Source organism: Thainema salinarum CENA647 (assembly GCF_057732415.1).
The window spans coordinates 4,949,122-5,410,494 of sequence record NZ_JBYJZJ010000022.1; the positions used below are offsets into that span (position 1 = coordinate 4,949,122).

369 protein-coding genes, 5 tRNA genes, 3 rRNA genes and 8 pseudogenes (2 of these 385 cut by a window edge) are annotated in these 461,373 nt (G+C 50.1%); 190 read left to right on the top strand and 195 right to left on the bottom strand.

The annotated features are described in order from the left end of the window. Positions 1–60, top strand: partial view of a S1 RNA-binding domain-containing protein gene (locus AC286M_RS28460; RefSeq protein WP_488207592.1) — the 3' end only. Its footprint begins 921 nt before the window's first position; only the last 60 of its 981 coding nucleotides appear in the window; its start codon lies beyond the left edge, outside the window; it ends in the stop codon at positions 58–60. A 92-nt stretch (positions 61–152) separates the two neighbouring features. Continuing rightward, the gene (locus AC286M_RS28465) at positions 153–1,661 is read left to right on the top strand and encodes a UbiD family decarboxylase (protein WP_488207593.1); all 1,509 of its coding nucleotides are present in this window, start codon (positions 153–155) and stop codon (positions 1,659–1,661) included. Between the two features lie 49 nt (positions 1,662–1,710). Here the strand turns inward: AC286M_RS28465 and AC286M_RS28470 are convergent, their stop codons facing one another. Further along, complete coding sequence (locus AC286M_RS28470; RefSeq protein WP_488207594.1) at positions 1,711–2,691, bottom strand: hypothetical protein; 981 nt, start codon at positions 2,689–2,691, stop codon at positions 1,711–1,713. A 344-nt stretch (positions 2,692–3,035) separates the two neighbouring features. Between AC286M_RS28470 and rplI the strand changes: the two genes are divergently transcribed. After that, entirely contained in the window at positions 3,036–3,494 is a 459-nt protein-coding gene (gene rplI, locus AC286M_RS28475) for a 50S ribosomal protein L9 (RefSeq protein ID WP_488207595.1), read from the top strand. 85 nt (positions 3,495–3,579) lie between these two features. On the opposite strand, the gene AC286M_RS28480 is transcribed toward rplI, so the two are convergent. Both AC286M_RS28480 and AC286M_RS28485 read right to left on the bottom strand, forming a co-directional pair. Further along, a complete protein-coding gene (locus tag AC286M_RS28480) occupies positions 3,580–5,094 on the bottom strand; it encodes a B12-binding domain-containing radical SAM protein (protein WP_488208871.1) in 1,515 nt (504 codons plus the stop codon). Between the two features lie 457 nt (positions 5,095–5,551). Continuing rightward, positions 5,552–5,977 carry a hypothetical protein gene (locus AC286M_RS28485; protein ID WP_488207596.1) on the bottom strand — a complete coding sequence of 142 codons (426 nt, stop codon included), beginning with the start codon at positions 5,975–5,977 and terminating at the stop codon, positions 5,552–5,554. 217 nt (positions 5,978–6,194) lie between these two features. Between AC286M_RS28485 and AC286M_RS28490 the strand changes: the two genes are divergently transcribed. The 6 genes from AC286M_RS28490 to AC286M_RS28515 all read left to right on the top strand — a co-directional run bounded on the left by AC286M_RS28490 (position 6,195) and on the right by AC286M_RS28515 (position 13,538). Next, positions 6,195–7,367: an ABC transporter ATP-binding protein gene (locus AC286M_RS28490; RefSeq protein ID WP_488207597.1), complete on the top strand. Its 1,173-nt coding sequence runs from the start codon at positions 6,195–6,197 to the stop codon at positions 7,365–7,367. 121 nt (positions 7,368–7,488) lie between these two features. Then, positions 7,489–8,289, top strand: coding sequence for an ABC transporter permease (locus tag AC286M_RS28495; RefSeq protein WP_488207598.1), 801 nt, complete (start codon positions 7,489–7,491; stop codon positions 8,287–8,289). A gap of 16 nt (positions 8,290–8,305) precedes the next feature. Then, positions 8,306–10,291 (top strand): Gldg family protein, encoded by a 1,986-nt coding sequence (locus AC286M_RS28500; protein ID WP_488207599.1) that lies wholly within the window; start codon positions 8,306–8,308, stop codon positions 10,289–10,291. 3 nt (positions 10,292–10,294) lie between these two features. After that, entirely contained in the window at positions 10,295–10,984 is a 690-nt protein-coding gene (locus AC286M_RS28505; RefSeq protein ID WP_488207600.1) for a DUF4340 domain-containing protein, read from the top strand. 170 nt (positions 10,985–11,154) lie between these two features. Then, on the top strand, positions 11,155–12,789 hold the full coding sequence (locus AC286M_RS28510) for an alpha-D-glucose phosphate-specific phosphoglucomutase (RefSeq protein ID WP_488207601.1): 1,635 nt from the start codon (positions 11,155–11,157) through the stop codon (positions 12,787–12,789). A gap of 194 nt (positions 12,790–12,983) precedes the next feature. Beyond that, entirely contained in the window at positions 12,984–13,538 is a 555-nt protein-coding gene (locus tag AC286M_RS28515; protein WP_488207602.1) for an REP-associated tyrosine transposase, read from the top strand. A gap of 288 nt (positions 13,539–13,826) precedes the next feature. Here AC286M_RS28515 and AC286M_RS28520 read toward each other — a convergent pair whose 3' ends face one another. The 5 genes from AC286M_RS28520 to AC286M_RS28540 all read right to left on the bottom strand — a co-directional run bounded on the left by AC286M_RS28520 (position 13,827) and on the right by AC286M_RS28540 (position 18,661). Next, positions 13,827–16,064, bottom strand: a complete 2,238-nt coding sequence (locus tag AC286M_RS28520) for a GUN4 domain-containing protein (RefSeq protein ID WP_488207603.1) — start codon at positions 16,062–16,064, stop codon at positions 13,827–13,829. A gap of 164 nt (positions 16,065–16,228) precedes the next feature. Further along, the gene (locus AC286M_RS28525; protein ID WP_488207604.1) at positions 16,229–17,290 is read right to left on the bottom strand and encodes a glutathione S-transferase family protein; all 1,062 of its coding nucleotides are present in this window, start codon (positions 17,288–17,290) and stop codon (positions 16,229–16,231) included. Positions 17,291–17,426: 136 nt separating this feature from the next. Then, positions 17,427–17,942, bottom strand: coding sequence for a DUF2752 domain-containing protein (locus tag AC286M_RS28530; protein WP_488207605.1), 516 nt, complete (start codon positions 17,940–17,942; stop codon positions 17,427–17,429). 20 nt (positions 17,943–17,962) lie between these two features. Further along, positions 17,963–18,184 carry a hypothetical protein gene (locus AC286M_RS28535; RefSeq protein ID WP_488207606.1) on the bottom strand — a complete coding sequence of 74 codons (222 nt, stop codon included), beginning with the start codon at positions 18,182–18,184 and terminating at the stop codon, positions 17,963–17,965. 51 nt (positions 18,185–18,235) lie between these two features. Further along, on the bottom strand, positions 18,236–18,661 hold the full coding sequence (locus AC286M_RS28540; protein ID WP_488207607.1) for a DUF5684 domain-containing protein: 426 nt from the start codon (positions 18,659–18,661) through the stop codon (positions 18,236–18,238). 453 nt (positions 18,662–19,114) lie between these two features. Between AC286M_RS28540 and AC286M_RS28545 the strand changes: the two genes are divergently transcribed. The 4 genes from AC286M_RS28545 to AC286M_RS28560 all read left to right on the top strand — a co-directional run bounded on the left by AC286M_RS28545 (position 19,115) and on the right by AC286M_RS28560 (position 25,503). Further along, entirely contained in the window at positions 19,115–20,353 is a 1,239-nt protein-coding gene (locus AC286M_RS28545; protein ID WP_488207608.1) for a cation:proton antiporter, read from the top strand. Positions 20,354–20,637: 284 nt separating this feature from the next. Beyond that, on the top strand, positions 20,638–22,428 hold the full coding sequence (typA, locus tag AC286M_RS28550; protein WP_488207609.1) for a translational GTPase TypA: 1,791 nt from the start codon (positions 20,638–20,640) through the stop codon (positions 22,426–22,428). A 595-nt stretch (positions 22,429–23,023) separates the two neighbouring features. Beyond that, positions 23,024–23,989: a UDP-glucuronic acid decarboxylase family protein gene (locus AC286M_RS28555; RefSeq protein ID WP_488207610.1), complete on the top strand. Its 966-nt coding sequence runs from the start codon at positions 23,024–23,026 to the stop codon at positions 23,987–23,989. Positions 23,990–24,120: 131 nt separating this feature from the next. Beyond that, positions 24,121–25,503: a UDP-glucose dehydrogenase family protein gene (locus AC286M_RS28560; protein WP_488207611.1), complete on the top strand. Its 1,383-nt coding sequence runs from the start codon at positions 24,121–24,123 to the stop codon at positions 25,501–25,503. Between the two features lie 70 nt (positions 25,504–25,573). Here the strand turns inward: AC286M_RS28560 and AC286M_RS28565 are convergent, their stop codons facing one another. After that, complete coding sequence (locus AC286M_RS28565) at positions 25,574–26,485, bottom strand: DUF5996 family protein (protein ID WP_488207612.1); 912 nt, start codon at positions 26,483–26,485, stop codon at positions 25,574–25,576. Between the two features lie 60 nt (positions 26,486–26,545). Here AC286M_RS28565 and AC286M_RS28570 point away from each other — a divergent pair, with 60 nt between their 5' ends. Beyond that, a complete protein-coding gene (locus tag AC286M_RS28570) occupies positions 26,546–28,066 on the top strand; it encodes a cryptochrome/photolyase family protein (protein ID WP_488207613.1) in 1,521 nt (506 codons plus the stop codon). A 21-nt stretch (positions 28,067–28,087) separates the two neighbouring features. On the opposite strand, the gene AC286M_RS28575 is transcribed toward AC286M_RS28570, so the two are convergent. Next, positions 28,088–28,429 (bottom strand): isochorismate lyase, encoded by a 342-nt coding sequence (locus AC286M_RS28575; protein WP_488207614.1) that lies wholly within the window; start codon positions 28,427–28,429, stop codon positions 28,088–28,090. Positions 28,430–28,732: 303 nt separating this feature from the next. On the opposite strand from AC286M_RS28575, the gene AC286M_RS28580 reads away from it, so the two are divergent. Further along, the gene (locus AC286M_RS28580; protein WP_488207615.1) at positions 28,733–30,868 is read left to right on the top strand and encodes a cation:proton antiporter; all 2,136 of its coding nucleotides are present in this window, start codon (positions 28,733–28,735) and stop codon (positions 30,866–30,868) included. A 296-nt stretch (positions 30,869–31,164) separates the two neighbouring features. Next, on the top strand, positions 31,165–36,585 hold the full coding sequence (locus AC286M_RS28585; protein WP_488207616.1) for an AAA family ATPase: 5,421 nt from the start codon (positions 31,165–31,167) through the stop codon (positions 36,583–36,585). A gap of 83 nt (positions 36,586–36,668) precedes the next feature. On the opposite strand, the gene AC286M_RS28590 is transcribed toward AC286M_RS28585, so the two are convergent. Continuing rightward, a complete protein-coding gene (locus AC286M_RS28590; RefSeq protein ID WP_488207617.1) occupies positions 36,669–37,022 on the bottom strand; it encodes a zinc ribbon domain-containing protein in 354 nt (117 codons plus the stop codon). Between the two features lie 53 nt (positions 37,023–37,075). Next, positions 37,076–37,630 (bottom strand): glutathione S-transferase family protein, encoded by a 555-nt coding sequence (locus AC286M_RS28595; RefSeq protein WP_488207618.1) that lies wholly within the window; start codon positions 37,628–37,630, stop codon positions 37,076–37,078. Positions 37,631–37,954: 324 nt separating this feature from the next. On the opposite strand from AC286M_RS28595, the gene AC286M_RS28600 reads away from it, so the two are divergent. After that, a complete protein-coding gene (locus tag AC286M_RS28600; protein ID WP_488207619.1) occupies positions 37,955–39,385 on the top strand; it encodes a sensor histidine kinase in 1,431 nt (476 codons plus the stop codon). Positions 39,386–39,439: 54 nt separating this feature from the next. Beyond that, on the top strand, positions 39,440–40,117 hold the full coding sequence (gene rppA / locus AC286M_RS28605) for a two-component system response regulator RppA (RefSeq protein ID WP_488207620.1): 678 nt from the start codon (positions 39,440–39,442) through the stop codon (positions 40,115–40,117). Between the two features lie 117 nt (positions 40,118–40,234). Here rppA and nrtS read toward each other — a convergent pair whose 3' ends face one another. The 4 genes from nrtS to AC286M_RS28625 form a co-directional block, all read right to left on the bottom strand. After that, positions 40,235–40,456, bottom strand: coding sequence for a nitrate/nitrite transporter NrtS (nrtS, locus tag AC286M_RS28610; protein ID WP_488207621.1), 222 nt, complete (start codon positions 40,454–40,456; stop codon positions 40,235–40,237). A 147-nt stretch (positions 40,457–40,603) separates the two neighbouring features. Then, a complete protein-coding gene (locus AC286M_RS28615) occupies positions 40,604–41,062 on the bottom strand; it encodes a response regulator (protein WP_488207622.1) in 459 nt (152 codons plus the stop codon). Between the two features lie 25 nt (positions 41,063–41,087). Beyond that, positions 41,088–42,584: a sensor histidine kinase gene (locus AC286M_RS28620; protein ID WP_488207623.1), complete on the bottom strand. Its 1,497-nt coding sequence runs from the start codon at positions 42,582–42,584 to the stop codon at positions 41,088–41,090. Further along, the gene (locus tag AC286M_RS28625) at positions 42,550–44,985 is read right to left on the bottom strand and encodes a PAS domain S-box protein (RefSeq protein WP_488207624.1); all 2,436 of its coding nucleotides are present in this window, start codon (positions 44,983–44,985) and stop codon (positions 42,550–42,552) included. Before AC286M_RS28625 ends, AC286M_RS28620 begins: the two co-directional genes overlap by 35 nt. Positions 44,986–45,369: 384 nt before the next feature. Between AC286M_RS28625 and AC286M_RS28630 the strand changes: the two genes are divergently transcribed. Then, positions 45,370–45,924, top strand: coding sequence for a hypothetical protein (locus tag AC286M_RS28630; protein WP_488207625.1), 555 nt, complete (start codon positions 45,370–45,372; stop codon positions 45,922–45,924). Between the two features lie 23 nt (positions 45,925–45,947). Here AC286M_RS28630 and AC286M_RS28635 read toward each other — a convergent pair whose 3' ends face one another. The 7 genes from AC286M_RS28635 to AC286M_RS28665 form a co-directional block, all read right to left on the bottom strand. Continuing rightward, positions 45,948–47,234 (bottom strand): MFS transporter, encoded by a 1,287-nt coding sequence (locus AC286M_RS28635; protein ID WP_488207626.1) that lies wholly within the window; start codon positions 47,232–47,234, stop codon positions 45,948–45,950. Positions 47,235–47,316: 82 nt separating this feature from the next. Further along, positions 47,317–49,359 carry a magnesium chelatase ATPase subunit D gene (gene bchD, locus AC286M_RS28640; RefSeq protein ID WP_488207627.1) on the bottom strand — a complete coding sequence of 681 codons (2,043 nt, stop codon included), beginning with the start codon at positions 49,357–49,359 and terminating at the stop codon, positions 47,317–47,319. Between the two features lie 161 nt (positions 49,360–49,520). Beyond that, positions 49,521–49,638 (bottom strand): 5S ribosomal RNA (gene rrf / locus AC286M_RS28645). A gap of 86 nt (positions 49,639–49,724) precedes the next feature. After that, a 23S ribosomal RNA gene (locus AC286M_RS28650) occupies positions 49,725–52,602 on the bottom strand. Positions 52,603–52,795: 193 nt separating this feature from the next. After that, positions 52,796–52,871: transfer RNA gene (locus AC286M_RS28655), tRNA-Ala, on the bottom strand. Positions 52,872–52,876: 5 nt separating this feature from the next. Next, positions 52,877–52,950 (bottom strand) — tRNA-Ile (locus AC286M_RS28660). Positions 52,951–53,065: 115 nt separating this feature from the next. Continuing rightward, positions 53,066–54,565: ribosomal RNA gene (locus AC286M_RS28665) — 16S ribosomal RNA — on the bottom strand. The 16S, 23S and 5S rRNA genes sit together here with 2 tRNA genes alongside, the layout of an rRNA operon. 591 nt (positions 54,566–55,156) lie before the next feature. On the opposite strand from AC286M_RS28665, the gene glyQ reads away from it, so the two are divergent. The 7 genes from glyQ (at position 55,157) to AC286M_RS28700 (ending at position 61,840) form a co-directional block, all read left to right on the top strand. Then, entirely contained in the window at positions 55,157–56,074 is a 918-nt protein-coding gene (glyQ, locus tag AC286M_RS28670; protein ID WP_488207628.1) for a glycine--tRNA ligase subunit alpha, read from the top strand. 106 nt (positions 56,075–56,180) lie between these two features. Further along, complete coding sequence (locus AC286M_RS28675) at positions 56,181–56,657, top strand: DUF4079 domain-containing protein (protein ID WP_488207629.1); 477 nt, start codon at positions 56,181–56,183, stop codon at positions 56,655–56,657. 236 nt (positions 56,658–56,893) lie between these two features. Then, the gene (locus AC286M_RS28680; protein ID WP_488207630.1) at positions 56,894–59,248 is read left to right on the top strand and encodes a ComEC/Rec2 family competence protein; all 2,355 of its coding nucleotides are present in this window, start codon (positions 56,894–56,896) and stop codon (positions 59,246–59,248) included. Between the two features lie 233 nt (positions 59,249–59,481). Further along, positions 59,482–59,568, top strand: a tRNA-Ser gene (locus tag AC286M_RS28685). 178 nt (positions 59,569–59,746) lie between these two features. After that, positions 59,747–60,073: a phasin family protein gene (locus tag AC286M_RS28690; RefSeq protein ID WP_488207631.1), complete on the top strand. Its 327-nt coding sequence runs from the start codon at positions 59,747–59,749 to the stop codon at positions 60,071–60,073. A 174-nt stretch (positions 60,074–60,247) separates the two neighbouring features. Beyond that, a complete protein-coding gene (pheS, locus tag AC286M_RS28695; RefSeq protein WP_488207632.1) occupies positions 60,248–61,246 on the top strand; it encodes a phenylalanine--tRNA ligase subunit alpha in 999 nt (332 codons plus the stop codon). Between the two features lie 177 nt (positions 61,247–61,423). After that, the gene (locus AC286M_RS28700) at positions 61,424–61,840 is read left to right on the top strand and encodes a hypothetical protein (RefSeq protein WP_488207633.1); all 417 of its coding nucleotides are present in this window, start codon (positions 61,424–61,426) and stop codon (positions 61,838–61,840) included. A gap of 84 nt (positions 61,841–61,924) precedes the next feature. On the opposite strand, the gene AC286M_RS28705 is transcribed toward AC286M_RS28700, so the two are convergent. Both AC286M_RS28705 and AC286M_RS28710 read right to left on the bottom strand, forming a co-directional pair. Beyond that, entirely contained in the window at positions 61,925–62,308 is a 384-nt protein-coding gene (locus AC286M_RS28705; RefSeq protein WP_488207634.1) for a hypothetical protein, read from the bottom strand. 65 nt (positions 62,309–62,373) lie between these two features. Next, the gene (locus tag AC286M_RS28710) at positions 62,374–62,796 is read right to left on the bottom strand and encodes an acyl-CoA thioesterase (protein ID WP_488207635.1); all 423 of its coding nucleotides are present in this window, start codon (positions 62,794–62,796) and stop codon (positions 62,374–62,376) included. 142 nt (positions 62,797–62,938) lie between these two features. On the opposite strand from AC286M_RS28710, the gene menD reads away from it, so the two are divergent. From menD to AC286M_RS28725, 3 genes are all read left to right on the top strand, one after another. After that, the gene (menD, locus tag AC286M_RS28715; RefSeq protein WP_488207636.1) at positions 62,939–64,804 is read left to right on the top strand and encodes a 2-succinyl-5-enolpyruvyl-6-hydroxy-3-cyclohexene-1-carboxylic-acid synthase; all 1,866 of its coding nucleotides are present in this window, start codon (positions 62,939–62,941) and stop codon (positions 64,802–64,804) included. Positions 64,805–65,277: 473 nt separating this feature from the next. Next, positions 65,278–65,664 carry a hypothetical protein gene (locus AC286M_RS28720; protein WP_488207637.1) on the top strand — a complete coding sequence of 129 codons (387 nt, stop codon included), beginning with the start codon at positions 65,278–65,280 and terminating at the stop codon, positions 65,662–65,664. A gap of 178 nt (positions 65,665–65,842) precedes the next feature. Then, entirely contained in the window at positions 65,843–66,466 is a 624-nt protein-coding gene (locus tag AC286M_RS28725) for a TetR/AcrR family transcriptional regulator (RefSeq protein ID WP_488207638.1), read from the top strand. Between the two features lie 214 nt (positions 66,467–66,680). On the opposite strand, the gene AC286M_RS28730 is transcribed toward AC286M_RS28725, so the two are convergent. Together AC286M_RS28730 and AC286M_RS28735 are read right to left on the bottom strand one after the other, a co-directional pair. After that, positions 66,681–68,960 carry a CHASE2 domain-containing protein gene (locus AC286M_RS28730; RefSeq protein WP_488207639.1) on the bottom strand — a complete coding sequence of 760 codons (2,280 nt, stop codon included), beginning with the start codon at positions 68,958–68,960 and terminating at the stop codon, positions 66,681–66,683. 328 nt (positions 68,961–69,288) lie between these two features. After that, positions 69,289–70,236 (bottom strand): vitamin K epoxide reductase family protein, encoded by a 948-nt coding sequence (locus tag AC286M_RS28735; protein ID WP_488207640.1) that lies wholly within the window; start codon positions 70,234–70,236, stop codon positions 69,289–69,291. A 678-nt stretch (positions 70,237–70,914) separates the two neighbouring features. Between AC286M_RS28735 and AC286M_RS28740 the strand changes: the two genes are divergently transcribed. Together AC286M_RS28740 and folB are read left to right on the top strand one after the other, a co-directional pair. Further along, positions 70,915–72,528 carry an NAD(P)H-quinone oxidoreductase subunit 4 gene (locus AC286M_RS28740; RefSeq protein ID WP_488207641.1) on the top strand — a complete coding sequence of 538 codons (1,614 nt, stop codon included), beginning with the start codon at positions 70,915–70,917 and terminating at the stop codon, positions 72,526–72,528. Between the two features lie 284 nt (positions 72,529–72,812). After that, complete coding sequence (gene folB / locus AC286M_RS28745) at positions 72,813–73,172, top strand: dihydroneopterin aldolase (RefSeq protein ID WP_488207642.1); 360 nt, start codon at positions 72,813–72,815, stop codon at positions 73,170–73,172. A gap of 218 nt (positions 73,173–73,390) precedes the next feature. On the opposite strand, the gene AC286M_RS28750 is transcribed toward folB, so the two are convergent. The 4 genes from AC286M_RS28750 to AC286M_RS28765 form a co-directional block, all read right to left on the bottom strand. Beyond that, the gene (locus AC286M_RS28750; RefSeq protein WP_488207643.1) at positions 73,391–74,227 is read right to left on the bottom strand and encodes a hypothetical protein; all 837 of its coding nucleotides are present in this window, start codon (positions 74,225–74,227) and stop codon (positions 73,391–73,393) included. Positions 74,228–74,445: 218 nt separating this feature from the next. Then, positions 74,446–74,673: a preprotein translocase subunit SecG gene (gene secG, locus AC286M_RS28755; protein WP_488207644.1), complete on the bottom strand. Its 228-nt coding sequence runs from the start codon at positions 74,671–74,673 to the stop codon at positions 74,446–74,448. A 126-nt stretch (positions 74,674–74,799) separates the two neighbouring features. After that, positions 74,800–76,407 carry a 2,3-bisphosphoglycerate-independent phosphoglycerate mutase gene (gene gpmI, locus AC286M_RS28760; protein ID WP_488207645.1) on the bottom strand — a complete coding sequence of 536 codons (1,608 nt, stop codon included), beginning with the start codon at positions 76,405–76,407 and terminating at the stop codon, positions 74,800–74,802. Positions 76,408–76,603: 196 nt separating this feature from the next. After that, positions 76,604–78,340, bottom strand: a complete 1,737-nt coding sequence (locus AC286M_RS28765; RefSeq protein ID WP_488207646.1) for an ABC transporter ATP-binding protein — start codon at positions 78,338–78,340, stop codon at positions 76,604–76,606. A 415-nt stretch (positions 78,341–78,755) separates the two neighbouring features. Between AC286M_RS28765 and AC286M_RS28770 the strand changes: the two genes are divergently transcribed. After that, the gene (locus AC286M_RS28770) at positions 78,756–79,946 is read left to right on the top strand and encodes an alanine--glyoxylate aminotransferase family protein (RefSeq protein ID WP_488207647.1); all 1,191 of its coding nucleotides are present in this window, start codon (positions 78,756–78,758) and stop codon (positions 79,944–79,946) included. 326 nt (positions 79,947–80,272) lie between these two features. Continuing rightward, positions 80,273–80,980: a hypothetical protein gene (locus AC286M_RS28775; protein ID WP_488207648.1), complete on the top strand. Its 708-nt coding sequence runs from the start codon at positions 80,273–80,275 to the stop codon at positions 80,978–80,980. 66 nt (positions 80,981–81,046) lie between these two features. On the opposite strand, the gene AC286M_RS28780 is transcribed toward AC286M_RS28775, so the two are convergent. The 3 genes from AC286M_RS28780 to AC286M_RS28790 all read right to left on the bottom strand — a co-directional run bounded on the left by AC286M_RS28780 (position 81,047) and on the right by AC286M_RS28790 (position 85,425). After that, the gene (locus tag AC286M_RS28780) at positions 81,047–82,003 is read right to left on the bottom strand and encodes an RNA polymerase sigma factor, RpoD/SigA family (protein WP_488207649.1); all 957 of its coding nucleotides are present in this window, start codon (positions 82,001–82,003) and stop codon (positions 81,047–81,049) included. A 357-nt stretch (positions 82,004–82,360) separates the two neighbouring features. Continuing rightward, positions 82,361–82,507, bottom strand: coding sequence for a hypothetical protein (locus tag AC286M_RS28785; protein WP_488207650.1), 147 nt, complete (start codon positions 82,505–82,507; stop codon positions 82,361–82,363). Positions 82,508–82,767: 260 nt separating this feature from the next. Next, positions 82,768–85,425 carry a DEAD/DEAH box helicase gene (locus tag AC286M_RS28790; protein ID WP_488207651.1) on the bottom strand — a complete coding sequence of 886 codons (2,658 nt, stop codon included), beginning with the start codon at positions 85,423–85,425 and terminating at the stop codon, positions 82,768–82,770. Positions 85,426–85,741: 316 nt separating this feature from the next. On the opposite strand from AC286M_RS28790, the gene AC286M_RS28795 reads away from it, so the two are divergent. The 4 genes from AC286M_RS28795 (at position 85,742) to AC286M_RS28810 (ending at position 88,527) form a co-directional block, all read left to right on the top strand. Beyond that, positions 85,742–86,446 carry an MBL fold metallo-hydrolase gene (locus AC286M_RS28795; RefSeq protein WP_488207652.1) on the top strand — a complete coding sequence of 235 codons (705 nt, stop codon included), beginning with the start codon at positions 85,742–85,744 and terminating at the stop codon, positions 86,444–86,446. A gap of 32 nt (positions 86,447–86,478) precedes the next feature. After that, on the top strand, positions 86,479–87,039 hold the full coding sequence (locus AC286M_RS28800) for a rhodanese-like domain-containing protein (protein ID WP_488207653.1): 561 nt from the start codon (positions 86,479–86,481) through the stop codon (positions 87,037–87,039). Next, positions 87,036–87,959, top strand: coding sequence for a sulfite exporter TauE/SafE family protein (locus tag AC286M_RS28805; RefSeq protein WP_488207654.1), 924 nt, complete (start codon positions 87,036–87,038; stop codon positions 87,957–87,959). The genes AC286M_RS28800 and AC286M_RS28805 overlap by 4 nt, the downstream gene beginning before the upstream one ends. Before the next feature lie 76 nt (positions 87,960–88,035). Then, positions 88,036–88,527, top strand: coding sequence for a DUF4383 domain-containing protein (locus AC286M_RS28810; protein ID WP_488207655.1), 492 nt, complete (start codon positions 88,036–88,038; stop codon positions 88,525–88,527). A 392-nt stretch (positions 88,528–88,919) separates the two neighbouring features. Here the strand turns inward: AC286M_RS28810 and infC are convergent, their stop codons facing one another. After that, the gene (gene infC, locus AC286M_RS28815; RefSeq protein ID WP_488207656.1) at positions 88,920–89,456 is read right to left on the bottom strand and encodes a translation initiation factor IF-3; all 537 of its coding nucleotides are present in this window, start codon (positions 89,454–89,456) and stop codon (positions 88,920–88,922) included. A 585-nt stretch (positions 89,457–90,041) separates the two neighbouring features. On the opposite strand from infC, the gene AC286M_RS28820 reads away from it, so the two are divergent. Beyond that, positions 90,042–90,725, top strand: a complete 684-nt coding sequence (locus tag AC286M_RS28820; protein WP_488207657.1) for a hypothetical protein — start codon at positions 90,042–90,044, stop codon at positions 90,723–90,725. 97 nt (positions 90,726–90,822) lie between these two features. Here the strand turns inward: AC286M_RS28820 and mnmE are convergent, their stop codons facing one another. After that, positions 90,823–92,205, bottom strand: a complete 1,383-nt coding sequence (gene mnmE / locus AC286M_RS28825) for a tRNA uridine-5-carboxymethylaminomethyl(34) synthesis GTPase MnmE (protein ID WP_488207658.1) — start codon at positions 92,203–92,205, stop codon at positions 90,823–90,825. A 144-nt stretch (positions 92,206–92,349) separates the two neighbouring features. Here mnmE and AC286M_RS28830 point away from each other — a divergent pair, with 144 nt between their 5' ends. After that, complete coding sequence (locus AC286M_RS28830; protein WP_488207659.1) at positions 92,350–93,111, top strand: DUF2062 domain-containing protein; 762 nt, start codon at positions 92,350–92,352, stop codon at positions 93,109–93,111. Here the strand turns inward: AC286M_RS28830 and AC286M_RS28835 are convergent. Both AC286M_RS28835 and AC286M_RS28840 read right to left on the bottom strand, forming a co-directional pair. Continuing rightward, positions 93,108–93,482 carry a hypothetical protein gene (locus AC286M_RS28835; RefSeq protein WP_488207660.1) on the bottom strand — a complete coding sequence of 125 codons (375 nt, stop codon included), beginning with the start codon at positions 93,480–93,482 and terminating at the stop codon, positions 93,108–93,110. The two genes, AC286M_RS28830 and AC286M_RS28835, sit on opposite strands and share 4 nt — an antisense overlap. A gap of 118 nt (positions 93,483–93,600) precedes the next feature. Next, the gene (locus AC286M_RS28840) at positions 93,601–94,185 is read right to left on the bottom strand and encodes a Uma2 family endonuclease (RefSeq protein ID WP_488207661.1); all 585 of its coding nucleotides are present in this window, start codon (positions 94,183–94,185) and stop codon (positions 93,601–93,603) included. Positions 94,186–94,458: 273 nt separating this feature from the next. On the opposite strand from AC286M_RS28840, the gene AC286M_RS28845 reads away from it, so the two are divergent. Beyond that, positions 94,459–95,457, top strand: a complete 999-nt coding sequence (locus AC286M_RS28845; RefSeq protein WP_488207662.1) for a stage II sporulation protein M — start codon at positions 94,459–94,461, stop codon at positions 95,455–95,457. An 85-nt stretch (positions 95,458–95,542) separates the two neighbouring features. Here AC286M_RS28845 and AC286M_RS28850 read toward each other — a convergent pair whose 3' ends face one another. Then, entirely contained in the window at positions 95,543–96,268 is a 726-nt protein-coding gene (locus AC286M_RS28850) for a glycerophosphodiester phosphodiesterase family protein (protein ID WP_488207663.1), read from the bottom strand. Positions 96,269–96,334: 66 nt separating this feature from the next. Beyond that, complete coding sequence (locus AC286M_RS28855; RefSeq protein ID WP_488207664.1) at positions 96,335–98,413, bottom strand: S8 family serine peptidase; 2,079 nt, start codon at positions 98,411–98,413, stop codon at positions 96,335–96,337. Between the two features lie 277 nt (positions 98,414–98,690). On the opposite strand from AC286M_RS28855, the gene AC286M_RS28860 reads away from it, so the two are divergent. Together AC286M_RS28860 and AC286M_RS28865 are read left to right on the top strand one after the other, a co-directional pair. After that, positions 98,691–99,257 (top strand): hypothetical protein, encoded by a 567-nt coding sequence (locus AC286M_RS28860; RefSeq protein WP_488207665.1) that lies wholly within the window; start codon positions 98,691–98,693, stop codon positions 99,255–99,257. A gap of 183 nt (positions 99,258–99,440) precedes the next feature. Beyond that, positions 99,441–100,625 carry an ATP-binding protein gene (locus tag AC286M_RS28865; protein ID WP_488207666.1) on the top strand — a complete coding sequence of 395 codons (1,185 nt, stop codon included), beginning with the start codon at positions 99,441–99,443 and terminating at the stop codon, positions 100,623–100,625. Between the two features lie 39 nt (positions 100,626–100,664). Here the strand turns inward: AC286M_RS28865 and AC286M_RS28870 are convergent, their stop codons facing one another. Continuing rightward, positions 100,665–100,907, bottom strand: coding sequence for a hypothetical protein (locus tag AC286M_RS28870; protein ID WP_488207667.1), 243 nt, complete (start codon positions 100,905–100,907; stop codon positions 100,665–100,667). A gap of 112 nt (positions 100,908–101,019) precedes the next feature. On the opposite strand from AC286M_RS28870, the gene AC286M_RS28875 reads away from it, so the two are divergent. Together AC286M_RS28875 and AC286M_RS28880 are read left to right on the top strand one after the other, a co-directional pair. Further along, positions 101,020–102,681, top strand: a complete 1,662-nt coding sequence (locus AC286M_RS28875) for a tetratricopeptide repeat protein (RefSeq protein WP_488207668.1) — start codon at positions 101,020–101,022, stop codon at positions 102,679–102,681. A 36-nt stretch (positions 102,682–102,717) separates the two neighbouring features. Next, positions 102,718–103,254 (top strand): annotated as a pseudogene (locus AC286M_RS28880) (transposase); the annotation flags it as partial. A gap of 3 nt (positions 103,255–103,257) precedes the next feature. Here the strand turns inward: AC286M_RS28880 and AC286M_RS28885 are convergent. Then, positions 103,258–104,475, bottom strand: a pseudogene (locus tag AC286M_RS28885) (IS256 family transposase). A 72-nt stretch (positions 104,476–104,547) separates the two neighbouring features. Between AC286M_RS28885 and AC286M_RS28890 the strand changes: the two are divergent. Beyond that, a pseudogene (locus AC286M_RS28890) lies at positions 104,548–105,270 on the top strand (IS256 family transposase); the annotation flags it as partial. Positions 105,271–105,638: 368 nt separating this feature from the next. Here AC286M_RS28890 and AC286M_RS28895 read toward each other — a convergent pair. After that, on the bottom strand, positions 105,639–106,757 hold the full coding sequence (locus AC286M_RS28895; protein WP_488207669.1) for a hypothetical protein: 1,119 nt from the start codon (positions 106,755–106,757) through the stop codon (positions 105,639–105,641). 520 nt (positions 106,758–107,277) lie between these two features. On the opposite strand from AC286M_RS28895, the gene AC286M_RS28900 reads away from it, so the two are divergent. From AC286M_RS28900 to AC286M_RS28920, 5 genes are all read left to right on the top strand, one after another. Then, positions 107,278–108,432 carry a DUF58 domain-containing protein gene (locus tag AC286M_RS28900; protein ID WP_488207670.1) on the top strand — a complete coding sequence of 385 codons (1,155 nt, stop codon included), beginning with the start codon at positions 107,278–107,280 and terminating at the stop codon, positions 108,430–108,432. Positions 108,433–108,467: 35 nt separating this feature from the next. Further along, positions 108,468–108,980 carry an O-acetyl-ADP-ribose deacetylase gene (locus tag AC286M_RS28905; RefSeq protein ID WP_488207671.1) on the top strand — a complete coding sequence of 171 codons (513 nt, stop codon included), beginning with the start codon at positions 108,468–108,470 and terminating at the stop codon, positions 108,978–108,980. Positions 108,981–109,277: 297 nt separating this feature from the next. Then, complete coding sequence (locus AC286M_RS28910) at positions 109,278–109,676, top strand: SH3 domain-containing protein (protein ID WP_488207672.1); 399 nt, start codon at positions 109,278–109,280, stop codon at positions 109,674–109,676. A 335-nt stretch (positions 109,677–110,011) separates the two neighbouring features. Next, on the top strand, positions 110,012–110,551 hold the full coding sequence (gene psbP / locus AC286M_RS28915; RefSeq protein WP_488207673.1) for a photosystem II reaction center PsbP: 540 nt from the start codon (positions 110,012–110,014) through the stop codon (positions 110,549–110,551). Between the two features lie 102 nt (positions 110,552–110,653). Next, positions 110,654–111,250 carry a Maf family protein gene (locus tag AC286M_RS28920; protein WP_488207674.1) on the top strand — a complete coding sequence of 199 codons (597 nt, stop codon included), beginning with the start codon at positions 110,654–110,656 and terminating at the stop codon, positions 111,248–111,250. Positions 111,251–111,331: 81 nt separating this feature from the next. Here AC286M_RS28920 and AC286M_RS28925 read toward each other — a convergent pair whose 3' ends face one another. Together AC286M_RS28925 and AC286M_RS28930 are read right to left on the bottom strand one after the other, a co-directional pair. Continuing rightward, positions 111,332–111,547, bottom strand: a complete 216-nt coding sequence (locus AC286M_RS28925; RefSeq protein ID WP_488207675.1) for a hypothetical protein — start codon at positions 111,545–111,547, stop codon at positions 111,332–111,334. 269 nt (positions 111,548–111,816) lie between these two features. Next, positions 111,817–113,787 carry a S8 family serine peptidase gene (locus AC286M_RS28930; RefSeq protein ID WP_488207676.1) on the bottom strand — a complete coding sequence of 657 codons (1,971 nt, stop codon included), beginning with the start codon at positions 113,785–113,787 and terminating at the stop codon, positions 111,817–111,819. A gap of 862 nt (positions 113,788–114,649) precedes the next feature. Between AC286M_RS28930 and AC286M_RS28935 the strand changes: the two genes are divergently transcribed. Together AC286M_RS28935 and AC286M_RS28940 are read left to right on the top strand one after the other, a co-directional pair. Then, on the top strand, positions 114,650–117,730 hold the full coding sequence (locus tag AC286M_RS28935) for an MFS transporter (protein WP_488207677.1): 3,081 nt from the start codon (positions 114,650–114,652) through the stop codon (positions 117,728–117,730). Between the two features lie 194 nt (positions 117,731–117,924). After that, positions 117,925–118,506 carry a Crp/Fnr family transcriptional regulator gene (locus AC286M_RS28940; RefSeq protein WP_488207678.1) on the top strand — a complete coding sequence of 194 codons (582 nt, stop codon included), beginning with the start codon at positions 117,925–117,927 and terminating at the stop codon, positions 118,504–118,506. Here AC286M_RS28940 and AC286M_RS28945 read toward each other — a convergent pair. Together AC286M_RS28945 and hpxZ are read right to left on the bottom strand one after the other, a co-directional pair. Beyond that, positions 118,492–118,650, bottom strand: a complete 159-nt coding sequence (locus tag AC286M_RS28945) for a hypothetical protein (RefSeq protein WP_488207679.1) — start codon at positions 118,648–118,650, stop codon at positions 118,492–118,494. The genes AC286M_RS28940 and AC286M_RS28945 overlap by 15 nt on opposite strands. A 26-nt stretch (positions 118,651–118,676) precedes the next feature. Continuing rightward, positions 118,677–119,045: an oxalurate catabolism protein HpxZ gene (gene hpxZ / locus AC286M_RS28950; RefSeq protein WP_488207680.1), complete on the bottom strand. Its 369-nt coding sequence runs from the start codon at positions 119,043–119,045 to the stop codon at positions 118,677–118,679. 142 nt (positions 119,046–119,187) lie between these two features. Between hpxZ and AC286M_RS28955 the strand changes: the two genes are divergently transcribed. Next, positions 119,188–120,090: an alpha/beta fold hydrolase gene (locus AC286M_RS28955; protein WP_488207681.1), complete on the top strand. Its 903-nt coding sequence runs from the start codon at positions 119,188–119,190 to the stop codon at positions 120,088–120,090. 564 nt (positions 120,091–120,654) lie between these two features. Further along, positions 120,655–121,539 (top strand): response regulator transcription factor, encoded by an 885-nt coding sequence (locus AC286M_RS28960; protein ID WP_488207682.1) that lies wholly within the window; start codon positions 120,655–120,657, stop codon positions 121,537–121,539. 64 nt (positions 121,540–121,603) lie between these two features. On the opposite strand, the gene AC286M_RS28965 is transcribed toward AC286M_RS28960, so the two are convergent. The 5 genes from AC286M_RS28965 to AC286M_RS28985 all read right to left on the bottom strand — a co-directional run bounded on the left by AC286M_RS28965 (position 121,604) and on the right by AC286M_RS28985 (position 129,891). Beyond that, positions 121,604–122,956, bottom strand: a complete 1,353-nt coding sequence (locus tag AC286M_RS28965) for a tetratricopeptide repeat protein (RefSeq protein ID WP_488207683.1) — start codon at positions 122,954–122,956, stop codon at positions 121,604–121,606. Positions 122,957–123,093: 137 nt separating this feature from the next. Continuing rightward, a complete protein-coding gene (locus AC286M_RS28970) occupies positions 123,094–124,086 on the bottom strand; it encodes a cupin-like domain-containing protein (protein WP_488207684.1) in 993 nt (330 codons plus the stop codon). A gap of 578 nt (positions 124,087–124,664) precedes the next feature. Then, complete coding sequence (locus AC286M_RS28975; RefSeq protein ID WP_488207685.1) at positions 124,665–126,146, bottom strand: LuxR C-terminal-related transcriptional regulator; 1,482 nt, start codon at positions 126,144–126,146, stop codon at positions 124,665–124,667. A gap of 262 nt (positions 126,147–126,408) precedes the next feature. After that, a complete protein-coding gene (locus AC286M_RS28980; RefSeq protein WP_488207686.1) occupies positions 126,409–128,127 on the bottom strand; it encodes a calcium-binding protein in 1,719 nt (572 codons plus the stop codon). A gap of 645 nt (positions 128,128–128,772) precedes the next feature. Next, positions 128,773–129,891 (bottom strand): calcium-binding protein, encoded by a 1,119-nt coding sequence (locus AC286M_RS28985; RefSeq protein WP_488207687.1) that lies wholly within the window; start codon positions 129,889–129,891, stop codon positions 128,773–128,775. Between the two features lie 361 nt (positions 129,892–130,252). On the opposite strand from AC286M_RS28985, the gene AC286M_RS28990 reads away from it, so the two are divergent. Beyond that, complete coding sequence (locus AC286M_RS28990) at positions 130,253–131,680, top strand: NB-ARC domain-containing protein (protein ID WP_488207688.1); 1,428 nt, start codon at positions 130,253–130,255, stop codon at positions 131,678–131,680. A gap of 125 nt (positions 131,681–131,805) precedes the next feature. Here AC286M_RS28990 and AC286M_RS28995 read toward each other — a convergent pair whose 3' ends face one another. Beyond that, positions 131,806–133,650 (bottom strand): sensor domain-containing diguanylate cyclase, encoded by a 1,845-nt coding sequence (locus tag AC286M_RS28995; RefSeq protein ID WP_488207689.1) that lies wholly within the window; start codon positions 133,648–133,650, stop codon positions 131,806–131,808. Positions 133,651–133,810: 160 nt separating this feature from the next. On the opposite strand from AC286M_RS28995, the gene AC286M_RS29000 reads away from it, so the two are divergent. From AC286M_RS29000 to AC286M_RS29010, 3 genes are all read left to right on the top strand, one after another. Then, on the top strand, positions 133,811–134,632 hold the full coding sequence (locus tag AC286M_RS29000; RefSeq protein ID WP_488207690.1) for an SDR family NAD(P)-dependent oxidoreductase: 822 nt from the start codon (positions 133,811–133,813) through the stop codon (positions 134,630–134,632). Further along, complete coding sequence (locus AC286M_RS29005) at positions 134,622–135,986, top strand: flavin-containing monooxygenase (RefSeq protein WP_488207691.1); 1,365 nt, start codon at positions 134,622–134,624, stop codon at positions 135,984–135,986. The genes AC286M_RS29000 and AC286M_RS29005 overlap by 11 nt, the downstream gene beginning before the upstream one ends. Before the next feature lie 179 nt (positions 135,987–136,165). Then, entirely contained in the window at positions 136,166–136,546 is a 381-nt protein-coding gene (locus AC286M_RS29010) for a coiled-coil domain-containing protein (RefSeq protein ID WP_488207692.1), read from the top strand. Here AC286M_RS29010 and AC286M_RS29015 read toward each other — a convergent pair. Beyond that, complete coding sequence (locus tag AC286M_RS29015; RefSeq protein ID WP_488207693.1) at positions 136,543–136,929, bottom strand: response regulator; 387 nt, start codon at positions 136,927–136,929, stop codon at positions 136,543–136,545. The two genes, AC286M_RS29010 and AC286M_RS29015, sit on opposite strands and share 4 nt — an antisense overlap. Before the next feature lie 360 nt (positions 136,930–137,289). Between AC286M_RS29015 and AC286M_RS29020 the strand changes: the two genes are divergently transcribed. Next, entirely contained in the window at positions 137,290–138,363 is a 1,074-nt protein-coding gene (locus tag AC286M_RS29020; RefSeq protein ID WP_488207694.1) for a DUF3616 domain-containing protein, read from the top strand. Between the two features lie 49 nt (positions 138,364–138,412). Here AC286M_RS29020 and AC286M_RS29025 read toward each other — a convergent pair whose 3' ends face one another. The 3 genes from AC286M_RS29025 to psb32 form a co-directional block, all read right to left on the bottom strand. Further along, positions 138,413–139,393, bottom strand: coding sequence for an IS110 family RNA-guided transposase (locus AC286M_RS29025; RefSeq protein WP_488202946.1), 981 nt, complete (start codon positions 139,391–139,393; stop codon positions 138,413–138,415). Between the two features lie 289 nt (positions 139,394–139,682). Next, positions 139,683–140,207 carry a universal stress protein gene (locus tag AC286M_RS29030; RefSeq protein ID WP_488207695.1) on the bottom strand — a complete coding sequence of 175 codons (525 nt, stop codon included), beginning with the start codon at positions 140,205–140,207 and terminating at the stop codon, positions 139,683–139,685. 336 nt (positions 140,208–140,543) lie between these two features. After that, the gene (psb32, locus tag AC286M_RS29035) at positions 140,544–141,260 is read right to left on the bottom strand and encodes a photosystem II repair protein Psb32 (protein WP_488207696.1); all 717 of its coding nucleotides are present in this window, start codon (positions 141,258–141,260) and stop codon (positions 140,544–140,546) included. 249 nt (positions 141,261–141,509) lie between these two features. Here psb32 and AC286M_RS29040 point away from each other — a divergent pair, with 249 nt between their 5' ends. Continuing rightward, positions 141,510–142,883 carry a GH1 family beta-glucosidase gene (locus AC286M_RS29040; protein WP_488207697.1) on the top strand — a complete coding sequence of 458 codons (1,374 nt, stop codon included), beginning with the start codon at positions 141,510–141,512 and terminating at the stop codon, positions 142,881–142,883. A gap of 24 nt (positions 142,884–142,907) precedes the next feature. Here AC286M_RS29040 and thrC (AC286M_RS29045) read toward each other — a convergent pair whose 3' ends face one another. Next, positions 142,908–144,044 carry a threonine synthase gene (gene thrC, locus AC286M_RS29045; RefSeq protein WP_488207698.1) on the bottom strand — a complete coding sequence of 379 codons (1,137 nt, stop codon included), beginning with the start codon at positions 144,042–144,044 and terminating at the stop codon, positions 142,908–142,910. Between the two features lie 890 nt (positions 144,045–144,934). Between thrC (AC286M_RS29045) and AC286M_RS29050 the strand changes: the two genes are divergently transcribed. Then, positions 144,935–145,711 carry a hypothetical protein gene (locus tag AC286M_RS29050; RefSeq protein ID WP_488207699.1) on the top strand — a complete coding sequence of 259 codons (777 nt, stop codon included), beginning with the start codon at positions 144,935–144,937 and terminating at the stop codon, positions 145,709–145,711. 78 nt (positions 145,712–145,789) lie between these two features. On the opposite strand, the gene AC286M_RS29055 is transcribed toward AC286M_RS29050, so the two are convergent. The 5 genes from AC286M_RS29055 to AC286M_RS29075 all read right to left on the bottom strand — a co-directional run bounded on the left by AC286M_RS29055 (position 145,790) and on the right by AC286M_RS29075 (position 151,688). Next, positions 145,790–147,436, bottom strand: coding sequence for an iron uptake porin (locus AC286M_RS29055; protein ID WP_488207700.1), 1,647 nt, complete (start codon positions 147,434–147,436; stop codon positions 145,790–145,792). A gap of 52 nt (positions 147,437–147,488) precedes the next feature. Continuing rightward, a complete protein-coding gene (locus tag AC286M_RS29060) occupies positions 147,489–148,649 on the bottom strand; it encodes a transposase (protein WP_488207701.1) in 1,161 nt (386 codons plus the stop codon). A 331-nt stretch (positions 148,650–148,980) separates the two neighbouring features. Continuing rightward, positions 148,981–149,835 (bottom strand): phosphonate ABC transporter, permease protein PhnE, encoded by an 855-nt coding sequence (phnE, locus tag AC286M_RS29065; RefSeq protein WP_488207702.1) that lies wholly within the window; start codon positions 149,833–149,835, stop codon positions 148,981–148,983. A gap of 6 nt (positions 149,836–149,841) precedes the next feature. Continuing rightward, entirely contained in the window at positions 149,842–150,774 is a 933-nt protein-coding gene (locus AC286M_RS29070; RefSeq protein ID WP_488207703.1) for a phosphate/phosphite/phosphonate ABC transporter substrate-binding protein, read from the bottom strand. A 71-nt stretch (positions 150,775–150,845) separates the two neighbouring features. Further along, positions 150,846–151,688: a metallophosphoesterase family protein gene (locus AC286M_RS29075; protein WP_488207704.1), complete on the bottom strand. Its 843-nt coding sequence runs from the start codon at positions 151,686–151,688 to the stop codon at positions 150,846–150,848. Positions 151,689–151,818: 130 nt separating this feature from the next. Here AC286M_RS29075 and AC286M_RS29080 point away from each other — a divergent pair, with 130 nt between their 5' ends. Continuing rightward, positions 151,819–152,118, top strand: a complete 300-nt coding sequence (locus AC286M_RS29080) for a hypothetical protein (protein WP_488207705.1) — start codon at positions 151,819–151,821, stop codon at positions 152,116–152,118. Positions 152,119–152,310: 192 nt separating this feature from the next. On the opposite strand, the gene AC286M_RS29085 is transcribed toward AC286M_RS29080, so the two are convergent. Further along, on the bottom strand, positions 152,311–153,942 hold the full coding sequence (locus AC286M_RS29085) for a hypothetical protein (protein ID WP_488207706.1): 1,632 nt from the start codon (positions 153,940–153,942) through the stop codon (positions 152,311–152,313). Between the two features lie 556 nt (positions 153,943–154,498). On the opposite strand from AC286M_RS29085, the gene AC286M_RS29090 reads away from it, so the two are divergent. Further along, entirely contained in the window at positions 154,499–155,620 is a 1,122-nt protein-coding gene (locus AC286M_RS29090) for a hypothetical protein (RefSeq protein ID WP_488207707.1), read from the top strand. Positions 155,621–155,661: 41 nt separating this feature from the next. Here AC286M_RS29090 and AC286M_RS29095 read toward each other — a convergent pair whose 3' ends face one another. Both AC286M_RS29095 and AC286M_RS29100 read right to left on the bottom strand, forming a co-directional pair. Then, on the bottom strand, positions 155,662–159,066 hold the full coding sequence (locus AC286M_RS29095) for an efflux RND transporter permease subunit (RefSeq protein ID WP_488207708.1): 3,405 nt from the start codon (positions 159,064–159,066) through the stop codon (positions 155,662–155,664). Between the two features lie 296 nt (positions 159,067–159,362). Further along, the gene (locus AC286M_RS29100) at positions 159,363–160,664 is read right to left on the bottom strand and encodes an efflux RND transporter periplasmic adaptor subunit (protein WP_488207709.1); all 1,302 of its coding nucleotides are present in this window, start codon (positions 160,662–160,664) and stop codon (positions 159,363–159,365) included. Between the two features lie 227 nt (positions 160,665–160,891). Here AC286M_RS29100 and AC286M_RS29105 point away from each other — a divergent pair, with 227 nt between their 5' ends. Both AC286M_RS29105 and AC286M_RS29110 read left to right on the top strand, forming a co-directional pair. Further along, a complete protein-coding gene (locus tag AC286M_RS29105; protein WP_488207710.1) occupies positions 160,892–161,242 on the top strand; it encodes a Pepco domain-containing protein in 351 nt (116 codons plus the stop codon). Positions 161,243–161,263: 21 nt separating this feature from the next. Further along, a complete protein-coding gene (locus AC286M_RS29110) occupies positions 161,264–162,409 on the top strand; it encodes a caspase family protein (RefSeq protein WP_488207711.1) in 1,146 nt (381 codons plus the stop codon). A gap of 68 nt (positions 162,410–162,477) precedes the next feature. On the opposite strand, the gene AC286M_RS29115 is transcribed toward AC286M_RS29110, so the two are convergent. Next, entirely contained in the window at positions 162,478–163,785 is a 1,308-nt protein-coding gene (locus tag AC286M_RS29115) for an NF041680 family putative transposase (RefSeq protein ID WP_488204827.1), read from the bottom strand. 103 nt (positions 163,786–163,888) lie between these two features. On the opposite strand from AC286M_RS29115, the gene AC286M_RS29120 reads away from it, so the two are divergent. After that, entirely contained in the window at positions 163,889–164,569 is a 681-nt protein-coding gene (locus AC286M_RS29120) for a formylglycine-generating enzyme family protein (RefSeq protein WP_488207712.1), read from the top strand. Between the two features lie 155 nt (positions 164,570–164,724). Here the strand turns inward: AC286M_RS29120 and AC286M_RS29125 are convergent, their stop codons facing one another. The 4 genes from AC286M_RS29125 to AC286M_RS29140 form a co-directional block, all read right to left on the bottom strand. Further along, a complete protein-coding gene (locus AC286M_RS29125) occupies positions 164,725–165,417 on the bottom strand; it encodes a cupin domain-containing protein (RefSeq protein WP_488207713.1) in 693 nt (230 codons plus the stop codon). 118 nt (positions 165,418–165,535) lie between these two features. Next, a complete protein-coding gene (locus AC286M_RS29130; protein WP_488207714.1) occupies positions 165,536–166,567 on the bottom strand; it encodes a pyridoxamine 5'-phosphate oxidase family protein in 1,032 nt (343 codons plus the stop codon). Between the two features lie 73 nt (positions 166,568–166,640). Further along, the gene (locus AC286M_RS29135; protein WP_488207715.1) at positions 166,641–167,261 is read right to left on the bottom strand and encodes a glutathione S-transferase family protein; all 621 of its coding nucleotides are present in this window, start codon (positions 167,259–167,261) and stop codon (positions 166,641–166,643) included. Positions 167,262–167,439: 178 nt separating this feature from the next. Beyond that, positions 167,440–168,099, bottom strand: a complete 660-nt coding sequence (locus AC286M_RS29140) for a glutathione S-transferase N-terminal domain-containing protein (RefSeq protein WP_488207716.1) — start codon at positions 168,097–168,099, stop codon at positions 167,440–167,442. A gap of 312 nt (positions 168,100–168,411) precedes the next feature. On the opposite strand from AC286M_RS29140, the gene AC286M_RS29145 reads away from it, so the two are divergent. The 4 genes from AC286M_RS29145 to AC286M_RS29160 all read left to right on the top strand — a co-directional run bounded on the left by AC286M_RS29145 (position 168,412) and on the right by AC286M_RS29160 (position 172,741). After that, positions 168,412–170,232: a hypothetical protein gene (locus AC286M_RS29145; protein WP_488207717.1), complete on the top strand. Its 1,821-nt coding sequence runs from the start codon at positions 168,412–168,414 to the stop codon at positions 170,230–170,232. Next, a complete protein-coding gene (locus tag AC286M_RS29150) occupies positions 170,229–170,900 on the top strand; it encodes a GvpL/GvpF family gas vesicle protein (protein ID WP_488207718.1) in 672 nt (223 codons plus the stop codon). The genes AC286M_RS29145 and AC286M_RS29150 overlap by 4 nt, the downstream gene beginning before the upstream one ends. Positions 170,901–170,976: 76 nt before the next feature. After that, positions 170,977–172,194, top strand: coding sequence for an alpha/beta fold hydrolase (locus AC286M_RS29155; protein ID WP_488207719.1), 1,218 nt, complete (start codon positions 170,977–170,979; stop codon positions 172,192–172,194). Positions 172,195–172,348: 154 nt separating this feature from the next. Continuing rightward, positions 172,349–172,741, top strand: coding sequence for a nuclear transport factor 2 family protein (locus tag AC286M_RS29160; protein ID WP_488207720.1), 393 nt, complete (start codon positions 172,349–172,351; stop codon positions 172,739–172,741). 26 nt (positions 172,742–172,767) lie between these two features. Here the strand turns inward: AC286M_RS29160 and AC286M_RS29165 are convergent, their stop codons facing one another. Further along, positions 172,768–172,935, bottom strand: coding sequence for a KTSC domain-containing protein (locus AC286M_RS29165; protein WP_488207721.1), 168 nt, complete (start codon positions 172,933–172,935; stop codon positions 172,768–172,770). 482 nt (positions 172,936–173,417) lie between these two features. Continuing rightward, a complete protein-coding gene (gene carB / locus AC286M_RS29170; RefSeq protein ID WP_488207722.1) occupies positions 173,418–176,666 on the bottom strand; it encodes a carbamoyl-phosphate synthase large subunit in 3,249 nt (1,082 codons plus the stop codon). Positions 176,667–177,037: 371 nt separating this feature from the next. On the opposite strand from carB, the gene AC286M_RS29175 reads away from it, so the two are divergent. Next, positions 177,038–178,135 carry a Fe(3+) ABC transporter substrate-binding protein gene (locus tag AC286M_RS29175; protein WP_488207723.1) on the top strand — a complete coding sequence of 366 codons (1,098 nt, stop codon included), beginning with the start codon at positions 177,038–177,040 and terminating at the stop codon, positions 178,133–178,135. A gap of 437 nt (positions 178,136–178,572) precedes the next feature. Continuing rightward, positions 178,573–179,733, top strand: coding sequence for an ABC transporter ATP-binding protein (locus tag AC286M_RS29180; RefSeq protein WP_488207724.1), 1,161 nt, complete (start codon positions 178,573–178,575; stop codon positions 179,731–179,733). 162 nt (positions 179,734–179,895) lie between these two features. On the opposite strand, the gene AC286M_RS29185 is transcribed toward AC286M_RS29180, so the two are convergent. After that, entirely contained in the window at positions 179,896–180,252 is a 357-nt protein-coding gene (locus tag AC286M_RS29185; protein ID WP_488207725.1) for a hypothetical protein, read from the bottom strand. A gap of 113 nt (positions 180,253–180,365) precedes the next feature. Next, positions 180,366–181,157 (bottom strand): YkvA family protein, encoded by a 792-nt coding sequence (locus AC286M_RS29190; RefSeq protein WP_488207726.1) that lies wholly within the window; start codon positions 181,155–181,157, stop codon positions 180,366–180,368. Positions 181,158–181,918: 761 nt separating this feature from the next. Between AC286M_RS29190 and AC286M_RS29195 the strand changes: the two genes are divergently transcribed. The 6 genes from AC286M_RS29195 to AC286M_RS29220 all read left to right on the top strand — a co-directional run bounded on the left by AC286M_RS29195 (position 181,919) and on the right by AC286M_RS29220 (position 187,525). Continuing rightward, the gene (locus AC286M_RS29195; protein ID WP_488207727.1) at positions 181,919–184,285 is read left to right on the top strand and encodes a CHASE2 domain-containing protein; all 2,367 of its coding nucleotides are present in this window, start codon (positions 181,919–181,921) and stop codon (positions 184,283–184,285) included. 48 nt (positions 184,286–184,333) lie between these two features. Further along, the gene (locus AC286M_RS29200; RefSeq protein WP_488207728.1) at positions 184,334–185,329 is read left to right on the top strand and encodes a DUF928 domain-containing protein; all 996 of its coding nucleotides are present in this window, start codon (positions 184,334–184,336) and stop codon (positions 185,327–185,329) included. A 106-nt stretch (positions 185,330–185,435) separates the two neighbouring features. After that, the gene (locus AC286M_RS29205) at positions 185,436–185,777 is read left to right on the top strand and encodes a type II toxin-antitoxin system RelE/ParE family toxin (RefSeq protein ID WP_488207729.1); all 342 of its coding nucleotides are present in this window, start codon (positions 185,436–185,438) and stop codon (positions 185,775–185,777) included. Continuing rightward, complete coding sequence (locus tag AC286M_RS29210; RefSeq protein WP_488207730.1) at positions 185,774–186,040, top strand: helix-turn-helix domain-containing transcriptional regulator; 267 nt, start codon at positions 185,774–185,776, stop codon at positions 186,038–186,040. The genes AC286M_RS29205 and AC286M_RS29210 overlap by 4 nt, the downstream gene beginning before the upstream one ends. A 521-nt stretch (positions 186,041–186,561) precedes the next feature. Then, positions 186,562–186,930: a hypothetical protein gene (locus AC286M_RS29215; protein WP_488207731.1), complete on the top strand. Its 369-nt coding sequence runs from the start codon at positions 186,562–186,564 to the stop codon at positions 186,928–186,930. Positions 186,931–187,033: 103 nt separating this feature from the next. Beyond that, positions 187,034–187,525: a hypothetical protein gene (locus AC286M_RS29220; RefSeq protein ID WP_488207732.1), complete on the top strand. Its 492-nt coding sequence runs from the start codon at positions 187,034–187,036 to the stop codon at positions 187,523–187,525. Positions 187,526–187,614: 89 nt separating this feature from the next. On the opposite strand, the gene AC286M_RS29225 is transcribed toward AC286M_RS29220, so the two are convergent. From AC286M_RS29225 to AC286M_RS29240, 4 genes are all read right to left on the bottom strand, one after another. Then, the gene (locus AC286M_RS29225; RefSeq protein WP_488207733.1) at positions 187,615–188,634 is read right to left on the bottom strand and encodes a hypothetical protein; all 1,020 of its coding nucleotides are present in this window, start codon (positions 188,632–188,634) and stop codon (positions 187,615–187,617) included. A gap of 28 nt (positions 188,635–188,662) precedes the next feature. Beyond that, positions 188,663–189,517 carry an FHA domain-containing protein gene (locus AC286M_RS29230; protein WP_488207734.1) on the bottom strand — a complete coding sequence of 285 codons (855 nt, stop codon included), beginning with the start codon at positions 189,515–189,517 and terminating at the stop codon, positions 188,663–188,665. Between the two features lie 24 nt (positions 189,518–189,541). Next, entirely contained in the window at positions 189,542–190,237 is a 696-nt protein-coding gene (locus tag AC286M_RS29235) for a hypothetical protein (RefSeq protein WP_488207735.1), read from the bottom strand. Positions 190,238–190,395: 158 nt separating this feature from the next. After that, positions 190,396–191,259, bottom strand: coding sequence for a hypothetical protein (locus AC286M_RS29240; protein WP_488207736.1), 864 nt, complete (start codon positions 191,257–191,259; stop codon positions 190,396–190,398). 109 nt (positions 191,260–191,368) lie between these two features. Between AC286M_RS29240 and AC286M_RS29245 the strand changes: the two genes are divergently transcribed. The 3 genes from AC286M_RS29245 (at position 191,369) to leuD (ending at position 195,195) form a co-directional block, all read left to right on the top strand. Continuing rightward, complete coding sequence (locus AC286M_RS29245; protein ID WP_488207737.1) at positions 191,369–192,553, top strand: glycosyltransferase family 4 protein; 1,185 nt, start codon at positions 191,369–191,371, stop codon at positions 192,551–192,553. 406 nt (positions 192,554–192,959) lie between these two features. Further along, positions 192,960–194,384, top strand: a complete 1,425-nt coding sequence (leuC, locus tag AC286M_RS29250; protein WP_488207738.1) for a 3-isopropylmalate dehydratase large subunit — start codon at positions 192,960–192,962, stop codon at positions 194,382–194,384. Between the two features lie 202 nt (positions 194,385–194,586). Further along, positions 194,587–195,195 (top strand): 3-isopropylmalate dehydratase small subunit, encoded by a 609-nt coding sequence (leuD, locus tag AC286M_RS29255; protein WP_488207739.1) that lies wholly within the window; start codon positions 194,587–194,589, stop codon positions 195,193–195,195. A 123-nt stretch (positions 195,196–195,318) separates the two neighbouring features. Here the strand turns inward: leuD and AC286M_RS29260 are convergent, their stop codons facing one another. The 7 genes from AC286M_RS29260 to AC286M_RS29290 form a co-directional block, all read right to left on the bottom strand. After that, the gene (locus AC286M_RS29260; protein WP_488207740.1) at positions 195,319–195,780 is read right to left on the bottom strand and encodes a nucleoside deaminase; all 462 of its coding nucleotides are present in this window, start codon (positions 195,778–195,780) and stop codon (positions 195,319–195,321) included. A 72-nt stretch (positions 195,781–195,852) separates the two neighbouring features. Continuing rightward, positions 195,853–196,722: a beta-carboxysome assembly protein CcmO gene (gene ccmO, locus AC286M_RS29265; RefSeq protein ID WP_488207741.1), complete on the bottom strand. Its 870-nt coding sequence runs from the start codon at positions 196,720–196,722 to the stop codon at positions 195,853–195,855. A 249-nt stretch (positions 196,723–196,971) separates the two neighbouring features. Beyond that, positions 196,972–197,781 carry a beta-carboxysome scaffolding protein CcmN gene (gene ccmN / locus AC286M_RS29270; RefSeq protein ID WP_488207742.1) on the bottom strand — a complete coding sequence of 270 codons (810 nt, stop codon included), beginning with the start codon at positions 197,779–197,781 and terminating at the stop codon, positions 196,972–196,974. Between the two features lie 210 nt (positions 197,782–197,991). After that, positions 197,992–199,683, bottom strand: coding sequence for a RuBisCO small subunit-like domain-containing protein (locus tag AC286M_RS29275; RefSeq protein ID WP_488207743.1), 1,692 nt, complete (start codon positions 199,681–199,683; stop codon positions 197,992–197,994). A gap of 244 nt (positions 199,684–199,927) precedes the next feature. Continuing rightward, the gene (gene ccmL, locus AC286M_RS29280; protein WP_488207744.1) at positions 199,928–200,227 is read right to left on the bottom strand and encodes a beta-carboxysome shell vertex protein CcmL; all 300 of its coding nucleotides are present in this window, start codon (positions 200,225–200,227) and stop codon (positions 199,928–199,930) included. 18 nt (positions 200,228–200,245) lie between these two features. Next, positions 200,246–200,581, bottom strand: a complete 336-nt coding sequence (locus AC286M_RS29285) for a carbon dioxide-concentrating mechanism protein CcmK (RefSeq protein WP_488207745.1) — start codon at positions 200,579–200,581, stop codon at positions 200,246–200,248. A gap of 126 nt (positions 200,582–200,707) precedes the next feature. Next, complete coding sequence (locus tag AC286M_RS29290; RefSeq protein ID WP_106883133.1) at positions 200,708–201,016, bottom strand: carbon dioxide-concentrating mechanism protein CcmK; 309 nt, start codon at positions 201,014–201,016, stop codon at positions 200,708–200,710. Between the two features lie 1,073 nt (positions 201,017–202,089). On the opposite strand from AC286M_RS29290, the gene AC286M_RS29295 reads away from it, so the two are divergent. The 3 genes from AC286M_RS29295 (at position 202,090) to AC286M_RS29305 (ending at position 206,921) form a co-directional block, all read left to right on the top strand. After that, on the top strand, positions 202,090–203,958 hold the full coding sequence (locus tag AC286M_RS29295; protein WP_488207746.1) for an NAD(P)H-quinone oxidoreductase subunit F: 1,869 nt from the start codon (positions 202,090–202,092) through the stop codon (positions 203,956–203,958). Positions 203,959–204,003: 45 nt separating this feature from the next. Then, positions 204,004–205,602 carry an NADH-quinone oxidoreductase subunit M gene (locus tag AC286M_RS29300; protein WP_488207747.1) on the top strand — a complete coding sequence of 533 codons (1,599 nt, stop codon included), beginning with the start codon at positions 204,004–204,006 and terminating at the stop codon, positions 205,600–205,602. A 176-nt stretch (positions 205,603–205,778) separates the two neighbouring features. Then, positions 205,779–206,921: a CO2 hydration protein CupB gene (locus AC286M_RS29305; RefSeq protein ID WP_488207748.1), complete on the top strand. Its 1,143-nt coding sequence runs from the start codon at positions 205,779–205,781 to the stop codon at positions 206,919–206,921. Between the two features lie 292 nt (positions 206,922–207,213). Here AC286M_RS29305 and AC286M_RS29310 read toward each other — a convergent pair whose 3' ends face one another. After that, positions 207,214–207,525, bottom strand: a complete 312-nt coding sequence (locus AC286M_RS29310) for a hypothetical protein (protein ID WP_488207749.1) — start codon at positions 207,523–207,525, stop codon at positions 207,214–207,216. A 341-nt stretch (positions 207,526–207,866) separates the two neighbouring features. Here AC286M_RS29310 and AC286M_RS29315 point away from each other — a divergent pair, with 341 nt between their 5' ends. The 3 genes from AC286M_RS29315 (at position 207,867) to AC286M_RS29325 (ending at position 212,011) form a co-directional block, all read left to right on the top strand. Then, positions 207,867–208,493 (top strand): pseudouridine synthase, encoded by a 627-nt coding sequence (locus tag AC286M_RS29315; RefSeq protein ID WP_488207750.1) that lies wholly within the window; start codon positions 207,867–207,869, stop codon positions 208,491–208,493. Between the two features lie 318 nt (positions 208,494–208,811). After that, on the top strand, positions 208,812–211,064 hold the full coding sequence (locus tag AC286M_RS29320; RefSeq protein ID WP_488207751.1) for a serine/threonine phosphatase: 2,253 nt from the start codon (positions 208,812–208,814) through the stop codon (positions 211,062–211,064). A 236-nt stretch (positions 211,065–211,300) separates the two neighbouring features. Beyond that, entirely contained in the window at positions 211,301–212,011 is a 711-nt protein-coding gene (locus AC286M_RS29325) for a PEP-CTERM sorting domain-containing protein (protein ID WP_488207752.1), read from the top strand. A 132-nt stretch (positions 212,012–212,143) separates the two neighbouring features. On the opposite strand, the gene AC286M_RS29330 is transcribed toward AC286M_RS29325, so the two are convergent. The 5 genes from AC286M_RS29330 to AC286M_RS29350 all read right to left on the bottom strand — a co-directional run bounded on the left by AC286M_RS29330 (position 212,144) and on the right by AC286M_RS29350 (position 219,332). Continuing rightward, positions 212,144–213,004, bottom strand: coding sequence for a transglutaminase family protein (locus tag AC286M_RS29330; RefSeq protein WP_488207753.1), 861 nt, complete (start codon positions 213,002–213,004; stop codon positions 212,144–212,146). A gap of 59 nt (positions 213,005–213,063) precedes the next feature. Continuing rightward, a complete protein-coding gene (locus tag AC286M_RS29335) occupies positions 213,064–214,017 on the bottom strand; it encodes an alpha-E domain-containing protein (RefSeq protein ID WP_488207754.1) in 954 nt (317 codons plus the stop codon). A gap of 196 nt (positions 214,018–214,213) precedes the next feature. Then, positions 214,214–215,695 (bottom strand): circularly permuted type 2 ATP-grasp protein, encoded by a 1,482-nt coding sequence (locus AC286M_RS29340; RefSeq protein ID WP_488207755.1) that lies wholly within the window; start codon positions 215,693–215,695, stop codon positions 214,214–214,216. Positions 215,696–216,015: 320 nt separating this feature from the next. Further along, positions 216,016–217,848 carry an ABC transporter ATP-binding protein gene (locus tag AC286M_RS29345; protein WP_488207756.1) on the bottom strand — a complete coding sequence of 611 codons (1,833 nt, stop codon included), beginning with the start codon at positions 217,846–217,848 and terminating at the stop codon, positions 216,016–216,018. A gap of 152 nt (positions 217,849–218,000) precedes the next feature. Then, positions 218,001–219,332 (bottom strand): CIA30 family protein, encoded by a 1,332-nt coding sequence (locus AC286M_RS29350; RefSeq protein ID WP_488207757.1) that lies wholly within the window; start codon positions 219,330–219,332, stop codon positions 218,001–218,003. A 341-nt stretch (positions 219,333–219,673) separates the two neighbouring features. On the opposite strand from AC286M_RS29350, the gene AC286M_RS29355 reads away from it, so the two are divergent. Next, the gene (locus tag AC286M_RS29355) at positions 219,674–219,955 is read left to right on the top strand and encodes an acylphosphatase (RefSeq protein ID WP_488207758.1); all 282 of its coding nucleotides are present in this window, start codon (positions 219,674–219,676) and stop codon (positions 219,953–219,955) included. Between the two features lie 492 nt (positions 219,956–220,447). Next, entirely contained in the window at positions 220,448–221,791 is a 1,344-nt protein-coding gene (locus AC286M_RS29360; RefSeq protein WP_488207759.1) for a glycosyltransferase family 4 protein, read from the top strand. Positions 221,792–221,977: 186 nt separating this feature from the next. Here AC286M_RS29360 and AC286M_RS29365 read toward each other — a convergent pair whose 3' ends face one another. Further along, positions 221,978–222,100: a hypothetical protein gene (locus tag AC286M_RS29365; protein ID WP_488207760.1), complete on the bottom strand. Its 123-nt coding sequence runs from the start codon at positions 222,098–222,100 to the stop codon at positions 221,978–221,980. A gap of 60 nt (positions 222,101–222,160) precedes the next feature. Between AC286M_RS29365 and dnaK the strand changes: the two genes are divergently transcribed. Further along, entirely contained in the window at positions 222,161–224,068 is a 1,908-nt protein-coding gene (gene dnaK, locus AC286M_RS29370) for a molecular chaperone DnaK (RefSeq protein ID WP_488207761.1), read from the top strand. A gap of 254 nt (positions 224,069–224,322) precedes the next feature. Here the strand turns inward: dnaK and AC286M_RS29375 are convergent, their stop codons facing one another. Further along, entirely contained in the window at positions 224,323–224,850 is a 528-nt protein-coding gene (locus tag AC286M_RS29375) for a DVUA0089 family protein (protein ID WP_488207762.1), read from the bottom strand. 619 nt (positions 224,851–225,469) lie between these two features. Between AC286M_RS29375 and hisIE the strand changes: the two genes are divergently transcribed. Continuing rightward, positions 225,470–226,105: a bifunctional phosphoribosyl-AMP cyclohydrolase/phosphoribosyl-ATP diphosphatase HisIE gene (gene hisIE, locus AC286M_RS29380; protein WP_488207763.1), complete on the top strand. Its 636-nt coding sequence runs from the start codon at positions 225,470–225,472 to the stop codon at positions 226,103–226,105. Positions 226,106–226,112: 7 nt separating this feature from the next. On the opposite strand, the gene AC286M_RS29385 is transcribed toward hisIE, so the two are convergent. Next, positions 226,113–227,375: a sensor histidine kinase gene (locus AC286M_RS29385; protein WP_488207764.1), complete on the bottom strand. Its 1,263-nt coding sequence runs from the start codon at positions 227,373–227,375 to the stop codon at positions 226,113–226,115. A gap of 412 nt (positions 227,376–227,787) precedes the next feature. Between AC286M_RS29385 and AC286M_RS29390 the strand changes: the two genes are divergently transcribed. Beyond that, the gene (locus AC286M_RS29390) at positions 227,788–228,681 is read left to right on the top strand and encodes a tetratricopeptide repeat protein (RefSeq protein ID WP_488207765.1); all 894 of its coding nucleotides are present in this window, start codon (positions 227,788–227,790) and stop codon (positions 228,679–228,681) included. 74 nt (positions 228,682–228,755) lie between these two features. Here AC286M_RS29390 and AC286M_RS29395 read toward each other — a convergent pair whose 3' ends face one another. The 6 genes from AC286M_RS29395 to AC286M_RS29420 form a co-directional block, all read right to left on the bottom strand. Beyond that, positions 228,756–228,956, bottom strand: coding sequence for a hypothetical protein (locus AC286M_RS29395; RefSeq protein WP_488207766.1), 201 nt, complete (start codon positions 228,954–228,956; stop codon positions 228,756–228,758). Further along, on the bottom strand, positions 228,953–229,402 hold the full coding sequence (locus AC286M_RS29400) for an SMI1/KNR4 family protein (RefSeq protein ID WP_488207767.1): 450 nt from the start codon (positions 229,400–229,402) through the stop codon (positions 228,953–228,955). The genes AC286M_RS29395 and AC286M_RS29400 overlap by 4 nt, the downstream gene beginning before the upstream one ends. A gap of 43 nt (positions 229,403–229,445) precedes the next feature. Then, the gene (locus tag AC286M_RS29405) at positions 229,446–229,811 is read right to left on the bottom strand and encodes a hypothetical protein (protein WP_488207768.1); all 366 of its coding nucleotides are present in this window, start codon (positions 229,809–229,811) and stop codon (positions 229,446–229,448) included. 378 nt (positions 229,812–230,189) lie between these two features. Then, on the bottom strand, positions 230,190–231,896 hold the full coding sequence (locus tag AC286M_RS29410) for an ABC1 kinase family protein (protein ID WP_488207769.1): 1,707 nt from the start codon (positions 231,894–231,896) through the stop codon (positions 230,190–230,192). 200 nt (positions 231,897–232,096) lie between these two features. Next, on the bottom strand, positions 232,097–232,495 hold the full coding sequence (locus AC286M_RS29415) for a gamma-glutamylcyclotransferase family protein (RefSeq protein WP_488207770.1): 399 nt from the start codon (positions 232,493–232,495) through the stop codon (positions 232,097–232,099). A gap of 668 nt (positions 232,496–233,163) precedes the next feature. Continuing rightward, positions 233,164–234,249: an ATP-dependent 6-phosphofructokinase gene (locus AC286M_RS29420; RefSeq protein ID WP_488207771.1), complete on the bottom strand. Its 1,086-nt coding sequence runs from the start codon at positions 234,247–234,249 to the stop codon at positions 233,164–233,166. A gap of 1,024 nt (positions 234,250–235,273) precedes the next feature. On the opposite strand from AC286M_RS29420, the gene fbp reads away from it, so the two are divergent. From fbp to AC286M_RS29445, 5 genes are all read left to right on the top strand, one after another. Then, positions 235,274–236,338 carry a class 1 fructose-bisphosphatase gene (fbp, locus tag AC286M_RS29425; RefSeq protein WP_488207772.1) on the top strand — a complete coding sequence of 355 codons (1,065 nt, stop codon included), beginning with the start codon at positions 235,274–235,276 and terminating at the stop codon, positions 236,336–236,338. A 132-nt stretch (positions 236,339–236,470) separates the two neighbouring features. Further along, complete coding sequence (gene tal, locus AC286M_RS29430) at positions 236,471–237,619, top strand: transaldolase (protein ID WP_488207773.1); 1,149 nt, start codon at positions 236,471–236,473, stop codon at positions 237,617–237,619. A gap of 121 nt (positions 237,620–237,740) precedes the next feature. After that, positions 237,741–239,270 (top strand): glucose-6-phosphate dehydrogenase, encoded by a 1,530-nt coding sequence (gene zwf / locus AC286M_RS29435; protein ID WP_488207774.1) that lies wholly within the window; start codon positions 237,741–237,743, stop codon positions 239,268–239,270. 70 nt (positions 239,271–239,340) lie between these two features. Continuing rightward, positions 239,341–240,669, top strand: coding sequence for a glucose-6-phosphate dehydrogenase assembly protein OpcA (gene opcA / locus AC286M_RS29440; RefSeq protein ID WP_488207775.1), 1,329 nt, complete (start codon positions 239,341–239,343; stop codon positions 240,667–240,669). 274 nt (positions 240,670–240,943) lie between these two features. Beyond that, on the top strand, positions 240,944–241,936 hold the full coding sequence (locus AC286M_RS29445; protein ID WP_488207776.1) for a class I SAM-dependent methyltransferase: 993 nt from the start codon (positions 240,944–240,946) through the stop codon (positions 241,934–241,936). 194 nt (positions 241,937–242,130) lie between these two features. Here the strand turns inward: AC286M_RS29445 and AC286M_RS29450 are convergent, their stop codons facing one another. The 4 genes from AC286M_RS29450 to AC286M_RS29465 form a co-directional block, all read right to left on the bottom strand. Beyond that, complete coding sequence (locus AC286M_RS29450; protein ID WP_488207777.1) at positions 242,131–242,325, bottom strand: hypothetical protein; 195 nt, start codon at positions 242,323–242,325, stop codon at positions 242,131–242,133. A gap of 149 nt (positions 242,326–242,474) precedes the next feature. Next, positions 242,475–243,899, bottom strand: a complete 1,425-nt coding sequence (locus AC286M_RS29455; protein ID WP_488207778.1) for a Sll1247 family protein — start codon at positions 243,897–243,899, stop codon at positions 242,475–242,477. Positions 243,900–245,197: 1,298 nt separating this feature from the next. Continuing rightward, positions 245,198–246,283, bottom strand: coding sequence for a tetratricopeptide repeat protein (locus AC286M_RS29460; protein ID WP_488207779.1), 1,086 nt, complete (start codon positions 246,281–246,283; stop codon positions 245,198–245,200). A 121-nt stretch (positions 246,284–246,404) separates the two neighbouring features. Beyond that, complete coding sequence (locus AC286M_RS29465; RefSeq protein ID WP_488207780.1) at positions 246,405–248,132, bottom strand: succinate dehydrogenase/fumarate reductase flavoprotein subunit; 1,728 nt, start codon at positions 248,130–248,132, stop codon at positions 246,405–246,407. 317 nt (positions 248,133–248,449) lie between these two features. Between AC286M_RS29465 and AC286M_RS29470 the strand changes: the two genes are divergently transcribed. From AC286M_RS29470 to AC286M_RS29480, 3 genes are all read left to right on the top strand, one after another. Beyond that, positions 248,450–249,196, top strand: a complete 747-nt coding sequence (locus AC286M_RS29470; protein ID WP_488207781.1) for a cupin domain-containing protein — start codon at positions 248,450–248,452, stop codon at positions 249,194–249,196. 160 nt (positions 249,197–249,356) lie between these two features. After that, on the top strand, positions 249,357–250,067 hold the full coding sequence (locus tag AC286M_RS29475; RefSeq protein ID WP_488207782.1) for a hypothetical protein: 711 nt from the start codon (positions 249,357–249,359) through the stop codon (positions 250,065–250,067). 3 nt (positions 250,068–250,070) lie between these two features. Then, positions 250,071–250,520 carry a surface-adhesin E family protein gene (locus AC286M_RS29480; protein WP_488207783.1) on the top strand — a complete coding sequence of 150 codons (450 nt, stop codon included), beginning with the start codon at positions 250,071–250,073 and terminating at the stop codon, positions 250,518–250,520. A gap of 43 nt (positions 250,521–250,563) precedes the next feature. Here AC286M_RS29480 and AC286M_RS29485 read toward each other — a convergent pair whose 3' ends face one another. Then, positions 250,564–251,424 carry a diguanylate cyclase gene (locus AC286M_RS29485; RefSeq protein WP_488207784.1) on the bottom strand — a complete coding sequence of 287 codons (861 nt, stop codon included), beginning with the start codon at positions 251,422–251,424 and terminating at the stop codon, positions 250,564–250,566. Positions 251,425–251,757: 333 nt separating this feature from the next. On the opposite strand from AC286M_RS29485, the gene AC286M_RS29490 reads away from it, so the two are divergent. Genes AC286M_RS29490 through AC286M_RS29500 form a run of 3 tightly spaced genes read left to right on the top strand, consistent with a single transcriptional unit; the run spans position 251,758 to position 254,910 of the window. Next, the gene (locus AC286M_RS29490) at positions 251,758–253,893 is read left to right on the top strand and encodes a SpoIIE family protein phosphatase (RefSeq protein ID WP_488207785.1); all 2,136 of its coding nucleotides are present in this window, start codon (positions 251,758–251,760) and stop codon (positions 253,891–253,893) included. 13 nt (positions 253,894–253,906) lie between these two features. Then, on the top strand, positions 253,907–254,497 hold the full coding sequence (locus AC286M_RS29495; protein ID WP_488207786.1) for a slr1658 family protein: 591 nt from the start codon (positions 253,907–253,909) through the stop codon (positions 254,495–254,497). A 47-nt stretch (positions 254,498–254,544) separates the two neighbouring features. Beyond that, a complete protein-coding gene (locus tag AC286M_RS29500) occupies positions 254,545–254,910 on the top strand; it encodes a slr1659 superfamily regulator (RefSeq protein ID WP_488207787.1) in 366 nt (121 codons plus the stop codon). Here the strand turns inward: AC286M_RS29500 and AC286M_RS29505 are convergent. Next, positions 254,840–255,154 carry a hypothetical protein gene (locus AC286M_RS29505; protein WP_488207788.1) on the bottom strand — a complete coding sequence of 105 codons (315 nt, stop codon included), beginning with the start codon at positions 255,152–255,154 and terminating at the stop codon, positions 254,840–254,842. The two genes, AC286M_RS29500 and AC286M_RS29505, sit on opposite strands and share 71 nt — an antisense overlap. A 95-nt stretch (positions 255,155–255,249) precedes the next feature. Beyond that, on the bottom strand, positions 255,250–255,522 hold the full coding sequence (locus AC286M_RS29510; RefSeq protein WP_488207789.1) for a hypothetical protein: 273 nt from the start codon (positions 255,520–255,522) through the stop codon (positions 255,250–255,252). A gap of 238 nt (positions 255,523–255,760) precedes the next feature. On the opposite strand from AC286M_RS29510, the gene AC286M_RS29515 reads away from it, so the two are divergent. Beyond that, positions 255,761–255,991, top strand: coding sequence for a DUF433 domain-containing protein (locus AC286M_RS29515; protein WP_488207790.1), 231 nt, complete (start codon positions 255,761–255,763; stop codon positions 255,989–255,991). On the opposite strand, the gene tnpA is transcribed toward AC286M_RS29515, so the two are convergent. From tnpA to mddA, 12 genes are all read right to left on the bottom strand, one after another. Then, on the bottom strand, positions 255,973–256,416 hold the full coding sequence (gene tnpA, locus AC286M_RS29520; RefSeq protein ID WP_488202591.1) for an IS200/IS605 family transposase: 444 nt from the start codon (positions 256,414–256,416) through the stop codon (positions 255,973–255,975). The two genes, AC286M_RS29515 and tnpA, sit on opposite strands and share 19 nt — an antisense overlap. A gap of 335 nt (positions 256,417–256,751) precedes the next feature. Next, positions 256,752–257,887 (bottom strand): IS630 family transposase gene (locus AC286M_RS29525; RefSeq protein ID WP_488205674.1). Its coding sequence is split into 2 segments (ribosomal slippage): positions 256,752–257,455 and positions 257,455–257,887, totalling 1,137 coding nucleotides; the frame shifts between segments, so codons are not numbered across the junction. A gap of 24 nt (positions 257,888–257,911) precedes the next feature. After that, positions 257,912–258,370 carry an AAC(3)-I family aminoglycoside N-acetyltransferase gene (locus tag AC286M_RS29530; protein WP_488207791.1) on the bottom strand — a complete coding sequence of 153 codons (459 nt, stop codon included), beginning with the start codon at positions 258,368–258,370 and terminating at the stop codon, positions 257,912–257,914. A gap of 57 nt (positions 258,371–258,427) precedes the next feature. Beyond that, a complete protein-coding gene (locus AC286M_RS29535) occupies positions 258,428–261,583 on the bottom strand; it encodes a diguanylate cyclase domain-containing protein (RefSeq protein ID WP_488207792.1) in 3,156 nt (1,051 codons plus the stop codon). A gap of 165 nt (positions 261,584–261,748) precedes the next feature. Continuing rightward, positions 261,749–262,480 (bottom strand): hypothetical protein, encoded by a 732-nt coding sequence (locus AC286M_RS29540; protein WP_488207793.1) that lies wholly within the window; start codon positions 262,478–262,480, stop codon positions 261,749–261,751. Positions 262,481–262,676: 196 nt separating this feature from the next. Next, entirely contained in the window at positions 262,677–263,129 is a 453-nt protein-coding gene (locus tag AC286M_RS29545; RefSeq protein ID WP_488207794.1) for a PIN domain-containing protein, read from the bottom strand. After that, positions 263,126–263,431: a hypothetical protein gene (locus AC286M_RS29550; RefSeq protein WP_488207795.1), complete on the bottom strand. Its 306-nt coding sequence runs from the start codon at positions 263,429–263,431 to the stop codon at positions 263,126–263,128. Before AC286M_RS29550 ends, AC286M_RS29545 begins: the two co-directional genes overlap by 4 nt. A 110-nt stretch (positions 263,432–263,541) precedes the next feature. Further along, positions 263,542–263,640, bottom strand: coding sequence for a Rho termination factor N-terminal domain-containing protein (locus tag AC286M_RS29555; RefSeq protein ID WP_488207796.1), 99 nt, complete (start codon positions 263,638–263,640; stop codon positions 263,542–263,544). A 90-nt stretch (positions 263,641–263,730) separates the two neighbouring features. Next, a complete protein-coding gene (locus AC286M_RS29560; protein WP_488207797.1) occupies positions 263,731–265,020 on the bottom strand; it encodes an HD domain-containing protein in 1,290 nt (429 codons plus the stop codon). A 174-nt stretch (positions 265,021–265,194) separates the two neighbouring features. Then, the gene (locus AC286M_RS29565; RefSeq protein WP_488202632.1) at positions 265,195–265,938 is read right to left on the bottom strand and encodes a hypothetical protein; all 744 of its coding nucleotides are present in this window, start codon (positions 265,936–265,938) and stop codon (positions 265,195–265,197) included. Between the two features lie 40 nt (positions 265,939–265,978). Further along, entirely contained in the window at positions 265,979–266,461 is a 483-nt protein-coding gene (locus tag AC286M_RS29570) for a hypothetical protein (RefSeq protein ID WP_488203899.1), read from the bottom strand. Between the two features lie 247 nt (positions 266,462–266,708). After that, positions 266,709–267,482: a methanethiol S-methyltransferase gene (mddA, locus tag AC286M_RS29575; RefSeq protein ID WP_488207798.1), complete on the bottom strand. Its 774-nt coding sequence runs from the start codon at positions 267,480–267,482 to the stop codon at positions 266,709–266,711. Positions 267,483–267,701: 219 nt separating this feature from the next. Between mddA and menB the strand changes: the two genes are divergently transcribed. From menB to AC286M_RS29605, 6 genes are all read left to right on the top strand, one after another. After that, positions 267,702–268,535, top strand: coding sequence for a 1,4-dihydroxy-2-naphthoyl-CoA synthase (menB, locus tag AC286M_RS29580; protein ID WP_488207799.1), 834 nt, complete (start codon positions 267,702–267,704; stop codon positions 268,533–268,535). Between the two features lie 289 nt (positions 268,536–268,824). Beyond that, positions 268,825–269,844 carry a tryptophan--tRNA ligase gene (gene trpS, locus AC286M_RS29585; protein WP_488207800.1) on the top strand — a complete coding sequence of 340 codons (1,020 nt, stop codon included), beginning with the start codon at positions 268,825–268,827 and terminating at the stop codon, positions 269,842–269,844. Between the two features lie 242 nt (positions 269,845–270,086). Further along, entirely contained in the window at positions 270,087–271,067 is a 981-nt protein-coding gene (locus AC286M_RS29590) for a methylenetetrahydrofolate reductase (RefSeq protein ID WP_488207801.1), read from the top strand. Positions 271,068–271,711: 644 nt separating this feature from the next. Continuing rightward, complete coding sequence (locus AC286M_RS29595; protein ID WP_488207802.1) at positions 271,712–274,525, top strand: CapA family protein; 2,814 nt, start codon at positions 271,712–271,714, stop codon at positions 274,523–274,525. Between the two features lie 118 nt (positions 274,526–274,643). Further along, positions 274,644–275,522, top strand: coding sequence for an aldose epimerase family protein (locus tag AC286M_RS29600; RefSeq protein WP_488207803.1), 879 nt, complete (start codon positions 274,644–274,646; stop codon positions 275,520–275,522). Between the two features lie 171 nt (positions 275,523–275,693). After that, a tRNA-Lys gene (locus tag AC286M_RS29605) sits at positions 275,694–275,765 on the top strand. Positions 275,766–275,855: 90 nt separating this feature from the next. Here the strand turns inward: AC286M_RS29605 and AC286M_RS29610 are convergent. Then, positions 275,856–276,227, bottom strand: coding sequence for a hypothetical protein (locus AC286M_RS29610; protein ID WP_488207804.1), 372 nt, complete (start codon positions 276,225–276,227; stop codon positions 275,856–275,858). 563 nt (positions 276,228–276,790) lie between these two features. On the opposite strand from AC286M_RS29610, the gene fba reads away from it, so the two are divergent. Continuing rightward, positions 276,791–277,873: a class II fructose-bisphosphate aldolase gene (gene fba, locus AC286M_RS29615; RefSeq protein WP_488207805.1), complete on the top strand. Its 1,083-nt coding sequence runs from the start codon at positions 276,791–276,793 to the stop codon at positions 277,871–277,873. Positions 277,874–278,484: 611 nt separating this feature from the next. Then, positions 278,485–279,036 carry a response regulator gene (locus AC286M_RS29620; protein ID WP_488207806.1) on the top strand — a complete coding sequence of 184 codons (552 nt, stop codon included), beginning with the start codon at positions 278,485–278,487 and terminating at the stop codon, positions 279,034–279,036. Here AC286M_RS29620 and AC286M_RS29625 read toward each other — a convergent pair. Beyond that, positions 279,011–279,571 (bottom strand): annotated as a pseudogene (locus AC286M_RS29625) (IS630 family transposase); the annotation flags it as partial. The gene AC286M_RS29620 and the pseudogene AC286M_RS29625 sit on opposite strands and share 26 nt — an antisense overlap. 22 nt (positions 279,572–279,593) lie before the next feature. Next, positions 279,594–279,965: a helix-turn-helix domain-containing protein gene (locus tag AC286M_RS29630; RefSeq protein WP_488202941.1), complete on the bottom strand. Its 372-nt coding sequence runs from the start codon at positions 279,963–279,965 to the stop codon at positions 279,594–279,596. Between AC286M_RS29630 and AC286M_RS29635 the strand changes: the two genes are divergently transcribed. Beyond that, positions 279,964–281,745, top strand: a complete 1,782-nt coding sequence (locus AC286M_RS29635) for a sensor histidine kinase (protein WP_488207807.1) — start codon at positions 279,964–279,966, stop codon at positions 281,743–281,745. The two genes, AC286M_RS29630 and AC286M_RS29635, sit on opposite strands and share 2 nt — an antisense overlap. An 87-nt stretch (positions 281,746–281,832) precedes the next feature. Here the strand turns inward: AC286M_RS29635 and AC286M_RS29640 are convergent, their stop codons facing one another. Next, positions 281,833–283,137, bottom strand: a complete 1,305-nt coding sequence (locus AC286M_RS29640; protein WP_488207808.1) for an FAD-dependent hydroxylase — start codon at positions 283,135–283,137, stop codon at positions 281,833–281,835. A 1,200-nt stretch (positions 283,138–284,337) separates the two neighbouring features. Here AC286M_RS29640 and pilM point away from each other — a divergent pair. The 6 genes from pilM to cobD all read left to right on the top strand — a co-directional run bounded on the left by pilM (position 284,338) and on the right by cobD (position 291,445). Continuing rightward, positions 284,338–285,438, top strand: a complete 1,101-nt coding sequence (gene pilM, locus AC286M_RS29645) for a type IV pilus assembly protein PilM (RefSeq protein ID WP_488207809.1) — start codon at positions 284,338–284,340, stop codon at positions 285,436–285,438. A gap of 3 nt (positions 285,439–285,441) precedes the next feature. After that, entirely contained in the window at positions 285,442–286,224 is a 783-nt protein-coding gene (locus AC286M_RS29650; RefSeq protein WP_488207810.1) for a PilN domain-containing protein, read from the top strand. Next, complete coding sequence (locus AC286M_RS29655) at positions 286,221–287,072, top strand: hypothetical protein (RefSeq protein WP_488207811.1); 852 nt, start codon at positions 286,221–286,223, stop codon at positions 287,070–287,072. The genes AC286M_RS29650 and AC286M_RS29655 overlap by 4 nt, the downstream gene beginning before the upstream one ends. A gap of 103 nt (positions 287,073–287,175) precedes the next feature. Next, on the top strand, positions 287,176–289,575 hold the full coding sequence (locus AC286M_RS29660) for a secretin GspD/PilQ domain-containing protein (RefSeq protein WP_488207812.1): 2,400 nt from the start codon (positions 287,176–287,178) through the stop codon (positions 289,573–289,575). A gap of 387 nt (positions 289,576–289,962) precedes the next feature. Beyond that, complete coding sequence (locus AC286M_RS29665) at positions 289,963–290,241, top strand: HU family DNA-binding protein (RefSeq protein WP_488207813.1); 279 nt, start codon at positions 289,963–289,965, stop codon at positions 290,239–290,241. Between the two features lie 13 nt (positions 290,242–290,254). Continuing rightward, positions 290,255–291,445 (top strand): threonine-phosphate decarboxylase CobD, encoded by a 1,191-nt coding sequence (cobD, locus tag AC286M_RS29670; protein WP_488207814.1) that lies wholly within the window; start codon positions 290,255–290,257, stop codon positions 291,443–291,445. Between the two features lie 320 nt (positions 291,446–291,765). On the opposite strand, the gene AC286M_RS29675 is transcribed toward cobD, so the two are convergent. The 4 genes from AC286M_RS29675 to AC286M_RS29690 all read right to left on the bottom strand — a co-directional run bounded on the left by AC286M_RS29675 (position 291,766) and on the right by AC286M_RS29690 (position 295,883). Further along, on the bottom strand, positions 291,766–292,638 hold the full coding sequence (locus AC286M_RS29675) for a helix-turn-helix domain-containing protein (protein WP_488207815.1): 873 nt from the start codon (positions 292,636–292,638) through the stop codon (positions 291,766–291,768). A 90-nt stretch (positions 292,639–292,728) separates the two neighbouring features. Further along, the gene (locus AC286M_RS29680) at positions 292,729–293,499 is read right to left on the bottom strand and encodes a pseudouridine synthase (RefSeq protein ID WP_488207816.1); all 771 of its coding nucleotides are present in this window, start codon (positions 293,497–293,499) and stop codon (positions 292,729–292,731) included. A 43-nt stretch (positions 293,500–293,542) separates the two neighbouring features. Beyond that, positions 293,543–295,000 carry a sensor histidine kinase gene (locus AC286M_RS29685; RefSeq protein ID WP_488207817.1) on the bottom strand — a complete coding sequence of 486 codons (1,458 nt, stop codon included), beginning with the start codon at positions 294,998–295,000 and terminating at the stop codon, positions 293,543–293,545. 130 nt (positions 295,001–295,130) lie between these two features. Continuing rightward, entirely contained in the window at positions 295,131–295,883 is a 753-nt protein-coding gene (locus AC286M_RS29690) for a response regulator transcription factor (RefSeq protein WP_488207818.1), read from the bottom strand. A 247-nt stretch (positions 295,884–296,130) separates the two neighbouring features. Between AC286M_RS29690 and AC286M_RS29695 the strand changes: the two genes are divergently transcribed. Both AC286M_RS29695 and AC286M_RS29700 read left to right on the top strand, forming a co-directional pair. After that, the gene (locus AC286M_RS29695; protein ID WP_488207819.1) at positions 296,131–296,913 is read left to right on the top strand and encodes a hypothetical protein; all 783 of its coding nucleotides are present in this window, start codon (positions 296,131–296,133) and stop codon (positions 296,911–296,913) included. A gap of 185 nt (positions 296,914–297,098) precedes the next feature. Continuing rightward, complete coding sequence (locus AC286M_RS29700) at positions 297,099–297,569, top strand: tetratricopeptide repeat protein (protein WP_488207820.1); 471 nt, start codon at positions 297,099–297,101, stop codon at positions 297,567–297,569. A gap of 40 nt (positions 297,570–297,609) precedes the next feature. Here AC286M_RS29700 and AC286M_RS29705 read toward each other — a convergent pair whose 3' ends face one another. The 4 genes from AC286M_RS29705 to AC286M_RS29720 all read right to left on the bottom strand — a co-directional run bounded on the left by AC286M_RS29705 (position 297,610) and on the right by AC286M_RS29720 (position 301,188). Next, a complete protein-coding gene (locus tag AC286M_RS29705) occupies positions 297,610–298,374 on the bottom strand; it encodes a THxN family PEP-CTERM protein (RefSeq protein ID WP_488207821.1) in 765 nt (254 codons plus the stop codon). Positions 298,375–299,456: 1,082 nt separating this feature from the next. After that, entirely contained in the window at positions 299,457–299,789 is a 333-nt protein-coding gene (locus AC286M_RS29710; protein ID WP_488207822.1) for a hypothetical protein, read from the bottom strand. A gap of 130 nt (positions 299,790–299,919) precedes the next feature. Then, complete coding sequence (locus AC286M_RS29715) at positions 299,920–300,735, bottom strand: PhzF family protein (RefSeq protein WP_488207823.1); 816 nt, start codon at positions 300,733–300,735, stop codon at positions 299,920–299,922. 132 nt (positions 300,736–300,867) lie between these two features. Next, positions 300,868–301,188, bottom strand: coding sequence for a TMEM14 family protein (locus tag AC286M_RS29720; RefSeq protein ID WP_488207824.1), 321 nt, complete (start codon positions 301,186–301,188; stop codon positions 300,868–300,870). A 209-nt stretch (positions 301,189–301,397) separates the two neighbouring features. Here AC286M_RS29720 and AC286M_RS29725 point away from each other — a divergent pair, with 209 nt between their 5' ends. Next, positions 301,398–302,450 (top strand): ParM/StbA family protein, encoded by a 1,053-nt coding sequence (locus AC286M_RS29725; RefSeq protein ID WP_488207825.1) that lies wholly within the window; start codon positions 301,398–301,400, stop codon positions 302,448–302,450. Beyond that, positions 302,432–302,698 carry a hypothetical protein gene (locus AC286M_RS29730; RefSeq protein ID WP_488207826.1) on the top strand — a complete coding sequence of 89 codons (267 nt, stop codon included), beginning with the start codon at positions 302,432–302,434 and terminating at the stop codon, positions 302,696–302,698. The genes AC286M_RS29725 and AC286M_RS29730 overlap by 19 nt, the downstream gene beginning before the upstream one ends. A gap of 219 nt (positions 302,699–302,917) precedes the next feature. Here AC286M_RS29730 and hemB read toward each other — a convergent pair whose 3' ends face one another. From hemB to AC286M_RS29745, 3 genes are all read right to left on the bottom strand, one after another. Then, positions 302,918–303,904 carry a porphobilinogen synthase gene (gene hemB, locus AC286M_RS29735; RefSeq protein WP_488207827.1) on the bottom strand — a complete coding sequence of 329 codons (987 nt, stop codon included), beginning with the start codon at positions 303,902–303,904 and terminating at the stop codon, positions 302,918–302,920. Between the two features lie 296 nt (positions 303,905–304,200). Further along, entirely contained in the window at positions 304,201–306,204 is a 2,004-nt protein-coding gene (gene dnaG / locus AC286M_RS29740; protein WP_488207828.1) for a DNA primase, read from the bottom strand. Positions 306,205–306,417: 213 nt separating this feature from the next. Then, positions 306,418–307,323 (bottom strand): DMT family transporter, encoded by a 906-nt coding sequence (locus tag AC286M_RS29745; protein ID WP_488207829.1) that lies wholly within the window; start codon positions 307,321–307,323, stop codon positions 306,418–306,420. A 686-nt stretch (positions 307,324–308,009) separates the two neighbouring features. On the opposite strand from AC286M_RS29745, the gene AC286M_RS29750 reads away from it, so the two are divergent. From AC286M_RS29750 to AC286M_RS29760, 3 genes are all read left to right on the top strand, one after another. Continuing rightward, a complete protein-coding gene (locus AC286M_RS29750) occupies positions 308,010–309,923 on the top strand; it encodes a thiamine pyrophosphate-binding protein (RefSeq protein WP_488207830.1) in 1,914 nt (637 codons plus the stop codon). A 538-nt stretch (positions 309,924–310,461) separates the two neighbouring features. Further along, positions 310,462–311,049 carry an NADPH-dependent FMN reductase gene (locus AC286M_RS29755; RefSeq protein WP_488207831.1) on the top strand — a complete coding sequence of 196 codons (588 nt, stop codon included), beginning with the start codon at positions 310,462–310,464 and terminating at the stop codon, positions 311,047–311,049. A gap of 56 nt (positions 311,050–311,105) precedes the next feature. Next, positions 311,106–312,008, top strand: coding sequence for a hypothetical protein (locus AC286M_RS29760; protein ID WP_488207832.1), 903 nt, complete (start codon positions 311,106–311,108; stop codon positions 312,006–312,008). 139 nt (positions 312,009–312,147) lie between these two features. Here AC286M_RS29760 and AC286M_RS29765 read toward each other — a convergent pair whose 3' ends face one another. The 3 genes from AC286M_RS29765 to AC286M_RS29775 all read right to left on the bottom strand — a co-directional run bounded on the left by AC286M_RS29765 (position 312,148) and on the right by AC286M_RS29775 (position 314,213). After that, positions 312,148–312,693, bottom strand: coding sequence for a DUF2996 domain-containing protein (locus tag AC286M_RS29765; RefSeq protein ID WP_488207833.1), 546 nt, complete (start codon positions 312,691–312,693; stop codon positions 312,148–312,150). A 24-nt stretch (positions 312,694–312,717) separates the two neighbouring features. Continuing rightward, positions 312,718–313,605: a hypothetical protein gene (locus AC286M_RS29770; RefSeq protein WP_488207834.1), complete on the bottom strand. Its 888-nt coding sequence runs from the start codon at positions 313,603–313,605 to the stop codon at positions 312,718–312,720. 95 nt (positions 313,606–313,700) lie between these two features. Further along, the gene (locus AC286M_RS29775) at positions 313,701–314,213 is read right to left on the bottom strand and encodes a hypothetical protein (RefSeq protein WP_488207835.1); all 513 of its coding nucleotides are present in this window, start codon (positions 314,211–314,213) and stop codon (positions 313,701–313,703) included. Positions 314,214–314,903: 690 nt separating this feature from the next. Here AC286M_RS29775 and AC286M_RS29780 point away from each other — a divergent pair. Then, the gene (locus tag AC286M_RS29780) at positions 314,904–315,920 is read left to right on the top strand and encodes a sensor histidine kinase (RefSeq protein ID WP_488207836.1); all 1,017 of its coding nucleotides are present in this window, start codon (positions 314,904–314,906) and stop codon (positions 315,918–315,920) included. 176 nt (positions 315,921–316,096) lie between these two features. Here the strand turns inward: AC286M_RS29780 and AC286M_RS29785 are convergent, their stop codons facing one another. The 9 genes from AC286M_RS29785 to AC286M_RS29825 form a co-directional block, all read right to left on the bottom strand. Then, positions 316,097–316,939, bottom strand: a complete 843-nt coding sequence (locus AC286M_RS29785) for an acyl-CoA desaturase (protein WP_488207837.1) — start codon at positions 316,937–316,939, stop codon at positions 316,097–316,099. A 439-nt stretch (positions 316,940–317,378) separates the two neighbouring features. Beyond that, the gene (locus tag AC286M_RS29790) at positions 317,379–317,654 is read right to left on the bottom strand and encodes a MoaD/ThiS family protein (protein ID WP_488207838.1); all 276 of its coding nucleotides are present in this window, start codon (positions 317,652–317,654) and stop codon (positions 317,379–317,381) included. 45 nt (positions 317,655–317,699) lie between these two features. Next, positions 317,700–319,016, bottom strand: coding sequence for a threonine synthase (gene thrC / locus AC286M_RS29795; RefSeq protein WP_488207839.1), 1,317 nt, complete (start codon positions 319,014–319,016; stop codon positions 317,700–317,702). 311 nt (positions 319,017–319,327) lie between these two features. Continuing rightward, positions 319,328–319,675, bottom strand: a complete 348-nt coding sequence (locus tag AC286M_RS29800) for a DUF2834 domain-containing protein (RefSeq protein WP_488207840.1) — start codon at positions 319,673–319,675, stop codon at positions 319,328–319,330. Positions 319,676–319,735: 60 nt separating this feature from the next. Continuing rightward, entirely contained in the window at positions 319,736–320,269 is a 534-nt protein-coding gene (locus tag AC286M_RS29805; RefSeq protein WP_488207841.1) for a pentapeptide repeat-containing protein, read from the bottom strand. 214 nt (positions 320,270–320,483) lie between these two features. Then, a complete protein-coding gene (locus AC286M_RS29810; RefSeq protein ID WP_488207842.1) occupies positions 320,484–321,044 on the bottom strand; it encodes an NUDIX hydrolase in 561 nt (186 codons plus the stop codon). Positions 321,045–321,272: 228 nt separating this feature from the next. Continuing rightward, positions 321,273–321,467, bottom strand: coding sequence for a hypothetical protein (locus AC286M_RS29815; protein ID WP_488207843.1), 195 nt, complete (start codon positions 321,465–321,467; stop codon positions 321,273–321,275). Next, positions 321,452–322,539, bottom strand: a protein-coding gene (locus AC286M_RS29820; RefSeq protein ID WP_488202786.1) for an ISKra4 family transposase whose coding sequence is annotated in 2 segments (ribosomal slippage) — positions 321,452–322,368 and positions 322,368–322,539 — 1,089 coding nt in all. Because the reading frame shifts where the segments join, the coding sequence is not laid out codon by codon here. Before AC286M_RS29820 ends, AC286M_RS29815 begins: the two co-directional genes overlap by 16 nt. A gap of 29 nt (positions 322,540–322,568) precedes the next feature. Beyond that, a complete protein-coding gene (locus AC286M_RS29825) occupies positions 322,569–322,778 on the bottom strand; it encodes a hypothetical protein (protein ID WP_488207844.1) in 210 nt (69 codons plus the stop codon). Between the two features lie 268 nt (positions 322,779–323,046). Between AC286M_RS29825 and AC286M_RS29830 the strand changes: the two are divergent. Beyond that, a pseudogene (locus AC286M_RS29830) lies at positions 323,047–324,124 on the top strand (ISAs1 family transposase). A gap of 189 nt (positions 324,125–324,313) precedes the next feature. Here AC286M_RS29830 and AC286M_RS29835 read toward each other — a convergent pair. Further along, positions 324,314–325,093 (bottom strand): SAM hydrolase/SAM-dependent halogenase family protein, encoded by a 780-nt coding sequence (locus tag AC286M_RS29835; protein WP_488207845.1) that lies wholly within the window; start codon positions 325,091–325,093, stop codon positions 324,314–324,316. Between AC286M_RS29835 and rsmI the strand changes: the two genes are divergently transcribed. Further along, complete coding sequence (rsmI, locus tag AC286M_RS29840; RefSeq protein ID WP_488207846.1) at positions 325,092–325,934, top strand: 16S rRNA (cytidine(1402)-2'-O)-methyltransferase; 843 nt, start codon at positions 325,092–325,094, stop codon at positions 325,932–325,934. The genes AC286M_RS29835 and rsmI overlap by 2 nt on opposite strands. Here rsmI and AC286M_RS29845 read toward each other — a convergent pair. Both AC286M_RS29845 and AC286M_RS29850 read right to left on the bottom strand, forming a co-directional pair. Next, complete coding sequence (locus tag AC286M_RS29845; RefSeq protein ID WP_488207847.1) at positions 325,907–326,419, bottom strand: DUF1643 domain-containing protein; 513 nt, start codon at positions 326,417–326,419, stop codon at positions 325,907–325,909. The two genes, rsmI and AC286M_RS29845, sit on opposite strands and share 28 nt — an antisense overlap. Before the next feature lie 96 nt (positions 326,420–326,515). Next, positions 326,516–329,629, bottom strand: coding sequence for a UPF0182 family protein (locus AC286M_RS29850; protein ID WP_488207848.1), 3,114 nt, complete (start codon positions 329,627–329,629; stop codon positions 326,516–326,518). A gap of 92 nt (positions 329,630–329,721) precedes the next feature. Between AC286M_RS29850 and AC286M_RS29855 the strand changes: the two genes are divergently transcribed. Continuing rightward, complete coding sequence (locus AC286M_RS29855; protein WP_488207849.1) at positions 329,722–329,910, top strand: hypothetical protein; 189 nt, start codon at positions 329,722–329,724, stop codon at positions 329,908–329,910. 45 nt (positions 329,911–329,955) lie between these two features. On the opposite strand, the gene AC286M_RS29860 is transcribed toward AC286M_RS29855, so the two are convergent. From AC286M_RS29860 to AC286M_RS29870, 3 genes are all read right to left on the bottom strand, one after another. Beyond that, entirely contained in the window at positions 329,956–330,765 is an 810-nt protein-coding gene (locus tag AC286M_RS29860; protein WP_488207850.1) for a pentapeptide repeat-containing protein, read from the bottom strand. A gap of 508 nt (positions 330,766–331,273) precedes the next feature. Next, positions 331,274–332,275 carry a heme o synthase gene (locus AC286M_RS29865; protein WP_488207851.1) on the bottom strand — a complete coding sequence of 334 codons (1,002 nt, stop codon included), beginning with the start codon at positions 332,273–332,275 and terminating at the stop codon, positions 331,274–331,276. Between the two features lie 18 nt (positions 332,276–332,293). Then, entirely contained in the window at positions 332,294–333,361 is a 1,068-nt protein-coding gene (locus AC286M_RS29870; RefSeq protein ID WP_488207852.1) for a COX15/CtaA family protein, read from the bottom strand. Between the two features lie 771 nt (positions 333,362–334,132). On the opposite strand from AC286M_RS29870, the gene AC286M_RS29875 reads away from it, so the two are divergent. The 4 genes from AC286M_RS29875 to AC286M_RS29890 all read left to right on the top strand — a co-directional run bounded on the left by AC286M_RS29875 (position 334,133) and on the right by AC286M_RS29890 (position 338,232). Beyond that, on the top strand, positions 334,133–335,161 hold the full coding sequence (locus AC286M_RS29875) for a cytochrome c oxidase subunit II (protein ID WP_488207853.1): 1,029 nt from the start codon (positions 334,133–334,135) through the stop codon (positions 335,159–335,161). A gap of 235 nt (positions 335,162–335,396) precedes the next feature. Further along, positions 335,397–337,085: a cytochrome c oxidase subunit I gene (ctaD, locus tag AC286M_RS29880; protein WP_488207854.1), complete on the top strand. Its 1,689-nt coding sequence runs from the start codon at positions 335,397–335,399 to the stop codon at positions 337,083–337,085. 211 nt (positions 337,086–337,296) lie between these two features. Then, complete coding sequence (locus AC286M_RS29885; protein WP_488207855.1) at positions 337,297–337,917, top strand: cytochrome c oxidase subunit 3; 621 nt, start codon at positions 337,297–337,299, stop codon at positions 337,915–337,917. Between the two features lie 96 nt (positions 337,918–338,013). Continuing rightward, positions 338,014–338,232 carry a hypothetical protein gene (locus tag AC286M_RS29890; RefSeq protein WP_488207856.1) on the top strand — a complete coding sequence of 73 codons (219 nt, stop codon included), beginning with the start codon at positions 338,014–338,016 and terminating at the stop codon, positions 338,230–338,232. A 440-nt stretch (positions 338,233–338,672) separates the two neighbouring features. Here the strand turns inward: AC286M_RS29890 and AC286M_RS29895 are convergent, their stop codons facing one another. Next, positions 338,673–339,665: a ribose-phosphate pyrophosphokinase gene (locus AC286M_RS29895; RefSeq protein ID WP_488208872.1), complete on the bottom strand. Its 993-nt coding sequence runs from the start codon at positions 339,663–339,665 to the stop codon at positions 338,673–338,675. Between the two features lie 284 nt (positions 339,666–339,949). On the opposite strand from AC286M_RS29895, the gene AC286M_RS29900 reads away from it, so the two are divergent. After that, positions 339,950–340,408, top strand: a complete 459-nt coding sequence (locus AC286M_RS29900) for a GatB/YqeY domain-containing protein (RefSeq protein WP_488207857.1) — start codon at positions 339,950–339,952, stop codon at positions 340,406–340,408. 110 nt (positions 340,409–340,518) lie between these two features. Here the strand turns inward: AC286M_RS29900 and AC286M_RS29905 are convergent, their stop codons facing one another. Then, a complete protein-coding gene (locus AC286M_RS29905) occupies positions 340,519–340,884 on the bottom strand; it encodes a VOC family protein (protein WP_488207858.1) in 366 nt (121 codons plus the stop codon). Between the two features lie 299 nt (positions 340,885–341,183). On the opposite strand from AC286M_RS29905, the gene AC286M_RS29910 reads away from it, so the two are divergent. Both AC286M_RS29910 and AC286M_RS29915 read left to right on the top strand, forming a co-directional pair. After that, a complete protein-coding gene (locus AC286M_RS29910; RefSeq protein ID WP_488207859.1) occupies positions 341,184–343,412 on the top strand; it encodes a protein kinase domain-containing protein in 2,229 nt (742 codons plus the stop codon). Positions 343,413–343,424: 12 nt separating this feature from the next. Further along, positions 343,425–344,117, top strand: a complete 693-nt coding sequence (locus AC286M_RS29915) for a hypothetical protein (protein WP_488207860.1) — start codon at positions 343,425–343,427, stop codon at positions 344,115–344,117. 66 nt (positions 344,118–344,183) lie between these two features. On the opposite strand, the gene AC286M_RS29920 is transcribed toward AC286M_RS29915, so the two are convergent. Then, positions 344,184–344,393 carry a DUF1049 domain-containing protein gene (locus AC286M_RS29920; RefSeq protein ID WP_488207861.1) on the bottom strand — a complete coding sequence of 70 codons (210 nt, stop codon included), beginning with the start codon at positions 344,391–344,393 and terminating at the stop codon, positions 344,184–344,186. Between the two features lie 276 nt (positions 344,394–344,669). Here AC286M_RS29920 and AC286M_RS29925 point away from each other — a divergent pair, with 276 nt between their 5' ends. Together AC286M_RS29925 and AC286M_RS29930 are read left to right on the top strand one after the other, a co-directional pair. Continuing rightward, positions 344,670–346,196, top strand: a complete 1,527-nt coding sequence (locus tag AC286M_RS29925) for an FAD-dependent oxidoreductase (RefSeq protein ID WP_488207862.1) — start codon at positions 344,670–344,672, stop codon at positions 346,194–346,196. A gap of 392 nt (positions 346,197–346,588) precedes the next feature. Next, the gene (locus AC286M_RS29930; protein ID WP_488207863.1) at positions 346,589–348,208 is read left to right on the top strand and encodes a glycosyltransferase family 39 protein; all 1,620 of its coding nucleotides are present in this window, start codon (positions 346,589–346,591) and stop codon (positions 348,206–348,208) included. A 324-nt stretch (positions 348,209–348,532) separates the two neighbouring features. Here AC286M_RS29930 and AC286M_RS29935 read toward each other — a convergent pair whose 3' ends face one another. From AC286M_RS29935 to AC286M_RS29945, 3 genes and pseudogenes are all read right to left on the bottom strand, one after another. Further along, positions 348,533–348,874: a ribulose bisphosphate carboxylase small subunit gene (locus AC286M_RS29935; protein ID WP_488207864.1), complete on the bottom strand. Its 342-nt coding sequence runs from the start codon at positions 348,872–348,874 to the stop codon at positions 348,533–348,535. A gap of 71 nt (positions 348,875–348,945) precedes the next feature. Beyond that, complete coding sequence (rcbX, locus tag AC286M_RS29940) at positions 348,946–349,365, bottom strand: RuBisCO chaperone RbcX (RefSeq protein ID WP_488207865.1); 420 nt, start codon at positions 349,363–349,365, stop codon at positions 348,946–348,948. A 137-nt stretch (positions 349,366–349,502) separates the two neighbouring features. Continuing rightward, a pseudogene (locus tag AC286M_RS29945) lies at positions 349,503–350,934 on the bottom strand (form I ribulose bisphosphate carboxylase large subunit). Between the two features lie 1,185 nt (positions 350,935–352,119). Here AC286M_RS29945 and AC286M_RS29950 point away from each other — a divergent pair. The 9 genes from AC286M_RS29950 (at position 352,120) to AC286M_RS29990 (ending at position 365,642) form a co-directional block, all read left to right on the top strand. Continuing rightward, positions 352,120–353,244, top strand: a complete 1,125-nt coding sequence (locus tag AC286M_RS29950) for a ligand-binding sensor domain-containing protein (protein ID WP_488207866.1) — start codon at positions 352,120–352,122, stop codon at positions 353,242–353,244. A 739-nt stretch (positions 353,245–353,983) separates the two neighbouring features. Further along, entirely contained in the window at positions 353,984–357,133 is a 3,150-nt protein-coding gene (gene infB, locus AC286M_RS29955) for a translation initiation factor IF-2 (protein WP_488207867.1), read from the top strand. Positions 357,134–357,667: 534 nt separating this feature from the next. Then, positions 357,668–359,209 carry a serine/threonine protein kinase gene (locus AC286M_RS29960; RefSeq protein ID WP_488207868.1) on the top strand — a complete coding sequence of 514 codons (1,542 nt, stop codon included), beginning with the start codon at positions 357,668–357,670 and terminating at the stop codon, positions 359,207–359,209. A gap of 255 nt (positions 359,210–359,464) precedes the next feature. Further along, positions 359,465–361,570 (top strand): M3 family metallopeptidase, encoded by a 2,106-nt coding sequence (locus AC286M_RS29965; protein WP_488207869.1) that lies wholly within the window; start codon positions 359,465–359,467, stop codon positions 361,568–361,570. 192 nt (positions 361,571–361,762) lie between these two features. Continuing rightward, positions 361,763–362,599, top strand: coding sequence for a class I SAM-dependent methyltransferase (locus tag AC286M_RS29970; protein ID WP_488207870.1), 837 nt, complete (start codon positions 361,763–361,765; stop codon positions 362,597–362,599). Between the two features lie 177 nt (positions 362,600–362,776). After that, the gene (locus AC286M_RS29975; RefSeq protein WP_488207871.1) at positions 362,777–363,439 is read left to right on the top strand and encodes an SRPBCC family protein; all 663 of its coding nucleotides are present in this window, start codon (positions 362,777–362,779) and stop codon (positions 363,437–363,439) included. A 450-nt stretch (positions 363,440–363,889) separates the two neighbouring features. Then, positions 363,890–364,447, top strand: a complete 558-nt coding sequence (locus AC286M_RS29980) for a VOC family protein (RefSeq protein ID WP_488207872.1) — start codon at positions 363,890–363,892, stop codon at positions 364,445–364,447. Positions 364,448–364,603: 156 nt separating this feature from the next. Further along, entirely contained in the window at positions 364,604–364,804 is a 201-nt protein-coding gene (gene psb35, locus AC286M_RS29985; RefSeq protein WP_488207873.1) for a photosystem II assembly protein Psb35, read from the top strand. An 85-nt stretch (positions 364,805–364,889) separates the two neighbouring features. Then, entirely contained in the window at positions 364,890–365,642 is a 753-nt protein-coding gene (locus AC286M_RS29990; RefSeq protein WP_488207874.1) for a phosphatase PAP2 family protein, read from the top strand. Here the strand turns inward: AC286M_RS29990 and AC286M_RS29995 are convergent. Further along, on the bottom strand, positions 365,622–365,936 hold the full coding sequence (locus AC286M_RS29995) for a hypothetical protein (protein WP_488207875.1): 315 nt from the start codon (positions 365,934–365,936) through the stop codon (positions 365,622–365,624). The two genes, AC286M_RS29990 and AC286M_RS29995, sit on opposite strands and share 21 nt — an antisense overlap. 272 nt (positions 365,937–366,208) lie before the next feature. Here AC286M_RS29995 and AC286M_RS30000 point away from each other — a divergent pair, with 272 nt between their 5' ends. Then, positions 366,209–366,592 (top strand): hypothetical protein, encoded by a 384-nt coding sequence (locus AC286M_RS30000; RefSeq protein ID WP_488207876.1) that lies wholly within the window; start codon positions 366,209–366,211, stop codon positions 366,590–366,592. A gap of 291 nt (positions 366,593–366,883) precedes the next feature. Here AC286M_RS30000 and AC286M_RS30005 read toward each other — a convergent pair whose 3' ends face one another. Next, on the bottom strand, positions 366,884–367,309 hold the full coding sequence (locus AC286M_RS30005) for a universal stress protein (RefSeq protein ID WP_488207877.1): 426 nt from the start codon (positions 367,307–367,309) through the stop codon (positions 366,884–366,886). Between the two features lie 464 nt (positions 367,310–367,773). On the opposite strand from AC286M_RS30005, the gene AC286M_RS30010 reads away from it, so the two are divergent. Then, a complete protein-coding gene (locus tag AC286M_RS30010; protein WP_488207878.1) occupies positions 367,774–367,974 on the top strand; it encodes a hypothetical protein in 201 nt (66 codons plus the stop codon). Between the two features lie 128 nt (positions 367,975–368,102). Here the strand turns inward: AC286M_RS30010 and AC286M_RS30015 are convergent, their stop codons facing one another. Further along, positions 368,103–369,077, bottom strand: a complete 975-nt coding sequence (locus AC286M_RS30015; protein WP_488207879.1) for an Npun_F2552 family protein — start codon at positions 369,075–369,077, stop codon at positions 368,103–368,105. Between the two features lie 277 nt (positions 369,078–369,354). Further along, positions 369,355–370,575, bottom strand: coding sequence for a bifunctional rod-capping linker CpcD/ferredoxin--NADP reductase PetH (cpcD/petH, locus tag AC286M_RS30020; protein WP_488207880.1), 1,221 nt, complete (start codon positions 370,573–370,575; stop codon positions 369,355–369,357). 814 nt (positions 370,576–371,389) lie between these two features. Here cpcD/petH and AC286M_RS30025 point away from each other — a divergent pair. The 5 genes from AC286M_RS30025 (at position 371,390) to AC286M_RS30045 (ending at position 375,670) form a co-directional block, all read left to right on the top strand. Next, positions 371,390–372,400, top strand: coding sequence for a phosphoribulokinase (locus AC286M_RS30025; protein WP_488207881.1), 1,011 nt, complete (start codon positions 371,390–371,392; stop codon positions 372,398–372,400). Between the two features lie 334 nt (positions 372,401–372,734). Then, positions 372,735–373,550, top strand: coding sequence for an alpha/beta hydrolase (locus tag AC286M_RS30030; RefSeq protein ID WP_488207882.1), 816 nt, complete (start codon positions 372,735–372,737; stop codon positions 373,548–373,550). Between the two features lie 152 nt (positions 373,551–373,702). Continuing rightward, on the top strand, positions 373,703–374,296 hold the full coding sequence (locus AC286M_RS30035; RefSeq protein WP_488207883.1) for a DUF4129 domain-containing protein: 594 nt from the start codon (positions 373,703–373,705) through the stop codon (positions 374,294–374,296). Beyond that, on the top strand, positions 374,293–375,393 hold the full coding sequence (locus AC286M_RS30040; RefSeq protein WP_488207884.1) for a DUF4350 domain-containing protein: 1,101 nt from the start codon (positions 374,293–374,295) through the stop codon (positions 375,391–375,393). The genes AC286M_RS30035 and AC286M_RS30040 overlap by 4 nt, the downstream gene beginning before the upstream one ends. Before the next feature lie 85 nt (positions 375,394–375,478). Beyond that, positions 375,479–375,670 (top strand): hypothetical protein, encoded by a 192-nt coding sequence (locus AC286M_RS30045; RefSeq protein WP_488207885.1) that lies wholly within the window; start codon positions 375,479–375,481, stop codon positions 375,668–375,670. Positions 375,671–375,782: 112 nt separating this feature from the next. Here AC286M_RS30045 and gatC read toward each other — a convergent pair whose 3' ends face one another. Both gatC and AC286M_RS30055 read right to left on the bottom strand, forming a co-directional pair. Further along, a complete protein-coding gene (gatC, locus tag AC286M_RS30050) occupies positions 375,783–376,076 on the bottom strand; it encodes an Asp-tRNA(Asn)/Glu-tRNA(Gln) amidotransferase subunit GatC (protein ID WP_488207886.1) in 294 nt (97 codons plus the stop codon). 20 nt (positions 376,077–376,096) lie between these two features. Beyond that, positions 376,097–376,618 carry a photosystem I assembly protein Ycf3 gene (locus AC286M_RS30055; RefSeq protein WP_488207887.1) on the bottom strand — a complete coding sequence of 174 codons (522 nt, stop codon included), beginning with the start codon at positions 376,616–376,618 and terminating at the stop codon, positions 376,097–376,099. Between the two features lie 1,400 nt (positions 376,619–378,018). Here AC286M_RS30055 and AC286M_RS30060 point away from each other — a divergent pair. Then, positions 378,019–389,619: a cadherin domain-containing protein gene (locus AC286M_RS30060; protein WP_488207888.1), complete on the top strand. Its 11,601-nt coding sequence runs from the start codon at positions 378,019–378,021 to the stop codon at positions 389,617–389,619. 141 nt (positions 389,620–389,760) lie between these two features. On the opposite strand, the gene ruvC is transcribed toward AC286M_RS30060, so the two are convergent. Together ruvC and AC286M_RS30070 are read right to left on the bottom strand one after the other, a co-directional pair. After that, positions 389,761–390,249 carry a crossover junction endodeoxyribonuclease RuvC gene (gene ruvC, locus AC286M_RS30065; RefSeq protein ID WP_488207889.1) on the bottom strand — a complete coding sequence of 163 codons (489 nt, stop codon included), beginning with the start codon at positions 390,247–390,249 and terminating at the stop codon, positions 389,761–389,763. Positions 390,250–390,257: 8 nt separating this feature from the next. Next, positions 390,258–393,593: an alpha-mannosidase gene (locus tag AC286M_RS30070; protein ID WP_488207890.1), complete on the bottom strand. Its 3,336-nt coding sequence runs from the start codon at positions 393,591–393,593 to the stop codon at positions 390,258–390,260. Between the two features lie 129 nt (positions 393,594–393,722). Here AC286M_RS30070 and AC286M_RS30075 point away from each other — a divergent pair, with 129 nt between their 5' ends. The 3 genes from AC286M_RS30075 (at position 393,723) to AC286M_RS30085 (ending at position 397,336) form a co-directional block, all read left to right on the top strand. After that, a complete protein-coding gene (locus tag AC286M_RS30075) occupies positions 393,723–395,348 on the top strand; it encodes a hypothetical protein (RefSeq protein ID WP_488207891.1) in 1,626 nt (541 codons plus the stop codon). A gap of 207 nt (positions 395,349–395,555) precedes the next feature. Next, entirely contained in the window at positions 395,556–396,167 is a 612-nt protein-coding gene (locus tag AC286M_RS30080) for an exopolysaccharide biosynthesis protein (protein ID WP_488207892.1), read from the top strand. 83 nt (positions 396,168–396,250) lie between these two features. Further along, positions 396,251–397,336, top strand: coding sequence for an XdhC family protein (locus AC286M_RS30085; protein ID WP_488207893.1), 1,086 nt, complete (start codon positions 396,251–396,253; stop codon positions 397,334–397,336). Between the two features lie 23 nt (positions 397,337–397,359). Here AC286M_RS30085 and AC286M_RS30090 read toward each other — a convergent pair whose 3' ends face one another. After that, positions 397,360–398,115 (bottom strand): dual specificity protein phosphatase family protein, encoded by a 756-nt coding sequence (locus AC286M_RS30090; protein ID WP_488207894.1) that lies wholly within the window; start codon positions 398,113–398,115, stop codon positions 397,360–397,362. A 320-nt stretch (positions 398,116–398,435) separates the two neighbouring features. Here AC286M_RS30090 and AC286M_RS30095 point away from each other — a divergent pair, with 320 nt between their 5' ends. After that, positions 398,436–398,663 carry a hypothetical protein gene (locus AC286M_RS30095; RefSeq protein WP_488207895.1) on the top strand — a complete coding sequence of 76 codons (228 nt, stop codon included), beginning with the start codon at positions 398,436–398,438 and terminating at the stop codon, positions 398,661–398,663. Between the two features lie 61 nt (positions 398,664–398,724). Here AC286M_RS30095 and AC286M_RS30100 read toward each other — a convergent pair whose 3' ends face one another. The 7 genes from AC286M_RS30100 to AC286M_RS30130 all read right to left on the bottom strand — a co-directional run bounded on the left by AC286M_RS30100 (position 398,725) and on the right by AC286M_RS30130 (position 405,984). Next, complete coding sequence (locus AC286M_RS30100; protein WP_488207896.1) at positions 398,725–399,714, bottom strand: phosphotransferase enzyme family protein; 990 nt, start codon at positions 399,712–399,714, stop codon at positions 398,725–398,727. A gap of 270 nt (positions 399,715–399,984) precedes the next feature. Continuing rightward, positions 399,985–400,545: a hypothetical protein gene (locus AC286M_RS30105; protein ID WP_488207897.1), complete on the bottom strand. Its 561-nt coding sequence runs from the start codon at positions 400,543–400,545 to the stop codon at positions 399,985–399,987. Between the two features lie 179 nt (positions 400,546–400,724). Then, complete coding sequence (locus AC286M_RS30110; RefSeq protein ID WP_488207898.1) at positions 400,725–401,459, bottom strand: DUF4230 domain-containing protein; 735 nt, start codon at positions 401,457–401,459, stop codon at positions 400,725–400,727. A 111-nt stretch (positions 401,460–401,570) separates the two neighbouring features. After that, entirely contained in the window at positions 401,571–403,721 is a 2,151-nt protein-coding gene (gene thyX / locus AC286M_RS30115) for an FAD-dependent thymidylate synthase (protein ID WP_488207899.1), read from the bottom strand. 55 nt (positions 403,722–403,776) lie between these two features. Beyond that, complete coding sequence (locus tag AC286M_RS30120; RefSeq protein ID WP_488207900.1) at positions 403,777–404,112, bottom strand: hypothetical protein; 336 nt, start codon at positions 404,110–404,112, stop codon at positions 403,777–403,779. 173 nt (positions 404,113–404,285) lie between these two features. Continuing rightward, positions 404,286–405,098 (bottom strand): hypothetical protein, encoded by an 813-nt coding sequence (locus AC286M_RS30125; protein ID WP_488207901.1) that lies wholly within the window; start codon positions 405,096–405,098, stop codon positions 404,286–404,288. 73 nt (positions 405,099–405,171) lie between these two features. Further along, a complete protein-coding gene (locus tag AC286M_RS30130) occupies positions 405,172–405,984 on the bottom strand; it encodes a hypothetical protein (RefSeq protein WP_488207902.1) in 813 nt (270 codons plus the stop codon). Between the two features lie 121 nt (positions 405,985–406,105). On the opposite strand from AC286M_RS30130, the gene AC286M_RS30135 reads away from it, so the two are divergent. Both AC286M_RS30135 and AC286M_RS30140 read left to right on the top strand, forming a co-directional pair. Next, positions 406,106–408,139, top strand: a complete 2,034-nt coding sequence (locus AC286M_RS30135) for an ABC transporter ATP-binding protein (protein ID WP_488207903.1) — start codon at positions 406,106–406,108, stop codon at positions 408,137–408,139. Between the two features lie 157 nt (positions 408,140–408,296). After that, complete coding sequence (locus AC286M_RS30140; RefSeq protein WP_488207904.1) at positions 408,297–408,488, top strand: hypothetical protein; 192 nt, start codon at positions 408,297–408,299, stop codon at positions 408,486–408,488. A gap of 222 nt (positions 408,489–408,710) precedes the next feature. Here the strand turns inward: AC286M_RS30140 and murA are convergent, their stop codons facing one another. Beyond that, positions 408,711–410,099: a UDP-N-acetylglucosamine 1-carboxyvinyltransferase gene (gene murA / locus AC286M_RS30145; RefSeq protein WP_488207905.1), complete on the bottom strand. Its 1,389-nt coding sequence runs from the start codon at positions 410,097–410,099 to the stop codon at positions 408,711–408,713. Positions 410,100–410,298: 199 nt separating this feature from the next. On the opposite strand from murA, the gene AC286M_RS30150 reads away from it, so the two are divergent. Together AC286M_RS30150 and AC286M_RS30155 are read left to right on the top strand one after the other, a co-directional pair. Next, a tRNA-Leu gene (locus AC286M_RS30150) sits at positions 410,299–410,382 on the top strand. Positions 410,383–410,908: 526 nt separating this feature from the next. After that, entirely contained in the window at positions 410,909–411,724 is an 816-nt protein-coding gene (locus tag AC286M_RS30155) for a TrmH family RNA methyltransferase (RefSeq protein ID WP_488207906.1), read from the top strand. Between the two features lie 16 nt (positions 411,725–411,740). On the opposite strand, the gene AC286M_RS30160 is transcribed toward AC286M_RS30155, so the two are convergent. Continuing rightward, the gene (locus AC286M_RS30160; RefSeq protein ID WP_488207907.1) at positions 411,741–412,007 is read right to left on the bottom strand and encodes a hypothetical protein; all 267 of its coding nucleotides are present in this window, start codon (positions 412,005–412,007) and stop codon (positions 411,741–411,743) included. A gap of 286 nt (positions 412,008–412,293) precedes the next feature. Here AC286M_RS30160 and lpdA point away from each other — a divergent pair, with 286 nt between their 5' ends. Continuing rightward, positions 412,294–413,727, top strand: coding sequence for a dihydrolipoyl dehydrogenase (gene lpdA / locus AC286M_RS30165; RefSeq protein WP_488207908.1), 1,434 nt, complete (start codon positions 412,294–412,296; stop codon positions 413,725–413,727). Positions 413,728–413,888: 161 nt separating this feature from the next. On the opposite strand, the gene AC286M_RS30170 is transcribed toward lpdA, so the two are convergent. Then, positions 413,889–414,788, bottom strand: coding sequence for a sulfotransferase family protein (locus AC286M_RS30170; RefSeq protein ID WP_488207909.1), 900 nt, complete (start codon positions 414,786–414,788; stop codon positions 413,889–413,891). Positions 414,789–415,171: 383 nt separating this feature from the next. On the opposite strand from AC286M_RS30170, the gene AC286M_RS30175 reads away from it, so the two are divergent. Next, positions 415,172–416,158 (top strand): GNAT family N-acetyltransferase, encoded by a 987-nt coding sequence (locus AC286M_RS30175; protein WP_488207910.1) that lies wholly within the window; start codon positions 415,172–415,174, stop codon positions 416,156–416,158. A gap of 46 nt (positions 416,159–416,204) precedes the next feature. Here the strand turns inward: AC286M_RS30175 and ribD are convergent, their stop codons facing one another. Further along, a complete protein-coding gene (gene ribD, locus AC286M_RS30180) occupies positions 416,205–417,350 on the bottom strand; it encodes a bifunctional diaminohydroxyphosphoribosylaminopyrimidine deaminase/5-amino-6-(5-phosphoribosylamino)uracil reductase RibD (protein WP_488207911.1) in 1,146 nt (381 codons plus the stop codon). Positions 417,351–417,394: 44 nt separating this feature from the next. After that, entirely contained in the window at positions 417,395–417,571 is a 177-nt protein-coding gene (locus AC286M_RS30185; RefSeq protein ID WP_488207912.1) for a Uma2 family endonuclease, read from the bottom strand. A gap of 292 nt (positions 417,572–417,863) precedes the next feature. Here AC286M_RS30185 and AC286M_RS30190 point away from each other — a divergent pair, with 292 nt between their 5' ends. Beyond that, entirely contained in the window at positions 417,864–418,151 is a 288-nt protein-coding gene (locus tag AC286M_RS30190; protein WP_488207913.1) for a hypothetical protein, read from the top strand. A 59-nt stretch (positions 418,152–418,210) separates the two neighbouring features. Here AC286M_RS30190 and AC286M_RS30195 read toward each other — a convergent pair whose 3' ends face one another. After that, a complete protein-coding gene (locus tag AC286M_RS30195) occupies positions 418,211–419,344 on the bottom strand; it encodes a cob(I)yrinic acid a,c-diamide adenosyltransferase (RefSeq protein WP_488207914.1) in 1,134 nt (377 codons plus the stop codon). A gap of 522 nt (positions 419,345–419,866) precedes the next feature. On the opposite strand from AC286M_RS30195, the gene fraC reads away from it, so the two are divergent. Both fraC and AC286M_RS30205 read left to right on the top strand, forming a co-directional pair. Further along, positions 419,867–420,466 carry a filament integrity protein FraC gene (gene fraC, locus AC286M_RS30200; protein ID WP_488207915.1) on the top strand — a complete coding sequence of 200 codons (600 nt, stop codon included), beginning with the start codon at positions 419,867–419,869 and terminating at the stop codon, positions 420,464–420,466. Between the two features lie 2 nt (positions 420,467–420,468). After that, complete coding sequence (locus tag AC286M_RS30205; protein WP_488207916.1) at positions 420,469–421,776, top strand: DUF5357 family protein; 1,308 nt, start codon at positions 420,469–420,471, stop codon at positions 421,774–421,776. Positions 421,777–422,031: 255 nt separating this feature from the next. On the opposite strand, the gene AC286M_RS30210 is transcribed toward AC286M_RS30205, so the two are convergent. Then, positions 422,032–424,233, bottom strand: a complete 2,202-nt coding sequence (locus AC286M_RS30210; protein WP_488207917.1) for a cache domain-containing sensor histidine kinase — start codon at positions 424,231–424,233, stop codon at positions 422,032–422,034. A 451-nt stretch (positions 424,234–424,684) separates the two neighbouring features. On the opposite strand from AC286M_RS30210, the gene AC286M_RS30215 reads away from it, so the two are divergent. Continuing rightward, a complete protein-coding gene (locus AC286M_RS30215) occupies positions 424,685–425,056 on the top strand; it encodes a phasin family protein (protein WP_488207918.1) in 372 nt (123 codons plus the stop codon). Between the two features lie 22 nt (positions 425,057–425,078). Next, the gene (locus AC286M_RS30220) at positions 425,079–425,492 is read left to right on the top strand and encodes a hypothetical protein (RefSeq protein ID WP_488207919.1); all 414 of its coding nucleotides are present in this window, start codon (positions 425,079–425,081) and stop codon (positions 425,490–425,492) included. A 203-nt stretch (positions 425,493–425,695) separates the two neighbouring features. Here AC286M_RS30220 and thiD read toward each other — a convergent pair whose 3' ends face one another. The 5 genes from thiD to AC286M_RS30245 all read right to left on the bottom strand — a co-directional run bounded on the left by thiD (position 425,696) and on the right by AC286M_RS30245 (position 430,668). Next, entirely contained in the window at positions 425,696–426,514 is an 819-nt protein-coding gene (gene thiD / locus AC286M_RS30225; protein ID WP_488207920.1) for a bifunctional hydroxymethylpyrimidine kinase/phosphomethylpyrimidine kinase, read from the bottom strand. 341 nt (positions 426,515–426,855) lie between these two features. Beyond that, on the bottom strand, positions 426,856–428,058 hold the full coding sequence (gene ftsZ / locus AC286M_RS30230) for a cell division protein FtsZ (protein WP_488207921.1): 1,203 nt from the start codon (positions 428,056–428,058) through the stop codon (positions 426,856–426,858). Between the two features lie 404 nt (positions 428,059–428,462). Next, positions 428,463–429,305 carry a cell division protein FtsQ/DivIB gene (locus AC286M_RS30235; RefSeq protein WP_488207922.1) on the bottom strand — a complete coding sequence of 281 codons (843 nt, stop codon included), beginning with the start codon at positions 429,303–429,305 and terminating at the stop codon, positions 428,463–428,465. 550 nt (positions 429,306–429,855) lie between these two features. Further along, the gene (locus AC286M_RS30240) at positions 429,856–430,155 is read right to left on the bottom strand and encodes a hypothetical protein (RefSeq protein ID WP_488207923.1); all 300 of its coding nucleotides are present in this window, start codon (positions 430,153–430,155) and stop codon (positions 429,856–429,858) included. 81 nt (positions 430,156–430,236) lie between these two features. Next, positions 430,237–430,668: a hypothetical protein gene (locus AC286M_RS30245; RefSeq protein WP_488207924.1), complete on the bottom strand. Its 432-nt coding sequence runs from the start codon at positions 430,666–430,668 to the stop codon at positions 430,237–430,239. Between the two features lie 215 nt (positions 430,669–430,883). On the opposite strand from AC286M_RS30245, the gene AC286M_RS30250 reads away from it, so the two are divergent. Both AC286M_RS30250 and AC286M_RS30255 read left to right on the top strand, forming a co-directional pair. Beyond that, a complete protein-coding gene (locus tag AC286M_RS30250; RefSeq protein WP_488207925.1) occupies positions 430,884–432,665 on the top strand; it encodes a S8 family peptidase in 1,782 nt (593 codons plus the stop codon). Continuing rightward, complete coding sequence (locus tag AC286M_RS30255) at positions 432,662–432,880, top strand: hypothetical protein (protein ID WP_488207926.1); 219 nt, start codon at positions 432,662–432,664, stop codon at positions 432,878–432,880. Before AC286M_RS30250 ends, AC286M_RS30255 begins: the two co-directional genes overlap by 4 nt. A 72-nt stretch (positions 432,881–432,952) precedes the next feature. On the opposite strand, the gene AC286M_RS30260 is transcribed toward AC286M_RS30255, so the two are convergent. The 5 genes from AC286M_RS30260 to AC286M_RS30280 form a co-directional block, all read right to left on the bottom strand. Continuing rightward, a complete protein-coding gene (locus AC286M_RS30260; protein WP_488207927.1) occupies positions 432,953–433,213 on the bottom strand; it encodes a hypothetical protein in 261 nt (86 codons plus the stop codon). Between the two features lie 2 nt (positions 433,214–433,215). After that, positions 433,216–433,533 carry a HepT-like ribonuclease domain-containing protein gene (locus tag AC286M_RS30265; protein WP_488207928.1) on the bottom strand — a complete coding sequence of 106 codons (318 nt, stop codon included), beginning with the start codon at positions 433,531–433,533 and terminating at the stop codon, positions 433,216–433,218. Positions 433,534–433,558: 25 nt separating this feature from the next. After that, positions 433,559–433,852: a nucleotidyltransferase family protein gene (locus AC286M_RS30270; protein WP_488207929.1), complete on the bottom strand. Its 294-nt coding sequence runs from the start codon at positions 433,850–433,852 to the stop codon at positions 433,559–433,561. A gap of 131 nt (positions 433,853–433,983) precedes the next feature. Continuing rightward, positions 433,984–435,195, bottom strand: coding sequence for a 4-hydroxy-3-methylbut-2-enyl diphosphate reductase (locus tag AC286M_RS30275; RefSeq protein ID WP_488207930.1), 1,212 nt, complete (start codon positions 435,193–435,195; stop codon positions 433,984–433,986). 177 nt (positions 435,196–435,372) lie between these two features. Continuing rightward, positions 435,373–436,200, bottom strand: coding sequence for a GDSL-type esterase/lipase family protein (locus AC286M_RS30280; RefSeq protein ID WP_488207931.1), 828 nt, complete (start codon positions 436,198–436,200; stop codon positions 435,373–435,375). 356 nt (positions 436,201–436,556) lie between these two features. Between AC286M_RS30280 and AC286M_RS30285 the strand changes: the two genes are divergently transcribed. The 3 genes and pseudogenes from AC286M_RS30285 to AC286M_RS30295 all read left to right on the top strand — a co-directional run. After that, a complete protein-coding gene (locus AC286M_RS30285; protein ID WP_488207932.1) occupies positions 436,557–436,694 on the top strand; it encodes a hypothetical protein in 138 nt (45 codons plus the stop codon). Between the two features lie 3 nt (positions 436,695–436,697). Next, positions 436,698–437,714 (top strand): BMP family protein, encoded by a 1,017-nt coding sequence (locus AC286M_RS30290; protein WP_488207933.1) that lies wholly within the window; start codon positions 436,698–436,700, stop codon positions 437,712–437,714. Between the two features lie 193 nt (positions 437,715–437,907). Further along, positions 437,908–438,519 (top strand): annotated as a pseudogene (locus AC286M_RS30295) (cache domain-containing protein); the annotation flags it as partial. A 15-nt stretch (positions 438,520–438,534) separates the two neighbouring features. Here AC286M_RS30295 and AC286M_RS30300 read toward each other — a convergent pair. Beyond that, positions 438,535–439,752 (bottom strand): annotated as a pseudogene (locus AC286M_RS30300) (IS256 family transposase). Between the two features lie 153 nt (positions 439,753–439,905). On the opposite strand from AC286M_RS30300, the gene AC286M_RS30305 reads away from it, so the two are divergent. Both AC286M_RS30305 and AC286M_RS30310 read left to right on the top strand, forming a co-directional pair. Then, positions 439,906–441,696, top strand: coding sequence for an ATP-binding protein (locus tag AC286M_RS30305; protein WP_488207934.1), 1,791 nt, complete (start codon positions 439,906–439,908; stop codon positions 441,694–441,696). A 23-nt stretch (positions 441,697–441,719) separates the two neighbouring features. Then, positions 441,720–443,135 carry a sensor histidine kinase gene (locus AC286M_RS30310; protein WP_488207935.1) on the top strand — a complete coding sequence of 472 codons (1,416 nt, stop codon included), beginning with the start codon at positions 441,720–441,722 and terminating at the stop codon, positions 443,133–443,135. Between the two features lie 87 nt (positions 443,136–443,222). Here the strand turns inward: AC286M_RS30310 and AC286M_RS30315 are convergent, their stop codons facing one another. Continuing rightward, positions 443,223–444,752, bottom strand: a complete 1,530-nt coding sequence (locus AC286M_RS30315) for a PDC sensor domain-containing protein (RefSeq protein ID WP_488207936.1) — start codon at positions 444,750–444,752, stop codon at positions 443,223–443,225. A 544-nt stretch (positions 444,753–445,296) separates the two neighbouring features. Between AC286M_RS30315 and AC286M_RS30320 the strand changes: the two genes are divergently transcribed. The 12 genes from AC286M_RS30320 to AC286M_RS30375 all read left to right on the top strand — a co-directional run bounded on the left by AC286M_RS30320 (position 445,297) and on the right by AC286M_RS30375 (position 460,933). After that, the gene (locus AC286M_RS30320) at positions 445,297–447,315 is read left to right on the top strand and encodes a DICT sensory domain-containing protein (protein WP_488207937.1); all 2,019 of its coding nucleotides are present in this window, start codon (positions 445,297–445,299) and stop codon (positions 447,313–447,315) included. Positions 447,316–447,720: 405 nt separating this feature from the next. Further along, entirely contained in the window at positions 447,721–450,249 is a 2,529-nt protein-coding gene (locus tag AC286M_RS30325; RefSeq protein ID WP_488207938.1) for an HD family phosphohydrolase, read from the top strand. 154 nt (positions 450,250–450,403) lie between these two features. Beyond that, a complete protein-coding gene (locus AC286M_RS30330; RefSeq protein WP_488207939.1) occupies positions 450,404–450,655 on the top strand; it encodes a BolA family protein in 252 nt (83 codons plus the stop codon). Between the two features lie 123 nt (positions 450,656–450,778). Further along, entirely contained in the window at positions 450,779–451,102 is a 324-nt protein-coding gene (gene grxD, locus AC286M_RS30335) for a Grx4 family monothiol glutaredoxin (protein ID WP_488207940.1), read from the top strand. 421 nt (positions 451,103–451,523) lie between these two features. Continuing rightward, positions 451,524–453,287 carry a glycosyltransferase gene (locus AC286M_RS30340; protein ID WP_488207941.1) on the top strand — a complete coding sequence of 588 codons (1,764 nt, stop codon included), beginning with the start codon at positions 451,524–451,526 and terminating at the stop codon, positions 453,285–453,287. A gap of 14 nt (positions 453,288–453,301) precedes the next feature. Next, positions 453,302–454,135 (top strand): sulfotransferase family 2 domain-containing protein, encoded by an 834-nt coding sequence (locus AC286M_RS30345; RefSeq protein ID WP_488207942.1) that lies wholly within the window; start codon positions 453,302–453,304, stop codon positions 454,133–454,135. Between the two features lie 199 nt (positions 454,136–454,334). Next, complete coding sequence (locus tag AC286M_RS30350) at positions 454,335–455,510, top strand: glycosyltransferase family 2 protein (protein ID WP_488207943.1); 1,176 nt, start codon at positions 454,335–454,337, stop codon at positions 455,508–455,510. Positions 455,511–455,592: 82 nt separating this feature from the next. Continuing rightward, a complete protein-coding gene (locus AC286M_RS30355; protein WP_488207944.1) occupies positions 455,593–456,303 on the top strand; it encodes a class I SAM-dependent methyltransferase in 711 nt (236 codons plus the stop codon). Positions 456,304–456,369: 66 nt separating this feature from the next. Beyond that, a complete protein-coding gene (locus AC286M_RS30360) occupies positions 456,370–457,320 on the top strand; it encodes a lysylphosphatidylglycerol synthase transmembrane domain-containing protein (RefSeq protein WP_488207945.1) in 951 nt (316 codons plus the stop codon). Between the two features lie 10 nt (positions 457,321–457,330). Next, complete coding sequence (locus AC286M_RS30365) at positions 457,331–459,280, top strand: hypothetical protein (protein ID WP_488207946.1); 1,950 nt, start codon at positions 457,331–457,333, stop codon at positions 459,278–459,280. 203 nt (positions 459,281–459,483) lie between these two features. After that, on the top strand, positions 459,484–459,771 hold the full coding sequence (locus AC286M_RS30370) for a hypothetical protein (RefSeq protein ID WP_488207947.1): 288 nt from the start codon (positions 459,484–459,486) through the stop codon (positions 459,769–459,771). 289 nt (positions 459,772–460,060) lie between these two features. Beyond that, a complete protein-coding gene (locus tag AC286M_RS30375; RefSeq protein ID WP_488207948.1) occupies positions 460,061–460,933 on the top strand; it encodes an alpha/beta fold hydrolase in 873 nt (290 codons plus the stop codon). A 176-nt stretch (positions 460,934–461,109) separates the two neighbouring features. Here the strand turns inward: AC286M_RS30375 and AC286M_RS30380 are convergent, their stop codons facing one another. After that, positions 461,110–461,373, bottom strand: partial view of a tellurite resistance TerB family protein gene (locus tag AC286M_RS30380; protein WP_488207949.1) — the 3' portion only. It continues 156 nt past the right edge of the window; 264 of the gene's 420 nt are visible here — the last part of the coding sequence; its start codon lies beyond the right edge, outside the window — the gene reads right to left on this strand; its stop codon occupies positions 461,110–461,112.

Consider the following 461,373-nt stretch of genomic DNA (forward strand, 5'->3'; position numbering starts at 1 on the left):
AGACTTACTGAGGTGGATTTAGAAAGGGGTAGGTTTGTTATAGAGAGCATAGACAACTGAATGACGATCCCTGACATAGCCTCAACCCAATTCGGCAGACTGCCCCAAATCACCCATAATAAAGAAGAAACGCTTTACAGTTCTTCATTAACATGGCACGAGACTTACGGGGATTCATCAAACAGCTCGAACAACGGGGCCAACTCTGCCGCATCACCGCCCTCGTTGATCCCGACCTAGAAATCGCCGAAATTTCCAACCGGATGTTGCAGTGCGGTGGGCCAGCCCTCCTGTTTGAAAACGTCAAAGGCTCCCCCTATCCCGTCCTCGTCAACTCCCTCGGCACCGTGCAGCGCGTCTGCTGGGCCATGAACATGGAGCAGCCCGAAGAACTGGAAGATCTGGGCCGCAAGCTGGGAATGCTGCAACAGCCCAAGCCCCCCAAAAAGATTTCCCAAGCCATCGAATTCGGCAAAGTGCTCTTCGATGTCGTCCGCGCCAAACCCGGTCGTGACCTGCTGCCTCCTTGCCATCAAGTGGTGCTGAAAGACGATCAGGTCGATCTGGATCAAATCCCAATGATTCGCCCCTACCCCGAAGATGCAGGCAAAATCGTTACCCTGGGGCTGGTGATCACCAAAGACTGCGAAACGGGTACGCCCAACGTTGGCGTTTATCGGCTTCAGCTCCAGTCAAAAACCACCATGTCCGTTCACTGGCTGTCGGTGCGGGGCGGAGCACGTCACCTACGCAAAGCCGCTGAGCAAGGTAAGAAGCTAGAAGTTGCGATCGCACTTGGCGTTGATCCCCTCATCATCATGGCCGCTGCCACGCCAATCCCGGTCGATCTCTCCGAGTGGCTATTTGCCGGACTCTATGGTAAATCCGGCGTCAACTTGACCAAGTGCAAAACTGTTGATCTGGAAGTTCCCGCCGATTCTGAATTTGTCCTGGAAGGCACCATTACCCCCGGTGAAGAAGTGCCCGATGGCCCCTTTGGCGACCACATGGGCTACTACGGCGGCGTCGAAGATTCGCCGCTGATCCACTTCCACTGCGTCACCCACCGCAAAGATCCGATCTACCTCACCACCTTCAGCGGTCGCCCCCCCAAAGAAGAAGCAATGATTGCGATCGCACTTAATCGGATCTACACCCCGATTTTGCGGCAGCAGGTGCCCGAAATCACCGACTTCTTCCTACCTATGGAAGCCCTCAGCTACAAGGCCGCCATTATCTCAATTGACAAAGCCTATCCGGGACAAGCCCGCCGCGCCGCAATGGCCTTTTGGACAGCGCTGCCTCAGTTCACCTACACAAAATTTGTGATCGTGGTGGACAAAGACATCAACATTCGCGATCCGCGCCAGGTAGTTTGGGCGCTCACCTCCAAGGTCGATCCAGAACGCGATGTGTTCATCCTGCCTAATACGCCCTTTGACACGCTGGATTTTGCCAATGAAAAACTGGGTCTCGGTAGCCGCATGGGCATCGACGCGACGACTAAAATCGGGCCAGAGACCGATCACGAATGGGGTAAACCGCTGGAATCCGACCCCAAAGTGGCTGAAATGGTCAGTCGGCGCTGGGCTGAATATGGTCTAGCAGATATCGAGTTGTCAGAAGTTGACCCCAATCTATTCGGCTACGACATCAAATAATCCGGTAGCTGCCCTTCGTTTTAGTATTCAGTTGCTAGACTGCGACTCGCTAGAAAGGTAGCTCATCATCTTCACTTATCAACTTTTCAGGCATTGCTCCTTGTGGAAGTGGTAGGTCCGTGACGATATACAGATTCAGAATATCGTCTCTGTCCATGAACAGGATCTGGCTTCGTTTTGAGGCATCAAGCTTATTACCAAGCCAGTTCCGTGCAGCTTTAGTGATTTCTCCACCAGCAACAATGAAGGCGTGATCTACAAGAACTCGTTTTCCAATTTCCGGATCAAAAATTTCATGCCCCAACATCATCATGAGTTGGTTGTGAATTTCAGCTACATTTGCATTACTTGATTTGGTAGCGCCTGAAGAATCAAGCTTGCCTTTTTTTGCTTGGATGCCGAAGTAGAGAACGTGTTGTGTTGGAAGAACATATTTCATCCACACATCCTTACCGTACTCAAGCGCTTTATCTTTGTGACCCGCCGCCGTAATCCGGTGATAGCCTAATTGTCGGAATAAGGGTAGCAAGATTTCTTCAATTAGCTCATCTTCAGAACATTCATCCAAGTAATCAATAAGTTGCCCTCTTTTCTCGATCTCCTTCGGTGTGAACGGTCGGTGAGGATTAGGAGCCGCTGATATTGTCTTTGTCCCTATATGACGTATATACAGAAGATCATCCTCCCCGTAAAAGGCTTCGTAACCCTCTCGCGTCAGAGGTTTATTCAATGCTTCAAGCGCAAGTGAACGATCTGGGTCGTCTTCCTCCGCATCGGATTTATGCATCAACACTCGCAATACATGCACAAAGTGTTCTGGCAAGGCGTTAGCAGCCGGTTGTGGCTCTTGCAATAACTCTGAGAGCCTTTCCGCAGTCCATCGCCAGCGAGTTGAACCATCATGAACAAAGTCCAAGTCGCATTCTTCAAAAAACTGATCGATATTACTACTAGAGCGATATGGGAAATATTGGGTGTCGCCTACTACTATTTCGGCTATCGCACGCAAGTTTCTGTTCGTGAATTTCATTTTTAAAGACGTTGTTCAGAATACGCTATGTCTGCTGAAGTTACCCTCAATCTAGGCGTGTGCAACATAGCTTATCTATTTAAGTCCAAATCTGATGGATAAGACTCTTGTAGTCCGCAGTTATACGTCAAATTTGCAGCAGAAAATTCGACTTTTCACGAATTACACAGGATTTTTCTGCATAACTCCCCATTGCAAAGTGCTATCTGTCAAAAAGGCTGGATGGCGTCCTCATAGCCAAACCAGCAAAAATATGGGGTTGCACAGATGGTTGGCAGTTCGATATGATGTTAAATCTGGTTGCTGCTGACAGAATAATTACCAGTTGAATAACGGAATTTATCATGGCGAAACGTGTGCAAGTCGTCCTCAACAAGGACGTTCGGAAACTTGGGAATGAAGGAGATCTAGTTGAGGTTGCGCCCGGTTATGCTCGCAACTACCTAGTTCCACAGGGATTTGCGTTGCGGGTCACTCCTGGCATTTTGCGGCAGGTTGAAATCCGTCGCGAGCAAGAGCGGCAGCGGATTATCGAAGAGAAGAAGCAGGCAGAAGCCCGCAAGACCGCGCTGGAAACCATTGGTCGCTTCACTATCGAGAAGCAGGCTGGTGAAGGCGATTCTATCTTCGGTACGGTGACCAACCAAGACGTTGCCGATGCAATTCAGGCTGCTACCAATCAGGAAGTCGATCGCCGCAACATTACGGTACCCGACATCAGCAAGACCGGCTTCTACAAAGCTGAAGTCAAGCTGCACCCTGAAGTAACCGCTGAAGTTGAACTACAGATTGTACCCTCCTAGTATTAGGTTGGTTAAGCAACTAAAAAGGGGAGCGTATCTCGGATACGCTCCCCTTTTTAGTTTTAAGCTGAAGTTTTAAGCTTGTTTAGGCTGCGGAACTCTGTTTGATTTCGGCTTCTTGACGAGTTTGAGCCTCTGCCACTTCGCGCTCCAGGAAGAGGGCTAACTGCTTCTCTAAGTTGTCGCAGACGATTTGGCGATACTCCAAGAAGTGTTCATTCAGAGCACAAATCGACAGGTAGTGATCCCAAACGCGAGGATTATGTCGTAAAATTCCGACCAGGTTACGCCAGAATTGCCAACGAGTATTACGCTTCACACCCTGCCGCCAACACACAACGAGTAATGCCCGCACGGCTGCCCAGCTTGGTTTGCGGAGCGGCGATTCATGGGATGGCGTGCCGAGTTTCAAGAAATGACGGTAGGTGCGGTTGAGATAAGCCATCGGGTCGTAGAGTCGCCAGAAGGCGTCAATATACTCCCGTGTGATATCTTCAATCGGACGAGTCGGCACAAAGTTCATCAGCGTTGTCTGGTTGATGTTGCCATTTCCCCGGAGGCGATTTTCGCGCTCTAACCGATGCCAAAGGGCCGTATCGGGCAGCGCTTGCAACATGCTGAAAAACGCGGTGGGAATTGCCGTTTTTTCGACAAACTGAACAATGCGATCGCCCGCGCCTTTTTTCTCGCCGTCAAAGCCGATGATAAAGCCAGCCATCACCCGCAGGCCAGATTGGATAATCTTGTCTACCGAATCAGACAGCGGATCGCGAGTATTTTGAAACTTTTTGGTGACGGTCAGACTGCCTTCGTCGGGAGTTTCAATTCCCAGGAAAACCGCATTGAAATTGCAGTCCACCATCATCTGCATCAGTTCTTCATCGTTGGCCAAGTCAACCGAGGCTTCAGTATTGAAGTGGAACGGATAGTCGTGTTGCGCCATCCAAACTTTCAGTTCCTTCAGCAGCAGCTTTACGTTGCGCTTGTTGCCGATGAAGTTATCATCCACCATAAAAATGCTGCGCCGCCAGCCGAGTTCGTAGAGATATTCGAGTTCCTTGATTAACTGAGCTGGAGTTTTGGTGCGGGGTTTCCGTCCGTACAAAACGATGATGTCGCAGAATTCGCACTGGAACGGACAGCCGCGTGAAAACTGGATAGACATATTGTCGTAGGCATCCAGTTGTAAGAGGTCGTAGCGAGGAACGGGGGTTTCAGTCACGTCGGGCTTTGCGCCATTGGAACGAAACGTGCCGCTGGTTGCCCCTTGCTGAACCGCCTCCACGAACATCGGTAGCGTAATTTCCCCTTCATCCAGAATCAGAAAATCGGCTTCAGCGGCTTCATGGGGCAGGGCGGTTGCGTAAGGGCCACCCACTGCGACTCGTTTGCCTCTGGCCTTTGCGGCTCGAATTTGGGCCAGAAAATCCTCTTTCTGCACGATCATGGCAGAGAGAATGGCAATATCAGCCCATTCCCATTCTGCTTCTGTGACGTCGCGAATATTGCGATCGACCAGTTGAAATTCCCATTCTTGTGGCAGAATCGATGCTACGGTAATAAGTCCGAGTGGTGGTAGTAGAACTTTGCGATCGACCAGTTCTAGCGCTTTCTCAAATGACCAGAAACTGGGGGAAACTTCGGATAAACAAGAAGAGCTCGCATTAACACCTCACTTCCTACACAACCTAACGTTTGATGATTCTTTAGCCCACGCTTGTAAAAATTACGGCCTGTGAATACTTACGTTATCCATCAAGCGACGGACACATTGATAGCTTTACTGATTGTTATCTGTTTCTTATCTATCTATTCTTTTTGCCCAATCCTGTAAGGCTAGAGCTTGGCTCTATTCCTATTTAGTTATTCACTCTGCTGACATTAACTCTCACCCTAATGGATGTTAGTGGTATTTGCATAGGTGGGGTTTGGACAGTATGCCAATTGTTGGTGGGGGGAGAAGAGGGTGTAGAGAAAGCCGAGAAATTCAAGAGGTGGATGGGTTCGTGTTGTGGGGTCTTAAAGATCTAGGATTGGTTTAAGTCAAGGGATGGCAGTCAGGCAAGTCCTTGGTCGCTGAGGCGGCGCAGGAGGGCTTGGATATGAACTGAGCGGCTAGACAGCATAGCGAGGCCGTCTTCGAGCTTGACGTAGATTTTGCCGGAGAACAATTGGCGAATGGTAGGGCGACGGTAGACCAGCCAGTCGTCCAATTCGCGATCGCAACTGTAGCCCATTTCCTCCAAAATGCTGTCCAGCTCCCGCTGAAAGGTTTTGCGGTTTTTGAACGGCATTGAGATGGTGACAGAACGGTTGAAATAGGCTCCCAGGGTGCCACCGACGAGGCCAATAATGGGATTGATACTTAAGGGAACTCCAAACTCCTGAGCCAGTCCAAACTGAAGGGATAGAATCGTCATGATCAGCGTGGTCGTGGCGAAATAGTAGAGAAAAGTTGCGATCGCACCTGGCCCCATAGTCATCAGCGTTCAGTCTCACAGTTACAGTTACAATCTATTGCTACTCAATCTTAGGCGTTGCTCAATCTGGGTATGAATTGTGATGTGGGGGCGATGCCCCCACATCACAATTTATAAATCATTAATCCTTAAGCTCAAGCAGCATTGGCACGTATCATGCCTTAAAACTCTCACCGAAAACGTTCAGATGTAATATCCTTTACATTCTGCTGTCATCTGTTTGTCACAGACAACTGTTACCTTACAGCCCATGATTGAAGTTGAACATCTCAGCAAAACCTACGGCTCTACGGTTGCCATTGAAGACGTGACGTTTCGGGTAGAACCGGGCGAAATCTTGGGCTTCCTGGGGCCAAACGGCGCGGGCAAAACCACTACCATGCGTATTCTGACGGGTTATCTACCCGCCAATCAGGGGACGGCACGAATTGCCGAGTATGATGTCCATGCCGATTCGATGGCCGTGCGGCAGCGAATTGGCTATTTGCCGGAGTCGCCGCCGCTGTACCTGGATATGACGGTGGAGAGCTTTCTCAACTTTGTGGCGCGCATCAAAGGCGTCGTCGCGGGCGATCGGCCCCAGCGGGTAGCCTGGGCGATGGAGCGCTGTAATATCCTCGACAAGCGGGACGTGCTGATTCGCAAGCTGTCAAAGGGCTATCGGCAGCGGGTGGGAATTGCCCAAGCGATTGTGCATGATCCGCCCGCAATTATCCTGGACGAGCCAACGGTGGGACTCGATCCGCGTCAGGTGGCAGAGGTGCGGAGCCTGATTAAAAGTTTGGCGGGCGATCACACGATTATTCTATCGACCCACATTCTGCCGGAAGTCAGCATGACCTGCGATCGCGTTGCCATTATCAACCGAGGTCGCATTGTGGCAACGGGTTCACCCGATAGCCTGATGGAGCAGCTATCGGGGCAGTTGAGCTACGTGATGGAAGTTGCAGGAGAAGCTGCGATCGCACAACAGGCTCTAGCAGCCATGCCCCAGGTACAGGCGGTTGAAGTTCAACCGGACAGCAGTTTGGCTGAGGGACATTTGCGGCTAAATATCACCGCTGAACCGGGAGATGATCCGGGCCGGGAGATTGCGGCGGCACTGGTTGGTGCAGGCATTGGCCTGTACGAGATGAAGCGGATTCGGGCCAGCCTAGAAGACGTGTTTATCAATCTGACGACGCAGGAAAAGGCAGCGCATGAAGATAATCCCGATGATGACGTAGCGGAAAAGCATGCTGATGAAGCTGATAACTTTGAGGCAATTCCTGACCCCATAGCCCAACCTGATGGCACCACCGAAACCACAGTGGTTGATGAACCTGTAGCCGAACCACAGATTTCAGAAATTGATCCGGTTGATGCGAATGACGCTCATCCAGATAAAAAGTAGGGTGCGTTAGGCAAAGCCGTAACGCACCGCTCTATTGATGTGCTTTGATTCGCTGATCTGGTGTGTTAAGCGTTGCTAACGCACCCACAAGAAAAAGACGCGCCCACTAAACCATTGCCCTATGATTCGCATTATTGTTGCCAATATCATCGCCATCTACCAGCGCGAACTCCAGAGCTACTTTGCATCACCCTTGGCCTATGTGATTGCAGGCGTGTTCTGGCTGCTGAGTGGCTTGTTCCTGACGGCCATTCTGTTTGGCCCAGAGGGGCTGATTGCCCAAGTCGCCACGCTGGATCAATATGGGCAAGCGCCATCGGTGGATCTAGCCTATGAGTTTATTAAGGGCTTCTTAGGTATTCTTAGTTCCCTAGCGCTGTTTATTCTGCCGATTCTCTCAATGGGGCTGTATGCCGAAGAACGCAAGCGCGGCACGTTGGAACTACTGGCAACATCACCACTGACGAACTGGTCGGTTGCCATAGGCAAGCTGCTGGGCGTACTGACCTTCTTTATTACGCTGTTGATACCTGTCATGATCTGTGAAGGGATTGTGCTGAGCGGCTCAGAGCCGCCCGTGTCAGCTCAGGTGTTTATCCTGGCCCATGTCGGCTTGGTCTTACTCGCAGCCTCAGTTCTGGCTCTCGGCATGTTTGTCTCGTCGTTAACCGACAGTACGGTGCTGGCGGCAATTTTGACCTTCGCGCTGATTTTGCTGCTGTGGGTGGTAGATGCGATCGCATCTTCTGTACAAGGCCCATTGGGAGAAGCGCTAAAGCACCTATCGATGCTGCAGCATTTCAATGAGCTAACGCAGGGCATTTTGGACACGGGCAGTTTGATTTTGTTTGGGTCGTACATTGCGCTCGGTATTTTCCTGACGGCGCAGTCGATTGAAGCCTTCCGATTCCAACGGTCGTAGCGGGGAGTAGATAGCTATGAAATCCATCGCAGCTTATTGGAAATATCTCCGCTACCTGATTTGGGTCGGCATCATGCTGGCGACAGCGGGATTGGTATCGGGCTTGCTATCCGGCTGGGACTCTCTGCCACTGGCGCTCCTAATCGGCGGCATTGTCCTGATCGGCATCTGGTTTTTGCTGCTGGGACAGGCGCGACCGGAATTCTGGGGACAGCGGTCAACTCAGAGCAGCACCAATGCGCTGGTTGCGACTGTGTCAGTGATCGTAATCCTGCTGTCGCTAAATGTTCTGGCCGTACGTCACGGACAGCGGTTGGATCTGACGGAAAATCAAATTTTCACCCTGGCTCCAGAAACAACCCAGACGTTACGCAATTTGGAGCAGCCCACCAAAATCTGGATTTTTGATGCGGTTCGCAATCCCACCGATCAGCAGCTTCTGGAAAGCTACGAGCGGCAAAGCGACCAGTTTAGCTACGAGTACGTAGACCCCAATGCTCAGCCGTTATTGGCACAGGAATTTGGAGTGCGATCGCTAGGCGAAGTGTATCTCGAAGCGGGCGATCAGCGGCAGCGGGTGCAGCGGCTTAGCCAAGTTGAACGGCTGACGGAACCGCGCTTAACGGCGCAAATCACACGGTTGGCTCAGGGCGAAGCGCCCACGGCTTATTTCGTGGTCGGTCACGGCGAGTATAGCGTCGATGATTTTCAGGGCGGCTTTACGCTGGTGCGCGATGGCCTGGAGCAGAAAAATATTGCGGTTGAACCGCTGAACTTGGCGGAAGGTGGTGTTCCCGATGATGCCGATGTGGTGATTGTGGCAGGGCCGCAGCAGCAGTTCTTCAAGCCAGAAATCAAAGCGCTGGAGCAATATCTCGAAAACGGTGGTGGGCTGCTGCTGATGGTTGACCCCAACACCGATCCAGGCTTAAATCCACTACTGAACGATTGGGGCGTGACGCTGGAAGATCGGCTGGTACTGGACACCTCTGGGCAAGGTCAGGCGGTGGGACTGGGGCCTGCCGCGCCGCTAATTTCCAACTACGGCGAACATCCGATTACGGAAGCGTTTCAAAATGGACGGTCGTTTTATCCCGTGGCGCGACCGATCAGTATCCAAGATCGTCCCCGCGTTACGGCGACGCCAATTCTGATTACCGATGAACAAACCCGCGCCGAAAATATCGTCGAAGGCGGCGAAATTAACGTTGACCCCACGCAAGCACCAGAAGGGCCGTTCTACATCGGCGCAGCGCTGAGCCGACCTGTGCAGTCTTTGCCAACGGCTTCAGCAAACACCAGTACAGACAGTGGTGATAATCCAGACGCTGAGACAGCGCCACCTGATGAATCCGGTAATGAAGCGACTGATGAAGCCGCTGATGCAACCGAGAGCGAGACTCCAGCAGAGGAATCTCCAGCGGCAGAGACTGCGGCAGAAACTGAGCAAGAGGTTGAACCAGAAGCGGCAACTCCTGAAGAGGCGGTCAGTGCTGAAGCTGAAAACGCTGAGACTGAAGTTGAGGCGGAAGATGCAGAAACAGCAACTCCTGAATCATCTGAAAATACTGACGCTGAAAGTGCCGAGACTGAAGTTGAGGCGGAAGAAAACCCTGAAGTATCTGAAAATGCTGAACCTGAAAATGCTGAGACTGAAGCACCTGCATCTGAAGCAGCCGAGCCGGAAGTGACTGAAACTGAAAGCCCAGAATCCGAAACGGCAGAGTCGGGAAATGAATCTCGCCTTGTCGTAATTGGCAACTCAACCTTTGCCACGGATGGTGTGTTCAATCAGCAGCTTAATGGGGATGTATTTCTCAATTCAGTTAGCTGGCTGGCTCAGGAAGATGACGCGACGCTGTCGATTCGAGCCAAAGAAGTAACGGATCGGCGGATCGTTCTCTCGACCGGCAAGCAGATTTTCTTGAGTCTACTGGCCTGGTTTATTTTGCCGCTGATTGGCTTTGCGGCGGCTGTGTTTATGTGGTGGCGGAGGCGATAACTGATGAAGCTACAGCGATCAACTTGGACACTCTTGGGTGTAGCGGTCATTCTCGGCGGTTATGTGCTGGCGACAGAACTATCGCGATCGCAATCCGATTCATCCACGCTAGCCACCACAGGCGACCAAGATTTATTCCGGTTTGAAGAAGATGATATCCAGTCCTTCACCGTGGTTACCGAGGAGCAAACCCTAGCCTTTGAGAAAGATGACGAGGGCGTGTGGCAAATGACATCCCCCGTGGCGAAACGAGCCAATGATGCCACCGTCGCCTTTTTGCTGAGCCAGTTAGCCACAGGTCGAGCCAGCAGCCCCACGGAAACAACCGCAGAACAGCTTGCTGAGTATGGCCTAGCTGATCCCTTGGCCAAAATTGACGTGAAGTTGGCAAACGATGATAGCCACACGCTCTGGCTGGGTGATGTGAACTTCAGCGGCGAATCGAGATATGCGATCGCAGATCCTAATCCGGCGCTCACGGCGACATCGGATACGGAACCAGCGGCGAATACAGAAGCAACGGTTATCCTCGTGCCCAATGTCTTTGCCTCAGCGGTAGAGCGACCGTTGGAGGAATGGCAAAATCTGGAAGTTGTACCGGAGATCGAACCACCTGCTGGGGATTCACCTGAGGACGAAACATCTGTTGATCCGGATGTAGTGCCAGATACAGAGACAACAGAGGCAAACTAAACGAGCAAACCCTTGAAAGAGCTAGCTCAAATCAGCTTGACCGAGAAAGTTGCTAGAGACAGATGCAAAAGGCTCTGGTTGATGGGATAGTGAAGGAAAGCTTGGCGATTTTGCTGAGCATATATGCTTATTTCGATATGTTGGTACTATCGACCTCAACGACTTAACCCATGAGTATTCGTACTGTTTCAACGCAGCCCTTCTCCGATCAAAAACCTGGCACATCCGGACTGCGGAAGCAGGTGCCAGTTTTCCAGAAGTCAAATTATCTTGAAAATTTTATTCAGTCGATTTTTAATGCCATAGAGGGCTATCAGGGTGGAACTCTGGTGCTCGGTGGCGACGGTCGCTACTACAACCGCAAGGCGATTCAGGTCATTCTGAAAATGGCCGCTGCCAATGGTGTTGGTCGTGTGCTGGTCGGTCAAGGTGGCATCTTGTCAACGCCCGCGGCGTCCTGCGTGATTCGTAAGAACGGAGCATTCGGCGGCATTATCCTCTCGGCTAGCCACAATCCCGGCGGCCCCGAGGGCGACTTTGGCGTGAAGTACAACACCGAAAACGGTGGCCCCGCGCCCGAAAAAGTCACCAGCGCCATTTTTGAGTGCAGCAAAACCATCGACAGCTATAAGATTCTGGACGCGAACGATGTCAATCTCGATAAGCTGGGCGATACCCAACTGGGCGACATGACGGTAACGGTGATTGACCCTGTAGCTGATTATGCCGAGCTGATGGAGTCGATTTTTGACTTTGGCAAGATTCGCCAGATGATCAGCAGCGGCAATTTCCGCATGTGCATGGATTCGCTGCATGCGGTGACTGGCCCCTATGCGAAAGCGATTATTGAAGGTAAGCTGGGCGCTCCCAAAGGCGCAGTCGTTAACGGTGAACCGCTGGAAGACTTTGGTGGTGGCCACCCTGATCCAAATTTAGTTTACGCCCATGATTTGGTAGAAATCATGTTTGGCGACAATCCGCCTGACTTTGGGGCGGCCTCCGATGGCGATGGCGATCGCAACATGATTTTAGGCTCTAAGTTCTTTGTGACACCGAGCGACAGCTTGGCGGTGATGGTGGCAAACGCCAAATATGTTCCGGCTTATCAAGGTGGACTGTCTGGTGTGGCGCGTTCGATGCCCACCAGCCAAGCTCCCGATCGCGTAGCGGCGCAGATGAACCTGGACTGCTACGAAACGCCGACGGGCTGGAAGTTCTTTGGTAACTTGTTGGATGCCGATCGGGTGACGCTGTGCGGTGAAGAAAGCTTTGGTACAGGCTCGAATCACGTGCGGGAGAAAGATGGTCTCTGGGCAGTGCTGTTCTGGCTGAATATTCTGGCGGCGCGTCAGCAGTCCGTGGAAGACATTGTCAAGGAACACTGGGCAACCTATGGCCGCAATTACTATTCGCGCCATGACTACGAAGAGGTCGAGTCTGAAGCAGCGAATAAGCTGATGGCGAATCTGCAAGAGAAGATCAAAACGCTGAAGGGCAAAGACTTCAACGGCTACAAGATTTCCTATAGCGATGACTTCAAGTACGAAGATCCCGTAGACGGCAGCGTCAGCGAAAACCAAGGGATTCGGATTGGCTTTACCAACGGCTCGCGGATTGTCTTCCGGCTGTCGGGTACGGGTACCAAGGGGGCAACTCTACGGGTTTACCTGGAAAGTTACGAGTCGGATGCGTCCCTGCATGATCAGGATGTGCAGGAAGCGCTGGCTCCGCTGATTAAATTAGCGGATGAAATTGCGGACATTAAGGCGATTACGGGCCGCAATGAACCGACAGTAATTACCTAAACCCTCATCCCCCAGCCCCTTCTCCCACAGATTAGGAGAAGGGGAGCCGGAATCTTGAACCTGCGTAGGGTGCTGTTAGTGAAGCGAAGCGAAACGTAACGCACCGATAGTGCAGCATGTTGAATATCAGTTGAATAGTAGATTGAACATTGAATGGTGCGTTTCGTGTTGCTCAACAGCACGCTACGAGAGTAATGCCTAACTATCGAAGGTCGGGAATTGCAGGTGGAACATATTTCATCACACAAGTGACCTATCAACGTCGGCCGTGGTTATGTTGTGATGTTGCCCGTCTTGCCCTTCGTAGTGCAATTCAGCAGGTACAGGAAAAACATCCTTTTACGTTGGATGCAATTGTGCTGTTGCCGGATCATTTCCACTGCTTGCTGACCTTGCCACCAGACGATCAAAAGTTGTCTACTCGCTTGCGGTTGATTAAGAGCTATGTGACTAGAAAATGCAGCACAGAGTTACGGCTTGATTTAGACCTGTCAGAATCTCGTCGAAAACGAAATGAAAGCAATTTATGGCAGCGACGGTTTTGGGAGCACTTCATTCGAGACGAAACAGATTTTGCACAGCATTGTGATTACATTCATTACAATCCAGTCCGACATAAATTGTGCCAAGTTCCATCAGATTGGCAGTTTTCGAGTCTTCATCGGTTCATATCTCAGGGCGTTTATCCATCCAATTGGGGACACGAACCAACCGAAATCACTCTCAAAGGCGACCAATATGACATCTAAACGTAGGGTGCCGTTAGTGAAGCGAAGCGAAACGTAACGCACCGATAATGCAGCATGTTGAATGTCGGTTGATTAGTAGTTGAACGTTGAATGGTGCGTTTCGCGTTGCTCAACAGCACCCTACGTAACTGGCGAATTGTTGGAATCCTGACATAGCCAGTGCCCAATTTACGGATACGACGTGACCACGGGTGCCAGGTATCGGCTGGCTGAAACCCTTGTTTTAGCGTTGTAAAACAGCCGGAAATAAAGCTTTTGGAGCGGACTGGAGCCTTTATCTGCTACAGTTTACAAGTCTGGATGCGAGAGAAGAGACCCCACAACCCAAAGACTATAAAATAGCGTCGACGGGAGGTGACCACTCGGGGAGGCTATGTCAAAATTTATACTACTCCATCCAACCACTTTATAAAATTCTCGGAATGCCTCATCGTGATACTTGCCATCGGCAATGCCGCCGACTTCTTTCGATAAATATATGTCCTTCTGGACGCTAAAGCCAAACTTGCCGTTACTGTACTTCACCCACAGCCCATCGATTGCGAGTAACTCGTCACAAGGAAAATTTAGCAACTCATCGGATGTAAAAAACTGCCCTTCTTCCTTGCCAATCGCCGTAATCATCAGTCGATAGGTTTCATCATCTGCTTTCTTCCACTCGCCGTTTTTTAGGTAGTTCTCCAAATCCGCATAACGAGAACTCTGCACCGTTTGCTTCAGCGCATTCAGTTCCTTCGTAAGTTCTTCTGTAAGCTTTTCATCCACCTGTTTCGTCGTCTCCTGCAAACAGGCATAGGCCAAATCCGTCGCTTTTTGATTGACGGCCTCTTGGATCAGCGTTGTCGGGTTTGTCACTTGAGCCACATAAAGCAAAATAGTTGGCTTCCACTTTTCATCACTGAAATAGGGATGCAGCAATTTTTCCTGCTTGTGCTGAGCGATATGCGCTGCTGCTAAATACTCTTGAAAGCTAAGGTGGGCAAACTCATACTCATCTTCTTGCTGCATCAGCAGTTCACTAATTTGCACCACTTGTTCTAAAAACTCGGTTGCCGATATCTTCTCTCCCTGCTGCTCCAAAATTTGCTTCAGTCCTTGCAATAAAACTGGACGTTTAATCCGCTCCCAGCGTTTTTTCATCATGCCCCAAGCAAGCTGCTGCAAAATCGCTTGAGCTTCGCATTCGGTCAATAACGTTTCAAGTTTGCGGGCACCTGGACGATTTTTAAGCTGTAGCTGACAGATCTCTTCGTACAGCTTGACCCGTCGTTGCGGCAGTTCTGCCCCAGGATTGCGCCGATGAAACGTAACGATCATATTGAGCAACAGCGGATTTTTTGCCAACGCTTTGAGTTCCTCTCGTGCTTCAATCTGCTCCAATAACTCTGCCGCTGACTGCTCAGCCATTTGTTTGACATCCGGTGTATTGCGACCACCATTGGCATAGCGTTCCTGACAGAAATACCACCGTTCTACAAAATCACGACGTTGCTCAGCGTCAAAATCTTTTACCCAGAGCCGTGTTGCTAGTTCTAAGCGTTTCGATGGATCTGGAGTGATTTTGTGTTGCTGAGTATAAGCTTTAGGTCTTGAAGTCAGAATAAAAACCGATTTGCAATAGTGAAACATCTGTTGATTAATCCACTCAGCAACACCCGCTCGTTTATCCTTGGGCACCTCGTCAAAGCCATCAAACATGACGATTGCTTTACCTTGAGCCAGAACTTTTTCTGCCCAGCCTTCAGGCATTTGCAGATCACCCGCAGCAGGCAAACTTGGAATATGGTGCTGCGTAATCAATTCTGATAGCGTTGGCGGTTTGGTGCGGGTAATGATGTCTCGGTGTTTCCGCAGGATCAGTAGAAAGGGAATGAGTTTAGGTGCAGATCGAGGTGCTTGCCGTGAACCATAGCGATATGCAATATGCTTCAGCAGCGTCGTTTTGCCAGAACCGCCCCAAGCCAAAATTGCAAGCTGCCGAAACGTTGAAATTCGCTTTGACTTGGCGAGAAAGTTCCAGATATTTAAGTCGTTGTTGATCAACTCGTCCGGTGAGATGGACTTAAATCCGGCTAACGTCGCTGTTGAGTCAATGCTCAGTGAGACAAACACTTCTTCCAGTAGCGGAGTAAAAATGCCATCGTGCTGAATGACTCCCTCGGATTTCACAGCCTGACAGGCTAAAGCTTGACACGCTAAATAACGATCTTCCGATGTGCCCCCAGTGGCCTTGTCCGTTAGATACTTGAGCATCTGGTCGATGCTGCTATCAATTGTTTCACCTGTTCTTTCCAGCCGCTTTTTATTTCCCTGATGGACAGGCATTAACAAATATGCCCCATAGGAAATTTCTACCCCAATTACCGCTGAGGCAATGGCTTTCGGTAGATCACTATTCACAAACAGCGACCACAACGCCCCAAACCCACCGACTGAAAACCCTCCAGTCATAATTGCCTTCAGCACAATGTCGGCGATCTTTTCGTTTAGCGGTGGTTGACTGTTCGGACTGGGAGACTGCGTCATGGAATCAAACAGATATCGCGATAAGTTGCTCCCATTTTGGCTCAAGACCCAATCCGTGAGAGAAAAAAGTACAAGATATCAACACAGACTAAAAATTAGGAGGCGCAAATCGTGAAAGTTGGAATCCTGGTACTGGATTAATGAGCTAGCCGATGGCGCTGAGGTTACTTGCTGACCTCATTCGTCGCAGTGGATGTAGATGCGGAACCAAAGCGATCGCGATTGTGGGGTGCGTTTAAATCGCTAATATCAGGCCCATTGGGGATGATGCCGCCGGGATTGAGCGGAAACAGGTTGCCGTAATAGTCTTGCTTGACGGCTTCTAGGTTACAGGTTTTCGCGACACCGGGCTGCTGATAAAGATCGCGCAGATAAGCACCTAAGTGTTGGTAATCCTGAATGCGGCGGCGGTTGCACTTAAATAAGCCGTAGTAAACGATATCAAAGCGGAAGAGAGTGGTAAACAGGCGCGCGTCGGCTAGAGTTAGCTGATTGCCGCAGAGATAGCGCTGATTAGCCAGTACCCGATCAACTTCATCCAGTGTCGAAAAAAGTTCGTCACAGGCTTTATCGTAAGCGGCTTGAGTTTGGGCAAAGCCGCAGCGGTAAACGCCATTGTTTACGGTAGGATAAATGCGGTCGTTCCAGGCATCAATCTCATTTCGCAGCACCTCAGGATATAGTTCAACCTCTGGTGATTCAGCAAAGGCATTAAACGCCGAATTGAGAATTTCAATAATCTCCGCGCTTTCATTGTTTACAATCGCTTGCTTTTGCTGATCCCATAGCACGGGCACAGTGCTGCGTCCGCTATAGCCGGGTTTAGCCAACTGATATAACTCCGGTAGCGTCTGGCAATCCATAAACGGTGCTTCAAACTGCCAAATCCCTTGATCCGGTGACGGCTGCACAACCTGTACCGGAATCACGTTTTCCAATCCCTTCAGAGCCCGTACCACAAGCGTGCGGTGCGCCCACGGACAGCCATAGCCCACGATTAGATGATAGCGATCGCACTCTGCTAAATAGGTGCTGTTGGCATCGGCTGAAATGCGATCGCGAAATTCACTTTGTGGACGAATATATTCACCCGTCTGATTGCGCGGCGCGAGGCGTGACATCATTAGATGCCACAGGGTTGTCCAAACCCACTTGCCCAAGCGAATGATCAATCCAGGCGGCAGGGCACGGGGACGAAAGCTAAAGTTAAACGGTTTCGGAGACATAATCAGTCCCTCAATTGTTATTCGTATGGCACTCGTCTGCCATACCTCACATTCTGCCGTAAAAGCCCCAAGAGGGAGTTCACCGTACGGTGAACTCCCTCTTGATTCGTTTTGTGATTTGTTAGGTGCTGGTCAATTAGTTGGGCAAAATAGCCGATACGCTAATTAGCCATTGCCCCCAAGGGGACTGCAGGATTGAATGGTAGAGTTCTCCTGATTGCCAAAGCTGATTCAGCCGAACGCCGTGGTATCCCACCAGCACTAGGAAACAAAAAATCTGGAATTTGGGATTCCGCAACGTTGGCCCATAAAAAACTGGGATCTTTTGGTTGCGAATCAGTTCTGTAGCTAAATGAAGCGTTGCGATCGCAAATCCGACAAATAAAACTGGCCCAAACAAATGATGGGAAACAGCCTGTGCTAAATCGCCTCTGGCCACGGCCATAAACGAACGGGTCAAGCCCCAACCAGGACAGGGAATTCCCATATAGCGCATTAGCGGACAGCCCAAAAACGACAGCCGCAGTCCCAAGTTAAAGATAACGCTGCCGACTAGCGGGGTAAGTGCGATCGCAAAATAACCCCAACGCTGCATTTGCTCAGAGCGAGTCAGGTCTGATGGAGTCAAATCGGATTGAACCAACGCCTTCATTTTGAAAGACCTCATCACCTTTAGGGTTCAGATTGATTATCTGCTTGCTTGCTTGCTTTTAGCAAATCCCAACCAAAGCAACTTAGAAAAATCACAGCCGTTGCCATCTGCTGAAAGATAACAACCTCAACAGTTTTGAGCCAAAAATTGGCAGAGGAAGCCGAATAAGCCGCCATTGAGCCACCGGCCATCGTGGCAATTAAAAACAAGAAAATAATCTTCCGGTGTTTAAGTCTTAGCATGGGCTATACCTCTATGCTCCACATTCGGTTTTATCTTTTAATGCAGTTGAATTAGCCGAATGCAAGAATGCCTAAAAAGATTAGACCACCCAAACCCGGAATCAGGAATAGTAGTAAAAGCCAAGGTGATTTCCCTAACTTCTGACAAATCTTCACCCAAGCAATGATTGAAAAAATAACCGCAACAATGTTGACACACGGAATGAGGAGTAGGATTGTCCACAAAATAGGATTATCGTTATCACCCGCCTCAAAAATTTTGTATGCATTGAGAATAGGAATCCAGGCGAACCAGGTATTATCAACTCTGCATTTTTCCAAGATCTTTTGGAGCAGAAATGCAAAGACAACATAGAAGATGATATAGAGAATGATCTGGAAAATTCCAATCCCAGCATCCTCGTAAGTTGCCTGCGCCAAAATTGGCGAAGTAGCATCCAAACCCGAATATGCAGAAAGCCCCACAAGATTAAGCATGATTACTCGGTCTCCTTGGAATGGTGAATTACAACAGCTAAAGCCGCTGTCCTTGATCTGCTTTTGAACACAGAGACAAAAACGGCGTGGCAAAAGTGTATATCTAGATTCAGATAGATGCGCGAAAAGTTCTTTTCTTGTAAAGAAACAAGTTAGTAAAACGATACAAACCTGGATTTTGTTAAGTCATTTTCGTCAATAAACCCTACTTGCCGCTAGTAGTCTGTTTAGACATAGGTGCTAGCTGATGGCAACTCGATTTGAAGTTAACGTTTGGTAAGGCAGGATTTAAGAAATGGGCTAAATTTTACTTCTTGAATAAGACATCTATAAAATGCCTTATGGTTAGCTGGTTTCCCTCTCCGTGCGGATTTGCGCTGTTTCATGGCCTCATACCCTAGAAGAACCCGTAGAGGTGATGAATTGAGTTATTGAGGCACGATGTAACGCTGTATGAATGTTTATATTGTGGGGATGCTGGTGATTGGGTTGCTCCTGCTGGCTGTAACCTGGTGTTCCGAGTGGATTTCGCGGCTACCGCTGTCTTACGCCTTAATCTATGTAGTGATTGGTATTGCACTGGGTCCCTATGGAATTGAGCTAATCAACATTCAACCCGATTCACAGTTTCTGGAGCGAGCTACCGAACTGGTTGTGATTGTGTCTCTGTTTAGCTGTGGTCTGAAAATGAATCGCCCACTCCAGTTTTGGGCCTGGAACTCAACCATCCGGCTGATTGGGATTTTGATGCCGCTTTCAATTTTTGCGATCGCAGCAATCAGTCATTGGGGGTTAGGGTTCAACTGGGGAGAATCTGTTTTGCTGGGTGCAATTCTCGCTCCTACCGATCCGGTATTGGCCTCAGAGGTGCAGCTTGAGCACCGTCATGATCCGGATGAACTCCGGTTTGGTCTAACGTCAGAGGGCGGGCTGAATGATGCACTAGCCTTTCCATTTGTCTACTGCGGCATTTACTGGATTGCTCAGCCCAATCTAGACGATTGGTTTCGTCAGTGGGTAATCGTGGATTTGCTGTGGGCAATTGTCGCAGGCATTGGTGTGGGCATCGTAGTCGCGAAAGGCATTGTTTGGATTAGTGAGCAGCTTTATCGAGCCAAAGCCATCAACCAAACGATGAGCGACTTGATTGCGATCGGCACAATCTTGCTTTCCTACTCATTGACTGAACTTGTCAATGGATATGGATTTTTAGCGGTATTTGTGGCAGGGGTAGCTATCCAAAAATATTGTCATGCCTATGAAAAACTCCAGTCTCAGCTTGGTTTCATTACCCAGATCGAAAAATTACTGGAAGTAGGGGCGATGTTACTGCTGGGTGCTCTGCTACGCGTTAATCAGACCATGCAATTTTTACCCGAAACCCTACTCATTGCAGGTAGTCTAATTTTCATCATTCGACCGTTGGCAGCCTGGATCAGCACAATAGGAGATCAACTCCAATGGAGAACCCGGTTTCTGTTTGGCTGGTTTGGCATTCGCGGCGTTGGCTCAATTTACTACTTGTCCTATGCCATCAGCTATGGCCTACCAGGTGCAATTACAGCCGAGCTACGCTGGATTACGTATTTAGCTATTCTCATTTCGATCGTGCTGCACGGAATCAGCGCCCGTCCATTGATGTCTTGGTACAACAAGCACGGCAGTGAAAGTCGTTTACCTGCAAAACCTTAGCCAATTCCCAGCACGTTTCTGATCAATCAGCAAGTGGGTACGCTAGACTTATTAAGGCTTGTTTACATTTGTTTGGGAGTAGATACCGTTCGCGACGGTTCAATAGGTCTCTTTAATTTATCTATACGATTCCGGTATAGAGCCAAAAGGCTTTGTTGTCTCTGACAGATGAACTGTCCCATAGAGCTTGTCTCCGCTGCACTGTCCACTCTCAACCAAATAAACCCCTTGTTGCCCCTCGGCAGCAGCACGTTCACTACTATAAAACGGATCTCTAATTTGCCATGACGCTACCTATCCGTAACGTTGCCATCATCGCCCACGTTGACCACGGTAAAACCACACTTGTCGATGCACTGCTGAAGCAGTCTGGCATTTTTCGCGAGGGCGAGGACATCCCGGACTGCGTCATGGACTCCAACGACCTAGAGCGGGAACGGGGCATCACCATCTTGTCCAAAAATACAGCGGTTCGCTACGGAGACACGCTGATTAACATTGTGGATACCCCTGGCCACGCCGACTTCGGTGGTGAAGTTGAGCGGGTATTAGGCATGGTCGATGGCTGTCTGCTGATCGTCGATGCCAACGAAGGCCCCATGCCGCAAACGCGCTTCGTTCTGCGTAAGGCACTGGAAAAAGGTCTACGCCCCATCGTCGTTGTCAATAAGATTGACCGTCCCCAGGCTGATCCCTACGGCGCAATTGACAAGGTGCTTGATCTGTTCTTAGAACTCGGTGCGGATGACGATCAGTGCGAGTTTCCTTATCTGTTCGCTTCTGGCCTGGCTGGATTTGCCAAGAGTGACCTCGACGATGAAAGCGAAGATATGCGGCCTCTGTTTGGGGCCATCCTGGATCACGTTCCGCCGCCAGTGGGCGATCCAGAAAAGCCGCTTCAGCTCCAGGTCACTACGCTGGACTACTCAGAGTACTTGGGCCGGATCGTGATTGGCCGGATTCACAACGGCACGATTAATGCCAGTCAGCAAGCTGCCCTTGTCAAAGAAGACAGCAGCATCACCAAGGGTAAAATCACCAAGCTGATGGGCTTTGAAGGTCTACAGCGAATTGAAATTGAACAAGCCTCTGCCGGACAGATCGTTGCCGTTGCTGGTTTTGCCGATGCCAATATCGGTGAAACGATTACCTGCCCCAATGAGCCACAGGCGCTGCCGCTGATTAAGGTAGACGAACCGACATTGCAGATGACCTTCTGCGTTAACGATTCGCCGTTTGCTGGACAGGAAGGCGACTTTGTTACCTCTCGTCAACTGCGCGATCGCTTAATGCGCGAGCTAGAGACCAACGTAGCGCTGCGGGTAGAACCGACTGATTCACCAGATAAATTCGCCGTTTCCGGTCGTGGCGAACTGCACCTGGGCATCCTGATTGAAACCATGCGCCGGGAAGGCTATGAATTCCAAGTTTCCCAGCCGCAGGTGATTTACCGGGAAGTTAGCGGCCAGCCCTGTGAACCCTATGAGCTACTGGTACTAGACATCCCTGAAGAAGCCGTTGGTGGCTGTATCGAAACCATCGGTCAGCGGCGCGGTGAAATGCAGGATATGCGCGTCAACAGCGACGGTCGGGCACAGCTTGAGTTTGTGGTTCCAGCCCGTGGCCTAATTGGCTTCCGGGGTGACTTCATCCGTCTCACCCGTGGTGACGGCATTATGAACCACAGCTTCCTAGACTATCGTCCGCTGGTGGGCGATGTTGATACGCGTCGCAACGGTGTGCTGATTGCGTTTGAAGAGGGCACAGCGACCTTTTATGCGCTTAAGAACGCTGAAGACCGAGGCGTTTTCTTTATCGCGCCAGGTACTAAGGTCTACAAGGGCATGATCATTGGTGAGCACAATCGACCTCAAGACCTGGAACTGAACATCTGCAAAACCAAGCAGTTGACCAACCACCGCTCCGCAACGGGTGATGAGCTAGTCCAGCTTCAAACCCCAGTTGATATGACCCTAGAGCGGGCACTGGAATACATTGGCCCCGATGAAATGCTAGAGGTGACACCGGAATCGATTCGCTTGCGGAAAATGTCCAAAAAGCTAGTTAAGCGGTAATTCACGGAGCTAGCGCAATTTAGCCCAACGAAAAAGGATAGTGCGATCGCACTATCCTTTTTCGTTACTTTTCCGCTTTAGAACCATGAAGAAAATTGAAGCTTAGCCAGGTTTATTTCTCTGAGGCTTTGAAGTTTCCGTAAAATCCCGCAGATCATATTGGCTGCGTTAAATTCGATTCGATAGCTTATGTTTACAGCCAAATTGAATAATTTTGTAATTTTGGGAGATTAAATGACTAGCAGCAAATAAAAAAGGTCTGTGTTAGCGCAATGGTTTGCAATTTATCAAGTGAAGTTGGGCATTCTTGAACTAGTTCAGTCATGTCTCTTAGTCAGTAAGTGCTGTAGCCCGATTTGTTTCTCGGTATACTGCTTTCAGCCACTTTTGGGTTGATGTTTGATTTAGCAGCAATTTAACGCTGATGATTAGCACAGCTAGTCAAGCCTAATGAGGCGCTAGAGTGATTGAGAATTCCCTCTAAATCTTCATCGGTTCGTACCTGTGAATGCTTATGGGGTGCTCTAAGAGACTGCAAACGCGTCTTTAGGTGGCTACTTTCATTGTTCATCCATATTTTTGAGCAGTTAGGATCATGAGAATTCTGGTTACGGGTGGCGCTGGATTTATCGGCTCTCACTTGATAGATCGGCTTTTAGAAGAGGGGAATGAAGTTGTTTGTATTGACAACTTCTACACAGGACGCAAGGAAAATCTCTTACGGTGGTTTGACTACTACAACTTTGAGTTGATCCGCCACGATATTACAGAACCAATTCGCCTAGAAACCGAACAAATCTATCATCTGGCCTGTCCGGCTTCCCCTGTACACTATCAGTACAATCCAGTTAAAACCATTAAAACTAACGTCATGGGAACCATTAACATGCTGGGCTTAGCCAAGCGTGTTAAGGCTCGATTTTTGTTAGCGTCTACCTCAGAAGTCTACGGAGACCCAGAGATTCATCCGCAGACCGAAAATTATCGCGGGAACGTGAATCCGATTGGCATTCGGAGCTGTTACGACGAAGGTAAACGAGTTGCCGAGACTTTGGCATTTGATTATCACCGCCAAAATGATGTTGAAATTCGAGTCGCGCGAATCTTCAACACCTACGGTCCGCGAATGCTAGAGAACGATGGACGGGTTGTGAGTAATTTTGTTGCTCAGGCGCTTCGTGGAAAATCGCTAACTGTATATGGAGATGGGTCACAAACTCGCAGTTTTTGCTATGTCTCAGATTTAGTTGACGGACTAATCCGGTTGATGAATGGAGACTTCATTGGTCCCGTCAACCTGGGTAATCCAGGCGAGTACACCATTCTGGAACTAGCTGAGACCGTATGCGAGATGATTAATCCCAGTCTCGAAATCAAGTTTGAACCTCTACCCCAGGATGATCCGCGCCGACGGCAACCTGATATTACTCGCGCTAAAGAGTATCTAGGTTGGCAACCTACGGTTCCACTCCGGGAAGGGCTGAAGGAAATGATCGAAGATTTTCGCGATCGCTTTAGTCCAGAGGTTTCTAAGCTGCCTGAGCAGGCAGTTTCTAGCTAAGGGAAACTCGGTTTCCTCTTTCTTGCAACATCTGCAATTAGACATTGTTTAAGGATGTGCAGGATCTGTGCCATTGAATTGGCAATTAGTCCCTAACCCTGCCCAATCATTAAAAATAGAGGATTCAGTTTATGCGCGTTTGTGTCATTGGTACCGGATATGTTGGCCTCGTTACAGGTGTTTGCTTGGCTCATACAGGTCACGATGTGATCTGCGTGGATAACAACGAAGAAAAAGTTAAACTCATGCAGTCTGGTCAATCTCCGATCTATGAACCGGGCCTGTCAGAACTGATGCAGCAAGCCATCCAAACTGGCAAGATTCAATTCACGTCCGATCTCGGCGCAGGGGTTGATCACGGCGAGATCCTGTTCATCGCAGTCGGTACGCCTGCATTGCCAACGGGTGAAAGCGATACCCGCTACGTTGAAGCCGTTGCCCGTGGCATTGGCGAAAATCTAACCTCCGGCTACAAAGTCATTGTTAACAAGTCCACCGTACCCATTGGCTCTGGTGACTGGGTGCGAATGATTGTCCTAGACGGCATTGCTGAGCGCGAGAAAGTACCCGTCACCGCTGGTGGTGGCGTTGCTACACCTGCAGTCGATGTTGAATTTGATGTGGTCAGCAACCCTGAATTTTTGCGGGAAGGTTCTGCAATTTATGACACCTTCAATCCCGATCGGATTGTTTTGGGCAGCAACAGCCAGAAAGCAATGGAAATGATGAAGCAGCTTTATGCGCCCATCGTCAATCGGGAAGTTGCAGAAGATAAGTCTTTACCCCCCGTACCTGTTGTCACCACTGACCTCAGCTCGGCTGAAATGGTGAAGTACGCTTCCAATGCGTTCCTGGCCACTAAGATTAGCTTCATCAACGAGGTTGCTAATATCTGCGATCGCGTTGGTGCTGATGTCACCCAAGTTGCGAAGGGCATTGGTCTAGATTCCCGCATCGGCAGCAAGTTCTTACAGGCTGGTATCGGCTGGGGTGGTTCCTGCTTCCCGAAAGACGTATCTGCACTGGTTCACACCGCTGATGACTATGGCTATGACGCTCAACTGCTGAAGGCCACCATTGATGTGAACAGCCGTCAGCGTGTGCTAACTGTTGAGAAACTTCAGCAGGTACTCAAAATCCTCAAGGGTAAAACGGTTGGTTTGCTAGGTTTGACCTTCAAGCCTGACACTGACGACATGCGCGATGCACCTGCGCTGATCCTAATTGAGCAACTGAATCGTCTCGGTGCAAGAGTTAAGGCATACGACCCCATCGTGTCCCAAAGCGGTATGCGTCATGGCCTCTCGGGTGTTGTTGTTGAAACCGATCCCGAGCGCTTGGCCGATAGCTGCGATGCGCTGGTTTTAGTTACCGATTGGAAGAAGTTTGAGTCTCTTGACTACACCAAGATGGCGAAGCTGATGCACACGCCCATCATGATCGATGGCCGCAACTTCCTCAATCCTCAGCTCTTGATTGAGGCTGGCTTCCAGTATCAAGGGATTGGCCGCTAAGTAGCGTTAATCTATTGCCTTAACCGTTGAAAAGGGGGAGACGTATAGCGTCTCCCCCTTTTCAATTAGATTACTTAAACCAGGTTTGTTGCAGTGCGGCTTTGTTCCAGTCCGCCAAGCTGGCCGCAGCGTCGTAGGTGCTTTGCAGAAAACTCAACAAAGCCCGATCCGGATCAGGAGCTGTGCGCACGGCGTCATAGGGTAGGATAAACTCTCCCATGCCATCATGGAAAAAGGCGGCTTCAGGCTGGACAGCAGCATCCTTGAATCCCTTAGGTGTTGGATAAGCATAGGAATAAAAAGCCGGATAGCCCAGTCCCGTCCCTGGCCAGAACCCCGCACTGCTAACTTCCTGGTTGTAGGCTTCTTTCGCCACATCGTCGGGTAGATTGGGCACACCGCCCGGATGTTCGGGCGCAGATCGACCGGAGAAGCGAGTCACCGCTAAATCGAAGCTGCCCCAAAAGAAATGCACTGGACTGACCTTGCCGCAAAAGTGGGAGCGAAACTCGTGAAAAACGCGATCGCACTGTAACAAAATCTGCCAAAATCGATGAGCGGCGTTAGCATCATAGCTGGCGTGGACAGTATCCTGATCGAAGGGAATCGGATCGGGAATTTCATTGGGTCGAGTATTGATCGTGACCGGAATATCCAGCGCGGTTAGAGCCGTCATCACTGCCTGATAAAAATCGGCAACGGAGCGGGGTCGTAAGTCAATGGTTTGAAAACTGCGATCGCAGGTGGCAATCTGAAGCTGGTGGTCAATAAAATCAAAGTCAATTTGAAAAATGTGGTTGCCGTAGGGAATTGGGCTAGTCGTCAATCCGCGCACCGTTAAATAGAGCGGCACATGCCAGGAGTGATTGATCCAAGGCGTTTGCACAAGGCGAATTTTGCCGACAATTTGAGTCCACATGTGCAGCGTGGTGCAGGTATCTTGCCAATCATCCAAGGGTAATTCGGGCCAGGGACTGGACATCACATTTCCTCAAAAATGGCTGAATAAGGAAAGTGTAGTAGACTTCGTGAGATCAGCAATATGACCATCGGGATTTGGGTATTGGGCGATCAGCTCTCGCTGGGTCAATCGGCTTTAGCGAGCTGTGAACAGCAGAAAGATCAGGTAGCCGTTATTCTGATCGAGTCGCTCAGCCATGTGAAAGAGCGCCCCTACCACCAGCAAAAGCTGGTGCTGGTTTGGTCAGCTATGCGGCACTTTGCAGAAGAACTGCGGCAACAGGGCTGGTCAGTCACCTATGTTGAACAAGCTCAGGATTTTCAAACACCGCTCAACCAGTGGATTAGTAAGCAAGGTATTCAAGAACTGCGGCTGATGCAGCCCTGCGATCGCACCTTTCAGCGCTATTTCAAAACGCTCAAACTGCCCTGCCAGTTAACCATCACACCGAACAATCAGTTTTTCTGGTCAGACGATGCCTTTGCTCAGTGGGCTAAGGGTCGCAAGAATCTGCTGATGGAACCCTTCTACCGGGAGGGGCGCAAGCGGTTCGACGTGATGATGGATGGCGATGAGCCAGCGGGCAACCAGTGGAATTTCGACAAGCAAAATCGTAAACCGCCTAAGGGGGATCTGAATCCGCCCGATCCGCTGTGGTTTGAGCCGGACGAGATTACCCAAACCGTAATCGACCAAGTCAAAGCGGCAGACTATCCCACCTATGGTCAGGCCACTCCCTTTCGCTGGGGAACCACTCGCGAACAGGCGCTGCAGGTGCTTCAGTATTTCGTCGAGGTGCGCCTGCCAACCTTTGGGCCGTATCAAGACGCAATGGTAACGGGCGAAGAAACCATGTGGCACGGTTTGATTTCGCCCTACATGAATTTGGGCCTGCTGCATCCGGAAGAAATTGTACGGGCGGTGGAACAGGCGTGGCGCGATCGCAAGTTGCCGCTGAACAGCGTCGAGGGCTTTATTCGCCAAGTGCTGGGCTGGCGGGAGTACATGCGGGGACTGTATAGCTACGTCAGCGATGACTATCCAACTAAAAACTTTTTTGAGCACAATCATCCACTGCCCCAGTTTTTCTGGGATGCGGAGCAAGCAGAGATGAACTGCCTGAAGCAGGTGCTATCGCAGTTAGAACGCACGGGTTACACTCACCACATTCAGCGATTGATGGTACTGGCCAATTTTTCGCTGATTGCCGGACTGTCACCCCAGGAGGTGGAAAGCTGGTTTCATGCAGCGTTTATTGATGCCTATGACTGGGTGATGCAGACCAACGTGATTGGTATGGGGCTGTTTGCCGATGGTGGAATGCTGGCCTCTAAACCCTATGCGTCATCAGCCAATTACATCAACAAAATGAGCGACTATTGCCAGAACTGCACCTACAGCCGCACAAAGCGGACAGGAAAAGATGCCTGCCCGTTTAATTTTTTCTATTGGGATTTTCTTTCTCGCCACTACAACAAGCTCAAATCCCAAGGCCGCATGAATTTGATTCTGGCCAATATCAAAAAAATGTCAGCGGAGGAGTTAGACGCGATTCATCAGCAGGCGGAAAATTGGCAGCAGCAGCATACGCGTTCACTGTAGAAACTCCAGAACCCCAATTTTTTATCGAGGTGTTGATTTCTCGGACGATTGACCACAGAAATCTGGTTGCTCGGCCCTTTGCCAGTGCTGCATTTCTTCTTCAATAAAGTAGGTGACGAGATCTCGATAGAGCTGTTCAATAACATCGGCACTTAAGCCTTCCGCTTCTGCCCAGGTGCGGCGCTGCAGCAGCATTGATCGAAAGCGGTCTGGGGCTTTTACGTCTGTTTCGCTGGTCTTGAACTTTGATGCCGCCTTGACATAGGCAAAGCGCTGGCCCAGTAGCGCAATCACCTGACGGTCAAGCTGATCAATGGCGGCACGAATATCCGCCATATTTTGGCAATGATCAGGAGTTTTCATAGAACGATAGGACAGCTGGAGCTAAAGACTCCATTATGGCCGCGATCGCACAATTGGGATTAGGATCAGTGGATTGAAATTGCGATCGCACGACTGTTGTCATCTTTCAATTGAGACCTATTGATCAAATCAGATGCAAATAGGAAAATCGTATCGATCCAGATTGAACTGAACCGAATTTATCTGTAGCGTCCTGAATCGTTTGGGTGGAAAGAGGTGATGATTGCCTCTCGCTCAAACGATTCAAATTGTTTAAACCCGATTTCGTACCAGTCTTCTACCTTAAAAAGAGGTCGCAATTACATGGGACAATTTCTTCAGGCTTTACCACCAGAAGTCAGTCCAATCGTGGCGTTTACGCTACTGTTGCTGGTGAGTTTGATTCTACCACCCATTTTTGAGCGACTGCGCTTACCCGGATTAGTGGGGCTAATTGTTGCCGGAATTTTACTGGGACAAAGTGGTTTAGGACTGCTCGATCCAGAAACCGAAACCATTGAATTATTATCCGATATCGGCAAAGTGTATCTCATGTTCGTGGCTGGACTAGAGATTGATCTAGCCGAGTTTCGCAAAACCCGCGATCGCTCCCTTGGATTTGGCCTCTCAACCTTTCTCGTGCCCATGATCATGGGCACGCTGGTCGGCCTGTATTTTGACTTTGGCTGGAATGCTGCCATTCTAATCGGGTCGCTGATGGCCTCCCACACTCTGCTGGCCTATCCAATCGTGCAGCGTCTCGGCGTCGTGCGGAATGAGGCCGTCACCGTCACCATTGGGGCCACCATTCTGACCGATATTGCAGCGCTGCTGGTTTTGGCCATCTGCGTGTCCATTGACTCCGGCGAGTTCTCCCTCAACAGTTTACTCATCCAGTTAGGATCGCTGGCCATCTATACCGTAGCGGTGCTATTCGGCATTCGCTGGGTGGGACGAGACTATTTTCAGCGCACAGGCGACGAGGAAAGCAACCAGTTTCTATTCGTTCTGTTGGCGGTGTTTCTGGCCTCCGTCGGCGCACAGGCGATCAACATCGACAAAATCATCGGTGCGTTTTTGGCCGGTCTTGCTATTAACGACGTGATCGGACGAGGGCCTGTCCAAGAAAAAATCGAGTTTGTCGGCAGCACCCTATTCATTCCCTTTTTCTTTGTCGATACCGGACTGCTGCTGGATATTCCCGCGTTCGTCGATACGCTGATTCGCAGCTTTGGCCTTACCTTTGCCATCGTCGGCGGCTTGATTAGCAGCAAATTCCTGGCCGCCTTCACCGTGAAGTGGATCTATCGCTACAGCTGGATTGAAACGCTCACTATGTGGTCACTGTCGCTCCCGCAGGTGGCCGCAACACTTGCCGCCGCGTTAGTCGGCTATGAAACGGGCATCATTACCCAATCGGTCTTCAATAGTGTGATCGTTCTGATGCTGGTCACGTCTTTGGCGGGACCGTTGATGACAGAGCGATTTGCCGTCAAATTGCCTGCGCCCAAAGTCGAACTTCCCCAGGAACTTGAACATTGGTGGGGCAGTGATGGGCTGGATTTGGAGCAAGAGCCGGGGCTGGAGGAGCAGGGCGTTCAACTGGGCCAAAGCGGGTTAGGGAGCGAGTCTCCCTTTACCGTCGTCGTGCCAGTCGCCAATCCTCTGACTGAAAATAACTTGATTGAGCTCGCCGCTCTGATTGCCCGTCACGAATCGGGCGTAGTCGTGCCGCTATCGATCGCCAAGGCCAATTTACATCTAGACGATCCAGATTTGGCGCGGATGCTGCGCCGGGGGCGGCAACTGCTGAATCGGGCGATCGAAGTCACGGAACGAACGGGCGCGATCGCACATCCTTATCTACGCGTTGACGATGATATTGCCAACGCCATCAGCCGCACCGCCCGCGAACAAGAGGCTCGCCTGATCGTTATGGGCTGGAGCGATGTTGGGTTGCGATCGCGGTTTTTCGGCACCGTCACCGACAGCGTCTTCTGGGCGGCTCACTGTCCCGTTGCCGTTGCTCGCCTGCTGGATGAACCGATGCGGCTCAAGCGCATTCTCGTCCCGGTTAAAAATATGCAGCCTCAAAGCCTCTGGACGCTTCAATTTGCGCAGCTTCTAGCGGAAACCAATGACTCAGCCCTGACATTGCTACATGTGTGCGATCGCAGAACTCCCGCGGCCCAAACGGAAACCCTAATGGCTGATTTATCGCAATGGCTCAGCCACAGTCCCTTTCCGCGACCAACCGACATGCAGGTTGTCGTTCACGACGACCCAGCTACCGCCATTTTGCAAGCGAGTCAGGCTCATGATTTGGTAATCCTGCGCTCAATTCGACGGCGAACCGTTGGCGGACTAGCCGTGAGCGATGTGACAACGCAGGTGATTCAGAGTATTGCGTGCTCGGTGGTGCTATTTGGCGAACCCTATTCCTCGTCTTATTCCTCATGAACGCTAACCCCAATTCCACGAGGATGAATCTCTAGTTCTGGCATTGAGATTCTGGCATTGAGATTCTGACGTTGAAATTCTGGTGTTGAGATTTAGCGATCCAACCGACTGATGTGGCTCAAAATCCTGCGAAGTTCGCTATATAATCCTGACAATGTTTCAGCCGTAATGATAGTTAAAAACCTGATATATGCATGATCATTGGGAATATCAGGCAAACCTACAGGGTAATTTGAGCCACGCAGCATCAGGGGCAGCTTCAGTACTCACGCCGTTCAACCTATACTCTGCACATCATGTTGACGATTCCTGGATATCAAATTACAGAAGTCATCCACGAAGGAATGAAGTCAATCGTTTGTCGAGCGCTGGATGCTGCAACCCATAAGTCCGTGGTGCTTAAAACCCACCGTCAGCTTTATCCCAGCCTGCGCGACATTGCCAAGCTGAAGCATCAGTATGAGATTTTGCAGGGTGTTGATATTGAAGGTGTGGTTCGCCCCTATCGGATAGAGCAGCAAGATAAGCATTTGCTGCTGGTGCTAGAAGACTTTGGTGGCGTACCAATTCATGAACTCACGGCAACCTTTCAGCAAAATATTCGCCTGTTTATGACCGTTGCGATTGAGATGACGCAGCACCTAAAGCTGCTACATCAATACGGCATTACCCATAAAGACATTAAGCCGCAAAATATCCTGATTCATCCCCGCAACAAAGCCGTCAAGTTCATTGACTTTGGCATTTCATCGCGACTGCTGATGGAGAATCAGGAGGCGCAAAACCTAAACCTGATGGAGGGCACACTGGCCTATATGTCGCCCGAACAGACGGGCCGCATGAACCGGGTCATGGACTACCGTAGCGATTTTTATTCTCTCGGAATTACGTTCTATCACCTGCTGACAGGGCTGCTACCGTTTCAATCCAGTGAACCGCTGGAGTTGGTGCATTGCCACATTGCCAAGCAGCCCACTTCGCCCCAAGTCCACAATCCCAACATTCCGCAACCGCTGGCCGAGATTGTGCTGAAGCTGATGGCCAAAAATGCGGAGGATCGCTATCAGAGTGCTGAGGGGCTAATTTTTGATTTACAGCAGTGTCTGGATCAATTGAGATCGGTCGGATTAGGTGCAACCGGCAAAACTGCATCATTTCCTCTGGGGCAGGCTGATTTTTGCGATCGCTTACAGATTTCGCAAAAGCTCTACGGTCGTGAAACCGAAGTGCAGACGCTGCTGGATGCCTTTGGCCGCGTTTGTGAAGGCGCAATCGAGCTAATGCTGGTGGCGGGCTTCTCCGGGATTGGCAAAACGGCGCTGATTCAGGAAGTGCATAAGCCAATGACGCGGCAGCGAGGCTATTTCATCACCGGAAAGTTTGATCAGCTCCAGCGCAACGTGCCCTATGCGTCGCTGATTCAGGCTTTTCGGGGACTGATTCGCCAGATTTTGACTGAGCCACCCCAGCGGATCGGCCAGTGGCGACTACAACTGGAAGCGGCATTAGGGGTCAACGGTCAGGTGATCATCGACGTGATCCCGGAAGTGGAGCGGATTATTGGCGAGCAGCCTGCGGTGCCCAGTCTTGGCCCCAGCGAAGCCCAGAACCGCTTTAATCGGGTGTTTCAGCAGTTTGTCGAGGTATTCACTCGGCCAGAACATCCCCTCGTCCTGTTTTTAGACGATTTGCAGTGGGCCGATTCAGCATCGCTACGGCTGATTCAAAACCTGCTCACATCGCCCAATGGGGCCTATCTGCTGCTGATTGGAGCCTATCGCGATAACGAAGTCTATGCGGCGCATCCGCTGATGACGCTGCTGGAGGATTTAAACCAGGCGCAGGTGAACCGGACGGATATTCATCTGAACCCGCTGAGTTTCACCACCGTCCAGCATCTGCTGGCCGATAGTCTAGATACCACACCGGATCAGGTAAAAGATCTGGCCGAAGTTGCGATCGCAAAAACCAATGGCAATCCCTTTTTCCTCAATCAACTGCTCAACTATTTTTACGACGAGCAGATTCTGGCGTTTAATCGGGAGCAACGGCGCTGGCAGTGGGATTTGGCGCAGGCGCAGGCGGCAGGCATCACCGAAAATGTGATTGATTTGATGATGATCAAGCTGCGGCGACTGCCGATGCGATCGCAGCATCTGCTCCAGTTAGCCGCCTGTATTGGCAATCAGTTCAATCTCAAGACGCTGGCGGTCATTGCCGAACAGTCCCTAACCGAAGTAGTCGCGAATTTGGCCGAACCGCTACGCGATCAAGTGATTATCCAGCAGGGCAACGCCGGACAGGTACCGACGGGTTTAACCGAAGCAGAACTGGCGGAACTCATCGATTCGACCGTAGACGGAATCACCTATCGCTTTCTGCATGACCGGGTGCAGCAGGCGGCCTATGAACTGATTGCCGATGCCGAGCGACAGGCAGTTCATCTCAAAATTGGTCGTTTATTAAAGTGCGATCGCACCAGTCAGTCGGATGGCGACTTTGAGTTTGAAGTGGTCAATCAGCTCAATCAGGGCATGGCGCTGATCACCGATGTGGCTGAGCGTCAGCAATTGGCGGAACTGAATCTCCAGGCTGGCCAAAAAGCCAAGTCCGCTGTGGCCTATGAATCGGCATTTAGCTATTTAGAAACGGGTATTCATTTACTGGCAGAAGACTGTTGGCAATTGCAGTATCAACTGGCCTTTAATCTGCATAAAGAATGCTTTGAATGTGCCTATCTATGCGGCAATTTCGCCCAAGCTGAAACACTTTTTAAGGTAGTTCTAGAACAGGCTAAAACTGCGATTGAAAAGGCGCAGATTTACAGCATTCAAATTGTCTTGAATACCACATTGGGCAAGTTTGCCGAAGTTATTTCGTTAGGAAAAGAAGGCTTACGTTTACTCGGTTGGACAGTGCCCGAAGGTCAAACCGCTGTCCAACGGGCTACGATTGCGGAAGTGCTCAAAATCAAGCTGCGGTTGCGGAATCGCCCGGTTGCTCAACTGGTTGATCTGCCCATCATGGACAATCCGATCTACCTGTCTCAGGTGTATCTGATGGCGCAGGTGATTCCGGCGCTGTACTACACAGATATGGCGCTGTCCGATCTGTTTTATCTGCGGATGTCGAGTCTGTCGCTGCAGTATGGTAACTCGGCAGTTTCAGCCGTGGCCTATTTGGGGCTGGGCCGATTCCTGGGTGAAAAGCTAAAGGAGTATCAAAATCGCTATCAGTTTGGCAAGCTAGCGCTGGAGTTAGTTGAGCGCTTTAATACGCCGGAATTAAAATGTAAAACCTACTTCCTCTTTGGCGGTTTTATTAATCACTGGACTAATCATTCTCGAGAAGATGTTGACCATCTAAAAACGGCATTTCAATTTGGCATTGAATATGGCGATTTAATCTGGGCTTGCTATGCCAATAACGTGCTGGATATGCGACAAATTTTGCTGGGCATACCCCTGGAAAAAGTCGCAGCGGATGTGCAAACCCATTTAGATTATGCTCAGCAGGTAGGTGAACAATACACACCAACCTTCTTTTATGTCACTCGCCAAATGGCTCGCTGCTTAAAGGGTCAAACCCAGAGCCCAACTAGCCTCAGTGATGACCAGTTCGACGAAGAACAGCACGTTGCCATCTTGCAGAATCCAGGGCTGATTGGGGCGCTGAACTGGTACTACATTGTCAAATCTGCGCTCTACTTTATGGCTGGAGACTATGAGCAAGCGGCTCAGATGGCAGATGCAGCAGAGCAAACTATCGGTTCCGCCTATGGTCTGGCGCGAGTCGTGCAGCAGGTGTTTCAGTCAGCCCTCTGCTTGGCCGTTCGCTATCCGTCCTTGGCAGGTACCGCTCAGCAGAATGCATGGAAGCGGCTCAAACAGTACGAACGTCAGCTTAAAGAATGGGCACACCATAGTCCGGCTAATTATCAGCATCGCTATCTGCTCGTGAAAGCGGAAATGGCGCGACTGCGCAATCGCATCACTGAGGCGCAGCACTGCTACGAACAGGCCATCCAACTGGCCCAGCAGTTTGGCTACATCCAAGATAATGCGATCGCAAATGAGCGATTAGCGCAGTTCTACACCGACCAGGGCAATACAGTCATTGCCAGAGCCTATTTGATGGAAGCGCGCCATGCCTATTTGCAGTGGGGCGCGATCGCAAAAGTAGCGGATTTGGATGCTCACTATCCGTATTTGAAAACCGAATCTGCGATCGCACCCTTCAGCAGCGGTACGGCGTCTATGGATCAGGAATCGACGACCAGCCGCTATGCCTCCAGCTCTAGTTCGAGCAAAACAGGTGCGGGACTCGATATCTACAGCATCATCAAAGCTTCCCAAACGCTATCGCAGGAAATTCTGCTAGATAAGCTGTTGGAACAGATGATGGCCTTAGTGATCGAAAATGCGGGAGCCGAAACCGGGCACTTGCTGCTGGAACACAATGGCGAATGGCAGGTGCGAGCCAGTGGTTCGGTGGCCCAGGCAAACAGCGATCAGGGCGTACACAACACAGAAGTGGTCAACGCCGGGCTAGACAATACCCTGCCCGTCACCATTATCAACTACGTCACCCGCACCGAAGAAGCCGTCCTGCTGCACGATGCCACACAGGATGAGCAGTTTGCCCATGATCCCTACATTCAGACTCGTCAGCCCAAATCGGTACTGTGCCTGCCGCTGATCTATCAAGGCAAGCTGATCAGCGTGGCCTATCTGGAAAATAATTTAGCCGTTGGTGCCTTCACCGCCGAACGGCTGGAAGTGCTGAAAATCCTGTCGGCGCAGGCCGCCATCTCCATCGAAAATGCCCGTCTCTATACCCGCCAAGTGGAGCTGACGGATGCCTATAGTCGCTTTGTGCCGCCGGAATATTTGGCGTTTCTCGATAAGGAAATCACCCAAATTAATCTAGGCGACAATATCAGCCGCGAAATGGCGGTCATGTTCTCTGACATTCGCTCCTTCACAACGCTGTCGGAGCAGATGTCGCCCCAGGAAAACTTCGACTTTATCAATGCCTATTTGCAGCAGGTCAGCCCCGAAATTCGCCATCACCACGGCCTGATTATCAAATACATGGGCGATGGCGTAATGGCCGTTTTTCCGCGCAAGGTAGATGATGCTGTCCGGTCGGGAATTGCCCAGCTCAAGCGAGTGCAGGATTACAATCAGCAGCGGCAAGCGCAGGGACTACCCGCCATTCGCGTCGGCATCGGTTTGCATGTGGGCTACATGATGGTGGGCATCGTCGGTGAACCCAGCCGTCTACAGGCCGATACAATTTCGGACAACATTAACCTCACTGCCCGCTTGGAAGGATTGACCAAGTTCTACGGCGTTGCGTTTTTAATTTCAGAACAGGTGGTCGATCAGCTCGACGAAACTGCGCCGTATCAGATGCGCTTTGTGGACTGCGTAGCGGTTAAAGGCCGCAACGAACCGATTTCCATTTACGAAGTTCTGGATGCCGAAACCGCAGACCAACAGCAGCTCAAGCTGGCCACGCAAGCAGACTTCAAGTACGGCATTCAGACCTATCGGCGGCAATCTTTTGCTGAAGCGAAAGCCGCTTTTGAACAGGTACTGGCTATAAATCCGGAGGATCGCGCGGCTGAGTTATACTGCGATCGCATTCAACATCTCATCAACCACGGTGTATCTGGTGTGTGGGATGGGGTGTGGCGGTTTACGGAGAAATAGTGAGCGGTAGGACAGTAGGAGAAATAGCTGTAGTTGGCTCTGTGCCGTCTATTTGCCTATTTCTGCATTTCTCAATTCATTTCTCAATTTAGTAGAGCCGTTAATAGGCTAATGCCAATCAGGCAGGCTAATAGCACCCATACACCGTTACGCTTTAACCACAGCCGCAGTTGGGCTCGTTGACTGAGGGTGGGTTGTTCGATCGAGGTGGGCTTATTAACGTCGGTGTAGAGTAGACACTCAGTGGCGTAAGGACGTTGGGGATAGGTGCAGGTGTCGTCGGCTTCGTAGGCACAGGTTTGACACAGATAATCGCCTGTCTCTGAGCGATGTAGGGTCATGCCGGGATGACCGTATGCCTTCAGCGATGTCCGGCAGTAGGGACACTCAATCGCCTGAGGATCGACGGGTTGATGGCAGCGGGGACAGTTTGACATTAGTTTTAGACAGATTGATCGGGCAGTTGGGCAGATCAGTTCAGTCAGGTCAACTAGCGGGCACCGATGGTCTGCTTGAATGCTGGACGCGAAATCATTCGCTGCAAGTAATCTGCGATCGCAGGATAGTCGTCATAGCCAATTTGCAGCATCATCGGAATATAGGCCAAATAAGAACCTACCGCTACATCGGCCATACCAAACTGATCGCCTACGACATATTGAGAAGATGCAAAATGCTGGTTTAACGCGGCAAACAGACGCGGCATTTCCTTCTCGCGGCTGCTTTCAACGAATACACCAGGACCAAGGGTGGCATTGGCAAACAGCACCCACTGAGCTAAAACTGCTCGTTGCTCAACGGTATCAGCCTCACCGCCATACTTTTCAGCCAAATAGAGCAAAATGGCACCCGATTCCCACAGCTTGAGATCCCCATCAACGATAGCGGGCACTTTACCAAAGGGATTAATCGACAAAAACTCTGGCTGACGCTGTTCTCCAGCTTGCAGGTCAAGTTTTACAAATTCATAAGGAACCTGTATCTCCTCTAGATACCACTGCACAATCGAAGCCCGACTGCGCGCTCCACCATAAAGCTTCAACATAATGATTCGATTTTAACTATCTCAATTAACTGCAAACTGGGCACTGCCCATACACCCGATTGCCCCATTTAGGGCTAAAACTGATGAGTTAAATACAGCGCAAATACTAGTGATAAGTTATGGCTGTAATGCATATTCGGTAGAGACATTTTAACTGATTACCTCAACCAATTACCTTGATGGGCGGGGCTAACTCTACGATGTAAAGTATTTATCTTCGGCGTTTATCCTTGGACATTTATCTTTAAGGCAACGCTGAACCCCTTATCAGCAAACTCTCAGAAACAGGTGATAGCGTAAAACTAACTAGAACACCCATTCCCTATGCTGCAATCCCTTCGCCAATCGATCACACGCATTATGCCCTCGTCGCTTCAGTTTCGGCTGACAGCAGGCGTGACGGCGGTGTCTGTGATTGCCATTGGCAGCATTGCGGGCTGGACAAGCTGGCGTATGCAGCAGATTCTTGTCGCCAGCCGCAAAGAAAATATCGTGAATGTTGCCGAGCGGGTTGAGCAGGACACAGCCGCTTACCGCACGATGATGTCCTTACCAGAAGCCCTGCAAAAATCAATCGATAGCCGCACCACACCTAACCTAGTCCTCTGGATTAGCGATCAGCAAACCGATCAGCCCATTGCCCAATCTGATACGCTCAACACCACCTCTTGGCAACGCGACGGAACAGCACAAGAGCTATTGGATCTATCAGGGTCAATTGTTTGGCCGGACGTGCAGCGCATTGGCGATCGCTATCTAGTCCTCTGCGGTGGGCCCTTTGAGGTCAATGGAGCACCCATTGGCCGTATTTATGTTGCCGAAGACATTACTCGCGATCAAAGAAGCTTACTGATGGTGGTGCGTACTCTGAGCATTGCCAGCTTTTTCGGTGCCATCATTATGGCCGTGATCATCGCTTGGTATATCCGCCGATCGCTGCGACCACTGCGCAAAATGAGCTTGCTGGCAGGCGAAGTTTCCGCTCAAGATCTAGATCAGGCTCATTTGGATTTACGCCAAGCCCCCTCTGAAGTGCAGGAACTGGCCCAGGCGTTTAACAACATGCTGTCTCGCCTATCAATGGCTTGGACACAGCAGCGCCAATTTGTCAGCAATATCTCCCATGAATTGCGTACCCCGCTCACTCTGGTTCATGGCTATCTGCAAAGCACCCTGCGGCGCTGCCAGAATCTAACCGATCCGCAGCGAGAAGGACTCGAAATTGCCGCCTCCGAAGCCGATCGCACTGTGCACCTATTGGGTGACTTGCTGGAACTTGCGCGAGCTGAAAGTGGCTATCTGCGCTTGCATCGAGAGTCGATTCTGCTCAAGGAGTTGGCGCTAGACATTATTAACCTAACGCCGACATTTCGCGATCGCATTCAGCTCGACCTGAATAATTCTCACTTAGAGATTTATAGCGATCGGCAACGGCTCAAGCAAGTTTTAATTAATCTATTAGACAACGCCGTGAAATATGCCAACGCCAAGCAGCCCATCCTGCTCCGCATCAGCCAAGAGCAAGAACGAGTTGTTATCCAGGTTTGCGATCGCGGCAAAGGGATTCCCCCAGAGCACCTGATTCATCTGTTCGAGCCGTTTTACCGCATCGAAGCCGACCGCTGCCGCACCACGGGCGGCACAGGACTTGGCCTATCGATTGTCAAAACCCTCGTCACTTGCCTGGGCGGCCAAGTCGAAGTACAGTCCCAACTCGGCAAAGGCAGCATTTTCACAGTAACCCTACCCGCCTAAACCTACCCACCTACTCTCCCACTCCTCCACCTCCCGATACAAAAGGCTAAAACCATGACAACGGCACGCATTCTACTCGTAGAAGATGAGGAAAAACTAGCCCGCTTCATCGAACTAGAGCTGGGTTACGAAGACTATAAAGTCGATGTCGCTCACGATGGTCTGGCTGGACTGATGGCCGCCCGTGACGCTCAGTATGATTTGCTAATTCTGGACTGGATGCTGCCGGGACTCAGCGGTGTGGAAGTGTGCCGTCGCCTACGCAGTACGGGCAACCAAGTGCCAGTGATTCTGCTCACTGCCAAGGATGAAGTCACCGATCGCGTTACCGGGCTGGACGCTGGAGCAGATGACTACATGGTGAAGCCCTTCAGCATTGAAGAACTGCTAGCACGAGTCCGGGCCCATCTGCGGCGCACCCAGCCCGACGATCCAGACATGCTGCAATTTGACGACCTCACCCTCAACCGCAAAACTCGCGAAGTCTATCGCGGCGATCGCGCCATTGAGCTGACCGCCAAAGAATTCGATCTGCTGGACTATCTCATGACCAATCCGCGCCAGGTACTAACTCGCGATCGCATTTTGGAACAGGTCTGGGGCTACGATTTCATGGGCGATTCCAACATCATTGAGGTTTATATTCGTTACCTGCGATTAAAGCTGGAAGAAAATCAAGAAAAACGCCTCATCCAAACTGTGCGCGGTGTCGGTTACGTTCTCAAGGACTAGAGTACAACTCCTACAGCAAAAAACCTGTGGCACTTTCCTACATAGCATTTGATGGCTATCAGCGCATATTTGATAGGGTTATCGCGCCGCATAGCTAATTCAGTGCATAGCTAATGGCTATCGCGCCTTCCGCTGCATTGACTGACCGTGCAGACTCACCATAAACGGCACCATGTAGGTCAACCCTGCCGAAATCCAGCGGTCAGTACTCATTTTGTCCTGCGCGATCGCTTTTCCATGATTAATTGCTAGCAGAATTGTGCCGACCACCACTGCAACCTTGGCGGAGCGAGACACCGCACTGGAGTCGTTTAAGGTATTGACAAATGGTTTTAGCATACTGAAAAGATGGCTTAAACAAAATCAGCCAACTGAAGGGGAGGCTTCTTGATGGCATCGACCGTTGGCTGTTCACAAATTACCATCTCACGCCCGTTTTTGCTTTACAAAAGTCAACGAAAGTCAACGTTTGATGTCATACAAAATTCACTGATACCACTCCGACTCCATTTGGGGTTTTTCGTTGTAGGTAATCCAATGCAGATCGAGCGTCCTCAGAATATTGACCAATTGATCGAAATCAGGGGGTTTAACGATGTAGGCATTAGCCCCTAGGTCATAGATCCGATTGACATCCGCATATTCTCGCGATGAAGTCAAAGCAACGACAGGTAGCCGTTTCAGGGCAGACTCTTGGCGGATCCAGGATAATACTTCTGCACCTGATTTCCGAGGCAGTTTGAGATCGAGCAGTACCAGGACAGGCAGTGGATAAGTTGTGCGATCGCAATAGGGTGATTCTCCGGCCAGATACTGAATAGCCGCATCACCATCACTCACCACTTGCAGAGGCGTAAGGATTTCCGCTTTACGAAACGCTCGCTGGACTAAAAAGACATCTTTAGGATTATCTTCAACTAGCAGAATCGTATTCTCTATATTCATAAGGACTCCTGCATCAGGATTCCGTTCAGGACTCCGGTGCCGTTGGTAGTGTTATCCAAAATCGACTGCATTGCCCGGCCTGAGATTCAACGCCCATCTGTCCGCCCATACGCTCAATGCCTTTACGCGCAGTCGCCAAACCAATTCCAGTGCCCGGATAATCTTCTTCAGAATGCAGGCGGGTAAAGGGTCTAAAAATTTGCTCCTGCTGATCAGGGGCAATCCCAATTCCATTATCCTCTATCCACAACCGAATATACCGATCGTGCGGCTCTGCCCATACTTGCACTTGGGGCTGTACCCCTTCAGCGACAAATTTAATTGCGTTGGCGAGTAAGTTGGTGAGCACCTGGATAAGAACGGGACGGTTGGCCTGTACGGTTGGCAACGGTTCCTGAAGTTGAATCTGTGCCTGCCGCGCTTGAATTTCCGGTTCTAATCGAGTTAATACTTCTGTCCATACCTCAGACAAGCTAACCGATGCCAGCTCGATTTCAATTTGACGAAAACGGCTGTAGGACAACAGGTCGGACATGAAGAGAGCGAGGTGCCTCGCATTGGTTGCAATGCGCTGTAGAACGTCTAGATGCCTGCCATCCAGAGTTTCACCGACCTCATCGAGTAGAATGCGGGCATATCCTTGAATGGCCCGTAGGGGCGAACCGAGATCATGAGACGCAGTATACGTAAACGCCTCCAGCTCTTGGTTGGCTGCTTGCAGTTGAGCCGTCCGTTCCTGTACTCGTGCTTCTAGGGTGGCATTTAATTCTTGAAGCGCCGTTTCAGCCTGTTTACGCTCGGTGATGTCTTCCAATAGGCCGTCGGCAACCGTCACACCTTCGACCATATTCAAGGTGATGGTCAACAGTGCCCAAAACGAAGTCCCATCGCTGCGCTGTAGCTGCACCTGTTGCTCCTGCTGCTGCGGTGGCGGCGAGTTAACAAGTTCAATATAGCGATCGCAGATATCCAGTCCGTTCATGGCGTTAACTTGAGCCAATGATTCTGCACCGAGTAGCTCTAGAAAAGCCCGATTGGCTTCGATGATAGTGCCGTTTGCCTGGAATCGGAAAATACCAATTTTGACCTGATTCAGGAGACCCTGTAGCCGGATTTCCAGGAGCGCCGCTCGTCGCTGAGCGGCTCGTCTCTCTAAGGCAGTTTGAACAGCGATCGGAACTCGCAGGTAGCGGTTGGGCTGTTTAATGATGTAGTCATCCAGTCCAAGCTTCATCGCTTCAACCGCAATCTCTTCAGTTCCGGTATTCGTAAACATAACCACCGGACAATTGGGATAGCGCTGTCGCACCTTTTCCAAAATATCGAGTCCAATCGCCCAGCGCAGTTGAAAATCAGTAATCACCGCGTCAAAATTACCCAGTTCGAGTTCATGATTAAACTGGATGGAGTTAGTTACTTCCTCAATAATCAGTTGGTCAAAATTTCGCTCCAGTTCTCGAATTACTAAAGCGCGATCGCTGCGATTATCATCGATCAAGAGAATGCGAAGAGGTTTTGTCATCGGTTAAGCAATTCAAGCTGAGAACAGCACTCGGCAGCGCAATCCAAAAATGGCTTCCTTGCTCCAGTTGCGATTCCACGCCCACTCGTCCTCCCATTCGGTCTAGCCCTTTACGAACGATGGCCAAGCCAATGCCCGTACCGGGGTAGCTTTCGGCACCATGCAGACGTTCGAAGACGCGGAATACTCGCTCTTGGTGCTCAGGTGCAATGCCTATGCCATTGTCGATAATCCATAAACGGATCCAGTTTTGCTGATCTTGGCGCTCCGTGGTCGCAAAGATATCTATCTGAGGTTGTGTATCGGATTCCACAAACTTAATGGCATTACTGATCAGATTTGTAACGACTTGAATCAGAGTTGATCGATGAGCGATTACGGGGGGTAAAGGAGCCGCAATCTGAAGCTGAGCCTGTTTGTCCTGAATTTCAGTCGTCAGTTGCTTCCGGGCTTCTTGCACAACCTCATCCAGAGACGTGGGCTGTAAGCTGATTTGAGTGCGCGTCAAACGGCTATAGTTCAGCAAATCGCTAATTAACCCATTCATCTGAACGGCATCATCAACAATGGAATGAACGTAGCTGTGGCAAACATCCTCTAGCTGCTGGCCGCAGTCTTCCAAAAAAGCTTGGGCAAATCCTTGAATCGTCCGCAGCGGCGCTCGCAAATCATGGGAAACCGAATACGTAAACGCTTCTAATTCTTGGTTGGTTTCTTCAAGCCGGGCCGTACGTTCAGCTACCCGATGCTCTAATTCCGCTGCATGACGTTGTAGTTGTTCTCGTAGCTGGGCCTGCTGAATTGCGATCGCAAGTTGGTTGGCAACTTCCTGCGCAATCTCCAGGCTTTCTGAGTCAAAAGCAGCGAGTTGATCCGCCAGTATATACAGATTGCCAATCAGCTTATTTTCCGCCAGCAGTGCCACCACCACAGCACTGCGGCTGCCATCTGCAACAGCCTGTTCAAACAGCGGTGGGCGTTCCGGCATCGTTACCAAATCTCGGATGTAGCAAATACCGTCCCGATTGCACAAGCGGGCGGGCAAAGACAAGGCTTCAATGGGCAAAACGGAACCGTGTGACTGGGAATCCACTTGTCCCGCCAGTACATACGCTTCATTGATTTCGGCGTTGAACAAAGCCACCATCGCTTGCTGAAATGCGATCGCATCTCGCAGACGACGGAGGGCAGTTTGGGCGATGGTTTTAGGGCTGGTCGCTTGCAGAATCGCCCGGTCAATCTGCTGTAGCGTTTCGAGCCGCTGTGCTGATCGCCGCAGGGCTGCTTCTGCCTGCTTGCGATCGGTAATATCACGGGAAACGCCAATCACACCGACAATGTTGCCTTGAGCGTCTTGATAGGGATCTTTGGTGGAGAGAAAGGTATGAATTCCATCCGCCTCTTCAATTTCTTCCTCAAAAACGTGAGACGTGCCCGTTTCCATAACGATAGAGTCAAGTTGCCGGAGGACAGTCGCAGCATCCAAAGGCAGCAAGGCGGTATCGTCTTTGCCCAAAATTTCAGCTTTAGAGAGCCCCATAATATGGGCAACAGCAGAGTTTATGAGTTTATACCGTCCCTGCCGATCTTTAACAAAAATGGCATTTCCTGTTCCCTCAATCACAGCGTGCAGCAACCCGTAACTTTCCTGTAGCGCCTCCTCGCTTTGCAGTCGTTGGGTAATATCACGCATCACTTTCGAAAAGCCACAAAGCTGCCCCTGTTCATCTCGTAGTGCTGTAATCACCACATCCGCCCAAAAGAGTGAGCCGTCTTTGCGTCTACGCCATCCCCTATCTTCAACTCGTCCTTCGGCAACTGCAATTTGTAGCGTGCAATCAGGTTCACCCTGTGCGATCGCAGCTTCAGTGTAGAACAGGGAAAAGTGCCGTCCCAATGCTTCCGCAGCGGTATAGCCTTGCATCAGCTCTGCGCCTTTGTTCCAGCTTATCACCCGACCTTGAGGATCGAGGCCAAAAATAGCGTAATCTCGAACCTCTTCTACCAACAGCCGATACTGTTCTTCGCGTTCGCTCAACTGCGAGGACACCCGCTCAGCACGTTTTTTAGCGTCTCGTAAGGCTTCACTGAGTCCACTGATGCAAATGCCCTCAACCACGAAAATCGTCACGCGAGTAAAGTTGCCAATGTCGAGGCCACCAAGGCTAGATTGAGGAGCAACAAAAAAATAGGTTCCTAGCAGTGCAGACAATGCGGTGGCCAATAAACCGGGCTGTAGACCGCCATACCAAGCACTCAACAGGACGGGCATGATGAAGATCAACAGCGGCGCATTGTCAAAAAGCAGAGGTACCAGCAGAAACCGTAGCAACACTGCCAACAGACTGGCGACAACCGCAACACTATATCCAGACAGTAAGAACTGCTTTGCCCGTAACATGATTAACTGTTCATAAAAGCGATGATTTTAATCCTGAATCCGCTGGGGAAGAACCCGAACTATGGTTTGTAAAATTTGGCATAGACTAACTTTCACAAACCCTAAAACCTACTTTTGCAAGCGGATTGCGTACAAGGTGGAACTTTGGGGAAGTTTGAATCAGCTTCATAAGGCAATCCTAGTTGAAAGGCGACTTTAGATCTTCTCCCGCTAGTTTCAAATCTCGATAGCAGCGTGATCCGTATCACTACAGAGCTATGCTCAGAATCACAAGAATTTGATGGGCACTATCACGGAATTTTGCTAACCGATCGTGGATCCTTATAAGTAACAAGCAAGCGCTTCACTTGCTCGCTACTGCCCCTAACCCGATCGGTCTGTGCCATGACACTTCATACTCGCCTCTACCTCAAATCAATTGCTGCCACTCAGTCCTCTACTCCGGTTGAGCGCATCGTGACTGGATTACTACTGACCTTGGCATTGATCATTACTGCCGTCACCTTCCCTCAAGCTAAGGCTGATGGTGTCAGCGTTCCCCAGAAAGTAAAGCCCCAAGCTGAATTGGTTGCCTCCAATTCACCTGCTGTTGAATCAACCGCTAAAACATACCTGTTCGGCCAGTCAGCTACAGCAGAGCAAATTGGCGCAACCTATATAGTCTTCACCATGCAAGACCAAAAGGTTGTTGGCGCATTCTACATGCCCCAATCCTCGTTTGATTGCTTTCACGGCGAAGTCGTTGGCGAACAGCTGGCCCTAAACATCACCAACAGCTACGACCAAACCACGTATCCTTACGAAGTCGCCTTAGCGAGCAATGCAGTTGTTGCTGGAACAGATGCCGCTGCACCCTTTGGTTTAGAAGGCTTTCATGCCATTGAAACGATCAGCGAAACTGATCAGCAGGTTCTATCAACTTGTCAGGCAATCTACTAAGAACAAGCCGCTACAGCTCTCGGTTAACGGCTGCGATCTGGGTTGTAGATTTGAGTACTGACCAAAACCATGATTGCGATCGCACTCATACCGATACCGACTAGTCCATAGGTTGCGCCTGATCCAGTTTGTTGAATCAGCGGTTGACTCAATATCGGTGAAAAAAACTGGCCCAGAAAGACGCTGGTGCTGAGCCCACCGACCGCTCGTCCGCGAGCAGCAGTTGGAGTAATGGCATTTAGCCATACGTTTGCATTGGGAATCAGTACCCCAAATCCAATACCAGCAATGATTAAACCAATAAGAACGACTGCGTAAGATTGCGCGATCGCAACTATTAAATATCCAACGCCAAAGCTAAGAAAGCCAATGGCGAGAATTTGGCTAAAGCTAAACCGCTGTTTCATCGGACGGTAATACAGTGAAAAAATAGCGCAGGCGAGTTCCAAGGATGCGATCGCAATTCCAGTAGCGGTGTTGCTAATCCCTGCGCTCAGCGTATTTAGATAAAACGGAAGCTGCACAGGCACAATGTAAAACACCGCCATAAAGACAAAAACCTGTAGATAAATACCCATGAGCACAGGCACAAACGATGCTTCACCGCTGAATGACGACTTGAATCGTCCAAAGACTGCGGTCGTTTCCTTCTGAGCTGATGAATCTAATAGTGCGGCAGCCTGATCGCGCTTAGCTTTCAAGTTCTCGCGCGCTTTTTCTCGTGTTGGTTCATGAATGGATAGCGCCACCATAACTGCCGCCACAAGCGCGGTGAGATAAATAGCAAAGGGGAACCGCCAGTCAACGTCTGCCAGCACTCCGCCCAAAACAAGAAATACAACGCCACCAAATCCCATGAAGGCCGATTGCACGCCCATAATGTGATTGCGCTCGGCACCGTGATAGTAATCAGCAATGAGGGCCGTGGAAGCAGTCATGACGCCTGCAACTGCAAAACCCAACAGCGCCCGTCCAATCAGCAACCCCGTAATTGAACTCAAGACGAGCCCTGATGATCCCGCTAAGCCATATAAAATCGCGGCACCAAGTAGAAGCGGTTTGCGTCCGAGCCAGTCTGCAATCGCGCCGGACAATGGTGCACCAATGGCGCTAAATAGAGCAGGCATGGTCAACATCAGCTTGACCCAAAATGCTGCGTTAGGTTCATCTGCAAAGAACGCCTCGATTTGCGGAAGCGCTGGAGCAAGGGTTGCCCCTGCCATCACGGTCAAACTGCTCGTTAACAGAAGGGTGATCAATTTGAACATGCTGGCCGAATTCCTTTGATTGAATGGCGTTTGAGCCGACATCTAAAAATAGCAAAACTGCCTCGACACAAGCTAGCAGCGCTAACCTAATCAAGGCAGTGTGTTTTTTAGAAACAAATTTGGCTTACTTGGCTTTCATATCTGCGATCGCGCCTTTGGTCATCGCGGCAATCGCCTGATCCGTCGCCTTCGGTAGATGGTAATACTTACCGCCCGCCTGCTTCGCCAGTTCTTTGGCAAAACCGGTCGAGACGAACTTATTCTCAGTATCAACGACGAGAAGTTGAATGCCCATCGCCCGGATTCGTCCAGCAATATCCAGTAGTTCACCCTTAATGTCAGGCTTTTCACTCGGATCCAGCTCTTCACCTAAGGAACGAGCAAGAGGAATGTTGCCGCGACCATCCGTAATCGCCACAATCATCACCTGACCGACATCGCCCGACTGCTGCGCATTAACGCCAACTCGCACCGCTTGAGTCAGACCATGTGCTAGTGGCGAACCACCACCACAGGGCAATCGATCCAGTCGTCGCCGAGCAGCAGCAATTGAACGAGTTGGGGGCAGCAGTACATCGGCTTGTTCACCCCGGAAGGGAATCAGGGCCACTTGATCGCGGCTTTGGTACGCTTCCGTCAGCAACCGCATCACTGCCCCTTTAGCCGACTGCATTCGATTCAGCGCCATTGAACCTGATGCATCTACAACAAAAATCACCAGCGATCCCGCTTTCCTCGCGAGCCGCTTAGCCCGAATATCACTCTGTTCCACAATTACGCGACGATTTGGCTGTCGGGCTCGCCGCGCTTTTTGATATGGTGCCGCCGAACGCAGCGTTGCATCCACCGCAATTCGCATCGTTGTTCCCTGCGGCATTACCGGTTTGATATACCGCCCCCGCTCATCGGAAAAGATCATACTGCGACTACCGGATTTGCCCTGCCGATTTGCCATCTGAGCAAAATACAGCACCGAGGGATCGAGAATCACCCCTTCTGGATCAAAGACAAACTCTTCTGGTAAATCCGGCGTAGACTGATCTTCCGGCTCGTCCTGCTCCTCTTCCTCGTTCTCCTCCTCGGAATCATCTTGCTCCTGCTCCGACCGATCCTGAGGCGGTGGCGGGGGGGGTTCCTGAGGCGGCGGCGGTGGCTCATCCGGCGGTGTTTGCACAATCGTCGAACGCGGCACGATGACCAGTTCAACGGCTTTACGCAAATCTTCAGCATTAACCTGAGTGCGCCCTTCTAGTGAAGCATGAGCCTTTGCAACACGAACGGCATAGAGTTCGGCTCGATGGCCCTGAACACCGCCACGCAAAGCTTCATTCACCAAATACTCAATCTGGTCATGGCTGATTTGAACATCTTTGAGCCATTCCCGCGCCAGAATAATTTGGGTCTTCAGACCATCCAAATCTTCAGCGTACTGTTCTAAAAACTGTTGTGGAGAATCAGAATAGCCCGTCGCTTGTTCGACAGCTTGAACTCTCTGATCTAAACCTAGAACCATATCAGCAGAAAGTGCGATCGCAAACCGATCCAGCAGGTGTTCTCGCACTGTCCCTTCTTCAGGGTTATAGGTTGCAATCAGCAGCGGATTGCATGGATGCTGAAAGCTAATACCTTCCCGCTCAATCTGATTACGACCTTCAGTCAATGCACCCAGGAGCAAATTAGAAATCTGATCATCAAGCAGGTTGATCTCATCAACATAAATCACACCGCGATGGGCTTCAGCCAAAAGGCCCGGCTGAAAAATAGTTTCGCCTCGCTTAATTGACTGCGCTACGTCTACCGATCCAATTAGTCGATCCTCAGTTACACCTAGAGGGATCTGGACGAAGGGAGCGGGAACCACCTTAGTAGGCAAACTTTCAATCAGAGTATCGGCAGCAAAACGCTGCTGGGTTTCATCGTCCCACTCACTGGGCTGAGACGGATTACAGTTGCAGCAAGTGCCTTCAATAACTTCAATTGGCGGCAACAATGCATGAATCGCTCGTGCCATTACTGATTTGGCCGTACCGCGACGACCCGCAATAATCACACCCCCAAGAGCAGGATCAACGGCCGACAACAACAGCGCCAGTTTAATAGCCTCTTGACCAACAACAGCCGTAAGGGGAAAAGCAGATTCTGTAGCAGGACGATTTACAGTCAACATTGCTTACAACATCAAGGTTTCCGGTCTTTCAGCATACCATGCTCAAAGGTTTCTACAATGCCCTATTAGATTCTGTACTAATTCACACTTGAGAAAAAACGAAATAAAAAATCAAGAAAGGAGCTCATCAGCTGATGAGCTCCTTTCTGCTTGAATGATTGACCTGGCACCGAGCTATTTTCCCGTGGGGCAACCCCCAAAGTATCTTCGCCGCTGCACCGTTTCACAACCAAGTTCGGGATGGAGTTGGAGTGGGGCCAGTGCGCCATTGGCACCAGGAAACTGATTGGGTTGAGCTTCCTGTAGAGAAGGAAGAACCCTGAAGACTGCATAGAAAGATGTCAAGTTCAGACCCAAATGTAGATATGGTCAAGCCCTCGGTCTGTTAGTATTCCTCAGCTTCATCCATTACTGAACTTCCACTTAGAACCTATCAACGGGTGTTCTTCCCGTGACCTTACCTGGCTAACCCAGTGAGAGTACTCATCTTGAGGTGGGCTTCCCACTTAGATGCTTTCAGCGGTTATCCTCTCCGCACATGGCTACCCTGCGTCTACCGTTGGCACGATAACAGGTACACCAGCGGTGCGTTCCTCCCGGTCCTCTCGTACTAAGGAGGAATCCTCTCAATACTCTTACGCCTGCACCGGATATGGACCGAACTGTCTCACGACGTTCTGAACCCAGCTCACGTACCGCTTTAATGGGCGAACAGCCCAACCCTTGGGACCTACTACAGCCCCAGGTTGCGATGAGCCGACATCGAGGTGCCAAACCTCCCCGTCGATGTGAACTCTTGGGGGAGATAAGCCTGTTATCCCTAGAGTAACTTTTATCCGTTGAGCGACGGCCCTTCCACGCGGAACCGTCGGATCACTAAGGCCTACTTTCGTACCTGCTCGAGTTGTAGCTCTTGCAGTCAAGCTCCCTTCTGCCTTTACACTCTGCGGCTGATTTCCAACCAGCCTGAGGGAACCTTTGCGCGCCTCCGTTACCTTTTAGGAGGCGACCGCCCCAGTCAAACTGCCCACCTGAAACTGTTCCCTTCCCGGATAACGGGTAAGGGTTAGAATTCTAGCCTTGTTAGAGTGGTATCTCACCAGTGACTCCACAGTCCCCACAAGGACTGCTTCATAGTCTCCCACCTATCCTGCGCAAACAAAGCCCGAACCCAATTCCAGGCTACAGTAAAGCTTCATAGGGTCTTTCTGTCCGGGTGCAGGTAGTCCGTATCTTCACAGACAATCCTATTTCGCCGAGCCTCTCTCCGAGACAGCTCCCAGATCGTTACGCCTTTCGTGCGGGTCGGAACTTACCCGACAAGGAATTTCGCTACCTTAGGACCGTTATAGTTACGGCCGCCGTTCACCGGGGCTTCAGTCGCGAGCTTCGCCGAAGCTAACCCACTTCCTTAACCTTCCGGCACTGGGCAGGCGTCAGCCCCCATACATCGTCTTGCGACTTAGCGGAGACCTGTGTTTTTGGTAAACAGTCGCCTGGGACTCTTCACTGCGACCACCTCTCGGTGGCACCCCTTCTCCCGAAGTTACGGGGCCATTTTGCCGAGTTCCTTAGAGAGAGTTATCTCGCGCCCCTTGGTATTCTCAACCTCCCTACCTGTGTCGGTTTCGGGTACGGGCAACGTTAGATTAACGTGGATAGAGCTTTTCTTGGAAGCCTGACATACACCACTTCCCCGCCGTAGCGGGTCGGACTCGTGCCTCAGCTCAGGTCGTTTTCGCCGACCCTCATCACCTTGAACACTTACGCCGGTAACCAACATCCGGCTGGCTTAGCCTTCTCCGTCCCTCTTCACAATCTAACGTCGGTACGGGAATGTTAACCCGTTGGCCATCGACTACGCCTTTCGGCCTCGCCTTAGGTCCCGACTAACCCTCCGCGGACGAGCCTTCCGGAGGAACCCTTAGGGTTTCGGGGCATTGGATTCTCACCAATGTTTTCGCTACTCAAGCCGACATTCTCACTTCTGATTCGTCCACACCTGCTTTCGCTAATGCTTCTAACTACTACAGAACGCTCCCCTACCACTTACGTAGTAAGTCCACAGCTTCGGTATAACACTTAGTCCCATTCATTTTCGGCGCAGGAGCGCTTGACCAGTGAGCTATTACGCACTCTTTCAAGGATGGCTGCTTCTAGGCAAACCTCCTGGTTGTCTCTGCACTCCCACCTCCTTTCCCACTTAGTGTTAATTTGGGGACCTTAGCTGGTGGTCTGGGCTGTTTCCCTCTCGACGATGAAGCTTATCCCCCACCGTCTCACTGGCAACGTGTGCACTGGGTATTCAGAGTTTGACTCGATTTGGTACCGCTCTCGCAGCCCGCACCGAATCAGTGCTTTACCCCCCAGTTATAATCGTTACCGCTGCGCCTAAACACATTTCGGGGAGAACCAGCTAGCTCCGGGTTCGATTGGCATTTCACCCCTAACCACACCTCATCCGCCAATTTTTCAACATTGGTCGGTGCGGACCTCCACTTGGTGTTACCCAAGCTTCATCCTGGACATGGTTAGATCACCCGGGTTCGGGTCTATAAACACTGACATAGTCGCCCTTATCAGACTCGGTTTCCCTCTGGCTCCGGCATTTCCGCCTTAACCCGCCAGTGCCTATAAGTCGCCGGCTCATTCTTCAACAGGCACGCCGTCATCCGTTAAATCGGACTCCGACTGCTTGTAGGCTTACGGTTTCATGTTCTATTTCACTCCCCTCCCGGGGTTCTTTTCACCTTTCCCTCGCGGTACTGTTTCACTATCGGTCACACAGGAGTATTTAGCCTTACGAGGTGGTCCTCGCGGATTCACACGGGATTTCACGTGCCCCGTGCTACTCGGGATCCGGCTAGGCTAGTTCAGTTTTCGACTACGGGACTTTCACCCCCTCTGGTGCAGTATTCAGCTGCTTCGTCTAACCTTTCTAGTCCACATTGCCGTCCCACAACCCCAGCAGTAAAAACCACTGGTTTAGGCTCTTCCCGTTTCGCTCGCCGCTACTCAGGGAATCGAGTTTTCTTTCTCTTCCTCCAGCTACTAAGATGTTTCAATTCGCTGGGTTGGCTCGTGCCAGTCTATGGATTCAACTGGCCGTACTTAGGGTTGCCCCATTCGGAAACCCACGGATCACTGCTTGCTTCCAACTCCCCGTGGCATATCGCCGGTAACCGCGTCCTTCATCGCCTCTGTGTGCCTAGGTATCCGCCGTAAGCCCTTGATAGCTTGACCATTTACTTACATTGGTGTCTGTTCGTGACTGAACCATCAATCATTGCTGATTCATAGCTTCGTCAACATCTACCTGACATCTCTTTTCTCTATGCAGTTTTCAAGGTTCTTTGCTGGTCTAATCCAGCAGCCTTTCTAGCTACTGATAGCTTGTCTGCTCAGTAGTTTAGAAATAGTGCTGAATTATTAAATCTGGTGGAGGTAAGCGGACTCGAACCGCTGACATCCTGCTTGCAAAGCAGGCGCTCTACCAGCTGAGCTATACCCCCACGAGTGGGCCATCCTGGACTCGAACCAGGGACCTCACCCTTATCAGGGGTGCGCTCTAACCACCTGAGCTAATAGCCCATATCCGGCCCCTCGATAGTTCAGAAACCAATAATAATCATCTCGACCGACCTAGGATGACCTTACTTAGGTGCTCTATCAGTTTTCGCACGTCTAAGTAGGGTAGGTCTCCTTGAAAGGAGGTGATCCAGCCACACCTTCCGGTACGGCTACCTTGTTACGACTTCACCCCAGTCACCAGCCCTGCCTTCGGCGTCCCCCTCCGCGAACGGTTGGGGTAACGACTTCGGGCGTGGCCAGCTTCCATGGTGTGACGGGCGGTGTGTACAAGGCCCGGGAACGTATTCACCGCAGTATGCTGACCTGCGATTACTAGCGATTCCTCCTTCATGCAGGCGAGTTGCAGCCTGCAATCTGAACTGAGCCTCGGTTTATGGGATTAGCTCAACCTCGCGGTCTGGCTGCCCTTTGTCCGAAGCATTGTAGTACGTGTGTAGCCCAGGACGTAAGGGGCATGCTGACTTGACGTCATCCCCACCTTCCTCCGGTTTGTCACCGGCAGTCTCTCTAGAGTGCCCAACTGAATGATGGCAACTAAAAACGAGGGTTGCGCTCGTTGCGGGACTTAACCCAACATCTCACGACACGAGCTGACGACAGCCATGCACCACCTGTGTTCCAGCTCCCGAAGGCACTCCTCGGTTTCCCGAGGATTCTGGACATGTCAAGCCCTGGTAAGGTTCTTCGCGTTGCATCGAATTAAACCACATACTCCACCGCTTGTGCGGGCCCCCGTCAATTCCTTTGAGTTTCACACTTGCGTGCGTACTCCCCAGGCGGGATACTTAACGCGTTAGCTACGGTACTGAACGGGTCGATACGTCCAACACCTAGTATCCATCGTTTACAGCTAGGACTACAGGGGTATCTAATCCCTTTCGCTCCCCTAGCTTTCGTCCATGAGTGTCAGTTACGGCCCAGCAGAGCGCTTTCGCCACCGGTGTTCTTCCTGATATCTACGCATTTCACCGCTACACCAGGAATTCCCTCTGCCCCTACCGTACTCTAGCTATCCAGTTTCCACTGCCGAACCAGGGTTGAGCCCTGGAATTTGACAGCAGACTTGAATAGCCACCTGCGGACGCTTTACGCCCAATAATTCCGGATAACGCTTGCATCCTCCGTCTTACCGCGGCTGCTGGCACGGAGTTAGCCGATGCTTATTCCTCAGGTACCGTCAGATCTTCTTCCCTGAGAAAAGAGGTTTACAACCCACAGGCCGTCCTCCCTCACGCGGCGTTGCTCCGTCAGGCTTTCGCCCATTGCGGAAAATTCCCCACTGCTGCCTCCCGTAGGAGTCTGGGCCGTGTCTCAGTCCCAGTGTGGCTGATCATCCTCTCAGACCAGCTACTGATCGTCGCCTTGGTGAGCTCTTACCTCACCAACTAGCTAATCAGACGCGAGCTCATCTTCAGGCAGAAAACTGTTTCATCCGTAGACATATGGGGTATTAGCCACCGTTTCCAGTGGTTGTCCCCCTCCTGAAGGCAGATTCTCACGCGTTACTCACCCGTCCGCCACTCATACTTACCCCGAAGGGCGTTCTGCGTTCGACTTGCATGTGTTAAGCACGCCGCCAGCGTTCATCCTGAGCCAGGATCAAACTCTCCGTGTTAAAAACTTAGAAAGTTTTTTGGCTCCAAATACGATTCTCTTACGTTAAGAAACGTATCGACTCGTATCCGGAATATATTAAAATTTGGTAAGCTTTGCTAAACTAGCCCACCATCTGTCTTTTCCTTGACGAGATGTGATGTTCTTGGCTTCTGAACTATTCTTATGTCGAGGTTCCGTTTCTCGCTCAAGGAGCTCAGCACAAACGCTCTCTCCTCCAGCGCTTTATCAATATAACGACTCTGCATGAAACTGTCAATACCTTCTCTTGGACTTTTTCGGGAAACCTCAAAGGTAGATAAAACAAGAGGTGCAGGGATTTGGAAAGGTTATTTAACTGGACAGAAAAAATCTAGGATTGTTGGGTGAAATGTTTAGGTCAGGATGCAGCAGATAGTCAAAACATCTATTGGGAAGACTTTTGACCTGATTTCTATCCCATTTCACGACAGGTGGAAAATCCAAAATCCAGAAGCTGATGGGCAAATTCCAGTTGGATTGCTATTACTATCAGGCACAATAGGAGTCGGCCTCTTAGGTAATAAATCAAGAGGGAACTTGCTGCGTTGATAGATATGGACGGGGAGAAGCTGTGAATTTTCAATCTGTGATTGCCACTTTGCATCAGTTTTGGAGCGATCGCGGCTGTTTGATTGTGCAGCCGTATGATACTGAGAAAGGAGCTGGAACGAAAAGTCCACATACGTTTCTGCGGGCGATTGGGCCAGAGCCGTGGTCGGTTGCTTATGTTGAACCGTGTCGGCGGCCTGCGGATGGTCGGTATGGTGAAAATCCTAATCGATATCAACATTACTATCAGTACCAAGTGTTGATCAAGCCGTCCCCGCCGGATATTCAGGATGTCTACTTGGATTCGCTCAGAGCTTTGGGAATTCAGCCGGAGGATCACGATATCCGGTTTGTGGAAGATAACTGGGAAGATGCAGCAGTTGGTGCTTGGGGTGTTGGCTGGGAAGTGTGGCTAGACGGGATGGAAATTACTCAGTTCACCTATTTCCAACAGTGTGGCGGGATTGACTGCGACCCGGTATCCATTGAGCTGACCTATGGTTTAGAGCGATTGACGATGTATCTGCAAGAGGTGGATGCGATCGCAAAAATTCAGTGGAACGAAACGCTAAGTTATGGGGATGTTCATATGCAGGGTGAAATTGAACATTCCACCTATAACTTTGAGGCATCTAATTCGGAGCTGCTATTTACGCTGTTCAACTTGTATCAGCAGGAGGCGGAGCAGTTAATGGCTAAGGGTTTAGTGCTGCCTGCCTACGACTACGTACTGAAGTGCTCTCACACGTTTAACCTGTTGGATGCGCGGGGAGTTATTTCAGTTACGGAGCGGACTCGCTACATTCGACAGGTGAGAAGTTTGGCCCGACGGGTTGCCCAACTTTATCTAGAGCAGCGTGAGCAGTTAGGATTTCCTCTCTGTAAGGCTCAAGCCTCGGCTCCACAACCAGCAGTTGTGACAAGCAACGCCGAAATTTAATTACGCGTACATTCCCTAATGGCAGTTGAGTAAACCTAGCTACCTTGTCTTACCCCAAAGCTCAGATAGAATACTTAATGTTTCTTAAAGATTTCAAGGGATAGGTATGGTATCGACGATTCGGGGCTATTTGGAGCCGATCGCAAATTGGTTTGCACAGTTCAACCTGCCAGAACCGATTGTGCATTGGGGCCATCCTTTGATGATGGGGATTGTCGTTGTGGCGATGGGTAGTTTTGTTGGCTTAACGGGCTGGAAAATACGCACAGCTTCCGATGCGGAGGTTGTGACAGAGAGCCGTACTGGACATCGCAAGCTTGCTCCTTGGATGTTTACATTCATTGCGTTGGGCTACACGGGTGGTGTTTTGTCGCTGGTCATGCAGGGTCAGCAGATTTTTGAGAGCTATCACTTTTGGACAGGTACGATTGTGGTTGGGTTGCTTGCGCTCAATGGTGCATTGTCATTGAATTTTAGGGGCAACAAGTCACTGCGTACGGTTCACGCCTACGTTGGGAGCTTTGCGCTGTGTGCACTGCTTGTCCATGCAGTATTGGGTCTGAAACTGGGATTATCGATTTAAGACCGGTTTTACTACCAGTGCTAAAAAGAGATTGAGTGCTGAGTGAAGAAATAGCATTAAGTTGCGATATTTACAGGTGCGATCGCAGCTGAAACCACCCTATTTGAGTAAAAGAGCCTCTAGTTCGTAAACTAGAGGCTCTTTTACATTTTGTCCGCTGACTGAGCTGGTAATGAAGCCAAGATTTTGGGATAGCTAGATTTCAGGTGCATCTATCTGAGAAAGGAAAACTAGCAATGCGATCGCTTCAAAGCTGGTCTATTATTGGCGCGTATGTGTTGGGATTAGGCACCGCAGAATGGCTGGCGCTGCATCATGAGCCGATTCGCGGTGTTTACGGTGGGCTAGGACTGCTAGGGCTGAGCTTGATTTTTGCGTTTACGCTACCTCGTCGCTGGCGGACTGGGCCGAATCGAAATACCTGGATTGTCGCTGGACTAGTCGCGCTGCTGGCCGCAAGCTGGTGGGCCATGCGATTTCCCAAAGTCGGTGCAAACGACGTGAGTCAATATATCCAGACTGAGAATACTTCAGATGCAGCAATTGAGCAGGTCATTACTGGATGGGTCGATAGTCCAGCCCAAATCACCCGTGGCGATCGTATTCGTTTCACTCTAGAAGCAGATGAGATTCAGAATCAAGACAAAAACGGTCAGTTACTTGGTTCGGTTGAGGCTGTAACAGGTAAAGTTTACGTTACTCTGCCTCAAGAGAACGCCAACACAGCGCAGGAATCTGAAACAGCCAAACAGGATGTTTATCCAGGGCAAAAAGTCCAAATTACGGGCAAACTCTACGAGCCTAAACCGGCTGATTATCCCGGTGCATTTGACTTCCAAGCCTATCTAAAACGGCAGGGCATATTTGCGGGCGTTAGTCTTTACAGCACGAAGTCTTTCAACTGTTTAGATAACTGTTCATCTACTGATCCGCCGGATTGGGGTGTTAGACGACTGCAATATGAATTGGCAAACGTGCGATCGCACATTGTTGATGCATTAATCACAGGTTTAGGCAGTCCTAATGGTGAACTCGTTGGTGGCATGGTGCTGGGACGGCAGGCCGCCAATGTGCCTTACGATCTGCAAGATGCCTTTATGAAAGCGGGTTTAGCCCATACATTAGCAGCGTCAGGTTTTCATGTATCGCTTTTACTCTCGGTGGTCATTTGGGCAACGCGGGGATTGGGAGCAAAAACACGGCTGGGAATCGGCATTAGCGTGCTAATTTTCTACGTTGGCCTCACCGGAATTCAACCCAGCGTCATGCGAGCGGCCTTGATGGGCGTGGGTGGTTTAATTGGCATGGTGATGGAGCGCCGGGTTAAACAGTACGCGGCGCTGGCCGGAGTTGTCTTTTTACTGCTGCTGTTCAATCCGTTGTGGATGGGCAGTTTAGGTTTTTGGCTGAGCGTACTAGCAACGTTAGGGCTAGTCGTTACCGTACAGCCACTGACAAAAGCCTTGGACTGGATGCCGCCAACCATTGCGGCACTGGTATCGGTGCCAATCGCAGCATTTCTATGGACACTGCCGCTGGCGCTGTTTGCCTTTGGGGTAGTGTCGCCTTACAGCATTATTCTGAATATTCTGACCACACCGCTGATTATCGTGATCACGCTGGGCGGGATCGTCACAATTCCCGTTGGTTTAGTCTTGACTGCTATTGGCTGGACTGATTTTTACCAGCTCATTGCATCATGGTCACTTGGCAAGATTGTGGAGGTTTTAATTTTCCTGGTCAACATCTGCAATAGCCTACCAGGCAGTAGCTACGCAGTTGGTAAGATTTTGCTGCCGCAAATGCTGCTGATTTACGGGTTGATTTTCCTGAGCTGGCTGCAACCCTGGTGGCAAAAGCGGCGATGGATGGCGAGTGCGCTGGCGTTGGCAATAGTTGCAGTTCCGATTGGCTATGCGCGGGCAGCAACAGTAGAGTTGACGGTGCTGGATGCCGATTTTCCAACAGTCATCTTGCGAGATCGCACTCAAACCCATCTGATTACCGACGGCAACGAGAAAACGGTGCGGCACGGCATTTTGCCCATGCTGCAACAGGACGGGGTTAATCGAATTGCCGCTGCGATCGCACCCACCATCGCAGCCGATCAATCAGACGGATGGAAATCCCTACAGGCCAAAACGCCGATCACTCAACTATTCAGCGTTCACGCTTTTGAGTCGATCCCTGGTTTAACCATCCAGCCCTTGCCGACTACTCAAACGAATCAAACAGGGCAAATTCAAACCCAAGTTATCTACAGCGATCCCAGTATGATCCAAGTTAAATTTCAAGATCAAACGTGGCTGATTGTGGAATTTCTCGGTAAAGACGTGCAAGACAGCCTACGCCAAACCAAAGTGCTGCAAGATGTTGACGTGCTGCTGTGGTATGGCGGTTTTATTCAAGATCAGGTGCTGGAGCAGATTAAACCGGAAGTTGCGATCGCATTTGGCAGATTGAGGCCAGATACAGAGGAAAAGCTAGAAGAGCGCGATATTCAGGTATTTTGGACGCAACGAGACGGGGCAATTCAGTGGACACCGGAGCGGCAGTTTGTGGCGTTGGCGGAAGGGGGAGTTGGGGAGTAAAGGGGGAAGAGAGTGGGAGGGGTTGTGAAGGTGTAAAGGGAGTCAAGGAAAAGAGGACTGCTAGCAAGGTGCAATGATTTAGAAGGAGCCAAGGAATTCGAGGGCAGAGATCTGCAAAGGGATGTAGAGGTGGAAGAGGCGAACGGTATTTGCGCTTGAACATCATGGAGCGAATCCAAAATCGTCAATCCAAAATCCAAAATTAGTATAAGATAGGCGATGAAACCCCACCAGGAGAGGTGGCAGAGTGGTTGAATGCGACGGTCTCGAAAACCGTTATGTCCGCAAGGGCATCGAGGGTTCGAATCCCTCCCTCTCCGTTGATAATCCAAACCAAACAGTGCGGAGCAAAAGGACGCGATGTGTCCTTCGGCTCCGTACTGTTTGAATAAAAGCCGAAATTAAACCGAGCAAACACTTGACGGTAAACACGACTGTAGCTTCCTATAGAGAAACGATAGGCTGTCTTTGGGAAGCACAATCTGTAGAGACAAGGATATGGACACAAACACCCTGCTAAAACAGTTGCTCATGATCGGTGTTGGTACCACCTCGCTGGTGGCTGAAAAGCTGCGGGAGGTTAGCGATCAGTGGGTCAAAGAAGGACGACTCGACCCAGATCAGGCCAATAATTTTGTCGATGATCTGATGGGGCAAATTCGCACCGAACAGACGAACTTTGAAGATCAGATGCAGCGACAGCTCCGTCGTGTGTTGCAAGATTTGGGCGTGCCTCGTCAGGCCGAGATGGATGAGCTGCGGGGTCGTTTGGATCGCTTAGAGCGCCAAATGCGCGATATTGAAAATAAACTGTGGCGCAGCTAATTGCGCTTATACATCAGCAATTAACCACCAACGAATAAACTGATCAGCAGGGTTCACAAAAAAGGTCTGTCCGGGATGGGGTTTGTCCATTTACACTGGTAAGGTAAACAAAATTGGCATTCAATTGCCCATTTGAACCCAAGAGTTAGACCTACGAACATATTGCAAACTGGCATGACCACCTTAACTGATCTGGAAGCGCAACTGACTGCCCTACAAGCTGAAGCTCAACGTGCGATCGCAGCCGTAGATTCGCTCGACGATCTGGAGCAGATGCGCGTTAAATATCTTGGCAAAAAGGGCGATTTGTCCCAAATCTTGAAAGGAATGGGCAAACTCGATGCCAGTGATCGACCCAAGATTGGCTCGTTGGCGAACACCGTTAAAGAAGCGGTGCAGTCTGATCTAGATACTAAGCGTGAGACGCTGCAAGAAGCTGCTATTCAGGCTCAGCTAGAGGCTGAAACGCTTGATGTGACAATGCCAGGAACCTATCGGCCTCAAGGTCGAGTCCATCCCATCAACGGCATGGTTGACCGACTGGTCGATATTTTCATCGGACTGGGTTATACCGTGGCTCAAGGCCCGGAAATGGAAACAGACTATTACAACTTTGAAGCGCTGAATTTCCTACCCGATCATCCCGCAAGGGATATGCAGGACACGCTTTATCTGCCCGATGGCAATCTGATGCGGACGCATACCTCCAACGTGCAAATCCGCTACATGGAGCAAACGGAACCACCCATTCGCATCGTTTCGCCTGGGCGCTGCTATCGTCGCGACACGGTAGATTCAACCCACTCAGCCGTCTTTCATCAGGTTGAAATTTTAGCTGTAGATGAAGGGCTAACGTTCAGCGATTTGAAGGGCACAATTCGCGTCTTCATTGATGCCTTATTTGGCGATGTCCCCATTCGACTGCGCCCCAGCTATTTCCCGTTCACTGAACCCTCAGCCGAAGTGGATATTCAGTGGAAAGGTAAGTGGCTAGAAGTTTTGGGCTGCGGCATGGTTGATCCCAATGTACTCAAGGCCGTCGGCTACGATCCAGAGGTTTACACTGGCTTTGCCGCTGGTATGGGCGTTGAGCGATTAGCAATGGTACTGCACGAGATTGACGATATTCGTCGTCTCTATCAAAGCGACTTGCGGTTCTTGCGCCAGTTTTAGTTGAGTTCATCGAACAATCCAAAATATACGTGGCTAAATGTGGTACGGTTCAACGTGCGATCGCAGAAGTGTCATAAATCTGCCATTGGGGTTCAGCCAACCAGTTAGTATCGTTAGTAACAGCGTTCCTATTCCAGCCATGCTGTTTTGCTTTGTCAATTTTGGGGAGTACGAATAATGAAAAGTTCTCCACGGTGGTTTGTTCTTCCCGTTGCGATCTCTGTACTTTTGCTAGGAACTCAAGTAGCACATGGAGACGTGATATCTACCCCGCTCACAAATGTGATCAGCATGAGTGGTCAATCGGGTGGTAGTCAGTCCAGTTCGTGTGGCAATATTCCGGCCAGTCCTCATCAACAGGTACAGGTCAATGCAGATTTAACATCGCTCCGATTTCGAGTTGAGAGCCCCGCCTTGGCAACTCTAACGCTGTTGGTACGTGGCCCCAACGGTCAGGTTCACTGCGTGATGGCAGATGAATATGCCGATGGCAAAATTGAAATTCCAGGACTCTGGGATCAGGGTCAGTACTCTGTCTATGTTGGTGAGCAGGGCACAGGACAACACTCGTTTACGCTGAGCATTGTGCCATAGATTTGAGATTCGAAAAGCAGAGAGCCTGTTGCGGTTGCCGCAACAGGCTCTCTGCTTTTCGAATCGTGCATGCATGTGCAATGGCTACTGATTCGGCTTGCTTTCGAAAAATAGCTTGTAAGCAACAAAAGCGGCTGTGCCGATGATGATGATATTGGCTAGCCAAAACGAAACGCGAATTGCAACTAGGACAACCACCACTAAGATGCAGAACTTCGCAAAATTGCCGATTGACCGTTTCCAGCGCTGCCAGCGTGTTTCTGGAGTAGCTGACTTTTGAGGATAAACCGTTTGCACTTCGACTTGAGTGACAGGAGTGGCTGGAGGATGCTGATGCAGTTCTGCTTCTAGTTCACGGAGCCGAATCTCTAGTTCTCGTTTCTTTAAATCAGCTTCCCGTTGGCGAAGTTGAAAGTCTCTGTCGTTATCGTGGCGAGGGTCATTGGAGGCCATGCGCGATCGCACCATTGAATTGCAGCATGTCCATCTTATTCAGAACAATTAGGCAGCGTCGAGAGTTAAAAATACTGAATTTAAGGTTCTTCAAATTCAGGCAAGATATCAAAACAGGCAACGACGGTAGGCGGAATCGAGCGTGGGCGTCCTGTAACAGCATCCACAAACACCCAATCCGTATAGCCAACGGCTATCGTAACATTGTCATCAAGTCGTAAAAACTTGTATCGGCGCTGGCTGCGAATTTTGCGAAAGTCACTAATCCAGGTCATCAGTCGCAGACGATTTCCCTGAAACGCTGGCTGACGATACTCAATATAGTGAGCACGGGCCACCCATGTTCCCCCTGCGTCTCTAGCCGCCTGCGTTCCACCCGTTGAACGGGAGTGACTAACGGCAACATCCTGCATCCACTTGACATAAGCAACGTTGTTGACGTGATTATTCTCATCAATCACATCAGTAGATACCACAATATCGAGATGAAAAAGTTTACCCATTCTTTTAGTTAGTTCAGCAGTTGATTTGAGCAATTGGTCGAGCAATTGGTTGAGACAACTTGCACTCACAAGGCGCTCTTTTCCTGACTCCCAGCGCAATTGCGATTAAGATCAGGGATGTTTTCAGCAGGCTGCCGTCGGCATGGCTATCGATTTTCGCAATACAAACTCTGTTTGGGCATCCATTGTAGTGGAGACCCTGGCACAGCTTGGCCTTAAAACGGCAGTTTTGTGTCCGGGTTCGCGTTCAACCCCCTTGACCGTTGCCTTTGCGCAACATCCCGGAATTGAGTCTATTCCAATTTTGGACGAACGATCTGCGGCGTTCTTTGCCTTGGGCCGGGCCCGTCAATCGCACAATCCCGTGGTAGTGGTGTGTACCTCTGGCACGGCTGGGGCAAATTTTTATTCAGCAGTGATCGAGGCTCGAGAGAGTAACATTCCACTGCTTATCTTGACCACAGATCGACCGCCAGAACTGCGCGACTGTAATGCAGGACAAACAATCGATCAGCAGAAACTTTATGGTTCCTATTCCAACTGGTACCACGAAGTTGCGTTGCCGTCATTGGAGTTTTCCCGGTTGACTTATCTGCGGCAGACCATTGTGCAAGCTTGGCAGCGAGCTGGTTCAGTCAACTCGGGAGCAGTTCATCTCAATTTTCCCTTTCGCGATCCGCTAGCTCCCGTTCCAGAAGAAGCCGCGATCGCACTTGCAGCCGAGTTCCCTATCTCTACGTTTTTTGCTCATCTCAACAGTACAGTTACGGCACAGTTGTTAGCCCCGCTGTACGCTAGTCCAACCAGTCCGACAGGGCTCTTGAATTTATTTGATCAGTGGCAAATGTGCGATCGCGGTTTGATCATTGCAGGCATTGCCCAACCTACTGATCCGGAAGCATACTGCTGTGCCATTGCTCAGTTATCTCAAATCCTTAACTGGCCGATATTAGCAGAGGGTTTATCGCCCGTACGGAACTATGCCAGTCTAAATCCCCACCTGGTTTCGACCTATGACCTTATTTTGCGTAGTTCTAAACAGGCAGAACAGCTACAGCCCCAGCAGGTGATTCGCATTGGAGAAATGCCGACTAGCAAGATTTTGCGCCAATGGCTAACTCAAGTACAGCCACTGCAGTGGGTCATTGACCCACGCGATCGCAATTTAGATCCCCTACACGGACAAACGGCCAAACTGTCGATCGCTATCGAAGCGCTGATGCAGTGGTGGACTAGCTGCACGGCTAATGTGACTGGCGTAGATACGGATTTAGCTATATCAAACGCGAGATCAACCACAGTAACGACTGGTGATGCTTCTAAATTAATCAGTACATCACAGCAATCAGAAAGAGCAGCCACCTATCTGCAGCAGTGGCAGCAAGCAGAACGTCAGCAGCGACACTATATCGACACAACGCTGACTCAAACTGATGAATGGCTGGAAAGCAAGCTGATTTGGCAATTAGCACAAGTGTTACCAACCAACACGCCCCTCTTCATCGCCAACAGTATGCCCGTGCGAGATGTGGAATGGTTTTGGCCACCTAGCGATCGCAACATTCAGCCCTACTTTAACCGGGGCACAAACGGGATTGACGGCACGCTGTCTACTGCGCTAGGGATTGCCCATCATCAACGGCCTAGCGTGTTGCTGACCGGGGATTTGGCGTTTTTACACGACACCAATGGTTTATTAATCCGACCCAAGTTCCACGGTCATCTCACGATTGTGATGATCAATAACCACGGCGGCGGCATCTTTGAAATGCTGCCGATTGCCCAGTTCGACCCACCATTTGAGGAGTTCTTTGCCACTCCTCAATCCGTCGAGCTAGAGCCTCTTTGCCAGGCTTATGGTGTTGAGTACCGATCGCTGCAAACCTGGGACGATATAAAACAGCATCTAAGCCAGCTCCCAAAGTCAGGCATTCGCTTATTGGAATTCAAGTGCGATCGCAAAACCAACCAGCAGTGGCGTCGTTCAATCTTTAGCTTTAGTGCCTAGTGGTTTGTCAACCTTGTTTTGGTGGGTTTTGATGGTTGGTATGCCTCGCTCTGCGCGGCATACCAACCATCAAAACTGATTTGACACAGCACTAGTTTTCAGCGTGCAGTAGAGGCTGTCAAAGGTTTTTAGAAGAAGTAAGGCAGGAGGGATGAAGAGCGAGGCGAGTTCCATTTTCCTCAGCACCCAATACCCAGCACTCAGTCTTCAGGACTCTTTCTTGCGTCGTTCCGGCCCAACTTAAGCGTGTTTATGACTAATATCGAGGATAAAAAAGCGTTATCTATAGCTTGAAACCCCTTATATGTATAGATTACATCCCTTTCGGCAGATCGGGGTGTCGCTTGCGTCTCGTATAATATTTACTTAAGGTTTGATCAGGTACTAAATTGTCAAAAAGCGTTCAATTTATTGATAAACTTTTTTAATTTTTTCTTAACAAATCTCAACCCACTCATTGCGGGATTCAGGCCATGAGCACAGAAACAGAAACCAACGGTAAGGCTGCCGAGCATACACAGGATTCACACGATCAGCAAGAGGAGAACATGAGCAACACCGACAGTCAGGCAATTGTTTTAAGCACCAACAGCGTCAAACTGACGACTTCCCCGTCCCTCCCGAACAATCGACCCATCACAGCCAGCGACCTACAGATTGTCGATACCCTCAACATCATGGGGCATCGCCCTGTTGTTGCCAACACATTTCAAATTGCTCATAGCGATACGCTGCCAGGACATCGCCCTGTCGCGGTTAGTACTCTCATGAGCGCAGATACCAGCAGACTGCCCGGTCATCGTCCGATCGCACCCAACGAAATCGACGATCCAGCATCTCTAATGGGTTTTCTGGACTAGAGTCTAAATCCATCACATCCGAACCCAACATTATTTTGCCGTTGTACTGTAGGGGGCATAGCACTGCTATGTCCCCTACTACGTTTTGTGAGGAACTGTGAACCTTTACCGAATTCCGAAGACAAACATCCGACAATATCGCTACACATAGAAGTGAACAATTACTTGCTGCCGTCTCATGAGAACGTTTCATCGCCCCAGGCCAGTAGAAGAAGATACCGAAACTCGGATTCTAAAAGCCGCGCAGCGTCTGTTTGCCCGCAGCGGCTTTGACGGCACGACAACTCGTGACCTAGCTCAGGCAGCAGGTGTAGCAGAAGGTACACTATTTCGACATTTTGAAAACAAAAAGGCCATTTTGGTTGAGGTCGCCACGCAGGGCTGGGTTGAAATCCTCACCGACTTACTCACCGAATTGAGCGAGATGGGCAGCTACAAAGCGGTTGCGCAAGTGATGCGCAAGCGGATGCTAAACCTGCACCAAAATGCAGATATGATGCGCGTTTGTTTCATGGAGGCTCAGTTTCACCCTGATTTGCGCGATCGCATTCAGTATGAAGTCATTGCCAAAATGACCGATGTGACGGAGGCCTTTTTTCAAACTGCCATGGATCGGGGGGTGTATCGGCAAATGAATCCGCGTACTGTAGCGCAGGTCTTCCTAGGCATGTTTACCGTTGCAGGTTTCAGCCACAACACCATTATGGCTGAGGACGCCTCGCCTCAGGCCATGCAGGCAATGGCTGAAGATTTGGCTGACATTTTCTTAAATGGAGTTCTAGCCAAAGATGCCAACAGCTAAACAATGGCTATATTCATCCAACCCGTATTTATCCCACTCGTAATAAATAACCTGCCATTTAGTGCTTCCAGTTATTGGCTGGATTGGTTAACTGTATTCGGCTATGTTGCCTTTGCTGGCTTCATTGCCTGGCGCGTTTTAATGCCCCACTCGGATGACTAGTTCGCGATGGCTCGGCTTTATATTGTCTTTACTGTGCACTTGGTCTTCAGTCCTAGCCATCGCGCCATTTTGCAGAACGCTTATTTCTGGTCGATTCAGGATTAGAAGCACTGTCCATGCTGCTACGTAAGGAATTAGTTTCAGCATTGTGTGAAGCGGTAACATCCTCAAACGCAAACTGATTTTTTCCAATGCGCTTAGCCTGATACATCTTGGAATCGGCAGTGCGCATCAGCGATTCAATGTCGGTTCCATGCAAGGGATATAGGCTAATGCCGATGCTAGCTGTCACTGAAACCCGCTGTTCTTCCAGTCCAAACGGTTGAGATAGCTTAGCGAGAATTTTTTCGGCTACTCGCTTAGCAGCATCTAAATCTGGAATACCCGGCAGCAGTACAGTGAATTCATCGCCGCCAAGCCGCGAGACAATGTCACTGCCTCTTAAGCACCCTGCCAGCCGTCCGGCAACGGCCTGAAGGAGCTGATCGCCGACATCGTGGCCGTGATGATCGTTAATCAGCTTGAATCCATCTAGATCAATAAAGAGCAGACCGATCATGCGATCGCGTTCTGTAGCCCAAACCACGCTTTCCTTAAAGCGCTCGTAGAAAAATTCGCGGTTAGGTAGGCCAGTCAGTGCATCATGATAGGCTAAGCGCCGTAGCCGCCCCTCAGCCTTGCGCAATTCAGTATTGGATCGCAGCAGTTCAGAGGCCGTCCGGCGCAGCTCTTGTTCCAGTCGTTTACGATCAGTGATGTCCCGAATCACGCCTACTAAAAACAGATTTCCAGCGCTGTCCCGATGAAGCGATCGCTTTGTAGCCGTTAGATAGGTGTGCCCGTTAGCATCGGTAAAGCTTTCCTCACTTTCCTGAGCTTCCCCCGTAGTGAACACCTGCTCATACTGCTGTTGGAAAACAAGCGCTTCGTTTTGAGGAAAAATATCAAACGGCGTTTTCTCAATCAGATAGTCAAGCGGATAACCTACAAAATTACAGTAAGCCTGATTCACTACAATCCAGCGCTGTTGCTGATCTGCTACAAAAATAGGATCAGGAATCGTATTGATAACAGAACTCAGGAATTCCTTCGATTTTTTCAGCTTTTCGGCTTGCTGCAGTTGATAAGTCTTGGTAAGCGTTGCCGTAAAAATAACGACCATCGTACAGGGTAAAATTGGCAGCCAAAGTGTGCCACCAAAAAAGGCCAGCACGCAGATTCCGCTCACCCCAACGGTTAACAACAGGGTGAAACCTGTAGATTTCAGTAGCGATCGCTGATACCAAACAATGGTTGCAGAACCATAGGCACAGGCTAGAATGAGTAGCCACGCCCAGCCTGTCGGCCAAACCCTTAGCATGGGCCGATCATCTAAAGCAGCACTAATCAGTTGACTGGTGAAATCGGCCTGTAGTTCAACTCCAGCAAACAGTCTTGACTGTTCTGTGCTGCGAGTCAGTGGTGTTCGGAAAAAGTCCTTAAGGCTAGCTGCAGTTGAACCAATGAGGACAATGCGATCGCGAAAAATGTCTGACGAGACATTCCCACGCAAGACATCACTAATAGAAACCGTCCTAATCGTTTGTCCACCTCGATAGTTAGCAAGGAGTTGATATCCCCCAGCATCAGCCGCTACATAGGCACCATCATTAGGGCGAAACCGTGTCAATACGATATCGCCCAACTGTAAGTCACCAGTCCGCTCAATCAAACTTAATTCAATTCCTTCAGGCTGAAGATAGGCTAGCGCTAATTGTAGGGATAAGCTGGCAGCCACTCCCCCCTCACCTCGACTCCAATACAGAATGTTTCGGCGGACAACGCCATCTGCATCAATAATGACGTTGTTAAACCCAACCTGCTCCTTCTCTTGCAGAAGGTTCGGCGCATCCACTCCTCTATCGTTCAAAGAATCGGGTAGAGTTTCAATGCCGTAGATATAGGGAACACGCTGAAAAAACGCGGCTAATTCAGCTTGTCCTGCACCCACAGGCAGATCGCGATAAATATCAAGACCAATTGCTCTAGGATCTGCTTGATCAATAGTTTCTAGTAGCTGTACTAGGGTTTTATCTGAGATTGGCCACTCACCGAGCTGCTCCAGATCGTCTTCGTTAATTTCAACGATTACGATACGATCATCTCGCTCTTCCACCCCACGTAGCCGAAAAAGCCGATCGAGTAAATTCCACTCTACAGCCTGCAACCATCCCGTCATACGGAGCAAGATAATACAGACGGTGACTAGAACTGCTATTTCTTCAACTCGTCGCTTCCGTTGTAAAACATGCTGAACTGAAATGCGAAGGAATTTAGCTGATCGACACCACATGCTGAGTTTCGAGAATAGAAGTTTGTTAAATCATGCTGTTAGCCAGAACTGCTGTGGATTTGTTTTAGAGTAGGGAGCAGTTAGCTTAACTAGGTATAGCAGGCATAACTGACCCCATGCCAACTCCAATAAAACATTTACATGAAATGTTTGCCGTCAGTACATAGCGATCTATCTGACTGTGTCTGGTACCGATCCGTTTCCTAACGACATCTCCGACACCGCTCTTTCAAGAAACTAAATTAGCTTGAACTTTATTTCTATAAAAACTGGAGCGTTTCTGCTCCGAAAGCTCCAGTTCTTAATCTCGATTTCTACTTCGCTTGATTTAGCTAACAGGCTTGGCTTGAAAATCACGAGGGCCAGTGTAGCCGGATAAATCGGCCAGTTCATCTAGCGTCCGCTGTCCAGGATAGAGTTCGCCATTAATTTGCCAGGTAGGATAGCTAGTAATGCCAGCTGTCTGGCACGCTTCAGCTTGCTGGCGTGGATCGTCAGGACTCGCACATTCGACGTAATTCACTGCGGTGAAGGCTTCTTGCCCGAAGAGCTGCTTTTGGTCGTAGCAGTGGGGGCACCACCAAGCACCATAGAATTGAGCGCCAGTTTCCGTGAGGTGACGAGCGAGGGCAATTTCAGCCTGCCCAGATGTGGTGGTAATAGCGGGGCCTTGTTGAGCAGACTGGTCTATTTCTGAGCCGATCGTACCAGTGCTATCAGCACTGGCAAATACGCCTAGAGCGCCCACTGAAACTAGGACGGCCACGATAATGCCCAGAAAGAATAGCTGACCTCTATCATTCCAAGTATTGCCAACTAGAGTGATAACTAGCAGCGCCACCGTCAGCAACGCCGACGTAATGCAGTAGATACAAGCGGCTTGAATCTGAAAGGCCAGCAGGTACATCAGGTAACCACTGAATACAACCATCGCTACAGCACCGATAAACAGGCCCAACCAAGTCCAATGGTTGAGCTGACGCTGGTGGTCAGGCTGTTGCTTTTCGGAGATTACCAGTGGGGCAACAGCCATTATGCCCATGCCGATGTAGGCCAATGAGCCGAAGAGGGACAGCGGTAGGCCAAATACTTCTGCGTAGGGACTGTAGAGGACTTGGTCACAAGCGCTTGTTGGGCAAGCAGCACTACCCCCCATCAATTTGGTAATAGTCAAATAGGCTGTTCCTGCAGCTCCAACCACTGCGATCGCAGCAATCAATGGACGCGCCCATTTTTGAATCCAGGTTGCTTGGCGACGGCGATTCAGACGACTCATACGTGATGTGACCTCACTAACGCAGACAACAGTAATGCAAACACAATAACGTTTATGCCCTAACTCAAGGCTGTATCGCTACAAAACATAGAGACACGAGTCCTAGTCGATCATAGCGACTTAGGACAATTTGTTGCGCTTAGCCATCATTTAGTTCCCGACCTGCTGTTCTCAAATTGTTCACGTTGTGCAGGCTGCGTTGACTCTACAGGCATAAAACTGTTGGGCATAAATATTTTCGTCTCATCACAATCGCCGTATCCCTTTATCAGCAAGACGTACAACCAAAGCAAAGAGGTTTATCTATTCTTTGCTTTTCTATTTTTTTTGTGTTTTCCGTGAAATCCCCTTATCAAAAGTACAAAAAAGTTAATATACTGTTGCTTGTACGAGTCAATAGGTAATTATCCTTATCTAAATTTACACCACCGTGTTGGTCTAGTTCGCCATAGTTACATGCTGGAATTGGTATTCAGACGCCCATCAAGATAGGTCTCTATGATTCACTGAATCATTCTGATCAGGTAAGGTATCCGCGCTAGCTACATTCGGACGCCTGTTGATCGATTCCCTACACTTCGGCCAAATCCACGACCGACAGTTATCGGCAAGATGACGACCAGCCAAAGTTGGAGTTTAGATGCATTGCTGTTGAAGTTGCATGTGAGATGAGTTGCGATGATTAGTGCCGAATTTCCTTGGTTAACGGCCATTACATTTTTTCCTCTGGTGGCCGCTTCATTCATTCCCCTGCTTCCTCGGGATGAGGGCAAAACAGTTCGCTGGTATGCACTCGCTGTAGGAGTACTTGAGTTTGCCCTAATCCTCTTCACCTTTGGGCGCTACTACGATGTCCATAATCCTGGGCTACAGCTGATTGATATCTATCCCTGGGTACCCCAGATTGGGCTGAACTGGTCGGTTGGTGTTGATGGCCTGTCGATGCCGCTGATTATTCTGACTGGCTTAATTACGACACTGAGCATTCTGGCAGCGTGGAATATTACCCACAAGGCGCGGCTATTCTTCTTCCTAATACTGGCAATGTATACGGCACAGATTGCTGTATTTGCTGCCCAGGACATCTTGCTGTTCTTTATTTCTTGGGAATTGGAACTTGTCCCGGTTTATCTGCTGATTTCAATCTGGGGCGGACAGAACAAGCTATACGCGGCAACAAAGTTTATTCTCTACACTGCGATCGCATCCATCTTCATTTTGGTCGCAGCCCTCGCAATGGCGTTCTATGGCGACAACATCACCTTCAACCTGTCTGAATTAGCCTTAAAAGACTACTCGCTGACGTTTGAACTGCTGGTCTACACAGCTCTGTTTATTGCCTTTGGCGTTAAGCTGCCCATTTTCCCCTTCCACACTTGGTTGCCCGATGCCCACAGCGAAGCTCCTGCGCCTGTTTCCATGATTCTGGCCGGAGTACTGCTGAAAATGGCGGGTTACGGATTAATCCGGATGAACATTGAAATGCTGCCGAATGCCCACGCAACGGTTGCGCCCACTCTTGCTGTTCTCGGTGCCATCAACATTGTTTACGCTTCTCTGACCGCATTTGCGCAGAAGAACCTGAAGCGCCGCATGGCTTATTCGTCCATTGCCCACATGGGATTTGTCCTAATTGGCTTGGCAGCATTCACCAGCCTTGGTATCACGGGCGCGTTGCTCCAGATGATTTCTCACGGTCTGATTGCAGCAGCTCTCTTCTTCTTGTCCGGTGTCACCTACGAACGCACCCATACTCTGCTGATGGACAAAATGGGTGGATTGGCTAAAGATATGCCGACTGTGTTTGCGCTGTTTACCGCAGGTTCCCTGGCATCTCTGGCGCTACCCGGCATGAGTGGTTTTGTTAGTGAGCTAACGGTGTTCCTCGGCTTCAGCATGAGCGATGTCTATGGCACAACGTTCCGAGCTATCGTGATTATCTTGGCTGCGATTGGAGTAGTATTGACTCCGATTTACCTGCTGTCGATGCTGCGTCAGGTATTCTACGGCAAGCATACCCTCCAGCTAGAGCTACCGTCCTTCGGTTTAGATGCCAAGCCTCGTGAAGCCTTCATCGCCCTCTGTCTGATTGTGCCGATTATTGCGATCGGAGTTTATCCTAAGCTGGCAATTCAAACTTATGAAGTCAAGACAGTTGAAGTGGCTAGTCGGGCACGAGACGTTTTGCCACTGATTGCTGAACGGCCACAGCCGCTTTACTCCCAGATTCAACGCGCGCCTGAAATTGCTATAACAGGCTCACAAGATATCATCGCTGAGACGATTGATTAGACTTAATCAAACTTTCCAAGTCTAAATTGACCTCGGAGCAGCTGGGTTTCTCAAGAACCCAGCTTTTTTGTTGATTCAACGCGGCTCATATGGTCTGACGTAATCAGTTGAGACAGCAATTTTTGAGAAGCCAAGCTGTGAATAGGTTCTCAAAAACCATCTACCTGATTCCATCTACCTGATTCCAAACTCGTAGCGCTATATTTTGTGGGACTAGTATTTTGTCAGGCTATATCATGACAGGGCTTACATGTACTTTTGTATGACCCCATCAAAGACTCAGAATGGACTCAATTCAGCTTTCCGCAATTCGAGCCTATGGCTATGTTGGATATCTGCCGGAAGAACAGGTGCTGGGGCAGTGGTTCAACGTTGATTTAACAATTTGGATTGATTTATCCCAGGCGGGAAGTAGCGATCGCATTGGGGATACGCTGGATTATCGATCGGTAATTGAGACGACTCAGCAGTTGATTCAAACGGAGCGTTGTGCACTGATAGAGTCGCTAGCCAGCAAGATTGCGAACATGGTTTTAACGACAGATGATCGGGTGACCCAAGTTCGGGTTGAGTTGAGCAAGCCGAATGCACCAATTCCCAACTTCAGCGGAGAAGTAAAAGTTGATATTATGCGTCAACGGTAAATACGTTAGCTAGCCCAAAAGGGGTTAACAAGAATAACAGCTCCATCGACGCTAGTGAATCCATATCGCCGGATGGAGCTGGAGACGCAGTTAGGAGGTATCTTGAACATTAAAATATCCGTAGAATATCAAATTTGGCAGAGTTTTTAATAAGTTCTTAATTTGGTTGACAGAATAGCCGATAAATATATCTTTTTATTAACAAACTTGTTAGCGAATCAGAGTTGTCTCAGAAGCGACTTGGGCAATGGCCATCCTAAACGAGTGGGTTGTTGATAAATCCGCTTAAGGGTGTTGATATCGCGGGCTGAAACCGGGACAGGACTACGGACTTGAGAGTAGTAGAGTGCGTCTGTATCGAGTAGACTGTGCCCCCAAATTCCCAGCGCATGACCGATTTCATGGCGAGCCGAGCCTTGTAAATGATCAGGTGATTGGTCAGGTCGGATAAAGATTTCCACGCGATGGGTGAGGACGGGTTCACCCTCTCCTGAGCGTTGCCGATACAGCGCATAACGGGTTTCGGCGGCACGACTGCGAAACTGACCTGCTGCATTAATCTGTAACGGTGGTGAGCGTCGCCAAACTTTGATGTGGGCAGCATCTGGATTGGATTCTATTTGCAGCGGGAAATAAGGTTGCCAATCTTGCACAGCCTGAATCACAGCTTCGTGCCATCGTTGCGATCGCACCTGCAATGCAGACGGGTCATCCGCTGTGATCGGCTCCACATAGACGCGAACCGGAAACTCTGACCAAATTAGGTAGCCGACTTCAAGCTGTTCAACCTGATCGAAATAATCACCGGATTGATTCGGATCTTGCCATTCTGCTAACGGATCAGGGACAGGATGAACTGCTGAGTGAGGGAGTTTTAGAGCAGGAGACGGGTTGTTTTGATCTGGATTTGCTATCTGAGCATAGGTAGGGGGAATCCAAATTGATGGTTGCTGGAAGAATGAACTGGCGAATGACACCAGGATGAGAGTTGCGATCGCACCTGCCACTAGCTTGACTTTCAACTTCCAGAATTGCTGATCTCGTCTCAATCTCATCTTGATCATTAACGGTTACAGTTTGATCCCATCTGTATTCTTGACGCTGTAAGTGCCGTAAGAGTTGCTTACTACATGGCTACTTTTAAAGGCGTTGAGTGCTGAAAAGAAACGCCTAGCCTTAAACAAAGAAGGCTCTGTCACTGATGACCAGCAACAAAGCCTCCTAGGATTTGAAATAATACCAAATTGGATGGGTGACGGTCGAAAGGGGGCGGTTAAATCCAGCCTCCACTCATAACAGCGGTCAAACCCATGAATACGATAGTCAATGTCCAAGTTGCGCGATTAAGGGTTGTTTCAGCGCTTTTGGTACTGGTGAAAAGCTGAGCTTGACCACCGATCCCGCCTAAACCGTCGCCTTTGGGACTATGGAGCAGTACGAGAATGATCAGACCCAGGGCGGACAGTCCCCAGAGAATTTGGACTACTGTTTCGAGTGACATAAGACTTGCGCCGATAAAACTTAATCTGTTTATCTATATTACTGAGATCTGGTACCGACTGGTAATGATCACTTAGATACAGCGACACTGTCGCTATATCTGAGCTGTATGCCAATTCAGCAATGTCTACTTGTGTGCCAGTGGCACACGAATGGGAGAACGGTTAGGTTTTACATCCACTTCCGCTGGCAGGATCATCGAACGACCCGTCATTTCAGGTGGCTGAGGAACCTGCAAGATGTCCAAGATGGTGGGAGCGATATCGGACAGCCGACCATCTTCGCGCAGTCGGACATCGGTGCCGTGTCCTGGAATTTTGCGGCGCTCCCCTTCAATCAAGATGAAGGGAACCGGATTCGTGGTGTGGGCTGTCCAAGGATTGCCTTGCTCATCCCACATGTACTCGGCGTTACCGTGATCGGCAATGATAATGGCCGTGCCACCGACTTGGCTAATTGACTCTAGTAATCGACCCAAGGATTTATCAACAGCTTTAATTGCTTGAACTGCCGCATCCATGACGCCCGTATGCCCAACCATATCGGGGTTGGCGTAGTTCATGACCACCAGAGAGTAAACTTGCTTTTTGATGGCTGCGATCGCAACATCCGTCACCGCCCTGGCCGACATCTCCGGTGCCCGATCATAAGTGGCAACCATTGGACTGGATACCAGTTCCCGATCCTCTCCCTTAAACGGTTCCTCTAGGCCACCATTGAAGAAGTAGGTGACATGGGCATATTTTTCAGTTTCAGCCGTCCGAAACTGACGCAAGCCCTGATTGGCAACCACCTCACCTAAGATGTTGCTCAAGTTTTGTGGCTGAAACGCCACCTGTACCGGAAAATTGGGATCGTACTGGGTAAACGTACAAAATGCTAATGGCTGAACGTATTCGCGTTCAAAGCCAGCAAAGTCGGCATCCACAAACGCTTGAGTCAACTGCCGCGCCCGATCCGGACGAAAATTGAAGAAAATGACGCCGTCATTGGGTTCAACAGCACCGGGAGCGACCCGAACGGGATCGATAAACTCATCGGTGATCTCTTGATCGTAGGAAGCCTGAATCACTTCTGTGAGTGACTGATCGACACCGCTGCCGTCTTGGGTCATAGTGCTGTAGGCTTTCTGTACCCGATCCCAGCGGCGATCGCGATCCATCGCGTAGTAACGCCCCATTAAGGTTACGATGCGACCCACGCCAATTTGGGCAACCCGCTCTTCAATGGTCTGAATGACGGCTTTTGCTTCGGTCGGTTTGGTGTCTCGACCGTCGGTGATGGCATGAATACAGATATCTGTGACGCCATGCTGCTTGGCGGCTTCCAGTAGACCAAAAAGATGCTCAACGTGGGAGTGAACCCCGCCATCAGAACACAAACCGACTAGGTGCAGTTTGCCGCCCTGCGCTTTGACAGCCTGAAAGGTTTCCAAAAGTGCAGGGTTTTGGGCGATACTGCCATCTTCAACGGCGTCTGAAATTCGAACTAGTTCCTGTGGAACAACGCGACCGGCACCAATATTAAGATGACCAACCTCAGAATTACCCATTTGGCCATCCGGTAGTCCAACATCCTTACCAGAAGTCTGAATTAGCGTATGGGGATACACTTCCCAAAGGCTATCAATAACAGGCGTATTGGCTACTGCGATCGCATTACCACTGCTATCCTCTCGGTAACCCCAGCCGTCTAGGATAACAAGTACGACTGGAGAAACAGACGCTTGTGCCATGCCTGAATGCCCTTCTGCGTTGTTTGCAATTGAATATTGATGATTTCTTCGCAATGATACCATTGAGTCCTCGCAATTACGGCAAGGGAGTAAGATGACGCGCAGTTATTAAATGAGATCGAAATCTACTGATAACATCAAATCGTTATTTTTTCTGCTCGCCATCAAACAAAGCAGCTAGGCAATGGCTAGCTAATTACTGATTCGCTTTGGCTGATGCCTTACGCTGTGCTGCCTTTTCCTTTTGTTTTGCTCGCTGCTTGTCTCGTTTAGCGGCTGCCTTATCCACCTTTTGACGATCAAGTTCTTCTAGTCGAGCGCGTTCTTTTGTTTCGGCAATTTTGTCGAGATAGTAGTGGTAATCACCCCGATAAAGATGCAGTTCTCCATCTCGAATTTCGACAATCTTATTGGCAACCTGGGAAATGAAGTATCGATCGTGAGAAACAATTACGACCGTGCCATCGTACTCCTGTAGTGCGGTTTCCAGCATCTCTTTAGCCGGAATATCGAGGTGGTTCGTTGGCTCATCTAAAATCAGCAAATTGGCTGGTCTTAGTAACATTTTTGCAAGCGCTAAACGCGCTTTTTCTCCACCACTCAGCGCTTGGACTGGCTTAAAGACCACATCGCCACTAAACAAAAAGCGTCCCAACAGCGATCGCACTTCTTCCGTTTTCCAGTCGGGCACCTCGTCATGAATGGTGTCCACCACCGTTTTGTTTAAATCTAGCGCCTCAGCCTGATTCTGCTCAAAATAACCGGGAATTACATTATGATCCCCTAACCTAACCACGCCGTCCTCATGCGGCTCAATGCCCATCATGAAGCGCAACAGGGTTGATTTGCCGCAGCCGTTCGGCCCTAAAAAGGCAATGCGATCGCCCCGTTCAATCAGTAGATTGGCGTCCAGAAACAAAATATTGTCGTTGTAGGTATGGACTAAATTTTGAATATCCACCACCTCACGACCGCTGCGGGGAGCAGGCGGAAACTTGAACCGCATCCCCCTGAGATCGCTCTCGGGAGCTTCCACTAGCTCGATCTTTTCTAGCTGTTTCTCGCGGCTCTTGGCCTGGGTGCTGCGAGTGGCGCTGGCCCGAAATCGCTCAATGAAGACCTGCTGTTTCTCAATTTCTTTTTGCTGCCGCTCATAGGTGGCTTGCTGGGCAATCTTGGCCTCGGCTTTTTGCTCCAGATAGGCCGTGTAGTTGCCAAGATAGGTGGTGGAAACGCCGCGTTCAGTTTCGACAATGTGAGTACACAGGCGATCCAAGAACTCCCGGTCGTGGGAGACAATCACCATTGGCGTATTGAGGTCTTTGAGATAGATTTCCAGCCACTCAATCGTTTCTAAATCTAGGTGGTTGGTCGGCTCGTCCAGCAGCAGCAGATCTGGTTCTTGCAGCAGAATTTTGCCCAAACTCATCCGCATCTGCCAGCCACCGCTGAAGGCGCTAACTAGGCGATCCCCATCGTCGGCAGTAAATCCCATTTCGGGCAGAATTTTCTCAATCCGCGCTTCTAACCCGTAGCCGTCTAATGCTTCAAACTTGCGCTGGAGCCGATCCAGTTCGTGGATCAATTCGTCAAGCTGTTCAGGATCGGCTGATTCCATATCGCGAGTGACGTGAGCGAGGCGCTGCTGCACATAGTTCGCTTCTTGAAACACCGTCCAAAATTCTTCCCGTACGGTGCGGCTGGGATCAACTTCAAATTCTTGCGTTAGATAGGCAATATGCAAGTTGCTGGGGCGAATGACTTCTCCCGTGGTGGGTTCAACTTCTCCGGCGATGATTTTGAGCTGGGTGGACTTACCTGCGCCGTTGACTCCGACTAGGCCAATTCGATTACCCGGTTTCACTTCCCAGGTCACATTTTTGAGCACTTCTCCCGTGGGATAAATTTTACTAATTCGCTCTAGTCGCAGCATGAACCCTCCTGCCTATATACGTCTGCGTTCTGTTCGCTATTTTTGGGACTACAACTCTGTTAAGTCATTAGTCCTCTGCGAATGATCTGTGACTGCTACTGACTGTTCAGTAGATCAGTAAATTTTTCAGTTAACAATTCGAGCACTGCTATTTCTGAGATACCTGTGTAAAAGTGCTGATTCCGAATCATCATGAATGGGTGAATTGGTTGTAAGAGATGAGGCTTATGAGGCGATTACCCCATCCCCTCCATAGTGCCGCTGCCAAAACTGTAACAAATTTTAAGACGATGCGGCGAGTATCGGCAAATCTGGCGGTTGGGGTTCGGCTATGTGGGACAATTGCGATCGCGGTTCATTGGTTACGATTCAGTTTGTTCATGCGTCCTGTTCATAACTAATTTTTATTTTTCCCATGACGGCATCCATCCCTACCAATCAGACAAATCAGGCAGCAGTCAATAACGCCCATCGAGCGACCGTTCCTCAGCTCAATTTGCCTCCCTGCTTGCTGCTTGGCCCAGGGCCATCGAATGCCCATCCGCTGGTGCTGCAAGCGATGGCACTCCAGCCGATTGGTCATCTTGATCCCCGCTATTTGCAGGTGATGAATGACGTGCAGGAATTACTGCGCTACACCTGGCAAACCGACAACGAAACGACGATTTCAGTCAGCGGTGCAGGCAGCGCGGCCATGGAGGCCACGTTAGCGAATGTCGTTGAACCCGGCGATGTGGTGCTGGTGGGCGTTATGGGCTACTTTGGCCATCGCCTGGTGGATATGGCCGGACGCTACGGTGCAACTGTGCAGCAAATTCATAAACCCTGGGGCCAGGTATTTTCGCTGGATGAGCTACGCGCCGCAATGGAAACCCATCGTCCAGCCGTGCTGTGTCTGGTTCACGCTGAGACTTCGACGGGGGCGCGGCAACCGCTAGAAGGCGTTGACGATCTCTGTCGTGAGTTTGACTGTCTGCTGCTGCTGGACACCGTCACTAGTATGGGTGGCGTACCGCTGTTTCTGGATGCGTGGGGCGTGGATTTGGCCTATAGCTGTGGTCAAAAGGGGCTGAGCGCACCGCCGGGAATTTCGCCCCTCACCATTGGCCCACGGGCGATGGAAAAAGTAATGCGTCGTCGCACACCGATTTCGAATTGGTATTTAGACATCAACCTGCTGAACAAGTACTGGGGTAATGATCGCGTTTATCACCACACGGCTCCGGTCAATATGAACTATGCGATGCGGGAAGCGTTGCGCCTGATTACGGAAGAAGGTTTAGACGTTCGCTGGGAACGGCATCGGGCCAATGCCAAGTTGCTCTGGGATGGTTTAGCCGACATGGGGCTGGCTTGTCATGTTGATGAGGCAACTCGCCTGCCGACGCTGACCACGGTGCGGATTCCGGCCGGAATTGACGGTAAAGCTGTCGGTCGCAAGTTACTGATGGATTACAACATCGAGATCGGCGGCGGTTTAGGAGAACTCGCGGGTCAGGTTTGGCGGATTGGCCTGATGGGATATAACAGCCGGCGTGAAAATGTGGTGCTGCTGCTGGAGGCGCTGCGGCAGGTACTGGCTGATCCCAGCGTGAAGACAGCGTAGATGTAGTTAAATCACACGTTAGGGCGGGGCGGGTTTAGCCGTCAGGTTAGGAACGCGGATAAGGTGCAATCTTTGGGGTAGGGACACGGCAGTGCCGTGTCCCTACGGATGGAACGGTTTACAGGCTATTTGATCCACAATCCTTAGGAAACGAATCAAAGCTGACCGCAAAACCCGCCCCTACAGAAGATTTCTACTTGTTCAGTTTGTTTGGAAGAACGGATTGGATTAAAAATCACGAATTTTGGCTAAGAGCGTCGCCATCTTGCAAATTTGCTCTTACTATAAATGGCACATAAGAGTGGAACGTGATGTGAGCGACGGGCATGGCAAGCAAAACAATCAACCAACGCATCAGCCAATTTGCGATCGCAACCCTATTTGTGGCTGCGATTTCGATCCTGCTGAAGATTTTATTGACGTTTTTGGGTGAAGTTTACGTTTACAGCATTCCAATTCTGGGTGGACTGCTGCAAAGTATTGAGGTGGTTGAAATCTGTAATTTCTTGATTTTTGCCATCTTGGGTTTTGGTGTTGGGGTTGCGACCGTGTTTCTGCCCAATCGGTTGCGACAGCGCTGGGGTGCGATCGCGCTGGTGTTTCTGATCCCGATTGTGATCAGCGCTGGCTACATGACGCGGCATCACTATTGGGTAAGGCAGGTGGCGTCAGAAGGGCAGATCTCCGTTGCGGAAGCGCGTAGTACAACCAACGATCTACTTCAGGCTGAGATGGATCAGGGGGGAGCGCTGGGCTACTTCCTGTACACTATTAAAGTTCCGCTGCTACCCACTGATGCCCGCTCAATTCAAGACTTGGCCAGTTCTGAACAGCGCCTTAATCGAGAGGTAGTCGAGATTAGCGGCATGGAGTCGAAAACTGTCAGTTTACTATTTGATCTCGTTGGCTGGTGCGTTCGCGGCTTCTATCTATTCATTGCACTGATGACCGCCTGTATCTACTTCTACAAAGGGATTGGCCGAGTACATTCAGTTCGCCAACAACAGCAGCGAGTGAAAGCTTACTCCTCATAGGTGCAGTTTAAACAGGAAAAAAGGCTGGTCACGACCAGCCTTTTTTCTGTTGGGTTGGAGAATGAACTAGCTAGCTAGATAAGCTCGCATATCTGCTTTGCGCTTGCGTAGCTTAGTTAACGCCTCGCGTTCAATTTGGCGAACGCGCTCACGACTGATGCTGAGTCGGTCGCCAATTTTAGCCAGCGTCATTGTGCTGCCATCATCTAGACCAAAGCGTAGCCGCAGCACTTCTTGCTGCTGAGGTGTAAGCTCGGCGATTAGATTTTCTAGATCAGCCCGCAGAGACGATTGAGTAGCAAACTCTTCGGGAGACATGCCATCATCTTCCAGCAGATCGCCCAGCTCCGTATCTTGATTATCGCCGACTCGCAGATCGAGAGACAGCGGCTGGCGAGATTGGGACAGGTAATCGCGCACCTGCTTGGTTGTCAGATCCAACTCTTCAGCTAACTCGGCAACTGTAGCGGCCCGACCGTACTTTTGTGACAACTGCCGCTGAGCTTTCTTGATCTTGTTGAGTTTTTCGGTGATGTGAATCGGCAATCGAATCGTGCGGCTCTTTTCTGCGATCGCACGAGTGATCGCTTGGCGAATCCACCAGTAAGCATAGGTAGAAAAGCGATAGCCCTTAGTGGGATCGAACTTTTCAACACCACGCTGCATACCGATTGTGCCCTCTTGAATCAGATCAAGCAGATCAACATTGCGCTTGATATATTTTTTCGCCACAGACACAACTAGACGCAAATTTGCCTCAACCATCTTGCGCTTGGCGATCTCGCCCTCAGCAACGATGCGCTCCAACTCATCAACAGAGAGCTTGGCGGCTTCTGCCCAGGTCTGGAGATTAGGGGACTGGTCTAGCTGCTCAGTCAGCTGCTCTTTGACCCTTTCAACGGTCATCAATCGCTGAACCTGCTTGCCGTAGAGAATTTCCTGCTCATGGGTCAAGAGCGGAACGCGTCCGATTTCTTTCAGATAAGTCCGGACTAAATCTGTAGATGTTTGAGCGGTTCGCATAGCATCAAGATCAGGTGTAAGGGGCTTAAAAATAAAGCAGGGTAAACCCAAATGGGCATCTGCCAAATCAATAACAACTTTTTAGCGAAGCGATGGAAGCTATTGAAAGCTAAATAAATGGTGAAAGATGATTGCTGAATCTGTGAGCAAAACTGGATCTAATTTTGGATGAACGGTATGTGCTACACACCATTCACAAAAATTATTTTGAGATTTTGCTACCGGATTCTGAATCAGTCTAGAGGAGGAGAGGTTCCAAAAGCGGGTAGTAGTTCGCAACCCAACAGCGGTTGTAACTAATTCCTCACTGAACCTGCTCCTCTAAATTCCGTTTCCACACTTGATTTTCAAATGTTTTTAACGAGGCAGGTGCTCGTCAGTCCGCACAGGGATGCGAACGGCCTCTTCCTGCGATCGCGATTCGGCCTGATTGCGCTGCCGCTCGCTGTAGAGAGCGACGCCAGTTGCGATCGCTAAAATCAGAGTTATTGCGTCATGTGTCATAAAAATTCAAGAAATAGGGTTTATATGTTAACGATTGTAACATTAATGAGAGGAGCTGAATCCCTCTTTGTGAAGATTTAATGTACTAGCCGCAAAGCTTGAGTCTGATGCTAGCGTAAACGTCGCGCCTTTAGATAACTGCATCATGGGCAACAAAATAGATGAGGCCACCTCTCCAAGAGCAGCCTCAACAGACATTCACAAACGCCTGATGTAAAGTTACGTCAATCGTTTACTGAGAATTTTGTAAATCTCATTATTTACTCAAGCGTTTCATTTACTGGGAAGCGATCGAGCAAGCGACTGGCCTGACGGGCGGTGGTGCGGAGCTGATCTGAAATGTGGGGGACGTGGGGAATCTGAGATAGAAAATCGAGCGTGCGTCGCAGCATTCGCACAACGTCGCCTTCATCCAGGCTGGTATTGGAGCAGAGTTCAGACCAGTCGGTTTCGAGTGCCCACTGTTCGACTAGGCCAATCATTTCAGTTTCGAGCCAAACGGGTAGCGCAATCTGATAGCGGCGCTGAAGTTGAAAGAGCTGGCGACGAATGCCGCGCAGTCCGCCGAGCGCATCTTCGACTTCGGGCGAGACCTTATAGTGAGTCCAGCTATCAGGGCGCGAGATTTCGGTGACAAGTGCCGCACACACTGCTGCAAAGTGGTGGGGAGCTAGCTGATCGAGTTCCCGAGATGCAACGGCTAATCCCAGCCAGAGTTCGTTATCTCCTCGCAGGGCAGCCGCGATTTCGCCCATTTCGGTGGGCTTATCATCTATGAGGCAACCAAAGGCTTCCAGAATCTTAATTAGATTCAGAAACTCCTGCCAGTTATGGTGCAAGAGGTTATCCAGTTTGCTTTGGCGATCGCGCAGGTCTTGCTCCAGCCGCCGCAGACGCTTTTGCCGCTTAAGAAAATAGCTGGGATTGTCAATTTCGCGGGCTGGATGCTGTGCCATCTCAGCTTCCACCGCTCGCAAGCGTTCCGCCTGTTCCACCACTTCGGGGGCAGTCTCATACGGTGGCGTCGGGGTGGGAATCTGCTCTGCGATCGCACCTGTCGTCTCATCACCACTTCGCTGCTGTCCAGGCTTAGCGGGCATATCTTCTGGAGGTGTGAGCGAGTCAACCGCGGCAATGCGTGGAAACTCACTATGTAAACCCACCACGTCTTTTACGTGAACCACGTACCAGCGATTATTTTGCCCCAGGCAGATAAGATAAGGAAATTGGCCTGAACCCGGTACTTTCATCACCAAAACGGCAGGAATTGCGTCGATGCTGGCGACATTTTTGCCGCGTAGGCTAAGAACCGTGCCTGCGATCGCAAAAGAAAGCGCCAGCGGTAAATCCTGCGTCAGCACGTCTTCCGCCTGCTGCTGCAAGATTTTTAGCAGTCGCTTTTCTTCCCGGTGCCGCCCCTGCAGTTTGGCATAGCTCGCCAAATCATCTTCATTCACAGACTCCAAAATTGAGCGGTTGTATTCGATCTCCGATTTGATGTCGTCAATCGCAACTCGCTGGGGACTGAGATGGAGAGTGGCTAGGTACTGGCCAAAACTGCGTTCGACCAGATCTTTAGCTTCATCCAGCGTATGGGTTTGCAGCAGGTTTAGCACCATGCCGTAGTTGGGCGTAAACTGGCTGACCAGCGGATCGGCTCCAGCAGTTGCCAAGTAGGATGCCTCCGGTGCTCCTTCAAAGCGAGTTTGCACGGTCACCACATAGCCAACGACATCCATACCGCGTCGTCCGGCCCGACCCGACATTTGCAAAAACTCCGAGGGATTGAGCAGTCGATGACCCAAATCGGTACGCTTGGACAGGCTAGAGATGACCGTCGTGCGGGCCGGCATATTAATACCCGCCGCCAGCGTTTCCGTGGCGAAAACCACTTTAATTAATCCCTGCTGAAACAGCTCTTCGACCAGCCCTTTCCAGGCAGGCAAAATTCCGGCGTGATGAGCGGCAATACCTCGGTATAACGGTTCAACTTGTCCCTCACGCGCGGCTTCGGGATTACGAGCCAAAAACTCATCAATTTGCTGCTTCAGCAATCTCGCCTCAGCCGGATTGACCAAATTGAGATGCTCCACGTCGCTGACGGCGCGATCGCAACCCCGGCGGCTAAAGATAAAGTAAATCGCAGGCAGCATATCCCGCTGATCAAGCTGGCTGATGACAAATGGCAGGCTCGGTGCTTCCGGACGGCTTGATTTACCTTGGCGAGATCGTCCGCGATCGCGGCTACCGCCTTTCGGTTTGAGGCGAGGATTCAGTTTTTTTCCTTTGGAATCCAGCAGCGGAAACAGCCCTTTGGGATTGCAGAAGCTGAACTCCAGCGGTACAGGCCGAAATTCAGAATAAATTAGCTCCGTTGGCCCATGAACCTGATCAATCCAGTCCGTAAGCTGCTCGCTGTTGGCAATTGTGGCCGAGAGCGCAATCAGTTGCACATTCGGCGGACAGTAAATAATTGATTCTTCCCAAACGGTGCCACGCTGGCGATCGTTCATGTAGTGGCATTCGTCTAGTACCACCGCTTCCACATCCTGTAGGGACGTACCCACTTCACCAATGGGCGTGCCATAGAGCATGTTGCGGAAAATTTCAGTGGTCATCACCAAGATGGGCGCATCGCGATTAATCGACACATCACCTGTGAGGAGTCCAACCTGTTCTTCCCCAAACTGAGCGCGAAAGTCCCGCAGTTTTTGATTCGACAGAGCTTTAAGCGGTGTGGTGTAGAATGCCCGCTTTTGCCGTGCCAATGCCCGAAAAATGGCGTATTCCCCAATGAGCGTTTTGCCCGATCCGGTCGGCGCACAGACTACGACCGATCGGTTGTTGTCAATGGCGTCAATGGCTTGTTGTTGAAAATCGTCGAGTTCAAAGGGAAATAGCGTTTTTAGATCAAGCACACAGAAAATCCTGCTAATGGGAGTCGGAGGCAGTTCCCTTCATTGTGCCACGCCTCGGATTTTTAGGCGGTAGGCTGACTGTTCGGCTTGAATGATCTAGATTCCTCTCCCTAATCTCATCACCCTATTGACTATTAAATAACTATATAGTAATTTAATAATATGCGGTTATCGGCGCAGCGTGCTTATGATGCAGCATTTGCTGGTACTGATACCGAATCCGCAAGTCAAACCAGTTTTAATTTTGGGCACAGGCGGTTTATTCGCTTTGCAAACAACGATTCGGGATTTTGAAACCCAATAAGGAGCAATTACAATGCTGTTTCGCCAGCTGTTTGACAACGAAACCAGTACGTACACCTATTTGATCGCTGATCCGGCTACGAAAGAGGCGCTGCTGATCGATCCGGTCATTGAGCAAGTAGACCGCGATCGCACATTGCTCTCCGAACTCGGCTTAACCCTGAAGTATTGTCTGGAAACTCACATTCATGCCGATCACGTTACGGGCACAGGCAAACTGCGCGAGCTAGAAGGCTGTCAGGGAATTGTGCCGGAACATGCCAAAGCCGTTTGTGCCGATCGCTTCATGAAAGATGGCGAAGTGCTGCAACTGGGTTCGATTCGCGTAGATGCGATCGCAACTCCGGGTCACACCGACAGCCACATGGCCTATCTAGTCAACGGCACTCATTTGTTTACAGGAGATGCGCTGTTTATTCGCGGCTGTGGTCGCACCGACTTCCAAAGCGGTGACGCTGGGCTGATGTATGACGTTGTCATGAATAAGCTATTTACCCTGCCGGATGAGACCTGGGTTTATCCCGGTCATGACTATCGGGGACATATGGTTTCCACAATTGGCGAAGAGAAACAGTGGAACCCTCGCTTTGTCGGTCGCGATCGCGAGCAGTTCATCGAGTTTATGAACAACCTGAACTTGCCCAATCCGAAAAAAATCATGGAAGCCGTACCCGCCAATGAACGCTGCGGCAAGGTGGCCGCCCTAACAACGGCTTAATTTTTACCCCTCTCTCCCCCTTAGATACTGAAATGACTCAAACTTCAACTTATTCCAAAACGGTATTCTCCATTAGCGCTAGCGAACTGAAGCACAAACTCGATCACGAGGCGGTGCGGCTGATTGATGTGCGAGAACTGAGTGAATATCGGCGAGAGCGCATTGCCGAGGCCGAGAATATTCCCTTATCGGACTTCAAACCCGCCCAAGTTCTAGATCCAGATGACGAACCGTCTGAGATTATCCTGTACTGCCGATCGGGAAATCGATCTGAATTGGCGGGTCGTGATCTGTTGCGGGCTGGCTTCACCAATGTTGCTCATTTAAAGGGTGGTTTGCTCGCTTGGAAAGCGGCGGGCTATCCCGTTCAAGTGGATCGCAAAGCGCCGATCAGCCTATTTCGCCAAATTCAAATTGTGGCCGGAACGCTGGTGTTCACGGGTACGGTACTCGGCGCGTTCGTTTCACCTTGGTGGTTGATCTTGAGTGGCTTTGTTGGAGCTGGACTGGTCTTTGCGGGCATTACCAATACCTGCGCCATGGGAATGCTGCTGGCCAAACTACCCTATAACCAGCAGGGAGCAAACGGATGATCAGCCTGATTGGATATGTGCTGGCTGTTTGTATTGGCATCAGCTTGGGGCTGCTGGGGGGTGGGGGTTCGGTCTTGGCGCTGCCCGTCCTGGTTTATGTGATGGGCGTGCCGACCAAATCTGCGATCGCAATGACGCTGATTACCGTTGGATCAGTCGCACTGGTAGGCACCATTCCCCACTGGCGTAAGGGTCGAGTACGGCTTAAGATAGCGCTCATTTTTGGCTCTGCCACAATGGTGGGTGCATTTACAGGTGCCCGGATCGCGAGCTTGCCGCTGGTCAGCGAAACCTTTCAAATGCTGCTATTTGCGGCGCTGATGCTGGTGGCGGCTGTGTTTATGATTTGGAAAACGGCCAGAGCGGAACAGAGTACAGTTCCTAATTTGTCATCATCGGCTGTGCATGGCTCGTTGAATACGGCGGCGGCATTGCCTGCCATTTATCCCAAGCCTGTTTGTCGCTACTGCTGGCTATGGTTGCTGACTGAAGGATTAGCAGTGGGAGTGCTGACGGGATTAGTGGGTGTAGGCGGTGGATTTGCCATCGTTCCAGCGCTGGTTCTGCTGGCAAAAGTGCCAATGCGAGATGCGATCGCAACTTCACTGCTGATCATTTTCTTGAATTCGGTCGCCGGATTGTTGGGCTACTTGGGCCATGTGTCAATTAATTGGCCGCTGACGGTGTCCTTTACGCTTGCTGCCGGGATTGGCATGGTCGTCGGGATTTATCTGTCACAGCGGATTTCGGCCAAGCAACTGCAAAAAAGCTTTGGCTATTTCTTGCTAGCTGTCGCTGCGCTGATTTTGGTACAAAACCGCCATAGCTTTCTGCGATCGCAAACAACTTCGACTCTATCGCCCGCCTCAGAACAAACTCTCCTAACGGCGCAGTCAGGCGAATCGAATCTACTTCTGTAGAGGAGGAGATTATTAATAAGTGTGACTAATCTTAAAGCTGAGACTTAGTTTCAGTTAAGGAGTCATCTTTATGAAAATGAAAAGACAACCAGCACAAAATTTTGCGCTGATTATCGGTATCGTTTATATGCTCGTGGGCATCATGGGATTCATTCCCGCCTTCGTATCTGCCCCAGCTAACATTCCTGACTACGTATCCATTACAGGTGTTGAACAAGGGTACGGCTATCTGCTGGGCATCTTCCCCGTTAACATCGCCCACAACTTAGTTCACCTGACTGTTGGTGTGATCGGCTTTGCCGCCTCAATTTCCTGGGATACCTCCCGCTGGTACTCCGGATCACTGGCTGTATTCTACGGCCTACTAACGGTTTTGGGTCTGTTCCCTTACACCAACACTATGTTTGGCCTCGTGCCCATCTACGGTAGTGATGTGTTCCTGCACGCTGCAACCGCTGCGATCGCAGTTTACTTCGGCTTTATCGCCACCCCTGATGTACGGAAACTGGTGATTGACGAAGAAGACAACGCACGCGCTGCTAAAGAAGCTTCTTCTTCCGGTGCGTAATCATACGACTCTGATTTGTACCTAATCAGATCATAAAAAACAACTTTGATTCCGGTGAAAGCTCTACTTGGTAGAGCTTTCACCGGAATTGCTTTAAAGAGCTGGAAAGGCTTTAGATGGGTGGATGAGTGCATGAGTAATCATGTGATGGTGTGACAAAGCCAACCTACTCCATCACATGATCACCCTGTCACCCTATTACCCATCCACCCATCGGCGTTGCTTAATCTGGGTATGAATTGTGATGTGGGGGCGGTGCCCCCACATCACAATTCATACTTAAAATCAGCAATCCCTACCCATCTACCCATTCACCCATCTCTAAACAAAAGGCGATGCGTTGCACACATCGCCTTTTGCTTATTCATTTTGTTTATTCAACAATACTGACCTTAGTTCGACTTTTTGGGAGCCAGCAGCATCATCATGTTGCGGCCCTCGCGCTTGGGCCTTTGCTGAACTTCAGCCATGTCTTCCAGATCGGCGGCCATCTGCATCAGCAGCTTTTCAGCCAGATCCGTGTGCTGAATTTCGCGACCTCGGAACATGACGGTAGCTTTGACCTTGTCGCCCGCTTTGAGGAAGCGCTTGGCATGCTTAACGCGCACTTCATAGTCGTGCTCGTCAATCTTGTAGCGCATCTTCACTTCTTTGACTTCAGCATTATGCTGCTTTTTACGAGCTTCGCGGGCTCGTTTTTCCTGCTCAAACTTGTATTTGCCGTAATCCATGATGCGGCAAACGGGCGGATTCGCCTTGTCGCTGACTAGAACTAAGTCAAGTTCGCGCTCTTCAGCGATACCCAATGCTTCCCTAGGAGTCATAATGCCAAGCTGCTCACCATCAGCAGCAATGACGCGGATCTCCGGAAACCGAATGTTATTGTTGATGGCGGGTAAATTGCGATTAGATTTCGTCGTAGGACGCATTAGCAGTGATACCGACTGTAAATTAACAAGATTTAGATAAAGAACAGGGTCAAGCGCAAGGCTCCAGTTAGGTCATTACTGCGAGTTTCAGTTGCTCCAACCGTTAGCAGATGCTGAGCGGTGGAAACTGCGATCGCAGCAATTAGGGAACAACACAGGTAAATCGAGAGAAGACTATTCTACTGAATTGCACCTGCATTTTATCCACACCTGATCGACTGAATAACTTCAGGTTGTAACCCCAAGTTTTCTGACGATAGTCTGACGATAGGATGCCTTTCTCCAAAGATATTCTATCCATAGCAGAATGGGCGATCTGAACATCAACGTATGTTGAGTTTTTTAGCTAAACGTTGCATAGATCCCGAATACATAAAACTTGCTGCTGCCCAATGCCTTGTTAGGTCAAATTGCCCTGCGTTGTGGGCAAAATATGCTCCAGCTAAACCGGCTCAATCGTTTCATGTCCACAAATGCCGACAAAAGCCTGAAATAGCGACAGATTGACGCATTTATTACAAACTATAAAGTTGCTGACCGCTACAACGGTCTTTTAACACTGTCGTTCGTTCGAGATTCAGGCGTTTGAGTTACTCCAGTCCCGTTCCAGTTCCATCTGTTTTATCGACAACCCACCCAATCATTCTTCAGCACACTTCTCAAATTCCCGATCCGCCAGTGTCCAATCAGCAAGTCACTGATGCTGACTGGTTTGAGGTCGGTTTTGAGTATTTGGCAAGGGTGCGATCGCAAGCGTTATCGCCGGACATGATCGATCCAGGACAGGCAATGGCGCAGCGCATTCGAGTCTGTGAGTGGATTGGTGAACATATCTACGGCATCAATCTGCTGCTCAATGCCTATCTCCACGCCTGCCATCAGTGCTTTGAGCCGCATGATCGGCCCGATATTCGCATTTTGGCGGCACCATTGGCTTCAGAGTTAGGGCTAGATGGCCTGTGCAACATTTTTACTGATCCGATTACGATGCTGATTGATGTGGGGCGCGTCGATCCTGCCGATTGGATTTGCGTGGTCGCTCATGAATACGCCCATGCATACATAGGCCGACCAGGACACACCGAACCGTTTCAGGACGTACTGAATCATCTATGTTTGGGTCTGGGCCTAGAGCCATTTGTCGGGTTTGACCATTTGTCTGTAATGGAAAGAGAACAACACTTGCAGCATTGGCCTCGCTGTCAAACGCGGAAGAATTCTCTAGCGTTCTGGCGAGGAGAATGCTCTTTGGTGTTTGGAATGCGGTAATCCCTGTAAGGGTGGGTTTTGTTGACCAATTTGGGTCTGTGGCGACCATTGATCGGCTAAACCCGCCCCTACGAAAGATTTCGGGGCTGAACAGGTGTTATTTCCCGATGCAAAATCGGCTGAAGATTTGATCCAGCATGGATTCGGCCATTTCTTCACCCGTGATGCTGCCGAGGGCGCGGATGGCTTCACGGAGGTCAATTGTCCAAAAATCGAGCGGTAGCTGTTCCTGAATCGTCTGCTGAACTCGCTGGAGCGCTTGATGAGCCTGGGTTAAAGCGGCAGCCTGACGTTGGTTGATAGCAACGTCGAGATTAGCGGCAGTCAGCCCTCCCGTTTGTACGACGGAGAGAATGGCCTGCTCCAGCTTATCGATACCCTGCTGCTCAGCGGCGGCGGTGGCGACGCGCTGAATAGGTTCAGTGAGATCAATGGCAGGCGGTTGCTCAACCAGATCGATTTTGTTGAGTACCAAAATCAGCGGGCGATGCTTGACTTTTTCATAGATGACCTGGTCATCCTGTGTCCAGCCTGTTTGCGCGTCGATGGTGAACAGAACGAGGTCGGCGGATTGGGCGGCAGACTGCGATCGCATCACGCCAATTTGCTCAACTTGGTCAGTGGCTTCTCGAATGCCAGCGGTGTCTAGTACTTGAATGGGAATGCCGCCCACGACGAGCTGCGATTCCACCACGTCGCGAGTTGTTCCGGGAAGCTCTGTGACAATGGCGCGATCGCTGCGGCTCCAGGCATTGAGTAGGCTCGATTTGCCGACATTGGGACGACCGACAATCGCCACTTTTAATCCGGTTCGCAGCAGCTCGCCCTGATCGGCGGTGGCGAGGATTTGAGTTGTTTCGGCTAGAACATGGTCTAGCTGTTGCTGAACAAACGTTTCGTCTAAGGGAGGCAAATCATCCTCAAAATCAATGCGGGCTTCAATTTCAGCCAGCAGGTCGAGGCAGGCGGAGCGGAGGGTGCGAATCGGCTGGGCTAGTTTACCTTGAAGTCCTGCCAACGCCGTTTGCGCGGCTTGGGGCGATCGCGCCCCCACGAGATCGGCAATGCCTTCGGCCTGAGTGAGATCAATCCGACCGTTGAGAAAGGCGCGTAAGGTAAACTCACCGGGTTCCGCCAGTCGTGCCCCAGCAGTCAGGCACAAACGCAAAACTTGCTGCACAGCCATAATGCCGCCGTGACAGTGGAATTCCACCACGTCTTCTCGCGTGTAGGAGCGGGGGGCCAGCATCAACAGTAGTAATGCTTCATCAACAACCTGCTGCGTGTTCGGATCGCGAATGGTGCCGTAGAGAATCCGGTGGCTTTCCCAAGCTTGCTGTCCGGGCACATGAAAGAGCTTATGGGCAATCTCCTGCGCGGTTGCACCGGACAACCGCACAATGCCCACACTGCCCTGCTGCGGCACAACCGCAGTTGCGATCGCAGCGATGGTGTCTTGTTGAGGCAGCGATTGAGTCATGGGGTTTCCAGAGAAGTCAACAGTAGATGAGGCCAGGGATCAAGAATGTGATGCGTTCTTGAGGATTCGCGAATTGCTAACCAATCCAATCGACGCAAGTAGAGTAACCCTTAATATAGTGACAGAAGCTACTGCTAATTTGCCGTGAATGCACAGCCTCCTCACACCGTTCAACAAATGCTGGCTATGAATGAGGGATTAGAAACTGAATCTAAAATAGGGAGAGACTATCCAACTGCGGATGCTCAACCATCACAAGTCGCACCGGAATCGCAACAGTCGCGGCCTTCCAAACTCCAGCCCATCCGCACACCTAATATCACACCCCCAAACCCTCGCTCAACGATGCCGCCATTGGAGGATAAACCCTATCGATCCCGCTTCCACTCCACACGACGGAGCTGGTCGCGCCGGATTCGGTATTTCTACTACCGCTTCATTCGGCTGAGAAGCACGCCAGAAGCTCTGGCACGGGGACTGGCTTCAGGGGTGTTTGCAGGTTGCTTTCCCCTGTTTGGCTTTCAGACGCTAATTGGAATTGCGATCGCAGCTATCCTGCGCGGCAACAAAATTACAGCCGCAGCCGGAACATGGGTCAGCAATCCGCTAACCTACGTGCCAATCTATGCCTTCAACCTATGGATTGGCCAGTTTATCACAGGCATCAACTTGGATGACGTGTTAGATGCTGACCTCCAGTCGTGGTCTACGATCAAAACGATGGGGGCAGACATTCTGTTGACGTTAATGATTGGTTCAGCAATGGTTGGGCTAGTTGTGTCAGTGATTAGTTATTTCTTTGGAGTTCGTCTAACACGCAAGTTTCAGCATCGTCGCCGCCATCGTCGCCATCTGCGCCACATGCATTCTGCCACCAGGCACGACAGAGATTCGATGAATTCTTAAGCTGCCGAATCCATTGCCTGTTGCAATGCTTTTTTAGAATTAGCGGCCTTGCCGGACAAAACGCGATCGCCATTCGGTGCAATCTTGAGCACTTCACAACCGGGAGGAGCCGGAAACGCCAGCGCTAATTTGGCGGCCAGCGTAGCAGGTGCTTCAAACAAAATGCTGACAAACTCATCGGCATCATGCTTTTGAATCAGCTTCGCTCGCTGCTCAAATAGACGAGTTGCCACAATGGGATAAATCTGGTGCGGAATACCCAGCAACGCCCAGCCTTTACTATCTTTTGCGCGACGGAAGCGAATGGTTTCCCACCGGGGAGCAGGTGCAGCAAGGGTGACAGGCGACTGTCGGACAGGATAAGTAGCCATTGTGCTGATCGAGAATGAACGGCAGTCAAAGCAGTAAAAACGGAATGGTAATCTTGTACTGCTTTATACTCCGATTATAACCCAAATATAGTTCAGGTGAACTATATTTTTTGCAGACCTAAATACCTTGACGAAATGCTTTGACAGCCTCGAGCCGAGAGGTTTGTGCCATCAGCACACATCGAGCCAACAGCTCAAGATTTAGATTGGCGAGGCCAGGTAGTGCGCTGCGGGTAATTGGCTGATAGTCTCCGTCTCGTAGGTGATAAAGGCTAAATGTGCCATCTTCCCAAAACCAGACTTCGGGAACGCCGAGCACTTTATATCGAGCCAGTTTATTAATGCCGCCGCTCGTAAAAACGACTTCAATGGACAGGTCAGGAATCGGTTTAGATGAGCCAATGCAGTAAGACTGATCGGCTTGAACAAAGGCTTCTCCCGCTTTTTCCTGATCCATGGAACCCGTCGGTTCGAATTCAATTTCATTTTCGACAAAAAAGATGCCTAACAGTAAGGCAATGACCGCGCTAAACAGCTCATGCTCACGCCCTGGCATCAGAATTTCAACCGTCCCATCGTAATAAAACAGCCGCACGCCTGGAGAATTGGCAAAACCTTGCTGAATCAGCTTGAACTGTGCCCAAGTTCGCCCTGGTTGAATAATTCGCTGATCTTGAACGGGTTGATCGTGTAGTTGGATCATTTTTGGTTCTCCACTGCGATCGCACTTTTTCCGAATACTCAATTTTGCTTTTGTCGGTTGGTATTGAACCTGTGGGCCTCAACACAACACCGTTGTAATCGTTGGGTTTTGCGTTGCTCAACCCAATCTACGAGTTACGCAACTAACTGCATTATTGCAAACCCTTTCGTCTTCAGTGTCGGCAGAACAGGACAGGCTATCTTAGGCAGAGAGGATTGTATGACCCAATCAATCACAACGAGATAACGACGAAATAGCGACAAAGCGGACGGTATGAACGTTAAACGGTGGATTGCGCGGCGGGAACCGAGTTGGCAGCAGTTGGATGGCTTGCTGAAGCAGGCAGAAAAGAAAGGTTTAAAGTCGCTCCGCACCGATCAGGTTAAGCAGATGGCGAGTTTATATCGTTCGGTATCGGCGGATTTGGCGCGGGCGCAAACCAACCAACTCAGCAAGGCGCTAATTCAGCAGCTACAAAACTTGACTTCACGGGGTTACAGCCAGATCTACCAAGGGTCACGCAAGCAGGACTGGCAGGCGGTGGTGGAGTTTTATAACTACGGGTTTCCAGCGATTGTACGGGAAACGTGGATCTATAGTGCGATCGCAACTGCACTGTTTATCTTGGGTGGGCTAATCGGCTGGTGGTTTTCCTGGCAAGATCCGGCGTTTATGGCGACGGTTGTGCCCCCTTGGCTGATTGATAAAGTGCAGGAGGATCAGGAACTGTGGATGGGGTCAATTCTGGGGATGGAGCCGCTGGCTTCTAGCCAAATTATGGTCAACAATATCCGCGTGTCGTTTCTGGCCATTTTTGGCGGCATCACTATGTACATTCCACAGGTGCCGATCATTACGCCGCCGGGGAGCTTTACGGTTTTTCTGCTGTTTATGAATGGGTTGCTGATTGGCTCAGTTGGCACGCTGGTGGGACAGGCGAATTTGGCAACGCCGTTTTGGGCCTTTGTTTTTCCTCACGGATCGCTGGAGCTGCCTGCAATTTTTTTGGCGGGTGGAGCGGGGTTGCTGCTGGGACGCAGTATCCTATTTCCCGGTCGCTATCGGCGGGCTGAGGCACTGCGGTTTTATGGACTAAAGGCGGCCAAGCTGGTTTATGGCGTGGTCACAATGCTAGTGATTGCAGGGGTGATCGAAGGGTTCTTTTCGCCCAGTCCGCTCATTCCAGACGTAGTGAAATACATTACTGGAACAGGTATCTTTATTGCGCTGATGGTGTATTTTCAACGGCGACCTGGTGAAATACAGCTGTAGTCAGCTAGGTTAGAACACGGACATTTTTGTGGCGCGGCTCCGCCGCGCCACAAAAATGTCCTAACCAACATGGCTACCGCTATATCTACGGGACAATCAGCTCAAAAATAACGTTGTCGGCTACACGTTTTGCCTTTTCGTAATCGTCTGGGTTGCGAATTGTCCAGGCGACAATGGGCGTACCGAATAGCCGACTGTTCAGGAAAGGGGCGACGTGGGGCAGCGCTTTCAAGTCGTAGCCGATGAAGGCGGGCTGACTGACGGAATTCAGCAATAAGTTGCTAAGCAACAGTTTCTTCGTCCAGGCCAAATCTTCGCCTGCGAAGTTGCCGGAGAGCTGGCCGCGCGGCACGTTTGGCAGATGTTGTTTAAACCAGGCCAGGGTGTAAGGATTGAACGATTGGATGGCGTAATCACCAGGATAATCGGCCAATTTTTTTGCTAGTGCCGTTTCCAGCGGGCCGACGCTGTCTTTGCCTTTGCTTTTAATTTCGATCACCAGCGGGATGGCTCCGTTGACTGCGGTCAACACCTCTTCAAGCAGCGGAATGGGATGATCCGTATTGCCCAAACGCAGCGGTTTGAGCGATTCGGCATCCTGGTCGGTGATGTTGCCGGATACGCCTGTCATGCGGTCGAGGGTATCGTCATGGAAAACGGCGATATTGCCATCCTTGAGCAGGTGAATGTCAATTTCAGCGGCATATCCAGGTGCGATCGCAGCTTCGACGGCTGCCAGTGAATTTTCTGGAATCGAACCATTATTGTGGTAGCCGCGATGGGCAATCGGTTGATCTTTAAACCAGGCCATATATGCATCCCCTTTACGCTAAACCGAGATCAATTTGCCAAAACCAGGCCATATCCGTATCCCCCTTTACGCTAAACCGAGATCGATTTGCCAAAACCGGAGCTGTCCGGTGTTCTCCGGTACGCGGTCGATCAGCCAGAGTTGCCAGCGTCCGTTGGCAGGTTTGCCCAGCAGCGGACTGAGGTTGGGCGTTGTCGCCAGGGAATAGGTGGTTTGCAGTCGGGTTTGGCGACCGAGGGTGCGGCCCTGGAGCAGAATGGCCGGATGCTGGGGCGGCAGCAGGTAGATTTCCAGATCGCCCAAAAAGCTGTGCTCAACCGCCAGCGTGATTTGAATCGAGCGAATTTCCTGCGGTTCGGTGATGATGATGGCGCGTTTGAGACCCGCCGGATCGGCATCGGGAATAAGTGCGATCGCATCATCACGGCGCTGAATTTGGCTGACGGCTTGACCCAGATCGGGCAGGCGACGCAGAGCTTCCTGAACAGCTCGCTGCGCCTGAACACGACCGTAGCCAAACCATTCAGAATGACCTTGGTTGCTGTAGGTGCCCTTCCGGAGATTCAACTGCGGATCGGGATTGGGATCGACGACTTTTTCGGCGGTTTGCTCAATTAGCGTTTTAACCTCTGCGGCAGTCAGTTCAGGGTTAGCCGATAGGACTAACGCTGCCACTCCAGCCACGACGGGGCAAGCGCTGGAGGTGCCGCCGAAGGTGTTGGTAAAATCGCCTACAGCATAGCCCAGCTCGGCCAGTCGATCCGTGGTGAGGATGCGCCGGCCCAGCAGTGAAATCGTGACGGGTGGGCCAGTTAGGACGGCTCCTTCGGTCGTGAGATAGGTACCCGGTGGAGCATTATTGCTGGGGGCGGCAACGGAAATCTGTTTGCCCCAATTGCTGTAGGCGGCCTTGCGATTCAGACTGGTGATGGCGGCAACGGCCATTACGTCGGGATGCACGGCAAAGCCGTTGAGCCACTGGGTTTCGCCTTTGATCACCGATTTCGACCAGCCCGTTTCGTTAATCGGGCCACTGACAGGACGATTGGCATTACCAGCGGCGAACAGAATGACGCAGCCTTTGCCGTTTCTGCCTTCGGTGGCGGCGCGATGAATGGCCAGCCGCTGTCGCAGGGAGAGGGGAAAGTAGACGGCGCTAACGCCCCAGCTACAGGAAATCACGTCGGCTCCGTGGGTCATGGCCCAGCCAAACATGCGCTCAATTGAGTCGTCGTCGATGTAGCCCGTGCTGCGGATCGGCATCAGGGCGCAACCGGGAGCCACACCGACGATGCCCTGACCGTTTTCTTCTGCGATCGCAACTCCGGCGACTGCGGTTCCGTGGTTCTCAGCGGGCTGTTCAGGTACAGGCAAAAAATCCTGCGCATAGAAATCGTAGGGGGCAACAATTTTGCCCAAGCCCTGAAAATCGGGGTGATTCAGGTCAAAGCCATCGTCAATAATCGCCACGACAATGGAGCGATTGCCCCGCGTTAGTTCCCAGGCGGCTTCAACTTCAATGTGAGAGTTGGCGGCCAGTTCGGCTCCGCCGTCATGCTGGAGATACCACTGCTCTGCGTAGAGGGGATCGGTGGGGCGATAGAGCGTTTGGGTTTGGATAATTACGTCCGGTTCGGCCACGAGGACATGGGGCGAGGTCGTGAGCCGATTGGCGAGCTTAATCGGATTTTCGGTGGCCGTCTTACCGACTCGGACAACGTAGGTGCCTGCCAGTCCGGCGATGGGCTGTATGATGTTCAAGCCTAAATCCGCCAGCAATGTCTCCATTGTCTCAGTCGGAGTCGCATCGGCAAACTGGACGGTGATCTGATTGCCCAAGTACACAGCCGTGGCGGGGCTGGATTCCAAACTGTACACGTGACTGGCAAAGCGCACGTCGTCTAGTTGTCGCGCCTGGGCCATTGCGGTTTCGAGCTGGTCAGCGGCAACGGTAATTTCAAACAAATTCCCGGTGGGAATGCGACGTACGGCTTGGGGTTGCAAGGCGGTTTGCAAGACTGTGGGATCGATTTCGTCGTTGACCAAACGCACGGTGAAGCGATCGGGCAGTTTGGTCAGCAGCAGTTCTTCTCCGCCGCGCTGGAGAATCAGTCCTCGATACTCAGGTTGAATGTCTGCGGCCATAAACGTTTTGTCCGGGAACCTAGCGTCAAACAGTAAGGTCTACCTATTGGTGTGGTGTTCAGCAATGGTTAACCGTTGGTTTGACCATTGCCAATTGGCACTTCGTTGGGGGTAAACGGGCGATCCCCAGTTGCGATCGCAATTTCGCAATCACGCAATAAAGCATTTGGGAATCACCAAAGTGGCAGAGTTGTAATGATAAGATACGCGAAGGTTAATCTGTCTCGTTTTCCCCGATACACAACGTTACTCCATGCTTCTCCGTCGAAATAAGTTTATGACCTCATCTTTTTCTTGGTTGGCATTGCCCCTAACTGGAGCGATTTTGCTCAGCATGCCATTGTCACTAAAAGCGCAAGAAGTGTTACCAGAGGAGTCCTCTGCTGAAATCGAGACGCCGGACGACCTCCGGGTGCAAACCAATATTCTCAGCATGTCTGGTGGAGAGCGGCTCTTGCAGGAAGCGAGTAGTGCGGTTTCGGCTCAAAACTATGATTTAGCAGAAACGAAGCTGCAAGAAGCTCGCCAGGTGTTCAATCAGCTTTCGAATTTCTATCAGCAGTTGTCTTCAAGCTTTACGGGTGTTGATAACCGGATTTCGGAGGCGAATCGCTCCAATGCTTTGAGTGCGGCTGAAATGCGCGATCAGGCGACCTATCAGCTTGCACTGGTGCATCGTGCCCAAGGTGAGCCAGAGTTGGCTGTGCCGCTGTTGATTCAAATTATCGGTAGCCAATCGCCTACTCGCGATCTGGGTGAAAAGGCGTATCAACAACTGTTTGAAATGGGCTTTGTTGATGACAACTATCCCCGCACGGCGGCGAGTTCGTCTGAAGAAGGCTAATTGGCTATACCATTCTAAAACTGAAGATCCCGGAAGGTGCGTTACAGCTTTGCTTAATGCACCTTTTTGCTATGTCTTGAACGTCATCAGCGATTGATGAAGATGGTGCGTTCTAGTAAACCAGTGCTATAACCGACAAAGGTTGTATTAAGGGACGCACCCTACAAGAACTGAGATCGCACTATGGTCGATGAATTTGATATCCTGACGCAAATCTTTCAGGCATTTGAACCTTCAAAGCCTCTTGAACCTGGTGATCCGGTCTATGTCATGTGTGAGGATGTGCGAGGCGATAACAACATTCTGAAAGATTTAGGTAACGAAATTCGGCGTTCAGATGGCAGTACTTGTCAGCTCTACGCAGGGCATCGTGGTTCAGGAAAATCGACTGAACTGCTGCGGCTAAAGCAAGATCTGGAAGGACACGGCTGTTTCGTTGTGCATTTTGCAGCGGATGCAGAAGACGTTGATCCACAGGATGCTGAATATACTGACATTCTGCTGGCCTGTACGCGGCATTTGCTGGAAGCTCTATTACCGAAAACAAAGGCTGACCCGCAACCGTTAATGAATTGGCTGCGCGATCGCTGGGCATCGTTGAAAGAATTAGCGCTGACGGAAGTTTCGTTTGACGGGCTGGATGTGGAAGTGGGCCTAAATGAATTCATCAAGCTCAGCACCAGCATTCGTGAAGTGCCATCCTTGCGGCAGGATATTCGCAAGCAGCTCAATCCCCATACACCAACGCTGCTGGATGCGTTGAATCAGTTTATTACCGATGCCAAGCGCAGTTTACCGGATGAGAAAACAAAGCTGGTGGTGATTGCGGATAACTTAGATCGGATTGTGCCGATTGTGGATGACGATGGTCGCAGTAATCACGATGAGATTTGGATTGACCGGAGTGGGCAGCTTCAGGAGCTTGCCTGTCATTCGATTTATACGGTGCCAATTTCGCTAATTTACTCGAAGCAGGTGAGTCGCCTAACTGACATCTATGGCAATCCTCAAGTGTTGCCGATGATCATGATCAAAACGGAATCAGGAGATCTCTATCAACGTGGTTTTGACAAGGTTCGAGAGGTCGTCATCCGGCGATTGCAGCAGCTCAATTTGGATTTAGATATTGAAACTGAAGTTTTTGAAAGCCCAGAGGTGCTAAATCGGTTTTGCTTGATGAGTGGCGGACATCTGCGAGAGTTAATGCAACTGAGTAAATCTCGCGGGGCGCTCAAATTCCTATCCCCGCCGCAAGCGGACGGGGCATTACGGAATTTGCCCTTCGGGACGCACTCCCGCGCTACCACTAACGTGGCAAGCCACGGGGAATTAGACCCACAGAGATTAAAGAAGCCTCGAATCGATTAGATACACTACCGATTACGGTACAAGCAGCACGACGAGCAATTACAGAAGCACGAGATACTTATCGGCGCACAGTACAGGAAGCAGAGTGGGAAGTCTTAGCCCATGTTGCTCGAACCAAGCGGATTCAAAATGATGATGATCATCGAGATCTGTTATTTCGTCGCTGTTTGATGGAATATCGCTATCTTGATAGTGAAGGGGAAATGCAGTGTTGGTATGATGTGCATCCTCTGATTTATGCCATTGCTGAGTTCCAAGAAGCGTTTGCAGCAGTACAACCATGAATCCGGCCAACATCGACTGGGATGAAGATCTACCTCCAGCCAGTCCAGAAGAGGAATATCAGGCGCTTAGACGAGCCATCCAGCGTACGGATGGATTTGGCTTACTGTTTGTGCAGTGCGCGCCTGCTAAAGGACATGAAATTATTGAGCAAATCAAGGAAGATTTACCACAGAAGAAAGTAGAAGTTTTGTCACTGAAGGAGCCAATTCGCAATCTCTACGAGCGAGTTGAGGCGCTATCGAATCGTGATGAAATTGATGTGCTGTTTATCGAAGGGCTGGAGTATTCCATCTATGAGTATGAGGATGCAAAACGACATTTAGGTTGGACAATGAAAGAGATTCAATCTTATAGCTGGAAAGGCGTTCCACATATTCTGACTAACTTGAATCAGCAGCGAGAAAGATTTCGCGACAACTTTCAAATCTGTTTTGTTTTTCTTATACCAACATTTGTTCTAAAGTACTTGATTCATCGAGCACCAGATTTTTTTGATTGGAGATCTGGCGTTTTTCAGTTTCGAATGGATACTGAACGGCTGACACGAGAGACTCAAATGGCTTTGCGGAGTGGAGATTATGGAAAATACTGTCAGCTAACTCCTCAAGAACGTAGAGAAAAGATTTTTCATATTCAAAGCTTAATTGATGAAAATCAAGGCATTATATCAAGGCTGGCAAACTTATACTTTGCGCTAGGCAACTTGTTTGCTGCTGATCAAAATTTACAAGCAGCAATCTTTAGTTATGAACAAATCGTGCAGATCAAACCAGACGACTATGAAGCTTGGTACTACCGGGGCAATGTACTGGGCAAATTAGGCCGCTATGAAGAAGCCGCTATCAGTTACGAGCGAGCCTTACAGATCACGAATGACTATGAAGCTTGGTACTACCGGGGCAATGTACTGGGCAAGTTAGGCCGCTATGAAGAAGCCATTGCCAGTTACGAGCGAGCCTTACAGATCACGAATGACTATGAAGCTTGGTACTACCGGGGCAATGTACTGGGCAAGTTAGGCCGCTATGAAGAAGCCATTGCCAGTTATGAACAAGCCTTACAGATCAGACCGAACGACCACGAAGCTTGGTACTACCGGGGCAATATACTGGGCAGATTAGACCGCTACGAAGAAGCCATTGCCAGTTATGAACAAGCCTTACAGATCAGACCGAACGACCACGAAGCTTGGTACTACCGGGGCAATATACTGGGCAGATTAGACCGCTACGAAGAAGCCATTGCCAGTTATGATCAAGCCTTGCAGATCAAACCAGACTTACACGAAGCTTGGTACTACCAAGGCAATATACTGGGCAGATTAGACCGCTATGAAGAAGCCATTGCCAGTTATGATCAAGCCTTGCAGATCAAACCAGACGACCACAAAGCTTGGTACTACCGGGGCAATATACTGGGCAGATCAGGCCGCTACGAAGAAGCCATTGCCAGTTATGATCAAGCCTTGCAGATCAAACCAGACTTACACGAAGCTTGGTACTACCGAGGCTATGCACTGCTTCAATTAGATCGCCATGAAGAGGCTATCTCCAGTTATGAACAAGCTTTGCAGATCAAACCCAACTATCACAAGGCTTGGTACAACAAAGCGAGTGTCTATGCACTGAAAAATCAGCGTGAACTAGCTTTAGAAAATTTGCAGAAAGCTATAAAAATTAATCCTGAAGAGAACTGTAAGCTGGCAAAAACGGATTCTAATTTCGACACTATTCGGGATTGTAAATTAGATTGTGTCAAAGGTCAGAGATGAGATCTAATGAACTATTGAACCTAAGAGACTCGTACTATGACTTTTCGACCTGAACTCCTGGATGAATTGCTTAAAGGCTATCAGAATCCCGAAGACCTGCTGGGGGATGGAGGGATTCTTAAGCAGCTCACGGCGGCTTTGGTGGAACGCTGCTTGAATGCGGAAATGAAAACCCATCTGGACGAGCAACAGGCGGAGCCTGAAAGCGACGTCAAGCCAACTCGTAACCGCCGCAACGGCCACAGCAAGAAGACCATCAAAGGGGAGTTTGGAGAAGCTCAAATCAATGTTCCCCGTGACCGCAACAGTGAGTTTGAACCCATCATCGTCAAGAAGGGGCAGACCCGCTTCGAGGGCTTTGATGACAAGATCTTGTCCCTCTATGCCAGGGGCATGAGTACCCGTGACATTCAGGCTCAACTGCAAGACCTGTATGGCGTTGAGGTCTCAGCCGGGCTGATCTCGAACGTCACGGATGCGGTTGAAACGGAGCGTAAAATTTGGCAAAATCGCGCGCTCGACCCGGTTTATCCCATCGTCTGGGTATGTCAAATAGATTGTGTCAAAGGTAAAAACTCAAGTTGGAAAGCGATCGCTGAATTCAATCGCGAAGCGGTTGAGAGCGGGTTTCCAGTCGCGAATGGGCATGGTTCACTTTTTGGCAATATTTTGAATTGCCAAGTAGATAACTTTTAGGGCAGATTCATCGGTTGGAAAAGCTCGGTGGTTTTTAATCACCTTTCTAAGAGTCATATTCATCGATTCAATCGCATTGGTCGTATAGATTGCTTTACGAATCTCCGGTGAAAAAGCAAAGAAGGGAATAATCCGCTGCCAATGATGAAGCCAAGACCTGCTAATGGTTGGATATTGCTGGTCCCACTGCTCGGCAAACTCAACTAAGCGCTGCTCTGCTTCAGTCTCAGTGCTGGCCGTGTAAATCAGCTTGAGGTCTGCTGCAACCGCCTTACGGTCTTTGTAGGACACATAGCGGAGTGAATTTCGTACCATGTGAACAATGCACAACTGCACCTGGGTTTGAGCAAAGACCGCTTCAATGGCATCGGGAAAGCCAGTGAGGCCATCACAGCAAGCGATGAAGATGTCTTTGAGACCCCTATTTTGCAGCTCTGTGAGCACTTGAAGCCAAAATTTGGCAGACTCGTTCTGGGTCATCCACATCCCCAAGAGTTCTTTGGTGCCAGACAAGTTAACCCCAAGCGCCAAGTGAATCGCTTTGTTGATCACCCGCCCGTCTTGTCTGACTTTGACCACGATGGCATCAAAATAGACGATGGGATAAACCGGGTCGAGCGCGCGATTTTGCCAAATTTTACGCTCCGTTTCAACCGCATCCGTGACGTTCGAGATCAGCCCGGCTGAGACCTCAACGCCATACAGGTCTTGCAGTTGAGCCTGAATGTCACGGGTACTCATGCCCCTGGCATAGAGGGACAAGATCTTGTCATCAAAGCCCTCGAAGCGGGTCTGCCCCTTCTTGACGATGATGGGTTCAAACTCACTGTTGCGGTCACGGGGAACATTGATTTGAGCTTCTCCAAACTCCCCTTTGATGGTCTTCTTGCTGTGGCCGTTGCGGCGGTTACGAGTTGGCTTGACGTCGCTTTCAGGCTCCGCCTGTTGCTCGTCCAGATGGGTTTTCATTTCCGCATTCAAGCAGCGTTCCACCAAAGCCGCCGTGAGCTGCTTAAGAATCCCTCCATCCCCCAGCAGGTCTTCGGGATTCTGATAGCCTTTAAGCAATTCATCCAGGAGTTCAGGTCGAAAAGTCATAGTACGAGTCTCTTAGGTTCAATAGTTCATTAGATCTCATCTCTGACCTTTGACACAATCTAATTTACAATCCCCATCGTCTATTTTGATGCCATCGTGGTCAAAGTCAGACAAGACGGGCGGGTGATCAACAAAGCGATTCACTTGGCGCTTGGGGTTAACTTGTCTGGCACCAAAGAACTCTTGGGGATGTGGATGACCCAGAACGAGTCTGCCAAATTTTGGCTTCAAGTGCTCACAGAGCTGCAAAATAGGGGTCTCAAAGACATCTTCATCGCTTGCTGTGATGGCCTCACTGGCTTTCCCGATGCCATTGAAGCGGTCTTTGCTCAAACCCAGGTGCAGTTGTGCATTGTTCACATGGTACGAAATTCACTCCGCTATGTGTCCTACAAAGACCGTAAGGCGGTTGCAGCAGACCTCAAGCTGATTTACACGGCCAGCACTGAGACTGAAGCAGAGCAGCGCTTAGTTGAGTTTGCCGAGCAGTGGGACCAGCAATATCCAACCATTAGCAGGTCTTGGCTTCATCATTGGCAGCGGATTATTCCCTTCTTTGCTTTTTCACCGGAGATTCGTAAAGCAATCTATACGACCAATGCGATTGAATCGATGAATATGACTCTTAGAAAGGTGATTAAAAACCACCGAGCTTTTCCAACCGATGAATCTGCCCTAAAAGTTATCTACTTGGCAATTCAAAATATTGCCAAAAAGTGGACCATGCCCATTCGCGACTGGAAACCCGCTCTCAACCGCTTCGCGATTGAATTCAGCGATCGCTTTCCAACTTGAGTTTTTACCTTTGACACAATCTATTTGACATACCCCACTATTCGCGACGATCCACGTTTCCGAGCTCTAATCTTCTAAACTTTTATTTCTCTTCCAACTTCCTCACCGTCGTAAACCCAAACTTTGATAAAAACTCCTGCCCTTCTATGGTTTTCAACAGCTCGGCAAACTTGGCTCTCACTTCAGGCCGACTGTTATCGCATAGATACACCACTGTTATTGGATAGACCAGCGGATACGTACCCTAGCGAATTAGTTCTGCATTGGGTTGATAGCTGCCTTTGAGATCACACAAACCCAGCAGGATCGTGATCTGCGTACTGCGACTCACATTTTGTAGATGTAAGTGCGATCGCACTTATTCAAACTTAAGACTTCGATTCAAGCCTCTGATTTTGATCATCAGCCCAGCCGATAGACTTCAAATACCAGAACGCCACTGCAAACAGTAAAACGTATCGATCCAGCGGAAACGCTTTGATCATGATTAGGCAATTGAACAGCCAGATTAACGTGATCAGATTCAGGAGAGAAAATCGCAGACAGGCAATCAACGCCAAACCGTAGAGCACAGCTACAGCAATCGCTCCCTGCGGCAGCAGCGCAATCCCCTTCATCAGCGGGCCATCGCCAACCAACGACGGCGGAAAAATTAGCACATAGACCAGTAATGCGATCGCAACTCCAATTCCTTTACGGATTGGCATCGCAAACAGCTTTTGGCGCAGAAGCCCAATAAAAATCAGGCTTTCCGGAATCACCACATAAAGACTCGTAAACGCCATAAAGTTAACAACATGACCTGGCCCCACCGCCCAAAACGTTTGCTGCACCTCCGGCGTCTCACGAATCTCAATCGCAGTTTCCGGAGCCAATCCCTGAAATAGGTAGAGCCAAACGCCAATCGATAGCACAGCGACCAGCGGTGCCAGCCACTTCCACTGATCCGCCAGCCGGATTTGATTGAATGCGATCGCAGTTTTCATCCCTAAGCCAAATTCATAGGTGAAAATCGCCAGCGGAAAGGCCAGCGCATACTGCCGGGACGCAATGGCCAGAATGAACGCGACACCGCTCAAAAAAGTGCGATCGCGAACATAGGCCATCAACCCCAAAACAATCCAAAAGCAGGTAATCAGTTCGGTGTATAACCGTCCACTCAGCCAGAAATAGTAGGGACACAGCCATAAACCAATCAAGCACAATAGCGCGTATGGCTTACCGGATTTAGGCCAGCCGATGATCAGGCTAATAGCAAGCGACAACCCTAGATTCAGTAAGCGACCTAAAAAAATACCCTGCTGAAACAGGTACTCCAATGCGCCAAATGTGATGAAGGGCAGCGGCGTATTTAGCTCTTCATAATTACGGAGTTGCTCCAGCGTCGGCAATATGCGATCGCTAAAGCTCAAACTCGTTTCCCAAAAGTGGCGCTCATCCCGCCAGTAGTCGCCTTGGAGAAAATCCAGCCAAATCAGTAGAGCCACATAAACTGCCGTGACTAAACACAAGACAATGAATCGTTGTCTAGATCGAGAAATTGAATGAATCATGCAGATCGTGGAGGATTGAAAAGGTAAGGTTAAACCTTAAATCAACGACGCAATTACTGGTGATGCCTGTTAATACTGATAATGCTTGTAATCAAAATAAAAGAATGCTATTTCATGTTTACTCTATCTGGAGAAAATCTGGGCAGCGTTACGTAGGGGCGAATGGCCATATAGCCCTTCGGGCATGGCTTCGCTAACGCCCCTACCAAACACGTAAAATTGCGGCTCTGAAACTTTCCTGGCAACAACAAAACGACCCTGACAAAATATGAAATCGCTCCCTCAAACCTAAAGGTCGTTAGATCTGGAATCATTGCTCCCCTGATACAGCTAAGTTTAAGCACTTTACGGAATGACTGAGAACTGCTTTGGGCTGAATTCCGCCCACCCAGCGTTTCGCCACTTTATGATGGGAACACTGGAGAACACGAATTAAGAGTCTCTCACTGAATTCATGGGATTTATTTACGCTTGGCTGAATTGGCTCGAAGCCCGCTGGGTTAGCCCAGCCTACGCTGGCGCATTGTTGATCGGGTTAACCCTCTGCTTCTTGGGCGCAGCGCTCAACACAATGGCAGGCTGGCTCTACGTGATCAGCGGCATCACAATGGCACTGATCCTGATTGCCGCTATTCTCCCGCCGAGGACATTGCGGGGCATCAAAATTGTGCGATCGCAGATTTCACCCGTCAGCGCAGGCGACCCAATCCAGGTTGAATTAGAAATCTCAAACCCCACTCCGCAGCCTAAATCACTGCTGCAAATTCAGGACGAACTGCCGCCGCGACTGGGACAGCCCGTTACCCAATCCATTGAGCAAATTCCAGCCCAAGGCGCTTATCGCTGGACGTACAGCCAACTGGCGGAGAAGCGCGGCATCTATCGCTGGCAAACGCTGAAACTCCGCACCGCTGCACCGTTGGGTTTATTTTGGTGTCTGCGATCGCAAATCGCCAAAGCCACCGCAATTGTCTATCCCACCGTGTTGCCGCTGGCGCAATGTCCACTGATTGACCAAATTGGCCAAGATCCCCACGAGCAGGTCAGCAGCAGCTACCGTTCGCAATCTGCCACGGAGGGCATTACCCAATCCCTGCGTCCCTACCGCTGGGGCGACCCAATTCGCTTAATCCACTGGCGCACCAGTGCCCGCTACGGCGATCTGCGGGTGCGAGAACTGGAGCGGCTAACTGGATCAAATGAGATCGTGATTGCGCTCGACAGCGCGGCTCAATGGCAGTCGGATGCCTTTGAACAAGCCGTAATTGCCGCCGCCTCTCTCTACTTCTACAGCCAGCGACAGGGACTCCAGCCCCACATCTGGACGGCAGCCACTGGCCTGGTACACAACGATCTATCGGTATTGATGACCCTAGCGGGCGTGACCGATGGCGAACAACTGACCACAGACACCCGCTGGCAGAGCCAAGTGATCTGGCTAACGGCTGACTCACAAACGCTCAGTGCATTGCCTGCCGGGAGTCGCTGGCTGCTCTGGCCAACTGCGATCGCAGGTAGCAGTCACCAGTCCCTCTCAACCACCGAGGCATCTGGCGAGGGCTTAGTGATTCAAGCCGATCAGCCGCTTCAGATCCAGCTTCAGCGCTAATACGAGTTCTGTTCTACCCGTCTCTACACGTCGCTATGTTGAACCAAATAGAAGTCATTCAAGCTGATATCACCCAACTTCAGGTTGATGCCATTGTTAATGCAGCGAATACCTCTCTGCTAGGCGGTGGTGGGGTAGATGGTGCGATCCATAGAGCAGCTGGCCCCGATCTGCTTCAAGAGTGCCGCTTGTTGGGTGGTTGCAAAGTGGGGCAAGCCAAAATCACCTGTGGATACAACCTTCCGGCGCAATGGATTATTCACACGGTTGGCCCAGTTTGGCGAGGTGGATCGAATAATGAATCACAGTTGCTAGCTTCCTGCTATCAAGCTTCACTTAAATTGGCCGTAGAACACTCAATCAAGTCGATTGCCTTTCCGGCAATTAGCTGCGGCGTCTATGGCTATCCCATTCAACAGGCCGCTCAAATTGCTGTTGCAGAGACGGCTCGGTTTTTACAAGATGACGACACGATTGAGAAAATCCTATTCACTTGCTTCTCGCAGGATATTTATCAAGCCTATCTACAGGTGTTCACTCAAGCTTAGCAGTTGCCTCAATAATCCGGTTATAGCAATAGCCATATTAGTTAGGACGTTGTGGTGGTAACACCTCTGCCGCACCACCACAACGTCCCTGTCCCACCCAAACTGGCTACATCTATACGGTCTGACTCGGGAAAAAATATAGAAGATCTATATTGCAAATTCTCGCAATCCTGCGTTCCATTTGTCGCCAGTTGGGCTAAGCTTGCAATGATTTCTGGAGTCGGCTTCGGCGGATATTCCAAGGGTTCGTTGGGGCTATCGTCCAGGAATCGTTACTCTATAGCTAATTCGAGGTGAATGATGAAGTTCACACCGCTTGCGCTTGCTGCGATCGCAGCAAGCAGTTTTGGGATTGCGACAACCGCAGTCCTCCTAACAGACTCACCCGCTCTGGCAGATCGCCCAGGTTACTATCCCCATCGTCCCCATACAGGTGGCGATGGTGGTTACCATCCAGGTACACCAAGTCGACCTACTAGCGATGGCCAAGCAGGGCAATTAAAAGGTGCTAGTCCAGAAACGCAAATTCTGGTGTATCCCCAACCTGACGCTGATGCCGAACCAATCGGCTACGGCTTTGCTGGAGACGACATTACCGTACAAGACACGGTAAGCAACGGCAGTTGGTACTACGTCCAATTTGCTGCCTCCGGCGCTCGGGGATGGGTTCAAGGTCAATACGTCAGCATTAACTAATGCGGTAGCGCCAGAACCCGTGTGATATCTAATCACAACGCCACGTTTCGATAACGACTAGACATTAGTAGGCCCATCAATAAGGTGTCATCGCTAGACACCGTTTGTTGATGGGTTTTTTTGTTTTCATGTTTTTTATAGCGAGAACCATATCAACCCTAAAAGAGGATTCTGCTGTCGCGATGCGACAGCAGAATCCTCTTTTAGGGTTGATATGGATACAAAGCTTATCTGAGATCGCAAAGCTGGCATGGAAAGAGACAAAGTGGGAGAATAAACAAAATTGCAAAGTTTGATACGGATAGGCGAAAGGTTTGTTGAGGAACGGGTTTAACATGTTGAAGCGAATTACTGCCGCGTTGCTGATCGTCCTAGCAATAGGCTTACAAGGCTGCGTCTCTGCGGGAGCAGGACTACAAAGCTATGCTGATAGCTACGATGGCTACGAATTTTTATACCCAACCGGCTGGGTCAAAGTGCAAGTTTCCAACGGGCCAGACGTTGTCTATCGTGACCTGATCAACGATACCGAAAACGTCAGCGTGGTGATTAGTCCCGTGCCAGAAGGCGAAAGCTTAGAAGATTTGGGCACGCCGACTGAAGTGGGCTACAAACTGGCAAAAAGCATTTCAACTCTGGCTGAAAACCAGCGTAAAGTTGATTTGATTAGTGCAGAAGCTCAACAAAAGGGGACAGAAACCTACTATCTGCTGGAATATGAAGTGGATTTGCCCGATCAGCAACGGCATAATCTAGCCAGTGTTGTCGTCCGTCGAGGACAGCTCTTTACGTTTAATGCTTCAACCTTAGAGAACCGCTGGAGCAAAGTTGGCGATCTGTTGCGTCAGTCAGTGGACTCTTTCTCTGTTTACTAAATCTAAGACAGTTGGTATCAATAAACGTAACCCCAAAACTAGGGGCAGCCTCAAGAGGCGCTCCTTCAGTTTTGGGGTTTTAGTCTAATTGCATTTAGCACTATGAGACAGCCCCGCTTCGTTCTAGCCTCAGCTTCTCCTGCCCGCAAGCGGCTCCTCCAGTCCGTTGGCATTGAGCCAATCGTGCGGCCCAGCGATTTTGATGAGTCACGAATTCAGCTCCGTGATCCGTTGGCATTGGTTGAAGAGTTAGCTCTCGGCAAAGCCAATGTGATTGTGCCCCAGTTTGCCGATACTCATGCGCTAGTGATGGGATGCGATTCGGTGCTGGCCATTCAGGGTGAAATTTACGGTAAGCCAGAGACACCTGAAGTTGCGATCGCACGTTGGCAAACCATGCGCGGTCAGGTGGGCCAGCTCTATACAGGGCATGCGCTGATTGATACGCAGCAGCAGCGCACCGTGGTGCAGACGGGCATTACCCAGGTCTATTTTGCCGATATCTGCGATCGCGAAATTGAAGCTTACGTGGCGACGGGCGAACCGTTAAATTGTGCCGGTTGCTTTGCGCTCGAAGGCAAGGGTGGAGCATTTGTGGAAAAAATCGACGGCTGCCACAGCAACGTGATTGGCCTCAGCCTACCGCTACTCCGCCAAATAATGATGCAGTTGGGCTATCAAATCACCGATTTTTGGTAATCGTAATAACCGACTGATGTTTATGAACAACTCACCCTCCAAGCTGTTCATAAACATCACTAGAGCCTCAAGATTAGAGTCTTAATCGATTGAACAACCTTCTTCATTGCAGGAAATATTATTCGCGGCAGCTTCTGCCGGAACAATCGTAAATCCACCAACGCGAATGCCTTCAAACCCAAACTGCTCTTGCAAAACTTGGCTAAAACTATTGATGATCTCTGGCAGTTGCTTTTCAATTTCAGTCCGCAACTGATCGGCTTCGGGGGGTGGATTTCCAACGGCTTCTACAGGCATTGACCAACATCCTCAGTAAACGACTACATTAAATGATTACATTCATTTTAGGATGAAGCTCCAGCCTCAGAATTCCAAGTTTGCAATTTACTGCTCATACCAAACATAGAAGAAGGCTTAAGCCACCGTGACCAGGCAACTTAAGCCTTCTTCTTGTTCTTCTACAGCAATCTTAAATTGATTATGAACAGGCCGCCCCGCTGGAGCAGCCTGTTCATAATCAATTTAATTCAACAGCTATTTAATAGAGCTGTACATTTATAAAATCGCTAGGCTGTGATACCTGTAGGATTAGCAGTGCCGATGATCAGGTTTTCTAGCTGATCAACCGTCAAGGTAGGAACTGCGCTCAACAAGAGCGCCGCCACACCTGCAACGTGCGGAGCAGCCATTGAGGTGCCGCTATAGGCATCGTAATTATTACCCGGAGTAGTAGACACAATATCAACTCCCGGTGCAACAACGTAATCTAAAACAACCGAACCAGCATAATTCGCAAACGCAGGGATCTGTCGGTTAATGTCAACTGCGCCAACGGCGATGCCCCAATCTGTCGCATGTTTGGCAGGGAAACCCGGTTGAAAATCATATTCGTTACCAGCAGCCATAATCACGGCAACTCCTTGATTCCAGGCATACTCAACGGCATCACGAATATCAGCCGAAAACGTACCGCCCAAGCTCAGATTGATGACATCGGCTCCATTGTCAACGGCATAGACAATGCCCTCAGAGATGTCAGCATTGGTACCAAAACCGTTATCCATCAAGACTTGAATCGGCATAATTGCAGCATCCGGCGCAACCCCAGTTACCTGGTTTGCTCCTGTTGCTGCCACTGTTCCAGCGACATGGGTACCGTGGCCATTGTTGTCCATCGGATCATTATCGTCGTAGGCAAAATCCCAACCTTGAACATCGTCAATATAGCCATTGCCATCATCATCAATGCCATTGTTGGCGACTTCGCCCGCATTAGCCCAGATGTTATCGGCTAAAGCAACGTGGTTGTAGTCCACTCCCGTATCAATCACGGCGACCACGACGCCTTGCCCTGTATATCCTTGGGCCCAGACTTCTGGTGCTCCTACCTGGTCAAGATTCCACTGATCACCACCGAGGTCGGGAACATTGGCAAAAGCGGACTGGCCAAGAGCAGTTGCCACCAGCGCAGCGGCATCAACGTGCCCATACCCGTAAAAGCTGCTAAACCCAGGAGTCGGACTGCCGCCATTCACCGATGTGGTTAGTGTATAGCTACCAGTTGTATTAGAGGCATAAGAAGTCGCCTGGACAATGTAGTTGGTATCTGCCTGGGCCACAAATATCAGTTGAGAATTGAGGCCAGGGCCGCCGTCATCATCCATCGCAATAATGTCGCCAGTATCGGCATCGACCAACTGTAGATAAGTATCGAATTGGCTGGAACTGAGATTGATTTGAACCGTCTGACCAGCCGTTAGATTCGATATGTAATAGCCGTCATAGTAGTAGTCGCCAAACTGTTTATCTTCTGCATCGCTGCTGACTAATGCTCCCTGTACAGTTTGGTTGGGCTGCACAGCAGCGGCTGGATTGAGCTGGCCAGCCGAACTATTGAGCTGATAGTTGCCAACTTCACCTACACCAAAACTGCTGACTTGAATGATGTAATCGGTTTCAGCCTGAACGGTAAATGTCAGCTGGGAATTTAAGCCAGGGCCACTATCATCATCAAATGCAACCAGTGTCCCCGTGTCGGCATTGATGATTTGGAGGTAGGTATCAAAAGCACTAGAGTTGACGCGAACTTGAACCTGTTCACCAGCCGCTAAGCCAGCCAGATAGTATCCATCGTAGAAGCTGCCACTGCGCAGGGGATTATTCAGATCTGTGCTGTCTAGAGCCCCGAATAAACGGGACTGTATACTGGCATCGGTTGGCCGGACTAGTGCTGTTGCAGCCGATAGCCCAGTCAGGACATCACCTGCGCCAGTTTGTTTTAGATCTGATGGAGCTGCCGCTAGGGCTAACTCTTCACTCAAAAAGGTGATCAGCTGAGTTGACAGCGCTGCACTGCGGCTCAACCCCGCTTGGGCTGATTGAAGATCGAAACGCTCTGTGCTGAGGTCGCTAGACGCTGTGCCAATGTTGAACGAAGCATGGCCAAGTAGCGGAGTATGCTCTGGATTGAAACCATAGGGGTTGGGTTCAATGTGAAATCCTGATTCTGTCTGTTGGGATGCGATGGGATGATGCATATCTAATCCTGTTTGCAAAAGAGCAAGAAAAGAGCACCGATGGCTCTTTTGGGGCAATTTCAGAATGACTCTTTGAAATACAAGCTGATACGTTTGGCTTCAGGATAGTTTTGGTGAATTTGTCAATCTCAATAGAGCAGATTTCATCAGAGATACATGCGATCGCACTTTCTATGAAGCCTCCATAAAGCCAGACGACTGAAGCAGGGCACATTAAACAGGGCCGACATAGACGCGTTAGTTCATATCGCTGAACAGCCTCAAGTTATGCAGAAAGCCAATTCCGCATATTGGCAAGGGTTGACAGTGGTTTATCAACGTTGTTTTGGTGGGGTTTGATGGTTGATATGTCGCACTTTGCGCGATATATCAACCATCAAAACTGATTTGACACAGTACTAAGGTCGATCCAAAAAGCTGCTAGTGACCGTCACAACAGACGTCAACAATTAACAATCACCATCATCAACCAACAATCATCCACAGCCATTCATCCACATGGGCGTTGCTTAATCTGGGTATGAATTGTGATGTGGGGGCAGTGTCCCCACATCACAATTCATCCTTAAAATCAGCAATCCCTCCACATGGGCTGACTGGACTGAGTGAAAACCTGGCCGATCCGACATGGAGCATCGGCGTGTGCGGCCCGCTTCCGTAAAGAAGTCTAAATGGGGTTCGGATCAGCCATGTTGTATTGGGCTCAGGCTTGCTATACTGCACGGCATTCTGGACTATCGAATTCCTATTGGTGAATACCGCTCAGTGAGAACTGTAAGAATCTTGTGGTATTTGCAATGACAACAGCCGTGGATGGGGCATTCTAGTACAGCGTCAAGTTTGTTTTTGTAGGATTCAGGGAATGCAGGGCACTACCATAACCGTTGGACAGCGAATCCTCAGGTTAGTCAACTTACGACCAGAAGAAAGCGAGCGAACATTTCTGATGTTTGTGGCCTACACAGCTACATCGATTGGCATCCTCTGGCTGGAAATGAGTTCGGCTGCGCTGTTTCTAACCAGCTACGGCGCTGAGTTTCTGCCCTGGATTTACATTGCCAGTGCGGCAATTGGCTTAGGATTAAATTCAATTTATTCCGTCCTTCAGCGGTTGCTGCCACTGCGCCATGTGATTGTGCTGATTGCGGTACTGATGGCTGTGCCGCTGCTGTTTTTTCGGGTTGGGTTAGCCATTCCGACGCTTTATACGATTACGGTTTTCATCATGCGGCTGTGGAATGAGGCCATTTTTGCCCTCAACGAGGTTAACACCTCGGTCACAGCGAATCAAATCTTCAATATTCGCGAAATTAAGCGAACTTACCCGCTTATCAGCAGTGGCAACCTGGTTTCTGATGTCATCAGTGGTTTTTCGCTGCCGCTGATGCTGGCGCTGTTGGGAATCGAAAATATTTTGGTGCTAGCTTGCCTGGTTATGCTGCTGGGTTCAGGCATGCTGTTCTATCTCAGCCGCACTTACCAGCAGGCGTTTCCCGATTTTGTCCGTCAGCGGGAGCATAAAGAGCCAATCCGGCACTCGGAGCGGACTGATTCAGCCGCCCAGCGGTTACGCGGTTCGCTGTTGCAGTACATCGTGCTGCTGTTTTGCTTTTTTGTGCTGGCGCAGGTGATGTATTTACTGATTGATTTTCAGTATCTCAGCCAGCTAGAGCTGAATTTGGACTTAAATGCGATCGCAGGGTTCCTGGGTCTGTTTAGCGGCATTCTCGGCCTGGTCGAGCTGTTCACCCAGTGGTTTGTCTCCAGTCGAGTGATTGAGCGCATGGGCATTTTCTTCATTGCGTCGCTGCTGCCAATTATGGCGGGACTATTGGCTCTGTTGCCCTTGTTCGGTGTCGTCAATTTGCTCATTGGTCTGGTGGTGCTGAAGTTTGTCGATGAGCTGTTGCGCTATACGCTGCAAGCCAGCACAACTCCAATTTTGTTTCAGCCCGTTCCTAACCGAGTTCAGTCTCGCATTCAGTCACTGGTAAGGGGTCTAGCCGAACCCCTGTCGATGGTGATTACCGGAGTGGGCATTTTGCTGGTGATTGCCGGACTACAGCGGTTTGTATCGGCAACGGTCAACAGCGAGACGCTGCAAAGCGAGGTATTTGTGGCCAGCATTGTGCTGGTGGCACTAATCTGGCTGGGTGTGGCTTACCTATTGCGATCGCGCTATCTCAATCTGCTGGTTGTCAGCGTCGATCGAGGAGAGTTAAGTACAGCCGATGGCAACCTGCGATCTATGCGGCAGGCCATGATTGACGCCATTGGTCGTCCCGGTAGTGAAACCGATCGAGCCAGCTATATTGACTTACTGGCCAGCCTAGATCCTGATGGTGTGGCCGAAGCGCTGGCTCCGCTGTTACCGACCCTGCCCCCCACGCTTCAGTGCAAAAGCTTGGCCATCATGCTGGAACATCCCAATCCAGACCATCTCAGTACGGTGCGATCGCTCATTCCCGCGCATCAAACACCAGAAGTACTGGCACTGGCGCTGCGCTACGTGTGGATCACCGAATCCAACAGCAAGCAGGCGTCCGACACTCATACTTTGATGGCCTATCTCCAGCCCAGTGTCGATCCGGTGGTGCGAGGCACAGCAGCGGCGCTGATTTTGCGCAATGGTTCTATTAGCGAACAAGAGGTTGCCCTGACGACAATTCAGCAAATGCTGATTGACCCACGAGAACGAGAGCGGATCATGGGCTGTCAGGCAATGGGCGATGCGGGCGCAATGGATACGCAACAGCTCAGTACCCAGCGTTCAGAAACTCCCCGCACGGGTATCCAGCGCTTCAATGCCCCAGCCGATCTAGACTTTGTACCCAGCGCCGCCAACCGCAGCTTCTACGAGTCCGAATTTAGTATTTATATTCGAGGACTGCTACAAGATGAATCCTTACTCGTGCGTCAAGAAGCTCTAGATGCGATCGCAGCCATGCGCTTGCACGAATATTATCCGTCGCTCCTGCGCGGTTTGCACTACAAGTCCACCCGTGAAGCCGCCGAACGGGCGCTCAGCCGCCTGGGCAACGAAGCGATTCCCATGCTGGTGCGGCTGGCCGAAGATCCCACCAAGCCAGAAATGGTCTGTTTTCACGCCTGGAGCGCCATTGGCAACATCAACACGGAACCCGCTTTAGACGCGATGGTGCTCCCCCTGCGTACGATCTGGGGGAACCGACGGCGGACGCTACTGCGCGCCCTGCTGCGCATGCCGCAGGACAAGGGCGTGGAGGCCGTGCTGGAGCGAATTGGCCGCAGCGGGGTTGAACTCATGCTTGATCAAGAGCTGATGTTCGTCGGCCAAATTATTGCTGCGCTCCAGGATCTCAGAGTAGAAATGGTCGCCACGGAAGAGGCTGAGCTACTGCGTCGGGGACTGCAAGATCTGCAACTGGATGGAACTGAGCGAATTTTCTTGCTGATGCGCTTTTTATACGACGCCAACGCGATGCAGGCCGCTGAATTTAGCATTCTGCGCTCTGGCTCGTTCAACAGCATGGCGCGCGGACTGGAGATCTTAGACAATACGCTGGATATTCCCAGTAAGCGGGCACTATTGACCGTGCTCGATCAAACGTCCCTCGAAAATAAGCTCCTGAGCCTGTCTGACTTAATTGTGTACTATCCCCTCCTGCCCAGTGATCGCTTACGATTCTTACTCGATCTGCGGCATTTTTTATCGGATTGGGTGGTGGCCTGCTGTTTCTACCTGGCGCGTCAGCAGCACTGGAGCATTTCCGCAGAACAAATTTTAATTTGCCTACAGCACACCACAGGCTTTGTTCGGGAAGCCGTTTTGGACTACCTCAAGATGGCCTCACCGCGATCGCTCAAGGAACTGCTGCCACTCATGCAAAATGATCCCAATCCCTTGGTCGTCGATCAGGTACAGAAATTGCGGCAGGAGTTACAGCAGGGGTCACAAGGGTGAGGCCACCCTGTCACTCTCCTGCCCAAACCGTTAAATTCTTGCGCACAGTGTGGCATTCCAACGATATAGAGGTATTCTGAGGGCGTGTTGGCCAGGATGCGATGCCGTGTTTTGTTCAGTCAGATGGGTACGCTAATGATTGAAGATACCGAGATGCGATCGCACTTCCCTGTTTACTGTTCCAGACGGTTGATATGTTAAGCAGCGTCAAACGATTATTGTTCGTTCGCGGTGTCCCCATCTTCCAAGAGTTGCGGGACGACTTTTTGATTCGCTTGGCATCCATTATGGATGAGCTATCGTTTCCAGCGAATCACACGATTTTTACACAGGGAGAAGAAGGCCGCTCGCTGTATATCGTGATTTCGGGGCGAGTTCGAGTTCACATCGTCGACAATGAGCTGGCTCAGCTCGATGCAGGTGCCTGCTTTGGAGAAATGGCGCTTTTTGATGCTGAACCTCGATCCGCTTCTGTGACCACAATCGATCCCTGCAACTGTCTGGTACTCACGCAGCAACAGCTCTATGAAGCCATTGACGAAACGCCAGGGATCGCCGTCAACGTCATTGCCATGCTGTCGCGCCGCGTGCGAGAACTCAACCAAAAGCTAAATGAAGCCGAAAAACTATTGGCTCAATCTGCCCACTCCGCCCCCCAACCCCTGAGCTATGTTGTGCGCTCAGCTGCCAATCCAGCGGCTGTATCCACTGGCAACGGCGTTGCTGCGAACTATTACGACAGCCAAATCATGATTCGACGCTCATCGTCTTCTTAATCGAGCAAAAATTGCGGCCAAGGCAAACCCAGCAGCTGCGATCGCATACAAAAACACTGTTTCTGACGCGAAAGCTCCAATCAAAAACGCAAAACCAACGCCTAACGCTATGCCAGAGAGAATTTGCCACGTTCGCTGTGTCATAGTCACGTCTTCTATTTACAGGCTACCTACGGCAATAGTGACACATGGGCACTGACCACTCGCCACCCCTCTGGAGTACGCATCCAGGTTTGGCTCTGGCGACCGAACTGCCCCGGACGCCGAAATTCAGTATTTGCCGTGGCAAAGTCAGCTCCATAGGTCGTGATCACCGTATTCACCAACATACGGGCTAATCCTTTAGCTAACCGCTGGCTGCGAAATGTTGCGATCGCATCGTACCCATAGAGATTTTCCGTCGCTCCATAGCGAATCGTTTGGGGACTCCGCCAAAACAGCTCATCCAGCACGGCCACATCGTTACTCACTAGCGCCTTCTCATAGCGCTCAAAGGCAGCAGTTACCTCTGCAACAACATCTGGCCGATTAATTTCCATAGGAGTTATCCTCAAACGGTAATCATGTTGTGGTTGCGCCAAGCACACCAGCGCAAGATCATGACCTAAATACCACTCCGAAATACCACTCTGTGTAGTGCCTGGGTGATGGCTACTATAGGATGATGACGATAGTACAGCAATGATGCGCCCCATGTTGCAATTTCAGCCTAGTGGATTTGGTCAGCGAGTCTGTGAAACCTCGCTGGGTGTGATGGCCTACTACACGCCAATGGATCAGCCGTGGCGCGATCCCAAGCAGCCCGAACCTGATTTACCGCCGCTGCTGTTTCTGCACAGCCTCGGTGGTGGCTCGTCCGCCTACGAATGGTCAAAAGTCTATCCGGCCTTTGCTGCGGATTATCAAGTGATTGCACCCGATCTAATCGGTTGGGGACAGTCCACTCATCCGATTCGGGATTACACCGTAGAAGACTATTTCACCATGCTCAGCGAGCTAATGGAGTGGATTGGACGACCAGTCACGGTGTTCGCTTCATCCTTAACTGCAGGAATTACAGTACGTTTGGCAGTCCAGCAGCCCGAACACTTTGCCCAATTGATTCTGGTATGCCCATCCGGCTACAGCGATTTTGGGACTAACTTTGGAGCCGGGCTGTCGGCTCAGCTCACGAAAATTCCAGGGCTGAATGATTTGATTTATAACTTGGGTGCAGCCAATGAAACGGCTGTCTCCAACTTTATGGCCCAGTTTCTGTTTGCCCAGCCGTCCAGAATTACGCCCGAAATGGTTGCGGCCTACGTCACCTCAGCCCGTCAGCGCCATGCTCAGTATGCGGCTCTCGCTTCACTTAAAGGCAATTTAAGCTTCGACCTATCGCGCTATATCAGCCAGCTTTCGGTGCCAACCGCCATGATTTGGGGAGAACAGGCCAAGTTCAACCGCCCAAGTATCGGTGAGCGGCTCGCTAAACTGAATCCACACGCAATCAAAGGATTTCATACTATTCCTAATACTGGCGTTTTGCCGCATTTAGAATATCCTGCTTACGTCGTGGGACTCGCGACACCTTATCTTCCATAGGTCAATTGAATCGATTGACCAATATCAAGTCTCTGTATCAGAAGCCAATTTATTACATGTTTTTTATTTCCAAGCATTTAAAACTTGTGCCGATTGATCAATCGATATTGATCAATTCAGAAAATCAACTTGTTTCAATAAAGCTCAACTTCAATCACACTATTCCGGCCCAACACAGGGGATTGCCGATTTTAAGTCTGGATTGTGATGTGGGGGCAGTGCCCCCACATCACAATTCAGACCCAGATTGAGCAACGCCCGATGCAGCAATCTTAAGTTGATTATGAACAGACCGTCCCGTTGGCCTGCTCATAATCAACTCGGTTCTACTAGCTATTCAGTAGAGCTATATTCAGATTGATTTCGTAGAGAATTCACAGCGCAAATTTCGGTCAGATCACATGCGATACTGATGAGAAAAGAGATTGAAAAATTATTGAAAAGTTGATGAAGTTAGCTGAAAACACATGATCAGGTAACTTAAGACACGGTCTCGAACTGTTCGATCGTATACGATTTGCCCTGAATGCTGAGAAGTTAGCCTGGAACCCCAGTCGGAATGAGATGACTGACTCACAAAAACTCGTACTGATGATTCAGCCCGTAAAACTTCAGGGTCTGATTTGGCAAGCAGTACTTAAGTCTCAAGGGATATCGGTAATTTGGGAGTCACCACAGGTTGACTTCATCGATAATGTACGGCAGCTCAAGCAGGCTGGTTTGGCTTTACCAGATGCCATTCTCGTCGATGTTGGCATTGAGGGATTTAATCCTTATGCGTTTTGCCGCCTCTGCCGCGATCTCTATTCGGAAATGCAAGTCATCCTCACCAATACGGCTCGCAGTGAAATTCATCCGTCGGAGCGCCAATGGGCCTTGCATCAGGGCGCGGCTGATTATCTGCCTGCGTTTGAGCCTGATTCACTGGTCACCAGCGTCACCCACGGCGTGAAAGCTGTGCTTCAGGCCATTAGCTCAGACCCTATTGAAAATGGAGCCTTGGTATCGGTTTTATTTAGCATCAAGCGACAAATTGAATCGCGGAAAGCAGCTAAGCAGACTCAGCGCAGCGCCGACGCAGATCAAACAGAGTCACACGTTGCCAACTATCGTTCGTCAACTCAGTTTGATGCGGCAACTGAACTGGCATCAGCGTATGCCGTAACCAACGGTCATGGCCTAAATGACAAGAGCCTCAACGGTAACGGGTCTTCTCACGGTTCGAATGGCAACGGTCGCAGCGTGCTGCTAGAGAATGGCACAGTTGCCAACGGGAAATCCAACGGCAAATCTCATGCACCGCTCTCTCAAACACCGTTTAACGATAAAACACTGGATGCAGCGGAAATCGAAGAAACGCCTGAGATGACGAGCGCCGAGTTTGAACCTGACCTCGACAGCAGCGGCCAACCCCTGCCCAAGCGCCGCTATCGCGGCGTAACGTATTAGTTATTTTTGGAAGAGAGAGATTCAGTGCTGCGTCTCTCTCTATTATTCGCAAAGCCAAAGGCCATTATTCCACGCCCATGACGAGGCGGCGAAATCGCGGTTCGGCATAGAAGCGCTCGAAACTGGTTTCTTGGCTGGCCTCTAGTAGATAGTAATCCGGATTGATCTGAATTGCTTTTTGTAGGTTATCCAGCGCTAGATCAGTTTGATTTTGCAGCGCGTAGCACTGAGCGAGGGCATAGAAGGCTGTGGGATCATCCGGTTTAATGGCCAGAGATTTGTTGAAACTTGCGATCGCATCATCCAGTCGCTGCATCCGCTGAAGCGCGATTCCGGTTGAAATCCAGACCTTATGGCTATAGGCATGGATATTCAGCGCCCGTTTATAGTAAGTAATCGCCTGCTCTGGCCGTCCTAGTTGATCTAGGGCTTTGCCTTTGTAGTAAAGTGCTTGGGCATAGTGGGGATGAAGTTCCAATGCCTGATCAAAACTTGCGATCGCATCGGCACAGTGCCCCTGTTTGAGCAAGACAATGCCCCGCCGACAGAGCGCCTGCTGGTGTTTGGAATCGATCAGCAACGCCTGGTTGAAACTGGTGAGCGCTTCTTCGACCTCATTCAGCTGGAGCAGGATGGTGCCGCGACAGCACCACAGCTCAGCATTCTGAGACTGAAGTGCGATCGCTTGTTCAAAGGCTTCTAGCGCTTCGCGGTTACGCTGCAGTTGCCACAGAGCATAGCCACGATGATACAGTGTTTGCCCATCGTTGCCATATACCTGAAGCGACTGGTCAAAGCTCTCAACGGCAGCAGTGTAACAACCCATCCGACACAGGCAGAGGCCCTTCAGCCGCCACGCCCGATAGTAGGATGGGTCACGTGCGATCGCATGATCCAGACTGTCTACCGCTTCCACATAGCGCCCAGTCCGCTCCAGCGCTTTCCCCTGCTGATACCACGCCTTGATCATTGAGTCCTGGTACCGCAGCGCCTGCCCAAATGACGAAATGGCCGCATCATACTGCTGCATTTTCATTTGGGCATAGCCCCGGTTATACCAAGCCTTAGCGTCATCCGGCCACAGTTCCAGAATTTGGTCGCAGAGATGAACAGTGGTCTCGTAGTCCTGCTGCTGGCCCAGCAGCATCGCCTGATACATCAGCGCCGGATAGTAGTTCGGCTTCAGCTTAATGGCTTGATTGATGGTTTGAATCGCTCGATTGATATCCCCTAATTTGGCAAACTCAACGCCTTGCCGCAGCCAATCGCTGGGCAATTCTGCCGTTGTCATCAAATCATCGAGGGATAGATAATCCTCTGCATCCGCTTCCGCCAATTCGGCATCAACGGTAGCCATCATTTGAGAGTCAGACGAGGTTTCTTTAAAGTCTGACCAAGCATCTTGACGCTGACTCATAGCCGATCTTTACCCATCACGTACACTGTTGCAGTTGATCTGGCGGAATATGCACTCTATATGTCAGTGTGCCCATTTTGCCAAATTAAGTTGCCACCTTCATGAGCCGCTAGACTCACTTTTTGGCTAGATCCCTCTCAAAGCTGCTGGAACAACTGGCGCAGTTTTTGCTGACGATCCGGACTTGCGATCGCAACCAGCCATTGACGCATCGTATGCGGCAGCGCAAACACGCCCCCCAAATGCGCTCGCCATTTACTCCACAGTCGGACACCTCGAGCTGGCGGATAAACATGCCAAAACCGATTGGTTGAACAAACAGCTCCTGTGCCGATAGACTGCACCTCATGCCACCAGCCAGAGGGAATAAACAAAATTTCTCCCGGTTGCAGTTCCGTTTCGTAGCGATACTGCTGAGCCTGCGCAAAGCGTGGAAACGCCTTTAGATCAGGGGCATCAGGATAGACTTGACTATAGACCGATCGCAGCTTTAGACCGTAGCGCAAGTGGTTCAAAATGGACAGGGGATACAGGTTATAGAGCTGATGCGGCGGGAACAAAATCACCCGCTTGACCCCCATGAGCTGCGTCAGCGTGCCATCCATTGGGTCATAGTGCAAGCAGGAGGTGTGCCCCCCCGACCCTAACCACAAATTCAACGGCGTGGCAGGCCAGCACAGATTCAATTGCTGTTCTGGTTGGGTCAACAGTTCCGGTTCAGCTAATGGCGTATCTTTCAGCGCACAGCGAGCCAGGTATAAATCTTGAGCCGCCGCCTCACCATTGCGCAACTGTTCAAGATACCGCCGAAACGAAATCTGAACGGCTTCTACACCGCTACCTGCCGTTTTCCACTGCCGCTTATCTTGCTGATAGCGTTCCTGACCATAGCGCCGTACCGGGAATACCAGATCACCTAACTGTTGCTCTAGAAAATTAAGGTTCCAGGCCGAACAATCAGCCAAGAATCCGGTCAAAACCACCGGTTTTCCCGGCTTTTGATAGTGCTGAAAAAACAGCTCCGCCGTTGTTTGATCAGCCGTTGTGTCTTGAGCATCAAGCCGAGGAACAGCTTGAATAGGCTGCTCTACAGTCGATTCATCGACTGCTTGCTGAATATTATGTGTCATACTCTCAAGTTCGTCACACCACATTTTGCCGTTATAGCAATCATCCCTGGGTTAGAACATGAATATTGAGCGTTACGAATCTGCAAATGATGAAAGAAACGTTAACCCAAACGTTTTAACCTCAAGGCGATGCTATGGTACTGCAATCTCTAACTTGCACGGAATACAGCGTTGGATCGCTGTTGCTATTGCTGTGCAGCGCTACTATGCAAGCGATTAGTTCGCATCATCTAGCAATATATAGGTAATTTGCCATATATGGATGTTTATCCTAGGCTTTCTACTAAAATTTATTCGTTTTGCAAAGATTGATGCCTGATAACGAGCGTTGCTTAATCTGGGTATTAATTGAAATCAGCAATCCCTGATAACGAGCATTTGGCCAATCGAAACCCCGAAGAGTAGAGGCTGTCGCCGCGATCGGCTTAAGGCCGAATAGAAAATCAGGAGCGCGATGTCTATATCTGCAATAGACTTTATTGGCAATAAAGTTTTTGGGGTTGGAAATTGTTTTGTAGCGCGGCGAAGCCGCGCTACAAAACAATTTCCGATAAAGTCTAAGGAATGCAGCAGCAGCGTTAGACAACGGATGGATGAGATGAACTGGATGGACTAGATGGATTAGCTGGCGGAAAACATTCAGGCCGAATCCAGCCGTTGATTGTCGCTTGATAAACAGCTTGATAGCGATTGCGGGCATTCAGCTTGGTCAGCGTATTGTTGAGGTGAAACTTGACCGTGCTTTCGCTAATGTGAAGCGTCTGGGCAATTTCGCGATCGCGGTATCCCTGGGCCAACAGGTTCAGCACTTCCTGCTCCCGGTCTGACAGCAGACTGCTCTCTCCACCCAGCGGCGGCACGGTTTCCCCCCGCACCAGCGCATCAACCGCTGCACGCAACTGCGCGGGCTGCACGTTTAAATGGACGCAGCCTGCCACCCGATCCGGAATTGGCGCTGTACTGTTATCCAGCCACAGAATCGGTTGGGAGGAGTTCAGTAGCGTCACATCATCGGTTAATAGGGGAACCGTCGGGCCACCGACCTGGACTACCTGTAGCTGGGCTTGATGGGCAAGGTGGGTCAGCGCCAATTGAAGAACCGGACTCTGACAGCGAATCCGCACAGCGCAATCCATTGTGCAGCTTGGATAAGGCACCATCAGCAGCACCTGAACCACCTTTTGCTGAGCCCCAATATCAATCTGAAAGCTGCCACCTAAATGTGCGATCGCAAAAGGCAAATCACCAAACACCGTATCACTCCAGGTTTGCAGTTCAGCTAAATCCTCAGTGGGGCAAGCCAAAATCGCATCTAGCGTCACTGTCTCAGCCCCATAGGTCAACCGACAGTACTGGCAGGTTTGCTGAGTTAGACGTTCTGTGACCTGTAAAAAGAGGTAGCTCATGGCAGGTGTCAGTGAGCGTTCAGTACCCACTAGCGTCAGGCGGGTAGTCGTCAGTACCGTTGCCAACAGATCGGACAAGGGATGATGAAGCGGATTTTGGGTCGGAATAACCAGACTCGTGTGCTGCTGATGCTGCAGTGCCGTATCGAGAGCAACAGTGACAGTAGTACACAGCGTTTGCAGCACTTCTAGAAATTCCGATGCCATCGGTTGATGACTAAAGGTAGCCAAGACTCCGATTACCCGATCCTGAATAGCCAGGGGATAGCCAGCAAATCCCTGAATCTTTTGCTCCAGTGCCCAGTTGCGGTCTTTTACCCAGGATTCTTCAGCTAGATGATTGCTTAAAAACGGCACCCGATTCTGAGCAATTTTGCCAACCTTGTACGCTCCCATCGGCACGCGGGCAAAGGAGCCATTGATGTGAGTGTAAAGTCCCGCCGACGCCACCAGTCGCAGCGATGCCCCGTCAGGTTCTACCAGCCACAGCCGCGCAAAAGCACAATCAAAGCGCTTCACTAATTCTGCTGTCACCGTGGCAGCGATCTGATCCGGTTGTAGGCAGCCAGAAAATTGTTCTGCGATCGCATTGGCTTGCTGTAAATCAAATAACAGACGGGTCGCATCTAACCGTCCAGAAAGCGTGTCAGGCACATTAACCCACTAGATTACGTTATCTCTATTGATATTAAGGCGGAGTTCCGCTTTCTGCCCTGTATCTCACATTACTGATTACGACACCGAGTTACGACAGATGACTAAATTGTTAGCGTTCGACATCAAAACGCAAAACTGCGATCGCACCACCTGCACATGGGCAGGGCGTGGGTATTTTTGTCTGAACCCTTAAAGAGACTGGGCCACCGCATTACGGTGGCCCAGTCTCTTTAAGGGTTTTTCAATAAGATTGAAAGTCCTAAGCCGTTACGAAATCGATGGCAGGAATCAAGCTAGCTCCAGCACCACCAACCACAACTGCGACCAAATCAGACGAATTGGAATTGTGGTAGATATACGCATCGCTACCAACATCAGTAACAGTGTAGTCGCTGTGCGAACCATAAACCTGGATTTTATCGCCTTCTAGGTAGTTGAAGTCCTCAATGGTCGCAAACCCATACTCGTAGCTTGAATCTTGGTAGTAAGCACCAAAAGCATCACCAATGACAAACGTATCGGCTCCGGCTCCTCCGGTCATAGAGTCGTACTCATTTTCGGTAAAGCCATAACCTGTCAAAACATCGTCATCGGCTCCTCCCACTAATTCGTCAGAACCAGAACCACCATAGAGGTTATCGCTGCCATTTCCTCCACCGAGATAGTCATCACCCGCCTCACCATAGAGGTCATCACTACCGTATCCGCCATAGAGGTTGTCGTTACCGAAATACCCCAGAATGTTGTCAGCACCGATGCCACCATAAAGGCTATCATCGCCATACCAGCCATCGATATAGTCATTGCCATCGTTGCCATAGATCGTGTCGTTGCCATCATCGCCAAAGAGGCTGTTGGCGTAATCATTCCCTTCAATGATGTTATCCAGTTCATTGCCATCACCAGAGTAGGCAGAACCTGTGAGGGTAAGATTTTCTACATAGTCGCCTAGGGTATAGTCAATCGAAGATTCAACCGTATCAGTACCACCCAAAGCAGAACCTTCGAATACGGTGTCACCCACATTGTCAACAACATAGGTATCATTATCGGCACCACCACTCATATAGTCGGCACCCAAACCACCATCTAGATAGTCATTACCGGTTTCACCGTAAAGATCGTCGCTGCCGCTATCACCGTAAATTTCATCGTCGCCATAGTAGCCATAGAGAACGTCGTTACCGCCACCACCGCTGATATAGTCGTCGCCATACCAGCCATCAATCGTGTCATTACCCGCTTCACCATACAGAGCATCACTGCCGATGCCACCATTGATATAGTCGTCACCGTCGTACCCTAGAATTTCGTCAGCGCCAGCGCCACCATAGAGGCTATCGTCTCCAGTCCAGCCATCAATATAGTCATCGCCATCGTTGCCATAGATTGTGTCGTTGCCATCATCGCCAAAAAGGCTGTTGGCGTAATCATTACCTTCAATGACGTTATCCAGTTGGTTCCCGGCACCAGAGTAGGCAGAACCTGTAAGGGTGAGATTTTCTACGTAGTCGCCTAGGGTATAGTCAATCGAAGATTCAACCGTATCAGTACCACCCAAAGCAGAACCTTCGAATACGGTGTCACCTGCATCATCAACGACATACGTATCGTCACCGGCACCACCACCCATGTAGTCAGCACCCAAACCACCGTCTAGATAGTCATTACCGGCTTCGCCATAGAGGTCATCATCCTCACTGCCGCCATAAATTTCATCATTGCCGTAGTAGCCATACAGCGTATCGCTGCCGCTGCCACCGCTAATGTAGTCGTCTCCATTCCAACCATCAATGATGTCGTCGCCCGCTTCACCGTAGAGTTCATCATTACCGTTGCCACCATTGATATAGTCGTCTCCATCCCACGCTAAAACGGTGTCGTCTCCATCTAGAGCATAAATAAGGTTGTCTAGATTGCCATCACCAATCGCATCAATAAAATCGTTGCCGAAGGTTCCTACAATTTTCTGAGGCATGACTAATTTCCTGTAGTAGATGAATGAACTGTGTTCTAATCGAACTTAAGTTCAAGATATCTAAGGAAGTAGCCGTAGGACATCACACAGGCATTGGGCATTTCGTTGGTTTACTGCGTTTTAATGAGAGCCCCATTGGTAAAAATATGGGTAGAGCTTTAGCGCCTAAATCACCCATAAAAATGCCCTGGATTTTGCCAAAAGACTTAACATTTGCGACAAATATAAATCGTCTTAAAAGCCCTTCTCAAGTAGAACCAAATCTAGGACTAAAGACAGCAAACTTGGCACTATAAAAGCACAATATTCTTCTTTAGAGCTTGATGTTCAAAGAAATATTCGTCTCCGCTTTGGTTGAGACATTTGCAAAGTCAAGCCTCTAAAAAATTGAACGTTTTCAGAGCTTTCTCCCATCCTAACTAATGTGACTATTTTTATGTAGAGCATCGAATACTGGTAGCCCTCTAACGGCAATAATTTTCATTGTGTGGACGGTACACACACAACAAAAATATTGCAGGAATATCACTATCCGCATACTTAACGATCAACAAACAGAGCAAAAGAGGTTTCGGTATACTTGCGACCGAAACCTCTTTTATTAAGATGCAAATGCATCGTTAGACAGTCTCACAGTTTAGCAAGTTAAGCTGAGACAAAATCAACGGAAGGAATTAAATTCACTCCAGCACCGCCAACTACAATCGCAACTAAATCGGACGAATTGGAGTTGTGGTAGATGTACGCATCACTACCAATATCTGTAACGGTGTAGTCGCTGTGCGAACCATAAACCTGGATTTTGTCGCCTTCTGCATAGTTGAAGTCTTCAATGGTGGCGTAGCCAAATTCGTAACTAGAAGACTGGTAATAAGCACTGTAGGCACTGCCCAAAACGAACGTATCAGCCCCGGCTCCACCTGTCATCGAGTCGTATTCGGACGCCGTGAAGCCGTAGCCAGTCAGGACATCATTGCCAGCGCCACCGACTAAATCATCAGAGCCAGAACCACCATTGAGATAATCGTCACCCGCTTCACCATACAGATTGTCAACGCCACTACCGCCGTAGAGCGAGTCATCGCCAAAGTAGCCATATAGCGTATCGTCACCGTAACCACCGCTGACATAGTCGTCGCCATACCAGCCATCAATGGTGTCATTACCGGCTTCACCATAGAGTGAATCATGGTCATTGCCACCGTTGATGTAGTCATTGCCAGTCCAGCCATACATGATGTCGTTGCCGTCGCCGCCGTAGAGCGAGTCGTTGCCAATCCAGCCATCTATATAGTCATTGCCACCATAGCCATACATGGTGTCGTTACCGCTATCGCCGAAGAGATCATTGGCATAGGCATTGCCTTTGATGACGTTATCGAGAGCGTTTCCATCCCCAGAGTAGGCAAAACCCGTCAGGGTCAAGTTTTCAACATAATTGCCTAGGGTGTAGCTGATAGAAGACTCAACGGTATCAATGCCGCCGCCAGCGAATTCATAAACGGTGTCACCAACGTTATCAACAACATAGGTGTCATTACCATAACCACCGCTCATATAATCGGCCCCGGTGCCGCCGTTCAGATAGTCATTGCCGCTCTCGCCATAAAGTGTGTCATCTCCACCGTGGCCATAGAGATTGTCGTCACCATCCCAACCGTAGAGTGTATCGTTACCAGCGTAGCCATAGAGGTTGTCGTTGCTGTTGCCATATGCGATCGCATCGAGAACATCGCCCAAAAAGGTTCCGTATAGATTAGCCATGAGTGTTTACCTGTAGGTGAATGAACAATTAGGGGGTTTCTTGTTCGCGCTGTAGACCAGCGCTTTTGCTTAACTGTCCTCAGAATATCCAGCGCAAGGGGGCTGAGTCGCCACACAGCTATGGGGCATTGTGTGGGTAATTCTGACGTGATGATTAAGATGAGGCGTGGGTAAAAACGCAGCTGCGTTGGGTGTAGTGTGGGCAGCAACGATCAACCAAACGTCAAAAGGATTGCAGGCAAAGGTTTTGGTTACAGGCATTCCAGCTTGATGTCGTGTGATGAACACCAAAGTTCTCTGAGTTGAAGATTGGGTAAAATCGTTAACAAATTGCTCCTTATATCAGGTGGCTCGATCGCTCATGGCTCCATCCACAGGCTCACCCGATCTTGAATTTGCTGAAGCAGCTGAACTTTGGAACTTGGAACGGCTGTACACCGATTTAGGTTCAGCCAAAGGTAAAGGACTGACTCCCGTTGAGAAGCAGTATTTACGGGGATTACTCTGTGGATACAGTCCAAATGAGATTGCTGAACGATGCCATGTAGCCAGTGACACCGTCCGCAATTATTTGTCCAAGGGTCTTTACCGCTACATTGAAGAATTTTTGATGCGTCATGCAGAGCAGCAGGCACGGGTTAAGGACTGGAGCCGGGTTGCAATCTTGATGGAGCGAGCCGGTTATCGGCTCAACAGTCCACTTAAGCTGGATGTGCCCAAACCAGCCGATCACGGTAGCGTTACCGAATCTCCGCAAACGGCCCCCGCAGACAGCAAAAGCAATCGGTACAGTTGGGACGGCAAGCCAAATCTAGAAGCGTTTTATGGTCGGACGCAAGAGCTAGCCATGCTGAAGCAGTGGATTCTGACGGATCGCTGTCGGTTGGTAGCGCTCTTGGGAATTGGGGGCGTTGGAAAAACAGCGCTAGCCGCTAAGCTGGCGGATGATGTGCAAGACCAGTTTGACTATATTGTTTGGCGATCGCTACACAATGCGCCAATGCTGACTGATTTGTTGGCAGATATCCTCAGCGTTCTGCTCAGCAGGTCGGAAGCGGCAGAGCAGAACGCTTCGGTGGATGGACAACTGCTAAAGCTAATGGAATGCCTCCAGCGGCATCGGTGCTTGCTGGTGCTAGAGGATGTGCAGGCCATCTTAAGTGAAGGTAAGTTTGCGGGTAGCTATCAAGCTGGCTATGAGGACTATGATGATCTGTTTCGGCGGATGGGGGAGGTCGCTCACCAAAGCTGTGTGCTGCTGACGAGCTGGGATAAGTTGGCGACGGTGGCGGTGATGGAGGGCGAAACGAGTCCAGTGCGATCGCACGTTGTCAAAGGTCTAGGTACTGACGCAAAATTATTACTGGCTGAACGGGAATTAGCGGATGAGTCAGCCTGGGAAGAACTGATTTATCCCTATCGAGGCAATCCCTTAGCGCTGAAGGTGGTTGCAACGACGATTCATGAGCTGTTTGGCGGCAGCGTCACCGAGTTTTTAGACCAAAATACGCTGTTTCTGGGCGATTTTAGCTATCTGCTACACCAGCAGTTTCAGCGATTATCCGAGCTGGAAAAGGAGATCATTTGCTGGCTGGGCCACACCGATCAGCCTGCTACGCTATCAGAACTTCGCCAAGGCATTCAGGCCGATGCGCCTTGGTCAGAACTGCTACAGGCGCTGGAATCTTTAGGGCGACGCTCAATGATTGAGACGGTCAAGCAGGATAAGAATACCTGTTTTACGCTACAGCCGACGATTCGCAAGTATGTGCGGAGTCAGGGAGTTTAGGGGTGGATGGGTGGATGGGTGGATGGGTGGATGGGCTGTAGAAGTGTCGAGGGATAAGTAGGGGCGAATGGCATTCGCCCTTTAGAGAGCGAAAGGGCCACAAAGAATTTTAAAGAGGCTGCATGTTAGACGGTGACGACACAGTCGCGGCCTTGGTATTTGGCCATTTCTAGTGCCTGTTCAGCTCGCTGCATGACGGTGGATGCGTCGGTGTCGATGGCAGGGTCTTGATAGGCAATACCAAAGCTGATGGTGACTTTTACGTCTCCGGCGGAGGTGGCAAACGGATGGGATTGAATACTGCGTCGTAGGCGTTCGGCGACATCAAGTGCGGCATGCGGCAGAGTATCGGGCAGCAGGATGACAAATTCTTCGCCGCCGTAGCGATAGGCAGATGTGCCGTGGCGGAGTTGCGATCGCATTCGCTCTGCCACCTCCTGCAAAATCTCATCGCCAATGCTGTGACCGTAGGTGTCATTTACCATTTGAAAATAGTCTAGGTCGCCCAGCAGAATGGCAAAGGGCTGCTGAATCACCCACAGGGTGGGGGTACTCAGGTTATCCAGTTCTTGATTCAGAGCGCGCCGATTTAACAAGCCCGTCAAGCTGTCCTGATTGCCGTCTGGAGCGGAATAGTCGGCAATCAATAGCGCATCTTGATGGGGAGAACTGACGTAGTAGCGAGCATTGATCAGTGCGATCGCAGTTTGATCAGCCACCAGACGGATCGTTTGCAGTTGCTCCAGCGGGTAGGATGCCTGCGGCTGTTGAGACAGCAGCACAAAGCAGCCAAAAAACTCAGTTTGGACAAACAGGGGAACGATTAGTACTTTAACGGCTCCCAGTTGGCTGAGCCAGTCGGACAAATCGGTCATCTGCGGCTGAGTTAAATCCAGTTCCAAATAGGACGCGCCCCCTTGCGTGAACATATCAATCACGTCTTGCCAGAGAGCTTGCGCTGTCGGTTCTGAAGGGAAGGTGAGTGGAGTCGAACTCGTGGTATCAAACGTACTATCGTCAGCCGGATCAGCCGCACGGGCTGTTTGAGTCGCATCCGACATCTCAGCAGTATCAGCATCGCTAGCTGTCCATGCGGCCAGTTGCCGCACGTCGGAGCCGCGCATATCCAGCAGCACCAGGCAATCGCAGCGCACATCTTGCCCTAGTTCATCGACTAACCGCTGAATTACCTGGCTGGGATTGAGTCGAGAGTTAATTAACTGAGTAACCCGACCAACCAGTGCCGTTCGGTGCCGCGACTGCTCCAGCCGCTCCCGCCAGAACAGCGACTGATAGGCCAGGATCAGCGACTTACCAATGATTTCTAGCGATCGAATCTCTTCTGTAGTCCAGGGCTTGAGCGCTTCGACGGATCGAATTGGCTGGCCAATGGCGCTCCCATCAAATTGAAAATCAGCTCCGGATTGAGCCGTCTGCGACGTGGGGATGCTGGATAGACTGCGCAATCGAGAAGGCACAGAATCTGCGATCGCACTTTGACTGGGAAGATGACGGGGCGAACGCTGAAGTTGAAGCACAAACTGGAGTGTAGACACATTGGGCAGAGCCGTATGCCCGCCACTAATCCAGGGCACAACTAAATCACCAGTCGGCAGACGCAACAGCTGGGGCTGCCGCTGGAGCTGCTGGATCACAGTAGGCAACTGGATGGGGGTTAAGCAGGTAATATCCTGAACGCTTGCTGTAGGGCTGTGCATCAACGTTGGCTGGGTCATGGAGAGCGTGAACAGCCCCGTCTGCTGCAACGCTTCAGCAACGCGATCGCACGTAAAGACCTGTATCGATTTTCGCTGGCCTTGATTAGCAGCAAAACCAGCCCATAATAAGCAGTCTGCATGATAAACCGCTGCCAGCTTAGCTGTCGCTTGTCGGAGCAGGAAATCGGTTGTCTCTAGATTAAAAACAGCGGCTTCTGTCCAGGCGTGTACTTGTTTCCACAGTGGCTGCATGAGGCATGGGGGGTCGTCAGAGCAGATTTTTAATGGTAAACCCTCCAGCCTGGAATATTGCGATCGCGCAATAAAATTAACCCGGTAGGGGGCATCTACCTTGGATGGCTCATGTTAGACAATGAGCTTTTATCAAAGTTGTTAGGTTAGGCGGTTTAAGATGACGCAGTTTAATGGAGCAGTCGTACTGTTAACGGGAGCAGCAGGTGGTTTTGGTCAGGAGTTAACGCGTCTCCTGCTAGCAGCGGGCAGTCGATTAATTTTGACCGATTTAGATGCCGAGCGCCTCCAGCAGCAGGTGGAGCAAATTCAAACCCAGGTTCCAACAGGTGAGGTGATTGCTTGTCTAGCGGCGGATCTGTCCTCGCGAGAAGGGTGCGATCGCATCTACCAGCAAGTCAAAGAACTGAATCAGCCGATAGATATCCTGATCAACAACGCTGGCATTGGCCTCTATGGTCGAATGGACGAAATTCCCAGCGAGAAGTGGGAACGGCTGATGCAGGTGAATCTGCTGGCTCCCATGCGGCTGAGTACGCTGTTTATGACCGATATGATTAAGCGGCGACAGGGGCACATTGTCAATATTTCCTCGCTGGCAGGCTGGACGGCTCCGGCAGGGATGGCCCACTACGGAGCCAGTAAGTTTGGTCTGCGGGGATTCAGCGAAGGGTTGGCTCAGGAATTGGCCCACTACAGCGTCAAGGTAACGGCAGTGTATCCCTACTTCAGCCGCACGCCGATTTTGCAGTCTGAGCGGTTCGGCTCTCTGGCCAAGGGCATGAAGGGCTTCCCCGCCAAAATGGCTACCGATCCGGCTCTGGTGATGGCGGCCACGCTCCAAGGCATTGCTCGCGAAAAGCTGCACGTTTTCCCCGATCGGATGTCCCGCAGCAGCTCTGTTTTACTCCGATATTCGCCACAGTTCTTAAACTGGATCAGTACCCTCATCATGCGGAGAATGCAGCAACGTGAACACTAGCTCCCTGGTTGCCCCTCACCTCCAGGATCACCCGGTTCAGGACTGCACCGATAAGCACCTGATTATCGGTGCCGGATTCGTTGGTTTAGGACTGGCCCAAGCGCTCAAAGCAGCCAACATTCCCTACGACCAAGTTGACGCCAGCGACAATATCGGCGGCAACTGGTACCACGGCGTTTACACCACGGCTCACATTATCTCGTCGCGCAAAATCACCCAGTTTACCCACTTCCCGATGCCGGACGACTACCCAGATTTTCCCAGTGCTCAGCAAATGCGGGATTATCTGTGGAGCTTTGCCGATCACTTTGAACTGCGATCGCACATCCAGCTCAACTGCAAGGTACAAGATGTCCGTCCGGTAGAAAATAATCACTGGCTCGTCACGTTAGCGAACGGTGAACAGCGGCTCTACAAAGGCGTTCTGCTCTGCAACGGTCACCACTGGAGCAAGCGCTTTCCAGCGTTTGACGGTGAATTCGCGGGCGAAATCATCCACTCGAAGGACTACAAGCATCCTGACCAGCTACGCGGCAAGCGAGTGCTAATCATCGGCGGCGGCAACTCGGCCTGCGACGTGGCAGCTGAGGCCGGACGAGTCGCGGCAAAATCGGTACTGAGTATGCGGGAATCGGTCTGGTTTATTCCCAAGTCGTTCATGGGTAAACCCGTTGCCGATTTAATCAAATGGTGGATGCCAGAGCGGCTACAGCGCTGGCTAGCTTATGGAATCGTGCAGCTCACCTTCGGCCCACACGAGCGCTACGGGTTGGAGCGGCCCAACTACCGTATTTTTGAAAAGCACCCAACGCTAAATAATGAGGTGCCCTACTACATCAAGCATGGGCGAATTACGCCCAAACCCGGTGTCAAGCGGCTCAATGGTCAGCAGGTCGAGTTCGTTGACGGTACGGCGGCAGAGTTTGACTTGATCGTCTGCGCCACGGGCTATCACGTCGCCTATCCGTTTTTGCCGCCAGAACTCCAGCGGATCAAGGGCGCAACGGTGCAGTGCTACGCCGGATCATTTTTGGCCGATTACAAGGGCATCTACTACATCGGCTGGGGACAAGCGCGGGGCGGCGTTGGGTCGCTGATGTCGGCCTATGCACCGATGTTTGCTGAATACTTGAAACTACAGGATGAAATCAACGTGCCGCTGGGCCTAGTGTTTAAAGAACTGGGGCAGAAGTTGCCCACGACTCATTTAGCCGACCCGCAGCAGATCTTCCGGCAGCTCTGGCTGGTGCGCCGCTTTTTCCCACGCATTGCCAAAAAAGCGCATCAAGTCGATGCTCAGCACCCTGATTTTCAGAATCAGCCGCTTTCGGTGCCGCAGCAGGCAGTTTTGTAGGTTGGATTGACGAAGGAAATCCTACACAGAAGTGAGGCGTGAGGAGTAAGGCGTGAGGCGTTTTGGGGTTAGGTTACGCAGGAACAATAACCCCTTAACCTTGTTTCGCGTTGCTCGACCCAATTTACAGGAAGAAAAACAAGCATAAATACATCGCTACAACAATCCATAATTTGGCTATGAATCGTCGTTCTTTTCGTTTTTTGTCACAATCATCTCGTATTTGGCAGCGGATGATTGGATTAATCCTGCTCGCTAGCTGTATCTGGGGATTTCTAATTGCAGCTCCCGGTCGGGCGAATATTCGTCTGGAGTCCAGAGTGAACAGCCTGGAGTATGAGCTGAGAATGGTGCAGGCTGAGCTGAGTCGGTTGTCATCTACAGCGCGATCGCAACCCATGCAACCTACCCAACCTTTACCATCTACATCACCATCCGCTTCAGGCGCATATTTGTCCCTAGACCAGCAGTTCGACAATCTGGCAACGCTGGCCATCGAACTGAGAGAAGATCTTAGAGCTTTAGAGTCGCGAGTGGCGGCATTAGAACAAGGTAATTAAATGGGTTCTAAACCCAAAATCTCAATCGATTTATCAATTAAATCATCGGGGTCAAAGGGTTTGGTCATGTAGAGATTGGCCCCGACTTCTTGCCCCTTTTGCTTGTCGAACTCCTGACCCTTAGCCGTCAGCATAATGATGTAAATATCGCTGAGGTTCAGATCATGCTTGACGGTGCGGCATACCTCGAACCCGTTCATCTGCGGCATCATCACGTCTAGAAATACCAGCTGCGGCTCTTCTTCCCGGATGATGTCCAGCGCTTCTTGACCATTCGTTGCCAACAACAGCTCAACATCCTGGTCTTCTAAATCCTCCAGGGTTTGCTCGATCAGCATCCGGATATGGGGTTCGTCGTCAACAATCAAAATTTTTTTAGACATGGTTTAGAGGTAATACCGCATCCGGATTAGGGTTTAGGCTCGAATGCTTGTCCAACTATCCAATCATACTTCTCTACTTCAGGGACAGCGTGGAGATTCAGCAAGTCATGAATATTCTCTAGAGAGATGCGAAATTTCTAAACGCTTGTCAAACTAGACGAGTGATTCTTAACAAGTAGTAATTTTGTGTGGGCGGAGCTCAGACAAAATTACTACTTGTTAAGAATCCGTGTGTAAGAACCCTGTTTATTTTTTGTGAAATGCTTGCTTAGTAAGCATTTCACAAAAAATAAATAATGGGTTTTCAACCGGATTTCACATCACATATCACCCTTAAATGAACTGAATTTTTTATTTCCTATGCCTGATCCGTTTTTGCTCAGCCGAGTCCTACTCCGCTTCGGTGATGATGACGACGATTTGCTGAATGAACTCTCAGCCGCTGCGTTTACGCCCGATGGCAGCTTGTGGGTCGGGTCAGACGAGTTTCGCACCTTGGAGCGGCTGTTTCCCATCGAGCCTTGCATCTATGGCAACCATGAAACCGTTCACCTCAAAGACTATATTGATTTATTTAATCTAGAGGACGAAATCGACATCGAGGGGATGGACTACTCAGAACCATATTTGTGGGTGGTTGGTTCTCACAGCACGAAGCGAGGCAAGCCCAAAGGTAAAGATGTTGAAAAGGACATCAAAGCTCTCAGCAAAATTAAGACGGATGCGAATCGTTTTATGCTGATGCGGCTCCCGTTTGTGGATGGCAAGTTGTACAAAGCGTATGATCGCCCCAATTCGAAACATGATGCGATCGCATCTGGTGCGCTCAAAACCTCTGATCAGGGCAATGTGCTAATGGATGCACTTTGTGAAGATGCTCATCTGGGATCAATTGTGTCTAGCCAGTTGCCCAGCAAAGACAATGGCCTAGATATCGAAGGACTAGCGGTAAGTTGCGATCGCATCTATCTCGGCTTACGAGGGCCAGTGCTGCGCGGTTGGGCCATCATCCTAGAGCTGGAAGTAGAAGCCGACGAATCGGGCACCATGACGCTCAAACCTATCGGCCCCAAAAAGCAGCCCTACCGCAAGCACTTTTTCAATCTCGGCGGACTTGGCATTCGAGAACTCTGCTTTCACAACGATGATTTGCTAATTCTGGCTGGCCCAACAATGGATCTAGAAGGTGCGATGCAGCTTTATCGCTGGCATGACCCGCTGGATTGTGAGGCAGAGACAGTAACCGACCAAGACTCCAAATATCTAGAACTGGTGTTTAATTTGCCGTTTACTCTGGGGACGGATCATGCCGAGGGACTAGCGCTTTGCCCTTGCCTAGAGCAACCCGATGGACTGCTAATCGTCTACGATTCGCCCGATCCGAATCGCCATGTGCAGGATCATGAAATTCTGATGGATGTTTTTCGACTTTAGAAGTGAGGCGAGAGCGATTATCTTAAAAGTCAAGTCGAAAGGAGGTCAATTACGTCATAGCAGCCTCCGGTGGTTGCCAGTGCGTGCCGTGCTTGAGCATGGCATTGAGGATCGTCAGCAGCTTGTGCATAGCGGCAATGCGGGCGACTTTGGCTAACTTGCCACGCTGTTGCAGCCGCTCATAAAAGGCTTTGATGACAGGGTTGTAACGAACTGCAACTAGAGTGGCCATGTAGAGCATCTGCCGAACGGGTTTGCGGCCACCAAAGATCGAGCGCTGCCCTCGCTTTTGCCCACTATCGCGATTGAGCGGAGCCACCCCAACGAGAGCGGCAATTTGACGGTGTGAGAGCGTTCCTAGCTCCGGCAGCAGAGCCAACAGGGTGTTGGCAACCACCTGACCGACACCTGGAACAGAGGTCAGTTGAGCCTGGTGCTGCTGCCACTGTTGGTTGTGTTCCACTTGCTCATCAATCGCTTGGTCAAGGTCGCTGATGCGGTCTTTGAGCCAGTCGATATGGGCTTGAACGTCTTCCTGAGCGGGACCTCGCAGTCCAGCTAAACGGTTGCGCTCCATGGTGAGCATCTCCACTAATTGGCGGCGACGGGTCACCGCATCCTGTAACTGTTGGTGAGCCTCACTGGCCAACGGTCGTAGCGGAGGCTGCATCGCTTCGCCAAACCAGGCGAGGATCGCCGCATCGATTCGGTCGGTCTTAGCCAGTTGATTGGCAGCTCTGGCAAAGTTGCGAGCTTGCTTGGCGTTGATCACCGCTAGTGCATAGCCCTGCTGCTGTGCTGCAAGCGCGATGTGTCGCTCATAGCCACCTGTGGCTTCAACGATGATGCGACCCACCTGCGACGGCTTGGCCAACCGACGGGTTAAATCCTCAATTCCCTCACTGCTGTTGCTCACTCGGAAGTTCTCTCCAGACGGTCTAACATAAACATCCAGCCACCGTTTACACACATCAATGCCGACCCACTGCTTGACGGCTGATGACCTTGAGTCGGTTGATTGCGCGCACATAGTACTCTCCTTGTAGCGAATTCTAGATGGACGATACACACAACTCAGCCTTGCGTCATTCGGGATCTCTTTGTCCCTGCCGATGATCCGAGTTTGGGGTATCAAGTTGAGAGGCGACCCTGGCTCTCGCACGATGTCTCGCATCTCAGGAGGGTCGGTCTACCTCTCTTCTCTCAACATACAAGGAGTAAGGAGTCAAAAGGTTGTAAAGGCTGTAAAGGAAAGCATCTACCCATCTACCCATTCACCCATCTACCCCTTACACAGCACTCAACACTTTCCCTCAATGTCACTGAACAACCAACACCGCACAGGGCGCATGATGCACGACGTGGTTACTGACGCTGCCCATGAGCGCTTCGGTTAAACCGCTGTGACCTCGACGACCGATGACCACTAAATCGGCGTTCCAGCGTTTTGCCAAATCGCAAATCTCATGACTGGGCTGACCAAAACAGCGTTCGACTTCCACTTGAATATTGCGATCGCGGAGTTGAGTCTGACGCTGACTCAGCCACTGATCGATAGCTTCAAGTTCTTGCTGCTGGCTTGGCACCTGTTCTGGATCAAGCGATTGAGGTGCCGCGACGGGTTGCAGTCCCATACCCGCCACTGGATAAGCTGGACTGACTGGATTCGCCGTTGGCGCATAGGTTGATACGGGATTGAGCGCACTTAGGCGGGCTGCATCCAGGCAGTGCATGAGCAAAACTTGGGCTGACTGAGCCTGAGCTAAATCAGCAGCCTGATTGAGTACATCTTCTGCTAGAGAACTATGCCGATCAAGGGCAACTAAAATACGTTGAAAACTCATAATTCAATTCCGATTCGGTTCTTAACGACTTTTAATAAATGTCATGGAGGAATATAGGACTGAGTACGGAGTAGGGGGTGGATGGGCAGATGGGCAGATGGGTAATTGCGTAGTGATGTGATGAGACGTTGCCTTCAACAGTGGCAAATTTGAACCGCTTTTCCATCCCCCGATTGAAGGGAACACACATGGTGAAAGCAGTAAAAAAGGGACAGGCATTTCGGGCCTATCCCTCTCAAGAATGAATTACTGCTTTGGATTAAATTTTCTAAAGGCTGCTTGTAGGTGACGGTAATAGCGACAAAGGTTAGTACTCAGTACTGAACCAACGCCAAACTACCGAACATACCAGTAATACGTCACCATCGGAATCACGGTCGCCGCAAGCAGCAGCACCACGACAACAATCGTTGATGTGTAGTCGTCTGTGTCTTCCGCCCGTGTAAACGTACCTTCGACGTTAATATTGTCTTCGACAATCGGTGGGCCTGGGTCTTCTTGGCCCGAGAGAACTGCAACCATTCGCTCCGTAGCATCCAGAAACGCCTGGTTATAGCGATTGCCATCCCGCAGCGGCACCATCACGGTTTCCTGTGCCACACTATCAGCAATATCGTCGGACATCAAAGACTTCACGCTTTCGCCCGTGCGAATCGCCACGCCGTTCGTCACGTCGTCAATAAACAGAAGAACCTGGTTGGAGCGCTCAGACAGCGTGGGAAACCAGGCGTCGAACAGCTTGTTGGTCAAGCTTTCAGCCGTTTCGCCATAGTCCAGCCGATGGATGGTAACAATCCGGACTTCTTTGCCAGTTTGTTCAGCTAACTCACTTAGCTGATCGCCAATCTTGGTTTGATTAATTCGACTAAACAGATTCGCCTGGTCAACAACCCACGTTTGCTGTCCGGCTGAAACTCTGGGAATGTCGGCTACTCCCGTTGCCCAAGCTGGCGTTGCCCAAAGCTGTAGGGTCAAGACAGCAAATCCAACTAGGCCAATAAGACGGAGCAGACGTGAGCGCCACTGAATCGGGTTTGTGAGAAGCTTTAACATTGTTTCAGGTTGAGCAATCGTTCTTCAAATAATATACAAGATAAGATTCCTCAATACATTCTGCAGCCTGCGCAAGAAGTACTAGTTGCTACAAACGATACTAATAGAGTAGTTAATTTCCAGCCCTTTACAGCCTCTACAGCCCTTTACACCCCTCACCTCTTCTGTGCTGATTTTGTGCTGAGAATGCTGAAAACTGATTCATCGCTACAGTTTAGAGAGAACGGGTATTCAAGGAAAACTTAAACCATGACCAGTTACTCATTCCCATCCGGTTTTCAGTGGGGAGCCGCAACCGCTGCCTATCAAATCGAGGGAGCTACACAGGCCGATGGTCGTCAAGACAGCGTGTGGGATACCTTTAGCGCTACGCCGGAACGGGTCTTGAATGGGGATACAGGTGCGATCGCATGTGACCACTACCATCGCTATCGAGACGACATTGCGCTGATGGTGAAGCTGGGCATTCAGCACTATCGTTTCAGTATTGCCTGGCCGCGCGTGGTGCCGGAGGGTCGGGGCGAAGTGAACCAAGCGGGCTTAGACTTCTACAGTCAACTGGTCGATGCGCTGCTGGAAAACGGGATTACGCCGCACGTTACCCTGTTTCACTGGGACAGCCCCCAAGCTTTAGAAGATCGCTACGGCTCTTGGCGCAGTCGGGAGATGGCCAAGGATTTCGCTGATTATGTCAGCGTCGTCGTGCAGCGATTAGGCGATCGGGTACGGTACTGGATGACCATTAATGAAATCTTTTGTTTCACTCACTTGGGGTACGGGGTGAATCAGGTGCCACCCCATGCGCCAGGGACGGTGGTGCAGTCCAAAAAGGAGGTTTGGCAGACTTCCCATCATGCGCTGCTGGCCCACGGTTTGGCCTGCCAGGCGATTCGCGCCCACACGCCGCAGCCCTGCTCGGTGGCGCTAGTAGACAACTTTCTGGCGACCGTTCCGATCGCGGAAACCGACGAGCATATCGCCGCTGCCCAAATGGCCATGGGTCGCGTCGGCACCAACGGCGGCATTCTCTATCCGGCCTTAACTGGCCGCTACAGCGATGCGCTCTATGACAAACTTGGCGATCAGATGCCAGATATCCAGCCAGGGGACTTGGAAACGATTAACCAGCCGCTGGATGCCTTGGGTTTCAATGTGTACAGCGGTTTATACGTGCGAGCTGCCGAGAATGAGCTGGGCTATGAAGTGCTGCCATTTCCCAAGAGCTATCCCCGCTTAAACATGCCGTGGCTGCACGTGATTCCGGAAGCCATCTACTGGGGAATTCGCCACATTAGCGAAACGCTGAATCGGCCTGAGTTACCCGTGTTTATCAGCGAAAACGGCTGTGCTGTCGAGGATCAGGTAACAGAACAGGGCGAGGTCCTAGATTGCGATCGCATTTTCTATCTCCGACAAGCGCTGAAAAATGCCCATCGAGCGGTGAGTGAAGGGTATCCGCTGACGGGCTATTTTGTCTGGAGCCTGCTGGATAACTTTGAATGGGCCTACGGGTACGACCGTCGGTTTGGCATTACCTACGTGGACTATGCCACCCAGCAGCGCATTCCCAAAGCTAGCTTTGACTGGTACGCCAACTGTATCCGGCAGAATCGGGTTGTGTAGGCAGCTTTTGCGGGCTGCCTAAATCTAAAATCCCATAATTCGCGCAACGACATCTAAATCGGGGACAACACCGCGAGTAAACTGGCTGTCGCCGTTATATTCGATGGCCGTTGTGGGATCTTTCAGACCATTTCCGGTCAGGACACAAACAACCGTTGCTCCAGTTGGAATTTGGTCTTTCAGCTTGAGCATTCCGGCTACGGAGGAGGCACTGGCGGGTTCGCAGAACACGCCTTCTTCTCCAGCCAACAGCTTGTAGGCCGCCAGAATTTCGTCGTCGGTGACGGCATGAAATCCCCCTTGGCTGGCGTCCTGTACGGCCAACGCCTTATCCCAACTCGCGGGATTGCCGATACGAATAGCGGTGGCAACGGTATCTGGATTTTCGACTACATGGCCGACGACGAGAGGAGCCGAGCCAGCCGCCTGGAAGCCCATCATCCGGGGTAAGCGATCGCACTTTTGAAGCTGATGATATTCACAGAAGCCCATCCAGTAAGCGGTGATGTTACCCGCATTACCAACTGGAACGCAGAGCCAATCTGGCGCATTGCCCAAACCATCAACGACTTCAAAAGCCGCCGTTTTCTGCCCTTCCAGACGATAGGGATTGACCGAATTCACCAGCGTCACCGGATAGCTGTCGGCAATCTCGCGCACGATGTCCAAGGCTCGGTCGAAGTTGCCCTGAATGGCGATAATTTCCGCGCCATACAGTAGCGCCTGCGCCAGCTTGCCCTGGGCCACATAGCCATCGGGAATAATCACGAAAGCTCGCATTCCGGCCCGCCGAGCATAGGCCGCCGCCGCCGCCGAGGTGTTACCCGTACTAGCACAGATGACGGCTTTGGCACCCGCTTCTTTCGCCTTGGAAACGGCCATTGTCATACCCCGGTCTTTGAAGCTGCCCGTGGGGTTTAGGCCGTCATATTTGACAAAGACTTGGACATCTCGCCCGATTTGCGCTGAGATAACAGGTACCGGAATCAGCGGCGTATTGCCTTCATGCAGCGTCACAACAGGAGTTTGTTCACTAACGGGCAAATACTCCCGATACGCCTCAATTAGTCCCGGCCAGCTCCGGAGACGAGCGGCTGAGGCAGCAGGATGTGCAGCAGAATCAGAGTTGCTAGCGTTAGCAGAAGACAGGCTAAGAGTCACGGTAATCGGCCTACCCAAATCAAATTTTAATGCAGTTTTTCAGTATAGAGCATCGCTGATGGCGGTTATATCAGGATTTCACTCTTTTTCTCAGTGTACCCTTTCGCCTCACGCTTCCAATGAGGGCTATCTGAAAATCACTGCCAAATACTCTTCAGCAAACGAGAAACAGTCCTCGCTTTTAGGATATTCCCATCTCGCACCAACTCCCATCTGCACTGCCCAGAAAACCTACAGTAGTCCCGCAGAAAAACAAGAATTTTGTTGTGTGATCTGGCAATACGACAAAGTTATTACCCAGACACTACTCTTAACACCCGAAACATTACCCTCAACACAATGAGCTATGCCAATCGCTCCAAATCGGCTACAGCCATCTTAAATTGATTATGAACAGGCCGCCCCGCTGGGGCGGCCTGTTCATAATCAATTTAGTTCATCAGCTATTTGAGAGCGCTGTAAGTTCCGAAAAATCCAGCTTTTGATCAGGTCATAAATAGCAGCATTTTGCCGTTATATATAGTCAACAGTAGCTGTCGCCAAAATAAACACTACTGATCAAGACAGATCAGGATATCCAAACTATTTCAATTGATTTCTATTTTATTTCTTCAGATTTTTCCTTATTGCCAAGCTGTATATTTTGCCAAGCATATTGCTAAATTTCAGTTCATAAATGCTCTATCAGATGACATATGCAGCTCGTCGAATCCCATCGTTCTCGGGATGGATTTTAGATTTATTTAAACCTTTGATCAAATGCCGTAACATCTTGCAATGCAAGGCTTTACGGGGAAACTAAAGTTAGGTCATCTATCTATATCGGCTTGACTATCAGCTGTAAATCATTAAATTTATGCCTAGATATGTGTACCTAATTTCAACTCAAAATGGTTCTTCAAAATAGAAATAACTTAAGCCCCCAGAGAAGCTGGAAATGTGCGATCGCACTTGGAGCAGGAATTAGTACAGCCTTCATTGCTCAATCTGCTCAAGCTATCGTACTTGACTTTTCAGTTCGCAATCTCGCGCCCGAAAATGAGCGCGTTGTTGTTCGTCCTCCCATTGCGATCACGGATGAGGATGACTATGACATCATCAATCGGGGTGGACAAGTCAACACTAGCCTGCTCAATATGGCACAAACAGGTCAGACCGCAGGCGTCACAAATCGCTTCATGAACAATCCGAACGTCATGATGGCGACCCCAATGCCACAGCAGCCTGTTTCGGCCCCAGCTCGTTTAGTGCAGCCAAACGAAGTTGTCACCCGCCGGATCGAAATTCCGGACGATCAGGTGATGGAGGATCTATCCGCCGTATTTGCCACTCCCATCGTGACATCTGATGGCAACGGCAACGTTGACGGCACAGGCCGATTCTTGGCCCCAGATGCAATTGATTTCGAGGTTGATGAGTCTGGTAACTTCATGAACATTGAGCGAGTCTTTACGACCGCTAATGTCTTTGCTGCCACTGATGATGGGAATGGCACGATGATTGCTACTCGGCCATTCCCCGATGGCGACCAACCTCTGCTAGCGGTGCAGATTACCCAGGTTGACGACAGCCAAGCTGTTCCTGGCCCAACGCCGCTGTTAGGTTTAGCTGCGATCGCAGGAACAGCTGGCTTCCTCAAAGTCCGCCGCCAGCGCTCCGCAGTCTAACAAAAACGGTTTAACCAAACGGTTTAACCAAAACTGGTTGATTAAACCGACACAACACAGTCGAGAATGCGTATTGCCCTAGAACCGGAACGTCGTCCGGATGGTGCCCAGAAACGTATCATCGTTCAGGTCACTCTGATTCGGTGACGGCAACCAAACAAAACCGGGCGTAACCGAAATATTATCGTTCACCTGGTAGCGATAAAACGCTTCTAGCTGATACGCAAAATCTCGTTCCAAGAAGGGTGCACCACCAGGGATATCTAATGACCGCAGGGTAGGAGCCGCTCCAAACGTGACGCCACCTAGGGAGCCTTCACTGAGCAAATCAGGCAGCGCAACGCCGACAGCAAACGTCCAAATGTCGGCATCACCCAGGCCAATCAGACGAGCGGCTGTCTTCCCTACCCAACCATTAATATAAAAGCGCGACGATAGTCGCACTGACGCTTCTATGCCATAGGAATTACTGACAACCGGCAGCAGCGTTTCCTCTGGAGTCGGTAACGCATTGACGCCAAACAGCGCAACCGGATTCAAGTTCGCCAGTGATGTACCTGTTCCGCCCAAATTGAGCCGATTGGCATTGATATCTTGGGCGCGACTCTCATAGGCATGCACATAGGTCAGACCCACTCTAAAGCGATCGCGATCGCCAACCACAATTTGACCCAGCATCGAATAATTACCGTTAAATAAGCCATTATCTGGCCCCAAATCCGTTGCCGTATCGCTAAGATAGCCCAAATCGATCCGGAAGCTATCAGAGGGCTGATAGGATACACCAACCCCCGTACCGTCGCCACCAATGCGATAAATGGGATTGCGTTCGCTAAAGCGAGTCAACGCATTCTGCCCGCCACTGTGGCCTTCCAAAAAGGGATTAACGGTATCAGCATAATAGTGATGCTCACCACCACTGGCAAAAATCGTGGCGTTCAGATCGGAACCGATTTGAAACGAATAGGACAGCAGCCCCACGCCGAAATCATCACCTAAGACATTATCAAAGGTAAATCGTCCTTCTTGAGTATCGGTAATTCCAAAACCGTTCTGGTAAAACACGTTGTTGCGCAACAAGGGCGGCACATTCCCTGCTTCTAGGCGAGTGATCAGCAGATCTTCACCATTAAAACTGGTGTTGAAATCGAGACGAACGCGGGCTTGCCCTACCGTTGCCACGTCATTGGTAGCAATGACTTCATCAGCAATATTTTCAATATCTCCTACAAACGCGGTACTTACAGCAAAGATGGCTTCCCCACTCAACTTAGTTGTGGTTGAAAACTGATTGGCTTCTAATTCAGCAACTCGACCTTCTAAACTGTCAACATCAGCCACAAGTAAGTTCAGTTCCGTCTCAAACTCTGCTAACAACTGCTGCAACTGGGTGAGATCAACCGGATCATCAATCACGGCCAAAAACTGATCCAAACAGGCATTGAGTCCTGCGGCAAACTCATACCGCGTCAGCGCTCGATTGCCTCGGAATGTACCGTCTGGATAGCCTACAATGCAGCCATAGCGTTCTACCAGTGACTGCAGTGCGGTATACGCCCAGTCCGTTGGCTGCACATCTGAAAACTGAGTCACCCGCGTTAACGGGTCGGTCAATCTCATGTTGTTGTCAGCTTGAGCAATTAAATGATTGGATTGTGCTAAAGCAGGAACAGATAAAATGCTGCAGGTTAAACCTAATAAACCCGATTTCAATAACGAAGTCATTGGTTAATCAGTCCGTATATATTTGCTTGGTAATTTCAGTAGATCACAAACTTTAAGTAGAGTTTGGTAGAAAAACCGCCTGGATGAGAGGAAAGCGTCGCTCAATTGCATGAGAGAGGAACTCCAGCATGGTTTTCAATGGAAAGAGGGCTCGATAGACTCGTCGCCCCCCACGTTGCGACTGGCTGACATAAGCCCACAGCAACCCAATCCACAAATTCACCAGAATAAAGGCCAAGGCTACATAGAAAAAGCGCACAACCGGATGCTTGGTGGTGGTGCGAATTCGGCCGAGATTTTTCAGGCGGTAACTGGTTTCAATGCCGAAACGGTTGCGGTAGTGGGAGGGTAAGTGAGCCAGGGCAACCTCCACCCGATACACCACAAACAGCAGGTATTGAATCCCATGCCGATGACGACGTCCTTTGTGATAGCGACACACCACCGCCATCTGACACACCACCGACCCATACTCCGGACTCTTGAGCGTATACTGAGTTCGATAACTGTGGCGACCGTGGCAGAGGGCGCGGGTTCCCCCCCGTTTGCCGCGAATGATAGCGGGCATCAGAAAGGGGATGTGCAGCGCCTGTAACCAGCGAATCACCGGCACACTGTAAAACCCTCGGTCGAGATAGAGTCGTTTGATCTTCACCCGCAAGGTCGTCAATCGAGCCAATAGGATTGTTAGAGTCGCCACCATCGTCTCCCCACGGGGGATCGCATGGAGAGCTAGGGTGACTCGCTGATGGCGGCCAATGACATAGACCGTCGCATAGGCAAAAAAGGTGGTCGTGCCCGCTTTAGCTTGAGACCGATAGATGTACGGCATCTCCTGCTGGTTGGGCACGCCATAGTAGGGAATCAGATGTAAATCAATCGCTAGGCGGTGACGATGATTGCCGATGCCCTCCGGCAGTCGACCCTGTAGCGCCTCATTCGCCTGGGTCTCTAACTGGGCCATGTCCTCCAATTGGTTGAGATGGTAGCGCACATCATTACTACTGGGCACGCCCGTTAACACCTCACACGCATGTTCGACCGTGTCCTGCCGACTCGCCGCCCACAGCAAAACGTGATAAAACGTCTGCGGGCTGTAAACCCCTTGAGTCTCCAGGGGAATCTGGGCCGAGACCCAGTCTAGGGCGGCAGTCAACGTGACCTCATCGGTTAGGGCTGGGCTGGAGGATACTGAAGGTGGGTAGGCAGTCATGGCTGTTACTTTATTATTGGTTAGCCTGACCCTACCCCTTTCCTGATGGACATACTTGCTTTTGAGAGGATTTGTGATCTACTGAATTTACCTGATTAACCTAAAGGGGGCGAGTCTAACCTTAGATAGAGATTTGCGCCATCGTTAACCCATCGCTGACATTATCAAAGCGTTTTCAGGATTTTATGGTGTTCGACAGGGATGAATCTCAGTTCTAATAAACTATTGTTGATAGTGCTAAGTTCTGAGTCTTTGTAGTCCTTTGCAGCCTTTACTCCTCACGCCTCGCTCCTCACGTTTTTGCTGGACGGTCTGGCTCAGCAAAACAGTCTTACTGCAAACGCCTCCGCAGAAATGCACTGATTGCATCAACAATGCTAACCATTGCCAAAATCAATAGCAAAATGGTGCTGAGCCGACCAAAATCGAGCAGTTTGAGACTGACCAGTAACTCGTAGCCAATGCCACCCGCGCCGACAATGCCGAGAATCACCGAAGAGCGAACGTTATATTCCCAGAGATAAAGGCTAATCCCCGTGAGTCCTGGCAGCGCTTCTGGTAACACAGCAAAGGTGAACGTGCGCAGGCGGTCGGTTCCCGTCACCTCAATCGCTTCAATCGTTTGGGCTGGAATGGTTTCCAGTACTTCAGCATACAGTTTGGCCATCGACCCGGTCGTGTGGAGCGCCACGCCCAGTACACCCGCAAACGGGCCAAGCCCCACAACTGACACGAAAAACAAGGCAAAAATTGCCGTATCGATTGCGCGGAGCAAGTTCAAACCTGTCCGCAATGGCAATGATAAATACGGTAGGGGCGTAATATTGCGCGCCACGAGCAGCGCTAGGGGAATGGCAAACAGCATGGCCGCGACCGTACCGACAACTGCGATCGCAAGTGTCTCGGCTGTGGCATTCAAAAATGTGGGCAGTTCCGAGAGATCAGGCGGCCACAAATCCGTCAGCCAGCGGCTGAGGCGAGGCAAACCCGCCCAGAATTCCGCTGGCGCAACCTCGGTTTTGCGAATGCTGGCGACTAGAACTGCGATCGCAATTAAGCCGATAAAGCCTTGGCGTAAAAGCGGCCAAACACCACGCCTACGGCGATATTCAGCATCTAGTCGCGCGGCTAAATCGAACGGAGGGGGAGCATTAGGTTTCCGCTGGGTTTCGTCTGCCTTTGCCATGAATGCTTAGGATGCTTCATCCAGCTTGCCGACCAGCTTGCCCGCCGCCTGAATTGGCTCGTAGTTGGTGCCGTCGGAGGCGACAAAACCCGTGTAGTTCTCTGGCAGCAAACCCTGAGCTGCATCTTCTGCACTGAGGTTCACTAGCGCCTCCTGTAGTCTCGTCTTAATATCCTCCGGTAGTCCACCCCGAATCGCAATTGGGTCATTGGGCAGCGGATCGGATTGCCAGATGATCTTGAGGTCGTCTTTGTTGATCCGCTCGGTGGCTTCCAGTACGTCCAAGTTGCGATCGTAATCTGAAGCAATATCCACCTGATCGCTCAAAACTGCGATCGCTTGGGCTGCGTGGCTAGCACCTTCGCTGTATTCAAACACTTCTTTAGGATCAATGCCGCGCTGGGTAAACTCGGCAGTGGGAATCAGCCAACCAGAGGTTGAGCCAACATCGGCCAAGCTAATGCTGAGCTTTTCACCGGACTGGCTCAGCTCAATCGCCTCATCCAGCGTGTCAAACGGCGCATCCGCTTTGGCCATTAATACCGAATAGTAAAAGGGCTGCTCCTTGTACTTCACAGTTGCGATCGCATTAATGGCAGGCTCATTGTGATTAGCTAACACATAGCCCCACGGCCCTAACCAAGCCGCATCAAGCGTTCCAGAGCGCAGCGCTTCTGAGATACCGACCCAGTCTTCGGTGACGGTCACTTCGGCTTCTACGCCCACTTCTTCAGCTAATGCCTGGAACAGCGGCTCAAACTGGTCGGCAGTTTCATTGGGCGTCGGGAAATAGGGGCCAACCCCAAACTTAAGTACCGTCAGCTCGGCATCTTCCCCAGAACCTGTATTCACCGTGGAGCCAGAGTTACAGGCGACTACCAGGAATAGAGCTGCTAGCCCGAGCAGCAGTCCTTTGAACAAACCTTTTGTTTGAAACATCAATGTCAATCCTTTTTAGCTAAGATCTCGATTTTGGCGTTGAAAGTAGGGGCAAATGGCTCTATTCGCCCCTACTTTCTCGATAAAGCCTCAACTCGCGGCTGCACCGGCTGTTCAGCCTCTGGCAGCACCGTGGCGCAGGTTGTCCAGATGCCTTGCTCTAGCGACTGCCAAAACTCACGCGGCAGTCCTTCCTGCTGCATGGCTTCCACAACTGCCGCCACGTCGTAGGTTAAGCGCATCAGCTTTGGCGTTGGTCGTTCCGCTTCAGCCGGAAAATTCAGTATCCCATACCAAACCGCCGCAGTCCCGTCATGGGCTGGTCGTCCCAGTACACCAACATTGCACCAAAACCCCGCATTGCCCACCGTTCGCAGCCAGGGAATGCCGGAATGCGTGCCGCAAATGCCAACGACATCAAATTCTGCTAAATCTGACCGAATGCGTGCATCGTCTGTCTCGGACTGCCACACAAATTCATTCACCTGTCGAGGACTGCCGTGGCAGAGCAAAACTGCCTGATCGCGCCACTCTAGCCGAATCAGCGAGGGCAGCGTTTGCATCCACTGCCGATGATGTTCCGCCGTATGCGCCAGCGTGTAGTCGTAGCTAATCTGGGCAAATTCGCGATCGCGACTGTCCACATACCCACAGCCACATTCCGGTTCACCCGCCCCGACAGCGTGATCATAATTGCCCTGGAGACAAATCACGTTGGCCTGTCGCAGTAACTCAATCGTGCGATTGGGATGTGGCCCAAATCCGCCAATATCACCCAGACAAAACCGATATTCAATCCCCTCCGTTGCCGCCAAAAACGCCTCGACTGCCGCAAAGTTACTGTAAGGGCCACCGCAGAGAGAAATGCGATCGCAGGTGTCGGGTAAACGAATGGTTTGAATCGGTAGGGGCATAGCACGAAGTCAACGCAATTTCGCCTTTTGAGTCTAGTGCATTCGTCCGATCTTTGTCTGAATTTTTGCTGAGATTTAGAGCCGAAAACACCAAACGAAAACAGCAAAGGATAGATTGGAATCAACATAAATGAACGGTTGCAAGGCGGTGGCAGAGATGGTGATGTCAATGGGAAATGCAGACGATGTGCGGCAACAAGCCCTCTTAGCGTTGACGGCTAGCTTTGTTAGCCAGGGGCATCCGGCGGAGTACGCTAAGCACATGGCAATGGCATCTATCTTTCAAACCGATTTGGAACTGCGGAACGCCCAAATGACCAGCTTACTGGCTTGGCTCAAAGACGAGCATCCAGAGGTGCATGATCAAGCCCTGCTGCGACTAGAGCAGATTCGCCAGGAATTCGAGCAGCGGGTACAGCAGCGGTCGTAGAGAGCTGAGGGAAGAAGGCTGTAAAGGACTGTAGAGGTTGTAAGGGGAGGAGAGTAGGAGGGTAGGGTGTTGTTAGGTAGAGCAAAGCAGAGCTGTAACACACTGAGTTAGGTGAGGTGTGATGAATAAGGCGTGTTTTTGTCACTCAGCACTTAAACGTAAGGCGTGAGGAGAGAGGCGTGTTTCTGCCCCTCAGCACTCAGCACTTCTCACTGTTTCGAGAGCTTTGCGTCGTTGGTAATCCAGAACAGCCGATGCAACCAAGCGGCAATCCAGTGTTCGTAGCGAAATATCGTATAGGCAATGGGAAGTGACCATTAGGCTGCCAAGCAAGAATGCAACTGCGATCGCAGATAGATTGGTACCCAGATAATCCCGCGCCAGCCGAACAAAGTCATTATCAATGCCGCCTTTGCCCAAATTATAGACGGCTCGCATGTCTGAATCAGTCAGCAGTCTCCAGGCAAAACCAATGTCGTACAGCACAATGTAAAACCCCAACATGCCATACAGTGGGCGCTCAATTGACGTGCGACAACCCAACCCACTCAGGGATTGATAGAGAAAAACAATCGCAAATAGCAGCTCAAATCCGTGGCCCATACCGACGATTAACGCCTGATGAATGGGCGTATAGGCACAGAGCAGGTACACCAGCGTCAATCCCAGCAGCAAACGCGCCGTCAGGATATTACGCCAGTAGCGGTAAAACAAATAGGCCAGTCCCAGATACAGCAGCGTGACAATAATTACCGACTTTTGCGACGACGACATCGTAACGCCGCCGCCGTAGATGAAATCAAACGCTGGAATCGCGAAGTAGCCAAACAGCCAATTCGTCGCCGCATGGCCGAGTTCATGCACCGTCGTAATCAGGGGGTGCAGCAAAAACTTAACCTGGCCCAACAGGGTTACCAAAAGACCTAACCCTAAACCAGCTGAGATCGCACGTTGCCCCTCTTTATCCAACTGCTTAACTTTGAACGATGCCCAGGAAATATCTGGAATCGCAGACGGAGCTGCTTGAGCAGATTGAGAGCAATGCGCCGCACTCGTAGCATTTTGAGATCGCACCACATGCACCGGATCAGTACCCGCCGTATGAAACGACTGCACGATATTCGAAACAGGCTGAGTCTCTGTCCAAATGGGCTGATACACATCCGTTTGATAACTTGCGATCGCAATCGTTTCCACCTGATTCACGAGTGACGGCCACCGCTGGAGTTCAGTCGTAATCGACAACAGCACATCCGCCTGCGAGGGAGCCGGATCGGCAACTAGACCAATCTGTAAAGTGCGATCGCTAATTCCCACCATCACCTCATCAACCGCATCCCCACAAGCCTGCTGCAATAGTTGTTTAGCAGTCTCCACGTTGGTCAACGCATCCCGTCGCAACCGTTCAAGCTGTGCAGATGAAGCTCGCTGATCTGCTACTCCATCACCCCTCTCCCCATCACCTGCGTCCTGATCACCTACCGCCCGATCACCAATCAACCCCTCATCCAAACCAACCGCATCACTCCGCCAATCCATTTTCAACGCCGTCTTCCAAGCCCAGGCCACCTCACCCTGTCGCCGAGCCGCAATTTGCACCGTATGAAACTGGTTGAGATTAAGCCGCTGCAATGTATCGCGAATGCAGCGTTCTGCCACGGTTTGATCAATCGCAGATGAGCCGATCAGTGCAAGTTGCAAGCAGCCTGACTGCGATCGCACTTTTACCTCAACACCGTAAGGCTGAAGCCGCTGCGTAATCAAAGCTGAGATCGCAGTTGCATCACCCTGACGGGCCTGTGCCACTAGTTTGGATACTTGCATGCTCAACCTGCAATTTTCTTAGAACGGGGCTACATAGACTACATAGATTAATGCCCAACAATCAAACACGTGAGGCGAAAAAAGTGAGGCGTGAAGCGTACTTCTGTCAAAGTCCACAGCATTCATTACCTAGTGCTGTGTCAACCATCAAAACCTACCAAACCAACATTGACAAATCACTAGCACCCAATACCTAGCACCCAGTACCCAATACCTAGCACCCACATCTAACACCCAGTCCCCACCACTAAATCCATAACCCCACCGCACAAGATTGACGCTAGCCCTCACTTCAGTATTCCCACTTATGCAGCCAGAACCACTCAGCACAAATTCGGATTAATCAGATTAATTATTTGAAGAAACGATAAGGATTCTCCCCATCCTATTTATTCTCCGCCAAAAGTCAAGGTATATTACGCACAAGCACGTATGCCTTTGGTAGCTGGCGTTACATATCATGAGAAAGATGGGGTAATTCTACGGAGACGTGTCACTGTCGGCACTTCGCTCGGGTTGCGCACACACTCACCACACGAGAAGCATTGAGGCACATATGAGCAATACACTCGATAATTTGGACATTATTCGGAGTTTCCTCACTAACCAGGAAACCCTGCTGGCAAATGCTGAACTCCGAGTGACATCAACGCTGTATGCTCGACAACTCCTCGATAGCAGGGGGCGCACAGTTGCGACAATGGCCCATACGAATGCCTTGAATACAGATTCAGCTTCAGTCGTTTCAGTCCGCCGCGAATCTGAATTTTGGCTAACGCTTAACCAGGCGCTACAGGATGAAGGCTTTGTGCCGCAAGAAGAGGTTCAGCAGTCTGAGTTCATGACGTTTAAGCAGCTTACGATTCCAGACGGTTATCAGCTCCGGCTCACGGAAGCGCGGTTTATGTGGCGCACCTGGTGGACACAGCAACGGGGACAGCGCCGCAACTTAGGCTTACAGATGCAGCTTTTGATTCGAACCCGAGAAAACTGGTATCCCGTTCAAGATGTGGCCTGTAATCAGGGCACTCTTTTTATTAAAACCCTGGTGGGGGAAATGGCGCTGCAGGGATCCGACCAAGTTGTTTGGCTAGAGCGCAAAGGCAATATTCCAGTTAAACCGCACACCATTCAACAGATTGCTCAACCCGCTCCCACAGCTACATCCCACCGATCGCAATCTCCCATAACTCAGCAGCCAACGTCTAATCCTCACACCAGTCACACTCAAATTCGCGCCACCTCAGCGAGCGATACCCCAATGAGTGAACTGAGTCAGATCAGCCGTTCTGGGATGCTAAGTGCCAGCCACTACCCGATTCCGAACTCTGCCTCATCCACATCTCAAAATCGCGATCGCACAGGCTTCTCTGCTTCCTCATCAGAACCGACATTGGCCAATCTATCAAACATTCCAATCGAGTGGCAGTCTGTGGTTCGCCAAACAGGGGGCAAACTCTACATCCGCACCGAGAAAGGCTACATTGTGATCAAAGGAGAGCAACTAAGTATTGCACTCCAGCCCCATCAATCGGCCCAGCCGCCAGCCTCAACCTCATCACCTGGCTCTTCAAACAGCAGTTCCCCAAGCACTCACTCATCCGTTTCGGCCACTTCAACTTATACGGCGGGTACTCCTTCTTCCATCATGTCCTCGAGGCGGCGTTTCTTCCGTTAGCTGTATTCCTCAACAGGTGGAAATCACAGGTAAAAACCGTATCAAGGCTGGAAGACATCTCTGAGCAGAGGATCGCGTTCTGATTCAGTCAAGGATGATTCATCGTCATCTCCCGGCACCAAACTGTGCAGTAGCACGTAAAAGCAGGGAATGATAAACAGCGTGAGTAGTGTGGCCAAGGACAGACCGGAGAACACCACGATCCCCATTGGCTGCAGGAATTCCGAACCCTCTCCCAGGCCCAGCGCTAGGGGAAACAGGCCCAGCACTGTCGTTACGGTCGTCATCAAAATCGGGCGGAGACGCTGGGGAGACGCTTGCAGGATGGCAGAAGTGCGATCGCAACCCGTTTCAGCATGAATTTGGTTGGCCAGTTCCACCATGATAATGGCGTTGTTGACCACGATGCCCACCAGTAAAACTGCGCCCACAACAACGGTTGCGCCAATAGCGGTTTGGGTGATGAATAGGCCAAGAATGCCACCGGCCAACGCTAAAGGCACCGTCAGCATAATCACCAGCGGGTCAATCAGCGAGTTGTACTGCACCGCCATGACCGTAAAGACTAGAAACGCGGCCAAGCCACCCAAGATGCCCACGGCACCTTGAATTTGACTGTTACTAGCAGCGGCATAGCTTGGCAAGCGGGTTACACCTGCGGGCAGTTCCACATCGGCTAGAATGCGGTCTACTTCGGCCAGAGCATCGCCCAGGGTAGCCCCCTCTACCAAGCGGCCTTCAAGAATTAACACCTGCCGCTGATTGATTCGTTGAATTTCACCAGGGGCTTGACCATTTTCAATCGTTGCTACATCGCCCAAGCGCACGAACTGCCCGTCATCGGCAAACAGAGGCACCTGCCGCAGCTGCGCTGGATTATTGACCAGCGATTCTGGGGTTTGAACGCGAATGTCCACTAAGCGGTCATCCCGCTGGAGCTGGGTTGGGACTGAACCATTCAGCAACGTCTGCACTGTTTCACCAATGTCTTGAGCAGAGAGGCCTAAATCGGCTGCGCGTTCCCAATCCGGACGAATCTGAATTTCGGCCTGGGGTGGGTCTGCATCAGGGAGGTATGTCGCTAAGATTGCATTCTCTTCTAATGCAGCCAACACCTGCGCTCCAGCCGCTTCCAGATCTGGAATGTTAGCGCTCTGCAAAATCACATCCACATCCGCACCACGCACAGGCGAATTGTTGAGAATCAAACCACGCACATCATCAGGCGACACGCGCAATCGAGTTTGTACCAGATTCAGCTTGGCCAATTCCGCAGTCATTCGATCCGAAAATGCAGCCACATCCGTTCCGGGCTTGAGCGTGATCGTGCTGCTGCCACGCAGAGCATTTTCGCTGGTAATGCTGGCAAACAAATAACCACCGGAAGTCGAGAATACATACTCTGTCTCAGGTTGAGCAATTAGAATATCGTCAATGGCATTCATCACCTTGCGGTTTTCTTCCAGTGTCGTGCCGGGCGGAAAAGATGCCCTTAGGCTGGCCTGCCCCGTACTGATTTCCGGCAGAATTTCCTGAGGAATGTTTTGGATCATCCAAAAACTGCTACCGCCCAGCATCAGAAATGCGATCGCAAGTACAATCAGTTTGTGGTGCAGCACCCAGCCTAAAACCTGACCATAGTAACGGGTTAAGCCTTTGAGCCGCAGGTCAAACTGGCGAATGGGAGCAAAGTTCTTAACGCCACTGGTGCGCCGAATTCCCAGCAAGCGTGAAGCAAGCGCTGGCACTACGGTCAGGGCGGCCACCATTGAGGCGGCTACCGAAAAGCTGATCGTCAAAATCAGCTCGTTAAACAGCAGCGCAATGAAACCACCAATCAGCAAAAAGGGCAGCACCGCCACCAGGTTTGTTGAGGTTGAAGCCAATAGTGCCGATTCCAGTTCCCGGCTACCCTGCTCCGCCTGCTGAACCAGCTGTCGCCGCGAAAGGACAGGTTGGCTACCGCGACCATTCAAACCGTTTATTCCAGGCGTTCCGCTATAGCCATTGCCATTACCGCTGCCGTGATTGACCGCACTTAACCCATTGCCATTGCCATTACCGTTACTTCCGTGATTGCCATTGGCATAACCATTAACAGCTTCACCGTTACCTAATTCTTCACCACCCCTTTTACCGCTACTGCGCAACACCAGATCCTCAGTTTTCTTGGCAATGTTCTCCAGCATCACGATGGAGTTGTCCACCACGATACCAACGCCCATCGCCAAACCGCCCAGACTAAACACGTTCAGCGATAGGCCAAAGATGCCCATGAGAATCACTGCGATCAGCGACGCAATGGGAATGGCTAACACAATGATCAACGTTTGCCGCAGAGAACCCAGGAACAGAAGAACTGCGATCGCAGCTAATCCCGCCCCCGTAAGGCCAGCGGTCGTTACATTTTGAATGGAATTTTGAATAAAAACAGATTCGTCCAGCGTGGCGTTTAACAGAACGTCTGCAGGAATCAGGCCGGAATTGCGCAGCTCTTCTAGCTTGCGCTTGACTCCGTCCACCACACTGACGGTATTCGCGCCTGGTTGCTTCTGAACACTGACTTTGACCGCAGGCGTGCCGTTCAGATTGACGAAAATTCGCTGCTCTGCCGTCCCATCTACCACTTCAGCAAAGTCCCGCAGATATACTTGCCGAGCGCTGCCATCATCTGTACTATCTACCTCAAAGATCAGATTACGCAGCTCATCCGCATCGCCAAAACGCCCCACAATCCGGGTTAGGGGTTCTTCATTATCTCCTTGAATGCGCCCGCCAGCGGTATCTTGATTGCGTTCTTCTAAGGCATTAAGAACATCGGTTAAGCCCACTCCCACAGCTTGCAATCGCTGAGGATCAATATTGATGCGCACTTCTTCTTCGACCCCGCCGGACACATCCACGCTGGCGACGCCGACCACCGTGCTCAACTCCCGCGCCAGTTCCTCATCAGCAAACACCCGCAAATCGACCCCTTGTAAAGTTTCTGAGGTCAAAGCTAGCTCGTAGACGGGCAGTTGAGACGGATCGAACTTAAACAAACGGGGCTGGCCAACGGTATCCGGTAAGCTGTTCCGGGCCCGGTTTAGCGTTGCTGTTGCATCGTTGAGTGCCTGATCAATATTGCCACCCGGCTGAAAATACAGGTCAATACTGATGCGTCCCTCTCGCGTTTGAGACACCACCTGTTCTACCCCTTCTGTAGCCGCTAAGGCTTGCTCCAGTGGCCGCGTTACTTCGTCAATGGCGACTTCTGGGGATACACCCGGTGCATCCGCTCGTACCCCAATCCGCGGATAGGTAATAGACGGTAGCAAATCAACAGGCAATCGCTGAATGAAGAAGAATCCCATTACGAACACCGCAATGGTCAACATCAGGGTGCCGATGTGCCGCCGGATAGCAAGGGTGCTAATGCTGAAGCTGGATTGGGGAGTGGATGGCATGAGACAGGTGTGTGGGTAGTGGACGGTTGAAAGAGAATGAGGAGTGAGAAGTAAAGAGTTGATGGTTAGTGGTTGGGAGTTGGAAGTTAAGGGGGGAGTTAGGGGAGTTAATAGTTAATGGTTGGGAGTTAAGGGACGCGCTAGTGGTCAACAGTTAATAGTTAATGGTTAGTAGATGGTGGTGGTAATTGGGGGTGAGTTGTTTGGGCGAGAGAAACTGGCAGAATAAATCAGCTCCAGAATCCTGGCATGGTTATACGGTCGATACGGTAGAGTGCTATACCTATGTCAAAGGATTAATTGGCGCTGGTTTCGGACAGAATGCTAAGTCGGACGGCTTGTCCCTCTTCTAAGGGCTGATCGCTGGCTACAACATAAGTTTCATCCGATTCGAGGCCGGAGAGGATTTCTATCTGGCCGTTGGCGCGATCGCCCAAGCGTACGCTACGGGGGCTGACAGTAGCGCCAGACTCATTTTCGGTCACGATAAAAATCTGGGGATTACCATCAATATCCTGCACGGCTTCTTGCGGCACAACGATCTGGGAAGCTCCGGGTGGGGTAAATCGGACACGCGCCAGTAAACCGCTGCCGATGCGACCGCTGGGATTGGGCAGCGTAATCTCTACGGGAAGCTGGCGCGATGTGGCATCGGCAACGGGAGCGATCCGGCTCACCTGGCCCGTGAATTCCTGACCTGGTAGCGCATCAAACCGTACCTGTACGGACTGCCCCGGACTAATGCGGCTGAGATCCAGTTCTGAGATTTGTACTGTTACCTCAAGCATACTCAAATCACCGATGCGTAGGATATCGGTGCCCGTCTGGACATAGTCTCCAGCTTCAATGTTTTTCTCCAGCACCATCCCGGTGAAGGGAGCCTGCACTGCGGTGTAAGATAGCTGCTCCTGCTCTTGGGCCACGACGGCTTGCTGAGCTTCCACCCGTCCTTTTGCCGCATTAACCGCTTGTTCACGGGTGCGGATCTGCTGTTCAGCGGAGCGGAGCGCCTGCTCAGCTAGATCTCTAGCGAGTTCTGCCTGTTCAGCTTCCTGAAATGAAATGGCTCCAGCATTGGCAAGCTGCCTGAGCCGATTGGCATCGGTCTGCGCCTGCTGGAGCTGAACTTTGGCCTCTTCGTAGTTGGTTTGGACATCGCTGACTTCGGCCTGCGCCTGCGCAACTTCCGACTGGCGTGACGTTAGCTCCGCTTGGGCTTCGTTGACAGCCACTTGCAGCAGCGTATCGTCTACTTGCGCCAGCGCTTCACCTGCACTGACCGGATCACCAACGTCTACGACTAGCGATCGCAACTGGCCATTAACCTGCGATCGCACCGTTGCTTCTTGAATCGGCTGAGTGGTGCCCGTATACTCCAGCACTTCTTCGACGGTGCCAGATTGTGCGATCGCGGCTTCGACAGCGACGGGGCCATCCTCCTGCTCGCGTCCGGGTGGGCCAGTTTGAGCATCGCTTTGGGGCAGCAGGACGCAACCACTGGTGGGGATTAACAGCAGTCCCGATAACACCAATCCGCTCCAGCGGGGGTTTAGCCTACGTGGATGCAAACAGCGTAGACCCGGCTGAGATGGGCGCATTAGACAATCCTTTCTTGCAAATTGAGGAACAAAGATGATTATCGAACTCAGCGAGCAATCACGAACTCATTGTGCGATCGCAACCAGCGAATTGTGAGACTGTTCTTATAGTTTTTTTAAGATTATTCAGCCTCAATATAACAGCTTTATTAAATCGATGCAGAGAAACCAAAAGACGCTTTGACAATGAGATGCTTGTAACCTAAACCAGCCTGATAGAGGTCGCTATGCCTGAAGAATCTGCTAACGAATACATCCTCATCGTGACTAATGATTCGGGATCGGTGGATGCGCCTTCGGTTCCCACACCGAGGGGTTGGGGCGATGAGGTACGCAGGCGAGTGGAAAATGTGGCCAGGGTGCCAGCGGATCTGCTGGAAGCGAATATGAATCGGTTCTTGCAGTTTGTGGGCAGACTGTTCAAGCAGGTGGATCAGCAGATTGGCCTGGATTCGGACATGAAGCTGGATGAGGTGGAATTGTCGATTGAGATTAGCGGCAAGGGTGAAATTAAGCTGGTGGCTGGCGCGGAAGCGAAGAGTGCGATTACGCTGAAATTTAAGCGCGTAGAGAAATAGGGTTTGGATGCTTTCGGATAAATGACACAGAATTGTGCGATCGCAGTTGGCATTAATAACTATGAGTTTATGCAGCCGTTGAGCTATGCCCAGCGGGATGCAGAAACCGTGGCTGAGTTTTTGCGGCAAGAGGCCAATTTCGACGAGGTATTTCTGTTTACGACAGATTCGCCTCGGATTAATGGCAAGTCAACTTTTCCTTTCCGCACCAATCTGCTCAGGATGATGCGGGAAATTTTTGACCAGCCCCGCATGAGCAGCGGCGATAATTTCTGGTTCTTTTTTAGTGGGCACGGGATGCGCCATGAGGGACGCGATTATCTGATGCCGCTGGATGGTGATCCAGAAAATCCGGAAAATTCTGCGATTCCGACCCATGTGATTACGGATTATCTGCGGGAATGCGGTGCCGATAACGTGGTGATGATTTTGGATGCCTGCCGCAATCAGCGCAAAAAATCAGGCGAAGGCATTGGTCGCGAAACGGAAGCCGTGGCGCGGCAAACGGGTGTGATCAGCATTTTTTCCTGTAGTCCCCATGAGTATTCCTATGAAATTCCGGCCTTGGGGCAAGGAGCGTTTACGGCGGCGCTGCTGGATGGCTTGGGCGGTCATGGTCGCTGTGCCACGGTGGAGCGACTGAATCGCTATCTGATGCAGCGGGTGCCGACGCTGATTCGGGAGCATTGTGGAGATAGGGTGATGCAAACGCCCTACATCATTGCGGAACCAATTACGAAGGCGCATGTGATTTTGCTGCCGCGCTATGCGACGGATGCGGATATTGCCACGCTGAAGGTGGATGCGTTTCAGGCTGAGGCGGATCGGAACTGGGATTTGGCCGAACAGCTCTGGATTCGGGTTAATGCAGCGGCATCGGGAACGGATACGCAAGCGATTGGGGCGTTTCAGCGGATTGCCGTGGCACGGATGAATGTGCAGTCAGCAGGTTTGGCTGGAACGGTGGATTTGCAGGGTGAGGCGAAAGCACCCAAAACGACACCGACAGCGGAGGCTGAATCTGTTGTCCCTGTAGATACCGTAACTAGATTGATCAACACGTCTGCGAAAGCGGCTGCACCCAAGGCATTTGTTGAGCCGTTGGGCAATGGTGTTGAGCTGGAGATAGTGCCGATTCCGGGTGGTACGTTCATGACTGGAGTTTAGACTAAGGCCAAATTGCACCACCTGTGACAGTGGCGCAACTTTGGAGTAACAGGAGCCGAATGGCGGGGTTAAGGGACAGATGTGGCTTGTTTTTTAGAGCGTTTTCCTCGTTTTCGGATGGTGGGGCAGTAGGGTTTGGGGGGTCGAGGGGTGCCAGTCGGCCAGCCCGGTGATTTTCCTCGGGGTTTGGGAAGTGCAGTCGGTGTGCCCAACTGAGCGAAAAGTGGAGCGATGGAATCAGCCACTCGTCCAGGAGTCAGAGCGGCTTGAGGTTTTTGCCAGGGCAAGGGTTGGTCTTGGACGAGATCACGCGCTAACCATAACTGCCAGGTGGCTAAGGGCATCAAGTCACTCCAGCGTTCCGCCGCTTTGGGGTCTGCCAGTTTCGGCAAGAGCCAATGCAGTCGCTGCTTGATGAAGCGGTACCAGTGGTCGATAGCAAAGCGTTGCAGATAGCGTTGCCAGAGGGTGTCTAAGGGCGGTGGACTCTCGCCAACCCACACCAACCAGAGGGGGCGAGCGGGGCGAGGGTGTCCGGTGGCATCAAGGCGTTGCACCTGAATCAGCCGCATGGGATGAGCAGCGGCTTGCCGAAAATGCAACTGGTGCCAACAGCGCACCCGCACTGTCCCCAACTTGGGATGCTCGAGAATTGCTGTCTCATCGGCTGACCACCAGGTGTCGGGGTCATTGAGTTTGAATTTGTCGCCGTGGACTTTGGGACGTCCTCGTCCACTGTAGGGCGGCGGTGCTCCCCAGAGGTTCAAGTTAGAGCGCAGACGCATGAGTTTATCGGCGGCAATATCAGCGGTTTCCAGCACGAAGCGAGCACAGCCATACTCACTGTCCCAGAGCGTCAAGGGACGACAGGATAACTCTTTACACACTTGCCGCAGTTGAAATGCAGCTTTGCTTAATGGGCTCTCCCAACTGGTAATTCGCTCATGCCGCAAAGGCAAGGCCCAACTGCCTGACTCGGGTGGAATCCAGGCCAACGTACTGTAGCCTTGACCGACGGTAATCGGCCCCCCTCCTCCCACACCCTGAGCCTGATGTTCATACGTCCGTTCGGGTAAGCACTTCGCGTCTGGACGGGGCCATGCCGTATGGTCGCCAGCCAACACCACTGGCTCCTCCTGGGGCAGTTGCTCCAGGTACAGCTGCATCAGTCGGCGGCGCTGCGGTCGGCTGTCATGTACAGCGCTATAGATACTCGGCCATTGGCGACGAAAGAATGGGGAGCGCGAGAGCTCGACAAAGCTGGGCGCTTGCCGTGTCGTCAACACCGCGTCAATGAGTTCAAAGGTCGCATCATGCGCTCGTCCCAAATACTGATGGGCGCGCTGGCGAAATCCGTACAGGCTATCGTAGGGCATAGTAGTCGCTGAGGTGAGTGGTATTGTCTCAGCTTCTGCTATAACGCGGTTCGTGCCTAGCACGACCGCGATTTTCTTTCGCTCTTTAGTCTAAACTCCAGTCATGATGGGAGCGCCTGAAACTGAAGAGGGTTCTGGTGGCAGAGAGCGACCACAGCATTTAGTGAAAGTTCAGCCGTTTTATATGGGCAAGTTTCCAGTGACGCAGGCGCAGTATGAGGCGGTGATGGGTACGAATCCAGCGACACAGTCTGATGCTAAGTTTGTGGCACCTAACAAGCCAGTGATTAATGTCAGTTGGCATGATGCGGTCAAGTTTTGCGAGAAGCTGTCTCAGCAGACAAAGCGAGAGTACCGTTTACCCAGCGAAGCGGAATGGGAATATGCCTGTCGAGCCGGAACGGAAACTCCGTTTCATTTTGGTGAAACGATTTCGACTGATTTGGTGAATTACGATGGCAACTACACCTACGGTAGTGGCGTGAAAGGGGAGTATCGAGAACAAACCACTCCGGTGGGGAGTTTTCCGGCCAATGCCTTTGGTTTGTTTGATACGCACGGCAATGTTTGGGAATGGTGTTTAGATCACTTCCATGAAAATTATCAGAATGCGCCGACCGATGGAAGCGCCTGGATCGTAGACGGAGAAAGCGATTTCAGGATTTTACGCGGCGGTTCCTGGTACGACTATCCGATTGATTGCCGTTCGGCGAATCGGTTCAGGTTCTCCCCCGGCCTCATCTTCCATTATGTTGGTTTTCGGGTGGTGTGCGTGTCTGCGTGAGCACTCCCAACGGTCAGAATCGGTAAGAGGGATTTTATCGAGCGTACATCTGGGAGTCCAGACCTGTTCCGGCGAGGGGGGCAACACCTTCCAAAAATAAACCTGAGCCAGTCACTTTGGTAAGTTCGCTGAAAATTTGGCTGGCTCTACCCGTTTTAAGCTTCTACTGGACGTTCATCCACCTTTTCAACACCAACACCCAAATGCCCCACTTTTACATAAATCAAACAGCCCTCACGACTAAACGGCGTATGCAGACTGCCATGCGGATTCCGTAGCCAAGTGCCCAGGGGATAGCTGCCGTGTTCATCTTCAAACACGCCCTCCAGCACCAAAATCTCCTCACCGCCGTAGTGCGTATGGCGCTGAAACTCGGTTCCCGGTGCCCAGCGCACCAGCGCCACATTCTCCGTGCCAAAACTGTGCAGCGGCAACACTTGCAGCCCGTCTACCAACCCTGGATGCCACTGGGCTTGGTGCATATCCACCACCACCCGCTGATGATCCTGCGGGTGCATCTGCCACAGCTTCACCAAAATCGTGCAGCCATCCCGACTCGATGGCCTGTGCTTGGAGCCAACTGGATTCCGCACATAGGTGCCTGCTGGATAATCGCCATACTCATCAGAAAACACACCGTCGAGCACGAAAAACTCCTCACCGCCACCGTGAACATGGGGCGAAAACTCGCTACCGGGAGCATAGCGCACAAGCGATGTCGCTCTGGCCACTTCCTCGCCATCCCGATCCAACATGCGGCGCTGCACACCCGGCATCGGCGAATCAATCCAGGGCAGATCTTCGCTAAAGACAACAGCGCGTTGGCTCAAATCGGCATGTAGCTTCATGGTGTTTTCCTTAATATGCGTAGAAATAGTTGTAGGCGCAGGTTTAGCCGATAGGTAATGGTTCTAAATCAAAATTGGTCAGCAAAACCTGCCCCTACAGAACGTTAATAATTATCGGTTAGGCGACCGACCATTCTCCCGTGAAACCGAGCGAGGGTGAATATTCCTCAAATTCCCAGCGGAAGGGCAATACCTCTGGTAGGTAGACCATTTCATCAACCGTGATCCGCACCAGCCGCTCGGCTCCGGCGTAGGTTGCAACAGCAGCTTGATCCCAAATAATTTCAGCCTGTCCCGTAATCGACAGCAAATGACCCTGCTCAAAGTCGATAAACAGCACGCCAACCTTGGGATTGAGCGACAGATTGCCAATTGTGCTGTAGAAGTTGTTGCCCGCAAAATCAGGAAAGGTAAACATGCGCTCATTGTCAATCCGCACAAAGCCCGGTTTGCCGCCGCGATGGGACACATCTACGCCTTGGCTGACGCTCTGATCTGCCTCGCTGTGACTGGTGTAACTGGTGGCAATAAAAAATGCATCGGCTTTGCTTATCAACTCACCCATTGATGGCGTGAACTGTTTGTGACGCTGTGGTTTAAGGGGTGTAGCAGCAAGCCGTTCCGGTAGCCAGTGGAGCTGTCGCTTTTGGATGAACTGGGGGCAGTTGCCGAAGGATTGGGTGACGGTGATGGTGAAGCTGCTGTGTGAGGTAGGTGTAGGAAGTGCGATCGCACTTCCCTCACTTTTCCTATTTACGCCACTCACCCGCCCATTCATCCGATTCCGCCGCCGAGTTGCCAAGTCAATTCCCAACAGCCCCAGCTCAGAACCCTGGTGCAGACTATCGTTCAGCGGATCACCGGGAAGGGGCTGAGCATTCACCACAAGCGTCACCTCATCCGGCGACTGAATAAAATCCGGTTCTCCCGCAATAATCGAAGCCCAAGGCCGATCCTGATTGTCCAGGCTGCCGAGAATCAAAAACGGTAGCTGCTTATAAAACTGGCGATGCTGGTCAGGCATATACTGCCGAATGAAGCGGCGACCGATGTTTTCCATCCTGTCGCGCACCCCCATCCGCGTCTGAATTTCGCGCTCGCCAACATGGAACGGCGATGCATCCACCGTCCAACCTTGTTTAGATTGCATAATGAGTACCTCTACTCGACCCTCAGCCCTCTAAATCCAAAATCTAAAATCTAAAATCCAAAATCCTTTGTCCTTACGTCACCGCAGCAGGAGCCTCAACACCGCGCATACCAATAAAGCCGGGAAGCTGCTTAATCCGGTCAATCCAGGCGACGACATTTGGATATTGCTCCAGTGCAATCTTGCCATCGGGAGCCAGCGCAACATAGGGAAATACGGCGATATCGGCAATCGTGGGCCGCTCAAACTCTAGCCAAGTGCGATCGCACAAATGGTCGTCCAAGTGCTGCAAAATCAGGTGTGATTTTTCGGTGGCGCGTTCAATGTTGATCGCTTTGGAGCCGAACAGATGATAGAGCCGCGCATTCTCTGGGCCTTGCCGCACTTCGCCCGCCGTGGTGGAAAGCCAGCGCACAACGTGGCTCAGCTCAATCGGCTCAATCGGCAACCAGGTATCGCCACCATACTGCCGCGCCAGATAAACCAGAATCGCTTGGGCATCTTGCAGCACCAGGTCACCATCGACTAGGGCTGGCACCTGTCCGAATGGATTAATCGCCAAATACGCAGGCTGCTTGTGTTCACCTTTCATCAAATCAACCTGCTTAAATTCATACTCCAAACCGAGCAGTTCCAGAAACAAACGCACTTTGAAACTATTACCCGAGAGTTCATGACCGTAGAGCGTAATCATGGCAAAAATCTCCTGTATAGGAATGAATTGAGTTTTTTACAATCTGACTTGCGATCGCACTTTTTTACGTGAGTAGGCCATGTAGGTCGGGTTGAGCTTGCGAAACCCAACGATGATGAAGGGTTGTTGGGTCTCGCAAGCTCGACGCCAACCTACCAATTGACATCCAATTTGATATCTAAACCGCGACTTCATCCGCCAGCGTGCCGTACTCACTCTTAAACGTTGGCTTGAAAATATCCATGCCCACCTGAACTGCCGGACGTGCCTTCAGCCGCTCAATCCAGGCTTGTACCTGGGGAAACTCGTCGAAGGAAATGTCCAGATAAGGCGTTTTCGCCGCTGCCACCCAAGGAAACGTGGCCATATCAGCAATCGAATAGTCCCCAGCAATGTACTCCTGCTCCGCTAGCTGGCGCTCTAAAACGCCCAGCAGACGAAGGGTTTCCGTTTCATAGCGGTTAATCGCATAGGGGATCTGCTCCGGTGCCGCATTGCGAAAATGGCCGAGCTGACCAAACATCGGCCCGACGCTGGCCATTTGGAACATCAGCCATTCAATAACCCGAGTGCGATCGCGGATTTCAGTTGGCAAAAACTGTCCCGTTTTCTCCGCCAGGTAAATCAGAATCGCACCCGATTCAAACACCGTAATATCCGTTTCGCGATCGCGGATGGCGGGGATTTTACTATTGGGATTAATGGCGACAAACTCCGGCGAAAACTGCTCGCCCTTGGTGATGTCTACTTCGTGAATGGTGTAGGGAAGCTTCAGTTCTTCCAGCAGAATGGCAGGCTTGCGGCCATTGGGCGTTGCGTAGGCGTAGAGGTCAATCATGATGATTCTTTCCAGACTTATATAGAACGGTCTGTCTATTTTGATTATGTAGACAGGTCTGTATATTGTCAACCCATTTCTGAAATTGCTTTCTTTGCAACCTCTGTAACCCTTTATCTCCTCTGAATTGTGAACGATTAACCTTAAAACTGGCTGAGTGCATGCCGTGAACCGCGAATATTGCCGCCATACATTGCAATAAATTGCGATCGCACTATCCATCAGGCTCCCCTCAGTAAGCTGGTAAGAAGATCGACCAAATAACCAAGTTTTCAGGTTCGATTGGGGTTGCTGGCGGGAAAATTGAGGAGTATGAACACCTCGGATCAGCTTATAGACAGTTTCAATACCGATTTCAATGCCAACATCGGTGCAAATGTGAATGCCGCGCTGAATGGGACGACGAATGGCGATCTGGCACGGCAGGAGGCCATTTTGCATCGTCATCAAATGCATCAGGCATCAAATTACAGCGTGCCGGACGATATGGCAGGCGAGGCTATAGCCGCAGCAAATTCCTTACCAACATCACCGTTAGCAGCAACCGATTCGCCCGCTGCCAGTCCCGCCCATGCTCTAGCCACACCGACACCGCCAACCGTCTCCACGGTCAGGCTTGAACACGTGGTTCTGCGTCTGCCGCTTACCGCTATCAATCGGCTTCAGGGTGCCCAGTTCCAATTTGTCGCTCAGTCGGACGTGCCCGCTTTGGCGGCCTCCGCACGGCAACTGATAGACGTGCTAACTGCTCTGCTCGCGCCCGACAGCGGCTGGCCAGAGGATCAGCCACAGACGCCGGAAAACCTACTCACTTACCTACTCGACGAAGCTCAGGACGTGCAAGCGGCGTGGCAGCGAGATACGATGCTGCGTCCGTCTGAGCGTCGGCACTCTGTGCCTTGTCATCTCACTTTGGCCGCGCTGGCCTCCCCGCTCATTTGGAGCATCGCGGCTCAATCGCCTGTGCTGATGCAGCTTTTGGAGGGCGTGCAGGCACGCATCTTTCAACCGGGTCAAGACTGGCAAGTGGGACAAATTCGGCTCGCGGTTTGGCTGACGGTTGAAGTTGGAGCACAGCAGGAATCACTTGATTTAGTAGCTCAGCGTCCGCCCAGCAACCTGTTGGACAGCCAAACGCTGATTCAAGTTGAAGATCGGGAGTTTGGGGCTACTCCGACTTGGGTACAGCGGCTACAGCTTGAGCTAGAGTCGCAACTGGCCCACCATCCCCTGCTGGATGAATTGCTGACTGGCTTGGATATTGAACTGTTGCTGCCGGAGCAGAGTTGGCAAGCTGGAACGATCCAGCTCCATTACGGTCTAGGATTTACGCCGTTAGAACAGTGCTCTGCTAATTGGCAAACGGGTGTAGATGATGCGCAGCGATTGGTGCAGGTTCACATTCAGAACGAGGCATGGGTGGAGGTGATGGCGCAGGCCATTGCCCAGCAGCGGTTCCTGCATGAAATGGTGTGGCAAGCGTGGGACGATGATCAACCGGATCAGAAGCTTGATCCGCGCTGGCTGGTGCAGTGTGCCTGCTGGGCAGGGGATGAGCATCAGACGAGCTTGGGCTGGTCGACATTACCTAGACCGTTGAGGTTGCGATCGCTGGGCTATCGAATTCTATGGTCTATTCTTCAGGCCAGCTATCGGGCGACGCGGCTCATGGCAGGTGTCAAAGCCCAAACGTTTTCGCCCCAGCAGCCTTGGCAAACGGGCTACATCCGGCTGCGATCGCAGTTGACGATTCACACGGCTAAAGGTCGATGGGCCTGTGATTTGAGTACGGGAACGCGGCTCAATCCCTATGCTGTGGTGCTGGATTCAGCGGCTCTGATTCAGTTTGAGCAGCCAGATTTGTCGCCGCATTTACCGACTCATCTGGTGACAGCCGCCAGTCTACAGGAGCAATTGATGCGTCAGCTCCAGCGACGATCGCCGGAGCTAGAGGGCTGGCTGCACGGTGTAGAGATTGGCTTACAGCCGATGGCGACCGACGGCACAGAAAAGCCAGTGGTACAGGGACGGCTACAGCTCGAACTAGCGCTGGAACTGGTGCCTAATGCTCTAGACTCCTCTATCACATCTCATCTCGCTCCCTATTCACCTGTTGTTCAGTCATTGCCATGATTTACGTTTATGGATTTTGTGTTCCCGCTGAGGCGCTGTTGCCGACGCTGAGCGGTATTCAGACCGAGGTGCAGTTTATGCACTACGAAGGGCTGTGCGCCGTGATTGAACCAGAGGTAGACTACGATGCGATCGCAACTAACGATCAGCAGCTCATGCAGGCGGTTTTGACCCACGACCGAGTTTTACAAGAGGTGTTTCAGCACGTGACGGTGCTGCCGCTCCAGTTTGGCACCCAGTTCTACTCGGAAGAGGGACTGCTCCAGCATTTGGCAGAACACCAGCAGTCCTATCATCAACAGCTTGCTCAACTCGCGAATCAGGGCGAGTATCTGCTGAAGCTGATTCCGGTTGAGCAATCGGAACCGCCCTTGCCCAATCAGGCCAAGGGTCGCGACTATTTCCTAGCCAAGAAGCAGCGATATCAGGCCCAGGCCGAGTATCAGCAGCAGCAGCAGGCTGAGTTGGCTGAGCTGAAAGATGCGATCGCAAAGCTATATACCCATTGGAAGCACAGTGAACCCAAGGATGGCATTGAGCGCATTTACCTCTTGCTGCCCCGCGATGCCGAAGCTGATATCCAAAATCAGTGCCAGATCTGGCAAGAACAGTTTCCCCACTGGACACTATTTGTCAGTGCGCCACTGCCGCCTTACCATTTTGTCTAACTTAAACTCAAAGCAATAAAAATCTGATGCTACTGTTCTAATGGCGAGATTTACTTTCACTAGAGAGGGCTAATCAGTGCGTCGGAGCACTCTGAAACCGTGGATTCGCTGGGTAATTGTCGGTAGCGTTGTCAGTCTGATTGGCGCTGGAGCAATCTACTGGCGCTTTCAGCGAGCGATCACTCCAATTCAGCCCTCGGCTTTTTACACTCCACCGACTCCTTTACCCGATGGTCAACCCGGCACGATCATTCGCCAAGAACCGCTGCTAGAAGATTTACCCGAAGGGGCAGTGGCTTGGCGCATCATGTATCGTTCTACAGGCATGAATGGGGAACCTATTGCCGTAACAGGCACAGTGGTTGCCCCACAAGAACCTAGTGACTCGCTTCGTCCAGTCATTGCTTGGTCACACGGTACAGTGGGTGTCTTACCCGAATGCGGAGTCAGCCACACCGCAGATCCCTATAAACAAACGCCCGTGGTGGATCTGATGGTGGATCAGGGTTTTGTGGTCGTTGCCACTGACTATCCGGGGCTGGGTACACCGGGTATTCATCCCTATCTGGTTGGCAATGTTTCGGCGTACTCGATTTTGGATTCTGTGCGAGCTGCTCAGCAGTTGGATGTCAATGCGGGCAAGCGTTTTGTGGTTTGGGGTGCATCACAAGGGGGACAAGCAGCGCTATGGGCGGCCCAGTCTGCCGCAGAGTATGCTCCAGAACTGGAACTGGTTGCGGCGGCAACATCGGCACCCGCTATTAATCTAGCGGGAATCATTGCAGCCAAAAAGGATGACCAAGGAGGAGGCGTTTTGATTAGTGAAGCCTTTTATGCTTGGAGTCACGTTTATCCCAACGTCAGCTTGGACAGCATTATTCAGCCGGAACAGCGCGATCAGTTCGAGCGGATGGCAACCACCTGTATATCTACGCCCGCTGCCTTTTTGACCATTGGCTCGCTCTTGAAACCGTCCGAGTATCTGAGCGCCGACCCGCTAACTACGGAACCCTGGCGCACCATCATTGAGCAAAATACGCCTCGGGAACCACTCAACGTGCCGCTGCTGATTACCCACGGTACAGCCGATACGCTGATTCCAATTGAGTTAAATGAAGCCGAGGCAGCACGGCGCTGTGCGGCAGGCGAAAATGTGGAATTTATGCGTCTGCCTGGTGTAGGGCATGATGCCCGTGATGAATCTGGGATTGTCACTGTGGGCTGGATTGAAGATCGCTTTGCGGGACGGCATACGGGATCGACCTGTGGTACCGATGCTGCGGAAGGTTTGTAGCTTATAGTTCATAAGACCTTATCGGAAATTGTTTTGTAGCGCGGCTCCGCCGCGCTACAAAACAATTTCCAACCCCAAAAACTTTATTTCCAATAAAGTCTATTGTTAATAGTTCATGGTAGGTCATCCATTACCTCAATTGGGAAACAAAGAGATGAATCCTGAACGTGCAGCTCAAATCCGCGATCGCATTCGTGCGGCAGAGACAAGGCTTTATGCGGCCATGCTGGCTTCGGATGTGGCTGAGCTGGATGCGCTGATTGCCGATGACCTGCTGTTTGCGGGGCCAACGGGCGATTTAGCGACGAAGGAAATGGATCTGGAACTGCACCGCACGGGCGGCACGCAGTTTCGGGAGCTGGTGCCCAAAGAACTAGAAATTCGCATATGGAGCGAAGACTTTGCTCTGACCTCAGCCAAAGTGTTCCTCAGCGGCACGTTTTTGGGTGATGATTTTGCAGGCGACTATCGCTACACCCGAGTTTGGCGCAATGGCAAGAAGGGCTGGCAAATTGTGGGCGGCAGCGTTTGCGCGATGGTGCAATGATCGGGGTGCCCTGATCTCAAGTCCGGTTAGTAGGATTGCGGTGAAGGCTGTACCCGATGGAAGCGATAGGTGCTTTTCATTTCGTGGTTGAAGAATGCGCCAGTTGATTCTGCGGCTTGCAAAGCATTCCAGGTGTCTGCATCCACACCTTGGTATTGATACACCGAGCCATTTTGGAACTCCACCTGGAGCAAATTGCGATCGCAACCAGCTCAGACTGATTAACTTTGGATAATTCCTATCTCACCGCTGCGTCTTCGCTCACGTCTCATTCCGTTCTCGCACCGTGCGACGGTTCTACCGATTGATAGACAACAGAAGTCATTGCTTGCCACAACTAACGTGTCGCACCTATCTCGCTTCAGCACAGCGTTAGACTAGCAATCCATTGTGTAAATCTGTCAGTGCGATCTCAGACAGGAAAAGTGCGATCGCACTTTGCTAAACCGAATGGCACTCAAAAACTGGCTACCCTAAAAGCGAAGTTGTAGACTCTACAGCAACAGTACGACAACAGACCGTCCCAGCCCCTCCATCGCCACTCTCGCAGCACTGCTGCTTGATAATTGTGTAAATCTTCTGTTGATGACGCGATTTTATGAGTAGTCAAAACAAAAGCGGTGAATACAGCACTCACCGCTTTTGTTTTGCTCTTTCAAAGCAGGTAATTAACCCACTACACCGTCATTTCCACCTCAGCCTTGGGCTTGTCTGTCGCGTAGTCTTGAATTGCTCGCACATCTAGCTCTGCCGTTTGCAGGGCCCGAATGGCGGCTGCTGTCGCTTTAGCTCCAGCAATCGTCGTAATGATCGGCACCTTGTAGGCCAGTGCTGTCCGGCGGATAACCCGATCGTCAACCTGCGCCGTCGCGCCCAGCGGTGTGTTGACGATGAGCTGCACCTGGCCATTTTTAATTGCGTCTAGGATGTGCGGGCGGCCTTCATGAACCTTAAGAATCAGATCAACATCCAGCCCATTTTCTGCCAAGACTTGCTGAGTGCCTGCTGTGGCAATCACCTTAAAGCCTAGGCTGATCAGATCCTTCACCACTGGGACAACGGCCTGCTTCTCGCGATCATTCATCGAAACAAATACCGTACCGCTCAGCGGTAGACGCTGACCTGCCGCAAGTTCAGCCTTGGCGAACGCTTTACCAAAGTCGGTATCGATGCCCATGACCTCACCTGTGGAGCGCATTTCTGGTCCCAGGATTGTGTCTGTACCCTGGAACTTCTCAAATGGCAGCACCGCTTCCTTCACTGCAATGTGATGGGGGATGATTTCTTCGGTGAAGTCCATGCTGGCCAACGTTTCGCCCGCCATTGCTTTCACAGCTATCTTAGCGAGGGGAACACCGATTGCCTTTGAGATAAACGGCACCGTTCGGGACGCACGGGGATTGGCTTCCAGAATGTAGACTGTGTCGCCCTGCACCGCAAACTGAATATTCATCAGACCGATAACTTTCAGTTCGCCGGCCAGTTGAATTGTCCATTTGCGAATCTTTACCAATGCCTCATCGCTGAGGGAGATATAGGGGATGGAACAGGCCGAGTCACCGGAGTGAATCCCTGCCTGCTCAATATGCTCCATGATGCCGCCGATCACAACCTGACCGGTTTGATCGGCCACCGCATCCACATCGACCTCGATCGCGTTCTCTAGGAACTTGTCAATCAAAATCGGGTGATCCGGTTCCACCTGCACCGCGTAGGTCATGTAGCGCTCTAGATCCTGGTCAGAGTAGACGATTTCCATTGCCCGTCCGCCAAGGACGTAGCTGGGCCGTACAACCACCGGATAGCCAATTTTCTGGGCAATCTTGAGCGCTCCTTCATAGCTGCGGGCGATGCCGTTGGGCGGCTGAGCAATATCCAGCTTACGCAGGATTTGTTCAAATCGCTCTCGGTCTTCGGCAGTGTCGATGGAGTCTGGCGAGGTGCCCCAGATAGGAGCCTTGGCCTCTTCTAGAGGCACCGCTAGCTTCAGCGGCGTCTGCCCGCCAAACTGGATGATGATGCCCTCAGGCTGTTCAGCTTCGATGATGTTGAGCACGTCTTCTTTGGTCAGCGGCTCAAAATAGAGGCGATCGCTGGTGTCGTAGTCGGTGGAAACCGTCTCCGGGTTGGAGTTGACCATGATCGTCTCAAACCCTTCCGCCTGGAGCGCATAGGAGGCGTGACAGCAGCAGTAGTCAAACTCGATTCCCTGACCAATCCGGTTGGGACCACTGCCCAGAATCATCACCTTGCGCTTGTCAGAGGGCAGCGTTTCGGTTTCTTCTTCGTAAGCGGAGTAGTAGTAAGGCGTGTAGGCTTCAAACTCCGCCGCGCAGGTGTCCACTGTTTTGTAAGCGGGGATGACGCCCAGACCTTTCCGGTACGTCCGCACTTCGTCCTCGGTGGTCTTGGTGGCATAGGCAATTTGACGATCGCTGAAGCCTTGTCGCTTGATGGCGTACATGTCGTCTTTGGAAATCTCTTGGAGCTTCATCCGCTTCAGAGCTTTCTCGGTTTTCAGCAAGTCCTCAAGCTTATCGAGAAACCAGGGATCAATTCCGGTCAGCTCATAGATATCCTCGACTGACATACCCATCAGCATGGCGTGGCGCAGGGTCAGTAACCGTTCTGGATTAGGTGTTCGCAAATTGGCCCGAATCTGGGTCAGACTGGGCAATTTCTCATCGCGATCGCAACCCCAACCGAAGCGACCCGTTTCCAAAGAGCGCATAGCTTTTTGGAAAGATTCCTGGAAGGTGCGGCCAATTGCCATTGCTTCACCGACCGACTTCATCTGGGTGGTGAGAACTGCTTGGGAGCCGGGGAATTTTTCGAAGGCAAACCGGGGAATCTTGGTCACCACATAATCAATCGTCGGTTCGAAGCTAGCCGGGGTCTTCTTGGTGATGTCGTTGGAAATTTCATCCAGGGTATAACCGACCGCTAGCTTGGCGGCGAACTTTGCGATCGGGAATCCAGTCGCCTTTGAGGCTAGAGCCGAACTACGGGAAACGCGGGGGTTCATTTCGATCACCACCACGTCGCCATCGACCGGATTGACGGCGTACTGAATGTTGGAGCCGCCTGTCTCGACGCCAATTTCGCGAATAATTCGGATCGAATAGTCCCGCAGTCGCTGATATTCCTTGTCGGTTAGCGTTTGCGCTGGGGCAACGGTGACGGAGTCGCCCGTATGAATCCCCATTGGATCCACGTTTTCAATCGAGCAGATAATCACGACGTTATCGGCTAGGTCGCGCATCACCTCTAACTCGTATTCTTTCCAGCCCAGCAGCGACTGCTCAATCAAAATTTGAGATACGGGGCTGGCATCTAAGCCGGATTGCGAAATTTCTTCAAATTCTTCCTGGTTGTAGGCAATACCGCCGCCGGAACCGCCCAAGGTATAGGCCGGGCGAATAATCAGCGGGTAGCTGCCAATTTGGGCGGCAATCGCCTTTGCCTCGTCCATTGTTTCCGCTAGACCGGAGGGGCAAACCTTCACCCCGATCCGCTCCATCGCCTCTTTGAATAGCTTGCGGTCTTCGGCCATCTCAATCGCGGGCAACTTTGCGCCGATCAGATCGACGTTGTACTGATCCAGCACCCCCGATTTTGCCAAGCTCACCGCGACGTTGAGCGCCGTTTGTCCCCCCATTGTCGGCAGTAGGGCGTCGGGTCGCTCTTTCTCAATGACTTTAGCGACCAGTTCTGGCGTCAACGGCTCAATGTAAGTGCGATCAGCCGTTTCTGGATCAGTCATGATGGTAGCTGGGTTGGAGTTAACCAACACCACCTCATAACCCTCTTCCCGCAAAGCTTTACACGCTTGGGTGCCGGAATAGTCAAACTCACAGGCTTGGCCAATCACAATTGGGCCAGAGCCAATGAGCAGAATCTTTTTAATATCGTCGCGACGAGGCATAGACCTACCAGTTCAGTCACTTAAAATCCCAACTATTTTAGTGGGTATCGCTCAGAACAATGCGATCGCATATACAGGTTTACTGACATGCCGAGTTCAAAAAACAGCTCAAATTTTTACCAGGAAAGAGGTACAGCTATTTTGCTCGACTTGTATATTCTCAGAATTAGCTGCAATAGCTCTGGTTGACATCGCTAGTTGACATCGGGAGTACAGTCCGATATTGTCGAGAACGTGATGTCTAATTAAGAATTAGTTTCATTAAGAGCTCGATGCGAGTTACCTCAATGGTTTTAGGTGACGCCCTTCAGTATAGAACTTAACTTTTCAACATCGCCGGACTCAAACAGCAAAGGAGAGGCATTTTACTCATGACACGTTTTAGAAGACGCAGCGTTTTGTCTGCACTGGCAGGATTGACGTTTTTAGCGGCAGTGGGCTGTAGTGATAATCAATCCGCTTCTACGAACACCAGTGGTGAGGCGGCTGCACCAGAGACCGAGGCAACCGGAGAGGTTGTGAATATTTACTCTTCCCGTCACTACGATACGGATACGGCTCTGTACGAAGACTTCACCGAGGAAACCGGGATTGAGGTCAACCTGATTGAAGGGGATGCCGATGAGCTGATTGAGCGGATCAAGTCTGAGGGAGCCAATAGCCCCGCTGATGTGTTTATTACTGTGGATGCGGGACGGCTCTGGCGGGCTGAAGAAGAGGGCATCTTACAGCCGACATCGTCACAGGTTCTGCAAGACCGCATTCCTGAAAACGTGCGTCACCCTGAAGGTTACTGGTATGGCTTGACCAAGCGAGCACGGGTTCTTGTTTACAACAAAGACGCGGTTGATCCGTCAGAACTGTCTACCTATGAAGCCCTGGCTGAACCCCAGTGGGAAGGCCGAGTTTGCATTCGTAGCTCCGGTAACATTTACAACCAGTCTCTCGTCGGTTCAATGGTCGAAACAATGGGCGTTGAAGAGACTGAGAAATGGGTGAACGGTCTGGTAAACAACCTAGCGCGGGAGCCTGAAGGTGGCGATACAGATCAAATTAAGGCTGTAGCCTCTGGCCAGTGCGATGTGGCGATTGTGAACCACTACTACTGGGCTCGGATGGCAAAGTCAGAGGATGCTGCCGATCAGCAGGTGACGGAGCAGACTCAGGTCTTCTTCCCGAACCAGGGTGAAGGGGCGCGGGGTACCCACGTGAATATCAGTGGGGCAGGCGTTGTGGCGAACGCACCCAATAAGGAAAATGCGATCGCATTTATTGAGTACCTTTCGAGTCCTGAAGCGCAGGAGATCTTTGCTCAGGGTAATAACGAATATCCAGTTGTGGAAGGCGTAAAGGTCGATCCCATCGTGGCGGAATTGGGTAATTATAAAGAAGATTCCGTTAACGTTTCTGCCTACGGTCGCAACAATCCCGAAGTGGTCAAAATTGTTGACCGCGCTGGCTGGAAATAATACAGCGGTAGGGCTAGAGAGTGTTTCTCCTCGATAGAGAAACACTCTTAGAACCTATCCGAATACCCCGATTTGGTCACGGTGCACTAGAGGTTTGAGAGGGTTTCCGGATAGGCTCTTAATCAATCTCATTCGGTAGAGAAATGCTGCATAGGCTTGGCAACAGGCCGCAAATAATTTTATTTAATTTATTTTTTATTGAAAATTCTTGCGGTATTGCAACATTTGCGTCACAGCACTCGGCATCATCTCAAAATATTATTGAGTATTAATTTCATTAAGCAGAAATCGATGTTAGGTTATCAAGGGAGCAAAATAGGATTAAGCTGGTCAATTTGATTGATGTGGAACTAGCGGCATTTCACTTTATCCTGATTTTTGGCTCACTCATTTTCCACTTTTCTTTAGTTCTACTTCATCTTTGAACACATTCCCGTATGACTCAGCCTGTAATTTTGCGTTTAGATGGCGTCACTAAGCAGTACACCTCCACCAGCCAACCTGCCGTTGATCGAGTCAGCCTAACCCTGCATCAAGGAGAATTACTCTCGCTGCTAGGGCCATCTGGCTGCGGCAAAACGACTCTGCTGCGGCTCATTGCAGGCTTTGAACGTACCCAAACTGGCCAGATTGACCTCACAAGCCTAACGGTTGATGGTCAAGGCGGCTGGATTCCACCGGAGCGGCGAGATGTGGGCATTGTGTTCCAGGACTATGCGCTGTTCCCTCATTTGACAGTATATAAAAATGTTGCCTTTGGTCTGAAACAGCAGTCCCGTCGCCTCAACGATCGCGAAATTCGTCTGCGAACTCAAGATGCGATCGCACTGGTTGAACTCCAGGGATTAGAACACCGCTATCCTCACGAACTGTCGGGTGGTCAGCAGCAGCGGGTTGCCCTCGCGCGGGCACTGGCACCCCAGCCCAACCTCATTTTGCTAGACGAGCCGTTTAGCAATCTAGATGTGGAAGTGCGGCTCTATCTGCGGCAAAAAGTGCGGGAAGTCCTCAAGTCCACAGGCACAACCGCCGTCTTTGTCACCCATGACCAGGAAGAGGCTCTAGCAATTTCCGATCGGGTTGGCGTCATGCGTCAGGGCCACTTGGAACAGTTGGGTACGCCCGAAGAACTGTATCAGCAACCGATTTCTCGCTTTGTGGCCGGATTCGTTACCCAGGCCAATTTTCTTCCGGCTCGTCGCCAAGGTCAGATGTGGCAAACGGAAGTGGGTGACTTTGCCGTCGATGTCATTTCTCAGGCTGACGAAGCGAGACAGTCTCGTTCCGTTGCCCCTGTACATTCTGCTACCCTTCCTGAATATGACGGCGATTTAATGATCCGCCAGGAAGATCTACATCTGGAATTAGATGATCAAGGCACAGTTCTAATCCGCGATCGTCAATTTCTGGGTCGGGAATATCGTTACTGTCTCCAAACCCCCTCCGGCCAAGAATTACACGCCCGTACCCCTATCCGCTCTCCCCTCCCTATCGATAGCCGAGTATGCGTGAAACTGGCGAATCAAGCCTTTCAGTTTTTTCCTTACGCCCTCACAAGCCCGTCAGTGGATCAGGCTGCTCAACTGAAAGCAAGTTAAATAGACTTTATTGGAAATTGTTTTGTAGCGCGGCGGAGCCGCGCTACAAAACAATTTCCAACCCCAAAAACTTTATTTCCAATAAAGTCTGGTGTTTAATGCAGTCTAGAACGATGGGGGAGTGTGCTGAGCACACTCCCCCATCGTTCTAGACTGCAAATTTTATTTATTGATGCCGACCTGCTGCTTGGCCGTTTCGACAACACGATTAAAAGTATTCTTGCTCTGATCGACTAAGGATTTACCCGCGCCTGACGCAATATCCGATGCCGTTCGATTTTGGTTTTCTTCCTGTAACGAGACGTATAAATTGCGGGCCGATTGTCCTCCCTCGACTGTTTTGTGACCCAGCCAGTTAACCGCTACAATTGCCCAGCAAAAGGCTAGCCACGCTAAAACGATAGCTTCACGAATCACAATGAATATTAAGCTCAGTCCCTGCCCCAGCGTTTTGGCCGTGTCCTTATCAAAAAGCAGTTTTTTCAGCTTTTCTACTTGCTCTGAAATAGGACTGCTCATGGTATTTGAGACAGAGGTATTTGAATTTTCAAAGTCATGCTTATTTGTGGATGAACTTGTCATAGATAATCTCTACTTCTAAATTAATGTGTGATGTTGATGTGCAATTTAACTCATTCGGGCTGCCGTAAATCAGATGATGTCTGCTTAATCGTAATTCCCTTATCTTCTAGCAGCATCTGCAATGCTTTTTGATTATTGCCATCATCAATTAACTCAACAATCGTCTTGGTTTTTACATCTCTCAATTTATTGCGATAAAGAGACGATAAACCGAGAAATAAGACGCCAAATCCCAAGACCGTGTCGTCCAAACTACCGGCAATAGGTACGAAATCAGGAATAACATCAACAGGTGAAATCATATAGGCTAAGCCTAGACAGGCATTAAAGAATCCCATCACATAGCCTTCAATATTTCTGGGATCAAACGTCGCCCAAGCTAGACAGTAGGCACATAGAAAAACAAATAGGCGAAAGGCTAAATCTACGTAAGATGCAATCTGGCTGGCGGTTCTGCCAACAACCTTCCAAACCTGCCACCATTCTGCTTTAGCGGTCATGTTTGCGATCGCAGATTGGTGAAAGATGTCCTTTAGCCACGGATTATGGTCAACTAAAAAACCCAGAAATCCAAACGAAAAGTAGATTGTGGCTAGCAAGAGTAAGAGCGCTGTTAATGCTCTAGCACCGTCGTACTTTTTGACGTCAAACAGCGTTCTGGGAAATGCTGGCAATGCTTCAAGCGTATAGGCTCCCGGCTGCTGTTTTCCGGCTGTTTGATCTAACGCTGGGCTTGAGGCTTGCCTAGTTGCTTGAACCGAGGGCCAACAGGTTGGATCAACCACATGAGTTTTGGGTTTTGTTGACCCAATCACTTGCCCAGAAGGAGTGCGAGATAGCATAGATAACCTCTCAAATAAAGCCACAACTCCAATTGAGTTGTGGCATATCCTCCCCACAGAATCCGGTTAGAAAATCCCAGAATAGTTTGGATGAACGTTACTATTTTGCATTGTTCACTCAAGTATGAAGTCGGGTTTATCAACGGAAAAGTCGGGTTGTATCAGCGGATTCAGCTTTACACTGCCTGATCCGTATAAGTAGGTTGGCATAAATAAATGCATATCTAAAAAACCGGGGGAGCGCCCCTCCGGGGCGCTCCCCCGGTTTTTTAGATGCGTTTATTTATATACAGCTACTTAGTAGTGAAAGTGAAACATAAGTAGCTGCATTTATGCATATGCAGTTACTTAAAAGCGAAATGAGTATCGTCAGCACCGATCAAAACTACCCAAGTGGACGATATTAGATGCCCAGTTTAGATAACAAGCGATTGATATAATTTGAGATCATTAACAATGAATGGCAAACGAAATCACCTATTGCGTTAAAAATGATTGAAAAATACTAAAAAACAAAATGATTTGTCATTCCATGTAAAGCACCTCCAGCTAATTTCAGGCTCTTCATATCCGTGATTCTTTAGTTCCCTGTAAAGCCTCTACATTCTTTACAGCCTTTATAATCTTTTACAGTCTCCACAGCTCTCTACCCTCTGCATCACTCCCCACGGACTAGCCATATCCCTCATTCAGCGACAGGTCTAAACCGAATAGACTGAAGCATAGATGCGATCGCAAATTGGGAGGAGAACCATTAGCCGATGAGAGAGGTGCAGTCTGGGCGACTAACTCCAGGGATGCGGCTGTGCGATCGCTACTGGGTGGTGCAACTGTTGGGCGAAGGTGGGTTTAGTCAAACCTATGAGATTGACGATAACGGTAGCCGCAAAGTCCTGAAGGTGCTGCTGGAAGACTATCCCAAGGCTGTGAGTTTGTTTCAGCGGGAGGCTCGGGTTCTAGGTCGGCTGCATCATCCGGGGATTCCTCATGTTGAGCCGGATGGCTACTTTACGTTTACTGTTCCAGATCAGCGTAGACCGAGCAAACTGCTGCACCTGCACGGTTTGGTGATGGAGTATATTCCGGGCGTGAATCTGAAGCAGTGGTTGCAAAACCATCCGCCGATTTCGCAGGATCAGGCACTCGATTGGCTCGATCAGCTCGTGGTCATTCTGCACCAGCTACATCAGCAGAATTATTTTCACCGTGATATTAAACCGTCGAATATCATGCTGAAGCCGGATGGGCAGCTCGTTTTGGTGGACTTTGGCGGCGTACGGGAAGTGACCGAAACTTACTTGGCCCGTCAGCGGAATGATCATACGGGCACTCGACTGGCCTCCTGGGGCTACGCGCCGCTGGAGCAGATGGAGGGGCGCTCTGTTCCCCAGTCGGATTTTTTTGCGCTGGGTCGCACGTTTGTTTGCTTACTCACAGGTCAGTCTCCTACTAATTTCCATCACCACGACCAAACGGGACTGCTGCTGTGGCGGCAGAATGCGCCTCAAGTCTCACTAGCGCTGGCAGATTTGGTGGATTGGCTGATGGCGATTTTCCCTGGTCAGCGGCCTCAAACGGCAGCGGAAATTCGAACTGCGATCGCAACAATTCGCGCTAATCCTAACACCAGTCTGCTGCCCGATTCTGCGATTAATCTCGTTCCTGATCCGTCGGCATCGAAGCCAGCTAACTCACCTGCATCCTCGTCTCAATCACTGACTGAGACGGGTTTACCAGTACCTACTCCAGCAGATCAACTTTGGCCGAAGCCGATGTCAGGCTCCGATGCTTCAGATGGGTCAGATACGATGACGCAGGCTCCGCCGGAGCATAGCCGGAAGTTGTCGAGGGTACTGCCGCGATTACTGCCCAGATTTTTACGCGATCGCACTCACTGGCTGATTCCGGTTGCGGCGGGTGCCGTGTCGGGTTTGCTAATGGTGCTGCGGGGGGCAGGCTGTTTTTACTCACTGGAGCTAGCGGCCTTTGATCAGTTCGTGCAGCGGCTGCCAAGCGCCGAAGGGGATGCGCCGATTGTGCTGGTGGAGATTACCCGCGAGGACATTCAAGCGTTAGAGGGTGAATATCCGATTAGCGATCGCACGTTACTGCAAGCTCTCCAAATCCTCAATGAAGCAAAGCCAGCCCTGATTGGGATTGATATTTATCGCGATCAGCCGCGTGGTGAAGGGCAAGCCGATCTCGTAAGTTACCTCCAGCAGAATGACCATATTGTGCCCGTTTGCGCACATCCCAATGAAACCGATCCTGAAGGTGTTGCCACGTTGCCCAACGTTCCAGCAGAACAAGTTGGCTTTATTGACGTGCCGCTGGATCGGGATGGAGCCGTGCGGCGACAACTCTTGGCAGACTATCCTCCTCAACCAGAGATTTGTGGTGCATTTCTCTCCTTGAGCGCCATGCTGGGACTGCGATATCTGGAACAGCAGGGCTATGCGATCGCAATGCCGGATGAGCAAAATCAATCTACCTGGCGGATTGAGAAGCCGGATCAATCATCACTTCAATTTCAGTCACTGGCTGCTTATCGAGGCTTTTACCCTCGCTCTGAATGGATTAGCAGTCAGCAGATTTTGCTGAATCCCTGGTCAACAGAGGCATTAACAGATGAGTTTAATCCGACCGTTGAGCGAGTCACCCTAACCGATGTTCTGAATCGTCAATCTAGTGCAACGGACTTTCAAGCGCAAATTCGCGATCGCATTATTCTAATCGGCGTTACTGACCCGACCGTGAAAGATGACTTTCAAACAGCCTATGGCGAAAACGTACGAGGTTTGCAGCTACACGCCATGATGACGGCTCAGCTCGTGAGCGCAGTCGAACAGGGGCGGCCTTTGTTAAGATTTGTCGGTTTTTGGTTTGATTTGGCCTGGATTGGCGGATGGACTGTGATAGCTGGACTGTGGGGATTGAATGTGCGATCGCAGATCAAATTGATGTTGATTGGCGGCGGATTGATTGTGTTGATGTCCGGAATCGGGTGGGGTTGCCTTTGGATCTATGGGACAGTTACACCAATTGTCCCAACCATGACGGGAATAACCATGCTGTTAATTGGCAAAGCTCTGCTTGTGGCACTGAACAAGCACAACACCTCTCATTAGCCGAGTACCAATCACACAACGTCTACAGTCTTCAACAAGGAAACTTCAATGAAGAAACTTCTGGGCAAGGTGATAGTTGGCCTCGTGCTAGCAACAAGCATCTCTTGCCCGCTGGCACAGGCGCAGCCGTCCACCGAGATAACCACCGATACAAATCTAGGACGGCCTTATGTCGAACCGTCTGGCCCCCGCCGGACTGGTCGAGCTGGTACCCAATTCCGCATTGAACCTGACGTTAACTTCCCGGTTAGCCAGGAACATGCTCAAGCCTGTGCCTCGACAGGGGCATCCCTGCAATCGCTTATGCCACAAGCCGCTGGCACTGCTGGATATACCCTGTCGAGCCGTCCCGATTTCTGGTTCCATAATCCTTACAACACCCGCCATATTGAAGCCGGACGCTTTGTCCTCGCGGATGCTCGTGGCAACATTGTCTACGAAACGGCTCTCGTGCTGCCGAGTCAACCCGGCGTCTTCCGCGTCCAGCTACCGGATAGCGCCCCCGAACTTGAATCGGGTCAAACCTACCACTGGCGCATGATGGTGACCTGCAATCCGTCCAATCCGGTAACTGCGATCGCACAATCACCGGCATCGTCACCCACCGCTCCAGCCCTTGACTGGACAGACGGCACGATCACCTATGTGAATCGGCCTGATCTAAAAGATGCGATCGCAGCTCGTTCGCTTCCAGATGCCGTCGCTTTTGCCTCTGAACATGAACTCTGGAATGATATTCCGTCGCTAATCCTGGCGGATACCCTGCAACAGTCTGCGCGACCTATAGACGGATCGAGTATTGCAGCTTCGGCCAGCACATCATCAAGTGCAGCATCATCAACCGAATCGTCGCCAACCTTTGGCACCCTGCTCAGCACGCTACCCGCATCTGAACAGCAGCGACGGTTTGATGCCCTCAACACGTTTGGTGACCGAGTCGGCATGGCCACCCTAGCCACCATTCCATTCGTCGGCACCGCTCAAGCCATTGACGAGCCTCGCGGAGAATACGCCAGTCCACCATCAGAACGGAGGGCACAATAACTTATAAGCCTACTGGAGCAATAGTGAACTAGAATCATGCGATCAGTTGTCGTCTGTGTAGTATTTTCATGATCAAGATACACGGCTTAGATCTCAAGATTTCACAATGCAGTCCCAACCTCATGAGCTGAGAATTTATGAAACCGGAGAAGGCGAAGCTCCTTTTGTAACTTGGCTAGATAACCTACGAGATCGCAAGGCCCGAGCCAATATCCGAAAGCGGTTAGATCGTGTAATGCTAGGTAACTTCGGAAACTTCAAATCTGTTGGCCAAGGTGTCTTAGAACTTAGAATTGATTATGGGCCAGGTTATCGAGTTTACTTTGCGCTAACTGGAACACTGATTGTCTTATTGCTTTGTGGTGGAGATAAAAACACTCAGAAACAAGACATCCAGAAGGCTCAACAGTTCTGGGAAGATTTCAAGCGGCGGAATATTACATCATGAGCAGAAGTTATCAGACCTACCTCATTGAATCGCTAAGAGATCCTCAAGAAGCAGCTGCTTATTTAGAAGCGGTATTGGAGGACGGCACTGCTGAAGAGGTTCGTTTGGCTTTAAGTAATGTCGCAGAAGCCCAGATGTCTAAGAATCCAGACGCTGAGTGGATTCGAGCGCAAGTTACAGATTTAAATCTATTGAATTTAGTTCAGCTACTGAAGCAACTTGGATTTAGACTGTCGGTTGCACCGAAAGAACACGTTGCTTGACTATTGGTGATCTCTTCCTGAGGCCCAAGCTGTACAGCGCGATCGCAGATCACGTCCGTGTATGAGAACCTAATTTTATTTTTGTGAAAGGCTGCTAAACAGCCTTTCACAAAAAATAATTCATTCCTACTGCCACGGGTCATGACAGAGTCTAACCGCCTACGGAAAAGGCAAGCATCACCAAAACGGACAGCAGCAGACCAGGGCTGAGCAACAAAATCAACATACCTAATTCATGGAGTTCCATCGAGTCTCGTTCTCCTATAACAGCTTCACCAGGACGTGAATCGGATTGACTTGATGCTAGCGTTGCGATCGCAGATTCCCCCTGATTCTTAAGAAATCAACAATCCTTTGAGCAATTCTCAGCAGACTTTATCAAACGTTCATTCTGTCTCTCCTGATTTGTCCAATTGGCTAGCGAAGGATGTAGCAGTAGTAGCCCCTTCACATTTGCTGTATTAGAACGTGCTGCATTGATATTGTGCTGCGATAACATCAGACAACATAAATTTAGAGCCGTGAATCCTCTATTTATCAATGATTTAACCCGAAAAGATTTCTGGAATGCGCTGGGCTTGTGGGCTGGCATGGAGATGTTTGGCTTTGTGGTCTGTCCTTTGCTAAACGTCATCGAATTTAGCGATCGCAGTTTTATCTGGTTTGCCAGTAGCTTGCCGCTGGGCATTGGTGGGGCGCTGTTGGTTTCCATCAGCTCTCGATTTTTGACGATCAGCAACCGTCGCCGTCGCGGGATGACAAAACAGATGGAGCTGCTGGTTGGTCATATCATTGGGAGCGTGGGGCTGCTGGGCGTGATGTTTCCGCTGTTGATGGTGATCTTGGAGTTTTTAACGGCGTTAACGGTTGATATTTATAACTTTGGTTGATGGCATCCGCTTTTGAAACTGTCACGATCGGTTGTGAATCGGACTATACCTGAATGAAGTACCTGTTCAGAACCCCATTCAAGATTCGAGGTTAACCCCCATCATGATGTTCAAATCTTTCCTATCGTCTCGGGTTGGTCGTCTACTTGGCGGCACGGCACTGGTTGTCGGTACGCTAGCCGCTTGTACAACACCAATGACGGCTGGATCATCGGATTCATCAACAAACGAACCCTCTACTGAAGTGACTCAAGCGGAAACCAATTCCTCCCAGTGGCGGCGTCTGACCGGAGAGGAGGTGGATGCCCAGTGGGACAACATTTTGATCAGCCCACTTGCGATCGCAGCTCTCAACCAGTTGGCAATTGAAGGTTTCATCGCCTACGACTGCGAAAAGTCCTTCTATGAGAACGTTGAATTTGGCGGATTTCAGACCATGCTGCGGGTACAGTGCCCGACCGAGCGTGGTGTTTCTGCCGCCGTTGGCTATGACGAAATGCGCGTCATCTTCAATCGCTTTGAAAGCAATATTGAAAGCTTTGATATTCAACGGGTAGGACCTGAGCAAGAACCTGAAATTGAGCTGCCGGATTAAGGTTGGACTTGCATTTATAGCTAAAACGATTAAAACTCCAGGGAAGAATCGCAGTACGGTTCTTCCCGATTGTCATTTCAATAGAATTATCAGCACTGAATCTGGCTAATGCACTGGACGGCTGTATGTACGCCGTTTGAGTAGTTTAATTGTGGAGTGTAGCTAGGGTGCGATCGCAGATCCCCCTCACCTCCACTCAATATTTGGTTCAAAATCCAGCCCACAGCTTCAATACACGCTGCCTGATTTTTGACCGGAATGCTTAACCCCACAGCTCGTTCTGCCTGACGGTCATATGTGCGCCGCAGCGGTAGAGCCACTAAGGGAACGTTCAATGCCGCACATTCATAAACGGTGTGATAGCCCGCTCCGCCAATTACCACATCGGCCAGTTGCAGCACCTCAATCCCCGGCCAGTGAGCAATCCACAGCTCAACCGGACAGTTAGGTGGGCATTCATGAGCTAGGCAACGGACTGTGCAAGTTGAAAACTGCTGTGCCAGTTGTCGCGCGATATCGCCAAAAAGTTGCAGTTCATTCGGCTGCCCCGTGGCACACACCATCAGCAACGGGCGTGATCCGTCCATATTCAAGCAATTTCGCAGAGACTCCCGCACCGCCAGCAGTTCAGCCCTATCGCGCAGTAGCCACGGTGCTGTGACACAAGCGTTTGCTAAATGCTGTAGCAGCGCAGCCATTTCACCTGGAATCAGCACTAGCTCATAATGCTGCTGCACAAAGTTCGCGATTCCCTTAACCTCAATATAATCCGGCTGCAAATCCCGGTGAATCCAGCAGCGTGGCGCGTCTACCATCTGTAGAACATCAACCAAATCTCCCACCAGCCCACGCGGAAACGTATCGACAATCAATCGCGTATAACGTTGAGTTAGCCACTGCTGCACGTACTCGCGGGTAGATTGAGGAGAACTATTTTGGGGCAGGGGGTGCAGTTGAACGTGAGAGCCGTTGAGTGCCGCTTGCACGGTCGTTGCATAGGGACTGTTGACCAAAATCTCCACTGGACAAGGCGCAAATCTGGCAAGTGCGATCGCACGATTCAGATGCCCCCATCCACTCCCCAGCGCATAAATTAACCACCGTTCCAATTTCTACGCCTCACACCTCATCTCTTCCTTAACTCGCGTCTAAATCCATCTCATATCCCTGATCCGCCTCTTCCTCAAAGCTTTGGCCATCTGCTTCCGTAAAGTCTACACGACGGCTGGCGGGGTCATAGTAATAGCGATCGCGGTTGCTGTAATAGTGATAGCCCCAGTGATTGCGACCGTAATAGCCATAGCCAGGAAATAGGCCATAGTCATCTGTATAGGGATCGTAGCCTGCGGGCTGGCGACCGTTCTGGCAGTATTGGCACCCTTCCGTCGTTGTTCGTCCACAGCGCCGCTTGAAGAGAAAACCAACTTTGCGATCGCACGTCCCATCTGGCCCAAACTGTTCTACTGAATTTGAACCTGTTGACCCCATACCCGCAAATCCGGCATAGAGCGGATTGGTGCTTGAGGCCGATGATCCGGATAGATTCGATGACGAGGATGAACCGCTGGGGGATCGAGTTGGCTGACCAGCAAAACTAGACGTAGCAGCAGTGGGTGCCGGTGGCGGTGCTGGCGCTGAGAAATCCGGTGATGAAGACGGAACCGATCCATCGAGCACGGCAACAGTGATTTCAAACGAGCCAATTTGAATGCGATCGCCATCATTGACGGTTTGATAGGGCAGCGCCACACCGTTGACTTTGGTAGGCACACGACTGCCGCGATCGCTAATTCTTAGCTCGCCATCAACCAACTCTAGAACCGCATGGTAATCCTCCACCTGCGCATCATCCAACACCATGCGGCTAACGGATTGACCATCCAGATCGCTTGGCATGACGCCAAAGGTGCGACCAAATGCAACGGGCGGTTCTAGCGTAGGATTGCGTTCCAGACCCGTCTTTGGATCAACCCAGCGCAACTGAATCTGCATCGATAGACTCCTAATGGCTTGTGGCTACTGGTTTTCAACGTGATTAACGGCAAAGGCGAGAGCGGCCTGCTGTTCTGGGCTAAGCACATCAAAGCCAAAGCTCGCAACTGCGATCGGAGCAATTAGCGCACGGGTCGAAATGACTGTTTCATCATTAGCATTACGCAGAGAGACCTTGCCGTCTTCGCTAACTTTCACCTTGTATAGCGACTCTTTTTCAGGGGTTTCAATTTCGTAACCGTAGTCGCGCTTTTTGATTCGATAGATCTGGGTGTCGCTGCCGTCTTCTAGCTTGTAATCACCGTCATCTTGTCGCCGCAGAATAAATAACTCTTGAGTTTGTTCGGCGTTTTCAACTTTCCAATAGCCGTCTTTAATTACGACAAAACCTAATACATTATCGCTAGCATCTTTGATTTTGACTTTCTGATTTTCGTCTAAATTAAACCGAGCTAATTCTTGATCGTTGCCATCAACCCACTTAGCACCATCCGGCTGAAATTTAATACTAAATGCTTCACTACCGTCATCTCGCTTAAACTTCAACTGGTCTACTGCGGTTTGAGTATCGGTGGCACTAGTTTCAGATAATGTCTGGGATTGAGCCACTTCGCTACTAGGTTGCTCAGCCGATTCATCAACGACTCCTGTATTGCTACAAGCTGTTAGTACAAGTAACGCAATTCCTAACGATGCAATTAGCTTAAATCGAGTAGCCATGATAAGACCTCATGCAATTTCTTAATGTAGGCTGGGTTGAGTAACACGAAACCCAACATCAGTGGGGAACGATAAGTTAAATTAGTTGATGGGAATCAAAATGTAATTGAGAGCTGTTGGGTTACGCTGACGCTAACCCAACCTACGGAAGGGTTGAATTAGCCTACAGGCTTTGACAGTTCTTTAGCTAAATTCAACACATGATAAGCATTCATAAAAAGCTGCATGCTGAGCTTGTATAAAGACGTTGAAACCAAAAAATCGGGAGATGCTTTGATGCCCAGAATTAGATTGTTTTCACTGACCTTAATTCGCTTGAGACGTACATTTGCAGGAAGTTGAACTGCAGATTGAATATCCTGTTGTAGCACCTGAACCGCGCCGTATTTTTTACGAGGAATGCGTAAATCCAGCTCTAGCTCTACCCCCTTGGATTTGTTCTTCCGCTTGAATTTTCGCTTGCCGCTCCTACCCCGCTTCCAGCCGTATTTCGACACCATCAATTCAGTTAACGACAACGTAAAATCAGTGCCATCTAAAAACTGTCCTTGTAATATCAACCAGTTATCTCGAAACAAGTCCATTTTCCAGCCGGAACGGGCTGGATAGGGAACGGTATCAATTCGCTTATAGTCTTTATTGCTAGGTGCAAAATCGAGTTTGACGTGAAATGGCTGATCGCGTGCAACATCGCGGCTGAGGGTGTCAATGAGTTCTTCCAGTGCTAAATAGCGCATATCTGGAATATCTGGGCTGGACCATACAGTTCTAAGTACAATGCCCACAGCTAATGGAATTAATGCCAAGAAAATTGGAATTGGGCCGAGAACTGAACCGATGAAGAATGAGGCAAATACAGCAATACCACTCACGATCAAAACAGTATTTGCTAGTTTGCGGCGCTTAGCCATCTGCTGATCGTATTGGGCCATTCCTTGACAATCGAGCTGAATCCGAGAAGCTAATTCGGTGGTTTCATAGATCCAACGATTGCGTTTTATTTGTGCTAGATTAAACGCCATTATTTCACTCCACCCATCGAAAAACTACTATGACAAATTGCTGTAATAATTTGTCTGTATTCACTCAAGACATGAAGAGATTGCTTGAAGACGTTGCCCTGAAAATCGGATGAATGCACCCACGATAGCCTATGTTTCATTTGATGTCGTCCCCGCACCCAAAGGGGCATCGATTCATATTCAAGCTTTTGCTCAAACGCTCAGTATAGAAGTTGGTTCACTTAGTTTAGTCACCGTGTCTCCGACGGGAGAAGTGATTGATCAAGAACTTGATATTAACTTTCATCAAGTTGCCTTACCTGCACTGGGTAAAACGCTAATTGACCGGGTGCTGCATTTTCGACAGCAGCTTTGGCAGTGGCTTCAAGGGCGCTACTTTGACATCATCCATATTCGCTCTCCCTTTGAAGGATTCCCCATTGCGTTGCACAAGCCTCAATTGTGTCGATTCTTAATCTTTGAGGTGAATGGGCTACCGTCGATTGAGCTGAAGTATCGCTATCCCAAGGTGGCCGATGATTGGGAACTGATGCACAAGCTTGTTGCTCAAGAAGATACCTGCCTACAGGCGGCGGATTGCGTAATCACGCCGAGTCCCGTCACTGAAGCGTATCTGCTTGAACGCGGAGTAAAAGCTAAGCGAATTCAGACGGTTCCCAATGGCGTTGATCTTGACCAGATTTACAGCGCTACTCCCAGAGCTGAGCCGATGCTGTCGCCGCTCAAACTCCTTTACTTTGGTACGTTGTCGCCGTGGCAGGGGATAGATGTGGCGATTGACGCACTGGCTTTGTATAGCCGCGATTTCGAGGCTCAACTGACGATTGTGGCTCCTGGTCGTCCGGATCAATTCAAAGCGCTGCATAAACTGGCTGAGCGGTTGGGTGTAGCTGAGCATATTCAATGGCTGCAACCGATGGCTCCCAGTGAGCTAGTCGCGCAGATGCATGAAGCAGATGTGATTCTTGCGCCACTGAAAGCCTGCGATCGCAACCTTGTTCAAGGCTGCTGTCCGCTCAAAGTCCTGGAAGGCATGGCATCTGGTACGCCCGTGATCACCACCGATCTGCCAGTGATTCATGCGATCGGCACCCCCGAAGAACACTTTCTAGTCGCGCGACCCAATTCTGCCAAGGCAATTAAGGATGAGCTATTGCGGTTGAGGGAAGATTCGGAGTTGCGATCGCACTTATCCAAACAAGCTAGAACCCACGTCGAACAACACTACACCTGGCAGATTGCCAACCAAAAACTCATCACCATCTATCAGCACTTACTCTCAACCACCTCCTAAAACCTATTCGCTACCCATCGCCTCTATCCCCATTCACCATCAACTAATACTCAGAAAGTATTAATAGCCAACCTGAAATATATTGGACAGGCTTGACTTCAGCGCCTAGTCTAGTATTCAGAGGCGTAAATAGCGCCGTTCCATTGCAAAGCATTTCGATAAAGAACTGCAAGATTTTCCTCTTCGAGGAATCAACGGTTATGGGGGCAGACTGGGAGATGGCATTTAGGTTCCGCACATCAACCGCTGCCCCATTTTTGTCTTAAGTTTCTGCACCCAAGATTCTCAATTCCTGTAAGGTCGGCATCGCCCGCCTGTCCCTATCGCTATGCTGAGGGTGGGTATTGCCCACCTTCTGTTACCGCAATGCTGAATTTCAGCACCGATCCGTTATGAGGTGAACCATATGAGTAAAGGTACGCTGTTCGATAAAGTTTGGGATGCCCACACCGTCGGCACCCTACCCTCTGGCCAGACCCAGCTCTTCATTGGTCTGCATTTGATTCACGAAGTCACCAGCCCCCAAGCCTTTGCCATGCTGCGGGAACGGGGTCTGAACGTGATGTTCCCAGAGCGTACCGTGGCCACGGTGGATCATATTGTGCCAACGGAAAACCAGGCCCGGCCTTTTGCTGACGCTCTGGCCGAAGAAATGATTCAGGCGCTGGAGTCTAATAGTAAAGAAAACGCTATCACCTTCTATAACGTGGGTTCTGGCAATCAGGGAATTGTGCATGTGATTGCGCCAGAACAAGGCTTGACCCAGCCCGGAATGACGATTGCCTGTGGTGATAGCCATACCTCTACGCATGGAGCTTTTGGTGCGATCGCATTTGGTATCGGTACCAGCCAAGTGCGTGACGTGCTAGCTTCTCAGACGTTGGCCTTAGCGAAACTCAAGGTGCGTCGGGTGGAAGTGAATGGCGATCTGCGTCCTGGTGTTTACGCGAAGGATGTCGTGCTGCACATCATCCGCAAGTTGGGCGTGAAAGGCGGCGTTGGCTATGCCTATGAATACGCAGGCACTACGTTCGACCAGATGAGTATGGAAGAGCGGATGACCGTCTGCAACATGGCAATTGAGGGCGGTGCGCGCTGTGGCTATGTCAACCCGGATGAAACCACGTTTGAGTATCTCAAAGGTCGTGAATTTGCGCCCCAAGGCGAGGATTGGGATCGGGCGGTTGAATGGTGGCAGCAAATCGCCAGTGATGCCGATGCGGAGTATGACGATGTGGTTGTCTTTGACGCGGCAGATATCGAACCGACGGTGACCTGGGGCATCACTCCCGGTCAAGGTATCGGCGTCAATGAGCAGGTGCCAACTGCCGAGAGCCTGCCGGAAGAAGATCGGTTTGTGGCAGAAGAAGCTTACAAGTATATGGACTTGCAGCCCGGTAGCCCGATTAAAGGCACGAAGGTTGATGTCTGCTTTGTCGGTAGCTGCACAAACGGTCGCATCAGCGATCTGCGCGAGGCCGCTAAGGTGGCTCAGGGACGGCAGGTTGCGCCGGGCATTAAAGCGTTTGTTGTGCCGGGTTCTGAACGAGTCAAGAAACAGGCCGAAGCCGAGGGACTACACGAAATCTTCTTGGCCGCTGGCTTTGAATGGCGGGAAGCGGGCTGCTCCATGTGTCTTGCAATGAATCCGGATAAGCTCCAGGGTCGCCAAATCAGCGCTTCGTCCTCAAACCGCAACTTTAAGGGTCGTCAAGGATCTTCTTCCGGTCGGACACTGCTAATGAGTCCGGCGATGGTTGCTGCTGCCGCTGTTACTGGCGAAGTGACCGACGTGCGCGAATTATTACAGGCTGAACCCGCAGCGGTATGACGCCTCGCTGAGGTTGGGTTTTGTCCCGAAACATATTTATAGGGGCAGGTTTTGACGATCAATTTCGATCGAGATCCAAAGGTAACGGCTAAACCTGCCCCTACAGGGTTGGTCGTAATCTAGGCATTCCTAACGTTCAGTGCTGGTGCACAGCAAAGGCACCGCATCCAATCAATATTTAGGTACCTGACAGGAAAAAATTATGAGTAGCGAAGTTAAACAACTCTCTGGTCGCGCCGTTCCTCTGCGTGGCGACGATATCGACACTGACCGGATTATCCCCGCCCGTTTTCTCAAATGCGTTACCTTTGATGGTCTGGGCGAACATGCTTTTGAAGACGATCGCGCCCAAGATCCCAGTCATCCCTTTGATCAGCCCCAGTACCAAGGGGCAAAGGTTCTGGTTGTAAACCGCAACTTTGGCTGTGGCTCCTCCCGTGAACACGCACCGCAGGCCATCCAGCGCTGGGGCATTGATGTTCTGATTGGCGAAAGCTTTGCTGAAATTTTCTTCGGCAACTGCGTCGCGCTGGGTATTCCCTGCGTCACTGCTGAAACCGATGTGGTTAAGGGTATTCAATCTGCGATCGCAACTAATCCCCAACTTGAAGTCAAGGTCGATCTGGAAGCCCAAACCGTGACCTGGGGCGATCAAACGGCTGCAATTTCAATGGGCGATGGCCCTCGGCAAATGTTTGTTTCGGGCACCTGGGATGCCTGCGGTCAGCTTGTCGCTCAGCAAGCGCAAATTCAGCAAACCGCCGCGAACCTGCCTTATCTCCAGTGGAGTAGTCCTGTTACCGTCGGTTAGTCACCACTAATTGCCTATGCAAATCTCTTTTAGGGGCGGGTTTAGCTGTCAACTGATCGGTTTAAACCACACTTGACTAACGAAACCCGCCCCTACAGCAGGGCAGAATTATGAAGATTTTTACTATTTGAACGCCATCAATGCTTCATCTTCTAGCGCTGGCCCTTCAATTTCGATGGAGCGTTTACCAGCCGCCAACACTTCACGACAGCTCATCCGCAGTTGGTAAGGTGAATCGTCCGCTTCCTGCGTATCGTAGAATCGATCGGAGCTCAGTGCATAAACTAGCCGCCCTAAGCCGCTCCAGAAAATAGCTCCTGCACACATGGGACAAGGCTCAGTGCTGGCGTACATTGTGTAATTGGCTAGCTGTTCCGAGCTGTACTGACCTGCGATGACTCGTAGAAGATGGGTCTCAGCGTGTCCTGTACAGTCCTGAGCCGTCACCTGATTATTTTCTGCTTCAGCTAAAATCTGGCCCTGATCGTCAACTAGCGTCGCTCCGAACGGACAATTACCGTTCTGCTTAGCTCGTTTGGCAACTGCGATCGCAGTTCGCAAATGCTGCAAATCCAAATCGTTCATTTTTCAGCATCAATCCCAATATGACGTTAATTTCTTGTAATTAACGCCATACTACGTCATAGCTCTTGGATTTTATAGTTCTTCGATTTTGTCGGGTTCTTGCTGCGGCAGCGGCATGGGTGGAGCCTGCGGCTGAGATCGCTCGGCGGGCTCGAGTTCGCGCAAGTCTGGCAACTGCACCATCTCGCGCTCGGTTTGTTGAGTACTTTCACCCAGTGCCACAAACTCTTTCGCCCGCTCTTCCAGCGCCAGCGGAATCGCCAATGGCTGCTCTTCTTCCACCATCTGAACTTTTGGCAAACTGTGTTCCAAATCATCCAGTGGACGTGGAATCACCATCACCGCATGTAGTTCGCCAATGCGCTCGGCCTCATGCATACCCGCTTCAACGGCCAGTGCCACATTTGGCAGTGAACCTCGAATCAGAACTGTGCATAGTCCGCCGCCAATGGTTTCATGGGCCATAAGCTGCACATCGGCTGACTTAACCATTGCATCGGCTGCACCAACCATCGCTGGGAAACCGCGAGTTTCAAGCAGTCCCAGCGCTTGACTGGTCATCGGGCTGCCATTCCGCTCAAAAGTGAACTCTTCCCACAGAATCCGAATTGGCAAAACTTCCTGTAAGTTGGGTGACGGGCGGGGAATCACTAAGGATGACATGTACTGGCCGAACTGTTCAGCCGTTGCGCGTCCTGCCTGCACTGCCATTCGTACATCCGCCACACCACCCCGCACGATCGCTGTACAGTGGCCACTGCCAATCTTTTCGTAGCCGACGAGAACCACATCGGCAGATTTCAACATGGCATCAGCCGTACCCACAATTGCAGGGAAACTTTGAGTTGCGACCAAGCCTAACGAGGCATCACGGTGTTGGGCCGCGCGATGAGCCGCTCTCATGCGAGGTAGCGAAGCTGGAGATGAGCGTTGCAATGGCATAAATCGTTCAATCGAGTAATGGGAAAGCCTCCCGCAAAGATGAGTCACCTAGTCAATATCTCGAATACAACACAGACCAATGTGGGCAGTCGTGTGGCGAGATGGCTATATTTACAGGAATCTATATGTTTACAGTGTAGTTTTCCACAAATAGAATGGGACGTACCAACTTAAGAATATATGTGATACTTATTAACACTTGTTAGGATGGATACCAAGTCAATACCAATCAGTAACCGATACACGACATTATGACTCGTCATCATTGAGCGGCTGGCGGTGAGGAAACAGTGCCGATAATAGTTGATCGATCTGTCCCTGTCCGTAAACTTTTACGCCCACTGCACTCGGTGGAGTCGGCGAGTCTGCGTCTGCTGCTCGAGAACTGGGGCTTGTACCCTCTCCTGATGATTGTGGCGCAGTTTCAGCTTTTGCATCTACATCCTGAGCCTGATTCTTGCGATCGCGCTCCTCTGCCGTTTGACCATTTGCGGCTTGAGAGGCCGTGAATGAGTCAGAACTTGCCTTCGTCGCAGCCGATGCAGCTTGATAGCCGTTTTGCTGATTCTGGCTAGATTGTGGACTAAATTGCGTGGCCTGAGCAGAAGCCGCTGATTGATTAGCGGATCGATAAGCAGATTGGGTAGATGGAGCAGACTGCGTATCCTCTGACTCAGCCGCTACAGATGGCACATCAATCGTCACCTGACGGCTGGTATCTCCCAGCAGCGAACCCGGTTGGACGACTTCTCCAGGTGCGATCGCAGGTCGTAACACGGTGCTGGAAGACCCAATACAGGCATTCGCGCCAATCCGGCCCGCCCCTACAATTAAGACTCCAGTCCCGAAACTGACACCGGGTTCGATGATTAACGAACCCTGACGGGCATGTAGCACCGAACCCGCACCAATACAAACTCCCGCCCCGATCACAATTCGGCTATCTGAGTCTGCTTGAAACAGAACGCCGGGTGCGATCGCAGCACTTGGATCAATCTCAACCTCGCCTTGCAGACAAAAGTGAGTGTGATCAATCAGTTGCAGAGGGGGGAATTTCATCTAATGTTGATAATCCGAATCTTTATTTGCAACCGCTTGCAACCGAAACTGATGTGTAGAGGTACAGTAAAGCTGCACTTCTACACATTTAACATCTACCCGTAATTCACCTGCACATCTTGGCACATTTCTTGATGGAAAAACTGATCCGTAAACCCTTCCACCAGAGCCAATTCGAACAGTTGATTAATGCAGCTGCACCTAATTAATTTATGGGCGCTGAATAATTCGCTCAACTACGCGACGCTTCACCTGTGGATCGATACCGATCAAACGCACATATTCGCCTGGATGCTCAGCCATGCAGTTTTCGAGAGAGCGCAGTACATCCGCCTCACGATTGGAGCCAACCGATGCACAGCTATGCCAAGCATTCGCCCGAAAACGCCGTGCATCTGCATGCTCCATCCCAATCCGGCATCCCTGGCTCAGCAATTGGCGAACCTGCTGTACCACGTCTCCATCTAACCGACCTGTAGTTGCTGTTGAGGCTGATTTAGAACTGTACGACTGGTTGCTAGCAGCTGGCTGACTATAAGGCGTATAGCCACCACCGTTTCCGTTACTGCTAGACGGTGGTTGATCACCAGGACGCTGAATGGTCATTTCCAAAACACGGCGCTTCGCCTGTGGATCGATACCGATTAGGCGCACATACTCACCAGCATGCTCAGCCATACAAGCCTTTAAGCCAGCCATCACTTCGGATTCCCGAGTTGATTTAATCGGCGCACAGGTATGCCAAGCATTCGCTCGGAAACGTCGTGCATCTGCATGTTCAGTACCGATTCGATAGCCTTGGCTCAACAGTTGACTGACATGCTGAGCGACATCTCCGCCTAGACCACTCCTGCTGCTACTGCTACTGCTACTGCCATTGCGAGCTGTATAACCATTTGAGCGGGACGATCCATTACTGGAGGAGAAAGACGGAGTTGAACCTAAGGACGTTGGGGAAGAGCCATCTGGACGCTGAATCGTCTCTTCAAATACACGGCGCTTCGCCTGTGGATCAATTCCGACTAAACGGACGTATTCGCCGGCTAAATCCGCCAGCTTCATGTCAATTTCTGAAATGGCATCAGCGCCGTAGCGAGCACTAACTCGCCCAGCCGTCTGCCACGCATTGCTGCGGAAGCGACGCGGGTCGGCATGTTCAAGTCCGATCTCAAAACCCTGCGTTAACAAGCTGTTGATTTGCTGAACGATTTGTGAATTTAGATGTTGGCTCTGCACTTGATCTACTCCATTGGATCCACTGAACTGCGAAGATTCGAACGACCTGTTACGAATTGAAGCGACACGAGTACTATCTCCAGCGCGCGAGTAGCCGGAATGAAGCGTGTCATTAGTACCTAAAACTTCCTGAGCAAATTCGACATCGCTAGGTTGCACATCCGGCAATTGCTCAACCTGCTGTTGGCTAGTAATGACAGCACCTGACGGCACATACTTACCAGGAGGAATTTCGACATCCTGAATCAAAGCGTGCAGCATCACAATACAGCCTTTGCCCAGGCGAGCATTGAATATGGTTGAGCGAAAGCCAATAAAGCAACCGTCACCAATATAGGCTGAACCATGAATGAGCGCCTTATGAGTGATCGATACACGGTGGCCAATCCAAACAGAATAGTGTTGCTGATCATCACCAACAACACGCCCCTGCTCTAACCCGTGAATAACAACACCATCCTGGACAATCGTCCCTTCACCAATGTGGAATGGACTGCCATCATTAGCGCGGATAGAACTACCAGGAGCAATCTCAACATTAGCTCCAATATAAACCTGACCGGTGACGTGAGAAAACGCATGAACACGTGCGCTTGCGTCAACGGTTGGTTCAACGTGCCCTTGTGACGTAAAGGCGCTTGGAGTAGCGAGGCTACGCACTACCATGAACCCTTCTTATACCTCCAAAAAATCGGTATTCCAACGAAACCGATTGCAGTTGCTGACAATGCTCTATTCAGCGCAGCCAGAGTGCAAAAGCTCCTGAGCTATCTCTAGTCGGGGATTTCAGTTCAGCAACAGAAGTTACGCTAGCTAATAACGATGCTTTTAATCAAGCTGCCCCCAGCATTCACAGCAAGGAAAACCGTTGATTGCCAAGAAAATTTAACTCTTATTCAGTTAACTCTTATCAGACAGCATCTTTCTTGCTATACAACCGTCGATTATCGACACTAACGGTATCGATAATGGCGACAACTGTTGCATCTAATGGACGGTCATCATAACTCGGTAAACGACGGGCTGCACTGCCCCGACTAACGAGCACCCACTCATCTACACCTGCACCAACAACATCAGCAGCCACCTCATAGCCTGGGATAAGCTGCCCTTCTTCGTCGAGCAATTGAACGAGCAGGAGCTTGACTCCTCTCATGCTGGGATCTTTGTATGTACTGACAACGGTGCCGCGAACTTTGGCAAGCTGCATGTAAAAACTACGCTGAATTTACTGATATCGGCGAATTCCTGTAACGCTTTCTCTGAATTGTTCGACTGCTTCGGTATACCGAATGGGCAGAACAAATTCCAGGTTTTCGTGGGGACGCGCGATGATGTGAGTAGAGAGAACTTGGCCTCCATTAACTCGCTTCACACATTCAACACCTGCGGAAACAGATGCCTGTACTTCTGATACGTCGCCCCGAACGATAACGGTTACTCGACCGCTACCAATTTTCTCGTAGCCCACTAAAGTTACACGAGCAGCTTTAACCATCGCATCAGCTGCTTCAACGACGGCAGGAAATCCTAGCGTCTCGATCATTCCTACTGCGATCGACATGACAGTTCTCCTAAAAAATATTTTTGAACTTGGCTACCTCTTTATAAGAGAGGCTCCTCCTAGCTAAAAGCGGAGTCACCTCTGCCCTGGCCACGTTTGGTAATGGGCAGAGGCCATTTCATCCCTTTAGGTACGGAACTGCTCGACCGCTTCGGTGTAGCGGATCGGTAGAACGAACTCCAAATTCTCGTGAGGACGGGCAATGATATGGGTGGACAAAACTTCACCACCATTAACACGCTTGGCCGACTCGATTCCGGCCGCGACGGATGCTTGAACCTCTGATACGTCGCCCCGAACGATAACGGTTACTCGACCGCTACCAATCTTTTCATAACCGACTAGGGTTACACGAGCGGCTTTGACCATCGCGTCAGCGGCTTCAACAACGGCGGGAAACCCTAGAGTCTCAATCATCCCAACTGCAATTGGCATTTCTTTGTCTCCTCAAAATCCTGGTGAAAAACGGGATAAAACCAAAATGTCTAGACACTAAAATACCTCTTAAAGAGGTTTATCTAAAAGCCCAGCATCAAAGAACGCCAGCCCAGACGGCACAATTGGCGACGGGGTGGGTCACTTTGCTTAAAACTTTATAATTAAGCGTGTCTAAACTTAACGCTTACATCTCAGAATAGGAGAGCGATGACCATTTGACAATATAAGTGCCAATGATTGTTGTTAATGTTGCATATCACCAATACTCATACAAATAATGTGTCAAAACGATACAAAACGTCCAGATTGGTGAGGTGACGGCTCAGTTTGTTGTGGATCTTGCCGTTGTCATAAAACCTACGAGTAATGCGCCACGCTATCAGTACAACAGCTATTTCACGATACTCGCTGCTACCAGCCGTCGAACCTCATGCGTTGACTTAGCCTAGACATCAGCAAAATTTAGTTCCTCCGATATCACCTAAAAGGAGGACTTGTAACTCAAACCTTGATCAGGCTACATTTCTCGGCAGACAGTCCGGTAGAGTAGTGATAAGCAGTTGCATATAACAACTCCCCCAAAGGCCGTGGGAGCGATCTTCTTTGGAGACAGTCCCCGGTTTGAGGCTGATATCTATGCCAGCCGCCTGATCCCAATCACCATGTTAAAAATCTGAACTGTAGAATCTTTAACAAGCTAAATTGTCTCAATTTGTGTCAAACATGGCGTCGCTCTCAGAAGGTTTTCGCGGCAGCGGGAGCACTTGTTGGCTTCGTCAATCTTGTTTTATCTAGGCAATCGGCCTGCACTTGTCGTGGAGAGGAGAGCTAACAAGTTTAGTTCCTGTTCTATTGGGAGGTGCAGGGAGCAGGCTTGAGCATGGAGAATCTAGCGAAGGTGATGCGCTGGAAGTGATTCGTTGATGCGATGAACGCAATGCGATCGCAGTTTGGCTAGAAGACGAAGCTGAGCAAGCGTTTCTAATTGGAATGCTTAATTTTGTTAGTTGTTAGTCGATTCTAAGTCGGTTCTGTTTTGTTTTTTGTAGCCACACGGATACTTAATCGCGATGACTGAGTTTTTCCTCCAAAGCAGTTGGTGGATTCCTTGGTACGGCATTCTTGGTGCCTTGCTATCTTTGCCATGGTCAATAGGCTTATTGCGTCGTACAGGTGAAAGACCTGCCGCTTATGTAAACATTCTGCTGACTGTTGTGGCACTCATCCACAGCATTGTGGTGCTGCAAAATATTTGGGGGCATGAGCCACAGCGGCTGCTAGCACCTTGGCTCAATGTAGTGGGATTAGATATTACTCTGTCACTTGAAATATCGCCGCTCAGCTTAGGGGCAGTGATTTTGGTAAGTGGTTTGAGTTTGCTTGCCCAAATCTTTGGTTTAGGATATCTCGAAAAAGACTGGTCGTTGGCCCGCTTCTACGGGCTGATGGGCTTCTTTGAAGCTGCAATCACGGGGTTGGCGATTAGCGATTCTCTATTCCTCAGCTATGCCCTACTGGAAATGCTGACCCTTTCCACCTATCTGCTGGTGGGCTTTTGGTATGCACAGCCTCTGGTGGTAACGGCTGCACGGGATGCCTTTTGGACGAAGCGGGTTGGCGATCTACTACTGCTGATGGGGGTGGTCGCTCTGGCCACAATTTCCGGCAGTTTTAACTTCAGTGAGCTGAGGGAGTGGGCTGAAACAGCTCAACTCTCACCACTGGTTGCGAATCTGTTGGGCTTAGCCCTGATTGCGGGTCCAACTGGCAAATGTGCTCAGTTCCCCTTGAGCCTGTGGCTCGATGAGGCGATGGAAGGGCCTAATCCAGCTTCGATTCTCAGAAATTCGGTTGTTGTGGCTGCTGGGGCATTCGTGCTGATTAAGCTAGAGCCCGTCATTGCTCTATCATCTGTCGCGTTGACTGCCTTAGTTGTGTTAGGCACCATGACGGCAGTGGGAGCTTCTCTAGTTGCGATCGCACAAATCGACATCAAGCGCACATTTTCCCATTCCACTAGTGCTTACTTGGGCCTGGTCTTTATTGCCGTTGGCCTTCAGCGAGTTGATATTGCCCTCCTGCTGCTCTTCGTCCACGCCATTGCCAAAGCACTGATCTTCATGAGCGTGGGGTCAATTATCTTGACTACCAATTCTCAAGACCTGACTGAACTAGGTGGACTAGGTACGCGAATGCCCGCTACCACGACAGCCTATGCAGTTGGTGCGGCTGGCCTAGTTGGCCTATTGCCGCTCGGCGGATTCATTGCCAAGCTGGAATGGATGCAGGTTTTTGAAAATAATTTAGCCTTCCTCAGCGTCATGCTGATTGTCAACGGACTGCTGGCGTTTAATCTCGTTCGCGTGTTCGGCCTGATTTTCCTGGGTGAATCTAAACCTAAGACTCGCCGTGCCCCAGAAGTTCCTTGGCCAATGGCCTTCCCAATGGTGACGCTCAGCATTCTGACACTGCTCATGCCCGTACTGCTGCAAAAGTGGCAACCACCCGGCACCGTGGATCTAGATGCCTACACCATTGGGCTGCTGATTGCGTCAAGCCTGCTGGGATGTGGACTGGGCTGGTGGTTCTACTTCCCGCCTGCCAAGCAGCCCGAGAAAGTTATCTGGCAGCCGCTTCAGCAGTTTCTAGCCTACGACTTTCAGATTGCCAAACTGTATGAGTTAACCGTTGGAGCCGGTGTCAGTCAGATCTCTCGCCTCGCTTCTTGGTTTGATCGCTTTGTGGTTGATGGCGCAGTGAACCTGGTTGGCTTAGCTACCCTGCTCAGTGGTGAGAGCTTGAAGTACAACACTTCCGGTCGCTATCAGTTCTACATGCTGACTATTTTGGTTGGTTTAGTGCTGGTTAGCCTCCTGATTAACTGGTCGATGAACTGGTCAATTAATTGGTCAACATTTAATTGGTCAGCGTTGGTCTAACGGTTCATTTCTTGTACAGTCCTTGTCGTTGTCGCTGAAATCAGTATGCTGAGTATTCTGATCTGGTTGCCTCTTGTAGGTGGATTGCTAATTGGATTTTGGCCCAAGCTAACGGGACAACAAACTCGCCAAGTTGCTTTGACCTTCACGGGTATTACGCTCGCTTGGACAATTTGGCTGGTCAGTCGGTTCAATATCGATGCTGTTGGCTGGCAGATGGAAGAGTATCAACCGTGGGCCGATATGATTGGTCTGCACTACCATTTGTCGCTAGATGGCTTATCTTTGCCGCTACTGGTGATTAACAGCCTCTTAGTCTGGGTTGCTATGTACTCCAGCACCAAGGCGGTGCATCGACCCCGTCTCTACTATGGGCTGCTGCTTTTACTGGAATCTGCCGTAGCTGGGGCGTTTTTGGCAAAAAACCTGCTGCTGTTTTTCCTGTTTTACGAGGTCGAACTGATTCCCCTCTATCTGCTGATTGCAATTTGGGGTGGACAGCGACGCGGCTATGCAGCCACTAAGTTTCTGATTTATACCGCTATTTCTGGAGTACTGATTCTTGGCTCGTTCTTTGGATTAGCCTGGTTGAGCCACACCTCTACCTTCGACTACGATGTCCTGCGCAGCCATGCCTTACCAGTGGCCCAGCAGCTGATTTTGCTGACGGTGCTTGTCATTGGCTTTGGCGTCAAAATTCCGATTGTCCCGTTCCATACTTGGCTACCAGATGCTCATGGAGAAGCCTCGACGCCCGTTTCGGTGCTGCTAGCTGGTGTGTTGCTTAAACTTGGCACCTATGGCATGTTGCGTTTTGGCCTAGGTCTGTTTCCAGAAGCGTGGAAAGAGATTGCTCCTTGGCTGGCGACGTTTGCAGTGGTAAATGTGCTGTACGGATCGCTAGTTGCGATCGCACAAAAAGATATGAAGCGAATGGTGGCCTACAGCTCTATTGGCCATATGGGCTATATCATCCTAGGTGCAGCCGCAGGAACTCCACTGGCGGTATTAGGAGCAACCTGCCAAATGGTCAGCCACGGCTTAATTTCTGGCCTGCTCTTCCTATTGGTCGGAGTCGTTTACGCCAAAACAGGGACTCGCGATTTAGATGTACTGAAAGGGCTGTTTAACCCAGAGCGCGGCTTACCCGTAGTCGGCAGTTTAATGGTGGCGGGATGTATGGCAAGTGCAGGCATTCCCGGCATGATTGGCTTCGTAGCTGAATTCATGGTGTTTCGCGGTAGTTTCCCCATCTTTCCCATACAAACCCTGCTCTGCATGATTGGAACGGCTCTCACAGCCGTCTACTTTTTGACGCTGCTCAATAAAGCTTTCTTTGGTCGCTTACCAGATGCTCTCGCCAACCTACCCCGCGTCTACTGGCAAGACCGCATTCCGGCGGCTGTCGTCACGGCTCTGATTATCGTGCTCGGTCTTCAGCCAATGTGGCTAGCCCGCTGGAGCGATGGCAGCTCTAGAGCATTAGGTATTCCCGAAGTGGAAATGCAGGCATCGGTGCGCACAGGCTGGGCACACCTACCCGTAGATACCTTTTTTCCCTTGAAAGCAGCTCCTACACCATTGCCGCAGGTGGCTTCTCCGGCCCCAGCCCCATCTATTTCTACCGTATCCACGTCAGGCTAGATTTCACTGCACTGCAATGAAGCTGTAAAGCTCAACTAAGCGCGAAAACAAACCACTTCACCCAAGCTTCAGCAATCCTACTGAAGCTAGTTAGGTTCAGAGAGATCACGTCTTAAACTGAACTAAAGAGGAAACGCTACTCTCATTCGTATCACGTTCCGCAGGAGCCACTTCCAATGGTTAGTGTCATTCGAGAACCGTCCAACCATCCGTTTGCCGAAATCATTTACCGTCTAGAGGATGGTGGCGCGCTGCTGCCGGATTCTCCTCGCAACGTAACCGAGATGGTCGGTATTCTCAAGAGCTATGGGGTGGTTCTAGACGCTTACCAAAAGAACCTGCGCTACATTGCTGATAATCAGTTTTTAGTGCTGTTCCCATTCTTCAAGTACTTTGACGGACAGTTCAGTATCGAAAAACTGTTCCGGCACTGGTGGCACAATCGAATTAATTTTGAATATGCCGAATACTGTATGAAAACCATGCTGTGGCATGGCGGCGGCGGCCTAGATCAGTACCTAGACACCGACGAGTTTAAGGTGAATGCGCAGACTGCCATTCAAGCCAAGCTGAAGCGGAATCCGGTGATAGCGTTAGTCAATCAGCTGTTCCCAGATTTCCTGCTAGAGCAGGTGCGGCAGATGGCTTACTACAGCGGTTTGGGGCAGTTTTGGCAAGTTATGGCCAAAATCTTCCGGACTCTGGCTGAGCGCTATGAGCGGGGCGAGATCAAAACGATTCCCAACCTAGTGGATCACATCAAACAGGGATTGGTGGCGGATGCCAACTTGCCCATTACCTATGCGGTAGAGATTGATGGACAGACATACGATATTTTGCCAAAGTCGGCTGGTTTGACATTTTTGATGGATACGGCAGTGCCCTATGTAGAAGCTATTTTTTTCCGGGGAACACCCTTTCCTGGAACCGTTTCCTATAATGCTCAGGCCCATCAAATTCCCGAAGAGCAGAGCAACTTTACCTACGGAGCGCTTTACGCCGATCCGCTCCCGATTGGTGGCGCCGGAATCCCTCCGACGCTAGCAATGCAGGATATGCGACATTTCTTACCCGACTATTGGCATGATATTTATCGCGACAGCACACGGGGTGAGGATGACTTGCGGGTGCTCATCTGTGAGAGTTTTCAGAAGTCAATGTTTTGCGTGACAACGGCGGCGATTTTGGGGTTGATGCCCAATCCGCTGGATACTGACAACGTGGAGGAGCAGCGCGAGAACCGCAAGTATCTAGAAGGTTGGTTAGATCGCTTAATCTCCTCACGCCTGCCTAATGTTCAAGTGTGTGAACCAATTTAGTCGCACCTTTCGAGGCTATTTCAATCAAAGCAAAATGGGGATCTCAGCGTAGAACGATGTAGATCCCCATTTTGCTTTGATTGAATAGTTTAGCTATCGTCATATTGGTTAAGGCGTTTTTGTGGCCAGGCTGAGCCGCGCCACAAAAACGTCCATGTCCTAACAGAGCTGACTACAGCTATAAAATTAGCCCTCGCGTATACGTACTTTATTGAGGGAGTGCAGCGTTAGACGGTATTGCCATCTAACGCTGCACTCAGAATGCCTATTGGATTTGGCTATATCGTAAAATCTAACCTGCAGCTTGGGCGGGTCGATTGGGCATATCGCTGGCAGATGGCTTAGTTGAAGCCTCTGCTGGGTTGACGGCTTTGAACTCAATGTGGTTCAGCAGCGTAGTCACAAAAGCAAACAGCAAGAAGGGTAAAGATAGTACGAATACCAATCCAACAGATGCTAGTGCATAAACTGGGCGGCTTGCTCCCATTAAAGCGAGGGCAGAGGCCAAACTGATAAACAACACCAACAGCCAAACAATAATCTGACCGTAAATATCACCAAATGTCAGGGTGCAAACAAACCGATAGCGGGTTTCTGGCTCCATGACAGTCCTCTTCATATACGTTAATGGTTTTATCCGAAATTCAGAAGCAGAGCCACTGCCGTTTCAAGATTCCTTTGAGGTTGAAAAAGCCTGATACTGTCAGCCTTTCCCAATCTTGTACTCAAAAAAGGAAGGAAATCGAGCGTCGAATTTCGTATTCTTAGATTAAGAGGGTAAACTTTAGATCGCTCTGTTCTAAAGACTTTCGCAACATCTTTGTAACATCACGCAATGTATTGCGATCGCAAGTTGGTGACGAAACGGGTGTGAGCAGTGAAGCAAGTTGTGCTTGTTTCACTGCTCATCCCTTTTAGAGGGCGTGATGAGGTTGTTGGGGAACAGTGCCGATTGCATCAGAAATTCAGCCTGATAAGATGTCCCGCTATTTAATGTTTTATAAACCGTTTAATGTACTGAGCCAGTTCACAGATCAGGCCAATGTCGAACTGGAGGGACAGATGGATCGGCAAACCCTGAAAGCTTACATTGCAGTGCCAGATGTTTATGCTGTTGGACGCCTGGATCGGGACAGCGAAGGACTACTGCTGCTCACTGATGATGGCCGCTTGCAGCATCGTCTGAGCGATCCTCGCTACAATCATCCCCGCACTTACTGGGCGCAGGTTGAGCGTGTTCCTGACTCATCGGCATTGGAACAACTGCGTCAGGGGGTAACGATCAAAGGCTATCGCACAAAACCTGCCCAGGTGAAGCTGCTGGAGCAGGAGCCTGTTTTGCCGCCCCGCGACCCGCCGATTCGCTATCGTAAGTCGGTGCCGACAGCTTGGTTACAATTAACGCTAACTGAAGGAAAAAATCGGCAGGTGCGGCGGATGACGGCGGCAGTTGGCTATCCTACATTGAGATTAGTACGAGTTGCGATCGCAAATCTGCAGCTCGGCAATCTTCAACCTGGGCAATGGCGTGACTTAACGGCTCAGGAAGTCCAAAGCTTGAAGAAGCTGTAGCCACCTACCAACTAGCTATGCAAGCTGCGTGTAAGTAGCTGCATATAAATAAATGCAGCTACTTAAAACGCGATTTTTCTGAAGGGGCTTGATGTGCGTTTTGCGCAAAACAGTATGCTGAGGGTTTATAGATTAATTTTTTCGCTAATCTATAAAGTCCTCTGACATTTGAGCGGAAAGCAGCAAATAACCTGTGTATTATTTAGCCAAGTTAGACCTATGTTAGGGTTTAGCCAGCTTTGCTTTAGGATAAAACGGACTTGAACGCTGCATGTAGATATTGAGTCAGTTATCAAACCTTCCATCCCATTCTTCCCCATGTTGATTTGTCATCAATGCCAAGCCGAAAATCCAGATAGCCATCGGTTTTGTCAAGCCTGTGGTGCATCGCTAACTCAGGTTGAATGCTTAAACTGCGGGGCGATGGTCGATTGTGGTGCGAAATCCTGTCCAGTTTGTGATGCTGTTATTGGGCGACAGCTCTATGCTGTCATTGCCCAGTCTAAAACGGCCCAGTCTGGGGCGGTCGTTGGTAACGCATGGTCTAATCTGCCAGTAGACGAGAGTCTGCCAGACCAAGCCCCATTGAGCGCATCCGCTCAGTCCTTGGTTAATCTGCAGCCTGGTGACTACCTAGATCCACAACAGCGCTATCAGATCGAAGCCTTTGTTGAGTCCGATCAGCGAACGACTGACTACCTGGAGGCAATCGTTTTTGACCAGCGTCCGCTAGAACTCTCTCCTGTTCAGATTCTTAAATCCCATATCAGTCCGCTGGATGATGAAGCTAAAGCAAAGCTGCCAGAGTTAGCGCAGACGTATTTTGGTCTGGAGGTAGAACTGGCTCCAGCAACCCCCTATTTACACGATGCTTGGCAGTGTAACGATACAACAGTTTTGCTGGTTGAGGATCGCAGCGATTGGTTAGCCATTACAGCCCGAGGACAGGACACTGCTCTCGAACCTCTACTCGTGTTGCGTTGGCTACTGGATTCACTGCAACTATGGCAGGTGCTGGGAGACTGGCAGTGCCGTCGGAGCCTGCTTGACATCAATAACCTGTGCCTAGACGAGGATGATTGCCTGTGTTTGCGGTTGGTGAAAAGTGATGCCCAATCGTTAGATTCACTGCAGCCAGCACAAAGTTCATCAAGTGATCCAGCTCCACAAGAGCCGATCAATCGCATTAACCGCAAACCGGACATGGCGAATTTGGCGGCAACTCACGCAGATTTGGCAGCATTGGGCCAAGTTTGGCAGATATTGGTGCAGCAGTTGGGCACAGTGTTGCCCAAATCTGTGCAGATGCTGTGTGATCAGCTCATTCAGCATGAACTCGAATCTGTAGATGCCGTGCGATCGCAGTTGAGTGCGATCGCAGATACGCTACAGGCAGCAGAAGCTTCGGTCGTTAAACAATTAAACCGAAATCTTGATTTTGAAACCTTGGAATATCAACCGTTACAGGATCAGCTCCCAGATCAGCCCAATCAAGCTTCTGAACCGACACAGCCCCCATCTAGTGCTGATAACCCTGAAGCAACAGCAGAGGCTTCTAGCGCTTTAGAGGCGGCCTCAACGCCTCGCTCAGAAGATGTGTCCCAAAAATTAGCAGGTTCTGAATTCTTGAATAGTGAATTCGTTGCGGATGATGACTTGTATCCAACCTGGGATGAAGATGACGAGGATGAGACCGATGATTCACCCACCGTTGTCGTACCCATGAATCTGCTGTGGATTGAGGATGGAGGACGTACCGACATAGGCCGTCGTCGTGACCACAATGAAGATGCGTTTAGCATTCAACTGGATCTCAGCAAAGTCGAAACCGCCAATGAGCGTACCCTCCATGCCCGTGGTCTCTACCTAATTTGTGACGGCATGGGAGGGCATGCGGGTGGTGAAATTGCCAGTGCGCTCGCGGTTGACGTGCTGCGGAAGTATTTTGCGACACACTGGCAAGGTTCACAGTTGCCGTCTGAGCAAACCGTCATCGAAGCAATTCGGCAAGCAAATCAGGCAATTTACAAAGAAAATCAGCAGAATGAACGGTTGGGGAGTGGCCGTATGGGCACCACATTAGTGATGTTGCTGCTGCAAGATACCCACGCGATGGTGGCCCATGTAGGGGATAGCCGTCTTTACCGCTTTAGTCGTCGTTTGGGATTGCAGCAGCTAACCACCGACCATGAGGTTGGCCAGCGGGAAATTCAGCGAGGAGTTGAAGCTGATATCGCCTACGGGCGTCCAGACGCCTACCAACTCACCCAAGCCCTTGGCCCTAGAGATGATGGGTTCATCGCGCCAGATGTTGAGTATCTAGAGCTGTCAGAAGATACACTGCTGTTGTTATGCTCAGACGGCTTAAGCGACAACGATTTGCTCGAAACCCACTGGCATAGCCATGTCGAACCGCTGTTGAATCTCAATCAGAGTCTAGATGAAGGCATTAGTGCCTTCATCGATCTGGGAAATCAGCACAATGGCCATGACAACATTACTGCGATCGCAATTCGCGTAAAAGTCCGTCCGAAAACCGACAACAGCATCAAAGCGACTTGGCCTCAGTAAATTTGAATTTTGTCTCCGTGTTAATACTAGCTTTTGTGTATCAACTAGCGTAAATACACAAGATACTTAGCTTTGTGAAGAGTCGAATAAGATGCTGCTGACACCCTAATATTACTGAGGGTATGTTGAGATCCTTGCTGCTACCTTGAAATTGGCAATCCAGTATCGAATATAACAGTTATATCTGTTCTGTACTGATTGCGGTCTTCGGAGTTTCGACAAGGATTTTGGACAACATGAAACTAAAGCTGTTGTTTGGAACCCTCTTGATGGCTGGAATCCTGCTGGCACCTATCAGTGCAGAGGCAAAGCCATCCAATAAGGGTGGTGGAAATGACAAAAATCAGGACAAAGAACAGACATCTAAGGATGGTGGAAGTGACAAAAATCAGGACAAAGAACAGACATCAACGTCATCATCGGTAAGCTGTGAGTCCGGTTCTGTCACATTTGATTTAGTTGGTGGTGGCTCAACCAATGCAACGTCTTGCATTGGTCAATTTGGCGGTAATGATGCTCAGGGTGATGGTTCCGGTGCCCTATTTGACCAGCTATCCAGTGGTGTTTTCAACGGCATAACAGACTGGGACTTTATCGGGAAATCCGATGAAGGAGGTGGTCTGCTGAATTTTGACGTTGATTCTAACGGTACTGCGGGCAACTGGAGCATTGATAGCTCAATTGACGGCCCGTTTGTTATCAGCCTCAAAGCTGGCAACTACTGGAGCGCTTACTTCTTTGAAAGCGCTGACGATGTGCTAGGTGGTAGCTGGATTACTGATGGGGTGGCCACGAATAAGCGAGGCATTCCACTTGGACTGTCCCACGCAACGCTCTTTGTTGCGAATGTTGAAGATGTCGTAAAAGATATCCCTGAACCAACAACCGCTGCTGCTTTAGGTCTAGTCGCGCTGGGTGCAACTCGTATGCTTAAAAAGCGACTTTAAAGGATCTCATACCGAATTTGGTCCCAAAATTCAGGAGGGGAATTTTGCCAATATGATGCGGCAAAATTCCCCTCCTGTGGTTCTAATTGGCAAGGTACAAAATAGGCGTGGCAAATTCAGCGTTACTCAGGGTTACTCAATAATCTCAAACTTAATTTGTGTGTCCATATTTGACTGAGCATGACTGCCGGGACGCAGTATCCCTGATACAGGTGAAGCATAGCGAGGGTGGGAGGTTGCGACCAGCGGCACGTGATGATCGGCGACAGCAACAGCATTTGTCGGATCAAATCCACGCCAGCCCGCACCTGGCAAATACACCTCTGCCCAAGCGTGGAGGTCGAGATTTTTGGCATCTGGATCGGGTTTTTGGTAGCCGCTGACGAACCGAGCCGCTAAACCAACTGCCCGACAGGCTTCAACAAACAAAACCGCATAATCGCGGCACGATCCGAGTTTTTCCTGCCACGTAACTCCAGCGGGGAACGGTTCCCCCGTTTCCCGCACTGTATATTCACACTCATCATGGATGCGCTGATTGAGCGTAGTGAGAAACGGAACCACCTGTCGATCAACGCTGTGGTAGATGTCTTGGGCAAGTGCGATCGCAATTGGGTCAATCGTTTGGGTATATTGGCCCTGGAGGTAAGGCTGGAGATGGAGCGCCATCATTTGGGGATAGTGAATTGGCAGATGAGTTGCCCAAGTTTCCAGCAGATAATTGAACGGATTAGAGCCGAGCGTTTCCACCTCAGACGTGACATGTATCTTGAGCGACTCCAGCTCAAGATCGGTAAACCACAGCCGCGTGATGGCATTGCCGTCTAGTTCAGTCAGTTCAGACCAACCTGTTGGTTTCGGATCAATCTGCATAGAAAACTGATGAACGATTTGCTGTCCATCGCTGCGAGGTCGCAGACGGACAACATGCGGCATGAGGGGTACAGGTTTGCTGTAGGTATAGTGGGTTATGTGTTTGATTCGATAATGCACAGGCTGGATGCCATCAACAAAAAATTGAACAGTCGATCAGTTGACAAGTAGCTTCACAATCACACTTCTACAGGCTCCAATGCAAAGAAGTCAGAAAACAGCTTGTCATTAATATCATTAACGCGGCACTGAATCCGGTCTAAAAATTCGTGCAGTCCGTTTTCAATCACTTCTTCAATTGTGATGTAGTCCAGTTCGGAGCGTAATCGACCCAAAGCGCGATCGCTTTCTTTGCGCCAGGTGCCTAATGGCATACCTAGAATTTGATGGAGCGACTGTTCCGCGTGGATGAGGCAAAACTGAATAGAACGAGGGAATTCCCGATCCAAAATTAAAAACTCAGTGACCGCGTTAGGCGTGATCCGGTACTGCCGCTTACGGTACATTTCGTACGCACTGGCAGATTTCAGGAGGGCAATCCACTGGAGTTCATCTAAAACGCCACCTACATCAGTTACAGAAGGCAGCAAGATAAAATACTTCACATCTAGAATGCGTGAGGTTTTATCGGCTCGCTCTAGTAAGCGGCCAATTTGGCCAAAGTGCCAGCCTTCGTTGTGGGCGAACGTGGCATCCATAATGCCGGTGAATAGGTGACTAGATAGCTTGACCTCTGTGAAAAAGTCGTGGATATCGGTTGATTGGGGATTTTTGGCCGCATCTCTAACCATGTAGTAGAAGGCATTTAACTGCTCCCACATTTCCGAGGAGATGATTTCCCTGACCGAACGAGCATTTTCACGAGCCCGTTCGAGACAGGAGCAAATGGAATTGGAATAGCTGCCGTCAAAGGTGAGAAATTGAATGACGTTCTCTGCGTTGGCTTCGCCATATCGTTCCTTGAATAATCCGCGATCGCCCGTAGTGATAATGAGAGGTTCCCACTGTTGGGCTACTCCCACAGGCGAATCAAGTAGAAGGTTCAGGTTGACATCGATGAACCGAGCCACGTTTTCGGCCCGCTCAACATAGCGGTTCAGCCAGTAAATTGAATCTGCGACGCGACTAAGCATAGGTGAATTGGAGTTTATTTAGGTCGTGCTGAAAATTGGGTTCGGTGGGCGGTGCCGCTCTCCGGGCGCGGTTTTGGAAGATTAGACGGCGGAATATGGTTTGTAGAGGCAGGCTTTGTTGATCACCCTGGATGAGATGCATACGTTAATTGCTAAACCTGCCCCTATCAAACGGTTGTGGGTGTGATGAAAATTCCTAAATCACCCAGGTATCTTTGCTGCCGCCACCTTGGGATGAATTGACCACTAGAGAACCTTTCTTGAGCGCCACACGGGTTAAACCGCCCGGATTTACGTAGATGTCTTTGCCGTAGAGGATGTAGGGGCGCAAATCCACATGTCGGCCTTCAAACCGATCACCGATCAGCGTCGGTACCCGCGAAATATTGAGCGTCGGCTGGGCGATGTAGTTGCGCGGATTGGCTTTAATTCGTTCCGCAAATTCGGCCCGTTCTTCAGGAGTAGCTTGAGAACCCATCAGCATGCCATAGCCACCGGATTCATTGGCTGCTTTGACGACGAGCGAATCGAGATTCTGCAACACGTGATCTAACTGCTTCGGTTCCCAGCAGAGATAGGTGGGTACGTTGGACAGAATTTGGTCTTCGCCGAGATAGTACTTGATCATTTGTGGTACATAGGCGTAGATAACTTTGTCATCGGCCACGCCTGTACCGGGTGCATTTGCGATCGCAACTCGACCTTCCCGGAGTACATCCATAATTCCCGGTATACCCAGCATCGAGTCGGAACGGAACTCTCTCGGATCAAGAAAATCATCATCAATGCGGCGATAGACGACATCAACCCGCTCTAGTCCTTTGGTCGTGCGCATTTTCAGGAAGCCATCGGAGACGACCAAATCTCGTCCTTCCACCAGTTCTGCTCCCATCTGCTGGGCTAGGAAGGAGTGTTCAAAGTAGGCCGAGTTATACATGCCGGGAGTCAACACAACCACGCGCGGATCGGGCACAGGCGGTGCCAGATTGAGCAGCGTTTCTAGCAACTGGCTGGGATAGTCATCCACAGGCCGAATATTCATCTGCTGAAAAATTTGCGGGAACGTACTCTTCATCACCCGTCGATTTTCCAATACGTAGGAAACGCCGGACGGACAGCGCATATTGTCTTCTAAGACAAACCATTCACCACTGCGATCGCGCACTAAGTCCGTTCCCGTGATGTGACACCAGATGCCCTCAGGTGGTTCTAAACCGATGCAGGGTTTGAGATAGCCAGTGGCCGACTCAATCAGGTCGCGGGGAATGATGTCGTCATTGATGATTTTTTGATCGTGGTAAATATCATGAATGAACAGATTAAGCGCCTGAATTCGCTGTTTTAGCCCTCTTTCTAGCCAATCCCATTCCTTTGATGCCACAATCCGAGGCACGATATCGAACGGAAAAATTCTCTCGGTGCCTTGATTATCGCTATAGACGTTAAATGTTACACCCAGCTTGAACAGTGCATTTTGGGCAGCCTGCTGACGACGCTTAATTTCGTCGATGGATAGAGAACCTAACCGCTCAATCAGCAGTTTTGCCTCTGCGCGGGGAGTGGCATCTTCCAAAAACAGTTCGTCGTAAAAGTCTTCAGGGTCATATTGATTGAATTGCACGGTTCTGTTTGTTTGCGACTGCATCATTGGCGACTGAATCACGTGAGATGTATGCATGATGAAAGGCTCGCAGGACTTCAGACTGTAATTATCAATACGAAATACCGTTATTTTTATAACTCCCCAGGGCTATGATGATGTCTCTGCTTAAGCTTGGTTTTGTGTTTGGGCAGATTAATTCAGGGTTCCTTGACTTAGTTGAGTCGAATATTTGCTGCAAGGTTTGCTAGTTACAACCACTGCAAAGAGACACTTTTTCACATGTCGGTTCACTCACAGAAGTGGTCTGTTTGCTGCACCTTTAGATCGCAGCAGCACAAAGCAATACAGGGTGCCGAGATTCGGCACCCTGTATTGCTTTGTGCTTTAGCCAAACTTTAGGCTAGTAATTCGCCTGTTTCCTGCAACGCATGCAATCGGTGATAAATCCCACCATGTCGCAGCAGTTCCTCATGGTTGCCCACTTCGGCAATGTGGCCCTGATCGAGTACGACTATTTTGTCCGCTTCTCGCACCGTACTCAAGCGGTGGGCAATCACAATTGTCGTGCGCGTACCGAGAATACTCCGCATGGCAAGCTGAATCGAGCGTTCTGATTCATAGTCCAAACTGGAGGTCGCTTCGTCAAACACCAGTACGTCTGGATCAACCAGTAAGGCTCTGGCGATGCCAATTCGCTGGCGTTGACCACCGGATAAGCGCACACCTCGCTCACCCACCATCGTGTAGTAACCGCGCGGCAGCAGGTGCAGAAACTCATCGACTCTGGCAATCCGACAGGCTTCTTCGACTTGCTCAAAGGTGGCCTTGGGATTGCCGTAAGTGAGATTATCCAGCAGCGTGCCGTTAAAGACATCAACTTCCTGATGTACGATCGCCAGTCGCTTCCGGTAGGCCGTGATGTCCAGTCGCCGGATATTCTGCCCATCAATCAGGATTTGACCCTGACTCGGTTCAAAGTAGCGGAACAGCAGTTTGACTAATGTTGATTTTCCCGAACCCGATCGTCCAACCAGCGCCACCGTCTGACAGGGATGAATCAGAAAATTGATATCCTGCAAAACAGGCTTATCCGGGTTATAGCTGAAGGATAAATTCCGCAGTTCCAGCTTGCCCGTAAATTGATAGCTCAGGTCAACCGGAGGACGGGTTTCGTCCAGGACCGTACTGAATTCCGCTGCGTCCTGTCCAGCGGGAAGTTCCATAAAATCATGAAAACGCTGGATTGAGGTATAGCGACGGGAAAAGATCTCGGCCAGGGCACTGATCGGTTCCAACTCGGCATAGGCCATGTTCGAGATAGTCAGCGTCGTGACAAAGTGCCCCAGCGACATCTGCCCTCGCAGCACTGCGAACAGCGTGAGCAGCAAGACGCCAAACACGCACATCTGGATAAACGTGCGCTGCCAGGTAAACAGCATCACGTAGCCTTTGTGAATCCGATAAACGACGACATCATATTCGCGGTTGAGCCGCTGCTGCTGTCGAGCAAATTCGCTGTGTTCGGTGGCAAACGCCTTAACGGTTTTGATGTTCGTGATCAGCTCAGATGTGCGACTTTGGGTATTTTCCATGTAGCGATCGAGCCGATCTTCACGTTGAATTAACCGCTTTAGGTTAGTCAAGGTGAAAGCCAGAATCGCCACAAATGAAATGACAAACAAAACCGCAATCCGCCACTCAATCAGCAAGATGATTACGAAAATGCCCAGCACCCGCATGAGCTTCGGCACGAGCTGTCCCGCAATTTCCGGATACGTCCAGGTATGGTTCTCCAATCCGCGCGTAATCCGTCCGGCAATTCGGCCTGGATTATTCTCGTCATAGAAATCCAGCGGCAGCGTCAGAATTTGCCGCGTTGCCTGTTTGAAATGATCGCGTCGCGCCTTGAGCGACACAATCCAGTGATACCAAACGCCGAGCCACGGCTGAATTGGTGCTCGCACAACTGTCACCAGGAAAATCACGCCCATCAAAACCGCGATCGCAAGTCCTCGTCCCGCTGAAACGCCGGTAATTTGAGACACTCCATTGATGACCTGCTGACTCAGTTCATCTACAGGTTGACCCGACAAAACATTTAACACCTGCCCAATCGCATAGGGCACGGCCAAATCGATAATTTCAAACCCACTACTCGCAGCGATGCTAAAAAACGCGATCGCACGATAGGGTCGATAGTAATTTAAGACGGTTCGAAAATTAGCCACCCGTCACCTCCCCATGCAGCCCTTCTAGATATACTACATATACTACAATCTTTGCCGGCGATTTTCGGATGCCAAGTTAGAAATTGCAGAATGTCATGTGAGACGCCAGCAGCGCCAGCGCCTCACATGATGCTTAGATTTTGATGACGGTATTACGCCTTACGTTGGGCAATCCAGGTTTGATTGGCCACATCAGGTCGCTGCAAAATTGCGATCGCAGCTTTGGCGACATCTTCAGCACTGAGCGCCTTCTGATCAGTTTCTACTACCTGAGACTGAGTGGCTTCTGTCTGGCGATAGAGGGTAATGGGATGGGATGGCGATTCTGCTGCTAGTAATTCATACTGCACCGTAGTACAGCAAAGCTCTTGCCCCATCACTGCCTGAAGCTGTTGCTGAATCTGGGCTGGAATACCAGACTGGGTGGAACTGATAAAAAGAATCTGGGGAAATGCGCTCGCAGTAGCAGAACGATAGGCCGAAATTTCTGCGAGCGCGAGCTGAAACTCACCGGGCGAAAAATGGGGATTGAGTCCACCATCATGCTCAAACTTGCTCAGCATGAACTGAAATGAACAAACCTGAGCCGGATTCAACGGTGGCGCATCATCCACTGTTTTTGCCCGAAAGGTAGGAATAAACTGATTAAACGGAATGTCTACCGTTATCCACCCATTAGCAGCCGTATCAAATGAATAGTAGTAGGCAACAGAATCCCAACCGGAGCTGTTCCGTAAAATAAACTTGTAGCGATTTCCGTCGCCTTTGGCGCGTAACCGGATGCCGTCCCAGCCTCTGAGGTCAAACGGTGGTTCAAAGTTGCGAGTGCGCACCGAGGCAAAACCACCGGAATTTGCGGTTGACACATTCCCCGTAAAAAGCACGACATCATCCGCCTTGCGCATACCGCTCTCGCTGACGCCGCCCATTACCACATCGTCGAGAGCACCCCAAATGGCCTGCACATCCATATCAGAATTGGCAAAATTAAATAATATCTGTGTTTGACCGTGCGAAGGCCCTGCAACAGGTGTTGAGCCAGCAGCGATTTTGCGTAAATGCTGAACCAACCGCTCCGTTATCTGCCGAACCGAATCTGCTGACAGGTTAGACAAATCCGATTGCTCACTCGCGTCAATGATGATGGTATCAACGCTCGCATTGGTCGCAGAAGAGACGGAATTGACGGCTGGAAGATCTGCGATCGCATCTCGTGCCAGTACGTCCTGACCTGTTACCATCGCTACCGATTGGTCAGCTATCCGGAGTTGCTCGCTGATTCGAGTCGAAATTTGACCTTGGCCAATGAGTAGAACGGATTGAGGCGAGTGAGACATGACATCTGTTGGTTGAGGGGATGTGGTGCGGCCCAAAAGCTGCTGTAGCCAGCGAATACTGCCCAAAAACGGTATTTCGCCAAAGTAACTAAGGGTACTGAGAAAACGGCTAGCATTCCATTGAGATGATTGATTGAGTTTGGTCATGAATTTTCCTGGCAAATTCTTGACGACAGCTTTACATTCATCCTACGAAATCTTTAGCTTTAATTCATGAAAGCCTTAATCTCCAACGAGTCCAGTTACATCCGCTTAAGATGAAAACCAGAGCAGAAAAACGACTGTAGTTTAGCTTTGGAGGTTGTCTAATCAGATGCCGTATAAGACTTGGATAAGACCGTTGCTTTGCGTAGTTCTTGCAGGTTCTAAACTTCCCCCCACAAAACAGCTGCAAATTTTTAGGAGAATTTACTGCTGATTGCAAAGCAGACTTCAGCCATCATAAAGATGCTGAACCCGCGACATTCATTTATTATTCACCTAAAAAAATGAGTGCAGATATCGTGCAAGTTCACGTTTGGATTGAAGGTCAGGTTCAGGGGGTCGGCTATCGAGCCTCGACTCGCCAGCAAGCAAATCAGCGGAATCTCAAAGGTTGGGTACGCAATTTGTCTACTGGGGCAGTTGAAGCCGTCTTTGTTGGTAACCAAGCAGCAGTGGATTCCATGCTTCAGTGGTGCCACAGTGGCCCTCCCGCCGCTCAAGTCACTAACGTGCGGGTTCAAACCGAGCCCCCAGAGACGTATCCAGACTTTCGGGTAGCTTTCTAACTCACCACTTTGAGTGAATCACTCTTAGTGAAATCGAGTCGTAAGCTCCAAAATGTCAGGAAATGTAAACAATTAGCTGATCAAAGGTTGATGTAGATAGCAGGATTTTTTCTCATATCGAGGTACGTTCAGCATGTTTGTCCGGTAGTTGAGCAACAGCAATGACAATAGATTCCAAATTTGAGTTCACTCTATTGACGCATGTCACTTGCACTTCCATCTGGCAGTGCCAAAGTGGAAGCGCATCATGAATGAATCATGAACTAACGAATGGTAAACCATGTCATGAACTCAGAAATGATTCTAGCTATCAACTCATTCTATTTTTACAGAGAATATCAGGACTCATCTACTCTAGCCCCCCTAGTTTTTACAAATGCTTCAACAAGTATTAACAATAAGTCAACCAACAGATGCTAAATTCTGCCGAAGTGCAATCGCGGCAACATAGCCAAACGACTCTACCAACCATTTAACGTTTAGTCTTAACCCATGCGTATTCTCATTTATTCTTACAATTATCATCCTGAGCCAATTGGGATTGCACCGTTAATGACAGAGTTGGCAGAGGGGCTTGCCGCACGAGGTCATGATGTTCATGTGCTGACTGGTATGCCGAACTATCCTCAGCGCCGTATTTATGAAGAATATCAAGGTAAGTTTTACGATACCCGAGTCGAAAATGGAGTGACAGTCCACCGCTGTTATGTCTGGATTCGTCCCAAGCCAGGTTTACTGGCCCGTATGCTGCTAGATGCCAGTTTTGCGGCGACTAGCTTCCTACGTGGTTTCGGTCGCTGGCAACCAGATGTCATTTTGCTAACTGTGCCGCCGCTTCCTGTTTCTGTTCCAGCGGCTCTGCTGGGCTGGTTTAATCGCTGTCCGGTGGTCTTGAATTTGCAAGACATCTTGCCTGAAGCAGCGGTGCATGTTGGTCTGATTCGTAATAAGCTGGCAATTCGCGTTTTTGAATGGCTAGAGCAATTTTCCTACCGCACGGCGCATACGATTAGCGTTATCACTGACGGCTTTGTCGAGAATCTGGCTAAGAAGGGTGTATCTCAAGACAAGATGACCATCATTCCAAACTGGGTTGATGTGAACTTTATCCGACCACTGCCCAAGGAAGGGAATGCTTTTCGAGCTGCTCATGGCTTAGAGGATAAGTTCGTAGTCATGTATTCCGGCAATATCGCGTTAACTCAGGGACTGGAAACGGTTATTGATACGGCAGAACGGATTAAGGATATTCCTGATATTCAGTTTGTGATTGTGGGCGAGAAAAAAGCGCTGCATGCGCTGCGCGAGCGCTGTGAGGCCAAAAACCTTAATAATGTACTGCTCCTGCCGTTCCAGCCGCGTCACCAGTTACCCGAGATGTTGGCCGCTGCTGATGTCGGCCTGATTGTGCAAAAGCGCAATGTCGTCTCGTTTAATATGCCGTCCAAAACTCAGGTTCTCTTGGCTAGTGGCCGACCGATTATTGCATCTGTACCGCCACAGGGAACTGCTGCACATGCCGTCGCCCGGAGCCGGGCCGGAGTTGTCGTCAAACCCCAATCTCCCTATCACTTGGCCGAAGCGATTAAAATGCTCTACCGGAGCCCGGAGGAAGCTAAAGCTTTAGGTGAGCAGGGACGGCGTCATGCAGTCGATCAGTATTCTTTTGAGCGAGCTTTAGATCGCTATGAGGCCCTGTTTGATCGGGTAACACGCTCGAAGGAAGAGCCAAATTCAGCTTATGCGAATGCCAACAGTTCTCCGTGGGATACGGCAAAACAGGTGGCGTTCGTCAAGAAAGCACCAGCGGATAATGCGATCGCAGATGTCCAGTAGTTCATCAGCCTGTCCTCAGTGTGCAGTTTAAGCATACCAAGCGAGATGTAAAAAACTAGAAAAGGCTGATTGCCATGCCGTGGCAATCAGCCTTTTCTAGTTTTTGTTTCAAACCGTCCTGCTTTGTTCGGTAAATACCCCTTCAAAGAACAACCGCAAAATTAGCACTATATAGAGTAGGTTTGTCTAACCCGTCGTTGCCGCTAAGCCTGCTTCCGAATCTGCATGTTCAGGATGAATATTCAAGATCGATGGGCGAATGGTTGGGTTAGGACAGTAGCCGCATTCAGTAAAGAGCGGTGAACCCATAAGCATCTGGGTTAAACGTATTAAACGTCATTATTTTAGTTGTGAAGCCGGAGCATCAGCATGGCAAAAGTTGTCGGAATTGATTTGGGTACAACCAATTCTTGTGTCGCAGTTATGGAAGGGGGCAAACCCACCGTTATTGCCAATGCAGAAGGGTTTCGTACGACACCCTCGGTTGTAGCCTATGCAAAGAATGGCGATCGTCTCGTTGGACAAATCGCTAAGCGCCAAGGTGTGATGAACCCTGAGAATACGTTTTACTCAGTGAAGCGGTTCATCGGTCGTAAATATGACGAAGTTTCTCAAGAGCTCACTGAAGTTTCCTACAAGGTTCTTAACGCCAACGGAAAAGTTAAGCTCGATTGCTCTGCTGCTGATAAGCAGTTCGCCCCTGAAGAAATTTCGGCTCAAGTTCTGCGTAAGCTAGCTGATGACGCGAGCAAATACATTGGCGAAACGGTCACGCAAGCTGTAATTACGGTTCCGGCTTACTTTAACGACTCCCAGCGCCAAGCAACTAAAGACGCTGGACGGATCGCAGGTCTAGAAGTTCTGCGGATTATCAACGAACCGACCGCTGCTTCTCTCGCCTATGGTTTAGACAAGAAGAGCAACGAAACCATTCTGGTGTTTGACTTGGGTGGTGGTACATTTGACGTTTCTATTCTGGAAGTGGGTGACGGTGTATTTGAAGTACTGTCAACTTCTGGGGACACCCACTTAGGTGGTGACGACTTTGATAAGAAGATTGTTGACTTCTTGGCAGAAGAGTTCAAGTCTCAAGAGGGGATTGACCTCCGTAAGGATAAGCAAGCGCTCCAGCGTCTGACTGAAGCCGCTGAGAAAGCCAAAATCGAGTTGTCCAGCGTTACCCAAGCAGAAATCAATCTGCCGTTTATTACCGCAACTCAAGATGGGCCAAAGCATTTGGACTTGACCCTAACCCGCGCCAAATTTGAAGAGTTGGCTTCTGACCTAATTGATCGCTGCCGCATCCCAGTAGAGCAATCCCTCAAGGATGCCAAGTTGAGCAAAACCGATATTGACGAGGTGGTTCTGGTCGGTGGTTCAACTCGAATTCCAGCCGTACAAGAGCTTGTAAAGCGGGTTCTAGGTAAAGACCCGAACCAAAGCGTCAACCCCGATGAAGTGGTTGCCGTTGGTGCTGCAATCCAAGCAGGTGTTCTGGCTGGTGAAGTGAAGGACATTCTGCTACTCGACGTCACACCGCTATCTCTGGGGGTTGAAACCCTGGGTGGTGTGATGACCAAGCTGATTCCACGCAACACCACGATTCCGACCAAGAAATCTGAAGTCTTCTCCACTGCTGTAGACGGACAAACCAATGTGGAAATTCACGTTCTACAGGGTGAGCGGGAAATGGCCAATGACAACAAGAGCCTGGGAACGTTCCGACTCGATGGCATTCCGGCTGCTCCCCGTGGCGTGCCTCAGATTGAGGTAATATTCGATATCGATGCCAATGGGATTTTGAATGTCACGGCCAAAGATAAGGGGACAGGCAAGGAACAGTCGATTACGATTACGGGTGCTTCTACCCTCTCTGATACAGAAGTCGATCGCATGGTCAAAGATGCGGAGGCCAATGCAGAGGCAGATAAGGATAAGCGTGAGCGAATTGATGTCAAGAACCAGGCTGATTCTTTGTCCTACCAAGCTGAGAAGCAGATTGAGGAACTAGGCGATAAAGTTTCAGCAGACGATAAGTCGAAGGTTCAAAGTCAAGTTAAAGACCTGCGCGATGCGATCGCACAGGATGACTATGACAAGATGAAGTCTCTGACAACCGAACTACAGCAAACCCTCTACGGTATCAGCAGCAACCTGTATCAACAGGAAGCAGCCGCTGGTGGCGGATCTGCCCCTGGTGATGAGGACGCAGGCCCATCCTCCAGCGGTGGCGATGATGACGTCATCGACGCTGAGTTTTCTGAAACGGATAAGTAATACCAAATCCGATTAGAAAGCACCCAAACTTTTTCGTGAAAGCCAGACACAGCCTGGCTTTCACGAAAATATAGCGATGGTCATATTAATTAGAACGCTGTTGTGGTGCGGTATCGCCACGCCACAACAGCGTTCGTGTTTTAACTTAGCTGCTACAGCCATAAAGACTGGTTTTTAGGATATGAACAAGAGGGGACGCACAGCGTGCGTCCCCTCTTGTTTACGGTTGTTATTTGATGGATTTCAAGGCAGGCCTATTCAGCCGATTCTGCTTCTGCTGGTGTGGTGGTTGCGGCTGATTTCTTCGATAGCAACAGATTGTATTCAATGCTGCTGCTGCCGTTGCTGCCCCACTCAACAACCAATCCATCCTCATCAAGGACAGGATCGTTATCCCATGTGGTCACAACAACGAAGTATGTGCCGTCGCTGGGAACAACAAAATCACTAATCAGAGATTCGAACGAGCTTTCACTCTCGTCGTCGTTTTCAGCAATTAATCTACCTTCTTGGTCAAACAAAAACAGTTGGGAGTCGTTGTCTTCGTATTCTGCGCCTGATAGAACTTCGGTAACGTTGACATCTAGGGTGACGACTTCCCCCTCTGATGCCTCAAATTGAAAAACTTCGTGGTCGGTGCTAACGGAGCCAGAGACTTCTCCCTCACCAGCATCGTCAACATCAATCGTTGACGCTTGAGTAAACGACTCGGGCACCGCTTGGGCGACGGTCGCTACACCCAAAGCCGCGATCGCAATTCCGGTTGTCGCAAGTGTACGCATCCAAATCATAGGTCTCATCCAATTGCAGGTTTAATCTGTGGTCAATCTACGTAATCAATGCAGAACCAGTTTTTCTCATTCAGAGATCATAACCCGTTCGTTTCCGAGACGACATCTCTCTGCTGATTAAAGCGGCTGATTGTCTGCGTCAGTTTAGGTTTCACGCGACTTTGCCATTGATTTGTCATCGCTCATGACTAAATCTCTTTTCCTTGGTTCTGTAGGTCGATCCTGACGGTTTCTATAAAATTAAAGCCTTCCAACGTCGGCAGGCTCCAGATTCATACCTCAATCTGGATTTCAACAATACTAACGTCTGTTGCATGGGCGTCAGTTTCCATTTCGATCCAGCAGTACTCGAAGTAGTAGACGTAACAAGTTGCACTACAGTTCCAATCGGCGTAATTTTCGATTAGGGTTATGCCTTCAATTTCACCATGCGTAGGGACAGGTTTTGTTGATCAGTTTTGCTTAAAACTCACAATTAATCGGCTCAATCTGCCGCTACAGGATATTTTGGGATCGTATTATTCCTATCGATTTCCATTAGGGGATTCTTTTGCCTCAACTGTCCCCTTTTCGAGATAATCATGATCCGGACGGCTAGCTGAGGAAAACCATGACTGCGATAAGTGTGCCCATTCCTGTGGATCAAATTCGCTATAACGAGCAGGGCTTAGTGCCTGCGATTGTGCAAGACTATCTCGACGGCACCGTGTTGATGATGGCCTGGATGAATCGGGAATCGCTGCAAAAGACAATGGAAACGGGCGAAACCTGGTTTTGGAGCCGATCGCGCCAAGAACTGTGGCATAAAGGCGCAACCTCTGGCCATCTCCAGCATGTCAAATCGCTCCGCTACGACTGCGATAGCGACACGCTGCTGATTACCGTTGAGCAAGATGGCGATGTGGCCTGCCATACCGGGGAGCGCAGCTGCTTCCACCAAGTTGAAGGCTCTGTCGTGGCTCCACCTGCCGATACCCTGTCGCAGGTGTTTGATGTGATCTGCGATCGCAGAGACAGCCCCAATGAATCTTCCTACACCTGCAAACTCCTCGCAGGCGGTGATAACAAGATTCTCAAGAAAATTGGCGAAGAAGCCGCCGAAGTGGTGATGGCCTGCAAAGACGATGATAAAAGTGCGATCGCAGGTGAAGTGGCCGATTTGTTCTATCACACCCTGGTAGCGCTGGCTCATCATCAGGTAGATATCAAAGACGTTTACCGTAAGCTTCAGGAGCGGCGGCGCTAAACCGACCCTAGGAACCAATTTGGACAGGAATTTCAACGTTAAACTGGGTGCCTTGAGTGGGAGATGAGTGGCAAAGCAGTGTTCCTTTGTGCTTTTCTTCCACGATTTGCTTGGAAATTGATAGGCCCAACCCAGTGCCCTTATCGGCTGTTTTAGTGGTGAAAAACGGCTCAAATAGCTTGTCTTGGATGTCATCAGAGATACCCAAGCCGCTATCGGTAATGCGAACTGCCACAAAGCCGTAACCGGAAATAGCCGTCTCAATCTCAATCGTCAAGTCGCGCTGATCTTTTTGCCACGCTTCTTCCAGGGCATCGACCGCATTGGCCAGTAAGTTCATAAACACCTGGTTCATCATGCCCGGAAAACATTCAACCAGTGGCAGGTCAGCATAGTTTTTGATGACCGCAATTTCAGGGCGCTCCTTGTCCGATTTGAGGCGGTGCTTGAGCAGCAAGAGGGCGGTTTCTAACCCTTCGTGTAAATCAGTAGTGGAGCAAGAGGTTTGTTCAACTCGGGCGAATTTCCGTAAAGATCCAGCAATTTCTTTGATTCGGCCCGCTCCCAGCTGCATGGAATCCAGTAGTTCAGAAAAGTCTCGCAGCACAAACTCCAAATCCATCTGCTTGATCTTTTGGCTAATCTCTGGCGTAGCTTGGAAATACTGAGTTTGATACAGGTTCAGCAGTTCCGTTAGCTCCGTTAAGTATTCTTTGGCTGGCCGAATATTGCTGGTCACAAAATTAATCGGGTTATTAATTTCGTGGGCCACCCCAGCCACCAATTGTCCTAGCGTGGACAACTTTTCCTGCTGAATAATCTGTAGTTGAGCCTGCTGCAGAGCTTGAGTTCGCTCGGCTACCTGTTGTTCGAGGTTGTCAGTCAACTGTTTGAGTCGCCAGTGAATTTTGACTCTGGCCAGAACTTCCTCTTCTTCAAACGGCTTGGTAATGTAATCCACTGCGCCTAGAGAGAGTCCAGTTAGCTTATCTTGCCGATCGGCCAGCGCCGTCATAAAAATAATCGGAATGGTTTGGGTCGCTGGATCCGCTTGTAAGCGACGACAAGCTTCGAACCCATCAAGCTTGGGCATTTGCACATCTAGCAAAATCAGTTCAGGCTGATGTTGCTCAACCAGCGCGAGTGCTTCCTCACCATTGTTTGCCATTTTGACCATATAGCCAGATGCTTCCAGTGCTTGGGACAGCACGACAAGATTCAACGGGCTGTCATCTACGATGAGAATAAATTTGGGGTCAGGCTGGCTCACGGGTTGATGCTCCTGCTAATAAGGCTGGACAAAGGCATGCAATCACATCTTTCACAGTCTCAGAATGCGTGGCGCTGATTCGTGTGATTTAGATGTGGCGACAGGTTGGCGGATAATTCCGACAGTTGTTACGTCACAAACAACTCATTAGGACTGATCTTTGAGACTGATCCTAAGGTTCCCGTTTGGAGATAGTCCTTAACTGAGCCTGTATGTAGTTTGAATAACTCGTATCGCAATTTAAGTTGATGAACAGGCCGCCCAATGGGGCGGCCTGTTCATCAAGATACAAGAGCTCTATCTCTACAGCAGTGTTAGTTAAAAAGCGCCAAAGGTTCATACCTGAGCTTTTGAACTTGAGCTACTGTAGGGAAGCATCCCGGTCAAGCAGTGCAACGAGGAGAGCAAAACGGTGAACAGCATCCATAACAAGCGAATCAAAGTATGGGGAACGGTGCTGGGTGCATTCATCTTGCCAATTGGGTTCGTGCCAACAGTGCTGGCTCAGGAACCACTACAGATTGCTCAAGCGGCTACGGCTCAGGATTACTTGAATCAAGGGCTAGAAGCGATTCAATCAGGCAATATTGAGGCTGCTGCCCAGGCGTTTGAACAATCAGCCGCACTCGATCCGTCCTTTGCAGCAGCTCATTACAATTTAGGCTTGGCAAGGCGGCAGCAGGGACAGCTCCAGCAGTCGGCAGATGCGTTTTATGCAGCAATTCAGGCTGACCCCGAATTTGCCTTGGCCTATGCCAATTTAGGAGCAGCACTGCTGGAGGGGAATAACTTGGAACAGGCGGTGCAGTATTTGGATCGTGCCGTTACTCTTGATCCCGATATGGGGCTAGCTCACTACAACTTGGGCTTGGTCTATCAGCTACAGGGAAATGTACCCGCTGCGATCGCAGCTTTCCAGCGAGCGGCTGAATTTAGTCCCACGGCTCCAGAACCTCGGTATTACCTAGGCATGAACTACATGGCGCAGAATAATCTGGAAGCGGCCAAAGCGGCCTTTGAAGCTGCGATCGCAATTCGACCCCGCTACGCCGAAGCCCATTACAATCTCGGTTCAATCCTGTTTCGCGAAAATCGGTATGAAGAAGCGCTGAATGCGTTTCGCCGCTCGGCAGAGGCCAATGCAAATTACGCCAATGCTTACTATGGTGCGGGCTTGGTCTTTCTTCGTCAGGAGCAATATGATGATGCCCGCCAGGTGCTGGAATATGCGCGCGATTTGTATGCTCAGCAGGGTAACCCCGAGTGGGCTGCCAAAGCGAGTGAACAGCTCCAGCAAATTCAGTAAAGGATGATGGTTTATCGGGTAAGTGGTAGCTGCGCCAAAATACACTGCTTATGAGAAGCGCTTATTAGATACGACTACCCTAAGAACATCCATAAAGACGCACCAGGGTTATGTTTTTCGTATATGGCCTTAGCTTCTTCAGCGTCTTGCTCATGCTCAACTTTATTGACACGAACGCTGTAAAAATTGCTGATATCGTGGTCGAAACGTTGTTCGTCATAGTCAAGAATCTGAAAAGCTCCTGACTCGAAGCATTCTGCCACGGTTTGCATCATGCTCGTGATGCTCGTGAACGCCAGACTATAGTCTGGCGTTCACGACAAAAATCAACGACTTGGGTTGGCGTTTGTGGAGTCCCTCCAATCACACCAAGTAGATAATCTGATTCATAAGAAAACAGAGGCAGCCACTTTTGCTCCCAGGTTGAATACGGATCGCCTAAGTGCATCTCAAACTCATGACTGTATAGATCAACCACAGTTGATAGGTTCTCAAAGATATAGGCCGGTATAAAGCTGCTGCCAAAATCAACGAATCCCTGATGACCATTGTGCCACTGATACAGCTCACATAAGTCATCAGGGAAATCAAACGGTAGATCCGCAGTTAGTTCCTCAATTGTTTTTAGATCCAAGCCTGGCGCTAGCGTTTCTGCAATGATGGGAGCATGAACAGTCAGATATCGATCAAGATGCTCTAATGCATCAGCAAGATCAGACATTACATCCTCCGGCATTATTAAAACAGCCAGCTTGGTGAGGCCACTATTCTAGTACATCTAGATCAATCGCGCGAGAACCGCCACGCTCTAGCAGCGTCAAGTTGACACCAAGCTGTGACCAAACCAGATAGCCAATGAAGATTGTCATCGGTACGCTGACGGCATAGCAGAACCAGGTGGGCAGTAGAAAAACGCCGAGACCAGAAGCTAGAAATAGGCAAATGCCGATGCAAATTCCTAGATAGGGCAATCTCAGGGCTGTCCGTCGAGTATGCGATAGCGTTTCGGTATCTTGGTTTTTATACCAAGTTTGAACCATCTGCTTTAATGATGATTCAAACGCGAGGCCAGAAGTGACACCAGTAAATAAGCCAACTAGTAACAGCAGATAAGGCGGGGTCGGATACACAGGCACGCTCCTCGAAAATAAATGATGAATTGACTGTTATATCAAGTCTGTGTATAAGAACCCAATTTATTTTTCGTAAAACGTTTGCTCCGCAAACGTTTTACGAAAAATAAATTATGGGTTTTCAAACAGACTCGACATTAATTAATAAACTGTTCATGTGGCGGCAATCGACAAGTGCTCAAAAGCGCCAAAACAGGGTTATCCAAAACAGTATTGTAACGTTTCTATGCAGAGTGTTTTAGATAGAAACAGCTAAACCCCAATCTGGATAGCATGACACCACGCCTGTAGGTTAAGACCGATATTTTTGGGAAAACCGCACCTTGTGCGGTTTTCCCAAAAATATCGGTCTTAATTAGGCGCGTAACGCTATGACTATTGGTTTTGATTAAAATCTGGCAGCATTGCCATTGCTGGAATCAACGCAGCTGTGCGTTCGGCTGAGAAATCTGCGATCGCACCCCAGGCCGCATCCCACAGTCGGGCGGGTTTCAGATCATCTTTAACTAAGTTCCACAACTGGCGCACTTCGTCCGTATGCAGGCGATCATCTTCGGTCAGTGCCAGGAGCAACTGTCGTCGTAGGTACTGCCCTTCTTCCGAGAGGAGATACTGTAGGCCCAGTTGAGCGGTAGGAATTAAGTCAAAGCCTGTATCGGCGCGGGCGATCCGGATCATGTTTTCCAAGCGCTGCCACTGGAACTTGCCGTCTTTGAACAGGATTTCGATTAGGCGGCGGCGCAGCGAGGGCGTTTCGCCCATCAGCAACCGACGTGCGACATAGGGATACGCGACATCCACAATTTTGAAATCCGGGCTGAGGCTGAGCGCTAAGCCTTCTTGCGTCACAAGTGAACGAATAATCAGCGCGAACTTGGCCGGAACTCGGAACGGATACTCATACATCAGCTCCGAAAACTGGTCGGTAATCGTCTTAAAGTTGAAGTCCCGCACGCTTTCCCCGATTGCATTGCCCAATACCGCTTCCAAAGCTGGCAGGATCGGGTGAATATCGGTATCCGGCGTTAAAAAGCCGAGTTTGACAAAATCCCGCGCCAGATCGTCGTAGTCCTGATTGATTAGATGAACCACTGAATCAACCAGCGTTTCCTTCATCTCCTGCTCTAGTTGATCCATCATGCCGAAGTCGATGTAGGCCATCCGGCCATCGGGCATGGCAAACAGATTACCGGGGTGGGGATCAGCATGGAAGAAGCCAAACTCTAGGAGTTGGCGTAAACCGGTCGTCACACCAGTTTCAATAAGATCTTCGGTATTTAGATTAGCGGCTGCAATCGCAGCAGTATCGTTCAGCTTAAAGCCATTAATCCATTCCAGCGTCAAGACGCGCTTGCTGCTGTAGCGCCAGTAGATCGCGGGTACCTTCACCCGTGGATCATCTTGGAAGTTGACCGCAAATTTTTCAGCGTTGCGTCCTTCATTCAGGTAATCGACTTCTTCGAACAGTTTGGTGCCAAACTCATCGACAATCAGTGTGAGATCGTGACCTAAATTCAGCGGCAAGAACGGCGATAGCCACTTAGCCGACCAGCGCATCAGGAATAGATCCATTGAGATGATCGGTCGCAAGCCCGGACGCTGGACTTTGACCGCCACGTCTTCGCCGCTGTAAAGCTTGGCCTTGTACACCTGGCCCAAACTGGCCGCAGCGACAGGGGTGGGTGAAATTTCTCGGTAAACTGACTCCGGAGCCTGCCCTAGTTCAGCTTCAATCAGCTCAAACGCGACTCGGTTCGAAAAGGGCGGTAGCTGATCCTGTAGCTTGATCAGTTCATCTAAAAAATCGGGTCGAATTAAGTCTGGGCGGGTTGAAAGGGCTTGCCCGACTTTAATAAACGTTGGCCCGAGCTGGGTCAGAATCCGTCGTAGCTGAGTAGCCCGTTTGCCTTTACTGGCCGCTTCTTTATGAAACCACTGATCCCACTGCAGGCCGATTAAAAATCCGGTAAACATCCAGACGATTCGAATAGCACGCCACAGGATTAAAAACGGACGGGATCGGTAGTAACGTGCGATCGCATCGGCATCATAACGACTTAACTGGGCTGGACTCTGACTCACGCGTTCACAAGCCTCTAGTAGCAACGATCTGCGAATAGCAAATCCTAAACAGGGAAGAAGAATTTGAGAATTTCTTCTCTTTATCTTTAGTCTTAACTATAGTATAGGAAACTACAAATAACTCTATCCACCTTGAGGGTTTTATAAATTTTTGTATCCGCCGAACGATAGATAAAGCCCTATCACTACAACCGCTGCGATTATGACCATTCTCCTTCAGGGATCAAGATTCCCCCTAGTCGCTGCACCGTCGTGTTTTCCATGTAATAGCACCAGGCTTGACCGAGACTTTGATAGTCCGGCGTAAAAACATCTGTCCATCGCCGCTCGTATTGGTTGAGATGGGCAGGCTGATGGGGAGAATAGCCCTCTAGCTGATCCAGCTGGTTCAGTATTTGCTCCGCCAGATCAACTGGGAACGAGAGCAGATAGCCTTTGATCCAATTAGGGCCAATTGTTAAACCGGGATAGCCCACTGGAAGACCATAGAGCGCGCCGTTAACCAGTGCCAGCTGCTCCTGTTGGGTATGGCCAGCGCAGTAACGGTGGTAGTTGTGAAAGCCTGGTTTAAGCGTGCCGTAAACAAAAATGTGCAACATGATGAGAATTTGAACTAGACATAGTAAAAGCCCCGCATAGCAGGGCTTTTATCTTGTTTTTTGCTGTGCAATTTGAGCACTTGGCATGGGGGAAGAGAGCGATCTATTGATTGGCCTCAACATAAATTAAAGGAATGAATCAGGAGATAGCTCTTTGGCAGGCAGCTTCAGACAGCGCTTGAGATGATCAACGTGATAAGTTCGTCTCACCTTGGGGAAAATGGGCAGATTGCGGAGTGCCCAAAGTCTGAGTTTTAGCCAAGTGTGTTGGTTCGTTGGAGTGTGGTGATTGTTATTCATGGGGGCGTACTAAATCAAAATGAGAAGCTATACATTACACATACATAAATCCACAGACGATCTTGCTTTTTTCGGCCTGATCCTGCTTTTTTCATAGGGTGCCCAGCTTGAATCTAACTCTAAACACCTAAACTAGAAGGCTCATCTGCTAAATGATGGAACTCGCTGTTCAGTGCTGAATGGATTGGGCAAAACCTACCTCTCTATCTTGAACCGAATTAGAGATTAAAACACTATCTCTATGCGGGTGATTTTAATCTGTCTTCAGAGAGAGGTCGGTTATTTCAAGATTTGATGACGAGTGTTGAGATTGCGGAACGGCTGGGTAGGGGTAATGATGAATATAGCTATGACGCCAAACTAGTTCGTTAATCTCCTAGGTAAATACCAACGGCGCGGGCGGTTTTGACCAAGGTGCCATCGGCATCGACGGCCCGATAATGTGCGATCGCAGCTTCGATTGGCACACTAACCACCTGACGATTCTGCCATGTCACCATCCGGTCATATTTTTCTTCGGCGATCAGATCCACGGCGGCGACACCAAAGGTTGTTGCCATCAGCCGATCTAATGGAGAAGGTGTTCCCCCTCGCTGCACATGTCCTAGCACGGTTACGCGCGTTTCGGCACCACTACAGGCCGAGATTCGATCCGCCAGATGCTGACCAATGCCACCTAAGCGCGACTGTCCCAAGCTGTTAACATTTTTAACTTGGCAACCGTTTTCGTCCGGCACGGCCTCAGCTACCACCATCAGCATGAAGTTTTGCCCGACGCTCTGTAAGTGGCGAATCTTGTCGCAAATCCGGTCTAGGCTATAGGGGATTTCCGGGATCAAAATTACATCAGCGCCGCCCGCAATTCCCGCACTGATGGCGATATGTCCGGCATCGCGGCCCATGACTTCTAAAATCATCACGCGGGAGTGGCTAGCAGCAGTAAAGTGTAAGCGATCCAGCGCTTCGGTCGCGATATTCACCGCTGTGTCAAAGCCAATCGAGCGTTCGGTCAAGCCAATGTCGTTGTCGATGGTTTTCGGAATACCGACCAGGTTCCAGCCGCCTCGCTGCGCTAGTTTTCTTAGAATAGAAAGGCTACCGTCTCCACCGATGCCGATCATGGCATCCAGCCCAAGCTGGTGATAACCATCAACAATTTCCTGAGTGCGATCGCATAGTGTGCCATCGGGCATAGGGAAAGCAAACGGATTGCCTTTGTTCGTCGTGCCCAGCATCGTGCCGCCCATCGTCAACAGACCACTGACACAGTGCGCATCCTTAAACTCAACCGCTTCCAGCGGACGAGCCATCAAGCCATTCGTAGCACGACAGATGCCAACAACCTCCCAGTCATACGTTTCGACCGCTCGCAGCACCACTGCACGAATCACTGCATTGAGACCGGCACAGTCACCGCCACTTGTCATGATGCCAATACGCTTCTTGTTGCCCATTGCCGGGTGCTCCTAAATTGTAATAAACAACTGCTTCTGCAAGCGATAACTAAAAGGTGACAAGCCAAGAATTCAATGCAGTGAATTCCTGATTAGAAACTGAATCTTTTCTTAAGGTAATCTTCAGTTTCTGTTGGTAATGTGGATGGAATTTGTATAAGCAACACTGATTGAATCTGTGATTAACAATGTGAAGTAACTGAAAGCAAGAGTTCAAACAATGGACGTTGATGGATGAGAGCTTAATTTAGGAGCCTAATCAACTGTTACTCGTCGTGAAATCTTAATCACTAACTTGCCGATGGTTTTACCCGTTTCGTTATGGGCTCATTCCTGTCTCATCAGGTCTGCTACATGCTACAGCTAATAGCAGGTTATGTTTTGGAGAGTTAGATGCATCAGTTTGTACCAAACATTACGCCAAACCTGAATATTGCATCAAACTCTGCCGAGTAGCAGATTCGCAAACTGATTGCCTTCGATACAATAGTTAAAGAAACAAAAGAAAAATGTAATAATTTACCCTCAAAGATGTGCTATTCGGAGCCATTCGAATCGTACCTATCAAGACAAATAAAAAAGTAGACTGCTCTGACACAGAAATTATCAGAATTTTGACTCCAATTTGAAGAAAGGAGGTAAAGAAAAGCTAAATTTTAATCGTGCATTTCACTGCCCTTGTAGCTGGTTTTTGACGGATAGAGAAGATTTGAAAACCAGGCTTGATTTCCTTCTGGAGCTGAACAATGAGATTTAGTGTCACGGTTTTTTGACGTTGGATGAAGGGCGATTTTGGTCGGTTCATTATCTTTCGGCTCATCATCTTACAGCCATAGCCACCCTGTTCAGTATTTATGCTTTCTGTAGTTCATCTAAAAGTTCACTGGCTTATGGAGTATGCCTTCTTAATATGAGGGAGACGGGATGAATAGGGATTTTGTGCTGAGCCTTTCGTTTACCTTGCCAGATTGCGAACAGAACATTTGAGTCTCCCAACCCGCTGTTCACTATTTCGGAGAAAAATATGGTTGATTCTATTGCACAACCCATCACTCAAGAGTTTTCACTGGATCGCGACTGCACTACATTGTCGCGTCACGTATTACAGCAGTTACAGAGCTATGGCCCTGATGCCCAAGATTTGAGCGCATTGATGAACCGAGTGGCATTAGCAGGCAAACTGGTGGCGCGTCATCTGACCCGGGCTGGACTGGTGGAAAATGCCTTGGGTTTTACAGGCGGCACCAATGTGCAGGGGGAAGCCGTCAAAAAGATGGATCTCTACGCCAATCGGGTTTTCATCTCCGCATTTGAACAGAGCGGTTTGGTTTGCCGACTGGCATCCGAAGAAATGGACGATCCCTACTACATTCCCGAGAACTGCCCCATTGGTCGCTACACGCTGCTCTACGATCCGATTGATGGTTCCTCGAATGTTGATATCAACCTGAACGTCGGCTCGATTTTCGCCATTCGACAACAGGAGGGGAACGACGAGAAACAGGACGCCGCTGATCTGCTGCAGCCTGGACATAAGCAAATCGCGGCTGGATACATCCTCTACGGGCCGAGTACGGTACTGGTCTATTCCATTGGTAATGGCGTTCATTCCTTTGTGCTTGACCCCAGTTTAGGCGAATTTATCTTGGCTGAAGAAAATATCACTGTGCCGGAGCATGGCCCCGTCTATAGTGTGAACGAGGGTAATTTCTGGCAGTGGGATGAGTCGATTCGCGACTATATTCGCTACGTTCATCGTCATGAGGGTTATTCAGCTCGCTACAGCGGTGCTCTGGTCGGTGACTTCCATCGCATTTTGCTCCAGGGCGGCGTGTTTCTTTATCCCGGCACGGTCAAAAAGCCAGAAGGCAAGCTGCGACTGCTGTACGAGACTGCACCATTGGCCTACTTGATGGAACAAGCGGGAGGGAGCGCCAGCACAGGTACTCAGCGAACTTTAGACGTAGTGCCCGATAAGCTCCACATGCGGACTCCATTTGTAGTGGGCAGCAAAGAAGATGTCGCCCTAGTGGAGTCGTTTATTCAAGACCGGGCTCGCCGCGATCGCGAAATGGCTTCTACGCCATAGCCCTTCATTTGAACCTGCCTCAGTGCATAGCAGATTGCGGATTAACGCATTTACCCCTTAAGACACTTTCTCAATCTTGATGCAATTGACCAGATTGTAAGTACTAAAGCCAAACAGGAGACTGATTTATTTATGACTGCTGCGACCAATAACAATCATCTAAAAGAAATTCGGGCCTATGGCCAGAGTATTTGGATGGACAATCTCAGACGAGATTTGATTGAATCCGGTGAACTCAAGTCTTTGATCACCGATCGCGAAATCTCTGGGATCACGTCCAATCCGGCCATTTTCCAAAAAGCGATCGCAGGTAATGCGATTTATGACGCAGACATCGAAGCGGGCATTCGGGCCAACAAATCGGTTGATGAAATTTACGAAGACCTTGTATTTGCCGATATTCGCAATGCTTGCGATGTTTTCCGCCCCATTTATGACGAAACCGACGGCTTAGATGGCTACGTCAGCATTGAGCTACCGCCCGCCATCGCTGGCGATACAGCAGGATCGATTCAGGAAGCCAAGCGCTACTATCGCGAGATCGATCGGCCCAACGTCATGGTCAAGATCCCCGGCACCTCTGCTGGCATTGCCGCCGTGGAAGAAGTGATCAAAGAAGGGATCAACGTCAACATTACGCTGCTCTTTTCCGTAGACAGCTATACTGACGCGGCTTGGACCTATATTCGCGGCCTCGAAGCTCGCGCCGCCGAAGGCAAGGACATCAGCAAAATCTCCTCCGTTGCCAGCTTCTTCCTCAGCCGCATCGACACCAAAGTGGATGATCGGATTGACGAAAAGCTAGAGGGCATCGACGATCTCTCCCAAAAAGCGAAGCTACAGGAGTTAAAAGGTAAAGTTGCGATCGCAAATGCGAAGGTGGCCTACCAAAACTATTTGGAAATTATCAACAGCGATCGCTGGCAGGCACTGAAGGAAAAAGGAGCCAATGTCCAGCGGCTGCTCTGGGCCAGCACCAGCACCAAAAATCCTGAGTACAGCGACGTGATGTACGTTGACGAGCTAGTTGGGCCGGACACGGTCAACACCTTGCCGCCCGATACGATTGAAGCCTGTGCCGATCACTGCGATGTAGCAAGCCGGGTTGAGCAAAACATTGACGAAGCCCGTCACACCCTGGCAGCGCTAGCCGAGGCAGGTATTGATCTAGATGCCATCATGGACGAGCTGCTGGAGGAAGGCATCGATAAATTCGTGCAGCCCTTCGATTCTTTGATGAAATCACTGGAAGAAAAAGTAAACACTTTGTCTCCGGTATAGAACTAAACGTTTAGAGATGGGGATCTGACCTTCAATAGGGGAGGCTCCCCGTCTGTCAATTCGTCCTCCGTTTTTTGCTCTTGCTCTCTCCTTGCCCTCTGTTCTATCAGTTACTGCGTTTATGGTTACTCTGCTTGAAAATCCGCTGCGCGTTGGCTTGCAGCAAGACCGCATCCCAGAACCTCAAATTTTAACGATCTATGGAGCATCTGGTGATCTGACCCAGCGTAAGCTCGTGCCTGCCCTTTACCAGATGTATCTAGAGCGCAAGCTGCCTCCTGAGATCACCATTGTCGGGGTGGCACGAAGGGACTGGAGTCACGATTTCTTCCGGGAACATCTAAGGGAAGGCATTGAAGAATTTGGCGGCGGTCTTGTATCAGAGGAAATCTGGAATACCTTTGCCAAGGGAATATTCTACTGCTCTGGCAACCTGGATCAGCCCGAGAGCTACCAAAAACTGAAGGCATTTCTGGGCGAACTAGACGAAGAACGCGGGACTCGCGGCAATCGCGTCTTTTATTTGTCAGTTGCCCCTCGCTTCTTTGCTGAAGCAACGCAACAGCTTGGTGATGCAGGGATGTTGGATGATCCAGCCAAGCAGCGACTGGTAATTGAAAAACCCTTTGGACGGGACTTAAGTACAGCTCAAAGCCTGAATCGAGTTGTGCAGCAGGTTTGCCACGAATCGCAGATTTATCGGATTGACCACTACCTCGGCAAAGAAACAGTACAAAATCTGCTGGTCTTCCGCTTTGCCAACGCCATCTTTGAGCCGCTCTGGAACCGCCAGTTCGTCGATCATGTCCAGATTACCGTAGCTGAAACTGTTGGCTTGGAAGGTCGCGCTGGCTACTACGAAACTGCTGGCGCGCTGCGAGACATGGTGCAAAACCACCTGATGCAGCTTTTTTGCCTGACCGCGATGGAACCGCCTAACTCGCTGGATGCCGATAGCATCCGCAGCGAAAAAGTGAAAGTTTTACAGGCCACACACCTGGCGAATCTGGATGATCTAAATCTGTCGGCTATTCGGGGGCAGTATACAAATGGCTGGATGAAAGGCAAAGAGGTACCCAGCTATCGCGCTGAAGAAGGCGCAACGCCTGAATCAACAACACCGACCTACTCAGCCCTCAAGCTGCATATTGATAACTGGCGCTGGCGCGGTGTTCCCTTCTATATGCGTACAGGTAAGCGAATGCCGAAAAAGGTGACAGAAATTGCGATCCAGTTTCGGGAAGTACCGCACCTGATGTTTCAATCGGCGGCTAAGCAAGCCAATCCGAATATTCTGGCCATGCGGATTCAGCCAGATGAAGGAATCTCAATGCGATTCGAAGTGAAAACACCGGGGAATTCGCTGCGCACTCGCTCCGTTGATATGGATTTCCGCTACGATACAGCCTTCGGACAAGCCAACGTGGATGCCTATGCTCGCTTGCTCGTAGACTGCATGCTCGGCGATCAAACCCTGTTTACCCGTGGTGACGAGGTAGAAGCATCCTGGCGGATTTTAACCCCCATTCTGTCCATTTGGGATGCACCCGCCTCATCCGATGCGATTCCGCTTTATGAAGCAGGCTCCTGGGGCCCTGTTGAAGCTGAAATGCTGTTGAATCGTGAGGGTCGTCGTTGGCGACGACTATAGGTTTAGAGTTTTTGACCTTTGCAGCCTCCGAAACGTAACTCCTTATCCTTGACGATCTGGACTAACATCTATGACCACTCCACTTGTTGCTCTCCAAAAACCAATCGATATCTCGCTCGACGAGATTGAAGCAGAACTCACTCAAATCTGGCGATCGCAGGGTGATGGAAAAGCTTCTGTCGCTACCCGTGCGACAACATTTAGCATTGTTGTTTACGAACCCGAGGAATTTCAGCAGCTTCTGGGCATCTTGGGGTTTTATCAGGGCAAGATCGACGGCATTCACGGTGAGCAAACTAAACAGGCGGTTCGCGAAGCCCAAATGGCCTATGATCTGCGAGTTACAGGTCGGGTTGATTCCACAACTCTCGCTCGTTTGCGGCAAGAGTTTGTTAAGCTGCCGCCTGAGCAACAGATCTGCACCAACGAAGATATCCGCGGCTTCCACATCAGCAGCAGTATTGCCGCTCAGAATCCTTGTCGTGTTATTATCCTCTGTCCCACTATGGGAAAAGACCAAGGAGTAACGGCGCAGGTTTCAGCCTATTGCCCAGTACAGCGCCACGGTTCTAGCAGTCGCCTAATCTGTTGCGAATACATTACGCTACGCGGCACGAAGCAGGCGCTAGAGCGGGTGAGCGAAGTGGTCAGTTCACTGATGATTCCTGACTTACCGAAGTTTGTCTGGTGGAAAGCAACTCCGAATCCTGAGCAGGAACTGTTTCAGGCGCTTTCTAAAAGCTGCAATTGCTTGATCATGGATTCTAGCTTTTTCAGCGATCCAGAGTCGGAGTTCATCAAAATCAGCGATTTGATTGAAGAAGAAACCTATATTGCCGATTTGAACTGGCACCGCCTATTTCCCTGGCAAGAATTAACGGCTGCGGCGTTTGATCCGCCGGAACGTCGCTTGGCACTACAGGAAATCGACCAAATTGCTATCGACTATGAAAAGGGCAGCGCAGCTCAGGCTCTGATGTTCTTGGGCTGGATTGCCAGCAGACTCGAATGGACGCCCGTTCGTTGCAAAACAACGGGCGGCGATTACGACTTACAACATATCTACTTTGAAGCGCCAAATGGTCGCGAGATTGAGGCCGAGTTAGCTGCCATTCCGACCGCAGACTGGGGCGAGATTCCCGGCGATCTGACGGCATTACGATTGACCTCAACGAATCCGGAAGCTGACTGCTGCACGATTCTCTGCTCTGAGACAACGGGCTGCATGCGGATGGAAGCGGGCGGCGGCGCTCAATCTTGTCGGACTGAACAGGTAACGGCCCTATCGGATCAAAAGGCGGAGTTTTTGCTGAGCCAGCAGCTGCAGCGCTGGGGACGCGAAATTTTGTATGAAGAGAGTTTGGATGTGACGACTCAGATTTTGCGGCTTAAGAAGTAGTTTGACTGGAGTCGATAAGTTTAATGGATTGAAGTAGGGGAAGGTTTGCTGAGGCGGGCCTTCCTCTTTTCGTTTTGAGTCTGTTTGAGTTGATGGTTTATGGTTGATGGTGCGATCGCATCTGTTCTGTATCAAACTATATTTGTTTTTTCTGATCTCATCGATTCTCTCTGACGAAACGTGACAGTGTTCTATACGGGGATACAGGTAGCTGATTAAAATGTAAAGCTGGAATATTAGGCTGGCTTTTTGTTATACAGCTTTATGATTTTTTATGATTGCTAAGAGTATTGAAACGACTGATACAGCAAAACTCAAACCAGATTGGGCCGGACAAGACATCCTTTCTCGCCTCGTCAATCTGCTGATTCAAACCAAGCCTCTGTACGCGCTAATGAAGCGTCAGGCGCGTCAGGTTTTGATTAAAACCGCAGAGAAGCACGGCATCCCTTGGCGACAGAATTACCATGCGCTTGAAACGTCTGGCATTCAGTCCACCTTGGCCCAGATGACTAATCCAGCGGTTGACTATCCTGACTATTTCCAGGTGCCGTTTCATGCTTATGCTGACGGTAATTTGTGCTGGAATGCGGCGTTTGAAGCTGAATCCGCCACCTACTCAATGGCGCTGCGAGTGTGGCCACAGGAGGAATTAACCTGGCAAACGGCTCATGACCGCTTGCGCTCCAGCTTTCATCAAGTTTTAGCGGAGCAAATTACCAGTCCGATCCGCGATATTTTGGATATAGGCTGCTCAGTGGGAATCTCGACGCTCAGCCTGCATCGCTACTATGCTGCTCAACAGTCCAGTGGCTATTCGTCAACGCCAGTGCGGACAATTGGCCTGGACTTATCCCCTTACATGCTGGCCGTAGCGAAATTCCGTGATGTCAATCATGAAATTACTAACTGGGTTCACGCCAAAGCCGAACAGACTGATTTTCCCGACCAGACTTTTGATTTAGTTACGCTTCAGTTTGTGCTGCATGAGTTACCTCGGCAGGCAGCGACAGCGATTTTCCGAGAAGCTCACCGACTGCTACGTCTAGGTGGACATCTTGCGATCGCAGATAATAATCCCAAGTCACCCGTGATCCAAAACTTGCCCCCGGTGCTGTTTACGCTCATGAAAAGTACCGAACCCTGGAGCGATGATTACTATACGTTTGACGTTGAGGCGGCGCTACAGCAGGTGGGCTTCATTCACTGTACTACCGTGGCCAGCGATCCCCGCCACCGCACAATCGTGGCCCGTAAGCCGTCATGATACACAGTTCAATTAAAAATTGATGATTTATGTTGTGTAGCAGGCTTGCTTCACACGCCTGCTACACAGCATAAGTCGGGTTTCCGCACAAACACGAAAATTGGGCGTTGGCAACAAATTCGTTTCGCCAACGCCGGAGTCTGAGCCAAATTCTGTATATGACCTCTAGTCAAGCCTAGAGGTAGTGATATCAGCTAGTAAGCTAGCGTTTCCAGTGTTTCCCGCAGATAGCGGCTCACCAACATATCCAAGCTAGTATTTTGGACATCACGAGTTTGCTCTAGCTTCCAGCGTTGGAAACCAGAACTATCTGCGATCGCCTGCTTCAGGCTATTCCAAACCTGAGTTTCTTGTTCAAAAGTGCTATAGAGCGTCGAGGGGTTTGCCATAGAAACCTCAAAAGTGCGTCAGGTGTTCCAGAAATCAGCTATTACAGCTTTTATCACTGCTGTTTACAGGATAGCGCAGCCTCAGAAAACTGCTGTAGCGCTTGAAACACTAGCTTTAGAAAAAATTTAGAAATAAAACGCTCAGGAATTTACTCTTCTTCTAGAAAATCAATGTCAGACGAGCGTTCAAGGATCTCATCTGCGATCGCGGCTTCTTCCTCGCTCATGTTGCCAAAACTAATTGATTGATGACGAATTTGAGAGAAAATTCGATAGGCATCTAGGCTTAAAGAAGACGGCTCAATAGGGTTGGCCGAAATGGAAGCAATTGCGCTGGTTCTCACCAAGCTATACTCAACGTTTTCGGTATAGATAGTGAACGTTACGTTGAAAACCTCAAAGAAGTTGATCACCCAGCGACAATCCTCTTCCGATTCATCTTTGTAATAGTGGATTAAATCAGCAATCCGTGTTTCAAGATGCGTTCTGGAATTACGACAGATCAGAATAAGTTTGAGTAAAACGCTGACGATTGGCAGCGAATTGCCGTTGGCTAGCAGCATACAGAAGAGTGGAGAGGGTGACTCTCGATCTTCTGTCGTTAAGTATTCAATGACCCGATTACAGGTGCGCAGCAGCAGCGCATTATTAATTTCGGCATCGTGATGGTCTAGGTAGAGTTCGTCTAGCTTATGGCCTAAGTGATGCCGGATGGCAAGGGCCGCATTTTCATCTGGTAGGGCAAACAGAATATACCGCAGTAGGCTCTTCTTAAAGTTTTCGTAGCGACTGCCCTGAATTTGACGCACAAAGATATTGGCCAAATTAGCGTAGCTAAACGTGCCGCGCCGCATCACAATGGTTTTGATTAATCGCAGTACTCCCTCTCCCAATCCCGTCGGATTATTCGGCATCTCGCTGATCGATCTCGCTGCTTGTGACTTCGCTGTGTATAGAGCTAAATCCAGCTTGAAACGATCTTTTAGCTGCTGGGCGGCCAGACGAGCTGCTTCTCGCTGCTCCGTTGGATTATCGGCATCAGCGAATTGGGAAGTGAGCAAATAGGCAGTGTAGCGCGATGTCCAGTGTTTTTCTCGCTCTTGTGGCGGTAAATAACGAGCCGCAAACAGCTTGAGATCTTCGTAGTCTTTGCTGTGGACAAAATCAAACAGCCAGCTTCTGAGCCGCTTGAGGGTTGGTGAAACGGTTCGGCGATGAATGAGCGGATCTTGAAACAGGAGGACGAGATCTTGAATGGCTTTATGCTGGCGCGAGGTCTCCCAGTTATTAATCAAGATGTAGCAAGAGCGCTTTAGGGTATTGCGAAACTCCTTTGCGTCGTTCGCAAAAACGATTTCATAAAGCGCTGGCAGTGTATTAGAGCTGACTGTATCAACGTGTTGGATAAACAGTCGCTTGAACTCTTCTAAAACCGCTTCGGCTGGATAGTGTTTGACGGCATCCAGCAAAAAAGCATAGATAGCTTCTTGCGCCTCGCGGGAACTTCGACCCATTAGCCGCTGCCGGTTAAAGGAATGGGGGGACACATCATTCAAGACTCGATCCACAATCATGAGCACTGCCTAGTCAAATGGTGAAATCATCGAAACAGGGAATGAGAAAAGTAGATTCACGCATTAGCTTTATCTTATCGATACCCCACATTACTAAGGTCAGTGAGAGTGACCCAAAGTTATGCACACCTTGCACAATTTGCGCTGTACCGAATGCCGTATCTATCAGACGTATGTAACCAATGCAAAGTTCATGTCAAGCTGCTTCAGATACACGGAGTAATGTGCTGCAAGAGCTAAACTCTACGGGGAACTGCAGCCTCTGAGTCAAATCAGTTAGTTCAACTCAGCAAACGAACGAATTGGCTAATGTCGACGCATCCAGTGGTGGGCAGATACGCAATCGCAACTCCAGATGAGAGCCAGCGCCGCTGCGGTTTGGGCAGAGGGGTACGGCTCTCGGCAAGGAGTCGCTTTGCAGGAAGAAAAAAAGCTAGTCATAACTATCAACACGGTGAGACAACCAAAGTACGGAAGGAGTGAAAATACGGAAAACACGCTATTTGAAGCTACACTCATTTAATTTGCCCTGATCCAATAGAAACTATCTCTCACTAAGATTTAGCAATGCACTATTGGCCCAGCGCTTTCCCATTGGGTTTATTGATCTTTAATGCGGCTTGGCTGAGTAGAGGGCGAATTATACCGTCAATCGACTTGGAGATGCACCAAATCCGAGTTATGAATACATTACTACGGATACATTGGGATTTCAGTGACAATACCCATACGCTGTGGGTGATATTAGGGTGACATTGGACTGACTGAAAACACGATTGCCGTGTGATCTAGTCCCCAATTAGGCCTTATCTGCCTCTAATCTATCCATAAAAGGCTGGTTTTACTACGAAAAAGCCCCATATCACTCGCTTCTACAAAAACGATTCAACTCTTCACAAGTCGAGTCGAATTTCAATCTACCCCAGTTATTAATTGAGGTGCCTTTGCTTCACATACCTTATCAAATTAATAATCTTGAGTACTATCACTTAATACTGATATTGATCGTGATACTGGTTGATAGGTAACGACATCATTCAGGGAATTTGCCAGATAGGTTGCCCTAGCCACAAAATCATCTCTGCGGGGTTTGCGGCAGATATGGCCATCGCTACTTTGGTTAAGACATTTACGAAATCCAACGTTTAAACGTTTGAACGTTTTCAGAGTTTCCCAACGTCCTCATCAATGTAACTACTGCTATACAAAAAAGACTTCATAAAAAATCCGAACATCGAAAATGCAGCACATTTCTAAATTTGGTGCTGCATTTGTTCATAGCGTTCTCTAGGCACTTTCTAACGCTGGATGAATAGTAGACTGCTGTAAAGATGAAATGCGTCGTCCCAATTAGACTTGGTTTGACGGGAAATATCGATGTGAGATTTAAAGTTAGCACCCAGTAAATCGATTAAATCTAAAGCACTTTCGCCAAATATCGTGAAATCGGATTGGATTGGCCCGGTTATTCGCTGATTTAAGCCATAAATTAGCCGATTCCAGCTAATGCGATTCGTGAGTTGTGTGAGATTAGGGGGTTCATTGGGCATGGGTGCAAACTCAACGCTGCGCTGAAACTGGTAGGTGCGATCGCAGATCCGCAGAATACTGTTGCGTCTCGGTAGATGCAGATCACAAATTTGCATGTAGTCCTGGGTACGCTCCTTGCGCTGGAGCTTGTTCCACGGCCCCAGATCCACAACAGATTCTAGAATCGGCAAGCGACCTTCTACCCGCTGGCTGACTTCTGACCAATCAAACGCCAGTGCGCCCAATTGGTCGTCTTCGCTGTGACAAATTGCCGTGGCCTGCAGATCGAGGGACTGGAACCGATCGACGCGGAAGATATGCACCTGCTGCAAGGTGGAAATTCGCTGGCAGAAGGCGGGCACATTTACCTGCCGCAGCTCATCAACATAAAAATTCAGTGCCCCAATGGAACCGATGCGATGCAGTCGCCAGCCGCGACTGGGCAACTGCATCTGAGCCAGATAGGGTTCAATTTGCATCACCTTGGCAAATCCCTGAGCGACCTCACGCCGCTGTTCTCCCACCACTGGCTCAATGACGAGTAACCCTAGCTCCTGGTCACTGGGTTCCGCCGTCGCCTCTTGCATGGCCTGCTGACGGCGCTGCGCTTCAATTTCGTCCAGGCGTTGTAAGCCCTGGCGAGCTTGGGTAACCACTTTGGGAACCGTAGCCGCCTTGAGCAGTTTGCGATAGGTGACTTCTGCCGCCTGTAGTTTTCCTGTTGCCTCCTGAAATCGACCGACATACAGCCGAAACCAAGGATCTTGGGAATTTTCTTGCTGCCACTGCTTGAGCAGTTGGGCCACCGTGCGGTAGTCCTTTTGCTCCAGTGCTTCAGCAACTTCCTTCTGCATTTTTCCTGATCCTTCTACTTACATGAAATCCGGTTGAAAACCCAATTTATTTTTGTGAAACGCTTGCTCCGCAAGCGTTTCACAAAAATAAATTGGGTTCTTACACGCGGACTTGATATTACTAGTATTTTCGCTCCTTCGGTTCAAACATACCCAGAGCGACGGGTCGATAGCTCAACTCAATGCCCGCAGGTGAATAATAGGCCAGCGTATGCTGCAAGAAATTAGCGTCGTCTCGCGTGGGGAAATCTTCCCGCGAGTGAGAACCCCGGCTTTCCTTGCGCTCTAAAGCCGACGTGAGAATCATCCGTCCCACGACCATCAGGTTCCGCAGCTCTAGCGCTTCAATGATTTCGGTATTCCAAAGTTTTTCCTTGTCGTCCAGATAGATTTGACCGTAGTTCGCCTGAATTGCCTCCAGCTTGTCAATGCCTTCCTGCATGACATCGGCTTGGCGGAAGACGCCACAGTGCTCGGTGATGCAGTCTTGATACTGCTGGCGCAGGTCGTGAATCCGCATAGTGCCCTTTTGATCCAAGAGTGACTGAATCTGAGCTTGGGCTTCCTGAATATACCGATCGCAATCTACATCCGGTAACTTTTGGTTGAGGACATACTGTGAGATCGCAGCTCCGGTACGGCGACCAAACACGACGCATTCCAATAGGGAATTGCTGCCCAGCCGATTGGCACCGTGGACGGACACACAGGCTGCTTCTCCCGCTGCGAAGAAGTTGTCAACTAAACCATCGGCACCGCTGCGCACTTGACCATCGAGATTAACCGGAATGCCGCCCATTGAATAGTGAACCGTGGGCCGCACCGGAATCGGTTCCGTAATCGCGTCAACGCCCAGCAGCCGATGTGCCTCTTCCCAGCAGAAGGGTACACGGCTCATGATTTTCTCTCGGCCCATGTGGCGCAGGTCAAGGTAAACGTATGGCCCACCTGCACTACCGTCCGGCTTGATGCCGCGACCCGCTCGAATTTCCTTGGTGATGGCGCGGGAGGTGATATCCCGTGGCGCTAGCTCCATCTGCTTGGGCGCATAGTGCTCCATAAAGCGCTGCCCTTCGCTGTTGATTAAGTACGCCCCTTCGCCCCGTACCGCTTCCGAAACGAGCACCCCAACCGGATATAGGCCCGTGGGATGGAACTGGACGAACTCCATATCTTGTAGCGGCAAACCTGCGATCGCAGTCATGGCCAGCCCGTCACCCGTTGAGGCAAAGTCATTCGACGTAGTGTTGAACACTCGCCCATAGCCACCCGTGGCAAACATAACCGCTTTGGCCCGCACTACCTCAATCTGCCCGTCCAGCAGGTGATACATGACGATGCCCTTGGCGCGACCTTCTTCCAAGATCAGGCGCATGACGTACCATTCGTCGTAAATCGTCACGCCGTAGCGCATCAGGTTGTTAATCAGTTCATGCAGAATGGCGTGTCCCGTTTTATCTGCTGCATAGCAGGTGCGCCGATGGGAATGGCCGCCAAAAGCTCGCTGCGCGATTCGACCATCTTCTAAGCGCGAGAACAAAACCCCCATGTGTTCGAGGTCAATCACTACATCCGGGGCTTCTTTGGCCAGGATTTCAACGGCATCCTGGTCGGCCAGATAGTCTGAACCCTTGACGGTATCGAAAGCGTGGGCTTCCCAGGAATCGGCATCGTCTACATTCTTCAGCGTAGCGGCGATTCCTCCCTGTGCGGCGACCGAATGAGAGCGAATCGGATGGGTTTTGGCAACAAGACCGACGCTTAGACTCGGATTGGTGCGAATAATTTCTAAGGCTGCTCTTGAACCCGCTAGCCCCCCGCCAACAATAATGACATCGTGTTCAATCATAGATTTTCTGTTGTCGATCTTCCTCCATCCTGACGCAACAAAAACGTCCTCACCCAAAGGTTAAGGAGATTCTTTATAAACTCAAATGATTTGTAGTCCTGTGTGGCATTCGCAGCGCCGCCCAGCATCGCCAGAAACGGTTTTGCTCCCATTTTGCTCACTAAGTAGCAGATTTGCTTGTTTTTGCCGTGATAAGGTTGGAGCTTCCTATTTTTAGAAAGCAATTTCCCTGATCTTTAGCAAAGGTGTCTGCGGTTATGCGACAGGTTCAATCGTCATCAGCGTTGGCTTTGGGGTTAATTTCGCTGGTCGGACTTGTGAGTGGAAGAGTTGCGATCGCAACTGATGTACCCGAAATTGCCCAGGCGGAAAGCCGTTCGGGACTGAGCAATTCCACCGTTGTCGATTTGAATGATCTAATCGACAATCCCACCAACTACGACTTTTCTACGTTTAGGCCAAACTTAGAAAAGCTGATTCTCTCGGGTGCCGCCGATACTGAGCACATCAGCATTTTGTGGTACACGATTCCCGATGGCAGCGTCGGACTGCACTATCACTCAATGACGGAGTCAGTCTACGTCATCGATGGAACCCAAACCGATGCCAAAGGGGTTTATCCCACGGGGTCTCTCTACTTCAATCCGCCGGGCAGCGGTCACGAAATTTCAGACAGTACGGGCTTTTTCATCCTGGCCTATGCTTCACCACCAGATTTTGCCAACACCGATTTAATTGAGGACTATACCCCTGTTCAAATCAACACTGCTGATCCAGAACTCGAAACGCTTTACCCGTTCGAGGAGATGCAAGCTGGCGTTTCGGTCTACACCGTTCCCCTCGATCCAGACGGTGGCATGAGTTCCCAGTTCATCAGCACCTCCTCCTCTGAGGCTTCCGAGTATATCGGCAATTATCTGCTTGTCCTGCGAGGAACTTGCACCATTGATGGAACACCGTTCGGTGAGCAAATGCTAGTTGTTGCCACCACCATTGAGACACAATCTTATGCGGTCAGCGCAACGGAAGATAGCTCTTGCTTAGCACTAGGTCTGTCTTTTTAGGCAGACAAAAGGTAATAATCTAACCTACGGTAAGCGATCGCATGTAACGAAGGGAGGCATACCTATTTCCGTACAAAAAACAACTAACAAACGATCGGTGACAAGCCCTGAGTAATAAATGTAGAATCTGACTTGAGCTAGTTTGGGATGGACAATAGCTATGCGAGTACCCATTGGCAAACTAATCGTCAGCCTAGGCATGATCCTGGCAGTCGGAGCGCTACCAGCCCAGGCACAAGTTTCAGACAGTCAGGTTGCTGCACTGGTCGAGGCGCTTCGTAGAGCCGCACCTCAAACGGGGCGTGCAGATGACGGGCTTTATAGTGACTGGCAGATTATGCCAGGCAACATTCCTCGTTGGTTCAGGTCATGTATCGGGCGAGAGCTTTCACCGACTGAATTTGAGGCTAGCCCAGTCGTTGCCCGTTCGGTTGTGACTTGTGTCATGCGGGATGTGCTGCAAGATGAATATGAGGCTAGCGGTAATAATGAAATGCTAGCGGTGCGTCGATCCGCTGCCTGGTGGATGCGGGGTGACCCATCTCAGTACAACAGTTCTGAAATTGCCGACTATATTCAGAGTGTTGTGAGCGCCTATGAGGAACAGCAAAGAACAGCGGCAGCTACCCCTCAATCCTCTTCACCGTCGGTACAACCGCCTCAGTCGTCAGAATTTGATCGCTATATGGCGGCAGGATATGAGGCAACTCAGGAACGGGATTATGAAACCGCGCTGATCTATTTTCAGCGGGCATTGGACGAGCGTCCCAACAATCCCTATGCTCAGCAAGCCATCCAAAATGTTCAACAGTATCGCACGGACACGTCTGAAGAGGCACCTGGTAGTCAATCTCAGCCTAATTCCCAATAGCTTATGAAAACGTTGCTTGTTGGTTTAGCCGCAATTTTGTCTGCAGTCAGTGTGCCCGGTGCGTTGGCTCAATCTCCTAAAGTAGAGTGGGTCGAGGTCACACGCAATGCGGTGGGCGATCGCTTTTTGGTAGAACGTAGCTCTATTGAAGTTAGGGATGGAGCTGTGTGGTATTGGGAAAATCGCGATTTTCCACAACCGAACAATGCCTTTGTTGGGGTTGAGTTGGATCAACCCGTTTATAGTGTCATGCTGTATCGCTCTGCTGATTGTGTTGGCGGTGTTTCGCGGCTCAGACGAATTGTTGCTCGTGACCAAGAGCGGCAGGTGATTCAGCGCATTAACTATGATGCTGCTGGCCCGTTAACGCAGCCCCAGCCAGGCAGTAGCGCAGCAGCCGTCTTGCGCTTTGTCTGTGAACAAGCTGAGCCAGCACCATCTGCATCTCAATGATGGTCTGACAGTATAGAAATTCGCCATAGACATTCGTCTCATTTCAAACGACAAAACTACCGTCATAGGCAATTTGATTTCTGCCAGACTGTTTGGCGGTATACAGTAGGCGATCGGTGGCCGCAATCAGCGTTTGCGGGGATTGAGCTGGAGATGGAATACAGCTTGCAACTCCTATACTGAGCGTGACATAGTGGCTGGTTGACGAGCAGGCATGGGGTAGCTGGAGATATTCGACCTGAGCCTGCATCCGGGCGGCAACTGCGATCGCACTTGGCAAATCGGTTTCTGGCAGAATGACAGCAAATTCTTCGCCACCATAGCGAGCCACCAAATCATTTGTGTGGCTAATGGCACCCTGTAGCGCCTGCGCCACATGCTTGAGGCAGGTATCTCCCAGCAGGTGTCCGTAGGTGTCGTTGTACTGCTTGAAATAATCAATATCGGCTAAAAGCAGCGATATAGGTGATTGCTGCTCGGCCATCAGTTGCCACTGCTCCTTTAAATGCTCATCAAACCGACGCCGATTGGGAATTTGGGTCAAACCGTCTATGCCCGCCAACTGCTTGGCTTCCTGAATCTTGGCGTACCACTGATCATGAATAGCATCACCATGCTCACGTAGCGTATCGAGGATGATTTCTAAGTCGAGATTGCGCTGAGAAATCGCTGCCACCAGCATCTGCAAGCGCGCTTCGGCTTGTTGGCGCTCCCGAATCTCAAGCTGCAGCCTTTTGTTGGCAGTTTGCAGTTCAGCCTCGATCAAGCTGCCGTGCTCCGCCATAATCTGGATGGTCATTTCCAGATCTTGAACTTGGCTCTCAAGCTGTTCATTCTCAACCTGTAAGGTACTCATCTGTAGGACGAGATCCTGTTTAGCCTGCGGCGGTTGGTCGTTCGGCATAGATGCGTCAAAGAGATGAGTCAAACAACTTATTTTAGTATTCCCGTTTTAGCAGGTTCCGAGCGAAGCCATACCGTAAAACCAAAGATTTTGAAGGAAAGTTTCTAGCTTTTTGCCCGATGATGGCCGTATAAACCGCTATCTCTTCAGCTATATTGGTCAAATTTTTAGGAATCTGCCTCATAAAGTCCGTAAATCGACGATTGCAACAATTCTATTTATTTAGATAGTAATCGAGCATTCTAGGGCACTCTAAAAAGGCCAATAACCAGGCATAGGCAATCTAGCGCCCAGCGCCAACCGTCATCACCCTATTGTGCTCTACCGAAACTTATGGATCAGAAACCTAAGCCGAGCCGAAAAATCTCGTTGAGATCGCTGCTTATCATCCCCTTTGTCCTGCAAATTGTGGGAGCAGTCGGTCTCGTTGGCTATTTTTCGTTTCGGAATAGTCACCGAGCGGTGAATGACGTAGCGGCTCAACTGCGCAGTGAACTAACTGCCCGCATCGAACAGGAACTCAAAAACTACATCCAAACTCCGTTTCAGATTACTGAAATTAATGCCACCTCGCTGGCCCACGGGGAGCTGGAGCTGACTCAGATGGAAGATGTCTACGCCTTTTGGCAGCAGGCTAAAGCATTCCCCAACACGCACATGATTTACTGCGGCGGCGAAGCCGACGGCGCGTTTCTCAGCATCGCGCGTACAGACGATAGTAATTTTCCCTTGCGATTACAGTACAGCAACCCGGCAACGGGTTATCTTCAGCACTACTATCCGCTGGATGCCAAGGGAAACCTTAGCGACAGAACGAAGATTGATCAGCGACGCTATGATCCGCGATCGCGTCCCTGGTACCAGTCGGCTAAAGCCTCAGGAACCGCCGTCTGGAGCGATATTTATCTAGGGTTTACCGCTCTGGTGCCCGTGATTACAGCCAGTCAGCCTGTTTATAACGAAGCCGGTGAACTACAGGGCGTTTGCGCCGCCGACTTTTTCCTACCCGTGGAAATCGATCAGTTTTTGCAGGAGCTGAAGGTCGGCAAATCGGGCGAGACGTTCATCATTGAGCGGTCGGGGCTGCTCGTCTCTAGCTCAACCTCGCGGGAGGAAAAGCTAGTCCGAGGTGAGGGCGAAGCCACCCAGCGAATTGCTGCCACTGAAAGCCAAAACCCACTGGTCAGCGGTACGGCCAAGTATTTACTGGATCAGTTTGGCGACCTGAATCAGATTCAGTCGGTGCAGCAGTTGAGCTTTGAGGTAGATGGCCAGCGTGAGTTTGTCCAGGTGGCACCATTTCAAGACAATCGGGGCCTAGACTGGCTGATTGTGGTGACAGTGCCGGAGAACGACTTTATGGCTCAGGTCAACACCAATACCCGCAACACGATTCTGCTCTGTCTCGGTGCCCTGGGATTAGCGATCGCACTTAGTTTACTAACCGCCCATCGCATTGCCAAGTCCATTCTGCGGCTCAATCAGGCGTCACAAGCCATTGCCGATGGTCAGCTCGATCAGCATGTTGAAGCGCAAGGGATTGTTGAACTCGAAGGGCTAGCCCAGTCGTTTAACCGGATGGCCAAACAGCTCCAGCAGGCATTTAACGCCTTAGCTGCCGCCAATCAGGAGCTGGAACAGCGAGTCGATGAACGCACCGCCGAACTACAGGCCGCCAATGATGAAATTAATTCCCTTAATCAGAAGCTCAAGTCCGAAAACCTGCGCATGGGGGCGGAACTAGAGGTAGCCAAGCAGATTCAGCAAATGATTCTGCCCAGGGAAGAGGAACTCGCTAAAATCGACGAACTCGATATTGCCGGGTTTATGCAGCCCGCAGATGAAGTCGGCGGTGATTACTATGATGTGCTGCGCCATAATGGGGCGTTGAAGATTGGCATCGGCGACGTAACTGGGCATGGGCTAGAAAGCGGTGTGGTCATGCTGATGATGCAAACTGCCATCCGCACTCTGCAAACCCACAATGAAACCGATCCGGTGAAGTTCTTCGATACGCTGAATCGCGCCATTCACAACAACATTCAGCGGATGAATTCCACCAAGAATTTAACGCTGATGTTACTAGACTATGAAGCAGGCCAGCTCAAGCTGAGTGGGCAACATGAGGAAGTGATTGTGGTGCGATCGCAGGGTACGGCAGAGCAGATCGACACCTTCGATCTAGGTTTTCCACTGGCTCTCGAAGAAGACATCCGTCCCTTTATCAAACAAATGCAGATCAACCTCGATCCGGGTGATGTCGTCGTGCTGTATACGGATGGAATTACGGAGGCAATTAACAGCCAGAAGCAGCAATATGGCTTGGATCGCCTGCAGAAGGTAGTGCAGCAGCACTTAAGACAGTCCGCCGCTGAGATTCGGCAAGCGGTCATTCGCGATGTTCAGCAGTATATCGGCACGCAAACCCTGCGCGATGACCTTACCTTAGTTGTTCTCAAGCAAAAGTAATCAGGTATCCACGATGAGTCAAACGTTAACACTACAAACCTTTGGTGATTTTCAGGATGAAGCCGTCGTCAGCCGCGAATACTTGACGATTGTTTTCTCACCTAGCTCTGTTCCTCTGCGAGAACGCTGGCGCACCAATCGCTTATCTGCCAATTTTCTGGCGGATTATTTCTCAACCTTCTTCCCTGGCGAAGGACAGCCCCCTGGCATGAGTGATCCCAAGTCGGAGCTGATGGGCGTGATTACGTTCATTGCCAATGAGCTGCTGGAAAATGCCATGAAGTTCAGCGATACAGATTCAGCCGAAGCTATCATGCTTACGCTACAGCTTTATCCTGATAAGCTGGTGTTTCTAACTAAAAATCAGGTTGATTCTGCTACCGACGTTCAGCTCCGGGCCTTTATCCAGAAATTAACAGAATCTGACCCGAGTGAGCTTTACATTCAGCAAATTGAACAACAGGCTCAAGTGGAGCATTCAACCAGCTCTGGCCTCGGCATTCTGACCATTATCAATGACTATGCGGCACGGGTAGGATGGCTGCTTGAAACAGTCGAAGATGCAGGAGCCATTATTACCACTAAAGTCCAGCTTGAAATTTAGACTATTAAGTTAGTTCTCTATCGGGTTGATAACGATTAAGAGCAATCATGGAAACTGAAATTAGCATCCAAGACATTAAAGGCGAAGAGTACAGCATTCACTATGATGCTGTAACATCAACTGTATTTTTTGACGGTTCGCTCAGTTTAGCCAGCATCGAAGACTTTGCCCCCATCAACAACTTATTAGAAACCGCTCTAAATAACGCCGCACCCACGCTGATTTTGAATTTACGTCAGCTAGAGTTCCTCAACAGTTCCGGCATTAGTGTGCTATCTCGATTTGTGATTAAAGCCCGTAACCAAGAGCATAAAAGTCTGGTCGTACAGGGATCCGAGACGGTTATCTGGCAAAAGAGATCGCTGAGAAATCTCCAGCGCTTAATGCCCGCAATGGAACTAGAGTGGGCCTAAAGCGATGAACGGCCCGATGTCCAATGCGGACAATCCAAGGTTGAGCATCAGGGAGGCGCTCGAATAGGCGATTCGTTGCGGTCAAGATTTCGTCGGCGACTTCAAAGGCACCCGTTTCAATATCAATGGCTACAATCTTGCCGTAGTTACCTTCCTCGACCTGAGAGCGTACCTGATTTTCATAGATCTCATCGCCACGTCGAGCAAATTCTTCTTTGCTGTAGCGGGGTTGTCTAACCGCCATAAACACGACCTGTTCGAGCTTGTCAATTCCATTTTATCTTGAGCGCAGTGATCAGTTTGAGCTGACCTGATGCTTGGGGCGAGACAATAGGTATATCAATCGCCAAAAAGTGTTCCAAAAACAAATGCAGATTGCACACCAATAAAATCTCCCGGAATGCCATCACCGATATTGCCAGTCATGACCTCATTTAAGGCAGTCATAAAGGTGGGACTTTCGCTGAGCGCAATCAAGTGTTTGAGTAACCGAACTGTTGAAAAATTTATCAACAGCGCTGCAATTAAGCCTAGCACCCACCCAGCGGCACTTATTACTGCCCACTGCAACCAAAACCAAAGTTTGTGTTGAATCATTCTGCTGACGAGCATGATGAATTCCTAAAAGTGTTTAGCCCTCTTTTATCACTCCGCATGGAGAAAAGCCGAACCCTGCATTCGCTCGTCCTGCATGGCTGATGAATCCATTATGTCAGCGACGAAATTTGGACACCTCAGATTCCCTCTGCTTAGAGTGATAAAAGAGGGATACATGGACGTTGTTAGGTGGCGGACTGCGCATAATCCTTAGGTAAGATCAAAACAAGTCAAGCAATTCACAGGCAACCTTATGAATTCAACCCATGGCTTGCTCACTCGGATTACCCAAACTCCCGGTCAGTGCGGGGGGCGTCCCTGCATTCGAGGAATGCGAATTCGAGTCACCGATATCTTAGAAATGTTGGCTGAAAACGTTAGTGTTGCGGAAATTTTAGATGACTTTCCTGATTTGGAACTAGCAGATAATGAAATACCCCGCCGCAAGCGGACGGGGTATCAGAATCAAAAAAGAGCAAGTTGATTATCCCGATGCAATTTGAGGTAATCTTTGCCTTGGGCTTGAACATATTTGGCGATCATTCCTTCATCCCCGTGGCGGCCTACTGTACTCGCAAAATATCCATCACTCCAAAACTCGCCTCCCCAAAGTTTCTGCTTCACTTGAGGGCATCGTTTGAAGACTTCTCGTGCAGTTAAACTTTTCAGCATCGTTACCAGTTTGGTCACACTATAGGTCGGCACGGACTGCACTAGAAAATGGACATGGTCTTTGTCCACTCCAATTTCGACAAACTTCACCTCGTAGCGTTTCTCGATTTCGAGGCAGACCTCTCGCAGAACCGCATCTACTTGCTCATCAAACACAACCCGTCGATACTTTGCTGGAAACACTAAGTGGTATAGCAAAACTGTTACGTTATGACTCTTGTGGATGTACTCACTCATTCTTAGATCTTACGCCGCAGAGCGGCGGGGAATGGACCCCAAGAGATTCAAGCGTGTCTGCTCTTCGCAGCCCGACGAACTGATTTTCCTAGACTGACGGCATGAAGATTTGGGTCGATGCTCAACTGCCTCCAACGTTGGCAAATTGGCTATCAGCACCTTTAGTTTAGAAAGCGCTGCTCTACGAGACTTATCGCTTCGCGATGCTCAAGATATCGAGATTTTTGAAGCAGGGAAATCAGCAGTGCTCCATAAATCACAGTTCACGTGATGCATCCTGCCAAGGTACAGCAATGTCAAAATGCAGGACTTCCTCGCGTACGCCTAGTGGTTAGTCAAGAATTAATTGACGGGTAAAGTCGTTTCAACTTAATGCGTGCGTCCTCGGTGGTGAAGCGCCAATCAATCCACGTTTGCTGCTGATTGCGGGTCTCTACCCAGGCTGAAACTTCACGTTGCAGGGGTTCAAATTCAGCGATGCGTCGGTCTAAACATTGACGAGCCAGAATGCTCAACTCAATCTCGGCCATATTCAACCAACTGCCGTGCTTAGGGGTATAGCAAAATTCCAGGCGATTGAGAATGCGACGCGCCTCGGCCGGTTCAAAGGCTTTGTAGAGAGAGGCGGGTGTATGGGTGTTGAGATTGTCTTGCACCACCGTGATGAGCAGGGCATCGGGATAATGCAGATCGACAACATCTTTGAGCAAATGAGCATAATCAACAGCGGTGCGCTGTCGCGTCACCTCAACGTGTCGCCACCCCGCTATCGGTTCACATAACATGAATAGATTGGCGGTGCCGTTGCGCTCATATTGAAAATCCTGTCGCTGTGGCTGTCCCGGTTGTGCCGGCACTGGTGCGACGGTTTCTTTGACGAGCTGTTTCATCGCTTCGTCAAGGCAGATGATGGGGAAGTCAGGGTGATAGCGGCGCTGGTAAACTTCCAGCACGGATTCCATTTGGCAGACAAATTCGGCATTCTGTTCTGGCGGAATTACCCAGCAGTCTTGTTTCCAAGGCTGTAATTCGTTTTTTTCAGCGTTTGCCGAATGGTTTCATGACTCACGCTCTCAACATGGCCGAGTTGCACCATGTGACTTGCCAGCAAGCGCAATGTCCACCGTGCCTGACCCGCCGGAGCCTCACTACAGACCAAGGCAATCAAATGGGCTTCTTGTTCGCCATTCAAGCAGCTTGGTTTGCGTCCACCCCCGGTGCGTCGCACTAATGATGCCTCCAGCCCGAACTCCACAAAGCGACGGCGGACGCGTTCGACCGTGCGAACCCCGACGTCGAGGGCCGTCGCAATCGCCTGATCTGACCAACTGCCGTTGGGTTGATTGCAGTCGGCTTTGAGCAGAATGCGCGCACGGGTAATGCGATCCGCCGCGCGACGGCCCGTTGTCGCGAACTGTTCTAAGTAAGTCCGTTCTTCAGCACTCAAATCCACGATGTATTTCTTGACCATGACCGAAAGTAAGAGGTGTTTTTCTTACTTTAGCTGGCCGTCATCTATTTGTTGACGCACCACTAGCTTTTCGTATAGGGCAATAGCAGGCGGATCTTCATAATCGGCCTGAACAAAGATCACGTAGACTCCTCGTGTCGAGCCGATTCGACGCAGTTCGTGAATCAGGGCCGTGGCAATTCCCTGCCGCCGATGAGTGGCTGCAACTGCCAGATCATAAATGTAAATTTCGCTGCGTTCCTGTTCGAACTTTTTCAGTTCATAGGCAGCCAATCCACCCACCACAGTTCCCTGATCCAGAGCCGCGATCGCAATAAAGAATGGGCTGGCCAACAACTCTTCTACATAGGCTCGGCTGGGACGTTTTTCGCAATAGGTTGCCACCTCATCAAACGCTTCGCCAAACAGGGTCATCATCGCCTCGAATTGCGCCAGATCAGCGGGGCCAAGCAGCAAAATTTCGGCAGGAACGTTGGTTGACATCGTTAATCCTGAATACAATTCAGCTCTAGTAATGGGTTCGGCTTTCTTATCTTGACTTTAGGCTTCCGTATCTTGACCATAGATGTGAATGCGATCGCGCCCTTGGTGTTTGGCCGCATATAACGCTTGATCGGCCATTGAAATCAATGTAGCAGGGGAAGTTGCAGCCGTCGGGATGACGCCCGCAATCCCCAAGCTGACGGATACAATTGGGCTCACTTTAGACTGGGCGTGGGAAATTGCTTGCTCTCGTAGATACTGCTGAATCCGTTCTGCAATCACAATTGCGCCCTTGCGATCGGTATTGGGCAAAATGACCGCAAACTCTTCGCCACCATACCGAGCCACCACATCGGTGGGACGATTGACGGCCATCTTTCCCGCTTGTGCTATCTGTTTGAGGCAATCATCTCCCGCTTGATGACCATAGAAATCGTTATATTGTTTGAAATAATCTACATCAAATAAAATTAGAAACAAAGGCTGTTGTTCTCGAATCAGCCGCCGCCATTCCTGTTCAATATAGCAGTCAAAATAGTAACGATTGGCAATTTGCGTCAATCCGTCAATCATTACAATTCGCTGTAGCTCTAGATTCATTAGTTTAACTTTTTCGGCCTGTTTGCGTTCCGTAATGTCTTGAAATGCCACTACTGCATATTGAATCGAACCATTTTGATCGAGGATTGGCGTTGCTAAAACTTCTAAGGGAATAATCCGTTCAGGAGTATGGACTTCCATATCATCACAATGAGAAAATTTACCTTGTAATGCTCGATAAACGGGTAGACAATGCGTAGGATATAGACTATCGGTTTCTTCCCGATAGAGACGATAGATAGAAGACAAATTATCGATTGTTATATTGTGGATAAGCGAGTCCTGAAATAGTCGTTTGGCCACTTGATTTGCGTACACGAATGAACCATTAGGCTCATGGACAGCGACTCCAATTGGCAGAGCATCAAGGAATTGAGCCTGTTGCCTTTCATATGCGATTGCAAGTTCGATTGCTTCTTCTTCTAGCTGATGAATTCTTAAATGGGTGCGAATTCGAGCCAATAATTCCCGCTTATGAATGGGCTTAATTAAGTAGTCATTTGCTCCTAGTTCTAATCCCAAAGCAATATCATCGGGTTGAATGCGGGCACTGAGAAAAATGACGGGTAAACGTTCGAATGCAGGATTTTGGCGAATGACTTTCAGCACATCGTAGCCCGTCATCCCCGGCATCATCACATCTAATAAAATCAGATCTGGCTGCAAGTCCTCATCCAGCAGCTTCAGCGCTTCTTGCCCATCCGATGCAATCACAATGTGATAGTTTTCTAATTTCAAAAAGTTCTTGAGCACTTGAATATTGACTGGCTCATCATCCACGATCAGAATGCGCTTCTCACCTTCGCCATTATGTTGAGTCAGTGGAGCATCTGCCAGAGTAGAGCGATCTGTCCAATCGTCGGCTGGATAAACGGGTAGCACCTCTGGTCTGGAATTACGTTCACGACCATCATCATGACTCGTCCCGCGATCAGCCATAGATAAGGTAGCCACAGGCAAGGTAATCGGTAAGGTAAAGCGAAAGACGGAACCCCGTCCGGGGGTGGAACTGACCGTAATCGCTCCACCGTGCAGTTGAACCAAGCTACGCGTGATGGCTAGCCCTAACCCCGTTCCGCCATATTGTCGGGAGGCCGCTCCACCAACCTGCTCAAAGGATTCAAAAATGGCCTCCAGCTTATCCTCTGGAATACCAATCCCGGTATCTGCGATCGCAATTTCTATGGCAGAATCATCAGTCAAGTTTGCCGTCACCATTACTTGTCCTTGGTGAGTGAATTTAATCGCATTGCCAATCAGATTATGCAAAATCTGCTGGAGTCGGTTTTCATCAGCAAGTACGGGCGGCAAATCGGCTGGAACATGATTCAGCAACTGCAACTCTTTTGCGCCAATTAGAATGCGATCAAGTTGTAGAACGAGTTCAACAATCTCTCGCAATCGAATCGGTTTAACATGTAAAGCCAGTTGCTGATGTCTCAACTTTGAAAAATCCAGGATGTCGCTGACTAAATTGATCAGTCGCTGCCCGCTATGGCGCAGCATTTGCAGGTTTAAAGCTTGCTCTTGATTAAGTTCGCCAGTAACTCCATCGAGCATGGAATCAGCGATGCCAATAATGCCATGCAGAGGCGTTCTAAGTTCGTGTGAGGTATTGGCTAAGAACTCATCTTTGAGCTGATCCAGTTCTTGCAGATGCTGGTTTTGGGTTTCTAATTGTCGAGAGTAATCCCGAATTTCTGTAACCATTTGGTTAAAGGTTTCAGCCAGCAAACCCAGTTCATCCTGGCTTTGCAGTATAACAACGGTTTCGTAATCCCCTTCTCGAACTTTTTGGGCGGCTTGCTGCAGTTTCGTGATCGGACGGCTGAGCCATTGAGACAAAAGGATTGCCAACAAACTAGAACTAATAAAACTGCTGAAAATAATAATAATTCCAACTATTCTAATATGAGCCAGTTGATCAAGTTCACTACCAGCAACGTAATCAATTCCCAGCGCTGCAATAGTTTTCCCTTGCCTATTTTTAATGGGCACTAAAACACCAAGTGCTGTGTTATAGTCACCCACTTTAATAAATCGGTCATCGACCTGGATAGTGCCGTCAAAAACTTGAATAAAATTTTCGGTTGTCGCAGCAAATAAATTGCCGATTGGGTTCCCTGGCCAATCGCCTTGAGGTAAATAAGAACCAGACACCACGAATTTGACAACTTGATATTGCGTAAATTCGGGAGCCGGGACAACCAGAAATGCTCTCACATGATCATCACTCACCTCATAGGGATACTCATCTCTAAGCGGTTCCACAGTATCGCGGTTCACGTATTTAAGCCGTTGAAGAATTAGCACTAATCTTTGAAAATCGTCAGATGCCTGGAGCCGATCTCGTGCTTCTGGACTGAGGCTATTAATGGTCTCACCTGGAGCCAGCGCTAGAACGTCAGATTTGCTGACTTGAGGATTACGCTTGGCTTCTGCTTCAGCAGCAGCGGTCAGCCGAACGATTGCAGCGCGATCGGCTTCATCAAAGAGTAGCGTCGCGGTATGTCCTAGACGTTTGAGGTCTTTCTGCGTCTGCTGTAAAACAAACTGCTGTGTTTGCGTGTAGAAATAAGCAACGCTGAGGCCAGCTACGCTAGTTGATAACAAAACGATCGCCAATCCGAGCTTAACTCTAAAGGAAATCTGCCTCATGAAAGGCATAGAGAATTGAAGCTGTGGCATGTAATTTTTCGTATCCCAAACATGGCTTCCCTATTAAATAATGCCCTTTGCCAGATTGGAAACATACGTTCGCCTCTGGCATCATTTTCTTTAATCACGCAGACTGTCGCCCCGTACAGTTTTATAGCATTGGCCAGATTCTAGTCCTGAGCAAAATGCTTGGTGCAGTTCTTCAATGATGTCGGGTTGATCCAAATTTGAGTTGGATAGATCAAGTGAGAAAGCAGGATACTTTTTGAGCGCCAGAATCATAGACTTATTTAAATTTTGGCAGTTCTCCAAACTTAGGGAGAACGAACTGTTCGAGAATACTAAGGACTCAAGTCCACTACCCGTAATGTTGGTATTGTCCAAATTCAGCTCATTGAGTTCTAGATGGCTGATAAATTGCAAATCAGCATCTGTGACTGATGTATCTGATAAGTCAATGACTTCAATATCGCCGGACTTTATATTCTGTAAATAGCGTAATTGAGTTGCACCATTGGATGACACAATCAGCAAAACGTACCAGCGAAAATCTGGTACTTCTACCTGTACTGTTCCCTGCGCCGTTCCACCTGGTTTCTCTTCATAGGCACAGGTAAAGCAATTCGCATCTTGAATAACGTAAAGTTCGCCAATTGGCTGATTGGTCACAAAGTTGAGTGTTCGGTGGGAGGTTTCACCCCAGCGTGGCCCCGGACCCCAGGCATTCCAAAGAATTGCGCCATATAGGGCACAGCCACCAAAGGAAACTAGAACTGCCCCTAGACAACCCCATAAAGCAGCTCGTAAGTATTTGGATGATTTAGGTCGTGGCGATTTTTGGGGTGTAAACATCTTGGATTGCTCGATCAGGTGAGTGGAGGGGTTAATAGATAAGCATGGTAGAGACACCATCCTACGCTAGTTATTCCCTGAACAATAAGCGAGATCGCACTTTTCCCGTCTGCGATCTCATCCCTCACCCTCAAAATTATCTGACTTATTAAGAAGTGCGATCGCACTTTTCCCGTCTGCGATCGCACCGACAGATTTACACAATGGAGTGCCAATCTAATGCTGTGATGAAGCTGGATAGGTGCGACACATTAGTTGTGGCAACAATGACCTCTGTTGTCTCATCGCTAAGTAGACGAGCTTGAGCAGATAAAATCACATCTCCGTCTAGTGCTTTTGCATCAGCCGTGGGTTGTCCGGCTTGTCTTGCTTCTGCCCACAGTTCAGCCGCTAGCAGCATTGTGTCTGTCTGAATCGGAATATAGTTAAGGGTTTGTTTCAAGTTGTCCAACCGTCGCAAACTTCGTGACAAATTTGCCCGCAGAAGTTCACGGCGCACTTCGTAATCTGCAATTTCAGGGATGGCTACTCTTTCTCCGCGTCGTAAGCAGGCTTTTAGCCAGAGTTGGCAATCAAGAGTGATGCCTGTTGCTTTGGGATGCGTAACCATTCCTAGCGGCCCAGAATCCAGTAAAATCAGGCGGCTCATGGGAATAGGGGACGATCAGACAGTCGATCTTCGTCAAGAGCTGTTTTTAGAAATTCCCAAGACTGCCGATGTTCTGATGCATCTTCGGTGTCGTCTAGCCAGGAGTCTAAAAGATCGATTGCTGCTTGATTTTTCTGTGCTTGTTCGGCATCAATGATGGACGGATCATTGGCTGGAATGTTTTGGCGAAATTGACGCACAGTATCGAGCAGATCTGCCCAATATTTTCTGGGAGTTGCTTCAATTTCAAGCAGCAGTGCTTCAAGAGTAGCTATAGAGGGGCTGGGATGGTCTGTTGCCATACTGTTGCTGTAGAGCCTACAACTTCGATCTTAGTGTAGCCAGTTTTTGAGTGCCATTTGGTTTAGCGAAGTGCGATCGCGCTTTTCCCGTCTGCGATCGCACTTTCTATTTATGCGCTTAGTGCCTTGACTAAGTCTGACTTTTTCAGCTTTGAATAACCAGAAATCTCACGTTTTCTCGCCATCTTTTTCAATTCTGTGGAGGTCAAAGCAGTCGTGGATGTCGGAGATTTTGATTAGAGTAAATTAAAGATTATAACTGCATAATCTATGAAGTTATTAGTCTATCAACACCGAAACTAAGTAGAAATATTTCCATTGGCTTTAACCAGTTCTTTAGCTGCGTTTTTATTAGACAATTCTGAATCAGCATCTTCCTCATTTTGCTCAATATTGGGATAAATCACATATTCTATCTTATGCTGCTCACGCAACATATAGACAATTCGACTAGATTGATCAAATTCCAAAGCGCTGGGCTTATCGTTGTTTTTCTGAGTTCCTAGGTAGATGCTGTCACCTTCCTTATAACTCTTTCGTCGCGAAGTATCCGAGAGAATATAGTACTTCCTCAGATCATCTCCCCTTAATTCTAGATATTTTTTATCTATGAGTTTTTTTAGCTCTTCCTCTTCTCTTCTTTTGCCTATATCATGCCCATTAATCTCTATCGTTGAGTGTAAATCGCGGTGCCACAAACGATTTGAATAGTCCTTAACAATAGCATCACCTGAATCATCTTTCCATTGTTCAATAAGTGCCCAAATATGATTCTCAGTTAAATTTAAATATGAATTTAATTCAATATTTTCCCCTTTTGATATCAGCTCAAGTAGCGGATGATTCTTTCTTTGAAAAAGGTTTTGAGCTTCCTTTTCATCACCTTTCACTAAATCAGCTACTCGTAAAAGCAAGGTTCGCATCATAGCTGTAGTAGCCCTCACCTTGCGATGATAGTAAACTGCTCGATAAAGCTGATCATTGGCTAATAGCGCTGATTCTAGAGCTTCAATAGCTTTGCGATCCAGAATAAAATACTCTGCATCACGCGATTGTACATAAAGATGATGAAGAATTCGATCTAAATCAAATCCCACCCCTTTAAGTCCAGCCATTTGAGCATCACGTAGAATATAGTCTAGGCGATCCGCATCTAGTTGACTCGAAACGATTCGATAACGCCAGTGATCTTCTTTCCGTTCTCCTTTTTTAAGAAAAAACTGTGCGACCCTATCTGGTAAATCATCTCTACAAGACTTTAAAGCCTCATTTACTTGAGTGTCTTCTTGAATCAGCCTTAAAGTCATATCTTCATGATCGAATGGAAGATCAACCGCATGAAGTATTTCCTCTAAACTATGACTGAAAGGACCATGCCCAATATCATGTAGAAGAGCAGCTGCAACCGTTTCATACTTCCAATCCCAAGCTTCTTCATCATCTTCAAGACCACTATTAAGAAGGATTCTATCTATCATTCTGCGAGCTACAAACGCAACTCCCAAACTATGAGTAAATCGCGAATGTTCCATTGTATTAAATACGAAATGGCTCAACCCGTTTTGGCGAATCCATCGCAAGCGCTGCATAGCGTCTGTATTGATTAGGCATTTGACAAAATCGTTAAGTCCTAATTCATAACCTTCTCGAAGTAGATTTCCAGGAAAAGTGATAGGCCCGTGAATCGTACACGCGTAGCTTTGCATTCCTATTGATGAAGAATTAGATCTATTCATTTAGATACGATTGATTCTAGTTCCAACTTATTTTGTGTCAGCGTTCCTGAGCAATGGTCTTCTGCCATTCAACGATGAGGCAATCAGCCAATTGCGAACCCAGTTGTCGTGATAGCGGAAGCCGTTGAGTTGCTCAAAGGGGCATAAGCACCCGCCCATTGCTTTGCGAGTCTTGCGACAAAAGGGATGGAAGTTCCAGAGTAAGGCCATCGAGCGCACCGACTGTTCCGCCGAGTCCCAGAATCCATGAAAATCTTGCATGGCATACAAGATGCGGTCAAGATAGTTCATCGGACGGTCAACCTGATTGCTGGTGCGATAGGCGTCAGGGAAGTCAAAGGCGCGTTGGAAGACGTGAGATTTGTCGTTGAGGCGTCGCAAGCGAGCGTCAATGGCCTGGGGCAACGCGTGGGTGTTCACCCACTCCAGCAACCGACGCAACCGTTGAGCAAAGTGACGTTTGCTCTGGCCCCGATACAGATGCCAAAGCTTGTCGGCTAGTTGCTGACCCAGGACTGGTTTAGAGCGGCACCCATCGCGAATTTTAATCACCTCATGCAGGAAGCACAGAATCCAGACCAGGCCAGGGAATAGCTCCTCCCAAGCGGCTCGGGTGGCCTCCCAACCATCAGTCGTCACCGTCTCGGGCGCATAGTCGGGAACATGATGGGCAGCTTCCTGCTGGAATACCCCATAGGCTGCGGTTAATCCATCCTGACCCGCATTGGCACTGAGACTGGCTCCCAGGACGCACCCTTGCGCCGCTGTCACTGCCAGATAGACTCGCTGCCCGTGCCAATCACAATGCTTCTCATCGGCAACTAGATGGGGGGAGCGCCGTTTCCCTTTTGAGGGTACTGCCCACAATCGAGGCTCGACCGAACGACTGACAGAGCCGATACCAGTGCATCTCAGAACGGCCCAGCACATAGGCAATCCCCTCATACGACAGGCCATGCTTTCTTAAATAGAGCGCTTTGTCGGCCATCTCCGCCGTCTCGCTCATGTACGGCATCACCAAATCGGGACGCAGTTGATAAGCCTCTCCGGTACTCGGCAGCAAAATCCGCCGGGTCTTGAGCTGTTGACGAGAGGACTCGACCCATCCGTGAAAGCGATAGCCTGCCTCAATCCCGTCGGGAAACAGTTCCGGGTGGGATGCGATCTGCTCGTTGAGATACTGGCGAAAGGCTTCCCGGTCTTCTACTAAGACCTCGTAGTCAAGGTCGTCTGCAATGGGCAGACAAATCGTTTTATCGCCTGCTGTGCCACGCTTGCGTCGTTGCTGAGCCATCGGCTTTGGCCTGCTGAACTCTCTGCCTCAATTCTACTCAACACAAACTTGGGTGGAACTAGGATTGATTGTATTGGCTTACTACTTCTTTATGTTAGCTTTCCATTTTGTATATTGTCTTCTTAGGAAACAATGAATAATGTTTATTTCTTGTACTGCCTAGAATAGGTTTTGCAAAGAAAGCGATCGCACTTTTAAAGTGCGATCGCTCTTCTTCAACTTATTAAATTGGCATTATTCGGCCTGATTACTTTTGCCGACGAGAAAACGGAATCAGCATCGGCACTCGGCGGCGATAGGCTGCATAGGTTTCGCCAAACGTGTGAATCAGATCGCGTTCTTCGAGCTGAATCGCAACCAGAATGTAACCCGTTGTGCCCAGAGCAAAGACTAAATGAGCAACCGTCATCACCGGAGTCGCCCAGAACGCCAGCATAAAACCAACGTAGAGCGGATGGCGAATGAAGTTGTAAGGGCCAGGCGTCACAAAATGGAGCGGCGCATACTCCTTACCCCGCCAATAGAGCCAAACCTGGCGCAAGCCAAACAGGTCAAAGTGGTTAATTAAAAACGTTGTGCCCAGCACAATCAACCAGCCACAAGCCGACAGCGCATACAAAGTTGCCACACCCGTCGGATTCGTCACCTGCCAGATGAAACCGCCCAACGGCTGCCAGAAATAGAACAGCGTAATCAGACAGAGGCTAGAGAACAAAACATAAGTGCTCCGCTCAACCGCTTTAGGAACAAATTGCGTCCACCACTGCTTAAAGCCCTTGCGAGCCATGCCGCTGTGCTGTAGCCCAAACAAGCCCAGCAACGCCACATCTACCAAAAGCGCATAACGCAGCGGAATGACAGGGGCAGAATCAATCGAGCGCGGCACGCCAAAATTGGCAATAAATCCGCAGGCATACAAAAAGGTCACGAAAAAGACGGCGTAGCAGACGAGGCCATAGCTAAACACAGCAATCCGGCTAAGCGGACTGGTTTGAGCGGGTGAAGTACTTTGTACAACCATAAAATTCAAAAGGGGGCTAAAGGGGGCAATTGAGTTGACAAACCATAGCTTCAGCTCCGGCAAACTGTGTTTCAGAATACATTTTGTGTTTATGGTCATGTGACGGTGTGAAATGTGTCACAAAAGACGACGATAAGGTCTTATTTCGCAGGGCGTTGAATCAAAGTGTTGAAGATGGAACGCGATACAATGCCTGAGGACTTTTGAAGCGATGTACTTATGCAAGTCGAGTGGCAGGTCGCCAAAACCTACGAAGACATTCTGTATCACAAAGCCGACGGAATCGCCAAAATCACCATCAACCGTCCCCACAAACGCAACGCCTTCCGTCCCCAGACCGTATTTGAAATGTACGACGCTTTCTGTGACGCGCGGGAAGATACCCGCATTGGCGTTGTTTTACTCACTGGCGCAGGGCCGCATACCGACGGCAAATATGCCTTCTGTTCCGGTGGCGATCAGAGCGTGCGCGGCGAAGCAGGCTATGTCGATGACGCAGGCGTCCCCCGCTTAAACGTCTTGGACTTGCAGCGGCTCATTCGCTCCATGCCCAAAGTCGTCATTGCCCTCGTCGCCGGATATGCGATCGGAGGTGGACACGTTCTCCATATTGTCTGCGATCTGACGATTGCGGCAGATAACGCCATCTTTGGTCAAACCGGGCCAAAAGTCGGCAGTTTTGACGGCGGCTTTGGCGCTAGCTACCTGGCGCGCATCGTCGGCCAGAAAAAAGCGCGGGAAATCTGGTATCTCTGTCGGCAGTACAGCGCTCAAGAAGCGCTCGATATGGGCTTAGTCAACTGCGTCGTACCCGTCGATCAGCTCGAAGCCGAAGGCGTGCAGTGGGCGCAAGAAATTCTCCAGAAAAGCCCCATCGCCATCCGCTGTCTCAAAGCCGCCTTTAACGCCGATTGCGATGGACAAGCCGGATTACAGGAACTGGCCGGAAACGCCACGCTGCTCTACTACATGACCCAGGAAGGCGCAGAAGGCAAACAAGCATTCCTAGAAAAACGCCCCCCCGATTTCCGTCAATATCCGTGGTTGCCCTAACCCTGAAAAAAGGCATTTTGCCGCCGCGATGCCTTCTTTAGCGCGACACTCTGCATAGATCCCCCTAAATCCCCCTAAAGCCCTTCGGGCATGGCTTCGCTTAGAAAAAGGGGGAACTTCGAGCCAGCGTTGGGATAGCCCCTTTTTTAAGGGGGCGGCGACAGCGGGGGATCATACACCTAACGCTAACGCCCCTACCAGGCACGTAAAATGACGACTTCCGAGTTTTTCGTGACTAAGATTTGTTACGATCTGCGGTGTGGAATTTGCAGGGGAACCGCCCAAGACTATGCCTGAAACGATGGGAAAACGCATTCTGTCAGGGATTCAGCCAACTGGAGAACTTCATCTCGGTAACTATTTAGGAGCGATTCGGAACTGGGTGGAAATCCAGGACGACTACGATAGCTTCCTGTTTATGGCGGATCTACATGCAATTACGGTGCCCCACGACCCGAAGAAGCTGGCCGAGAACACCTACAAAGTAGCCGCGCTCTACATCGCGTGTGGCATTGATCCAGAGCGCTCCACCATCTTTGTGCAGTCCCATATTCCCGCCCATTCCGAACTGGCTTGGCTGTTTAACTGCATTACGCCGCTCAACTGGCTAGAGCGAATGATTCAGTTCAAAGAAAAGAGCGTCAAGCAGGGCGAAAACGTCAGCATTGGTCTGCTCGACTATCCCGTCCTGCAAGCCGCCGATATCTTGCTCTACGAACCGGATATCGTGCCCGTCGGCGAAGATCAAAAGCAGCATTTAGAGCTGACGCGGGATATCGCCAATCGACTCAACTTCCAGTATGGCAGCGAGAAAAAGCCGATCTTGAAAGTGCCCGAACCGATGATCAAGACCGAAGGCGCACGGGTAATGAGCCTGACCGATGGCACCAAGAAAATGTCCAAGTCCGATCCCTCAGAGATGAGCCGGATTGATCTGCTTGATCCGCCCGATGCGATCGCAAAAAAAATCAAGCGCTGCAAAACCGATCCGGTGCGCGGTCTAGAGTTCGATAACCCCGAACGGCCAGAGTGTCAAAACCTGCTGACGCTTTACATGATTCTCTCTGGCAAGTCCAAAGAGGCAGTCACCACCGAGGGAACCGAAATGGGCTGGGGTCAGTTCAAACCCGCCTTCACCGAAGTCCTAGTCGAAAGCCTCAAACCCATTCAAGACAAATATCACGAACTACGCAGCGAGAAAGATTATCTCGAAAGCGTCCTGCGTAAGGGTCGCGAAAAAGCAGGTGCGATCGCAAATCAAACCCTGGGCAAAGTCAAAGACGCCCTCGGCTACTCCAAACCGCTATAAGCTCAGTAACAAGGAATTTCTTGAAGTCCCTTCTCCCACAAGGGGAGAAGGGATTTAGGAATGAGGGGAAAAGAGGTGTTAGTCAACCATACCTAACACAGACGCCTTCCCCGTGCGTCAATCGATATCATTTGTCAGCAGCGATGAATGAATCTGAAAGCTGCTCTCTTTCCTGAAAACCCTAAATCAACGATGATAGAGATTCATAACATCTCTTTTATTGGTTTTTAATTTAGCGATTCATGCCTGTTTTCCCGACCGCCATCAACGGCACTAGTCCCGCAACGTCTCGATTTCGTACCGCTGTGCAAGCGGGTGAGTTTTTGGTGACCGCTGAAGTCATGCCACCCAAAGGTGGCGACCCCAGCCACATGGTCAAAATGGCGCGGTTGCTCAAGCCGTGGGTTCATGCGGTAAACGTCACCGATGGCAGTCGGGCGGTGCTGCGGATGTCGTCTCTGGCGGCGGCAGCGATTCTGCAGCAGCATGGCGTGGAGCCAATCTGCCAAATGGCCTGCCGCGATCGCAACCGAATTGCCCTCCAGGCCGACCTGATGGGAGCCTATGCGCTGGGCCTACGGAATATCCTGGCGCTGACGGGCGATCCAATCAAAGCGGGTGATCATCCCGACGCACGGGGCGTGTTTGAATTGGAGTCAGTGCGGCTACTGAAGCTGATTGACCAGATGAATCAGGGCTTGGACAACAACGGCAAAGAGATGCCCGATGGCGCAACCGATCTGTTTGTCGGTGCAGCGGTTGACCCACAGTTAAAGAGCTGGTCAGGACTTCAGCGCCGCTTTGAGCGCAAGGTAGAAGCCGGAGCGCAGTTTTTCCAGAGCCAGCTCATTTCCGACTTTGATCGGCTGGATAAGTTTATGACTCAAATCGCGGCACCAGCCAACAAGCCGATTCTGGCGGGCATCTTTTTACTCAAGTCCGCCAAGAATGCTCGCTTCATTAATCGGTGCGTACCTGGAGTGCAGATCCCTGACGAGATTATTGATCGGCTGGAAAAAGCCCAAAATCCGCTTCAGGAAGGTGTCCAGATCGCTGCTGAGCAGGTGCAACTGGCTCAGCAGCTGTGTCACGGTGTCCACATGATGGCCGTGCGTCGTGAAGATTTGATTCCCCAGATTCTGGAACAAGCTGGCATCAAGCCCCAGTTAGCGCCAACACCGACGAATTCCGCACCCGTCTCTCAACTAGAAGTCAACGCCTAGAAACGCGGATTTAAAGGAAATGCGTAGGGGCATGGCAATGCCATGCCCTCAGAGGTGGAATGATTCGCAGTTTAGTTAAGCTGCGTTCCTTCATCAATTTTGTCGAGCTGTTGGTGAACCCTTGTGGTTAGGGGCAGGTTTAGCCGTTAGGTTATCGGTCTGACACAAACCTGGTCAGCAGCCCCCCCTCCCATCAACTACAGTGATTTCAGTTAGGAGCGAGAAAACGAGAGAGGAGAGTGCCTCAGGATGAGGCACTCTCCTCTCTCGTTCTTACCTAAAACCGCTATATAGCCTTTTCTGAGCTACTGAGGTACAAGTTATTTTTTGGAAGCCGCGCGGAGCAAGGCTTCCAAAAAATAACGCCCCCTTTATTAGCGCAAGAAGCGCTTTATTTTGCTGATTTGAATCTGAGATTTTGCAAAAAAATGCGCCGATCTGAAACATTTGAGCTAAGCTCTGACTGAAAAGAATGTGCATGGCCGACGCTAGGTCTAGCGTTAGTCGGTTTGAAATTCACACCAGCCGGTGAAATGGCCTTTGAGAACGAGTTTGAGTGGTTGCCACACTGATGCAACTGACAAACATCGTTCTCAGGTTTTCAGATCGATCGCGGTTGGTTTTGGTACGAGGAGTGTGGGGTAATGTCCAAGCTGGATGTGTCGCAGCAGCAGTCTGTCGTTGAATTAGCACGGAATGGCAATTTTCGGGCGCTGGCCTATTGGTTGAACAGCCAATTAGTGCCACAGGGTATTTATGTGCAAGTGCAAGCGGCTCGTCCGGGCTGCTTGCAAGCCGTGGTGGAATTTCATCGCAAGCCGATTCGCGATCGCTTAGTGCGATTTATCTGTCATCGGCTGTGGCAGTTGGAGTCGGATCTGATTGAAGGAGTTCACATCCTGGCTCGCCATATCGGTCAGTCGGATTTTATTTGGCAGCAAACGGTGCGGATTCCCACTCGAACTGAGCGACGGCAGCGGCAGCAGGGGCCACAAACAGTCGATGTCAAAGCTCGTGCAGCTCATATTCCACCCAAAATTAGCAACTCGTCCTCTCCCGCTTGGCTAACGCTGACCTTTTCATCGCAGCAGCAGCTTAAACTGGTGCGGTCATTCATGCTGAGCGGATCTGCGATCACAGCTTTCTTGATGGGTTTTTGGTTAGAACATCTCACCGCTCGTCCGTCTCCCACGTTACCCGTTATTTCCAAAACGAATCCCACCTCGCGAGTCGCTGCCAATCGTCCGAGTACCGTACAGGCTGCTTTAGAAACCGTAGCAGTCTTGCAGCATGAAGATGTCAAAAATCCTTACGATTCTTCAGTGACACTGATGTTTGGCGGAGAAGTGTCTCCGGCTGACTTCAATGTGGGAGCGGCTGAAACCGCTGGTGGTCTACTGGCTGAGTTGGATGCGACGCAATCGGCTGATTTATCAATGGTTAGCTTGGCCGAACCACTCGCCAATGCAGCTACTTCGCTAGAGGAAGAAATGTACGATCGCACCCGCTCGGAATCAGCGGCAGCCTTCAAGCAGAGCGGCATCGACATCGTTAATCTAGCTGATGATCAAATTGTGGATTATGGCGAAGCGGGACTGCTGGAAACCATTAAGTCCCTGGATCAGGCTGGGATTTATCGCATGGGGGCCGGACGAGATATGCGAGAAGCTCGTCGGCCTGAAATCATCGACGTGAAAGGGCAGCGAGTTGCCTATCTTGGCTATTCTGGCGCGGATTGGTTAGCGGCAGAACGAGGTAGCGCTGGCATTAATCCCCAAGAGCAAACGACTGTCGCAGAAGATATCAAGGCCATTCGCGAACAGGTGGACTGGATTGTGGTCAGCTACCGCTGGAGTGAGGAGCTGTCAGAAGATCAGGTGGAAGACTGGCAAAAGGATATGGCCCGCTTTGCCATTGACCAAGGCGCAGATTTAGTTGTGGGTCAGCATCCAGATGTCTTGCAAGGTGCAGAGGTTTATAAGGGACGACCGATTGCCTATTCCTTGGGCGATTTGATGCTAGAGGACGATCCCTATGCTGAATTTGATACGGCAGTGCTGAAGGTCTCTCTGAAGCCAGATCAGATGAAGGTGGAGTTCGTCCCGGTGACGGTGAAAGACGGTCATCCTCAGCTGGCTAAAGGCCGACAAGGTAAAGCGATCTTAGACCGAATTCATCAGTCTTCAGCGACCTTTGAGCAGCCGTTAGAAGTTCCGGTGGTCTTGGATCTACGGCAACCGGAGACAGAGCCAGAACGCCCAGTTGATTCATCTGCGCCATTTGTTGATCCGAATGCACCGGAGATGGAGATCCTGAATCCGGATGCGGTGGAGGATGGCTTCACCCCGGAAGAGGCTGTGAATGACGAGGCTGAAGGTGGTACTGAACTGCAGTCACCGTTGAAAGAAAACAAGCTGGATAATGCACCGACAGATGAATTTGCGCCAGCTGAGGATAGCTTTGATCAAGCTCCGGCTTCAGGGCCGATGTATTTTGGCGATCCGAATCTGAATGTGCAAGACCAGCCCGCTTTCCCAGATGCTGCCCCAGAGGCCGCGCCGCCTGAGTTAGACAACTCCAAGCTTAAGAATTCTGAGCTGGAAAGTCCTGAGCTGGAGCGTTTGGAACCCAATAATTCCGAGCTGGAAGATTCAAAATCGAAAGAGCTTGAGGTCGAGGACTCGGAAGCAGGCTCCGAAATCAATCCTTTCAATCCCTTTAACTCATTAGATAGCAACAACTTTGATAGTTTAGCCGTGCCTGAGTTAGACGGAGTCAGTCCTGAGTCTGTTATTCCTGAGTTTGAGGACAACCCTACTAATTTAGAAACGCCTACGCCTGATGCAACAGAGATGACACCAGTAGAGGTAATGCCCTCTGAGCTAAGCCGCCCCAATTCAGACAACAACCTCGACATTGATGCTGTAGTGCCAGAAATGAATTCGGATGAGCTGCAGTTGGAAGAGCCATCGTCTCCGATTGAGTCGTCAGTTGAGATTCAGATTCCTGATGCCGAACCTGCACCCGGTGCCAGTGCTGAAGCGCCAGCCGAACGTTCGGGCGAGACCGATACCGTTGAACAACCGGATGCGAGTGGCGCTATTGAACCCGTAGAGGAGCCGCTAGTAGGGCCATTGGTGAATCAACCCCTCGAGTCCAATCCGGTCGCAGCGGTAACTGATGTCCCAAATCCTCATCAAGCGGTGACGAATGAGGAAGAAGATGCGATCGCACTGAATCAACTCGAAGTAGCACTTAACACCGAAATTACCCATCTCAACGCCAGCGATGTACAGACAGAACCGAAGTTTAAGGCACCGACTGTTGAGCTAAAACTACCGAAGTTGCCTGAACCCCAGTTACCCAACCGACCTGCTAGGCCAGCAGACAGTGCAGGCGCTAATCAAGCTGCTCCGCCTGAAGTTAACGTAGAGTCCAACAGCCAGAATCAACCTTAGTTCGATTAGTTCAGTGAGTTGCACGCACTACGTGCAACTCATTATTTTTTTGGATTTTTTGACCGATTTGGTTTGAACAGTAACCATTAGCCAAAGGCCATTGATCGAGGAATACAACGTGTTTGCTATCTCTATTCATCAAAACCAATACTGCACCTATACGCTTTATGACCAAGCGGCCCAGGCTGAGTTAAACGTCGTTCCAGAGCGCGGGGGATTGATTACCCACTGGCGGTACAAAGGTCAGGAGATTCTGTATTTTGATGCAGCGCGTTTTGCGGATCCATCGCTTTCAGTACGAGGCGGCGTTCCGGTGCTGTTTCCCATCTGTGGGAACTTACCAGACAACCAGTACACGCTAAACGAGCAAACCTATAGGCTGAAACAACACGGCTTTGGTCGAGATCTCCCCTGGGAAGTCATTGAACGAGCAACCCATGATGAAGCCGCGCTAACCGTACAGCTGACGCAGAATGAGCAAACCCTAGCAGTTTATCCCTTTGAGTTTTCTGTGCGCTTAACCTACCGCTTAGCTGGTAATGCGTTGACAATTGACCAAGTGGTTGAAAATCGCAGCGATCGCACCATGCCGTTTTCCCTCGGCTTTCATCCCTACTTTCAGGTCAATGACAAGACTCAGCTTGACTTTGATATTCCTGCCGATCAGTTACAAGACCAAATCACTAAGGAGGTTCATCCCTTTAGCGGAACATTTGAGGACATCACAGCCGATGAAATCGATGTTGCATTCAAACCTCTGTCACGCCAGTCGGCTCAGGTGCGCGATTGCGATCGCAACTTAACTCTTACGCTGACCTACGACGATATCTTTTCCACCCTAGTTTTTTGGACCGTCAACGGCAAAGCCTATTACTGTCTTGAACCCTGGACAGCCCCTCGCAACGCCCTCAACACAGGAGAATCGCTAATCCGCCTTGACCCTCAGCAGTCCTTTACAAGCCACATCAAACTTGAAGTAAACACCCCAGACAACTAATTCCTATCTGTCACCCATCCACCCTCTTACCCATCCACCCATCTACTCACCTACCCATCTACCCTCCTCCCCACTCCACCCACCAAAAAATCAAAAAAACTGTTCTACAAACTCGCAATCCATGTTAAGGTAATAACCGGCATTGAAACGGCACGTTTCGACGCCAAACAAGGGTCGCTAGCTCAGCGGTAGAGCATTCGGCTTTTAACCGACTGGTCTCGGGTTCGAATCCCGGGCGACCCATTTTTCAATAAGGTACACCTCAAAACAGAAGAGCCCGCGCTGTGCGCGGGCTCTTCTGTTTTGAGGTGCTATTCAATTTGCTGACTGGCGTTAGAAACCTTGATCAGAATCAACCCAGACAGCACAGCCACTGGGATGAGCGCAGTTCGGCATACCCAACGTCACGTAGAACGTACCGTCATAGGGTGCGTACACAACAGGATTGGCGTCCGGCTCAACATCCTGCATGATGAAGTTGCCGTTCGCGTCATAGAGCGAAATATCGAGGTCATAGCAATCGCCATCACACCAGCCGAAGATGTTCTCTCCCGATACGAAGAACCCTTCAACGGTTACGGTTTCGCCGCTATGTAACCAGAGTTCACGGCTTTGGGCTTCAGCCTTCAAGGCGGTGCCCATAACAACAACGGACGTAACGCCAGCAGCGAGAGCAACTGAGCGGATAATATTGTGCATAACCATTACGATACTCTTCCAACGACTGCGTAATTTGAACGAATAAGATGTGATTGATCTAACTAAAGGTAGATTCCCCATCACGCAGACTGAAATCGCGATCACAGAAAAAAGTTTACATTTATTTACAATTCGCTTCGACAATGTCGCTGTTCTGATGGTCAGATAAATGGCTAGCTTAGCAGTGCCTCTAACGCAGATCGAATCCAGCTATCCAGTGCCACGATGGTGCCAAAACGATTTTAGGATTGCAGAATTGGGTGATGATTGATGCCCATAATTTGTATAATTTATACCTATGGCTTGTGCCGTTAGTCAGTTGGCCTTCCCACTCACTGCGGATAACAAAGCGAATCATTAAAAGCGGATGATTAAAGACTGTGAGTTTTAGCAAAATTCTGCAAAATACAGCTGGGCTTTTGTCAAAACAGTTAGTCATACGTTAGAAATTGTCATAATATTAGCTTTATAGGGCAGCTCCCTCTCGCAATGGGATATTTTGAGCTATCTGGATTCAAGCGAATTTAGGTAGCTATCGCTGCTATCAAAGTCGATTAGGAGGACTATCTATGGCGCTTGTACCAATGCGGCTGCTGCTGGATCACGCGGCTCAAGAAGGCTACGGAATTCCAGCTTACAACGTAAACAATATGGAGCAGATCCTCGCGATTATGCAGGCTGCTGACGAGACAGATAGCCCTGTCATTCTGCAAGCTTCTCGGGGTGCTCGTAAATATGCAGGTGAGAACTTCCTGCGCCACCTAGTAATGGCTGCAGTTGAGTCTTATCCTCATATTCCAATTGCCATGCACCAAGATCATGGCAACAGCCCTGCAACTTGCTACTCCGCGATCCGCAACGGCTTCACCAGCGTCATGATGGACGGCTCACTCGAAGCAGATGCTAAAACCCCTGCTAGCTATGAGTACAACGTCAATGTGACCCGTGAGGTTGTGAAGGTTGCTCATGCCATCGGTGTTAGCGTAGAAGGCGAACTCGGCTGCCTGGGTTCTCTGGAAACTGGCCAGGGTGAAGCAGAAGATGGTCACGGTTTCGAAGGTACGCTCAGCAAAGATCAACTGCTGACCGACCCCGATGAAGCGGTTGACTTCGTTGAACAAACTCAAGTTGACGCGCTTGCAGTTGCGATCGGAACCAGCCACGGTGCGTACAAATTTACCCGTAAGCCGACTGGTGAGATTCTGGCTATCAGCCGCATTGAAGAAATCCACAGCCGTCTGCCTAATACCCACTTGGTAATGCACGGTTCCTCCTCCGTTCCTCAGGAATGGTTGGACATGATCAACCAGTATGGTGGTCAGATTCCTGAAACCTACGGTGTACCCGTTGAAGAAATTCAAAAGGGTATCAAGAGCGGCGTTCGCAAGGTCAACATTGATACCGACAACCGCTTGGCAATCACTGCGGCAATTCGGGAAGCTGCGGCTAAAGATCCTAGCAACTTCGATCCTCGTCACTTCATGAAGCCTTCTATCACTTACATGAAGAAGGTTTGTGCTGAGCGCTATGACGCGTTTGGTACTGCTGGTAACGCGAGCAAGATCAAGCAGGCTCCCATCGAGGTTTACGCTGCAAAATATGAAAGCGGTGAACTCGATGCGAAGACTGACAAGCAAGCTGTTAAGGCTTAATTGCTAATCAGCCCTTAGCCGAAAATTAGTCGAAAAAGTATGATGTAAAAGGTTCGGTCTTATTTACATCATACTTTTCGTTATATGTCAAAAATTCAAAAAGAGCTGAGTCGCTTGACGACTCAGCTCTTTTTTGTTTGCCAAATATTCGTCAAATAGAGGATTAATGCCACCTTTAGGGTGATTGAAATAAGTAAATTTTCTTGGACAATCTATTCAGGAGCCATTTCACATAAATCCTCATTCCTTTTTCACAACACGTTGAGCTATAGCGCTTCTTGCGCTAGTAAAGGGAGGTTGTTTTTTGAAGGCCACGCTTCGCGCGGCCTTCAAAACATAACTTGTACCTCAGTAGCCTAGGAAAGGCTATATCAGTTGAACTATCAGGGGTTGTGTTTCAGATGTGGGGGGTTGATATTGGATCGCGGTATGAGATTGTCATGCCTGTAAAAAAGCGATGGATCTAGGGCACTACTTTTAAAATATTGAATAAGACGTTGAATGTTGACATTCTTATACCTTTGAAAACGAGAATTTCAAGTAGTTATTTTGAGACAAGATACGGCCATATTTGTACTAGCAAGGATGTTTGATAATACGGGTTAAGTTTTGTGCAGGCACAGAAGGGGAAAATATTAATTGTTGATGACAATCCCGGCAATCTCGATTTTTTACACGAATTGCTGAATTTAGATGGCTATGATGTCGTTGAAGCCAATAATGGTGAGGTAGCTTTACAGATTGTTCAGCAAGAGCCGCTAGATCTTGTTTTGTTAGATATTTTGATGCCAGTTCTAGATGGTTATGAAGTCTGTAAACGCTTAAAGGCCAATCCTGAAACTCGGGATTTACCCATAATTTTTGTGAGCGCGTTGGCGGGTGAATCGGAGAAGGCACAGGGATTTGAGGTTGGGGCAGCAGACTACATTACTAAGCCAATTCCACCAATGGAAATGCTGGCTCGGATCAACAATCAGTTACGTCTATATCGCCTGCAGCAGCAATTGGAGTCCCAAAATATTAAGCTACAGGCCGAAATTAGGAATCGGATTTGCGTTGAAGAAACGTTGCGACAGCAGGCTGAGCGTGATCGGCTGCTTGCTGTGATTTCACAACGTATAGCGGTGTGCAGATTGATTAAGCACAGTAGCACCCGTGGGTGAACCAGTGACGCACATCTTCTAAGGTGATCAGAGAAAGCCCCTGAGCGATCGCCTCATGCAAGGCTTGCGGAGTTCGTGCCTCAACGGCTCTCAAATACCCTTTCAACTTTGACCACAGGTTTTCAATCGGATTGAAATCTGGGGAATAAGGAGCCAGATAAATCACTCGTGCCCCCACGGCCTCAATGGCTTGCCTGACGCCGTCCACTTTATGGGCAGGCAAATTATCCATCACCACGACCGCTCCCGGCCATAGGAGTGGACAGAGAAGCGTTTCGATGAACCACAAAAACACATCGCCTGTCGTGCCACCCGTAAAGCTGAGGCCCTCAAGGAACCCAGCCTTGAGGCTCATGGCACCGAGGATCGTGAGGTTTTTGCCACGGCCTTTCGGTTGCTGGGCATAGGCCCGTTGACCTCGTTGAGCGCGCGCATACAGCAACACCATGGCCAAGTTAACTCCCGTTTCGTCAAGAAACACCAAATCTTCGACGGCTACATTCCGAATGCTTTGCCAGTAGTCATAGCGTTGCTGCTGTTTTGCTTCGCTATAGACCTCACTGGCCTTGAGACTTTTTTTTTCGCGTGATGCCCAGTTTGCTGAGGGTGCGACTGATGGTGCTACCGCTCACCTGGATGCCGGTTCGGGCGGCTAAGCGCTCAGCCAGTTGGGCCAACGTGGCATCATTATCCGCTTCTACTAGCTCCCGTAACACCTCATGGTGACTGGCTTGAAGCGTGGGTTGAGGACCGCCGACATAGGGTTTGGGGGCGATGCTTCCGGTAGCTCGATACTGTTTCACAAGCAGACGGACGCTATCTTGACTCACTTGAAAGCGCTTGGCTAATTGTCGAATGGATCCTTCACCTTGCTCGTAAAGGGTGACGATACGGTGACGTAAATCAGCGGAGTGGGGACGCATAGGCATGACCAAAGCAGTACAAACGAGCGTACTGCATAATTTTGCAAACCGCTATATTCATCAGTCTCTCAATTTGAATGAAACGCTAGAAACAGCTGTCACAGAAATTCGGCAGTTGCTGAATGTTGACCGAACGCTAGTTTGCCAAACGTCTGAGGATCGAGAAAGCTGTAGGGTGATTGCAGAATCGGTTCGTTCTGCTGAGTACTCTATTCTCGGTCGCCAGTTTCAGGATGCTTATCTTAAGCAAATCCAGTGGGAGTGCTGGGCGGTTGACGATACAAACTCAGAGAATGTAAATCCAAGCTATACGGCGCTACTGCGCAATTTGCATGTACGGGCAAATTTAGTGGTGCCGATTATGCAGGGTGAATCGATGTGGGGATTACTGGCGGCTCAAAATTGCCAGTCGGCTCACCAGTGGCGAGCGTGGGAACAAGATTTGCTCAAACAGCTAGCGGATCAGTTGATGATTGCGATTCAGCAATCGGAACTGTATGGTCAAGTGCAGCGGTTTAGTGCGCAGTTGGAGCAGCAAGTGAAGGGCCGGACGGCAGAATTAGAGCTGGCGTTTGAATTTGAGGCGACCCTCAAGCGGATTACGGATAAAGTGCGGGACAGCTTGGATGAAGGTCAGATTTTACAGGCTGCGGTTGAAGAATTAGCGAAAGGATTGCGGATTGACTGTTGCAATGCGGCCCTGTTCGATTTGGAAGAGGGAACGTCAACCATTTATTACGAATACACAACGTCAATTGCACCGTCACAAGGTCGGGTTTCGCAGATCAGTGATTTTCCAGAGCTGTATGAGCCGCTGTTGCGTGGTGAGTATCTTCAGTTTTGTTCGCTGGCAACTCGTCCAGGTCAGGGTCGGTTAGCGATGCTGTGCTGTCCGATTCAGGATGCAAATCGAGTGTTGGGAGATTTGTGGCTCATTCATGATGGCTACCATGCTTACAGTGAACAAGACATTCGTCTGGTGCAGCAGGTGGCGAATCAATGTGCGATCGCACTGCGTCAGGCCAGGCTTTACCAAGCCGCCCAAACAGAAGTGCAGGAGTTAGAGACAATTAATCAGCTCAAGGATGATTTTTTGAGCACGGTTTCCCATGAGCTGCGCACGCCAATGTCCAATATCAAAATGGCGACTCAGATGTTGGAGATTGCTCTGCGGCGAGATGGATTTCTGCAAGAGACGGGTGCTGCTGCGCAGTATTTTCAGATTCTGCGCAAGGAGTGCGATCGCGAAATTAGTTTGATTAACGATTTGCTAGATATCACTCGTCTCAGCAGTGTAGCGGAGCCGATCAATTGGGATCTAATTGACTTGCGCGATCGCATTCCGCGGATCGCTGAGCCGTTTATCGAGCGGATGCGCCAGCATGATCAACAGTTTCAGCTATGTTTGGCTGATGATTTACCGCTTTTGACCACAGAGCCAAACTATTTTGAGCGGATTCTGGGAGAACTGCTCAATAATGCCTGCAAATACACTCCTGCCGGGGCAACGATTGCTATCCAAGTAGCGAGTCAGGCACAAACGGTCACGATCGAGGTGAGCAACTCCGGTACTGAAATTCCAGCCGAAGAATGCGATCGCATTTTTGAAAAGTTTTATCGTGTCCCTAAAAACGACCCGTGGAAGCATGGCGGGACGGGTCTAGGTTTGGCGCTAATCAAGGGCTTAGTTGAGCGACTAGGCGGCACCATTCAGGTTATTAGCCAGCACCAGTTAACAACCTTTACAATCATTTTTCCTCGGCAAGTTGAAGGGTATAGTCATTAGATCTCGCAACGTACTGGGTGCGACAGTTTGCGTCTGCGTAGCGGTCAACTGAGCACAAAGGATACAGAGAACTATAGGGACAGAAAACTACAGGTTGTGACGAGTGGGCCGCTGCGCTAGCTCTGGTAGACGACCGAACAGCCCCACCATGATCCGCAGAGCCAAACGCCGCACAACCGGAATTGTCTTCAACGCCCAAATGCCGCGACGACGCAGCCAAACCAGCGGTAGCCAACAATTCGAAAAGCAGCGATCGAGAAAATCGGTAAACCCTAGGATTAGGTAATTTTCCAGCTTGCGCCAGCGCTGATATCGCTGCAGCACTCGTAAACTGCCGAGATCTTCGCCCTGACGCTGTGCCTGCAGCAGCACTTGGGCCAATGCCGCCGCATCGCGAATTCCCATATTTAAGCCTTGACCGCCAACCGGATGACAGCAATGGGCGGCATCCCCAACCAACGCCAGTCTGGGCTTGGCATATTGCTGGCTTTGCATCAGTTGAACGCGAAACAGCAGCGGGTCGCTGAGCGGAGTTAAGTGCCCCATCTGATCACCGTAGCGCTGCCTCAGTGCAGCCATAAACTGCTCCGGTTCTAGCGCCATCATGCTTTCAGCCTCGGCATGGGGCGCTGTCCAGACGATCTGGCAGCGATTGTTGGGCAACGGCAAAATGGCAAATGGTCCGCTGGGCCAAAACCGCTCATAGGCTGTATTGTGATGAGATTGTGCCGGCTGAAGCAGTACCGTAATGCAGGATTGCCAGTATTTCCAGCCATCTGTATCAATTCCGGCCTGCTGCCGAATCCGCGATCGCGCTCCATCTGCGGCTACTAATAAACGAGTTTGAACCAACCGCACCGCGTCATCCTGTTCAATCTGGAGCGTAACCGCTTGATCCCCATATTCAATCTGATTGAGACGAGCCGGACAGAGATAATCCACTGCATCCGCTTGTTGAATATGCTTTTGCAGCGCCGTCATCAAGACGGAATGTTCAGCTGCATAGTAGATGGCTTCTGTATTTAAGTCTTGAGCCGTAAACTCTACTACTTGCGGATGATCAGCATCAGAAAGCCGGACACCATCGAAGCGGGTGACGTATGGCTCAATGTCTGACCAAATGCCCATCCCCGCAAAAATTCGCGCAGATACTAAGGACAATGCGTAGGCTTGGCGTCGGCTCGCTCCCATCTCTGGTGGCTGCGCCTCAATCACAGCCACTCTTAACCCTGACTGATGCAGCATACAGGCCAGCGTCAATCCGACTACACTGCCGCCGACAATCGTCAGATCATAATTAATTAAAGGCGCTTGGCCTCGTTCAACTCGTGGCGAGGCAAGGCGATCAGAGGTTGGAGCTTGTGGAGTCGCTGGCGGCCAATCCAGGGTCATAAAAACAGCAAACGTTGCGATTCGTCATTAAATATTACTTTTTATTGTGTCGCGATTTGCCTGACCAAGCAAGATTTCACCAAGTTTTCACCGTCTCTTCCACCTCTACACCTTTTCGAAGCCACCAACTCTCGCCTCAGCAAACGCCCTGTTGATTTCCTGAAGCCGTGGATTTGCTGTATTTCGCGCACTCAACCGCCTTTTCCTAGCCTTTATAGTCTTTTAGCACCCCTTACCGTCTTCCCCCCATCTGTCGTCCTTCTCTGTTTTTCCCTGTCTCACACCATATATGCCCCCCTTTCCCAATAAATCTCAAACTTTTTTCCAAATTTAGTGCCCATTTCTGCAATTTATGTGTAATATCGCAGCAGGTAGTGTTGATTGACTTAGCTAACATATAGATGAATGACCCAAATTAAGATGCGTAAGTTGAGGTTGGCCGATCTCAATTTAGGCGTTTGGGTAAGGATGGATGCTTGAGATTCGTTTGAAGTAGTTAAGTTAAACTGACTGATTTGTTTGTTGCGATCGCACATTGCTGACCCTATTGCATCGATTGAGTGCGGAATAGTGCGAAGTAATGAAGTGCAATCGTACCTTGGAGCAAACACGCAGCAGTAGCAACACCAAAACATTATGTGCAGCAAAGCGAAGGCAACAGATGGTACAAGAGAACGGGCCTCATCGTTAAGGCCTGCCGTGGTACGCAGTGTCGTGATTGTGGATTGCGGTTTTTGAATGTTCCAAATCGTTGCAGCGTCGCTTAATTTCAATTCGTTTGCCGCAGATTAATTAGCCTGTAATAGAGCAAACTCATCTCCCAATCGGTTTGATCAATCAGGTTCGATCAGTTAACTGAATAGCTGCTTGCATTCCAGTCACGGGAGTAAGCGCTTGGTGCTAGAGGCAATGGTCACTAGCAAACGGTTTGTGGTGCTATTCCAGAATGGCATTGCAGAACGGGTTTCGATTTTCTTTAAGGTTTGTATCCTTTGTTTCGGGTTGAAAATTCTGACCTAACATTGGGTACCATCATCAGCACCAGTCACCAAAGCCAGTCACTCAAACTCGTTTTGTTGGTTCTGATAACTACTAGGTCTAGCGTTCTATTTAGTTTTCGTGCATCTCTTTCGATTTGCAAAATTCATATATCTCGTATATTGATTACTGCCCCGCGTTACTCAGCAAGCAGACAACGCCGTGAATAGCCTAAAATCTCTGTTCTCAAAAAAATCTAAGGGAGTCGGTATCGAACTCGCTCCCGATCGCATCAACATCGCTCGCGTGCGTCGGCAGGGAGCGAAGTATAAGTTGCTGAACTTCTATACTCAAGAGGTTCCCGAAGGCATCTTTCAAGAAGGTCAGATCATCGACACCATCGCGATGGCTGAAATCCTGCGAGAAGCCCTCGCTGAAAGTAAACTCAAAGTCAAAAATGCGGCCACGGCCATTCCCGGACGAGCAATTACTCGTATTATCCCAGTTCCAGCCGAGCTGGATGACCGGGAGTTACGGGAGATGGTGTTGAACCAGGAAGCCAGTCTTTATCTGCCCTTTCCGCGTGAAGAGGCAGATGTTGATTATCAAAAGCTGGGATTTTTTGAAGACGAGGACGGGATTGAGAAAGTTCAGGTGCTGCTAGTTGCCGTGCGTAAAGAGGTAACAGATACGTATCTCGATACGTTTCAGCAAGCTGGGATTGCGCTTGATGTACTGGAAACCAGCAATTTTGCCTTAATTCGCACGATTCGGGAGCAGCTGCGAAACTTTACGCCTCAAGAAGCTGCTGCCATTGTTGATATCCAGTTCGAAAGCACAGAAATTTCGATTGCGGTTGACGGGATACCACAATTTTCACGGACGGTGCCCATTGGCACTTATCAGGTACAAAGCCAGCTGAATCGAGCCATGAATTTGCCGCCGTCTCGTAATACGGACATGCTGCAAGGGATGACGATTCCAGCCACACCGATGGACAGTGTGGGAACGCCCCAGTTGGGCGGAACGAATCCTGGAACTGCCGCCATGTTGAGGGTATTAGGTGAATTATCGGATGAACTACGGCGCTCCATCGATTTTTATCTCAATCAGGGTGACAACTTGGAAGTGGCTCAACTACTGCTAGCGGGGCCGGGTAGCTCTATCGGACAGCTAGACGAGTTCTTTGCTCAACGGCTCAGCTTACCCACGACTCGCATTGATCCAGTTGAGACACTGGCGCTGGAAACAGATGAGGAAATCTCAGAAGCACAGCGGCCTGGGTTAGCAACAGTGCTGGGACTTGGCGTACGGGAGGCGTAACTTATGTACAACTTAGACATTAACTTTCTGAACGATCGGGAAGAGCGACCGATTCCCGCTGGGGCTGCTGCTGGGGCAGCAACTCCGGCAGGCGATCGCACTCCGATCTTCATTGGGGCCGCAGTTGCGATCGCACTTCTTGCCGCCGTTGGTGGAGCATGGCTCTTCACCAATCAGCAGATTGCTAGCCTAACCCAGCAAAATCAAGATCTAGATAACCAACTTAGCGATTTGCAGGCTCGCCAAGATCGATTAGACGAAGTTCGTCTGCAAACCGCTGCTATCCAGGAGGAAACCCAAGCTCTCACAACCATCTTCAATCAAATCCGCCCTTGGTCTGCCATGCTCCAGGATGTGCGGGAGCGTATTCCAGGTCGAGTTCAGATCAATGAAATCGTCCAAACCACTGGTATTCCACGAGAATCACCCGAAACCGAAGACGGTATTCCCCCCTCTTCCGGTGGTGTTGAGATCATTGGAGTGGCCTGCTCCTTTGATGACATCAATGATTTCATCCTCACCCTACAGCGTTCTCCCTACTTCATTCGTAATGAGACAGAACTTGTTAGTGCCGAACTCGGTGAGGACGACGACAATCAAGTTCCAGGGCGATGCCCTGGTGACCCTACGACGACTCAAGCTGTTCAGCTAGTGAATTACACTATTCAGGCCAACCTAACCGAAGTTCCCGCCTCTGAACTCATTGATGCGTTTGAACGCAGCGGCACAATCGGCCTTATCGCACGGATACGAGCTTTACAGGACATAGGAGCAATTGAACCATGACTGTTTCTGGAGATTTTATTCCTGAAGATACTGGGGTACAGGAAGCCGCTCCAGAGTACCCAACAGCCTTTGGGATTACGCTAACACCAACGGTGATTGGCATTATCTTGGGTCTTTTGGGCTTGGGTGGTGCACTTTACCTATTCCTCAACGTACTGCAACCAGCCTTGCAGCGCCGGGGTGAGTTAGCAGCAGAAGTGCGCTCTAAAGAAGAAGACTTAGCCAATCAAGCAGCGGCTCTTCAAGAAGTAGAAGAAGTAGAAGCTGAATTAGAGGCTGCTCTTGCGGAACGACGCAGCGTTTATGGCTTGTTTTCTTCTGAAGAACAACTCGATACCCTGATCATTGACATCAATCGGCAGATTGTTCCAACCAATGTTGGAGTTGCAGATCTCAGACGTCAACTCATCGATGCTGGATTAGATCCGGAACTAGTCGGGGCGCGTCTGGCACTAGTTGAGCCACTGCCCGATCAGTCCGGTGTAATTACGGCTGAGGACTTAGAGGAAAGTACTTACTATACCGAAGAAGTTATTGGCAAGCTGAGAAGCGAAAAAATCGCTGTTGGAATTCAAGGTGATTTTGCTCAAATTCAGTCAATTATTCGGAACATCGAGCGTTTAGAGCCACTTCTGATTATTCGAGATTTCACGCTTGAGGAGTCGGAGATTAATGAGGAGTTTTCAGATTTCGCTGGCATCAAAATCCTAGATGCTCGGATGGTTCTTGATGCCTTGATACCAACAAGTTCACCCGATGAGTTGCCAGAAGTTGAAACTGAGCCGGCTGAAGGTGAGGAAGGTGAAGACGGTGAAGCCCCAGCAGACGATGAAGCTGAGGGAGGCTAATTATGATTGAGCCACAACAACTACCACAGGGTTTGTTCAACATTATTTGAGCATTATCAGACATTTGTGTAACGAGCTAGCTAGATTGTGAGAGGAGTGAATCGTGAAACAGCATCTTGGATTTGGGAGCATTTTGGCAGGAGCCGCTCTAATAACTATATCGACTGCTCAGCCAGCCCAGGCTGCCCCAACAATTGTGACTGAAATTCGGGTTGAGCAAACGGATGAAGGTGCCGAACTAGTTTTGGAAACTGACGTAGGCGATCGTCCGCAGGTATTTACGATCAACCAGGGCAATAGCCTAACGGCTGACGTGATCAATACTCAGCTCAACCTAGACAGTGGTGAAGCAGGATTCCAGCAGCAAAATCCTGCACCGGGTATTGCAAGCGTTGTGGTTCGCCCTCTCGATGCCAACAGTATCCGAGTCGTTGTGACAGGTGCTGGCACTGTGCCAGTCGGCGAAGTCAGCCAGCGAGATGACGATCAGCTTGTCTTTAGCTTTGCATCTTCTGGTGAGGTTGCTGTTGAGCAACCTACTCCTACTCCAGAAACCACACCAACACCAACTCAACCCTCAGCAGACGCGGGTGAGCAAACAGCTCAAGTACCACCCCAAAATCCGGATGTTTTAGTTCCTAACCCTGAAGTAACCATCAACGGAGTCCCCGTTCCTGCGCCGCAACCTCAAGTTGTGCCACCCTTCTTACCCCGCGCAGTAGCTCCACCTGTGGGTGACATTGCCGTTTCTACGTTTGACACCTCATTTGATGAGATTGATTTGGGAACAGATGTACGAGTTCCTAGGTTAGTTCTGCGAGAAGCTCCGGCTCGTGAGGTTCTCTCTCTACTCGCTCGCGCTGCTGGGCTTAACTTAGCGTTTACTGATGCAACTCCCACCACTGCTGGTGGAGAAGGTGAAGCAGAAGGAGCTGGTGAAGGCCCAGCGATCACTTTGGATATTCAAGATGAGCCTGTTCAAAACGTTTTCAACTATGTGCTTCGGATTACAGGACTGGAAGCGAATCGTACAGGTCGCACCGTTTTTGTAGGACCACAACTGCCTGATGCCGCTCGTGATGTGGCAACTCGAACGCTACGATTGAATCAGGTTACAGCTGATGATGCCGCTAATTTTTTGGCAACTCAAGGCGCGGAATCACGTCAGTCTTTTCAAGAGCGCTCTATTGAAACATTAGGTGAAGGGGCTGCATCCCGAGTTGTTGAGGTTTTGGAGCAACCAGAGATTATCACGGTTAGCATAGATGACGAAAATCGTGGTATCAGTCCCTTGCTACTGGAAGGTTTAGCTGTTGGTGTTGATCGGCGACTGAATGCGGTTACGTTAGTTGGTAGCCCTCGCAAGATCGAAATTGCGAGCAATTTATTAACTCAGCTTGATTTGAGACAGCGGCAAGTTGCGGTCAACGTCAAAATTGTAGATGTCAACTTGTTGAACACAGAGGACTTTAGTACAAGCTTCTCGTTCGGCATTGGAGATACATATTTCTCAGTTGATGGAGGAGCCGCAACAGTGGGCTATGGGGATTACCGTCCACCTACTTCAACGGAATTTAATAACAGTTTGACTGGTCGGCCAACGATTGGTAATCCTTTTATTGAGGGTGTACCCTTCTTAGGAGAAGGCTTCTTCAACCGTGGAGACAATGACATACCGGTTGCGGATCCGTCGCTGGGGCCTGATGGTAGCCCCCTAAGCCCTGGGATCTCGGACTTTGATCCAGGAGAACCAGCGACAACGGAATTTGAAATTGTTCCGACTTCAGTTGATCCTGTGACAGGAGAACCAACCGGATTCACCATTGTTCCAGTTGTGACGCCTGGAGAACCTGATACTTACGAATTCTCGCCACCTAGTTTCTTCCAATACCCACGTAATTTCTTGGCTCGTTTGCAGGCTCAGGTTGTGAGTGGTAATGCTAAAATCCTGACCGATCCGACATTAATCGTGCAGGAAGGGGAGACGGCTTCAGTTGTTTTGGCTGAACAAGTCATTACGAACGTAGTGACAGAACGAACGATCACTGATGGTAATGTTTTTGAAAATGTAGAGCTTGAGCTATCGAATGCAGGTTTGACACTCAATATCATCGTTGACCGGATTGATGATAATGGCTTTATCACCATGCAGGTCAATCCAGAAGTTACCGCACCAACGGCAACAGAAGAGTTTGGAGATGTTGATGTGACGCTGCTTGCACAGCGTATTCTGAATTCTGGTCGGGTTCGGCTGCGAGATGGTCAAACGCTAATTCTTTCAGGCATTATCCAGGATACCGATCGCACAACTGTTTCAAAGGTGCCAATTTTGGGAGACTTGCCGATTATTGGTTCGCTGTTTAGGAGTACCAATAGTGAAAATGAACGTCGGGAAGTGATTGTACTTGTCACACCGCAGATTTTAGATGATACCGATCAATCTGTGTTTGGCTACGGTTACACACCTGGACGCAATGTCCAAGAGATCTTACGAGAGCAATAATCTAAGATTTGAGCTCAATTATTTTTGAATAACCCTGTTGTTTCTCCCTAGATTGAGTCTAATCTAGGGAGTTTTTGGTTGGAATTGGCTAATGTTGAGTTCCATTTGTTGGTCATGCTGCGGATTAGTAGAGTCTGAAAAGACCCATTTAATAAGGGTTTGTGTGCTTTTATCGTGCTAAAACTTGGGGACTTTTACCCAAAAATGCCGAAGTTCGCATAAATTAAAGGTTTCAGCGATCCATATTGGAAGAGTTGCCATTAGAATAGGGCATTGAAACTCCCGTATATCAGAAGTTCTAGCGATTTTGAGTAAAATTTCCTATTTGCTCAAGAAAACTTGAATCGATTTTGGGAATTTGTAGTGCAAAACTTTTAGGAGATTCACATGAATAAAGGCGAATTAGTGGATGCAGTTGCAAGCAAAGCTGAAGTGACCAAAAAGCAAGCAGATGCAGTTATCACTGCGACTGTTGAGGCGATTATGGATGCTGTGTCCAGTGGCCAAAAGGTGACGCTGGTTGGTTTTGGTTCTTTTGAACCTCGGGAACGGAAAGCTCGTGAGGGCCGCAACCCGAAGACGGGCGACAAGATGGAAATTCCTGCGACCACGGTGCCTGCTTTTTCTGCTGGCAAGCTGTTCAAGGAAAAAGTAGCCGAAAAGTAATTGGCTGTAATGGTTGGTTAAAGCCTTGGAGCAAACTGAACCTATCCGTCCAGCCCATGGGGGGAATTTAGCTTGGGCCGCTGAGGCGGCTGGCTGTCCCCCCGAGGCTATTCTTGATTTCTCGGCCAATATTAATCCGCTAGGTTTACCGTCCTCTGCGATCGCAGCTATCCGATCCCATTTGGGCGATATTGTTCGATACCCAGATCCGGGTTATGGGAAACTGCGGCGCAGATTGGCGGATTTCCATCATTTATCCCCCGACTGGGTTCTGCCGGGTAACGGTGCGGCTGAGTTGTTGACTTGGGCCTGCCGGGAACTGGTAGATCGAGAAGGAGCCATTGTACCGCAGCCGGCTTTTGGTGACTACAAACGATCGCTAAAGGCGGCGGGGGCAACGATCATCAGCAGCACGCTAGCGATGAACTCGCTGGTGCAGACTGCTGATTTCAGCATTGAGTTAACTACTAATTCTGCTCTGGCGCGATCGCAACCGGGTCAGTTAGACGAGATTTGGCTAGATGCGATCGCACATGCTCTGCAAACTGCAGGGCTGAATTCGCGTAGCTGTGGATTAATTCTTAACTCACCGCATAATCCCACCGGATATTTGCTGCATCGAGACACGATTGGTCAGTCTCTGGAGCAGTTTGGTGTGGTGATTGTGGATGAGGCGTTTATGGATTTTGTCCGACCAGAGCATCAACAGAGTGTAGATCAATGGGTTACGCGCTATTCGAATTTGGTCATTTTGCGATCGCTAACCAAGTTTTACAGCTTACCGGGACTGCGAATTGGCTATGCGATCTCACATCCCGATCGGCTACGTCGTTGGCAAGCGTGGCGTGATCCGTGGCCGGTTAATGCCTTAGCTGAAGCGGCTGCGATCGCCGTTTTGGTTGATCAGGATTTCCAGCAGCAAACTTGGGATTGGCTCGACCAAGCGCGATCGCAGTTATTCAACGCTTTATCCCAACAATCGGGACTCACACCTTTGCCGAGCGCCGCCAATTTTCTGCTAGTTCAGGCACAGCAATCAGCTACGCAATTGCAAGAGCAATTGCTGAAGCAGTCGCAGATTTTGATTCGCGACTGTATTAGCTATCCGGTTTTGGGCGATGCTTATTTCCGGGTGGCGGTGCGGACTGAGGTGGAGAACCAAAGGTTAATCAATGCGATCGCACAAGCGCAAACTATGGGCTAACTTTTCATAGAGTTACATCCTTGCCCCTTGCCGTATGATACCGAATCATTTTTTGTAAAAGTCAGGCTGCGTTTGACTTTTACAAAAAATAAAGACTGGTTTTGATGAGCAGATTTCGGATGAGAACTTGATGTGATGTAGCCATAGTCATACTGTTTAGGACGTTTTTGTGGCGCGGCGAAGCTGCGCCACAAAAATGCCCGTGTCCTAGCAGAGCGACTACAGCTATAAACCGTGGTGTAAGCATGAGAGCCTCCGCAGTTTGTGCGGAGGCTCTCATATCACCTAATGGCTGATTCTGTTAAATCGCTGATTCTAAGTCACTGGGGGAGAGTTGATTCAGCGTCCACGAGTCGAGCGGTACTTTGAGTTTGCGGATAGGTGATTTCTTCAACGCTGCCCGGTTCTCCAAGCGGTTCTGCATCTCCATTGTTATACGCCACCATCACTCCGCCCGCATTGCCAGCCCGTAGCGTTAGTTCTTCCTTGGCTGTCCATGTGCGCTCATCACCAGCTTGCAGGACACCTTCAAATTCAGTTGTGCCATCCACGGTAATACGCATCCACGATTGAGCCGTCAGCTTCACTTCCACTCGAATTGGCCCAGATACAGTAGACTCATCTGGCTGGTCTGAATTTTCCGCGTCAGTTGCTGTTGCTGCTGGCTGCTCTCCGTTGCTGTTGGTAGCTGTATTTTCAACCTCGCTGGTCTGAGGTGCTGGGTCTGGAATGACTTCAGCCGGAGCAGTGGTTGGACTACTGGAATTATTAGCAACCGTTGGAGACTCAACCTGACGGAGGAAATGGGATAATCCACCAACTGCCAGCGCAATTACCACAATATAGAGCAGATACAAATGCAGCGGTCGGAGCTGCGCCGCTGGAAGCTCCTTCCAAGATGGCTTCATGCTGTGGCTTGTCCCCTCTACTGGCAGCACATCCACAATTCCTTGGCCATCTAATCCCAAAGCCTCTGCGTAACGTTTAACAAATCCCCGAACATATACCATTTCGGGTAGCTGTTCAATATCAGCAGCTTCAATGGCATAGAGTAAGCGGCGCTGAATCAAGGTTTTTGTCGATAGCTGTTCAATAGACAACCCCTGCGTTTCGCGAGTTTCGCGAAGCTTGGCAGCAATTTCCTTGAACTGTTCGACTTGAATATCCTGAAGATGTGCGCGATCGCTCTTCATCGGTTAAAAATCCCTTGTGAAAGAGTAGGAACAACACGTCAGAGTTAACGTTAACAATCGGTATTAAAAATCAATATAGGGTGGAATCCCTCATTTCGTCGATGAAATTGTGTCAGAAGGGTGGGGCTGTAGAAGCGCAATCCGCTGTAACGCTTGAACTTCCGCAGATTCCAGACGACGAAACTGCCCCGACGGCAAATCGTCTAGCTCCAGCGAACCAATGGCTACCCGATGAAGCTGGATCACCGGATGTCCTAATATGTCGCCAACACGCCGAATCTGACGCTTGCGTCCTTCCTGCAGAACAATCTTGAGTTGGGTTGAGGTCGGTGTCCGATTTATAACGCTCACCGTAGCAGGTTGTGTTTGACGACCATCGAGCAATACTCCCCGTCGCCAGCGGTTTAACTCCGCATCAGCGGGATGTCCTTCGACTGTGACCCAATATGTTTTCGGCACGTGATGACGAGGATGAGTCAACGCAAAGGTTAGCTCTCCATCATTTGTTAACAGCAATGCGCCGGTCGAATTGGCATCTAAACGGCCCACGGGATGTATGCCCTGTCCCTGCTGATAGGGGGCTGGCAGCAAGTCAATAACCGTTTGACGATGCTGGGGATCATCGCAGGTGGTCACGATATTAAGCGGTTTATTCAGCAGGAGATAAATCCGGTCTGGACGATTATGGGGGCGAATTTGCTGGCCGTCAACTAAAATTCTATCAATTGCAGGATCGGCTTTTTGGCCCAAGAGCGCAGGTTGGCCATTCAATGTCACCCGTCCTGCCTGGATCATCGCTTCGGCCTGACGGCGAGAAGCCACTCCCCAATGAGATAGGATTTTCTGAAGTCGTTCAGCCATAGCTCAATTGAATGGAACTACCCAAATATTACAGGATTGTCCCTTAAGGCTGATCGATTGGGTTTAGTTTTGACGGGTCTAACTGAGGCTGCCCTTGGGCGGATGGATTAGGGTAGGGCAAGAAGATCTGTAGCCAGGCTCCGCCCGTTTCAGGATGATTACTAGCAACGACATAGCCGCCATGCGCTTCAACAATTTGGCGAACGATCGAAAGCCCTAAACCCGTACCAGCATTGGTTTGAATTGTATCAGTGATGGCCGATGATTCAGGTTGTGAGCTGGGAATACCGTCATATTCAAGATGGCGTGCCCGCGAGGTTTCAGCACGATAAAATCGCTCAAATACATAGGGTAGATCGGCTGATTGGAAGCCAGAACCCATATCAATGACTTCTAAAGCCACAAAGAATGGAGCTGAGGATGGCGATGAACGCAGGAGGGAATTTGACTTCGTGATTGAACTCGGTGGGGACGGTAGATCCGAAAGCGCAATTTGATGTAGCCGAATTTGGATGATGCTGCGGGGAGGGCTGTACTTGATGGCATTGTCGATCAGATTGATCAGCACGCGAAAAAAACGATGTTCATCAATGCGAATGCGCAGCAGTTGAGGGCCATCGTAATTGAGCTGGAGCTGTTTTTTACTGGATAGCGGATCGAGGTTGAGCCAAGCACGGTGGATTAAATCGGGCAAGTTGACCAAATTTTGATTTAGGGCTTGAGTGGCAGGTCGTTCAATTTTGCTGAGGTCTAGCAAGTCCTGTACGAGGTTGCTCAAACGCATCGTTTCGCTCAGTAGGCGATCGATCCAGCTGACTAAGGGAGAATCTAGCCGCGCTTTGAGGGTTTCGGCGATCAGGCGAATCGAGGTCAGCGGCGTTTTGAGTTCATGGGCAACATCGGATGTCCAGCGATCGCGCTGTTGAGTCAGCAGGTAGGCTTCTTGTCGATCTTCAATAAAAACGCCAATGTGCTGTTGCAACAGGGGAATGCCGTGGCCTCTGACTGGATAGGACGGCTGCCGGGAAATAGTGGCTGGATCGGCGGAAACGTGGTGCATTAGCCAGTCTTGCTGACATAGAGTCTGGGTGCGACGGGTTTGATCAATCAGCCGATCTAGTTCGTAGGAGCGCACAACTTCTAGGAGGAGGCGTGGCCCCTCAGAGGCGCTAAAGGAAGGAGCTAAAGGTGCGATCGCATCTGGTGCAACGTCAGATGCCGCTTCAGGTGTGGCTTCGAGCGGATCAATCCCTAACATTTGGCAGGCTTGCCCATTCGCAAACGTGAGGCGATTTTCCTCATCCACCTGAAGATAGCCCACCGGAGCTAAGCGAAGAACCTGCCGCGTCGCTTCAAGCTGTTGATCAATCTTGCGATACTGTTGGCGCTGCAAATCTAGCGAGATCGAGAGCTGTGAGGCTACAGAAAGTGGGATGCCCTCATCTGCCCGTACTTCACGCAGCAATTGACGCAAACGACGATTGAGTCGAATGTATCTCAATCCGAAGATTAAAAAGCCAACCAATAGCCCAAGAAGAAACCACAGAACTTGCACGGTATCAAACACTCAAATCCAGGGCATGACTGTGGATTTATCATAGCAATCTGCTAGAGAATTCCGTGATTTAAATCTACCCAAAGCGGTAGCCAAAGCCGCGTACTGTTTTGAGATACTTGGGATTGCTGGGATCGTCTTCGATTTTCTCGCGCAGCCAGCGAATGTGGACATCTACGGTTTTACTATCGCCCATAAAATCGGGTTCCCAAATGCGCTCAATTAGCTGATCGCGAGACCAAACTCGGCGAGGACTGCCCATAAAGAGTTCAAGCATCTTGAATTCTTTGGGAGATAAATTAATATCCTGGTCGCGTACCGTGACGCGGCATTCGCTGGGGTAGAGGGCGATATCGTCAAAGCGAATGGTACTATCCGTGCTGGGAGGTTGGGAGCCACGGGAGCGACGGAGCAGAGCACGGCAGCGAGCGATGAGTTCACGCATGCCGAATGGCTTGGTCAAATAATCATCTGCACCGACTTCTAGGCCAACAACCCGATCTGTCTCTGTGCCTTTGGCGCTGAGCACTAAAATGGGGACATTATTTTCCTGGTGGCGCAGGAGGCGACACAGATCCAGCCCGTTAACGTGGGGCAACATGAGGTCAAGCACAACCAGATCAAAAGACTGCGCTTCATGGGCCTGAGCATCTTGCAGCTCCGTCATGATTTCCAAAGCTCGCCGCCCATCTTCTGCCGTGATAACATCGTATCCTTCATCAGTCAGAGCCAAGGCAACGGTATCGCGGATAATTTCTTCATCCTCAACCACCAGAATTCGGCCCAATCCAACCTGGGCTTTAGCCCGAGAATTTTCTAATGTCAACATAATTGAATGCGATGTGTAGTGACGGCTCGATAACTTGACCCGAAAGCATATCCAGGCCGATCTTACCAAAGTAAGCCAGGTCTGTTACATCCTCATTTTATTGGTCTATTGGTTAAGGTAGAAATTAAGTTTAGGTGAGCTTGGGAAGTACAGTTACGATTTCGCTACAGGTCTCAATGAATGAACCTGTGATGTGTTACGACAAAGGCGTTGTCAGTTCCCAGTTAATGCCAGCGATGTGCCGAGTATGAGCGATCGCGATTTCATTATTTTGATGGTCTATTTAACCTGCATTGTGCTGGTTTTTTTCCGTGCCATCGATTCGCTCAAGGATCAGGTCACTATTCGCTTAGATCGTAAGGCTCTACAGGCTGAACTGGAGCGGAATGATTTAATTGATTTAATTGCGATTGACTTTAAGTTTCGCCCGTTTTATGGGTTTGAGCCGCTAAATGCGCTGGCCATTGCGATGCGAAACTTGTCGCATACTGTCCCGCTCTATATCGATTGGGACTATTGTGCTGTCACTGATTTGAAGCGGCAAACTAAACGGGTTGTGCGGCTGCCAGCGGGTATGCCGATTGATTTGTCTCAATCGCAGGTGCCGAGCATTGTGCATCCCAAACAGACGCTGCAGGAAATGATCACGGCGGAAAATACGTTTCAGCGCGATCCGCAGGCTAGCGGCAATGCGCTGATCAACAAAGTGCCACTGGTCAATCTTGCGATCGCAAAAAATCTCTCCCGCTACGAACAGCTTACCTTTTCTCTCCAGCTCTTGCTGCATCAACCCCAATCTGCCCGCTATCCTGAACCGAGCTACCGCTATTTGGTTAACTGTACGTTTATCATTGAACGCGTTCATTGGACACAGCGGGTTCCGGTTGCTCGATTTGTCCAAAATTTGCTGCAAAACATCCTGCCCGAAACACCTAAAGGGGCCGGTATTCAGTTTTCGTTTCAATCGCTTCTTTGGTTCTTGATCCTGACTCTAGTTGTTTTGGTGCTGGGCTGGTTCATGAACAGCTAAGCCCTCACCGCTAAACTGGTAGGTAGTTCTCAAAATTCATTACCTGGATATATTCCTGGACAACCTGGATATTCTCACCAACTACCAATGTCTGAGCCTGCTATTTTGGGGAGCATTCTTAGCCTCGACGACGCGATCGCAGATTAACAGAACCTACTAGACCTATCTCACCATTTACTCATCTCATGAATGATCCACAAACGCAGCTTTTACTTGAACAGCTTAAGAGTGCCGACTCAGAGGTTCGCGATCGCGCTACAGAACAGCTGTGGGAACTGTGGTTTCAGCAGAAGGGAATGTATGGCTACCAGCAGCTGATGCGGGCCCAAATGCTGATGGAGGCCAGGCGACTCACGGAAGCCGAGCAGGTGTTGACGGAAGTGGTACGCGACCAGCCCGATTTTGCTGAAGCCTGGAATCGGCGAGCCGTGCTCTATTACATTCAGCGTCGCTATCGGGTTGCGATCGCAGATTGCCTAAAAGTCATTGATCTGGTGCCCATCCATTTTGGGGCACTACACGGTCTGGGGCTGTGTTATGCCGCACTGGGCGAATACAAGCTAGCGATTGATGCCTTTCACCAGGCGCTTGAAGTACAGCCTTACAACTTAGAAAATCAGCGCATGATTCTAGAATGCAGCGCCAAGCTGAGTTAAGGCGAAGTGAAACATCGACTGCATCTTCACGATTGCGTCTTCACGAGCGACGCCAACGGTAAACACCATATGCAGCCACGGAGGCAAGCCCCATCCATATACCTGGTTCAGGCACAGGTCGGCTCGGTGGCGCTAAAACGAGTTGGCCGTATAACAGGGATTGATTACTGCTGCCTTCTTGAGAAATGAAACCGTCTTCGTAAGCACCCGTGACTGGATCTTGAAATCCCAAAAGCTCAAGAATATAGGCTTGACCATCGATCGTAATGGTGTCTGAAGACGTTAGGCTTGTCCAAGAAATCCGATCCGGGCAGGGTGGAATGCCAATATAGGGACACTCTTCAACTGTCCCATTGGGTGTTTCTTCGATGCTAAAAACGAATTCAAACGCGTTGGATTGACTAATGTCGCCCAGGATTAGGCTAAGCGTTAGATCAACAGCACTAACGGCTGTGCCGGTGATGACGGGCATATTGAAGTGGGTCAGCTGACCCACCCGAAATGCCTCCTCCGTTTCAATTTCAATGTTTTGATTGCCGAGAAAACTGAGCCCACTTTGGCCTAGTTGTTCAAACCTGGCTTCTCCCCAGAAAATTTGGCTAGCCCCATCTTGCTCGACGTAGAGAATATCGGTGCCGTCTTGCGGATCTGACCAGGTACCTGACACTGACGTGAGCGTGATGGCCTCTGCTGCAAATGAGCCACCTAATCCCGTTAGACTCGCCGCAATAGAGGCTGCAATAGATAAAGTCCCCAGAATGCTAGAAACGCCAGAAGTAGAATGTTTCTTAAGATAGTTGACCATATCTAACGCACCATAGTCTTTAATCAATAGCAAAAATAAAATAGATAGTTTTTGATGGCTAAGCTGATGGCTAATAACACAGCAAAACCGAGCGTCTAAGTGGATTGACTGTGAAGAAATTATTAATCAGCTAACTGCGGCTAAATACTGGCTTCGTGACTCAACATTCTTGTTAGCACTCTTTCAGCACTCTTACAGTGGGCTTATCGATGCGAAAATGCATGGTTCGACGCAACCGCTAGCAAAAGCCTAATGTTTCAGTATTAACGCTGACTAGAAAAAAGCAGCATCTTTAAGAGAATCAAATAAACCAACCAACCTTTTTCAAAATTTGAATAACCTCTCGGTTCATTGGGAACCAGAATATTGATGTTGAAGTCACAAATAGCGCAGACTGCATTCAAATGCAGACCAGAACTCTATTCACCCTTCTCTAAACAATGAACTGACTTGATGACTTCAATATTCTTCGTCTCATATTTAAAGATTAAGTGAATATCCCAGTACTGTCGCACCATAGGTGTTGGTTTTTACGTCGGTAATTCCGTCCCATTTTCATATGTCATAACCCTAAAAGAGTTATAAGAGCTGCGTTGATGAAGCCATCTTCAACTCTTATAAAGCCTTTACAAATTGCATAAGACTTCGGTACTAAAGCCTTAGAAAAAGCCTAATTGGGCCATTAATCACGTCTAAAGCGAATAAATGCTGAAAATATATTGCTTGCATAGGCGAATCAGTCTATTGCGAGTTCGTTTTTGAACTAGTTCAACATTAGACTTAATGAATGAATTCGCATCTATCAAAAGGGTTGTCCCAAGGGCAGAAAAGCGATGTAGCTTCCGCCAATTTATCTGACAAGAAAATAACTCAAATCGCGTTGATGCAAGGGTTATAACTTACTGATTTTATTTTTTGGCAAACTATTTGCGAATACATTAGTCGGTCAAAAAATGCTTGCTCCCGCTTAAAGATGATGTTGCGATCGCAAATCGTTAGTACATCACTAGCGAATTAGCTATGGCAGTTTTGTGACGTTGCGGCTAATCAAGCTTGAGTAATTGGTAAATCTCGGGATCGGGTCAAGTTCCTTCTAGCTCGTCTTCGAGCTGATCCTCCGATGCTGTCCAGGTTGCAACATCTCGTAAAACGCTGGGAATTTCTGTCTCGTAGGGAAATTCCAAGGTGGTTTCTGAATAACCGAGATATCCTGACTCCGTGAAGTGCATTAACATGCGACCCAGCGCAATCCAAACTTCTGATTCAAACTCCCAATCTTCATCGAATCTGGCGCGTCCGGCAATGGACTGTAGCGCCCAGAAAAACGTGTTGCGAACGACTGAGCCCTTCTTCTTGTACTGAGGCACATCGTCTTGATGTAGATAAATGACCTCATTCTCAAGTCTTGCTCTCATGGATATTAGATTCTGTACGGCATTAGCGGTTTGTCAACGTTGTTTGGGTAGTTTTTTGATGGTTGATATGTCGCGTTTTGCGCGACATATCAACCATCAAAACTGATTTGACACAGCACTAGATAGCCTTCTAGCACATTAAGTCCACTTTCATCACAGTAACAGCTTGACCGCTGAGGCAAACGCGATCGCGCTCTTTGCTACCTGCATCACATCTGACTTTCACAAGACCACCCCGGCTAGAAACCTGATAGCCCAGCATTTCATCCTTGCCCAACTTGGCTCGCCAGTAGGGAGCGAGACAGCAGTGTGCCGAACCCGTTACGGGATCTTCGTTGATGCCATACGCGGGTGCAAAAAAGCGGGAGACAAAGTCGTAGTCTTTGCCCGCTTCCGCCTGACTGGTGACAATTACGCCATGCACAGGCAACGTTTTCAGCAAGCCAAAATCTGGCCGTAGCGCTTTGACTTCTGTTTCGGAGCGAACTTCAACCAGTAGATAATCATTCCGGTTTTTGCCAACGTAGACCACGCTGATGCCACCTAGGGCTTTAATCAATTCAGGCAAAACGCGATATTCCGTTGCTGGCTGGGCGGGAAAATTTAGCTCTATCCAGTCGTTTTTGAGCGTTGCTGTCAATAAGCCACTGCGGGTCTGAAACCGAGCCGTTTGATCCGTCGGTAAATGGCCCTCTGTCCATAGCGTGTGGGCACTGGCTAAGGTAGCGTGACCACACAAATCCACTTCGGTGGCAGGCGTAAACCAGCGCAAACTAAACCCGTCTGCCAAGGGCCAAAGAAAAGCGGTTTCAGACAAATTCATCTCAAGTGCGATCGCTTGCATCAGCGATTCATCCAGCGGTTCAGATTGAACACAGACAGCAGCGGGATTACCCGCAAATGGCTGATTCGTGAACGCATCGACCTGAGTGATTTTTAATCCCATAATCTGCCTTTGATTGCATGAATTTGTTGATACACCCTTTTATGGGCGGGTTTAGCCGATACATTGTCAGGTTTAATCGATCACCTAACACCAAAACCCGCCTCTACGCCACCTGTAATCAGACGAACCGTTCTAGCCTGTCAGCATCACAATAATGGCCGCAATCCCAGCAGCTGTCATTAACCCTGCTGGAAAAAATCGCTTGGTTTTGATCAATCGCCAAGCAAAAACGATTACTAACAGTACGGTAATAACCAGTGCAGCGGTTTCAGCCCAGGCAACACCATTGAGAGACAAAATACCGCCTGCAATCAGCAAAATCCCGCTAATTATGCCTGAAATCAGCGACGGTGTACTTTTGGCCTGGACATAGCCAATGATGCCGCCGACAAAGGTTAATACTCCGTAAACGATAGCTGCGATCGCACCTGCATCCATTTGATCCTCACCCAACTCGTTAACAAAACTTCAAACCAATTATCAGTTTTCAGAATCTCAGGAAAGCCTACCAGGAATTAGCTTCGCAAGCTCTCTAGCTAGGGATAGGAGATTGCTTTAGCCGAAAAAATTTTAGTTAAGGCTTGACCTGACCGCGAGATGCGATATAGTTCAAGTGTACTAATTGGGGACAAACCTCCACAATTGGATTCAGGGAATAACCAATGACAACAGCAACCCGACAGAGAAAGACTACCACAAGTAAAAGTGCGTCCTCTGCCTCAGAGAATTTGCCTAATTCTACCGAAACAACCCGCATCCTCGCCCTAGACGCTGGCAATTATGACCTCAAATTTTATGACGGCACCGGGCATCCCAAAGCGATTCGTTCGGTTCGCTATCAGTTGCCCAAAGGTCGCGATGCCGTTCGCTGTTCTGACGCTTCGCCGCTAATTGAGCTAGCCGACGGCAGCCGTCATCACTTTGGTGCCCAAGCCTACAAATATCGTCGTCAGCAGCAAACGGTGATTGAAAACAAAGTTGAACTGGCCCGTCTCCATCTCTACGCCTGCTTGGAGCCAATCAATGGTGTTGTTTCAGAATTTCCGTTGGACTTATACCTTTCAACGCCAGAACCCGCGAAGCATGGCAAAGCCATTCAAGAGCAGCTTTTAGGCAAGCACGAATTCGTCCGCAATGGTATTCAATTCAAGGTTGATGTCCAAACCATTACCGTCGCGCGGGAAGGTATGGGTGCCTACTATCACGCTAGAAAAGAAGGCCAAATCCCCGATAGCGGCTACACAATTGTGGTCGATATCGGCGGCGGCACTTGGCTAACGCGGTTGATTGATGCGGAAGGTGATGTAATCGATGAAAACGTGATGAATCGTGGCGGCACCTATGAGCTAGCGACTTCGATCAGCTTTGACAAGCGGTTAACGATGGCGCTCGGTACCAGTGCTGATCCCAGCATCGTGATGGACGGATTTCGGGTAAATCACGTTTACGCGGATACGGGTCTATCCTGGTCAGACTGGCTGGATGAGCATCTCGATCCGTGGTTCAAAGGTATTTTTCAAACGGTGAAAGCTCAGTACACGCCCTATATGGCGCGGGTGACCCGCTTCTTAGTGACAGGTGGCGGCTCCCATCTGATCACAGAGCGACTGGCGGGACGCAAGCTGTTTACTGTGATGGGCGATCCTCAGTTTGCTAATGTTCGTGGTTTATTTTTACTTTCTCAAGATACTCAGCTATGCATGACAACAAAGTAAGACTCAGCCGAGACGTAATTGAAAAAGCCGAGCAGATCGCCGCTGAATGGGGACTCAAAAATGCTCGCGCTGCGGTGGAAGCCGTCTTTCGCCGCTACTCCGATGATTACCTGTACGCCCGCACTCCTCAGTTTTCTGCTGGTGCGCCTGCGATGGGTGCTCGACCGATGCCATCAGCGCGAACTAGTGCTAGCACTGCTCCAACCTGTGAGGCCCTAGATGAACTGGATGATTTGATTGGTGCATAAGGTTCTCAACGAAAGAAGCCGGATGGTCACCATCCGGCTTCTTTTTGCTCTTAGGATTGTGGATTAATTAGTAGGAACACAGCATTGCCGTGTCCCTACCTTAAAGATTTCACCTTAATTAAATCCGCATTCCCTAGGAGCTTGGTAGACGCAAGCTTAATTGATATTGCAACTCTTCCTAGTGTGGTGCATTGCTGCGCGAATGCAATCTACGGAAAACTATTTGGCAGCTAGCCAGCGAGCGACATCTTTGGCGTGGTAGGTGAGAATCAAGTCAGCACCGGAGCGCTTGAAGCTGGTCATCGTTTCCATGACGACTTTCTCTTCATCAACCCAACCGTTGAGAGCAGCGGCTTTCACCATCGAGTATTCGCCCGATACGTTGTAGGCCGCAACGGGTAGATTCGAGGCTTCTTTCACCCGCCAGATGATGTCCATGTAGGCCAGGGCAGGCTTGACCATCAGCATGTCTGCGCCTTCGGCCACATCGAGTTCAATTTCTTTAATCGCTTCTCTGCCGTTGCCGGGATCCATTTGATAAGTTCTGCGATCGCCAAATTGAGGAGCCGAATCAGCCGCATCGCGGAAGGGGCCATAGTAAGCCGAGGCGTATTTGGCCGCGTAAGACAGGATGGGAATATGGGTAAATCCAGCTTCGTCTAAACCGGAGCGAATCGCCTGCACAAAGCCGTCCATCATGCCAGAGGGCGCAATGATGTCAGCACCTGCTTTGGCTTGGGAAACAGCGGTTTTCTTCAGCAGTTCCAGCGTTGGATCGTTCAGTACCCGTCCAGTCAAATCACCGACTTCCAAGTAGCCGCAGTGACCGTGGGAGGTGTACTCACACAGGCAGGTGTCCACAATCACGATCAGGTCAGGCACTGCCTCTTTAACCGCGCGGGATGCTTCCTGAACAATGCCGTGGTCGTGCCATGCGCCCGTGGCCTCTGTATCTTTATCGGCGGGAATGCCAAACAGAATGATGGCGGGAATGCCGAGATCGTAGACTTCCTTGGCTTCCTCAACAATCTTGTCGATGGAGAGCTGGTAGACACCGGGCATCGACTTCACTTCCTGAGCGATGCCTTCTCCGGCAACCGCAAACAGGGGATAAATCAAATCATTGGTGGTGATGATTGTTTCACGCACCATACGCCGGAGTTGAGGGTGGCTGCGGAGACGACGAGGACGCTGAATGGGGAACATAGTCTTTATCGATGAATTGAAAGCTGGCTAGATGACTTTGGATTCAATCCGGCGTTGCAGCACGGATGTTTATCAATACGTTTCTTAATCCATTAGTTAAGTCTAAGGGGTGAGATGACCGGAAATGCGTTGATTTTATTACGTTCTGTGAAGCAGATGGTAAGGAATGACGAGTAGAGAGTCAGGGGTATAGAGCGATCCGCATTATTCGATGTAACTGCGCAATATCGATAGTTCTTGACTCGTTATTGAGATGAGAGAGCATCTGCAATCTACGTTATTATCCTGACTAATTTTTATAGTGGCTCAGCTCCGGTTGGTATAACAACTTCAGCTTCTCCACCTGATTCCAGACCGCTGTAAAAATCGCCGATCCAGGGTAGTTGAGCGATGTCTTCAAAGCTGACGTAGCGTTGCTGATCAAGTTCTTCGATGCGCTTTTTCTCAGCGTAGATTTGCTGCTGATAGTACTGGCACAGCTCTAAGGCGGTGTCGCAGTCGGTTTCTGACCAAAGCTGGAGAAAGTAGCGGCAGCGCTTTTCGCACAGCGTCCGCTCCAAACAGGCCACCGCAGCCCGGATCACCAACGAACCGCGCAAGATGTCGCGCTTGCTCTTTTCATGCAGATAGAACAAATGCTGCACCTGATTGAGCTGATCGGGCAATTCTGCACAGCGATCGCGCAAGAGCATGACTAGATCGGCTCCGGCCCGATGGGGGTTACTGTCCTGCTCCAGTTCATCCTGGAGTTCTAAAATTTGCCGCCACAAGAACCGATGATGGGAAAAGTTAAACTGCAAGTCTCGCTCTTCCAGCGCTTGGGCGACATCTGCGCGAGAATCAGCTGCATGAATATAGAGCTGGAGCAGGGCCGCTTCGGCCTGTTCGAGCAGACTGATGGAAATGGCAGGTGGCGTTTTGTCTTCTGCGCCATCGGGAGCGCGGCGGCGCTTGCGCCGGACCTGCGCCAAAAGATTATCGGCCAGCAGCGGCACGAGCCGACTATCGCCCTGGCTGAACCGTTCGGCACATTGGCGAATGTAGTGTGTCCGCAAATCAGCGCTGGCAATGTCGGCCAAAAATGCCGTCACCTCACGGGTGGCTGAGTGGAAGTGATCAGCCTGCTTCAAATCTTTATCGACCAGAATGCGCTGAATCTGCCAATCTAGCCAGAGGGGGGCTTCCCGCACCAGCGCTTTATATTCCCCGGCTGAATAGTTCTGCAGATACTCGTCTGGATCTTTGCCATCGGGGATATTGAGAATCCGCAGCTGCACCTGGCCTTGATGAGCCAGATCGGCGACTTCGCCAATCGCTCGCTCCGCCGCTTTATTGCCAGCAGCGTCGGCATCAAAGTTGAGGATAACCTGCTTGGATTCGGTGTAGCGTAGCAGCTGCTTGACCTGCACCTTGCTCAACGCCGTGCCCAGGGCGGCCACCACATTTTCAATGCCGTTGGCGTGCAGGGCAATCACATCAAAGTAGCCTTCCACCACAATGGCGCAGTCAGCTTTTGCGATCGCAGTTCGGGCCTTATCTAATCCAAATAAGGTTTTACCTTTATCAAACAGTTCCGTTTCCGGGGAGTTGAGGTATTTCGGATCATCGCCGCTCAGCGTCCGTCCGCCAAAGCCAATCACCCGGCTTTGCAGATCGCGAATCGGAATCATAATGCGATCGCGGAAGCGGTCATAATAGCCATCACCATTTTTGCGCGGGATGATCAGCCCTGCTTTTTCGACCAGCTCGACCGGATAGTGTTTTTGTTCGACCAGATAACCATAGAGTGTCTGCCAGCCACCCGGTGCATAGCCAAACTGAAATCCCTGAATCGTAGCTTCGTCTAAATAACGTTCCTGTTCTAGATAAGCTAGCGCCGCTTTACCATCGGGCTGCCGCAGCGCATGTTCATAGAACTTGGCCGTTAATCCTAAAATCTCGTAGAGCTGTTCTCGCAGTGAAAGCTGGCGCTGGAGTTCCTGACGCTGCTCCGGCTCCATTGTCTGCACGGGCACCTGGTAGCGCTTGGCTAAATCCAGCACCACATCGCTAAATGACTGCTTATTCAGCTCCATCAGGAACTTGATGGCGTTGCCGCCAGCTCCACAGCTAAAGCAGTAGTAAAACTGCTTGGTGGGACTGACGGTGAAGCTGGGATTGCGGTCTTCGTGGAACGGACAAAGACCTAAGAAATCCTTGCCGCGCTTTTTCAGCACGACATGCTCCGACACCACATCGACAATGTCGGTGCGCTGCTTGACGAGTTCAACGGTATCGGGGTGTAGGCGGGGAATCTCCATAGGATTCCTTTGGCGAGAAGGATATAGTGTGGTTCTATTGTGTCGGAAATTCTAGCTGTAGGGTAGTAATTAATGAAAATTGTTATTTGAGCGCTAGTGATGGAGTAGCAAAAACCCGTTCACCGAGTCAGCAATCGTTGAAGTCCCTGCTTCAACTGTAATCGATATGTAGATCAAATGCACTGATTTCAGGCTTGGAATCTGGTTCAACGGCTAGCGATAGCGCAGCAGAATCCAGACGCCGACTAGCGCAATACAGACTCCTAAAATTGCTCGCAGACTAATCTTTTCACCAAATGCAGCGGCAATCGGCAGGATAAATAGAGGACTCGTGGAGCTGAGGGCCTGAGCGATGCCCGTAGCGGCAAATTTGAGTGAGATTTGCTGGAGCCAGATGGCTAGATAGGTACTGAAAAAGGCTGTGATTGCAACAATACCAAGTAATTGGGGCGAGCGGAATAGGGTTTGCGATCGCACTGGATGCCGTCGCCAAACGATCAGCAATAGAATCACAATCACCCCAGCCGCTAATCGTAGCAGAGTACTCCAAAGCGGGCTGGTATCGGTTTCTGCCAGTGCGGCTCGCGACAGCACTGCCCCGCTGGCCTGTCCAAGCGCTGCCAGGAAGCCAAAGATCAGACCGCGTCGGGTTTGCTGGCGGGTAGCGTGGAGTTCTGCCGGGGACTCAGCCGTACGTTCAGTAATCACCCAGGTGACGCCTGCAACAGTGAGAAGGATGCCCGTCCAGGCTTGCCAACTGAGGATTTCCTGGAGAAATATCAGAGCGATTAGGGCCGCAAGGGGTGGGGCAAGCGCTTCCATTAGCAGAACACGGCGAGCACCGAGGCAGTAGAGCGCTTCGAAGTAGGCGGTGTCTCCTAGGCCAATGCCAACGGCTCCGCTAATCAGCAGCAGGATAACGAAGGTGGGTTGTAGTCCGGCTCCGAGTTCATGACGGATGATCAGCGTCAGAAGGAGGAGTGCGATCGCAATTAGTCCTTTGAATAGGTTGAGTAGTAGGGGGGTGATGTGTGCGCCAAGTCGTCCGTAGATGGCGGAGGATGCGGCCCAGAGGAAGGCGGCGGTGAGGGCGGCGAGTTCGCCGATATAGTTGAGCAAGGGGTTTCCTCAGTGGGTTGGTTTTTTGGGTTGGTTTTTTGGGTTGGTTTTTGGGTTGGTTTTTGGATTGGTTTTTTGGGTTGGTTTTTGGGAGTTGGAGGTTGGGAGTTGGAGGTTGGTTCTGAGGGGACTAGCCCCCTCAGACTCCCCCACTGGTGCGTGCCGTCGCCCCAGGCCCCCACGGACGAGGTGATCGGTGAGTAGTCTCAATCGCTTCGCTTTGCTGGGGTGGATTGGGCGTTATTTGTGAGGACTGTTTTCGGTTTGGCAGAACGCCAAACCTATTAGCTCTAACAGAATGCTGTTGATGCTCAACGCGTTAACTTTTGGGGAGGGGTCTAGGGGAGGCAACTGTCTTCCAGCGGGGAGTTGGGGACAAGTGCTCCCACTAAACGGGTTTTGTCACAACAGATATCTGAAATCAGTGCAACAAGTTGTGCCACATACAGATACCCAAAATAAACACAACACCTCACAACAAGGGATCACTCTAAACCAAGAAGCAATGATTAAATCGGCAAAGTCGCGATCGCAACTTTAGAAATGTGTCGTGGTGTGGTTTGATTTTCAGTAAGGACTGATCCCAGTGCCTGCTCTCTCTATCATTCTGTAGAGGCTGAACTTAGCCCAGAGGGAGATACTAGATCCTCTAGAACTTTTGTCGTTCTATCCTCACAAGAATAACTATGACTGCAACGTCCGTTCGCTTCCCGATTAATCTTGATGCCTATAAGCCGCTAGAGCTTGATCCCAGCAATCCGGTGCTGACTGATGAGCAGCGGAACACCCTGAAGGCCAATATCCAGCTTTGCCGCGATGCCATCGTCTTTTTCACGGCAACGGGTGCAGCACGGGGCGTTGGCGGTCATACGGGTGGCCCCTACGACACCGTGCCGGAAGTGATGATTCTGGATGCGCTGTTCCGGGGTAATCCGGACAAGTTTGTGCCCGTGTTCTTCGATGAAGCGGGACACCGGGTGGCCACTCAGTATCTGATGGCGACAATCAATGGCGATTTGCCACGAGAGCAATTGACTCAGTATCGGGCGGCTCATTCAAAGCTACCGGGACACCCTGAACTCGGTTTAACTCCGGGTGTGAAGTTTAGCTCTGGTCGCTTGGGTCACATGTGGCCCTATGTGAACGGGGTTGCGATCGCAAATCCTGGCAAAACGACCTTCTGTCTCGGTTCGGATGGTTCTCAGCAGGAAGGCAACGACGCAGAAGCCGCTCGTCTAGCTGTGGCGCAGGGACTCAACGTCAAGCTGATCATCGACGACAACGACGTAACCATTGCCGGACACCCATCTGAGTACATTCCCGGCTTTGACGTGGCGTCTACGCTAGAAGGCCACGGTCTAAAAGTCCTAATCGGCGATGGTGAAGATATCGACGATCTCTACCGCCGCATTTGTGAAGCGATTAACACCGATGGCCCCGTCGCGGTGATTAATAAGCGACCCATGTGTCCCGGCATTGAGGGACTAGAAGGCTCCACTCACGGCCACGACGTAATTCCGCTCAAGCTAGCCCTTCAGTATCTAGAGCAGCGTGGCCTCAACGATGCGGTAGACTTTCTCAACAACATCGAGAAGCCCAAGGACGACTATCAGTTCCTAGGTGCAAGCGAAAACCGGGGTTCCAACCGGAAGGTATTCGGCGCAGCCGTCGTTTCCATGCTGGAAAAGATGAGCGACGAAGAGCGCAAAGCCAAAGTCATGTGTATTGACAGCGACTTGGAAGGTTCCTGCGGTCTCAATACCATTCGCGAAGCCTTCCCCGAAATCTACATCAAAGCGGGCATCATGGAGCGGGGTAACTTCTCCGCTGCTGCTGGTTTCGGCATGGCTCCCGGCAAGCAGGGCATCTTCGGCACCTTCAGCGCCTTCCTGGAAATGTGTATTTCCGAAATCACGATGGCGCGGCTCAACTACTCCAACGTCCTCTGCCACTTCTCCCACGCTGGCATCGACGACATGGCCGACAACACCTGCCACTTCGGCATCAACAACATGTTTGCCGATAATGGCCTCGATGACGGCTATGAAACCCGCCTCTACTTCCCCGCCGACGAGCATCAAATGCGCGCTTGCGTCGCCAAAGTCTTCCACGATCCCGGCCTACGGTTCATCTTCTCTACCCGTTCGTCTGTACCCAGCATCCTCACCAGCGACGGCAACACCCTCTTTGGTGAAGGCTACGAATTCACCCCTGGCAAAGACGAAGTAATCCGCGAAGGCACCGCTGGCTACATCGTCAGCTTTGGTGATGCGCTCTATCGCTCGCTGGACGCTGTGGAACGGCTCAAGCAAGAGGGAATCGACGTAGGTTTAATCAACAAGCCCACCCTCAACATGGTGGACGAAGAAATGATGGCCAAAGTGGGTGCTGCTCCCTTTGTCCTGGTCGTTGAATCCTTCAACCGTCGCACAGGTCTGGGTAGCCGCTTCGGCTCCTGGTTGCTAGAGCGCGGCTTGACGCCAAAATTTGCTCACCTTGGTACCCATGAAGAAGGTTCCGGCGGTCTCTGGGAACAGTTCTTGCATCAGGGTATTGATCCAACTGGCATCATGAAAAAGGTGAAAGAACTAGCGAGTTAGTTTTCTGGTTAATTATCAGTAGCTTGATATGTTATGAAGGACGCTGTGTCGTGGGATGCAGCGTCCTTTGCTTGTGTTTGATACGTTTGGGATTATTGTGAAAAACCCCTTTCGTGGGGGCGCTTGCCCCCACAACCCCGCTGGGAGACGGTTGCGTCCCCCAGACCCCCTCCAAAAAAATAACCTGTCAGTATCAACAGCCTTCTGTTGGGTTAACAGGTTCGGCGGAACGCCAAACCGAAGATAGTCCTCACAAGTAGCGTCCGATCGACACCTGCAAAGCGAAGCGCTGTGACACTACTCACCGATCACCTCGTCCGTGGGGGCCTGGGGCGACGGCACGCACCAGTGGGGGAGCCTGAGGGGGCTAGTCCCCTCAGAACCAACCTCTAACCATCTACAACCCAACCAAAAGAAAAGACCCAAGGAAATTAGTCCCCTCAGAACCAACCTCCAACCCCAAAAACCACCCCAAAACCACATTCCCAGCAGATTCCCTATAATTTGGTCAAATCTGCCATAAAAGCTAAATCAAACTATGACTGCAACTCCCAAAATCCTTGCCTTCGCGGGCAGCGCTAGAACCGACTCATTCAACAAAAAACTCGTCAAAGTAGCCGCCGCCGGAGCTAAAGCCGCCGGAGCCGAAGTCACCTACGTTGACCTCCTCGACTACCCAATGCCCCTCTTCAATCAAGACCTAGAAGCCAAAGACGGCATCCCTTCAGCCGTGCGCCAGTTCAAACAGCTTCTAAAAAGCCACGATGGATTTCTGATTGCCTGCCCCGAATACAACGGTTCGATCACGCCGCTGCTCAAAAATGCCATCGACTGGGCCTCCCGCCCAGAACCCGATGAACCACCACTGGGACTAGTCTGCTTTCGCGGCAAAACAGCAGCACTGCTAGCGGCGTCTCCCGGTGGACTCGGTGGTATTCGCGGCTTGGTTCATGTCCGCGCGATTCTAGAAGGCATTGGCGTCTTCGTCATTCCCGATCAAAAAGCCGTGCCTAACGCCTATCAAGCTTTTGATGAACAAGGACAACTGACTGATCAAAAACTGATGGATGGGGTACAAGGCATAGCCCATAAGCTCGTCGATGTTACCGCTAAATTGATTGCTTAATGTTGATTACTTGATGTTGATTTCTGAACTCATCACACACAAGGGCGTGAACCGCAATGGCAATTCGAATTCTGCTACAAACAACGCTGCTCCCAACCGATGTTAATGATTGGACAATTGCCCGGTTCTCCCTGCTGCAAAACTATCTGTCATCGCTGCAGGATGAACAGGGGCAACCCCTAGTGGCCGTAACAGCCCGCGATCGCAACCCCGGCTCTGATGGTAACGACCCGATTCTCAGCCAGCTTGACCGACAGGATTTTGACCAACTGTGGCTATTTGCGCTGGATATAGGTGATGGTCTTAGTTCAGACGACTGCGCTGGCATTACTCGCTTTCATCAGCAGGGCGGCGGCATTCTGACCACTCGCGATCATCAAGACATGGGCATTTCCATGTGTGCCCTACCGACGCTGGGCGCATTTCACTATTTTCGTACGCGCCAGATTGATCCTGATCCAGAGCGCTGCTGCCGCGACGATGCCTACACGCTCACGATTGACTGGCCCAACTACCACTCCGGCAGCAATGGCGACTATCAGACGATTACTCCCGTCGAGCCACTGCATGAGCTGCTCAAGCATCCGAGCACACCGGACGGTCGGATTCGCTTCTTTCCCGCTCATCCCCATGAAGGAGGCGTTGGCGTTACCGATCTGGACGATCCAGCAGTTCAAATTCTCGCCACAGGCACCAGTAAGGTGACAAATCGCCCGTTTAATCTAGCTGTCGCAGCGGATCATCGTCAAGATGCCGATGGTTACACACTAGGCCGCATGGTGGCGCAATCCACCTTTCATCATTTTGTCGATTACAACTGGGATACAAGCTACGGCTGCCCCAGCTTTGTCACCGAACAGCCCGGAAGTGGCATCCAAGAAAATCCAGCTGCGATCGCAGATATCCAAACCTACATCAAAAACCTAGTCCACTGGCTCCAACCCCCCAGCACCCACTAACCCACCCTCACCACCCACCAGTAACTATCAACCATTAACCATCAACCATTAACCATCAACCATCAACCAATAACCACCAACAAAAAAGGAGACACCAATTCCAGCATCTCCCCTCTTTCAAACAAATTGTTAGTAAATCCTAATTCCGCACCAGCCACTTCTGCGCATTGAGCCGCTGCAGGACATAGTGCACCATCAGATCCAGCGTCACCTTACGCTCATCCCCCATGAAATGCTCAAGGGTACTCGGCTTGGAACCCGAATCCGAATAGGCAAACAGCTTTGGCCCCTTGATATCCTCTTTCAAGAAAGCCACATTGAACTGGCGACGGCCACCTTGCCAGTGACCAATCACCTGCCAGAAAAAGCCGCTTTGCTCTGAACCGACGACCTCCAGCTTAGTGCGCTCAAAGTCGAGGTCAATATCATTCAAGCCTTCCTTCTTCAAAGCCTCAGACAGAGCAGGCATAAACTCTTCCGTAATGAAATTGGGAAAAGGCTTATCCTCAGGCGCGGGTGGCTTCTCTTTCTTCTTAGCCGCAGGTTTACCATCACCTGCTGCCGCAGGCTTTTTGTTTCCGGCTGCCGGAGCTTTAGCCGCAGGCTTTTTCGCAGCGTCATCGCCGCCTGAGCCATTGGCTTCAGCCGACTGCTTTGGATCCTTGGGAGTGTTTTCTTCTGCCATTGCTTACTCTTTCTACCGTTTCATCTAGATTTCAGCAACTGCCCGTTCGATCAATCGACGAGCCAGGGTTTGAATCCCCGTATGCTCATAGTAATTGGTTGACATGTCCAGGAAGGCTCCTAGATAGTCTAATTTGTCTTCGGATACTTCGACAAAGTTTTGTAAGTTACTGGCAATCTTTTGCGGCGTCAGGTTGTTGGACTGAACAAACTTGCCCATCCAACCCTTGGTTGAATCAAAGCTCTCATTGATGAAGCCGAGCTGCTTGTCCGCACTGTTGCCCGGAATCAGCTCCCGAATCTGCTTAAAGCCTGGATGCTCGTTTAGCTCTTTGGGATTGAGACGGCTCAGCGTATTCTGCGCCGACAAGATAAAGTTGGGGCCAAGGGGAATCAATCCGTCAAAGCTGACCAGCGCCGCCATCCGCATCAGGCTTTCGCCGCTGTAGTCCCCCAGGGATTTGACGAAATCGCCAATGCTGTCGCCCGGAATGCCGTTGATCTGGCAAAAGGCGACAATTTCCGTCACCAGCTTCAGCGCCAGGTCAATCGTCTGGGCTTTTTCCGGCTTGGGCGTGATTTTATCTAGAAAGCTGAGCAGTTTAACTTTTTCACCAACCTTGCCCGCAAACGCTGCCGTCCCCAACGCCCGCCCCGTGCTGTCGATGGTCTGATAGAGCCACAGCGCCCGCTGATAGCCCTGCTTTTTGTCGTTGAATAACCGGATGGCTCGCTCACCAATCTGCTGAATCAGCGCCTGATCGGTTTCGCCCGTCACGACCTTAATCGTGTTTTCAAATCCGGTCAGGTTCTCCCACTTGCCGGGAATAATCGCATCTAGCGATCGCAGTGCCAAAACAGTGATATTGCGCTCTGGCAGGTCATCAACCAGTTCAAAAATGGTTTTGCTCATAGGTGGAAATTAAGTAAAGAAAAGGAAGTAGACAAGGAAAAGGAAATTAGATAAGAAAGTAGAACGGATAGTCGATCAGAATGCGTCAAGGTCGCTTAGGAGGCCGAGGCGAGTTCTTCTAACCCTTGTAAATTAAACTGTTCCAGCCATGCTGCCCGGTCTTCAGCCGTGAATAAGCTGCCGCGAGATTGAACTTTGACCTGAATGCGATCGCTCACCAGTACCGCCGTGGAATTGCCCACTTCAGCGGCGGGATAGCCTGCAATTTCTAAATCACTGTTTTGAAACTTAGTGACGGCCTCTGGATTGAGGGCTGTATCGGATACAGAAAGCATGGCCACATCTTCGCCATTTTGCTTCAGCTTGGCCTCTGCAAAACCCTGCTTTTCCTGGGTATAAACTGTGTCGTATTCACCGGATGCTTCGGGAAAAAACTTATTGAATTCGCCGCCTGCAATCGGTTCCGCCGTGGCCGTGTCAGCAATTTGCTCATTCTTCGTTTCTTGCTGCACCTGATCCCAACGGGACTCTGGCTTGGTGCAAGCGGTAACCAGCAGCAGCACACTCAGGCACAGCGCCGTCAACATTCGATAATGCTTTTTCAACATAAACAGGTTCTCCAAATTCATCATTCAATCTGAGATTTCAAACGCTTAGGAGTGCGAATCAAATAGCCTGTCAATCGCTCTATCCGTAGGGACACGGCATTGTACTTGTTTAGCGTAGCTGTATGATCCCCCGCTGTCGCCGCCCCCTTAAAAAAGGGGCTATTCCAACTCTGGCTCAAAGTTCCCCCTTTTTAAGGGGAATTTAGGGGGATCTATGCAGAGTGTCGCGCTAAACAAATACACGGCATTGCCGTGTCCCTACCCCAAAGATTTCACCTGATTAAATCCGCTTTCCTTAACGGTGTCTATCCCAAAATTGCAACAGCCAAGTTGATTATAGATTTGGTTCTGGTGATGAAACCTGGAGATTTGGCTATTAAGCTCAGGTCGCGAATGTGCAATTTGAACCTAAATAGAAGCTGAAATTCCTGCGTCATAGAATTTTCAGGGGCTAACGGCTTTTGGGCTAATCCACGCTAGGGACTAGACAACAGGTATTCCAGAGCGTTTCCCTGTGATAGCATTTCTTTAATTTTTAACCCGTACTTAGTAGAGAGACTGATGCGACTGGCCGACTTCATTCTGGGGAACGTCGAACCCATCCTCGTAGAATGGGAATCATTTGCGCGCAGCCTCTCACCTGGAACGCAGATGACCAAGCTGGCCCTGCGTGATGCTGCCGAGGCAATCTTGCTAGCCACTGTGCAGGACATGCAGAGCGATCAGAACCTCGATCAGCAGGCCAGCAAGTCTAAAGGCTACGGTGGCGCTGGCGGCGAGGAGAGCGACCGCCTTGACCATGCCTCGAAAATTCACGGCGTGGAACGCGTGGAATCGGGCTTTGACATCATGGAAGTCGTGGCTGAGTACCGCGCCCTGCGGGCCAGCGTGCTCCGCATGTGGCGCGCGAGCCGCCCACAGCCCAACCTCAACGACCTCAACGACATCACCCGCTTCAACGAGTCGATCGATCAATCCCTCGCCGAAGCCATCAGCAGCTACACCAATCGCGTCGAGCAGTCACGCCGCATGTTCCTGGCGATCCTCAGCCACGACCTGCGTAACCCGCTGAACAACATCCGCACGGCTGCACAACTAGCTTCACGCACCACCAACGAAGACACGCCCTCTGCCAAAGCACTCTCGATGATCGAGAGGAATGCAGAGACAATCACCCACTTGACCCGTGACCTAATCGACTTTGCATCGACAGGGCTGGGTAGCGCGATACCGCTGACGCGCGGTTCGGTCGATCTGGAAAAACTAGGTCGCAAAGTCTTTGAGGAATTCTGCTTCACCTATCCGCAGCGCACGCTGCGCTTTCACCCAGAGGGCGACCTGACTGGTGACTGGGATGCGGCCCGACTCCAGCAGGTCATTTCCAATCTGATGGGTAATGCCCTACAGCACGGAGCGACCGAGGGGCCAATCGAACTTGCGATCGCAGCAGCAGGATCAACCGTGGTCTTGAGCGTGCATAATGAAGGGCCACCAATCCCGTCGGAAATGCTGACAATGATCTTTGATCCACTCATGCGCTACACTCAATCAGAATCGGCGACGCAAAAAGTTTCGAGCAGCATCGGCTTGGGACTATATATTGTGCAGGAGGTCGTTGTTGCCCACGGGGGCACAATAGCGGTCGCCTCGACGGCGCAGGAAGGCACAACATTTACCGTCCGCCTGCCACGAACTGCGCCTTGTTAACGCACTGTCGCGAATACGCTGCCACGACGGCGCGAGGTGTTTCGTTAGTAGTGACCAAATTTCGTTATATCAAGTCTGTATGAAAGAACCCAATTTATTTTTGTGGAACGTTTGCTGAGCAAACGTTTCACAAAAATAAATTATGGGTTTTCAACCAGACTTGATATTAGTAGTGATCAAACTGATGGCGGGAGGACAATTCTTTGTGCCAGGCCCAGTTGCTTTAAGCCCACAATTACCCACCACGTCATATCAATTTCCCACCATTTCCAGCCTGCTTTTGCCACGTTGGGATAAGCATGATGGTTGTTGTGCCAGCCTTCTCCATAGGTGAGAAGTGCTGCCCACCAGAGGTTTCGAGAATTATCGTCCGAGTCGTGGCTGCGGTAGCCCGTGATGTGGCTGGCAGAGTTGATCAGCCACGTGCTGTGCCAGAGTAAGACGGCTCTTACAAACAGTCCATAAATCACAAATGACCACCCCCCAAGCAGGTATAACCCAACTCCAAGCGGGATTTGCAGCAGCAGGTAGTAGCGATCGAGCCAACGGTAGAACGCATCTTTCGCTAGATCGAGTGCAAATTGGCGATTCGATTCGTACTCAAAAAACTCTGGGCGCTTGTAAAGCAGCCAACCCATGTGGCTCCACCAAAATCCTCGTTTTGCAGAGTAAGGATCTTTGTCAATGTCTTCCGTGTACGTGTGATGCCGACGATGCCCTGCAACCCAAAAAATCGGCCCTCCTTGTAATGCTAGAGCACCCACTAGTGCGATCGCATATTCCAGCCCCTTAGGAACACGCAAACTGCGATGCGTAAGTAGCCGATGATATCCCAGACAAATGCCAATACTGCCAAATAGCCAGTGCAGTAAAAGGGCGACTCCCAGTGCTGACCAAGAGAAAAACCAGGGAGCGAGTAAAGCGAGAGCGTGAACTGCCGCAAAAAACGTAAAGCTGATCCAGTTGAACGCGAATGGCTGATCAAGTTTGCGGTCAGCGTCAACAATATTGAAAGTCATGCAAATTCCGTTGAGTACACCTTAACTGTAGTTGGGCATCTTGCTGCTGGTGTCTGTCTACAGTTGTGGGTACTTGTACGATCGAGGTTGAGAAATATAACCATCGCTACTTTGGTTGAGCCATTTACGAAATCTAACGTTTGAACGTTTGAACGTTTTTAGAGTCTTCCAACGTCCTAACCAACGTAGCTACAGCTATACATACAAATAAGCGCATCTAAAAAAAGGAGACCCAACGGTATAACCCATCAGAACTCCTTAGCAATGCGAAAAAGACGTTGTAGCCTATGTTGTAAACAGATGCACCCGATTGAAACTTAAAAATCTAGAGAATCTTATATCAGGTCTGCGTATAAGAACCCAATTTATTTTTTGTGAAACGTTTGCTCCGCAAACGTTTCACAAAAAATAAATGATGGGTTTTCAACCAGACTTAATATTAGCCCCCAGCAACTGCTGGTACGATGCTGACTTCGTCGCCTTCGTTTAGTGCTGTATTTTTACCGTCTAGGAAGCGAATATCTTCGCTGTTGACGTAGAAGTTGACGAACCGACGCAGTTCACCTTCTTCGTTGCACAGGCGCTCTTTGATGCCAGGGCAAGACTGATTCAGCGCATCTAGCAGCTCAGAGATGTTGCCGCCATCGCACTCAATCGTGGCTTGATTGTTGGTGAACTTTTGCAGAGGGGTTGGAATGAGAACTTTGACAGCCATTGTTTACCAGATGAGTAGAAAATACAAATTACAAGGGTTTACAAATTAGACAGACGTTTGCTGCCACTCTAGGCGATCCAATGTGCGTGCCCGCTCTAGGGCGTGCTCAAAGCTTTCCAGCTTGGGCTCGATGGTCAGTGGCTCGCCCACGTAGCCTTGAACCGCTTCCTGGGTCTTGAGACCGTTACCTGTGATATAGGCAACGGTGGTTTCGTCCGGATCAATCTTGCCAGCTTCAACCAGCTTCTTAAGTACGGCGATTGTCGTACCACCAGCGGTTTCGGTGAAGATGCCTTCCGTCTCGGCCAGCAGCTTCATACCCTCAATGATTTCAGCATCGGTGACGGACTCAATGTTGCCGTTGGTTTTGTTCGCAATGTCAACTGCGTAAACCCCATCTGCCGGATTACCGATCGCAATCGACTTGGCAATTGTATTGGGCTTCACCGGAGTGATAAAGTCACGGCCTTCCTTGAACGCTTGTGCAATGGGGGAGCAGCCTTCAGCTTGGGCACCGCTGAAGCGGACAGGCTTGCCTTCCACCAAACCGAGTTGGGTGAATTCGTTGAAGCCTTTGTAGATCTTGCCAAACAGAGAGCCAGAGGCCAGTGGCGCAACGATGTGGTCAGGCAGTTTCCAGCCAAGCTGCTCAATCACTTCGTACCCGAGGGTTTTGGAACCTTCGGAGTAGTAGGGACGCAGGTTGATGTTGACGAAGCCCCAGCCGTGGGTGTTGGCAACTTCGGAGCAGAGGCGATTGACCTGGTCGTAGTTGCCCTTAACCGCCATCAGCGTAGGGTTGTAAATCAGCGTACCCAGTACCTTACCCGCTTCCAAATCAGAGGGGATGAAGACGCAGCAGTCTAGCCCAGCATGAGCTGCGATCGCAGCTGTGGAGTTGGCCAAGTTACCTGTACTGGCACAGGATACCGTGGAGAAACCCAGTTCACGAGCGCGGGTCAAGGCCACCGATACCACCCGATCCTTGAAGCTGAGGGTCGGCATATTAACAGCGTCATTCTTGATATAAAGCTCTTTGAGACCGAGCTGACGTGCCAACCGATTCGCTTTGAGCAGCGGCGTCATCCCCGTACCGACATCAATGGGGTCATCAGTCGCAACGGGCAGCAGCTCTTTATAGCGCCAGATGGAATTTGGCCCCCGCTCAATGGATTCACGAGTCACGCGGCGGCGAATCTCATCGTAGTCGTAGGTGACTTCCAGTGGGCCAAAGCAGAACTCGCAAACATTGGTCGCTTTCGGTTCATACTCAGCGCCGCACTCTTTACAGCGCAGGGCCGTAAACGTGGGCTTCCGAGTTTGAGTGGACTGGGTGGGAAGGGTATCGCTTAGCTGAGTCATGATTTCTTCGCTTCAATTCAACAACGTCTCTATCGCAAGTTGGATGAGGGTTTTAGAACGCCCTTTACCCAACGTTCACAAAGCGTATCACGGGGTGCAAAATTGTCGCAAACATACCCGACTAAATTAGTCGGGTATTGGGAAAGCACCCAATGTCAAGGGTTTCGGTCAATCTGCACAGATGAATAGGCTAAACCCGACAATTTTTTTGAACAATTTCTGACAATAATTTTGAAAAATTGAGCGGCTGCGGGCGGTTTGCTGTTGAGTTTCATCGCTCGCGATCAGCCGATAGAAAGAGCCTCAAGGCTCTACGAACCGATATCAGCTATTTCGGCCTGTTGCTGCTGTTGTTCAAGATGCTGTTCTCGCATCAGCAAAAACAGCGGTAGGCCCAAGGAAACGCCGACTACCGCAGTGCTTAAAATTGGTAACCACAATGTTTTCATGCCCAAACGGCGGCCTTCGTAGCCAATAAAGCTAAGGAGGACAATGGCTGAAACCAGGACATCTAGCCAAGCAAAGGCACTGATGCGAAGCTGTGACGCTTCCTGAATCAGCAACGGAATATCGAGGCCATGTGTGAGTAGCCACGGGATAAATTGCCAGTAGGGCAACACGCTGCCCAGCACACATAGAACACCGTAAACGTACTTCATAAGTGATTTGGAGCAAGCCATGCCAATACAGTCTGCATGGTTCTCCAATCATTATTGTCTTTAAGGACAATACAGAGTGTCGCGGGTATTACGTCCGGTGACTGGGTTGGTGCCTTTAGCGGTTTTACAGAGCAAATTGATGGCATCTTGACGCAGAAATGTATCGGTAAAGTCTGCGCCATCAACAATTGCGCCATCAAACTGCGCATTGAATGCGTAGGCTCCTTCGAGGATGGCGTTCGTTAGGTTGGCTTTAGTAAAATTGGCTGTGTCGAGGGTGGCGAAGCTCAGGTTAGCTCCTTCCAAATTGGCCAGTTCAAAATGCGCTCCGAACAGGCTAACGCCCATGAAATTAGTGTTGCTCAGGTTGCTTTCCCGCAGGTTGGCCTTGGTAAAGCTGGAATCCGTAAAGTCGCGGTTGGATAAATCTGCTTTGATTAAATCGCGCTTATCAAAGTCTTCAGCATGAGCAGGGAGGGCTAAACCCAAGGTCAATACCACAATGGCTAGCAGCGCTATAGCTTGCTTTAGTCTGCTAAGGAGTCGCGATCGCAGCGACTTCTGTTGAACGGAAAACCCAACTGTTCGGCTCATAGGAGACATCAATCAGAGAAACGATGCAGTCAATTGCAAATTTTGTCCATTTTTTATCCTACCGGATTGACTGCACGCTCAGGCGTGATTTGGTATAACAGACGTCAATCGTCAGTATGTTGCAGTTGTAAATTCAACCCACCCCGCCCTCCGGGCATCCCTCCAGGAACGGGATCAAAATGCTATGTTTGTTGCCAATTATCCCGAACTAACGTTAGGAAGAGTGCGATCGCAACCACTCCAAACCTAAAAAGAGAGCAGAAACCGTTCCCGCAACCCGGATTCCTCCTTGCACAACGTGGGTCATGACTTCACTGAGCGGCACGAGAACAATTTCAATATCTTCGGTTTCATCAAGTTGCTGATCTGTGGTTGGTTTGGCGTTTTGAGCCAGAAAGAGATGAATTCGGTTGGTATCTTTAACTGGATTATCATACAAAACCGATAGGGGAATTAGTGCTTCGGCTCCGTATCCCGTCTCTTCCTGTAGTTCGCGCTGGGCCGCAACCTGAGGCTGTTCCTGTGTCGGATCAAACGTGCCAGCTGGCAGTTCGAGCAGGATATCTTGAATGCCGTGGCGATATTGGCGCACCATGACGACTTCGTGCTGAGAGGTGATTGGCAGCACAAGCGCTACATCTTTACGAACATGCACAAAGTAATCATCCACAACCCGACCGTTGGGCAGCGCCACCACATCCTGCCGTACTCGACACCAGGGATGATCGAGTGCCCAATGAGAACGAAGAATTTGCCATTTTTGCGGTTGATTCATGTGCAGATGGGATGGGTGCTAGTGCGGAAGGAAATAGAATTTCTTGACTCCTCTCGCTTCTCGCCTTGCTTTTTGAGTGCTGAGAATACAGGAAATTCCTGCTTGTATCATGACAAGAAAAATGTAGGACAAGCAATGCTTATCCTACATTTCATTCATCTCTTAGGTTCTCTACAGCACAAATTGAACTAGACACGATGAAAAAATAAATGGAATTAGCTGTTTAGTTTAGCTATCCAAATTTTCATCACGGGCATCCTCAAATCGATCGGTGAGTCCGTTTAAGGTTTCGAGCCGCTCTTGCTCAAAGCGATCCGTTAAGCTGTTTAATGTTTGCAGTCGTTCTTGCTTAAAGCGGTCGTTCAAACCCTTATTTAAGGTGTCTTCTCGCGGGAGTAGGTCACCTTCTACAGAGAAAAACATCTCTGAGGTGAGAGCCTGCCGTTGAGGTAAGCACAACGATGCGCTAAAACCTGCGGCACCCGCTCAGCGTTCCAGGCAGCGCCAGGGATCTTCGTGCGTTGGTTAATTTGCTTCACCCAGGACTCAACATCCCCCGAGCCAATCGGCCACCCTTCTTCTTGGTAGTAACGATAATTGGGGATGCGGTCACGATGCCGCTCTAGATAGCCACAGAAGCGACGTGCTGCTTCCGACTCGCTCACCTCAAACACATTCATAGCAGCGTCTACTTGTCCCTGCCAAAGAAAGCTGCGAGCGGTTTCGAGTGCTTCTGGAGTGGCTTGGACTTGATGCAAATTTTCCATCAGGTGAAACCAATCGAGGATTTCGTGACGTTGGTGGTCGTTGCCAATCTGGGCATAGATGCCCCAAACCCCATCATGACCATCGCCCAGGCAGTCCACTATCGGGGCTAAGGGGAGGTCATTTGCCCACTCAATCAGGTGTTCGTTGTCTTTGAACCAGGCCATGCCCTGATGCTGCTCACCCAAATTCAAGGCTTTATATTCGCGCCACTCAGCCGCTTCCCCCAGCGGCGTGCGCAAGCGAATCATGCCGCCATCCAGGCTCATTTGCTCAACCGGGACCTCACTCGTGGGCAGCTCGAAGTCATGGCGCGCCTCCAACCGCTGCTGCGTTTTCGCACTCACCCGTCGTCCCGTTTGCACCTCTACTTCAATCGCCGCTTGGGCATAAGAAACAATTGCGCTTTGGCGCAGACAGCACAGCTCTAAATAAGGGCTGACCTGTTGTCGGGGACGGACACCGAGTTGTTTGGCCTGTTCACTACTGAGGGATAACCGGCCCAGAATGCTCTCTAGTTGGCGGGGATATCCTTCGTCGGTGCCGGTAACGGTTTGGCAAAAAACTCCCCAATGACTGGCGTGACGTGTTCTTGCACTTGAGCGCGCACCGTTGATTCGATGGCTCCCAAATTTGCCATCGGCTGGTTTTGCTCACAGGCTTCCTGGTACAGTAGTTCCGCGATGCGTTGACTGCACTGTAAGAGTTCTTGGTGTTCCGCTGGCGTCATTAGAGCACCCTCAAAATATCGCTACAGTCTTACTCTAATTTTTCTCTCAAGAAAGTGACCTGCTCCCCTTCTCGCTCAACCTCAAATCGATCAGTCAAGCTGTTCAATGTTTGAAGCCGCTCTCGCTCAAACCGCTCGTTTAGCTGAGTTTGAGTTGATAGCTCACCAGCAAAAGCAGCGGGGGCAATAGCTACAGTTGCGATCGCAATTGTAGAAAAGCTAACGAAAAGGCGTTTCATTGTCATAATCTCCATAGGGGGCAAATGGTTTACGTAATTGCTACGTAACGATAATTTGAGCGCTGTGCCAAAATTATTTCAGGGCAATTGAAAGGAACTTTGGCTTAGTTGTTGAACCCAAAACGATTAGCTTCGTCTTAGTTCACAAAAGCGTTTCAAATAATCTTCATTTAATATCTCCTATCGCCTGCTCTTTAGCAGGGCTGATTTATTGATGAGAGAAAAAAGATAATGAGATAGGTAACCATTTTTGCACAACAACTAAACCATGAGCCTCATCAGCCATCTCAAGCAAATTCCAGACTTTCGAACTCAACCGCGATATCCCCTGTGGGTCGTGCTGCTTTTGATCATCATGGCAACGATGAGTGGGTGCTTGGGTTACCGAGCGATTGAAGATTTCGTCGAACGGCATCAAACGGTGTTGCTGGACTGTTTAGAGCTGCCTCACACCCGACTGCCCGCCTACTCAACGATCCGCAAGGTGATCGTGCGAACCAACTTTGAACACCTGAGTCAAGCCTTCAATGACTGGGCAACAACGGCATTTGCGCCCCAAACCGGAGAACAACTGGCCACCGATGGCAAGAGTATCAAGGCAACCGTCACAGACTATGACCAAAGTTATCAAGACTTCGTCAGTGTCGTCTCTGCCTTCAGTGTGCAACAAGGGGTCGTGGTTGGACTCCAATCGATGCGAAACCAACAGCAAAGTGAGATTGTCACCGTGCAGACCTTGTTAGATGTCTTGCAATTCAAAGGAGTTTGCTTCAGTTTTGATGCGTTGCACACTCAAAAAAACGGTTGAGCAGATTATTGCCAGTGGCAATGACTACCTGATGGCCGTCAAGCCGAACCAACCTAAGCTGTTTGAGCATCTGCGAACCCAGTTTGAGCAATCGTTACCCACCAGTTCAGATTGCCAAGTTGAACGAACGCGTGAGCGCCAAACAAGTCGTACCGTCAGTGTTTTGGAATCAGTCGCAGGGATAGACCCCGGTTGGGTTGGAGTCGAGCGCATGGTTCGAGTCGAACGAGTCGGAACTCGTGACAACCAGCCTTACACTCAGACCATGTTCTACATCAGTTCACTCCCGTTGGATGCCGTAGGCTTTGCTCAGCACATTCGCTCTCATTGGCACATTGAGAATCGATTGCATTGGCCAAAGGATGTCGTGCTTCATGAAGATCACGCCCCTTTGTGTGATGGTCATGCACCGACCAATTTTGCGATTGTGCGAACGATTGCGGTCAATCTGTTTCGCCAAGCCGGATTTGCCTCCATCACCAAGGGACTGCGGCATTTAGCCCACGATATCCCCCGTCTATTTTCCTTTTTTCAATAAATCAGCCCTGCCTGCTCTTTAGGGGTGATGCAGATAGAAATAATCTGTAAATTTGGTCACTTAAAGCGAGTGATTTAAGTTGAGTTTAAAAGTGATGAAAATAGCTGTAATCATTGATCGAAATCAATCGAATGATTGACTGCTATCAATTCTTGAAGTGATCGATTTCAATGTATCAGGTGCCAGGGATCACGGTATCTGTACAGCATCGCCTAGTGAAGCATTTAGGAGGGCTTGAGCATTGCCGCCGTTAACGGCGATTTCAACCCAGCCGTGGCTGCCAATCAGCGCCAGAACCTCTCCTGGCTGGACTTCTCCATAGGTTTGGTGGCTTTGAATGGTATGGTCTCGAATCGCCAACGTCCACTCTCGTCCCATCACCGCTGAACCGGGAATCGTCGTGATTAAGTTGCCGAACCGATCAATCGACTGAATGCAGCCCGTTATCCCGTCATCAGTGGTTGAGTAATCCATGCCCTCCAGCCGAATCAGCGTCTGCGGATCAATTGCTTGTCCCAGTTCCGCGATCGCAACTCCACTGGCTAAGTACGCTGCAACGGGGGCAAAAATGTCGCGGCCATGAAAAGTTGAACTGGGATTAGCATCGCGCCAGTATTGGGGATTGGTCAGTTCTACAGCTGCGATCGCAGTTTCTTGATCCAACACCCCGCTCAGCACACCATTATCGGGGGCAACCCAGTATCCCCGTTCAAACTGCACGGCCACGGCCCGACGAGTCCCGCCCACGCCCGGATCAACCACGATGACATGCACGGTTCCATCCGGAAAATACGCATAGGCCGACATCAGGGCAAATCGCGCTAGGGTAATATTCTGGGGCGGAATGTCGTGGGTGAGGTCGATGGTGCGCAGGGCGGGATTGATCTGAGCGATCACGCCTTTCATCACGCCGACGTAGGGGTCTTGCAGGCCAAAGTCCGTCAGTAGGGTTATCAGTGGATTAGTCATGGAAGTTCAGTCGAGCACGCTTTATATCGTTGGTACACCGATTGGCAACCTGGAAGATATGACCTTTCGGGCGATTCAGGTGTTGCAGCAGGTGGATGTGATTGCCGCCGAGGATACGCGGCACACGGGCAAGCTCTTGCAGCATTTTCAAGTCACCACGCCCCAGATTAGCTACCACGACCACAACCGCGCCAGCCGCACACCGGAATTAGTGGATCGGATTCAGCAGGGAGCTGCGATCGCACTGGTCACTGATGCCGGAATGCCCGGTATTTCCGATCCAGGATACGACCTGGTGAAAGCCTGTGTGGAAGCCAATCTCAGCGTTGTGCCGATTCCCGGTGTGAGCGCTGTGATTACCGGACTCAGCGCTTGCGGATTGCCCACGGATCGATTTGTATTTGAAGGATTTTTGCCCGCTAAAGGTCAGGAGCGGCGAGATCGGCTAGATGCGATCGCAGTTGAATCGCGCACGATTGTTCTCTACGAATCCCCCCATCGACTCAAGCAAACGCTGACGGATCTGGCTGAAACCCTGGACGCAGATCGACCGATCACCCTGGCGCGGGAGCTGACCAAACTGCACGAAGAATTTTGGCGCGGCTCTCTCCAATCCGCCCTCGATCACGTCGAACAGCAGCAGCCCCAAGGCGAATACACCGTCATCATCCAAGGCACGACCCAGTCGGAACCGCTGTTATCCGAGTCAGCCCTGAAAGCGGAACTTCAGGATTTAATTCAGCAGGGATTATCGCGATCGCAAGCTAGTCGTCAATTGGCCCAGCGTACCTCCCTATCCCGCCGCCAAATCTATCAACTGGCTTTAGCAATTCCTGATTGATACTCAGGTTGATACACGATCGGCTGCGTCCCGTTCGGCATGTACAGCGGATGACGCGGCTGACCCGATTTATTGAGGGCGAGACAGTACAGGTTTTGAATACTCTGCTGCTGAAGTAGATCAAGGACAGTGCGATCGCGATTCATCAACGTGCCCCAATTTCCCCAAGCAAGAATCACCTGCTCCGCCATTTGTGCCGCTTGCAGCAAATACTGATCATTTTCCGTTCCTACGGGATCGCTGACCGTTTTCAACCCCGTCGGCACCGTTGTCCGATAGGCGAACAAGTTGACAATCTCCAGCGAACCATATCCCCACGCCTGCGCTAAGCCAATACAGCGGCGAATTGTCGGGTCATCCTGCTGATGATCGGCAGTACTGGGATTGAGCATCAAAAACGCGATCGCAGGTGCTGCTCCGTCCCACCACCGAGTGAGGGAATAGCGATACTGCCCAGTTGGATCAAATGTTGCGGCTCTCTTCATGCCAAGCACGCTGTGTGGTAGGTGTTCAAAACATTGCCAAGAAAGAGATATCAAGAGATATCAAACGAATTCTCGATTTGCCTGACCCTTCACGTTTTATTGCGTTTGCTCAAACGGTAAACCTGCTGGTTCATCAGGTAAGTCTTCGATCGAAGGAGCCGATTCTGGCTCTTCCGTTGGCGTCACCGCATCATCGAGATTAATGGGGACATCCTCAGCGATATCTTCCTCCAGTTCTCGTAGGATCGCTGGAGCTTCCGGTGTATCGGGGTCAAAAATGGCAGTTAAGGCTTGATTCAACGTTTCGGCCATTGCAATACGGTTGCCGTAGGCCACAATCACGCGAGCCAGCGTCGGCAGTTGGTTTTGCTCCGCTTGTAGATACAGCGGTTCCACATACAACAGCGATCGCTCCATCGGGATGACCAGCAAATTCCCCTGAATAGCGCGAGAACCTTGCCGATTCCAGAGAGAAATTTGTTGTGAAATGATTGGATCTTGGTTGATCCGCGCTTCGATCTGCTCAGGGCCAAAGACCAGCTCCTGTTTCGGGAACCGATAGAGCAGCAGCTTGCCGTAGTTGTCCAAATCGCTGCGGGCAGCCAGCCAAGCAATCAGATTATTCCGCTCGGCTGGCGTATAGGGACGGAAAAGAATAAACTCGGCAGCTTCTTCATTGGGTAAGTTCAAAATCAGGTAGTACGGCTCTACCTGCTGCGCTTCGTTGGCATAAATCTCATTGGGTGCCCGCCACTGATCTTCACGGTTGTAATAAACCTGCGGATCGGTCATGTGATAGGTCATCAGTTGATCCGACTGGACGTTGTAAAAGTCTTGGGGATAGCGGATGTGGATGCGCAGCGGGCGGGGCATCTCATCCAGCGAACGAAACATACCCGGAAACACTTTGCTCCAGGTTTGAATAATCGGATCGCTAGGGTCGGCCACATAGAACGTAGGCGTGCCGTGGTAGGCATCAATCACGACTTTGACGGAGTTGCGGATATAGTTGAAGTCGTCGCCATATAGTTCTGAGTAAGGATAGCGATCGCTAGTGGTGTAGGCATCAATGATCCAGTACAGATAGTTTTCGGTATCCGTTCCTGACTCGCCTTTAATGGCCCGTTCCGCTGCATCCATATCCATTTTTTGATTTGGATTTGCCGTTACCAGATAGGGATCATTGTCGTAGCGCAGGAAGGGCGCAATCGTTTTCACCCGCTCCTCAATGTTGCGACGAAACAGCAGCTTAGTTTGCGGCATAAAGTCCTGAGTGAGCAGCATCCGCCAATCCCACAGATAGTCAGCATACAAAAAACGCCGCCAGAATGAACCAATGTTAATCCCACCGTTGCCGCTGTAGGTGTTGTAGACGTTGTCACTGCCGCTGGGATAGTCGAGTTCGCGCACTTCTGTCTGAGTCATGACATAGGTGTTGGTCAGTTCACCGTAGTAAATGCGGGGATCACCAATCGGAATGCTTTGAGCGATCAGCTCGCTGCTGGGAATTTGGTCAATGCCGCGAATGAAATAGTCAGGTAACCCACTGGGGCCAGCCGTGTTGACCGGACTCATGGTGAAACCGTAGCCGTGGGTATAAATCAGGTGTTCATTCACCCAGGTTTTTGCTTCGTCGGGCACCTGCTCATAGTTCAGCTCGCGGGCAGCAATCAGTACCTGACGCAGGGCGGCATCATCATCAGATGTCAAAATCGGGTAGCGGTCGATGTCTGCATCGAGAAATTCATAGTAGAGACGAATCTCTTGGAGCTGGCGGTTGGTTTCTAGCAGCGGGCGCGTGTCCCAGAGGCGAATGTTGTTGATCGTGAGCGGATTTTCCTGGAGATCTTCGTAGGTCAGACTGGTTTCAGGAATAAAAACTTCGTCTTCGATACTATCGAGCGCAAACGCATCGCGGGTCAGGGCAATCGTGCGCTCAATATACGGACGTTCCAGTTCCAGCTCATTCGGTTCCACCACTACCCGCTGAAACAGGGCCGGTATCAGTAATCCCCCCACAATCGCAATCAGCAAATAGAAGCTCAAACCATACATAACGGGTTTGGCAGATTCCGGCTCGCGCGGCATCGCTGGTAGAGATAGTTTGCGATCGCGGATCACTTTGGCAAACCACCGCCCCACCGATTGAATCGGCAAACCCCAGAAAATCGCTCGCCATAGGAGAGCAAACGCAATCGCCAGTGCCAGAAAACTCAGCACCGTATTCACAGGCAACTGGGCGTTTACATCGGTATAACTTGCGCCAAACGTCACGCCACGGGGCGAATACATCAGCTCATACCGTCCCAGCCAGTGACCCAGTGCGATCGCAGCCAGCAATCCGCTACCGTTGGCGCACAGGTGGCGCTGCTGAGTCAAAGTCAAACCAGGGAAATAGCCCTGGCTGAGGCTGTTGCCAGAGGTAAAGTAGGTAAAGGCAACGACAACCAAGCTGAACGAAAACAGACCAATCCACCAAAATTCCAAGAGCTGCCAAATAGGCAACCGAAAGATATAAAAGCCAATGTCGCGATAGAACAGCGGATCAACCTGCTCAAAGGACGTGGGACGCAGAAACGGCAGCACCTTCATCCACTGCTCGGAAATCACTAAGCCAAAGCCCAGGCTCATCAGCACGGCAGCAATCAAGCTAACAAAGTGAGTGTGGAGAATCAGTGCGATCGCAAACCCAATCACGATCAGGCCAACCCACCAAGCGGAAGCTGTTAGCCCCTGTCCGATCTCCCAAATCGCCTGGGGTCGAAATTGAATCGGTAGTTCATTCGTGGTGCTATACAGCGTCAGCTTCGGTCGCCAATACTCTGCTGACACCTGTATTTGATAAACCAGCATGACGCTTATCAGCACGGCAAGGCCGATGGCAATCGGCAGTAGCGATCGCAGCCGCCAACCCCGCACCATCATTTCCGGCTGAAGATATTTCTCGGGCAGATCTTTGTAGCACCAGCGGTTAGCAAAGTGGAGATTCCCAACCAGCCAAATGGCACTCAAGCCAAAGGTAAACAGCCCCAGCACAATCTGCGTCAGCAGCCGCAGTTCAAAGACAAACAGGTAGCCAACTTCGTTAAACCACAGCCCCTCGGCCAGCAGATAGACCACAATGTTGATACCCAGCAGCCCCCCAATAATCAGCGTGAACCACTGCCAAAAATGGCGACGAATCGAATGGGACAGGGCTTTAGTCAGCATAGGAACGGGGGACGGATGAAAATCGGTAATCCTATTCTAAGAGCAAGCCTTCTTGAGACTGAATTTTCAAGGAGAGGAAAATCGCGAAAATAGTGGAAGGCGTTCAACTCGGCGGCGCAGTGAAAGTATTAGCCGGAGCCAAAATCATCCGTCCCGTTACGATTGGTGATTATGCTGTCATTGGGGCGAATGCGGTTGTCCTTGAAGATGTGCCACCTAGATTAACAGCGGTTGGCATACCTGCAAGAATTATTCCAAATCGATCCCAGCAGCTTGATTAATTCACATCCTGTTTCAAAATTATCTATTCAAGCTGTTTTAGAGGATTAGCGATCGCATTCTGCCTCGATTGGCATATTCTCAGACAAACTCACTTGAGAGAAATAGCTGAACCAGATCTGATTTTCCTCAAAGTTAGTTTTGCTTAGATCAACATTGAGAAAATAAGTGCCTCTGAGGTCGGCATCGCGTAGATTAACGCCTCGCAAGTCAACATTATTGAGTTTGGCTCCCCTTAAATCAGCACCCTGTAGGTCGGCATTACTCATGATGATGTTGTTCAAACTCGCACCTCTCAAATCAGCACCTCGCAGGTTAGCACCGCAAAGATTGACGTTATCTAACGTTGCATTGTTGAGATTGGCATAACCAAGAGCAACGCTGGTCAAATCAGCCCGGCTGATGCACACGTGACTCAAATCGACTCCACTGAGATTTGTGCCATGCAGATTAGCGCCTGCCAGCTTGGCATTGCTGAGCTTCGCGAGACTCAAATCAGCATCACTGAAATTTGTATCGCAGAGATTTGCCCCTCGAAGATTGGCCCGAAAACAACGAGTCCCCTTAAAATTAGCTCCCTGCAAGTTGACATCGTGAAAGTCAATCCCGCTGAGTCTAGCCCCGCTGAAATCAATCTCTTGCAGGTCAATATCAGTGTTAACTGTATTTTGCGCTCGCCACTGATTCCAAACGACCACGCCCTGTTGCAAAATCATCAGAATGGCCTGGGTGCCATCTGGGGCGGAATTAGCGTCGCCTTTTTCATCGGCACCAGGATCGGATTGATGACAACGTGAGTCGTTTGACTTTTTGCCTCTGAGGAATTCAGTCCATGTTAAGAGAAGAGAACTGGCCATGGCTTTACATCCTGGGGGTAGGTGGACTTATAACTACTTCGACAGATTTATTTGACAAATTCCCCAAGATCAGGCATGTTTTCATCGAAAGTTTATTCAACCGGATGCCAGCATAAAGCTTTTACACTCAATCACTGATGCCAAACTGATGCCAAACTGATGCCAACAAAACTTTAAATGCAATAACGTTGGCTGGATGACTCACCGCACTTAGCACCGCTAAACCCTTAATTCCACGGGCAATCTAACTAACTGTAGGCTGCAAGCTTGGCGGCTGTGGTCATAACGCTACCCACCTAAAGCACAGCTCTTTAAACACCAAAATTCTGGAGGATGTTAACGTTTCGCTCCTCCAGAATGGGTCAGATTTATTCAATTCACGAAACGCGATCGCACATGATCGTCGCTAGGTAAGGACAGGTTTGACGGATTATTCTTTATACTGTGTCTCAAACAAATCGAACCAATTGTTTAGTGGCCAACCTGTCCCTACAACAAGACCTGGCTACTATTTCAGTATCGGAATTGCACCAGCGATTACATCAAACTGCTGACCAACGTGTTGACTGATGGTTGCGGCCAAACCTTGGGTAAACGGCAGGCTGTCAATGCCCATTGCCAGACAGAGCAGCATCATGTAAAAAATCGAGTACTTAAACAGCGACTTCGCCAAATCGCGATCGCAGGGTGTTTGCAACAGCGCCCAAGCTTTGCGAATAAAGATCCAGCCGAGCGCGATCGCAGCCGCAGCGTAAAACGCACCGGAGACACCCAGCGGATACACCAGTAGTAGTGTCGTCGGGACGAGCACCAGCGTGTAGGCCATAATCTGCTGGGCAGTGGCCTTATCGCCGACGACCACGGGCAGCATCGGCACGTTCACCTTAGCATAGTCATCCTGAATCACCATGGCCAAACCCCAGAAGTGGGGCGGCGTCCAGATAAACACAATCGCAAATAGCAGCCACGCGGCCCAGCTCAGTTCACCCGTGACAGCAGCCCAGCCGACGAGGGGAGGAATGGCTCCAGCCGCACCGCCGATTACAATATTCTGTGGCGATGATCGCTTCAGCCACCAGGTGTAAACGCCGACATAGACAGCCAAACCTGCCATGGCCAGACAAGCGCTGAGCAGATTGGCAAAAACGGTCAGCAAACTGAAGGACGCGATCGCAAGTACGGCAGCAAAAATGGCGGCTTCCCAGGGCTGAACTCGACCGGAGGGTAACGGACGATGCCGGGTGCGCTCCATGTCGTAGTCAATGTCGCTGTCGTAGATGCAGTTAATGGTTTGGGCAGATGCGGTGGCCAGTGCGCCTCCGGTTAGGACGACCACCAGCAGCCAAAAATCAACCTGTCCGGAGGAAGCAATCCATACACTAGCAGCGGTTTCAATCAGCAGCAGGGGAATAATGCGCGGCTTGGTCAATTGCACATAGTCGCGGAGCGTCTGTCGCCATTGCCGCGAATGTTGGGCAACCGTTGTGGTCCAAGTGGTCGAATCATGCATTCTGAAAAAAATCCTTTATTACGATGCGTTGGAGATCGGCGAGGGGGCTAACTGAACCGACATGGGTTCCGTGCCTGTGGGGACTGGAATGCGGCATTTAGCAACGGCGCGATCGCGAATTGCCAAGGTGGTGAAGCACACCAGCGTTCCCAGCAGCGTGGCACCGCCCATTTGGTGAGCAATAGTAAGCAGCTCAATCTGTAGGTGCAGATAGAGGGTGGAAACACCTAGTCCAATTTGAACCATCAGGCAAAGTCCAGCCAGATGTGCCAGCCGTCGTAGCCCCACTGACAGCGCCGGAGTTCGTCTAGCCAAAATAATCAGCGCAATGGTTGCCAGCGTCGGCGGCGCAACTCCCATGATGTGACTGCGCAGAATCGTGCAGAGCTGATCCCCAGCTAGACACTGGTGTACCGACCAGCGGGAGGCGACTAAACCACCCAGTAAACTTTGGGCATAAACCAGCAGCGCCGCCGCTAAGCTCCACCAGGGCAGTTGTCCGGTGGTTCCCGTCGCTTGGTAGGGCACCAGCGCACAGCCAATTACCAGGAGCGTTGAGAAGAAGAGTAAGGCAGTACCGAGGTGCGCTGTCACGATGTCGAATCGCAGCAGTTCCGTCACGGTCAGACCACCTAGCAGTCCCTGCACCAGGATCAGTGCCAGCGACAGACCCGCCGCCCAAGGCAGCCAGTGGGGCAACACGCGCCGATACCAGAGGGTGATCCCCAGCAGCACGATGGTCGCTAGGCCAATTAGTGAGGCATCCAGCCGATGGAACCATTCCAGAAAAACTTGCAGGTTCATCTGCTGACCGGGGAATAGGGTGCCGTAGCACAGCGGCCAGTCGGGACAGGCTAAGCCCGCATTCATGACGCGGGTGGCGCTGCCAATGGCCATCAGAATCAGAGTTGCGATCGCAATTTTCCAAATCAGCCAGCGCACCCACTTTAGTGGAGCGTTCTCGGTTGCAGCATCGGTTGCAATCACTGAGGTATTGGAATTGGCAGATGTGGAAGCCTGAGCGCTGGCAGACTTCTGCGTCGCCGGATGACGGGTTGAATTCGGAGGAGGAGAGAAATCAGTCATCGAATCATCTCTTGCGGTTATCAAACGTCAAGATGCAGATATATAGCGCTTCTTGCGCTAGTGAAAGGGAGTTATTTTTTGGCAGTCTCGCTGTGCGAGACTGCCAAAAAATAACTCGTATCTCAGTAGCCTAAGAAAGGCTATAAACGTCGGTTTGGATCGGTACGGATCAAGAAACGGCTTTACAAAACGTTGCGTGGACTGAGCCATGACTGCTGAGCAAGCCGATATCCTGAATGAGGACGCAAGACGGACTAAAAATTCCACAGTTGTAGCCTGTTCGCTACTAATCTAATGAGACAAACCAAGAATGAATGCAGGTTTTAGGCTTTTCTTTGGATTGTGGCTAGTAATTGCCTAAACTGCCTAAACAACTGTTACAACTCTGTGAACGAGATGCGATCGCAACAGAACTTTATACAGTGCTTTCATCCAGAGCTACTCTAACGCAACGAAATGGCAATCATCCCGCTAGCCTCAGTAGGGATAACCATCAGCACCTGTGAAGATATTAGCCGCAGGCTGTTTGAGTAAAAAAGGTAAAAATGATAAAGGCTAGTGTTCTTTAATACATTTCGCCACCCCAGACACTAGAACACGCCTACCTGATTAGAGCAAATGTTAACGGAAGCCAAAAAACTCCCCCCTTTTCGCTTCTATCTCGTTACCCTCAGAGTACTTGCCTGACCGATCGCTTTACTTGTTGCTTTGATTTGAAGTTTGATTTCGAACGTGATTCGCAAATTAGCAAACGTAACTCTGACGTAAATTGTGAAGAATATTCCAAGTTCCATTTTGACGATGCTGGCTGGCATCTTCATCACGCTAGTCAGCCTTTGGTACGGTCAAAACCACGGTTTGCTTCCAGTGGCGGCATCTGATGAAGCAGAAATGATCGATACTCTCTTCAACGCGATGATGACCATTTCTGTTGGACTAGTCATCTTTGTCGAAGGAGTCTTGATTGTGGCCGTTATTCGGTTTGGTCGCCGCAAGGGAGATCAGTCCGATGGCCCTCACATCGAGGGCAACATCCCCTTAGAAATTTTGTGGACGGCAATTCCCGCCGTGATTGTACTCGGCATCTCGGTCTACAGCTTTGAGATTTATTCCGAACTGGGCGGACTCAATACTGAAGAAGCCGAGCTGATCTCAGTACCTAAATCGGTAGAGGTAGCCTACATGCCAGATGGTGATGGGTTTACACCCGGCACCTTTGCGCCAGTCAAATCGCGAACCAAACTGGCCGCTTCCGGCATTGGCCCTCTGCCTGAGCATAAAGCTGATGTCGATCTAACAGTTGACGTGCAGGCGCTCCAGTTTGCATTTATCTTCAACTATCCGGCCACGGGCATCACGTCGGGTGAGCTACATGTGCCTGTCGATAGTGAAGTGCGTCTGGTAATGTCGGCTCAAGATGTCATCCATGCCTTCTGGGTGCCCGAACTCCGACTCAAGCAGGACATTATTCCAGGACAGGAAACAGAACTGACTTTTGTGCCTCGCCTGACAGGTAGCTATCCTATTGTTTGTGCTGAGCTTTGCGGTGCCTATCATGGCGGCATGAAAGCGCAACTGGTGGTGCATTCCGCTGAAGAGTATGACGCGTGGCTGCAATCTCAGATTGCCAGTTTACCCGATAGCGATCGCACATCGACCAACACCGAAATCGCCTCCAATAATTCGATAGAACGAAGCGATGCCGACTATCTCGCTCCACTTGCCAAAGCCCACCAGCTCCAGCTTGATGCAGATACAGTGGCTGAGCTACATGCGCATGTGATGAGTGGTGAGGAGTAAGTGGGGCGAGAGGAGTGAAGAGTGAGGCGTAAAAGCTGTAAAGGTCTGTAGGTTCGTAGGTTGGGTTTCGCAAGCTCAACCCAACAACTGTGATTAACAGCTAAAGGGACTGTTGGGTTTCGTTCCTCAACCCAACCTACATGACTTAACTCTCAATCCTCGTAATTCAGCTCTCAACATTTCCACCACCCGCCCCCCTTGCAGATTGAGATTTGCAGATAAGGATTAGATTTTTATGACTCAAACTGATTTACCGTCAAAGCCTGCGGCGGCTGAGCATTCAGCTCATCATGCCGAGCGCAAGTGGACGGATTATTTCACCTTCAATACCGACCACAAAGTCATTGGCATTCAGTATCTGGTGACGGGGTTCATCTTCTACATCGTGGGCGGTGTCTTTGCCACCATGATGCGGACAGAGCTAGCTACCCCTGCGCCAGATTTTGTCACGCCGGATGTTTATAACAATTTGCTGACGCTCCACGGCACGGTCATGCTGTTTCTGTGGATCGTGCCAGCCGGGGCGGGCTTGGCCAACTACCTGATCCCGCTGATGATCGGGGCCAATGATATGGCCTTCCCGAAGCTAAATGCGATCGCATTTTGGCTGATCCCACCGTCCGGTATTTTGCTGATTAGCAGCTTCTTTTATGACGCTGCCGCAGCAGGCTGGACATCCTATCCGCCTTTAAGTATCAAAAGCGGCTTGGTGGGCGAATTGATTTGGATCATGAGCGTTCTGGTGAGTGGAACCTCTTCGATTCTGGGTGCCATTAATTTCTTTGTCACCATCGTCAAAATGCGGGCACCCGGCATGACCTTTAATAAAATGCCGCTGTTCTGCTGGGCAATGTTGGCCACTTCCCTGCTGATTTTGATTGGCACCCCCGTACTAGCTGGAGCCTTAATTCTGCTGGCCTTCGATTTGGTTGCCCATACCGCCTTTTTTGATCCGGCGGGCGGCGGCAATCCAGTGGTGTACCAGCACATGTTCTGGTTCTATTCCCACCCAGCGGTCTATATCTTTATCCTGCCGCTGTTCGGTGCAATCTCCGAAGTGATTTCCGTTCATTCCCGTAAGCCAATTTTTGGCTATCGTGCGATCGCATATTCCAGCTTGGTGATTTCCTTCCTGGGCCTAATCGTCTGGGCGCACCACATGTTCACCAGCGGCACTCCTCCCTGGTTACGCATGTTCTTCATGATCACCACCATGACCATCGCCGTACCGACGGGGATCAAGATCTTTGGTTGGTTAGCAACGCTGTGGCGGGGCAATATTGCCTTCACCAGCGCCATGCTGTTTGCCATGGGTTTTATTGCTACCTTCGTAATTGGTGGAGTCACAGGCGTCATGCTGGCTGCTGTGCCGTTTGATATCCACGTCCACGACACCTACTTTGTGGTGGCCCACTTCCACTACGTTCTGTTTGGTGGTTCCGTGTTCGGGGTCTACATGGCGATTTACCACTGGTTCCCCAAAATGACAGGCCACATGATGAACGAGTTTTGGGGCAAAGTTCACTTTGCGCTCACCTTTGTTGGCATGAACCTCACGTTTATGCCGATGCATAAATTGGGACTGATGGGCATGAACCGCCGGATTGCGCTCTACGATCCCCAGTTCACCGACTTGAATATGATGGCGACCATTGGTTCCTATATCTTGGCGGTTTCAACGATCCCCTTTTTGCTCAATGCCATCTGGAGCTGGCGCTTTGGCTCGAAAGCTCCAGCTAATCCGTGGCGCGCACTCACCCTGGAGTGGCAGACCACTTCTCCGCCAGCCATTGAGAACTTTGAGGAAGTTCCGGTGCTGCAATCTGGCCCCTACGACTACGGCTTAGGCTACGATCCCCAACTCGATCCGCCTGAAGTCTATGAAGGCAAGCAGCCGGTTTTGAGAATGTCCTCCGCCTCCTAATTCCCCGGTAGGGTAGGCACTGCCCACCTTACTCCAGTTGTAGGTTGGGTTGAAGCATGAAACTCAACATTAGCTGAATGGGTGTCGAGCTTGCAAAAGCGTGCAAGACGTAAAACCCTCTAGTTGTTGGGTTTCGCGTGCTCAACCCAACCTACACAACTCAAATAAGAACAGCAAAACTCTGCAAACCTAACGTACTGACTCCAGATCTATGCAAGGTTCAACCGTTGATTCTGCTCAGACAGGAATAAATCTTGAAGGAACTGCCCATGCCGATCATCATGGTCATCCAGACTATCGGATGTTCGGTGTGCTGGTGTTCCTCTGCGCTGAGAGCATGATTTTTCTTGGCCTGTTCATCGCCTACATTACCTTCAAGCTGGTGAATCCTGAATGGCCACCAGAAGGTACGCCTGAACTAGAGCTAGCGCTGCCCACAATCAACACCATCATTCTGATTTCCAGCAGCTTTGTCATCCATCGAGCCGATACCGATATTAAACAGAACAATGTCAAAGGTATGCAGCTCTGGTTTGCGATTACGGCTGCAATGGGCGCTATTTTCCTGGTCGGTCAGATTTATGAATACAGCCACCTAGAGTTTGGCTTGACCACTAATCTGTTTGCCAGCACGTTTTATGTGTTGACCGGCTTCCACGGTCTACACGTTTTTGTGGGACTGTTGCTGATGCTGGCGGTGCTGTGGCGATCGCGGCAGCAGGCTCACTACTCTGAAACCAGTCATTTTGGCATTGAAGCAACTGAGCTTTACTGGCACTTCGTTGATGTAATTTGGATTATTTTGTTCGTATTGCTCTATTTGCTGACATGAGGACGATTTAAGCAGCTGACTCACAAATACAGTAGCCAGAAAAAATGAATACTAGAAACAGCACAATGGCTAGACAGAAATCACCGCATTGCCGAAATGACTATTATCCTGAGCAACCAACTGGGGCTAAATGCGATCGCAGAAGGGGTCGAAACAGAACAGCCAGCTATCTGCTTAAAGGAACTGGGTTATGAGTTTGCCCAAGGCTACTTATTTTCAAGCCCCTTAGACAACTCTGCCACCGCGGCTGCTCTAGACAGGGGCGAGTTCTCACATTCTTGGCATAAGCAGTTGGGTGTAAGTAATTACATGTAGATCAACCGTGATGATACTAGTCAGCGATCTCAACAAATTTAATTTGATCCCCTTCAGTTTAAAGCTTGAGTAAACTCTACCGATTTTCCCGGATCTTTAATTAAATCTCCGTAGTCTTAGAAGGTAGATGCACCCTGATTGATCCCTGAAGAACCTGATTCTTCGGGGATTTTTTTTGCTTGCCATGCCCCATCAATTGCAGCAGTGGCAAGCCCAAACTCAATTTTCATCAGTGCTAAAACGTACAGGCATGAGCAGGAAGTACTGAGTGCTGTGGCTTACTTCCACGTGCTGGAGTAATGAGTGCTAAAAGTTGGGTCTACAGCCACAGTTCCAATGAGCAGTACTGTCACCGGAAATTTTGCATCCGAAAACAACAGTGGTGAGACAGCCAAGCCACCCCACCACTGTTTAATTGCATGAATTGTCAGTTTTGTTGTCTAGCGGAACATGCTGCTCACAGAGCTGTCTTCGTGGATTCGCCAGATGGTTTCACCCAGCAGGTTGGCGACCGATAGCACCGTTAGCTGATCAAAGCGACGAGCTTCCGGAATAGGAATAGTATTGGTGACAATCACTTCTTCAAAGAGGCCGCTAGACAGCCGCTCAATCGCAGGCGGAGAAAAGACCGCGTGAGTTGCGCAAGCATATACCTGACGGGCTCCCTCTTCCCGTAGCAGCTTAGCGCCTTCACAGATTGTCCCGGCGGTGTCGATCATGTCGTCTACGAGGACGGCAGTTTTGCCTGCGACATCACCAATCACGTTAAAGACTTCTGCTACGTTGTGAGCTTGCCGCCGCTTATCGATGATGGCCAAAGGAGCATCGTTGAGCTTTTTGGCAAAGGCGCGGGCGCGGGCCACCCCACCAACGTCCGGCGAGACAACAACAATGTCTGATAGGTTTTTACTGGCGATGTAGTCTAGGATGACGGGAGAGCCATATACATGGTCGAAGGGAATATCGAAATAACCCTGGATTTGGGCGGAGTGCAAATCCATTGCCAAAATGCGACCCGCTCCGCCTTGGGTAATCAGGTTGGCGACTAATTTAGCCGTAATGGATTCCCGACCTGCCGTTTTCCGGTCGGCGCGGGCATAACCGTAGTAAGGTATGACGGCTGTAATCTGCCGGGCTGATGCTCGCCGACAGGCATCGATCATGATCAACAGCTCCATCAGGTTATCGTTAACCGGATGGCAAGTGGGTTGAATTAGATAAACATCACAACCCCGAATTGATTCTTGGATTTGAACGTAGAGTTCACCGTCAGCAAATCGCTTCCGCACCATCGGCCCTAGATCCATACCGAGGTAACGAGCAACTTCCTGTGCTAAAGGAACATTGGCTGATCCCGAAAACAACCTTAAGCGATTATTTTCTGAGATATGAGGCAGTGGTGGCTGAAGAGTTAGAGTCGCGGAGTGGATCACAGCAAGCCCTCGAAACGCGGTCAACGCAATCTTATCATTTGGGTCTAAATCTTTATCTAAGGGTTTATGCGGTATTGATTTATGATTAGGGCGGCCGTAGAGTGGTGCGTCACGCTACAATCGCAATTTTTTAACTTAGTGTTTTATAACAAAATTTAGGCGATGATTACATCTCTTATTTGAGCGAGTTCTGACGTTTCATCAGTACACATTTGCGATCGCACTTCCGATTTTCTGCGATCGCAGTTATCGATTTCGATAGGTTTGCGAGGAAAGAGAGCATTATGAGTTTAAAGGATCAGATTACGGCAGATATTAAAACTGCCATGAAAAGTAAAGACAAAGTACGCCTAGAAACAGTGCGCAGCATCAAAAAGGTACTGTTGGAGAAAGAAGTCAGCGTTCGGCCATCGGGTCAGGAAGAGCTGACTGAAACACAGGAATTGGAAGTGCTGTCCCAGTTGGCGAAGCAGCGCCGCGATTCGATCGCTCAGTATCAGCAGGCGGGGCGCGAGGATCTAGCTGAAGCCGAGGCGCAGGAATTGGCAATTATTGAGGAGTATCTGCCCAAGCAGCTCTCTGAAGACGAGATTAGTGCAGTAATTGACGAAATCATGGCCGAAACAGGTGCCAGTTCTGTGAAAGATATGGGCAAGGTGATGGGGCCTGCCATGCAAAAGCTGAAAGGGCGTGCTGATGGCAAAGTCGTGCAGGATATCGTTAAGCAAAAGCTCGGTGCTTAGGGTGTAGTTCTAGTCGTGCTTTTATGTGCCTGATGGGGGCGAATGGCTCAGCTCGGCCCCTTCAGCCAGACAGTGGTTTTAGAGCCACGCTCTAGTGAATTCGCTAAGTCTCACGCAATCTGGCTCAGTTCAATCACATGTCCATCGGGATCTTGGGTAAACACTGCGGCTCGTCCCGATGCGCTGAGCTGCATGGGATAACCCTTCTGTACCAGCAATGATTTAATCGCATCCAAATCATTGACTCCAAAGGCAATATGAGGATTGCGGCCCCATTTTGCCGTATTGTGGGGTGCTGTTGTGTAGGTCGAATCCTCAATCAGGTGAATTTGATAGTCTCCGAGCTGATACCACGCCCCCGCATAGGATAGCGGTCGATCCACTTTAGCTAGACCCAAAACACCACCATAGAATGCTTCAGCGCGATCGACATTGGCAACCAGCAGGGCAGTGTGCAAAGGCTGAATCAGGGGCATGGGTTTCTCCTAAGTCATGTTGGTTGGGTCGTTGACAAATTTTGAAAACGTTGGAACGTTGGAACGTTCTAATGCGTACATGTCTTAACCCAAATGGCGACAGCCATAAAACTTATTCTGTAAGAAAGCTGTCAGGAAACAAATACTTGATGTGCGATCGCACCGAAAAAGGCTGATAGGGCTGATTTCTTGAGCTGGAAACTGCGTTGCCTACAGATTCAATATCGCACACCTTGCTAAGCTGATTAGGGTGCCATCGACTACAATCCTAAACAACTGTTGAGCTTTTCCCTGTCGGCATGACCGATCCTCTCTACTGCTCCCAATACCATGAAAACCCATCGGGTAGCCGCTTTTGCCGCTTTTGTGGGGAAGCCCTGACGGAGCCAGCGACTGGCTCTGATCCTTCGGCTCAGACTATTTTGGGCATGCGGTATCGAGTGCTGCACTTGTTGGGGCAGGGCGGTTTTGGCCGCACCTATTTGGCCGAAGACCTTAATCGGTTTGAAGAAAAATGCGTTCTGAAAGAGTTTGTGCCGCTGGTTCATGACGCTGACGCGCTGCGCAAAGCAGAGGAACTGTTTCAGCGGGAAGCGGGGGTATTGTATCAGCTTCAGCACGATCAGATTCCCCGATTTCGCGAGCTGCTGCGGGTTGGGCAAGATCAAGACGCCACGCTGTATCTCGTACAAGACTATATTCCAGGCCCCACCTATCGCGAAATTTTGCAGCAGCGCCAGCGCGAAAAGCGGACGTTTACCGAAGATGAAATTCTTGATCTGTTCCGCCAGTTGCTGCCCGTGTTGCAGTATCTGCACAATCTACGGGTGATTCATCGGGACATCGCGCCGGATAACTTGATTCTGCGAGATACAGACAATTTGCCTGTCCTGATTGACTTTGGTGGCGTCAAGCAAATTGCTGCTCAAGTAGAACAGCAGTTGCGATCGCACGCTCATGCTGCCGCTCCTACCCGCCTCGGTAAAGCTGGCTATGCGCCCGATGAGCAAATGCAGTCTGGGGAAGTGACGCCATCTTCCGATTTGTATGCGCTGGCCGTGACAGCCCTGGTGCTGCTGACTGGACAGGAACCGCTGAGCCTATACGATCCGCATACGGTGACCTGGCATTGGCGACGACTGGTACAGGTCAGTCCTCGTCTGAGCCAAGTGCTAGATCGAATGCTAGCCTTTCGGCCCAGTGATCGCTATTCGTCGGCAATGAACGTCATGCAGGCCTTAGGCTGGCCAGCAACCGCCAATGGAGTTGAGTCCCCCGCCCGTTCAATTCCACCCCTACCTGTGCCGGCTCCGGCGACCTCTTCCTCGATGACTGGACAGGCAACCGTCGCGGTGAGTCCACGTGCGCCCCGTCAGGTGCGACAAGCCGCAGTGAAAGCGGAGCCCCGCAAACCAAAGGCAAAATCCAAGTCTCGCTCTCAGGCCGATCCGCTCCAGTCTGTGGTTTATTCATCAGGGGGATCACTGGCTGCGATCGCACCCAACTCCGGTTTGAGATCGCGACCTCAGCGACGGATCGCACCCTCTAGTCGGGCAATTGGGCAGGTCATCTTATTTGTCCTGCTGCTGACTGGGACAGCCTGGTCAATTTGGCTGGTGTGGTGGTTGGTGACGGCCTGGGAACCGACATCTAGCCTGTTTACGCCGCCTGTTGCGGTTAGTTCAGATCCGCCGGATCAACCTACACCTAGCCCCAGTGCGGAACCGGAGACCAATGAGCCAACCTATTCTCCAGCGGAACGGGCCCGCAAAGCGGAACTGCGCCAGCGACGCGAGCGATTAGAGGTGAGTGAAGGCATCCTGAACACGATTACCAATCAGCTCTTTTTCAGGCAGTATCCGGAAAAAGAAGGGGTGCAGCTAACCAGTTCTGCCGCCGATGAGGTTTGGCGCAAGCGTTGGGACGACACGGCAACTGACGCGCTGAAGCAGATCGACGATGCGCTCAGCAGTGAAGCGCGGCAGAGTTTAGGAAGCTATGACAGTAGCGATCGCGACCAGTGGGAAACCGAGGCGAGAACCGATCACAATGTCAGCGGTCGCGCCCTCTACGATTTGACTGACGCGGCATTCAAAGAGCGCTTTCCGGACTTTGCCGATGAACTAGCTGGTGGAGCACTGCTCGACACACCGATGGGGCAAGTGTGGCACGGGATGGCCTTTGATCGGCTGCGCGGTTTTCGCGATGGGGATGCCTTGGAAGACATCAAGCTGGATGACAAAGACGACCGCACGGTTGAGCGCCAGTTGCGACCGGGAGAAGGCAAGGTTTATACAGTGGAACTGTCGGAAGAGCAAGACCTGAAGGTGCGGCTGGATGCTCCCGATGATGAGGCGCTGCTGTCGATCTACCCGCCCCGCTTGGAGGAAGCTGATCCCTTACAGGAAGACAGCGACGACTACGATTGGTCAGGCGATTTATCCCAAAGCGGCGTCTATGAGATTGTGGTGGTGTCGCGCTCAGATGATGCATTTGACTATAAACTGCGGGTCGAAGTGGATAAGTAGGATGGGTGCGTCATGGATCGATGGTTGATTTATGGGCTGGTTGCGATCGCAGTTCTGGTTTTACTCGCCATCATGCGCTGGCAGAAGACCATGCAGGCGGTTCCGGCTGGACTAGAAGTCGAGCCAATCCACTCTCCCAATGATGTGCCGCTGCTGAATCTAGATCGCCTCATCCCCTACGGTCAGGAGTTTCAAGATTTAGGCTGTGCTCACCGCATGGACGGTCAGATGAGCGCCACCGTTGGCGAGTTTATGCCTGCCTTCGTGCGACTGCTCCAGCATCCTGAGCAACAGTACTGGGTGTTACTGGCGCAAGCGCTACCCAGCGAGAACACCAGCCACATTCCGACCTGCACCATCCTCAGTTTGCTCAACGATGACTGGCTAATTCTTACCACTACCGAACGGCCAACCCTAATCACGCCCCAAATTCAGCTCGATCATCAGCCGTGGCTCTCTCGTCCTAGCGCTGCCCCAACGCAGCTAATTGAAATGCACATGCAGTTGCGATCGCAGCTCATCTCCGACTTGAACTTGGTCGTACAGGATCAGGCCACACCCGAAGATGTTTGGATTCGACTCAAGGAACGCGCCTGGCGACAAAAGCAAATCGCCAAACGCCAAAACCCAGCCGTCTCATTCTTCAAACTGCTGCCAACCCTACTCAAGCCCCAGTCTGACTGGCTCGGCGATTATCAAAAATAAACCGAGAAGAGGCATGTTATCGCAGTGCTGCGGCAACATGCCTCTTCTCGATTTCAGAATGAAACGTTATCGCCCTGCCAACTCCCACAGGTACAGAAACAGCGTTGTCCCAATCAGCCCTGCCGCCGCATAGAAAGCTAGCGTGACGCCAAACGGAATCGCTACAGATTGAAAAAACAGAAAGTTAACCGAAACTGGCGTACCGTTCTGGGCGGCGATAATTGCGATCGCAGCCACCCCAACGGCAAATACAGCGGTAAGAATTAAGCGAGCCATAATGACCAGCGAATTGTATGTATCGTGAAGTTCTATTGTATAGCAGCAGCCAAGTAGTCCAACGTTTCAACGTTTAGAACGTTCGAACGTTTAAACGTTGAAATGTGCAACATCCTAATCCAAATGACAACGACTATAAGCGAACCCGCTAGTCCAATAGACTGAGATTTTCACCTTCTATATAAGTGCTCAAACTATAGACGGATGAGGATTACAGCGCTCATTGCATTAGATAGATGCATTGTTCTTATAAATTTATGAAATCGCTGTATCATCATGACTCAACTACCTGAAGTTCATCCATCCTATTGGATTACATCTACTCTTGATACTACTTATCCCACACTCACTGAAAATATCTCAGTCGATGTTGCCATTGTTGGGGCTGGTTTAGTCGGAGTCACAACCGCTAAATTGCTGAAGCAAGCGGGTAAAACCGTTGCGTTACTAGAAGCCAACCAAATCGCCGCTGGAGTTTCGGGTCACACCACAGCGAAAGTCACCTCACTGCATCAGCTTATCTACGCCCAGTTAGTTGACAGCATTGGCGAAGAAAAAGCTCGCCTTTATGCAGAATCAAATCAGGCTGGAATTGATCGACTAGCTGACTTTGTGCAGGATGAGCAAATCGACTGCGATTTCATGCGTAAAGATACCTTTACCTATGCTCGTTCAACCGATCAGCTCAACAAAATCGAAGCCGAAGTAGCAGCGGCCCAAAAGCTGGGCTTGCCTGCCAGTTTTGTGAAAGACCTGCCTTCTTTGCCGTTTGATGTTGTTGGAGCCGTCAAGTTCAGCAATCAGGCCCAGTTCCATCCCCGCAAATTCATTCTCAATCTGGCGGCCAAGATTCCCGGTAACGGCAGCCATGTCTTCCAAAATACCCGCGTTTGCACCGTCAAAGGCGAAGAACCCTGTCGCGTCATCACCGAAAACGGGCCAACTGTAGTTGCGCAAGATGTCATCGTGACCACGAATTTGCCGATCTTGGATCAGGGCTTGTTCTTTGCCAAAACCTATCCCAAACGGTCTTACATCATCGGTGGCCGCATCAATCCCGATCAAGATCCGGGCGGCATGTTTATCGGCACGGGCCAAAGCTATCGTTCCCTGCGCACGACACCGCTGGAGGATGGCGGTACGCTGCTCCTCATGGGGGGTGAAGGCCATAAGGTCGGTGAAGTCAGCAGTACAGACGAGTGTTACCAGAAGCTGGCCCAGGATATGCAGCAGTACTACGGCGTAACGCCTGAATACTTCTGGTCAACTCAGGACTATATTTCCTTTGATAAACTGCCCTACATCGGCAAGTTAACGCCAACCAGCAACCACACTTATGTCGCCACCGGATTCAGTCTCTGGGGCATGAGCAAGTCATTTATGTCTGCCATGCTGCTGTCGGACTTGGTTCAGGGCGTTGAAAATCCTTGGGCTGAACTGTATGACGCTACGCGGCCCACGCCCTTCGTCACCAAAGAATCGCTCAAGCAAAATCTGGAGGTGGGAACCCACTGGATCGGCGATCGCATTAAAGGACTATTCGATAGCCCCCAAAAACTGGAGCGTGGCGAAGCGAAAGTGACCACCGCTGACGGCAATCGCGTTGCCGCCTATCGGGATGAAGCGGGCGAACTGCACATGGTTTCTGCCGTCTGTCCCCACTTGGGCTGCATCGTGGACTGGAACGAGGCCGAGAAAAGCTGGGACTGCCCCTGCCACGGTTCACGCTTTAGCTGCGACGGTGAGATTTTGCATGGCCCAGCGGTTAATAAGCTGAAGCAGCGCAATCCAGTAGCGCAATAACGGTGTTTAGTGGGTCTTTACCGATAGTGTGGTAACTCGGACGGAATTCAGACAGCTACAAACTGGGTTCCAGCTCAAAAGGTACAGGGTCAGTTGCGATCGCAGTTGATTCTGTACCTTTTTTCTGCTTTCTGTCGATAATTTACGCACAGGTGAGATGTTCGGTATGGGCTTGGCGTACTCTTGCAGCATTATCATCAATTTTTGTCATCCAACACAGGGCAGGCTGTTTGCTAAATCTTTAAATTAGTGTCCTTAATCAGCAATTTTTCGTAGAGGCAAAAAAGATAAATCAGTATTTACCGAAGGACAAAATATGATCTTGAGCAGCTTGATTTTGAGCAGGGCTCACCTCCCAAAATTGGTCTTTTCACCTCCCAAACGGTAACAGTATGGAAAGTCCGCCTGTTTTTAGTACACCTATTACCTCAGTAACAAAGTCTGTTGCTGGACGGTTTCCTTGGCTTGTTGGTCAACGGGCTAATCGCAGCACAATCTTGATCCTAGGCATTTTGGGCTTAGCGGCGCTGCTGCGGTTTTACCAAATTGGCACAGAGAGCGTCTGGATTGACGAAATGCTCAGCCTGCGGGATGCAGAAACATTTGAATGGACGCTGCCCTATCGTCGGCCGTTGTACTACGCACTCTTGCAGTTCTGGATGCAGTTTGGTCAGAGCGATGCGTGGTTAAGAACGCTATCTGCTTTATTGGGTGTTGTCAGCGTTTTTCTCACTTACCGCTTAGGTAAACTGCTGATTAGTCAAGCAGTTGGCTACATAGCCGCTGTTCTGATGACGGTTGCGCCCATCTTTATCCACCATGCGCAAGAAATTCGGATGTACAGCTTAATTCCATGCCTCAGTTTGGCTGGAACGCTGGCCCTAGCTCGGATGATGCAACACCCAAATTACAAGCACTGGGGTTGGTGGATATTGGCGCGGACTGGCCTCATTTTGTCTAATCCCAATAATTTTTTGATCTTAATGGCGGATACTGCCTTGGCTGGCTGGACGTTTCGCCGCCAGCGACGATGGCTGACCGTTTGTGGCGTGGGATTTGCGGTGTTGGGCTTATTATTAGCCCCAATTCTATTTTCACTGACGGTGGGCGGTGGCATTGAGGATTTTGTCGAAGATCAAAGCGCAGACGACGAAAGTATCAGTCTGATTCACACAGCGAGTATGATGACGCAGCTAACAGTGTATTGGCCGCTGCGCTACTTACTAGAATCGAGCAAAAGCACTATTGATAATTGGACAGCCGTGACGCAGCTGGTGCAAAGCCATTTACCCATTTTGCTGCTCAGCGGTTTAGCGACGCTGATGATTTGGGGCTTGTTGTTTGTTGCAATCGCAGCCATCGTTCGTCATCCCACACAACTTCTGGTCTGGTTAGCGACTTGGGCTGGTCTACCCACCTTCTTTATGTTCATCGTGTCCTGTCTGCAAGTTTCGGTGTGGTCACCGCGCTATCTAATGTTTGTTGCACCTTACTTGCTACTACTGCTGGCCATGGGCTTAATGGTGATGTGGCACTGGCGACGCCCAGTTGCGATCGCAGTTGCAGCGGTTTGCCTGATTGTCACATCAGCTAGCTTACGGGACTACTACACCACGCTCTATCGCAATGACTGGCAGGGCGCGACTGCCTACATTGAACAGCACGAACGGGTGAGTGACGTTATCGATTACTATTCCATTGCGGCATTAGCGAAGCAGTCTTTCTTTCGCTATTACAATGGCCCAGTTCCAGCTCACTTAATTGAGCGTGTAGTAACGGCAGACGGCTCTAGTCAGATTGACCCGCAAAGCATTCAAGCCAGCTTAGCGGGAAAACAAGCGGCACCACCTGACACAGTTTGGCTAGCCTGCTGGATTTTTTGCAACGATGAAGACGGCATCAATCAAATTTTTGAACAAACCCTAGGCCCAGATTTTGCGATCGCAGAACACCTAACGTTTACCAGCCAAGAATTCTCACCAATTGAAGTCTACCGAGCGATCGCAAAGTAAGCCTGATCAACTCCCTAATTTGCCCCTAACCGAATCAATCCCCTAACCCAAAAGCCGGGTGCTGCGTGCAATTCAGCCCCGGCTTTTCGGTTGGAGGTGTACCAAGCAGAGGCATATCAAGCCTCATTTCAACGAAAGCAAGAACGTATAGTGATTCCAGTTAAGAGTGAGAAAACGAGAGAGGAGAGTGCCTCATGCTGAGGCACTCTCCTCTCTCGTTCTTATCTAGAACCGCTATAGGTGCGAAAAAATAGGGGAGATGCTCGGCATCTCCCCTATCAGCTATGAAAAAAATGTACCTAAATCGCTGTAAGGAATAAACCCTTAGTAACGATAAGTGCTCTGATTAGGCTTGTGTACGATGAAACAAGCAACTTGGCACTGCTTGATGTTGTCGAAGCCAACAACCCGGATGTAGTTGTCGCCATACTCGGAGCGGCAAGCTCGGACTTCATCCAGTACCTCTTGAACGCTGTTTGCGTTGAACAAAGGTAGCTTCCACATCGTCCAGTAGTACTCTTCAGGATTAGATTCTGCGTTGAATTCAACAGCAGGAATGAAACCCTTATCAACAATGTACTGGATTTGTTTTGCGATCTGCGCATCCGTTAGCGGTGGCAGATAAGACATTGTTTCGAAGCGGCGCTCTTTAGGCAGAGTTCTCATGGTTTCCTCAATAAACTCAAAACTGCGTAATGTACGGGCTAATTTTTTACTGGCATTAGCCGAAAGCAGGATCATTCGGAAGATTCAGAATCTGTCTCAGACACCGATGAATCTGAACTAAGCTGCTCGGATTCCGGAACAGAGGAAGACGTTCCCAACTGCGTTATGCGCTCTAAATGGCGTCTACGGTGTTCAATATTGGCTTGCTGAATACCCGTTTGCACCATTTCTGGTAAATATTCAGCAATTTCTTCTGCGAGATGCTGTCGTACCGTCATGATCCGAAACGCGAGTTCCGGGTTGGCACTCAACAACTCTTCCAGATAAAGTTCTCCGTCTTGGAGCTTACCCGATGGCGAAAACCCATGTAGCCAAATCGACAGTGGGGGATTCGTTTCTCGCAGCTGATTGACGACCGTTTTCAGCGCCTGATAAGTCAAATAGCTTGATAAGACTTTGGCGGTTTCTTTGGCGACGCTCTTGAGGTTCATCGATGTAGGGAAGTGTCCTTAGATAGTCTGCTCCGCTGTGACTGAGCCACAACATCAGTGGGCGATCGGTCAACTAAATTGGAATACTCTCAAATTTAATCTGCGATCGCACACATGATGTCAAGGAACACAGATATCTAGATCGTGTCGACCGTATCAAATTCGAACTTGATTTCCTTCCAAAGCTCACAAGCAACGGCCAGTTCAGGGCACCACTTAGCAGCTTCGCGGATGATGTCGCCACCTTCGCGAGCCAAGTTGCGACCTTCGTTCCGTGCCTGTACACAAGCTTCCAGAGCAACCCGGTTAGCGGTTGCACCCGGCGCGTTACCCCAGGGGTGACCCAAGGTACCACCACCAAACTGGAGAACGGAGTCATCACCGAAAATTTCAACGAGTGCAGGCATGTGCCACACGTGGATACCACCGGAAGCCACAGCCATTACACCACCCATGGAAGCCCAGTCTTGGGTGAAGTAGATACCACGAGACTTGTCTTGCTCGATGTAGTTCTCACGCAGTAGGTCAACGAAGCCGAGAGTACCAGCCCGGTCACCTTCTAGCTTACCGACAACGGTTCCGGTGTGGATGTGGTCACCACCGGACATCCGCAGACACTTGGACAGTACGCGGAAGTGAATACCGTGGTTCTTCTGACGGTCGATTACCGCGTGCATTGCTCGGTGAATGTGCAACAGAACGCCGTTGTCACGACACCAGTGAGACAGAGTAGTGTTAGCGGTGAAACCAGCGGTCAAGAAGTCATGCATGATGATAGGCATTTCAAGTTCTTTGGCGAACTCAGCCCGCTTCAGCATTTCTTCGCAGGTTGCAGCGGTAACGTTTAGGTAGTGACCTTTGATTTCGCCCGTTTCTGCTTGAGCCTTATGAATAGCGTCAGCAACAAACAAGAAGCGATCGCGCCAGCGCTGGAACGGCTGGGAATTAATGTTCTCGTCGTCCTTGGTGAAGTCTAGACCACCACGCAGACACTCATATACTGCGCGACCATAGTTCTTCGCAGACAGACCCAGCTTGGGCTTAATCGTACAGCCGAGCAGTGGACGACCATACTTGTTGATCTTATCCCGCTCAACGGTAATACCGTGCGGATGAACCTTGGAAGGTCTTCAAATAAGCGACAGGAATCCGCAGGTCTTCCAGACGAAGAGCACGCAGAGCCTTAAAACCAAACACGTTACCTACCAGAGAAGTCAGCAGGTTGGTAACAGAGCCTTCCTCGAATAGGTCGAGAGGATAAGCAACATAGCAGATGTATTGGTTGTCTTCACCGGGAACCGGCTCAATGTCGTAACAACGACCTTTGTACCGATCCATGTCGGTCAGGAGGTCAGTCCATACGGTTGTCCAGGTTCCAGTTGAAGATTCTGCTGCTACCGCTGCTGCACACTCTTCGGGAGGTACCCCAGGCTGGGGGGTCATCCGAAATGCAGCGAGGACGTCGGTATCCTTCGGTGTGTAGTCTGGCGTGTAATACGTTAGTTTATAATCCTTAACCCCAGCCTGATATCCAGCGGCAGACTGAGTTTTTGTTTGAGAGTAAGACATAGCTCCCCTAATACCTGTGAATCACTGCAATCTTGACAAGATTGAGCGGAAAACGAAGTGACACAGCGACACTCCCTCCTCCGTTTTTTGAAATCGACCCAGACTTGTATGCGAGCAATCCGCTTACCAAGCCAGCTTCAAACGCTTCTGCCTTGATGCTGTTTCCGATGGTCGTCGGTAAATCGCTACCTAAACTCAACTTGAAGCTAAAGCATTCCTTAAATAGAAATCGCTTGCGCCTAAAGGTGTGCTTTACTAATCGATTTCCTAAAGAATACTACCAAGGATTTGATAAGTTAAATTTCAGAAGATCTTTATCGATAAATAACTTTTCTTTATTGAAGATTGCGTTAAAGCTTTACTTTATATTTCGAATTATTGCTTAAGCGACAACTATGTCTCGCCACATGATAGGACGGCGACACTACATCTACGTCAAGTAGATTCAGGATTTCAGATTTTGAGCATTTATACTCTTGACTTGCATCTGAGGAAGTAGATCAGAGAAGTGCGATCGCACTTCACCCCTAATCCTGAGCCAATCTATGAAGTATGGTCAATCAACTACCCCACATCTAGCGGTGAGTCGCTATGCTGTGAACTAGGCTACTTAGATACCTCAACTCAAAATTGCTAGCGGTTATGCAGGCTGCCCAAATTTAGGAGTGGCTAATCTTCAGCATGAATCAAGATATGGGCACCATCTCATGTCCTAAATTCTTGTTCGAATCAAGCTGCGCTCAAATCTATTCTGATGGTTTCTTAAGAACACGGATTTAATTAGGTGAAATCTTTGGGGCCGGGACATCGCGATGACGTAGCGTCCCTATAGCTGGAACGATTTACGAGCTATTTAATCCACGATCCTGAGTTCACTTTCTGCTTGATTGTGGCAGATGATTGTAGCAAATCTACATAAAGTGGCAGCAACCCTATATCACAAACTTATACCTTATATAACCAATAAATATTAATACTTGAGGTTATAAAAATTCCAGGAGTTCCAGGAGTTCCAAGAGGCATTTAGATTTCAGCCCAGTCATGATTTCGATTTGCCACGATGTACTTTAAGCTGCATCAGTATGAAATTGAGCGGATGATCCGGGGCAATCTACTAAAGGATTTATGGGATTTAGTTTGGGCTTGCACAAGGTTTTGGCGGCAAAGTGAGGAGTGAGGTGGAATATGGCACAACAAGGCATGGCATTAAATCATCCAGTAGCTTATCCCGTGACAGACAGAACAGGGCGATCGGTTTTTTTGCTTAAACCGATACTCAAGCTACTGTCTAAAGCAGGTTTAGCTATGGTGATTGGGTCAATGACTGTACCTGCAGTTAGTGCGATCGCAACAGCCCAGTCACCTACTCAGGCAGTGCAAAACTCACCGACCGCACCACCACCGCGAGCCGAACCGTTACCCACCGAACGGCAAGAAAATCCTTCATTTCAGCCGGATGCCCGCATCCCGGCGCTGCAAGCGGATTATCAGGGTGATCTCTGGGTTGGATCTTGGCAGGGCATTGCCCGACTTGACCCTAATACCGGACGAGTTAAAGTCCGAGTTGCACTGCCCAACCGAGCCGTCGGCGCAATGGTGCAGGATCGAGTGGGACGCATCTGGATTGGCACCTATGATGGCCTGTTTCGTGTTGATCCCCGGAGTAATGAAATTACGGCTCAGAGCTTTCGTCTGCCGTCTAATCGCGTTTTGTCGCTGCAGATTGATCGGCGGGGCTATCTTTGGGTCGGCACCGATCGAGGATTGGCCTTAATCAGTCCTGATCAAGGCTTACTCATGACTACTCTCCAAGATCTACCAGGTGTCAGTGCCAATACGCTGACGCTAGATGCCGATGGCTATCTCTGGGTCGGTACCTTAAACGGACTGGTCAAGATAGATACAGCTAGTGCTTACCCGGTTCGCCGAGTGGAAAACCTACCGGGGGAAACAGTGCAAACTCTTACACCTGGGCCCCACGGTCAACTTTGGGTCGGTACGCCCGAAGGTGTGCAGGTGATTAATCCCCGCAATGGTCAGTTGTTGCGATCGCTCACCGAGTTTCGGAACGTCAATATTACGGCTTTAGGCTTTGACCGCATTAATAGTCTTTGGGTTGGCACAGATGACGGATTAAGGCGCGTTAATCCTTATAATGGCGCGATTCTAGGCTCGGTGCCCAATCTGCCATCTAGCCAAATCTTGTCGCTTTCACCCGATACCGGCAATAAATTGTGGGTTGGCACGAGTGAAGGTTTAGCATGGGTCAGCCTCTCAACAGGATTGGCAAGAGCGCATGATGCCTTTTAACAGAAGGCTACTCATGGGGATAGTCCTCCTTGTAGATTCTGTTTGAAGTCGCATGTGGATTCGAGGGAATTTGTTAGGATAGTGAAAATGCAAACTATAGTTACACTCAGTGCTTTCCATAAGCTTTAGACCATAACGGTTATCCACCTAACTCAAATCAGGAATAGCCAAGTAGGATAAAGATAACAACGGACAGCACGCTCCAAGTATCCTCAGCAAAGTCATTAATCGTTAGTCGATTTTGCAGCCAGCTCCAAATCACTGTTGGTTTCAAATATTTATTTGAAACCAATTCCGAACAGATGAAGACGCTTGAGGTACTATTGGCTAACCTTAATCTGAACCCTTTTCATGTGAGAAGGTGGTGATTGAGGTTAGTTTGATGGTGTATTCGGAGTTCTCAGATGGTAGTTGCCATCCCAGCAACATTTGCGCTATCTAGCTCCGTGCATTAAGTCGAAGTGTAAGCTTGAATAGGCTGAACCGCTCAAAGTTGTTGCTAAACGGGGTTTATATACAGATACAGCTAAAATATAGTAGCTGCTGATATAAAGCCGCTGTGTATACTTACTGTGCCTCTTGTGAAGGTTTATCGAGATCGATAAACCTTCACAAGAGGGGTAGATAGTAAAAGCTAAATATGCAATAGCTAGGAGAGTTCAGACTCATTGATTGTGTCGTCAACTGAGCAGGTTTTTACACTATGTGTTAAGCAGTAGGATTCGAGAGGCGAAAGTGGATGAACAACGGCAAAGTCAGGATATACGAACTTTCCCGTGAATTAGATTTAGATAATAAGGACGTACTAGCGATCTGCGATCGCTTGAGTATTTCAGTTAAGAGCCACAGCAGCACCATTAGCGAGCAAGAAGCGGCTCAAATTCGTGCTGCAGCTAAAAGTTACGTCCCCAACCAAACAGCAAGCAAAGGAGCAAAAGGTAAAGGATTGAAGACGCAAAGTAAGGGAGCCGATAAATCGTCGGTACGGAAACAGCAGATTTTGGAAGTGCGCCGCACACGGCCAATCAGCCCACCCAAGCCACCTACGGCAAAGGCTGAAGATGCTAGTGCTGGTGGTGATCAACAACTATCTGCTCCTCAGGCACCTGCTGTGCGTCCGGCTACCAAATCAGAGCCTAAACTGGCTGCTCCCCCCCGTCCAGCAAGTGCCGATCAAGATACATCCACCACCACCGATTCTCCTGCCACGGAAGCCAAGTCAGCTGAGCCACAAGTGGAGCCACCTAAATCGGATCAGGCTGATCAGCCCGTACCCCAACGAGATGCTGAGCCGGAAAAAGTTGTTGCCGAAAAACCAGCACCAGCACCCTCGCTGATCAAACCGCCTTCTCGGCCATCAGAACCATCAGAAGCGGATGTATCGACTGCTGCTGCGTCGGAAGCCACTGCTCCCTCAGCGGAGCGGAAAGCTGCGCCTGCTGCCAAGTCAGTCGAGCTACCGCGTAAGCCAGTTACCAAGCCATCAGGTTCAGGCAAGTCGGATACTGTCGCGAAGCCAAATGCTAAACCTGGTAAGGTCGAGGTTGTTCAGCATAAGCCGTCTGCTAAACCGACTACAGCTAAGGCGGCTGATAAACCCATTCCTGAACTGAAACGTCCACCAAAACCACCTAAAGCAGACAATAAGCCTGCTCAGGAGGGAGAACCCGATGCTGATAACGATGCAGCAGTCATGGTGGCTACCGATGCAGAAGAGCTACTTGAGAAGCCTCGTTTACGCCGTCCAGAACCACCTGCTGGCGGCAAGCGTAAGCAAGCTTGGGAAGAGGACGAAGAGGAACAAGACTTTAATCGTAAAGCCGCAAAAAATACCTCTAAGGCTAAGCGCCGTTCTCAAACCATTATTGAGGATGAAGATGAGCTAGAAGAACTAGAAAGCGAGCATAATTTGTCTGGTGGTCCTGCACCTTCGCAGGTCAGTATTTCACTGGCTCGTCCCCCCAAACCAAAGTCGGCTCAGTCGCAGAAAACGCCTACTCCCATGACGGCGCAGAAGACAAAGCGGCCTAATACATCCTCTCAGCGGGATGGAAGTTCTCGCAGTCAACGTCGAGAGAGACGTGAAGAAGCTAAGCAGCAGCGTCCTGAGACGCTTGTACTTTCGAGCGGGCTAACGGTACACGAGCTTGCAGAGCGCATGCTAGTACCGGAAACCGAGATCATCAAGACTCTCTTCTTCAAAGGCATTGCCGCGAACATCAATCAAACTCTCGATATTCCCACCGCAAAGATGGTGGCGAATGAGTTTGAAATTGAGGTTGAAACCGCCGAGGCAGAAGCAGAAGCTAAGAAGACAACCGAAATGCTGGATGCGGAGGATCTAGAGAACCTCGTTCGTCGTCCACCTGTAGTTACCATCATGGGGCACGTTGACCACGGTAAGACAACGTTACTCGACTCAATCCGCAAGACCAAGGTTGCTCAAGGTGAAGCTGGCGGTATTACCCAGCACATCGGGGCTTACCATGTTGATCTTGGGGAAGGAGACGAGCAAAAGCGGATTGTCTTCCTTGATACACCGGGTCACGAAGCATTTACTGCCATGCGGGCACGTGGTGCAAGGGTTACTGACATCGCAATTTTAGTTGTTGCAGCAGATGATGGTGTTCGGCCTCAGACCATCGAGGCAATTAGCCACGCTAAAGCAGCGGAGGTTCCTATCGTTGTTGCTATCAACAAGGTTGATAAAGAGGAAGCGAACCCTGATCGCGTTAAGCAAGAGCTCATGGAACATGGCCTTGTGCCTGAGGAATGGGGTGGTGATGCCATCATGGTTCCAGTCAGCGCAATCAAGGGCGAAAACCTAGATGACCTGCTTGAGATGTTAGCTCTAGTAGCAGAGGTTGAGGATTTGCATGCGAATCCAGACCGGACTGCTCGCGGCACTATCATTGAAGCGAATCTTGATAAGGCTCGTGGCCCCGTTGCAACGCTTTTAGTCCAAAACGGTACGCTGCGCATTGGAGACTCAATTGTCGCCGGTTCTGTATTTGGTAAAGTGCGGGCGATGGTCGATGACCGAGGAAATCGAGTGGATGTGGCGGCTCCTTCTTCTGCGGTTGAAGTACTTGGCCTCAATGATGTGCCAGCAGCGGGTGATGAATTTGAGGTCTATAAAGACGAAAAAGAAGCACGCAGCATTGCTGAACATCGGGCAGAGCAGCAGCGCCAGTCACGCTTACAGCAGTCTATGGCTTCTCGTCGTGTAACCCTCAGCACTCTATCTGCTCAAGCTCAAGAAGGCGAACTGAAAGAGCTGAACTTGATCCTGAAGGCTGATGTTCAAGGTTCGGTTGAAGCAATCCTAGGAGCACTGCAGCAACTACCTCAGAATGAGGTACAGGTGCGAGTGCTACTGGCGGCCCCAGGCGAAATCTCTGAGACTGACGTTGATCTAGCCGCTGCAAGTAATGCGGTGATTATTGGCTTCAACACGACGCTAGCTTCAGGTGCACGCCGCGCTGCAGATGAAGCAGGGGTTGATGTCCGTGACTACAGCATCATTTACAAGCTCCTTGAGGATATTGAGGGCGCAATGGAAGGTCTACTTGAGCCGGAAGAGGTCGAAGAGCCTCTGGGCCAAGTACAAGTCCGGGCTGTGTTCCAAGTAGGCCGTGGTGCTGTAGCTGGTTGCTATGTTCAATCGGGTAAAGCCGTCCGAAACTGCCGTATCCGAGTTCGGCGGGGCGATGAAGTTGTCTATACGGGCAACCTCGATTCGTTGAAGCGGGTTAAGGACGACGTTAAAGAAGTCAATTCTGGTTTTGAATGCGGAATTGGTATTGATAACTTTAACGCTTGGCAGGAAGGCGACATCATTGAAACCTTCCGGCTGGTTACAAAGCGACGCACCCTAGCAACCGCATAAGCTAATGTGCTGTGTAAACGATGATTGAAATAAAGGTGGAGGAACGCAGTGTGTTCCTCCACCTTTATCTTTTGGGCGTTACGCATGGCTAATGCAGCTTGGGCTATGTTGCTGTAGCTAGGTCTATCGCAACTGACTAGCACTATGATGCGCGTGATTCTTGCTCGATCAAGATATGGCTTCTTTATGAGAAGACTAGGTTGAAGGCTTAGGCCATAATTGAACGTGTGTAAACAAAAATCAGTATCGCCCTGTTTTAAGTGAATCGATCAGCGAATAAAGATAGGCCTTGTTAGGCTATATGGTCTATATATGAATTGATGTGTAAGAGCACTACCTCCACATTTCGGTTCATGTCTGACCGAAGCACCCCAAAACGATATTGTTGCTGGCTAGTTATCCTAATTTTGGTTGGCTGACTGGGTAAACTCAAATCAGGATCGTGTGTGTCCTAGCTAAAATGACCATACTGCTTATGCGATCGCAAATTTTGGGTGTATTAACAGTCTCCCCCGCCTTGAGTAGAGTTAAACCATGATGGTAGACCCGAACGTCGGTCACGTGCTTTCGAACCGATATAGAATCGTTGAAACAATTGGTCAAGGATCAATGGGACATGTGTACCGAGCAGAAGATACTCTGCTCGGCGATGTGCCCGTGGCTATCAAGTTTTTGTCCCAAACTCTCCTCAATGAAAAAATGCGCGATCGCTTCAATAACGAAGCGTTAGCCTGTGCCGGGTTAGGCCAAAAAAGTATTCACATCGTTCGCGTGACCGACTACGGCGTGAGTAGTGAAGAAATTCCCTACTACGTCATGGAATATCTCAAAGGGGAAAACCTGGGAGAGCTGATTAACAATCAACCCCTGCCCGTTCCTCGCTTTTTGGGGTTAGCTCGGCAAATTTGCCTGGGCCTTCAGTGTGCCCATCAAGGAATTAAAAAAGACGGCAGACTCGTACCGATCATTCACCGCGATATCAAACCCAGCAACATCCTGATTACTCAAGATCCCAGCTTTGGCGAACTGGCCAAAATTCTAGATTTTGGCATTGCCAAACTCATGCAGGCGGACAGTGACCAAACTAACTGCTTTATGGGGACGTTGGCCTATGCCTCGCCAGAACAAATGGAAGGTCAAGAGCTAGACGGGCGCTCCGATATTTACAGTCTCGGCATCATGATGTATCAGATGCTAACGGGGAAAATGCCCATTCGTGCTGATACGCATACCTTTGGTGGCTGGTATAAAGCTCATCACTATCAGCAGCCCCGCCCATTCGAACAAGCTATGCCTGATCTGAAGCTGCCTAAAGCACTGGAAGGGCTAATCTTGAGCTGTTTGGAAAAGGACACGTGCCACCGTCCGCAAGATATGACGGAGGTGTTGCGATCGCTAGAACCTTTAGAGCAGCGATTTGGTACAGGGCGACAAATCAGCCATAAGATTGGCGCAGCCCTATCTAAATTGCCGGTTCAGAAAATTCCTAAAGTTACAACGGATTTATCGGCAGACGAAATTTGTCGCTTAACCACCTGGCCGAAAGACAAACCTATTGCCGAAATTGTTTTTCCTCATATCTTGCAAACCAGCCGTGGCCCCTTAGCGACACTGTGGGTCATGTTGCACAAGCAAGATATTCTGGAGCGGTTGACCTGTACGCGATATAACCAGTTTCTGTGTACGATGTTCCCCCATCCGATGGCGCTGTGGATTACGGCACTGCATCGCCGTGAAGCCGAAGCCCGCTGGCTACCCTGCTATCTTGATCTCAAAACCAAACAGGGACAAGAGGTGATCCGTCTGTTAGGACAGCAGGGCAAATATCGAATTATCTTCTTTGCACTAGAAGAACCCAATCGCTGTGCCGATGTAAAAATCTCAAACATTGCACCAGAGCAGCAGATCCGACTTCAGCAGTGGGCCAATCAAGCTTACGTTTTGCCAACGGCAAGGCAGTCTAGCTTTAGTAAGCAACTCTTAAAGCAAGAACTGGAAAAACTAAAGCCTAAGATTATCCAGCGATTGGAAGCTATGTACGCGGAAGACTCATCGGATATCTCCGGTTATTCCTAACATTACCGATTTGGCTCTAACACCCAGAAGAGGCAGTGTACCACATCGCGGCACACTGCCTCTTCTGCCCGTTGGTTGTGTACGGTGACTCATCGAGTTTGAACAAAACCTTATGCTCTCTCTTTTTTGTCTGGATTGCCGTACCGCATTCTTGCCAACTGATTGGGTAAATTTCATTAGGATAGAACTACTGCATGTCGAGACAGCCTCGACCAACTGTTGTGTACAACAAACGTTCACCCTATTTGAGTTGATATGACTGCAACTGTAACTCGCCCAGATAATCCGCTCCTGATTGGTGCTGGCTTGCCACCGTTTGACCAGATTAAAGCTGAGCACGTCGGGCCAGGGATCAAGCAAATTCTCAGCGAATTAGACGAGGAACTGACTCGTCTAGAAGCCCAAGTTGTCCCAACGTGGGAAAGCTTAGTTGAACCCCTGACCGCGATGGAAGAGCGGCTGACCTGGAGCTGGGGCGTAGTTAGCCACCTAATGGGCGTGAAAAATAGCCCGGAACTGCGAGAAGCTTACGAAACGATGCAGCCCGACGTGGTGAAATTTTCCAATCGTCTTGGCCAAAGTAAGCCCATCTACGAAGCATTTAAGGCGCTGCGAGCTGGTCAAAATTGGGATCAGCTGGAATCGGCTCAACAGCGGATTGTGGAATCAGCAATTCGCGATGCCGAACTGGCAGGTGTCGGTCTGGACGGCGAGACAAAAGAGCGGTTTAACCAAATTCAGGAAGAACTGGCGGAGCTATCGACCAAGTTTTCTAATAATGTCTTAGACGCGACCAAAGCCTTTCATTTAACGCTGACTCAGCGGGAAGACGTGGACGGTCTGCCGTCGAGCCTCTTAGCTCTGGCTGCCCAAGCGGCACGGGCCGAAGGTGACGAGAACGCGACACCGGACAATGGCCCTTGGCGGATCACGCTAGACTATCCTAGCTATGTGCCTTTCATGCAGCACAGCAAGCGGCGGGAGCTGCGCGAGAAGCTGTATCGGGCGTTTATTTCGCGTGCGTCAGAGGGTGATTTGGATAATTCGCCGCTAATTGAGCGGATTCTAGAACTGCGGGTTGAAAAGACCAAAATCCTTGGTTTTAACAACTTTGCGGAACTGAGCTTGGCCCGGAAAATGGCTCCTTCCGTGGAGGCGATTGAGCAACTGCTGGAAGAGTTGCGGGTTGCGAGCTACGATGCCGCCAAGCAGGATCTGACGGAGCTGAAAGAATATGCCAAGTCGAAGGGCGCACCTGAAGCCGATAACCTGATGCACTGGGATACAACCTATTGGTCGGAGCGGCAGCGCGAGGAAAAATATGGCCTAAATGAGGAAGAGTTGCGGCCTTATTTCCCACTGCCCCAAGTTCTGAATGGTCTATTTGACCTGGCCCAGCGTATCTTTGGCGTCACGATTACGGCTGCCGATGGTCAGGCTCCTGTGTGGCATGAAGATGTACGTTATTTCCAGATTGCCGACGATTCTGGAACTGCGATCGCATATTTCTATCTTGACCCCTACAGCCGTCCGGCAGAGAAGCGGGGCGGAGCCTGGATGGCCGAATGCTTGAACCGAGCTAAGGTAATGAGAGCTGGCGAATCCTCAGTGCGCTTACCCGTGGCCTATCTGACCTGTAACCAGTCACCTCCGGTTGACGATAAGCCCAGTCTGATGACGTTCCGAGAAGTGGAAACCCTGTTCCACGAGTTTGGTCACGGCTTGCAGCATATGCTGACGGTGATTGATTATCCCGGTGCGGCAGGCATCAATAATGTCGAGTGGGATGCAGTTGAACTACCGAGTCAATTTATGGAGAATTGGTGCTACCACAAACCGACGCTGCTCGGTATGGCCAAGCACTATGAAACGGGCGAGACTTTGCCCGATGAGATTTACGACAAGCTCGTGGCAGCTCGTAACTACATGAGCGGTAGTGCGACCCTGCGCCAGCTTCACTTCGGTTTACTCGACCTTGCTCTCCACGCCCACTACCAGCCTGGCGGAGATGAGACGGTTTGGGATGTGCGCGATCGCATTGCTGAAAATACCACCGTTATGAAGCCACTGCCGGAGGATGCCTTCCTCTGCGCCTTCAGCCACATTTTTGCGGGTGGTTATGCGGCTGGCTACTACAGCTACTACTGGGCGGAAGTGCTCAGCGCTGATGCATTTTCGGCGTTTGAGGAAGTTGGCTTAGAGAATGACAGCGAAATCGCCACTGTTGGTCAGCGGTTCCGAGATACTGTACTGGCCCTCGGCGGTAGTCAGCACCCGATGGATGTCTTCCAATCCTTCCGGGGCCGCGAACCCAGCACCGAAGCCCTCCTGCGTCATCGCGGTTTAGCCCCTGCGGTGTAGGAATCAAAGTAAAATGCACGGCTTGCGCCGTGCATTTTACTTAATGAGTTAAAACCCAACAAGTTATCCTTTTGGGAGGGAGCTGGGGGACGCAACCGCCTCCCAGCAGGAGTTTTGGGGGCAAGCGCCCCCAATCAACGGGTTTTATCACAACAGGCATCTGATCAGAGCGATCAATTCAGGCAAACTATAGTGCGCGATTCCCTACCACTCAACGACTACAAACAACAAGTCGCCGACTTCTACAGCCGCCGCAGCCCCAACTACGACATTGGCGACTGGCATCCCCGCATCGCCCATCGCCTCGTCAACTACGCCCAACTCCAGCCCGGACATTGGGTTCTCGATCTCGCTACTGGCACAGGCATGGTTGCGATCGCAGCTGCCCAAGCCGTTGGTTCCAATGGTCACGTCACAGGCGTGGATATCTCCACCGGCATGCTGGCCCAGGCGCGGCGCAAAATTACCGCATTGGGATTGACTAACGTAGAGCTGATTCAGGCCGATGCTGAGACGCTGGAGTTTGCGGCGGAGAGTTGCGATCGCATTTTCTGTTCTGCGGCATTGATTTGGATGTCGGATTTGGTGGAGGCACTCCGGCTGTGGCACCAGTTTTTGAAACCGGGCGGACTGATCGGCTTTCATGCCTTTGCCAATAACAGCTTTGTGGTTGGGACAGTCGCACAGCAGGTGTTTGAGCGCTATGGCATATCGCTCCTCTTCAATCAGCGGACTGGCACGATTGAAAAATGCTATGCCTTGCTAGAACAGGCAGGCTATCAGGATATTGATATTCGCATGGAGCCAGATGGCTACTATCTCAGCTTAGACAGCGCAAAAAGCATGTGGCCAGGAAATGGTTCACTCCCGACACCTGGGCAACATCCCAATCCCATCTCGCAGCTTTCAGAGGCTCAGCTGGCTCAAGCAAGGGCCGAATTTGACGCAGCATTGACAGCACGGCAAACAGAAAAGGGCATTTGGAACGACACCACTGTCTTTTATGCGTTCGGTCGCAAGGCTAGGTAGCTTGGTGTAAAAGACGATTCATACAAAACGTAAACCTGCGCTCCTGATCTATACGGAGTCAGATTCTTGAGTTTTCTTGTCCTTGGCTTGAGTTTCAGCAATTTCATCGTCGATGTGCTTGTAAATTACTGTTTCAATGGGCAATATATTAAGTAGATCAACAGTGAAGTGTCTCCTATGACCGTGGCTGATAACCTGCGACCGAGCCAAACCAATCAGACCGATATGAATGCCGCTGGCGGATTCTGTGATGAAGCAGATATCGAGGCGGATGCATTCGAGGTTGAGGCTGAGGAAGCTGCGATCGCAGTTCAAGAAACACCCACTGACATTGATCCCAGCATTCTAGAAACCGTCACCGTCACCTCTGAAAAACTACAGGGACGGCAGCGCCGCATCACGGCTGAAATCGCGATTCCGCAGGCGATTGAGACTGTATGGCGCGTCTTAACTGACTATGAGCATTTAGCCGATTTCATCCCCAACTTGGCAAAAAGTCGACGGCTCCCGGATGAGGACGGCAAGATCCGGATTGAGCAAATTGGCTCACAGTGTTTATTCAACCTGAAGTTTTGTGCCCGTGTTGTTCTGCAAATGCAGGAGCAATTTCCGCAACGCATCGGCTTCGAGATGCTAGAAGGAGACTTTAAGGGCTTCAACGGGGCATGGAAATTGGCAGAAACCTTGATTGAAGGGCAAGTTGGTACTGTCCTGATTTATGAACTCTTGGTGCTGCCACGCCTGACAATGCCAATCGGACTGATCGAAAAACGGCTGCGTCACGATATGGCCGTTAACCTGTCTGCCATTTATCAGCGCACGTTGGCTATTTCAGCTTAAATAAGAACCTATATTCTTGAAAAGCCGCACTCTGTGCGGCTTTTCAAGAATATAGGTTCTGACCTACTAGCGTAGTGCCATCCAGGATATGCAGGATGATCTTTTGGTAAATCCTGCTGAATTTGAGTGCGATTTTGGATCTTATCCAGCAAACTGAATGTGTAGCGTCTGCCGTTCTGGCTGGGTTATAGGATGGTTTAGCAAAGCGTAAGCCTTGCTGCTATTGGATGTCATCCTTTAATTCGGTCTCTTAAACTGTTTCAAGTTTATGGATGGCATCACGTTTCGTGGCCTCTTCTTGTACGGCATTACGTAATGCCGCTGCTGATTTTGTCTTGGTAGACTAAGTAAATATAATATATCGAAACGATGTGTCAATCTTGACGCCTGAATTTTGATACCTGAATCTCACAGTTTATGGTTCCAGTGGATTGCTCTGTTGTAATACCTATGCTTTCTCCGATTATTGCGTTTTGGCCTAATTTGCCTCTAGACAGCTTGTTCTCAACGCAGGGCATTATGGTGCTGCTGCTAGTGGCTTATGCGGGTGCAATGTGGATGTTTTTAACCAGCGCCCCCAAAGTCCATACGGTTATGGCCTCTGATTTAAATATTGCTCAAGAATTTTATGAAGGCGTTCTTGGATTGCCTGCCGCAGAGGTGCCTCTGCACTACTACTACAACTACGAGCAATCAATCGGAGCAAGCGGCATCGATCCCTTGTACGCATCAACGGGGTTTAATACCGCTGACACCATGACAGCAGCTACTGAAGGGCTGTGGTATCAGCTCAAACGCAATACGCAGCTCCACGTAATTTCTGGTGCGAGCTATGGTCACCGCAATCGCCAGCGCCACGTCTGCTTTGATCATGATTGCCTAGAACTACTGCTGATGAAGATACAAACTCGGGGAATTAAGCACAAGCTACGCCGCGAAAAGCCGATGAACTTTTTGGTCAAAGACTTACAGGGTCGGGTCATCGAGATCGCTGAAGTGGCTAACTAGTGTTCGGTTCGGCTCTACTCGGCTAAAGTTGCAGACTGATCTTTCTTTTTATTCCTAGAGGCTGAAACCTTCATCTTCTCCTAGAAGGATGTGCGATCGCAGTTGCACTTGATATTTTAGTGCTACATCGTTTATATACAGAGGTTAATCAACTCTATGATGAATTTTGCGCCTGTTTTATTACAAGCCGTAGAAACAGGAACAGCTAGCCACTTTCCTATTTCTTTTACTCTAGTTTTAGTTGTTGGCTTCATCGCAGCCGTAACGCTTGGCTCAATTGCCTGGTATAACTCAAAGCGTCCTGTTGGCTGGGAAGACAAAGAGCGCCCCGATATTGTGCCCGATATTGATAAATAAAAATTAGATTTTCAATTGGAACTTCTAGATAACTGATTGTAATGGGTTTGAACAGCATGCTTCGAACCCATTTGTTTTGAGAAAAATGATTCAATTCATCCGCCATCTCAGTCGCCAACTCAATCAGCTTTGGCAAAAGCGACTCCACTTCAAGCCGTCTTTTCTGATCAGCACACTGTGGCTAGTCGGCTTTGTGGTTGCAGTTAGCTTAATTGCTGGATTTGTCTATTTAAGTCAGCAAGTCCTGACTGAACAAACGATAGCATTTGACCAAACAATTTTGTTAGCTCTTTACCAGTTACAAAGCCCGCTGCTCAATCAGATTTTTCTTGGTATTACAGCGCTAGGCGATCCACTCTATTTGTTCTTGTTTATTGTGGCACTCAGCGCTGTTCTGCTCAAACAGCAGCGCTGGTTAGATGCCGCCGTGAGCTTGATTACCGCCGTGGGGGCAATCGGTTTAAATATTTGGATGAAAGAGCTGTTTGGTCGCTTACGCCCAGAGCTTTGGGAGCGAGTTGTCAGCGTTGATCTGTACAGCTATCCGAGTGGTCACGCGATGACGGCATTGGTCATTTATGGCTTTCTCGGATATTGGATTGCAGCACATACCGAGATCGCCAAAGCTTGGATTACAATTCCAACCGTCGGCATTGTCACGCTGATCGGACTTAGTCGCCTCTATTTGGGAGTTCATTGGCCAACTGATGTGTTAGCTGGCTATGCCGCAGGGTTAGTTTGGCTGATGGCCTGCTTGCTCAGCTTAGAAGTTGGTTATCGGTGGCTGAATCGACGACAACAGAATGCCGACGAGCACTTAGCGGATTTCAATTCCTAGCGCATCACCGTTCGCGCCATCAATGAAAACTGCATCGTCAGGGATATCTAATCCCTCTACTTCACCGATGGGACGAATGCGGTTTTCGCTAGTAGATGTTGGTGATGTGCCACCATTGATCTGGTTCTCGATTTCCTGAAGGCGTCCTGCATCCTGCTCCACAGGTGTTTCGCTATTTTCTTCTGGGAGTCTCAGCAATTCAGCTCCACTAGTTGCCACCTCTTCTGCCCCAATAGCGGTTGAAGTGGCAATCACGATTAGTCCTGCGATACTAAACACTGCCGAGAACTTCATTTTTCTGCCCCTTGGAAATTCACGTGTAGACCACGCTTTTCTTATAGCAACTTTTTTGCATAATGCATCAACGTGCGAAATAAATTTGTAGATGATTTACCCAAATCGATGATGAAAGTTTAATTAATGTGCGATCGCACTTCGCGTCAACCTTGCGGCACGGGAAAAATGGTGCGCCAAATGCTACCGAATGACGCTCGTTGATTCTCTGTAGGACTGCTAGAGTGAAGGGGTCTCAAATTCCCACACGTTGTACGTTTCGCATCTCGCCTATGTTTGGCTCAGTTCAACAAAGTAATCTTCGTATTGAGGTTGAAGCGTCTCGAACTCAAATTCAAGACAGCTTAACTTGTCCCGCATTATTACAGGAATGGTTATGGCCCCAGCGCCTATCACCCGGATTACCCGATCGACTAGCGCCCAATTTAAGCTTTACCAGTTGGATTGGCCCGATCGCTGTTCAACATCATGTCAGTCATTTAACTGACCACAGCTTGCAGCTGATCCTCAGTCAGGGAATTGACGGCTTTCATCAGTGGACGTGGGGCGAGGGCTGGGTGCAGTCCCGTTTAGAGGGCGTATCCGTGCTGCCGCTAAACATGGGGCAAACTATTGCGCTAATGAATCTGCGTCGTTTTCTAGCTCAGCAAAGTTAGCTCAATGCTCAGCCCCTTATCTTGCTGGGGTGGATTTCTGAGAAATTCACCCAAAGTAGCAGACTTTGCGGACGGTTAAAACAGATTGCTCGTTCGCACTGCAAAGCTATTACATCCTTTCCCTAAACAGCAGCTATACACAGCAGTTATACATTGATATTGATTCTTAGCACTCAGCACTCAGAAGCGTGAGGGATAAGAAGTGAGGCGAATTACAGCTCAGCACCCAGTACTCAGCACTGATCTGATCTGAAGTGTTGAATTGTAGAACTAGTACTACCTCGCTGCAAGTTATCGAGGTTTGACAACCAGCACTGAACAAGGTGCGTCTGTCACGACTTGACCACTGACTGAGCCTTGTAAAATTCGGTTCATACCCGTCAAACCTCGGCTACCGATAATAATCAAATCAGCGTGATAAATATTGGCTAGACGAATAATTTCCTCGGCTGGATCGCCATTCACCACTTCAAGCTCGCTCGGATGGCCAATTTGTTCCTGATATTCTCCCAGCGTCCGTTCGGCCTGACGATACAGTGGCTCGGATGAATCGGACTGAGGACGATCAGCGGATTGCTCTAAATCTTGATTATCAGTAGGAAGGACATGTGCCAAAACGACTTTAGCCTCGGGGGGCAGCTTGAGCATATTCAACATGGCAACAATCGACTCTGACAGTTCCGAACCGTCGAGAGCCACTAGAACGGCATTTAGCACAAATCTGTCTCCTTTTTACTTAATGCTGAAGATAGCATCTAATTCAACATTCGGTTTATGTTCTCAACCTGTTTGTTCAAGTTATAGGGGGTGAGTAATGAGGTGTTGTGGAGTAAGCAAGGATGCGATCGCACTTTACAGAAACTAGAACTAACTAGAACTCTGTTTGACAAACAAATCGAGTTGGAAAGTCAATTTAGGTCGAGAACTGGTTGAGAAAAACTTGAATTTTCAACTTGGACAACCAGTCTAGAATCACGATTTTTGTTTAGGTGATTGAACTTAGGTAATGATTTGCATTCCCCTTGAAGACCTGCCTTTACTTTTGCGATATATAAAGTTTCTTATTGCTTTGTGATCCAAATTAACTTTTGAATCATGTCGTCCATCTACAAGCGATGAAAGCGGGATACTAAGGGTGTTCTCTACATAAGCTACCTGTTTTACAGGAGGAGCGCCGAAAGATGAACCATAAATTTGAAGTGTTTGTTGATACGGTTGAGTACAACGGAACACAAAACAGCACTGCAACTCTAGCAGAAGCTCGTTACGAAATCGATGCAGACTCACGCCTGCAAGCCTACAGTTCGGCTCGTGTACGGGCTGAACATGATCACCCCACCGCTACTGAGTACAACATCCGTGTAACGCGAGTTCTTCACTAACGCTTTTGGAATTAATTTAGTTGTCTATGCGTTAGTGCTGCCAGCGATAGATCTACTCACATTTTGTAAAACTAAAACGCAGAAGAGGAAAGTGCTGCATTTGTATAGCGCTTTCCTCTTCTGCGTTCTCAAGCTGAATTGCGTGTGGCATAAGCGGCCATTGGTTCTTTAATCAAGCGGATATAAAGATGCTTGAAGGTGGAGCGAATCACGCGGGGCATTCCGAAATCGATCGGCTGGAGCTGTTGGGGCAGTTGCCAATCGTCAACTTGTAGATCAGTGGGTTGCGCCAGTGGAAAGCTGATGTCTGCTAAGGGAGGACAGTAACCTAGACGCTGAGCTGCGGCAATGGTCGGTACTTGATCGGGATCAGCACCTACAACTTCAACCAGTGCCCGATCAAGAGCAAAAATGTGATTTGATGCAGCTAGCAGCCCCAGTTCGCGGGGTTCACCACCGCTGGGCCCATTGCCTTCATGACCAATGATGCCGTCCACAATAGTTAGGTCAGGATTAATAGCGCGAGCTGTTTCGACCAGCATTTCACCAAAGCGATCGCAATCTTTGCCCGCTTCCATGTGCCACCAAGCCTTCATCTTGCCGGGAACGCAACCAAAGAGGTTTTTAACGCCCAATGTCAACGTTAGCTGACAGTGTGATTTAACTTTGGGTAAATTAATCACCACGTCGGCTTCCATCGCCTCTTTGCACAGCCGCAGGTGGCCAAATTCAGGGTTGTCTACCGTATAGCGCTGCCCATGTAGCTCGATGATGGGCAGATCGAGCGCTTCAATTAGCGGTAAGTAACCGTTGGCTTCAGCCACGCCTCTGGCGCTGCCGAAAGCCGGACTATCGGCTAAGAACGGTTTGCCGCCTAATTCTTGCACCATTTGAGCCACGCAGTATACAATCTCAGGTCGAGTCGTACATTCTTTACCGGGACGGGCACCCGTCAGCAGATTGGGCTTAAGCAAAACGCGATCGCACGGTTTGACAAAGGCAGACAACCCACCGAGCGGTTCGAGTACGGCGGTGATTGACTGGCGCAATGCATCAAGTTCGTAGGAATGGGCCTCTAGGAGGCTAACAGCGGCAGAGGTCATTGGCTTTATATTGTTGATGATCGTTGATGCGATTTTAATCTTTAGGATAAAAGATTTCAGAATTTCGTCCAGGTTGATCGTAAATTGCAAAACGCAGGAGACAAATATCGTCCCCTGCGTTGCGATTAAACCAAATTGAAAGCTGTTGAACAGTTAAGTTATCACAACAGCAATTTTTAGGATTGTGGATTAAAGCCTGTAAACCTTTCCACCCGTAGGGACACGGCAATGCCGTGTCCCTACCCCAAAGATTTCTACCTTATTAAATCCACGTTCCTTAGTAGGTTTCAACGTGCCAGCGATCGGCTTTCTTCAACTGCTTGCGGTAGTCGCTCCAGTCAACGCCATCCTTAGCGGCTCGCTCAGAGAACGCTGCATCAATGCCGTCTTCCATGCCTTTCAGACCGCAGATGTAAACGTGAGTTTTCTCTTGTTGAACCATCTCCCATAGCCGATCAATATTTTCAGCCACGCGGTGTTGGATATACATCCGACCACCTTCAGAGTTTTGCTGCTCACGGCTGATGGCATAGGTCAGCTCAAAATTATCTGGATACTGCGACTGGATTTCCTCTAGCTCTTCTTTGTAGAGAATGTTCGGCGTTTTGGGGATACCGAAGATCAGCCAAGCCTTGCCGTGGAAGTTGTTGTAATCGGAATTTAGCTTGCGCTCACCTTCCTTAAACATCCGCCACAGATAAGCGCGGAAGGGTGCAATACCCGTTCCAGTTGCCATCATGATAATGTTGGCATCTTCATCATCTGGCAGCAGCATTTCTTTGCCGACAGGGCCAGTGATCTGTACATCTGCACCGGGCTGCATGTTGCATAAGAAGGTAGAGCAAACGCCTTGAACTTCTTCTCCGGTTTCTGGGTGGTTGTAGACGAGCTGTCGGACGCAAAGGGAAACGGTCTTAGCGTCTAGATCATCACCATGCCGGGTGGAGGCGATGGAATAGAGACGAAGCTTGTGGGGCTTGCCGTTCTCATCAGTACCATCGGGAATAATGCCGATGCTTTGGCCTTCGAGGTACCATAGATCTCCCCCAGAAATATCGAATTTGATGTGGCGAACCGTTCCGATTCCACCTTCACCAACTAACTCGTCGTTAGAAACACATTTACCAATATAGGGAGTTTTAGGCTTGTAGATATTAACAGGGATTGCCTGCTTGGGCTTCTCTTTTGCTTGAGTCATGGGCTTACTGTCTTGCTTCTCTGCTTTAGGCTGGGAGCTTTCAGTAGTGACCTGACCATTTGCTGCGCCATCAGAGCTGAGCGGCTTAATGTTGACAATTTTGCCGCCAAGACGAGTAATACGCTGCATTTCTTGGTTCATCCGGCTGTAGGGCACGGTAATGAATACACTGCCGCTACGTCGGATGGGATAGTCGAGCTTGTCTGACTGAGCATTCTGCTTCAGGCCAACAACCTCATACACAAAGAATCGGTTACCTGACGAGGTATTGCCGCTGCCTGCTACGCTTGAGTTGAACATTGTTGAATTCGCTTATCTCCGAAACCTGACTCAGCATGATGCATACGCCGTTACGTAGTCACCATGTTTTAACCCTACCGTCAATTCAGCTCATGTACGAAAACCTAATCAACGTATAGGGTTCAGTTTTACATAGCGTAGCATTGTATAAGGACGCTAACTCATCTTCTGATGGGAAGAACAGGCACTTGGCGGTCATCTACTCACCTGCAACCTTAGCGAGTGAATGGGTCTGGAACTGTTGCGATCGCATCATTTTGTGCCATTTTTACGCCATCTTAAGTTTTCTCAAATTTCCACTCGATTTCCCAGTAACCTATTCGTAGCTTGAACTTGAAGCTCGGAGCATGACCTCAAAAATCGATCTGGTCAGTCATCTTTCAATCATCTCAGTGATGGCAGAGTGAATCGGTGTTCAGCATCGCAGCCGCCAAACCAGGCCAAATAATTCAGTCACGCGATGCCTTGTAGAGGGGATCTCGTTCTGGTAGGATTCTGATACAGCTAGTATTAAATACTTATCTTCCCTTCATTTGCTCTGTTGTGCAGACCTTGCAGAGGCAGGGCTAAAGGAGGAAGAGAAGATTAAATGAGCAAAGTGCGCGCTGCTTGACAGACTTGTTGCTTCTACTGCCCTAGCACCTCTAGGGATCGCTTTCCGTTGAGGGCGAAGACTGTAGCAAGCCAATTGAGTCAGCGCGAGTGTGCCGCACCACGGCCTGCGTTCGCAGTGTACAGTTGGATTAAAATCTGCGGTTTTATTTTGTCTAGTTTTAATGTGTGTTTTGCACTGCTTAGCAATTAGAGGGAACCTATGACCAGTAAGCCAGATCGCGTGGTTTTAATCGGTGTCGCCGGGGATTCCGGATGTGGTAAATCAACCTTTCTTCGTCGGCTAGAAGAGATTTTTGGGAAGGACTTTATGACGGTCATCTGTCTGGATGATTATCACAGTCTAGACCGGAAGCAGCGTAAGGAAGCGGGTGTCACTGCGCTAAATCCGAAGGCGAATAACTTTGATCTGATGTATGAACAGATCAAGGCTTTGAAAGAAGGCAATCCGATTGATAAGCCAATTTACAACCACGAGACTGGTGAGATTGACCCACCAGAGCGGGTCAATCCGAATCGGGTAATTGTGATCGAAGGGTTGCACCCGATGTACGATGAGCGTGTGCGATCGCTGTTAGATTTCAGCGTCTACCTCGACATCAGTGATGACGTGAAGATTGCCTGGAAGATTCAGCGCGACATGGCTGAACGTGGCCACTCTTACGAAGACGTGCTGGCTTCGATCAACGCCCGTCGCCCCGATTTCGAAGCCTATATCGACATCCAGAAGCAGTACGCTGATGTTGTTATCCAAATTCTGCCCACCAACCTGGTACCGGAAGATCAAGACAAAGAGCGCAAGATCCTGCGCGTTCGTCTGCTCCAGAAAGAGGGCATTGAGGGCTTCGATCCCGTTTACCTGTTTGACGAGGGTTCCACCATTGACTGGATTCCTTGTGGACGTAAATTAACCTGCTCCTATCCTGGTATCCGGATGCACTACGGCCCGGACAGCTACTACGGTAACGAGGTTTCTGTTTTAGAAGTTGACGGTAATTTCGAGCGTTTAGAAGAGCTAATCTACGTCGAGAGCCACCTCAGCAACACCTCCACCAAGTTCTACGGTGAGATGACCGAACTCTTGCTGAAGCACCGTGAGTATCCCGGTTCCAGCAATGGCAGTGGTTTGTTCCAGATCCTGGTTGGTCTGAAGATGCGTGCAACCTACGAGCGCCTAACGGCAACCACTGTGCCTCAAGCGGCTAGCGTTTAAGTTCAGGCAAGTACTGGTAAAACAGTCCAACTGACTGTCAAAGATTAGGTTCAAAACCCGAACAGGCGGGGAGTGCTTAGCATTCTCCGCCTGTTTTATTATTGACTGGATTGGTTGGGCTGTTTTTTATGGCTGCACAACGGTTATGTTTTAGTGGCGATGCTGGCAACTCTGATCTGTAGATGGCTGAAGTGGTTAAGGTTGATGATGCTCATCCACAGGCTGGGGGACACGTAAAGTTGGCGGATTTGTCTAGCACTGGTCGGCTTAGCAGGCTTAGCAGGCTTGGCTAAGCTAGGTGGTGTAGGTTCTAGTTTTGTGAATCAGAGTTTTAATGGTTACATCAATTTCGCCTCCCTATTTTTCTGGATTTGAGTCGCTGTCTGCTGACCAGCAGGCCAAGCTCGATCCAGATGGGCATCCGGCGCTGTATTCATCTGCGACACCGACAACTGCGATCGCAGTTTGTCTACATGGTTTTACAGGCATGCCCTACGAGGTGAAACCCGTTGCCGAAGCTTGTGCCAGGTATGGGCTGGATGCCGTTACGCCTTTATTACCTGGACATGGTTATACAGAACGGCGTGATCAGCAACGAGAATTTGCTCAAATCACCCGAGATATTATGCTGGAGGCTGCTCGCCAGGAAATTACTAAGGCAAGGCAGCGGTATAACTGGGTCGGAGTATTTGGCCTATCGATGGGAGGTGCGATCGCACTAGCAATGGCCAGCGAGGGATTAGTGGATGCCTGTGCAGTTGCGGCACCTTGTTTACGTTTGCCGCGTCGGGCTGAAATTTTGGTACCGTTGTTGGGTTGGGCCAACTTTTCTGTCGAAAACACAGGAAGCCAATCTTTTTATTTGCCATGCTACAAGTTTTATCACTCTTGGGCCGTGCGGGAACTGTGGAAAATTGCCCGTCATGCACGTCAGAGATTAGCTCAAGTTACTTGTCCAACATTGGCGATTCACACTCATAATGATCGAACTGTACCAGCCAGTGCGACTGAATTTGTTGCACAACAGGTAACTGGCCCGGTCAAAACAATTTGGTTCGATGAATCGGGACACTGTATGCCGCTAGATGTCAAAGGGGCTGAAGTATCTGCTCAAGTTGCCGAATTTTTAGCCTGTGAATCCCGTCAATAACGCTCGGTAATCCTCAAAAGGCAATAATTTTGGGGCATGTGGACAGTGCCTACACGCCCCAAAATTATTAACTGAATACCATTACCTAACGCTAAACTTAGCAATTATTTCTGTTGAGTGTGAACAGTCTGCAATCATGATGCGCAAAACAAATGGAAGGCTCATTTCAAAAATCTAGCTTGGGCTGGCAGATATCTCAGCTTCAGCGGCGAGTAACAGAGTGGATTGAACTGCGATTTTCTCCACCCGAAGTTGAGACGCCAGATTGGTCGCCAAACTGGGCGATCCCAGAATGGATTACCAAAGCCATTTTCTGGAGCATCGTGTCGGTTCTGGCGGTTTGGTTGCTGTGGCAGCTGTATTTACTACTGCGACCCTACTGGCAGCAGTGGCGATCGCAAACCTGGCAGCGGATGAATCGTCTCAATCAGCCAGCGGGAACGGAACACAGTGTGTCTTACTGGCTGAAGCAGGCAACGGAATTACAGCAGGCGGGAAACTATACAGAAGCCTGTCGCGCACTCTATATGGCGATGTTGCAGCGACTGCATGAAACTCAAGTCATTCCCAATCAAATCAGCCGCACCGATGGCGAGTACCTGCGACTGGTGGATGAACTACCCCAACCGCGCCCTTATCAGCTGTTGTTACGCACCCATGAGCGCATTTGTTTTGCGGGAACAACGATGACGGCTGAAATTTTCCAACGCTGCCGTCGAGCCTATGAGGAGATAGTGAAACAATGATCCGATCTCGGCGCGTGTGGCTAGTGGCTGGTCTATTTGTAGTGGTGCTGATTGTGCTGTCGCTGGTGACAGCTCCGGCTAGTAATAAGCTGCTCCAGGGGTCTACCTACAGCCGATTTCCAAGCGGATACGGGGCGTGGTATGCCTACATGCAGCAGCATTCAGCAACGATTGAGCGCTGGCAGAAGCCGTTAGAACAGCTACAGGAGCAAACGGCAGCAGAAGATGTCCCAACAACCTTAATTCGCATCAGCCCGCTCTCCTATGTCTGGTCATGGCAGGCGGACTATTCCTGGGTGGAAGAGGGCAATACGCTGATTTTGGTGGGCAATCCTGCACCTGTGAGTGAAGCGGATTTTATGACGCAACAAGAGAGTGAGGAGGGGCTGGTTCAAATCGATACCCGTCGTCGCGAGACCGAATTGGAGGATGCCACTGTGCTGTTGGGGGATGAGTATGGTGCGATCGCGTGGCAAATTCCACAGGGAGCGGGACAGTTAATTGTGATCATTCCGCCCTATATTGCTGCCAATGCATATCAGGATGAATCCGGTAACTTTGCTTTTTTGGCCGGTCTGGCGGAGCAAGCAGGCGGCAAAATTTGGGTGGATGAGTACCTGCATGGTTATCAAGACGCTGATGCAGAGACTACGGAAGAAGCCACGGGTTCATGGATCGCCTATTTGGCTCAGACGCCGTGGAGCTTGGTTCTATTGCAAGCGGTCGTGATTATTCTGGTTGCGCTGTTGGCTAGCTACCGGCGGTTGGGGCATGCGCTTGCGTTACCGTCAGTGGAAGTCAATAACAGCGAAGCTTATATGCAGGCGCTGGCCCAGGTTTTGCGGAAGGCGAAAAGTCAAGCCTTTCTTGTTGACACCATTGCAAAAGAAGAGCGTCTGCAGCTCCAGCGCAAGCTCGGTTTAGGAATACAGCCCGTTGATGATCAAAAACTGGTGGAAACCTGGACACAGAAAACAGGCCGTCCTGCGACTGAACTGCAGCAAATTTTGCAGCCACCTGTTCAGATTCAGTCACTACGAGAATCGGATCTGATGGACTGGTTGCGACGCTTAAAGACAGCGCGATCGCAGATTTAATTTTTGTCACATGGGTTCGCTAGCGCGGAGAAAAGGGGCAAGCTAAGAAATAACTTTACTCCTGACAAAAACTAGGGGCCGTTCAATGGCGAGAGTTTTAATTGGTAGCGTAATTGCGATCGCACTAGCTGTCTTCGCGTTTCAGACCTTCATGAAAACGAGCAGCAGTCCTGTTTCTGGTGAAGATGAGCCAATTGTGGAATCAAGCCAGCAAAAAATTGACGATGCGCTGGAGAAAGAAACCGAACGGATGCAAGAGTTGAATAACGTTGAGTAGTCTTGCACGTTGATGGCATTCTGTTAAAGCCCAGGCTAATTTTGTGAAACATTGACGGCGTCAATGTTTCACAAAATTAGCCTGGGCTTTAACACATAGACTGGTTTTGAGACTAGGACTCTTCTCCTAAAATCTTTGGCACCTTGAAGAACGTATCTTCCCGCTCAGGGGCACTGTCAAGCAGAGCAGTGCGATCGCTAAATGGTTCTAGTTGGTCAGCACGAGTAATGTTGCTCACGTCGATGGCGCGAGTTGTGGGCGGCACATCGTCTGTATCCAACTCACTCAGCTGCTCAAAATAGTCCAGAATGCTGTTGAGCTGCCCTGTGAACTGATCTTCTTCCTCCTCGGTGAGGCTCAGACGAGCCAAATGAGCAACTTTCTGTACCTGTTCGCGATCAATCATAGTTTTCCGACTATTCACTCTTAGAAAAATACATCAATATTGGAGCGACCAGTAGTTTTCAACCAGTTTTGCGCCTCAATGTAGTTGTTGGGGGCGATCCGAATGGCCTGAATCCAGTACTGAGCCGCTTGGTCAAACCACTCTTCTGCCTCTTCGTTTTCGCCTGCTTCCTTCAACTGTTCTCCCTTGAAATGGTAGATGACGGCGATGTTGTTAAGCGCCTGGGGCATCTTGGGGTTGAGGTCGAGCGCCTCTTGATAAAGCTCTAGCGCTCGGTCATGCTCACCGTTGCTGGTGTAAATCAGCCCCATGTTATAGAGAATGAAACTGCGATCGTAAGAGTCTTCCTCAAAATTGAGTGCTTCCTCATAGTTAGCGAGCGCCTCAGCATATTCGCCATCGGCTTGGGCAGACATGCCGTCTCGATAATAAGCGAAGGCCCGCTTTTCGTTCTGGTTAGCTGGCATCAACTTCAAAATCAGGTCTGCCATGACCGTAAAGGTGCGGTCAATGAAGTTGTCGTTGCGTTGTGTCCGAGGCATAGGCTTTTATGGCGTGAACAAATAGTTGTGAATAAATTCGTAATCTGAAAGTTGGAATCTACTTGAAATCTAACAAAAAGAATCGACTCTTGAGTCTATCAGGCCAAGGTGTGCAACTGGGTAGGTTGTTTACGGTTCTATAGCCTGGGGCGTTCTTCACCAGCACCCCTTGGTAAATTTGCTGGTTTCCATTGTCAAATTTCAGGGCTGAACACCGTATAAGTCCGTACAAAGACTGTACAAGATCATCCTAAGACCGCCTCGCTGGATAGCGCCGAGTTGAGCATAGACGGTTTCGGCTCGATTGCTCGGTATCAGATTTTAATAAAACTAACAGGAAGTTGAATGCATGGCCCGTATTTTCACGCAGGTTTCTTGGGTCTAAATCCTATAAAAGAGAGTATGTCGGATTAGTTGTGATGTTGATGATAGGCATAGCAAATTTACGAATGCGCTATGGAGAATTTCAGGCTAGAGGTTGAGTGGGTTGCGATCGCAACTCGGTTGGTGTTCAGTTTTGTTCTACTAAAACCCGTTTTGATTGATCTACAGGTGGATTCCTTGTAGATGGGTGGTTTTGGGTGTGAAGCGAATTTTTAGTTAGGGTGCGAACTCAATTGAAATCGTTGATTTTCAACGATGATTTGAGTAAATTTGAACTGAAACAGACAGGAAAACGACATTCTTATGCAGTGAGTCGGTAGCTGCTCTGACTGTAAAAATATCTACAAATATCTACAAAGACATGCTGAGAGACAGCCCGCAACTGTAAAAGTCACAATTTCGTTAAGAATTTATGTCTGTTGTGTCTTGTTTTTGTGAATTTTGGGCACACTATCCAAGGAGTCACGTCGAGGTTGGCTTATCGTAGAACGTCAAAGTTGTAAAGGCGGATTAAAGCTCTTGCGTTTAGTTGCGTCGTCTAAAGAAAAAATGTATGGGTTTTGGACGGTTTCAACTCGGTGTACTCAAAGTGTGTGGATGTATGCCAGTTGGGCTGTTCGTGATGCTGATGTCGCGATCGGTGGCGTTTGTATCCGGGTGTAGCAGTGTTACTCAACGACTTCACAAAAAGCGGGTGGTATAGTCTCTTGCACTTTTGGTCACGAGGTCTATCCATTTCTTAAGTCTGATTTTTTAAGCTAGGCCGCGTCTTGAATGGATGACAGTTTGTCAGTCTGTGTTTTTTGCCGTGCGTTTTTGACATGGCGAGCAACTTCAGGCTTGGCGATAAACCCCAATTGACGACAGCGAATGCCTAAGCAGATTTTTTAGCCGAAGATTTTTGGATGCACTAAGTTGAGCGGACTTCAACACGCTGAGAAAGAGGCCATCGCCTCATTCAGGTCATCTAAATTCTGAATTGACAAACCAGTTGTTTTCCCAGGACTGAACTCAAAATGATGAATATTTCTCGCTCTCTTATATTTATCGATGCTGCTATTGATGATTACCAACAACTAGCTGGTGGTGTACATTCCAGCGTAGACGTCGTTATTTTGCGTCCCGATATTAATGCTATTCAGCAGATGACAGCGGCGCTCCGGAAAAACCGAGAAATTAATGACGTTCATATTGTTGCGCACGGATTGCCGGGTTGTTTGTTCTTGGGGAATGAATCACTGAGTTTGGCTACGGTGGAGCGCTATGGGGCTGAGTTGGATCAGTGGTTCCGCTGGACAGATGCGGCTAAGTCACAGCAGCCAACGCTACGAATTTATGGCTGTAATGTGGCGGCGGGAGATGCGGGAGCAGAATTTTTAGCTAAGCTGCAACAGTTGACTGGGGCAGCTATTTACGCGTCTCAGCAGTTGGTGGGTAGTGCGGCCCAAGGTGGAACCTGGCAATTAGAAACTGCGATCGCACCTTCTCCTACCCCTAATTTGGCTCAGGATGCCGATGCTCACCGTTCAGCATCGCTTGTTTTCCGTTCAGAAACGCTGCAAACCTACGCTGGTGTATTTGCCGTTCCAACTCAAGCGAACCTGATTTTCAGTCCAGGCTCACCCGTTAATGAAGGCACAACAGTTAACCTCAACGGTACGTTTCAGGATGATATTGGTGAAGCTCACGCGGTTCTAATCAACTGGGGCGACGGCACCACCAGCAACATCAACAATGCCCAGATTTTTGACAGCGGTAGCGGTGTCTATAGCTTCAATATTGACCATGAATATGTAGACGATCCGGCTAGCGGCACCACCTACACAGTCACTGTTACCGTCACAGACGCATTAAATCAATCGTCGGTCACAACTAACCTGTTCACGGTTAATAACCTAGCACCCTCGATTGATCAAGCTAATCCCGTCCTCACTGTCACTGAGGATGCCTTAACGGCTGGAACGTTGACCTTGACCGCCACCGATCCGGGCGACGACCCGTTGGCCTGGTCGTTGACGCAGCCAGCTCAAAACGGTACAGCAACCATCAACCCAACGACGGGGCAGATTTCCTATACACCCAATGCCAACTTTAGCGGCACCGACAGCGTTACCGTACGCGTGGATGATGGAGATGGCGGTACCGACACGGTAACGGTTGCGATCAACGTTACGGCTGTCAATGATGCCCCCAATCTCACAGGGAATGCCCAGCTTTCAGATATCGATGAAGACACGACTAACCCGAGTGGACAAACGGTTTCCGCTTTGTTTGGCGGCGTCTTTTCTGATTTGGATGCGGGATCGTCTTTGGCGGGTATTGCTGTGCAGAGCAATCCAGCTAGCCCCACAACACAGGGACGTTGGCAGTATTCCACCAATGGCGGCGGCAGTTGGTTCAGCATTAGTCCAACCGTCAGTCAAACTCAGGCACTGGTGTTATCGGCCAATACGCAGCTCCGATTCGTCCCTGCACCTGGTTTTAGTGGTGAGCCGCCGGGATTGACCGTGCGGGCCATTGATAACAGCTATACGGGCAACTTTACAGACGGTCAGTTTTCGATCATTACCCGTAACGTCTCGACCAATACGGGTGGCATCACAGCGATCTCGGCTACTACGGGGCTGCTCAATGTGACGGTAATTCCGCAGAACGATCCGCCTGTGATCGATCCGGCTCAGTCCTTCACGATTTCTGTACCCGAAAATTCACCTGCCGAAACGAGTGTTGCGACTTTCTTGGCGACCGATCCAGAAGGCGATCCGATTACCTGGGAACTGATTGATGGCAATGTCGATGTAGACGGCGATGGCGTAGATGCGTTCCGCTTAAGCCCATCCGGCCAACTGATCATCAACGATGCTGATGATCTGGATTTTGAAAGCGGCGTTACGTCCTTTGATTTGGTCGCTGAAGTCACAGATGATGAGGGAGACTCTTCCCAGGCAACATTTACCGTCAACATCACGAATGTTGATGAAGCTCCCATTATTGACCCGGATCAAACCGTCACGTTTTCGCTGGCTGAAGATGCCCCACTGGATACCGTCGTTGGGACTTTGACGGCGACCGATTCCGACGCAGGCTCGGTTTTGACCTGGTCGATTTTGTCGGGCAATGGGCCGGATGGTGACGGAGATACGACGTTACCGTTTGGCATTAATAACAATGGGGAAATCTTTGTCACTGACCCCGATGATATTGACTTTGAAAGCGGCAATACGACCTATACCTTAGAGGTTCAGGTTTCCGACCAGACGGGTCTAACTGACACAGTAACGGTGACGATCAACCTCACGAATGTTAATGAAGCGCCTGAAATCACGACTCCGGTAGGCCCGTTTGACGTACCAGAAGATACCCCTCAAGGAAGTATTGTGGGTGCGATCGCAGCTGCCGATCCAGATGGCGACAGCGTTATTTGGTCAATCACGGCCAATAACCCGGATCTAGACGGCGATGGCAACGGCGCATTTGCGATTGATGGCAGCGGCAACCTGATCGTTAATGATGCAGACGATCTAGATTTTGAAGTACTCCCGAACAGTTTTGATCTGGAGATTTCCGCCGCCGATGCCGATGGCGCAACCGACACCGAAACCGTGACGGTGAATGTCACAGCTGCGAATGAAGCTCCAACTGATCTGGAGCTGTCGGGTAACACTGTTAGCGAAAACGTTTCAGGCGTCACGATCGGGGCGCTAACCGTTACCGATCCAGATGCTGGTGACACCTTTACGTTCTCGACAAGCGATCCTCGCTTCACGGTTGTAGGTAATAATTTACAGCTCACAACCGCGCTGGATTTTGAGACAGAACCCTCTATCACACTGGACATCACCGTCACTGATGCAGGCGGCTTAACGTACACTGAAACGTTTACGATTACCGTCCTCAACGAATCTGAGGTGCCGGTCATTGCTCCAGGTCAAGTGCTGACCGTACCCGAAAATTCACCCGCAGGCACGGAGGTTGGCACCGTAACCGCAACTGACCCAGAAGACGATGTTGCGAACTGGCTGATTCTGGATGCCAGCAATGCCGATGCGGATGGAGATGGCGAATTCGCTTTTGGCATTGATGGTTCCGGCACCATCTTTATCAATGATGCGGACGAAATCGACCATGAGACGACGCCTACCTATACTTTGAGCGTGACGGCCATTGATGAAGATGGCAATACGGCTACCGAAGACGTTACGGTCAATGTCACGAACGTCAATGAGCCGCCGTTCATCACGCCAGGCCAGGTCTTTACCATTCCTGAAAATTCCGCGATCGGCAGTTCAATTGGTACTCCAGTTGTTGTGACCGATCCAGAGGGTAATTTCAATCGATTTAGGATTGTTGACGGTAACGTCGATAATGATGGCGATGGCGTTCTGGCGTTTGGGATTAGGCCAAATGGGCAGCTTTTTGTCCTCGATAATGGTGACCTCAACTTTGAGGTACTTCCCACCACCTACACGCTGACTCTTGAGGCGTCTGATCTGGGTGGATTAACCAGCACCGAGACGGTGACCATCGAAGTCACCAACGTGAACGAACCTCCATCTATTCCAGCCGGTCAAACCTTCGACGTTGACGAGAATTCTCCCCTCGACACGGAAGTCGGCATCCTCGTCGGCAATGACCCTGATGGCAATATTGCCAACTGGCAGATTGTTTCTGGCGACCCCAATGGCGCTTTCACGATCAGCCCCACGGGTGTCATTACCGTTGCTGACCCAGCTCTACTAGACTTTGAAGCTGGCCCAACTAGCTACACGCTGCAGGTGACCGCCACCGATGGTGACGGCGCAACGTCCGCTCCCCGTACCGTCACGATCACGGTCAACAACATCAACGAAGCGCCCATCATCACCGAGCCGCTGCCTGCGTTTAATGTCAATGAGAATGCCGATGATGACACCGTTGTCGGCACGGTCGCAGCCACTGACCCCGAAAACAACATCGTTAGCTGGCAGATTAGCAGCCCTGACAATGACGGGGATGGTACGCCTGCCTTCGCAATTGACAACAACGGCCAAATTACCGTTGCCGATAGCGATGAACTCGATTTCGAGAACGTGATGAGCGTCGATGTCGATGTCACCGTTACCGATGCAGAGGGACTGAGCGATACCGCAACGCTCACCATCAACCTCAATCCCATCAACGAAGCACCCGATGTTGAGCCTGGACAAACCTTTACGGTCTCTGAGGGAGCAACTAACGGCTTCAGTTTAGGTGCGATCGCATTTACCGATATTGATGGCGTTAATGAAGTCGGCACCATTGAAGTCGTCGATAACGACAATGATGGAGAAGCTGCATTTATCGTTGATGCCAACAACGAAATCGTTGTCAACGATGCCGATGAGCTGGACTTTGAAACCACCCAGTCTTACACGCTGGATGTCACGATTACTGATGCCGGTGGCCTCAGCGATACCGAAGCCGTCACCATTACCGTGACCAATGTGGTTGAGCCGCCGGAAATCACACCGGGTCAGGTCTTTACCGTCCCTGAAGATGCAGGTGATGGCGATGCAGTCGGAACGGTAGAAGCCGTTGATTCCGATGGCGATATCGTTGCCTGGGAAATCCTAACGGGCAATGTGGACACGGACGATGACGGGGAACTGCTCTTTGAGATTGACAGTTCCGGCAATATCACCGTTAACGACGGAGATGAACTCGACTTCGAGACGACCCCGTCTTATACCTTAGATTTACGAGTCATTGATGGCCAGGGCAATGAGGATATTGAAACCGTTACGGTGGAAGTTGATAATGTCAACGAAGCTCCGATCATCACTCCCGATCAAGTCTTTGACATCGCCGAAAACTCGCCTCTGAACACTACGGTTGGAACGATTGCTGCAACCGATTTAGAAGGTAATCTGGCGAGTTTCCGCATCGTTAGTGGCAATCCCAACAACGATGGCGATGGAGTTCCTGCTTTTGGCATCAACAATCAAGGCCGTATCTTTGTCACTGATCCGGGCGATCTGAATTACGAAGCGTTCCCCCAAACGTATACGCTGACCATCGAAGCCAGAGATAGCCTTGGGTTAACCAGCACCGAGACGGTGACGATTAACATCACCGACGTAAACGAACCACCGTTTATTCCAGCGGGTCAGACGTTTGATGTTGATGAAAACTCGCCGCTGGGAAGTGAAGTTGGCACAATCGTTGGTAACGACCCCGATGGCGATATCGCCAACTGGCAGATTGTTTCTGGCGACCCCAATGGCGCTTTCACGATCAGCCCCACGGGTGTCATTACCGTTGCTGACCCAGCTCTACTAGACTTTGAAGCTGGCCCAACTAGCTACACGCTGCAGGTAACAGCTACTGACAGCGAAGGGGTTACCTCAGCTCCCCGTACCGTCACGGTCACGGTCAACAACATCAACGAAGCGCCCATCATCACCGAGCCGCTGCCTGCGTTTGATGTCGATGAGAATGCCGATGATGACACCGTTGTCGGCACGGTCGCAGCCACTGACCCCGAAAACAACATCGTTAGCTGGCAGATTAGCAGCCCTGATAATGACGGGGATGGTACGCCTGCCTTCGCAATTGACAACAACGGCCAAATTACCGTTGCCGATAGCGATGAACTCGATTTCGAGAACGTGATGAGCGTCGATGTCGATGTCACCGTTACCGATGCAGAGGGACTGAGCGATACCGCAACGCTCACCATCAACCTCAATCCCATCAACGAAGCACCCGATGTTGAGCCTGGACAAACCTTTACGGTCTCTGAGGGAGCAACTAACAGCTTCAGTTTAGGTGCGATCGCATTTACCGATATTGATGGCGTTAATGAAGTCGGCACCATTGAAGTCGTCGATAACGACAATGATGGAGAAGCTGCATTTATCGTTGATGCCAACAACGAAATCGTTGTCAATGATGCCGATGAGCTGGACTTTGAAACCACCCAGTCTTACACGCTGGATGTCACGATTACTGATGCCGGTGGCCTCAGCGATACCGAAGCCGTCACCATTACCGTGACCAATGTTGAGGAACCACCCGAAATCACGCCAGGGCAAGAATTTACAATTCCTGAAGATGCAGGTGATGGCGATGCAGTCGGAACGGTAGAAGCCGTTGATTCCGATGGCGATATCGTTACCTGGGCCATCCTAACAGGCAATGTGGACACGGATAATGACGGGGAACTGCTCTTTGAGATTGACAGTTCCGGCAATATCACCGTTAACGACGGAGATGAACTCGACTTCGAAACGACATCGTTCTACGACCTGGGTGTGCGAGTCATTGATGGCCAAGGTAATACCGATGATGAGATTGTTACCGTCAATATCGATAACGTCAATGAACCTCCTACTGTCGATCCAGACCAAACCTTTAGCGTTCCCGAAAATTCACCGATTGGGTTTGAGGTTGGCTTTGTCACCGCAACCGATCTAGAAGGTAATCTAAGCGGATTCCAAATTGTCGGTGGCAATCCCGATAATGATGACGATGGCACGTTTGCCTTCAGCATTAGCAATACAGGGCGGCTATTTGTCACCGATCCGGGCGATCTCAATTTTGAGGATTTCCCGACTGACTACACGCTGACCATTCAGGCGACTGATGCAGAAGGTGCTAGCAGCACTGGTACCATCACGGTCAGCGTAACTGATGAAAATGAACCACCCTTCATCGCACCGAATCAAACGTTTGACGTAGATGAAGGTTCACCTCAAGGTACGGTCTTTGGCACCGTCAATGGCGGTGATCCAGATACCGATCCCACTAATCAAATCGCAAATTGGGAAATTGTTGCAGCCACAAATCCCGACAACGATACAGATGGTATCCCCGCTTTTGAAATCAGTCCAACAGGAGAGCTATCTGTATTAGATCCAGATGAGTTAAATGTTGAAGAGTACCCAACCGAATACACTCTGACCGTGCGGGCCGTAGATGGCCAAGGAGATTTCAGCACCCGCGACATCACAGTAACCGTCAATGACGTCAACGAAGCTCCGGTTGTTGATCCAGGTCAGGCATTTACAGTGGACGAAAATGCGGCGAATGGGACAGTCGTTGGTGATATTACATTCTCTGATCCAGATGCTAATGACACCTTTACGGGCAGCATTGCAGTCGTCGATGCGGATGGCGACGGTACCCCCGCGTTCTCGGTTCAAAATGGTCAGATTGTTGTCACCGATGGTGATGAAATTAATTTTGAAACCAATCCAACTTACACGCTGAATGTCACCGTTACCGATGCAGAGGGACTGAGCAGTACGGAAAGCGTCACGATTGGCGTTAATGATGTCAATGAAGCACCTGTTATTACAACAGTTGACCCTGTCGTTTTCGAAATTGATGAGGGGCAACCCGTTGGTGCACCAGTTGGCACCATTGAATTTACCGACCCCGATGCTCCACCGAATGAAGTTAAAACCGTCACGATTAATAGTCCAGATGGGGATGGAGACGGCACACCACTCTTCGCCATCGATCTCAACGGTAATATCACCGTCAATGATGCGGATGAACTCGATTTTGAGCTATTCCCCACAACCTACACTCTGGAGGTTGAAGTTAGCGACGGTGAATTAAGCGATACGACAACCGTCACGATCACCGTCAATGATGCCAATGAGTTACCCGTCATTGATCCGGGCCAAGTCTTTACCGTGGCTGAAACGGCTCCTAACGGTACGGCATTTGGCACAGTTGCAGCGACAGATGATGATGGCACCTTAATCGGCTGGACCATTGTTGGTGGTAATCCAGACAATGATGGTGACGGAGTTGCGGCATTCCGGATCAACTCGGCAACAGGAGCGCTGGTTGTTAATGATCGCGGCGATCTGGATCAAGAAGCGGCAGGCGCTGTGGCTAGCTATGATCTGACAGTTCAAGTTGGAGATGGCATTGGCACGTCTCAGGAAGTGATTACGGTCAATATCGAAGATATTGATCCGCTGAATGATGACTTTGCGAGTGCAATTCAACTAGCAGGAGTCACCGATAGCGATACTGGCAGCAATGTTGATGCAACAGCCGAAACGGGAGAACCTACGCTGAGCATTCCTAACAACAGCGTATGGTGGACATGGACGGCTCCTGCTTCTGGCCTTGTTATCGTTGATACATTTGGCAGCAGCTTTGACACTCTGCTTGGTGTATATACCGGAACAACCGTTGATGCGCTCACTGAGGTTGCATTCAATGATGATGCGACAGGCAGTGTGCAAAGTGAAGTGCAGTTTGTTGCCGTACAAGGTGCAACCTATTACTTCCTAGTCGATGGTTTCCAAGCACAAGCGGGTGACGTTCAGATTAATCTCAACTTTGATGCAAATGAGCCACCTGTTATCGCACCAGGTCAATCTTTCGCGGTACCAGAAAACTCACCGCCGGGAACGGTTGTTGGCACAGTTGCGGCGTCCGATGCCGATGGCACGATCGACAGTTGGGCTATCACGGATGGTAATACCGACTTGGATGGAGACGGTACACCAACATTCTCCATTAGCGATACGGGCCAAATCATCGTCGAAGATGGTGATGGGCTGGACTTTGAATCGAAGACGGTTTTCGAGCTGGAGATTACGGCTACAGACAACTTGGGTGAAGCAACGACCCAGGTGGTGGGAGTTACGATTTCCAATGTCAATGAACCACCAACCGTCACCCCCGGTCTGGCCTTTGATGTCAGCGAAGCGGCTGCCAACGGTACAGTTGTCGGTACTGTCACCGCGACTGATCCAGACGGAAATGCCGATGTTGTGGCTTGGACAATTAGTGATGCAGACAATCCCGATCTCGACGGAGATGGCACTCGTGCCTTTGCTATCAGCAACACAGGCGTAATCACAGTAGCGGATACTGACGACATTGATTTTGAGGCTGCGGCCCCAATCACCCAGCTTACGGTGACGGCCACTGACGCCGGTGGACTCAGCAGCACTGAAGTTATTGGCATCACCGTTACCAATGCCGATGAGGCTCCAGTCATTGATCCGGGGCAAGCCTTTGAGATTGATGAAAATATCGCCGATACGACTGCGGTGGGTACGGTGACAGCCATTGACCCAGAAAACGACATCACCACCTGGGCCATCAGTGATGCGAGCAATCCGGATTTGGATGGAGACGGTACTCGCGCCTTTGCCATTGATGCAACGGGTCAAATTACCGTCGCAGATACCGATGACATTGACTTTACGGTTGCTGACACCATCACCCTAGAAGTCACAGCTACGGATGCTACCAATCTCAGTGATACCGAGTCTGTCGTTATCAATATCAACGACACAAATCAGGCTCCGGATATCCTAGATGGACAAGTGTTCGACGTGCTGGAGAATTCGGCGACTGGCACAGCCGTTGGCACTGTTGACGTAGATGATTCTGATGGCAACCTTGTGAACTGGGAGATCACAAGCGGTAATCCTGACACCGATGGTGATGGTTCGCCTGGGTTCACGATTAACAGTGAGGGTGTGATCACGGTTCTCGATGGCGATGAGTTGGACTTTGAAACGGCCCAAAGCTACGACTTAGAAGTTACCGTCATTGACAGCTTTAATGCGTCTGATACCGCTACGGTCACGGTTCAAATTCAGGATGATAATGAGTCACCAACAATTCAAGCAGGACAAACCTTCTCGATTGATGAGGGAGCTGCGCTAAGTACTTCAATTGGTTCTGTTGTTGCAACTGATCCAGATGCAGGCGATAGCTTAACCTGGGCTATCACAAGCGGAAACATCAACCCAGACGGTGACGGAGCGGCTGCATTCGGCATTAATCCGACAACCGGAGAGCTTTTTGTTACTGATGGTAATGATATTGATGCCAGCACTAACGCCAGCGTCAACCTAACTATTCAAGTGACAGATGAGGCTGGTAATACTGATTCAGAAACAGTTGTGATTAATGTCAATGACATTAATGAACCACCTGTTATTCCTTCAGGCCAGCAGTTTACGGTGGGTGAAAATGCTGCCAATGGTGCGGAAATCGGTACGGTTGCCGATGAAGATCCAGAAGGTAATGTTACGGCCTGGTCTATTGTTTCGGGTAATCCTGACAACGATACAGATGGCAATGCTGCCTTTGCTATTGACAACACAGGATTGCTAACGGTTGCCGATGCGGATGATTTGGACGCCGAGTCGTTCCCTGGTCCTTACACTGTTCGGGTGCAGGCAAATGATGGAGAGTTTACGATTCAGCAGGATATTACGATCAATATCCAGGATGAAAATGACCCACCAGTTGTTGATCCGGATCAAACGTTTGAAATTAACGAAGGATCACCAAACGGTACGGCAGTTGGTACGGTCACCGCAACAGATCCGGAAGGTAGCATAGCTGGTTGGGCAATTACGGCAGGTAATCCTGATAACGATAATGATGGAACAGCGGCTTTTGCCATCAATACTGCAGGGCAAATTACCGTTGCAGATAGTAATGAGATCAACTTTGAGAACCTGAACAGTTATTCCTTGACTGTCAGAGCAACAGATAATGCTGGTGCGACTAATACTGGTACTGTCGGTATTACTGTAAACGATGTGGATGAGGCTCCGCGTAATTTACAGCTTCAGGCAATTCCAAACACGTCAACAAACTTTACGGTTAATTTAGCGGGTAGTTTCGTTGATCCCGATCAGGGTGATCCTCATACCGCCACGATTCAGTGGGGCGACGGTACGGCACCTACAACGCTGAATTTAGCCGCTGGTAACACATCTATCAATGGATCTCACGTCTATACAACGCCAGGAAACTTTACCGTATCTGTTACGGTTGCTGATGCAGTTGGTCAGGTTCAATCAACCCAGTCGGTCCAGGTTGGTAACTCTGCATTCCCTGATTTCAATCGTGATAATTCACCTGATGTTGCTTGGCGGAATATTTCGACCGGACAGAATTCACTGTGGTTCTTAGACGACAATACACGGATTGGAGGTGGTGCACCTCCGGCTGTTGCGGGTGCAAGCTGGAGAATTGAAGGCATTGGTGACTATGACGGAGATGGTCAAGATGATCTAGTTTGGCGAAATAGTGCAACTGGTCAGAATAGCGTTTGGTTCATGAATGGTACGAGTCGGATCGCGACGACTGCGCTTAATCCAGTGACCGAGGCTGGTTGGCAGCTGCAAGGTGTAGGAACATTCCAGGCCAACAGCGCACGTCGTGATGATTTGGTTTGGCGAAATCAAGTCACGGGCCAGAACTCAATTTGGATCATGAACGGTACAACTCGAACTGGATTCGTTTCGATTGATCCAGTGACAGATACAAATTGGGAAATTGCTGGTGTGGGCAATTTCGATGGTGATGGTCGCTTAGATGATGTGGTTTGGCGCAATTATGCAACTGGTCAAAATGTGGTCTGGTTTATTAATGCAGATGGTACCAAGAGCACGCAAGCACTGCCGATTCTAGCCGATACCACTTGGCGGATTGAGGGCGTTTCTGACTTTGATGGAGATGGCCGAGCTAATGATCTGCTCTGGCAGAATCGCAATACAGGGCAAACGACAACTTGGTTTATTGGTAATGACTTTACCCGCCAGGGAGTACAAGCTCTGAATCCGCAAGTGAATGATGCTAACTGGAAGGTAGTTGTCTAATTAATTCTTAAGTTGGGATGCGATCGCACTTTTTACTACCTTCTATTACCTTGTAGATCGCACCTCTAAATTCACCTTTTGATTAAGTACCAAACGCAAAAGCCCTCTGTTTCAGAGGGCTTTTTTCTTACGTATTTTGCATTACTGCTGGAACCAGGCGGCTAAGGCGACGGCCAGCGCATCGGCGGCATCATCAGGACGGGGAATAGTGGGCAAATTCAGTTCGCGGGCAACGGCTTCTTGAACTGCTTGCTTATCGGCATTGCCATAACCTGTCAGTGCTTGCTTAATTTGAGCAGGGGTAAATTCGATAAACGGAAGCTGATGCTGAGCCAGGACAAGCATAATCACGCCACGAGCTTGGGCGACCAAAATAGTGTTGCCCATGCGATAGAAAAACAATTTTTCAATGGCTACTAGATCCGGTTGGGTTTGTTCAATTAGGGCATTGAGATCGTCATAAATGGTGCAGAGCCGATCGCCTAGTTCGGTATGTTTGGGCGTTTCAATGATGCCAAAGTCATAGGGAATCGTGTGTTCTTGATGACTTTTGGATGTCCGGGGATGGCATTCAATAGCGCCAAAACCTAGAATCGCTAGTCCTGGATCAATGCCGAGAATTCGTTTCATTCGGGAAATCAAGTAGAACTGTGAGTTGCGGAGCCTGTGGATGTGCGATCGCAGATCTGGCAGCGGAAGCTAGTGATTTTCCAGGGGTGAATGGTGGTTGTTTGGTTTGAGAGGGGTGAAGGTTGATGATTGATAGGTTCTTCTAAGAGATTAACGGCTTCAACTTGTGTTAAATCCAATCTGTTTTTTAGTTCAATTTCAGTTAGCTGACCACCAGATTCGTAGCCGCGAATAATGATGTATTTGGGATTTGATTCAGCGGGTTTAACTGCGGATAAAATCCAGGAATTGTTATCATTATTCGGCGTAGAAGTTGAGAGGAAACTGTTAAGGGTTGGTAGGTTTGTTGTTGGCTCAGTCGGTGACTGCATGGCCGTGGTTGACGATAAATTGGGATACCAAACGAGCAATGGGCGGTTTAGTTCGTAGCCCCGCTGAACGGTTTGAGCTGTTTGCCAAGTCTTGGCATGGGGATAGAGGGCATAGGTGAACTGGTGTTCGCCTAAATCGGCTTGCGGGTCGGGCCATTCTGAACCGCGCAGCAGCGTCAGGCGCAGACAGTTGGGCTGGCTATCGTAGCCGTATTTACAGTCGTTTAATAGGCTAACGCCGTAGTTGGGTTGATGGTTTGGGGTGTTGCTGGGCGGGGTGTCAGGAGTTGGGATGTTAGAAGTCGATGTACTCAGATCGGCCCAGCGGAGGGCGGGGACTTCCCATTTGGCTTTTTCGGCGGGCGTAGTGGGCTGAGTAGGCCGAGTGATTGCACCGTAGGGAATTTCGTAGGTGGCGGAGTCAGATGCGATCGCAAGTGGAAATGCGGCCTTGACCAGGACGTGCCGCTCTTGCCAGTTGACTTTGGTAGCAATTTTGAGAATGGGTGAATCGGCTTCGAGGATGTAGTCCTGCTGAAAGTCGGACTGGCCGATGCGGCGCACGACGCGGATGCACTGGCGCAGGTTGCCCTGTTCCAACCAGTTGATACTGATTAACTGACTCGGCGGCAGGGGATGGGATTGATAATCGGGGTCGATATTCCAAGCGTCCCAATATTGGCCTTGATCTTGGAAAGCTTGAAGCTGGTTGCCGTTACCGCCGAGCACAGGGCGCTGGTTGACCTGATCGAAAACTTGGGCGATGTCTCCAGTGGTTGGGTCGAGGGTGACGCGGAGGAATGGGTTTTGGAGGTGGTATTGAGTGGGTGGGTTGATGGGTAGATGGGTAAATGGGTGGATGGGTTGCGATCGCACTAGCCAGATGACTCGATAGCCGATGGATGGGACACTCGGAATTTGGGCGAGGAGGGTTTGGGGTGTGTGGGAGGGTTGGGTGGTTAATGGCTGATGATTTTGGTCGAGTACCTGCCAGTGATCGAGGGGGGCATCTAGGGGGAGAGTGAGTTCGACAATGTGCGATCGCACCCAGTTGCAGGGGTTGAATACTACAACTGGCACGGCATCCGGCGCAGGTGGTTGGCTGAAATCAATTTGCGCGGCGATGGTGACTAAACTGCGATCGCGGATCTCTAGCGCCGTACTTTGAGCCTCTTGCCACATTTGATTGGCATCGACAAAGACTTCGGGAATAGCGGAACCGGGCAATATGTCGTGAAACTGGTTAAACAGCACGTTTTTCCACGCTTGTTCTAGCTCCTGCGCCGGATAGGGCGTATCCGTCAGCAAATACGCAACTGTGGCGTAGAGTTCCGCTTCATAGAGCCGATCTTCACAGCGGCGGTTGAACCACTTCTGGTCAGCGTGGGAGGTGTAGCAGCCGCGATGGAATTCCAGATAGAGTTCGTCGTTCCACACGGGTAACGGCGGCTCGGCGGTGCTGACGGACTGCTCAAGCTGCTGTAGATAGGCGAGTGCCGAGATAGACTGTAGCTCCGGAAAAACGGGAGACGCTTGCCAGCGCTGGGCAATTTCTAGCATGTCGCGGGTGGGGCCGCCACCGTGATCGCCGATTCCCGGTAGCCAAAAAGCCGATGACTGCTGGGTTTGCGCTTCCCACTGGCAGGCGTATTGGGCGAGTTTGACTGGCTCAATCGACTCCCCAATTGGCGGCGACATCAAGCTAAAAATCTGGCTGCCGTCGGGCGCTTGCCACTGAAAAATCTTGTGAGGGAACTGGGTCGAATCGTTCCAGCGCAGTTTCTGCGTCACAAAGTAGTCAATGCCGCCCTGCTTCAGGATTTGCGGTAGCTGCCAGCAAAAGCCAAAACTGTCCGGCAACCATGCGATCGCACTTTTAACGCCGAATTTTTCCTGTGTATATTGCTGCCCGTAAAGCACCTGACGCACAATCGATTCGCCGCTGACGGTATTGAACTCTGGCTCCACCCACAGTCCGGCGATGATTTCCCATTTCCCGGCCTGCACCTGCTGCTGAATCTGGCTGAACAGCTCCGGACGATTTTGCTCCAGCCAGTCATAGAGGGCAGGGCTAGAGTGACCAAAAATCAGGTCAGGAAAGTCTTTTTGTAGGGATAGGGCGGAGGTAAACGCGCGCTCAGCGGCATCCCAGGTGTCGCTCAGCGGCCACAGCCAAGCCATGTCTAAATGGGCGTGCCCCAAATAGTTGATCTGTCGCTGTTTCAGCCAGTCCTGCCAGCGGGTGAGCTGTTGTCGAATTTGGGCAAGGCTGTCATGAAACGTGCCCCGATCGGGCAGTACATTCCAGGCAATTTGCCGAACAATTTGAGTCAAATCTGAAAGCTGATCCGGCTGAAAATGGGTTAGATATTCCCGCACCACCGCCAGTTCATCGGCCACGAATCCCGGTTCTGGCGTCGGTAAATCGAGCGTGTTGGGCACCTCATAGATTAAGTGCGATCGCACCAGTGCCCCGTCATCATGACCAGGACTCACCAGCCGAATCGCCAGCGTAAACGCTTGACCCGGCTCAACCGCTGCACTGAGCTGAATGCGCGTGAAGTAATCAAACAGATCGCCTTCCTGCACCCGTTGACCATTGACGTAAATTTCAGCCACTTCTGCCCACCAGGCCACCGAAAACCGCAGGGTCAAGTCAGTGACCGGATAGCGCTGCACCTGCTCCGGCACCACAATCTGCTGCACCAGCCAAACCACCTGCTGACCTTTGCTCCAGGCAATATGCTGCCGATCATTCAGGGGTGCAATCGGCTCGTTCTGCCAGGGCAGACGCTCTAATTCGGCAATGGAAACATCCTGAAAAATCCAGTGCCAAGCTGACTGAATATCCGGTTGGGAAAGGGTGCGTAAATGTGCGATCGCAGGTTCAAGTTCAGCTTGGTACGGCTCAATGGCTTGGGAATCGAGTACAGCATCAGCGGTCGGGCGCGAGGTGGCATCGGAGGTCGTCATAGAGGAAACCGATCTTATACAATCAGGTCAGCGGCAGCATCATCATGCCGTTATCATTCCGCATCGGTCAACTGCTTCGTCCGTTGGCTCGATTTGCTTGATGCCCGATTCGTCACACCCCTTGCCATTATGAGTTCTGGCCCCTACCAAAGTCGCTTGCTTAACTTCCTGCTGCGCCAGTCCCGCCAGCTGGCTGACAAATCAAGCGAGACTGCCCGACGACTTAAGATTGCGACGGTTTGGGGCGCTCAGGCCGTGCTCTATCCTATCTACGCGCTATTTCAAACGACGCGCGTTGCTGGCAAGCAACTTGGGCCAGTGGGGCGATTTATGACTCGTTTCCGGCTGGGATCAGCAAAAACGGCAGATACCAATCCTGATCACCCTTCAGCCAATTCAGAGCAGCCGAACGACGCTTGGCTGAATGACGACACCGAAATTCCCACGCTACCCGCACCGGATGCGCCTGTATTCAACGTGCTACAGGCCATCAAAGCCTTGTCTCTACCGAAGGTGCAGCAGCGCTCGGTCAAGCTGACGGTGCAGGCCACCCAAACGCTGGACGGACAACCCGCTGCTGGCATTTTGGATATGCCGGATTCGGCGGAACTAGCCACCCAGCGGACGCAGATTCGCGGCATCGCTAGCCAGCTTCTCAATCGGACGCTGGTGCTGATTAGCGATCGCAACGAAATTATCGACGTTCTCTCCAACGCGCAACAGCAGCAGCTCCGTACCCGCATCATTTGGGAACTGGAGCAGTACGACCACCAAATCCAGCAGGTGCGTTTACTCGGCCAAACCCAGATTCGCGCCGAAGCGCTACCGGGCAACGGCATCCGGGGACTGCTGCCAGTGCGCCGCTTCCAGCAGCTTATGGCCTGGGTACAGCAAAGTCCGCTGGCGGTTGGCCTCAACATTTTTCAAGAATCGGCCCTGCTGCCCTCGCCAATTGCATCACCCCAGACGGCGTTACCGCGCACGGTGGCTCAGTCGCTGCGACTGCCCGTTCCCGACCAGCTTGACTACACCATGGCCCGCCTAGAAGCGGCGGACATTTCCCCCATTGTCGATTCAACCACCTCCCTCTTCCAGCGCGGCAAGGCGTGGTTCCTCAAACACTTCAACCGCAGCTTGTCGTCCGAGCTAGCTGTTTCTCACGTCTCTGATGCAAATTCAAAGACCGCACCCGCCAATCCAGACCCCGCGCAAGACTGGGAACTCTATGCGCCCAAGCCGTCCATGCCGCCATCCTGGCTGGCTAAGCTAGCCCAACCGCGATCGCTGATCCGCCGCTCCCAACCCGCTGGATCTCCTGAGATGACGGAACCTAACTTAGACGAGTTATCGCAAAAAGTGCGATCACACATTGCCAACAACCGCCGCCCCAGCTCTCCCTATTCCCAATCAGCAGCTATTTTTTCGTTCGGTGCCTCGCTCACTGCGCCCACTGAAACCCAGAGCCAGTCTACGGATCGAACAACTCAAAGAACTGAAGCAGCCGCTCTTACCAATCCCCAACCCACGCCGATGCAGTCTTCATCTACGGCAACGACGACACCGTCAGCCGGGCTCAGCCACCCAGAGCAAACCTCTGTACCCGATGTCACCTGGCTAGAGGCAAAAGTCTCCTTTGTCGGCTATGTCAAGCATCCCCTCGAGCGCATTCTCGAATGGCTGGATCGAATTATGCTCTGGCTCGAAGATCGATTAATTAATTTGGGCAAATGGCTCAGGCAACTTTGGCCAGTTTAATCTACTAAATAGCTAGTGAACTGAGTTGGTTATGAACAGATAGGGCTGAATAGATGGGACTAAATTAGGACGGAATAAGTAGGACTGCGATCGCAATTCTGGTTATGCTAGTTACATCAGGGTGTTATGCCACTTCTACAGTTTTGGAAAACGATGTTACGCCAGTGGAGTTTAATAATGGCACTGATTATGCTCCTTTCGTAGTGTATGGATTCTAATTCTCATCAGCCTAAGTTCTCTCAGGAAATCAAAACCTTACTTGAGCAACTAGCGCACCATCCGCTGACGCTATCTCACGTGCTGAAAACAACGTCGGAAAGAGGATTCAGCTTAGTCATTGGGCTACTGGTTCTACCTTTTCTGTTTCCAATGCCGCCAGGATTGACGACGATTTTGGGCTCAGCCTGCCTACTGTTATCGGTACAAATGACGCTGGGACGACGTTCTCCTTGGCTACCGCGACGGGTAGCTCAATTTCAGTTTCCGTCACGGCTAGCTCAGCAAATTTTGCATAATCTCAAGCGAGTGACACGGTTTACAGAACGATTTGTCCGACCCCGGTTAACTAAGCTGGCCGAAAGCACACACATTTGGCAAATCAATGGTGCTTGCATCACCTGGCTGACGCTACTGCTGATGACGCCGATTCCATTGACCAATCCAATTCCCACAATCGGTATTCTCATTTTTGTTGTGGCCACCTTGGAAGCCGATGGACTGCTGATTTGCGTTGGCTATGTCTTAACAGGGTTAATTACGAGTATGTTTGCGCTTCTGAGCTATGGCCTGTGGCAAGCACCTGATTTGCTCCTGCGCTAGTTTCAGTGGGTGCAATCCTGGTAGCAAATTGATCGTGGCACTTTGGGTAAAATCTGGATTCTGTTTACGGAATCAGACGGTCAATGAGCATTCAGCTTTTTCAACGGTTGCACCATCAGCTTCAGCAGGGAGATGTGGTGATGGCGACCGTCATCAGCGCCACAGGTTCGGTGCCGCGTGAGGTGGGAGCCAAAATGCTGATTTGGGCCAATGGTGAAACGGCTGGCACAATTGGCGGCGGTGCAGGTGAAGCTAAAGTGATTCAAGCTGCACGAGAAACACTGCAGACGGGACACCCTCAGCGAGTCGAAATTGATTTATCAGGCGCAACTCATCGCCTTACTCAGGGAGTATGTGGTGGGTGCATGCAGGTTTGGCTTGGGCTGTGGTCTGGATCGATAGCCGTCAACCGCGTTCGCGAAATTATCACTGTTCTGTCTGACACCAGCCAATCGTTGCTCCCCTACCTGGTGACACCGCTCGTTGAGTGGGTTGGTGCCACTGCTCCATCGACTCACCCCAAGCAGGCGCTGCCGTATCTTGTTAATCACCAAGTACTGAGCCAGGTTTCAGATTTTGATGATCGTCAGCTAGCCAATCAACCCGCGATCGCAACTGTTCCCTTAACTATCCCCTCACCTATTTCCGACTCAACGCCAACCATATCAGCCTTCATTGAACCCTTGCGCCCCGACTCAATGCTGCTGATTGTAGGGGCGGGACATGTAGGAATTGCCCTCGCTCAAGCCGCTCACTTTGCAGGATTCCGCATCGCCATTCAGGATGAACGCCCCGAATGGGCCACCCCAGATCGTTTGCCGCCGAATACGCAAATCTTGCCCGGTGCGATCGCACCTGCACTTGCTCATTTTTCGCTTTCCCCGAATAGTTACGTGGCGTTGGTAACGCGGGGATATTCCTACGATGTCGCAGCGCTTACCAGTTTGCTGACGCATCATGCTCAGCTACCCGTCCGTTATCTGGGCATGATTGGCAGCCGTAAGCGATCGCAGATGGTTTTCCAATCGTTACGAGAAAAAGGAATTACCGAGTCAGTGATCAGAGCTATCCATGCACCAATCGGCCTAGATATCGGTGCGCTCACTCCAGAAGAAATCGCAATTAGCATCGTTGCAGAACTGATCCAAATACGCCGCCGCAGTGGATGATACCAGCGATTTATCAAGTTGCTTCATCGGGGAAACAATCGTTCCAGACTATCTTGCAGTTGCCGATGAGGATAAATATCGGGCTTTTTGCTCCAGGCATAGTCGAGCGCCTGCTGATAGCTCCAGTGGAGATTTTGTGAGAAACAGTAGGCCACGCCAATTGAGCCACTGCGGCCAATTCCGGCTCGGCAGTGAATCAAAATTTTGCGCTTGCCTTGCTGCCGCTGTTCTTCAATCCATGCGATCGCACGTTGAATCAGTTCATCTGCGATGGGGTGCTGAGCGCCATCGCGCGTGCCTAACTTGCAGTAAGCAATTCCCGCTTCTGGCGCAAAGGTTAGATTGAGTTCTTCCCCCATATTCAGAACGGCATCAATGCCTAGTGACTCAGCTTGGGAAGCAGCAATAAAGTTACCGACATAGACCGAAGGCAAAATTTCGGCATAGCTTGGCCCCTGTGTCCATTGGGCACCAGGTGCAGGTAAATGAATATGGAGCTGGCCATTTTGCTGGAATCCACCGCCCCACTGCCACTGATCCGGCTGAAACTTAGGCCGGACGCGGTAGGTATACTCAAACAGGCCGTCGCTAGTCGGTCGAATATCGTTCTGAAAGTGATAGATCCCTGAGGCGTCTTGCCCGTGGTAGAGCAGATCGACGGCGTGCCATTCCCCTTCGCTATGGTGCTGCGTAATCACATTCGACCAAAGCTGCACCGTTAACTCCTCTGCCGGAACTGGGCTAGCAATTTTTGCGATCGCACTTAGGTTCTCCAACATATACAAATGCATTGAAGACTCTAATGATGGATATAAGGTACAAAATGTGACGGTAGACATAATCCCCTCAGATGAATCAGAAATAATACGTAAATTCGGGTGTTTATTTAGTCTTTGAATTTCCAATAATTTACGTGAATATGATTGTTGATACGATGCTTTTTCCTTGAATTTAAAAGGCCACAAGTGATTACACGGAATTTAAATTCAAGGTGATATAGATCACTCAAAAAATGGGTATGGTCTCGCTAAACTGTTACTAAATTGGATGAGTATATCAGCTCAATTGTCATTAGGGTTTCGCTGGATTTCGGGGTTCCATGTACGCGCAAGCTTATCAACAACAACAACAATCGTCTCAGCCGGCATCTACCGCTGTGTCTGCTGTCGTTGAGCAAATTTTCAATAACCGCAGAATTACGCGCAGTGATCAGCAACGTTTAATGACGCTGTTGTTATCTAAAGATGCTTTGAGTCTTGAAGACCAAAATCAAATTAATCGAGTCTTCGATGCCCTGCGTCGCGGACTATTGCGGGTGGTTGAATAACTGATAGAGCAGGCTATGCTAGCCTGGCAAAAGTAATCTAGGTTGCTGGGAAAAGCAGCGACTAAAAAAGCTGCCATTCTGGAGCTTTAAGCCGCTTAAGTCGCTCAATTCGCAGGGAAAAATAGCTGTTATCCAAACGACTAAAGTTGTGCATTTTGGCGAAGTTAAGGCTGATTGACCAGACCCAAAAATGAGCCACTTGAGTAAAGGATTGCAGCCTATTAATTTCAAATTCTATCAGCGGGTCAATATCTTGATAACCCTCAAAAAAAGCATCGCGAATGCGACGGCTTGTACCTGTGCGGAGAGATATTTCTAAAAATTTGGCCATTTCAAAGGCACGCCAACCGTACCCACACTGGTCGAAATCAAATAGGGTAACGCGGTTATCAGGGGTAAAATGCGCGTTGCCGCTGTGGGGATCGCCCCAGCACACCACCCAGTAGGGAGATTCTTTGGGAAAGCCCTCTAGCTCCTGCTTAAGCTGAGCAATCGTGTCTTCTAAAAACTCCACGTCATGCGGGCGCTGCTGCAAAAATGGCGCGATATTTTCCAGCGCGCCATCCAGCAAATAATCCAGCGTCAGTGGCTGCCGCTGGATACTGGTTTTAAACTGGCAGGATACCTGATGCACTTTACCCAACGTTTCGCCAAGGGTATAAGCCTGAGCTGCATTAAGATCGCCAAAGGCCACTTCTCCAGGCGCATAGATAAACAGCGAAGCGAAGCGCTCACCTTCGGGAGCCGCGATCGCAACATGCAAGTCACCATTGACTGTGAGCAATGGGTATGCAATCGGTAAATGGTGCGATCGCAAAAAGTCTAGGTACTGTAGCTCAAACTCAATTTCGCTCCGAGAACGCCAGTGGTGATGGGACACCCGCAGAATATACTGTGTGGCTTCCGTTTCGACTAAGTAAACATCACTCAGCCCACGATGCCAAAAATGACAGCCTGTAATGGAGCTAACTTCGTACTGAGACAGAACTTGCTGAATTAAGGCATCAGGCGCAAGTGTTGAATAGGCAACCGGAAAGAGATCTCTAACCATGCACGGTTCCCCACAGCGTGGGGACGAACCCATTGCCTATCAATCATACCTGGGAGATTTTGTTCACAGGTCAGGTTTTCCTAGCATTTGCCAATACCAATCTCTCTAATAGACTTCATTGGAAATAAATTCTGGGGGTTGGCAATTGTTTTGTAGCGCGGCCCCGCCGCGCTACAAAACAATTTCCGATAAAGTCTAATAAATACGTACAGGCAAACATGCATCAGTGGTAGTCCTCAAAATCATTACCTGAATACCACTACCGAATAGTTACGGGTTGGTAGCAGATTGCCGTCGATAAAGCTGTCGCTGCCAGCTCAAGAAGTTGGGTTGGCTGATGCGCTGTTGGCTAGCTTGTTGGCTGAGATAGTTGAGATAGCGAGTTCGAGCCGCTTCGACTTCATCAACCGAAACGGCAATTAAACGTGCGATCGCATCCAGCGGCACAGTTTGCACAGATTCTAAGCCAAACCGACGGCAGAGGAAACTATAGAGCTGATTGGCCCGCTTGACGGCAGACGATTCAGCTACAATGCGTTCCAGAATTTGGATACTTTGAATTCGTTGCACTTTGGCAAATTGCCAAGCCGCCATTGATGTTGTCCGGCTGTATTTGACCTGACCAATGACATAGATGGTTTGACAAGCAAATGAATTGGGCGTGGCTAAACTCGCACCTGGCCAAACTAAATCATTAAAAAATCGTCCAGAGAGAATCAGGCCACCTGTGCAGTGAGGAGACAGCGCTAGCGATGGATTGGTATGTACAGCTGAAGGTGGTAGGACTGCTGATCCGGCAGTAGATACAGTTGCAAAGTACGATGAAAGCATGTGGAGATTTCGGTCTGGGGTTCTTCACTCTACGTAGGAATCCAGACGGTTCTGGAGCATCCAAATGAACTCTCCGTGAACTCAGGTAATGAAATCGTGAAGGATTGCCTTCTTATACGCTTTAGCGGTGTTGGCTTGGCCAACACCGCTAAAACTCGCACCAAAATATGCTGAAAAAACTAGAGAGCGCCTAACTCAGTTGCTGCTGGAGCCGCGCAATCCGTTGCCTCTATAGGCTGAGTTGTTACCTGCACAGTCTCAAAGCCCGCTGTCATCAATAGCTGCGTGACGGCAAGCTCCGCTTTTTGATTGGCTTCCATCAAAATTTGCTGCTGACAGGCCGCATCGACCAGTTTTGCTAACGATTCCCGTTGAGCCAGAGACTGAAGTTCTGGGGCCGCATCGGGGCCGAGGCTAAACAATCCCCGGTCATAGTCGTAGACCTGAGAGCGGTTGACATCAATTTTGCTGTCGAGAACTTGGGCAGGTGGCAGTTGCACTTGAACGCTATCGCCGCTGACCTGGATATCGGTCGCTGTAATCGCGCTCAAATCAACCCCAGCCCGCACCTCGCCATAGGCAATGTAGAGCAATGTGGTTTTGCCAATGGTGTATCCGGCAATGGTGCGATCGCGGTGGGCAGGCACAACGGATTCCATGCCAAATACCGCTGTCGTCAGCTCACTGGCTCCCCGAATTTGCTGAAGGACAACTGAGCGCACATCGGCTTTAGCCTCTGATGGTGCAGGCGACAGCATGACGCGCAACCCCTGCCAAAATCGGCCATCCCGCTGAGTAGCAACCAGCAACAGCAGCAGTAGGCAAACTGCGATCGCATTTGTACCCAATGACAAAAAGTGTTTGATAACGCGCATTGGCCCACTCAAAATACCAGGAGAATAGTGCTGTTTCATGGCTGCCCCTAATCCTGTTCTGATTGTAGGTCAAAATTCTTTGGTACAAGCTAACTCATATAAATGCCAGCAACGCGGCATCGCCGCGTTGCTGGCATTACCGATTACTGATTAAGGCGACAAGCGGGCTTTCTTGAGGCGATTGGTTTCGTACCAATCTGCGATCGCAGGTACCCAAGCTTGGAAGTGCGGCCAGATAAATTCACAGAGCTTCTGGGCTTCCAATTGGGCATCGGCTTTCCAGCGTAGGTCGAGCAGGTGCATGAGCGATCGCACATTGGCGGATAAGACCCAGTGTTGCCGCACATCGAACGGAATCAGGCCACGGGCATGCTCTTCAGCAAAACCCTGATCAATCCGCGTTTTGTAGCGGCGACAGGCTTCCAAGCACCATTCCAGATCCTGCCGCCGCAATTCTTCGGTATAGTCATAGTGCTTGCCCTGGCGGTCGGTATAGCTCCCAATGGGACGCAGGTAAAACACGTCTTCGATATCGCGTTTGCCGTTGACAACATCAACGATACGGCTCCCCGTGTACCGGAAAGAGTTGTGAACAACCAAGCCATTCGCAACGAAGTTATGCCAGGGTTCCTCGACTTCGAGGTCGTAGGTCATTTGGCAACCTAAATATTCAACCCGAATAACGCACAGGGCATGGGCTCTCAGCTTGCGTTCATTGGGTTTTGGTTTAGGACTCCATGCCTGTGGCTGGGTAATGGGTTGAAAGTCCGCTGCAAAATCAGCTTCTAAATGGTTGTGATGAATATATTCGTGGCAGTTCTTACAAAGGCTGACTAGATTCCCAAACTCATAGGCCAGTGATTCATCTGCATATACTGGGACAAGATGATGAGCGTGAAGCTGACCGCCTCGGATGCCACAGCGCTGGCAAATATAATCAAATTTTTCATGGATCTGCGGTGCAACTTGGCGAGTCCACGCGCCAATTCGCTCTCGCTCGTCGGATGTTCCTCCTTTCCAAAAATTCGATTCTGCCCCACGCTTGGTGTATTTCGCCGCGTTTTCCCGGCGGCGCTCAATACTATTTGCAGATAGATTTAACTGATATCCTGGCTTACCTTTATTCCAAGGTGTAAACCCTTTTTGGAAAGGAGTTGGTCGCTTATTCAAAGAGAATCCGTAATGGTAAACCCATTTTTTGACTGCCTCAACTGAACAGCCAGCCAGCCGAGCAATTTGATCAACATGCAAACCTTTCTGCAACTGTTCTTCAAGCCATTGCGGATTGCGATACAGAGCATTGGGATTGTAGTTCCAGGGCTTTTGACCAGGCTGAAACTGGGTATTTGGCTGATTGAGCTTTAGCTCAAAGCGCTTTGCCCAATCTTTGACCGTAGTTTCAGAACATTCGGCCAAGTTGGCGATTTCTTGGGTTGTCAATCCGCGCTCAATTTGTTGGCTCAGCCACACTCGATCGCGATACAGTCCTGTCCCAACCGCTATGACACCGTTTGCCATTACGGCACACTGGCGAGTCATACCCACAACTTCGCCGCTTGCCGTTGTTTCTAAACCGACGGCTTCACCCATCGTTTGCCAACCTTGGGTTGTCAATAGGCGATGATTGGTGGTGCAGTCCAGCGTTCTGCCATCTTCCATTGTCAAGCGGTAAACAGGTTGTACTCCGCTGCACATCACATCGCGAATATGGCTCGTTTCAAAGTAACCCGTTTCTTCATTCAGCACCCGCAGGCGCATCTTTTTGAGGCGAGTTTTGCAGTCGCGCCGATATTGACCGGGTGGTTCGCCATTGCGTCCACGAATGTTGCGATCGCGGATTGCTTTTTCACCGTTTGCCCACAAATCGTAAAGCTCTGCGATTTTGTACTTTCTCAAACCGCCAGAGGCATGAACAAACGTGATTTCAGTATCACCAGCGAGGCACTGGACATCAAAGCTCACGCCGACCCGATGAGTCCGAATTTGCTGCATGGTGGAGTGAGGAAACCAGCCGCAGTTCAGCACAATCTGGGGATGCTCTAGGGGGCCGTAGTGGCCACGTCCGCCTTTGAGCAAATTGGTGATCACAATTTCGCCGCACTTTTCTTCGTTGGGCCAGCGATCGCGTTCATTCCAAACGAACGCTTCCGAATAGTCCTGGTGCATGGCAGCGTAAATTGTCTGCTGCGGATTGGGGGTTTGAGCGATAACCTCAACGGTAAAGCGATCCATGACGGTGCGTCTAACTCGACAGGGTTTCTTAGCATACCTGCGATCGCAGTTCTGGAGTTGCGATCGCACACCAAATCTTAATAGACAACTTTTGGATGCTCATGATCAGAAGCCAAGCTTAGAGCTACTGATCTAAAAACTGGTTGAGATCTTCAATTACGCGAGTCAGTTCAGCTTCAGTGGTCAAGCGAATCCGCTCATCGCGCACAGTGATCAGCACCTTGGCGGCAAAGGGACTGGGCCAAATATTGGGATTGCAAAACACTTCTAAGAAAACATCACCCGTATGCCGATATTCCATTGGCTGCTGAGGTTCTGGCCGACTGCCGATGGAGGCGGCAGCCGCTTTCAGTTTATTCATGAGAACAGCAATCTCCTGCTTTAGCTCCTCTGCGGCGGCTTGCGTAAAGCTAAAGCTGACGGAACCTTCGACTAAGTTGAGCTGGATTGTGGAGGGCATGGGTACAACGAGTCTGATGTATTACGGGTCGTCAATAGCGGATTAAACACGGTGAATTGAGCACGTAATCAATCCGCCTACCCATACTAAGGGAAAATCTCCTGCCTAAATCCACCAAAACTCTAGAAAATCGTGTTTCAACAACCTATAGAATCTTTCGTCCAATTAGCCATTCAGCTCTCGACTGAAAGAATTTGCGTCGTATTGTTGGCAATTTGTTCTCGCAAGGGCACACAGTACTTTCGGCCTGTTTTAAATAGAGTCCAGAACGACATGCGTAAAGGCCAGAACGGAATTTCCATGACTTGGCGGATCACCTGGCGCTCAACCTCTACCGTTAACTGGCGCAAGTCATCTTGCTTAGTAAGACAGGGAACCGGAACATAATTATATTGCATCAAAATTTCGAGAGCATCTTGATGTGCTTCTAAAAGCTGATTGGGTCGAGCATTTTGTAGGCGCTGTACGTAAATACCTTCAGGTATAGGCCAATCACGACTATAAATAGACGTTGTAGAAAGGACTGAGCCATTCTCAAAAAATGTAAGAAGTTCAGAAAAGGTTAGATCTTTGACTATATGAATAAGACTCCAGTAGATTGGTCGCTGCTGCTGCTTGAAGATAATCCGTAAACCGTCAAAGCTACGCTTAATATAATGTCGATCTAACTCCTCAAATCCAAGCTGTCGCATCTGGTTCGCTTCTCCCTCAAGCTCTGCCATCTTGAAAGTGAATTTGGATGGAATTGAACGTGGTGCGCCCTCATCCACCAAAGCGTTAAACAAATTTGCATAATTGGACAATGTCACGAGTCCTAGCAAACCGACCAGTAGAATCGGATAAAACACGATAAAGGACAGGCGGAAATAGATATACGCCGCAAGCATCGAGGCAGTAAAGATGATAATGAGTGCTCCAAATCTGAGCCTTAAAAAGTAGATAGGCAAAATCGGGCGAGGAGTTTGGGAATCAAATTGGGATCTCATAAGGAAACTTAAAGAATCAATTGCCTTGTAAGTAGCTACATTTATTTATATGTGGCTACTTATCGAACTACTTTTAAGCAGTAATAGGAAAGATTTTCGTCGTATTGTTCGCAATTTGTTCGCGTAGGGGAACGCAATATTTTCGGCCCGCTTTAAATAAAACCCAAAACGTCATTTTTAGCGGCCACAGGGGCACCGTCATGACGTGGCTAACCACTTGGCGTTCGACATCTCGGCCAAAACTGCGTAGAGCGTCTTGCTCAGTTAAACAATTAACGGGAACATAACCGTACTGCATCAAAATCTCTAATGCATCTTGATGCGCTTCCAGAAGCTGAGAAGGCTGGGCGCGTTCTAAACACTGCATATAGATTCCCTCAGCCAAGGGCATATTGCCGCTACTCACCGACGTGGTAGAGAGAAACGAACCGTCTTCAAATGACGTGAACAGTTCCGAATAGGTAAGCCGCTTCACAAAATGGGTTAGGTTCCAATAAATCGGTCGCTGCTGGTGGCTCAACACAATGCGTAGGCCATCAAAGTTGCGCTTGATGTAGTGTCGATCCAACTCCTCAAAGCCAAGCTGCCGCATTTGATTGGCATCTGCTTCAAGTTCCGCCATCTTAGCCGCAAAATTGGCCGGAATTGGTCGCGGTGCGCCCTCTTCTGTGAATGAGTTCAGCAGCGTCGTGTAGTTTGAGAACGTCAGCAATCCCAACATACCCACCAGCAAAAGGGGATAGAACACATAGGCTGGCATCTGAAAATAAAACGAAGCGACAACGAGCGATATAGCAAAAACAGTCGAAAGCTGTCCAGGCTTAACCTGGAGGATTTGAGGCGGCAAGACGGAGCGAGGTTGCTGGATATTAGGTTGAGATTGCATGAAGAGTCTCGCAATGTGGTGATTGCTGTTAGCTTGCCCAAGCTGGGGGGTGAGATCACGCTGTCGCTAGCGCTGCGTTACTCTGGGTTAAAGGCTTTTCAATTCGGCATTTGACGGACAGATGACTGCATCCTCGTTTTTATCTCGCTTTAATCGGCAAAATCGGTCTGACTGGCAGTTGGTTCAGCGGCTCATACCCTATGCCAAGCAAAATAAGCGGCTGTTGATTTGGTCAATGGTGGCGCTGGTGCCCCTTGCGATCGCAGGTGCATTGCAGCCAATTTTGATTGGGCAGGCGATCTCACTGATTCGGGGAGAACCCGTTGCCGGTTTTCTGGAGGGTCGGCAGCTGCAAACCGGATTGAATATCTTAATTTTGCTGCTGCTGATTACCGTTTCTGTGCGGCTAGTGCTGACGGGTGTGCAGGGCTACCTGGTGCAGGAAGTAGGCCAGCGGATGACGGCAGATATTCGCGATGACCTGTTTAAGCATGTGACATCCCTAGCGACGCGCTTTTTTGACCGGACGCCCGTTGGTAAGCTGATCACCCGCCTGACCAGTGACGTAGATGCGCTGGGCGATGTATTTTCGACGGGAGCAATCGGCATCGTCGGCGATTTGTTTTCCATGCTTGCGATCGCAGTTGCCATGATCTTTCTCCAGTGGCAGTTGGCGATTTTGCTGATCCTGATGCTGTTTCCGGTGATGGGGCTGATTGTCTACTTCCAGCAGCAGTACCGCAGGGCCAATTACAAAGCGCGGGAGGAGCTATCGGTACTGAATGCCAACCTAACGGAAAACATTGGGGGCATCAACATTGTGCAGCTTTTTCGGCGGGAGCAGTTCAACAGCAAGCTGTTTCGCAAGATTAACCAGCGCTACGTGGATGCGGTGGATCGCACGATTTTCTACGATTCAGCGGTATCGGCCACGCTGGAGTGGGTGGCGCTAATTGCGATCGCAGCCGTCCTCTGGCTGGGTGGGGTGCTGGTACTGCGCGAGACGCTGGCAATTGGTACCTTGGCCTCCTTTATCCTGTATGCCCAGCGTTTATTTGATCCGCTGCGGCAGTTTGCCGAAAAGTTTACGGCAATTCAGGCGGGTTTAACGGCAATTGAGCGCTTAAATGATTTGCTGGCTGAGCCGATCGAAATTCGCGATCCGGGTGCCATCGATCCCGCTGCTGAGAACCGATTGTTTCAGCCTGAACTGCCGGATCATCAATCGTTCATGGATCAGGTTGAGCAGGAAAAGGAAAGCGATTTACCGGACGGTAAAGCTGGACTCGCAACCGCGATGGGTGGAGCGGGAATAGGAGGGGCAGGTGCGATCGCATCGGCCACATCTACATCTACATCTACGTCTACGTCTACATCTCAAAACACACCCGCTTCGCCATCGCTCCTGTCAGGTCGTCCCCCTGCTCCAGCCGAAATTCGGTTTGATCACGTTTGGTTTGGCTATAAGCCGGATGAGTATGTCCTGCAAGATCTCGACTTCACCATCACTCCAGGCGAAAAAGTAGCCTTGGTTGGCCCCACAGGTGCAGGCAAAAGCTCGATTATTCGGCTGCTGTGCCGTCTGTATGACATCAATCAAGGGCGTATTCTGCTGGATGGGGTAGATATCCGTGATATGCGGCAGGTTGACCTGCGGCATCGAATGGCCGTGATTCTACAAGATGGCTTTTTGTTCGCTGGTGACGTGAAAAGCAATATTAGCTTGGGCGAAAGCTATTCTGAATCTGAAATTCGCGCTGCAGCGGAACAAACTAATGTTGCCCGCTTCATTGAAGAACTACCCCAGGGCTACGAAACATCACTGCGGGAGCGGGGACTTAACTTATCAGGCGGCCAGAAACAACTGCTGGCCTTTGCCCGGGCCGCGATTCGCAATCCCAGCATTTTAGTACTCGATGAAGCAACAGCCAGCTTAGATGTCGGCACTGAGGCATTGATTCAGCAGGCGCTCGATACCCTCCTAGAAGGCCGCACAGCCATCATCATCGCCCACCGCTTATCAACCATCCGCAATGTGGATCGAATTCTGGTGCTGAAGCAGGGTCGGCTCATTGAGTCCGGTAGCCATGAACAGCTGTTAGCGAAAGAAGGGCTATACGCTAGCCTATATCGTCTGCAAATGCTAGGTACTTAATACTTTACGTGAGCAGAATCCTCAGAGAAATATAACAAAGAATACTGGTCATAGATGAAATCTATCTCAAGGTAGACCTTATCGCCTAAATTTGGGTCATCATAGTATACTTAGCTCAATTTAAATTCTTTACATCCATTTGATTGAGGAGTATTCCATGAATTCCAAGCTAATTAAGCTTCTGATGGCTCTCGGAGTAGTAGCTGCAACCACTGTTGCCTGCGGCCCTAGCGACACAGAACCAACGACAGAAGATCCCGCGACAGAAGAAGCCGCTCCAGTAGATGAAGCTGCTCCAGCAGAAGAAACAACTCCACCAGCAGAAGGCGGTGAAGGTGGTGAGGGCTAAGCAATCTACGTTGCTTGCGTAGTGCTACCTGTAAAGCCTAGCCACTGAATGGGAAGCACATAAAAAGCGAAGTCATGCTTATGTAAGCATGACTTCGCTTTTTTGTGGCTTTGACTAGCTCGCTACAGATTGCCTTAAAGCACGAGATGGCTGGTTTTAAACATAAATTGTGATGTGAGAGCACCGCTCCACATCACAATTTATAGCTAGATTGAGCAATGCCTAAAGCACTATTCCTGGCGATTTGACAGATGATGCCTCAGGCGACTCAGCACTATGGTGAATGCGCTCGATTTCAGCACCTAGCTGCTGTAGTTTCTGCTCTAGATTTTCATAGCCTCGGTCAAGATGCTGTAGGCCCTGAATAATTGTTTCCCCCTCAGCCGCTAATCCAGCCAGCACTAATGCAGCAGATGCGCGTAAATCCGTGGCTACAACTGGTGCCCCAGACAAAAAGGGAACCCCACGCACTATCGCATTGTTGCCTTTCACGCGAATATCAGCTCCCATCCGCTGTAGTTCTGCGACATGGCGCAGTCGATTCTCAAACACAGTTTCAGTGATGATACTGTTGCCTTCGCTCAGCGTCAAAAGCGCCATGAACTGAGCCTGCATATCAGTAGGAAAGCCAGGATAGGGCAGTGTTTTAATGTCGGTCGCTATCCGCTGCTCACCCGGAGTGATGCGCATGCGGTTCATTCCTTCCATTTGCACAAGTGCGCCAATCTCACGCAGTTTGGCAACTACGGCTGCAATATGGTCTGGAATGACGGGAGATAGAGAAATTTCCGACTGGGTAATAGCTCCTGCTATCAAGAACGTACCCACCTCAATTCGGTCAGGAATGATGGCATAGTCCGTACTGTGCAAGCTGGGAACACCCGAAATCACGATCGTCTTTGTGCCAGCCCCACGGATGCGCGCACCCATTGCTCGACAGAAGTTTGCCAAATCAACCACTTCTGGCTCTTGAGCGGCGTTTTCGATGATAGTTTCACCTTCAGCTAGGGTGGCGGCCATCATCAGCGTTTCGGTTGCGCCAACGCTGGGATAGTCCAGATAAATCTTCGCTCCCTGGAGGCGGCGACGATTGCCAGGAATAGCAGCGTGAACTGTGCCGTGATCGATATGCACATCTGCGCCCAGCGCCTGAAGACCTCTCACGTGCAGTTCAACCGGTCGAGCACCAATGGCACAGCCACCCGGCAGAGGAACCCGCGCCACGCCTAGACGGGCCAACAGTGGCCCAATTACGAAAAAGCTTGCCCGCAACTGGCTGACAATCTCATAGGGTGCGCGAGAATGGACAATATGGCGTGAGTCGATTTCAAGAGTATCTTGGTGACGCTTGACCTTTGCTCCTAGAGCCAACAAAACGTCACTCATGCGAGCAATGTCAACTAAATTCGGAACGTTGCGAATTCGGCATTCCTGTGAGCACAGTAAGGTGCCTGCGAGGATGACCAATGCCGAGTTCTTGGCCCCGCTGATATTGACATGTCCACTGAGCTGGCGCTTGCCGCGAATTCGCAGCGCCGCATCACCCGTTGCCGAGGATGGGGAGTTATCTGATAGACCGAGAGAGGGATTAATGGCTCTATCCTCCAGCATTAAGACTAAATCAGGTATAAATTCGTCTAGATTCTACCTGAAAGACATGGGGTGTCTACCCCGAATCTTGTTATTTATAGCGGAAGATAGGAAATTTGTCGTCAACATTTTTTGATTTTCTACCCGTTATACAGTTGACGAAATGGCAATAATGCTGAATGATTATAAATCGCGGTACATTTTGTACCGAGTAACGCTAGCGGAACTGGCGGAATTGGTAGACGCGCTAGATTCAGGTTCTAGTGTCCGCAAGGACTTCCGGGTTCAAGTCCCGGGTTCCGCATCTCAAAGGGCTGTAAAGCCGATGTGGGTTGAGCTAAGGCCCCAGATACCTACAGCCGTACTTATGCTGCTGCTAACGGTTGGGCCAATGTAGATGTAGAGTTAAGCTGCGATTGCACTTTGATCTCTGCTGCCTTACCTCAATCACATAACCCTTACGGTGTTGAAATTATGGCTCTGCTGCCTGAGGTATTGAGCTAAAAGCATCAGATGCATATTTCAGAGCCATCTGGCGAAAACTTAGATTTTCTTATGATTTTTTGCTGTTTTGCAACAAAAAACTGATCAATCCCGATCAATTTTCAATGGTTCTAATTTAGTGTTGAATTAGCTCGTGCTGAATCAGCCGTGCGCTAAACTGGGCCACCCAAGTTGATCCATATTTTTCATATCGAAATCCATGCTGCAACTAGTTTCGATATAGCACTATCCGCTTAAAACTGGACAGATAGTTTTTGAGAAGTTGCACAGAGCACAGCTTCTCAAAAACTATCTGTCTTGACCCGATGACGTAAGGCCATAACTGAATGCTGACGAGTCTCCAGAATCCCCTGATCAAAGCCATTCGTAAGCTGCACCGCACAAAGGGGCGACGACAGCAGCAGCAGTTTTTACTCGAAGGAACCCATCTTATTCAAGAAGCCTGTAGCGTTGCGTATCCTCTCCAAGTGGTGTGTCATACCGAGGAGTGGCAGCAGCGGTATCCTGCCCTATGGCAGACCGTGCAGCAGCAAGCGGAGCGGATTGAGGTAGTTAGTCCTGATGTCTTAGCCGCTCTGGCGACGACCGTGCAGCCAGATGGCGTTGTTGCCACCGCGCCCCGTCGCACTGCTATATCTGAATCTGAAAAGGATGCGTCTGGGGATCGGACACTTGGCACGTCCCAGGCATTCTTAGGGCTAATGCTGGAAACGCTACAAGATCCTGGTAATTTGGGCGGCATTATTCGGACAGCCGCAGCCACCGGAATTGACCAGCTTTGGGTCAGTGCGGACAGCGTGGATGTGGATCACCCGAAAGTGCTGCGTTCTTCGGCTGGGCAGTGGTTCCGTGCTCCGATTCTGACCTGTGCCGAGCCAGTTGCGATCGCACGACAGCTTCAGCAGCAGGGGGTGCAAATTATTGCAACGCGCCCAGATGCGGCCCAGGTTTACTGGGATGTCGATTTGCGATCGCCGACCCTGTTGCTGATGGGCAATGAAGGAGCGGGTTTATCGCCAGACTTGACGGATCTAGCGGATCTGTCGATCACTATTCCACTCAGTCCCGGCGTTGAATCGCTCAACGTGACGATTTCGGCAGCGTTAGTGCTGTATGAAGCGAAACGACAGCGGCGGGATTAATCGGGACGGGTTAAGCTTAATATCCTTCAGCTTGATAGCGCATATAGTTTTCGATGTCCTGAACAGCTTCCTCTAGCTCCTCTAGGGTGAACTGAGAGGAGCGAGGCTTTTCGCGGCTTGCTTGGGGTGATTGTTTCGCAGCCGCAGGGTTGGCGTTTTGTTCAGAGCGAACTGGAGCCACAGGCGGGTTGTCTGCTGCCTCGGATTGCAGCGTGTTCTGCAATTGAGATAGAGACTCCTCAAACGCCTGCATGGCGGCACGTCGAGCTTCAGATTGACTCATAGCCATCGTTTTGGGAAGCCTCCTCAAAACTTATGATCTATTTTCAACATGCCCAATTCTGCGGCTGAATTTGCCAAGCCGATTGTGATCCAGAACCAGATCATCATGAAAATTGTTTGATTCTTCATAATTTGGCATGGAGCAGTGCGATCGCAGCTAATCACATAATCACAATGAATCATGGGTTAACGGTTGTCTAATTTGCCCCTGCGGTCAACAATAGGTGAGGGTTAAGTGGCCGCATAGCTGGTTTTTGGAGTCTGTTTTTAGGTTTTAGGAGAAGTCCGTGAGCGAAGCATTTGATTATGATTTGATCATCATTGGCGCAGGCGTCGGTGGACATGGAGCCGCGCTGCATGCTGTTGCCAATGGATTAAAAACGGCCATTGTGGAAATGGCAGATATGGGTGGAACCTGTGTCAACCGAGGCTGCATTCCGTCAAAGGCTCTCCTTGCCGCTTCGGGTCGGGTGCGCGAATTGCGCAATGCCCATCACCTCCAGTCTCTGGGTATTCAACTGGGTGGGCTATCATTTGACCGAGCTGCGATCTCAGATCACGCCGCCAATCTGGTCGCCAAGCTACAGGGCGATTTGACCAACAGCTTGACCCGTCTAGGCGTTGATACACTGCGCGGTCGGGGCCGAATTGCAGGTACTCAGAAGATTACGGTGACGGGTGAAAACGGCGAACAGGTCTTCACCGCCCGCGACATCATCTTGGCTCCTGGTTCGATTCCCTTCGTACCGCCAGGGATTGAGGTTGATGGCAAGACTGTATTTACCAGTGACGACGCGATTAAGCTGGACTGGCTGCCGGACTGGGTGGCCATCGTCGGCAGTGGCTACATTGGCCTAGAGTTTTCCGATGTCTACACGGCACTCGGTTCAGAAGTCACCATGATTGAAGCGCTGGATCAGCTAATGCCCGGATTTGATCCCGATATCGCTAAGCTGGCGCAGCGGGTACTGATCACGCCCCGCGATGTCGAAACGCGAGTGGGACAGTTGGCCATGAAAGTGACGCCCGGTTCTCCCGTTGTGATTGAGCTGGCCGATGCCAAGACAAAGGAAGTGACTGAAGTTCTAGAAGTTGATGCCTGCCTCGTAGCAACGGGCCGGATTCCAGATACCAAAGATTTAGGTTTGGAGTCTATCGGGCTGGAAACCGACCGTCGTGGATTTATTACCGTGGACGATCACATGCGTGTCCTGCGGGATGGCCAGCCTGTCGAGCATTTGTGGGCGATTGGTGATGCGACGGGTAAGATGATGCTGGCCCATGCGGCTTCGGCTCAAGGCATCGTCGCGGTTGAAAATATCTGCGATCGCGATCGCACCGTCAACTACCGCAGCATTCCCGCCGCCGCCTTTACTCATCCCGAAATTAGCTTTGTCGGTCTGACGGAACCTGCGGCTAAAGAATTGGCCGATGCTGAGGGATTTGAGATTGCCACCACGCGCAGCTACTTCAAGGGCAACTCTAAGGCGTTGGCCGAAGGAGAAACGGACGGCATCGCTAAAGTCATTTACCGCAAGGATACGGGCGAAATCCTCGGTGCTCACATTCTGGGCCTGCACGCATCCGACCTGATTCAAGAAGCCGCAAATGCGATCGCGCAGGGACTATCAATTCAGGATCTGTCGTTTATGGTGCATACCCACCCAACCCTCTCAGAAGTACTTGATGACGCCTATAAACGGGCTGTTGCAGCACATTAAACCGACCTAAGGATTGTGGATTAAATAGCCTGTAAACCATTCCATCTGTAGGGGCACGGCAATGCCGTGTCCCTACTCCAAAGATTGCACCTTATTAAATCTACGCTCCTAAGCAAGAGCCCCTTCCCGTGACGCGGGAAGGGGCTCTTGCGGTCTTTAGATTAGGCGCTTGCCAGCACCAGATTAGCGGCTTTTGTCCAGGTGTAGGGCTGCTGGCGGGCAACGCTCTTAAACGTATCGCAGGTGATATCTACGCCCAGCCAAGTGCCTAAAATCTCTAAATCCTGATCAAAAATAACCTTTAGCCTTTCCACATTTTCCGGTGATACGGTGGGCTTTTGCTTAACCGTTAACTGTCCCCGTACCCAGGTGCGGAACGACTTTGGCACCATTTGGCGACGTAGTGCTTCCAACATCGAGTTGTGAACCACAAACTCCAGTACCGGATGATTGCGAATGCGATCGCTGGAGGCGTTTTGCTGCTGCGCCTCATCCTGCCAAATCGGCTGGTGGGGATACCCCAAGAATTCACAAACTCGCTCTAGCTCCTCTTGAGGATACGCACAGAACCGCTCGAAGAAAATCGGCAGAATACGATCTGACCCAAAGGTTTCCAAGTAGGGCCGCAACTGCATCGCGTATTGACTGTACTCAATCAGCGTTGGATAGTCATCCAGAACCGCATTGATATCAAACGTCGAAACCTGGCGCTTTGTCCACTCATGCACAAAATGGGAAACTAGCCGATCGATCGGATGGCGCATCATGTAGATGAATTTGGCCTGGGGAACGTACTGCTGTAGGCGTTCAATGGTGTGAGGGTAGGTCGGTAACTTTGTGTAATGAGTGCTCGATTCGCCGCATAAGTCGCCTGAATCAGCATTGGCAAATAAATCGGTATACCAGCTCAGACCCCGATCATATATTTCATCATTGCTAAAAAAATTCGGTTCTTTAGGCTCAGTCATAAAGAAGCCAGGTTGTGCAGCCAACTGATCATGTAGCGTACTGGTTGCACATTTCATGCCGCCAATGATGATGAAGTGGGGGAAACGAGCCATGTAGTGCTCCTCAGTCAGTAAAGTTACAAATCGACACACTTACTGTTTAACCCTACATCAGATAAATCGCCTATTCTGTAATTTCACGAGCAGGCTTTTGAACTCTTTATCAAGCGTGAAAGCAGTTGAAGAGTCAATAAATCCGAGGCCTTATCCTGCTAGAGATAGAGGATGGATTCATTAATTTACACTCGGTTATTTTGCCGCTACTGGGCGATAGCAAACAGTTTCCACCCGGTTTTGATGCTGAGTATTGAGGGTACTGATCACAGTATTTAAGCGATGGATTTGAGCGATTGTATTATTTGTAGTATAAACCTGCGGAATTGCCGACAAAAAAGCTGTAGATCCGGTCATACCTCTAAAATTCGAGGGCAGGACTCATGCGTACTACAGCACCGCAATGTACTCTAACCGAACGTACCTATCAAGATGAAACTGATTTAACTGCGATCGCAGATCTGACTAACCTCTGCTACAAAGCTGACCAAATCGATGCCTTTATGGCTGTTAGCGAACTGCTAGAAGATTTTAATGCACCTAACTTTGATGTCAACCGTGACCTGCGGCTGTGGGAAGACGAGCAAGGTCGCTTACTAGCCATTGCCGATCTGTGGCGTCCCGAGCCAGGTGATGAGCTGTCCTGCGGTTTGGGCTTTTCTATCCATCCCGATATCCGAGGCAGTGGCATTGAAGCGCAAATTGTGCAGTGGGCTGAGGCTCGGGTTCAAGAGATTGGCCAGGAATTTGAGGGAACGGTCATGCTGAACTCGGCAGCGCGATCGCACCTGCGTGACCGCTTCGCCATGCTGGAGCAGCACGGGTTTAGCTGGTGTCGCACGTTTAAGCGACTGTCGCGATCACTAGTAGAGCCGATTCCGGCAGTGTCTTTACCAGAGGGGTTCACGGTTCGCTCCGTGAATCCGGCGCAGGATGGAGCCGCTTGGGTGGAGATGTTCAATCAGACCTTTGTGGATCACTGGAACCACCATCCCGCAACTCTGGAACGGTTTGACTATTACAGGTCTTTACCGATCCATAATCCTGAATTGGATTTAGTTGCGATCGCGCCGGATGGAACGATGGCTGCGTTCTGTCTCAGCATCATTTATGCCGAAGAGAACGCCCAACTGGGGCGTCAGGAAGGCTGGGTCGGCTTGCTGGGGACTCGGCGCGGCTATCGGCGGCTGGGTTTGGGTCGAGTCATGCTGCTAGAAGGACTACGGCGGCTCCAGGCAGCGGGTATGGATACGGCACTCATCGGTGTCGATAGCCAAAATCCAAATCAAGCCTATCGGCTCTATGAAGACGTTGGATTTCAGCTTCTATTCGAGTCAATGGTTTATGCCAAGGTGATTCGAGAAGGCTGATGGAAACTGATCAGCGTAAAGCGGGGACGGCGTTGCCGTCCCCGCTTTACGCTCGTTGATTATTTGAATCTACCAAATACCCCTCGATCAAATAATCATCGCCGACGGTGCGGCAGGTGAGCTGGCTGAGCTGTAGCGCATCGGTCATTTTTTGCAGACCCATTTCACCGACGGGCGAGGGAGCCTGCTGTCCACCGATGAGTTTCGGTGCAATAAACGCCCAGATTTTTTGCACACTGCCGGAGCGAATCGCTTCCGCCGCCAGAACTCCGCCACATTCCCAGAGGACGCTGTTTAAGCCGCGCTGACAGAGATTGGCCATTAAATCGTCCGGTGTGAGCCGATCAAACTCCAGCACTTCGACACCGCGATCGCACAATTTAGCTTTCAACTCTGGATTGGCTCCCGTTTCCGTGGCCACCAGCGTCGGCGCAGTGTCCACATCCCAAAGCTTGGCATCCAACGGTAAATTTAAACGGCGACTCATGACCACGCGCAGCGGATTGCGATCGCAAATGCCGTGGCTAGTCAACAGCGGATTATCTTTGCGTAGCGTATTGCCGCCGACAATGACCGCATCGCAGATCGAGCGCAGCCGATGCACCTCCTGGCGTGCCGCTGCCCCTGTCACCCAAGCGCTGTGGCCTGTACTAGCGGCGATTTTGCCGTCCAGCGTCATGGCGTATTTCAAAATGCCAAAGGGGCGCTGATGGCGAACGCGGTGAATAAACGCTTCGTTCAATTTCTGACAAGCCGCTTCTTCCACGCCAACAAGGACTTCAATGCCGGCATCCCGTAATCGCTGAATGCCGCCGCCTGCTACGCGCGAATCGGGGTCAACCATGCCGACAACGACTTTTTTTATTCCCGCTGCAATCAGCGCTTCGCTACAGGGTGGGGTGCGGCCATAGTGATTGCAGGGTTCCAAACTGACGTAAGCCGTTGCGCCTTGAGCCCGATCGCCTGCTGCCCGTAGCGCAAACACCTCGGCATGGGGCTGTCCCGCCTGGGGATGAAAGCCTTCACCAACAATTTCGAGTTCTCCAGTCTGGCTTTCCTGGACAATGACGCAGCCGACCATTGGGTTAGGCGAAGTCCGGCCTGCCGCCTGTCGCGCCAGGTTGATACAACGCTGCATCAATGTGCGATCGCGCTCCGTTCCCACCGTTTTAACTGAATCCGTTTCAGACATGCTTAGTACTTCGTAGGATGGGCATCGCCCACCATCATCAGCTCTTAAAACACCAGCGGCCACAGCTCAGACACTCGCACCGTCCAACCCGGTAAGAGTTCTGGCACCGTTAACAGATCGCCGTCTTTGGTAATTTTTGATGTATCGCTACTGGGGCGATAAACTTCCACGGTGCGGGTTTCGGGATTCACGACCATCCCAACTTGAGTGCCCCAATCCAAAAAGCTTTGTCCTTCTGCCGCAACTGATTCAGGTTATCCATCGGTGACTTTACTTCGACCATTAGGTTAGGTGCAAGCTCAGCAAAACTGCGAGAACTCTGCCGCAATCACTCAGCTTTGCCGAAGGAGACATCTGGCGTACGAGATCAGTATAAAGATTAAAAAATCTAAACTCAATGACGCTGCACTATTAGACCTTTGGAACAATAAAGGTGTAAACACGCACGTATTCGTGTTGTTTATCACAAGTTTCAAGGTTGTCACCGTGTAATTGTTGAATTTGGATAGAATCATGTATACCCGTTGTATCGTTTGCTCCAGCTTGATTACAGCTGTGCTAGGAGCCGTGCTTGGTGTTGCGATCGCAGAAATTAGTCAACACGATCTGTATCAAGATAAAACTCATCGTAACTATGCCCTGATCGGTGCTGGCGCTGGCTTAGTCGTCGGGGCTGGACAAGAAGCCATTCGTCAGACAATTCAAGCTGATCGGGACGCTCACCCGAACTGGAACTATACCTTCGAAGAGTCAGTTCAGGATTATCGCCGCTATCTAGAGCAAAACTGGAACGATTCTTAAACAAAACCAATGCTGTTGTGTTGTCCCCGCAGCGTGGGGACAACACAACAGCATTGGTTTTAGAAGTCAACGCCTCGCTTCAAATCAACGCCTTTCTCGGCGTAGTGCTTGTGGCAGAATACCTCAGAATGCACGCTGGCCAGATTGAAATAAGCGGGGGGATTTTTGCAGCGTCCGGTCATAATCACCTCAGTGTCGCGGGGCTTTCGCAGGAGTGCCTGCACAATCGGCTCCTCCGGCAGCAGCTCCAAATCCACTGTGGGATTAATTTCATCCAGAATAATCGTTTTATAAAGACCAGATGCGATCGCAGCTCGGGCAATTTCCCAGCCCCGCTCAGCTTCTACATAGTCCAATTCTTGCTGCTGTCCCCGCCAAACGATAGCATCCCGACCACAGCGCTGATGGTCAACTAGATTGGGATAGCTCTGTCGTAAAGCTGCGATCGCGGCATCTTCGGTGTAACCTTGTCCACCCTTGAGCCACTGTACAATCAGTACCCGGTGGGAAAGGTCTTGGCTGATCCCTTTGCCGATTGCTTGTAGGGCTTTACCGAGGGCGCTAGTGGATTTGCCTTTGCCCGCACCAGTGTAGATTTCAATGCCTTCAATTCCGTGTTCTGCTGCTTCAGGATGGTGATGAGGCCGCATTTCTGAATGCAAATCGGCAATATCCAACAGGGCCTGCGGTGCGCCCCGCCCCGTGGCGATGATTTCCAGATGATCTGGCTTGCGCTTCAGCGTCCGTACCACTTCATCCACAGGCAATAACCCTAAATCCAACAGGGGATTGAGTTCATCCAGCACGACAACGGAATAGAGACCAGATGCGATCGCACCTTTGGCAATATCCCAGCCCCGCTGCGCTTCCTGCTTGTCAAATTTGGTGATGTCATCCGGCCCAAAAAATTCGGCACGTCCCGTCCGTACCTGGTCAATTAAATGGGGAAAACCTCGCTGGAGCGCATCAATAGCCGCATCTTCGCTGTAGGCTCGTCCTGGCCCTTTCAAGAATCGTAGGAGTAGCACCCGCGTTTGCACATCAGACCGAATGCCCAAGCCGATAGAGCGTAGGACAACCCCTAGCGCAACCTGGGACTTGCCCTTGCCCAAACCGTCATAAACATGGATTTGTCCCGCAACACGCTCAGATATAGCTTGGGCGGTGCGGATGCCGATACCTGTTCTCGTCATGGTACTCAATTCGGAACCTCTATGTGTAGCGCCTAAGGAGACTAACTGCCTTCATTGTCTCCATATATAGCGTGATTTGAGCTTATTAGCTGATTCATTTTGCAATTGATCATTCTTGGCAGGTCTAAATAGAGTGCTGGGTACTAGGTACTGGGTACTCGGTGTTGAGTGCTGAGGATTCGAGTTCGTCATAGTTATTTACCCCTTGAGTCCCTCGACTCCCCTTACAGCCCTTCACAGCCTTTTACAGCCTCACTCCTGAGTCCTTACTCCTTACTCTCCTCTCCCACTTCACCAATTCCTGCAAAATTGCTACCAAATTAACCAGACACGGTATAACCTTAAGCAGGATTTCGGCAGGCTGATTGAATCGTAGGTCTGAATCTCCGCAATCCGCATAAGAAATCGATGGTGAATATGACAATCGAATGCCAATTACGTTGAGCCATGATCTCCACTATCTGTTGAACGTCTGCTCAAAATCTTTGCTAACTCTTGTTTTAACTCCGCACCTCAACCGTCATGGATGACATTACCCTGACCACTGTTATACCGCTACCAATGGTCTTATTTCAGACTCTTTTTTTGCTGGTCGCCATTATTGTCGAGGCGATGGTGCTGCGGCAAAATTTGCGCTGGCCTCGCCGCATCAGTTTGGAGCGGTCTGCCACGATCAATTTATTGGCGGTAACAGTAGGCTGGATGCTGTTTTTCTTGATCGAACCGATCTTGCCACCGGGCTTACGAGAGCAGGTGATGAGCTTTATCTTTTTCGATCGCTTTTTTGCCAATGAGTGGTCCGGCAGCTTGGCGATTTGGTTGGTGGGAGCGGGGATTGTCGCCTTTTTCCTGACGTTTTTCATCAAGTTAGAGGGGTTGACGCTGCTGCTGCGTCTGCTGAAGCCACCGGATTTTCAAACCCGCGCCCAAATTTTGGCAGAGGAATCTAGCCACAAAAGCGCAACTGGACGGAGCCGATCGCGGAAGCTGCGCCAGAGTCAATTTAATTTGCAGTATCAGCAAGAGCGCGATCGCACCAATGCCGTTTTGCGAGCCAATGCCGCTAGCTTTACGGTGATTCTCATTTTGCTGCTGCTGCGTATCGTGCTTCAGGAGATTTAGCGATGGTCAACGGCATGGTTAATTTGTTCAAAAATACGTTTAAGCAGACGTCTCAGACTGTTGGCTATACGTTCAATCGGGTCAAGCCGCCGCGCTCATTCTCCTGGCAAATGCTGCTGCTGCTGAGCGTGTTTTCCTGGGTGCTGTCGCTACTGGCAGAGGCTAATTGGCTGAGCCACTTTTTAACCAATGGTGCGTGGCTGTTTCTGATTTCGGGAGTGAACTGGGCGCTACTGGAAAATCCCGTCAGGATATTTGGGTTAAATTTAGGGCCGTGGATTACCGGCGCACTGGTTGGTCTATTTCTCTTTGGACAAGGTGAAAGTATTGACCTACAGATTGTGTTAGTTCTGTGGCCGCTGATTTCAACTGCGATCGCAATTTTCCCCTATTTTCTCTCCAAAGATTTGCAGTTGACGGTGCCCAACACCAAAGCCCAACAGCAAATCGTCCTGCTGATTCTGATTAACTTGACCTTGAGCTGCTGGATTCAGTTTTATTTCAATATTCAAAGATGGCTAACCCAGTATCCCAGCCTGTTGGTGTCTAATTTTTCAGCCAGTGCCTTTGTCCTGTCGCTCGGTGATGTTGATGCCATTCCAAGGGGTGTTTCGCTGCTGGAGCAAACTGAAGCGCTGATCATCAATGAAATTGATGGTAAACCCTGGTCTTATGCGGAACGCTGGCTATTCCAGATTGATAATAATTTGCCAGAGCTCCGAGCCGATGCCTTAGACCGCTTACTAGAAGCGGAAGAAGATCACTTCTGGAACCTGCAAGAAGACGTTGACTCAGCTGGAGCAAACTATGAGCTGAACCTCCGCGCTATCTGGACTGGGCCAGGCACCCTGGATCAACCCTATGCACTCCAAGAAACCTGCGAAATCCGCCAAACTCAGTCCGTTACCGCACCTGCTGCGCCTGGTGCTGCAGCGGGTGAGATCGCATCCGGTGATAATTCCAATCTCAGCACTGCCGCCAACAATACGCCGATGACCGAAGTGGTCTGCTCCGAGATTTCTGAAGTACCAGTGGAACCAGCCGAACCGCCTGCACCTGCTGTCGCCCCGACCCCAAGTGCACCTGCCGCACCGACGACGGCTCCAATGACGCCCAACAGGGTGCCTCCTGATGCTCTGATGCCGACACCCCCGAATTCAGCCCCTACACCAACGGCTCCAGGACTGAATAATGCAGCCCCTGGAGCATCACCGTCTGCTGTGCCGCCTACAACTGCACCCGCAACCGCACCTACTACTGCACCCGCCACTGGACCTGTCAACTTTGGTGAACCCGCATCAACCCCCTGATCAACAAACGGTGGCTGCTGCAATGCCACGTATCAATCTCAATCTGATTGCTTACAGGTGCGCGTTGCACCTGTAAGCAATCAGATTGGAAGGTTAAACGAAAGAATGAGGGTTTTAGCGACTGTAACAGTCGCTAAAACCCTCATTCTTTCGTCCAAAAATCAAATAACATTCCAAGTCGTGTAAGCAACCAAAGTCGCCTTTATGAGTAGCTTGCCGCTTTATTGTGCTGGGTTTTGATAGTTAATGTGCCGCTTAAGAAGAAACGGCAGGTTTAGTAGAAGACGGGAGAGACTGCGTTGTAGTCGGCGATAGCAGCGGTAGCATTAGCCGTACCAGCGTTCCCTTACCCTGGCCATCGCTGTGCAGCGTAATATATCCCCCCATTAACTGCATCAGATTGCGTGAAATCGCTAACCCTAAACCCGTTCCCTCATGGCGACGCGTCGTAGAACCATCCACCATCACAAAGGGCTTGAATAGCTTTGACTGTTGCTCTGGCTCAATACCAATCCCCGTATCTTTAACATCAACCACAACCCACTGGTCAATCTCTCGGCTAATCGCTTTGCGATCGCGGGGCGGCAATCCGCTGACGAGTGAAGTGCGATCGCTAATCTGCACAGCCAAGGTAATGCTGCCCTGGTCAGTAAACTTAACCGCGTTGTAAATAACGTTCAGCAAAACCTGTTTTAGCTTTGAGCGATCTACCTGTACCATCGGCTTGTCTGCGCGTGCTGTATGACTAGCCGAATTATTAGATGGTGGCCGACTAGACGATGCCTTATGAAGCAGGGGCATATAAACCAACTGCAGCCCCTTTTGTTGTGCATGAACCTTTTGTAAGTGGATGACCTCACCCAATAAATCATGCAGATCAACCGTTTCTAGATGCAGGGAAAGGGCCCCCGCTTCCACCCGAGCAATATCGAGAATATCATTGATGATTTTCAGTAGATGAACCGCCGAATCGTAGGCTCGCTGTAGAAATTCCTCCTCTTCAGCCTCATCATCACAGCAGTCATCCAAAACCAGTCGAATGCAGCCAATAATGCCGTTTAGAGGCGTTCTGAGTTCGTGGGACGTAGTAGCCAAAAATTCGCTTTTCAACTGGTTGGCCAGCTCTGCTTCCCGACGTGCCTCATCTAGTTCATTGGCTCGACTCTCTAGCCGACGCATCATATCTTCTAGCGCGCTAGCGAGATAATTCAGTTCTCGAATCCGAAAATTTTTAGGTATAGGCCCGGCTCCAGCCAAACTGTTAATCCGACGAGCATAAACTCCCAGCTTTTCAATCGGCGGCGATAGGTACTGAGCAATCCACAAAGCAGCTAGCACGTATGCGCCAATCAGGCCCACCGTTAGCCCGACCAGAACCCGTTGAATCTTATGGAGTCCCTGTAGGGCTCTATCGGTTGGCGAGACGGCAAAAATAGTCCAAGTTAAAGCCTCTTCGCTATTTTCTTGATTCTTAATTTTGGCCGAACCATAGCCAGTGACCCATTCCTGTTTGCCATCGATAAGGTTAGAAAGCCGAGTGGCACCTCCTTGATCGGTGCTACCCGTATTTTCAATAATTGATGAAAATGCCTGGGGATCAGCGGCTAACGTTTGGCTCTTTTGTCCGACTTTGTTGGGATCAGGGTGGCCTACGATTGTGCCATCTTCAGCAATAACCATAATTGGCCCTTTTAAATAACCCTGAGAAGACGATTGAGCGGGTAAGAGATTCGTTTTCAGCACGAGGCGATATCGCAACTGGTCATCTGGATAGTAAATAGGCATGCCCAGCACAACATCTAGCCTGGTTGGCTGGTTGGCTAAATCCTTCGCTTGCTGTCTTGCATTTTCTAGCTGTTGCTTGGCTAGATCTGACTCTCCATCTACTTCTCCATCTTGAATGGGATTCGGTAACGATATTCCCTGCTGTGAAGAGGCATCTGCATTTGTGGTTTGCGGTGTAATCCTACTGCCCACCGATAATACCCGTACGCTAGTTCTATTGAATGCAGACGATAAGTCATTCAGCTCCATTAAGGTAAGGGCAGCATTTGCTCCCAATGTTTCGTCGCCACAGGTACTCGCTGAAATCGCTTTGGGCAACGGACGAAGGGGGCTTTCTTTGGGTTTGATTAGTTGAATGCAGATTACATCGGTGGGCAAACGAGCTTGCAGTTCCTCCAGAAAAGCAAGCGTTTCTTGCTGAGATCCGCTTTGCAGAGCACTGCTTTGGGCTGCCGTTAACAGATTGTTTTGTAGCGTCTGCATGGCTTGCTCAATTTCGCCCGCCTGACGGGCTGCGCTTTCCTGCAGGCTTTCCTCAGCAATGGTCAACAGTTCAGTGCGTGCGATGCGGAGGGCTACAAACTCTCCAATCAGCAAGATGGGAATGCTGAGCACGATTATTTGCATGAGCAAGAGCCAGCGGAATGACGCCTGGCCGACAAATCTAGCCATGAGTATGCTTTGCAATGCAATCGGTTAGAGAGTAAGCCCAGAATTCCGCCACGAGCAAACCACAGTGAGAGCTAGCTATAACGGTGGTGTGGAATGATTCTTTGGCATAATCTTTGGTCAATTTAACATTTTTGTTTACTGCCGCTCGTGGGTTAAATCTGGCTTAACATAATTGAGACACAGGCAGAAACTCTACTGGTAGCAAAATTTGTCCTGTAATCTACTAGAAATAGCGTCGTGCCACATATTTTGTCTTCACGATGATTCCGCGAAAGTTTACTGATTCTTGCGATTTACCACAGCAATCACTACCGTAATGACCGTATATCAAATTTCACCTGGGCAGTGGTCATGCCTTTATCTTTACTTCTATCCTGGTAAAGAGTGGAGAAAAGCTGGTTTTCACAAGTAGCTTTTGATATCAACCCATGCTGATAAGGAGTTTGGCACTATGCCAGGATTTGGAGAACTCGTGCAAAAGGCATTTTATCTCGGAGTTGGGGTTGCATCTTACGCCGGAGAGAAAGCGGGCAGCAAGCTAGGCGAATTTCGGACACAGGCACAAAAAATCGCGGATGAAATGGTGGCTCGCGGTGAAATGACGACGGAAGAGGCACGACGACTTGTGAATGAAGTGGTGCAGCGGGCACAACAACAGCCAGAATCGGATGGAGAAGAGACCGGACGAGAACCCAGACGGATTGAGATTTTGGACGATAGCGAAATTGTTCCCCACGGTGGCTCGACAGATGTGAATGATTTGCGCCATCAGGTTGCAGATCTGCGAGATGAGCTGCGACGGTTACGTGATCAAAATCGGTAGAAGAACAGGAGCGGTTGGCGTTATGGAAGACTGGCAGCGAGAGATGTATCGGCAGTTTGAGCAGTGGGCAGATGAGGCTGAGCAGTTTTGGACAGAGACGACTCAGGTCGTGCTGGACACAATTGATGAAGCTTGTCAGCTTTCAGAAGCGATCGCAAAAGATTTAGAAGATATTTTTTGGGACGAAATAGAACGATTAGAAGCATGGTTAGGCTCCCCCGCAGACCCAGGGTCTGTTTATCGCTACGATGCCCATATTGAGTTTAATCATGATATGGATCTGCCTGATTTCCGGCTGTGGCGAACTCCAGCCGTTTGTGCCAACTGCCGTCACTATTATGGGCAGGTGTATGGCGGCAATCTACTAGTTTGCGGTATGCATCCCTATGGCCCTGGTGAAGAGGCAACATCGTGTCCCGACCGGGAGATGTATTGAAGTGCTTTTTTGAAGTGCTGAGGACTGAGTGAAGGGGTAGATGGGTGGATGAGTGGATGGGTAATCAGGTGATTGCGCAACCAAACATGCTGCTTCATTACTCTCCTACCCTACAACTCTCCTACCCCTACAACCCCTCACTCCTCACTCCTCTCGGCTTACGACTTTTAGTGCTGAGGATCATAGTGACAAATTGGGTGAACTCAGCGCATGAGCGGAAAATAGTGCCCCACTGGGCCTTGTCCCTGGCCGATGCGTAGGCAATAGTGTAGCGCTTGAGTGACGTACTGTTTGGCAGCTTGAACAGCAGTAAACCTATCTTTTCCTTGAGCGAGATTAGCCGCGATCGCAGCCGATAGGGTGCAGCCTGTGCCGTGGGTATCGGTTGTATTGACCTGTTCTGTTTTCAAGACTTCCAAAGTATCAGCACTGGCAAACACATCCACCCCACATAGTTCATCTGGCATCGCGCCACCTTTAACCACAACGGACGTGACGCCGAGATCGAGAATGCGCTGAGCGGCAGATTTCATGTCGTCTAGGGTGTTGATTTCACGACCGCTGAGGATTTGCGCTTCGTAGCGGTTGGGGGTTAATACCTGTGCGAGCGGTAATAAAAACTGTTTGAGAGTTGCGATCGCACCGTCGTCAATTAACTGTGCTCCCGTGCGCGACACCATCACCGGATCGATGACGAGCTGAGGAATGGGATGAGCCTGTAAAAACTCCGCCACTGCCGTCATAATCTCAGCATTTAGCAACATGCCTGTTTTAGCGGCGGCAACTGTCATGTCACTGGTGACGGATTGAATTTGGGCAATCACAGCTTCCGGCGGCAGGGCATCGACTCGCTGTACGCCTTGGGTATTCTGCGCCGTAATGCAGGTTATCGCACAGGTGCCATGTACCTGATGAAAGGAAAAGGTGCGCAGGTCGGCCTGAATGCCTGCGCCGCCACCGCTATCTGAACCCGCAATCGTCAGTGCGATCTCAGGAGTTTGAGGTGATGACTGAGTGAGCATGATTCAGACGATTCCTAGAAATGCCGCTAGAAGAGTGAGTGAGGCCGAGTGAGTAAGGTCGCCTCATTTGTGGCCGTAATATGTCGAAAATTTAAAGAGTATGGCTAAAAACAGCCGTTTGTCCTGAAGACGGCTGAAATTCCAGTATGAGTGGTTAGTCCGACTCAAGAGAACTGAACACAGACAACGAACGCATAAAGCCCAAATTCAGGAACAGAGCAGTGGTAAAGCTGCTCATTCCTGACGTTCAAATTCAAACTGACCCACGCTTCTTTGTTTACCGCTCAGGCATCTTGCCGGATAGGAAACAGCCGAGCGGGCACAACTGAATCATTTCACCATTAGCGAGGTCGCCGCCGCTGGAGAAACTCGGGAATATCTAGCCCTGGACGGGTCGGCTTGGGTTCCTCGGCGGGTTGAGGTGTAGTTTGCATGGGGCGTCGCGGTGGAGGCGATGCGGGTCGGCTAATCGGTGCGACCCGTGCGGCTGGAGGAGCCTGCACTTCTCCGGTGAAGCCTGTGGCAATCACGGTAATGCGGACTTCGCCCTGGAGCCGATCGTCAATCACCGCACCAAAGATGATATTGGCGTTGGGATCAACGGCTTCATAAATAATTTCAGCCGCCGCGTTCACCTCATGCAGCGTTAAGTCGCTGCCGCCCGTGATGTTAAATACGGCTCCCCGTGCGCCATCAATGGACGATTCGAGTAGCGGTGAAGAAATAGCTGCGATCGCAGCTTCCCGTGCTCTAGATTTGCCAGAACCCTGACCAATTCCCATCAGCGCCGAACCCGCATCAGCCATCACCGCGCGAACGTCGGCAAAGTCTACGTTAACCAAACCGGGAATCGTAATAATGTCGGAAATGCCCTGCACACCCTGACGCAGAATATCATCGGCAATCCGGAACGCTTCTTGGACGGGCGTTTGCTCAGAAATTACCGTCAGCAGCTTATCGTTGGGAATCACGATCAGCGTATCAACCCGGCTTTGCAGCGCTTCAATGCCTTCTTCTGCCTGTCCTGTGCGGCGACGACCTTCAAACGTAAAAGGACGAGTGACAACGCCAACGGTCAGGGCACCCACTTCTTTGGCAACCTCGGCCACCACAGGCGCGGCTCCTGTTCCGGTACCGCCACCCATGCCTGCGGTGATAAATACCAGGTCAGACTGCTCTAGCGAACTGGCAATCTCATCTCGCGATTCCTCTGCCGCTTTTTGACCAATAGCCGGATTACCGCCTGCGCCCAATCCCCGCGTCAGCTTTTGGCCAACTTGGAGGCGATTGATGGCACTCGCATTAGTTAAAGCCTGTGCATCTGTGTTAATTGCCCAGAACTCAACTCCAGCTACGCCACTCGAAATCATGCGGTTGACTGCATTACAACCGCCGCCGCCAACACCGATTACTTTAATTCGGGCTACGCTACCTGGCACAATATCACCGTCCCTCATATCTTCTCCCATCATTAAACGCGCATCATGGGACTGACTGGAGTTAAAGCTTGAGCTTGTAAAAGGATTATTAGAATTGGATGCCATAGCCGTTTCAGCTGCGATGGGTATAGGAGATGGGTTCTCTGGCCGATCGCTTTCGTTATAAATAAAAGCGTTGTCATCTATATTGGTCATCTTATCTATCAATCAATGTTCCGGCTTTGGAATTTTTGGGGTTGTCAAAAAAATTGAGACTGAAAAATGGGTAACTTTAGGCAGGGTTGATTCTAGTCAAATATAGGGTAAGTTCCCTGAAAACCCAAGCGATTGCAAATTGATGCCGCCAGATCAAGACAATAGTCTGGATTCCCCAACTCTAGAAACAGCAACAGAGAGAAAACAGCTCAATGCATGAGCGCTATCAACACATGAGAGTCATCAAAAGTTACTATGCTCAGCCTGCATAATGCAAGATTGTTCAGGATCTCTCAATCCTTTCGGTTGAATCGCTAATTTTTCGTCATTATTTGTAACTTCGGCGCTTGGGGATTGCGCAAATCAATATAGTCAATTGTTTGGCCGTTGAGCTGCTGGGGTAACTGTCGCATCTGGTTCAACGCTTCGATTTGTTTGGGAAAGTAGCTGGATGAATAGGAACCAAAATGCACAATCCCCAGTTCTGTGTGCAGAATCAGGTTGGATGGGATGCGCCAATCGATAGCTTTGATCTGAACGGGACTAGTTTGTAGATGCTGATATAAGCTGCTCCACTCGGTTTGTTGGGCAGTTTGCTGGGCGCTGAAACCGTAGATGCGTAAGGCAGGTAATTCGTCTGCTTGATCGAGTTCAGCCAACTGACTCAGCGGCATCCACAAACCGCTGGCATCCAATAAGCCAGTTTGATTGGGGTCAAGCGCACTCAGGTCGATAGTATCTGAAATCTCGGTTTGTTTTGGTAGTGCGATCGCAACTGGATGTCGTTCTTCGACCTGCACAACCAACCGAGGTGGCAAAAGGCGACGCGTGACTTTCGCTTGAACAATCGGCGCTAATGTTTCTAGCTGCGCTTCGATGGCTTCTGGTTCGATTTCTAGTAGAGCCTTTGGATAGTCAATCGGCAGCAGCGACTGGATTTGTTCGGGTGATAGCAGTTGATTGCCCTGAACGGTGACTTGGCTGGGTTGACGAATCAGCCACACGGGTCGCGTCATTAACCAAGCGGAACCCACTGCAATGCCGCTAATCGCAGAAGCTCGCCACAGGTTTTGCAGCAGTCGCCAACGCCGCTGCCGCCGCAGCGACTGCCGCCGTTCGGTCAGTTCATTTCGAGAGGTGGGAGAAATGGGCGTCATCTAAGTCAATGAGGTGAGGAAGCAGTGATGAGGACTCCTCATCTAGCAGCCATAACAATAGCGCTAAGTTGGTGACTTGTGTTGATGAGTTCAGGAAATTCAAAGGGAGGGGGTGTAAAGGCTGTAAAGGCTGTAAAGGCTGTAAGGGGCAAAGGGCAAGGGGGCAGGGGAGCGAAGGGGGAGTCGAGGGAGTCAGGAAGAGAGAGATGAGTAATCAAGAGCTGTAGGGTGTTGAGCAAAGCGAAACGCACCAAGGGCTACAAAGGGCTGTAAGAGTCGAGTTTTGAGTTTTCAATGTTGAGTGTTGAATGCTTGACTCAATTCAAATTGAGGATGAACAGAATCAACATTTATAGGGCAAGGGGCTTAAGCCCCTTGTTCAGTTCAGTGCAGTCTTAACAAAGGATTGGTATGACTCAATTCAAAACTTAACATTCAAAACTTCTCACTCCTCTCGCCTCACTCCAACAGACCCTACGACTTCCTTTACAGCCTCTACAGCCCTTTACAGCCTTCCTGACGCCTTACCCTCCATCACCGAAGCCAGAAATTAGAGCAGATTAAAGCCGTAAACTTGGGATGCGATCGCACCCAGCAGTCCCAACAATCCCAACGTGCGGCGGAAGTAGTTGACACCTTGGAAGAGTTCTAGCCAAGACCAGGTAAAGAAGGTGCCAAATGAGATCGCGCCGAATAGATGCTCTAGGGCACTATTGGTTGAGAAGAGGTACAGGGCAGTGGCGGCAAAACTGATCAGAATTGGCAGATTGGGCGGTTGGGCAATCACAATATCGCCTTTGTCGTCGCGGAAGAAGCGGTCGAATAGGGTCGTAGCGGTCGTGTTGTTCATTGGCTTCAGCATCCGTTTTGTGAATTGGTCTGTTTTATTAAAATCATGCTGAGCGGCTAAGACCTGTTGCTAGGGAGAGATTTAGGGGCGATACGTCTGCCGCAGTTGTTCAAGCTGTTGTGCCCATTTGCCAGCGAGTTCGGCATCGGTAAAGGGGATGGATACGGTTTCCTTTGGGAGGTGAATTGCGATCGCAACTTTACGTCCTTTTTCGGGCAAATCAGATGTTTCGTCTAGCTGAATTGGAAACTCTTGACCATCCACGTTCACGCTAATCGACTCCACCTCTTTCAGTGAAACCGTTTTAAGATCCACAGGCCCTTTGCGCGATGGCGATCCCCAGGTCAGTTGGTCAGCTTTTTGACCCAGCGCAGCGTAGATATCGTATTTGGCTCGTTCAAAGTCTGCGGCCCAGGTTTTGTAGGCTTCAACTTTTTGGTATTCATTCCAACCCGCCCAAGCCAGCCAGATAAACAAACCCAGCAGCGGCAACCACATCAAACCTCGTTCCATATTGCGCGATCCCTCCAACAGCCAGCGCCACTATTGTCGCGTAATTTTGTGACGTAATCTTGCAATCTGAATTGCGATCGCAGCTCGATATTGTGCCCAAAGTCCCTGAGATTGGCGCATAACGGCGAATTCCACGAGTGGCTGATTCACTCGGTGCTGGGCTATCGTGGTGGAGCGTACTTCGCATCACACCGCAGACTGACACACCACGACCTATGAAAAAGCTGTTACTAATCGGGCTGTTTTTGGGAGCCATGCTCTGGGCACTGATGTCCTATTCTGGACTGGCCAATCAGGGCACGTATGACAGTTTGATCCTCAACTTTGCCGATGATATTCCGAATGAGCAGATTGAGCAGGAACTAAGTGCGATCGCAAAACAGTATGGCACTTCATTTCGGCTGAATAGTTCTTTTTCAACAGATGAAAATCTCTATTTAGTTGAAGGGGATCAGGCTTTACTCAAGCAGTTGCGCCGCTCAGAATTGGCCAAAGAAACGGAAGCCATTGAGCCAAATTATCAATATTCAACGCTGGCAATTCCCAATGATCCCGACTACAGCAAGCAGTGGAATCTGCGCTCAATCGGTATGGAAAAAGCCTGGGAAGAGACCCAAGGTGAGGGCGTTGTCGTCGCTGTGATCGATACGGGTGTGAGTCGCGTTCCGGATTTGAAGGACACCAAGTTTGTCAAAGGCTATGACTTTGTAAACGATCGCGAGGATGCCTCGGACGATAACGGACACGGCACCCATGTCGCCGGAACCATCGCTCAATCCACAAATAATAAATATGGTGTGGCGGGGATCGCCCACAAAGCCAGCATTATGCCACTCAAAGTCCTCTCCGGTTCCGGTGGCGGCAGCGTGGCCGACATTGCCGAAGCGATTCGCTATGCGGCAGACAATGGGGCAGACGTGATCAATATGAGTCTGGGTGGCCCTGGCGATACCGATTTGCTGCGAACAGCGACCGAGTATGCCTATCGGAAAGGGGTTGTAGTGATCGCAGCGGCAGGGAACGAGCAGCGCAACTCCGCGTCTTATCCGGCCCGATATCCGCACGTTCTGGCAGTTGCGGCATTGGATGCCACCGGACAAAAGGCTCCCTACTCAAACTTTGGCGCAGGCGTGGATATTTCCGCACCAGGGGGATCGCTGGTCAGCGGTGAAGCAGGCGGCATTCTGCAAAACACGATTAATCCCCAAACCGGAGAGTCAGTATTTTCAGCCTTTCAAGGCACCAGCATGGCCGCCCCCCACGTAGCGGGTGTAGCCGCGTTGATTAAGTCCCAAGGTGTTGAAACGCCCGACGAGGTGTACGAAATCCTGCGTGAATCATCACAGAAAGTCGAGAACGACACGTTTAACCACTTTGGCGCGGGTCAACTCAATGCATCAGAAGCGGTGCGATTTGCGGGTCACGGCAAGATTAGCCTACGCCATTTCTTCCGCTGGCTGGTGGAAAATGGCTATCTCAATCTCAAGTTCTGGTTCGACGGTGGTGTTGTCGCGCTATTACCAAAACTGGCGATGGTGATTGGCTCATATCTACTGGCTTGGCTGCTGCGGGTTTACTTACCGCTGGTCTGGACGTGGCCGCTCTCCTGGGGATTGATTATGGGCAGCACGGGATTGTTCCTGTTCCGAGGACTGTACATTTGGGATTTACCCCAGTGGCCATTCCGCGTGGCGGGTAGCGCGATCGCAGAATGGGGTAACGTCATCCAAGGCAGCAGTCTACTGAATCCGTTTTTTGCTAGCGTGTTAATTCCCTTTGTCCTGATGGCCCTATTGCTGGGACATTCTAAGTGGAAGTGGTTCATGATTGGCACGAGCCTGGGCATGGCGGTGTTCTTGGGCGTAAGTGCGATCGCAGATCCAAGTTTAATGTGGCTCGGTCAGGGCACAATCGCCCGTGGGTATCTCGCGTTTAATGCGCTGCTCTGCTATGGTTTGGCGTATCTAGCCACCAAAACGGAGGTGAAGCCTGTATGAGCTTAAAACTAGAAGGCAAAATCCAAAAAGTTGCGATGGGATCGGGCACTTGGGCACTCGCAACCGCCGATCAAACCTACGAAATACACGACATACCCGATGATCTAAAACGGGAGGATCTCAGCGTCAAGGTGACGGGCAAGGTTCGCGACGATGTGATGACCTTTGCCATGATTGGCCCCGTGTTGCAGATCGAATCCTACGAAGTCCAGTAAGTTGCAAAAACACAAAGGCGATTGGCATGGTGCCAATCGCCTTTGTGAATATTTGAATACCGCTAAGACAGCCTATAGCTTGCCCTCAAACCGCTGATACCAAATCCAATTGCCCAGGACAGTGATGAGGAACACGATACCGCCGCCAACCAAAGCCAGTGTCGGATTGTAGCCACCACGACTTAAGTTTTCCATCCAGAGGTGAGTGCGATCGGACGGCAGCAGCAGATTCATTATAAACGGCGATAGATACATCAGTGCTCCACCGACCAACAGCCAGCCCACCATTGAGGTCAGCAGAAAAATTGTTTTCGCAGTCGATTGAGTACCCATTTTTAACTATCTTCAGATGTGTCTTGCAAAATTTTTTCCAAGGTTGCCTTTAATCTTGGCAAGTCTACTTGAATGGTTACCCAGATGATCTCTAGGTCTACCTGAAAATATTCGTGAATAGCTACGTTCCTCATGCCTCGAATATCTAACCAAGGTATTTCAGGATAGGCCGCTTCCACTTCTAGTAATATAGTCGCTGTAGCCTCACCAATCACAGCGAGTCCGTACAAAACAGCTTTCAATGTGCGTCGATCCTGACAAAACTGGGCAAAAGTCATACCTTCAACAAACTGCTGAATTTCGACGACTTCATCCAACATGTCTTGGATTCTTTCGAGGAAACCTCTAGAAGGCACGCACTGCCTCCTTCAGCACTGTTTCCTTTAAAGTTGGTTTGAGAGAGGCAGGTGTGCCTAAATCCACGGAGCAGCCCAAGATGTCCTCTAAATAGCGCTTCAATCCCAGAAACGTAAATAAGCCAACAGGTTTCTCGAACTCCACCAGCAGATCTACGTCGCTTTTGGCATGAGTGGTATCTCTTGCAACTGAGCCAAATAGAAACAGTGCTTTCACTGAGTACTGCTGTAGCTGCTCCCGATGTTCGGATAACAAGTCTAAAACTGTTTGTCTACGCAGCATTGGTTAGCTCCTCCCAAGCCTGAAGTCAATTTGCGATCGCAAGCTGTATTTTTGTAGGTTGGGTTGACGAAGGAAATCCAACAGGATAGGTGAGGTGTCGGGTTTCGCGTTGCTCAACCCGACCTACAAGATTAAGCCATCACCGTTTGAGCCGCCTTTAGGTCAAAGATTTTGGCGATGGTTTCTTCGACAGCTCGATCAGGCGTAGATGCTCCAGAAGTGATGCCAACCGTGATTTTGCCAGCGGGTAGCCAGTTTTGCGTTACCGTCAAATCCTCGTGCAGTGGCTTGTGTTCAATCTGCTGATCGGCACCAATCCGGTCGGCGCTATCGATGTGGTAGGAGGAAATGCCCCGCTCCACGGCGATTTCCTGGAGGTGAGTGGTATTTGACGAGTTGTAGCCACCGATGACGACCATTACGTCGATGTCTTCTTCAATGAGCTGGAACATGGCATCCTGCCGCTCTTGGGTAGCGTCGCAGATGGTGTTGAAGCTCTGGAAGTGTTCATTGACCTCAGTTGGGCCGTACTTTTTCATCATCGTGCGCTCCAGCAGCTTGCCGATCTGCTCGGTTTCGCCCTTCAGCATGGTGGTTTGGTTGGCAATGCCGATGTAGCCCAAATCCACATCGGGATCAAAGCCTTCCGAGTGAGCATGCTTGAACTTCTGCATAAACTCGGCTTTATCACCGCCGTTCAGGATGTAGTTGGCGACATACTCGGCTTCTTTCAGGTTCAGGACGACCAGATACTTACCCGCAAAGGAACTGGTGGCAATGGTTTCTTCGTGCTTGTACTTGCCGTGGATGATTGAAGTGAAATCCTTTTTCTTGTGCTTTTCGACGGTGTTCCAGACTTTGGATACCCAGGGACAGGTGGTGTCTACGATGGTGCAACCACGGTCATTCAGCAACTGCATTTCCTGGACGCTGGCACCAAAGGCAGGCAGAATCACTACATTGCCCTGTTCCACGACGGAAAAGTCTTTTTGACCATCGCGCACTTCAATGAAGCCGACGTTCATCTCTTTGAGCCGCTGATTCACGGACGGGTTGTGAATGATCTCATTCGTGATCCAAATGCGCTCGGTGGGAAAGTGCTGTCGCGTTTCGTAGGCCATTGCCACTGCCCGCTCGACGCCCCAGCAAAATCCGAAGGCTTCGGCTAGACGAATGGTAACGTCGCCTCGGGTCAGGGTGTAGTTGTTGTTGCGAATTTCTTGGATTAGGCTGCTCTGGTACTCGGTTTGGAGCTGATCAGCAACGGCAGCTTCGTGGCCGAAGCCGCGCCGATGATAGTGTTCGGACTGCTGGAGGGAACGCTTAAAGGCTTTGGTATCCATAGGATGCATGTAAAGTTGCCGTTGATAATCAGCCTATCAAATTCAGGTCTTCAATTCATACTGAAATGAAAAACAAAAGATAATTGAAGAAAGGCATGTGTCATGTATCTTTCTTCAATCATCTTTTTGATAAGAATAAGGGGCTGCGATCGCACTCAGGCCCAAGTCCTAGACACACTAAGGCTCAGCATTCGCAACAGAAACATCCTGAGATAGTTCCAACTGGCTGTAGAGCTGAAAGGCAGTGCGCCAGACGAGATAGCCCTGTTCGTTCAGGTGTAGGCCATCGGTGCTGAGAGCGGGTTTTAGATAGCCATCACTGCCAACAAATAGGGGATAGAGATTGAGAAATTCAATTTCGTGTTCAGACGCGATCGCAGCTAACTGTTCATTCACGGCTTCAATTCGATCATTGGGCAAAGCAGCGAGTTTCGCTTTGCCTTCCCAACTGGCCGTTTCGCCTTGGTGGGGCAGAATTGACTGGAGAATGATGGGCGTATCGGGGTGTGTCCAGTTAAGGTAGCGGACAATCTTACGAATATTGCGCACCACCTGATCGGGGTCTTGGCCCTGAATCAAATCGTTGATGCCAATCATCAGCATAATGACAGCGGGATCGGTTTGGTCAAGGAAGTGAACGCGATCGAGTACGCCTTCACTAGTGTCACCGGAAATGCCTTGATTCAACCAGGTATAGCCATCGGGCAGCAAATCGGGCGGAAACCAGAGGCTAATTGAGTCGCCCAGCAAAATGGCGAGATTTTCAGGCTGCTGCTCTTGCATAGCAATGGCTTCCTGCCGCAGCAGCTCCGTCCACTGGTCATAGTCCAAATAATGCCTTGGCCCAAGCTGGGGAACAGTACTAGATAACGTGGCCGATGGATCAGCGTTTTCCTCAGCGGTGGAGAGCGATGCGATCGCAGTTTCTGGCTGAGACGCCTGCCGAATTTGGCGAGGCAGCAAGCCAGCAATGCCAGCAAAGCACAGCCCGCTGAGGATGAGCATCAATCGAATGAGTTGAGTTTGCCAACCTGAGTTAGACACACGCAGCTATCCATATTGAGAGGATTGGCTCAGATTTTATAGCAATCTTCTCCGGTTGGCATGGCCTTGTAACGGTAATCAAACCTTGAGAGAAATCTATCCCAAAAGATGTTTGGTCGTAAGTTACAAGTATCAGTGAGTTTGAGTACATGGATTCATGACTTCTGCCATATTTTTTGTTAGCCCACAAATAGGATTGGGTACTCTACGTCTATCCAACCAAAGGCAGAAAAAAGGCGGGAAGTAAATACGTAATCGAACATCCTTATTACATATTTACGTAATTTCCAGGTAACTTCATCGTTGCAGCTGTTTGCTTGGCTCCGTTACTTGAGCGGCTGAATAACCGTCCTAATACCTGTCATATGCAATCCGGTTTGAGAAGCGGATTCGGCATTGTGCGTTCTCTGTTTAAGGTTTACTCCACGATTACCCTGTCGCTATTCCCCGGTTAAGCTATGCAGTTGCGCTTTAAATCAATCACCACAAGTTTTCTCCTGGCCGTTCTGACATTTACGCTGACCCTCAGCTGTAGTCGATCTGATCCAAATCTCACCCAAACTTCCACTGGACCATCATCTACAGATAATTTTCGAGTCGCCATGATCACCAGTGGCGCGCAAGATGACGGCAGTTGGAGTGAGTCAGGTTACAACGGCTTGCAGATGATCAAAGAAGAATTTAACGCCGCAGTTGACTTCAAAGGCGAAATTAGTGATGCCGATGCAGAGCCGTTGCTTCGGCAGTATGCAGAAGAAGGCTATGACTTCATCATTGCCCACAGTGGAGGGTACATTGAGCCTACTGAGAAGATTGCGGATGAATTTCCTCGCACCAAGTTTGCGATTGTCACCACCTATCCAGGCAACAACCGCAACTTGGGAGCTGTAGCTTTCCGATCTGGCGAAGTTGGTTATCTGTCTGGTGTTTTAGCAGCAATGACCACGCAGACGAACAAGGTGGCCTATATTGTCGGTGCCGACTATCCCGTTTATGTAGAAGAAGCACAGCTTTTCCGTAAAGGCGCATTGGCGACAAATCCCAATCTGGAAGTAGCAACGGAATTTCTGCAAACCTGGACAGATGGCGAAATTGGCAAAGAGGTCGCGCTGGGATTAGCTGACCAAGGCTATGACGTGTTTGCGATTAATGCTGATGAAGCTGGGGTCGGGGCAATCAAAGCGGTTACTCAGCGGGATGGAACTCGCGTAATTGGCTGGACAACGGATCAGTACGAACTGGCTCCCGATCGCGTCATTACGAGCATGCTGCAGGATATTCCCAAGCTGGTCTTTAATTCAGCCGATTTGATGCAGCAGGGACGCTGGGAAGGCAAGCTGTACAAATTTGGGCTCAAGGAAGGCATTTATGATATTGCTCCATTCCGGGGTTCGCTCACTCCAGAACAGGAAGCAACCTTCAACGATATTCGTGAGCAGGTCATGACCGGAGAAATCGATATTTCGCCCAACTAAGCCGAACCCTGTTATGAATCAGTCAACTAAATTCAAATTCACACCGCTCAAAGTAGCGAACGGCTGGCAGCGGTTCCGCTCAATTAGCAATCAGATTCGGTTGGGGCTGATGGGTATGGTGCTGCTGAGCGTCATTCCAATTGGCAGTATCCTCATCTACTTGAGCTTTCAGGATTATGCAGACCAGCTGGTCATGCTGCAAGAAGAACGTAGTGAACTAGCGGCGGGCAAAATCGAAAACTACCTGGATGATCTCCAGCGCAAGCTGAACTATCTGGCGCGCGTGCCGGGTTTAACCAACTTTGATCCGGCACAACAGCAGCAGATCCTGGAAGGATTAGCCCGTCATAACGATGCCTATGAACTGATTGCGATCGCAAATAACCAGGGACAGGTCATAACTGCCATTTCACCCTACGGTGAAGTAGCAGCAAATAGCATAGCCGATCAACCCCTTTTCCAACGAGCCTTTCGGCAGCAGGAAGAATATGTTGATCCGGTGCAAATCGATCCTGAGACGAATATTCCAATGGTGACGCTAGCGGTTCCGATCCGCAACGCGGCGGATCGAGTTGATGGCGTTCTATTTGCCAAGATCAATCTCAATTTTCTCTGGTATGTGGTGTCTCAAACGGAGGTGGGTGAAACGGGTTCAGTCTACATTATGGATGAGCGCAGCTACATTGTTGCTCAAACCGGAGCTAATGCTGAAACCTTTAAGTTAGAAGATATGGGCCGTTCTGCTTGGGCAGAGGCTCTGGCCGATGTCCAAGAGGGGGAAGTTTGGGTATGTCAAATAGATTGTGTCAAAGGTAAAAACTCAAGTTGGAAAGCGATCGCTGAATTCAATCGCGAAGCGGTTGAGAGCGGGTTTCCAGTCGCGAATGGGCATGGTTCACTTTTTGGCAATATTTTGAATTGCCAAGTAGATAACTTTTAGGGCAGATTCATCGGTTGGAAAAGCTCGGTGGTTTTTAATCACCTTTCTAAGAGTCATATTCATCGATTCAATCGCATTGGTCGTATAGATTGCTTTACGAATCTCCGGTGAAAAAGCAAAGAAGGGAATAATCCGCTGCCAATGATGAAGCCAAGACCTGCTAATGGTTGGATATTGCTGGTCCCACTGCTCGGCAAACTCAACTAAGCGCTGCTCTGCTTCAGTCTCAGTGCTGGCCGTGTAAATCAGCTTGAGGTCTGCTGCAACCGCCTTACGGTCTTTGTAGGACACATAGCGGAGTGAATTTCGTACCATGTGAACAATGCACAACTGCACCTGGGTTTGAGCAAAGACCGCTTCAATGGCATCGGGAAAGCCAGTGAGGCCATCACAGCAAGCGATGAAGATGTCTTTGAGACCCCTATTTTGCAGCTCTGTGAGCACTTGAAGCCAAAATTTGGCAGACTCGTTCTGGGTCATCCACATCCCCAAGAGTTCTTTGGTGCCAGACAAGTTAACCCCAAGCGCCAAGTGAATCGCTTTGTTGATCACCCGCCCGTCTTGTCTGACTTTGACCACGATGGCATCAAAATAGACGATGGGATAAACCGGGTCGAGCGCGCGATTTTGCCAAATTTTACGCTCCGTTTCAACCGCATCCGTGACGTTCGAGATCAGCCCGGCTGAGACCTCAACGCCATACAGGTCTTGCAGTTGAGCCTGAATGTCACGGGTACTCATGCCCCTGGCATAGAGGGACAAGATCTTGTCATCAAAGCCCTCGAAGCGGGTCTGCCCCTTCTTGACGATGATGGGTTCAAACTCACTGTTGCGGTCACGGGGAACATTGATTTGAGCTTCTCCAAACTCCCCTTTGATGGTCTTCTTGCTGTGGCCGTTGCGGCGGTTACGAGTTGGCTTGACGTCGCTTTCAGGCTCCGCCTGTTGCTCGTCCAGATGGGTTTTCATTTCCGCATTCAAGCAGCGTTCCACCAAAGCCGCCGTGAGCTGCTTAAGAATCCCTCCATCCCCCAGCAGGTCTTCGGGATTCTGATAGCCTTTAAGCAATTCATCCAGGAGTTCAGGTCGAAAAGTCATAGTACGAGTCTCTTAGGTTCAATAGTTCATTAGATCTCATCTCTGACCTTTGACACAATCTAATTTACAATCCCGGAAGTTTATCGCTATCGGGGACTCAAGGGCAAACCTGTTTTAGGTGCTGTCAGTCCCGTTCCCAGCGTCAGCTGGCATGTGGTGGTAGAACTGCCGACGCGGGAAGCCTACGCGCCGCTGTATCAGATGTTGAGCATCCTGATTGGTTCGGCGATCCTACTGCTGCTAGTTGCGATCGCAGCCGGGCTGGTGCTGGAGCGGCGGATTACGTTGCCCCTGCGGCGGTTGACCGATGCGGCCATTGACATGAGTCAAGGTAACTACGACAGCCAGGTCAATGTGCGATCGCGCAATGAATTTGGCCTATTGGCCCAGGCGTTTAATCAAATGGCCCAGCAGGTTAAGCAAGCCTTCAATGTCCTAGAACAGGCCAATGAAGAACTTGAGCAGCGGGTGGCCGAGCGGACGGCAGAACTGCGATCGGCCAAAGAAGCCGCCGATACCGCCAACCATGCCAAGAGCGAATTCTTAGCTAATATGAACCACGAGTTACGTACACCGCTGAACGGCATTCTAGGCTATGCCCAAATTCTAGAGCGCGATCCAGCCATAACGCCGAAGCAATTAAAAGGGGTGGAAGTGATTCGTCAGTGTGGGGCCCACCTGCTGACGCTGATTAATGACATTTTGGATCTGTCCAAGATTGAAGCGCGCAAGATGGAACTCTATCCCCAGGATTTCCACTTGCCGAATTTCCTCATGGGCACGGCTGAAATTTGCCATGTCAAAGCCAAGCAGAAGGGGATTGCATTTGAATATGCTGAGCCGAGCCATCTGCCCACTGCTGTTCATGCAGACGATAAACGGCTGCGGCAGGTGCTGCTCAATTTGCTGAGTAATGCGATTAAGTTTACCGATACGGGCACCGTTACGTTTCGAGTCGATCCGAGTCCAGCGGATTCACTGGCCTCGGACACTGCTGCCGAAGATGCTTCAGTCTGTCGCTTACGCTTTACGGTGCAGGATACGGGCATCGGCATTGCCCCCGAACGCATACAGCGTGTGTTTCATGCTTTTGAGCAAGCCGGAGATCGCGATCGCAATGCAGAAGGGACGGGGCTCGGCTTAGCGATTAGTCAACAAATTATCCAAATGATGGGCGGTGAAATCGTCGTCACGAGTGAACTGGGGCAGGGGAGTACATTCTCATTTGAGATTGTCTTACCCCTAGCCAAAGATTGGGTAGACATGGCTCCTGCCGATCAGAAGCCCAAGGTTATTGGCTATCGCGGCCAGCCTTACACAATTTTGGCTGTGGACGATCATGCCGAAAATCGCTCTGTCTTGGTGAATATGCTGGAGCCGCTCGGCTTTGACCTGATCGAAGCCGAAGATGGACAGCGGGGCTATGAGCTAGCCTGTCAAATGCAGCCGGACTTGATTATTACCGACGTGATCATGCCGCGGATGACCGGGTTAGAAATGACGCAAAAGCTGCGGCTGCGGCCCGAATTCGCCAGTATCCCCATCATTGCCTCACCCGCTAGTCTGTCCCATGTTGAGCAGCAGGAAAGTTTGGATGCGGGCTGTAGCAGCTTTTTTCCCAAGCCAATTGAGTTTGATGCCCTGCTCCAGCAGCTGGAAACATTCCTCAATCTGGAATGGGTCTATGAAGGCGATCCAGAGGCTGAAACGGTCTTTTTTGACTTGACGGCATCCACCAGTCCAGAGCTGAAAGTTCCTCCAGCGGCAGAGCTGGCTGCTCTCTACGAAGCTGCGCAGGGCGGATTTATGGCCGAAATTCAGCAAGAAGCAAACCGACTGAAAGCACTCGCGCCTGAATATGAAGCATTTGCCAATCGGCTGCTGGAACTGGCCCAAGATTTTGAGGATGAGGCCATCCTCCACCTAGTAGAACAGTACGTTTAAGAATATGTCTGAGGGACAGATTGATGTATAACAAATCCCATCTCATCCAACCTACATCAGCGGAGCATCAATTAGAAACATCGTCTCCGACCCAGGAACTGTCTGCACGGGGCACCATCTTGGTGGTGGATGATAATCCCACGAATATTCAGGTGCTGTTCGATCTGTTGAACGAGTCGAACTATCGAGTTGCGATCGCAAAAAGCGGTGAAATTGCCCTCAAGCGACTCCAGGGAAATTTACCGGATTTGATCTTGCTGGACGTGATGATGCCCGGTATTGACGGGTTTGAAACCTGCCGTCGTCTAAAAGCTTCGGATATCACCAAAGACATCCCGGTAATTTTCATGACGGCCTTGTCCGATACGGTTGATAAGGTAAAAGGGCTCAAGTTGGGCGCGGTAGACTACATCACCAAGCCGATCCAGCACGAAGAGGTGCTGGCTCGCATCGATGTTCATCTCCAGTTACATCAGTTGAATCAGACGTTAGAACAGCGCGTGTGCGATCGCACTGCCGAACTCAGTCACGCCCTAGAGGAACTCCAGCAAACGCAGTTACACCTGGTGCAGAGCGAGAAAATGTCATCTCTGGGTCAACTTGTGGCCGGTGTCGCTCATGAAATCAATAATCCCGTTAATTTCATCTACGGCAACCTGTTGCCTGCTGAAAACTACGTCACCGATCTGCTCGAACTAATCCAGCAGTATCAGACCTATGTTCCCAATACGCCTACCCCAGTACAGGACTGCATTGAAGAAATTGATCTTGACTTTATTCAAGCGGACTTGCCGCGTTTGCTATCGTCGATGAAGCTGGGTGCCGACCGCATTCGCCAAATTGTGTTGTCGCTTCGTAACTTTTCCCGCTTAGACGAAGCTGAAATCAAAGCGGTCGATATCCATGAAGGTATCAATAGCACACTGCTGATTCTGCAACATCGGCTCAAGACCATGCATCCAGTCTATTCTCACATTGAAATCGTGAAGGAATATGGTGCAATCCCGGTCGTTGAATGCTACGCCAGTCAGCTCAACCAGGTATTTATGAATATCTTGGCCAATGCAGTTGATGCAATTGACGAGACACTGAACCAGCCAGCGGAACAGTCTTGTTTCTCAAGCCAGCGCCGACCTACCATTCGCATCCAGACGCAGCAAGATGGGGGCATAGTCGTAATTCGGATTCGTGACAATGGCCCTGGTATTCCTGAATCGATTCAAGCCAAAATCTTTGATACGTTTTTCACAACCAAATCTATTGGCAAAGGCACTGGGTTGGGTCTATCTATTAGCCACCAAATCGTGACTGAACGGCATGGCGGACAGTTGTTGTGCCAGTCTTCCCCTGAGCAGGGCACCGAATTCACGATTTGCATTCCGATTCATCAACAGACTAATAAAAGATCCGTTGAAGCAGCAGAACTCTCTCATCTGTGACCTCATAAACCTGGCAATCCAAAGAGATCCTGCTAAGCTTTACCGTATCCGACTTCGTTATTAAGTTTGATTAAGTTTGTCGCCGGGCTATGGCTGCTGCTGTTGGCGTTGAATTGTGCGCCGCACGGTTTGAGAACGCTGTAATACCTCAGTAAGTTCATCTAAATCCGTGTGTTTAATCGAGTCCGCTTCATGAATTTCGGCCTGCAAATCAGCCACTTGATCGGCTAGGCTCTGCTGCCGACTTGTTACCACCAGCGCCATGTCCTCAAACAGCTCAGCTAAAAGGCCTAACTCATCTGGACGCTGGGCAATATCATTTAGCTCTCCGCGCTGATAGCGGTCTTGCTTTATTTCAGAGGCAGCTTCATTCAGCCGTCGAATAGGGCGCACAATCCAGAGAGACAGCAAAATCCCTAGTAAAGTTGCGCCTGCTGTAATACTGCCACCGACAAGCAGCGTATGCTGAACCGTCTTATCAACGTGATGCATGAGTTCAGAGCGAGGCACAACTGTCACGACCCACCAATTCAGCCCAGCCCGGTCTTGCCAAGGAAAGGCTGATGCATAGTGCTGTTTACCTTCTACGGTGAAACGATGGACTCGATTCGATGACAGCAAACCAACATCCGTCTCTTCGTTTAAGAAACGCGCCGTTGCCTGAATCACTGGGTCTGCACTGTTCTCTGGCGAAATTGGCACAGCCCTGCCATTCATCAGGTTGTAGGACTGGGCACTCCCTGAATTTGCAACTAACAACCCATCATTGTCCACAATAAAAATGCGAGTCGATGCCGGTAGCTGGAGATCATTGAGATACTCGCTAATTGCGCCGAGCTTCAACTCTACACTGAGCACACCCATCAAACCGCCCGCATTGGTATAGACTGGCTGACTAGCCGAAATGACTAGAATTTCTGGGGCATCATCCCACTCATCCCGACTCCAAATTGCTCGTCTAGATTGCTCAGCAGCCCGATAGGATACCTCTGCCTTTGGATCGTAGGCGGCAGTGCCATCTTCCCCATTTGCTTGATACAGCGTGGTTCGCTCTCCCGTTGCGCTGGTGTTGTAGGAGTACAAATTTCCGGGATTATTCTCGCTATCTACAATCTCAATCAGAGCCGCATCGCGATACATTCCCGATCCGACAAAATCTCCATTGGCTGATGTCCAAGAGAGATAGGGCACGTCAAATGCCTGCATTTGCTGCCAAAAATAGGTGCCTAACGCATCTAAATCCTGAGCATCGATCAATTCGGACTGCAGGGCTTCGCCGTTAATCTGATTGAGCTGCTGTGGAAGTTGTAGATAATTGGTCAGCCGCGATTCAATATTGCTTTTGGTAGAACGCTGGAGCTGCTGCGCTAGATCACTGACCGCCCGTTGACCGTTGCGAAAGGCCAAGAAACCCGTCAGTCCAATACCACAGACAAGGGGCACAATCACCAGCACGGGCAGCGTCCAGCCAATCGACAGTAATCGATTACGAGTATCCCCGGCAGAGGATTGTTTGCCATTCGGGGGAGATGTTGAAGATAGATCAGATTCGGATAAACCAGATACGTAGGCTGATCGGGATTGGTCGTCTGTAGCGGACGAGGCAGGCTGTATCATTTCAGTTACCTGTCGTTGATGATTTGATGGGTGGGTTGACCCAAAACATCCCTGGTTTCATTACTGTATCAAGACTATCCTCTGCCTCGGTCAACTTTGCCGTTAAACTTTAATTTCTGACTAATCAATCACTGTCATCATCTACAATCGTGCCATTTTGGCCCAAAATAGAGAACAGGGAAGATTGTCAGGCAACGTCATCTAGCAATTTCGTTGGAAAGCTGTTGAATCGCTTCTGTGAAAGGTACGTTCCGCCTGCTGTTTCTGAACACTTAAAGAGGGGTTTCGCCAATGGGATCAATTTGATTCCAGCTTGATCCCGAATGATCCCTAGAGGAGAGGTACAGTGATTGATATCCCTCTATGATTTCAGAGGTTCCCTTGGTCACGCGATTTTTCGCGATCATCATAGAGCTGCCGCTCTATCCCTATCCCTGCATTCGAATCTTGCCTTTGCTACGTCGAAACGTAGATTCGCTATTTTGCGAGATGTGAAGTGTAAGATGCGAGTCAATTTAAGCCAGTCGATTCATCGAGACTATCCATGAGGATTTCAACTTCCGTTTTGGAAGCCTTGCTGCAAAGGCGGCCTGAACTGCGCCCTCAAATGTATTTCAAGTCGTCACTCACGGCTTTGTCTCACGCGATGGAAGACCAGGTGTTGGCCAGCACGTCTGAGCAACCTCTGATTATTGCCAGCTTTCAGCGCGAGCGATTTTATCGTCAAGAAGCTCATCGCTATGAACGAATTGCCAGCGTTACCAATCAGGTTTATGTGCTGGCTGCGCCTGAGACAGAATTTACGAATCGCTCAGACGAATACGAAACCATTGCGTTTGAACCTGAAGATATGCTGTCTCAAGAGTGGCATCTCGTGGTGGTGGGACAGCAGTATACGGCCTGTTTGATTTGCCGGGAGCATTATGGTGGACAGGATTCATCCCCGGAGTTAGAAACCTCGAAGTCGTCACCACTGGCAATGGATCAGGTGCGACGCTTTGATGGAGTATGGACGTCTGATCCGGCAACAAGTTATGACGCGGCGGATATTTTACTGGCGCGCATCCAAACGTATCGACCGGAATTAAAAGACAAAATTGCGATCGCACGTCAGCTCTATCTCACCTCGGAACCCCAACTGCGCGATGTTGATCCCGATCCGTTTGCTCAGCGATTGGTGACGTATCTGCAGGCGGGTCAGTATAAGCTGCTCAAGGCTTACCGTTCGATTGCTGCCCAGGAACAGCGGGAGCGGTTGATTAACTCAATTACCGCTGCGATTCGTCGGTCTCTTGATCCAGACGAAATTTTTCGAATTGCGGTGACGGAAATGGGGCAGGCGCTAGATGTTTGCCGCTGTATTTTATATCGCCATAAAGCTGGCACGACGGATACCCAAATTCAGCATGAACATTTGGGACGGGATGTGCTCTCTTTGAAGGAGCAGGTGTGGCCCTTAGAGGAGAATCCGCTGTTTCAGTATGTGATGAATCATCATGAATCTTTATCAATCAGTGATACAGCCCAGTCCCAAGCTGATTTGGATGTTGATTTAACAGCGGTTCAGGATCTGATTGAGCAGTGGCAAATTCGATCCTGGTTAATTGTGCCAATTTTGTATAAAGGGCGTGTTTTAGGAGCCATTGAGCTGCACCACTGTCGGCCTGCTCCATATTCCTGGACAAAAGATGAAGTGACGCTGGTCAATGCGATCGCAACTCAACTAGGGGTTGCCCTGATTCAGGCAGAATCCTATGCCAATTTGGAGGATTTGAATCAGCAGCTCGAAGCGCTGGATCGCACCCGCAGTAATCTGATTGCGATTACAGGCCATGAGCTGCGGACACCGCTATCAACCATTCAGGTGTGTCTGGAAAGTTTGGCCACAGAACCCGACATGTCACCCGAGTTACAGCAGGTGATGCTTAACTCGGCCCTGTCTGATGCGGAACGCATGCGCAAGCTAGTGCAAGACTTTTTGACCCTCTCTCAACTGGAGAGCGGTCGAATCGAGTGGCACTTAGAGCCGCTGTCGGTACAAGAATGTATTGATCTGGCGCTGAGCAGCGTACGGGCACGTACGTCCAGAGATGAGATTCCCAAGCTGGAAGTGGATGTACCCAACAAACTACCGCTGATTCGAGCCGATGGGGAATGGCTAGTGGAAGTGCTGACGAAACTACTTGATAACGCCTGCAAATTCACTAGCTCAGACGGCGTCATCAGGATCAAGGCAGAGCCCAATGGTGGCAAAATGCTGGAAATCACCGTGGCGGACACGGGGCGGGGAATTGAACCCCAACGACTAGAGTTTGTATTCGATCGCTTCTATCAAGAAGAGGGGGCATTACGGCGCAGCGCGGGGGGTACAGGTTTAGGACTAGCCATCTGTCGTCAAATTGTTACAGGACTCGGCGGCGAGATTTGGGCGGAATCTCCTGGTCGCGATCAGGGCAGCCAGTTCCACTTCACAGTGCCAACGGTTGAACCTAATCCCACAAAATCGACCTCTAAATCGTCCCGTTCCTCTAAATCCTCCAAAAAGACCAGTTCTCGTAAGTAGGGACAGACCCTATGCAACAACCTAAATTCTGCATCTCCAAGTTAGGCACTCCCCGACTTGGAGCAGGTTGTCCTCACGATCAATATCTCAATAGCATGACTTGGGTTGAGTTTATTTATGTCGGTCTACTAACGTCATATAAACTACTTCGATATAATATGTAAGGGTGTTTTGTAACACTGCGCAGATCAAGGCGCAAATCATCAGTTATCCATCTATCGCTCAGCGGCAGAAAGGCAGGTAGCCAGAAGCATCACAGTTTAACAAGTCATATTCTGCGTCAGTACTGTGTTCATCTAAAGCATCTTTTAGAACACGCTCTGCTGAAATATGCCACGATATCCAAACCGCTCGCAACTTGTATCTGATGATGACTCTGCTCGTCGATTGAGCACTGATAGGGTGATGAAAAAACACCAATTATTTACGAAGCAGGTCAACCAGTGGCGGCAGCAAGCTAGCCATCAGTCTCCTCGATTCTTGGGTGCTGGCAAGCTGCGTGATTCATGGGAACGGCTCCAGCGACATGGGCGAACGCTGCTGCTGGATTCGAACCAGTCTACAGCTCACTATCGGGGTAAACAGCCTCCCTCACCCAACCAAAATTTTCCTAAAAAATCGACACCCCACTCACGTCAATCATCCACATCGACGTGGGCGATGGCGACAGTAGCCGTGGTGGTTTTGACTGCGGCCATTGGCCAGCGCTTCTATAACGAACCGAAGCTGGCCATTGGCACAACTGCGCCTCAAACTTTTGTGGCTCCCAGTAGCGCCACCGTGACAGATGAAGCAGCCACCGCAGAAAAGCGTCGAGCTGCCGAAAATGGATCGCTCAAGATTCTAATGATCGATCAAGCGACGAACCAAACCATTTTGGATCAGCTACAGCGATTGCTGAATGAAGGGACTCAGCTGCGTCAGGATGCTGGAACGCTACCTTTTATCTCGACCGCCATCCTTTCGACTGAAACGCAAGAGTATTTGCGCCAAATAGAAGAATGGGACTGGCGTCGGTTGCGGGCTGCGGCCTTGCGGCAGGCCAATAGAGAAGATCCTGCGGTGATTGATGACGGCAGCGGCAACATTGAATCTCCTTCGGCTTCAGCCGCATCGCAACAGGCGCTACGAGAACTCAGCAGCTACTATCGCCGCTCGTCTGCAGCGGATATACAAGTTGTGGATGATGCCATTACGCAGGCTCGTCGCCAGTATGCTGAGGTGGTTGAGCGGCTGAAAAAACTTGATTCGGACGTTCCAACTTCCATCTACAGCTCAACGCTACTGAATCTATCGACTTCAGAGTGGCAGTTGGTTCGGACGGCTATTCGCGAAACCATGCAGCGAATGCTGGCCCAAGGCATCGCCTATGGTACCCCAGACTCCATTTTGCAGAAGGCTGTTGCACTTCAGGTTGAAGCGACGATTCCTGAGAAAGCACAGTCCTTTGCGTCAGGGCTGATTTTGAGAACACTGAAGCCGAATTTAATTGAAGATTCAGAGCAGACGCGGATGGCGGCGCAACGGGCGGCGCAAGCGGTTGATCCGGTTCAGTACACAGTGCAGGAGGGGGGCACCATCGTGGCCGTGGGTGAGGAAATCACCCAGGAAACATTTGTTGTTTTGGACTACTTTGGCCTCAGTCGTCGGGGAGTAAACTGGATTGGCTTTGTTGGCTTTGGCATTGCGATCGCAGGTTCAGTAACGCTCTTTCTTTGGGTTGAGCAAGCATTTTATTCAGGCTTACGTCGCCGCGACCACATTCTGCTCTTTCTCTTAGCGCTCAGCACACCCGTTGTAGCAGTCGTCAATAGCTCAATTGTGACTTTACCCGCTGTGGGACTCCTAACGGGTAGCTTCTATGGGTCAATCTTGAGCATTACTGTGGTTGGCCTGCTGGCGGTGCTGCTGCCGATTGGTCTCGAACTGAGCATGGTGCCCTTCATTGCAGCGGCAGCAGGTGGCATTGTGGGCGGCATAATGGCGGGGCGGTTGCGATCGCGAGAAGAACTGGCGCTGTTGGGTGGAGCCGTAGGCTTGACCCAAGCGGTTGTTTATCTGCTGCTGACGCTGATTTTCACTGGCGGCAGCAGTCCCATTTGGTATTTGCTGATTGCCAATTCCGCTTGGCATGGCTTCATTGGTCTGGCCTGGAGTGTCGTTGCCCTGGGCATTAGTCCATACCTGGAACATGTGTTTGACCTCGTCACCGCGATTCGTTTGGCTGAACTATCGAATCCCAATCGTCCCCTATTAAAGCGATTGGCCTCTGAGGCTCCGGGCACGTTTCAGCACACGATGTTTGTCGCCTCTTTAGCTGAAGCGGCAGCGCGAGCGTTGAACTGCAATGTGGAACTGGTGCGGGCGGGCACACTCTACCACGACATCGGCAAAATGCACGATCCGCTGGGCTTTATTGAGAATCAAATGGGCGGCCCTAACAAGCACGACGAAATTAATGACCCTTGGAAAAGCGCTGGCATTATCAAAAAACACGTCACCGAAGGCATCGTGATGGCAAAGAAATGCCGTCTGCCCAAAGCCGTACGCGCTTTTATTCCTGAGCATCAGGGCACAATGTTGATCACTTACTTTTATCACCAAGCCCAACAGCAGGCTGAAGCTGATTCCACCATTATTGTGAATGAACAGGTCTTCCGCTACGACGGGCCGATTCCTCAATCCCGCGAAACAGGCATCGTCATGCTGGCTGATTCTTGTGAGGCAGCATTGCGATCGCTAAAAGATGCCAGCCCTGAAGAAGCCTTGTCGATGGTCAATCGTATTCTACGTGCCCGCTGGAAAGATGATCAGCTTGTTGATTCCGGCCTGAGCCGTGATGACATGACTACCATCGCTAGCATCTTTGTCAAAGTGTGGCAGCAGTACAATCACCAGCGGATTCCTTATCCCAAATCAGTTTTGAAGAGCTAAGTCAATTACTTTTCCACATTCAGATTTATGCAACAAAGCCAGCCTAAAGTGCAAGAATTATAAAGAGTTGAGTGAGATGCTGATAACCTGCTATCAGTTCTTGATGAGATTAGAGAAAAAGCTAGGATGAAGGTTGTATCTGGAGGGAAAAACGATGGTTAGTCCAGCGCAGGTCGAATCGATGATCAAGGCCGGTTTACCCGATGCCGAAATTCAAGTCATGGATCTTACAGGTGGCGGCGATCACTATCAAGTCACCGTCGTTTCATCGGCATTTGAGGGCAAAAGTCTGATCCAGCAGCATCAAATGGTGTATCGGGCGGTGCAGCAAGCAATGTCTTCAGAAGCGATTCATGCCCTATCACTGAAAACCTATACTCCAGAAACTTGGGCGAGCGCTAGCTAAATACTACGGCAGGCTTCGTCTGTCATCGTGTTTTTCATTTGCCCGTAATTTAGTAGATGCCATTGGCGATTCGCTAAGATTGACGTATCGTACTCAATACATTCAGAGCACCGCGAAATAACTATGACTCCAGAACTCAAAGCACGTATCGATCAGCTGGTTCAAGATAATAAGATTTTGGTGTTCATGAAAGGCACCAAGCTGATGCCTCAGTGTGGATTCTCCAATAATGTTGTTCAAATACTGAACATGATGGGTGTCCCTTATGAAACAATTGACGTATTAGAAGATTACGAAATTCGCCAGGGTATTAAAGAATATTCTGCTTGGCCCACCATTCCTCAAGTTTATATTAATGGGGAATTTATTGGTGGTTCCGATATCTTGATTGAGCTCTATCAGAAGGGTGAGTTACAGCAAGTGCTAGAAATTGCGTTAGCGTCTTAGTACAAGCTCAATTCAAAGCAAAGTGTTTGTATCTCAGCTATATCAATAAAGCAAAATTAGCCGCATCTCAATAGAATCGGGATGCGGTTTTTGATTGAATTAAAACTGTTTATCGATGCATTTTTCTCGAAAAAATAGTGCGTTTTATCTCTTGATGTGCAACGAAATCCTGTGTCATTGTTAGCTATAAACTGCTATATAAGTAGGTTGGCATAGATAAACGCATTTAACGGGGGGGAGCGCCCCCGGCTTTTAGAGCGGTAGCCAGCTAAATTAGGACACGGAATTGTTGTGGCACGGTATCGCCACGTCACAACAATGTCCTAACCAATATGGCTACCGCTATAGATTAAGCATTTATTTATATGCAGCCACTTATTATTTAGTTTTATCTATTCAATTCCGGTTGCAATGTATAGTCATGCTGAAAATTCGCCAGCGACGTCGTCAACTCTGGCAGCTTTATCAGTCGCAAGGTCTCTGGGGAAGCACGATTTTTCTCCTTCAATACTTCAAGCGACATCTAATTCGCAGGGCAAATTATCAAGTTTGGATTCAGTGGAAGAATCTGGTTGACTGGCGACGGTATCGGCAGGCTGGGCAAACAATACAGCAGTTCCAGTATCGTCCTCGATTTCTAATCTTGGTGCATCCGGCGTACTCAACCGACGAGCCCTTGCAGCAAACAATTGAATCGGTGAGATCGCAACTGTATCCAGACTGGTCACTTCATATGATCCAGTCCTCAGATTCGTCAGATCCCCTAACGCTGGAGCACATCCTCACCCAGGCAGACAAAGCGCAGTGTGAATATGTGCTGATGATCTCGGCTGGCGATCGGCTAGCAGCACCTGCTTTGTTTGAAGTTCTAGCGCTGATTAACCAGCAGCCTGAAGCCGACTGGATTTATAGTGATGAAGATGTTTTAACTCAAACTGGGAAACGCTCTGCTCCGTTCTTCAAACCGGACTGGTCACCAGACTATTTTCACGAGTTTCCCTATGTCGGCAATCTCAGCGTGTATCGCGTCAGCTGCTTGCGTGAGATTGCTGATTGGCAGTTAGAAGCGGAGAACTGCGATCGCACCTCCGCACTTTCTCTCACCACACCTCTCAACCCTTATCAACTCATGCTGAGCGTCGTGGAGCATACTCAGCAGATTTATCATGTGCCGAAAGTGCTTTATCATCGCTGGCAACAGTCAGACTCCTGGCATCCAGCCACATGGGTTCAGTCCCATCCCACCGAGGCTCAAGCTGCGTTAACTGCCTACTTGCAACGAAGCGCTTCCCCTGGCTGGGCCGAGCCAATGGCTACTCCCGGCCTTTTTCAGGTGCGGCGACAGTTGACCGAACAGCCGCTGATTAGCCTGATCATTCCGAGCGCAGCTAAAACTCTAAAAACACCCACTGGCCCAATCTGCCTAGTCGAGCAGTGCATTCGCAGCGTGCAAGAGCGTAGCACCTACCGCAACTTTGAGATTGTGCTGGTAGATGGGCATGATGTGGCGGATGAGATATTAGAGAAGTTAGGTGCGATCGCAGCCGATAACCTCAAACTAGTTCGCTGTCGTGAACCGTTCAATTTTTCGCAGCGGATGAATCAAGGCATTGCCGCAGCAGCGGGTGATGTCTTGCTGATGCTCAACGACGATGTCGAAGTTTTGACCCCTAACTGGCTGGAGCTCATGCTCGAACTTGCTCAACAGCCGGAAATTGCTGCCGTTGGTGCTAAGTTGTTTTATCCCAATCAAACCATTCAGCACGCAGGTGTAATTATTCCTGCGGGTAATCCGAGCCACGCTTTTGCCGGAGTTCCCGCCGCAGATCCAGGCTACTTTTATTCCAATTGGGTGACCAGAAACTACATTGCTGTTACTGCTGCCTGTCTCATGGTTCGTCGGAATGTTTTTGAGGCTGTTGGTGGATTTGATGAGTCATTTCCACTCAACTACAACGATGTAGACCTTTGCCTCAAATTTCATCAAGCAGGATATCGCAACACATTGACTCCCCATGCGCAGCTGTTCCACTACGAATCCGCCACTCGTGATAAAGGTTTAAATCCTGGCGAACTAGAGCACTTTAATCAGCGTTGGAGCCAGTATTTTGCCCAATTTGGTACTGATCCTTATTACAATACAAACCTATATGCCTACACTCAGCATTTTGATGCCTTTCAATAAGCACGGAGATCAGTTTGGTTGACCTTATTTCAATTCACACACCCAAAACAGCTGGAACCTTGTTTTTTGAAGTCTTAAAGAGCGTTTATGGCGAAGAAAAAATATTTCGAGACTATTCAGGCCAGGCTCCACACACGCATCCAAGAATCGATGCAATAACCGACGATATTCAGGTAATTCACGGCCATTTTTGTGCTCAATGGTATGACGATTATTTCCCATCAGCAAAGCGAATCACCTGGTTGAGGCATCCAATATTTCGATTTATTTCCTTCTACTATTTTTGGATGAGCTTGCCCTATGACGAGGATGCGGCACCATTACGAAAATATGCCCAAAATAACAATCTCAGCTTGTTAGAATTAGCAGAACATCCAAAGATGAAAAACCAAATGATGTTCAACTTTATAGGAGAATCATCACTAAAATCCTATTACTTTGTTGGCATACAAGAATTTTTCGAGGAGGATCTGCTGGAGTTGGGCAAAGCTCTGAGTTGGCCTCAGAAAGTAGTACAACATTTTAGTCAGCTAACACCCAATAAAAATCCAAACTCTCGCTATCTGCAGTACGTCAATGAAATACTGTCCGATCATTGTTTGGTATCTCGGCTAGTCAAAGCGTTAGAACCAGATTGTGAACTCTATCAATCAGCTTTAGAAATTCGTGCTAATCGCCGGAACGAATCTAAATTCATGCAGCAAACATTAGCTGATTGGGAACGCTCAAGGTTCTATCTCAGTCAATATCAAAAATCCACCTCTGCCGCTCTAACCTTTAGAGCAACAGCCGAAAAAATTCGACAAACGTATTTCCGGTATAGGAATGTGAACAGGCGAAATTCATGATACAGGTCATTTGCAACATTGACCGTTGATAGGGCCTCGCATTATGCTATCTTCTCAAAGACACTCAACTGCCTACATTTCTCTCGAAGGATTCACAATTTATTTACGATCCTTTAGTAAATAGCCGGATATTCGTCTTGAACTGCTGGAGATGGTGGTGCAGTAGCCTTTTGTAATTGGTGTGGAGTAGCTCATTCTTATGTTGGCAAATCAAACAGAACAGGTTAATACCGATACATCTGAACCGCTTGTGTCGGTTGTTATGCCATGCCTAAACGAAGAGCAAGCCATTGGCATCTGTATCCAGAAAATCCAAACCACACTGGCACAGGCTAATATTCCCGGTGAGATTGTTGTTTGTGACAACGGCTCAACCGATCGCTCTGTTGAAATCGCAAAGAGCATGGGCGTTCGAGTGGTGCACCAGCCGCTCCGTGGATACGGTAACGCCTACATTAAAGGTCTAGGCAGCGCCAAAGGTCGATACATCATCATGGGAGATGCAGACGATACTTACGACTTTACGCTCATCCCCAAATTCCTAGATTTACTAATGTACAAAGGCTACGACTTCGTTACGGGTAGCCGCTACTTAACCGCAGGTGGAAAAAACATTACGCTGCTGCACCGATTCCTAGGCAATCCAGCGATCACCGGAATGCTCAACTTCCTATTCGGGACAAAGTACACCGATGTCTACTGCGGCTTCCGTGGGTTTAGCAACGAAGCATACCAACGGATCGCGCCCGTTAGCCCCGGTATGGAGTTCAACTTGGAACTAGCTATCAATGCGGGTTTAGCCAATCTCAAGATCACCGAAATTCCCATCCATCTTGCGCCTCGAATTGGCGAGTCGAAATTGAGAACGTTCCGGGATGGTTGGCGCAGCTTGCGGATGATGCTGCTGTACTGCCCCAACAAGGTATTTCTGTGGCCAGGAACGCTATTCTTTCTAATTGGGTTAATCCTGCACTTCATTACTCTGACAGGCGCTGTGCAGTACGACGGTCGTCCATTAGGCGTGGTAACGGGCATCTTCGCGACGATCTTCAGCGTTGTAGGTTTTGAAGTTTTCAGCTTGGGCTTACATGCCAAGACCTATTCGTGGAGCCGTCGATTCGAAAAGAGAAATTCTGCACTGCAAAAGTTCTATCGAATTTTCAACCTAGAAACGGGCTTGCTAGCTGGAGGGGTCACGGTATTAGCTGGTAGCGCCATCTTGGTTTGGCTGGTTGTAGGTTGGTTAAATTCGAACTTGACGCCGCTTGCTCATCCAGAATGGGCTTCGTTTGCGGCAACGTTGATCATTATTGGACTCGGCACTGTTTTCTCGTCGATCTTTATTTCGGCGATGTCTATCGATTCTCAAAACTAATGTTCAGAATTCAAAAACTGTGAACATTAGCCGTTAACAATGAGTGCTTAGTGATGTTTTTGAACGGGAGGAGGATGAGAACGTGTCTGGTCTAAAAAATGTGAAAAAGTCTCCAAGCGAGTTTTACCAAAACCAGCCTGATCCGGTCAATCTCGTGAGCCGTTTGGTTTGGTACGCACGCAAGCGCATGTATCGGACTCTCATGAGGTTTGCCAAGCTGACAGCTGAGTCTACTGTTGTCGATGTTGGTGTGACTTCAGATCGGCGTAAGGACTCCAATTTCTTCGAGCAACTTTATCCTTACTCGGATCGGGTGACAGCTGTTGGCCTAGAAGATGCCTATTTTTTAGAGCAAGAATACCCTGGGCTTAAGTATGTACAAGCGGATGGTCTTGAACTGCCCTTTGCAGACAAAACATTTGATTTAGCGACCAGTTTCGCAGTGATTGAGCATGTCGGTAGCCGTGCCAATCAAGCCAAGTTTGTGCAGGAGCTATGTCGAGTTAGCCGTGCCTGCTTTATCACCACGCCGAATCGCTGGTACCCTGTTGAAGTACATACGGTACTGCCGTTAGTTCACTGGTTACCTCCAACTTGGTTTCGCCGCATCTTAAGATGGTTGGGGCGTGATTTCTATGCTCAAGAAAAGAATTTGAATCTACTGACAGAGAAGGAGCTGCTTGCCTGCTTCCCGCCAAACTTTAAGATCTACACAGGCCACTTTCGCCTGCTGGGCTTGGTTTCAAACCTAGTGTTTTACGCGGTTGATATAGATCACGTGGCTGCTGAGTAGTTGTCGATATTACTGAATTGAGATGACGGACTTGTTGAACCAGCACTCTATGATTTTGGGCTTTTTATGAAATCAAACCGTTGGCGTGCTGCAGTTCGTGGGCTAATAGGCTTAGCGATTGGAGCCGTTTTTCTGTGGCTTTCACTGCGGCAAACGAGTCTAGATCAGGTACAAACGATTTTGATAGAAGCTAATCCTGGTCATCTCGGGTTGGCTTTATTGGCCTATTGGATTGATTTAGGTTTCAGAGTGGCGCGGTGGCGAATTTTGTTGTGGGAGATAAAACCGCTTTCCTTTCGTTCCGTCAGTCTGGGTTTAATTGTTGGTTATGCCGCCAATAATCTGCTGCCCGCTCGGTTAGGGGAGCTATTTCGGGCTGATTTTGCTGGGCGGCGACATCGTTTGTCTCGCTCAGCGGTGATTGCATCTATTTTTGTGGAACGTGTACTAGATGGTCTGGTACTGGTTTTGTGCCTCGTCCTAGGCAGCTTATTTATTCCTGGACATCCTATATTAGAGCGCTTAACTATTCTGAGTGCTTTGATGTTTCTCGGAATTTTTGGATTGTTGTGGCTCATTAATCGCGGTTTTTTGGCGGCGCAAATTCAGGCTGTACCTGCGATCTCAAATCGTTGGCAGAGCTTTCGGGCTGGCCTGGGAATTATGCGTGGACAGGGGGCACTGAAGGTTATTGGACTCTCTCTCATCATCTGGTTACTAGAAGGAACGGCAATCTGGCTGGTTTTACAAGCTGTGGGCGTATCGCTGAACGGACTACAAATGTTGCCCATTGTCGGGATTACTAGCTTGAGTACGCTGATTCCGTCTGCGCCCGGATTCGTTGGCACGTACCAATACGCGTATGCTGTAGGATTACAGTTGTTTAGTTACGGTTCAGCCTTGGGAATTGCCGCAGCAACTGCGGTTCAACTTTTTCTGCTAGGCAGCGTTACAATTACCGGATTAATTCTGTATACAAGTTTGAGCATTCTGGACACCCAACGTTTTAAAAGCTGAAGTCAGACGTATGAAGCCTCTAGGAAAATGGTTATGGATTGTTTGGGCTAAGGTACTCTCTTTCTTTCAAGCCTCTAGCCGTACCGTCGGTTTATCAAGTTTGATTGCATTGCTAATTGCGATCGCACTTTTCCCAACTTGGCATCGAATTTTTACGGTACGAGATCTGCCCGTTCAAATAAAAATGGCGGCTCCTCAAGAAGAATATGTAAGAGTATATTGGGATCATCCAGAACGCCATCCAGATGCTTTTGAACGAATTGAAGTTCGTCAAAATTTGCTTCCCAATCAAACGCTATCAAAATATAAATTTTCAGTTGTCAGAACGCCCTGGCAACGTTTACAAATTGTTGGAGAAAATGGTACAAATTTGAGAATTCCCCTAGCACAAGTTGCAGGCAAGCAGATTCAAAAGCAGGGACAAGACTTCCAGTTACCGATATCTGTTTGGAATCGGCTTAGTCGAGCGCTTGTTACTACTGGTTTAAGCTGGGGGCTGATGACATTTTTGTTTATTAGCGTCATTCATATTTGGCAACGCAAAAGTAACGGACGATTTGGTGTAGCAACCTATATCTTGACTTTATCGATTACTCTGAGTAGCTTTTGGACGCTGCTATTTTATCCGGGAGTCCTATCTTTTGACTCAGTTAATCACTGGGTACAAGGGCTGCAAAATGAGTATGATGCATGGTGGCCGCCTATCTTAGCTATGGTGATGCATGCCACTCAGTATTGGTCAAAAGATCCCAGCTTATTTACCTTTATCCAAGGTTTCTTATTTTGGGCATCATCTTTATATTTACTCTGGCAGATCGTTGGTAAGTCTCGCTTCTTTCTGATTAATGCTAGCTTATTCGTCTTTGTTCCACCGATATGGTTATATTCCAACGCTACGGTTTCCAATAGTTGGATGACAATATTTGTTTTGCTGTCAGCGAACTATCTAGTACAGTTTTGTCGACAGCAAAGAAGACGCTTCTTTTTATTATCCATTTGTTTTTTATCTATTGCAATTTGCTTTAGGCGTGAGGCTATTTTTTTAGTTGCTATTCCAATCGCTATTTATCTATATTGGTCATCGAAATCGGATAGGAGCCTATCTTCAATAGGTAGACGTGGAGCAATTATTTTATCGATATTATTATTATCCGTTATTCCAGCTGTGTTAGTTTCACTAAGTCCCAACGTCTCGGGGCAGTCTCCTACAGGTTATGTTTTTCTAAGCCAGTATGCGGGTGTTTTGAGCAGGGCAAGTAATCAAGCCGATTCAGCATATTTGATCGCGGAAAAGCAATCTATTGACGAGAAATTTGGTGAGGGCACATTTGATGTGTTGCTAACTAAATATAATTGTTTTGATTCAATATTAACAATTGGATACTTTAAAAAGAACAGCTTTCAGGGACGGACGAAACAGGCAGTTTTATTTGAAAATAATGATTTCGTCCTCGGCAAAGTACTGAGCGCTGCCGCAAAGCATCCAGTTGCTTACCTTAAACATAAAGCCTGTAATTTTTCCTACACGCTGCAGAAGTCTAAGATTACATACAATACCTGGGGGTTGATTGAGCCGGGACCGGATAAGCCAAGGGAGCGGCTTAATATTCAATTCAATAGCCAATTACCCCGTGTGAAAGCAGCCTATGTTGCGATGCTGGACAAGATGCTGAAGCATCCATTCCTGTCGCTGCTGTTTCGGCACTATATTTTTCTGGCGCTATCAGTAGTATTTTTGATAGTTGGTGCTTTGACCCGCAAGCCAGAATTCCTTGTTCCATCAGCATTCAGCGTTGTATATCCAGTTGGCTTAATTATTCCCGATTCCTTTCCACACTGGCGCTATCTCTTTGTTTGCTATGTTTTGGCCTGGATTTGTCTATTGGCCGCCGGAAATCTGTTGGCAATTTGGGGATGGCAGTGGTGGCAACGCCAGCAAGATGCATCAGTTGACGCTTAGCTTGATATTCAAATTGTGATTCAAATCATCTAAGCATTTGATGTAGGTCAAAATGGCGCTTGATGCCTATCAGGGTTTTCCCTGATATCCGTCAGCCTAAAATGGCTGGAATCTCACAAATTCAAGCGCTTCACCGTCACAAGCTAGTTTGGGTTTTCCTGGCATTCTAATAAGTGTTGATGTACTGCTTATTGGAATCCGCCATGACTACTCACCATTCGTCCAGTGCCACGGTTGATTTGCTGACTCTAACCAAAGAAGAGCAATCGATGAATCTGAGTTTGCTGATTGCCCGGAAACTCGCAGCCGTGTATTGGCGGCGACTGGTTAGGCTCGGTGTTCCGGTGGAAGATGCAATGTACATTGCGATCGCAGTTGCCAAGTTCGATGTTGCGAACAAGCAGCCGCGCCCCAAGTACCGCAATTTGATTGGCAAATACTGTTCCCATATTTGTCGGGCTGAACTCTGGCGACCGGGTCTGTTGGTATGAGAGGATACAGTCGTATGAGACGATAGCAAAAGCGCTAAACTTGGCAGCAATCCCAGTTCTCCATTTGGTTATAACTACACAACTTGGTTGTCGCTGAATTGGGGTTGATCACGGAGCCAGCTAAAATCGTCGTGCTTTTTCGAACTCGTAAAAACGCCGACTGAACTTGAAGAGATCATATAGCCACTTAGACTGTCGATGTTTCCTGGAGAAAAGGTGGGCAGACTAAGAAGACGGCAAGCGCTTTTGACCGTACCGATCGAACCTTGAGTAGGAGTTAACTGACTATATGACTGCTGTTAACACCACGTGGCAGCACCACTTTGTCGATACCAATCAAATTCGCCTCCACTGTGTTACCCAGGGAGAAGGAGAACTCGTTGTTCTTCTACACGGATTTCTGGAGTTTTGGTATTCGTGGCGGCATCAACTACCTGCACTTTCTCCTCACTTTAAGGTTGTCATTCCCGATTTGCGGGGTTACAACGACTCTGATAAACCCAGTGATGGGTATGACTTAGACACCCTGAGCCAAGATATTCGTGGTTTGATTGAGGCGCTGGGCTATCAAAAAGCACATATCGTTGGTCATGACTGGGGTGGTGCGATCGCATGGCATTTGGCCCAACAGTTTCCAGCGGTGATTGATCGGCTAGCCATATTAGGCGCACCCCATCCACATCGGTTCCGGCAGGAACTAATTAGCAATCTCGATCAGCTCCGTCGCAGTTGGTATCTGCTAGCGATGCAAATGCCAGGGCTACCGGAATGGCTGATCCGTCAGAATTTGGGTCAAATTGTGCGATCGCTGTTTCAAGATCAGGCGGTTCGCAAAGGCGCATTTACTACTCAAGACACAGAACTCTACCAAGCGGCACTGGAAAAACCCGGCGCACTCGCTGCTGCCATGCGGTACTATCGCCAGTTTCTCTCGATTCCAGACTGGCTCAAGCACTGGAACCGCACTCCTGCTCGTATTCAAAGCCCAACGTTAGTGCTGTGGGGCGAGGAAGATCCGCTGTTAAGCAAAACGCTGCTTCAGGGAGTGGAGAAGTTTGTGGCCGCACCGCTGCAGCTGAAGCTTGTACCCTATTGCGGACACTGGATTCAGCAAGAAGTCCCCAAAACGGTGAACCGAGAACTGCTCGATTTTCTCCGCTAGTTTAATAAAAATAGCCAGCCTGCCGTCGCACCACAGCGGCAAGCTGGCCGTTCTAGGTTAGGACTTACGCACAGCGAACGAAAACTTAGATCTTGAATGATTTTTGGGGCGCGGAGCACCTCAAAAATCATTCAGTTGCGTAAGCCCTATAGGTCTTAAGACAATTCAACTGCTAACTATTGCGTACCCAACCAGCGCTGATAAAGCTTACGAACAGCTTTCAGCACCGATTCATGGGCGGTGGGTGGAGTACTGCTACTTGGATCGAGATTTTGAATACGGCTGAGCAGCTTGGCTTCTTCCACAGCCATTTCGCCATCGCTGTAAACTAAAGCACTGGTCGCTTCAATCAGCTGCTGACAAGCCTGAGAACTGGGATGATCGCCTAGGTATTCTCGCACCCAGCCATAGCATTCCTCGGGTTTAACAGTGACCAATTC

Coding starts and splice junctions, on each gene's coding strand:
- leuC (WP_488207738.1), top strand. CDS start 192,960: ATGAGTAAAGGTACGCTGTTCGATAAAGTTTGGGATGCCCACACCGTC.
- AC286M_RS29180 (WP_488207724.1), top strand. CDS start 178,573: ATGACTCAGCCTGTAATTTTGCGTTTAGATGGCGTCACTAAGCAGTAC.
- AC286M_RS30340 (WP_488207941.1), top strand. CDS start 451,524: ATGCTGAAAATTCGCCAGCGACGTCGTCAACTCTGGCAGCTTTATCAG.
- AC286M_RS29260 (WP_488207740.1), bottom strand. CDS start 195,780: ATGAACGATTTGGATTTGCAGCATTTGCGAACTGCGATCGCAGTTGCC.
- AC286M_RS28750 (WP_488207643.1), bottom strand. CDS start 74,227: ATGAGATTGAGACGAGATCAGCAATTCTGGAAGTTGAAAGTCAAGCTA.
- AC286M_RS29210 (WP_488207730.1), top strand. CDS start 185,774: ATGAGCAGAAGTTATCAGACCTACCTCATTGAATCGCTAAGAGATCCT.
- AC286M_RS28920 (WP_488207674.1), top strand. CDS start 110,654: ATGAGACAGCCCCGCTTCGTTCTAGCCTCAGCTTCTCCTGCCCGCAAG.
- gpmI (WP_488207645.1), bottom strand. CDS start 76,407: ATGGCACAAGCGTCTGTTTCTCCAGTCGTACTTGTTATCCTAGACGGC.
- thrC (WP_488207839.1), bottom strand. CDS start 319,016: ATGACTCAGCTAAGCGATACCCTTCCCACCCAGTCCACTCAAACTCGG.
- AC286M_RS29725 (WP_488207825.1), top strand. CDS start 301,398: ATGACAACAGCAACCCGACAGAGAAAGACTACCACAAGTAAAAGTGCG.
- AC286M_RS29865 (WP_488207851.1), bottom strand. CDS start 332,275: ATGCATGATTCGACCACTTGGACCACAACGGTTGCCCAACATTCGCGG.
- AC286M_RS29835 (WP_488207845.1), bottom strand. CDS start 325,093: ATGACTAATCCACTGATAACCCTACTGACGGACTTTGGCCTGCAAGAC.
- AC286M_RS29445 (WP_488207776.1), top strand. CDS start 240,944: ATGATTGCTAAGAGTATTGAAACGACTGATACAGCAAAACTCAAACCA.
- AC286M_RS30015 (WP_488207879.1), bottom strand. CDS start 369,077: ATGACCTCTGCCGCTGTTAGCCTCCTAGAGGCCCATTCCTACGAACTT.
- AC286M_RS30215 (WP_488207918.1), top strand. CDS start 424,685: ATGCCAGGATTTGGAGAACTCGTGCAAAAGGCATTTTATCTCGGAGTT.
- AC286M_RS29905 (WP_488207858.1), bottom strand. CDS start 340,884: ATGCCCCTGATTCAGCCTTTGCACACTGCCCTGCTGGTTGCCAATGTC.
- AC286M_RS29365 (WP_488207760.1), bottom strand. CDS start 222,100: ATGGGTTCACCGCTCTTTACTGAATGCGGCTACTGTCCTAACCCAACC.
- AC286M_RS28970 (WP_488207684.1), bottom strand. CDS start 124,086: ATGACACATAATATTCAGCAAGCAGTCGATGAATCGACTGTAGAGCAG.
- AC286M_RS29485 (WP_488207784.1), bottom strand. CDS start 251,424: ATGCCGAACGACCAACCGCCGCAGGCTAAACAGGATCTCGTCCTACAG.
- AC286M_RS29595 (WP_488207802.1), top strand. CDS start 271,712: ATGTCCAAGCTGGATGTGTCGCAGCAGCAGTCTGTCGTTGAATTAGCA.
- AC286M_RS29805 (WP_488207841.1), bottom strand. CDS start 320,269: ATGAGCCGAACAGTTGGGTTTTCCGTTCAACAGAAGTCGCTGCGATCG.
- AC286M_RS29495 (WP_488207786.1), top strand. CDS start 253,907: ATGAGTCAAACGTTAACACTACAAACCTTTGGTGATTTTCAGGATGAA.
- murA (WP_488207905.1), bottom strand. CDS start 410,099: ATGCTGGAGGATAGAGCCATTAATCCCTCTCTCGGTCTATCAGATAAC.
- AC286M_RS29450 (WP_488207777.1), bottom strand. CDS start 242,325: ATGGCAAACCCCTCGACGCTCTATAGCACTTTTGAACAAGAAACTCAG.
- AC286M_RS29995 (WP_488207875.1), bottom strand. CDS start 365,936: ATGAAGTTCTCGGCAGTGTTTAGTATCGCAGGACTAATCGTGATTGCC.
- AC286M_RS29300 (WP_488207747.1), top strand. CDS start 204,004: ATGCTGAGTATTCTGATCTGGTTGCCTCTTGTAGGTGGATTGCTAATT.
- AC286M_RS28900 (WP_488207670.1), top strand. CDS start 107,278: ATGGGATTTATTTACGCTTGGCTGAATTGGCTCGAAGCCCGCTGGGTT.
- AC286M_RS29890 (WP_488207856.1), top strand. CDS start 338,014: ATGACTATTATCCTGAGCAACCAACTGGGGCTAAATGCGATCGCAGAA.
- AC286M_RS29990 (WP_488207874.1), top strand. CDS start 364,890: ATGATTCAATTCATCCGCCATCTCAGTCGCCAACTCAATCAGCTTTGG.
- AC286M_RS29510 (WP_488207789.1), bottom strand. CDS start 255,522: ATGCTCGTCAGCAGAATGATTCAACACAAACTTTGGTTTTGGTTGCAG.
- AC286M_RS29460 (WP_488207779.1), bottom strand. CDS start 246,283: ATGCAGAAGGAAGTTGCTGAAGCACTGGAGCAAAAGGACTACCGCACG.
- AC286M_RS29160 (WP_488207720.1), top strand. CDS start 172,349: ATGAATCCTGAACGTGCAGCTCAAATCCGCGATCGCATTCGTGCGGCA.
- AC286M_RS29060 (WP_488207701.1), bottom strand. CDS start 148,649: ATGACTGCCTACCCACCTTCAGTATCCTCCAGCCCAGCCCTAACCGAT.
- AC286M_RS29710 (WP_488207822.1), bottom strand. CDS start 299,789: ATGAGAGCAAGACTTGAGAATGAGGTCATTTATCTACATCAAGACGAT.
- AC286M_RS29420 (WP_488207771.1), bottom strand. CDS start 234,249: ATGGGCAACAAGAAGCGTATTGGCATCATGACAAGTGGCGGTGACTGT.
- AC286M_RS29975 (WP_488207871.1), top strand. CDS start 362,777: ATGACCGTGGCTGATAACCTGCGACCGAGCCAAACCAATCAGACCGAT.
- AC286M_RS29230 (WP_488207734.1), bottom strand. CDS start 189,517: ATGCAGATTCAGTTGCGCTGGGTTGATCCAAAGACGGGTCTGGAACGC.
- AC286M_RS28525 (WP_488207604.1), bottom strand. CDS start 17,290: ATGTCTCCGAAACCGTTTAACTTTAGCTTTCGTCCCCGTGCCCTGCCG.
- menB (WP_488207799.1), top strand. CDS start 267,702: ATGCAAGTCGAGTGGCAGGTCGCCAAAACCTACGAAGACATTCTGTAT.
- AC286M_RS29920 (WP_488207861.1), bottom strand. CDS start 344,393: ATGGCTCGCTTAATTCTTACCGCTGTATTTGCCGTTGGGGTGGCTGCG.
- AC286M_RS30140 (WP_488207904.1), top strand. CDS start 408,297: ATGAATTCCAAGCTAATTAAGCTTCTGATGGCTCTCGGAGTAGTAGCT.
- psb32 (WP_488207696.1), bottom strand. CDS start 141,260: ATGTTAAAGCTTCTCACAAACCCGATTCAGTGGCGCTCACGTCTGCTC.
- AC286M_RS29665 (WP_488207813.1), top strand. CDS start 289,963: ATGAATAAAGGCGAATTAGTGGATGCAGTTGCAAGCAAAGCTGAAGTG.
- psbP (WP_488207673.1), top strand. CDS start 110,012: ATGTTGAAGCGAATTACTGCCGCGTTGCTGATCGTCCTAGCAATAGGC.
- AC286M_RS30040 (WP_488207884.1), top strand. CDS start 374,293: ATGATCCGATCTCGGCGCGTGTGGCTAGTGGCTGGTCTATTTGTAGTG.
- AC286M_RS28965 (WP_488207683.1), bottom strand. CDS start 122,956: ATGAGTCAGCGTCAAGATGCTTGGTCAGACTTTAAAGAAACCTCGTCT.
- AC286M_RS28515 (WP_488207602.1), top strand. CDS start 12,984: ATGCCTAACTATCGAAGGTCGGGAATTGCAGGTGGAACATATTTCATC.
- AC286M_RS29695 (WP_488207819.1), top strand. CDS start 296,131: ATGAGCGATCGCGATTTCATTATTTTGATGGTCTATTTAACCTGCATT.
- mddA (WP_488207798.1), bottom strand. CDS start 267,482: ATGGTTGTACAAAGTACTTCACCCGCTCAAACCAGTCCGCTTAGCCGG.
- AC286M_RS28485 (WP_488207596.1), bottom strand. CDS start 5,977: ATGACTATGGGGCCAGGTGCGATCGCAACTTTTCTCTACTATTTCGCC.
- AC286M_RS29910 (WP_488207859.1), top strand. CDS start 341,184: ATGACCGATCCTCTCTACTGCTCCCAATACCATGAAAACCCATCGGGT.
- AC286M_RS28840 (WP_488207661.1), bottom strand. CDS start 94,185: ATGATCCAACTACACGATCAACCCGTTCAAGATCAGCGAATTATTCAA.
- AC286M_RS29025 (WP_488202946.1), bottom strand. CDS start 139,393: ATGTGCGCGCAATCAACCGACTCAAGGTCATCAGCCGTCAAGCAGTGG.
- AC286M_RS28505 (WP_488207600.1), top strand. CDS start 10,295: ATGAAGCTACAGCGATCAACTTGGACACTCTTGGGTGTAGCGGTCATT.
- AC286M_RS28465 (WP_488207593.1), top strand. CDS start 153: ATGGCACGAGACTTACGGGGATTCATCAAACAGCTCGAACAACGGGGC.
- AC286M_RS29070 (WP_488207703.1), bottom strand. CDS start 150,774: ATGTTTCAAACAAAAGGTTTGTTCAAAGGACTGCTGCTCGGGCTAGCA.
- ccmL (WP_488207744.1), bottom strand. CDS start 200,227: ATGCAGCTTGCCAAAGTTCGCGGCACCGTTGTCAGTACATACAAAGAT.
- AC286M_RS29125 (WP_488207713.1), bottom strand. CDS start 165,417: ATGAAGCTACATGCCGATTTGAGCCAACGCGCTGTTGTCTTTAGCGAA.
- typA (WP_488207609.1), top strand. CDS start 20,638: ATGACGCTACCTATCCGTAACGTTGCCATCATCGCCCACGTTGACCAC.
- AC286M_RS29870 (WP_488207852.1), bottom strand. CDS start 333,361: ATGACTGATTTCTCTCCTCCTCCGAATTCAACCCGTCATCCGGCGACG.
- AC286M_RS28995 (WP_488207689.1), bottom strand. CDS start 133,650: ATGCAGCCACTGTGGAAACAAGTACACGCCTGGACAGAAGCCGCTGTT.
- menD (WP_488207636.1), top strand. CDS start 62,939: ATGGCTATCGATTTTCGCAATACAAACTCTGTTTGGGCATCCATTGTA.
- fba (WP_488207805.1), top strand. CDS start 276,791: ATGGCGCTTGTACCAATGCGGCTGCTGCTGGATCACGCGGCTCAAGAA.
- ribD (WP_488207911.1), bottom strand. CDS start 417,350: ATGTCTGAAACGGATTCAGTTAAAACGGTGGGAACGGAGCGCGATCGC.
- AC286M_RS28765 (WP_488207646.1), bottom strand. CDS start 78,340: ATGCTGCGACTAGAGCGAATTAGTAAAATTTATCCCACGGGAGAAGTG.
- AC286M_RS30060 (WP_488207888.1), top strand. CDS start 378,019: ATGATGAATATTTCTCGCTCTCTTATATTTATCGATGCTGCTATTGAT.
- AC286M_RS29100 (WP_488207709.1), bottom strand. CDS start 160,664: ATGCGCCCATCTCAGCCGGGTCTACGCTGTTTGCATCCACGTAGGCTA.
- infC (WP_488207656.1), bottom strand. CDS start 89,456: ATGCGTCCTACGACGAAATCTAATCGCAATTTACCCGCCATCAACAAT.
- AC286M_RS30320 (WP_488207937.1), top strand. CDS start 445,297: ATGAGGATTTCAACTTCCGTTTTGGAAGCCTTGCTGCAAAGGCGGCCT.
- AC286M_RS28785 (WP_488207650.1), bottom strand. CDS start 82,507: ATGACACATGACGCAATAACTCTGATTTTAGCGATCGCAACTGGCGTC.
- AC286M_RS28845 (WP_488207662.1), top strand. CDS start 94,459: ATGAACGTTAAACGGTGGATTGCGCGGCGGGAACCGAGTTGGCAGCAG.
- ruvC (WP_488207889.1), bottom strand. CDS start 390,249: ATGAAACGAATTCTCGGCATTGATCCAGGACTAGCGATTCTAGGTTTT.
- AC286M_RS30290 (WP_488207933.1), top strand. CDS start 436,698: ATGCAGTTGCGCTTTAAATCAATCACCACAAGTTTTCTCCTGGCCGTT.
- AC286M_RS29815 (WP_488207843.1), bottom strand. CDS start 321,467: ATGTTTTTCTCTGTAGAAGGTGACCTACTCCCGCGAGAAGACACCTTA.
- AC286M_RS28570 (WP_488207613.1), top strand. CDS start 26,546: ATGACCATCGGGATTTGGGTATTGGGCGATCAGCTCTCGCTGGGTCAA.
- AC286M_RS28985 (WP_488207687.1), bottom strand. CDS start 129,891: ATGGCTAATCTATACGGAACCTTTTTGGGCGATGTTCTCGATGCGATC.
- AC286M_RS28730 (WP_488207639.1), bottom strand. CDS start 68,960: ATGTGGTGTCGATCAGCTAAATTCCTTCGCATTTCAGTTCAGCATGTT.
- AC286M_RS29290 (WP_106883133.1), bottom strand. CDS start 201,016: ATGCCAATTGCAGTTGGGATGATTGAGACTCTAGGGTTTCCCGCCGTT.
- AC286M_RS29140 (WP_488207716.1), bottom strand. CDS start 168,099: ATGATTGACCTCTACGCCTACGCAACGCCCAATGGCCGCAAGCCTGCC.
- AC286M_RS30135 (WP_488207903.1), top strand. CDS start 406,106: ATGACTGCATCCTCGTTTTTATCTCGCTTTAATCGGCAAAATCGGTCT.
- AC286M_RS29275 (WP_488207743.1), bottom strand. CDS start 199,683: ATGGTAGTGCGTAGCCTCGCTACTCCAAGCGCCTTTACGTCACAAGGG.
- AC286M_RS29050 (WP_488207699.1), top strand. CDS start 144,935: ATGGTTCTTCAAAATAGAAATAACTTAAGCCCCCAGAGAAGCTGGAAA.
- AC286M_RS29785 (WP_488207837.1), bottom strand. CDS start 316,939: ATGACTTTCAATATTGTTGACGCTGACCGCAAACTTGATCAGCCATTC.
- AC286M_RS28560 (WP_488207611.1), top strand. CDS start 24,121: ATGCGCGTTTGTGTCATTGGTACCGGATATGTTGGCCTCGTTACAGGT.
- AC286M_RS29800 (WP_488207840.1), bottom strand. CDS start 319,675: ATGAAGTACGTTTACGGTGTTCTATGTGTGCTGGGCAGCGTGTTGCCC.
- AC286M_RS29845 (WP_488207847.1), bottom strand. CDS start 326,419: ATGAAGAGAGCCGCAACATTTGATCCAACTGGGCAGTATCGCTATTCC.
- AC286M_RS29040 (WP_488207697.1), top strand. CDS start 141,510: ATGACCAGTTACTCATTCCCATCCGGTTTTCAGTGGGGAGCCGCAACC.
- AC286M_RS29235 (WP_488207735.1), bottom strand. CDS start 190,237: ATGGCTACTCGATTTAAGCTAATTGCATCGTTAGGAATTGCGTTACTT.
- leuD (WP_488207739.1), top strand. CDS start 194,587: ATGAGTAGCGAAGTTAAACAACTCTCTGGTCGCGCCGTTCCTCTGCGT.
- AC286M_RS30030 (WP_488207882.1), top strand. CDS start 372,735: ATGGTTACATCAATTTCGCCTCCCTATTTTTCTGGATTTGAGTCGCTG.
- AC286M_RS29675 (WP_488207815.1), bottom strand. CDS start 292,638: ATGAAGAGCGATCGCGCACATCTTCAGGATATTCAAGTCGAACAGTTC.
- AC286M_RS30110 (WP_488207898.1), bottom strand. CDS start 401,459: ATGAAACAGCACTATTCTCCTGGTATTTTGAGTGGGCCAATGCGCGTT.
- AC286M_RS29150 (WP_488207718.1), top strand. CDS start 170,229: ATGATTTACGTTTATGGATTTTGTGTTCCCGCTGAGGCGCTGTTGCCG.
- AC286M_RS29540 (WP_488207793.1), bottom strand. CDS start 262,480: ATGTTTACACCCCAAAAATCGCCACGACCTAAATCATCCAAATACTTA.
- zwf (WP_488207774.1), top strand. CDS start 237,741: ATGGTTACTCTGCTTGAAAATCCGCTGCGCGTTGGCTTGCAGCAAGAC.
- AC286M_RS29015 (WP_488207693.1), bottom strand. CDS start 136,929: ATGTCTAAAAAAATTTTGATTGTTGACGACGAACCCCATATCCGGATG.
- AC286M_RS29900 (WP_488207857.1), top strand. CDS start 339,950: ATGAGTTTAAAGGATCAGATTACGGCAGATATTAAAACTGCCATGAAA.
- AC286M_RS29730 (WP_488207826.1), top strand. CDS start 302,432: ATGCATGACAACAAAGTAAGACTCAGCCGAGACGTAATTGAAAAAGCC.
- AC286M_RS30080 (WP_488207892.1), top strand. CDS start 395,556: ATGGATTCTAATTCTCATCAGCCTAAGTTCTCTCAGGAAATCAAAACC.
- nrtS (WP_488207621.1), bottom strand. CDS start 40,456: ATGCTAAAACCATTTGTCAATACCTTAAACGACTCCAGTGCGGTGTCT.
- AC286M_RS28735 (WP_488207640.1), bottom strand. CDS start 70,236: ATGAGTCGTCTGAATCGCCGTCGCCAAGCAACCTGGATTCAAAAATGG.
- AC286M_RS28520 (WP_488207603.1), bottom strand. CDS start 16,064: ATGACGCAGTCTCCCAGTCCGAACAGTCAACCACCGCTAAACGAAAAG.
- AC286M_RS29115 (WP_488204827.1), bottom strand. CDS start 163,785: ATGCCCTACGATAGCCTGTACGGATTTCGCCAGCGCGCCCATCAGTAT.
- AC286M_RS29205 (WP_488207729.1), top strand. CDS start 185,436: ATGCAGTCCCAACCTCATGAGCTGAGAATTTATGAAACCGGAGAAGGC.
- AC286M_RS29080 (WP_488207705.1), top strand. CDS start 151,819: ATGAACGGTTGCAAGGCGGTGGCAGAGATGGTGATGTCAATGGGAAAT.
- AC286M_RS29375 (WP_488207762.1), bottom strand. CDS start 224,850: ATGCGTACACTTGCGACAACCGGAATTGCGATCGCGGCTTTGGGTGTA.
- AC286M_RS29130 (WP_488207714.1), bottom strand. CDS start 166,567: ATGCAATCTAAACAAGGTTGGACGGTGGATGCATCGCCGTTCCATGTT.
- AC286M_RS29475 (WP_488207782.1), top strand. CDS start 249,357: ATGCGAGTACCCATTGGCAAACTAATCGTCAGCCTAGGCATGATCCTG.
- AC286M_RS29950 (WP_488207866.1), top strand. CDS start 352,120: ATGGCACAACAAGGCATGGCATTAAATCATCCAGTAGCTTATCCCGTG.
- AC286M_RS30190 (WP_488207913.1), top strand. CDS start 417,864: ATGTATACCCGTTGTATCGTTTGCTCCAGCTTGATTACAGCTGTGCTA.
- AC286M_RS29790 (WP_488207838.1), bottom strand. CDS start 317,654: ATGGCTGTCAAAGTTCTCATTCCAACCCCTCTGCAAAAGTTCACCAAC.
- AC286M_RS29545 (WP_488207794.1), bottom strand. CDS start 263,129: ATGAGCCGCCTGATTTTACTGGATTCTGGGCCGCTAGGAATGGTTACG.
- AC286M_RS30035 (WP_488207883.1), top strand. CDS start 373,703: ATGGAAGGCTCATTTCAAAAATCTAGCTTGGGCTGGCAGATATCTCAG.
- AC286M_RS28925 (WP_488207675.1), bottom strand. CDS start 111,547: ATGCCTGTAGAAGCCGTTGGAAATCCACCCCCCGAAGCCGATCAGTTG.
- AC286M_RS28510 (WP_488207601.1), top strand. CDS start 11,155: ATGAGTATTCGTACTGTTTCAACGCAGCCCTTCTCCGATCAAAAACCT.
- AC286M_RS30265 (WP_488207928.1), bottom strand. CDS start 433,533: ATGTTGGATGAAGTCGTCGAAATTCAGCAGTTTGTTGAAGGTATGACT.
- AC286M_RS29915 (WP_488207860.1), top strand. CDS start 343,425: ATGGATCGATGGTTGATTTATGGGCTGGTTGCGATCGCAGTTCTGGTT.
- AC286M_RS30170 (WP_488207909.1), bottom strand. CDS start 414,788: ATGGCTCGTTTCCCCCACTTCATCATCATTGGCGGCATGAAATGTGCA.
- AC286M_RS29500 (WP_488207787.1), top strand. CDS start 254,545: ATGGAAACTGAAATTAGCATCCAAGACATTAAAGGCGAAGAGTACAGC.
- AC286M_RS30000 (WP_488207876.1), top strand. CDS start 366,209: ATGTTTGGCTCAGTTCAACAAAGTAATCTTCGTATTGAGGTTGAAGCG.
- AC286M_RS29765 (WP_488207833.1), bottom strand. CDS start 312,693: ATGGCAGAAGAAAACACTCCCAAGGATCCAAAGCAGTCGGCTGAAGCC.
- AC286M_RS30010 (WP_488207878.1), top strand. CDS start 367,774: ATGAACCATAAATTTGAAGTGTTTGTTGATACGGTTGAGTACAACGGA.
- AC286M_RS28905 (WP_488207671.1), top strand. CDS start 108,468: ATGTTGAACCAAATAGAAGTCATTCAAGCTGATATCACCCAACTTCAG.
- gatC (WP_488207886.1), bottom strand. CDS start 376,076: ATGATTGATCGCGAACAGGTACAGAAAGTTGCTCATTTGGCTCGTCTG.
- AC286M_RS30360 (WP_488207945.1), top strand. CDS start 456,370: ATGAAATCAAACCGTTGGCGTGCTGCAGTTCGTGGGCTAATAGGCTTA.
- AC286M_RS29195 (WP_488207727.1), top strand. CDS start 181,919: ATGAGAGAGGTGCAGTCTGGGCGACTAACTCCAGGGATGCGGCTGTGC.
- AC286M_RS29530 (WP_488207791.1), bottom strand. CDS start 258,370: ATGTCAACCAACGTTCCTGCCGAAATTTTGCTGCTTGGCCCCGCTGAT.
- AC286M_RS30315 (WP_488207936.1), bottom strand. CDS start 444,752: ATGATACAGCCTGCCTCGTCCGCTACAGACGACCAATCCCGATCAGCC.
- AC286M_RS30195 (WP_488207914.1), bottom strand. CDS start 419,344: ATGACGAGAACAGGTATCGGCATCCGCACCGCCCAAGCTATATCTGAG.
- AC286M_RS28470 (WP_488207594.1), bottom strand. CDS start 2,691: ATGAAATTCACGAACAGAAACTTGCGTGCGATAGCCGAAATAGTAGTA.
- AC286M_RS29705 (WP_488207821.1), bottom strand. CDS start 298,374: ATGGTCAACTATCTTAAGAAACATTCTACTTCTGGCGTTTCTAGCATT.
- AC286M_RS29020 (WP_488207694.1), top strand. CDS start 137,290: ATGCCTGATCCGTTTTTGCTCAGCCGAGTCCTACTCCGCTTCGGTGAT.
- ftsZ (WP_488207921.1), bottom strand. CDS start 428,058: ATGGCATCCAATTCTAATAATCCTTTTACAAGCTCAAGCTTTAACTCC.
- AC286M_RS29760 (WP_488207832.1), top strand. CDS start 311,106: ATGGCAATTCGAATTCTGCTACAAACAACGCTGCTCCCAACCGATGTT.
- AC286M_RS29075 (WP_488207704.1), bottom strand. CDS start 151,688: ATGCCCCTACCGATTCAAACCATTCGTTTACCCGACACCTGCGATCGC.
- AC286M_RS29775 (WP_488207835.1), bottom strand. CDS start 314,213: ATGTTGAAAAAGCATTATCGAATGTTGACGGCGCTGTGCCTGAGTGTG.
- AC286M_RS29750 (WP_488207830.1), top strand. CDS start 308,010: ATGACTGCAACGTCCGTTCGCTTCCCGATTAATCTTGATGCCTATAAG.
- AC286M_RS28595 (WP_488207618.1), bottom strand. CDS start 37,630: ATGTTGAAGCTTTATGGTGGAGCGCGCAGTCGGGCTTCGATTGTGCAG.
- AC286M_RS29610 (WP_488207804.1), bottom strand. CDS start 276,227: ATGGTTATGCACAATATTATCCGCTCAGTTGCTCTCGCTGCTGGCGTT.
- AC286M_RS29490 (WP_488207785.1), top strand. CDS start 251,758: ATGGATCAGAAACCTAAGCCGAGCCGAAAAATCTCGTTGAGATCGCTG.
- AC286M_RS29590 (WP_488207801.1), top strand. CDS start 270,087: ATGCCTGTTTTCCCGACCGCCATCAACGGCACTAGTCCCGCAACGTCT.
- AC286M_RS28855 (WP_488207664.1), bottom strand. CDS start 98,413: ATGGCCGCAGACATTCAACCTGAGTATCGAGGACTGATTCTCCAGCGC.
- AC286M_RS30120 (WP_488207900.1), bottom strand. CDS start 404,112: ATGCCCTCCACAATCCAGCTCAACTTAGTCGAAGGTTCCGTCAGCTTT.
- AC286M_RS28795 (WP_488207652.1), top strand. CDS start 85,742: ATGCTGTTTCGCCAGCTGTTTGACAACGAAACCAGTACGTACACCTAT.
- AC286M_RS30070 (WP_488207890.1), bottom strand. CDS start 393,593: ATGACGACCTCCGATGCCACCTCGCGCCCGACCGCTGATGCTGTACTC.
- AC286M_RS29550 (WP_488207795.1), bottom strand. CDS start 263,431: ATGGCAACAGACCATCCCAGCCCCTCTATAGCTACTCTTGAAGCACTG.
- AC286M_RS29810 (WP_488207842.1), bottom strand. CDS start 321,044: ATGAATCAACCGCAAAAATGGCAAATTCTTCGTTCTCATTGGGCACTC.
- AC286M_RS30125 (WP_488207901.1), bottom strand. CDS start 405,098: ATGAGATCCCAATTTGATTCCCAAACTCCTCGCCCGATTTTGCCTATC.
- AC286M_RS28980 (WP_488207686.1), bottom strand. CDS start 128,127: ATGCCTCAGAAAATTGTAGGAACCTTCGGCAACGATTTTATTGATGCG.
- AC286M_RS29055 (WP_488207700.1), bottom strand. CDS start 147,436: ATGACTTCGTTATTGAAATCGGGTTTATTAGGTTTAACCTGCAGCATT.
- AC286M_RS29010 (WP_488207692.1), top strand. CDS start 136,166: ATGAATCGTCGTTCTTTTCGTTTTTTGTCACAATCATCTCGTATTTGG.
- AC286M_RS29185 (WP_488207725.1), bottom strand. CDS start 180,252: ATGAGCAGTCCTATTTCAGAGCAAGTAGAAAAGCTGAAAAAACTGCTT.
- dnaK (WP_488207761.1), top strand. CDS start 222,161: ATGGCAAAAGTTGTCGGAATTGATTTGGGTACAACCAATTCTTGTGTC.
- AC286M_RS29325 (WP_488207752.1), top strand. CDS start 211,301: ATGAAACTAAAGCTGTTGTTTGGAACCCTCTTGATGGCTGGAATCCTG.
- AC286M_RS29825 (WP_488207844.1), bottom strand. CDS start 322,778: ATGAAACGCCTTTTCGTTAGCTTTTCTACAATTGCGATCGCAACTGTA.
- AC286M_RS30270 (WP_488207929.1), bottom strand. CDS start 433,852: ATGCTGCGTAGACAAACAGTTTTAGACTTGTTATCCGAACATCGGGAG.
- tal (WP_488207773.1), top strand. CDS start 236,471: ATGACTGCTGCGACCAATAACAATCATCTAAAAGAAATTCGGGCCTAT.
- AC286M_RS29340 (WP_488207755.1), bottom strand. CDS start 215,695: ATGCATACATCTCACGTGATTCAGTCGCCAATGATGCAGTCGCAAACA.
- AC286M_RS29960 (WP_488207868.1), top strand. CDS start 357,668: ATGATGGTAGACCCGAACGTCGGTCACGTGCTTTCGAACCGATATAGA.
- AC286M_RS28720 (WP_488207637.1), top strand. CDS start 65,278: ATGAGCACAGAAACAGAAACCAACGGTAAGGCTGCCGAGCATACACAG.
- AC286M_RS28940 (WP_488207678.1), top strand. CDS start 117,925: ATGTTAAGCAGCGTCAAACGATTATTGTTCGTTCGCGGTGTCCCCATC.
- AC286M_RS28625 (WP_488207624.1), bottom strand. CDS start 44,985: ATGTTACGGGCAAAGCAGTTCTTACTGTCTGGATATAGTGTTGCGGTT.
- AC286M_RS28935 (WP_488207677.1), top strand. CDS start 114,650: ATGCAGGGCACTACCATAACCGTTGGACAGCGAATCCTCAGGTTAGTC.
- AC286M_RS29310 (WP_488207749.1), bottom strand. CDS start 207,525: ATGGAGCCAGAAACCCGCTATCGGTTTGTTTGCACCCTGACATTTGGT.
- AC286M_RS30255 (WP_488207926.1), top strand. CDS start 432,662: ATGAGCTTAAAACTAGAAGGCAAAATCCAAAAAGTTGCGATGGGATCG.
- AC286M_RS30045 (WP_488207885.1), top strand. CDS start 375,479: ATGGCGAGAGTTTTAATTGGTAGCGTAATTGCGATCGCACTAGCTGTC.
- AC286M_RS29095 (WP_488207708.1), bottom strand. CDS start 159,066: ATGCCATCCACTCCCCAATCCAGCTTCAGCATTAGCACCCTTGCTATC.
- AC286M_RS29935 (WP_488207864.1), bottom strand. CDS start 348,874: ATGAGAACTCTGCCTAAAGAGCGCCGCTTCGAAACAATGTCTTATCTG.
- fbp (WP_488207772.1), top strand. CDS start 235,274: ATGGTTGATTCTATTGCACAACCCATCACTCAAGAGTTTTCACTGGAT.
- AC286M_RS30155 (WP_488207906.1), top strand. CDS start 410,909: ATGCTGACGAGTCTCCAGAATCCCCTGATCAAAGCCATTCGTAAGCTG.
- AC286M_RS29200 (WP_488207728.1), top strand. CDS start 184,334: ATGAAGAAACTTCTGGGCAAGGTGATAGTTGGCCTCGTGCTAGCAACA.
- AC286M_RS29320 (WP_488207751.1), top strand. CDS start 208,812: ATGTTGATTTGTCATCAATGCCAAGCCGAAAATCCAGATAGCCATCGG.
- tnpA (WP_488202591.1), bottom strand. CDS start 256,416: ATGAGTGAGTACATCCACAAGAGTCATAACGTAACAGTTTTGCTATAC.
- AC286M_RS29925 (WP_488207862.1), top strand. CDS start 344,670: ATGACTCAACTACCTGAAGTTCATCCATCCTATTGGATTACATCTACT.
- AC286M_RS29635 (WP_488207807.1), top strand. CDS start 279,964: ATGACCAAAGCAGTACAAACGAGCGTACTGCATAATTTTGCAAACCGC.
- AC286M_RS29980 (WP_488207872.1), top strand. CDS start 363,890: ATGCTTTCTCCGATTATTGCGTTTTGGCCTAATTTGCCTCTAGACAGC.
- hpxZ (WP_488207680.1), bottom strand. CDS start 119,045: ATGGAAATTAATCGGCCAGATGTTGTTGCAGAGGTAACTGCTGCCTTT.
- AC286M_RS28700 (WP_488207633.1), top strand. CDS start 61,424: ATGAAAAGTTCTCCACGGTGGTTTGTTCTTCCCGTTGCGATCTCTGTA.
- AC286M_RS29680 (WP_488207816.1), bottom strand. CDS start 293,499: ATGGCTGAACGACTTCAGAAAATCCTATCTCATTGGGGAGTGGCTTCT.
- AC286M_RS30090 (WP_488207894.1), bottom strand. CDS start 398,115: ATGTTGGAGAACCTAAGTGCGATCGCAAAAATTGCTAGCCCAGTTCCG.
- AC286M_RS29930 (WP_488207863.1), top strand. CDS start 346,589: ATGGAAAGTCCGCCTGTTTTTAGTACACCTATTACCTCAGTAACAAAG.
- AC286M_RS30220 (WP_488207919.1), top strand. CDS start 425,079: ATGGAAGACTGGCAGCGAGAGATGTATCGGCAGTTTGAGCAGTGGGCA.
- AC286M_RS30240 (WP_488207923.1), bottom strand. CDS start 430,155: ATGAACAACACGACCGCTACGACCCTATTCGACCGCTTCTTCCGCGAC.
- AC286M_RS30375 (WP_488207948.1), top strand. CDS start 460,061: ATGACTGCTGTTAACACCACGTGGCAGCACCACTTTGTCGATACCAAT.
- AC286M_RS28740 (WP_488207641.1), top strand. CDS start 70,915: ATGATTAGTGCCGAATTTCCTTGGTTAACGGCCATTACATTTTTTCCT.
- AC286M_RS29175 (WP_488207723.1), top strand. CDS start 177,038: ATGACACGTTTTAGAAGACGCAGCGTTTTGTCTGCACTGGCAGGATTG.
- AC286M_RS28535 (WP_488207606.1), bottom strand. CDS start 18,184: ATGCTAAGACTTAAACACCGGAAGATTATTTTCTTGTTTTTAATTGCC.
- AC286M_RS28575 (WP_488207614.1), bottom strand. CDS start 28,429: ATGAAAACTCCTGATCATTGCCAAAATATGGCGGATATTCGTGCCGCC.
- AC286M_RS28585 (WP_488207616.1), top strand. CDS start 31,165: ATGTTGACGATTCCTGGATATCAAATTACAGAAGTCATCCACGAAGGA.
- AC286M_RS29400 (WP_488207767.1), bottom strand. CDS start 229,402: ATGTCTGATCTTGCTGATGCATTAGAGCATCTTGATCGATATCTGACT.
- AC286M_RS28945 (WP_488207679.1), bottom strand. CDS start 118,650: ATGACACAGCGAACGTGGCAAATTCTCTCTGGCATAGCGTTAGGCGTT.
- AC286M_RS28495 (WP_488207598.1), top strand. CDS start 7,489: ATGATTCGCATTATTGTTGCCAATATCATCGCCATCTACCAGCGCGAA.
- opcA (WP_488207775.1), top strand. CDS start 239,341: ATGACCACTCCACTTGTTGCTCTCCAAAAACCAATCGATATCTCGCTC.
- AC286M_RS29135 (WP_488207715.1), bottom strand. CDS start 167,261: ATGATTACGCTCTACGGTCATGAACTCTCGGGTAATAGTTTCAAAGTG.
- psb35 (WP_488207873.1), top strand. CDS start 364,604: ATGATGAATTTTGCGCCTGTTTTATTACAAGCCGTAGAAACAGGAACA.
- folB (WP_488207642.1), top strand. CDS start 72,813: ATGGACTCAATTCAGCTTTCCGCAATTCGAGCCTATGGCTATGTTGGA.
- AC286M_RS29860 (WP_488207850.1), bottom strand. CDS start 330,765: ATGGCCAGTTCTCTTCTCTTAACATGGACTGAATTCCTCAGAGGCAAA.
- AC286M_RS28530 (WP_488207605.1), bottom strand. CDS start 17,942: ATGAAGGCGTTGGTTCAATCCGATTTGACTCCATCAGACCTGACTCGC.
- AC286M_RS28725 (WP_488207638.1), top strand. CDS start 65,843: ATGAGAACGTTTCATCGCCCCAGGCCAGTAGAAGAAGATACCGAAACT.
- cpcD/petH (WP_488207880.1), bottom strand. CDS start 370,575: ATGTTCAACTCAAGCGTAGCAGGCAGCGGCAATACCTCGTCAGGTAAC.
- AC286M_RS30325 (WP_488207938.1), top strand. CDS start 447,721: ATGAAAAAACACCAATTATTTACGAAGCAGGTCAACCAGTGGCGGCAG.
- AC286M_RS28540 (WP_488207607.1), bottom strand. CDS start 18,661: ATGCTTAATCTTGTGGGGCTTTCTGCATATTCGGGTTTGGATGCTACT.
- AC286M_RS28860 (WP_488207665.1), top strand. CDS start 98,691: ATGACCTCATCTTTTTCTTGGTTGGCATTGCCCCTAACTGGAGCGATT.
- rcbX (WP_488207865.1), bottom strand. CDS start 349,365: ATGAACCTCAAGAGCGTCGCCAAAGAAACCGCCAAAGTCTTATCAAGC.
- AC286M_RS28865 (WP_488207666.1), top strand. CDS start 99,441: ATGGTCGATGAATTTGATATCCTGACGCAAATCTTTCAGGCATTTGAA.
- AC286M_RS28960 (WP_488207682.1), top strand. CDS start 120,655: ATGACTGACTCACAAAAACTCGTACTGATGATTCAGCCCGTAAAACTT.
- AC286M_RS28635 (WP_488207626.1), bottom strand. CDS start 47,234: ATGTCGGCTCAAACGCCATTCAATCAAAGGAATTCGGCCAGCATGTTC.
- AC286M_RS28580 (WP_488207615.1), top strand. CDS start 28,733: ATGGGACAATTTCTTCAGGCTTTACCACCAGAAGTCAGTCCAATCGTG.
- trpS (WP_488207800.1), top strand. CDS start 268,825: ATGCCTGAAACGATGGGAAAACGCATTCTGTCAGGGATTCAGCCAACT.
- AC286M_RS28545 (WP_488207608.1), top strand. CDS start 19,115: ATGAATGTTTATATTGTGGGGATGCTGGTGATTGGGTTGCTCCTGCTG.
- AC286M_RS30275 (WP_488207930.1), bottom strand. CDS start 435,195: ATGGATACCAAAGCCTTTAAGCGTTCCCTCCAGCAGTCCGAACACTAT.
- AC286M_RS28910 (WP_488207672.1), top strand. CDS start 109,278: ATGATGAAGTTCACACCGCTTGCGCTTGCTGCGATCGCAGCAAGCAGT.
- AC286M_RS28555 (WP_488207610.1), top strand. CDS start 23,024: ATGAGAATTCTGGTTACGGGTGGCGCTGGATTTATCGGCTCTCACTTG.
- AC286M_RS29335 (WP_488207754.1), bottom strand. CDS start 214,017: ATGCTTAGTCGCGTCGCAGATTCAATTTACTGGCTGAACCGCTATGTT.
- AC286M_RS29505 (WP_488207788.1), bottom strand. CDS start 255,154: ATGGCGGTTAGACAACCCCGCTACAGCAAAGAAGAATTTGCTCGACGT.
- AC286M_RS30250 (WP_488207925.1), top strand. CDS start 430,884: ATGAAAAAGCTGTTACTAATCGGGCTGTTTTTGGGAGCCATGCTCTGG.
- rplI (WP_488207595.1), top strand. CDS start 3,036: ATGGCGAAACGTGTGCAAGTCGTCCTCAACAAGGACGTTCGGAAACTT.
- infB (WP_488207867.1), top strand. CDS start 353,984: ATGAACAACGGCAAAGTCAGGATATACGAACTTTCCCGTGAATTAGAT.
- AC286M_RS30260 (WP_488207927.1), bottom strand. CDS start 433,213: ATGGGTACTCAATCGACTGCGAAAACAATTTTTCTGCTGACCTCAATG.
- AC286M_RS29755 (WP_488207831.1), top strand. CDS start 310,462: ATGACTGCAACTCCCAAAATCCTTGCCTTCGCGGGCAGCGCTAGAACC.
- AC286M_RS28705 (WP_488207634.1), bottom strand. CDS start 62,308: ATGGTGCGATCGCGCATGGCCTCCAATGACCCTCGCCACGATAACGAC.
- AC286M_RS29655 (WP_488207811.1), top strand. CDS start 286,221: ATGACTGTTTCTGGAGATTTTATTCCTGAAGATACTGGGGTACAGGAA.
- AC286M_RS30205 (WP_488207916.1), top strand. CDS start 420,469: ATGGTCAACGGCATGGTTAATTTGTTCAAAAATACGTTTAAGCAGACG.
- AC286M_RS30370 (WP_488207947.1), top strand. CDS start 459,484: ATGACTACTCACCATTCGTCCAGTGCCACGGTTGATTTGCTGACTCTA.
- AC286M_RS28615 (WP_488207622.1), bottom strand. CDS start 41,062: ATGAATATAGAGAATACGATTCTGCTAGTTGAAGATAATCCTAAAGAT.
- ccmN (WP_488207742.1), bottom strand. CDS start 197,781: ATGAAATTCCCCCCTCTGCAACTGATTGATCACACTCACTTTTGTCTG.
- AC286M_RS30085 (WP_488207893.1), top strand. CDS start 396,251: ATGAGCATTCAGCTTTTTCAACGGTTGCACCATCAGCTTCAGCAGGGA.
- AC286M_RS29240 (WP_488207736.1), bottom strand. CDS start 191,259: ATGGCGTTTAATCTAGCACAAATAAAACGCAATCGTTGGATCTATGAA.
- thiD (WP_488207920.1), bottom strand. CDS start 426,514: ATGCTCACTCAGTCATCACCTCAAACTCCTGAGATCGCACTGACGATT.
- AC286M_RS29145 (WP_488207717.1), top strand. CDS start 168,412: ATGAACACCTCGGATCAGCTTATAGACAGTTTCAATACCGATTTCAAT.
- AC286M_RS28805 (WP_488207654.1), top strand. CDS start 87,036: ATGATCAGCCTGATTGGATATGTGCTGGCTGTTTGTATTGGCATCAGC.
- AC286M_RS28500 (WP_488207599.1), top strand. CDS start 8,306: ATGAAATCCATCGCAGCTTATTGGAAATATCTCCGCTACCTGATTTGG.
- AC286M_RS29110 (WP_488207711.1), top strand. CDS start 161,264: ATGACACAGAATTGTGCGATCGCAGTTGGCATTAATAACTATGAGTTT.
- mnmE (WP_488207658.1), bottom strand. CDS start 92,205: ATGACTCAATCGCTGCCTCAACAAGACACCATCGCTGCGATCGCAACT.
- AC286M_RS28770 (WP_488207647.1), top strand. CDS start 78,756: ATGACGGCATCCATCCCTACCAATCAGACAAATCAGGCAGCAGTCAAT.
- AC286M_RS30310 (WP_488207935.1), top strand. CDS start 441,720: ATGTATAACAAATCCCATCTCATCCAACCTACATCAGCGGAGCATCAA.
- AC286M_RS28630 (WP_488207625.1), top strand. CDS start 45,370: ATGACACTTCATACTCGCCTCTACCTCAAATCAATTGCTGCCACTCAG.
- AC286M_RS30210 (WP_488207917.1), bottom strand. CDS start 424,233: ATGGCTAGATTTGTCGGCCAGGCGTCATTCCGCTGGCTCTTGCTCATG.
- AC286M_RS30280 (WP_488207931.1), bottom strand. CDS start 436,200: ATGCTCATCCTCAGCGGGCTGTGCTTTGCTGGCATTGCTGGCTTGCTG.
- AC286M_RS28930 (WP_488207676.1), bottom strand. CDS start 113,787: ATGCATCATCCCATCGCATCCCAACAGACAGAATCAGGATTTCACATT.
- AC286M_RS29085 (WP_488207706.1), bottom strand. CDS start 153,942: ATGCAAGTATCCAAACTAGTGGCACAGGCCCGTCAGGGTGATGCAACT.
- AC286M_RS29305 (WP_488207748.1), top strand. CDS start 205,779: ATGGTTAGTGTCATTCGAGAACCGTCCAACCATCCGTTTGCCGAAATC.
- AC286M_RS29640 (WP_488207808.1), bottom strand. CDS start 283,137: ATGACCCTGGATTGGCCGCCAGCGACTCCACAAGCTCCAACCTCTGAT.
- carB (WP_488207722.1), bottom strand. CDS start 176,666: ATGCCTCGTCGCGACGATATTAAAAAGATTCTGCTCATTGGCTCTGGC.
- rppA (WP_488207620.1), top strand. CDS start 39,440: ATGACAACGGCACGCATTCTACTCGTAGAAGATGAGGAAAAACTAGCC.
- AC286M_RS28955 (WP_488207681.1), top strand. CDS start 119,188: ATGATGCGCCCCATGTTGCAATTTCAGCCTAGTGGATTTGGTCAGCGA.
- AC286M_RS29515 (WP_488207790.1), top strand. CDS start 255,761: ATGAATTCAACCCATGGCTTGCTCACTCGGATTACCCAAACTCCCGGT.
- AC286M_RS28775 (WP_488207648.1), top strand. CDS start 80,273: ATGGCAAGCAAAACAATCAACCAACGCATCAGCCAATTTGCGATCGCA.
- AC286M_RS29220 (WP_488207732.1), top strand. CDS start 187,034: ATGATGTTCAAATCTTTCCTATCGTCTCGGGTTGGTCGTCTACTTGGC.
- AC286M_RS29455 (WP_488207778.1), bottom strand. CDS start 243,899: ATGATTGTGGATCGAGTCTTGAATGATGTGTCCCCCCATTCCTTTAAC.
- AC286M_RS29000 (WP_488207690.1), top strand. CDS start 133,811: ATGACGCAGTTTAATGGAGCAGTCGTACTGTTAACGGGAGCAGCAGGT.
- AC286M_RS30095 (WP_488207895.1), top strand. CDS start 398,436: ATGTACGCGCAAGCTTATCAACAACAACAACAATCGTCTCAGCCGGCA.
- AC286M_RS28675 (WP_488207629.1), top strand. CDS start 56,181: ATGGTATCGACGATTCGGGGCTATTTGGAGCCGATCGCAAATTGGTTT.
- AC286M_RS29715 (WP_488207823.1), bottom strand. CDS start 300,735: ATGGGATTAAAAATCACTCAGGTCGATGCGTTCACGAATCAGCCATTT.
- AC286M_RS29465 (WP_488207780.1), bottom strand. CDS start 248,132: ATGATTGAACACGATGTCATTATTGTTGGCGGGGGGCTAGCGGGTTCA.
- AC286M_RS29690 (WP_488207818.1), bottom strand. CDS start 295,883: ATGTTGACATTAGAAAATTCTCGGGCTAAAGCCCAGGTTGGATTGGGC.
- AC286M_RS28810 (WP_488207655.1), top strand. CDS start 88,036: ATGAAAAGACAACCAGCACAAAATTTTGCGCTGATTATCGGTATCGTT.
- AC286M_RS29295 (WP_488207746.1), top strand. CDS start 202,090: ATGACTGAGTTTTTCCTCCAAAGCAGTTGGTGGATTCCTTGGTACGGC.
- ccmO (WP_488207741.1), bottom strand. CDS start 196,722: ATGCCATTGCAACGCTCATCTCCAGCTTCGCTACCTCGCATGAGAGCG.
- AC286M_RS29245 (WP_488207737.1), top strand. CDS start 191,369: ATGAATGCACCCACGATAGCCTATGTTTCATTTGATGTCGTCCCCGCA.
- AC286M_RS29285 (WP_488207745.1), bottom strand. CDS start 200,581: ATGTCGATCGCAGTAGGAATGATCGAGACGCTAGGATTTCCTGCCGTC.
- AC286M_RS30055 (WP_488207887.1), bottom strand. CDS start 376,618: ATGCCTCGGACACAACGCAACGACAACTTCATTGACCGCACCTTTACG.
- AC286M_RS28850 (WP_488207663.1), bottom strand. CDS start 96,268: ATGGCCTGGTTTAAAGATCAACCGATTGCCCATCGCGGCTACCACAAT.
- AC286M_RS29480 (WP_488207783.1), top strand. CDS start 250,071: ATGAAAACGTTGCTTGTTGGTTTAGCCGCAATTTTGTCTGCAGTCAGT.
- AC286M_RS29355 (WP_488207758.1), top strand. CDS start 219,674: ATGAGTGCAGATATCGTGCAAGTTCACGTTTGGATTGAAGGTCAGGTT.
- hisIE (WP_488207763.1), top strand. CDS start 225,470: ATGACTGCGATAAGTGTGCCCATTCCTGTGGATCAAATTCGCTATAAC.
- AC286M_RS30130 (WP_488207902.1), bottom strand. CDS start 405,984: ATGCAATCTCAACCTAATATCCAGCAACCTCGCTCCGTCTTGCCGCCT.
- AC286M_RS30025 (WP_488207881.1), top strand. CDS start 371,390: ATGACCAGTAAGCCAGATCGCGTGGTTTTAATCGGTGTCGCCGGGGAT.
- AC286M_RS29850 (WP_488207848.1), bottom strand. CDS start 329,629: ATGCTGACTAAAGCCCTGTCCCATTCGATTCGTCGCCATTTTTGGCAG.
- AC286M_RS28590 (WP_488207617.1), bottom strand. CDS start 37,022: ATGTCAAACTGTCCCCGCTGCCATCAACCCGTCGATCCTCAGGCGATT.
- AC286M_RS29770 (WP_488207834.1), bottom strand. CDS start 313,605: ATGAGCAAAACCATTTTTGAACTGGTTGATGACCTGCCAGAGCGCAAT.
- AC286M_RS29360 (WP_488207759.1), top strand. CDS start 220,448: ATGCGTATTCTCATTTATTCTTACAATTATCATCCTGAGCCAATTGGG.
- phnE (WP_488207702.1), bottom strand. CDS start 149,835: ATGGCAAAGGCAGACGAAACCCAGCGGAAACCTAATGCTCCCCCTCCG.
- AC286M_RS28690 (WP_488207631.1), top strand. CDS start 59,747: ATGGACACAAACACCCTGCTAAAACAGTTGCTCATGATCGGTGTTGGT.
- dnaG (WP_488207828.1), bottom strand. CDS start 306,204: ATGGAGATTCCCCGCCTACACCCCGATACCGTTGAACTCGTCAAGCAG.
- pheS (WP_488207632.1), top strand. CDS start 60,248: ATGACCACCTTAACTGATCTGGAAGCGCAACTGACTGCCCTACAAGCT.
- AC286M_RS30105 (WP_488207897.1), bottom strand. CDS start 400,545: ATGCTTTCATCGTACTTTGCAACTGTATCTACTGCCGGATCAGCAGTC.
- AC286M_RS30235 (WP_488207922.1), bottom strand. CDS start 429,305: ATGACGCCCATTTCTCCCACCTCTCGAAATGAACTGACCGAACGGCGG.
- AC286M_RS30175 (WP_488207910.1), top strand. CDS start 415,172: ATGCGTACTACAGCACCGCAATGTACTCTAACCGAACGTACCTATCAA.
- AC286M_RS29700 (WP_488207820.1), top strand. CDS start 297,099: ATGAATGATCCACAAACGCAGCTTTTACTTGAACAGCTTAAGAGTGCC.
- AC286M_RS29190 (WP_488207726.1), bottom strand. CDS start 181,157: ATGCTATCTCGCACTCCTTCTGGGCAAGTGATTGGGTCAACAAAACCC.
- AC286M_RS28870 (WP_488207667.1), bottom strand. CDS start 100,907: ATGGTTGTACTGCTGCAAACGCTTCTTGGAACTCAGCAATGGCATAAA.
- AC286M_RS30075 (WP_488207891.1), top strand. CDS start 393,723: ATGAGTTCTGGCCCCTACCAAAGTCGCTTGCTTAACTTCCTGCTGCGC.
- AC286M_RS29090 (WP_488207707.1), top strand. CDS start 154,499: ATGAGCAATACACTCGATAATTTGGACATTATTCGGAGTTTCCTCACT.
- AC286M_RS30160 (WP_488207907.1), bottom strand. CDS start 412,007: ATGAGTCAATCTGAAGCTCGACGTGCCGCCATGCAGGCGTTTGAGGAG.
- AC286M_RS28800 (WP_488207653.1), top strand. CDS start 86,479: ATGACTCAAACTTCAACTTATTCCAAAACGGTATTCTCCATTAGCGCT.
- AC286M_RS29105 (WP_488207710.1), top strand. CDS start 160,892: ATGCCTGAAGAATCTGCTAACGAATACATCCTCATCGTGACTAATGAT.
- AC286M_RS30330 (WP_488207939.1), top strand. CDS start 450,404: ATGGTTAGTCCAGCGCAGGTCGAATCGATGATCAAGGCCGGTTTACCC.
- AC286M_RS29415 (WP_488207770.1), bottom strand. CDS start 232,495: ATGTTGCACATTTTTGTTTACGGCACGCTTAAACCAGGCTTTCACAAC.
- AC286M_RS30350 (WP_488207943.1), top strand. CDS start 454,335: ATGTTGGCAAATCAAACAGAACAGGTTAATACCGATACATCTGAACCG.
- grxD (WP_488207940.1), top strand. CDS start 450,779: ATGACTCCAGAACTCAAAGCACGTATCGATCAGCTGGTTCAAGATAAT.
- AC286M_RS29350 (WP_488207757.1), bottom strand. CDS start 219,332: ATGACCAAACTCAATCAATCATCTCAATGGAATGCTAGCCGTTTTCTC.
- AC286M_RS29570 (WP_488203899.1), bottom strand. CDS start 266,461: ATGGCTCAGCAACGACGCAAGCGTGGCACAGCAGGCGATAAAACGATT.
- AC286M_RS29630 (WP_488202941.1), bottom strand. CDS start 279,965: ATGCCTATGCGTCCCCACTCCGCTGATTTACGTCACCGTATCGTCACC.
- ctaD (WP_488207854.1), top strand. CDS start 335,397: ATGACTCAAACTGATTTACCGTCAAAGCCTGCGGCGGCTGAGCATTCA.
- fraC (WP_488207915.1), top strand. CDS start 419,867: ATGGATGACATTACCCTGACCACTGTTATACCGCTACCAATGGTCTTA.
- AC286M_RS28835 (WP_488207660.1), bottom strand. CDS start 93,482: ATGGCTACTTATCCTGTCCGACAGTCGCCTGTCACCCTTGCTGCACCT.
- AC286M_RS30100 (WP_488207896.1), bottom strand. CDS start 399,714: ATGGTTAGAGATCTCTTTCCGGTTGCCTATTCAACACTTGCGCCTGAT.
- hemB (WP_488207827.1), bottom strand. CDS start 303,904: ATGTTCCCCATTCAGCGTCCTCGTCGTCTCCGCAGCCACCCTCAACTC.
- secG (WP_488207644.1), bottom strand. CDS start 74,673: ATGTCACTCGAAACAGTAGTCCAAATTCTCTGGGGACTGTCCGCCCTG.
- AC286M_RS29885 (WP_488207855.1), top strand. CDS start 337,297: ATGCAAGGTTCAACCGTTGATTCTGCTCAGACAGGAATAAATCTTGAA.
- AC286M_RS28600 (WP_488207619.1), top strand. CDS start 37,955: ATGCTGCAATCCCTTCGCCAATCGATCACACGCATTATGCCCTCGTCG.
- AC286M_RS28710 (WP_488207635.1), bottom strand. CDS start 62,796: ATGGGTAAACTTTTTCATCTCGATATTGTGGTATCTACTGATGTGATT.
- AC286M_RS28780 (WP_488207649.1), bottom strand. CDS start 82,003: ATGCGAACCGCTCAAACATCTACAGATTTAGTCCGGACTTATCTGAAA.
- bchD (WP_488207627.1), bottom strand. CDS start 49,359: ATGTTGACTGTAAATCGTCCTGCTACAGAATCTGCTTTTCCCCTTACG.
- AC286M_RS28620 (WP_488207623.1), bottom strand. CDS start 42,584: ATGACAAAACCTCTTCGCATTCTCTTGATCGATGATAATCGCAGCGAT.
- AC286M_RS29030 (WP_488207695.1), bottom strand. CDS start 140,207: ATGAGTTTTCAACGTATTTTAGTTGCCCTTGATCGGCATAGTTCTCTA.
- AC286M_RS29560 (WP_488207797.1), bottom strand. CDS start 265,020: ATGCAGCGCTTGCGATGGATTCGCCAAAACGGGTTGAGCCATTTCGTA.
- AC286M_RS29395 (WP_488207766.1), bottom strand. CDS start 228,956: ATGATGCAAACCGTGGCAGAATGCTTCGAGTCAGGAGCTTTTCAGATT.
- AC286M_RS30245 (WP_488207924.1), bottom strand. CDS start 430,668: ATGGAACGAGGTTTGATGTGGTTGCCGCTGCTGGGTTTGTTTATCTGG.
- AC286M_RS28990 (WP_488207688.1), top strand. CDS start 130,253: ATGGCTCCATCCACAGGCTCACCCGATCTTGAATTTGCTGAAGCAGCT.
- AC286M_RS29120 (WP_488207712.1), top strand. CDS start 163,889: ATGATGGGAGCGCCTGAAACTGAAGAGGGTTCTGGTGGCAGAGAGCGA.
- AC286M_RS28565 (WP_488207612.1), bottom strand. CDS start 26,485: ATGTCCAGTCCCTGGCCCGAATTACCCTTGGATGATTGGCAAGATACC.
- AC286M_RS28680 (WP_488207630.1), top strand. CDS start 56,894: ATGCGATCGCTTCAAAGCTGGTCTATTATTGGCGCGTATGTGTTGGGA.
- AC286M_RS29650 (WP_488207810.1), top strand. CDS start 285,442: ATGTACAACTTAGACATTAACTTTCTGAACGATCGGGAAGAGCGACCG.
- AC286M_RS29965 (WP_488207869.1), top strand. CDS start 359,465: ATGACTGCAACTGTAACTCGCCCAGATAATCCGCTCCTGATTGGTGCT.
- AC286M_RS30365 (WP_488207946.1), top strand. CDS start 457,331: ATGAAGCCTCTAGGAAAATGGTTATGGATTGTTTGGGCTAAGGTACTC.
- rsmI (WP_488207846.1), top strand. CDS start 325,092: ATGGAAGTTCAGTCGAGCACGCTTTATATCGTTGGTACACCGATTGGC.